This window comes from Changchengzhania lutea (assembly GCF_006974145.1).
GTDB lineage: Bacteria > Bacteroidota > Bacteroidia > Flavobacteriales > Flavobacteriaceae > Changchengzhania > Changchengzhania lutea.
Map to the genome: position 1 here is coordinate 519,044 of NZ_CP039456.1, position 433,457 is coordinate 952,500.

Here is a 433,457-nt window from a genome sequence, read left to right on the forward strand (position 1 = left end):
TGCTGCGGTATATTTATTAAAATACCATGTGTTTAATGGCGATAATCAGATTGATGAATTAGAAACCGAATTGGCAGAAGCCAGAGTTGCTATTGAAGACTACAAGAAAACTGCCAAAAATTTAGTAGATATTAATACGGTGACCTTATTAACAGAAGCGTCAGATCTTGGAGCTGGAAAGGCTATTTTTGAAGCGAACTGTGTGGCTTGCCATATGGCAGATGGTGGCGGTGGTATTGGTCCAAATTTGACTGACGAACACTGGATTTTAGGTGGTGATATTAAAAGTGTTTTTAGAACCGTATCGGAAGGAGGACGTTCCGGAAAAGGCATGATTGCTTGGAAACAACAATTAAAACCTTTAGAAATGGCTCAAGTATCAAGTTATGTTTTAACATTTCAAGGTACTACGCCAGCAAACCCAAAAGCTGCAGAAGGCGATATTTGGGTAGATTAAAAAAAGCTGAAGAAACCGCTATTCCGACTGAAACTATAGAAGTGAAAACAGATTCGGTAATTATGGATGAATAAGTAATCTTAGTCAGACCTACAAGGTTTTAAAAACCTTGTAGGTCTATAAACAGCTTAAAATTCATAATACCTTTCAGTCTCAATAATTATCGAGATCAAAAATCTGACAGGTTTCAAAATAATAAAAAATAAAAACCTATAAGGTTTTCAAAAACCTCTAGGAAAAGAAAAAAATGGAAACCCCAAACAGCGAAAACTTTAGAGACTCTATTGGCACGATTACTAAAGAAGGTAAACGGGCTTGGGTATTTCCTAAAAAACCCAGTGGAAAGTTTTATAAGTACCGAAAGTGGGTGAGTTACTTTTTGTTGGCCTTTTTATTACTGGCTCCATTTATAAAGGTCAATGGAAACCAGTTTTTAATGTTTAATATTTTAGAGCGTCGCTTTAATATTTTTGGATTTCCGTTTTGGCCTCAGGATTTTCACTTGTTTGTTATTTCAATGATTATTGGGGTGGTATTTGTTGCCCTGTTTACGGTTGCTTTCGGACGGATTTTCTGCGGATGGATTTGTCCGCAAACCATTTTTATGGAAATGGTGTTTCGTAGAATTGAATATTGGATAGAAGGGGATCGAGGCAAGCAAATACGCTTGGCAAAACAAGCTTGGAACGCAGAAAAAATAAGAAAAAAAGGCTTAAAACTTCTTGTTTTCCTATTCATCTCTTTTATAATTGCTAATGTGTTTTTAGCCTATTTAATAGGAAGTGATACCCTTATAGCATATATTACAGAAGGGCCTTTGAGCCATATAAGTACACTCATTTCGTTACTTATTTTTACGGCGGTGTTCTATTTTGTATTCGCGTGGTTTAGAGAACAGGTTTGCATCATTGCATGTCCTTACGGAAGATTACAGGGCGTATTACTAGATACAAAATCGATTGTAGTGGCGTACGACCATAAACGTGGGGAAGCCGAAAAAGGTAGAAAGAAATTTAGAAAAAACGAAGATCGCGCTGCTTTAGGACATGGGGATTGTATTGATTGCTTTCAGTGTGTAAATGTTTGTCCAACTGGTATTGATATTAGAAACGGCACGCAACTAGAGTGCGTAAACTGTACCGCATGCATTGACGAATGTGACCATATTATGGAAAGCATTAATTTGCCTAAAGGTTTGATAAGGTACGCCAGTGAAGAACAAATAGAAAAAAATGTTCCGTTTAGGTTAACTGCAAGAATGAAAGGCTATATAGCCGTTTTAGCCATTTTAGTTGGGTTACTTACAGGGATGCTATTTTTAAGAAACGATGTTGAGGCAAATATTTTAAGGTTACCAGGGCAGTTGTACGAACATAAAGACAACAATATTATTAGTAATGTATTTACATATAAACTGGTAAATAAAACCTCGAAAGATATTGAAAATGTGAGTTTTAAACTCATGTCCCACAAAGGTGAATTGAAACTTGTTGCTACCAGTGATAATTTTGTGGTACCAAATCAAGGGATTGCTAAAGGGACTTTGTTTGTAGAAATAAATAATTCGGCATTAACAGGTGACAGAAATAAAATAAAAATAGGTGTGTATTCTGGGGATAAGTTAATTGAAACAACGACGGCTAACTTTTTAGGCCCAAGAAGCTATAAATAAGTTGGCAGTATTCAGTTGGCCGTTTACAGTGCTTACTCTTATGATAAAGGTTCTCCTGCAAGGTTTTGAAAACCTTGTAGGTATAGAAAAAGTAAGAAAACCTGGAGATTGAAGTTTGCTGTGAAGTTGGCTGATGGGTGCATTAGGGATTGAAGCGGCATCCTTTTTTGCCATTAAAAGCAAAAAAGATATAGTGGAAAGCCCGACCCGAGGTACGAAGGGAAATGCCATAAAAATAAGAATGATAAACATCTGAAATGAATTCGGATTGACAAAATATAGAAATCATGAAATTTAATTGGGGAACTGGAATTATATTGGCGTTTATTGGCTTTATTGGTTTTATTCTGTATTTTATTATTACCATGTGTACGGACAATAGGTTTGAACACGAACTGGTTACTGAAGATTATTATGGTGTGGAGTTAAAGTATCAAGACGCGATTGATAAGTTGAATAATGCTAAAAATCTAGAAGAAAATATTTCCTATATAAAGACGAGCGAAGGTTTAACCATTGTTTTTCCTGAGCGCTTAGATTACAAAAAAATCACTGGTAAAGTGTTCCTATATAGACCATCTAACAAACGGTTAGACTTTGATACTGCTATTTCATTGTCTACTTCAAATTTGCTCATACCTGACAAACGTTTGGTAGATGGTCGTTGGAACATTACTGTGGATTGGCAATATAACGGACATTCTTATTTATTTAAGGAATCTATACATTATTAATATGCTACTATCTGCATTTATATTAGGACTGCTTGGAAGTTTTCACTGTGTGGGAATGTGCGGCCCTATTGCTTTTATGCTACCTGTAGACCGAACGAACACCTTAAAAAAAATATCACAAATTACTGTTTACCACATAGGTAGACTATTGGCTTATAGCATTATAGGTTTGATTTTTGGACTGATTGGAAAAAGTTTGTACCTGTTTGGATTTCAGCAACAGCTTTCTATAGCCATTGGCGTCCTGATGATTTTGGTTATTTTGATTCCCAAAAAAATATTTAATAAGTATAACTTTTCAAAACCTATTTTTAAAGCGATTTCCAAAATAAAATCGGCTTTAGGTAGCGCCTTAAAAAAGAAAACAGCAGACACCTTTTTAACTATTGGTTTTCTAAACGGATTTTTGCCCTGTGGTCTGGTTTATGTGGCCTTATTTGCTGCAATTGCTGGCGGAAATGCGATGAACGGTAGTTTATATATGGCCGTTTTTGGTTTGGGAACCGTCCCCTTAATGACTACAGCGATTTATTTTAGCCATTTTTTAAAAGGCACAGCAAGACAAAAGATACAAAAAGCAATTCCTGTTTTTGTTGTTTTTATTGGCGCTTTGTTTATTCTTCGAGGTTTAGGTTTAGGGATTCCTTACATCTCCCCCGCTCCAGTTTTTGATATGTTGACGAGTGATATAAACTGTCATTAAGATCTGGGTATTCATAATTTACTTTTGCTCCCTTTCTCAGAACAATCTTAGCAAGAAATTGCGTTAACGGTTGCAATGCAATTTTTTAAATGAAACTTTATCGTTTTGATTTCGGTACAGATTTAGCAGATTGCCACGTCACAACTCCTCGCAATGAACAATCCAACTGTCATTGCGAGGTACGAAGCAATCTCATAAAATGATGTATCTAATCAAAATAGAACAACCATCCATCAGATAGGTCTTTCCATTCTGGGTTATTGGAATTTATCAAATCTTCTTTTTGTTTTCTACTGCCTCCTTTTATTTGCTTTTCTCTTGTAATGGCTTGGTTGATATCATTAAACACTTCAAAGTAAACGAGTTTATCACAATTATATTTAAATGTAAAACCTTTATGGGTTTTAGTTTTATGTTGATATACACGCTTTAATAAATTACTTGTCACCCCAACATAAATAACAGTATTATTCTTGTTGGTCATAAAATACATGTGTGATTTTTTCATACACTAAATATAATATTTTTTGTGCTTGCAATCTTGAATCCAACTGTCATTGCAAGGTACGAAGCAATCTTTTGAAATTAAACTTTAGGGCTTAAAGAAGTATTGCATTTGGCTTTTAGGTAACTATAGGCAGATTGCCACGTCGTCCCGATAATTATCGGGACTCCTCGCAATGGCGGAAAGTATTAACATCCAGTAAAAAATGAACAGATTGCTTCGTCCTGCGTCCTCGCCATGACGCTAGGTTTCCTTATTCTAAAATAAAACAACGATTTAATTTGCGTAATTAATAGTATTACTATTATATTTGCAATTAAATAAATTGATTATGAAAAATTTACTTTCGAATTTAAAGATAGCGGTACCTGATAAAATCTATATTAAAGATCCAGGATCATCCGCTCTGGGAAAGCGTATTGTTGAGCATAGCATAATTTTAATTGATGACATCGGGTTTGATGCTTTTACCTTTAAGAAGCTGGGAGCACTAATTGGTTCAAACGAAAGTTCCATATATAGGTATTTTGAAAGTAAACATAAGCTCCTGCTTTATTTATCTTCATGGTATTGGGCATGGTTGGAATATCAATTGGTTATTGAAACCCATAGTGTTTCAGATAAAAAAGAAAAATTGGAAAAAGCAATTGAAATTTTAACACAAACGACCAAAGAAGACTCTAATTTTTCACATATTGATGAAGTGATTTTAAATAGGATTATCATCAATGAAAATTCAAAATCATTTTTAACCAAAGAGGTCGATCAAGAAAATAAAGACGGCTATTTTATTATCTATAAACGGGTTGTACAACGCCTTCGTGATATGATTGAAGATGTCCAGCCGCAATACAAATACGCAGCTTCCTTAGCAAGCACCGTAATAGAAGGAAGCTTGCACCAGCATTTTTTAAAAGATCATTTTAGCTCTATCACCGATTGTAAGGCAGACGTTACTCCCAATCATTTTTTTACAAATCTCGTTACAAATACATTAGGTTCATAAATTATGGAACAACCAAAACTTTCACCGTGGCGACGCTTTATTGGCTTGTTACAATTAGAAAAACGTGATATCCTTCAAATATTCTACTATGCGATTTTTTCGGGGATTGTATCCCTGTCTTTACCGCTTGGTATCCAGGCTATAATCAACTTGATACAAGGCGCGCAGATCTCCACATCGTGGATTGTACTTGTTATTTTAGTCACCTTAGGTGTTGCTTTTGCTGGAGCCTTACAACTTATGCAATTGCGCATTATAGAAACTATCCAACAGCGCATATTTGTACGGTCATCATTTGAATTGAGTTATCGGTTTCCAAAAATAAAAATGATAGAATTACGTAATTATTATCCACCGGAATTAGCAAATCGCTTTTTCGATACGTTAACCATTCAAAAAGGCTTGTCTAAAATATTAATTGATGTGCCCACCGCAGTTTTACAAATTTTGTTTGCATTGCTATTGCTATCGTTTTACCATCCCTTTTTTATAATTTTCGGTATTCTACTATTAGTCCTTATTTTTATTGTATTCAAATTCACGGCTAAACGCGGTCTTGAAACCAGCTTACAAGAGTCCAAAAACAAATACAAAGTGGCCCACTGGATTCAAGAAATTGCCCGTACCGTAATTAGTTTTAAACTTTCCGGGAGCACCAATTTGGCTTTGGAAAAGAATGATGAGTTAGTCAATGAATATTTAAAATCCCGAGAAAGTCATTTTAAGATTTTAGTTATTCAATTCATTCAAATGATAAGCTTTAAGGTTATTGTTACGGCAAGTCTGCTATTAATTGGTGGGGTTCTTGTTTTAAATCAAGAAATGAATATCGGACAATTTGTAGCGGCGGAAATTATCATTCTTATCGTTATTGCTTCGGTAGAAAAACTCATTGTTGGACTAGAAGCTTTTTATGATGTATTAACTTCCATTGAGAAAATTGGCCAAATTGTGGATAAGGATTTAGAAGATCAAGATGGTGAGGAACCAGTCTTTAACAATGACATTCATATCGAACTAAATGAGGTACATTACAAAGTTTCCAACAGAGAAAAACCCATTCTTAGCAATATATCATTAGCATTAAATGCTAAAAGCCGCATATTGGTTACAGGTGAAAGTGGTTCTGGAAAATCATCTTTATTACGGCTTATATCAGGCATTAATCAACCTACTTCTGGGCATATATATGTCAATAATTTATCCATTAGCAGTTTGAATTTAAACCATTATAGAGCACAATTAGGATTATCGCTCACAGAGGAAACGCCTTTTGAGGGATCGATTAAAGAAAATTTGACTTTTGGAAATGCTAACATCACAGATACAGAAATCTATGAGGTTTTCGAAAAAGTAGGTCTGTTGGATTTTATTAAGGAGCAGCCCAAAGGCTTAAAGACCATACTGTATCCTGATGGCAAGCAAATGTCGCATACCGTTTCTAAAAAATTAGTACTCGCAAGAGCCATTCTAAAAAAGCCTAAACTGCTCATTCTAGAGGACGCATTGGATCGTTTTAACCCAAAAGAAACCAATGCCATTATAGATTATCTCACGCATAAAGATAGGCCTTGGGCTTTGATAGTTGTCAGTGGTAATGACACTTGGACGAATAGATGTACAGAGATTATTAGTTTAGATAAGGGTGAAATTAAAAAAAGGACACATGCTTAATATATCTCACAATAGTTTGAATAAAAAAGTAACACTTAAGGGTTACAAGTCTGGTTCTAAAATTTTTGATAAGGACTATTATAAGCTGTTCAATAAATTTTTGTTGCTCGCTGCTATCCTTGGTATAATCGTTCTCTTTTTACCTTGGACCCAGAACATTACCGGTCAAGGTTTAGTGACTACGCTTAAGCTAGACCAGCGGCCTCAGACCATTCAATCTCAAATACCTGGACGGATTGAAGAATGGTTTGTACAAGAAGGCGATTTTGTAAAAGCCGGCGATACTATTTTAAGAATTTCTGAAGTAAAAAGTGATTATTTTGATGATAAACTTGTAGAGCGAACGGGGAATCAAATTGAAGCAAAATCTTCCTCAGTTACAGCCTATCAGGGTAAAGTTAGTGCTTTAAACAGACAGGTTTCTGCTTTAAAAAATGAGCAAAGCTTAAAACTTCAGCAAACCCAAAACAAATTCCTTCAATCTCGATTAAAAGTAAAGAGTGATAGTATTGATTTTGAAGCAGCGAAAACAAATACCATCATTGCTGAGCGACAATTCGACCGTATAAAAATGTTACAAGAAGAAGGTTTAAAGGCCGTTAGGGATGTAGAAGAAAAACGTTTAAAATTACAAGAAACCCAGGCCAAATTAATTTCTCAAGAAAATAAATACCTAGCAAGTCAAAATGAACTCATCAATGCTGAAATTGAATTGTCCCGTATTAAAGCTGAATATGCTGATAAAATCTCAAAATCCCAAAGCGACATGTACACCGCACAATCGGGACAGTTTGATGCTACTGCACAAGTAACCAAATTAGAGAATGATTACACGAATTATAAAAAAAGAAATAGTTTACTTTTTGTTACAGCTCCGCAAAGCGGCTATATCAATAAAGCGATTCGTGGCGGTATAGGGGGCACCTTTAAAGAGGGTGAACGACTGGTTGGCATCATGCCCTCACAATACGATTTAGCTGTAGAAACATTTGTAAAACCTATTGATTTACCGTTACTCCACATTAATGAAAAGGTACGCGTCCAATTTGATGGTTGGCCTGCCATCGTTTTTAGCGGATGGCCCAATGTGTCTTACGGAACCTACGGCGCTAAAGTAGTTGCCATCGAAAATTTTATTAGCGACAATGGCAAATACCGCGTGCTTTTAGCACCAGATGAAACAGACCACTCATGGCCAAAAGCTATAAGGGTAGGTTCTGGCTCTAGAACTATTGCGCTGCTTGAAGATGTGCCCATATGGTTTGAATTATGGCGACAAATCAACAGTTTTCCTCCAAATTATTATCAACCTGAAACAAAAGATTCAGCTTTAAATAAAGATAAAAAATGAGACTCTTTTTAATAGCTATTACCATACTAATTAGCGCCTGTGCAACAGCTCAAGATTCCAAATCTGTAATGACATTATCAGAATACCTAGGTTATGTTAAAAGGTTTCACCCAATTGTAAAACAAGCCAATTTAATCATAAATGAAAGCGAGGCAAATCTTATGAAAGCCCGTGGTGCATTCGACCCGAAACTGGAAGTCGATTACGATAGAAAAAAGTTTAAAAATTCGGAGTATTACGATAAGTTAAATACATCATTTAAAATACCAACTTGGTATGGCGTGGAGCTCAAAGGAAATTTTGAAGAGCATACAGGTGACTTCTTAAATCCCGAAGATACAGTGCCGTTAGATGGGCTGTACAGCGTTGGTGTTTCTGTATCTGTGGCTCGAGGTCTGCTTATCAACAAGCGTATGGCTATGTTAAAGCAGGCAAAATTATTTATAAATCAAGTTGAAGCAGACAGACAACTATTGGTAAATAATATTTTATACGAAGCGACCATTAGTTATTTGAATTGGCTTCAAGCCTATAATGAAAAACGCGTTTTTGAAGATTTTTTGGCTAATGCTGAAATGAGATTTAGAGGTATAAAAAAGAGTTATGAAGTAGGTGAAAGACCTGCTATTGACACCTTAGAAGCCCGTATAACACTGAATAACAGAAAATTTAATCTAGAAAAATCAAGAATTAAATTCATCAAGGCTGCCTTAGAGTCGTCTAATTATCTTTGGCTAGGCGATAATATTCCTATTGAAATTAATGAGGGCTCCGTACCTAATACACATACATTTGAAACTATCGATACCATTTTGAACACATCATCATTAGATGTTGAGAATGTAGATTTGGCAACACATCCTAAATTATTATCGTTAGATTATAAATTTCAAGGGTTAACCATCGAGAAAAGACTGAAACTCAACAACCTGCTCCCAAAAATCGATTTACAATATAATTTTTTATCAGAATCTCCAGATATAGCACGATCATTTAACACAGCATCCTATAAAAGCGGTCTAAATATTAGCTTTCCTCTATTTCTGAGAAAAGAACGTGGCGATTTAAAATTGGCCAGACTAAAAATGCAAGACGTCCAATTTGAAATTCAATCAACACGGGTAACCCTAAGAAACAAAATAAAGGCTATTCGTCAAGAGCTTGAATCCTTCATTCTGCAAAATGATTTTACAAATATTATTGTTGATGATTACAATACCTTATTAGCTGCAGAAGAACGAAAATTTTTTTTAGGTGAAAGCTCATTATTTCTTGTAAACACTAGAGAGTCTAAGCTGATAGATGCCAAATTAAAGGCCATATCCGTACAAAATGAATTTCTGAAAGCCAAGGCAAGCTTATTTAATGTATTAGCAGTTTCAAACGCGGAGATGAATTAATTTAAATTTTAAACGTCATAACCGGTAAATTTGCATGATTTGCAACATCTTCACCCACACTGCCTTCAAAAAAATGTGCTAATCCTTTTTTCCCATGGGTCGGGATCGCGATTAAATCGGCTCCAACCTTCATTGAAAAATTAAGAATTCCATCTTCAACAGTATAATCAGATACATAATGAACAGCTTCCATTCTGTCTAGATTACCATCAGCCTTAGTGAAAAAATTAACCACGCGTCTTTCAATTTCTTGGGAATTTTGAAAACGATCATTTGGTAAATTCACATGAACCAAATAGACTTTAGAGCCCATAGCCTCAAACATTTTAGTAGCGTTTAAATAAGACGTAATACTTTCTTCTGCAAAATCTGAAGCGAATACGACTACATCAAAACTTACATTATTAATGTTATTTTTAACCACCAATACAGGAATGTCTGCATATCTAACAACGCGCTCTGTATTTGAGCCAACAAAAAATTCTTTCACGCCATGTGCGCCATGAGACCCCATAACTATTAAATCGGCATCATTTTTTATAGCCACGTCATTAACCTCACTAAACACCTTGAAATGCTTAATTATTGGTATTATCTTCAGATCTTTTAAATATGGTTTATTTAAAAATCCTTTAAACTTTTCCTCTGCCAATTTGAGAAAAAAATTAGTCTTTTCATTTTGAAGTCCGTCTGATGCATTTAGCAATATATCAGACATTTCAAGCATATGTAACACCAACAGTTCAGCATGGTATCGTTTTGCTAGTGCCGCTGCTGTTTTTAAAGCGTATTCTGAATGTTCAGAGAAATCAATGGGTACAATTATCCTTTTCATCTTCTTAGGTTTTAGATTCTCATATTTACTGAAACAAGTTCAGCTCAATCACGAGAATGACAATTATAAATGACACATCGGCGACCTTCACCAAAGTGTATTAATTTGACTAAACAGTCATTGAAAATAGCTGTGTTTTAGGCTTATTTCGTTGCAATAACATATCAAAAGCCATACATATATTTCTAACAAAAGGACGTCCTTTTTTGGTGACTTCGATAGTATTAGTCTTTATATTTAGTAATCCATCTTTCTCCATTTCTTGCAAGCTAGCTAGTACCTGAGGTAAGTTTTCAAAATATAAATCATTTGTTGTCCAAGAGGTTTTAAATTGACACATTAAATTAAGAATGTGGGTTCTGATAATTTGGTCTTCTTCATTTAAAATATGACCCTTAGAAATGGGTAGAATCTTGTCCTTTAATAAATTGTAATAGCTTTCTAAGCCCTTAACATTTTGAGAAAAACCGTACCAACTATCACTAATTGAAGACACCCCCAAACCAATCATGACTTGTGTCTTAAGTGGTGTGTATCCCATAAAATTTCGGTGCAAACTGCCAGACACCATAGATTGATATAAAGCATCTGTTGGTAAGGCAAAGTGGTCCATTCCTATTTCTGTATAGCCAATATTGGTTAACCATTGTTTACCTAACTCATACTGTTCTTTTTTAAGGGATACTGATGGCAAATCGGAGTCTGTAAACCCGCGCTGTCCGTTACCTTTAATCCAAGGTACATGGGCATAATTATAAAATGCCAATCTATCGGGCAGCAATTCTTGGGTTCTCGAAATGGTTTCTTTAACGTGCTCTAAAGTTTGGAAGGGCAGTCCGAAAATAATATCATGTCCTACAGAAGTATATCCAATCTCCCGTGCGGTTTGCGTAGCCCTTTTTACATTTTCAAATGGCTGTATCCTATTAATGGCTTTTTGTACCGTAAGATTATAATCCTGGACACCATAGCAGACCCGTCTAAATCCAACATCATACAAGGCTTGCAAATGTTCTTTCGTTGTATTATTTGGATGACCTTCAAAACTAAATTGATAATCTTTAGCGAGAATAGATGACCTTAAAATACCGTTGATTAACAACTGTAAATGTTCTGGACTAAAAAATGTAGGCGTCCCTCCACCCAAATGAATTTCCTTAATCACTGGTTTTTCATCAAATAAATCTAAATACAATGCCCATTCTTTTAAAACCGCATTAATATATGGATGCTCTACATCATGACGTTTGGTAATTCGCTTGTTGCAACCACAAAACGTGCACATACTTTCACAAAATGGAAGGTGAATATAAATACTAAGACCTTCTTTAGAATTACTTTCAGAAAACGATTGGCTTACCACCTGCTGCCATTTTTTTGAAGAAAACGATTCTTGATTCCAATAAGGAACGGTAGGATAACTCGTGTATCGAGGTCCTGCAACATTATATTTATTCACCAATAATTTTGACATAATTCTTTATTTAGTTCAAAATTAAAGGAATCATAGGTTTAAAAATATGACATATGTCATATGGAATATTTGTAATTGGTCTATGAAAACATTAACTTTCCAGTTAAATAAAAACCCAAACCAAATGAAAAAAAGTAGTATTCTCCTAGTGATATTTGCAATGAGTATCCTAGCTTGTAAAAGTGATAAAAAAGAACAAAAAGCAGTTGAAACTGAAGGTGAAAAAGTAGAAGTTGCCATGCAAACGCCTAAAAAAGTAAAAATGGCATTGACGGCAAAAAGCGGCAGTTCTGTAAGTGGAAATGTGGTTTTTACGGAAGAAGATGGCACCGTAAGCATGACCGCTATTATGAGTGGATTGGAGGTAGGAGAACATGCCATCCATATTCATGAATCATCAGATTGTTCTTCGGAAGATGGAAGTTCTGCTGGTGGTCATTGGAACCCTACAGCGAAACCACATGGCAAATGGGGCGCGTCAGAAGGCTATCATAAAGGAGATATAGGTAATTTTACTGCCGATGCCAACGGTAATGGTACCATATCTATGTCTACAGACGAATGGTGTATTGGTTGTGCTGATGATACTAAGAACATCTTAGGAAAAGGCATCATAGTACACGCTGGGGCTGATGATTTCACCTCGCAACCCTCTGGTGCTGCTGGTGCACGGGTAAGTTGTGCCGGTATTATTGAATAAGGTTTTCCAATAAAAAATAAAATCAATAAAACAGCTGCTTATTAAAGTGGCTGTTTTTTTAAAAACATAAATGTTAAGTTCCCAAAAATGGAATTAGAAGCCCTAGTTGAAAAATTTAAACATAAAGACGAGAAGGCTTTTGAAACGCTTTATGGTATGTACCATAAAAGTATGCATGGTGTTATTTACAATATTGTAAGAGATTATGATATTGCAGAAGAGGTGATGCAGGATGTCTTTATTAAAGCATGGCATAATGCCAATAGTTACTCCAGTGAAAAAGGTCGTTTTTTTACTTGGATTTTAAATATTGCGCGCAATGCTGCCATAGATAAAACACGCTCTAAAAATTTCAAGAACTCCAAACAAAACCTCAATGTTGATTTTTTCGTAGATATCCTAGAAACCAATGACAGTTTAGATGACGCCACAGATGCTATTGGTATTGAAAAATTTGTGAAAAAACTTGCCAAAAAATGTATTGAAGTTATTGAGCTTTTATATTTCAAGGGATACACGCAAAGTGAAGCATCTGAAACGCTCAAGATGCCCATTGGTACTATTAAAACAAGAAACAGAAACTGCATTAAGGATTTAAGAACCATGGTATTGAATTAAATGGATATTAAAGCATACATAGAATCTGGAATTTTAGAACTTTACGTGGCTGGCGCACTTTCTGATGAGGAAAACGAACAGGTCTATCAGCTTATGCAACAGCATCCTGAAATATTACAAGAAGTGCTTGAAATTGAAGCAGCAGTGGTTAAACTTACAGCCTCAACATCAAGACGAAATATCGAAACTTTACTTCAAAAAGTCAAAATAACATTAGGTTTTAATACCGATGAAGCCAAAGTAATTTCTATTGTAAAACCAAAATACAATTGGATCACGTATACAGGTTGGGCAGCCTCAGTTATTTTAGCGGCAGGTTTATTATGGACGGTAAGTGAAAACAACACGTTAAAATCTGATATTCAAACCGCGGAAACCCAAGAAAACTTATTAGAAACGCAAATTGAAAATTCAAAACATAGTTTAGCTGAAGCCAACACCCTGATTTCTGTTTTGCGAGATGATTCTATTATCGAAATTCCATTAGGTGGCCAAGGCGAATTCTCTAGCGCTTATGCAAAAGTATACTGGGACAAGGCGTCCAATCGTATTTTTCTAGATGCGCAAGGGCTTCCAGAACCACCACGCGGAAAAGTTTATCAAGTGTGGTCTTTGACACTTAATCCACTTACTCCTACAAGTTTGGGAACTATTGACGATTTTATTACCGATGACAATAAAATATTTGAAATAAAAAACCCGAACAGTAGTGAAGCCTTTGGTATTACTTTAGAACCAGCAGGTGGAAGCGACGCACCAACCATGGAGCAACTTTATACTTTGGGTGCTGTGAATGCCAGTTGATTATTAAACTGAAGATTAGTATCCTCACATTTTCTTAGGAAACTGGTGGCATTAGTCTGCATGAAACGAGCTACACAAGACATTGAAAAACTATTTCATTGGATTCTTTTAGAAAGTATTGCCAGTTTAAATATGGTCTAAAAGTTTTACTCATCAATCATGGAATAGTTAAATAAATAAGAAAAAGATGTATAACCCACTATTATAAAGAAATTACTCCATCTAGTATAGCACCAAATTAGAAAAATTCAAGCCATCTTTCGATTACTTCTAAATAAGGAATAGCCCAGTTATATTGCTATGACCAGGCTGATTTCCTAACAAAATAACCAAAAAAACTAAATCATATTTGCTATGATTTATGCAAATGCAACCTTCCTTTTTCATGAGTAAGCAATTAATTTCCTCAAATTAATAATGCCAATGTTTTTTGGTTAAAAGTTTTGAAGAATTCAAAAAAAGTCACTTTATCGATTAAATATTTTTAATGTTTTTAGCCATAAGAGGACCTAACTCAAAACTACTCTCCAATAATTCTTTTTTTAGATTTTTCGCTTTTTTGTTTTTACCATTTGCTTTATATATTTCAGCAATATGATATAATGCTTCGGGTTCAAATGTCTGATTGGCAACGTGAGATTCTACAATATCCAATGCCATATCTACATGACCGTTTTTATAATATGCCCATGCCATTAAATCATAAGATCGTGGTGTGGGTCTATTTTCTATTTCTGTTGCTGCTAATGTGATAGCCTTCTTAGAATTCAAATTATCTTCGGCAAGGAGCATCACATTATAGGCATTATACATATCGCCATAAGACATATCTTCCATTTCTTTAAGGTATAAATTTAAATGTTCTGACTTCTTATGTTGGTCTTCCTTATACTCGGCAATCTCCGCTTTTAATAAATAATAATCTGGGGCAAAAAAAGTTTCTGTAACTGTGTTTAAAATACGTAGAGCTTCATCTGGATTTTTTTCATGTGAATAAACAATCCAAGCAATTCCTTTTTTCGCATAGGCATCATTTGGATCTAATTCCAATGCTTTTAGGAAATAAGCGTAGGAGGTCTCAATATGTCCAGCGTGTCCATAAAAATCGGCCAAATTTGTATACGCCCATAATTTTAATCCGGGCAAATTAGAAGATTCAGCAATAGTAGTTGCTTGCTCCATAAATTTTATAGCGGTCTCTAAATCGCCTCTATGATCTGACCATTTTGAGAGACGTATGAGGTAATCAAAATCGTTTGTGTCTTGAAAACGGTTTAAATAGTCTTTAGCCAATTCGTAATTCCCTAATTCTAGGTAGACGTCAAAAAGCATTTTTTGAGTATCCTCAAGTTTATCACCGTTAGATTCAGCTTTTTTCAAAAGGCTTAATGCTTCTTTAAATTTATGTTGTGAAATATAGTTTGTAGCAAGTGCTTTTAAATATGAAGAATTTTCATAATTGGTTATGCCATTGACTTTTAGGTAAGCGTTTTCAGCTTGCTTTAAATGTTCTATTTTTCCTGTAATGGCAAATAGCGTAGCGTAAGCACTGCCTAATTTAGCCAAATAAGGAAATTGGTTGGGGTTGTCCTTAAGTTTCTGATGCCAGAAATCCACTTCTTCTTGCGCCATGTTTAGGTGCATATTATCAGTAGGTTCCAGGTAAGCCATATAGTCCTTACTACTGGTGATTTGCTTTGGAGATGTTGTGCAACTAAACGCTAGGGCAAGCACACCAATCATCATAATATATTTCAAGTTCATCGTTTAGTATTTTTAAGATGTATGTATGTTTAATAAACTCTAATCCAGAGTTATTTTAGTCTACCAAGGCGAAGCCAAGTAAGGGAATGTGCTTAAAAAATCCTTGTCGTTGGCATCTACGTTATCATTGGATAATGTTGGATTTTCCATAAAATCCTCACCCCCAAATATTAATAATAGTTCTACCGTTATAACATCGTCAGCTAAAGCTCTTCCTGTTAATACATTTTCGCCATCAAAGAATGTTGTTTTTCCATCTAAGGACACATTTAATACATCTGTAGCCAATAAGCCCGTGAATTCGGCTGAATTTAGCATTAATGCATTTCTTCCACCATCAGCATATGCAGGACTCAAACCCTCTAGGTTGGTTTGAAACATACTTTGAAAAGCTGCTGCTTGCATAGAAGGTATAGTCACGTTAAACATATCCTTAGACCCTTTCGATGTGAATACGGTATTTACAGCAGGCCTTCCCATTTGATCTTCTTGTTTATACGTTCCAGAGAAATCAATTTCTTCAGACATCATTATCTTATCATCATCGTTTGAGCAATTGAACGTTACAAGAACTATACATAATGCTAGAGCTAATATTTTTATATTTTTCATGTTTCTTATTTTAATGTGTTGTTATTATTTTCTTTTAGATTCTACCCATGTGTTAATAGTTCCTGATCCACCAATCATTGATTTTGGCACCTCAACTACTACAGATAAAACATTAGTTCCTGCAAATGTGTCTGTACCTGGGCTATTAAAACCAGTAGCAGTTTCTCCAATTATCGCTGAATACTGTGCAAAATCGAAAAAGAAAGGATCATCTCTTGGTCCTGCGAAAAAAGTCATTCCTGCGCTAGTTTCAATATTTGCAGACGCTCCATAAGCTGTAATATCAACCATACCATTTGCAGAAGCGGTTGTCATTACCATACTATTCAATCCTGTTTGCGATGGTGCCACTGGCCCAAAGAAATACATTTTACCATCTCTAGGAATAGCTTGTATAACCAAATCTTCAACATTATCACCTGTGTTGTCAATATTGAATTCAATTAAGACGTTCTCATCAAACATCGCACTTGCTGTTGTCGATGGACTCAAGAGGCCTTGTAAATTAGCAACAAATACTAAATTGTTTTCGTCTTGACCTTGAAACGCATAGAAATCGGTAATATCACTATTACCACCTTGAACAGCTGGAGCATCAATATGATCTGCCGCTATTACGAAGAGTGCAGCCGCAGCGACTACCCCAATTGCCAATACTTTTTGAAATTTGTTCATGTTTTTTGAAATTTTGTTTATGGATTATTTTACTTTCAAGGATACCTACGATAAATAGAACATAATGGTTTTGTTAAATTTATGTTAAAGAATTATACAGCAAGTAATTGATGAAAACCTTACTTTTACCTTTTATAATTAATATGTATGAATCCTTCGGCTAGAGGTTGGATAAAAAAATTGATCAAGCGTTTTGAGGAAGATGAATTCCTTTTAAATCTAAGCGAAGATACTTTCTACGAAGCACTGCGTGCTTGTGGTTTTATATACGGTTTTAATATGGTTTCTGTGGGAAACATAATCCCAAAACAAGACCTTACAGACGATGAATTATGCAAACTAAATTTATTTATTGCCCTGATGCACGCGCATACAAGTGCTGGTTGCCAAAGTCCTGTAATAGGTAGTATTACTCATTTTTATTCTGAAATCAATGAGGTTAAAACCTCGTTCCTTCATAATTTATTTGGAGGGCATAATAAGCACAGTTTGGAGTACATTATTAACAGGCGTATTCAAATTGATAACAATATGTTATCTAAAAACTTTAACTATTACAGTATCAATGCCCTGTTATATGTTGATGTTTTGGCCTACAAGCAATACTTAAAAAACGAATCGTTATCGCGTGTCTATATTAAAAATTTAGAAGCTGCCATTGAAGTGATTATTCTCAATGCGCTAAATTCTAAAGCCAACAAAAAGGAATACGATACCGGTTTTATAAAACTATTTGAATCTTCAATGCGCTATCATAATCACGATGATGTTGATTATGATGAGGGTTTAAAAGTGGTTTCCAATACTGATGAGAAGAGCTACCTTTTAGACTTGGCATCAATGGCCACATGGAGCGATAATCTAATAGATTATTCTGAGCAAAAATTTCTTTTAAAACTCGGCAAGGATTTGAATTTAGATGAAATCACAACAAAAGCGTCTCTAAAAAATGTAGCCGATTTTTATGAGATACATAAAAACAATATGGCCTTGTTGAGCTCTCAAAACATCGTGCAGAATTTCTATAATAATTCCAGTAAAATTGTCATAAAACTTATAACACGAAATAGCAAACGTATTTATCGTGAATTGAAAGGTAGCAAAGAACTCATGAGACTTCTTACCCAGAGTACTGTGCGCCCTCTAACCACTGCTGAACAGAAAAAAGTTAACGAGCAGCTTTTGGATATTTTCAAAACGATACCCAGTCTCGCCATATTTCTGCTTCCAGGTGGCGCCTTACTCTTACCTTTAGTTATTAAGTTTATTCCCAAATTATTACCCTCAGCTTTTGACGATAACAGAATTGAATAATAATTACGGGTTTCTGTGTTTTTTCCTGTAGTTTTACATCATTGCACTAAACTTAAACTTAACTACACGAAATGAAATCATATACTGTTGAAGAGATTAGCACGCTAGTTAATGGCGTATTACTAGGGAATACTACAAATAAAATAACAGGGCCGGAACAATTACAACAGGCCAAAGACAACCAAATCACCTTTATAGGAAGCACTAAATACATTAAGCTTTGGAAAGACTCTAAGGCCTGTGCAGCATTAGTAAATGATAATTTAACAGTAGAACCGGAAGATAATCGTGCTATTATTAAAGTGAAAAATGCCGATTTAGCTATGGCCAAAATACTTGAACTATTTAATCCGCCCGCACCACAGTTCGATGTAGACATTCATCCAACGGCTGTTGTGGATGCTTCGGCAACTATAGGTGAGGGCTGTAAAATTGGAGCCAACTGTTATGTGGGTAAAAATGTGGTTCTTGGCAATGGTGTAACTATGTATCCTAATGTTTGTGTTTTTGATGAAACTTCTATCGGTGACCACACGACTATATGGTCTGGAACCGTGATTAGAGAGCGTTGCATTATTGGTAGCCATTGTATTTTCCACACAAATGTAAGTATTGGAGCAGATGGTTTTGGCTATCGCCCGAGTGACGATGGTAGGGGCTTGGTAAAAGTACCTCAAATAGGAAATGTCATAATAGGGCATTATGTAGAAATCGGAGCCAACTCCTGCGTAGACCGAGCAAAATTCAGTTCTACTATTATAGGCGATGGTTGTAAAATAGATAACCTGGTGCAAATAGCACATAACAGTATTATGGGGCGGTCTTGCATTATGGCAGGCCATAGTGGTTTAGCAGGTTCGGTAACTTTAGGAGACGGTGTTATTATTGGAGGTAGTGCTTCTATTAAAGACCATACCACCATACACTCTGGCGCAACCGTTGGTGCGGGCTCTGGTGTGATGAATGATGTTAAAGCTGGTGAAACGGTTTTAGGATATCCAGCACAGGATGCTAGAGATATGTTAAAGCAATGGGTAGCGATGCGTAGGTTAGCAAAAAAATAAGCTTAGTTGACTTTATCTAAAACTGCAGTAAACTTCTTGTAAGTTTGGGGATAAACCTATGAGTATAATAGAATGACGATTACAAGAAAACATGTTTTTATTGCATGGGGCATTAGGCTAATTGTCATTTTAATTTTCAGTTATGGTTATTAAAAACCTTGTAGGTTTATGTTGCTTAATTCCAATACCTACAAGGTCAAAATAAGGTCTTGCAGGATATGAAAAAGAATTATTTGTTAATAAAAAATTTCTTGAAACCGACTATCCCCGGCAGAGCCATCGAGGTATTTCGCCGGTTTCATTTTGGCCTTGGGGCCAAAAACCGAAATTTTGTATTTTACCTCACCCAGAACTGCTGAAAATGGCAGTTCTGACCTCTCCCAAGGAGAGGTAAACAGGAAACCCCGACCCAAGGGTCGGAGAGTCTTTAGATTGAAATTAAAGCTGTTAAATTTTGAATGAACTCATCTGTCGTTATACAAAGTGGACAATAAAAGTTTATAAAGTTGATCCTTGGATAATGCTTTGCTCATAGCCTTTATAATGTATTATTAAAGCCTGTTGCTCGCTTAGCTAGCTTTTCAGATTTTAAATAAAAATAAACAAGAAACCCAGATAACAAAGCAAAAATAATTCCGGTAATCAGAAAATAATTAATGAGATGAAGCCTATTGGGTGAAAATGATGATTTAGAAGGGTACATTCTTATACTCCAATATTTACCATGAAGTTTATCAATTAAAATCTTTTCTTCATAAACCAAATCATCCGTTTTTTTATCAATATCCCGTGTATTGGATTTATAGAAAACAGCCCCATCATTATCCCTCACTTCTATGGGATATCCATCTAGACTTTCTGTAATCTTGATCAGGTTTTCCATAAAATCCATACCTGCGGTGATTGTGCCTCGAAATCTATTTTGAAAATACACGGGGACATCAATTAAAAAAGCTTGACCACCTTGTATCATATTTGCCCAAGGCGTTATATTAGTAGAGTCATCAAAGCTATGTTCCACCCATTCCTTTTTGCGATATACTATTTTAGAAATATCCAAACCAAGAACACTTTTATTACCAATCAAAGGGACTATACTTTTTATAACCATATTAGAATTAATCCATTCAACAAAATGAATAGATGGATGTTGTTCCAAAAGTAATTGTGCATCATCTTTCCAATATTTAAAGTTTTTTCCATCAGTATATTCTAATCTCGTTTTAAGGTTTTCTATACTTTCTATACTCTGTTTAAGAACTAAATTAAATTCCTGTGACGCTAATTTTCCCGTTTGAGCCAGATTTTCCCTTACCCAATCCTTATGAGACTTCACTAACTTATTCCATATGGCCCCAGTAAGTATTAGAATTAAAATAACAGACAATACAGGTAACACTATCTCCTTTTTGTAAATTCTATAAATCATATTTAGATTGTATATAATAATAGCTTAGAGGAGAGAATTATGATCAAATTAGCTACTAACACTTGTAATATAATGACTATTAGTAATATAGCCTAATTTATTAAAATAAACCATCTGTAATAAACTCTGTTCATAGAACATTCATTTTTCATGTTTCAATCTTTGTGAAAAATTTCTATTAAAAATGTGTAAACAAAATTAAGGGTAAAGCATGAGGGTAGCATGCAGAGGCAATATTGGTAAATTCCATTTAAAAACCACCAATTCTACTCTAGCCATCCTTTAAAATCCTTAACCCGCTCGCGAGCGACAATAATGTCTTGTTCGTTATAGGATTTTAACTTGATTTGCAGTCGGGAATTGGTATAACTCACCATATCTTTTATAGCGTTTATATTCACAAAAAACTTTCTGTTTATTCTAAAAAAAGTCTGGGGTTCCAATTCGTTTTCCAGGAGTTCCAAGGTGGTATCCAACAAATAGTTCCGCCCTTCTCCAGTATATAAATAGGTGCCTTTATTTTCGCTGTAAAAACATTCAATATCATCAATATTTATAAGCTTCAAATGCTGACCAATCTTTACCGAAAAACGCTTTTTATATGCGCGATCAATAGGATTTACAAGTAATTTCTTAATATCATTAAAATCTAAGGTTACGGCCTGCTTTTGTGGCGCACGTTCTTGATATTTTTTTACAGCAACAGCAAGATCGCCATCGTCTATGGGCTTTAATAAATAATCGATGCTATTCAACTTAAAGGCCTTTAAAGCATATTCATCATAAGCCGTGGTGAATATGATAGCCGATTTAATATCGATACTTTCAAAAATCTCAAAAGATAAACCATCACTTAACTGAATATCTAAAAATATAAGATCGGGATGTGTGTTATTTTCAAACCAAACTATAGATTCTTCTACAGAGTGAAGCATAATACTCACTTCAATATCTAATTTTTGAAGCATCCGCTGCAAACGACGTGCAGATGGTTTTTCGTCTTCTATAATGATTACGTGCATGGGTTACTTTTTATCATATGTTGTTTTTCTAATAAAAATGCTAAGATAATAAGAGCGGTTAAAAACTGTGCCCGTCACTGAAAAATGAATTTATTTCCACTGCTTCTTTTCTTTATCCATGTGTTCTTGAATTTTCCTGTCTTCCCATCTTTTGCTAAAAATTAAATTTTTACCAAAGACACTCAAAGCATGAAAGCCCAAGCCTATGCCCCAAAAGAATGGTGTTGTGTATGTTCCAAAATGCCAAATATTGTCACCATTTGAATTCACAAGTATAACAATAATTAAAAAAATGTTTACGGCTAAATACCAGAATAAATGCCAGTAAAAACCTTTTAGTTCCTTTAATCTTTTTTCTGCACGCAAATAAGCATTCTCCTTTCCGAAGGATTCTTTACTAGTTTTAATTTGATGCCGTTTCATAATCTGTAATTTATTAAGATAATTTTTAGTCCCACTGCTTTTCTTCTTCACGCATATATTCCTCAATTTTGCGTTTTTCCCAACCTCTGCCAAAAGCACCATCATTCACAAACACTCTAAAGGCCTGAATAGACAAACCGATGCCCCAACCAAATAGTGGAAACCAAAACCATTGAAAGCCCCATGAGGTCCTGTAATTTATAAATATTAAAAAAGGAATGACTAAAATATAGGATATTAGGCTGTAATAAAAGCCTTTAAGCTCGTCTACATGGTTACGTGCACGCACATAACTCTCATTTAATTCTGGTTCTGTTGGTGTTCTCATAATTGATATTTGCTTAGTTAGCATAGGTATGGCAACTGCAAACCTTGCTGTTTCTTTATTAATTTGTACTTTTTTGTTTGTTAACAAATCGTAGCGCTGTTTAATATTGCTTAAACCCACCCCACTACTCTTTTTCACAATTTGTTTGGGTTGTAAATTATTTTCGACCACTAAGCTATCTGCATCTTCATAAATAGTAATGTGCAGCGGTTTACTTGAGGTCACCATATTATGCTTTACGGCATTTTCTAAAAGAAGTTGTAACGACAATGGCACCACTTTACTTTCTGGGTTTGATGCCTGTTCTGGCATGGTAAACACAATACTATCTTCAAACCGCATTTTAAGCAAAGACATATAGGTTTTTGCAAATTGAAGTTCCTCATCTACCGTAACCAGCTCCTTGTTTTTTTGCTCCAAAACATAGCGATACACTTTAGAAAGTGAGGTCGTAAATTTTTGTGCGTTATCCGGATTTTCCTCTATCAAACTAGTTAACACATTTAAGCTATTGAATAGAAAATGAGGATCAAGCTGATTTTTTAAGGCATCAAACTTAGCACTTGCTGTGCCCGCAATAACCTTTTGTTCCTTAATCTTATTTTGCTGATACTTATTATAGAAATAAATAAAATGGAAAATGATGACGATGGTTAAGGTTATCCATAATCCAAATTGGTAGTATTCAAATTTTTCGTTATAAATAAATTCTTGAAAGGTTTTGCCATTCATTAATAAATCCGTGAGCATTCTTAGAAGAAACAAACCAATTAAAGTGATGATTGTACTACCAAAAATTCCAACTATAATACGCTTTATAGTGTCACGCTTTTTCCATTGGCGTCGTTCCATATAGTCGAAAAAGAACATATTGGAATAACCAAGAACAAAGGAATACAACTGATAAAAAGCAAAATCAATTAAAAAATGGGTGACACTGTCGAATTCAAATCCATCTGAAAAAAAATTTCCAATCAAAAAGATAGCACATCCAATAATGAAACTGGCGTAAATATTTTTTTTTGATTTTGTCATAATATTCTAAGTTGTGTTCTATCCTTTACAAGATGCAAGCACTTGTTCTGTACGTTCTTTACCCCAATTAGGATGAAATGGTGTTTCTGGTTTAAAGTTAGCAAAAAGTTCTAAGGCGTGTTCCAAATCTTTACAAAATGGTGCAGTATCTTGACCAAAATATTTAGCTCCCCCTATGTTCCATTCTGCCTTACAGTATACAACCCTGGGGTTGTCTGGCTCCAATTGTTCTGCTTTATTATACAGTTCTACTACTTTTCCAGATAAAGTCATGCCATAAGTAGCTCCATCAAAAGCCACCCATGCGGTGTGCAATAAAGCTTGCAATACCAAAATCTCTGGGTTATTTTTAGAAATAGCAGTGGCATCATTTATCAAATTTTGTGCTTTTTTTAATTTTGCGGCGAGTAGATCTTCATCAGTTTCACCAAAACTGGTTACAATGTTAATTTGCGCTGCATAGTATGCTGGCAACCAATTATCGGGTTCCGCATTAGCGATACGCTCAAATACATTGGCGGCTTCCGTTGAGTTATTATTTCCCCAAAGTTCAAAGGCCTTTTGCATACCTTTTTCATAATTAGTTTGTGAATGCATAAACCCAGCCACTAATAAAGTTGTAATCATAATAAAGTGTTTCATAATGTTTTGTTGATTTTATTTATAGTACAAATATGAGACACAACTTTAACTTAATAAAAACAGACACACTGAACTGTTATTTTTTTAAGCTGAAATGTTAAACTCTTTCTCTCATTTTATAAAAATGGTATATTTATTCTCATTCAATCAAAATTTAATTAAAATCATCATCGTCATCATGAAAAAAACATTATCAATTCCAATCATCTTATTTATTTCTTATTTCAACGCTATCAGTCATGCACAACAGGTAAATCAAGGCAACATAATTATGGGAACTGTCGATAGCATTCAGTCCAAAACACTCAATGAGCTCCGCAAAATCTGGGTACATGTTCCAAATGCAGGTAACAATACCACTGAAAAATATCCTGTAGTGTATTTACTGGATGGCTATGCTCATTTTGCTTCTGTAACGGGCATGATTCAACAATTGAGCTCCATAAACGGTAATACGATAGTGCCAAAAATGATTGTGGTAGGGATTCCAAACACCAATAGAATGCGCGATTTAACACCCGTTGCCGAAATCAATGCAGGCGATAAGACAGACGAAAGCCATTCTGGTGGCGGTGAACAGTTCATGGATTTTTTAGAAACCGAATTGATACCATATATTGAGGAAAAATACCCAACCGCTCCCTACAAAATGTACATAGGCCATTCCTTAGGAGGTTTAACGGTTATTAATACTTTATTAAAACGTCCAGAATTATTTAGCAGTTATTTGGCCATTGACCCCAGTTTGTGGTGGGCAGATTCATTTACTTTAAACGAATCGAAAATCATTTTGAATGAAAAAGATTTTTTAGAAAAAAGTTTATTTGTTGGGATAGCAAATACGATGGATCCAAAAATGGATTTGAACAGCGTAAAGAAAGACACCACCCAAACGACACAACATATTCGTGATATTTTAGAATTCTCAAAAAACGTTGTTCCCAATTCCCCACATCAGAATCCGATTAATTCCTTTGGCTAACGACGCGCAAAAACACGAATTTCATATCTTTATATTGGTTCATTAATAGGTCGATTTTTTAACTGATGTTACCTTTTGGTAAACTCGGTCGTAATTCTGATCGAAGTACTATCATTCTTGTCTTTAGATTAAGTTTGATGTGATAATTCCAGTGGTACTGCATTTTATGTGAGTCCGATCGAGATATTTTAGAATTTATACAGTGCTTCTTTTGAACCATTTTTTATAATTTAAAATAGATATTATGAACAAAAAAATGGAACTGGACATCATCAATTTTCACTGTGCTGGAATCGATGTAGGCAGCAGAAGTCATTTTGTAGCTAATTGGACAAGACCTCAGTGAAGTGAAAGAATTCGGAGTATACGCTGAAGATTTAGAAGCCATTTGCCTTTGGCTCAAAGAAAATGGAATTACTTCTGTCGCTATGGAATCCACTGGAAGTTACTGGCAAAATCTATATGCGGAATTGGCTAAAAATGGTTTTGACCTAGTGCTTGCCAATGGTAAGTTTACCAAAAATGCCAGAGGCAAGAAAACAGATGTAAAAGATGCTAGGTGGATACAAAAACTACACGCTCTTGGTTTACTAAGCAGTAGTTTCTTACCTGATGAAACTACCGAAATATTGCGCACCTATTGCAGACAAAGAACCAATTGGTTACAATCGGCTGCAGAGGCTTCCAGTAAAATGCAGAAATATTTAAAACTACTTAATATGAGGTTAGACGTAGTGGTCAAAGATGTTTGTGGTCTTACTGGACTAAAAATAATAGAGGATATTTGCAGAGGGAACCTTGATCCAAGTTCATTGGCAAAGCACAGACATTTCAATTGTAGAAAATCAGAAGAAGAAATAGCCAAGGCTTTAAAAGGGAATGAAAGACAAGACTTTCTATTTGGCCTTAAACAAGAATTTGAATCTTATAAATTTTATCAAAAGAAAATTAAAGACTGTGACAGCCAAATTGATAAATTCTTAAAAAAACATATCAATCTTGATCCTGTAAAAAAAAACTCAAAACCAAAGCTAAACCATACAAAAGAGTCAATAAAAATGCACCTAAAATAAAACTCAATCAAATGGCATTTCAATACTTTGGTGGAATTGATTTAATGGAAATCGAAGGAGTAAGCCATTCTACAGTACTGACAATCATCAGTGAAATTGGTCCAGATGGATTTAGTAAATTCCCAACAGCAAAGCATTTTACTTCTTGGATGAGACTTGCTCCAAACAATAAAATATCTGGAGGAAAAATACTTAGTCACAGAACTCCAAAAGGCAGTAATCGAATCAAAACAGCATTAAGACAAGCTGCAAATGCAATAGGAAATCTTAAAGATACTCATTTATCAAATTTCTTTAGAAAAATTGCTTTTAAAAAAGGAAGACAAGTTGCCGTAAGTGCTACAGCTAGAAAACTTGCTGTGATCATTTGGAATATGGTCACTAAAAAACAAGCGTATAAACCACCTTCAGAATATCTGTTCCTCGATCAAAAAAGAAAAATGGGACTTGTTAAAAGAATTAAAAAACAAATCAATAAATTTGATATTAAACCTGAAGATCTCGATTTTTTAACTTCTTGATTTTCAATATAATAATTTGACGTTAGTCGAGATTCAAAAAGTCAATTACATTTCGATTATAAATACTATTACAATGACACACATGGTTCGGTGCCCTTAATAGCAACCTATGACGCATTTCGTTTTATTTTTTCGTGGTACGATATTGATAATGCTATTGTTTCAAAAATTATGAACCCAATGATTTCTGCTAAAGAAGTGATAGAGGAAATAACGGCACATTTCAATCAAGTTTCTGCTAAACTTGGCTATACGATACATCCTCCTGAAGATTTAGTAAATCAGATGGGTTATGGATTATTACGGCAAGATATGCATGAAAAATCATTGGCATTTTTTAAAATGAATGTAGAAAACTATCCCAATCATTCAAACGTGTATGACTCTTTGGGTGATTATTATGCTGCTGTTGACGAAAAAGAAAAGGCTATAAAAGCCTATGAAAAAGCACTGATTACAGGTGGCGGAAATAGCTATTCAAAAGAAAAACTAGATAATTTGAAAACTGATTAATGATGAAAAAATTATTGCTATTGATATGTTCAGTATCGTTCTACTTTGGTATGAGCCAGGAATCTAATCCTATATCGATGATAGATTATGTACAAGTTTTGAATGATAATAATGCTGAAGCCCTTTTTTATTATCAGAATAATTGGCAAGCATTGCGCATTCAAGCTGTGGAAAAAGGATATATATCCGGCTATCAATTGCTTGAAACCATACCCAATGAAACGTCTCCCTTTAGCTTTATACTCATTACAACTTATAAAAATCAAGACCAGTATAACGCTAGCGAAGACAACTTCCAACAACTTATTGAATCGAGTGATGGATTAAAGTTATTAAATAGTAAAAAACCGACAGACTTTAGGAAAGTGGTTATGCATAATGACATGGTTAAACATCGTACCTTTAATAAAAAATCTTGTAAAAAAGCCAAGACTTATTAGAGTCTTGGCTTTTTACTAAATTGATATATCAATCGGCTTGAAATTTAAAGAAAATAGGCACGGCGTAACTCACTTTCACGGGTCTACCACGTTGCTTACCCGGTTGCATTCTGGGTAACTTCCCTATGATACGTTCGGCTTCTTTTTCTAAAATCTTGTCTGGTCCTCTTGATCTTATTCCAGTAATATAGCCTTTATTATCAATTGAAAATATTACCGACACACGCCCTTGGATACCCATCTCTAAAGCGGTCTGTGGATAATTAAAATTATTTTTGACATGTTCTTTCATTTTATTCTGAAAGCACTCCTTACTCTTGCTTTTAGATAAGCCCTCACATCCAGGAAAAATGGGCACATCCTCAATAACGGCAAAAGCAACTTCAACATCCTCCTCGACCTCTTCTACTTCAACATCACTAACATCTACAATGCGTTCTTCTATGGCATCATCTTGACCAATTTCGGTACTTTCAATAACAGTTTCTTCAACCTCTTCAACATCTTCTACAATTTGAATGACCTCTACAACCGCTGGCGGTGGCGGCGGTGGTGGTGGCGTATTAAGTGTTATCAAGGGAATATCCTCTTCAATCACCTCTTCTGTTTGTACAATATCCAATAACATACTGTCTCGTTCATAAGTTTTATATTCTAAACTCCGCCAAGTAATAAACAACATAAGACAAAGCCCCATTGCAAAATACAAGCTACTGTTGCGCCCTATTTCTATTTCCGGATTCTTTTTTGGTTCCATGACATTCATATTTATACCTTAAAATTATAGAAAACAACATGTAATTACTATGACAAATATCATGTAACGGATTCAAATATCTTTAAAAGAATATTTCGTGGTTTTATCATAACTTAGTGCAAACTAAAGACAACCTAGTATCCATCGTTTAAGCCATTAAAAATGAAAAAACTATTTGCATGTATTATTTTAATACTAAGCTTTTCCATAGCACATTCACAAAAACCCAGAGCTAGAGATTTAGGGATTCCATTTACAGGAACAACAGGTGATTTTAATGCCATAACAGATGTTCTAGGTGTTGAAGTGGGTTACAGTACCATCATTTCTGGAAACGGTAAAAATGTTATTGGTGAAGGCCCTGTTAGAACAGGGGTTACCGCAATTTTTCCCAGAGGAAAAGCTAAAAAATTTAGTCCTGTTTATGCGAATTGGTACAGTTTGAATGGTAACGGGGAAATGACAGGAACCACTTGGGTGACAGAATCTGGTTTTTTGGAGACGCCCATTATGATTACAAATACCAATAGTGTTGGTGTCGTGCGGGATGCCGTGTTAAAATGGTATGTGGATACGGATTGGTACAAGGGTGAAAACTGGTGGTACACTTACCCCGTAGTAGCTGAAACCTACGATGGCTTTTTAAACGATATCTATGGCTTCCATGTAAAAGAAAAGCATGTTTTGGAAGCTATTGGCAATTCTAAAAGTGGCATGATTGAAGAAGGAAATGTTGGCGGTGGTACCGGGATGATGTGCTTAGGTTATAAAGGTGGCACTGGAACCTCATCACGGGTCCTGAAAATGGGCAAATTAACATACACCGTTGGTGCTTTAGTACAATCTAATTTTGGCGCCAAAAGAAATTTATCTATAGCTGGCGTACCAATAGGACAGGAATTAAAAGATACTTTAAATTATGTATTTAATGCACCACCAACGTCTAGAAGGCAGGAAGGGGACGGCTCTATTATAGTAGTCATAGCAACAGATGCACCCTTACTACCGCATCAATTAAAACGAATTGCACAACGCGTTCCGCTAGGTATTGGCATTGTTGGTGGGCGTGGTAGTAATGGGTCTGGCGATATTTTTATCGCTTTTTCCACAGCGAATGAAAAGGCTTTTAATAGAGATGATTTAGCAACCGTTGAAACCTTTCCAAATGATCAGTTAATGCCACTGTTTGAAGCAACGGTTCAGTCGGTTGAAGAGGCCGTAATCAATGCCATGGTAGCAGCAGAAACCATGGAAGGTATTAACGGCAATAAAGCTTATGCCTTGCCACATGATTTAACCATTGACATTTTAAAAAAATATAATCGTATGTGATTTATAATTGGTGTTATTTAATCAAAAAACCTTAAAAATGAATTTTTAATAACAGATTAGGATTTGGACAATTTTCTAAATAAAAAGCCCGATCATTCGTATTGCAAACGCCTGGGTAATCGCCGCTATAATTTTGAAGATCTTTAATAATCTGAAAGTGTAAATGTGGCGGGTAATCACCATTGATTTTCGAATCGCCTAAACTTGCCATTTTATCACCTTTTTTAAAGCGTTGCCCAATACAAATGTTTTCCAGAGACCCTAAACTCAAATGGCCATAAAGCGTATAAAAAGTAATATTATGAAGCGTGTGTTTCAAGATAATAGCAGGGCCATAGTCCCCAAAATTATCATTGTTTTTAAAACTATGCACTTCCCCTTCAATAGGTGTATAAATCGCTGCATTGGCTTCTAGCCACAAATCCATACCTAAATGAATATTACGAGCATCCTGTGTAGCCTTATTTTTAAAATGCGTACTTCTATTATAGATGGATCTAACTTCATTATAGCCGCCATAAGCCACCCTAGCATGGTTATTTTTGATATGACTATTGATATAATTCCCTAACTTTAAAGATGAGGAAACATCAATACGATTAAGTTCAGCATTGTTTTTCGATAGATCTAAAGACGTATATTTTGAAAGCGGAATGGAAGCATCTAAAACGTGAAGTGGGTTTTGACCGATGCTATTAAGAAAAGTGACAAAAGAACTTGAGGACATAATTTTGAAATGATTTCCTCAAAAATAGAAAACTTACTGCATAACGACGTTACTATATTTTGCATTTACAACAATAGTTTTATTACTGCTTGAATTGTTATTGGAAAATGAGGATAAATTCTGATTGTCGTTTTTATTAGGATGTTTCAATTTTGAACGGTCTCCCTTATACTGCAAATTATAAGCAACTTTAGGCAACGAAATGATAGCTTCAGTATTTTGAAGAATAATATTTAAGTTGGAAAACGTATCGGCAATATGTAAAATTTTTAAATCGCCAATACTGCCGTCTATTATAGCACTTCCCATTAAATTACTTATTTCAACATCAGAAGAATTTGCATTGAGCACCAATTGTTTTACATTATTAAGGTGAACATGATCTACATATTTCAAATTCAACTCCCCTAAATTCCAATCGGTCACATAAACGGGCGAATAAGAAGCATTAATGGAAGTGGTACTTCCATTAATGCTAAGTGCTGTTAATTTAGAATGGGATAAATCGGCTTTTACATGGTCTACACTAGCCGCAAACTCCAGCTCCCCATGCCTAACATTCACCTTTAATTTGGCGCCTTTTGGCATTTTAATAACTATGGTTTTTTTAACTTTTGAATGTAATTCCCTGTTAACCAAATGTTCAATCTTAGCGTGACGCTCTTGCATTAACTTAGACCGTTCTTTTGAATGTTCACGATGCGCTTTAGCTACTTCTTCATGGCGTTTCATACGTTCTTTCTGTATCTCCATTCTTTTAGCCATAGCCTCTGCACGTCCTTCCTGTCCTTCCATTTGTTTTGCAAAACGTTCTCCCCAAGCTTCCATCTTTTTTCCAAAATCTTCACCCCATTGTTCTCCGAATTTCTCGCCCCATTCTTCCATTTGTTTAGCATATTTCTCACTCCATTCCTTTCCGAACTTCTCACCCCAAGCTTCCATTTTCATAGCATAATCCTTACCAAAATTCTTTTCAAAATTCTTTGACCATTTTTCTAAATACACTTCTTTATCCTTCTTATATGCTTCATAATCAAAATTGATTTTATTAATTCCTTCTGGAAGTTCTGGAAGTTCTGGTAGCTCTGGTAGCTCAGGCATCTCTGGCATGTCTGGCATCTCCGGCATTTCAAAATTAAAATGCATTTCTGGTAGATCTGCCAATTCGTATTTCAATTCCTCTATAACGGCATGCACATCATCATTCTCACCATTTATACGAACTATATCCCATGCATTTCTAGGCCCACCCTTGGCACGAATAGATACCAGTTCTTGCGAGCCATCAACATCCACATCCCAATTTTTTAAGGCTGCTTCTAAGTCATCTTTACTTAAGCCATCACCTTCTATATAAGCTGTGACTTCTACCGTACTTTTATTCCAAGTATCAAATACTATATTGGTGTAACTGGTATTTAAATCGATAGTCACATCTTTATTTACTTTTATTGATTGTGATACTTTATTTAATTTCTGTTGAGCATATACACTTCCCGCTATTAAAAAGCTTAAGGTGAATAGTCTCAATGTTATGATTGTTTTGTTCATTTTTTGATTTTTTTAGATTGTTTGTGTGACTTCTTCCGCAGGTGTTGAAGTTTTTAGATCCTTTAATTGTGTTCTTAATCGATGCAACAGGTTTAAACGAAATTTTAAATTATCAATTAGCGCATTTACCGTCAACTCACTAGGTCCAGACTCGGTTAACTCTTCAGACAAACGTTTATACTCGTTATCCAATTCATTAAGTTGAGTAAGATACCCATCAATAATGTCTTTAGTTTCCGAGGTGTATTCCATTTTAGATAATTCTAAATTGATACTTGCCAAATAATAATCCTCAACTTTTTTAAGTCCCGGAGATACATCACCTAAGGTTTTAGTATCTACAGTTTTAGTTTCCGCAATTTGAGTGGGTGCCGCCGCGTCCTTATCAAAGAGCGTGTAAGCTCCAAAACTTAAACCTAAAAGCACCACAATACTTGCCGCAATACCAAACCATGAAAATGTTGATTTCTTTGTTTCTGGCAAAGCCTTATCTAATTTCTGAAGAAATCGGGCTTGATGATTTTCTGGCATCGCTTCGTGGGTTACTTTGTCATTTTTAAATAACTCTCTAATGTCCTGTGCCATGATGTTTATGTTTTAATAATTCTTGTAATTTCACTTTACCTCTTGATAATTGCGTTCTCGATGCGACTTCTGAAATATTCAAAACTTCTGAAATTTCTTGATGATCATAGCCTTCTATCAAATACATCATTACAACGTATTGATATTTATCGGGTAACTTGTCTATAGCCCGTTTTACATCGTTTAATGTAATGGCATCGTCTACTAACCATTTGTCCTCATTTGTAGTATCAATTACTTTGAGGTGCACCTCATCCAATTCCACAAGTCTTTGCTTTTTAGATTTTAAGAAATCAATACTTTTATTAACAACAATACGTTTTAACCAGGCACCAAAAGTCACTTCAGCCTTATATTGATGGAGTTTTTCAAAAGCTTTTATAAAAGCTTCTTGCACCACATCTTCGGCGTCATCAGCATCTTTCAAAAACCGTTTGGCCACAATATACATCCCGTTGCAGTACTGGTTGTATAACTGCACTTGTGCCTTACGATTGTTTTGCTTACATTTTTCAATGATATCAACTTGAAACATGCTTACTATACTTTTGGTTATTCTATCAAAGCATTATTTATAATACTATTGATAAAGGTTAGTTCGTTTAAAAGACGACTGAAAAAACGAAGTGTTGCAAAAAACTATATTTTTTTGTCATGTACATAACAAAGCTAAAGAAATCTACGTTTCTATTTAATTAATTATTAGTTTTTAAAGTATCTTTATACCCTAATAACATCCTATTTATGAACACCTTTTTGAAACGCGTTTTAATCCTTTTATCCGTAGTTGCCTTAGGCCTTTTTTTATATTCTTTTTTTGTTGAAAATATATTTTCGCAGCGTTTAAGTCCAAAAGATACTGTTAAGTTTGAGCTGAATGATTTAGAATTGAAGGTTTTTTATAACAGACCCTATAAAAAAGATCGTGAAATTTTTGGAGCGCTTGTACCATTTAATCAAGTTTGGCGTACGGGTGCCAATGAAGCCACAACTTTTGAAACGAATGAGAGTTTAATGGTAAAAGGCATGCCGTTGCCAAGGGGCAAGTATACACTTTGGACCGTACCTCGCGATAGCGCATGGACCGTTATTTTTAACTCGAAGCAATATGCATGGGGTGTAAACAATGAAATGAAACCCATGTGGGATCCTAATTACGATGTGATAAATATTGAAGTCCCTGTTAAAAAGCTTAATACCAGCGTGGAACAATTTACTGTTGGTTTCGACAATTCAACAGATAATTTATTTTTAACCATGGCTTGGGATGATGTAAAGATTGAGGTGCCTTTAAAAGAGGATATAATTCCTAAAGATCGTGACAACTCATTAAAATAAACAATTTCCAGATTGGCTAAAAAAAAGCAAAGTGCATTGGAGGAAAAAAAAGGTGTTTCCATATCAGAAATTACTAGTCAATCTTCTATAGACCTTATCAAATCAAAACGAAAGTTTTCGCCGTCTGAAAAACAGTTAATTGACGCTATATTAAGCCGAGATATTACAGCTTTAAGTCGTGCCATCACGCTTATTGAAAGCAGAAACCCAAAACATTTAGAAAAAGCAAACAGCATTGTCAAAGCCTGTTTACCATATGCGAATCAATCCGTAAGAATAGGCGTTACAGGAGTTCCTGGCGTTGGAAAAAGTACTTTCATTGAGGCCTTTGGAAAACACTTAACCAATCTAGGAAAACGGGTCGCTGTCTTAGCCATAGACCCAAGTAGTACTATAACTAAAGGCAGTATTTTAGGAGATAAAACCCGAATGGAAGATCTTGTAAAGGATGAGAATGCCTTTATTAGGCCATCTGCATCAGGGGATTCTTTAGGTGGTGTGGCACGTAAAACACGCGAAACCATTACACTCTGTGAAGCTGCTGGTTTTGATGTTATTATTATCGAAACTGTGGGTGTAGGACAAAGCGAAACCACGGTGCATAGTATGGTCGATTTCTTTTTGCTATTGAAATTGGCTGGTGCTGGCGATGAACTTCAAGGTATTAAACGTGGTATTATGGAAATGGCAGATATGATTGCCATTAATAAAGCGGACGGTGATAACTTAAAACCTGCTCAACTAGCCAAAGTAGAATTTAATAGTGCTTTGCATTTGTACCCTGAAAAACCTTCTCAGTGGCACCCTAAAGTAGTTACTTGTAGTGCCATCAATAATGAAGGCATTGATACGATCTGGAATACCATTCTAGAGTTTGTTGACTTAACAAAGGCTAACAACCACTTTGAAGATAAACGATACGAACAAAATAAGTATTGGCTTATCCAAACGATTGAAAATCAGTTGAAGTCAAATTTTTTCAATCACTCAAAAATTAAAGACGCTTTAACTGAGCAACTTCGTCTTATTGAATCAAACATGACAACGCCCTTTGCAGCAGCAGATTATCTTCTAAATCTTTTAAAATAGTTTTTTGAATTAAATAGAATACTAATTAAGCCTATTTCAGTTTAAATCTACTTTGAATATACTTATCCAATTTATAAAAACCGTAACCAGATATGCCTCCAAATAAGGCACCACAGAATATATCCAAAGGGTAGTGTGCACCCACATAAACGCGGCTATACCCCATTAACAAAGCCCAAGTTACCATCAAGTATATTAAATACTTAAATTTATCTTTAAGAATGAGTCCAATAAAAACCGCGAGTGCCATGGAGTTGCTGGCGTGCCCAGAGAAAAAACCATGGCGCCCACCACACGATGAACGTACCAAACGCATCACCTCTGCCACACCTTCTTCGTAACAAGGTCTTAAGCGCTGAAAACCACCCTTAAAAAGATTGGTTATTTGGTCTGTAAACGAAATCATCAAGGCAATGATAACTAGTGTGAGTAAAAACATTTTTATGTTTTGTTGCTTGAAAATCAAATATCCAAGTACGGCATAAAATGGAATCCAATGCAATTTTGCTGTATAGGCTAACCAAAATGCATCCCAATACACATTTCCCAATCCATTTAAGAAAATAAATAACTGTTGATCTAGTTCGATTAGTTGGTCAATCATATGGAACTCATTTAATCATCATATCTAGAAACTTCACGATCGTAAAACGCTGTAGCGAGCTTGATCATATTTTCGGTTTCTGTTTCTAATTCCTTCTGATCTTCATTATCAAAATCTTCGAACCATTCTACATTATCGTCTTCAAGATTGATGATAAATCGAGGAAATTCAGTATGAATCACAAATATTCCGTTAGGATAATCGGTATTATCACCAAGTATAAATTTAGGAAGTGCCATTTAAATCGTTTCTTTTTTTAAAATTAGTTTTTTAGTCAAATAATTAAATCGAATATACAATAAAATTGCCGCCGTAGTTAAACCTGCAAGTAAGCCTAACCAGATTCCGAAACTGCCCAAACTGTCTTCTTTACCAAAAAACCAACTCACTGGAAAACCAATAAGCCAATACGATATAAAGGTAATTATAGTTGGAATTTTAACATCTTGCAAGCCTCTTAGTGCGCCTAAAACAACCACTTGGATACTGTCGCTTATTTGAAAAATGGCCGCAGCAATAAGTAATTTTGAAGCAATACTAACCACTTCGGTATTGTCAACTAAATTTTTGGCATCGTCGTAATCTACATATATTTTTGGTAACTGTTCGTGAAAAACAAAAAAGAACACAGCGAAGATAAAAGCAAATAGCGTCCCCATTAAAAATAAAGAATAGGCAATGCGGCGAAGCTCCAAATAGTTTTTTAAACCCTTTTGATTACCTACCCGAATCATGGATGCCACACTCAAACCCATAGCCACCATAAACGTCATGGATGATAGGTTTAGCGCAATTTGGTTGGCCGCTTGTGGATTTTTACCCAAAAGACCGCTCAACCAAATGGCAGCTGTAAAAATGGCAACTTCAAAAAACATTTGCATGGCACTGGGCATGCCTAAATTCATGATCTTTTTTAACATCAATTTATCCAAAACAAAGAACTTAATATGGGTTACAAAAGCTTTTGATTTTTCTTTTCCTTTTAAAAGAAACCAAATATACCATACCATCACAAATCTTGATATCAAAGTACCATAGGCAGCCCCAACAATGCCCAATTCTGGGAAGCCAAATTTACCAAATATGAGCACATAGTTTAAAATAACATTTAAAACATTGGCTACAATTGTGGCATACATGGGATATCTTGTCATTGATAAACCATCGCTAAATTGCTTAAATGCTTGAAATATAATAAGTGGAATTAATGAAAAAGCGACCAAATCCAAATACGGAATAGCGAGTTCCACAACCTCTACCGGTTGCTTCATCAAATACATTAAAGGCTTAGCAAAAAAGACCAATAAAAATAAGAGAATACCTAGAACCGTACACAAAAACAGGCCATGTTTAAAAGCTGACTTTCCATTTTTAAAGTTTTCTTCGGAATCGGCTTCGGCAACCAAAGGAGTTATGGCAGTAGAAAACCCAATACCCAAGGACATAGCAATAAACATAAAACTGTTCCCTAATGAAACCGCGGCAAGCTCTGCAGTTCCTAATTGTCCTACCATGATATTATCTACAAAACTAACAAATGTGTGCCCTAACATGCCTAGCATAACTGGTGCAGCCAGTTGCCAATTGTATTTAAATTCTCTGGTATAGTCTTTTAATTGCATCACACAAAAGTAAACTTTAAGCAAAGGATATGGAACTTTCTATTTAAATTTAATTTTGCGCACCCATTATAAGTTTTAGGTGTTAATAAATCCGTATAATTTATTCTTTTTCAGATATTTAAATTGTCTTGTGTTACAAAACCTTAGAAAAGAAAAAAATATCAACATCATTATAGAAACATTTAGATTTCATTTTAAAGGGAATAAAAAATTTCTTGAAACCGACTAAAGGAGGCAAGCCGTAGGGGTATTTCGCCGGTTTCATTTTGGTCTTGGGGCCAAAAACCGAAATTTTGTATTTTACCTCACCCAGAACTGCTGAAAATGGCAGTTCTGACCTCTCCCAAGGAGAGGTAAACAGGAAACCCCGACCAAGGGTCGGAGAATCTTTAGATTGAAAATGGCATGCTTTAATATTAACATTCAATTGGGAATTAAAATTTTTGGATTTTACTAAATTGGAGTAATTATTTAATTATGAAAACAAAGTTATTCCTATTAGTTCATCTCACCATATTTAGTGTTAGTGCACAACATGAAATTACGCCTGTATTTCCAAAAATCATGAAGCAATTTCCCAATGTACGTGATTTGGCTATAGCTCCCAATGGTGACGAAATTATGTTTTCTGCACAAAGTGTTATGGGTAATCTATCTTCCATAATATCTGTTAAGAAAAAGCATGATACTTGGCAATCACCACAAGTTGCTTCGTTTTCAGGAAAACATTTCGATTTAGAGCCCTTCTTTTCACATGATGGTTTAAAACTTTATTTTGTCTCTACCAGGCCTTTAGTAGATACCACATTAGTAGCCAAGGATTTTGATATTTGGTATGTAGAGCGCTCAGATTTAAACCAAGGTTGGTCAAAACCAAAAAATATGGGTCCGCCTATTAATACAGAACATGGCGAATTTTATCCATCCATCGCAAATAACGGAAACTTATATTTTACAAGGGATAATCCCACTTTAAAACGTCGGGATGATATATACATGAGTCCTTATGTTAATGGCGAATATGAAAAAGCCATCGCATTAAATGACAGTATAAACTCTGATGGTTATGAATACAACGCCTTTATAGCTCCAGACGAAAGTTATTTAATATTTGGCTGTTATAATAGGGAAGATGGATTAGGAAGCGGTGACCTTTACATTAGCTATCGTTCTAAATCTGGTTGGAGTACATCTCAAAATATGACAAAGCCGATAAATTCTGAAAAGATGGACTATTGTCCTTTTATTGATTCTAAAACACAGACCTTGTATTTCACCAGTAAAAGAGATAACACAACAACATCATTTAAAAAACCTATAGATATAGACGCATTAAAAAATGAATTTGAACGCTACGATAATGGTGCTAGTAGAATTTATAAAACTCATTTTAACTTAGATACTCTAAAGCATTAAAAATCCAGCTGTAATTCTTTCTTAGCGTCTTCAAATTCTGTAATCATATTTTCGACAATTTGAGCTACGGGCTTTATATCATGAATTAAGCCTGATATTTGTCCAATTTCCAATTCACCTTCTTCTAAATCCCCCTCAAACATGCCACGTTTGGCACGCGCACGCCCCAAGAGCGCTTTAAGATTCTCAATTGTTGGTGATGTTTTGTACAACTCTTGAATATCATTATAGAATTTATTCTTGATCAAACGTACAGGTGCCAGTTCTTTTAATGTTAGTTGCGTATCTCCTTCCTTAGCATCTACAACTAGTTGTTTGAATGCTCTGTCGGCTGAAGATTCTTCGCTAGCTACAAAACGGCTACCTACCTGCACGCCATCTGCTCCTACAATCATGGTCGCCAACATAGCCCTGCCTGTTGCAATGCCCCCAGCTGCAATAAGCGGTATCCTGATGTATTCTTTCACCATGGGAATTAAAGTCAAGGTAGTAGTTTCGTCTCTACCGTTATGCCCCCCAGCTTCAAAACCTTCTGCGACAATGGCATCAACACCAGCCTCCTGTGCTTTTAATGCAAACTTGACACTGCTAACTACGTGTACCACGGTAACCCCTCGTTCTTTTAACCAAGACGTCCAGGTTTTTGGATTTCCCGCCGAAGTAAAAACAATTTTAACTTCCTCTTCAATAATAATATCCATAATCTCCTGAATATTGGGATACAACATGGGTACATTAACACCAAAGGGTTGCGTTGTAGCTCGTTTACATTTTTGGATATGTTCTCGTAATACTTCTGGGTACATGGACCCTGCACCAATAAGCCCCAAAATACCTGAGTTGCTGGCAGCAGAAGCTAATCGCCAGCCGCTGTTCCAAATCATTCCTGCCTGTATAATGGGATATTTTATTCTAAACAACTCTGTAATTCTGTTTGACATGTGCTATATAAAAATTAAGAAATTACTCCAGAACCAATGAGTTCATCTTCTAAGTACCATGCCACAAACTGACCTTCTGTAATAGCAGATTGAAAGTCTTCAAACTCTACATATAAACCACTATCTACACGATGTATCGTTGCCTCTTGTAGCGACTGGCGGTATCTAATTCTAGCTTTTACAGCCATAGACTCGTCGATTTTCAATGCCAGATCTTCACGTATCCAATGCAACTCTTCATTGGTTACAAAAAGTGCCTTTTTTAATAATCCTGGGTGTTCTTTTCCTTGACCCGTATAAATTACATTTTCTATGACATCGGTATCAATAACAAATAGAGGTTCTACAGTACCGCCTACGGCTAAACCTTTTCTTTGACCTTTTGTAAAATAATGAGCCCCTTGATGTGTCCCTACTACCTTGCCGTCTTCAACCGTGTATTTAGGTTTTCTGGATAGGTATTGAAGCTTTTCTCTTTCGGAATTAAAATGCTGTATATCTTCTTTATAAATAGGTCTGTCTCTACCGACTTCCACAATAATACCTTCTTTCGGTTTTAATTGTTGTTGAAGAAAATCTGGCAGTTTTACTTTTCCGATAAAACATAAACCTTGTGAATCTTTTTTATCCGCAGTTATTAAATCCAATTGTGCTGCAATCTCACGAACTTCAGGTTTAGTTAATTCTCCAATAGGGAATAAAGATCTTGAAAGTTGCTCTTGAGAAAGCTGACATAAAAAGTAAGACTGATCTTTATTAACGTCTGCTCCAGCAAGTAATTGATAAATATTTTCCCCATTCTTTTCAATAACACCTTTTCTGCAATAGTGTCCTGTAGCCACGTAATCGGCACCTAATTCAAGGGCTATCTTCATAAACACATCAAACTTAATCTCTCTATTGCACAATACATCAGGGTTAGGTGTTCTACCCTTCTCGTATTCATGAAACATATAATCCACGATACGTTCTTTATAAGCTTCACTTAAATCTACTGTTTGAAAAGGAATATCTAATTTTTCGGCAACCAGCATCGCATCATTGCTATCATCTAACCACGGACATTCATCGGATATCGTTACCGAATCATCATGCCAATTCTTCATAAATAGACCAATTACCTCGTACCCTTGCTCCTTCAGCAAATACGCAGCAACACTAGAATCAACACCACCTGATAGGCCTATTATAACACGTTTCATTTTACTCATCTTTAAAGCGCAAAGATAGTCATAATTACAGAAATATTATGGTAACAAACCTGTATCAAAAAAGTGCTTATATTACTTTTTGTTTAAGTTTTATAAAATATATTGAAACAAAAATTTGGATTTATGTTTAACTTTTTTATATATTTGTTAAACACAATAAACAGTAAAAAATAGCTATCATGAAAAAATTAAAAAATTACACCAAAATTGCTCTAGTCCTTTTCGGATTAACAGCTACTGTTTCTTGCAGTAGTGATGATGATGGTCCAGAACCATTCATACCAACAAATAATATTGTAGAGATTGCTCAGACAACACCACAATTATCTAACTTAGTAACTGCTTTAACTAAGTATCCAGACTTAGTAAATCTTTTAAGTACCGATGGCAGTTTTACTGTTTTCGCCCCTAACAATGATGCCTTTACCGCATTATTGGTAGCTCTTGGTCAAGATTCTATTGACGATATTCCAGAAAGCGTTCTAAAAAACGTTTTACAATATCATGTATACGCAACAGCAGCACTACAAGCAAGTGCAGTAACATCTGGCACACTAACTATGGCCAATGGTGAAAATGCAGAGGTAGTCGCTAATAGCAGTGGTGTAACTATAGCAAACGCTACAGTAATTGCTGTAGATGGCGTAGCTACTAACGGTGTAGTACATATTATAGATAGTGTTATGATACCGCCATCCATTTTACCTATAGTAGGAACTATTGTGGCACCTGCATATTTCAATATAGATTTTACAACGTTAATTGCTGCTGTTGAAGCTGCAGATCCTAGTATATTGGAATTACTTTTGAGTAATGGACCAAGTGGAAATGGTTTAACGCTTTTTGCACCAACCAATGCCGCATTCGAAGCTGCAGGAATTACAGATGTTAATGGTGCAGATGCTATATTAGCTTATCATGTTATTGATGGAACAATTACAGCGTCTATGTTACCGACTACAAATGGTGCAGCTGCTGAAGTAGAAGCTATTGGCGGAAACTTATATGTAACTAATGCTGGTGGTGCCGTAATGTTAAATGGAAAAACAACAGTTATAGCTACAGATATTGCTGGATCTAACGGTGTGGTACATGTCATTGATAGAACATTGGTTCCTCCAACAAGTACTATAAATGAAATCGTAGCAAGTTTTGCAACAAGTAGTACGCCAGAATTTACGTTGTTAGCAGCTGCTTTAGCAAAAGCTGGTTTAGGCGATTTCTTTTCACAAGATGGTCCATATACAGTATTCGCCCCAACAGATGCTGCATTTATAGCGGCAGGTTTTCCAGATGCTGCAGCAATTAACGCTGCATCGGAAGTAGCTGTGGCCGGTATCCTTACACACCACGTGGTAAAAGCTAATGCCTATGTATTTTCGTCTGATTTAAGTGATGGCGCAGTGACTATGTTAAATGACCAAGACGTTACAATTAATTTAGGAAGCTTAACCATTCAAGATGCCAGTGGATCTAATCCCGCTGCAGGTTTAATACCCAGCTTATTGAATGTCCATGCCACAAATGGTGTTGTACACGTAATTGATAAAGTATTATTACCACAATAAATATATGATTAAAAAAAATTAGTTTGGTTTGTTGATTGTAGATAATGGCTTAGTTAATAGCTAAAAAATTGTCTATGAAAAAGAGGTCCTTCGAGCAATCGAGGGACTTTTTTTAGTCTTTTACTTTTGGGTTGGAACTGTATGTAAAATCCTTTTCTTCTTCCAATTTGCCATCTTTGTAGTATTTCCAAATGCCATGTTTTTTATCGTTCTTATAGAAACCTTCAATAATTAAATCCCCTTCAAGATTGTAAAATTTTGACATACCATGTAACTCACCATTTACATAAAAAAATGTTTTAGATATTTTACCGGTATCTGAGTAATAGGTAGAAGGCCCATCCAATTGTTCATTGTTATAATTCTGAGCTTCGGCTACTTTTCCATTAGGATAATACACAAAACGTTCCCCTTTCAATTGCCCCTTATCATTATAATGTTCCAAGATCAATAAGGTATCAGAATTTTTTTGATAGTATTTCCAAGTACCAATATAAGTTTTGCTTTTCATCACACCTTCACTTATTAATTTGCCTTTAGATGAAAAAAACTTCACTTCTGCTAAATCATCTTCATCATGAAATTGTCTTGTAGCTGCCAAAACAGGTTTCTTATTTACATTCTTATAAAATTTAAATAGCCCTATCTCTTTACCGTGAAAAAATTCACCTTCATAACGTAAAACATCGGTGTCATCATAATTCTTTTTCCATACTCCATGGCGCTTGCCGCTTTCATCAAATTGATTAATTTCTTGTGCTGAAAGGCATGCTGTTATAAATAAGAATAAACTGAACTGAAAGAATTTCATAAATAGAGTTTTGTTTAATTTCACTTCCCGAAGACTAAAAGAATTAGAACGAATAAATATATTTCAAATTGTATCTAACAAAAAAGCTGCCAATTTTCATAGACAGCTCTTTTTAGTTTATAAAATATTGAAATGTACTTACTTTTTTCTGCTTTGAGCTTGCTTTTGCTTTTCTGCCTGCTCCATCATTTCAGCCATTTTTTTCTGAAAGCGATTTTCTTTTTTCGGCTTCTTTTTTTTCTCTTGAATTTGTGCGTGAATTTTATCTTCATCAAGTATAAAATTCTTGATAACCAATATAATACCGATACTAATTAAGTTTGAAATAAAATAATACAAACTCAACCCGGATGCATAGTTATTAAAGAAGAACAACATCATGATGGGTGAAAAGTACATCATATACTTCATCATTTTGCTCATGTCGGGCATCCCTTCTTGCGTAGGTTGTGATGCCATTTGTTGACCGGTTGTTAATCGCATGTAAAAGAAGATAGCAATCGATGCCAATATTGGGAACAGACTTACGTGATCTCCATAGAATGGTATATGGAATGGCAATTCTGCAATCGTATCATAAGATGATAAATCCTTTACCCAAAGGAAACTTTTTTGACGTAAATCGAAAGCTGATGGGAAAAACTGAAAGAGCGCATAAAATACCGGCAACTGCACCAAAGCGGGCATACACCCAGCCAATGGACTAGCACCTGCCTTATTTTGAAGCGCCATGGTCTCCTGTTGCGCTTTCATTTTATTGTCTTTGTGTTTCTCACGAATAGCATCCAGTTCTGGCTTAAGAATCTTTAACTTAGCTTGGGACAGAAACTGCTTATACTGCACAAAAGACATGATAAGTTTTATAAGAATGGTCATGACTATAATGGCAATACCATAAGGTAAAAAGCCACCTAGAAATGCAAATAATGGGATGAATAAATAACGGTTAATCCAACCAAATATCCCCCATCCCAATGGGACTATTTCATCAAGATTACGCTTATAGGCGTTCAGAATTTTATAATCACTAGGGCCAAAATACCAGTCCATGGATTTATTTAATTCGCCGCCAGTAAGTTCCATAGGCAGTTTCACTGCAAAGGCTTTAGTGAAAACCGTATCGATCTCCTCATCTTGCACTAAATTCCTAGATTCCAGTGAGGCTGTTTTAAATGGTGAATCTGCTAATAAAATAGAGGTAAAAAAATGTTGTTTAAAGGCGACATAGGTTACTTCCTCTTCAGTATCGTCTGTAGACTCTTGCTGACCTAGATAATCGTCTTTTCCGTCTTCATATTCATAAACCACTTCCGTATATCTATTTTCATAAGAAATACTTTTGGCGTGCCTATACGCTTTTAAATTCCAGTCTAAATTAACGTCCTGTGAACTGTTGATCACGTCATTCAAGCCTTGAGAGCGAATGGTGAAATCCATCATATAATCCCCTTCCTTCAGCTCATAACGGTACTCCAAAAATTTACTTTCAGATACTTTCAGTTTCATTGAAACGATTGTATTCTGTCCGTTCTTGGTTATGGTAGGTTCAAAAAGCAAGTCTTTAGTATTCAGAATTCTGCTATCTGTTGTACCAAAATTAAGATTGAACGATGCGTTATTATCTTTAATTAAATAGATTGGATTATCATTAAAGTCAACAAATTTCTTCAATTTAACTTCTGATAAATATCCGCCTCTATTACTGAATTTTAATGCCAACAAATCGCTTTCAACTAAAGTTTCAGAATCAGATACCTGAGTTGCTGAATAGGCAAAAGCCCCTAATTGATTCTTTAAAGCGATTTGTTGAATGGAATCATTTACAGAACCCGGGGTATAATCTGCCGCAGTGGTCACCTTCGTGTCTTCTGAAACCTGTGCCTTTTCCTCTGCTGCTAATTGTTCTTGTTTTGCTTTTTCTTCTGCTTCCAATTCCTCTGGCGTGGGCTGATTTTGCCAAAGCATGTACATTAATATTCCGAAAATCAGTACAAAACCAATAATCGAATTAATATCTAATTTCTTTTCTTCCATTTAAAATTCTTGTGAGTTGGTAAATTTTCTCTCGGTTATCATTAAAATTCGCAACGTGTTGAGAATGATTAACCCAGTGTCAAAAAGCTATCCAGTTTTAATTTTGTGACATACTGACACTAGTACGCTTTTTTTTATGGTTCAACGCTGCTTTTACAAAGGCGACAAATAAGGGGTGCGGATTTGCTACCGTACTTTTATATTCTGGGTGGTATTGCACGCCAACAAACCACGGATGGCTTGGAATTTCTATAATCTCAACCAATCCGGTGTCTGGATTCAAACCTGTTGCCAACATACCTGCTGTTTCCATTTGATCCTTGTAATTACTATTAAATTCATAACGGTGTCGATGCCGCTCCATAATGGTTTCTTCCTTATAAATGTCACGAACTTTACTTCCCATTTTTAAATCGCAGGCCCAAGCGCCTAAACGCATCGTACCGCCTTTATCTGTAATAGATTTTTGGGCTTCCATTAAATCAATCACAGGATTTGATGTATTTGGACTCATCTCGGTTGAATCCGCATCATCGATGTTTAGAACATTTCTGGCAAATTCTATCACTGCCATTTGCATCCCTAAACAAATCCCTAAAAAAGGAACATTATTTTCACGTACATATCTTACCGCATCAATTTTCCCTTCAATACCGCGTTCTCCAAAACCGGGTGCGACCAAAATACCATCCAAGTGTGATAATTTCACTTTAACGTTATCACCTTTTAAATATTCTGAGTGAACCGATTCTACATTAACTTTTACCTCATTCTCTGCACCTGCATGAATAAAGGATTCTAAAATAGATTTGTATGAATCTTGTAATTCTACATATTTACCAATCAATCCAATGGTAATTTCTGTTTTCGGATTTTTATGTCGTTTTAAAAATTTATTCCACTGGGCAATATCTGGAACCGAACTTTTTAAGTTTAATTTTTCTAATACGACCTTATCCAAGCCCTGCTCTAACATTAAATTAGGCACATCGTAAATGGTTGATGCATCAATAGATTGAATTACCGCCTCTTCTCTTACATTACAAAAGAGCGCTAACTTGCGTCTTAACTCGTGGGGTAAATCATGCTCGGTTCGGCACACCAAAACATCGGCTTGTACCCCACTTTCCATAAGCGTTTTGACACTGTGTTGTGTGGGTTTTGTTTTTAACTCGCCAGCTGCAGATAAATAAGGCACTAAGGTTAAATGAATAACGATACCGTTATGTTCCCCTAAGTCCCAGCGCAACTGTCTTACTGCTTCAATATACGGGAGCGACTCTATATCACCCACAGTACCACCAATTTCGGTAATTACAATATCATAATCGCCAGAATTACCTAAAATTTGAACGCGGTGTTTAATTTCGTCTGTAATATGAGGCACGACTTGCACGGTCTTTCCTAAAAACTCACCGCGACGTTCCTTTTCAATCACACTTTGATAGATGCGTCCTGTAGTCACATTATTGGCTTGACTGGTAGGGACGTTTAAAAAACGTTCGTAATGCCCTAAATCCAGATCGGTTTCTGCGCCATCCTGAGTGACATAACACTCCCCATGTTCGTAAGGGTTTAGGGTTCCTGGATCCACATTTATGTAAGGGTCTAATTTCTGAATGGTCACTCGGTATCCTTGAGCTTGCAAAAGTTTTGCCAGAGATGCGGCAATAATACCTTTACCTAGTGAGGATGTAACCCCGCCAGTTACAAATATATATTTTGTTGTTGTAGTTGTCATGAAGCGCTTATAAACGCAGGCAAATTTACAAAATTTAAATAGTTAATAGCGTATTGTTTTTTACTTAATTGATAGTAGTTATAAACAGGAGTTTGTAGGATATTTATTTGAGTTTGTCAGAAAAAAAAACAATCAAAACCTACCTAGGATAACGTTTTTTAATATTCCAAATCAATTCCTCCAATCCGTTTAATTTCAACTCATAGACCGAGTTTAGCATATCGCCCAATTTTCCTTTGGGAAAGCCTTTATTATGGTACCACACCACGTAATGTTCAGGTAAATCAATAAGATAACGGCCTTTATATTTTCCGAAAGGCATTTTGGTGTGTGCCAGTTTGATGAGAAAGTCTTTATCGGGCGTCATACGTTAATCAACGGATTTGAAAGTTACCAATTTATCAAGTTCTTGTGATATAAAGCCTTGCCATGCTGTTTGTTGTTCCACATTTCTGGAGTAATTGGTTTCAGTATCATAGGTATCTTGCATGTGAGCAAGGTCATCATTAATTTTTAAATGTAGGCTTCTTAAGTCGTTTTTAATGGCATTGGATACTTCCAATTTGGAAATTCGCTGTCTCAATCTTCTGGCAAATAATTCAGTAATATCATAATGCAATTGTTCATGACCCAAAACATGTGCATTGGCCAACTGAGATTTATACCAAGATTTATCTGGATAAAAATGTGCCTTTACTGTAGCAGTATAACTTATAACCTCTGTGTCTGTTTGACGTATGGATGACCCTAAGGTAATACCGGACGCAGTAGTTGCTACAGCACTGGTTTTGTTATCTGGCGCCGCTCGAAAATCTGACCATGATAATTTATACGATTCGCTCCACGTAATCACAGGTTCGTCTTTTTGAAAAAATAGAAAAAACCCAATGTATACCGCTAATCGAAACATCCTTTTATTAGTTTTATTCTACTGATACAATACGTAAGTCTTGATGCTTTACCAAGTATACGGAGTTATTATAATACCCACCGAAAAGTTTTTTCTTGTATGCAAACTTATTCTCTACATATTCTGTGAGTGGTGCATCATTTACAGATTGATAAATATCTTCAGAGGTTACTAAGCGCAATACGACATCCATAGTAAGGTCGAAACCTCTAATGGCCCGTTTATTAGGGGTTGTAAAATAGGTTTTTTCGTATTTTTTGATAAACGAATTATTATCTTCTTCATTAAACCATTTTGATGCCGCTGCAAAATGAAATTGCAATTTTGATAAGTGCATATTAGAGACATCGTCGCTTTCAAACGCGCTATTAATATTGGTGGTGGCCAATACAATTTGTGACCCTTCAGATGCGCTGCTTATAGCTTCTGGGCTTAGCGCTAATGAGGCTAATATACTGGTGACATTTGACACAAAACCTGCATTTTGGGTTTCTAGAAAAACAACATTTTTACCTGATTTTAAGGCATCACGAATATCATCTACAATGACATAATTTTCATCCTTTCCATTTTTTTTATCTTTTCTGGAATAGACTAAAGAAGCATGAGGAAATAGACCTTTTAGATTATTGGCAATATTGGTGTTTTTTGAATCTGAAATAATGACCACGTGATTGACCAGACTGTCCGATTTTATATAATCTATAATTCTGTTTCTCAATAACTCATCGGTTGTTCGCGTTTGAAACACGTTTTCAAGTAAATTTAAATCTGAACTAATAGGTGACACAATGGGCACATTCAATCGACTTAATTTAGAGGCTGCTCTTGCAAATGTATTGGGTGTTAAAGGACCTATAACCGCATCAACATTTTCAAAATTATTTCTGTCAATAATATCTGAGACTTCACCCTCCTGATATTTCGTATCGTATACATCTACTTTAAGTGACACCCCTATAGTTTTAAGCGAATCTATAGCCATGAGTACCCCTGAATAAAAATCTAATGATGCATCTAAATATGGATCTTTATTTATTTGGGATTTCATTCCAGAAACCGAATCGACAGCCACTCTATGTAATCGAAAAGGGAGCATGACTGCAATATGTTTAACGTCTTTACTTTTTCTTCTATTAAGCAAATTTGTTGCATTATAATCGATGCCCTCAAAAGAATTGATAGCCTCAGAATATGGCGTTTTCAATATCATTCCTTCTTTTAAACCTGTTTCTTTTAATTCTGGATTTAAGGCTTCCAAGGCTTCTTGCTCTAAGCCTAGTTTTAGTTTTAATCTGTAAAATCCTTCCTTTGGCAATACTTTATAATAGCCATATTTTTCATCTATCTCTTTCTCTTCAGTTTCGGTAATATTAGGTACGTAAATTTGCTGTCCTTCCTGTAACACCTCACCCATTTTTGGGTTGAGCGCTTCCAACTCACTTAAAGTAATTCCGAATTTATAGGCAATACGCCACTTCCCTTCCTTAGGCTGAACAATATAGGTTTTAGAGGTTTCTGGAACTTCTGTAGTGGTGCTTGTAATATAGACAGGGATTTGAAGCTTATCGCCTTTTCGCAAAGGGTTAGCATATAAAAATTTATTATACTTTTTTATATCGTCCTGTGATACATTATACCTTTTAGATATGCTGTACAAAGTTTCTTTACGCCTTGTTTTATGCTTTTTAAACCCATTTAATTTCTGCGTTACTACTGTTATGGGCTTATTAGCTTTTGAAAGAGGAATGATTAAAATCGTATTGGGTTTTAACTCCTTTTTAGCATCTGGATTAAGACTAAAAATATCGTTAGTAGTAATATAATAGCGCTGTGCTATTTCTTCGACAGTTTCCCCCTTTTTAACTTGATGGGTGCTAAAATTCTGTGCCTTTACGGTATTCGAACCAAAGGCTAAAATCAAAATTAATACTAAAAAAATTTTATTCATAGGGTTCTTATATGCTGAATGTAAATATAATAAATCGGTGTTTATTATATTTATATACGTTTGTTATGGTCATCAAAGACACAATCTGTCATATTGATTAGAAACAAATACTTCTTATACTTGAGTATAAGCATTTAGTGTGCCAAAAAATGATGATTAATAGAATCTATATCCAATCTTACATTATTAAGACTACAGCACTCGCAGTATTTTATTCCCACTCAATGGTTGCTGGTGGTTTTGAACTAATGTCATAAACTACTCTATTAACGCCTTTTACTTTATTTATTATATCATTTGATGTTTTTTGAAGAAAAGCGTATGGTAAATTCACCCAATCGGCCGTCATACCGTCGGTGCTTTCTACCGCTCTAAGTGCTACACATTTTTCGTAGGTGCGCTCATCACCCATAACGCCTACGCTATTTACCGGTAAAAGCATTGCGCCAGCTTGCCACACCTTATCATAAAGATTCCATTCACGTAAACCATTAATAAATATAGCATCTACTTCCTGTAAAATACGAACTTTCTCTTCCGTAATATCGCCTAATATACGAATGGCTAAACCTGGACCTGGAAAGGGATGGCGTCCTAAAAGTTCGGGATCAATTCCCAATGTCGCACCAACACGTCTTACTTCGTCCTTAAACAATGCTTTAAGCGGTTCTACTATTTTAAGCTTCATAAAATCTGGTAAACCACCAACATTATGGTGACTTTTAATGGTTGCTGAAGGCCCTCCAGTTGCCGAAACACTTTCAATAACATCTGGATAAATGGTGCCTTGTGCCAGCCATTTTACACCTTCTATATGGTGGGCTTCATCATCAAAAACCTCAATAAAAGCATTCCCAATGGCCTTACGCTTTTTTTCTGGATCATCAATGCCCCTTAATGCATCTAAAAACCGTTTGGAAGCATCAACGCCTTTAACATTAAGCCCCATGCCTTCATACTGATTTAATACACTCTGAAATTCATTTTTCCGAAGCAAACCATTGTTGACAAAAATACAATACAGGTTTTTTCCAATGGCTTTATGTAATAGCACAGCAGCTACTGAAGAATCTACACCTCCAGAAAGCCCTAAGACCACCTTATCATTTCCAACTTTATTTTGAATAGCCTCCACCGTTTCCTCAACAAACGAATCTGGTGTCCAATCCTGTTTTAGGCCAGCAATGCGAACCAAAAAATTTTCCAATAGTTGTTTCCCATCGGTTGTATGATATACCTCGGGGTGGAATTGAATAGCATATGTTTGCTCATCTTCAATTTTATAGGCCGCATATTTAACATCATTGGTACTTGCAAGTAATATAGCCTTAGTTGGAAGGTGCTTAATGGTATCGCTATGGCTCATCCAAACTTGACTGCCTTTATTAATGGCTGTAAAAAATTCGGCGTCGCTTTTTACAAAAGACAGATTCGCACGGCCATACTCTCTAGTATTAGATGGAGCCACTTCTCCACCAGAAAAATGTGCCAAATACTGGGCGCCATAACATACGGCTAGCAAGGGCTTTTTACCTCGAATTTGTGATAAGTCTGGATGTGGTGCATCTTCTCCTCTTACTGAAAATGGGCTACCTGAAAGAATCACAGCATTATAATCTGTAACCGCAGAGGGCATTTTGTTATAGGGGTGAATTTCGCAATAAATGTTGAGTTCTCTAACTCTTCGGGCTATAAGTTGTGTGTATTGTGAGCCGAAATCTAAAATAAGGACCTTGTCGTGTTGCATGCGCAAAAATAGGAATTGATTTTATATTGACATATCCTGAATGCCATTTTTATTGATGAACTGGTTTAAACTTTTTGTCTTTAACCGAAAATGAGTTGAAATTTATTCAGATGAGGCACTTTATGCAAGGCATAGCAGAGCTACGCATAAGAAAAGTAACGACATATGGGCAAATTTCAGCCATTTTTTAGGAAACAGAAAAAGTTTAAACCAGTTCATCAATATTTAAATCATGGTATCCAATATCATTTTAATATCCTTTTCGGTCGTATCTGGATTGATAAAACAAAACCGTGATACGGTCTCAAAAGTATCGCCTTGTTTCCATTTGGTAGGTGTCACTAAAGCAAAACCTTTATTATGATTTTCGTAAGTCCAATGTGTGTAATTTTCAGGTTTCCAGCCTACTCTTCTATATAATACACACGATAAACTTGGTGCTCTCACAAGTTCAACATGTGGCATATCTTCAATCATCTCTCCTGCTATTTGAGCTAATTCGATACCCCGTTCTACGGCTTCCTTATATTTATCGGTGCCGTGGGTAGCCAATGAAAACCATAATGGCAAACCTCGAACACGACGGGTTAATTGTATTTGATAATCGGTGGGATTAAAGCCGTGCGCCCCTTCATCTTTAAAAATATCAAGATAAGACCCCTCTTGTGAATGTGCGTTTTTTGCCAATTCTGGATGTCTATAAATAACCGCTCCACAATCATAAGGTGAAAACATCCATTTATGTGGATCTATGGTAATACTATCAGCGTGCTCTATGCCATTAAACAAATGCTTGACAGAATCTGCAACTAAAGCGCCACCACCATAGGCCGCATCGACATGAAACCATAAGTTTTCTTTTTTGCAAATTTGAGCAACACCATTTAAATCGTCAATAATTCCCGCATTTGTAGTACCTCCTGTCGCAACTACTGCAAATAATCGTTTTCTCTGATGCGGTGTTAAACCGTCAATGGCATGTTGTAACGCAGGACCCTCCAATCGGTCTTCAGTTTCTACTAGGAGCAAATCCACATCAATGACCTTCGCCATGGCTTTTATGGAAGAATGCGCCCCAATGGATGTTATAATGAGCCCTTTTTCTCCTTTAAATTCTTCCTGTTCTCTCCAATGTTCGCGTGCGGTTACCATAGCCGATAGATTTGCGGCTGTTCCGCCACTCGTGAACACACCCAATGCTCCTGCTGGTAAACCGGTTAAAGACACAATCCATTTCATGGCCTCGTTTTCACAAAAAATCCCTCCAGCACCTTCCATCCAATAGGCTCCGTGAATACTTGACGCCGAGGTTACCAAATCGAACATGATAGCTGCTCGAGTTGGAGAAGCTGGCACAAATGCGAGATGCCTTGGGTGATCGATAGCCACATTGGCTTTGGCTAAATATTTTCGCCAGAGCTTAAAGGCATACTCGCCCCCAATACCGTCCTTAGTTATGGTCTCGCCAACAAGCGCTTTAAGCTCTTCTTCCTTTTTTGGTTTACCGATTTTATCTTCTACAGCAGATATTCTTCCAATAGCATATTTCATGACATCCAATGTCATTTCTACTAAATCTATATCAATTTTATGCATTGTTTATTTATAAAGTTAATAGTGTAAACTCCAATTTTAAAGGTTCTAAATGATCTATCAATTGCGGAATCAATTGCTCTCCATATTCTAAATAAAATTCTGAAAAATTAGTGTTACGCTCTTGTAAATTTCCATTAGGGAATAATTCATTTTGTAACTCTGTAATTCTTAAAACATGATCCGATAATTTTATTTTTTGAGCCTTTAATAAACGATTTTCCAAGTTTTCCAAACCTTTTAATTGTTTGACTTCTTGAGCTCTTACAGCGCCTATAAAGGATTTATCTGTTTGTTCTGCCAATTTGTACAAATTTTTGAATTGATTTATTAGGTGGTTTTTTTGATCTGAAAAATCAATATCAATATTTGATATGGCTCTCACTTTTTTATTGATAAACGCATGTCGTTTTAGAAAAATATCGACTTTTGAAATGTCTAATTTAACCAATTTTTCCTTTTGATTATGTGTTTGAATGACCATCGAATTTCTAAGTAGCAAGATAGGAAACGTCACTTTGCTTGTATCAAAGTAAGATTTCAACTGAAACCAATAAGCCAACTCACCACCTCCACCAATATAACACAGATTGGGCAGAATAACTTCTTGATAAAGCGGACGCATAATGACATTAGGCGAAAAGCGCTCAGGAAAATTCGCAACTTCTTTTAATATCTCAGGCTTAGTCCAAACGATATCTGTATTTAAAATTTTATAAGCTTGATCTTCAAAAACAATACGTTCCCGTAAGTCATCTTTCAGATAAAACAGATTAATTTCTCTGGGATTTACCTGTATTTTATAATTTCTCGGTAATGCATTTATACACTTATTAGTTTCAGAAACTTTGTTATGGGATGTCTGATTGACTAACTCGTCTTCAAGAAATGGAACAAACTGTTTTTTTAATTCCGCATCATTGGCATCAATAATTACCAATCCGTAATCCTTGAACAATTCATTGGCTAAAAAACGTGTTGCTTCGGCTAAGTTATCATGCTTCAAATAGGCCTCTTTAAACAAGGCTCTTAATTCATTGGCGTTATCTCCTGCGCCTAGTTCCTTCGAAAATAAATCAAAAACGCCATCAAGACCATTGGTGGAGAGCTCGCCAACAGCGCCGCTGGCATTTTTGGTCCACATCAATTTTTTTCCTTTAAAGTTGAAGTAATTAATTTCTTCAAAATCATGATCCTCGGTCGCCATCCAATATATGGGTACAAAGTTATATTCTGAATACTTACTTTTTAATTGCTTGGCTAAATTTATGGTCGATACTATTTTGTATAAAAAATACAAAGGCCCTGTGAACAAATTCAACTGATGCCCAGTTGTTATGGTAAATGTGTTGTCGGATTTTAAGCTTACAATATGTTGTTCTGTTGATTCTGATACGGCTATATTCTGATACTGCTTTTTTAAAACATCTGTTAAAATAGTTCTCGATTGTGCCGGAAAGGATACTTGTTTCTCTTCTATTTGAAGTTTGAAGTTTTCAAGATTTGGAAATCTATTGTAAAATGATTTCAAATCCTGTTTTTCATCTAGATAATCACAAATAAGTGCTGAAAAATATCCTGTGTCTTTAAATGAAATACTGTCTGATGGCATACGTTACTAAATTTTAAACACAAATATACTGCTATTCAATTTTGGAAATCCAAAAATATAGTTAAGAGTTATCCCAATTACAACATAAATCACACTTAAAAATATCGCTTGTATTTAGTAAGGAGCGACTAAAACTGGGTGCTATGGTTTATAGGGTTGATGATGTCATGTTTATAAATTTTTGGGAAAATGGAAAATTATTTTTAGTCAATGCCATTTTTTTCACAAACAACAACGCCGAAGAATTATAGTTTTTCCTAGCAAAAAATTGATTCAAAATCAAGCTATAACATTTGTTTTTTTCGTATCTTATGCTATACAAAAAATTAAAATACAGAATGTTATGAAAAACAAGATAATCTTATCATGCGTGGTCTTAGGTTTTTTTTTCATATGTAATTTACAAAACCTAAATGCCCAAAACAATGACTCCTTTGAAGCGTTTAAAGGAAGCGTTTTAGATAGTGCTACCAAAGTGCCTTTAATTTTTAGTGATATTGTCGTTAATGGTTCAAATATCAGCACTATAACAAACAATGAGGGTGAGTTTGTATTAAAAATTCCGAATAATCTTTTAACCGAAACTTTAATAATCTCTCATTTAGGATATCAAACGACACAGATAAAGATTTCCGATTTAGAAAACCAGCAAACCATTCTATTGGCACCAGCGGTCACAACTCTGGCTGAAGTAAACATTTTCAATTCTAAATATGAGAACGATGCTAAAGGCTTATTTCTAGCCATGCTGAAAAAGAAAAGCGATCTTTACAGTAATGGTAACACACTAATGACCGGGTTTTACAGGGAAACCATTAAAAAAAGACGTCGAAACGCCTCATTATCTGAAGCCGTGGTTCAAATACACAAACAGCCCTATACAAATCTTAAAAGAGACGCCATAGAGTTAGTAAAGGCGAGAAAGAACACCAATTACTCGCGCCTAGATACGATTGCCATAAAACTACAAGGTGGTCCGTTTAGTAATTTGTATACCGACATTATCAAATACCCTGAATTTATATTCACAAAAGAAGATATTCTGCTTTATGACTTTAGCTTTGATACGCCAATTCAATCCAATCAAAATATGGTTTATGTAGTTAACTTTAAACAAAAACCAAATATCTATACACCATTGTATTACGGCAAATTATATATAGATTCTAAAAGCTTAGCGCTTACAAATGCTGTGTACAGCCTGAATGTTGAAAACAGGGAGTTATCTAGCCAAATGTATGTGCGCAAGAAACCTAGGAAAGTCGATGTGTATCCAACTGAGGCTTCCTATCGTGTGAATTACAGAACTAAAAACGGTAAATGGCATTATGCTTACAGCAACATATCCCTAACCTTTAAAGTGAACTGGAAGGGTAAACTTTTTAATAGTGTTTATACCCTCAATAGTGAAATGGCTATTACAGATTGGAAACCTATAGACACGCGAATAGCAAAAACAAGAGGGAATATGCTAAGACCTACAACAATTCTGACCGATAAAGTTTCTGGTTTCTCAGATCCTGAATTTTGGGGAGAATATAATATTATAGAACCAGAGAAATCTATTGAGTCTGCCATAAAAAAAATACAAAAGCAATTGAAAAGGACTTAAATTAAAAGATTAATTTTAACTTTAAGCATCTATTTTAAACCAATCCTTATGAACATCAGAAAAACAATTCTCATCATTTTTATAGCACCGTTTCTTCTTTTTAATTGCAGTAGCGATAGTAGTGATGATTCACCTACAGCAAGGACTTATAATAATGTTTGGTAATAAACCAATTATAATTTTGCCTATAATGATGCAGTAACTTCCGCATACAAATCGAAATCTTCGGCTTCAGTAATTTTAACCCTTGTAAACTCGCCTGTTTTTAGATACGTGTCTGTCGCGCTAATTAAAACCTCGTTATCAACATCTGGGGAATCAAATTCTGTTCTTCCAACAAAATATTGACCTTCTTTTCTATCAATAACCACCTTTAATACTTGTCCGATTTTGGCCTGATTCAATTCCCATGAAATCTGTGATTGTATTTCCATAATTTCATTGGCGCGCGCCATTTTGATATCCTCTGGCACATCGTCCACCAAATTATAGGCATGGGTATTCTCTTCATGGCTATACGTAAAACAGCCTAAACGTTCAAAACGCATATCTATAACCCATTGCTTTAGGGTTTGATAATCTTCTTCAGTTTCTCCAGGATATCCAACTATTAGAGTCGTTCTAATGGTCATGTTGGGTACTGCCGCTCTAAAATCTTGGAGTAGTTTCGTGGTTTTTTCCTTAGTAGTCCCACGGCGCATACTTTTTAGAATTGAATCTGAAATATGCTGTAACGGAATATCTATATAATTGCAAACTTTAGGTTCCCTATTCATGACGTCTAAGACATCCATTGGGAATCCTGTTGGAAAGGCATAATGTAAACGAATCCACTCCACACCTTCAACTTTTACCAAAGCCCCTAGTAATTCTGCTAAGTTTCTTTTTTTATATAAATCTAAACCATAGTAGGTTAAATCTTGTGCAATTAAAATGAGTTCTTTAACGCCATTTGCTGCTAATTTTTCAGCTTCGATAACGATATCCTCAATAGGCGTGCTTCTATGTTTACCTCGCATAATGGGAATGGCGCAGAAACTACATGGTCTGTCACAGCCTTCAGCTATTTTTAAATAGGCATAATTTTTAGGAGTCGTGGTTAACCGTTCTCCAATCAGTTCATGTTTATAATCGGCTCCAAGCGCCTTTAATAATCCGGGAAGTTCTGTAGTACCAAAGTATTCATCAACATTCGGGATTTCCTTTAGTAAATCTGGTTTATACCGCTCGCTTAAACAACCGGTTACAAATACCTTATCCACATCACCATCATCTTTTTTCTGAACATACTCCAAGATGGTATTCACACTTTCCTCTTTAGCATTTTTTATAAAACCACAGGTATTAATGACTACTATATTGCCTTCTTCTTCATGCACTACGTCCTTACCACTAGCTTTTAATTGCCCCATTAAAACCTCACTATCGTAAACGTTCTTGCTGCAACCTAAGGTCACTACGTTTATTCTATTCTTCTTTAAAGACTTTGTTCTCATACGATCTGTAATTCAGGGCGCAAAGATACGTAATGATTGTGGATTTATGAGCTAATGCGTAATTTATGAAGACCTAGTTTCGGTCTTGAAAAGGAACAATTTTTCCTTTTTCAACATAATTTTTAAGTCCGTTTAAAAGCATTGCCCAACAAAAAGAGGAATGTTTGAAATTGTCATTTGGCATTTTCCAGTTTTCATGACTAAACTTGAGCCATGTGGCATTATCTTTTGGCTCTAAATCAAAACCAAAGGTAGTGCCTTCCCAATCCTTATCAGATTTGGTCATTTTGAAATAAATTGAAGTATTCTTTTGTACGTCGGAAACCTTGCAGTACCAATTAAAATCATCAGTAAAATTCAGATTGTACTCCGCTCCTAATTCTGGCCTTCCTGAACTTTTAAGCGACCACCAATTATTAAGGTGCTCAGGTTTTGTAACGGCATCAAAAACCTGCTTTGGTGATGCTTTAATTAGAAGATTATGATAGATATTAACGGCCATGAAGCTATTATTTATTTAAAATAAATATACTAAAAAAAATAAGTCTATTTAAAAAACGAATCTACAAACTCAAATTTATTAAACACTTGCAAATCTTCAATACCTTCTCCTACGCCGATATATTTAACAGGAATTTTAAATTGGTCTGAAATTCCAATCACCACGCCTCCTTTTGCAGTCCCATCTAATTTGGTCACTGCTAAAGATGTAACCTCTGTGGCCGCTGTAAACTGTTTAGCCTGTTCAAATGCATTTTGCCCAGTGGAGCCATCTAAAACCAATAGTACATCATTTGGAGTATCCTCGACTACTTTTTGCATCACACGTTTTACCTTGGTAAGCTCATTCATTAAGTTTACCTTATTGTGCAAACGACCTGCCGTGTCTATGATGACAACATCTGCATTTTGGGTAACCGCACTTTGCAAGGTATCGAAAGCGACTGATGCAGGGTCACTTCCCATAGATTGCTTCACCAAAGGCACATCAACCCGGTCTGCCCAAACCTGGAGTTGGTCTATAGCGGCCGCTCTAAACGTATCGGCTGCTCCCAAAACAACATTTAATCCTTGCTTTTTAAATTGATAGGCTAATTTACCTATTGTTGTAGTTTTACCAACGCCATTAACACCAACTACCATAATGACATAGGGTCGTTTATCTTTAGGAATTGTAAAATCTGTTTCTTCACCTACATTGGTCTCAGATAACAGTCCTGCTATTTCTTCTCTTAGGATTTGATTTAGTTCATCCGTTCCTAGATATTTATCTTGAGACACACGGGCCTCTATTCTATCAATAATTTTTAAAGTCGTATTTACACCCACATCACTAGACACTAAAACTTCCTCTAAATTATCTAAAACCTCATCGTCTACCTTAGATTTTCCAGCAACTGCTTTACTTAGTTTACCAAAAAAAGTTGATTTTGATTTTTCTAAACCTTTATCTAGGGTTTCCTTTTTTTCTGATGAAAATATGTTTTTAAAAAAACTCATGTGTTATTCGTTGTTTAATGTCGAGTAATTAAGCATCACTCATGCTGCAATGTTGCGTTAAGAATTGAGGCATTTGCTGAAGCTCCTGCCAATTAATATCGGAAGAGAGCGACTGCCAAAGCCTGACCATGTTTTTGCATGGTAACGCCCTAAAGGTACTAACAAAAATGCTGCCTTTAGTGCAAGTATGAAAATTTGTCAGACACGCATTTTCAAAACATAAAAAAGCTGCTTTCAAAAAGATTGAAAGCAGCTAGAATATTATAAGGTGTCTGTTAATTACTTTTTACTTAAAAAGTCGTTAACACGTTCTGGTGCCATAATGGATTCTACAAACATATAAGCTCCTGTTTTGGGAGACTTCACCATTTTTACAGCTTTTGCTAGTCTTTTAGATCCTGTCTGTAACGATGCTACTGATTTCTTTGCCATGATTCAATGTCTTTAAACATATCACCTTAGTGATGCGCTATAATTATTTAATTTCTTTGTGAACAGTCATACGTTTTAGGATAGGATTAAATTTCTTAATCTCCATTCTATCTGGCGTATTCTTTTTATTCTTAGTAGTAATGTATCTTGAAGTTCCTGGTTTTCCAGTTTCTTTGTGCTCAGTACACTCTAATATTACTTGTATTCTATTACCTCTCTTTGCCATGTCTTTTCCTTATTAAATGCAGCTATTATTTTAAAAATCCTTTAGATTTTGCTTCTTTAATTGCTGCAGAAATACCAATTTTATTAATAGTCTTTAAAGCAGATGTTGAAACTTTTAGAGTTACCCAACTGTCATTTTCTGGAATGTAAAAACGTTTCTTTAATAAATTCGCATTAAATTTGCGCTTGGTTCTGTTTAATGCATGAGACACGTTGTTTCCAACCATTGCCTTCTTTCCTGTAAGTTCACAAACTCTAGACATTATATATAACTTTAAATTTTTTGTTGTTTAAAAACGAGGTGCAAATATACAAAATCTTTAATTTATGACAACTTAATTATTATCAATTTTTTAAAATTTCTTTTAGCAGCATTTCGAAGGCTTTATTAACCCCTTTATTTATGACTCTCACTCTATGGTTACCCAACATAAATTGCTCTGAATAAACCTCATTTTTGGTAGCGATAGCAATAAATGCTGTACCTATTTCTTCGTCTGAATCGCCTTTTGTTGGTCCTGCGCTACCCGTAGTGGCAATGGCATAATCTGAATCAAATAATTGCAAGGCATTTTTAGCCATAGCTTCTGCTACTTGTGAGCTCACTACAGAATGGTCTTCTATGAGTTGTTTTGAAACTCCTAAAACTTTCACTTTAGCATCTGATGCATAAGTAACAGCGCTGCCTTTAAAATAATTGGAAGCTCCTGGTATTGCTGTAATACTTTCGGCAATTTTTCCTCCTGTAAAACTCTCAGCAGTTGCCAAGGTTTTGCCCATTTTTATAAGCTGTCTACCAATTATAGCTTCTATAGTCGCATCATGATCTTCAAAACCAAAAAATTCATCTTTAACTAATGGAAGCACTTTATCTATCTCTTTCTGAACCTCTTTTTTAATCTTTTCACTATCAAAACCTTTTGCAGAAAGACGTAATCGCATTCTACCTAAACCTGGTAAATACGCCAGTTTTATATGTTTTGGCAAGTTATCTTCCCAAGCTTCAATTCTAGCCGCTAAAGTGCTTTCGCCCAAGCCATAAATTAAAAGTGTGCGGTGTAATATAAATGGAAATTGGAAGGTCTTTTTTAATTTCGGAATGACTTCGTCTTTTATTAACGCTTTCATTTCGAAAGGCACACCTGGTAAGGATATAAATACTTTATTATCTTTTTCTAACCACATGCCTGGAGCTGTCCCAAACTTGTTCATAAGCACTTGGGCTTTTGAAGGTATGAATGCTTGATCTATATTTACTTGTAATAGGGTTTGCCTGATGTATAATTTCCAAATACGTTGAATATTTTCTAAAACAAGCGCATTCTTAACGAGGGTATCATTAAAATATTCAGCAATCGTTTTTTTTGTAATATCGTCTTTAGTTGGGCCCAAACCACCTGTTAATATAATGATATCCACACTTTTTTCAGCATCCTTAAGCGCCTTTAAAATATGCGTTTTATCATCTTGTACCGACGTGATCTGATAGACAGAAACGCCTATCTTATTAAGTTCTTTTGCAATAAAAGCGGAATTAGTATCTACAACCTGACCAATGAGAAGTTCATCGCCGATGGTTATTATTTCGGCTAACATTATAACTTGAAGTCTGATCTTATCTCAGAAACAGCGTTTTCTACAGCGTTGATAATGGTTTCTAGCTGAGCAGTAACATCTAAATCCTTCTTTTCAAATTTACCCCAATCTTGAACTTCAATTAAAATATCGAGTACTCCAAGTTCAAATAAATCGATGGTTGGTTTCATTTTATGAGCTGCTTGGTAGGCATTATAATAATCTTTTTCTGCTACCGCTTTTTTTAATCGTTCAGCATCTTCTGGCACTTCTTCTAAAAATGCTTCGGCTAAAGCACCTATGAATGCTTCATCGTTATCTGCCAGTTCACGTACCCTATATAATTTATAATGTTGCTCCATTTATTTAACTGTTATTGAAAACATTTCTTTGTCTTCTATAAATCCTTTTAATTTATCATTAGCAATAACCCTGCCTACTCCAGACGGAGTTCCTGTAAATATAATATCTCCAATCTTTAAAGTAAAATATTTTGATACATATTCGATTATTTCATCAATTTCCCAAAGCATATGGCTTGTATTTCCACTTTGAACAATTTTTTCATTCTTTTTTAACGAAAAGTCAATGGCGTTTACATCCTCTATATCTTTTACCGAAATCCATTTACCAATTACTGCTGCGCCATCAAAAGATTTTGCCTTTTCCCATGGCAATCCTTTTTTCTTTAAGCTCTTTTGTAAATCGCGAGCCGTAAAATCTATCCCTAAACCAATCTCACTATAATATTTATGTGCAAATTGCTTATTAATATATTTACCAACGCGATTAATTTTCACCAAAACCTCGACTTCATGATGTACATCATCTGAGAAATCTGGAATAAAAAACGGTTGCTTTTTAAGAAGAATTGCCGTGTCCGGCTTTAGAAATACCACTGGGTCTGTTGGCTTTTCATTTTCTAATTCAACGATATGGTCTGTATAATTCCGACCGATGCAGATAAGTTTCATCCTATCCTAACTTATTGTTGAAACTTCTCAATTTAATAGCTGTTAACACCTTTTTGGTATACAGCGGAAAATCCGCATTAAGCAACCAACCAAAGTACCCTGGTTCTGTTTCCAAAACATCTGTAATGAGTTTTCCTTTATGCTTTCCGAAAGAAAAACATTCCTCCCCATTTTTATTATAACTGATAAATCCAGCAAAATCTGCAAACTTTCTTCTAGAACTAAATTCAGCCAAAAACTTGGTATCGTTCTCTAAATCGTCATACTTTTCAATTTGGGCCTTTAACACTTCAAATGTGGCATTTGTATCTGCCTCGGCACTGTGCGCGTCTTCTAAGTTTTGATTGCAATAAAACTTATACGCTGCACTTAGAGTGCGTTGTTCCTTTTTATGAAAAATGGTTTGTACATCTACAGCTAAACGATTTTTCATATCAAAATCAATCTCAGCACGTAACATTTCTTCTGCCAACAAAGGGATATCGAATCGGTTAGAATTAAATCCCCCTAAGTCAGAGTCTTTAATCATATTATAAACACATTTCGCTAATTCCTTAAAAGTGAGCTCATTGGCAACTTTTTCATTAGTAATACCATGTATGGCAATGACTTCCTCTGGAATTTCCATTTCTGGATTTACCAACCACGTTTTGCGTTCTTCGGTGCCGTTGGGAAAAACTTTAAGAATCGAAATTTCTACTATTCTATCTTTTGATATATTGACACCCGTTGTTTCTAAATCAAAAAAACAGATGGGTTTTGTGAGGTTGAGTTGCATTTTTTTAAATGTATTTAATGACAAATATACTGAAATGATTCGCGTTTAAAACAGTAAATCCAACGTCTTATGTGTTGGATTTACTATTTGATAAATATGAGAATTATATTTCTCGATTAGAATCCCAAGCTTCTAAATAATTTTTAACGGCTTGAACAAATTGACCGCCTAATGCACCATTTACTACGCGGTGATCGTAGGAGTGTGACAAATACATTCTATAACGAATCCCAATAAAATCACCTTCTGGTGTTTCAATAACCGCAGGCACTTTTCTTATAGCGCCTAAAGCCAATATCCCTACTTGTGGTTGATTAATAATTGGTGTCCCCATGATACTACCAAAGGTACCAACATTGGTTACAGTATACGTACCACCTTGGGTATCATCTGGTTTTAATTTACCAATTCTAGCACGCTTAGCCAAATCGTTGACCTGTTTTGTTATTCCAACGAGATTGAGCTGATCTGCATTTTTAATTACAGGAACAATTAAATTACCATCTGGAAGCGCCGCGGCCATACCCAGATTGATATTTTTCTTTTTTACAATGGTATCCCCTTGCAAAGAAATATTCATCATAGGAAAATCGCGAAGTGCCTTTGCAATCGCTTCCATAAAAATAGGCGTAAACGTAAGGTTTTCCCCTTCACGCTTCATAAAGCCATCTTTAACCTTCTTTCTCCAATTCCATATATTCGTTACATCTGCCTCTATAAAACTTTGCACATGCGCAGAAGTTTGTACAGATGCGACCATATGATGTGCAATCATTTTGCCCATTCTGGAAAGCTCGATTATTTCATCGTCTCCACTCGCAACAATTGGAGCTGCGTTTTGTTTTGGTTGGTCTTGCAATTTGGACGGCGCAGCAGGTTTAGTTTCTGTACGCGTTTCAGCTTTCGACGTTCCTCTTGACTCAATGTATTCAAGAATATCGTTTTTTGTAACTCTCCCATCTTTACCTGTACCAGAAATAGCATCTAACTCATTTTGAGAGACGCCTTCCTGTTTTGCTATATTTTTAACCAAAGGTGAATAAAAACGCTCATCACTGGACTTAACTGCTGCCACAGTTGCTTGGGCATTGACTAAAGTTTCTCGAACAGTTTCCACAGCTTTGGTTTCAACTATATCTTCATCTTCTTCCTTTTTATCTGGTGTTGCCTCTCTGTCTTCACCATCGGTTTCAATTACAGCAATTACTTGCCCTACCTGCACCACATCATCAACGTTAAATAATTTCTCAAGCAAAATCCCATCCACTTCACTGGGCACTTCACTATCCACCTTATCTGTAGCGATTTCTAAAACAGCTTCATCAAGTTCTATAGTATCTCCAACTTCTTTTAACCAAGAGGTTATGGTTGCTTCTGCAACACTCTCTCCCATTTTCGGTAATTTGAGTTCAAACTTTGCCATATCAATAATGTAATACCTGTTTTTTATATTTCGTTTGCAAAATTAATAAAAAAGCATTGATTTCTTTAAATTTTTTGTAATAAAGACTATTTTATACTTATAACCTCACCTTTACTTATTGTGTCATTGCTTCCTATAATAAAATCGGACTTACAGGGTAAGATTTTAAAGGTTATGCTTTGATTCTGGTTTTTACAACCTATATTACTAATTATCTCTTTATAACTTATATAATTGGCATCAAATATAATTTCAGAATTAGGCTCGATATCCTTTACAACCATTTTAAAAATGACATCTTTGCGCAATTTTTTACTCACTTTTTTACTCAAAGTATCCGAAACGAAATAATATCTTTCTATATGATTCTCTTGCTTAACTGGTTTTTTTCTAAAAACATAAACGAACCGAATTCCGAACCATACAAACATATCAAATAATATGTTTTTCTTAAAATGCTTTTTATAAAAAATTTGCATGGCACTATAGAAGCGTTTTGCGTAAAACTTATCCCTTAATGTGCTTTCGCCCTTAAAATGGATAATGCTCGTTTTGCCAAAATAATAATTGTCGAATCCCGCTTTTAATGACTTGTAAGACATATCAATATCTTCACCATACATAAAATAATCTTCATCAAATCCATTAATTTCGTTGAAAACGCTTCTTTTTAGTAACATAAAAGCACCCACTAAAACGTCGGTTTTTCCAATGTCATTATCCTTTAAATGATTGGCATAATAATCTTCAGGATTCCCAATCAACTTTTTAAACGCCGCTTTTACATAAGGGGTATTGCGTTTGCTTTCTAGCAGAAAATCTCCTGCACCGTTAATCAACCTACATCCAACAATTCCAAGATTTTCAGTACTATCTGCGAAGGCTAAAAGTTTTAAAAAGGTATCTTCGGCCACTACAGTGTCTGGATTAAGAATACATATATATAATCCCTTTGCCTCGGCGACACCAATATTATTACCTTTTGAAAAGCCATAGTTTTCTTTATTCTCAATTAGCTTAACATTTGGGAAAGTCGTTTTCACCATTTCGCAACTACCGTCTTCAGAATTATTATCGACTACAATAATTTCTGCATTTATATTGATAAGTGATGCTTCTACACTTTTTAGACAAAGTTCTAAAAAGTAACGGACATTATAATTTAAAATGACGATGGAGAGTTTCAAGTGCCTAAAATAGAGATTTTATTATACTGAGCATTATCCAGTCAGCAGAAATTATAATTTTAAAGACGATTCGAAGGGAATTCTGTTTAAAATACTTCGACCTAAAGTAATTTCATCTGCATACTCTAATTCATCCCCCACAGATATCCCTCGGGCAATCGTAGATGTAAACACATTATAATCTTGAATTTGCTTATAGATGTAAAAGTTAGTCGTATCGCCTTCCATTGTAGAACTCAGTGCAAAAATAAGCTCACTCACTTTATTCGATTTCACTTTAGTTACCAAGGTTTCAATATTTAAATCATGTGGGCCAACCCCATCCATGGGAGAAATTTTACCACCAAGCACATGATACAAACCCTTAAAGGAACTGGTGTTTTCAATAGCCAACACATCACGTATATCCTCAACCACACAAATCAATGATTCATTTCTATTGGGATTGGAGCAAATCTCACAAACATCATAATCGCTAATATTGTGACAAGATTTGCAAAATTTAACATCGTTACGCATGGTTTGTAAAGCTTCTGATAATGCCAAGGTTTGTTCCTTGGGCTGCCTTAACATATGCAGCACCAAACGTAATGCCGTTCGTTTACCAATACCTGGCAGCTGTGACATCTCATTTACAGCACGTTCTAGAAGTTTTGATGAAAATTCCATAGCTGCGAAATTACTATTTAGACACCAATTTCGCTAATTTTCAAGAACTCTTTTAAATTACATCCATAGCATTTGGAAATTGGAATTTAATATTTGTAATTTGAAACTTGAAAATCACGTTTTATGACGCCCACACAAATTCTCCTACTCATACTTGCTTATTTTGTTGTTTTAATAGTGATAAGCTACCTTACGGGAAAAGAAGATTCTAACGATGCTTTTTTTAAAGCAAACAAATCTGCCCCATGGTATTTAGTCGCTTTCGGGATGATTGGAGCATCACTTTCGGGCGTAACCTTTATTTCAGTTCCTGGCGCCGTTGAAACCAAACAATTTGGATATCTGCAGGTTGTTTTTGGCTATTTTTTTGGCTATTTAGTTATAGCATATGTCTTACTGCCAATTTACTACAGGCTTAATCTAACTTCAATTTACACCTATTTAAAAGATCGGTTTGGAAACACGAGTTATAAAACAGGCTCTGTGGCTTTTTTAATTTCAAGAACTGTTGGTGCTGCATTCAGATTGTTTTTGGTAGCCAAGGTGCTTCAGCTTTTAATTTTTGACCAGTATCATATTCCTTTTACCGTTACCGTGATTATTACCATAGCGCTTATCTGGCTTTACACCTTTAAAGGCGGTATTAAAACCATCATATTTACCGATACTTTGCAGACCTTGTTTATGCTCATTTCTGTTGTGATAACCATTGTTTTTTTGGCATCAGCTCTAGATTTGAATAGCGTATCTGAAGTCTATACCAATGTAAAGGAAAGTGCTTTGAGCAAAGTGTTTTTTACTGATGATGTGAACGATGCTCAATTTTTTATTAAAAGCTTTCTGGCAGGCATGTTTATCACGATAACTATGACAGGATTAGATCAAGATATGATGCAGAAAAACCTAGCGTGTAAAAATCTAAAGGAAGCACAAAAGAATATGATTTCCTTTAGCGTGGTACTTGTTTTTGTGAATATATTGTTCCTGGTTTTGGGGCTTCTACTCACACAATATGCCAATCAACATGGCATTACAGCAAAAAAAGATGACTTATTTCCAACTATTGCCATGTTACCGGAGATTGGTGTTATAACCTCAGCCTTTTTTTTACTAGGCCTTATTGCTGCGGCCTATTCTAGTGCCGATTCGGCACTGACCTCGTTAACCACATCTTTTTGCATCGATATTATTGAATTAGATAAAAAACCACAGGCCTCACAAAAACGTATAAGAAAGCAGACTCATGTTTTTATTAGCATCGTATTGGTTATTGTTATTGTTTTATTTGATGCTATTTTCAAGGATGTTTCAGTAATCTGGGAGTTATTTAAAGCCGCGGGGTATACTTATGGCCCGCTATTGGGTCTATTCGCTTTTGGGATTTTCACCAAAACCGAGCTTAAAGATAAATACGTTTGGATTATTGCCATTATCGCCCCTATGGTGTCTTATCTCATAAATGCATATTCAGTAGATTTATTAAATGGTTATCAAATAGGGTTTGAAATATTAATAATTAATGGCCTACTCACCTTTTTAGGGTTAATATTGATTCGTAGAAAGTAACACGAGTGTGCAGGCTGTTTCAAACTCAATATGATGTTCTCGTAATATTTTATACAGTTCCGGGTTTTCTGTCCCGGGATTAAAAATAACCCGTTCAGGTTTTAAGGATACGATATAATCGTAATACGGCACTTGGTTTTTTGGATTCAAATATATGGTCACGGTATCTATGTCTTCAAAACCTTTCAATGTAGTATCAACCGTAACTCCAGAAACTTCTCCAGACCGCAAACCAATCGCAAGTGTTTCAAACTTATGACTTACAAGTCGTTGTATAGCATAATGCGAATATCTATTCGGTTTTAATGAGGCTCCAAGCACTAATGTTTTCTTTTTCATATGTTAAAAAAATGTTAATAAAGGCTAAATATAGTAACAGAAATTGAATTACAGCGTCTACAAGTTAAAGTAAATCATCAATCAAAAATCAATCAAATCTAATGAAAAGACTACTCTTTTTGTGTGCTTTATTATTAACAATTTCTATAAATGCGCACACAGACCCCAAAACAAAATCTGATAAAACTGGCTCTATAACTGGAAAGGTTTTAGACGCAACGCTTAACGAACCCTTACCCTATGTCAATATTATCCTTAAAAATACAGATGGCACAACCATAACTGGAACCATTACTCTAGAAGATGGCACTTTTGAACTGGATAAAATTGCTGAAGGCAGCTTTATTATTAGTATTCAATATATTGGTTATAAGACCGAATCTAAAAATGTAACTATAGGAAAAGGCAGTTACAAAATTGATTTGGGTATTATTCTTTTAAAAGAATCTGCAGAAGGTTTAGATGAAGTAACAGTTATAGCCGAAACCTCAACAATACAACAAAAAGTAGACAGAAAGGTAATAACTATTGGTAAAGACTTAGCCGCTATAGGAAGTGCTTCAGAACTCATGGTAGGTATTCCATCTGTAAGTGTTGATGCCCAAACCGGGGAGATTAGTTTACGGGGCAATCAGAACGTACGCGTAATGGTTGACGGTAAATTATCTAATATTCCGACTGCTCAATTATTAAAGCAAATTCCATCAACAGCTATTAAATCCATCGAATTAATAACCAATCCTTCAGCAAAATATAATCCTGAAGGTATGAGCGGTATTATTAATATTGTATTGCACAAAAACACCATGATAGGCTTTAATGGTAATTTTAATGTGGGATTAACTCATGAAATAGAAGCGAAGTTCAACAGTTCTTTAGATATGAACTATCGTAACGGAAAATTCAATTTATACGGAAGCTATAGTAACAACATCTCTAAAAACAGAAATAGAGGAAATATCTTTAGACCAGAAAATAACTCGGAACAATTTTTTAAGTTTTTAGATAAAAGACAATCCCATTTATTTAAAGTAGGTGTGGATTTTTATTTAGATGATAAAAATACTATTTCATTTTTTACAACTCAAAACACCTCTGATAGTAGTACCGAAGGGCAAACTGAAGCATTATTTTATGATAATCCTACGTTTAATCAAAGTCAAATTTTTCTTGCTGAAAGTGATAACGAATCATCACAATACAATTTTGATTATAAGCATGATTTCTCAGAAGATGGCCATAATATAGAATTAGAAATCGACTATAATGTTTTTGAAGATGTTACGCCAGCAGATTTCAGGTTTTTACTCGACTCAAATGAAGATTACAAAGATTTCAATAATACAGACAGAAGTAGCACTACCATAAACTTAGATTATGTGAACCCGTTATCTGAAACCACAAAATTAGAATTAGGTTTACAGGCCCGTTTATTCAATTCGGATATTGCTTATGCTTCAACGGGGAAGACCTTAAATGAAGAAGGGATTTTAAGACCCACGCCCAGTAATGATTTTGATTATACTAGGGACATTTACTCTGCTTATGGAACATTCAGCAAAAAATTTGAAAAATGGACCTATCAAATAGGATTGCGCGCCGAAAGTGTGAAAGAAGATGCTTTGGCACTGTCCTCTGAAGCTGCAAGTACTCAAACATTTGTGAATGACTATTTTGAATTGTACCCATCCGCTTTTTTCACTTATACCCCTTCCGAAAAAAATTCCTATCAATTAAGTTATAGCCGCCGTGTTGATAGACCTGGGATCGGACAGGTAAACCCGATTAAAGAATGGAGCACACCTTTGATTTCTTCTTTTGGAAATATAGATTTAAGACCTCAATTTACCAATTCATTTGAAGCAAATTATACAAGAACATTAAAAGACAAAAAAGGAAGTATTACCGGTGGTGTTTTCTATAGAATAATTTCAGATGAGATTAATAGAGCACTATTTATTGATAGAACAGATGTGAACTCGGGGCGTATTATCTTAACCCATGATAATTTTGATGACACGTCTGCATACGGTATTGAGTTATCATCCAATTACAAACCAACAAAATGGTGGAGTATAAATTCTAGTTTTGACTTGTATTCGCAAACCCAAAAAGGTATTGCAGAAAATTTAACAGCGCCCATCGAAACGGCCACGATTGATGATATTGAAACTAATATTGATGAAGTTGATAATGTAGCATGGAATTTTAGAATGTTCAACAATTTTAAAGTAACTAAAACTTTAAGTTTTACTGCATTTGGTTTTTATAGAGGAAAAAACAAAAACTTGCAGTTTAACATGGAACCCATGTATTTTGTTAATGTGGGAGCTCGCGTAGGTTTTGCTGAAGGAAAAGGAACTGTTAGCCTAAACTATAATGATATTTTTGACACTATGGAATTTGCTTTCAAAGGCAAAAAGCCTTTTGTTCAAAATGGGGCGTTCAATTGGGAAAGCAATACATGGAACGTGAGTTTGTCTTATCGTTTTGGCGGCGGAAAATACCGTGCCAAATCAAGAAAACGTCGTGATAACAATGAAAAATCTGGTGGAGGATTTTTATAAGATTATTTAATAGTTTACATCTTAGTTGATGGTTACTATTAGTGTCAAACTATTAAATATCAACCCCTAGGCATTTGCGTTTAGGGGTTTCTTTTTTTGTTTTTTTCAAATTTAAACAATAAAAAGACAGATGTTAGCGTTAAACGTATTATACGGTCAACCAAAACGAATATTGTAATTATTTTAGAGTTAGTCACCTTCACATAATAAATTCGTAATATGAAGATTTGTATAAGAAAGTAAAAGCTCGAAATATAATATTTCGAGCTTTTGATTTTAATATTGTTAAAAAAAGTTAAAGTTTAAATGCGTATGCAATAATTATTGCTTTTTTACGTCTAAGTATATAATATTCTTCACATCAGTAATAGTGTTAGTTGAAGTTAATTAATAGCTAGAAAAACCCGAAATTTACATTTCGGGTTTTTCGTTTTTTATAATTCAATTAACTTGAACAATGGATAAAGAAGTTAGTGTCAGTTTGAGTTCTAAATCCATGATCTACTGTCTCATGTCTCAAAACAAATAAATCCCTAAAACTGACTATCAATTGGTTATTGAAATCCTGCAAGGTTTTGAAAACCTTGTAGGTTTATTTTGTAATTCTAATACCTACAAGATCAAAATAAGACCTTGCAGGATATGAATCGAACTCGAAAAAAGCTAAATAGTGCATCAAGGCAGAAGAACAAAGAAATAGCAAAACTAACACTTGAGAACTATTTAAACTTTACATATAAAGAGATTCCTGCTTTCGCAGGAATTAATTACCATTTAATGATAGCGCTTCCCCAAGTAAAGCCACTACCAAAAGCTGCTAAAACCACATTATCGCCTTCTTTAATCTTACCCTCTTCCCAAGCTTCGGTTAGGGCAATAATTATAGAAGCCGCTGTGGTATTACCGTACTTCATAATATTATTAAAAACCTGGTCATCGCGCAGTCCAAATTTTTTCTGAATGAACTGTGCTATACGTAAATTAGCCTGATGCGGAATTAACATATCAATATCATCCTTATGCAATCCGTTTTGCTTTAAGCCTTCCATGATCACTTCACTAAAACGTACCACAGCATTTTTAAATACAAATGTGCCATCCATATATGGAAAATAAGATACATCTTCTTCTCCTGCCTCTATAATTTCGGGAACCCAATGTGCAATACTTGGAGATGCAACAATCAATTTATCGGCATATTTTCCTTCACTATGTAAATGCGTAGACAAAATTCCTTTGCTATTATCTTCCTCCCTTGAAAGCACACAGGCGCCAGCCCCATCGCCAAAAATAACCGTAACGCCTCGACCACGTGTCGTTTTATCTAAACCATTACTATGGTATTCAGCACCAATAACTAAAATGTTTTTGTACATCCCCGTTTTAATAAACTGGTCTGCAACAGAAATCGCATATATAAACCCTGAACATTGGTTCCTAACATCAAGTGCACCGACCGTTGGCATATCCAGCATATCCTGAATTTGCACGCCACAACCTGGAAAATAATAATCTGGACTTAAGGTTGCAAACACTATAAAATCGATATCGTCTTTGGTTAACCCAGCACGTTCTATGGCAATTCGTGCAGCCTTGGCTCCCATGACCGCAGAAGTGTCTTCAGATCCTTCTTTTATCCAACGGCGTTCTTTAATACCTGTACGTTCTTGAATCCATTCATCACTTGTGTCCATCATTTTAGCCAAGTCATCATTAGTTACAATATTATCTGGGACATACTTACCTAAACCGGTTATTTTTGAATTGTACATAGTTTGCTTTTTGTCAATATTAATAATTTCAAGCCAATAAATTTAAGAAATTATGAAAATACAATAATAAATTACGTTCATAATTATCATTTTATAAATTTTTTATCTTTTAGATATAATAAAAAATTTCTTGAAACCGACTAAAGGAGGCAAGCCGTAGGGGTATTTCGCCGGTTTCATTTTGGCCTTGGGGCCAAAAACCGAAATTTTGTATTTTACCTCACCCAGAACTGCTGAAAATGGCAGTTCTGACCTCTCCCAAGGAGAGGTAAACAGGAAACCCCGACCCAAGGGTCGGAGAATCTTTAGATTGAAAATATAAGTTAAATCGTCTTAAAATAAATGTACTTCAATGCCAGTTTGTCACCTTTAACACATTGGCATTTTTGTTGTCCTATCCTATACCATAACGAAAACAACAATAAATTATAAATATTATGACAAAAGGAAACATTAATGTGTCGGTAGAAAATATCTTTCCGCTTATTAAAAAATTCTTATATAGTGATCACGAAATATTTTTACGTGAGCTTATCAGTAATGCAACGGATGCCACTTTAAAATTGAAACACCTTACTAATGTAGGTGATGCTAAGGTTGAGTATGGTAATCCAAATATTGAAGTTAAGATAGACAAAGAGGGCAAAAAACTTCACATTATTGACCAAGGTTTAGGTATGACAGCCGAGGAAGTAGAAAAGTACATTAACCAAGTGGCTTTTTCTGGTGCAGAAGAGTTTTTGGATAAATATAAAGATTCTGCTAAAGATTCAGGAATTATAGGGCATTTTGGTTTAGGGTTCTATTCCGCTTTTATGGTTGCCGAAAAAGTAGAAATTATCACCAAATCTTATACAGATGAACCCGCAGCACATTGGACCTGTGATGGCTCTCCTGAATTTACTATAGAGCAGTCTGATAAAACAGAACGTGGTACTGAGATCATACTTCATATTGCGGACGATTCTACAGAGTTTTTAGAAGAAAGTAGAATCCGTGAATTGTTATTAAAATACAACAAATTCATGCCTATTCCAATTAAATTTGGAACCAAGGAAGTTAACGATCCTGACTTTACGCCTAAAACGACTACAGATAAAGATGGCAAAGAAACTACGGAGCCACATAAACAAATTACAGTAGATAATATTATTAATAACCCTAATCCAGCATGGACCAAACAGCCAGCAGAATTAGAAGATCAAGATTATAAAGACTTTTACAGAGAATTGTATCCTATGCAATTTGAAGAGCCTTTATTCAACATTCACTTGAATGTAGATTATCCGTTCAATTTAACTGGTATCTTGTATTTCCCAAAAATGGGTCAGGATTTAAATGTTCAAAAAGATCGCATTCAACTGTATCAAAACCAAGTGTATGTTACAGATAATGTGGAAGGCATTGTACCGGAATTTTTGACCATGCTTCGTGGTGTCATTGATTCACCAGACATTCCTTTAAATGTATCTCGTTCTTATTTACAGGCAGATGGTGCGGTTAAAAAAATAGCATCTTACATTACCCGTAAAGTAGCTGATAAATTGAAATCGCTATTCAACAATAATCGTGAAGAATTTGAAGCAAAATGGAATGATATTAAAATCGTGATAGAATACGGGATGCTTTCTGAAGATAAATTCTTTGAAAAGGCAGATGCCTTTGCATTGTACCCTTCGGTTGATGGTAAATACTATACTTACGAAGAATTATTCAATAAAATAAAAGCGAGTCAAACCGATAAAGATGATAAGTTAGTGATTCTTTACGCTTCAGATAAAGATGCGCAACACAGTTATATTGAAGCTGCAAAAGCGAAAGGTTATGAAGTCTTGTTATTGGATTCTCCAATCGTATCGCACTTAATCCAGAAGTTAGAAACAACAAAAGAGAACATTTCTTTTGCACGTGTAGACGGCGATCATATTGATAATTTAATTAAGAAAGACGAAAACACTATTTCTAAATTAGGTGATGACCAAAAGAAAGCTCTTGATGAAATTTTAAAAGAAGTGATTCCTTCTGAAAAATTCATGGTGCAATTGGAAGCTATGGATAGTGATGCCTCACCTTTTATAATTACGCAACCTGAATTTATGCGTAGAATGAAAGAAATGCAAGCTACTGGTGGTGGCGGTGGTATGTTCGGCATGGGTAATATGCCAGAAATGTACAATCTTATAGTGAACACTAATTCTGAATTGGTTGGAGACATTTTAGCCACTAAAACCAAAAAGAAACAAGAACGCTTAATAAACCAGAGTTTAGATTTAGCACGCTTGTCTCAAGGCTTGCTTAAAGGAGAGGAATTAACAAACTTTGTTAAACGCAGTTACGAAATGATAAAGTAATAGTGTCATTGGTAGAATACAGGACGTGGCAATCCCTTTATTTAGAATAAGATTTGTTTTTTCAAAGAAACATAGCTTTAACTCATAGTAAAGAGAGACGAGACCCTTTTAAATAATATTAAAACCACCTTGTAAAATCAAGGTGGTTTTTTTATGGTCAAAAGCCTCGGAAAGTCTCGGAAAGCCCAGTATTATGTAACATTTGTTACATAACCTCATGATAATTATCATGTTTATTTTTGATGTCTTGTTATAATTTTACAGTATGATAAAAGCATGACAATCATGTGGTATTTGATACCGTTTATTCAAATATTGCAACAAACTATATAATCATGAAATCAATTATTTCAAATGTATTCATTCTACTTTTTTCAACAGCAGCAATTGCACAATCTGGTCATATAATGCAAGGGGTTGGTGCTGTAAACATGTCAATGGGTAGTGCTGCGACGGCACAACCACTGGATATTTCAGGAGCACTCCACTGGAATCCCGCAGCAATCTCAACCTTTGATGATAAAATTTTAAAACTTGATGTTGGATTATTCTTTTCTTCGCCAGAATTATCTTCTTCTTTACCTGCTGGAATGTTAGGACCAGGAGCTCCTGGTGTAAGTGGTACTACTAAGGATGATAGAGGCACTTCTATCATGCCTAACTTAGGATACTTATGGGGCAAAGAAGGCAGCAAACACACGTTTGGTGCTTCCGCCTTTGGTATTAGTGGCTTTGGTGTTACGTTTCCAGAAGAAGACAACAATCCCTTGAATCCTAATTTTAATCCATTAGATAATTCAAATCCTCTTAATTATCCTCAAGCTGCAAATGGATTCGGACATATAGAATCTGACTATATGCTATTACAAGTAAGTTTATCCTATGCCTATGAAATAACCGATAAATTATCTGTTGGTGTACAACCAAATATTAATTACGCAGCGTTAGAGTTGATGCCCAATCCAACAGCTAACCCAACAACGGCAGGATACCCATCGTCCGACAAAGCCTCTTCCATTGGTTTTGGTGCTCAGTTTGGATTATTCTTCGATTCAGGTTTTGGATTAAAACTTGGTGCATCATATAAAACAACTCAAAAATTCAGTGAATTTGAATTTGATAACACCTATTTAGATGACACTAGTGCTACTAATAAATTCCAAATGGATTATCCAGCAATCTTTTCTCTTGGATTAGGATACTCAATAGGAAATATAGATTTAGCACTGGATTTTAGAAGAGTTGATTATGAAAACACCGACGGATTTTCTGAAACTGGTTGGACTCCAACCGCATCTGTTGCTGGTTTTGGTTGGAAAAATATTTCAATTCTGGCAGCAGGCCTACAATACAAAGGCATTAATAAATTACCATTACGTTTTGGATATACCTATAACTCTAATCCAATTCCAGAGGAAGTTACATTTTTTAATATCCCGGCAACTGCTATTATTAAGCATTCATATCAGTTCGGTTTAAGCTATCAAGTAAACGATGCTTGGAGTATTGACGGCGTTTACCATTATGCTGCTAGCGATGGGGCAACTTCGGGACAAATACTGAGCCCATTAGCAGCCTCAACGTCAAATCCATTAGGAGCGATTCCTGGATCATCAGTTTCCTATGACATGACAACATCCATGGTAATGGTAGGCATTAGTTATAAATTTCAAAAAAAAGATTCAGAGACTAACATCTAATTAAAAAAAATAAAATGAAACAGTTACTCATACTTGGCGCAGGTACATCGGGAACCATGATGGCAAATCATTTAAATAAAGTCTTGCCTAAAGATTCTTGGAACATCTCAATAGTTGACCAAGAGGAAACACATTATTACCAACCTGGTTTTTTGTTTTTACCTTTTGATTTATATAAAACCAAAGATGTAAAAAAGAAAATAGACAAGTTCATACCAAAACGGGTTAAACTAATAAATGAAAAGATAGAACGTATTGACAAGGACAAGAATGAAGTTGTTCTAAAAAACAATACCATTCTAAGTTATGATATTCTAATTGTTGCGACAGGAACCAACATTGCACCCCAAGAAATTGAAGGCATGCTTGGAGCGCATTGGCATAAATCGGTTTTCGACTTTTATACTTATGAGGGTGCCAAAAATTTACGTGATAAACTAAGAACTTGGAAAGGGGGAAAACTCGTTGTCCATATCTCTGAAATGCCAATTAAATGTCCTGTAGCACCCTTGGAATTTGCATTTTTAGCCGATTCTTTTTTCACCAATAAAGGCATACGAGATCAAGTAGAAATTAGTTTTGTAACACCCATGTCTGGTGCTTTTACAAAACCGAAAGCTACAGAGGCACTTAACTACCTCTTGGAACAAAAGCATATAAAGGTTATTCCAGATTTTAATATTGAATCTGTAGATGGCCCAAACCATAAAATCATGGATTATGCAGGTGAAGAAGTTGCCTATGATCTATTGGTAACCATACCCACAAATATGGGAGACCCTATGATTAAACGCTCTGGAATTGGTGACGAACTCAATTATATCCCTACAGATAAAGCCACCTTGCAAACCAAAATAAAAGATAATATATTTGCTATTGGTGATGCTACAAATTTACCAGCATCCAAGGCGGGTTCTGTGGCACATTTTGAGGCAGAAATTTTAACGGAGAACATACAACGTTATATCGCCGGAAAAGAACTTAAAAAAGAATTCGACGGACATGCCAACTGTTTTATTGAAACTGGTCACGGCAAAGCATTGCTCATCGATTTTAATTATACACAAGAACCTGTTAAGGGAACATTTCCGTTTCCTGGAGTTGGTCCACTAAGCCTATTAAAGGAAACACATATGAATCATATGGGCAAATTAGCCTTTAAATGGATTTACTGGAATATGCTAATCAAAGGAAAACACATTCCCTTTGTATCGGCAACCATGCAGACATCAGGCAAACAAATAGAAGAAACAACACATTAAAATAATATAAAATGAATACCATGGAAAAAACATATGCAGGACAAGCAATCAGTACAAATGAACAAGGCTATTTAACCGATTTAAATCAATGGAATCGTGACATCGGGACCGAAATAGCAAAAGAGGAAGATATTGAAATGACCGACAGGCATTGGGAAGTGATTGAATACCTTCAAGACCAATACCGAAAAGAGGTACCACTAAGTGTCAGAAAGGTAGGCAAAAGTAATGTGGTAAGCATTAAGGAGTTCTATCAATTATTTCCTAAAGGACCTTTAAAAATTTCAAGCAGAATTGCAGGGATTCCAAAACCTGTAAGTTGTATTTAATAACATAATAACTATAAAAAAATTATAATGGAAAATATAGTCGAAAGTCCCATAAAACAAAAAGAAGACACCTCTAAAAAGCCCATAAAAAAAATGATGCTTATTCTGTCTAAAGCTACCATAGACAATGTGTATGCATGTTTTATTTTAGCTAATGGTGCACGAATGGAAGGCATAGAATCAGAAATATTCTTTACGTTTTTCGGTTTGGAAGCCATCACTAAAAAGAAACTAGAACATTTAAGAGTAGCAACCGTTGGCAACCCCGGCATGCACATTCCAACGATGGTTGGCGGATTACCAGGGATGGAAGCCTTTGCCACTAAAATGATGAAAAGCGAGATGGAAAAACTAGATATTCCGCCTGTAGGGGAATTTTTAGAAATCTTAGCAGCATCAGGAACAAAACTCTGGGCCTGCAAATTAGCTATGGACATGTTCCATTTAAATGAAGATAAATTAATAGATGATTTAGACGGCGTTTTAACGGTTGGCGATTTTTATAATCGCGCACAAGGTGACAATACACAACTTATGTTTATCTAAAATTATCATAAACTCAAAAAAAGAGCCATCTTGTACAACCAAGGTGGTTTTTTGTTTGCAGTCTAAATTTTAACTTTAGAAGTAAATTAGTATTCTAACACTTACCTATATTTGTCTCTAAAAAATTCACATGATGAAAAACACACTTTTTATTTTAGCAGTAATACTTATGGCTTCTTGCTCTAGCGATGATAAAATCGATTTTAAGGCTAAAAACGAACAAGAGATAACCACCTATATAGCCGATAATAATTTAAATGCTGTTAGAAGTGACACAGGACTTTACTATGTTATAGAAACTGAGGGCAGCGGCGAACAACCTATCACAACCAGTAACGTTACCGTAGCTTATAAGGGCTATTATACGAATGGCAATGTGTTTGATGAAAGCACTTCCGCTGGAATTTCGTTTAATTTACAACAAGTTATAAAAGGCTGGACGGAAGGTATTACGTACTTCAAAAAAGGGGGTAGCGGTAAATTATTAGTCCCAGCGCACTTAGGGTATGGCAACAGTGATACTAGAGGCATCCCGGGAGGCTCTGTACTCATATTTGATATTAACTTAATCTCAGTAAATTAAAACCGACAAATAGTCAGTGCATTAAAAATATTAAGACCCGCTTTGTATAAACAATGCGGGTTTTTTGTAACTAGATTTGCCAATGGTCGTCATATAAATAATTCGTATCTTAAATCAATCAAAAAAATTAAAACAACAACTATGACACCCATCAAATCATTAAAAACACTTTTCCTATTACTAGTTACCCTCGGCATATCCTATCTTTCAGAAGCCCAAAACTTAGAACAACAAATTGATGCCTTTATGGCTTCAGAATATAAAGCTAATGAACCTGGAGCTTCGGTTTTAATTGCTAGGGATGGAAAAACCATCTACAAAAAAGCCTTCGGACAAGCCAATTTAGAGCTTAATGTGCCTATGACTACACAAAATGTAGTTGAAATTGGTTCCATCACCAAACAATTTACCGCAGTAGCCATTTTAATGTTGGAAGAGCAAGGGAAACTTAATATTAATGATATCATTACTAAATTTATTCCAGACTATCCTACCATGGGCAAAACCGTTACCGTGCATCATTTGCTCAACCATACGTCGGGGATAAAAAGTTATACAGGAATGAAGGATTTTAGAAAGATGGCCGCTACAGATATGACCCCACTTGAACTGATTGATGTCTTTAAAAACGAACCTATGGATTTTGATCCCGGTGAAGATTTCCGATATAATAACTCGGGATATATTTTATTGGGATATATTATAGAAGTAGCCTCTGGACAGACTTATGAGGATTTTATTGAAAAAGAAATCTTCCAAAAGTTAGGCATGTATAATTCATATTATGGTAGTAAAAAAGAAATTATAGAGCATCGCGCTACGGGGTATAGTATGGCTGATAATGGTTACGTAAATGCCGATTATTTGAGTTTAACACTGCCTTATGCGGCAGGTTCTATCATGTCTACTGTAGATGATTTATTAATCTGGCAAAATGCCATTGTTAATAATAAACTCATTAAAAAATCAAGTTTAGAAAAAGCGATCCGTGGGTCAGAACTAAATTCTGGCAAACATATTTCTTACGGCTATGGCTGGTTTGAGGATGATGTAAATGGGTCGAACGCCTACCAACATGGTGGCGGCATTTTTGGCTATACCACAATGGGTATTTATTTACCAGAAGAAAAGCTTTATGTAGCTGGATTAACCAATTGCAATTGCAAAGACATTTCTGGAGTGATTACAAAAATAGCAGCTATGGCAATTAATAAGCCGTTTCCAAAAAAAGAAGATGCCGTATCACTTTCTGAAGAGCAACAACAAAAATGGTTAGGAGCCTATCAATTTGATAATGTCGTGCGTTACGTTACCTTAACAGATGGGCAGTTGTATAGCCAAAGAGAAGGCAGTACCAATTTAGAGATTTATCCCATGAGCCCAAATACTTTTATTTTTGAAAATGGTACGACATCGTACACGTTTTCTATGAAAGACGGTAAAAAACAGGCTTTGTTTAAAGGCTCAGGACAAGAGGTGATAGGTGTAGAAATAGACAAAGCCGCACCCGAGCCAAAAAAAGAAATCACCCTATCCCCTGACGCCTTAGTGCAGTATATAGGCAAATTCGAGTTGCAACCGGGGTTTATAATAACAGTAACGACAAATGATGGCAGATTATTTGCACAGGCCACGGGGCAGCCACAATTTGAATTATTTGCAGAAGATGAAGATACATTTTTTTTAAAGGTAGTCCCTGCTAGCGTAGACTTTAATAAAGATAATGAAGGCAATATTGAAAGTTTAACCCTTCATCAAAACGGTCAACACATGGAAGGTAAAAAGATTGAGTAATCCATTTCAAACTTAGATTTTAAAACCACCTACAAAGTAAGGTGGTTTTTTATTGTTCTGGTCAGAATAATTTTATAGCTTCGTCTAAGCGCATCTCTAATTTCCTATATTTATTATCAATCAAACTATGAAAATTATTTCCACAAACATAGCAGAACCCACTAAAATAAGGTTTAATGGGAAAGAGGTGCTCACAGGAATTTATAAAACCCCCACCACAAACCCCATTTTTTTAGGGCATGAATTAGTAAAAGGTGATGAAGTTTCCGATAGAAAACACCACGGTGGTATCTTTAAAGCCTGTTATTTGTTTTCAGCAGATTACTATGCGTATTGGAAAAATCTTTATCCCAATTTAGATTGGAATTGGGGTATGTTAGGTGAAAATATTACTGTTTCCGGTTTAGATGAAACCCAATTGCGCATTGGCGATATTTACAAAGTAGGTCATGCACTCGTTCAAATCACCCAACCGCGAGAACCTTGTTTTAAGTTTGGGGTGAAGTTTGGTAACCAAGGTGTACTTCAACAATTTATAGAGCACGGGCATCCAGGAACGTATGTTCGCGTTTTAGAAGAAGGCCTTGTAGCTGTTGGTGACACTTTTGAATTAGTAGAGCAAGCCAAAAATTCCTTAACCACAGCTGCATTTTTCGAAATGTTATATGCCAAGGATAAAAATCAAGACCATTTATCATTAGCCCTTAAAAACGACGCCTTGCCCTTAAAAAAGCGCGAAAAATTAGCCACTTTTAAAAAGAATGATTGATTTAGGATACATTATCTTTGTGCCAAATTATACTGCATGTCGTTTAAAGATTTAAAACTAAATAGACCCCTATTAAGAGCTATTGCCGAAACAGGTTATGATTCCCCAACGCTTGTTCAGCAAAAAACCATTCCTTTAGTTTTAGATAATAAAGACGTGATTGTTTCTGCACAAACCGGTACAGGAAAAACAGCAGCGTTTGCACTGCCTATTTTACAGGCGTTGTTTGACAAACAAGAAGGTTCTAAACAAGGCAAAAAAATACGGGCCTTAGTGATTAGTCCGACCCGAGAATTGGCCGTTCAAATTTCAGAAAATTTTAAAAATTATAGTAGCTATACTAATTTAAGAACCACTGTCGTTTTTGGTGGAACTTCTATTGAACCCCAAAAAGACATCTTAAAAAAAGGCGTTGATATTTTAATTGCCACGCCAGGGCGTTTGTTGGACTTACACAAACAAGATTTAGTAAATCTAGATTATATTGAAACGCTCGTTTTAGATGAAGCCGATTTGATGTTAGACATGGGTTTTATTGATGATGTGAAGAAAATTGAGCGGCTATGTCCTACTCAAAAACAAACCTTGCTATTTTCGGCAACCATACCTTACAAAGTCGAGCAATTAGCCAATACCATTTTAAAATCCCCTGAACGTATTGAAGTGGCGCCCAATGCATCCACTTCAAAAAACGTCAATCAGCTTTTATATTTCGTACCTAAAAAGAGTAAAATTGAATTGTGCTTGCACCTCCTCAGGAATACGATTAAAGGCAATATTATCATATTTAGACGCACCAAATTTGGTGTTGCTAAATTAGAAAACACCTTAATAAACAACGGGTATAAAGTGGATAGTATCCATGGCGATAAAAGCCAAAATTTAAGACAAGAGGCTTTAAATAATTTTAAAAAGGGAATTAGCAATATTTTAATTGCCACCGATGTTGCTGCACGTGGCATCGATATTAATGATTTAGATGCGGTTGTAAATTTTGATTTACCAAACGTACCGGAAACATATGTACACCGTATTGGGAGAACCGCCAGAGCAGGAAATACCGGTGTAGCCTATTCGCTGTGTTCTGCTGACGAGAAAATATATCTGCAAAGTATTCAGCAATTAATCCAATTACAATTGGATGTTATTGATGAGCACCCTTATCCTTTAGATCCAAAGGCAAAAAAGGAAATACATAAGACCCCAGGAAAAAGCAAACATAAAAAGGGACGTAAGAGTGTAGCTTCTAAAAAGAAGAAAAAACGTTGGTATTAATTGAGGTTATTAGAACATTATATCACTGAAGCATTGACTTTTAAAAACGATATTTTTATAGTTCAAACCGTTTATTAAAGCGATTTTTAAGTAAAATAACCTGTAAACCAATCATTAGTCCAAAAAACACAATTGCATAAGTAAATGTTTTAGAAATTGATATGCTTGGTAAGGCATCAACTATATTTAGATTAGAAAGCCTGCTCAAATCCAAAGACTGAATCCAGCTAGGTGTTTCTGTATTACTTCCGAACAATAACGCATATAGCACTAAAACTATAGTAGCAAAACCAATTAAAAGCCAAGCAGTTTTTGAAATAAGTGGTTTGTAAACCGTTGCATTATCTTCGTTTAATGCCTCAACCTTAGACATTACGGCATCAGTAAAATTAAAAGATGGACGATCCATAGAAGTCTCTTTCATAATTTTTCTCGCAAAGTCATCTAAATATTTATCGCCTTTCTCTTTCATAATTCGCTATTATTTCTGGTTCTAATCGTGTTCTTAAAATACTGGCCAACTTTTTTCTGCTTCTAAATAATTTCACCTTAACATTATTCGCTGTAAGACGCATCACTTTCGAAATCTCTTCTAAAGATTGGTCTTCAAAATAATATAAAGTTAAAAGTATCCCATCTTCACTGGATAACAAATTTAAGCAACTTTTAATGGCTTCATTATATTCATCCTGTTCCATTTTATCTAAGGCGTTGTCTATAGTTTTCACTTCATGTTCAGTAAACTCATTAATGGCAACATCATTAAAGTGCTTTTTATTCTTTTTTAAATTATCTAAACAGGTGTTATAGGCTACTCGATAAATCCAAGTTGAAAACTTTGAATCGCCTTTGAATTTACTCAGCGACTTATATACTTTTACGAACGTGTCCTGAGAAACCTCCTCGGCCTCTTCCCTGTTTTTCAACATCCTAATGGATAACATAAATACCAAGTCCTTATATCTATCAACCAAAACCGCATAGGCATTGGTATCTCCATTTAGAACTAAATCTATATAATGTTGGTCGTTGATGGTCATTTTATGGTTGGACGATAGAGTGTTCCAATTGGTTACAGAAAAATAAAAAATTATAAAATATGTAACCTAAACAAAAAGTTTATCGTCATAGATACAAACAATTAAAAATAATCAATTTAAAACGAACACTTATGGGATCAGAATTAATCATTATACCAATTATATTTGGTGCAATCTTCGGAGTATTTTATCTATACTTCTCAACCAGAAACAAAGAACGTTTAGCACTTATTGAAAAAGGGACTGATGCCAGTATTTTCATGAAAGGCAAAGGGCATACCGCACCCATTTGGAAGGTCTTTATTTTAAATTTGGCATTAGTCCTTATGGGTATTGGTGTGGGTGTTTTTATTGCCACGATTTTAGAAACGTATACCACCATAGGGGAAGCAGCGTATCCAGCTACCATATTTTTAATGGCGGGTATTGGCTTATTTATTGGTTTTAATATGACTAAAAACCTAGATAAAGAATAAATAAATTCATCAATCAAAAAACATAGAAAAGCTTTATTCAAAGTAAGAATACAGCTTTTCTTATTCAACCAAAAAGTCAAAATACGTATCGGGAAACGGCTCCCACCTTAAAGTAAAATGCCACCATTCTTTCGGGTAATTTCTAAAGCCATGTTTTAACATGACCTTTTGCAAAAGCGCTCTATTGGTTTGTTGTTGTTTTGTAATACTTCTATCATTGACCCAGGACACTTCTCCAAAAAAATCATAGGGGCTTCCCATATCAATAGGAGCTCCGGTATTACCGTCAATAAGTGTTAAATCTACCGTACTCCCACGACTATGTCCGGATTTGGTAGCAATATAGCCAGCTTTAAACAAATGTCGTTTATCTATATTAGGATAAAATTCTTGCTTATTAACCGTATCATTCAAATCTCTTGCCCAAAGCATAAAATGGTTTACGGCCCGCTGTGGTCTATAGCCATCGTAAACTTTTAGACATAGGTTATTATCTTGCAATTCCAACTGCACCAATTTTAAGGCCTCAGCAGTTGCCTTTGTTAATATGAGCCGGTTGGCATGGTAGCCTGTTACTTTAGTTCCCAAAAAATTATGAGACGTATTATACCGCAGCTCAACATCTAGATCCGGAATTACCTCTTTTACATACACAAAACCATCTGGTAACTGCCCAAAAACACTTAAATAAAATAACCCAATAAAAAAGGTGATTTTGAATTTCATATCCGCTTCTATTTATGCTAATTTAGAAAAATTAAATTTCAGATTATGACATATCCTTGGCATTTGTACCTCATGGCTATTATTTATATAGTTGCAGGTATATTTCATTTTATAAAACCACAAATTTATTTACGCATCATGCCACGCTATATACCAAATCATAAACTGCTTGTTTATGCCAGTGGTATTTTTGAAATTTTATTGGGTATTACCATTTGTATTCCGGAACTAAAAAACATAGCGTTATATGCAATCATATTAATGCTTGCTGTTTTTCTGTTAGTTCATTTTTATATGTTGTCTAGTGAAAAAGCATCTGCTGGCATTCCAAAATGGTTGCTATGGTTGCGCATCCCCACTCAATTTGTGCTCATGTATTGGGCGTATTCGTATTTGAAATTATAGAATTAACATGCATACGAAACCCGTTAAATTAAATATGAAAGATGCTGATGTGGTATACTATCCTGCATTTTTTAACAATTTAAAAGCGATAGACTATTTCAAGACCTTATATAACACTATTAATTGGAAACAAGACCATATTACACTTTTTGGAAAAACACATCTACAACCTAGGCTTACCGCTTTTTTTGCTGAAAATTTGAATAGCTATTCGTATTCAAATATTGTCATGAAACCAAACCTTTTTACACCAGAATTACTGGAGATTAAAACCACTGTTGAGTCACATTTAAAATTAGAATTCACCAGTTGTTTGGCTAATTTATATCGAGATGGCTCTGATAGCAACGGATGGCATGCTGATAATGAAAAGGAATTAGGATCACAACCCATAATCGCTTCAGTTTCTTTTGGGGCGGAACGGGTATTTCATTTTAAACATAGACATATTAAAGAAGAAAAAAGAAAATTTGTTTTAGGGGATGGCAGTTTATTGTTAATGCGTGGAGATACTCAAAAATACTGGTTGCATCAAGTCTCAAAAACCAGAAAAAATATAGGAAAGCGCATTAATTTAACCTTTAGAATTATTGCATAAAAAAAACCGAGTTCCCTCAAACTCGGTTTCTTTTCAATTTGCTTTATTATTATGATGTAGATTTAGGGTTCCTATAAAAACAACATAACGCAAATATTAATTAATTAATCCATTGAACTAAAAAGTATGTTATTTAGTACCCTCCAAATATATAAATATTCAAGCTCACTTAACGATTAAATACATTATAATTCGATGAAATACACTTAATTTTAACACTTATAGATGAAAATAATCAAATCATCGACGAAATGCGCTTTTGCTTTTTTGAATAATTTTTCATTTTAAATCACAGCTCTTTAAAATTAACAGGGGATTAATAAAAAAATTCTTGAAACCAACTATCCTCGAGGCAGAGCCGTCGGGGGAATTATTTAGATTAAAAGCAATAAAAAAGCATCCCAATGGGATGCTTTTTTCTAACTAACCAACCAAAAATATGAATTACAATTCTAAAGTTTAAAGTAACCACTCAATAAACTTATAATGTTGAATGTAATTATTATCTATAATGCAATCTCCGTGCCAAACTCATTTAATATACAAAATGTTATTTGCTAAAGCATTAAAAAATAATCACGCACAGATATAAATTAAACAAGTCACTCTAGCATTTAAAATATAATTATAGCATATTTGCAACAGGAAACATTAAATACATTTATGAAAAGATTCTTATTAATAGCTAGCCTAATTTCTATAGTAGCATGCAATGATAAACCAAAGGACTTAATTGTTAAAGCTAAGATTTATGGCTTAAAAAAAGGCGTCCTTTATTTAAAAAAGATGGCAGATTCTACGCTTATTACAGTAGATTCTTTAGTGATAAACGGCCAATCTGAGTTTGAGCTAAGTAGCGCTTTAGAATCACCTGAAGTATTTTATCTTTATTTAGACAAAAACAGTCTTGAAAAAAATAGTATTCCGTTTTTTGCAGATCAAGGCATTACAGAAATTAATACGACTTTAAAAACCTTCACTTTTGATGCTCAAATTAAAGGCTCGGAACAGCAAAAAATTTGGGAAGAATATCAATTGATGCAATCTCGGTTTAATGATAGTAACTTAGAATTAATAAAAGCCAACTTTGAGGCACAAAAGGAGGGCGATCCCACATCCGCTTCAACTTATGAAAAGCAATTCAACAGTTTATTAAAGCGAAAATATTTGTATACAGTTAATTTCGCACTAAACCATAAGGATAGCGAGGTCGCTCCTTTTTTAGCTTTAACCGAGATTTATAATGCCCGATTAGATTTATTAGATACCATAAATAACTCCATATCTGAAAAAGTGAAACGTTCTAAATATGGTAAAGCATTACAAACCTTTGTGGATGATATTAGAAAAAATGAAGTAGCAAACTAATCACTTTTATAATTTTATTCATTATTGTCCGATTAAAGAATCAAGACCGCTTTGCTGTTAGAACCAAGAACAAAGACTTGATTGTAACTAAACAAAGACTTGATTGTAACTAATTGATAAACAGTAATCTTTAAATTCTTACCTTTCTAAAAAATAAAATTTTTCAGTAATCGCAAAAAGCAAGCCCCTCTTTTTTTATAAGCCTTGAAAACCCTGTGTTCGCAAAGGTTTTCTTTAAGCTAACTATTTTTAATCGGACAACAATGAATTTTATTAAACAAAAAACCTTTCGTAACGAAAGGTTTTTTGTTTTTTATTGTCTAAAAATTAGAGAGCCGATGGAGGGACTCGAACCCACGACCTGCTGATTACAAATCAGCTGCTCTAGCCAGCTGAGCTACATCGGCGTATTTTAACGGAGGCAAATATAATATTTACTTTAGAAATCCGCTAAAAAAAATTTAATCTAATTTATTGATTTTATCAATTAGCACACGACCTTTAGTCTCCAGCTCATTGTTGATAGATTTAAAATGTGCCTTAGGGTTCTCAACATTCTTAGCATTAACTTTCACTATTAATTCATCAAAAGTTTCAATAGCCTCATCTATAATAGCTTCACTTTTTTTAGTGTCTTTATCTGTGTTGGCATATTCCCACACATATACTGCTTCAATAATATCACCTAAAACATAATTTATGTCTTTTTTAAGGTCTCTAACATTTGCCATAATTTCAATTTTAATTTAACTGCAAAAATAAGCAATTAAATCAAATAATAAGGAGTCACATTAATTAAGAATATGAAGTGGTTTAAACTTTTTTGATTGAAGCGAAAAATAGCTATTTTTTATTCATTTTAAAGACTTTTTTGCACTTCATAGCAGGGCTACGAAGTAATAAAAAGGCGAAAAAGGGATGAAAAGGAGCCTTTTGCAGCCAATTGAAAAGAGTTTAAACCACTTCTATATTTTTATTTTTAGAACCGTAACGCTCTGGTTTTAAAACTATTCTACACATAAACCTCTAGTAGTGTAGCGTTCTCAGTACCAATTTCAAATTGCGAAATTGAAGCTGGGAGTAATACGGTCTCGCCTTTCGATAGAGATACTGAAACTGTATTAGCTGTAATGGTTGCACTGCCTTCTACGCAGATATAAATAAGAAAAGTATCTCGGCTATTTATTTTTTTTGCGGTTTCATTAAGTTTTAAATAACTGGTTGTAAAATAAGGACAGCTCACCATTTGGTTACTTTTGTTTTGCTCTTTCTCATAGCTTACACGAAAATCATCTTTCATATCAAAATCTATCGCATCAATCGCTAAATCATTATGTAGTTCCCGTTCATTGCCATCATCATCAACGCGATCCCAATCATAAACGCGATACGTAACATCACTGGTTTGTTGAATTTCTGCCAACATCACACCAGCACCAATGGCATGTACCCTACCCACTTCAATAAAATAAGTATCACCAGTTTTTACTTTATCAAAGTTTAAAATTTTGGTAAGTGACTTATTATTTAAATGTTCCAAATAACTTTCTGGAGTCACTTTTTGATTAAACCCTACAATTAAATTAGCATCTTTGTCTGCCTGCATCACATACCACATTTCAGTTTTACCAAACGAATTATGGCGTTCTGCCGCTAATTGGTCGTTAGGATGGAGCTGAATAGACAAATCTTCCTTTGCATCGATAAACTTTATTAATAACGGAAATTTATTTTTGAAAATGCGGTAGTTCTGATTACCAAGTAGATCCTCTTTGTAGGTGTTTAATAAATCTTTCAAGGACTGCCCTTTTAATGAGCCATTACTTACAATGGATGTATCACCCTCTACATCACTAATCTCCCAGCTCTCACCAATATTAGGTAGATTACTTGTTTTGTTTAAAAGTGTTTTTAGTTTTTGTCCTCCCCAAATCTTATCTTTTAAAATGGGTTCAAACTTTATGGGATATAATAGATCGCTCATAGTTATTTACCTGAATAAGTTACAAAATTACGCGGTGTTTCATACAAGGTCACTTCCAAATCCAAATTGGAAGCCAAACGTTTTTTAAGTTTGTTGAAAATAACCACCACAATATTCTCAGCTGTAGGATTTAAATCTTTAAACTCGGGCACTTCTATATTTAAATTTTTATGATCAAAGGCATCTTCGACTTCCACCTTGATCATATCCTTTAAATCTTTAATGTCTATAACATAACCCGTTTCAGTATCAATATCACCAGTAACACTGACAATAAGTTCGTAGTTGTGCCCGTGAAAATTTGGGTTATTGCATTTTCCAAAAATCAAATCGTTCTTCTCATCAGTCCAATCTTTTCGATATAACCGATGCGCCGCGTTAAAATGTGCTTTTCTACTAACCGTTACTTTCATTCTGAGCTATATTTATATGTTTGTAGAATTTATTGAAAATGACTTTAAACCAAGCGGTATAAGCTTCTGGATGTAAAGACATATCCACTTTTACAGCTTCTAAAGGCATCCATTTCCAATTGGCAACTTCCAACGGATTTACTGTTGGCTCGTCGTTATAAGTTCCTAATAAAACATGATCGTATTCATGCTCGGTTAGCCCATTATCAAACGGTGCTTTATAAATAAAGGATATAGATTCTTGCAGTTCTGCCACAAATCCCATTTCTTCTTGCAAGCGTCGTTTTCCGGCTTCAATATTGCTTTCACCATCACGCTGATGGCTGCAACAGGTATTTGTCCAAAGACTCGGAGAATGGTATTTACTATGCGCACGCTGCTGAAGCATCAACTCGTTGTTATCATTAAAAATAAAAACTGAAAAGGCACGGTGCAATACCGCTTTTTCATGAGCTTCCAATTTGGGCATGAGTCCTATTTGCTCATCATTTTCATTGACAAGGATTACTTTTTCTTCTTTCATATTAAAACAAAAATACCAAGTAAAATTTAAAAAACGGGTCTGTATCCAAAAAATTAAAAACGCCTATATCTGTATAACATAATTGGTGTTATAAATATTATCTTTGCAACCCATTTGCACAAATATTTATGAGTTTTTTAAAGGAAATACAACGTAGAAGAACATTCGGAATTATATCACATCCAGATGCAGGTAAAACCACTTTAACGGAGAAATTATTGTTATTTGGTGGCGCTATTCAAGAAGCAGGTGCCGTAAAAAGTAACAAAATTAAAAAAGGTGCTACCAGTGACTTTATGGAAATTGAGCGCCAACGTGGTATTTCGGTAGCAACGTCTGTTTTAGCTTTTGAATATAATGGTATAAAAATTAATATTTTAGATACTCCTGGGCATAAGGATTTTGCTGAAGACACCTTTAGAACCCTTACCGCTGTAGATAGTGTGATTGTGGTTATAGATGTCGCAAAAGGTGTTGAAGAGCAAACTGAAAAACTTGTGGAAGTTTGTCGCATGCGTAACATCCCTATGATTGTATTCATTAACAAAATGGATAGAGAAGGAAAAGACGCCTTCGATTTGTTAGATGAAATTGAACAAAAATTGGGGTTAAAAGTAGTGCCATTAAGTTTTCCTATTGGGATGGGTTACGACTTTAAGGGTATTTATAATTTATGGGAGAAGAATGTAAATCTCTTTAGTGGTGATAGCCGAAAGGATATAGAAGAAACGATTGAGGTTTCCGATTTGTCTTCTCCAAAGTTGGACGAACTAGTTGGTGAAAAAGCAGCTGATACTTTGCGAGAAGAAATTGAACTCGTTACTGGTATCTATCCGAAATTTGATAAGGAAGCGTATTTAAGTGGCTCACAACAACCGGTATTTTTCGGTTCGGCCTTGAATAATTTTGGGGTTAGGGAATTGTTGGATTGTTTTGTAGACATAGCACCTAAACCTCGACCTAAGCAAAGTGAAGAACGTTTAGTGAAGCCCGATGAAAATAAATTTAGTGGTTTTGTGTTTAAAATTCATGCCAATATGGATCCGAATCATCGGGATCGATTGGCCTTTATTAAAATTGTATCTGGGATCTTTGAAAGAAACAAGCCCTATCTCCACGTGAGACATAATAAAAAACTAAAGTTTTCGAGTCCTAATGCTTTTTTTGCAGAAAAAAAAGAAATTGTCGACACCTCTTACCCAGGTGATATTGTAGGCCTACATGATACCGGAAATTTCAAAATTGGAGATACACTTACTGAAGGTGAAATTATTAATTACAAGGGAGTTCCTAGTTTTTCACCAGAACATTTTAGATATATAAACAATGCCGATCCTTTAAAATCAAAGCAATTGTTTAAAGGTATTGATCAATTAATGGACGAAGGCGTCGCTCAATTATTCACCTTAGAATTAAATGGAAGAAAAGTAATAGGTACGGTGGGAGCTTTACAGTACGAGGTCATCCAATACCGATTGGAACATGAATATGGTGCTAAGTGTACCTATGAAAATTTGAATGTTTTTAAAGCCTGTTGGGTAGATCCGAAGGGGTCAAAGACCGATGAGTATAAAGAATTTGTAAGAGTAAAACAACGATTTTTAGCTAAGGATAAACAAAACCAATTAGTATTTTTAGCTGATTCTCCTTTTTCATTACAAATGACCCAACAGAAATATCCAAATATTAAATTCCATTTTACTTCAGAATTCGATTAATTAGATGCTGTTCGTCGATGTTTATTGTACGCGTCATCCAATTATCGTTTTTATTTAAACTTTAAACAAATAAATTATAACTACAACGTTGTAGTTAGTTACATTTATTGCATAATCATAATCCCAAATAATGATTAACCTATGGAAACAAAAGCCAACGTTTACAGTAACGAGGAGATTACGGTCACATTTGAACCTCGTATATGCATACATGCAGAAAAATGTGCTAGTGAATTATCAGAGGTCTTTAGACTGTCTATAATTCCTTGGATTGATTTGGATGCCACCGAAACCAACAAGATTGTTAAACAAATTAATCGTTGTCCTTCTGGTGCTTTAAAGTATAAGCGTCATGAGAAAAAACAAGCTTCATAATTCATATTCAATTAAGTGTTGATTAGAAAAAAAGCCCTATGAATTTAAATTCATAGGGCTTTTTTAATGTTATGCTTGACCAGTTGGCCCAAAGTTTAGAGGTATTGGTGGCTGCTCATAATCTTTAATTTCACCATGCGCATTTTCAAATCTATTTATATTCTCACCCAGCGCTTTTAACAAACGTTTAGCGTGCTGAGGCGTTAATATAATTCTTGATTTTACCTTGCTTTTTGGAATCCCTGGCATAATACTCACAAAATCCACTACAAACTCAGAGACTGAATGATTGATTATTGCTAGGTTAGAATAAATACCTTCTGCTACAGCTTCATCCAATTCAATATTAATTTGTCCTTGTTTGGGTTGCTCTTTTTCGTTTGCCATAATTTTAATTTTAAATATAAAAAGCCTTCAAGTTACTAACATGAAGGCTTTTATTTTTATGAGATGCTTCGACTACGCTCAGCATAAATTCGACTTACAAGTTTCACTTCCCCTTCGGCTCATGAAACTTGGATCTCATTTAATTATAATTTAATTCTTGTTTTACCTGCATCATTTCGTCAAACTCTTCTTTAGACCCAACGATGATATCTGTATAACTACGCATACCTGTTCCTGCTGGAATTCTATGTCCAACAATGACATTCTCTTTCAAGCCTTCTAAAGTATCTACTTTACCTGCAACCGCAGCTTCATTAAGTACTTTAGTTGTTTCTTGGAAGGATGCTGCAGAAATAAATGATTTCGTTTGAAGTGACGCTCTAGTAATACCTTGAAGAATTGGTGTCGCTGTTGCAGACTTCGCATCTCTTGCTACCACTAGCTGCTTATCTTCTCGTCTTAAAATAGAATTCTCATCTCTTAAATCGCGAGGTGAGATTATTTGTCCTTGTTTAAGATTTGCAGAATCTCCAGCATCTTCAATCACTTTCATTCCAAAAATGGCATCATTTTCTAAAATAAAATCAGCTTTATGTGCCAATTGATCTTCTAAGAAAATAGTATCACCAGAATCAATAATACGCACTTTACGCATCATTTGTCTTACAACAACCTCAAAGTGCTTATCATTAATTTTCACACCTTGTAAACGATATACTTCTTGTACTTCATTTACTAAATATTGCTGCACCGCTGAAGGGCCTTTAATATTTAAGATATCGTTTGGTGTAATAGACCCATCAGATAAAGGCATACCTGCTTTTACATAATCATTTTCTTGTACAAGAATTTGATTAGATAATTTTACTAAGTATTTCTTAATATCACCTAGTTTAGATTCTACAATAATCTCACGATTACCACGCTTGATTTTTCCGAAAGAAACCACACCATCAATAGCACTAACAACTGCTGGATTAGAAGGGTTACGTGCTTCAAACAACTCTGTTACACGTGGTAAACCACCTGTAATATCACCTGCTTTTGCAGATTTACGTGGAATTTTAACTAATATCTTACCAACATTAATTTTCTCCCCATCGTCAATCATTAAATGCGCCCCTACTGGTAGGTTATACGAACGAATCGTTCCACCTTTTCCATCTTCAATATGAAGTGTTGGAATCAGCTTTTTGTTTCTTGATTCAGAAATTACTTTCTCTTGGAAACCTGTTTGCTCATCAATTTCTACTTGATAGGTAATCCCTTGTTCGATGTTTTCATATTTAACTTGACCAGCAAATTCTGAAATAATAACACCATTGTATGGATCCCATGAACAAACCACATCACCTTTACTTAACTTATCCCCACTATTAATAAATATAGAGGAACCGTAAGGAATATTATTAGTACTTAATAAAATACCTGTTTTCTTATCTGTTAATTTAAGTTCAGAAGTTCTAGAAATAACAATATCAATGTCATTTCCTTCATTATCTTTTCCTTTAACTGTTTTTAGATCTTCAATTTCAGCGATACCGTCAAACTTAACAGCCAATTTATTTTCTTCTGAAATGTTACCTGCAATACCTCCCACGTGGAATGTACGTAACGTTAACTGCGTTCCAGGTTCTCCAATAGATTGAGCAGCAACTACACCTACCGCTTCTCCACGTTGTACCATTTTACCTGTGGCCAAGTTACGTCCGTAACATTTTGCACAAATACCTTGTAAGGCTTCACAACTTAAAGCTGAACGTACTTCGACGGCATCAACTGGAGATGCTTCAATAGCTTTTGCTATAGGATCTTCAATTAACTCACCAGCAGCTACTAACAACTCATCTGTTAAAGGATTATAAACATCATTTAAAGATACACGACCAACGATTCTTTCTTCCAAAGTTTCAACAACTTCATCATTTTTCTTCAATGGTTCGACTTCCACACCTCTTAGAGTGCCACAATCTTCTGTGTTAATTATCACATCTTGAGAAACATCTACTAAACGTCTTGTTAAGTAACCTGCATCTGCCGTTTTAAGAGCCGTATCTGCAAGTCCTTTACGTGCACCGTGTGTAGAGATAAAGTATTCTAAAATTGAAAGCCCTTCCTTAAAGTTAGAAAGAATTGGATTTTCAATAATTTCACCACCTCCAGCATTTGATTTTTTCGGTTTTGCCATTAATCCACGCATACCTGTTAGCTGACGAATCTGTTCTTTAGATCCACGTGCTCCAGAATCAAGCATCATAAACACCGAGTTAAATCCTTGTTGATCTTCGCGAATACGCTTCATAGACAATTCTGTCAATTCAGCATTTGTAGACGTCCAGATATCAATAACTTGGTTGTAACGTTCGTTATTGGTAATAAGTCCCATATTATAGTTACCCATAATACCATCAACTAAGCCATTGGCTTTATCAATCATACCTTGCTTTTCTGGCGGAATGATAATATCACCTAAACTGAATGACAAGCCACCTTGGAAAGCGAACTTAAACCCTAAAGTCCTAATTTCATCTAAGAAATCAGCCGTTTCTGGCACTGATGTAAACTTAAGAATGCTACCAATAATATCCCTTAATGACTTTTTAGTCAATACTTCATTAATATATCCTGCTGCTTCTGGAACTTTTTGATTAAATAATACACGACCTACAGTCGTTTCAATAATCATTGGTTCTAGTTTACCATCAGCATTAATATCAAGTGTTCTTACTTTAATACCCGCATTCAAATCTACTTTCTTCTCATTGAAAGCAATCTCAACTTCTTCTGGTGCATAAAACGTAAGGCCTTCTCCCAATACTTTAACTTCTGGTGTAGACTTACGCAGTTTGGTCATATAATACAGACCAAGTACCATATCTTGAGAAGGTACCGTTACTGGCGAACCATTAGCTGGATTCAAAATATTATGTGATGCCAACATTAATAATTGACACTCAAGAATAGCTTCTGGACCTAGTGGTAAATGTACCGCCATTTGGTCACCATCAAAATCGGCGTTAAAAGCCGTACACACTAATGGGTGTAATTGAATCGCTTTCCCCTCAATTAATTTTGGTTGGAATGCTTGGATACCCAAACGGTGTAATGTAGGCGCACGGTTTAGTAATACAGGATGTCCTTTAAGAACATTCTCTAAAATATCCCAAACTACAGGCTCTCTTTTATCTATAATTTTCTTTGCAGATTTTACAGTTTTTACAATCCCTCTTTCAATTAGTTTTCTAATTACGAAAGGCTTGTACAGTTCCGCTGCCATGTTTTTAGGCAATCCACATTCGAATAATCTTAATTCTGGTCCAACAACAATTACAGAACGTGCAGAATAATCAACACGCTTACCCAATAAGTTTTGACGGAAACGGCCTTGCTTACCTTTAAGTGAATCTGAAAGTGATTTTAATGGTCTGTTAGAATCGGTTTTTACAGCAGATGATTTACGTGTGTTATCAAATAATGAATCTACTGACTCTTGTAACATACGTTTTTCATTACGTAAAATAACTTCTGGCGCTTTAATCTCAACCAATCGTTTTAAACGGTTGTTACGGATAATAACCCTTCTGTATAAATCATTCAAATCTGACGTTGCAAAACGCCCACCATCTAACGGCACTAACGGACGCAATTCTGGTGGAATGATTGGAATAACCTTCATAATCATCCATTCTGGACGATTTTCTCTGTTCTTATTAGAATCACGTAAGGCACCAACAACTTGCAAACGTTTTAAAGCTTCTGTTTTACGTTGTTTAGACGTTTCAGTATTGGCTTTATGACGCAACTCATATGATAGTGCTTCTAAATCTATTCTAGATAATAATTCGATTAAACACTCTGCTCCCATTTTCGCAAGGAACTTGTTTGGATCTGTATCATCTAAGTATTGATTATCTTGAGGAAGCGCTTCTAAAATATTTAAATATTCTTCTTCAGTAAGGAAGTCCATTTTTTGCAATGGCTCACCTTCTTCATTTTTAGCATTACCTGGTTGAATAACTACGTAGCGTTCGTAGTAAATAATCATATCTAATTTCTTAGATGGTAAGCCCAATAAGTAACCTATTTTGTTCGGTAAAGAACGGAAATACCAAATGTGTGCCACAGGAACCACCAAATTGATGTGCCCTACTCTATCACGACGTACTTTCTTCTCTGTAACTTCTACACCACAACGGTCACATACAATACCCTTATAACGAATACGTTTGTATTTACCACAGGCACATTCGTAATCCTTTACAGGACCAAAAATACGCTCACAGAACAAACCATCACGCTCCGGTTTGTGCGTTCGATAATTGATAGTTTCTGGTTTTAAAACCTCACCTCTAGACTCTGCTAAAATAGATTCTGGTGATGCTAAACCAATAGAGATTTTATTAAACCGCTTTACTGTATTCTTGTCTTGTTTTCTTGCCATTTTCTTAAGTTTTCAGTCTCAGTCTCAGTATTCAGTATCTGGCATAAACTGCCAACTGGATACTGTAACTGCTAACTATATTTTACTCCTCTAATCTGATATCCAAACCTAAACCTTTCAATTCGTGCATAAGTACGTTGAACGATTCTGGTAACCCTGGATCTGGCATGGGTTCGCCTTTTACGATTGCTTCGTAAGTTTTGGCTCTACCTATAACATCATCAGATTTTACAGTTAAAATTTCTCGTAAGGTACTTGATGCGCCGTACGCTTCAAGTGCCCAAACTTCCATCTCACCAAAACGCTGACCACCAAATTGTGCTTTACCACCAAGAGGTTGTTGAGTAATTAATGAGTAAGGTCCAATAGAACGCGCGTGCATTTTATCGTCTACCATATGTCCTAGTTTCAACATATAGATCACACCAACAGTTGCTGGCTGATCGAAACGCTGACCTGTTCCTCCATCGTATAAATACGTATGCCCGTATCTTGGAATTCCAGCTTCATCTGTAAATTCGTTAATTTGATCTATTGTTGCACCATCAAAGATTGGTGTGGCGTATTTGCGATCTAATTTTTGACCAGCCCATCCAAGAACCGTTTCATAAATCTGACCAATATTCATACGTGATGGTACACCAAGTGGATTCAATACAATATCAACAGGTGTTCCATCTTCTAAGAATGGCATATCTTCTTGACGAACGATACGAGCCACAATACCTTTGTTACCGTGGCGTCCTGCCATTTTATCTCCAACTTTAAGTTTACGCTTTTTAGCAATATAAACTTTAGCTAATTTGATGATACCTGCCGGTAACTCATCACCTACAGAAATAGTGAACTTCTCACGACGTAAAGACCCTTGAAGATCGTTTTCCTTAATTTTGTAGTTGTGAATCAAATCGGCTACTAATTTGTTCGTATGATCATCTGTTGTCCATTTTCCAGACACTAAATGCGCATAATCATCAACAGCATTTAACATTTTAAGTGTGAATTTTTTACCTTTTGGTAATACTTCCTCACCTAAATCATTAAAAATACCTTGAGCCGTTTTACCATTTACAATAGCGAAAAGTTTTTCGATTAAAACATCCTGTAAATCATCAAACTTTCTATCGTATTGTGCTTCAAGCGCTAAAATATCATCTTTATCCTGAGCTCTTTTACGTTTGTCTTTTACCGCTCTAGCGAATAATTTCTTCTCAATTACAACACCATTTAATGAAGGTGATGCTTTTAAGGATGCATCTTTTACATCACCAGCTTTATCACCAAAAATCGCACGTAATAACTTTTCTTCAGGTGTTGGATCGGATTCTCCTTTAGGTGTGATTTTACCAATTAGGATATCGCCAGGTTTAACCTCGGCACCAACGCGAATCATTCCGTTTTCATCTAAATCTTTAGTCGCTTCTTCAGAAACGTTAGGAATGTCATTAGTCAACTCTTCGTTTCCTAACTTTGTATCTCTAACTTCTAAAGAATACTCATCAATATGAATCGATGTGAAAATATCTTCACGAACCACTTTTTCAGAAATCACAATCGCATCCTCAAAGTTATACCCTTTCCAAGGCATAAAGGCCACTTTCATATTTCTACCTAAAGCAAGCTCGCCTTTTTGAGTCGCATACCCCTCACATAAAACTTGACCTTTAGTTACCTTATTACCTTTAACCACGATTGGTTTAAGGTTAATAGAAGTGCCTTGGTTTGTTTTTCTGAATTTCACTAATTGATAGGTTTTAATATCGCTATCAAAACTTACTTTAGCTTCATCCTCAGTACGAGCATATTTTATTTTAATCTCATTGGCATCAACATACAGCACTTCTCCATCACCTTCAGCATTTATCAACACACGCGAATCTGAAGCTACTTGACGTTCAAGACCTGTTCCTACAATTGGTGCATCAACTCTTAATAACGGCACTGCTTGACGCATCATGTTAGATCCCATCAAGGCTCTATTTGCATCATCATGTTCTAAGAACGGAATTAAAGATGCAGATATAGATGAAATTTGATTTGGTGCAACATCTGTATAATGTAATCCAACAGGATCAATTACAGGGAAATCGCCTTCCATTCTTGCAATAACCTTGTCATGCAGAATCTTACCGTTTTCATCAACCTTAACTGTAGCTTGCGCAATCAGTTTATCTTGCTCTTCTTCAGCACTTAAATAAATAGGTTCGGTTTTAATATCAACCACCCCATCAGTTACTGGTCTATATGGCGTTTCGATGAAGCCCATAGAGTTCACTTTCGCAAATACTGAAAGTGACGATATTAAACCAATATTTGGTCCCTCTGGCGTTTCAATAGGACATAAACGTCCGTAGTGCGTATAATGTACATCACGAACCTCGAATCCTGCACGCTCTCTAGATAAACCTCCAGGTCCAAGAGCAGACAAACGACGCTTATGCGTAATTTCGGCTAATGGATTGGTTTGATCCATAAACTGTGATAACTGATTGGTACCAAAGAATGAATTAATAACAGAAGATAAGGTCTTTGCATTAATTAAATCTATTGGTGTAAACACCTCGTTATCACGAACGTTCATACGCTCACGAATAGTACGTGCCATCCGCGCTAGACCAACTCCAAACTGTTGAGATAATTGCTCACCAACAGTACGTACACGACGGTTAGATAAGTGATCAATATCATCAATCTCTGCTTTTGAGTTGATAAGCTCGATTAAGTATTTTATAATGGTGATGATATCTTCTTTGGTAAGCACTTGCTTATCCATACCGATATCCAAACCTAATTTCTTGTTCATTCTATAACGACCTACTTCTCCTAAAGAGTAACGTTGGTCACTAAAGAACAACTTATCTATAATACCACGTGCTGTTTCCTCATCTGGCGGCTCAGCATTACGTAATTGTCTATAGATATGTTCAACGGCTTCTTTTTCAGAATTCGTTGGATCTTTTTGAAGGGTATTATGAATAATGGCATAATCCCCTTGCTCAGCACTTTCTTTATGTAATAAGATGGTTTTAACACCAGCTTCAAGAATCTCTTCAACATTTTCTTTATCAAGAACAGTATCACGGTCAAGCACAATTTCATTACGCTCGATAGATACTACCTCGCCTGTATCTTCATCAACAAAATCCTCATGCCATGTGTTTAAAACACGTGCTGCTAATTTTCTTCCTAAGTATTTTTTTAATCCAGATTTTGATACTTTGACCTCTTCGGCTAAATCAAAAATCTCTAAAATATCCTTATCACGCTCAAATCCAATAGCACGGAAAAGTGTCGTAACAGGTAATTTTTTCTTTCTATCAATGTAAGCATACATCACTTGATTGATATCTGTAGCAAACTCTATCCAAGATCCTTTGAATGGTATAACTCTTGCTGAATATAATTTTGTTCCATTGGCATGGAATGATTGACCAAAAAACACACCTGGTGAACGGTGCAATTGAGATACTACAACACGTTCTGCACCATTGATACAAAATGTACCACTTGGCGTCATGTAAGGTATTGTTCCTAAATACACATCTTGAACAATGGTCTCGAAATCCTCATGTTCAGGGTCCGTACAATATAACTTTAACCTTGCTTTTAGCGGAACGCTGTAAGTAAGTCCTCTTTCAATACACTCATCAATAGCATATCTTGGTGGGTCTACAAAGTAATCTAGAAATTCTAAAACGAATTGATTACGTGAATCTGTAATTGGGAAGTTTTCCATGAAGGTATTATACAGACCTTCATCACCTCTTTCTTCAGATTTTGTTTCTAATTGGAAAAAATCCTGGAAGGATTTAATCTGAATATCCAAGAAATCCGGATATTCCGTTCTATTTACAATAGAGGAGAAATTTAATCTTTCAGCTTGTGTTGATAACATCAATGGACGGAATTTTGATTAAAAAAAATAGTGATAGCGTACTTAAATATTATATACGCAAAATGGTTTAGGTCTTGAAGATAACCTCCAGACCTAAACCTTTATGTTGTTTGGTTGTTAAGCTTACTTAAGCTCAACCTCTGCTCCAGCTTCTTCTAATTGCGCTTTTAATGCTTCAGCTTCATCTTTAGAAACTGCTTCTTTAATTGGGCTTGGTGCATCGTCAACTAAACCTTTAGCTTCTTTTAAGCCAAGACCTGTTAATTCTTTTACTAATTTAACAACTGCTAATTTAGAACCACCAGCGGCTTTAAGGATAACATCAAACTCAGTTTGAGCTTCTTCAGCGTCTCCACCAGCAGCAGGGCCAGCAGCAACTGCTACAGCAGCAGCAGCAGGCTCGATACCATACTCATCTTTTAATATAGTAGCTAACTCATTTACTTCTTTTACCGTAAGGTTAACCAATTGTTCTGCGAAATCTTTTAAATCTGCCATTTTTCTATCGTTTTAATAAATTTTTAATAATAATATAATTGTAATAAAGTGCGTACTATTTAAGTATTATCCCTCTTTTTGAGATAATGTTTTTAAGATACCTGAAAGTTTACCACCACTTGATTGAAGTGCTGATATAACGTTTTTAGCAGGAGATTGTAATAAACCAACAATCTCTCCTATCAATTCTTCTTTAGATTTGATATCTACTAACATATCTAATTGCTCATCGCCAATGTAAACCGCTTCTTCAATAAACGCGCCTTTTAATAAAGGTTTGTCTGATTTTTTTCTAAAAGCTTTAATTACCTTAGCTGGAGCATTTCCAGTTTCTGAATACATTACTGAGGTGTTTCCTTTTAAAACTGTTGGAAGGTCTCCGAAATCTCTATCAGAAGCTTCCATAGCTTTTTCAAGCAATGTGTTTTTAACAACCGCTAACTGTACGTTGGCCTTAAAACAAGCGCGACGTAAGTTTGAAGTAGTACCTGCATTTAATCCTGAAATATCTGCTAAATAAATGTTAGCATTATCAGCTAATTGTACAGTTAACTCTTCGATTACTTGTGATTTTTCTTCTCTTGTCATAATAAAAGTCTTTAACTAATTAACCGATTTTAGGATCAACAGCTACACTAGGACTCATTGTAGAAGACATAAATATGCTTTTTACGTAAATACCTTTTGATGCAGTTGGTTTCAGTTTCATTATTGTTGTTAATAATTCATTTGCATTACCTGCAATTTTATCAGCACTAAATGATGCTTTTCCTATAGCAGCGTGAACAATACCCGTTTTATCAACTTTAAAGTCAATTTTACCAGCTTTCACCTCTGTTACGGCTTTTGCAACATCCATAGTCACCGTACCTGTTTTTGGGTTAGGCATTAAACCACGTGGGCCTAATACACGTCCTAAAGGACCTAACTTACCCATTACACTTGGCATGGTAATAATGACATCTACGTCTGTCCAACCACCCTTGATTTTATCAAGGTACTCGTCTAAACCAACGTAATCTGCTCCAGCTTCTTTAGCTTCTGCTTCTTTATCTGGAGTTACTAATGCTAATACTTTCATATCTTTACCAGTACCATGAGGAAGCGATACAACCCCTCTCACCATTTGATTTGCTTTACGTGGATCTACTCCTAAACGTATTGCTAAATCTATTGATGAATCAAATTTAGTATTGGTAACTTCTTTAATCAATGCTGATGCTTCATCAACAGAATAAAGTTTTCCTTTTTCTATTTTTGCTAAAGCCTCTTTTTGCTTTTTTGTTAATCTTGCCATTTTTTAATGTCTTTAATAGATTAATTAGGAAATTTTCCTGTTACGGTTATTCCCATAGATCTCGCTGTACCAGCAACCATTTTCATAGCAGACGCAGTAGTAAATGCATTTAAATCTACCATTTTGTCTTCTGCAATAGTTTTAATCTGATCCCAAGATACTTTAGCTACTTTTTTTCGGTTTGGCTCTCCAGAACCTTTTTTCACCTTGGCTGCTTCTAATAATTGGACTGCTGCCGGAGGCGTTTTGATTACAAAGTCAAATGATTTGTCTTTGTAAACAGATATCACCACTGGTAATACTTTACCTGGCTTATCTTGTGTTCTAGCATTGAATTGCTTACAGAACTCCATGATGTTAACACCTGCAGCTCCTAAAGCGGGTCCAACCGGTGGCGACGGATTCGCAGCACCTCCCCGAACTTGTAACTTAACTACTTTACCTAATTCCTTTGCCATTTTTAATAATTTAATTTGATATGTACTTTATAGGTGGAAGCCCAAGAACACATCATTTATATAGTGTAACACTTATTATACTTTTTCAACTTGCATATAACTTAGCTCTAATGGTGTTTTTCTTCCGAAAATCTTAACCATGACTTCTAGTTTACGCTTCTCTTCGTTTATCTTTTCAATAGTACCATCAAATCCATTAAATGGACCGTCAATAACTTTAACGGTTTCACCTTTGGTAAATGGAATGGCAACATTTGCACTTTCTTCAACAGACAACTCATCAACCTTACCTAACATTCTGTTTACTTCAGACTGCCTTAACGGCACAGGATCTCCTCCTTTTGTTTCACCTAAAAATCCAATAACGTTGGTTACCGATCTAATAATGTGCGGTACTTCACCAGTTAAATTGGCTTGAACCATAATATATCCTGGGAAAAAAACTTTTTCTTTATGTACTTTTTTTCCGTTACGTATTTGGATGACTCTCTCGGTAGGTACTAAAACCTGATCAACATAATCTTGAAGACCTAAACGAGCGATTTCATTCTCAATATATGTCTTAATCTTATTTTCTTGACCACTTACGGCCCGAATAACATACCATTTTTTTTCACTTCCTTCAGACATAAAATCTTCTTTTAACCGTTAATCCATTCAAAGTAAAATGCTATGACCTTGCTGAACACTGTATCTACACCCCAAATTGCTAAAGAGAATATAATGGAAAACACCGCTACCAAAACTGTTAAACTTTGTGCTTCTGCCCATGTAGGCCAACTCACATTATTCTTAAGCTCACCGAAGGATTCTTTTATATAATTTACAATTCCAGCCATTTATAATTATTGTTTTAAAAGGATTAATTTTCCGTTAAGGGTATATTAAATGAGAAATTTAGCCTTTCAGTTTATTGTTTTATGAGAAATTCACTCTACTATGAAGCAAGTTTCTTTTTAAGCACGGGTTGAGAGACTCGAACTCCCGACACCTGGTTTTGGAGACCAGTGCTCTACCAACTGAGCTAAACCCGTAAATATAAGTCAAGGTATTCCGAAATCCCGATGACTATCGGGAGGAATACCTTAGCTTAGTATTTATTTAAACTGTATTAGTCTAATATCTCAGTTACCTGACCAGCACCAACTGTTCTACCACCTTCACGGATAGCGAAACGTAAACCTACGTTCATAGCAATTGGTTGAATCAGCTCAACAGTAATTGTTAAGTTATCTCCAGGCATAACCATTTCAACACCATCAGGAAGCGCAATGTTTCCTGTTACGTCAGTTGTACGAACGTAAAACTGTGGACGGTAGTTATTATGGAATGGGGTATGACGGCCACCTTCTTCTTTTTTAAGGATATAAACCTCAGCTTTAAATTTAGCATGTGGTGTTACAGATCCTGGCTTAGTAATTACCATACCACGAGAAATCTGTGATTTTTCAATACCTCTTAATAAGATACCTGCATTATCTCCGGCTTCACCTCTATCAAGGATTTGACGGAACATTTCAATACCTGTTATAGTAGAAGTTAATTTCTGTGCACCCATACCAATAATCTCTACAGGATCTCCAGTGTTAGCAATACCCGTTTCAATACGACCAGTTGCAACAGTACCACGACCAGTAATAGAGAATACATCTTCGATAGGCATTAAAAAAGGCTTATCAACTTCTCTTAAAGGCTCTTCAATCCAAGTATCAACAGCTTCCATTAATTCCAATACAGTATCCACCCATTTTTGTTCACCGTTAAGTGCACCTAAAGCAGAGCCTGCAATTACAGGACCGTTATCGCCATCATATTCATAGAAAGACAATAAGTCTCTTACTTCCATGTCTACTAATTCGATTAATTCTTCATCATCAACCATATCCACTTTATTCATGAATACAACAATTCTAGGAATACCTACTTGACGACCTAATAAGATATGCTCACGGGTTTGTGGCATTGGACCATCTGTTGCCGCAACAACAAGAATGGCACCATCCATTTGTGCAGCACCTGTAACCATGTTCTTTACGTAATCGGCGTGACCTGGACAGTCAACGTGCGCGTAATGACGATTAGCTGTTGCATATTCTACGTGAGAAGTATTAATTGTTATACCTCTTTCTTTTTCTTCTGGAGCGTTATCAATTTGGTCGAATGATCTTGCTTCTGAGAAACCTGCATCAGCTAATACTTTAGTAATAGCAGCAGTTAAAGTTGTTTTACCGTGATCTACGTGTCCAATTGTACCAATATTTAAATGTGGTTTTGAACGATCGAAAGTTGCCTTTGCCATGTTTTTTTAATAATTTAATCTTAGTTATATAATAATATTAGTGTATTCTACTTTTTAATCTTTAACTATAGAGCCAATGACGAGATTTGAACTCGTGACCTCTTCCTTACCAAGGAAACGCTCTACCCCTGAGCTACACCGGCAATTTATTTACGATTGCCGATTCAAGATTTACGATTCGTAAATCGCATATCGTAACTCGTAAATTTATAGAGCGAGAGACCGGGTTCGAACCGGCGACATTCAGCTTGGAAGGCTGACGCTCTACCAACTGAGCTACTCTCGCATTTATAATTAAGTTTCCTTAACTAATGGTTTTCAATATTTCAAAAATCTATTCATGTTTTTTTTGGATTACCTTCCCTTCGGTCGGTGATCCTGGATTGGTGACCCAATCCAACCAATTTTTAAATGCAGTTTTACAAAAGCCAGCTTTTGACAACTCCTTATTAAAAATTGTTTGTGGGGAGAGCAGGATTCGAACCTGCGAAGACGTAGTCAGCAGATTTACAGTCTGCCCTCGTTGGCCGCTTGAGTATCTCCCCAATTGAATTTATTTCATTATTTTTAAGAACTTGCTCAAACCAAATAATGTTTTGAGATTCCTGCCTTCGCAGGAAGTTTTGAGCCGATGGAGGGACTCGAACCCACGACCTGCTGATTACAAATCAGCTGCTCTAGCCAGCTGAGCTACATCGGCGTTTTTTTTAGCAGTTTTCCGCATAAAAAAAGTCCGCTATTTCTAACGGACTGCAAATGTATATAATAATTTTTTTATTCAAAACATTTTTTAAGAAATTTTACTATAAATGTGCTCTTAATTTTTCTTTTCGTTTTTTTAACTGTCTTTCTAGTGATGAAGCTGCCATATCTAGACCTTCTTCAAAGCTTTTACATTGCTTTTTTACTACAAAACTATCTCCTGGAACACTTAATTTCGCTTCAAATATCTTATTTTCTTTATTGTTAGTGTTATCTAATTTTAAATAAACATCTGATTTAATGACTTTATCATAAAATAAATCTAATTTATCCATGCGCTTTTGAATAAAATCAATTAGCTTTTGGTCTGCATTAAAATTAACGGATTGCGTGTTTACTTTCATACTACTTTGTTTTGGTTAGACAATAAATTATATGCTTCTATTTTTTACTTCTTGGATGTGTATTAACATGCACTTTTTTCAACTCACTAATACTATTATGTGTATAAATTTGAGTTGCCGCTAAACTTGAGTGCCCCAGAAGTTCTTTAACCGCATTTAAATCTGCGCCTTGATTTAGTAAATGCGTAGCGAAAGAATGTCTCAATATATGTGGACTCTTTTTTACTTTTGAAGACGCCAAACTAAAATAATCATTTATTATTCTGTAAACAAGGGTTTCATATATTTTAACGCCTTTTTTCGTTAAAAACAATATTTCTTCATCTGAAATACTTGGCAAATCCTCACGCTTTTTTAAATAGGCTTCCAATGTGGTACTCACTGCATGTAATAACGGTACAATGCGTTCTTTATTTCTCTTACCTAACACCTTTAACGTCTTGTTATGTATATTAAAACTAGTCAGCTTTAATTCCACCAACTCGATGCGCCTGATACCCGTTGAATAGAATAGTTCTATAATTAACTTATCACGCACACCTTCGAAACTGTCCTTAAACTTAGCATCATCTAACACTGACGCTATTTCTTTTTCTGAAAAAGGCACTTGAATTTTTTTACTGGTCTTTAAAGCTTTGTGTTTTGCAAGCGGATTTATATTAATATCGCCTACTTTTAAAAGAAACTTATAATAGGTATTTAATGCCGATACTTTTCTGTTGATGCTTCTGTTGGCTATTCCTGATTCTACTAAAAGCACAATCCAAGATCTTATTTGCAAATAATTAACCTGACTCACATCATCTGTATCGTATTCAGATTTTACAAATTCTGAAAAACGCACTAAATCATTTAAATAAGCTTTGACTGTTAAAGCAGAATAGTTTTTTTCTAACAATAAATAATCTGTAAACGGTTTGAAAGGCATATTCAGTGTTCAGTGTTCAGTGTTCAGTGTTCAGTGTTCAGTGTTCAGTGTTCAGTGTTCAGTGTTCAGTGTTCAGTGTTCAAGATACAACGTTTTATTTTACAATATTCTTTGTTTTTAAGTTTAAGGCAAAAAAAATCCCACTTAAAAAGCGGGATTTAATGTTATTAGAGTTGCATACTAAACATTTTCTGCATCTCTGAATTTTTGGATGTATTTTGCTTTTTGAACTTGCGCTCTAAGTAAAACAGAAGGTTTGTTAAACTGCTTACGTACTTGTAATTGACGTTTAGTTCCAGTTCTGTCAAACTTTCGCTTATAACGCTTTAACGCTCTATCTATATTTTCTCCTTCTTTAATTGGTACTATTAACATAGTGTCTTAACCTCCTCTCTTTTAGAATTTTCAGGATGCAAATATAAAACTATTTTATTTCCTATTCTCAAATTTATTATTTTTTTAATTTGGAGCCCAAACAGAATAACTTTTTGGTGGTACTTGGATTTTCACCCATTTACCTCCTTGGGTTACAGGCTGCCAACTTGAGTGTCCAGTATAATCTTTAATAAGTGTATTGGACCAATTGGTTTCAACCCATCTTTCTTGCCAATTATTTGAATTATTAATATAAACAACTAATCCCGAGCCATTATTTCCATTTCGTCTTGCCACGTATTCATCATCATCTACGTGCAAAATTGTTGTAGTACCACTAGCCAAATTATTATGTATCCAAACAAGGTTGTTCAACCTTTCCTTATTCAACCATTCTTCATAATCTTTATAAAAAATTGCTGGATAGCCTTCATGCGTTAGAATATAAGAATATGCCAATATTTTATTAGTTATTATTTCATCTGTATCATGGTTTGTTACAAATGTTACAGCTTTAGATGCATTTTGCTTCCACAGCATATTATCATTTAAAGCATTCAGGTTATTTCCCACAAATGCATCTTTCATTTTATAATAACAGGCAAAATCAAAAGCGCTTGCTTCTGCAACTCCAGTCCACCAATCTAATGTAGACACATTACTATCCCAATATTCACCTACTGAAAAACCTCCTACTTCATTTTTCCATTCTTTTACAACCCATGGTTCAAATCCTTTTACATAATCAAAACGCCAACCATCAAAACCAATAATATCTCTATAATATTTAGCTACGCTATTTGCATTTTTCCACAGCCAATCTTGCACATACGTTTGATGATGGCACAAATCTGGAAAACCACCAAATGCACCACTATCATTTGAGTGGACATTATTCTCATGAAAGTCTGTAGCGGACCGATAGAAATTGCCTGATAATGGATTAAAGTCTGTCCACGTATTACCTCCTGTATAAGGATTTGCTTCACTATCTCCTCCACTATTATGATTAATAACAATATCAGCTATTACATTAAGTCCGTATTGGTGCGCATTATCGATCATTGTGGTAAGCTCTGTTCTTGATCCAAACCGTGTTTCTATGCTTCCCATTTGATTATATTCACCAAAATCAAAATAATCAAAAGGGTCATAACCCATAGAAAAAGGTCCATTTTGTGCTTTAGACACTGGAGGTAGCCAAATAGCATCAATTCCTGCATCACTCCAATCCTGAACTTTTGTATTAATCGTATTCCACCAGGTACCTCCTGCCGGAACATCCCAATAAAATGCTTGCATCATGACACCAGATCCAATAGGTTTCAAACCTGTAGTTAGACTTGATTGATGTGAAGCTGAATATAAATTTGGTTGTTCGGTGGAATTTACTTCTTCTATGGATAATTGTTCTTGATTACAGCTAAAAATAAATAACAATAAAATCCACAGATAACTTGTTTTAAAATTTTTCATAATTAATAGTTTTTGCTTATTTAGTTAATGCAACCTACTAAAATCATAATTCTAACCAAAAGCAAAATATTCACGAAAACGTTTTCGTGTTAATAAATTAATAGTTTTTTTACATGTTTTTTATATAATATGCAAAATATCAATCTAAGAATTGTCTTTTTGATACTTCAACCAAATCTAGTTTATACGAATCGAGAATTTATTTGCAAAAAAAGCCTTAAAGGTTAAAACCTTTAAGGCGATGTTATAACTTAACAAAAAAGTAACTTTTATTATGTTGCTGGTTTGTATTCTTTTTTATCAATAATAATTTTAGCCAAAATCTCACGTAATATCTCCGAAGTTCCTCCTCCAATTGGTCCTAAACGACTGTCGCGCAACAGGCGTGCCAAGGGATAATCTTCCATATAGCCATAACCGCCTAAAAACTGCAGACATTCATAGATAACCTCGTCGGCTACTTGTGTTGATTTCAGTTTAGACATGGAGGCCTCTTTAACAACATACTCGCCTTTATTCAATCTGTATGCTACTGAGTAATTAAATTCCTTACAAATTTCTGTCTCTGTATATAAATCTGCTACCTTATGTCTAAGTGCTTGAAATTTGTTTATAGTTCTGCCAAATGCTTCGCGCTCCGACATGTATTGTAAGGTATATTCTAAAGCAAATTCTGAACGGGCATGAGCATTAATCCCCATGATTAACCGTTCTAAAGAGAAATGCTGCATAATATATGGGAAGCCTTGATTTTCTTCACCCATTAAATTGCCCGCAGGTACTTTAACATTATCAAAAGCAATTTCGCCAGTATCTGAAGCTCTCCAACCCAACTTGTCCAATTTGGTTGCTGAGACACCTTCGGTTTCGCGATCTATCACGAATATACTTATCCCTTTATTACCAAGTTCTGGTGTTGTTTTAGCTGCCACAATTAAGTAATCGCTAAAAACCCCATTGGTAATAAATGTTTTTGAGCCATTCAAGATATAGTGATCGCCTTGCTTCACTGCCGTTGCCCTCATGCCTGCCACATCACTTCCGCCAAAAGGCTCTGTAATACACAAACAGCCTATTTTGTCACCCAATATACTTGGCGCTAGGTATTTTTCTTTTATGGCTTCACTACCTTCGGCATTAAGATGCGTCATGGCTAAATAGGCATGTGCCCACATCGCCGCTGCAAATCCGCCTGAATTTATTTTCTGAAGTTCTTCAAGAAATATGACCGTATAAAACAAGTCTAAGTTTAAGCCACCGTATGCCTCTGGATAATTAATACCAAAGAATCCCATATCTCCAAATTTTTTCCAAATAAATCTGTCAATCACCCCCGTTTTTTCCCAGTTTTCAATATTAGGAACCACTTCTTTTTTTAGAAAATCCTGTAGACTCTCTCTAAAAAGATTATGTTCTTCTGTGAAGTACATGCTATTCATTTGATAAATTTTAGTGTTTTTGGGCTTGCTAATTTAGCAGCATTTTTTTAATCGAGAGACAAATATAATTTAATTATATCGAACTTATTAAAAGGGAAGCCTTTAACTTTTTTTAATTCGTCTAATGACTTATAACCGTCTCTAAGTTGCCTTTGTTCAATAATATCATGTGCCAAATCATAATCAATGTGCTGAACAGTCACCAACTCATCCATAGTAGCAGCATTTAATTTTATCCTCTGAATTGGCCTGGGTGTTTTTACTGTAAATTCGTTTGTAATGCTTTCAATTACTTCATTCGATAAGCCGTATACATCTTGAAGTTGAACATCTGCAATAAAACCGCCTTCAAACTTATTTCTAAATTTTATAATACGTTCTGATAGCACTTCACCAATACCATTCACTCTTTGTAATTGCTCTATGGTCGCTGTATTTAAATCGCTTTTTTGAGCAAAGCTTTTGGATTTGTTGTTATAGCTAAAAGCTGATGTTGTTTTTGATGTTGAATTGGTTGCCCATTCAGGAAATTTAAAATACGGTGCTATTGCTTTTAAGAGCGAATCGGAAATATGGGTGACCTTTTGAAAATCTTCAGCAGAATTAACCCATTTATTTTGTGCCCTAAAATTTAGTAGCCTATCAATTTCTTCATTGGACATGCCTAAGGTTGATCCTTTATAATCGGTTATATAATTTGGATTGAAAGGAAATATTTTAGGTTCATTCTCCGCTAACTCAACATGCCTTAATGAATCTACCTCTTTGGTAAAACGTTCGATTTTTTCTCGGTTATCTGATATATCTTCTGAAGAATTACCTAAAATGATTGGCATTCCGAACAGGTAAACACACTGAAGTATGATGATAATTAGAATTAAAAAGAAAATCCCACGCCGCTGTTCTTTAGAAAACGTGACATGGGATTTTAATTTCATTTTAATAGACCATTTTACAGCTGATCAAATTCAGCCTATAGAATTTAGTATTAAGATTGTTCCTTATCTGCTTTTATAGCGCCTACATATTTCGCCATTTCATCTCTTACTTTAGGGAATAAGAACAATAACCCAATCATATTAGGAAATACTAATGCCAAAATCATAGCATCAGAGAATTTGATAACCGCATCTAAGGTTGCTGCTGCTCCGATTACTATAAATATTAGGAATAAAATTTTATACGCAGTATCAGCTGCTTTTCCTTTTCCAAATAAAAATTTCCACGATTGCAACCCGTAATATGACCAAGAAATCATGGTTGAAAATGCGAATAATACAATAGCAATCGTTAAGATATATGAGAAGCCAGGGATTACAGAATCGAACGCCATAGAGGTTAAATCTACACCTCCAATAGAGCTACCATCTGCATTTAATAATACACTACTAGAAGATTCACCAGCTGCACCATATTGAAATACACTTTGCATATTACCCCCATCGATGTTGAAGAAAATAATTACCAAAGCCGTCATAGTACAAATAACAACCGTATCAATAAACGGTTCCAATAAGGCAACCACACCTTCTGAAGCTGGGTAATTGGTTTTTACTGCAGAGTGTGCAATAGCGGCAGAACCTGCCCCTGCTTCATTTGAAAATGCTGCTCTTTGAAAACCAACAATTAACACGCCAACAAGACCGCCAAGTCCAGCCATTGGTGTAAAGGCACCATCGAAAATAAGTCCGAATGCGATACCAATATCACTGATATTAGCGAATATAATGACTAGCGCAGCAATAACATAAATACCAGCCATGAACGGTACTATTTTTTCAGTAATGCTCGCAATTCTTTTAATACCTCCAATAATTACTATACCTACAAGAATGGCTAAAATTATACCGATTACGAATCCCATAGAACCACCTTGCAATCCTAACATGGATGATATTTGAACCGTAGCTTGGTTTGATTGAAATGCGTTACCACCACCAAAAGAAGCGCCTACACATAAAATTGCAAAAATAACCGCAAGCACTTTTCCTATACCGGCAAAACCACGTTCTTTTAAACCTTTACTTAAATAATACATCGGCCCTCCATATACTGTTCCATCTGGTCCGACGTCTCTATATTTAACACCTAGCGTACATTCCACAAATTTTGTAGACATCCCTATAAGTCCACAGATAATCATCCAAAAAGTTGCTCCTGGACCACCCAATGCAATCGCCACGGCCACACCTGCTATATTTCCTAAACCAACGGTTCCAGATACTGCTGTTGCCAAGGCTTGGAAGTGACTTACTTCACCTTCTTTACTTTCGTCTCTTATGGTATCAGGAAGATCGCCATCTACTATATTAACGGCTACTTTTTCATGAGCGTGATGATGCCCTTCAATTTCGTCGTACTTCCCTCTAACGGTATTAATGGCCAACCCGAATTTTGTAAAACTTGGAAATTTAAAGTAGATTGTAAAAAATGTAGCTCCTCCCACCAATAAAAGCACCACGAATGGCACATTGTAGTCTCCTATGGGTACCGTTGTTAAAACAAAACCTTCCCACCATGTTGCTACGGGCATAAAGGCATCATTTACTTTTTCGTCCAAGCCTTTTTCTACGTCTTGAGCAAATGATAAAATTGGTAAAATAATGGTAAATATTGAAAGAAGATATTTCTTCATAATTATCTTTTATTGGTTAGTTTTTTTTAGATAAAATATTATTAAAGCCAGCAAGATGCTAAAAATAATTGATTTGTTAAAGCATTGCTTGTTAAAATAGGCAGGAAGCTAGTGGATGTTATACACAGAATTTAGATCTTCTATCTGTTCGGGTCTCCCTAGAACAATAATTTTTGAATGTGGCGCTAATTCCAATTCCGCTTCAGGATTTACAATATATTCTCCTAATTCATTCTTATACCCTATCACCGTGCAACCTGTTTTTCTACGAAGATCTAAATCCTTAATTGTTCGTGCATCTCTAGTCATATATAACTTCTCTACGGCCACTTCTTCTATATTGATATTAGACTTACCAACAATGGAAAGATTATCTATAAACTCCATTAATCCTGGAATCACAACCAAAGATGCCATATGGTCGCCCCCTATTTTATCTGGTAATATCACATTGTTGGCCCCAGCAAATTTTAATTTATTATATGAGGATTCTTGGGAGGCTCTACTAATAATATTAATGGAAGGATTAATTTGCCTAGTGGATAATACCACAAATAAGTTATCGGCATCGCTAGGTAATGCTGATATAAAACAAGATGCACGGTCAACACCTGCTTGCATCAATACCTCATCTTCATTGGCGTTACCAATTACGTAAGGAATATCGTCTGATTGAAGCCGTTCTGCTACCTCTTTATTTCTTTCAACTACCACAAAGTCTTTTTCATAGGCAGCCAATTTTATGGCAGCTTGTCTACCATTTCTTCCATAACCACAAATAATAACGTGCTTATCAAAACTATCAATTGTCTTTTGCATCCTTTTATACTTTAGTTCTTCAATATGGTCTTTGCTTAAAATATATTCTGTGACTATAGAAAGGGCGTAACCCACAATAACAACACTAGTTAATATTAAAAATACGGTAAATATTTTCGATTGATCATCCAATGGCTGTACCTCTCCAAAACCCACGGTGGTCATGGTAATAATGGTCATATAAAGGGCATCAACCCAAGAATAACCTGATATAAGCTTATAACCAAAAATGCCTATCAATAGAATAATTACAGGCAATAATATGGCAGTATAAACTTGGGTTCTAAAAAAACGTATCACTGCATTCATAAACTTATAAATCAAAAACTGATGAGCGCTTGGTATATAAAAGGTCTTTAATACGCATCCAGAACGCTAAAAACAAATACAGCGCAAAACCAAAACCTAAGGTCACAAAAGTGAGATACATAAATGTGGTTCTTACTACTTTAGCTCGAATTCCAAAACGTTCAGCAATACGTTGACACACATAGTATCCATGCTTTTGGAAATAGAGCAAAGGTTTATAGATATCGTTCATGATGCAATTTAACAATTTTATTTATGGATTAACGCATTACCAACTGCGCATTGCAAACATTTATTTTTGTCACAATATTCAGATTTTAATTGAATGAGCGCTTGAGATATTAAAGCGGAATTAGAAATCTTTTGTAATCTATTAAACGCATCGACAATGGTGTTTTTTTCTGAAGCAATGGCATGGGCCATGTTTAAAAGTTCGTCATGGACCCGCGCTCCCTTTTGATGTGCATAACAAAATTTAATGGGCAATATGGTATTCATAATGAGCAAATCAACAAAAGCCTTGGTGATTATTTTTTCTGTGGCTTTTGATTCCTTTTCAAAGGTATAGTGTGTTTTCCAGAAAGGCGCTGTGGACACATGAAATAATTTATAAAAATCTTCTACTGAATTTATAGCTATAATTTTCGAAAACAGGTTCTGGTGTTCATGATACAAACTGGCCAATTGCGACAGCCTAATCGTTGGGAAATTCGATGGTCTCAGTCTGAAAAACTGTAGTGGGACTACGTAGCTATTATCTAACTGAAACTTTTGTTTTAAAAAGCCATAGGCTTTATCCAACTCTTGATGATAACCGATGTCTATATCTCGTTCTAATAATCCCGCTTGCCCCATAAAAAGGGCTTCTAATGAGATTCTATCGTTTTGTGTTTTCCTAATTACTGAAAAATCAACAGATTCTGCCAAACTTAAAAAGGCTTCGCCATTCACTTTTAACCCAAAGTTTTTTGTCAACATCTTAAATAAAACGGTCTCCCAATTATTTTTAGACGCTTTTAATAGTTCGCTAATAGCGTTTGCTTTACGCTCAAGCCGTTCAAAGTACAAACGTTCCAACCAATGATTCAAAGTGAAATCATCAATTGTATTAAAATCATTTTCACAGTTAATCCATTTATCTTTTTTAGAAAAGAGTTTTAGATAATTCTGAAATAGAGATTCATCTATATAATCCTTTAAAACTACCGTAGGAATGGTGGTATTGTTGCTTCTAAATACGTCTGTATCGTGTTCCCATACCACATGAAGAATAACATTGTCATAGGTAGGGTCTTGCTCGTGATTATGCAAAAACCAATCGGATGACTTGATATGTATTTCAACATTTCCTGCCCATAGCTGATCATCGATTTTAACTTGGGCATTAAAAAAATCAGGACCAGAATTTAAGTTGTGCTGACCAGAGTGTACTACAGCAACCTCACCATTGTCTGTGGTTTTCAAATCATGCATTTTGAATTTCTTGTGCTTCCATATATAGTGTATAAAATCTTCTTGCATATGACTAAGATAGAAAAAGCATCCGTAAATTATTAATCTGTTAATTTATTAAAAAACAAATAAGGCAATAGTATAAAGTTACATAACTTTGAATAAATTCGTATCCATGAATCAACTCACATTAACTACACCGGCGTTATTATTTTCAGCCATTTCATTAATTATGTTGGCATATACCAATAGATTTTTAGCCTATGCCGCTGTAATTAGAAATTTACACGACAAGTATTTGCAACATAAAGACGACACTTTGGTAGCCCAAATTAAAAACTTAAAGCAACGGTTATATTTAACGCGTTCCATGCAAATATTTGGTATCACTAGTTTATTACTTTGTGTACTCACCATGTTCCTTATTTACGTCCAACAGCACACCATAGCGGTTTGGGTATTTGGAGCTGCATTAATTTTGCTCATCTTGTCCTTAGCCTTTTTAATTAAGGAAATTCAAATATCTGTAAAAGCACTGGAGCATCATATTAGTGATATGGAAAACCACCAAATTCATGAAAACTAGTGTTATTTAATGGCTTACTTAACATTAGTTTAGAATGAATTCGACTAAAAACACATTATATTTAATAAAAAAAGCACCTCATGACAGCAACTCAAAATTATCCAAAATCATTTTCACATATAGGCATCACAGTTCCTAATATTAAAGAGGCCGTTACATTCTATTCTGAAGTGATGGGTTGGTACATTATAATGCCCCCATCTACGGTAAAAAAAGAAAAAGAAACAGCGATCGGGCAAATGTGTATCGACGTGTTTGGTGACGATTGGGAGACGTTCGAAATCGCACATATGTCTACCTCTGATGGCATTGGGATCGAATTATTCTCTTTTCCCCATGGTGTTAAAGAAGCTCCAGAATTTAATCCGTTTAACACGGGTCTTTTTCATTTTTGTGTTCAAGATCCAAATATAGAAGCACTCATTGATAAAATTGTATCCTATGGTGGGAAACAGCGCATGCCTATTAGAGCGTACTATCCTGATGAAAAACCCTTTAAAATGTGTTATGTTGAGGATCCATTTGGGATTGTCTTTGAAATATATACACATAGTTACGAACTCACATATTCATCTGGAGCTTATTCTGAATAAAGATTAAAACAAATCTAAAATTCATCATTGTTATTTAAAGAAATTGATTTAAAATTATTGAAGGATAAACCCAATTTACGTTCACAAACGAATTACATTACTATACTTATTCGTTTAAACAACTTATCATCAAGTGTTAACAAGTTCCGTTTTTTATCCTCGTAAATAATTGTATTTTTACGCCTCATAAAACCAAATCATTAATGGGTAAAATCATTGCTATTGCTAACCAAAAAGGCGGCGTTGGAAAAACCACGACGTCCATTAATTTGGCAGCTTCACTGGGCGTTCTAGAAAAAAAAGTATTATTAATTGATGCCGACCCTCAAGCAAATGCAACCTCTGGAATTGGTATAGATGTAGAAGCTGTAGACATTGGGACGTATCAATTATTGGAGCATTCCAATTCTGCACGGGAAGCTATTATCCCAACAGGTACGCCAAACCTAGATATCATTCCGGCACATATTGATTTAGTCGCTATTGAAATAGAACTGGTTGATAAGGAAGCACGTGAATACATGCTTAAAAAGGCTTTGCAGGAGATTAAAGACGATTATGATTTTATTTTAATTGATTGTGCGCCGTCATTAGGCTTACTAACATTAAATGCATTAACTGCAGCCGACGCGGTAATTATTCCTATTCAATGTGAGTACTTTGCTTTGGAAGGTTTAGGCAAATTGTTGAATACCATAAAAAGTGTTCAAAAGATCCACAACCCAGATTTAGATATTGAAGGCTTGTTATTAACCATGTACGATTCCCGTTTAAGGTTATCCAATCAAGTGGTTGAAGAAGTGCAGCGTCATTTTAACAATATGGTATTTCAAACCATCATTCAACGTAATGTCCGGTTAAGCGAAGCGCCAAGTTATGGCGAAAGCATAATTAATTATGACGCCAGTAGTAAAGGTGCGTCGAATTACTTAAGTTTGGCAAAAGAAATTATCAATAAAAACTCCTAAAATTATGGCTAAGGCAACTAAAAAACAGGCTTTAGGTAGAGGTTTATCAGCACTTTTAAATGACCCGAGTAACGACATCCAATCGGTACAAGATAAAAATGCCGATAAAGTAATTGGGAGTATTGTGGAATTGGATATTGACTTTATTGAAGTAAATCCATTCCAGCCGCGTACTAATTTTAGTGAAGATTCGCTTCGTGAATTAGCTTCTTCCATTAAAGAGTTAGGTATTATTCAACCGATAACCGTTAGAAAATTAGGCTTTAACAGATATCAATTAGTATCGGGGGAGCGTCGTTTTAGGGCTTCAAAATCCATAGGTTTAGAAACTATTCCCGCATATATTCGTATTGCAAACGATCAAGAATCCTTAGAAATGGCCTTGGTTGAAAATATTCAACGTCAAGATTTAGATCCTATTGAAATTGCATTATCCTACCAACGCCTTATAGATGAAATCAATTTAACACAAGAACAAATGAGCGAGCGTGTTGGCAAAAAACGCTCTACTATCGCCAATTATTTACGCCTGTTAAAACTAGACCCGATTATACAAACGGGGATGCGTGACGGTTTTATATCTATGGGACACGGACGTGCTTTAATTGCAATTGAAGATCAAACCATTCAATTGGATATCTACGAGAAGATTCTTTCCAATGCCTTGTCGGTTCGTGAAACGGAAGCACTTGTTAGAAACTACAACACTAACCCAGACTCTAAAGCTGAAGAAAAAGCAGTATCAGAAGCCACACCCAAATTCATAAAAAAAGGGATTGCGGCATTTTCAGAATACTTTGGTCACAAAATTGACGTTAAAGTCTCTAAAAATGGAACAGGAAAAATCACGATTCCATTTCATTCAGAAGAAGATTTTAATCGTATTAAAAAATTAGTTGAAGGTGACAAATAAACTTCTAATAACTGTTCTGCTTTCTATACTTTTTGCATTCACCATGCAAGCACAGGATAAGGATAATGAAAAAGAACGCGTGCCACAGATTATAGAAACGGACACTATTATTGAAATAAAAAAACCTATCGATCCGTTGAGGCCAGCAAAAGCGGCTTTCTATTCGGCGATTCTCCCCGGCTTGGGTCAAGCTTACAACAAAAAATATTGGAAAATCCCTATTGTTTTTGGTGCCTTAGGTACTGGTATCTACTTTTATATTGATAACAATAATGAATATAACAGATACCGCGATGCCTATAAAAGTAGATTAGCCGGTTTTGAAACCGATGAGTTCTATTTTAGCGCTGATGGCACTAAGTTGGAAAGCCCGCGTGTAACTGATGACGGATTGAGACGCGCCCAAAAACTATTTCGGCGGAACAAGGAAGTGTCGCTTTTAGTCACGGCAGCTATTTATGCGCTAAATATTATTGATGCCAATGTGGATGCACATTTAACGCAATACAATGTCGATGAAAACTTATCTTTATCACCACATTTCAAAATAAGGGATGTTATAGCACCAAGCCATGTTGGATTAACCTTGAATTTTAAATTTTAATATGAAGATTGCTTTACTAGGCTACGGAAGAATGGGTAAAACCATAGAACAAATTGCCATAAAACGCGGCCATACTATTGTTTTAACCGTTGATAAAGAAGATACGCAATACGATATTACGAAGACCGATGTAGCCATTGATTTTAGTATTCCTGCCGTCGCATTTAAAAATATCTCCAATTGCATAAACCATAACGTGCCGGTTATTTCTGGAACTACTGGGTGGCTGGATGATTATGATAAAGCCGTGGATTTATGTACACAGAAAAACGGTGCCTTTATTTACGCCTCTAATTTCAGTCTAGGTGTTAATATTTTTTTTGAACTCAATAAAAATTTGGCAAAAATGTTGAGCGCTCTAAAACAATACGATGTGAGTATGGAAGAAGTGCATCACACTCAAAAATTGGATGCCCCTAGTGGAACGGCCATTTCTTTGGCTAATGATATCATTGAGGTACATCCTGAATATAACAAATGGGCATTGGAAACTGAGGCTGATGCAACCATCTCAATTATTTCAAAGCGTATTGAAGATGTGCCAGGAACGCATGTTGTAAATTACAAAAGTGAGGTCGATACCATTAGCATAGAACATACGGCGCATAACCGCCAAGATTTTGCACTGGGTGCAGTGATTGCGGCAGAATGGCTTATTGGCAAAACCGGCGTTTTTACCATGAACGATGTGTTAGACCTTTAATGAAAAATGTTAATTGATTAATGACTAATGATTTAAAAGGAAGAACAAAAACGTTTGCCCATGATTGTGTTAAGCTAGCCGTTTCTCTACCTAATACATTTCTTGGAAATCATATAAAAGGGCAATTAATAAGATCTTCAACTTCAGTAGCTGCAAATTATAGAGCAACTTGTATTGCTCAATCTAAAAAAAGTTTTATTTCTAAAATAAGCATTGTTGTTGAAGAAGTTGATGAAAGCCACTTTTGTATTCAATTTATCATTGATGAAGGATTAATCCCAAGAGAAACTTGTAATTCTTTGTTAAATGAAGCAAATCAATTAACTAGAATTTTTATTTCATCAAGAAAAACTGCAAATTTGAACAATAAAAATTAATCAATTGTCAATAGACAATTATCATTAAAATAAGATTATGACATTAACACAGTGGTTTATTTTTATACTAATCATCCAAGTTATCCACGGTTTAGGAACTTGGAAATTATATATTAAAGCAGGACGGCAAGCTTGGGAAGCCTTTGTTCCTATTTATAATGGCGTGGTTTTAATGAAAATCATTAACCGCCCATGGTGGTGGGTTATTTTACTGTTTCTACCTATAGTCAACCTCATTATGTTTTCTGTGGTTTGGGTGGAAACCGCTAGAAGCTTTGGTAAAAACAAAACCATAGATACCATTCTTGCTGTAGTCACTTTAGGTTTTTATAATTATTATTTAAACTATGTGGCCGATGTGCATTATATTGAGAACCGTAGCTTACAACCCAAAACCTCTGCAGGCGATTGGATCAGTTCCATTTTATTTGCTATAGTAGCCGCAACTATTGTGCACACCTACATCATACAACCATTTACCATTCCATCATCATCCTTGGAAAAATCATTGTTGGTTGGTGATTTTCTTTTTGTGAGTAAATTTCATTATGGGGCTCGTATCCCAATGACCACCGTTGCTGCACCTATGGTACATGATACCATTCCTATTTTAAACAAAAAATCGTACTTATTTGATGACGATTACCCTGAAAGGAATACGTCTTGGGAGAACAAGCTCCAATTGCCCTATTTAAGAATCCCGGGTTTTGAAAAAATTGAGCGGAATGATATTGTCGTTTTTAATCAACCCGCAGATACGCTACTGGATATGAATGATTTTAGTCCAGATAGAAATTACTATAAGCCCATAGATAAAAAAACCAATTTGGTAAAACGCTGTGTTGCTATTGCTGGAGATACCTTAGAAGTTCGTGATGGTTTTGTATATATAAATGGGAAGAAAAATGAATTGCCAGATAGAGCTAAACTACAGTTTAGCTACAAAATTGATTTAAAAGAAGGTCAAGGGTTTAATAACAATATCATAAGTTATCTTAAAAGCAGATATGACATTACAGATGGTATTTATCAAAATCAAGCAGGTGAAATAATTGTTCCTGCAGCAACTAATTTTGCTATAGATCAATTTAAAAATCACCCTAGTGTTGCAAATATTAATCCTGAGTTAGATGAAAGAGGTGTTAGAGATTCAAGTATTTTTCCGCATGACCCTAATTATAATTGGAATATAGATTTCTTTGGTCCTCTATATATTCCCGAAGAAGGAAAAACTATTGATATTGACTTAGAGGTTTTACCATTATACAAACGTGTTATTACTGAATATGAAGGCAATACATTACAAGTAAAAGGAAATCAGATTTTGATTAATGGGGAAGTGGCTACCGATTATACATTTAAACAAGATTACTATTGGATGATGGGTGATAACAGGCATAATTCCATTGACGCCCGCTCATGGGGTTTTGTGCCCTTTAGTCACGTTTTAGGGAAGCCTGTATTTATTTGGATGAGTTGGGATGGCATAAAAAACCCAAGATGGGAACGCTTTTTTACTACGGTTAGTGGCGAAGGGAAGGCGACCTCTTTCTTGATTCCTTTTTTAGTTTTATTGTTGGCGTGGTTCGGGTTTAAGAAGTTTCAAGCGCGGAAAAAAAACAGCTAATCTTCAACAAGTGAATTTAAATTATCTTTTCATCCTTTTTATAATACTTGTTTCGTGCAAACAAAACAATACCCTGCGAAAAGGAGCTATTTTTGAATTAAAAACCAATGAAGATAACATTGTATCATCTAAAGAACTTATAAATATTGACACAACCCACATGTTGTCGATTGATAAAGATTTTGTTTTAGGAAAGTTCGACTATACGAAACATGTGCTTTTTGTAAAAGTTGAATCTATACATGCGTCAAAACCCATTTACTTAAATAAAGACGTTTACCAAGCGTTTTTAAATATGTTTAAGCATGCTAAAACAGACAGTGTCGACTTAAAAATCATTTCAGGTACTCGAAATTTTAATGAGCAGAAAGCCATTTGGGAACGTAAATGGAAAAAACATAAACAACTTGAACCCTTAGAACGTTCACAAAAAATTTTAAACTATAGCTCCATGCCATCCACTTCAAGACACCATTGGGGAACAGATATAGATTTAAATAATCTTAATAATACCTTTTTCGAAAATGGAGAAGGTAAGAAAATTTATGATTGGCTAAAGGAGCATGCCAATGCATACGGTTTTCATCAAGTCTATACTAGTAAAGAAAATGGTAGAACCGGTTATAATTTAGAGCGCTGGCACTGGTCTTATATACCTTTAGCTAGTCAATGTCTAAAATTCTACAACGAAAATATAACGTATAAAAACGTTGCTGGATTTGAAGGATCGGAACTTGCAGAAAACTTAAAAATAATTCCCGATTACGTGAATGGAATTAGCGAAGCTGCAAAACCCAAAACTTCTGCCAACTAATGAGACTGCTTATTCATCCTACCTATTTTCCGAACATCGCACATTTCACTGCCATGTCTCAAGCGGAGCATATCGTGATTGAAGGTGAAGATAATTTTTTGAAACAGACCTATCGAAATCGCACGTATATATATGGTGCCAATGGTAAATTGGCTTTAAGCATCCCGGTAATACATAGCCAAAATAATAGACAAAAATATCGTGATGTAAAAATATCATTTGATGAACCTTGGCAAATGCACCATTGGAAATCTTTACTATCCGCCTATAGAACCTCACCTTTTTTTGAATATTACGAAGATGATCTTCAAGCATTATTCTTAAAAAAAGAAACCTTTTTATTCGACTTTAATTTAAAGTGTTTAGATACAGTCTGTGAATGTCTAGCATTGGAATTAAAAAGTACCAAAACCCAAACCTATGAGCATCAAGTTGAGGGTATTGTCGATGGTCGTCATTTAGTATATGCGAAACAGGAAACCCCTAAAACCTTTGAAAAATACACTCAAGTTTTTGATGATAAGCATGGTTTCCTCAGTAACTTAAGCATATTGGACTTGCTTTTTAACGAAGGCCCAAATGCTTTAAATTACCTAGAGTCTCAACCCATCAATCTCCAAAAATGATACAAACTCTAGCACATTATAGTTCCCATGCGCTGCTCCCGCTAATAGTTGCTTTAGTCTTTTACAAATCATCTTGGAAACTGGCGTTTATAATTATGCTATCTGGTTGGCTTATAGATATAGATCATGTTTTAGCTGATCCCATGTTTGATCCAAACCGATGTAGCATCAACTTTCATCCTTTACACAAGTATTATGCTATTGCTGTTTATGTGCTATTGTTACTTCCGAAGAAAACCCGTTTAGTAGGATTAGGGCTTATAATACATATTTTTGCAGATACTGTAGATTGCTCGTTTATGTAGTTTGTTTAGAAATAGATTACTACAATTGTCCCTTTCCCGAAATATTGTCTATTCCAAACGTAAAGTAGCCATGATAGGATAATGGTCAGAGTAATGCACGTCAAAAGTTTTAAACCCATTAACGTCAAAGGCGTCATCAACCAAAATAAAGTCGATTCTAACAGGTAAGAACCGAAAATCGTAGGTCCGTCCAAAACCATTCCCGGCATCTTTAAAGGTGTCAATCAAATCACCCTTAATTTTCCGATACACATATGAAAAATCAGTATTGTTAAAATCGCCTGAAATAATTATTTTATAAGGGGAGCTCTCTTTATGCATCACAAACAACTCGCTTTGCAATTGCTGCATTTTAAAGGCGCCACCTACCCGTTTGAAAAGGCGTTCTGATTTCTCTTGTTTTAGGCTCTCCACATTGGTATCAATTTTCATTGACTCTAAATGCACATTGTAAAGTCTAACGGTATCCTTACCTTTCACAATATCTGCAAAAATGGCATTATTATCCGTATCGGGAAAATCTATAGAACCAGAATTTATGATGGGATACTGTGAAAATATCGCTTGTCCGTATTTCATTTTATACCCTGAAAGCATCTCAAATTTATATTTAAAGAAGGAAAAATCGACGTTTTTATGTGGATGATACTCTTGAATGCATAACATATCCGGAGCACTTTTTTTTATAAAATCTACAATTTTAGTCTCCGTATTTGGATCGGGCAACCACTCGTATAAATCAAAAAGCCGAACATTATAGTTCATGACTTTAATGTTATCTGGATGGTCCACATGTTTAGAAGCCGAAAACTTATAAACCGAGCCAAAAGACAGATAACCAATGATTAAAATGATTAGTGATAGCAGTAATTGCTTTTTCAATTTTGCCAACCAGTAAAGCAGAAACAAGGCATTCACCAAAACTAAAAAAGAGATGCCTAGATTAAGCACCGAGAGCACTGAAAATGTTTTTGGAGGCAATAGCGGCAATATGCAGGCAAATAACAATAGCATAGCCACGATGATATTGATAACATACATAAACTTATCGAAAATGTGTAACCCCTTCATAAATTTTACTTACCGGCTTTGAATAGAAATTCTTTTTCTTCGGAAGTCAAACTGTCATAACCACTTTTACTGATTTTATCTAAAATGACATCAATTTTCTTCTGATTATTAAACTGATTAAAATCTGCTTTATTATAGCCACCTACTTTCGTTTTCTTTTTATGAACCGTTTTTAATGGTGCTTTTTTTGAAGCCTTAAACATATTAGCAAACGCATTTAATATAGATTCGAAACCTTTACCAATATCATGACCTTTTAAAAGTTGTCTGCCATAAAAATACCCTAATATGGCTCCGCCTAAATGGGCTAAATTACCACCTGCATTTAAACCGAATAGCCCCAGCACGTCCATAACAACAATAGCAACACCAATATACCACAACTTTAAATTAAAAGTAAAAAAGCGAATATCCTGATTGGGCATATATGCACATAAAAATATAAGCAAGGCTCTAACAGCCGCCGATGCTCCTACTAATTTAGAATTAGATCCAAAAAAACCTGGGAACAAGCTATAACAAACCATAAACAAAAGCCCGCCAGATATGGCACCCAATAAATAAATATTTAATGCCATTTTCGGACTGAACAAGTTCAGAAACATTCGCCCAATAACGTATAACCAAAGCATATTGAAAAGCATATGAAAAAAATCATAATGCACAAAGGCATAGCTCACTATAGCCCAGGGTTGCAAGATAAACCCTGAGAAATCACTTGGTAATTCAAACCATCTCAGCATGGACTTTAAAACTAATCCTAAAAGAAAAACCACCACATTAATAGCAATGAGTTTCTCTAAGACGTTTAGTCTTGATAGTTTCTCTTTTATATCATAATTTAAATTCATAAATCCCAACGGTTCTTATTAAACTGTGTTCGTTTCCAGTACCACATAATTAAAAATCCAGTTACTGCACCACCTACATGCGCCATATAAGCCGTGTTACTCGGGCTAAAAAAAGATTGCCCCGTGATGCCTGATATTAAATCCAATATAATAATTCCGGGAATAAAATATTTCGCTTTTATAGGAATCGGTAAAAATATCATCATCAGTTTTGCTTCTGGGTTCATCATTCCGAATGCCGCCAAAATACCCATAATACACCCCGAAGCACCTACCATGGTTGCATAATAAATCTGATTAAATTCAGGGCCAATAGCCGTAAACACTTTACTTTCTTTAAAAACTTCAATAATTTCCTGTGGTGAAGCGCCCAGACTTAATGCTTGCTCCTCCATGGGTAAATACTGAAAATAATAATAGCCAACCTGTAAGGCCACAGCACCCAATCCTGCCGATATATAAATAAACAGAAAGCGTTTAGACCCCAGAACTTGCTCTACAGGCGACCCGAACATCCACAGCGCAAACATGTTAAATCCAATATGCATCAGTCCACCGTGCATAAACATATGCGTAATTATTTGCCAAGGTTGAAACGCTTCATTTTTCGGAAAATGCATGGCAAACCAGTCATAAAACAACGTGCCATTCCCTATCGCTAAGGTACCGATAAACATAATCACATTTATAATGATTAAATGTTTTACGGTTTCTGAAATTCTCATCATATATTATATAAATTTTTTGTCTAACTCATCAACACTCATGGTAACAAACGTGGTTCTGTTAGTAGGTGATGTGTTAGGCTCTTTACATGCAAATAGCTTGTTAACCAAATGCTCTTGTTCTTCTTTTTGTAATACCTGTCCTGTTTTAATGGCTAAACTTTTTGCCATCGATTTTGCCAATAAATCCGTAGCACTGAAATTACTGTCTGGCACTTCATTTTCGACATCACTGATCAGTTGTTCTAAAATAATGGACACTTCGCTTTCTGGAACACTAACTGGAACCCCTGTAACTTCTAAAGTATCTTCGGCATGTGACGAAAACACAAAACCTGTATGCTGTAAATCGTCTTGTAATTGACAAATGACCTCTATCTCATTTGCAGAAAAAGGCAATTTCAAAGGAAATAATAATTGCTGACTTATTCCCTCTTTCACAGTCATATTCTTAAGAAAATCTTCATAGAGAATACGCTGATGCGCCCGATGCTGGTCTATAACCAACATGCCAGATTTAATCGTACTGACAATATATTTATTATGGAGTTGATAGGTGGTTCTTGCAGACTCGATATCTTGAACATTCTTGAACATGGATGACGTTTCCGGTTCACTTTCAAACCGAACTTCGCTAAAATCGGATGGCGTACTTGTGCCCTTAGATTCTAATCCTACATACAGGCTCTCCCATGTTGTAACAGGTTCCTTTTTATAAGCCACGGCACGCGCTCTAGAATTGGTTTCCTCTTGAAACGGATTAAAACTTCTATCCACTTCAATATTTGGAGAACCAGCCCTTTTAGCATCATACTTATAAGGCATATCTAAGTTAGCATCGTGGTCAAAATCGAGCACAGGCGCTATATTAAATTGACCCAAACTATGTTTTACCGCAGACCGAAGTAAGGCGTAAAGCGTATGCTCATCATCAAATTTTACCTCTGTTTTGGTGGGATGAATATTGATATCGATAGATTGCGGATCGACCGTTAAATTTAAAAAATAACTGGGATGTGTTCCCGTTTTCAGTAAACCATCAAAGGCCGAAACTACCGCATGATTCAAGTAGGCGCTTTTTATAAATCTGTTATTCACAAAGAAAAATTGCTCACCCCTCGTTTTTTTAGCGAATTCCGGTTTACAAACAAAGCCTGAAATTTCCAAGACTTCAGTAACTTCTTCAACGGGTACCAATTTTTCATTTGTTTTATTTCCGAATATATTCACAATCCGTTGCCTGTAATTAGTAATCGGCAAATTAAAAGTCTCGCTGCCATTATTATATAGTGCAAAACCAATATCTGGATGCGCCAAAGCCACGCGATGAAATTCATCAATAATATGGCGTAATTCAACGGTGTCCGATTTTAAGAAATTACGACGTGCCGGGATATTAAAAAAAAGATTCTTTACTGAAATTGATGTGCCTTTTGGGGTGACCACGATATCCTGAGAGGCCACTTGGCTACCTTCTATCACAATGGTATTTCCCAAATTATCTTCCTCCAGCTTCGTTTTTAACTCGACATGTGCAATAGCCGCAATACTTGCCAAAGCTTCACCTCTAAAGCCTTTGGTGTTGAGTTTAAATAAATCATCTGCTGTTTTTATTTTTGATGTGGCATGACGCTCAAAGCTTAAACGGGCATCTGTGGTACTCATGCCTTTGCCGTTATCGATAACCTGAACTAAGGTTTTACCCGCGTCCTTTATGATGAGTTTAATTTGGCTGGCACCCGCATCGATAGCGTTTTCCAATAACTCTTTAACTACAGAGGCTGGACGTTGCACGACCTCTCCTGCAGCGATTTGATTGGCTACATGATCTGGTAATAGCTGTATAATATCGGCCATGTAATTATTTAGAAAAGAATATAGATAAATCGAAATCGATGATGAATAGAAAGATTAAAAGAAGTACGCCGATTATTATTAAAACACGACGATTGGCCTGTCTATCTGGATTGGTTTTATAGTCATTTAAAGCATTATTGACTTTTGTTTTAAGGCCCCTATTACTGCCGACGGTTTGTCTATAATCGTCAAATTTATGCTTAATTTCAAAGGGATTCCCTTCCCCATTATTATCAAAATAACGTGGTGTATAACCATACTTTTTATTTTTTCGCAGTTTCATAAGTCCCATGTCCTTATCAGTTTTAAGTTACCTAAATTTTGAATCTAATATATACATACAAATCAATAATAGTACCAAAACCAAAAGTAAGGTACGTATAGACACTATGCCTTTTGATGGTCGTTTTTTATTTGTGCTTTCGCGCTTCCATTTTGAAACAAAATCTCTTTCTATGTCCTTTTCTTCTGAGACAGCACGGCCATCTTTAGAAAATCGAGGGTTGTAATTAAAAGATTTATTTTTACGTTGCCTTAACAAAATACAGTAGTGATTGTCTTTCAAAAATACTTAAAAATAGCCAAAAATAAGGAATAGAGATGCTAAATATTGTTAACAAAAATTATCTCGCTAAGTCGCAAAGTCGCAAAGTCGCAAAGAAAAATGAGGCCAACATTTATCACAAACTAATTAATGTGACTGTGACTGTGACTGAAAACTAACTATTCTTACGTAACTCAGCCATTTTTATAGCCGCAATAGCTGCTTCCGTGCCTTTATTACCATGTTTCCCACCTGAACGATCGATGGCTTGTTGCATGTTGTTATCTGTAAGCACACAGAAAACAACAGGTGTTTCACGATTCACATTTAAATCTTTAATCCCTTGTGAAACGGCATCGCATACAAAATCAAAATGTTTTGTTTCACCCTGAATAACACTCCCTATAGCAATAACCGCATTTACCATTTGCTCCTGCATTTTTTTACTACCGTAAATCAATTCGAAACTTCCAGGCACATCCCACCGAATAATATTATGAGGCAATACACCATGCTCTATCAGGGTTTTATAAGCACCATTACACAAGGCCTCAGTGATGTTACCGTTCCATTCTGAAACAACCATTCCAAACCGAAATTTATTCGCGTCTGGGATGGTTGTTTTGTCGTAATCTGATAAATTCTTATTTACCGTTGCCATATTATTTATTTGCCAATACTTGTGCTTTTCCAATAAAAACATCAACAGTTGAGGCTTCTACAGCATTAGGATATTCTTCTTTAATACGTTTAAAATACGTCAAGGCTTTATCTGCTTTCCCTAGATCCATCGCAATCGCACCTGCTTTGTATAAATACATAGGAGACGTATATTCGTTATCTCTCATTTCGGCTGCGTCCTCATAGTATTCCAAGGCATCTTCTGGTTGGTTTAATTGCACAAAGGCATCTCCAATATTTCCTTTTGCCAAAGGCGCCAAAATCTCATCGTCACTTTTAAAATTCCCCAAATACTCGATAGCATTTTTATAATCCTTTAAACGTAAATACGCCGTACCAGCGTAGTAGTTTGCTAAATTTGCAGAAGGCGTGCCGCTGTACTCTTCAATAATATCTAACATGCCGAACTTCCCTTCCCCTCCATTTAAGGCTAAATTGTATAACGAATCTTTTTCGGTTCCTGTTACAGCCTCATTGAAATATTTTTGAGCTTGGAACATATCGTTCATAGCTGCCGTTTGTTTTGGCTGTGCTACAAACTCATTATATCCTAAATACCCCAATACCACTGCGGCTACTATGCCTATTATTACAAATATATACTTTTGGTTTTTCGCAACAAAGTCCTCAGTTTTAGATGCCGTTTCGTCCAGTGTATTGAATACTTCAGCAGTTGTAGAACCTTCCTCAATATTCTGTTCTTTCTCTGCTTTTGTTTTTGGTTTGTACCCTCTTTTATTATAAGTTGCCATCTATTTTTTCTATATTAATGCGCCGCAAAAATATAATTTTTCTTAAGAACTAAAAGGGTATTTATTTGATATTTTTCAATAATTTGCACATCCTTATATTAAGTACCGCAACTTATATAGATCCTTTAAGGTAATTTTATATGATTTTAAAATCACTTTCGCTTCTTAATTATAAAAATTTTGACAGTAAATCCTTTACTTTCAATGAGAAGATTAATTGCATTGTGGGGAATAACGGGATAGGGAAAACGAACGTACTCGATGCTATTTACCACCTATCGTTTGGTAAAAGCTATTTTAACCCAGTGGCTACACAGAACATTAAACACAATGAAGAATTTTTTGTTGTTAATGGTGAGTATGAGCATAAAGAGCAGACTGAAAAGATTGTAGTGAGCTTAAAACGCGGTCAGAAAAAAATGATTAAACGCAATGGGAAAGCGTACGAGAAATTTAGTGATCATATTGGATTTTTACCTTTGGTTATTATATCTCCCGCCGACAGGGATTTAATTACCGAAGGCAGTGACACCCGAAGAAAATTTATAGACAGTGTGATTTCGCAGAGCGATAAAAACTACTTAACCCATGTCATTAAATACAACAAGGTGTTGGCACAACGCAACGCCTTGCTTAAATACTTTGCACTAAATCACACCTTTAATGCAGACACCTTAGATATTTACAACAATCAACTAAACGACTATGGAACAGAAATTTTTAAAAAACGCGCGCTCTTTTTAGAGGCTTTTATTCCTGTTTTTAAGGAGCGCTACCTAGCCATAAGCAATGGTAATGAAACTGTTGATTTGGTGTATTCAAGCGATTTATTTGATGCCGATCTGAATACCCTTTTAAATAAGGCCATTAATAAGGACAAAGCCTTGCAATACACCAGTGTTGGCGTGCATAAAGATGACTTGAACTTTAATATTGCCGGACATCCTATTAAAAAATTTGGCAGTCAGGGGCAACAAAAATCCTTTTTAATTGCGTTGAAATTGGCACAGTTTGATTTTATAAAAGCACAAAGCGGCATAAACCCTATTTTGTTATTGGATGATATTTTTGATAAATTAGACGAACAGCGCGTCGCACAAATTATTAAATTAGTAAATGATGAAAATTTCGGACAACTGTTTATTAGCGATACGCATGCAGAACGTACCGAAGCTGCGGTAAGACAAGTACATCAATCTTACGAAATTTTTAAATTATAATGAGTCATGGCAAAACGAAACAACGACCACCTAAGTATAGCTGACGCTTTAAAAGAATTCGTTCAAACCAATAAATTAGAAAAGGGTTTGGATAAAGTAAATGTGGCAGACGCTTGGGCAAAACTTATGGGTAACGGCGTGAATAATTACACGAATGCTGTTAATCTAGAACGCAACACTTTATATGTGCAGTTAAGTTCCAGTGTTCTGAGAGAGGAATTAAGCTACGGAAAACAAAAAATTATTGCCATGCTTAATGAAGAATTAGGTAAAGAAATCATCAAGAAATTGGTACTTCGTTAGTTACAGCGACTAATAATTTATTTTCTTTTTTAAATTAAAATTACCAGAATTATATTATTTATAGTATATTTGTGGCTTAATTTTTTTAATTTAAATACAATGAGTAAAGGTACCGTAAAATTCTTCAACGATTCAAAAGGTTTTGGATTTATCACTGAAGATGACAACAACAAAGAACATTTCGTACACATTTCTGGATTAATCGATGAAATTCGTGAAGGTGATGCCGTAGAATTCGATCTACAAGAAGGTAGAAAAGGATTAAACGCCGTAAACGTAAAAGTAATCTAATACATATACTTTTCAATTACAATTAAAAGTCTATCAATCAATTTGATAGACTTTTTTTGTTTATGATGATTTATACAATAATTGGCAGTATCTTTACCAAAATATATTAATTTAATAGTTTAAATAATGAGTAAAGGAACAGTAAAATTTTTCAATGATTCTAAAGGATTTGGATTCATAACTGAAGATGACAACAACAAAGAACATTTTGTACACATTTCTGGATTAATCGATGAAATTCGTGAAGGTGATGCCGTAGAATTCGATCTACAAGAAGGTAAAAAAGGATTAAACGCCGTAAACGTAAAAGTAATCTAAACATATACTTTAACAGTTACCAATTAGAACCTATCATGTATTTGATAGGTTTTTTTTATCCTCATATTATTCAGTTGTGATCAGTGGCAGTCGATTATAATCTTTGGCATTAACTTTGCATACTATTAAGTATTAACAATTTAATATTTAAAATTATGAGTAAAGGAACAGTAAAATTCTTCAACGATTCAAAAGGATTTGGATTTATCACCGAAGAAGGTTCAAACAACGAACATTTTGTTCACATTTCTGGATTAATAGACGAGGTTCGCGAAGGTGACGAAGTTGAATTTGATTTACAGGAAGGTAGAAAAGGCTTAAACGCCGTAAACGTAAAAGTGATTTAAGTAAATTATATAGCTTTTAAAAACAAAAACCCCGCAACGATGTTGCGGGGTTTTTGTTTATGAATTTATTAAAATGTCTAGAACATCTCTCTTCCTGAAAAGTGAAAAGCGCCTTCTATAGCTGCATTTTCATCACTATCACTACCATGTACTGCATTTTCACCAATAGAAGCAGCATACAATTTACGAATCGTACCTTCAGCTGCGTCAGCTGGATTTGTAGCACCTATTAAGGTTCTAAAATCTTCAACGGCATTGTCTTTTTCTAAAACTGCAGCCACAATAGGACCACGCGTCATGTATTCTACCAACTCTCCAAAGAATGGACGCTCGTTGTGTATCGCATAAAACGCTTCCGCATCTGCTTTTGTCATTTGTGTTAGTTTCATTGCCACGATTCTAAATCCTGCAGATGAAATCTTTTCCAGTATTGCACCAATGTGTCCTTTTTCAACAGCATCTGGCTTTAGCATAGTAAATGTTCTATTTGTTGCCATTATATAATGTTTATGTTATTCATGTTACAAAAAGATATATTTAGTTCAATTCAAAGAAATTCCGAAGAAAACTAAGCATAAATACCTCTCAATAATTTTCGTGCAAAAGTAATCTAATTAATCAGATATACAAGCCTATGCAATTTTAAAAAAATTGTATATTCGTCGTCTATGACAAAACAGGATATTACAGGCATCAAACAATTATTATCAACTCCTAAAAAAATTGTTATTGTGCCACACAAAAACCCTGATGGCGATGCTATTGGCTCTACATTAGGCTTATATAATTTTCTAATAAAAGGCAATCACAAAGTTAAGGTCATAACCCCAAACGACTATCCTCATTTTTTAAAATGGTTGCCAAGTGAAGACTGTATTTTAAAATACGACGCCAATAAAACTGTTTGTGAAGATCTTATTACAGATGCGGATATCATTTTTACTTTAGATTTTAATGCCTTTCACCGTACTGGGAATATGGAATCCATTTTATCTGAAAGTGATGCGATTAAAATCATGATAGATCATCATCAAGCGCCGGATGATTATGCTACTTATACATTCTCTGATGTAAGTATGAGTTCTACCTGCGAGATGGTATATCATTTTATTGACATGCTAGGTGATGCTGATAGTATCGATAAAACGATTGCCACCTGCTTGTACGTTGGTATTATGACAGATACCGGTTCCTTTCGTTTTTCGTCAACCTCAAGTCAAACGCATCATGTCGTAGCACAACTCCTTGAAAAAGGGGCGAATAATTCTGAAATTCATAATAAAATCTATGATACAAATTCTTACGAGCGATTACAACTCTTAGGTTGTGCACTAAGTAATTTGAAGGTTTTACCGGAATCTAGAACTGCCTATATTACCTTATCACAGCAGGAATTAAACCGCTTTAATTATAAAAAAGGAGATACCGAGGGCGTTGTCAATTATGGTTTATCTGTAAATAATATCGTGTTCGGTGCTATATTCATTGAAGACAGGCAGGAAGGCATTATAAAAATTTCGTTACGTTCTAAAGGTGATTTTTCAGTTAACGAATTTTCACGAGCACACTTTAACGGTGGTGGTCATACCAACGCCGCTGGAGGGAAAAGCCATTTATCGCTGGAAGATACTGTTGCGAAATTTATTAGTATATTGCCTAGTTATAATAAAGCCCTGAACAATGAATAGAATACTCACCCTGATAGCCCTAGCTATTTTAGCTTTTAGCTGTAAAACACCCGAAGCACGCCGACCCATTTCAGTAAAAAGCGGCTCTTTTATTGATGCCTCGGTAGAACGAAACAAGAAATTAAATGCAAAAGAGCAAGTCGCTATTGAAGCTCTTATGGAAAAGACTGAAAATGAATATATCCCATCAAATAGTGGCTTTTACTACTACTACAATACCAAATCTGATATTGACAGTTTAGCAACACCTCTTTTTGGTGATCTTATCAATTATAATTACGATGTAAAAACCCTGGACGGTACCGTTATTTACTCTAAAGACGATCTTAAAACCCAAAGGTATGCCATGGACAAGCAAGAACTTTTCACAGGTTTAAGGGAAGGTTTGAAATTGATGAAATCTGGGGAAACCGTAACGTTTATATTTCCTTCACAAAAGGCTTATGGCTACTACGGTGACGAAAATAAAATAGGCACTAATATCCCTATAATTTGTGAAGTTACCGTAAATTCCATCACTCAAAACGACCCTAATTAATATGCGCAGTTTTAAACATTACAACATATTTGTATTATTTACTTTCGTAATATTACTAAGTTCCTGCAAAGCCCAATATCCCGATTTAAAAGATGGCTTATATGCCGAATTTGTTACCAATAATGGTACGATGGTAGCTGAATTGGCCTATAAAAAAGCGCCTGTTACGGTAGCTAATTTTGTGTCATTGGCAGAAGGTACTAACACGCTTGTTGATGATAAATACAAAAAGAAACCGTTTTATAATGGACTTATTTTTCATCGGGTTATGGATGGCTTTATGATACAAGGTGGTGACCCTACTGGCACAGGTTCGGGAGATCCTGGTTACAAATTTATGGATGAATTTCACCCAGATTTAAAACATGACAAACCAGGTATCTTATCTATGGCAAATTCAGGTCGTAACACCAACGGTAGTCAGTTTTTTATTACTGAAATACCAAAACCTCATTTAGACAACGTTCATAGCGTTTTTGGAGAATTAGTAATAGGATTAAACATTCAAGACTCTATCTCAAATGTAAAAACGGATAAAAATAAAAGACCTCTTAAAGACGTAGTAATTGAAGAGTTGAACATTATACGAAAAGGAAAAGGCGCAAAAGCCTTTAATGCACCTGAAATCTTCAATAACCATTTTGCTATAGAAGACCGTAAAGTAAAGGAAAAAGAGGCACGAGAAGCTGCTATTTTAAAGAAGACTAAAGATAAATTTGATAAACTAAAAGAAGGTGCTATCACCCTACCTTCAGGTTTACAATATGTGATAACCGAAGTGGGCACCGGAGAAAAATTACCAGAAATAGCAAAAGTAAAAACGCACTATGCCGTTTATTTTGAAAGCGGTAAATTACTAGAAACCAGCAATCTAAAAACTGCAGAAGCCCTTGATGCTGTAAACCAAAGAAAAAAGGAAGCCGGAAAATATCAGCCCCTAACCGCAGACATCGGTCCAGATGCCCAAATGATTGCTGGGTTTAAAGAAGGACTGCAACAATTGCGTGTTGGAGATAAAGCGACCTTATTCATTCCATATCATTTAGCCTATGGAGAATCTGGTACTCGCGGAATTCCTAAAAAATCTAACCTTATATTTGAAGTTGAAATTTTAGAACTTTTTAAATAATTAAATAAAATCAAGATTTAGATGACACTAAATTTTGATCAGAAATTATACTGCTATGCATCCATTAAAATTTGACTGGAATCCTATAACTGGAATAGACATTATAGGTAATTTTAAAATTCATTTCTATAGCCTGATGTGGGTGGCCGCCTTCGTTGTAGGATGGTACATTATGAAGCGTATTTTTACTAAGGAAAAAGTGTCTTTAGATTATCTAGATCCATTGTTTATTTACACCGTGCTGGCCACTATGATTGGCGCACGTTTGGGTCACGTTATATTTTATCAAACAGAATTAATTTTCGAGGATTTTTTCAGTATTTTCCTTCCTTTTAAATTTAAAGGTGGTTTTGAGTTTACCGGTTTTCAAGGATTGGCCAGTCATGGTGCTGCCATTGGGATTATCATTGGCATGTATTTGTATCGCAGAAAATATAAATACAAATCCGTTCTATGGATTTTAGATCGTATCGTTATCGCAGTAGCTTCTGGTGCTGTGTTTATTAGAATTGGAAATTTTATCAATTCTGAAATAATTGGAAAAATAACTGACTCCAATTTTGGTGTGCGTTTCATTCAAGATTATTATTATAAAGGGGAAATCACCCGTTTAACTGGTATAAAAGATGTGCAAAAGGCTTATAATGCCGTTACCGAAAACCCACAATTTCAAAATTTATTAGACGCTGTTCCTTATAGACACCCAGCACAATTGTATGAATCATTTAGTTATATTTTTGTGTTTTTAATTTTATTGTTTGTGTATTTAAAAACATCAAAAAGAGATCAAACAGGGTTTTTATTTGGATTGTTTTTAGTGCTTCTATGGACCATTCGTTTCTTTGTGGAATTTGTTAAAGAAGCCCAGGTAGAAGGGCGTGATGATTGGGTTTTTGGCATGAACACTGGGCAATTACTAAGCATTCCGTTTGTACTTATTGGTCTGTATTTTATGTTTGTATTTAAACCTAAAACAACCGTTAAATAGAATGAGTCGGGCAGTTACATACATGCGTAGTATACTGATAATCTTCCTTTTATCAGGAAGCGTGCATTCATGTAAAGAAGATAAAAAGGCAGTTAAGCAAACTGAGGTTACTTTTAAAAAGGAAGGCGAATTAACGCTTTACAAAATTACCACAGACTCTACAAAAGTTACTCTAGATATTGAAATTGCCGACACTGAGTATGATGTTCAAACCGGGTTAATGTACCGTAATTCTATGCAGAATACACAAGGTATGCTATTTGTTTTTCCAGATGTAAGAGAACGCTTTTTCTACATGAAAAACACCAGAATTCCTCTCGACTTAATTTATATAAACGACAATAAAAAGGTAGTCAGTTTCCAAAAAAATGCTCAACCCCTTAATGAAGATTCATTACCATCGAATGTACCTGCGCAATTCGTATTAGAAGTGAATGCTGGTTTGGTAGATACCTGGGGCATATCTGTAGGTGACACTATCGATTACACGACTCCTCAATAAAACTATTTAACTTTTAGTCTTATCCAATAATATCTAATTCATTTTAAAGAGTGCTACATAACCTCTATCTGTTCAGTTATTGAGAATAGTCATAAAAAGTGTTTTATAACCATATTTATGTATTGGATACTGGGAATTTTTTTGTTAAGTTTGGATCACTAGCATCCGAAAGTTTTTAGAGAAAAGCAGAAATCATAGGTCTATCCCAATGTTTTCGTTTAAAATATTAGATTATCCAGAAAATAAGTCTGCGTCAAACACCCATTCCTTTTGTGTAGTAAACGTGACCTTACGCACGCCTTCTCTTACGTGATTGCATACATAATCCAGTGATAGATAATGATACAGGCAGAATCTTATTTTTTCTGATAAATTGGAAAAAGCAACTGCTTTTTTGGAGATAGTTCGTTTTATGAGCTCTAAGAGCAGATAATTTATCAGGGCTACATATATTTGGGACTTTACTGCATTTTCACTGGTTCCCCAAAAGGTCTTTACCTGTAGGTTTTGTTTTAAGGCTTTAAAAAACAGTTCTATGTCCCAACGTTTCTTGTACAGTTCCGCAATGGTACCGTGCTCCCAGTCAAGTTGGTTTGTAACAATGGCTATCACTTTGTTTTCATCTTCTTTATAGACGTGTGCCAATCTTAGTTTTTGTCCTGAAATCCCTGTTTCCATTGCCTTGTTTGAAGTCAGTTGGATTATTTCATCTTTCAGTATATTTTGGTCAACGTTATCCGGTAATTCTAGTTCTTCTATCGTTTGGTACAACGTATTGGACTTGATCCTGGTAACAAATACATTTTCTGCCTTTATCCTGTTGAGCATCAGTTCAAAATCAAAATAAGCCCTATCTTCAACTATAATGGTGTCTTTAGGATAAATCAATTGCTTTAACCCATATCTGTCGTGCACCTTTGCTTCTGTAATATTTACCACATCCGGTATCATTAAATTGTAATCCCAACTTGTATGTAATTTAATGCCCCCTTTTGCTGTCCGAAACTCTGCCCAATCAAACATGGCCAAGCATAAGGATATCGTTGAGCTATCTATTAGTTTAACAACCTTGCCCTTGATCTCTTTTATGATGTGGGTATTGTGATGTTCTTTCAGCACTGATTTATAATGGCTCAATAAACGATAATACAAACTCTCAAACACGCGCCAGTCCCTGATTTTATTGCCATCACTCATTGTGGAACGCGCAGGGCTTTGGCGCAGGCCCAAGTCGTTTATGAAAATTTCGCTTACTCCGATCCCTGCCGATATATCATTCAAGCTCTGGCACTTATTGAGCTGTCCGAAAGTTAGTGCTACAAACTGATCGTATGTTCTGTATTTATGAACACCTTTGTCCGTTTTGTAAGTATTTGTGCAACTTTTAATTAACCAAGGTGGTACTAAATCTAATAGTTGCCGAATTATTGGTTTATTGGTATTTTTGTTTCGCCTGAAGAGTCCCATATTTGAAAAGTTTTTCGTAGAACTCTAAAATAAGGGATTCTGAGGGCTTTTTAAAATAGCGACTTTCGGATGCTACTGAGTTTGGATATACTATGGGTTAGAAACTATTATATTAATACACTTTCATTCTACCTTTCAAAAAAGCGACACAAAAAACGACACACCTCAATAATAAAAAAATGCAACAAACCTAATATCAGTTTATTGTATTTAAAATTCGTGACTGCGAAGGGATTCGAACCCCCCACGAAACCAGTAATCTTTATGGGTGTTTGAAGGTATATTTAATTTGAGGTAGTTAAATAACTACCATATCAATTAAATTGGTTTGTTGACCAATGACTCTCAATCTGTTATTAAAGATATAAAATTGAGTTAATAAAACAAATCTAAATAGTTCTTTTCGTTTTCTTCTGCTAAAGTGACAAACTATTGCATAGTATTTCTGGATTATATATTGCTTTATTGTTCATGCAACCACAGTTAATTATGTTATCAAATGGTGTTCCTATTGAAACTGTATCAAAACTATAATGGCATACTAAACTATGCAAATTTATTCTAGAGTCGTAGAATTCAAGATAAGCGAGGAAATTCAAAATCTACTTATTAGATTTAAAACCAAAAAGGAACAACCGAAAGCACAAACGCAAACAACAATTTTTAATGCTTAAAAAAAGAATTTCCTTTCAATACGATCCTCACAAATTATAGGGAGTGTATTGAAAAGAAATTTTCAGATATAAATAATTATTGCAATTCCTTCAAATAAAGATTATTTTTTAAGTAATTTTTCTAAATACTCAATCTTATCTTGTTCTGCCTGTAAAAGGCGTTCATAAAGTTTCTTATTTTCTTCGTGAGATTCTAAAAGTTTATCAATAGGATTAAAGGTAGGGTGGTAGTTGAATAATGCACTATTATCATGATTGGTAACCGTATTTCCAATTATGTTAAAAACAGCTTCCTCAGAAAAATTCTCAATACCCTCTTTAGTTACACCAAGGATTTTAGCAATCTCCTCCAGTTTATCATCTTCAATTTCTGGAGTTTGCTCAATTTTAGAAACTGCTTGTTGGCTAATGTTCAAAGCTTCGGCAAGGGTTTCCTGCTTCATGCCTCGAAGTTCACGGATACGACTTATTTTGCGTCCGATATGATTTGGTTTTGTAGCTGTTGTCATATATCAAATATAATAATTATTCTCTTAAGAAGATAAGTAAAAAACAAACAACATGAAGTAAAAAACAACATATCGTGGTTCGGTACTTTGTAAAAAAGCAATTAGTTTACAAAAAGCAAAAATTATGAAAGCAACTTTGACCACAAAATCCCCTTTACAGAAGGAACTTCTAGAGCTATTGAAAAAGTTGCTCCCATTGCATTCCGTATATGTATTAAGTGTCTTTAAAGAAAGGAAAAAACAAAATATTTATCTCTCACCGCAAGGTAAAACTTTTAAAAAGGAGATAACATATACAATTCTTATTATTACACATAAGCCCATTTCTAAAGGATTGGGAGACTTCATGGACGATATGTACAATAAGATGCAAAAGCGCTGTAAGGTCTTTGCCATTATATATACATTATCAAATGTGAAAAAGCGGTTAAATCATGGAGATGATTTTTTGTCTAAAATCATTTTTGATACCCATTGTATCTATAAAGCAGATGGCTCATTATCAAAATTCAAAGATTATGGTTTACACTATCATCCACACGTTTATAAAGGTATTCAAGAAGTATGGAAGGGTCGTATGAAACGTGCAGAATACCTACTTTCCATTTTAAACAGCATTGAACCCGATGAAGATTCCACTTCTAGGTTGGCGATTATGCACTATGCTTTAGAACAGGTATGTATGGCACTCTTATATGTGTTTTGGGAGTTTAAACCGCAACACTATTCATTGTCCTATCTATTGCATTTATGTAGCCACTTTACTCAATTACCACAGATCATATTCCCTAAAGAAACCTATGGTTTACACCGTATCTATTATATGCTGTGTAATGCTCATCATATTATGCGGTTCAAAGTTAAAAATGAATTTTCAAATATAGATACAGATAAAGCTTATAGCCGCTGTGAATGGTTTTTTGATGAAGCCAAGAAACTAGGTGAAGCACAATTGGAGCACCTTAAAGAACTGCATTGCAAACAATCTAATCAACAATAATTTTAAAATAATGAAAAAGAAAGCAAAAAAAATAAAAGCCATAAAAAAATTAGTAACGAACTTTTCTGGAATAAAAAGCGAAGCCTTTGGAAGGAGGACACGGAAAACCATCCAATTGGAAATATCAAGTCAAGAAGATATTACCGATTATATTTCAACACTTTTGGAAGTTTGTTATTTCGCTTTAGATGGAAATGGTATATTCATATCACCAGCAAACAGACATTGTTTGCCAAGTTCTAGTGTTACAAAAGTCATAGAACTCATAATGGAGCTTTTGCCACATGATCAAATGCACTGCTTGGATAAGATAGCGGAAGTGCTACATCAGGAAGCGCAGAACGGCAACTGAAAAGAAAAACACACCAAGTTCGACCAAGAGCGTGTGGAGGTTTCTATGTCATGTTATATTAAATCTAAACTAACAAATCACAATTAATCAAGATTCAAGCTGAAATAATTGTTTGACCTCATAATGGATTCGTTCAAAATTCGCCTGTATTTCGGCATCATTATAACGATGGGTTGGTGGTGGTAATTCCCTTTTAATCTGAGGCATTCCAAATTTGATTTTTCGCTCTTTTCCATCTGCAAAAGCAATAAATTCGCCAGGGTTTAAACGAAAAAATACATCCGAGCGTATCTTACTAACTTCTTTTTCGCCCGTACTGATCCTGGAATCAAAATTTAAGCCATCGCTTTTACTAACAGTTCTGGTCGGTTTTTTAACAATCTCAAAAAACCGTTCATAGTATTTGGCGGTATCTGGGTCATTGGCCTTGCCAAAAAACTGATAGGACAGATTGCTCAAAATAGCTCTACTTGCCTTATCGCCATACATCATATCATTTTGAATCTTGTCCTGCATCACATAGATGGTAGCTATGTCATAACTTCGGAGTGTAGCAGGGATACGATGCATGTTGAGCAATCTAATCGTAGGTGCTTCCTCGATAAGGATAAAGGACGATGCTTGGTTGCGGAGACTCATTTGTTTAGTGATGGTATGGATAATAGTGGCAATCACAGGAGAATAAGTGGTTTCAAATTTAGGGTTATTGACAACGGACACGACACAAGGATTTTTGGGATTATTGATGTCCAATGGCACATCATCTGCGGAAAGGGTCATAAACAGACGTTGGGTAGTGATCTTCTTTAGGGCATTGGCAAGCGTGCTCAACACTGCTGCAGTTTGGCGTTCAGAATCCCTACCAGAAATAAAGGCACTCGCCATGGCTTTTGATGTATAATCGGATGCCAGAAAATCAATAAGGCTATCGGTATCCAAATATTGAAAGGTAGCAATCAGATGGGGCAGGGTACAATACTTTGGATAAGTGGTCTTAAGCTTCCAGATCAGCCCTCCCAATATGCCTTCCACTGCATCGTTAAAGAATTTGGAAGGTCCCATGGCTATGGATTCGCGTTGCTCCAATAGATTTTCTAATAGTACCCGTGACACTTCATTGACACTTTCCTCATCTCCCATATATCGAGGGGCTATGGGATTGACCTTGGCATGGATCTCATCAAAGGAGATGATATGAAAGGGGATGTTTTCATTTTGAAATAAGGGATACGCCATTTCCGTAATCTCAAAGTATTTGTAGTCATGGATAATACCACAAAATTGGTGCTTTTGAAAATGTTTCAGAAAATTATAGACCACGGATTGCGTTTTTCCGCTACCTGCCGACCCAATTACGGATGCTCCTCTACGGATGTTCTTTAGTTTTAAAATACCGTTTTTATGTCTGAGCCTAACGATATACTTCCGCTCTGTTTTCTGCTGGTCTTTTACCGAATCGATCTTAACAAATAGTACCATATTGATAAATACCATTGGCAATAGGAAGTACATTAGGATTTGTAAAAAAAGCCCTTGTTCATGGATCAGGTAGAGCAGGAAGCCTGTGAGTAATATGATTAGGAAGTGGATGCCAAAAGCAAAACGGATATAACGCATGCTTATGCTCATCCCTAAGATCAAAACGAGGTACATCCCGCATATTAAAAGTATGGTGTTCATGGCTTCTTTGTTTTTATAATTTGTTTTTATATATTCTAATTTGTTTTTAGATACCTATAGATCCTGCGTCTCTGGCTTTGTCCAAGGCTTTTCTGAACTGCTTGATGGTTTTGATAGCCAACTGTACCTGATTGGTAGGGATATTTAACATGGGGAGTTTGACACCTGCTTTCCCTAAAAGTTTGAAAGCAGCACTTCTTTCATTGGTGGGCAGTTTCATAAGGTGTGAAAAATACAGACGGGTGTTTTTGTGGTATAGTTTTCTAGCGGTATAGCTTTCCACAAAGTTTCGGTCATATTTAAAAAGTCTGTCAAAGGTCTTTTCGGCATTTTCAAAAAAAGCATCCCTATCGAATCCCCGTTTTACAGGTTTACCATTCAGCAGTGCTTCAGAGGCTTTGTGCGAACTCCCTGGGGATAAACTCAGGGTGTTTGAGCTATCTTTTCGACTGACAATAATATGGATGTGGGTCTGTAAGCCTTGTTTTTTCATGCCCTGCTCAATCATTTTGCCGTCTATTTGGTGTGGTGCCTTGTTATTAAGGGTTTCTATCTCACGCTCTATAATTTTGGTATTACCTTTAAGTTCTCCATTCCTAATCTTAACTAGGTCATGTTCCAGTTTGACGATTTTTGCTCTAAAGGGTTGATTTTCCTTGATGGCTTTATCATAGCCTTTATAATGGCGTTCGTATTCTATTTTGGCATAGTATTTTATGCTGTCCACTGATACAGGACTATCCCTATAAAAGGCATCCGCATAATTTTTCATGGTTTCCCGAACATAATGGCGCAACTTTTCGGGGTCATTCCCAATATGATTGAGTTCGCTTTGGCTTGGGTTAATGGTCAGGGAATAGAATTTTGGGTCTCGTTGTTTAAGCTTGGCGGTATTGCCGTCAATGTCCTTGATTACCTGCTCTGGGGGAACGCGATCATTATGTTGATCAAAGAAGTGTTCCTGAAGCTCAAGGGCTTTGTCCTCATTTTCTTTTTCCAGATAGCTTACAAAATCACCTGAGCTTTGTGAAAAGGTAGTGTCCAAATGTTGTTTGGTAATGGAGATGTACATGGTCTATGCTTTATTGTTTTTAGTATTTTACATTTCATTAATTGTCCCTTAGGGACTTTTTTTGATATTTTCTTTAAGGGCTTCGAGTTCTTCAATGGACATGTTGAGTTGAAGCTTGGGCTTCCCAAAACTGGGTTTTATGACCTGAATCTTGGAAAAAAGTATATCCTCGAATTGCTGCTTTGTTTCTTCTAGATCTCGCTTGAGCGAGTTTTTTTGCTTTTTGAGTTCGATGGCTTCCAGTGAGGTAGCAAAGGAGTCTTCTTTAAAAAGTTTGTCCTTGGGGTTGACGGCCACTAAACGGGGCTTTTTATCTTTTACCGTGTCCTGTTCAAAAAGCAGTTGCAACATCGCTGTGGTGGGCTGGGTCTGGTGCTTTTCGATGTCCTTGATAATAGCGATAAGTGCATTGATGCGTTTTTTGATATTGGTTTCCAAAGTGCGTGCATTCGGTCCCAAGGTTTCCTTTGGAGATATTTCATTGTAGAAGAAAAAATCCAGCATGGTTTCCAGAGCTTCCGTATGGGTCTTAAAGAACCGTCTGGAAAACTCTTGAAAACGTTGTACCGTTTTCTTTTTGAACCGTATGTTACTGAATGTTTTCAACTATTTTATTGTTACTTTTCTTTGATTTGCCGCAAATTTCTGCCTGTTTTCGGGGCTTTTAAGGGCATTTGCCGCAAAAATCGATTTTCAAAACTGGAGCAATCAAAACAAAACCACTTTAAACAACTGTTTTTCAGTTGTTTATGACAAAAACTAATAAAGCAACGTCGCGCAAGCGCGTTGCCCTCTTGCTATATCATTTTTCGTTCCGTAGGGACCAAAATTTTCCATACACATCATGTTCACGATGTGCTTTAATGGAATTAAAAAATCCCATCGATCTCTTTTTTTTGAATGACCAGTTATGAGCGAAAGTCAAATATAAAAAGCATAACTAGGTATCATTGAACTGCCGATAGACAGCCTTATAAATATAAAGATTTCAAATGCCAATTGAAAAGAAAAAAAGCCCTCAAAAGGCATCAATTTATATCAAATAATATTTTTTTTGGGAAAATGAGAATTTTGGACGTCAGATTATGAAACTGTAGGCCCAAATATTTTAGAGATTGAAACCTGCAAGAAAACAAAAAAAGCCTCTGAAATTCCAAAGACTCTTTTGTTGGTGCTTCATTTTAATGTTACTGTTAAATATTGAACACGTATTGGTAGCTATACAAGTTTTTTATGGCTTCTTCTTCCAATATCGTATTATAATCCAAATGGTGTTTTTCAGCATAGGATTTAAGGTCGTCTCCAAATTTTTGCTCCACATCACTTTTGGAATCTTGGAGCAAACGATTTTGGGTGTTTGCATCGAGGTTGTTATAATTTAAATAGACCATGATAATATCGTTATAAATTATAATATTCCGTTATCCGCAAAACTGTAATACTCGCCATTTGGAACAATAATCAAATGGTCTAACACTTTTACATCAAAAAAAGCGGCTGCGTTTTTGATTTTGTCTGTGAGTTGTTTGTCAGCTTCACTGGGTTGTAGTTTTCCACTGGGGTGGCAATGTGATAAAATCACGGCTACAGAAACAGACTTTAATATCACGGCGAATAAAATCCTTATATCGACCAATGTGCCTGTAATACCTCCTTTTGATAGTTCGTAAACACCTTTCACCTTATTGGAATTGTTTAATAACAATACTTTAAAAGACTCCTGTATTGCAATCGTGTTTTTATCCCATGTTTCAAATAGTAGTTTTCCTGCATCGGCTGAACTTTTAATAGCAGGGGATTTTGATATGGATATTTTCTCTTTGTAACTTATTCGTATTTCGTTAACTTTGTTTTTCATTGTTCTTTTCTTTAGAGATTAATAATGAAAAGAAGAGGGTATAAACTAATTGAAAACTGGTGTTAATGCCCTCTTTACTTTTTACTTACTGCCTAACAACAGTATTTCATTCACTACCACTTCGGTGACAAAACGTTTTACATGGTCTTTGTCCTCGAAAGAACGATTGGTTAGTTTCCCTTCAATGGCGATTTCCTTGCCTTTGGTAACATACTTTTCAAAGAAGTTAGCGGTCTTGCCCCATGCCACAAGATTATGCCAATTGGTATCGGTTTGATTTTCACCTTTACCATTTTTGTAATGTTCATTGGTTGCTAATGACAAACGCACTAATTTTTTACCGCTTTCAAGATTTACAATGGTTGGCTCCCCACCAACATTCCCAATTAATTGTACTTTGTTTCTTAATGTACTCATGATTAAATGTTTTTAGAACCTGCCTTTTGACAGATTTGATTAATAATATCCCTTTACTCATTTAAACTGAATTAAATTTTAAGGGGTGTTTTGTTCGATTTCTTTCGTGCTCCGCACCATAGATGACGTGGGTTTTGTCAAGACTTTTAGGAAACAAATCAGGAGTGTCTGCAACGTCGTTTTTACCAACGGGTTAAAAACAAGGCAGTAGAAACCTTATTTTTTTCTAAAACTTGCATGGTCTTGACAAGTTCCACAATGGTATTAGCAATTCTCTTAAACACATTTATGGAATGAGCGTACAGGAAGTTAAGCGAGTTCAATACATGTGTTTAAGTTAGAAGTGTTTATGCCATGCCTGTTTTTCGATGCCCCGAAAAACAACAAAAGGCGTCATCTATTATAAACCCCTTAAAATGACTGGGACAAACCCTGAATTTTTAAGAATTATCGAGCAAAAGCCCTAAGAAGGCTTTGCCGATAATTTGATTAAGAAAATTCAGGGTTTGGCTTTCCGATTTTTGATATTTGCTCTGTTTAAGCGGACTTAATCCACACTTTTACTTGTAAATGAAGTGTTTCTTTCGAGAGAAGCGGAAAAGGTTAACGAAAATGGAAAGTCAAAAGTGTGGATTAGGTCCAAGACCTTTTTTATTGAAGCTCTTTTTCTGGAATGTAGTTTTTACGCAATGGAAGAAAATGTGCTGAGTGGATTATGTAAACGGAGTACCCATTTAAAACAGGTTTTAAAAAGGCCTAAATTTCTATTTTGAATGTTGATCGTCCCCTTGTTCTACTGAGCCAAAGCCCAGCTGAAAGGTATATTTTGAGTTATTATAAATTAGTGTTTTTGAAATAATAAGATTTATTATGTTTACTGAGATTTTATGACTTTTATATAATTTTTCGGCAGATACTAAAAAAAACACCAAAAAGCATTGCAGAAAATTAAACACTTTTATTCAAAAAAATATGCTCAACAACTAAATGTGCTTGGTTTTCCTAACGATTAAGATGTCATCATTTGAAAATTCCATCCAAGCAAAATCATATACATAATGATAGATTTTCCCTTTACTGTTGGTATGTAGATGGGTATGGTATTTGAATACAAAATGATTTTTTTCAAGAACCATCCTTTCTACGGTACATTGTACTTTTCTTTTCCCCATAATTTCTAAAAGGATACTCCTGTTTCTATGTAAAATATTGTCCAACTCTTTTACCACAATATCAGTTGCCTTTCTTAGATTAACGTGGTAATAATTTTTACATTTTACAGAGCAAAATAACTTATCCTTTCTGCCTATAAGCGTTTTACTGCATATCTTACATGTCACCTTTACAGGTTTTCTATTACCTATCATTTTACGAATTTAAATAACTGTTTATAAGGTTTTTACAATTAGTCGTTTCTAACGGTTAAAATACTGATATTTTCATTAAGCCTACTTTCTTTGCTCTTTTTTTAAGTACTTTTAATACACTAATATGTAGTATTAATAATAAAAAACCATGCAACCAACTATATATCAACCTCTTAAAGAGGCAAAACGGATCAAGGTGTTTATTCCTTACAAATTAATTGAAATTAGGAATGCTATAAAGAAAATGGATGGTAGTTTTTGGCATCCGCACCAAAAATTATGGTCGGTTATAAATACAGATAAAAATTTTAAGTCTTTAAAAGAAATATGTGGTGGGAATTATACGATTGAAAAAGATATCCGTTTTACACCGATACCGACAGTAGCGTTGACCCAAGATGCTTTAGAAGCCCTTTTTGAATTAGAAAAAGCACTAGTTTTAAAGCAATACAGCGTGTCAAGCATAAAGGTATATAAAAAAATGTTCACCGTTTTTCTAGGGAAATTTATGCAAAGGAACCTTAAAGAGGTCAACAAAGAAGATATTGAAGGATTTGTATATGAACTCATCAAAAAAAGCCATATCAGCGAAAGCTATCAAAACCAACTCATCAATGCCATAAAGGCATATTATGAGCATGCACTAAAAATGCCCAGAGAGTATTACGATATCCAAAGACCCAAGAAAGCCAGGAGCATACCCAATGTATTAAGCAAAAGTGAGGTTTTAAATATCATCCAAGCACCAAAAAACATAAAGCACAGAGCTATTTTGTGTACTATATATAGCTCTGGTTTGCGGATTTCCGAACTCATAAACTTACGCATTACAGACGTGCACTCAAATGACGGCTATCTTTTTATAAAAGATAGCAAAGGTAAAAAAGACCGAAAAACTATATTATCCAAACAACTGGTACTCTTATTAAGAGCCTATTACAAACAATACAAACCCTCCTATTGGTTGTTCGAAGGACAAACAGGAGGTCAATACAGTACAACCAGTATTCGTTCCATATTTAGAAAATCCGTTGCGCAAACCAATTCAAACCCTTGGGCAACAGTTCATACATTGCGCCATTCTTTTGCTACGCATTGTATTGAAAACAATGTAAACATACGTCATTTGCAAAATATGCTAGGCCATAACTCCCCAAAAACTACTGAAATATATACTAGAACCATTGAAATTAACAATAAAACCATTACAAGCCCATTTGATTCTTTATTGAAAAATAGTACATTGCAGACATAAAAGATATAACTGCAATACTAAGACTAAAAAGTGGTGGTTATACAATTGTTGGGAGTAATTAAATCAACGAAATTAGCTCTTAAAACCAATTTTTGGAAAAACCAAATATCAATGCAAAGTATAGCAGTCTTTCCTTTTAACAATATCTCTAAAAATAAAGAGGATGACTATTTGTGTGATGCAATTGCCATAGAGATTACTCACCTCCTTTCTAACCACAAAAATGCAAGAGTTGTATCAACCATAACTTCATTTTCAAATAGTGTAAAACTGGACACTTCAAATCTAAATGTTGATGTGTTTATTAAAGGAGCACTACATAAAATAGGTGAGCGTATTCGCATTACAGTACAATTTATTAACACGCAAGACAACACCTGTTTTCTCTCTGAAAAATTTGATGAAAGTAGTAGTAACCTTTTCGAAATAATAGACAAAGTATCTGGTAAAATATTGGAATATCTTCAACTCGAAAAAATTAATCAAAAACCAGCTATTGATTCTACAGCATACAATTATTATCTTAAAGGGTTATACCATTGGAACCTGTGGAATGAGAACAACATTAAGCAAGCCATTAGCTTCTTTAATAAATCTATAAAAATTGAACCTGAATTTGCATTGGGATATGCACGATTATCTGATTGTTGGTCATTATTGGCAGGGATACAAAAAGGAGATACCGAAGTTAATTATAAGAATGCAAGAACTACTGCACTAAAGTCGATAGAATTAGATGAAAACATGATAGAAGCCCATCTTTCTCTTGCTCTTGTTAAACTGTTAAGTGATGTTGACATATTAGGAGCATTCTATTCACTAAAAAAAGCTTTCTCTTTAAACAACAAATCTTCAGAAGTGCATTATTACTATGCTTTTTACCTATTGACAATCGGTCAATACAAAAAAGCGATTCAAAATATCGAGTATGTTCTCGAAACGGAGCCTTTTAATGTACAGATAAATAGTACTTATGGCTATGCTCTATCGTTATTAGGAGAGTATGAAAAAGCCGAACAGCAATTAAAAAAGACACTCACCCTTTCACCTGATTCTGATGCAACCTATGATGCATTGGTTTGGACATATATTATGTCTAATAAATACAATGAAGCCAAAGAATTAGTAGAACAAAATGAAAGTCGAATCATTCATTCTCCAGCCACTCAAATTGTGCTTTATCAACAAATGAAATTAAAAAATAGAGTTGATAATTGGTTGGAAGTATTGATCTCTAAATTAAACCAAAACAAAGGTAGAGCTTATTACAGAGAGGCTTCTATTACATACCTTTCTCTTGGAAATAATGACAAGGGAAATGATTATTTTGAGCTTTTCTATAAAGAAAAAATTGGTTTCATAATGGCTCTCTCACATCCAGCTTGGAAGTCTTTCAGAAATAGTGGAAAATTTTACAAATACAAAAAAAGATTAAACTTATTGAATCCTCCTCTATTGCCAAACGAGTTTTCGAATACTGATGAAGATATTATTGTATTTCATTCATCCACATTAGAAAAGTTAGCGATAAACATGGAGGAATTAATCTACATTGAGGCACAGAGTATTTATTCTAAAATTATTTGGAATGAGAATGGTATTACAAAAGAAAAATTATTGAGGGTTTCTTTGACAAAGATTTTAAGCCAAACGATAAACCCAAACTTATTCAGGTGCCATAACTCATATATTGTAAATACACTAAATACATACTCTTTAGCAGGAAATAGAAAATCTATGAAACTTATTCCAAAAGGATATTCTTTTCAAATACCTGTTTCAAGAACAAAGTCATCAAGCATACATCAACATATAAATATTGTTGATTCATCTTCAAAATAATCCATTTCACATCTTTTTATTCCCGAGTACATCAGATATTTCTGATAGCATTTAACCATTCCTACATTTGATGAAAATTAATTAAAAAAGAAAATTTATGAAGAAATTAAGGATGACAAAATTGATTCTATTTACAATGATTGTAAGTGTTTCAAATGGGTGTAGTGCAAATCAATCAAAAAAAGAGAACAACAACAATACAATAGAATCAACAGCAAAAACGATGAAAATGGAGAAATTAAAAGAAAACAAAGGTGTAAATTATTCAATAGTGCTTTTGACAATCCAAGACAATGAAAAATACAATCGTTATAGAAAGGCGACTGAAAAAGTAATGAAAAAGGCGGGAGGTCATATTGAAAGAGATTTTGATGTTATGGGGCAAAAGGGAAATATTGAGAACTTTGAAGCTCCTAATAGAGTGGTTGTAATCTATTGGGATACACCAAATGGACATGAACAATTAATGAATAACGAAAAGTATAAAAAAGAAAGCGAATTACTTAAATCGTCTACAAGCAACATCCGTGTTATAAAAGGAACATCTGAAATGTTTCAAAGCTCTGACAGTGATGAAAATGGAAGAATGTATTTGATGAAAATATCCTATTATAAAGAAAATACAGCAGGTAGAATAGAAATGCTTCAAAAGATAGGTCCAAAATTAGCTCCTTATGGATTCTATACTGAACGTATGATTATGGCGAATGAAGCTAAAGGAATTGATATTCCAAACGAAGTAACGATTCATTTTCACGACTTTTCGTATCAAAATGAAGAGCTTCAAAAAGATGAATCTGTTAAAAGTGCTATTGGAGAATACAACAACAAATATTTAACTCATTTTGTGTACTTACCCTTGAAGTTAAGGTAAAACAAAAAAAACTACTCCCAATTGAGTAGACGGGTGACGACTTAAAAGTCGTCACTGCGCCTCTCACACCACCGTACGTACGGGTCTCGTATACGGCGGTTCACCAAATTGAAGTTTGCGTATTATTAATGTAATCTAACAAAGGTTTATACCCTTTTCGTTTAAGTCTAGAGACTGTAATAGTAGTCTTTAGAATAGGACTTTGAGCAACTGCCCAGCCTCCCATTCTTGTTCTACTCCAAGCATAGGCTTGTCCGATTTCTATACCTAATTGAATTAGGTTTTTACGTTTCCGTTCTAGTTTCTTCCAATCGTGCCAAATACAATAGCGCAACCGATTTCTTAGCCACTCATCTAGCTTTTTACTTTTTGCATAGATGTTGGTTAAGCGGTAATTGTTCATCCAGCCTCGGCAGACTTGATTAAGTCGTTCGAGTCGTTCTAACAACGACATGGGTTTGGTTTTCTTGGTTATACTTTTTAGGTTACGTTTAAACTTTGCCCAACTTTTATTGGCTACCACTAGTACATATTGTCCTTTTACACCCTTTTTATAGATGGGTACAAAACCATGCCCGAGTAACTCAAAGTTTACAGGTCTGCGGATGCCACTTTTGGCTTTGTTTATAGGTAATTTAAGTTTATCTTTTAAGAAGACAAACAGTCTATTTCCTATTTGTTTAGCCTCGCTTTTGCTTTTGGCGTAAACGCTAAAATCATCAGCGTAGCGAACATAACGCAAGCCCATGCTTTTCATTTCTTTGTCCAAAACATCTAACATAATATTAGATAATAAGGGACTAATTGGACTGCCTTGCGGGATGCCTTTTCTGCGCTTTTGGAGTTTTCCATCTATTAATATGGGAACTCTAAGCCATTTTCGGATTAATCGCAAAGTGGTCGGACATTTTACCTTGTGGTAAATAAGTTGCAGTAAGATACAGTGGTCTACTTGGTCAAAGAATCCTTCTAAATCAATATCTACAATATCTTGATAACCAGAATTGATATACGTTTGAGCTTGTAATACTGCTTTTTGGATGTTCTTTTGTGGACGGAAACCGTAACTAACGGGTTCAAAATCATATTCAAAATGAACCATTAATTGTTGACTTACCGCTTTTTGAAGCCACCTATCGACTACAGTTGGTATTCCTAATAGTCGGGTTTTACCCTGTCCTTTTGGAATGGTTACTCCTAATATTGAATTTGGATTATAGCTGTTTGTGCGAATAGTCGATAGTATAGTCGAACGGTTTTCTAATATATAAGCGGAAAGCTCCGTTGTTTTCATACCATCTACACCGCTCGCGCCTTTATTGCGCTCCACTTGTCGTGTTGCTTTAAAAAGGTTTGTTGCTGATAATACGTTTTCAATCATAGGTTTAATAATTCGTGTACTCCTGTTGGTTTAAAACTAGGCTAGCTAGGCATCCTAATCGAATTCCAACGTAATTTAATGTTCTGTCCTTCCCTACTTGTGAGACCATCTGAGGTATTGCCTCAACTCGTTTCCCGTAGGTACTATGACCTCTGCTGACTTCTCCAAATAACCAACTCGTAGTTTTGGAGACCTCCCCAGGTAATGACATCTTCTTTCTCTCAATCACTGCCGTATCTACATATTTACCCTTTTGGTGTTCGTTGGGCGTTACAATGATGTGCTTGCTTACCCAAGTAAATATGCCTCTGTATACGATTTCTGTTCGTCAGTACCGAGTTTTGTAGTTCCGCTTCCTTCAGATAGAACCTCACGGTTTTCACCCTTGCGACTTACTAATGCTTCAAGACGTTACTCCTGTACATAAGGGACTTGCACCCTCTAGATTAATTATTTACCTTTCCGTAAATAAAAGATGCCCATGCTGGGCACACACACTGTATATAAAAAATAGCAGAAAAAGTGCAAGCCACAAAGGTTTGTGCTTTTTTGTATTTTTGTAGTAATCTGAAAAGTTCGTGATATTAAACCTGCTACTTTTCATATACTAATCGTTGCCACACATATAAAAAACCAATCCTAATGCAATTATCAATAACCGAACAACTTGCTTATTCTACAGTAAGATTAGAATGTTTGACTAAAACAGGAAATGTACAAACAGGAACAGGTTTCTTCTTCAAATTTTTGGAAAAAGGAGACCAACACGTACCTGTTATTATAACAAATAAGCACGTTGTTAAAAATGCTGTAAAAGGTAAATTCATTTTGACAAAAAGCGATAAAGATGGAAATCCAATTAATACAGAACATTTTACCGCAGAATTTGTAAATTTTGAACAACAATGGAAAATGCATCCAGATGCTAATGTTGATTTATGTGCGATGGCATTAGCACCAGTCGTAAATTATGCTCAACAGCAAAGAGTAAATTTGTTTTACAGAGTATTTGACAAGAACCTCTTACCTCAAAAAGAACAACAAGATGAATTTACTGCACTTGAAGATGTTTTGATGATTGGTTACCCTAATGGAATTTGGGATTCTGTTAATAATCAACCAATTTTCAGAAAAGGCACGACCGCAACACATCCGAATATAGATTATAATGGAAAAAAAGAGTTTATGATTGATGTTGCCTGTTTTCCTGGTTCGAGCGGTTCACCTGTTCTAATTTACAATGCAAGTAGTTATACAACCAAGTCAGGAGGAACTATAATGGGCGGAACAAGAATAATATTAATTGGTGTACTATATGCAGGACCACAACATACAGCAACGGGAGAAATAAAGATTGTAAATGTTCCTCAATTTAATCAACCATTATCGATTTCAAGAATTCCAAACAATCTTGGAATATGTTTAAAAGCTGAAAGAATTTTAGAATTGGAAAAATTGTTTGAATAAAATACGTGTGGCAATTGAGTAGACGGGTGACGACTTAAAAGTCGTCACTGCGCCTCTCACACCACCGTACGTACGGGTCTCGTATACGGCGGTTCACCAAATTGAAGTTTGCGTATTATTAATGTAATCTAACAAAGGTTTATACCCTTTTCGTTTAAGTCTAGAGACTGTAATAGTAGTCTTTAGAATAGGACTTTGAGCAACTGCCCAGCCTCCCATTCTTGTTCTACTCCAAGCATAGGCTTGTCCGATTTCTATACCTAATTGAATTAGGTTTTTACGTTTCCGTTCTAGTTTCTTCCAATCGTGCCAAATACAATAGCGCAACCGATTTCTTAGCCACTCATCTAGCTTTTTACTTTTTGCATAGATGTTGGTTAAGCGGTAATTGTTCATCCAGCCTCGGCAGACTTGATTAAGTCGTTCGAGTCGTTCTAACAACGACATGGGTTTGGTTTTCTTGGTTATACTTTTTAGGTTACGTTTAAACTTTGCCCAACTTTTATTGGCTACCACTAGTACATATTGTCCTTTTACACCCTTTTTATAGATGGGTACAAAACCATGCCCGAGTAACTCAAAGTTTACAGGTCTGCGGATGCCACTTTTGGCTTTGTTTATAGGTAATTTAAGTTTATCTTTTAAGAAGACAAACAGTCTATTTCCTATTTGTTTAGCCTCGCTTTTGCTTTTGGCGTAAACGCTAAAATCATCAGCGTAGCGAACATAACGCAAGCCCATGCTTTTCATTTCTTTGTCCAAAACATCTAACATAATATTAGATAATAAGGGACTAATTGGACTGCCTTGCGGGATGCCTTTTCTGCGCTTTTGGAGTTTTCCATCTATTAATATGGGAACTCTAAGCCATTTTCGGATTAATCGCAAAGTGGTCGGACATTTTACCTTGTGGTAAATAAGTTGCAGTAAGATACAGTGGTCTACTTGGTCAAAGAATCCTTCTAAATCAATATCTACAATATCTTGATAACCAGAATTGATATACGTTTGAGCTTGTAATACTGCTTTTTGGATGTTCTTTTGTGGACGGAAACCGTAACTAACGGGTTCAAAATCATATTCAAAATGAACCATTAATTGTTGACTTACCGCTTTTTGAAGCCACCTATCGACTACAGTTGGTATTCCTAATAGTCGGGTTTTACCCTGTCCTTTTGGAATGGTTACTCCTAATATTGAATTTGGATTATAGCTGTTTGTGCGAATAGTCGATAGTATAGTCGAACGGTTTTCTAATATATAAGCGGAAAGCTCCGTTGTTTTCATACCATCTACACCGCTCGCGCCTTTATTGCGCTCCACTTGTCGTGTTGCTTTAAAAAGGTTTGTTGCTGATAATACGTTTTCAATCATAGGTTTAATAATTCGTGTACTCCTGTTGGTTTAAAACTAGGCTAGCTAGGCATCCTAATCGAATTCCAACGTAATTTAATGTTCTGTCCTTCCCTACTTGTGAGACCATCTGAGGTATTGCCTCAACTCGTTTCCCGTAGGTACTATGACCTCTGCTGACTTCTCCAAATAACCAACTCGTAGTTTTGGAGACCTCCCCAGGTAATGACATCTTCTTTCTCTCAATCACTGCCGTATCTACATATTTACCCTTTTGGTGTTCGTTGGGCGTTACAATGATGTGCTTGCTTACCCAAGTAAATATGCCTCTGTATACGATTTCTGTTCGTCAGTACCGAGTTTTGTAGTTCCGCTTCCTTCAGATAGAACCTCACGGTTTTCACCCTTGCGACTTACTAATGCTTCAAGACGTTACTCCTGTACATAAGGGACTTGCACCCTCTAGATTAATTATTTACCTTTCCGTAAATAAAAGATGCCCATGCTGGGCACACACAACGTATAAAAATAATAGGGCAATGAGTGCTTAACCCAAAGGACAAGACATTTTTGCGAGGTCGCCAAATTTTTAAATTTGGCTTATTGAACAAAAAAGATAATAAGAAAAATTTAAAAATTCGGCTTGTGTTCAACCGAATGGTAGTCGCCTTTTTTCCGCCCTACTATTCTTATACAAATCCGTTGGCAATAATTATGAAAAACACGTTTCTAAAGAAAATATTACTTCTGACAATGATGTTGATTTCCTTCAACTCATTTGCTTGTGACTGTGAATGCGATGGAGATTGTTCTTTCAGTCAAATTTCAAGCGGAATGGAATTTGTTGCACTTGTGAAAGTGATTGAGTATTCCGATTTTCTTGACCAAGAAATAATTGGTTACGACAAAAAAATGCCTTTTTCAATGACAGTCGAAATTATCAAAAAGTATAAAGGAACTGAATCACGAAAAAGAATTAAAATTTGGGGAGATGATGGAGCACAATGCAGACCTTATATTGCGGAATTTGAAGTTGGAGAATGTTATTTAATTGCACCAACTCTGATTAAGGAAAACTCGGAACTCGGAAAAAAAGACGATTACGATTTTTTCTCTTGTTGGACTGACTATCTGACTGTCGATTATGAAAACGGAATTGTTTACGGAGAATACTCAAAACGGAAAAATAAAATATCGCTGAAGGAATTTGAAAGCGGAATAGAAAAATAACTATTGCCAATAACTAAGCATATGGCGTGCCGATAGGCCAACGCTATATGCTATGTTGACTGATCCGGGATTTGAGGATAAGGGGGAATACGAGAAGTTTACAAGATCTTTAGCAAACAAGAAGGTTGTGCTTATACCTCTTATGGTTTCTTTTTTCTAAGCGTATTAACATAAGAAAAATTTATTTAGATTAATTCTCATTTTTTTATGAGAATTTGCCTTGCTTTTGTTGCTTTATTTCGTTCTAGGCACTAGTATGTTAGGGTTCCTTTTAGAACCATTTTTAAGTGTTGTAGTTTAGTAGTTTACGTTTTATAATTTGTATATAATTCTTGGGCGGGCCACGGCTACCAAAGGTTAAAAGCGTTATTAACCGTCCCTTTTTACAACTCGGGCAACAGCGATGTAGTGCTTCCTTTTGATTGATAGGGTGTTCTATTTGTGTTAAATCCTTGTCTGCTAATTGTAATTGCAACATGGGCAACCTGTCTTTCTTCCAACTGCTACTCAAAAATCCATAATGCCGTATTCTAGTAAACCCTTTAGGTAATATATGAAGTTGAAAACGCCGTATAAATTCTTTGCTCTGTAGTGTTAAGGTTGTTTTCTCACCTCCTTTTTTATAATCTTTCAAACCAAAGGTAACGATCTTATCTACCGTATCAATATTCAAGATGCGGTGGTTGCCAATGGCTATTTTATGGGTGTACCTTCCTAAATATTCAATCACGTGCTCTGGTCTGCCAAAAGGGGGTTTCGCATAAACGACCCATTCTTTTTTAAACAGGGTATCGTATAAACTTTGTGGTAATTCTGGAAGTGCCCTTCGTAATTTTGCTACAAAAACACCTCGGTATTTTCTGCTCATGGCTTTTACTGAAAATAGAAAATCATCCTTTGCGTTACCTTTTTTCCAAAACCCTGATTTAGATACGCCACCTTTAGGGACGATACAATGCAGATGTGGATGTAGACTTAAGTTCTGACCCCAAGTGTGCAATACGGCAATCATGCCCAGTTTTGCCCCTAGATGTTTGGGGTTGTTCCCAAAAGCACTAAGTGTTTCCCAAACACTCGCGAATAACAGCTTATAAAGCACTCGCGGATGTTGTAATGCCAAAGGATTTAGAGTATCGGGAAGTGTGAAAACAACATGAAAATAAGGCACAGGAAGCAGTTCTTGTGTTCTAGCGGCAATCCACTGCTGCTGTTTATGGCCTTGGCAGGTAGGACAATGCCGATTACGACAAGAGTTAAATTGTAAATGTAGTTTATCACAATGCATGCACCAATCTAAATGCCCACCTAGGTCCTTAGTACGGCATTTTCTAATGGCATGCAAAGCCCTTGAATTCCAACTGGTATGCGCGATGTCCTGCAGATGGTCTACTTCTAAATTTAACACATCTGCCACTTTATGTATCCCTTGCATTACCTTGCAAACAAGGTGTCCAACGGACTAAATTTAACCGAGCTCCCGGAATTAGATACCTGCAAATACACGATGGTCGTTTCAATACGAGCATGACCTAGCAGTTCCTTTAAACACATAATGTTCATCCCGTCTTCAAGCAAATGCGTGGCGTAAGAATGGCGAAGCGTATGGGTGGTAAACTTCTTTTGGGTGTTTACCTTGGAACGACTCTCTTTTATAACCCACTGGATACCAACGGTGGTAAGTGGTTGCACAACCCCGTCTTTGGTAACCTGACTATTAAAGACATACTTTACAGGGTTCTCGGTTGCAAAATATCTTTTTAGCCCTCGAACAAGGTGTGTGCTTAAAGGCACATAACGGTCTGCTTTTCCCTTTTGCTTTTTTACAAATACCGTTTTTCGTTCAAAATCTACATCAGACTGTAACAGGTTACAAAGTTCATAACTGCGCAATCCGCAGCCATAAAGCATACCCAGAATTAACCGGTGTTTTAGATATTTAGGAGCGTTTAATAATTCGCGAACCTCTTGTTTGTTCAAAACAATAGGAAGGTCATTTTGCCTTTTTATTTGTGGAAGTTGAATGCGCTTTTTATCCATCCCCAGAACCTTGTAAGTGGTTCGGAGCCCATAAATGGTATGTTTAAAAAAACTCTCGGAAGGTGTTTTGTGCAGATTTTGACAATGATAGAGATAATCGTGTATCTGAGATTCTTCAAGGTGCTCTGGACTACATTTATAATGAATAGTGATGTGCGCTAAACAGCGCAAGTAATTGTTTAAGGTACTGGTTGCTTTACCATTTATGGCAAAATTTCTCTCTAAGGTATCTGCAAGTTTTTTAAATTCAGGTACTTCTGCTAAGGCCGTTTCTAAAATCGTCTTCGCTTTTTTTTAAATACATATCTTCAGGTTTTTGTGAAGTCATCAAGTTACTGTATTTTTATAACGAACTTAAAAGCTTCCGAGGTACGAGGATTAGTTCAACAACGTATATAATTTATTGCTAGTTCAAGCTTACTTACGAAAATCCTCGCAGTTTTTCTATTCAGTTTATATTTGCTAAATTAGTTGCTTAATGCGTGGTCTATTTTTTTCAACCTGATCTATCAGTTCTTGCCTTACCTTAATTTTTGATCCATATTCCGGGAAATTATCCACTACTCGCTTTATTTTATCAAAAATGGCTTTTCGTTTTTTAACATTAAATTTTTTTCCAACTACCATTAGGTCTTCATAGCTTATGTTAGTGCGTTTATTATTTATACGCATATTATGGCCATTCACCCACTCATTTTGATTATCATATGAATAACACAAATCGAATGCCGGACTTAAGGACCATTCGCCATTTTGATTCATCATGAATGAAAAGTTTTTGGTATGGTCATCACAATTATGAACCAGTACATTAAATACCATTCTGCTGTATATTTCTTCTATGGCGTCATGGCCTAAATTTAATCTTCTGGCTGCCATAAAATAATGCTCATACGAATATTGTCCAACTTTATTGTAATCTAGCCCCAGTAGACCACATAATGAATGTACATGTATTTTTTCACCACTATCATCTCTATCAAACCTCTTGGTTAAAAAATGCAACTCTTTATACAGCGTACATTCTGTCATTTGTATATCACAATCTTTAGCCATTTGAGAATAGGCGTATTCTAACTTACCATAACCACTTGGCTCTTCTAATTTCGTTTTGTTTGCTCCATCAATTTTAATTAAATAATATCCATAATCCTGACCTAAGGGCAATTGTCCTGATTTAATAGTTCCGTTCTCTTTATTTATGGCTATTAATGCTTTTGCTCTGGCGCCACCAGCAGAGGTACCTATATGTAATATCTGTAATAGTGCGTTTTTATCTTTAACATTGGTTTTAAGCGCTTCTTTACCTTGGGTACTTAGCATGGAAATTTTCTCTATATCTTCTAAGGAAATAATGTCTTCTGTTTGTTTGATTTCGGTTGCCGGACGAAACTCTAAGGCTCCCATACCTCTAGTGCCTATGTATTGAAGTTTAGCAAATACATCAATATCGTTTTCTGTAAGGCCTTTATCCATAAAGTAAGCACGAAGTAAATCGTTACCAAATTTGTCTGGTAATGAATCATAAACGAGTCCAGGAATGCCTTCTGTTTCCTTCCAATCGGCTTCATTAATGTAAATCCTTTTACCTTCTAGAGGTAAGTTTATTGGAGATAAACCAAGACCGGTTTTTACAAATTCAGGATCGTATTCGAATGCAATTCCTTCAGGCGTTTTAACAAGTGCACCTACTCTAATATTCCAAATAAAAATTTCTATTCCCATTATTTACTTGCTCTTTTGCGTTTTTTCTTTTCTAATTCTATTAATTCTAGTGGGCTTATTACTGGTATTTTCGGAAATAAGCTCTCTAGGTTGTTTAATAGCCTTAATGCACGAAGTATCTCTATTAAATTTAAAAGTGATATGTTTTTTTCGCCACGTTCAAATCCTGTTATCGTTCTGAGGCTAACACCACTTTTATTTGCTAAATCCTTAGCTGTTAGGTTTTGATTTAAACGGTGTTGTTTTAAGCCTTTACCAAGGTCTTCCAGTATGTCTTGATTTAATAATATATTATAATTCATAAGCAATATATTGCTAGTTAAGTTCAAATATACAAAATAAAAAGCAATATATTGCTAGTTACATGTGAGGATGCTTATATTTATGCTCAGTCTCATTCCATATATTTAATTAACTATATCTGCCATATTTCTGCCAAAACCATGATTTATCTGCCACAACTTCTAAATAAGAAACCCACTCTTACGAGCAGGCTTCCTGTTTTCAAGTTCTGAAAAATATCAGAGTTCAAATTGAACAATCTCCTTTTCAATCTCTGACTTACGGGTTTCTAAAGTGGTCTGTAAATGGGTCGTTACCAATTTAATCAGGTTCGTATTGGTCGTCTTGAATTCCAGATTGTGTGAATCCCTGATGTGGAACGAAGCGGAATCGCCTTGGTTGTAATTGAACTTGGTCAGTTCGCTCAAGGTTTCGGTCAATCGCTCACGCTGTGTTGCCAGACCTTTCAGCTTTTCAAAATTCTGGATGCGGTCATCCAAATTAACAGGTGCTTTTTGAGGCGTCTCTGCTTTTTTGGATACAGCCGATTTTCCAATAGCTTCTTCAGTTAACTTTTGTTGTACTTCCTTTTTAACGGTTGCATTTTGTCTTTTTGCTGTTCCGTTTTGTTTTACTTTTGTTTCCATAATAAAATAATTTTAGATTAAACAATATTTGTACAATCCAAAGTGCTAGTAAAATTTTAGCTCAAAAGGAAGTGGAATAAAAAGAGCGAGGCACGAGCCTGGTTATGCCGAACTCTTTTGATGGAAACATTTTACGGACTTACCTTGTGCCCATATTGGATTAATAAGATTGTCTCCTTAAAAGGACCTCAATTTGTGGAAACCTGCTGAGGCCTCTGGTCAAGTGTTTTATTGTTGAGCTTCGTTCTTAAATTGCTAATATCGGTACTGACCTTTTGCTCAATGACCCTAGCATACACTTGTGTTGTTGATAGTTTGGAATGCCCCAATAGTTTTGATACCGTTTCTATAGGTACACCATTTGATAGGGTTACCGTTGTTGCAAAGGTATGTCTGGCTGAATGAAAGCTGATATTCTTATATATTTCTAACAGGGCGGTTATTTCCTTTAAATACTTATTCGTTTTTTGATTGCTAAAGACTGGTAGTAATTTTTCATTGATTTCCGTATCGTTATCATACTTTTTGATGATATCCAGTGCTTTATCCAATAGTGGTATTTTTACAGGCTGTGCAGTCTTTTCCCTTTGGGTAAAGATCCAATAATCGCCATCAATGCCCCTAACAATGTTATGGTCAGTAAGTGACCTCACATCAGTGTAGGATAGTCCTGTGTAACAAGAAAACACAAACACATCCCTAACCTTTTTATGGTGTTCTGTTTCCAATATCCCCTGTTCAAATATTTGAAGCTCGGCTTCTGATAGATAGTCCCTTTGGTGTTTCGTAAACTTTAGTTTGAAACGTACAAAAGGGTCTTTTTCTATCCATTCCAATTGAAGTGCCAAGTTCATCAGTTTCTTTAGGCGTTCCAAGTGTTTCATAATGCCATTGTTATTCAAGGGCTGTTTCCTGTTGATAGATGGACATTTTCGTAAGTACTGTTCAAAATCAATGATGAAACTATAGGACAATTGTTTTAAGTAGATATCGCTGGATTTTATCTTCGCCTTTAGGAATCGATTGATGTAACGCTCCGTGGTAAAATAGTTTTTCAACGTCCCAAACTTTAGGACGGTTTTCATCGTCGTGTTATGGTAGCCCACCAAGTCCAATAAGCTCTTTTGGTGTTCGTCCTCCCCTAAATACCTGGCTTTGATGGCTTGGGCGGTTATCAGCTTAAATTCAGACAATAATTGTTTATGACAAGCCAACAAGTCAGCATATACCTGGTCTAGGTAGGCATTCAAGGCTGGAGCATTTGGAGTTCTTGGTTTTGCTCTTTTGGTTTTGGGGTCCCAAGAGGTAACCGATTGGTAACGTTTTAAACTGATTTCTGCGCGTTTTCCGTTAACCGTAATACGGGCATAAACGGGCGCAATACCATTCTTTTTTTTGGCTGTGTTCAACCAAAAATGGATACTAAAAGTCTTTGAAGTTTGCATGTACTCTCGCTTTAAGTGAATATTCGATTTGTTTACGAAAGTCAAATCGTGCGAAAGTCAATTGTTACTGGATTACCAATGTAGTGAAAAATCTGGTAACTTTTTAGGTAACCGAATAGGTAACCTACCAATTGATATTAAAGCTAATCTTTTGATGTCAAAAAATATGAAAATCGTTGATTATCATAAGATTAGCTATTTTTTGGTATCGTTTGATACCCTAAAAGTCGGGGTGGCAGGATTCGAACCTGCGACCTCCGCGTCCCAAACGCGGCGCGATAACCGGGCTACGCTACACCCCGAATTGGTTATCTGTAACGGGTTGCAAATATACTTTTTTTATTCAGTATGCAAATTAATTATTCATAAAATATTTATCTTCACGAACTAGCAATACATCTTTAAAATAATAGTTTTGTATTTCCAATCATTTAAAAGCGATTCGTGCAAATTTTTAAAATAAATTACCTCACTTCAATCACGCTACTCCTAACGCTTTTTAGTTACGGTCAAACGAATATTACCGGAAAAGTAATTGATAGTGAAAACACCTCTAATCTATCTTTGGTCAAAATAATTAGTACAGACACAAACGATACTGTAGTTTCAAATAGAAATGGTTATTTTGAGGTGTCTAAAAAAGGCATTTATTTAATTAATAAGAAAGGGTATTTAAATCGAGTTATTCAACTAGGAAATACATCCTATGCCATCATTGAATTGGATATGAATCCTTCAGAGTTAAATGAGGTCATTATAAGTACAAATCATAATCCTGAAAAGTTAAAACAGGCAACAGCATCCATTAGCATTATTTCTTCAAAAGACATTAAATTAGGGAATAATGTTGACATGGCTCCTATTTTAAACAGAGCATCTGGTATTTTTATGCATAGCGGTGCGCTTAACACAAACCGAATTACCATAAGAGGTATCGGATCTAGAAACCAATTCGGAACTTCAAAAATCAGGGCTTATTTTAAAGATATTCCATTAACTAACGGCAGTGGCGAAACCAATATCGAAGATTTTGAATTGGCCTCCATAGCTCGTTTCGAGATTTTAAAAGGGGCTACATCTAGTATTTATGGTGCTGGTCTAGGGGGTGTAATCAATATAATACCTCAAAATGCATATCTAAATAAATCAAGTCTTAATAATGAACTCTCAATAGGGTCGTTCGGATTGATGAAAGGTCTGATTAATATAAATCATGGCACAACCAATAAAAGTTTCAGAACGACATACAGTCATACGCAAAGCGATGGCTATCGTGAAAATAATAAATACAATAGAAAAACTTTTACGTTACATGCTAATCATTTTTTAAGCCAGAAAGACGAATTATCATTCCTAGCAAGTTATGTAGATCTGAAAGCATTTATACCCAGTTCAATTGATAAGATTACATATTTAAATACTCCCAAATCTGCAGCCTTTACATGGAAAGCTTCACAAGGATATGAAGATTCTAAGCACGGTATTTTTGGTTTGTCTTGGAATCATGAATTCAACTCTCAAATAAAACAGGTCACAAGTCTTTTTACGTCGTTTAGAAAAAACTATGAACCCAGACCATTTAATATTTTAAAAGAAAACACTTGGGCTATTGGCATACGGAGTAGAATATTGGGACATTCAAAATTATTTGGTAAGACTATGAATTGGACACTTGGTGCTGAATTATTTAGAGACACATATACATCTAAAACATTTGAAAATTTATATGAAGACGCCCCAGCAGGAACTGGAAGCATAAGAGGTAACCCGCTATCGAGTTTCAAAGAGAAGCGAAATTACTTTAATACGTTTTCTGAGGTGAATTACGAGCTTTTTCAAAAAACAACTGTTTCTATTGGTTTGAATTTTAATATCACTGCTTATGAATTGGATGACAGATTCACGATTTCAGAATCTAACCCTGATCAGTCTGGCGGCTTCAAATTCAATGGCATTACGTCGCCTAAATTAGGCGTGTCTCATTTACTGTCAGAAAACATAAGCCTTTATTCAAGCATTAGTCATGGCTTCTCACCCATTTCCCTTAATGAAATCTTATTACCAGATGGGCAGGTAAACAATAACCTCAAACCAGAAACAGGTTGGAATTATGAAATAGGTGCTAGAAGTACAACACGCGACAACAGATTACAATTCAATGTCGCCATCTACCGATTAGACATAAAAAACCTTTTGGTTTCAAAACGAACGGCCGAAGATGAATTTATCGGTATTAATGCAGGAAGAACACAACATGATGGTTTAGAGTTAGGGTTAAGGTATAAATGGATTCAGAACAAAGCATTATCTATAAACTCATTTTTAAATTATACACGAAATGATTATATTTTTAAAGTCTTTATCGATGGTTCAGATGATTTTTCAGGCAATGATTTAACAGGAGTGCCTTCCTACGTATTCAATGCGGGTATTGATTTAAATTCAAAAATGGGCATATACGGAAATATAAATTTTCAATCTGTGGGCAGTATGCCAATTACAGATAGTAATACCTTGTATTCTGATAGTTACCAGCTCACAAATATAAAATTCGGATATAGAGCAACTCTGAATAAAAATATATCTTTCAATATTTTTGTAGGTCTAAATAACCTCTTTAATACAACTTATGCTTCACAAATTTTGATAAACGCATCAGGTTTTGGTGGGCGTGTGCCACGGTATTATTACCCTGGAAACCCTACAAATTATTACACTGGAATTAATCTGAATTATATTTTTTAATGTATTTTTAAATAAAAAAACAAATCTAATGAAAGCAATTCATTCCCTATTATCTATAATATGTATTACCTGCGCTGCTTGTGCCCAACAGATTGAATCTGAAATAAAGGCCGAAGAACCTAAAACTGTAGATTATAAAACCGAAAGTGTAGTTGCAGATATAAGTATTCCATGGGGCATGGTTTTTTTACCAGACGGCAGCATGCTTATTAGCGAAAAAACGGGAGAACTCATTCACTTTAAAAACGGTTTAAAAGTCAATATTGAGAATTTGCCCGAAATTTATGTCCGTGGACAAGGCGGTTTAATGGATTTGGAATTACACCCAGATTATAAAAATAACGGTTGGATATATATAACATATGCCTCACCCAAAGGTGAAAATGAAGGTGGTCATACGGCGCTTATGCGAGCTAAATTAGATGGAAATAAATTAGTTGATAAAGAACTGCTATACAAAGCGGCTCCAAATACTAAAAAAGGTCAACATTTTGGATCTCGTATTGAATTTGACAATCAAGGCTATCTATATTTCTCAATAGGTGAAAGAGGCGAACGGGATGTTAACCCCCAAGATATTACTCGTGATGGTGGGAAAATTTACAGATTAAATGACGATGGTAGCATTCCAGAAGATAATCCTTTTGTGAACCTTGAAAATGCCAAAACCGCAATTTACAGTTACGGCCACCGCAATCCGCAAGGCATGGCAAAAAACCCTTTTACAGGGGCTATTTGGATTCACGAACACGGACCTCAAGGTGGTGATGAAATTAACATCGTACAAAAAGGAAAAAACTTTGGTTGGCCAGTCATATCCTATGGTATAAATTATAGTGGCACGTCTTTTACAGAGTTAACGGAGAAAGAAGGCATGGAGCAACCCCTATTCTATTGGGTGCCTTCTATAGCACCAAGCGGTATGGCTTTTGTAACTTCAGATATTTATCCGGATTGGAAAGGTAATGTATTGGTAGGTTCTTTAAAATTCAGTTATTTGGAACGCTTGGTGATGGAGAACGGAAAAGTCATCAAACGTGAAAAACTGCTTGAAGGTATTGGGCGTGTTAGAAATGTACGGCAAGGGCCTGACGGCTATATCTATGTAAGTATTGAGGGAAAGGGTATTTTAAAAATAATCCCCGGAAATTAAAATAAATGAAATGTATCATCATTTACTTTTTAGGGCTTTCATCATTATGTATTTTAAATCTAAATGCCTATAAATATGCCCCACGAACTGATCTCTTAAAAGAAAGCATCGCGCGCGGTCAGGAAATTTACAGTGATTTTTGCATATCATGTCATTTACCATCTGGAGAAGGTGTAGAAAATGTATATCCACCCCTTGCAAAATCTGATTTTCTAATGGAAAAACGGGAGGAAAGTATTAGCGGCATAAAGTACGGACAACAAGGTGAAATTGTGGTAAATGGAAAAACGTATAATGGCTATATGGCTCCCTTGGGTTTAAGTGATGACGAGGTTGCCGATGTTATGAATTATATAAATAACAGCTGGGGCAACACCTGCGACAAAATAGTTACCGAAGAAGAAGTTTCTAAAATTAAAAAATAAGTTTTACTCCATATAATTTCCTTTACGTTTAACTAACTTTGTAAAGCAAATTAAACTAAAAAACATGCTTATAATTGGAATTGCAGGAGGAACTGGCTGCGGTAAAACTACGGTTGTAAACCAAATTTTAAATGAACTGCCCGAAGGTGAAGTTGGTATCATTTCTCAAGATTCTTATTATAAAGACACCACGCATTTAAATTATGACGAGCGAATTAAAATTAATTTTGATCACCCGCGTTCTATCGATTTTGATTTATTGGTGAATCACTTAGAGCAACTTAAAAAAGATATCCCAATTCATCAACCGGTTTATTCCTTTGTGAAGCATAACAGAACCGGTGATACTGTTTTAACGCATCCGCGCAAGGTGATGATTGTTGAAGGCATATTAATTTTGACAAACCCAGAATTACGCAACATGTTCGATGTTAAGATATTTGTGCATGCCGACACAGATGAGCGTTTAATTAGACGTTTAAAAAGGGATATTACAGAACGGGGACGAGATATTGACGAGGTTTTAACCCGCTACCAAACCACCTTAAAACCTATGCACAATCAGTTTATAGAACCTATGAAGGAGTTTGCAGATATCATTATTCCGAATAACAAACATAATACAGTGGCTATTGATATCGTTAGAACCATTATAATCGAGAAGCTATAAATGGCAGCATTAAAAAATAAAGGTAAATATCTCAAACCATTCAAAAACTGGTTTGTCATTATATTGATATTTTTTGCTGTTTGGATGATTTTTTTTGATGCTAACTCGTGGTTTATCCATAACGAACTCAATCAGGATGTAGAAGCACTTGAAGCCGAAAAGGAATACTACAAACGTGAGATTGAAAAAGATAATAGAGCCATAAAAAAATTAAGTACAGAGGAAGGTTTAGAAAAATTTGCGCGTGAAGAATACTTCATGAAGCGTGAGAATGAAGAAATATTCATTATTGAATATGAAGATAGTTTAAAAACAAAGCCAAATGAATAATAAACTGTTTGATGAATTTGATCCCGTATCGGCAAAACAATGGAAACAAAAAATACAGTATGATTTAAAAGGTGCTGATTATAACTTAACATTGATTTGGAAAACACCAGAAGACATTTCTGTTAAGCCCTTTTATCACTTTGATGATTTTAATGAATTCCCTAGCGTATCAAATACCAAGGCCACGGCATGGAAAATTTGTCAAACTATTTTTGTGGCAAACGTAGAAAAGTCCAACTTAAAAGCCCTTGATGTTATTGAAAGAGGGGCAGAAAGCATTCTATTCATTATTCCTTCAGATAGTATTTCGGTAAAAGATTTAATAGACCAAATTGATTTAAAAGCCACTCAAATTCATTTTGAATTGCAGTTCGTTTCAGAATCTTTTAATAAGACTATTAAACTTATTTCTGGCGCTGAGAATATTCAAATTCACATAGATATCATCGGTAATCTTGCCAAAACAGGAAACTGGTTTCATAATTTAAATGACGATTTTGAAAAATTTGTCATCCACGTAAAGCAAGCAAAATCGATTACTATTGATTTGTCATTATATCAAAATGCGGGTGCCAATATGGTACAACAACTTGCTTATGCCTTGGCACATGTTAATGACTATTTAAATCATTTAGATAATGGCATATCAAACGAAATAAAACAGCTAATCGACGTCACATTTAAGGTGTCTGTGGGTACTAATTATTTCTTCGAAATTGCCAAACTACGGGCACTTCGCATATTGTGGCGCACTCTAGCAGATGAGTATGGCATCAACAATATTTGTCAAATCATAACAACACCTACAAAACGCAATAAAACGCTGTATGATTACAACACCAATATGTTGCGAACCACAACCGAATGTATGAGTGCCATTTTAGGTGGTTCTAATACGGTTTGCAATCTCGCCTACGATGCTATTTATCATAAGGATAATGAATTTGGTGAACGCATTGCCAGAAATCAGCTATTAATATTAAAACATGAGAGTTATTTTAACGCCGTAAACAACCCGAGCGATGGTGCCTATTACATTGAAAGTCTCACCGAGCAATTGGCAGAAAAGGGTTTAGAATTATTTAAGGATATAGAAGCAAATGGCGGATTTTTAAAACAACTTAAAAAGGGTATTGTCCAAAGAAAAATAAAGGAAAGCGCCCTAAAGGAACAAACCGCATTTAATAATGGAGAAGACGTTTTGTTAGGAACAAATAAACATCTAAACCCTACTGATACAATGAGTCATGAATTAGAATTATATCCATTTGTAAAAACAAATCCAAGGAAAACACTCATCGAGCCTATTATTGAAAAACGTCTAGCAGAATCATTAGAACAAAACCGATTAAAAACAGAATAAATCATGAACACAAATTTTAAACTTATTGCCCTAGTCTTGGCAATTACTTTTCTAAGTTGCAATCAGAAAAACACATTGAAAGAATATAAATATGCTGACAAAGGCACAAAAATATCTTGTGGCGGCGAGAGCCAACAATTATATAATGAAGCCCTTTTTGCTTTTGAGGATGATATCACCAATTTTTATAAAAGAAACGGAAAGGTCGATTTACCACGTGCCTATTCACAATTTATCGGTTCAGTGTTAAGTGGTCGTGCAAAATTTTCGGAAATAATCACACCGCATACTGTAGAAGTATTTAAAATATTAAAGGAAGAAAATGATTTATGGGATGGCGAAAACCCTAAAAGCCGTTTAAATTATAAATCAGATTTTTTTAAATGCATTGCTAATCATATTGAATATGACAAATTCAAGACCACAATGAATTCGCTGCTAATAACCAACAGCATGAGCCCGAAACTCTTTAGCATGCCCCTAACCTCGAATTATAGACGACTAACCACGGATAAATATTTAGCCGCATACGTCGCTTTCGATTTGTTTTATGCCAAGCTTTTTGATGTCGATTTATCAAAGGTTAATGAAAATGATATATTAGAAGGCAACACAAGTACCAAAGAGAATAACGGAAAAATGACGCCAATACTAGATGAACATGCTGGTCATAATCATTCATGATTTTGAGGAAAAATCTACAACATATAACCATAACTAAGAAGACGCATACCGAAAAGGTATGTAAGGAAAATCCGTTTTTAACGGCTGAAGGGATAGACCTTAAGCGGACCTATTCAAAAGATGATGTTAAGGATTTAGATCACCTTAACTTTGTAGCGGGCATAGCTCCGCATTTACGTGGCCCATATAGCACCATGTATGTACGCAGACCTTGGACCATCAGGCAATATGCAGGATTTTCTACAGCGGAAGACAGCAATGCCTTTTACAGACGAAATTTAGCTGGAGGTCAAAAAGGACTATCGGTAGCTTTCGATTTAGCAACGCATCGCGGTTATGATTCAGATCATGAACGTGTCGTGGGAGATGTTGGAAAAGCAGGTGTTGCGATTGATTCGGTAGAAGACATGAAAATACTGTTTGACCAAATTCCATTGGATAAAATGAGTGTCTCCATGACCATGAATGGCGCGGTACTGCCAATTATGGCATTTTACATCGTGGCTGCTGAAGAACAAGGGTTTACTCCAAAGGAATTAGCAGGTACTATCCAAAACGACATTTTAAAAGAATTTATGGTACGGAATACCTATATCTATCCGCCCGCACCTTCGATGAAAATTATCTCCGATATTTTTGAATACACGAGCAAGAATATGCCAAAATTCAACAGCATCAGTATTTCGGGTTATCATATGCAAGAAGCCGGCGCCACCTGTGATATTGAATTAGCATACACTTTGGCCGATGGTTTAGAATATATTAGAAAAGGACTCGATGCCGGTATGGACATAGACACTTTTGCCCCTCGCCTATCCTTTTTTTGGGCCATAGGCATGAATCACTTTATGGAGATTGCAAAAATGCGGGCAGCTAGGATGCTTTGGGCAAAATTGGTTAAACAATTCAATCCTAAAAACGAAAAATCTCTAGCGCTAAGAACCCATTGTCAAACTTCTGGCTGGAGTTTAACAGAACAAGATCCCTTTAATAATGTAGCCAGAACGACTATTGAAGCTGCTGCTGCTGCCTTTGGTGGCACGCAAAGTTTACATACCAATGCGTTAGATGAAGCGATTGCATTACCAACTGATTTTTCAGCAAGAATTGCTAGAAACACACAAATCTATTTACAGGAAGAAACTAAAATAACAAAAACGGTTGATCCGTGGGCAGGAAGTTATTATGTTGAAAAACTAACACATGATATTGTTGAAAAAGCATGGCAACTCATTGAGGAAGTTGAATCATTAGGCGGGATGACCAAAGCTATTGAAGCGGGCATTCCAAAGATTAGAATTGAGGAAGCAGCAGCACGAAAGCAGGCTCGGATTGACTCTAACCAGGATATTATTGTTGGTGTCAACAAATATCGCCTGGATGAAGAAGCTCCTATCTCAACATTGGAAGTGGATAACCAAACGGTCAGGGATTCCCAAATTGAACGGTTAAACACTATTAAAGCGCGGAGAGATACCAAAAAAGTGAACCGCTCATTGTTAAATTTAACTGAGGGTGCACGAACAGGCAAAGAAAATTTACTAGCTTTAGCAGTTGAAGCTGCTAGAGCGCGTGCCACCTTGGGCGAAATAAGCGATGCCCTAGAAGCGGAATTTGGTCGGTATAAAGCACAGATAAAATCATTTTCAGGCGTGTATAGTAAAGAAATAAAGGGCGATAAGAGTTTTCAAAAAGCCAAGGATTTGGCCGATCGGTTTGCGGAACAGGATGGTCGAAGACCCCGAATAATGATTGCCAAAATGGGACAGGACGGACACGATCGCGGCGCCAAAGTGGTAGCTACTGGCTATGCAGATGTGGGTTTTGATGTAGACATTGGCCCCTTATTCCAAACCCCACAAGAGGCCGCAAAACAAGCGGTAGAAAATGATGTCCATATTTTAGGCGTTTCATCATTGGCCGCAGGTCACAAAACCTTGGTCCCTCAAGTTATTGACTACTTAAAAGGGTATGGGCGTGACGATATTATGGTTGTTGTTGGTGGTGTGATTCCAAAACAGGATTACCAATATTTATTTGATGCTGGCGCCATTGCGGTGTTTGGTCCTGGCACAAAAATTAGTGATGCTGCTATTAAAATTTTAGAGATATTGATTGATTAATGTCTCATATAGTGAGAATAAACATACTGGTGTGTTTATTACTTAGTTGTAGACCATTTGGTAAAACTAAATGGAAAATTAACACTCAAAATCACTAAAGAAAATTAAAACATTGTTATAATGAAAAACGAAAATTTATTTTACACAATTGGCTCTACTATTATACTTGGAGCAGCAATAATGAAAATTTTAGATGTACGATATGCCAACTCAATTCTGATTTTCTCATTTGTGGGTTTGCAAGTATTTCAATCTTGGCATGTATCCCAACTGAAAAAGAGAATTAATGAATTGGAGAAAAAACTAAACCAATAATCTCCTAAAAGCCTACAACAAAGAAGTGAATTAAAAAAAATAATTTAAGTACTCCGATAGTTATCGGAATTGAATCAAAGTTTTCATAATAAGGTAGTCTTGGTTTTACAATAGCAAAGGCTTGTTTTAACAGTTTATTTATCACTGCTATTAATCCTGTTTTTTCGGTTTTTATTTGATAAATTAGGTGCTTAAACATGCAATAAACCATATAAACACGTTGTATGTTGAGAAATGAATATGAAAAGTAATGAAATAGCAATTGACTTTTTAGATCACGTAGCTATTCGAGTGCAGGACTTGAATATATCTGCTGAATGGTATCAGAAAGTTCTTGGTCTAAAAAAATATCAGCTACCTGAGTGGGGAGATTTTCCAATTTTCTTACTTTCTGGAAAATCAGGAATAGCTTTGTTTCCAGCTAAACTTACTGATGCTCAACTTGAATTGAACTCAAAAAACGTAAAAATAGACCACTTTGCATTCAATGTGACAAATGAGAATTTTGAGAAAGCAAAAAAGAGATATACTGAATTGAATTTGGGATTTAATATTCAAGACCATTTTTATTTTCATTCAATTTATACAAAAGACCCTGATGGGCATATTGTTGAATTGACTACAATTGTTGTGGATGAAAATAAATTTTATCAATAAAAAGTAAAAACTACACAACAAAGAACTGAGTTAAAAAACAAACTATTTAAGCTATTCCGATAGCTATCGGAATTGAAACAAAATTTTCATCATAAGGGCGTCCTGATTTTGCAATAGCAAAGGTTTGTTTTAAGCATATTTTATGATGTAATTGGTATACGTCTTGCAACAACATGAAACAAAAAAAATCCAATTCATAGTATTTATGAACTGGATTTTTATACTTAAAAATAAAGCAGTTAATCTACTTTCTCATCTTCATTGTTAATTTCCATTTCTTCAAAATCTCCAGCGTTGACCACCGTCCATTTATCAAATGTTTTGAAATATTTCTTGATGGCTTTATTAACATCTTCAACAGTTAAATTAGTAACACGTTCTTCAATATCTTTTTGAAACATCATATCCCTATCAAAATATAAATTATTACTGATGGTTCTTGAAAGTTCATTATCCTTGGCACGCGACACATTTTCACCTTGAACCCAACTCGTCAAGGCTACTTTTAGCTCTTCTTCTGTAATGCCCTCTTTGATGAATCTTTCGATTTCCTCTTTAAAACCTAGCTGCACTTTGGATGCGTTTTCTGGCGCATAAATGGCATAGACCATTACCGAAGAGTTTTTGTCCTTTTTATCTGGATCTACACTCACTCTGCCTCCTGCGCCATAACTCACACCATCCTTTTGGCGCAACCTTCCGGCAATTCTAGAATTTAAAAACCCACCACCAAATATGGAACTTGCTATTTCCAGAGCGGCAAAATCCTTATCTTCTTGACTAGCTTCAAAAGACATCATGCCAATACTAATGGCGTTCTTTTTGTCTGGTGTTTTTATCTTATCATTGGCCGTGTTGTTGGGCTTGAAACTGTTTGATATTTCAGTATATGGTTTATCGGTTTTAAAATCTGCATATGCCTTTTCAAAATAATCTTTGATGGCCTCCTCATCAATATTACCAATGGCTATCAAGGATGCATTGTCTGAAATACCATAAAACGTATTATAATAGTCCTGTAATTTTTCAATAGTGACTGCATTAACCTCTTCAACATCTTCTTCTATAGTTGTTACATAAGAGGGATGGCCTTTTTTATACCTTTGATTTAAAAGGCGCAAGGTTTTACCTGCTAAAAATTGAGGTTCCGTTTTATTTTTTTCAATGCTGGCCAATTCCTGTGTTTTAAGTTTATCTAATTCGGCTTGATCAAACTTTGGGTTTTTAAGCATGTCTGTCATTAACGCTAAGGCATCCATGAGATACTCTTTTGTTGTGTTAATATTAGCGTTTATGCGCCCATTAGATCCGGAAAAACGAATAGACGATTTCATTGCACTTAACTTATCTTCAATCTCTTGTCTTGAAAAATTCTGAGTGCCTTTATCTAGCATTTTAGCCGTATAGCTTGCCAAACGGCCTTTATTCATAAAATCATCAACATTACCATTTCTAATAATGAATGAAAGTGTTATAGTTTCACCACGGTTATCTTTTTTAATAAAACCATATTCAATAGGCGTTTGCTCCAGTGTTCCAGAATTGAGCGTGCTTTGAATATTATCATATGAGATATCGAACGCCTGGCCTTCACCAAGACTTTCCTTCCCTTTATAATCTGCTACCAACTCATCAAGATTTTCAGTATGCTCAATCTCAACACGGATCGGTTCTTTGGTTGGTATAAAATTCCCAACAGTTCTGTTGGTATAAATCAAGTATCTATTGATAGCTGCATTTACTTTTTCAGCAGTCATCGCTTCAATTCGGTCTCTTTGAATAAATAATAATCGCCAGTCTCCAGCTCCGATAAATTCACTCGTGAAGGTGCCTAGATAGGCAGAATTTCTACTAAGCTGATCCACTTGCTTTAAGATATTGGCCTTGGCACGTTTAAGTTCTTCATCGGTTATCGGATGATTCTTCAAGTCATCTAGTAATGACAGCATTACATTTTCAGCTTCTTCTAAAGACTTATCTGAAGGCACATCTACATTGATGTACATAAATGAAGGTTCTTTAGTAAACGGAATATAAGAATATAAGCTTGAGGCTTTTTTACCATCTACTAACGCTTTGTATAATCTACCAGAAGGATTGTCTGTTAATATTTGCTCAGCAACAGACATCGCAGCATAATCTTCATGCGAGCCTGCAGGCATATGATACAATGCCGATACGATTTGAAGATCGCCTACACGACTTAGAGTAACTCTCTTTTCGCCATCTTGTGCTGGCTCAACGGTAGGAACATCGTTTAAAGCTATGTTTGGGTTTTTAAGCGATCCAAATTTTTTCTCAACAAGCGCCAATGTTTTGTCCTTATCAAACTTGCCCGTAATCATTAACACTGCGTTATCTGGACGGTAGTATTTTTTGTAAAACGCTTTTAGGTTTTCAATGGGAACACGTTCTATATCAGAGCGATTCCCTATGGTAGATTGTCCGTAATTATGCCATAAATAAGCAGAACTCACTACCTTTTGCATCAATACTCTGGATGGTGAATTCTCACTGCGCTCAAATTCATTTCTAACTACAGAAAACTCAGATTCCAAATCTTTTTTTGCAATGTATGAATTCAGCATTCTATCGGCTTCAAGGTCCAGTGCCCAATCCAGGTTTTCATCTGTGGCATTAAAAGTCTCAAAATAATTAGTACGGTCAAAATACGTAGTACCATTAGGTCTTGCCCCATGCGCCGTTAATTCTTTTGGGATATCCGGATGATTAGGCGTTCCTTTAAACACCATGTGTTCTAAGAGGTGTGCCATACCTTTTTCTCCGTAACCTTCATGTCTAGAACCCACTAAATAGGTGATGTTTACCGTAATAGTTTGCGAGGAATTGTCTGGGAATAACAATACTTTTAAGCCATTATCTAAAACATATTGTGTGATACCTTCCACACTAGCCGTTTCTTTAATTTGACCTTGAATATTAATGGATAATAATACTAAAAGGACTGTAAAGCACAGCCTTTTAAAAATTGAATTGTTTTTTTTCATGATATTTTAAATTAGTCTTTTGTAAAGATATTAAATCATCATCAAATTTTTATTGAATTTACTTACGTAAAATGTTAAATTTTGAGTTATCCACTCAACCACTTTAAACGATACAGAACTGCATCCGATTAATGGAATGTTTACTAACTTAGTACATATTACAGTCTCTGTAAATCTAAATAAAAAATTTCTTGAAACCGACTATCCTCGAGGCAAAGCCATAGAGGTATTTCGCCGGTTTCATTTTGCCCTTTGGGTCAAAAACCGAAATTTTATATTTTACCTCACCCGGAACTGCCAAAAAGCAGTTCCGACCTCTCCGAAGGAGAGGTGAATCGGAAACCCCGAGGCAGAGCCATCGGAGAATTATTTAGATTAATCGAATATATAATACCAGTGACTATAAAATTCAATTTACTATTAGGCACTATCCTATTAATAACTATCTCATGATACTTTTTAAATTTAATAATGACAGTAATATCTCCGATTGGCGTATAGTTGATGATGTCGTTATGGGCGGTAAGTCTAGCGGCTCATTTAATTTAAGCAACTCGGGGACAGGGGTATTTGAAGGCTATGTATCATTGGAAAATAACGGTGGATTTTCCATAGTACAATTTAATTTTGAAACTAAGAATGTTAATGCACTCACGACTGTGGTAATTAAACTAAAAGGGGATGGTAAAAACTATCAGTTCAGGGTCAAGTCCAATACTGACGACGACTTTTCATACGTGGTACCATTTGAGACTACTGGAGATTGGCAAACCATCACAATACCTTTCGATAGTATGTATCCTACATTTAGGGGTAGAAAATTGGACGCTGTTAATTTTCCAGGTAAAAGCATAGAAATGATTGCTTTTCTGATTGCTAACAAAAAAGAAGAATCGTTTAAACTAGAAATTGATAGTATAATTTTAATGTGAAAATTTAAACGTTTTGCAACGCCTTTATTTGAGTGCCCAATCCGTTATTCCAAATACCCCATTTTTCGCATCCAATCGTTATTGAACATTTTTCCAACATAACGACTCCCGTGATCATGAAAGAGCACGACAACCACATCATCTTTAGTAAAATGTTCCTGTAGTTGTAAAACACCCTTAATTGCTGAACCCGCAGAATTGCCTAAAAACATACCTTCTTCCTTGGCCAGTTTCTGTGTATACACAGCCGCATCCTTATCAGTTACTTTGGTAAAACCATCAATTAAGCTAAAATTCACATTCTCTGGTAGTATATCTTCACCAATGCCTTCTGTCACGTAAGGATAAATCTCGTTTTCATCAAAAACACCCGTTTCATGGTATTTCTTAAAAACACTTCCGTAGGTATCAACACCCCAAATTTTAATATTTGGATTTTGCTCTTTTAAATATTTACCAACCCCTGAAATGGTTCCCCCTGTACCAACACCCACTACAAAATGCGTAATCTTACCGTCGGTCTGTTTCCAGATTTCTGGTCCGGTACTTTCATAATGTGCTTGGGCATTACTGGGGTTATCGTATTGGTTTACATACCACGAATTTGGTGTTTCTTCACCCAAACGCTTAGACACCGAATAGTATGAACGGGGATCTGATGGTTCTACATCTGTAGGGCAAACGACAACCTCAGCACCTACAGCACGTAAAATATCCATTTTCTCTTTGGATTGTTTATCACTTATAACAAAAATACATTTATACCCTTTAACAATGGCCACCAATGCTAAGCCCATTCCAGTATTACCTGAAGTCCCTTCGATAATAGTCCCCTCAGGTTTTAATCTACCGTCTGCTTCAGCATCCTCAATCATTTTGAGTGCCATTCGGTCTTTTGTTGAATTACCAGGGTTGAAGGTTTCATATTTTGCCAAAACCAAGCATGGCAAATCAGCGGTAAGTTTATTTAATTTTACTAGCGGGGTATTCCCTATCGTTTCAAGTATATTTTTAGCGTAATCCATAAAAAAATTTTCAATGCAAATTTAAGGTAATTGTTAATAGTGGAAAGCCAAAAGATGAATTTATTGCGTTAGTGGTTTAGCAATTTTTTAAGCTCATTAAAAAATACCAAGTGCTAAAAACTACTCAAATCTTATAGCCCGTACTGGTGAAATCTTAGTAATAATATACGACGGTACCAAAAGCATGAGCATACACAAGACTAGTGTCCCGATGTTTAGCAAGGCTATATATCCGAAACTAATATAAACAGGAGCCTCGGTAACGTAATATACACTGGGGTCTAAAGGAAAAAGTTTAAAGTACTTTTGTGAAAACAGCAGCCCTAAACCCAAAAAATTGCCCCATAACAAACCTAAAAAAATAAGGTAAGAAGCATTATATAGGAACAACTTTCTAATACTCCAATTCGTGCTTCCTAAGGCTTTTAAAATACCAATCATTTGAGTACGTTCCAGAATTAACACGAGTAATGCTGTAATCATATTAATACCCGCTACCAATATCATAATCCCGATAATACCGTAGGTGTTTTTATCAAAAATTTTTATCCACTCAAAAATCATACTATACTTATCTGTAATAGTGATTGTATTTAAGGTTGAAGGTGTATTTTGGTAAATCTCAATACCTTTTTTATCCAAATTATCATAGTCGGTAACAAATACCTCAAAATTACCAATTTGGTCATCTTCCCATTTGTTTATACGTTGGATATGCCGAATATTGCCGATTAAAAACTGCTTGTCTAAATCTTGAAACCCTGAATTATAAACACCTACAATATTAAAAGTGATAATGTTTGGAAGTTTTTCTGGATCTTCTTTAGCAAACACCATTTGAAACCGCTCGCCCACCTCGAAGCCCAATCGGTTTGCTAGATATTGAGAGATTAACACTTCTTCACTCCATTTCTTATCGAAATTTGGCAAGCGACCTGTAACTAAAAACTCTTCAAAATAATTCCAATTATAGTCACCGTCTACACCTTTTAAAATTGCTCCCTCAAAATCTGTTTCGGTTCGTATGACTCCAAATTTAGTCGCCACCGCTTGAATATGGGATATACCTTCTACAGTTTTAAATTCTGGATAAAAGTCTTGGTTTTTAGAAATTGGCGCTATACTTTCCTGAGAATTATTACTATCGTAGTTAGCAATGTTCACGTGCCCGTTAAATGCCACGACTTTATCTCGAATTTTATTTTGCAATCCCATCCCTGTCGCCATGGCAATCATCATGACAATAATACCTATAGCAATCGCTGCTATACCAATTTTTATTATTGGTGCCGATATGCTACTTTTATACGCTTTACTACCAATAATACGTTTAGCTATAAAATACTCGTAATTCAAAATTATCTATGGGCTTTAAATTTTTCAAAAATACAGTTTTATTATTTCTTTTAGTAATGATTTCTTGCGGAAGTAAATCGAAATCAAAAGATACTTTAAGTGCTAAACATGATGATATTCTAAAACAAGTTCAGAATGACAGTACAATTATTGTTGGTGCAAATCAAACCGAAACTTATTTATACTTACTAAAAGGCAAACGTGTTGGGATTGTGGCGAATCAGACTAGTGTGATTTTTAAAGATGAAGAATTAAATAATGAACAGATTGCCACAACTTCTGCGAAGTTTCGCAATGACGATTACACTCATTTAGTAGACTCATTAATGTCTTTAAATATTGATATTAAAAAAGTATTTGCTCCGGAACATGGGTTTCGTGGTACCGCTGATGCTGGTGAGGATGTTAAAGATGGTATAGACACCAAAACCAATTTACCCATTATTTCACTTCACGGAAAAAACAGAAAACCAACAAAAGAACAACTTAAGAGTTTAGATATTATTATTTTTGATATTCAGGACGTTGGGGTTCGCTTTTATACTTATATTTCTACATTGCATTACGTTATGGAAGCTTGTGCCGAAGCTGAAATACCACTCTTAATATTTGATAGACCAAACCCAAACGGACAATATATTGATGGTCCTACTTTAGAAATTGAGAATAAAAGCTTTTTAGGAATGCATCCTATTCCTTTAGTACACGGTATGACAATTGGTGAATATGCACAAATGGTAAATGGCGAGAAATGGTTAACAAACGAATTAAAATGTGATATTGCTATTATACCTATTAAACATTATACTCATGACGCGGTTTATAGTTTACCTATAAGGCCTTCGCCAAATTTGCCCAACGATCAATCTATTAAACTATATCCAAGTTTAGGGCTTTTCGAAGGTACAAACATAAATGCTGGTCGTGGAACAGAGTTTCAGTTTCAACGCTATGGCGCACCTTTTTTAGACAAAGAAAATCTTAAATTCAATTATACACCTGTTGCAAATTTTGGAGCAAAAAATCCTAAACACAAAAACAACCTTTGCTATGGCGAAGATTTAAAAGATGAAGAAATTAACGGCGTGATGACTCTAAAATGGATTATAAAGGCTTATACAAATTCCACCGATAAATCTTTATTTTTTCTTGACAGTGGTTTTACTAAACATGCTGGAACAGATAAACTTCAGAAACAAATTGAAGCTGGCTTAAATGAAGAAGTTATTAAAGAGGGCTGGCAAGAAGATTTAAAAGCCTTTAAAAAAATTAGAGAGAAATATTTGATTTATGACTAATGCTTTATAGTTGGCTTTCTATATTTTTGAAACGGTTGTTTTAACAAACTCCAAATACGTCCATTTTCAACCTCATCAGGGAATACGTCAACCCCATATACAATTTTATCAGGATCGAGTTTCATATACGTCCCAAATAACCTGTCCCATACAGAAAAAATATTCCCATAGTTAGAATCAGTATAAGGTAAAGTATAATGGTGATGTACCTTATGCATATCGGGTGATACAATGACATAACTTAAAGCGTCATCAATTTTTTTTGGAAGCCTGATGTTGGCATGGTTAAATTGGGTTGCAACAACCGACAAGGACTGATAGAGCAACACAAGACCGATAGGTGTCCCGATAATAAAAATCCCCATAAGCGTAAACACATAACGGATAATGCTTTCTAAGGGATGGTGTCTGTTAGCAGTGGTTGTATCCACATGATGATCTGAATGATGTACCAAATGAACCATCCAAAGAGGTTTCACTTTATGCTCAATTAAATGTGGTAAGTACGCGCCTATAAAGTCAATTAAAAAAACACCTAAAATACCGTAAAGCCATATAGGCATCTCTGGCAACCAGTTTAGAATTCCAAAGTCATTGGCCACAACCCAATCGGAGGATTTAAGAAATAAAAAGGCCAATGGTAAATTAACAGCAATGGTTGTAATGGTGAAAAAGATATTTGGAACGGCATGTTTCCATTTCTTATAATCTAGAGTAAACAGAGGGATCGCCCCTTCTAAAATCCAAAAGAATGAAAGACCACCAATTATTATAATAGCGCGATGAAGCGATGGGATGGTTTCGAAATATTCTAAAATAAGCTCCAAAATGCTAAGTTTTTTTCTAAATATACTTATTTTATTTTTTGCTTCATAGCCTCAACAATATTAAAAGCGGCAGGACAGATTGCTACATTTTTCAATGTTAGATTGGAAATTTGTTGAAACTTTTTCCTGTCTGTATGTGGAAATTCACTGCAAGCTTTTGGTCTAACCTCGTAAATTGAGCAATAGTTATCTGAACCTAAAAACACACAGGGCACACTTTGCAGCACATAATCCTTATCCTCATCAATGCGTAAATATTGACTAATAAATTGTTGAGGTTTCATTCTGAAGTGTTTCGCAATCCGTTCAACATCTTTATCGGTAAACAAAGGTCCTGTAGTTTTACAGCAATTGGCACATTCTAAACAATCGGTTTGTTTAAACTCATCATCATGCAATTCTTGCATCACATAATCTAAATTTTTAGGTGGTTTCTTTTTGAGCTTATCAAAGAATTTTTTGTTCTCGTTATGCTTATCTTTGGCGAACTTTGGAAGATTATTAATCATGTCTTGCATGGTGTAAAAATAGTGCATTTCGTCATTAAGATGTAAGAATGACTAAAGTAATCTTTAAAATTGAAATCTTAAATCAACAGATTACCACGATTTAAATGTCTCGCAAAAATAACAAAATGAAAGACCTTTTCGGAAACGCTTTAATCGATTATCAAAACGGAAACTACTCCGAAGATATTATAACCTCAACAAGTATTTCGGGTGATGATGTTTTGCCAGTACCCTATTTGTTTCGAGGCTTTAAAGACATGCCAAAGCTGGAACAGAACGCTTTAAAACTTTGTAAAGGTTTTGTTTTAGATGTAGGATGTGGTGCAGGAAGCCATAGTTTGTATCTTCAAGAAAAAGGTTTTACAGTAAAAGCTATTGACATTTCAAAAGGGGCTGTAAAAGTGGCAAAAAAACGTGGTGTTTTACATGCTGAAGTCGTTGATGTTTTAGACGAAAACCAATCGTTTGATACCATCCTATTACTTATGAATGGTACAGGAATTTTTAAAGAATTATCACAAGTTTCAAAATACTTAACCCATTTAAAAAGTTTATTAAACCCAAACGGACACATTTTAATTGATTCATCCGATATTAAATATATGTACGAAGATGAAGATGGCGGATTTTGGATAGATACGAACGCCAATTATTACGGCGAACTCGATTATTTCTTATCCTATAAAGGGGAACAAGAAACTCCCTTGAAATGGTTATATCTAGATTTTGAAACCTTAAAATTAGCTTGTGAGACGGTTGGCTTACAGTGTGAGTTGATTAGCGAAGGGGAGCATTTTGATTATTTGGCACGCCTCTTTTAATCGAATTGCGCTTTTCCGTCAATAAAGGTTTGAATAACTTTTACATGAGGTATTTCGTTAACCTCAACCGTCATAATATCTTTATCTAAAATGATAAAATCTGCAAATTTGCCAACTTCAATGCTACCCTTTTCGTCTTCTTCAAAATTAGAATAGGCCGCCCAAATAGTCATTCCTTTTAAAGCTTCCTGTCTACTTAAAGCATTCTCTATTTGGTAACCAGCTTCTGGATAACCTTCTAAGTCTTGCCTAGTAACAGCAGCATAAAACGTTAAAAACGGGCTTACCTGCTCTACTGGAAAATCTGTACCCAAGGCTACTTTTCCATAGACTTTTAACAAATCTTTAAAGGCATATGCGCCTTTTACACGTTCTGCTCCTACCCTATCTTCTGCCCAATACATATCGCTCGTAGCATGCGTTGGTTGAACAGATGGAATAATATTATCAAACAACTCAAAATCTTCTGGTGATATAACTTGGGCATGTTCAACACGCCAGCGCCTATCCTTTTTGTCTTGCAAAACGTCTTTATAAATATTTAATACCGCATGGTTTGCCGAATCACCAATAGCATGGGTATTCATTTGAAATTCTGAATTAGAAATGCGCTGAGCTGTTTCATTAAGCTCATCAATGCTATTCACTAATAACCCTAAATGCCCTGGTTTATCTGTATATGGTTCACGTAACATGGCGCCTCTTGACCCCAAAGCTCCGTCTGCATAAAACTTAAATGACCGTACGTTTAACCTATCTGTTTTAATAATGCTCCGTTTCAAGTAATAGTCTAGGTTTTTTTGGTTGGCAGAAACCATAGCATACACTCTTATACTTAAATCTCCTGCGTTATGTAAACTATCAATAACCTCAATAACATCTCTGTCCAATCCAGCATCGTCAACCGTTGTCAAACCTTGCGCAATACATAATTTTTGTGCTTCTAATAAAGCAGTAACAACTTCCTTTTTTGTTGGTTTTGACCAATGCTGAAGCACTAAACGCTGCGCTTTATCAATTAAAACACCAGTTAATTTGCCGTTTTCAATTACGAGTTCGCCACCATCTATATCAGTTTCAACAGTTATGTTTCCTAAATCTAAAGCCGCTTGATTAACTAATAAAGCATGTCCATCAATACGTTTTAGAGCCACAGGCGTATCAGGAAATAAACTATTTAACACCATATTATCTGGGAACGCTTTCTCTTTCCAATCGTTTTGGTCCCAACCTCTTCCATAAATGAAATGGTGTTGACGCTTGTTTTGAAAATCGCTTACTCTTTTAACTATCTCATCAAAACTAGTTGTACCAACCAAATTGACATGTAATTGATTTAAACCCAAGCCTAAAAAATGACAATGGGCATCTATTAGACCTGGTAAAACGGTTTGTCCCTTAGCATCTAAAGTTTCGGTAGTTTCGTATTTAGAATTAATATTTTCTGAAGTTCCAATTTCTAAAAACTTACCGTCTTTTACCGCGAAAGCTTCTGCGGTTGTAAAGTCCTGATTAACCGTATATATTTTTGCATTTGTAACAATCAAATCGATTTGTTCTTTTGTTGAACAACTCATTAGAATTACAAATATTAAAAGGCCTATTAATTTACGCATGTTGAAGTTTTTCTTAAAAATAAAAAAAGCATTCGTATTAGGAATGCTTTTAATCATACTATTATACCAATTATAATTTAAAATGGGCTTGAAACAATTTGAGTTATACTGCGCCCAGATGAGATAGAAAATCAAAGCATAGCCTTAGCTACGGTTTTATTTTATATTGATATATAGGTGCAATAGAAACTAATTTTTAAGTGTATTTTATGTTGTAATTGGTATTGCTTAAATCACTTTAAAAATCGAACTTAAATGTCGCTCCGGCTAGAACTTGCAGGCTTTGTACTGGGTAATTCTGCCAACGTTGATAGCCTTCATTTGCAATATTATTCGCTTTTATAAAGGTTGAAATTTTATCATTAATGTGATAGCCCACATGTGCATTAGCATCAAAATAGCTCTCCAAATCTACAACCATAGATTGGAATCCTGCTAAATTATCCTCCACACTTAATAAATCTTTACGCTCACCAATATAAAATAAATTAGCGCCCGCGAACCAATGCTCATCAATTTGATAATCTAAAAACAGGGAGCCTTTTACATCTGGTAAATTCCATGCTTCCGCTTGATTATCGGTTGTATATGAGAAGTATTCAGCTTTTAAACCCAATTTAAAATTTCTATTCACATCGACATTAATTTCTCCTGCCACACCAAAGGTTTCCACATCATCGTATACCATACCAAAGGAATTTCCGTATTCATAATCTTCAGCGTTAAGCACATCAAACGATGTTGTATTATTCCTGAACAAGGCTTTATTTCTATCCGCTAAATACCGTCCGTTAACATTGTAACTCATATTACTCGACAACTTTCCTTTTAAGCCCACATAAGCATTGTATAATTGATCGGTAGGTGCAATAAATAGCGTTGGGGATACAAATGAGTTTTCGGTAGCGAAATCATAATAAGAATTCTGAATTAAATCGCCCGTAATACCACCGTAGGCAATAAGAACATCATTGACCAAACGATAGGATGCTGTTACATTTGGGTAGATATAAAACTTACTATCGCTATTTTCCCTATCTTTTAAATAGACTGCAGAAAACCCTAAATTTACCGTTAAGTCATCTTCTTTTATTTCGTAGCTAGGTGTTACAACTAATATAAAATTACCGTAATTTATGGCAGTATCTGAAAAATAGCTTCTATCGAACGAACCACCTATATAATCAAATTTAAAGTCGGTTGAAATTTCAACATCATTAATAGGAACATCTACTTTTGCATTAACCACAAACCTATTCTCCCCTGAATCGAAATTATCCCCAAAACGTCTAAAAAAGAAGCTCCCTGAGTTGATATAAGTATCTTCAAAACTAATATCACCTCCAAAATGTGCATTATAGAACGAATGGCTAACATCTAAGGTGTTAGCAAAGGGCTCATTATTTGCATAATTTTCGGGTAAACCGTACCAGTTGTAAGTTTGATGCTGAAAACCAGCCTCAACATTCCATGCCAAATCTCTCAGACGCGAAGCATAATTGACATTGATTTTAGAATTAGAAAAATTGTCATCCAATAAAACATCTTCAATACCGCCGCCAGATGAATGGTGACTTAAATAACCGCCAACACTCTCGGTCCGGCTAATGGCATGATTTAAATACACTTCTCCTAAAAAGGTTGTATACGTTCCCACACCAACAGTCGCATAATTATCGAATAGTTTAACTGGTCTTGCTTTTTCCACCACCGCTGCTTTACCTTTTGCAGGTGTGAATGTAGAAGCTACCGGAAAAGAAAAAATATTATATTTAATGTCCTTTTTTGTCGCTGTTTCTTCATCATCTAAAGTCGGGATTTCCTTTACTTTAAAAGCATCAGATATTGAAGGAGTATATGGCTTAACCACATCTATAACTCCTGTATTTATGGTATCGCTTTCTCTGTTCTGTGAAAATGACATAGTAACACTTAACGTCATTGTTACTACTAATATATGTTTTATGTGCTTTCGCATATTCTATATTTTTTGTTAACGATTTATTATTGATTGATGAGATGCTTCGACTGTGCTTAGCATGACGCTCTAACTATTAGCAAATTAATCCTCGGTTTCAATGGATGAATTGGTCTTGGCTTCCTCTGTCTTTATTTTTCGTAATTCTGATTTCGCTTCGGTAACCACATCGTCATACTCAGCAAAATTTTGAATAACACTTTCTAGAATATAAGTGGCTTGAAAGGCATCCTTTAAGGCATAATAGTTTTTCGCCATAAGCACTAAACCTTTTGCACTATAGTATTTATAACCTGAAAAATCCTTAGCTAATTTTTGGACCGTTTGATTGGATGCCTCATGCTTGCCTTCCTTGTTCTTAAAATATGCATTAAAATACAAGGCTTCTGCAGCGGTTTCACCAGTAGCAACTCTCTCAACTTTTGTATAGGCTGTTTTTGCTCTAGTTTCATCACCGGTTTTCATAGCAGAACGCGCAATAATAATATGTGCATCACTTTTTATTTTATTATCAATTTTAGAACTGGTAAGCACTTTTTCAGCGTACGCTACCGCATCATCATAATTGTTTAATTGATAATTGGCTTTCATTAAATTAGACTGCGCAAATACGATATTTTGTGGAAAGTTGGCTTCTTCTTCCAAACGCAACAATAAAGGAATTGCTTTATTCCAACTTTTACTTTCTAAATAAAACTGCGAAAGTCTGGATAAGGCTTCTTCTGTATATTCATTACGTGACGCTTCTACTACGTACTTATAATGTGGCGCCGCATTGGCCGTTAAATCTTTTTTATAATATAACTGCGCTACATAAAAATGAGCTTGTAGTGCATGCAGACCATCCGGAAATTGATTTAAGTACCCATTAAATTGTTTGATGGCCTTGTCTGTATTGCCATCTATATATTGTTTTTCAGCCGCTTCGTAAGTTGCATTTTCCAATTCTGAATCGGTTACTTCTACATAATCTAAAGTACGTACCCATTTGGCATAATCGTCCACGCGCCCTAAATCAATATAAATCAATTTAGCCGTAGAAACTGCTTGAACTGCTTCTGGCGTACCCGGAAAATCTGCTGCAACTTTTTTAAACTTGGTTAATGCGCGTTCATTTTCACTGGCATTGTAATAGACGAGTCCTTGACGTAATAATGCCTTTGGAACAAAGGAACTCATGCGGTATTCTGAACCTAAACGGTTGTAAACGTCCATGGCCTTTTCAGTTTCATTGGTCTTAACATAGGAATTCCCTAACTCGTACATGGCATCGTCACGGAGTTTCGATTTAGGATATTCTGAAATAAACTGTTCCAATTCTGAAATCTTTTTTGAAGATTTCCCTACATATCCCGCACTAATTGCCTTTTGAAAAAAGGCATAATCAGAATCGATTTCACTTAATTTTATGGCTTTTTCGTAAGCATTAATTGCGTTTTTATAATCGCTAGACACAAAATATCCGTCGCCCAATCTTAAATAGGCATCATTCAATCTTACTTTATCCTCCTTATTCTTTACTATAAATGCATTGAAGTGTTTTGTAGCTTGTGAGTAATTTTTTAACTTGAAATAAGTATATGCCAAGTTGTAGTCTATATTTTCAATCTCTGAAGTTGTTTCAGATTGTGCTTGCTGCTGAAACTGTTTAAAACCTACTAAAGCGTCATCATAATCTGTTAGATTATAATCAGTTTCTGCTTTCCAAAAGGTTGCTCGTGCTACATACAGAGGATCGCGAGGTTCTTTTAAAGATCCGTCAAATAAAGTTTCTGCTTCCAAATATTGATTTTCGTTATAAAGTTCAATGCCTCTATAAAAAGCTACCTTTTGATACGCCACTTTATTTTCAAAATTCTTTTTGCCTTCTAGTAACTTTAACGCTTCTTTATAGTTTTTTGAAGTAATATAAGAATCAATTAATAATGTTTCAATCTCTTCTTTATAACTGGTTTCGGGATACTTATCTAAATAACCCGCTAAAACTTGCGGAGCAGATTGGTAAGGGTTTCCAATATCATAACTAATTTTTGCGTAGTTCAACCAAGCATCTTCTTGAATTTTTAGATCGAAATCCATTTGGGAAGCATTTCTAAAGGCATTTAAAGCCTCTTGCTTTTTATCTAATTTAATATAACTTTCCCCTAAATGGTAGTAGGCGTTTTGAGCGATAGCGTTTGTTCCGCCAATTATTTTATTGAATTCTGAAATGGCATTTTCATAATCCCCTTGTTTATAATGTGCATATCCCAATTGATAGAAATCGGTATTGTTCCATTTACCAGTTTTATCTCTCTTTCCTTTTTTGCCTTTATATTCCGACAGATAAGGGATGGCTTCTTTATACTGTTCTAGATTGAAATAACTTTCGCCAATTATTTTTGAAAGCTCCGACACCTCGGCATCATCACTACTATGTAATCGCTCTTTTGCCAGGGCAATGGCTTTTTCAAATTTCCCCAATTTAAAATGTAAATCGGCTTGATAATAAGAAAGCTTTTCTTTGTAGCGTTCTTGGTCGCTCACTTGATCAAAATATTCATTGGCCTTGTCATAATCATCCCCTTCATAAGCCATAAAACCGATGTAATATTTTGCCTGTGAACCAAATTCTTGTGAGTTTTCTACTTTAGTAAGATAGGTTTTAGCCTCTTTATATTGTTTTGAAGAAAAGGCCGAATATCCATTTCTAAAGTAAAACCGCTCTCTTTCTTTTTTAGCCAAGGCATTTTCATTCACTTTATCATACCATTTTCTGGCATAGGCATATTTGGAATTTTCAAAATAGTAATCGCCAACATCTACAAACGCCGTGTTTCGTTTTGTACTTGTAGGATATTCATCTACGAAATCCTGAATGAGCTGATCTGCGTTTTGCTGATTTAACCGTACCGCACAATTGGCAATATAATAGGCGCAATCGGACTTTAAAACCTCCTGTTCGGCAGTTTTTTTTACTGTTGAAAATAAACTTTGAGCCGCAAGATATTGTTGATTATTATATAGCGATAATGCCTTTTGATAGTCTACTAAATCATTTGTATATGTAGCAGATTGTTGTGCGAAGCCGTGGCAAGTAAATATTATAGCCACCCATAGGGAAACAATTTTAATCATTAATGAATTAATTTTAATTAAAAGCTAAAGATAATTTAAACTAAATCCTATAACGCAACAATCATGCTATAATTATAAACCGAGTTATTAAATGTGAATTTTGCCTTTAAAATTGAATAAAAAATTCTTGAAACCGACTATCCTCGAGGCAAAGTCATAGAGATATTTCGCCAGTTTCATTTTGCCCTTTGGGTCAAAAACCGAAATTTTATATTTTACCTCACCCGGAACTGCCAAAAAGCAGTTCCGACCTCTCCGAAGGAGAGGTAATGCGGAAACCCCGAGGCAGAGCCGTCGGAGAATTATTTAGATTAAAAATTTGCGGTAACTTTAAATTTAAAGTTATTAGTAATACATTTACAATACTATATAGTTGCTCCCATTCCTTCATAGATTGATAGATTTGAATATGTATAGAAAATTATACGCTTTTATTTTAAAAAGACCACTCCAAAATCTTTTATTAATTGGAATCACTTTAAGGGTTTTAATTTTAATTTTTTATGATGGTGTAACAATTTTTCCAGATTCTAAAACCTATGTAGAACTTAGCTCTCATATCACCAATTTAGATTTTAATAATTATTCAGGGAGACGAACTCCAGGATTTCCTTTATTAATATCCCTAGCTGGAGGAAGCTTATATCTTACTATAATTTTTCAGCAAGTGATTGGCCTGTTGAATATTATTTTGATTTACGATTTTAGCTTAAATAAGATCTTAAATAAAGCTACCGCATTTTGGATTACCCTAATCACTAGCACATTCATGCATTTTATATTCTATGAATTCGCAATTTTAACCGAAACTTTAAGTTTGTTTTTAACCATCCTTACTTTCTGGTTAATCCAAAAATACAACTTGCTAAATAGTGAAGGTCATATTAAATATTATATCATCACATCAATAGTTATGGGATTTCTTTATTTAACCAGACCCATGTTTATTTATTTCCCTGTAATATTTATATGTTTTTTCTTAATTAAAAATTATAAATCTGGACTGAAAAAACTAATAACACCGATATTCATCATTGCTCTATTTCCTGCAATTAGCTTTTATACTTGGTGTTCGCTAAATAAAAAAAATATTGGCTACTTTACCAGCTCTTATTTTATTGGCTATAATCTTGCACAAACTGCTACCTCATTTTTTGAAAAAGTCCCTGATGAAGACAAAGAAATAAGAGACATTTTTTTAAAGCACAGATCTTATATTGAAGAAAACAAAACTGAGGATTATCCCATGACCGTTTGGTATGCTTATCCTGATTTAAGAGAAGCCACAAAATTGAGTCCTCATGATTTATCTCATAAACTAGGTGAAATTTCCAAGGCTTTGTTCAAAAAATATCCGCATTTATATTTGAGACAAGTACTTGTTTCATGGTTAGATTTTTGGGGTACAGGATCTACATTTCTTGTAAATAAAGAAAAGTTCAAAAATGTTGTCCCCAAATATCTGGTATATGGCATTTGGAAAATTATTCAACAATATTTACTCATATTAATTAATATTTTGTTTGTTATTTTCTCAGCAAGAAGAATATTTCAATTTGTAAAATCAAAATTCAACTATTTTGATCTAGATTTATTTTTGGTCCTGATTGTTATTGGAGGCTCTGTTGCTCAAGCTCTTGTTGCTTATGGTAATAATTCCAGATTTGTATTCCCTTTTTTACCATTAATTGTTTACTTTGTCATTGTTAATCTAATCGAATTAAAACAGAAAACCCAAATATAAAAACATGCCAGATACCATTCTACAATTAAAGGACGCAGCTATTTATCAAGGTGATAGTTTGGTGCTTTCTAATGTAAACGTTGAAATTAATAAAGGTGAGTTTGTTTACCTCATTGGAAAAACAGGCACAGGCAAAAGTAGTTTTATGAAAACGCTTTATGGCGATTTGCCTTTAACGGAAGGGACCGGGCATATTGTAGATTACGATTTAAAAGATTTAAAAGAAAAAGATATTCCATTCTTAAGACGAAAATTGGGCGTTGTTTTTCAGGATTTCAAATTATTGACGGATAGGACCATAAACGAAAATTTGCGCTTTGTTTTAAAAGCAACAGGCTGGAAAGACCAAGACGAGATGAACACGCGTGTTGAATCTGTTTTGGCAAAAGTAGATATGAAGACCAAGGGCTTTAAATATCCCCATGAGCTCTCTGGTGGCGAGCAACAACGCATTGCCATTGCTAGGGCTTTGTTAAACAATCCGGAGCTAATTTTGGCCGATGAACCTACTGGGAATCTAGACCCACAAACAAGCGTTGAAGTGATGGAAGTGCTTCAAGACATTAACAAAAATGGCAATACTATTTTAATGGCAACACATGATTATGCCCTACTGCTTAAATATCCAAGTAAAACCTTGAAATGTGATGAGAATCAGGTTTATGAAGTGGTACAAAGGAAGAATTAAGTATGCTCTCTATTTTAATACCTATTTATAAATACAATGCATTTCCATTAGTTTTGGAATTGGTAAAGCAGGCTTTAAGTGAAAAAATAGAATTTGAGATTATCTGTGTTGACGATGCCTCAGGATCTTCATTAAATCAGTATAATGAAAAAATTAATTCCTTAAATAATTCTACTTTTTTTTCAAATGCAAAAAATTTAGGATACAGTAGTAATCGAAACTTTTTGGTCTCAATTGCTAAGTTTAATAACTTATTATTTATTGATGGTGATTCACTTATAATTAATGATTTTTTTATCAATGCATATTTAAACATGCTTTCCAAAGAATTTGATATTGTTTACGGCGGAAGAATTCATCCAAATTCCATATCAAATCCTTATAAAAGTCTGCGTTGGAAATATGGTAAATTCAGAGAGGATAAACCTGCTAATAGGCGAATTAAACAAAAATATAAAACCTTAATGTTTAATAATACACTTGTTAATAAGAGTGTATTTAATTTAATTAAATTTGATGTTATTACCAATAAATATGGTCATGATGATACTTTATTTGCATATCAGGCAAATTTAGCCAAACTAAATATATCACATATAGATAATAGCGTAATGCATGCAGGTATAGATGAAAATGACGCCTTTTTAAAAAAAACGGAAACTGCTTTAAACAACCTAAAATATATTAGCAAACATAACTTGATAAGCTCAGGTTTTGTAAAAATGCTAAGTATTCATGAAAAATTAAAGCGCTTTAAAATAGATTTAATTTTAACAATGTTTTATAAACAATTTAAAAACAAGATGAAACTCAATTTAATATCTAAACATCCTTCATTAAAAATCTTTAATTTATACCGATTAAGTTACTTTTGCTACATTTATAATAAAAAAACATGACTCCTTTTTTTTCAGTAATTATACCTCTATATAATAAAGAAAATTTTATTGAAAAAACATTACAAAGTGTCTACGAACAAAAATTTACAGATTTTGAAATTATTATAGTGGATGATGGTTCTACAGATAATAGTTTAAGCGTAGCTAAAAAAAAAATTGAGAATTTTAAAAATACAACTTTAATTCATCAAGAAAACAAAGGTTTATCTGCAACTAGAAATACAGGAATTAGAGCTTCAAAAGGAAAATTAGTAGCTTTATTAGATGCTGATGACTTATGGGACAATCAATTTTTATCAACCATAAAGGCATTATATAATGAATACTCAAATGCTTCAGTTTTTGGAGTTGATTATTTAGAAAGACACTCCAAAAACATTGAATTAACAACTAGAAAAAACATCCCTAATAATCTAAAAAATACCTCTTTCATAGTTAATGCGTTTTTAGAAGCCAATATGCAACAACCTCTATTCTGCCAAAGCAGCGTAGCTTACAAAAAAGAAGTTTTTAATCATATCCAATTTAACACTGCTATAACATATGCGGAAGATATTGATTTTAATATTCTAATACATTTACAAAAACACCAAGTAGCCTACCGTTATAAACCATTAGCAATTATTAGATTAAATATTGATAATCAATTATCAACTCAATCTATTAGTGACAAAACCCTTCCTAATTTAGACGCCTATGAATCTTTTGCTTTAAAGGATTTAGAACTCAAAAAATATCTTGACTTTTGTAGATACTTTTTTGCTATGAGTTATAAGATGGAATCCAATCATCAGAAATACAATCAGATATTAAAAAATTTAGACAAAAGAAATATTAATTTCACTCAAAAGCTTTATTTAAAGCTACCCGTTTTTTTAATAAAAAGCATAAAAGAACTCAAAAAATGGTTCCTGAAATATAATATTAGGTTGACAAGTTTTGATTCTTAATGCGACTGTTCAAATAAGGCTTCATACAATTTAATAACCGCTTCTCCAGTAAAGGGTTTTACCGAATGTTTAGCATTCGCCTTAAGTGTATCATATAACTTTTGATCTGTTTGCAGTAAATCTATGCCCTGCATTAAGGCCTCAAAATTTTGATTTTCAATTAATAAGCCATTGTATTTGTTTTTTATCAATTCTGACGGTCCAGATTTACAGTCAAAAGAAACGACCGGTGTCCCTAAAGCCAAGGTTTCAAGCATGACTAATGGCATCCCTTCAAATTTACTTGATAAGACTAAAAACTTGCACGCTTTTATATAATCGTACGGGTTATTTACAAAGCCTTTGAGGATGACGTTTTTTTGCAGATTATATTTAGCGATTATAGATTCTAATTTTTCTTTATCTGGTCCATCGCCCAAAATTACTAGCGGTACATCTTTTTTAAAGGCCATCGAATTTTTATAACTTAATATGAGTTTATCAAATTGCTTAACCGAATTCAATAACCTCCCGATAGCCAATATAAATTCCTCTGGAACTATATCATTAAATGTATTGGTAACCAACAAATCTTCATTGACGAAATTTGGAATATAAACCACATTTTCAAACTCGTATTGGTCTTTTAGGATACCTTCAATATCTCTGGAAACCGCTATAATCGCTTTTACTTTCTTGTATATCTTTTTAAAGAGAACGCCATTCGGAATGTGATATGCCACATTAAAATGTTGGACGCTCATAATCATTTTCTTTTCTTTAAAAACAAAAAGATGTAATAGCAATTCCATAATAAATCGATTTCTCATTCTAAAATCTATGTAGAAATCGGCGTCAATCCGTTTATAATATTTTCTAAATAATGCTATCTTTTTTATTTGCTTAATCCATTGTATGGACGGTTCGTTTTCCCCTAAATTATATAGTTCGCCTTTGTGCGGATAAGTAATATCGTCTCTAAGAGAGATAATAGATACCTTATATTCATTTTTAGATAATACAAATGATAATGATGCGGCTACTTTTTCAGCACCGCCACCGCTCAAACAATCCACAATTAGGCATATGTGTTTTTTATAACTCATTTAAACATGGTATCGAAATCCTTATCTTCAAGAATAATGCGTTTCCGTTCTCGAAATTGCGAGCTAAAAACACTTCTATTCAGATCAATATAGTCACTTTTTAAACCAGAAATATGTGCTATACTATGCCATAAATCATCTGTCATATATTTTCTATCAGCATCAAAAACAAAATCTTGTGGCAAATTAAAATCTCTATTATACCAAAGCAAAAAAGGAATTTTGTAGGTGTCTGTGGTTGGCCTGTCTTCTAAATGCCCATAAAAATTTTCATCCTTGAAAACCTCTTCACCGTGATCTGAAAAATATAATAAATAACTGTTCGTATTTTTATTTTTTAGTTTATTTAAAACTTCACTTACAATAAAATCATTGTATAGAATGGCATTATCATATTGATTTATTTTGGTGTAGGCCAAATTGTCCTGAAAATCTGTTTTGGGTTTATCTTTAAATACGTCAAAATTAGTGGGGTATCTGTTATCGTATGAAAAATGAGTACCAATTAAATGTAAAAATATAATCTTATGCTTTGCAGAATCATTCAACGCGTTTGCCACTTTACTTAACAAATCGCCATCGTGTTTTACATTATTCATAACCGCCTCTTTGGCATTATGAAACTTAAATTCGGCTTTGTTGGAAACCCTTGCTAAGTCGCTATCTGGGTTAAATGCAGGACTATGATTGGAAATCCAAAAGGTCTTAAATCCTGCTTTATTAAATAGACCTGTAATTGGAAAGGCAAGCACTTTTTCCGGTTCCTCATAATTGCCTAGCGTTAAGGCTTTGCTTAAAGAATGAAATGTTGATGTGTTCGGACTTATCACATTTTTAAATATGAGCAAGCTATCTTTTAAAGCTTGCAAACGTGGTGTTGTTGGTCTATAATACCCGTACAATTGCATATGACTTGAGGTGGTAGACTCCCCAATGACTACTAAAAAAGTATTATTAATGTCGTCATTACTATTAATAACGATATTTTTTTTGGTATTTAATTCCGCATTAAATTGGTCAATATATTTTGATTCCTTGTAATTTAATACTATGGATCTTGCAGTGAGGTAGGCTAAATTATGGTCAATTAATGATGTGGATCTCAATCCGAAAAGAACCACAATGGAAATCAAACCTACTTTTAACCATTTGTAATTTTTCAATTCAAATTCGTTAGTCTGCAAACGAAAGCTATTGGTAATTCTTTTAAGCTGAAATAAAGGGATTATGAAAAGTAATGTAATTCCTAATAGATAAATATCCACATATTCCCTTAAAAAACCAGATAATTCATCTGGGTTCGTATTTAAAAAAACATAGTATGACGATGGTCCAAATGAAATTTTAAATAAATAATACATGATGGTTTCAAACCAAATCATAATTCCAATTAAAATGGTGGCAACCAAAAACGCATACCGTCTTAATTTTTCATTTCCTAATTGACTAATCAATAAGATCACAAATGCTATGGATATCGCATTTTCAACAATATTCAAAAAACGATACACAGAAAAAAAATGGGTCAAGCCATCTATGAGAAACTCAAGCGTTAACCAGTAAGTAATAATTATAATGTAAAATTTATTCTTCAACTTTAAGGCTTGTAAAGGTTAACAACGATTTTCTAAATATAATCAACATTAAAACAAAGTAAAACATGTAACTGAATGCATGCCCCATAACTGCTCCGGTAACATTAAATTTATCTATAAGATAGGTGCTTGAAAAATAAACCACCATGGCGTATAGGAACTCGCCTATTAAATACCAAAACAGCATTTTTTTTGCCTGCATTTGATAGGCAATAACAAAGGATATGACTTTAAAAAAATCTCCGATCAATTGCCAAAAAAACAAATCTTGAACTGGTAAAAAATCCTTTGTAAGCGTGATTCTTATAATCCAGTATCTGGACACATAAATGATAAAAAAACCAATAATGACATAAGGTAAAATGGTTTTGTAAAATTCTAAAACAATTTCTTTAAACCCTTTATTTGTATCATTATATGCCAATTTAGGTAATAAATAAAAGGTATACAGGCTCATTATAAAAACCAAATAATACTGGGAAATCTTAATAATGGCTTCCCAATAACCTGCTTCTTTAAGACCTATAGTGTCTATGATATGGTTTTTGACCAAGATATGGACAATGGGGATGGTAAGCGCTGAAAAAACCGCCATGATAATAAAGGACATCAATCCATTAAAATAAGTTATTGAAAACCTAGATAGATTGATTTTTGTTAGAATGAAACGAACATCTTTTACCCAAAAAAATGTAATCAATAGAAGAAATGAAGGCATTGAAACCATGGCGATAATGGCGCCATCAAGATTATATTTCCAAAGTAGAAAAACCACAATAATCACATTCACAATATACCCGATGGCATTTATGCTGATAATCCGCTTATATCTACCCAAACCATTTATAATAGAAAGCAAAAAGGTATTAAACGTATAAAGTGGCAATACAAGGCCTAAAATTTTAATGGCGTAGCTGTAGTTTTTGTTAGCAAAAATTAAATTGTTGAACTCATTAGAAAAAACAATTAATACGGTTGAAACAATAAATGTTAATCCAAGTGTGAGAAAAAATGATGTGGAAATAATTTCGGTTAGGTTTTTATCATCATCCTTATGTTCTGCAGTGTATTTAATTACCCCACTTTGCAAACCACCTGTAGACAAGCCATGTGAACTCGTTAAAAAACTGCCCAAGTTGCCCGTTATGGCCATACCTTGAGGCATTAAGAAATAAGCAATAGCTTTTGATAAAATAAAACCAGTAATTAACCTGACAAAAACACCAATAGAATTGAATGAAGCTATTTTTAGCAACATATTATTCTTAAAGTCAATGTTAAAATATTTTCGCATTATATTTTACAAAACATCGTTTGTATAATTTCTAAAAAAGTCAAAGTCAATTTATTTGTCCTCGGTTGATTCCTTATGCGTTTGCAACCCAAACAAAGAACTCCCGAAAATTAATAAGATAATGGCATAATACATTAAATAACTTACAAAGTGCGCAATTACGGCACCCTCGACACTATCAAATAAGTCGATAAAATAAATGCTTGTTGCGTATAGAATAATAACCAAAAACGCTTCGGTTAGAATATAATGCCAAAACATACGCTTTGCTAAAAATTGATAAGCAATTACCAAGGACAGTACCTTAACAAAATCTCCTAATAATTGAAACAAGAACAAATCTTCAACGGGTTTAAATTCATTCGAAAAAACAATAGCAACAATAAATGGTTTTAATAAATAAATAGCAAATAAACCTAATGCTAAAAAGGGTATCACCGTTTTATAGAAGCTAAAAACCTCCTTTCTAAACTCCTTTACATCTTCAATTTCAGAAAATCTTGGTAAAATATACAGCGCCATAAGTGAACTCACAAGCATCAAATAATATTTAGATATCCTTGTCATGGCTTCCCAGAAACCAGCATCCTTATACCCTATCGTTTCAATAATATGAGACCTAATCGCGATGGCCACCAAAGGTAAAGTCATAGCTGTAAATAAAGCCATGAGCGAGTACCTACTCATTTTTTTAAACACATCAAAACTCACATTATTAACCTTAATCATATCTACTAAGCTCCTCCTGTTCGTAATAGCTACTAAAGTGATTAAAAATATTAAGGATTCAGCAATAACAGCAGATATAAGTGCGCCGTCAATTTTATTTTGATAAATTAATATAAGGGCTATGGCTACACTAAGTATTTGCCCGATAATATTGATAACGATTAATATTTTATACTTGGAAAACCCATTCATTATTGAAAATGAAAACATATTTAAGGCATAAAACGGAAGTACAATCGCAAATACCCGAATGACATAAGCATAATTATTATAGGTTGGAAAAATAATATCATTGATTAAATCGGCATTAAAATAGCAGAGGAATGACACCAAAATAGATGAGAAGAAACCGGTATAAAATACTGTTGATAAAATGCCACTTAACACGGCAACATCATGCTTAAATTTTGAAATATATTTTACAGCACCATTGTAAAAACCTAGAATAGAAATGGCCTGGAATGAACTAACAAAATTACGTAAATTTCCTATCAGTGCGAGCCCTTCTGCACCAATAAAAACAGCAATAGCCTTTGAGGTTAATATGCCGGCAATAATTCGAGTTAGTACTGAGGCTGTTTGTAAAGAAGTGACTTTTACTAGAACGTTGGTGTTTATGTAATCAATTAATTTTTTCAATTAATTTGAATTTGGTTGTATTTCTATTATCAATTCTGAAAAATAAGAAATAATCAATCTAAAACACATGAATACACGCTTTATTCTATGAACGGATTCAGAAAACCATCAATTCTACTTAAACAAACACTTTTTGAAAACTGATTACACCTTACTTCTTTGTTAAGTAGTAAATGTTTATTCCCAAGATAGCTGTATTGGTAATAATAATGGGCCAAGAAGTGGCCAGTAAAATGCCATAGGCGACAAATAAAATGGCGCCTATGGAATTAATGATTCTTAATTTAGTCATGGACTTCATACTAAATGATATCAGTAAAACTACTGATGCCATATAGCCAACCCACTCTGCGAGTGGAATGCTCAAAAACTCCATTTATATTGATTTATTACGTTTTCTTTCAACTTCGGTTAAAAAGACTTTACGAATACGCAAAAAGTTAGGTGTTACCTCAACATACTCATCCTTTTGGATATATTCTAAGGCTTCTTCCAAAGAGAATTTGATTGCTGGAACAATTTTAGCTTTATCATCAGCACCAGAACTACGTACGTTACTCATCTTTTTAGTTTTGGTCACATTAACAGTCATATCATCGCCACGAGAATTCTCTCCAATAACCTGCCCTTCATAAATATCTTCTCCTGGATCAACAAAAAACTTACCTCTATCTTGTAATTTATCAATAGAATATGGAATAGCTTGCCCTTTTTCCATAGACACTAAAGACCCGTTTTGACGTTCTGGAATACCCCCTTTAAGCGGCTGGTATTCTTTAAAACGGTGTGCCATAATAGCTTCACCAGCAGTCGCCGTTAATAGTTGATTACGTAAACCTATAATTCCTCTTGAAGGCACTAAAAACTCACAAACCATTCTATCGCCTTTAGCTTCCATGCTTAACATTTCGCCTTTACGCATCGTAACCATTTCAATAGCCTTACCAGATACCGTTTCGGGCAAATCAATGGTCATTTCCTCAACAGGCTCACATTTAACGCCATCAATAACCTTAATAATCACTTGAGGCTGACCGATTTGCAATTCATACCCTTCACGGCGCATGGTTTCAATTAAAACAGATAAATGCAATACGCCACGACCAAACACCATAAATTTATCTGCACTATCTGTAGCCTCAACTTTAAGTGCCAAGTTTTTTTCCAATTCTTTATCCAAACGATCTTTAATATGACGCGATGTCACATATTTTCCGTCTTTTCCAAAGAATGGTGAATCGTTAATGGTAAACAACATACTCATGGTTGGTTCATCAATGGCAATCGTTTTCATGCCTTCTGGATTTTCCCAATCGGCAACCGTATCGCCAATTTCGAAACCTTCAAGTCCAACAATCGCACAAATATCCCCAGTTTGCACCTCTTCTACTTTCTTACGGCCTAAACCTTCGAAAATATGTAGTTCCTTAATTTTAGATTTTTGGATACTTCCATCACGCTTTACCAAGGAAATATTTTGATTCACTTTCAATTCACCACGAGTTAAACGACCAATGGCAATTCGTCCTGTAAAAGAAGAAAAATCTAAAGATGTAATTAACATTTGTGTGGTTCCTGATTCAATTTTTGGCGCTGGAATATGCTCGATAACCATATCTAATAATGGCTCAATATTTTCGGTTTCATCTTGCCAGTCATCACTCATCCAGTTGTTCTTTGCAGAACCATATACCGTTGGAAAATCCAGCTGCCATTCTTCTGCTCCTAATTCAAACATCAAATCGAACACCTTTTCATGAACTTCGTCAGGTGTACAATTTTCTTTATCAACTTTATTGATTACTACACAAGGTTTTAATCCTAAATCAATCGCTTTCTGTAATACAAAACGCGTTTGTGGCATGGGTCCTTCAAAAGCATCAACCAATAATAAAACACCATCTGCCATGTTAAGCACACGTTCTACTTCACCTCCAAAATCGGCGTGACCAGGAGTATCAATAATATTGATCTTTGTGTTTTTATATATTACTGAAACGTTTTTAGAGGTAATGGTAATACCACGCTCACGCTCCAAATCATTATTATCAAGAATTAAATCTCCAGTATTTTCATTTTCACGAAATAACTGACAGTGGTACATGATTTTATCTACCAAAGTTGTCTTACCGTGATCTACGTGCGCAATAATTGCGATATTTTTAATATTAGCCATAACAGTGCCTTATTTTAAGCGTGCAAAGTTACTTATAAATAATGAATATCTTATGTATTAATATTTATTTGGCATTCCTGCTTTTTCAAAAATGGAAAAATACAAACTAAGAACTATATCTTTTTGATTCACAAAGATTTAAATGCTAAAAAAAGAGGATTCATCTTCCTATTAAAGATGTGAAAATTAATTCAGCATAAATAGTATCTTTGCTCCGAATTTGCTGAAACAAAATTTTATGAACCTTCAAGATATTCCAAAAATAAAGCACCATAATGCTAACAATTTTTTTCTTTTATGTGGCCCTTGCGCTATTGAAAGCGAAGACATGGCACTTCTTATTGCTGAAAAGGTAGTTTCTATTACTAATAAACTAGAAATACCCTATGTTTTTAAAGGCAGTTTTAAAAAAGCAAACCGAAGTAGAATTGATAGCTTTACAGGAATAGGTGATGAAAAAGCACTTAAAATTTTGCAGAAAGTGTCCAACACTTTTGACATCCCGACGGTAACTGATATCCATGAGATTTCTGACGCAGCACTAGCGGCTCAATATGTAGATGTGCTCCAAATTCCTGCATTTTTGGTTAGACAAACCGATTTGGTAGTGGCTGCAGCAGAAACCGGAAAAGTGGTTAACTTGAAAAAAGGCCAATTTATGAGTCCTGAATCTATGAAACATGCGGTTCAAAAAGTTAAGGACACGGGTAGTGACAAAGCTTGGATAACCGATAGAGGAACCATGTTTGGTTATCAAGATATGATTGTAGATTTTAGAGGTATACCAACCATGAGACAATATGCCCCTACGGTTTTAGATGTTACTCACTCATTACAGCAACCCAATCAAAGTGCTGGTGTAACCGGCGGAAGACCCGATATGATAGAAACCATTGCTAGGGCCGGTATTGTAAACCATGTTGATGGCTTATTCATTGAAACGCATTTTGATCCAGCAAATGCAAAAAGTGATGGCGCTAATATGCTCCACTTGGATAATTTAGAATCATTACTCACTAACCTTGTGGCTATTAGAAAAGTGGTTGAATCGCTTAAAAATTCATAAAAATTCAGTTACGTTTTTTTACAGGAATGCATATTATTTACGTCTAACGTATTCCTGTAAAGAAAAAAGCATTTAAATGACTGTCAATACGTTTTATTAACCTCCCATCCTTTTGCTTAACAAGATGCCGGTTTTAAATTAAATACAGAGGAGAAATCCTTAAAGTTTTAAATTTTCAAAAAAAAACCGTTTGGCTAAGAATCTCAACTTAGTATCTCAAAATGTTTCCGTAAGTATTTAACAGTGAATTTTTTTTAGGGACAATCATATGTGTGATTGGGCTAATTTATTCTAATCCAATCCTTTAATATTGCTACTTCAAACCAAACATTAAAAAATCATGGAAAATCAATTGGAAATTATTGCAAACCAAGTCACACAGTACTTACCTAATATTTTGGGTGCTTTAGCTGTATTGTTAATTGGATGGCTCATTGCTAAAGGTATTAAACGTCTTATTACAAAACTACTTAAAAAAACCAGTTGGGACGAACGGGTTTTAGGGAAAACCAATATTGAAAATACCAATTCATTTATTGGAAATATTGTGTACTACATTCTCATGATAATCACTATGCTTATAGTCCTAGAAATATTGGGAGTAGACCAAGTGTTAGATCCTTTAAAGAATATGGTTAACAAATTCTTATTGTTTATTCCAGATTTAATTGGCGCTATTTTAATTGGTTTTATAGGTTATTTACTAGCCAAGTTTGTATCTAAACTTGTGACGCTAGGAGGTGGCATTTTAGATAATATTGTTGATAAGACCAGTTTTAAGGATACCGATAAACTTGTTAATATTGCACAAAAAGTCGTCTTTATAATCATTTTTGTGCCTTTTCTTATTCAAGCCTTTAATGCGCTAAAGCTTGATGCTATTTCAGAACCCGCCAATGCTATTTTATACAACTTTACAGATATGTTAGGGCAGATTTTTGTTGCTGCTGCTATTATCATCGTATTTGTTTGGGGTGGAAAATATTTAGCAAGTTTTCTTAAAGATTTATTTGCGAGCATGCAATTAGACCGTGTAGCGGAAAAAATCAATATTCAAAATATGATTGGTGCGAATCAATCCTTATCCAAATTATTAGCAAATTTGATTTATTTCTTTTTAGTATTCTTTGGTATTATTACGGCAGTAGAGATTTTAGGTTTAGATAGACTCACAGTAACACTAAACGAAATCCTGGATTTAACAGGGCAGATTTTATTCGGGTTGGTGATATTAGCCATTGGTAACTACATTTCTACCATTATTTATGACACCATGTCTAAATCGCAAAACAACAAGTTTATTGCTTCGATTGTTCGTGTAGCATCTATGGCTTTATTTATAGCTATTGCATTGAGAACTATGGGTATAGCGAATGAAATTGTTGAATTGGCCTTTGGGCTCATATTAGGTGCTATCGCTGTAGCCGTTGCCTTAAGTTATGGCCTTGGCGGACGCGAAGCAGCTGGAGAACACTTCAAACAAATTATTGGTAAACTCCGAAATAACAATGATCCAACATCTAGTAGCGATACTAAAACTCTAAACAATCCAAACGATAGGATTTAGTATTGAACTCATTATCTAATGTAAAAAAACAAGGCCTCGATTAAAATCGAGGCCTTGTTTTTTTATCCTTTAGTGTTTCTAATAGTGTAGGTCTCCTTAATAACAGCAAGAAGCACTTCTTCATTAATATCCTCAATAGTCCTGTAGCGTAAAGATTTTACCACTTTCCTGCCATCAGAAATAAGGTACTCTTGAAAGCGTTTTAAATCCGTTACATTCCAAAAGCCGAGATCTACGTAATCTTTAGTCTGATTTAAATAGCAAAATGGACGTTTATCTATGTAAAAAAAGGGCACATTCCATTTAAATAGTAAATTGGCATTTGGTACTGCCTTCTCAATAAGAAATTGCACATGTATTAAAATAGATTTAAACGGTTCTGGTTTGTTTAAAATATAAAGTTCTGCAGGTTTCAATTTTTATTTATTCTTTACCATCCACATAATCTTGTAAATAAGAAAATCGCTCAGTTAATGTCCCGTTTTCAGTTATTTTGGCGCGTTCTAATATGCCGTGTTTATCACTGTTGAAAAACGCTGGAATAACATGCTGCAAAAATTGGTCTCCAAAACCTTCGCTGGCATCTTGCGGAAGCTCACACGGTAAATTATCGACTGCCATAACTACAATAGCATTCTCGGTCTTATAGTCAATTTCGGTTTCAGTTTGTGGGTCATACCCATAAATAGGGTTTTCAATGGTTGATGCTCGCAGTGTTGTAGCAACTGGTCCGTCGACATCGCAACTTACATCGGCAACAACTGTAATATTAAAATCATTCGATCTCACATCATCCCTAGTATATAAATAAGGGGATCCATCGCCATAAAAATGACCGGCAATATAATAATCGGTCACTTTTGAAAAACGCATAAAATTGGATACGTAATCTTGTGGGTTATTGAAGAAGTCTGTGTTATCAATAACTTTTTCATCCTTTCGTCTGTTGTAATCAAGCACGTCTATTTTGCAATATACAGGTTCGTTAAATGTTTTACCTAAATAATCTTCAACCGAAACACATTTTATATTCATGGCATCCAACATTTCTTGTGCGCCATTGGACACTTTTCCGTTTCCGGTTAATAAAATTTTTATATTCGGTAATTGTAGATTATTTAACTCGGCTATCAGCGCTTGCTGGTTTGGTAGCGGTCCTGCTTTTGGCAGATTCCACGTGTTATATTTTAATCCCCAAGCACGGAATCCGTTATACGCACCAACAATACCTGCATAACGACCAAAACCTATTAAACGATATCCTTTTTCGCTAACAATAGTTTCATGGTCATAGAGTTCTATCTTTTTCTTTAAAACAGCTTGTAACAGTTTTCTGTTATAAGGCTGTTTTTTTATGGTATGCGAGAAAAAAAAGTACTTCTTATTTGGAATTAAAGCGTTAATTGGCACTTCTTTTACACCAATCATGACATCGCAATCGGAAATATCATTAGTGACTTCAAAACCTGCATTTTTGTATGCTTCATCTGGAAATACACGAATATCTGACGATTCTACTATAAATGTTGCTTCTGGAAATTGTTTTTTTGCTTCAGCTAACTTGGTTGGTGAAAATACAACGCGTCTATCCGGTGGATTTTTGCGTTCTTTTATAAGGCAAAACTTCATATTAATTTTTATGCTTTTTTTGTTTCTAGCTGGCCAACTGACAGTTAGACATTTTGGTATAAATTTTGCACTAAAATACACGGATTTGCATGGTTATACAAACTTTTTGATACCTTTGCTATCCGCGTTAAGGATTGAGGCATTGTTGGAGCTCTTTTTTGTTTTTCTCAAAAAAAGCGACTGCCGAAAGCCTGACCCGCTTTTGCCATTAAAAGCAAAAGGGAGTAACGCCCAATTAAAAATTACTTTTTTATTAATAATGGGGTCGACTGGTTTTGACAGCGAGATTAATTAAATTGTAAGCACGTCGTGTAATGGCATTGATACACGTAAAAGGCTAGACCAACTTTTAAACGGCGAGAATAACTACGCTTTAGCTGCATAATCTGAATTTATAGTAAGATTAGCCTAGGTACACAAGGTGTACAAGCTTTATGTCTCCGGAAAGCCTTGATTGACGGCGTTCCATTTTGAGGCATCGTAAATGTCAATATAGATTGAGTAGCGCTTTGATGCTCTTTTGAAACTAAAGAAGATAAGTTATAAGTGGGTTGTCTTTAACCAGCTTATAATCGAAAACCCAAGAAAAGAATAAACGTGTAGAAAGCTCTTTTGTTACTTGTTTGGACGAGAGTTCGATTCTCTCCGACTCCACTTATTGGGTATCAAAACCCATCAAAAACCCTGTAAATTTATGATTTACAGGGTTTTATGTTTTATTTGATATCAAATGATATCATTTAAAACCATCTCAATCGAGACCAATTCGGTGACCCCTTTTCGATTTTTAAAATAGGTCTCGCTAGGCACAATATTTTACTCATTTCCAGCTATTTACAAAAAAACGCATTAGGTTTTTAAGTTCTAATTTACTACCTTTTTAGGACTTTAGCGAGACCTAAAATTTGTATAATTATGAAAACAGACTTTTCTATCCATTTTCATCTTGTCAATTCAAAGATAAATAGTAGAGGATTAGCACCCATTTATTTACGATTAACAGTTGACAATAAACGCATTGAATATAGTATTAGCAGAAGGATTGATCCAAAATTTTGGAGTACTAAATCCCAAAAAGTTATGGGTACAAATCGTGAGGCTGTCGAAATTAATAACCACATTGATAATCTAAAACATAAGCTATATAAAATTCATCAAAGATGCATGGACGAGAATAATTTGATATCTGCTAGGTCTATGATGAATCTTTTAAAAGGTGGTGGAAAGAAAATTAGATTTATTCTTGAAGTATTCAAAGAACATAATGAAAGAACCGATTTATTAGCAGGAAAAGATATATCTGTTAGCACCGCAAAACGTTATTGGACTTGTTACGACCATGTGAAACAATTTATAGAAGAAGAATATCGATTAGAAGATTACAAATTAAAAGATATTGACTATCGCTTTATCACCAAATTTGAGTTCTTTTTAAAAACGACTAGAAAGTGCAATCATAATTCTGCATTGAAATATATTAATAATTTCAAAAAGATAATTCGCATTGCTTTAGCCAATCAATGGATGGACAGAGATCCGTTTTATAATTACAAAGTCCAATTTGAAGCTGTAGAACGTGAATATCTGACTGCTGAAGAAATAGAAACACTTTACACTAAAGAATTACATTTTGATAGGCTGAAAGTGGTTAGAGACATGTTTGTATTTTCTTGCTACACGGGTCTTGCCTATTCTGATGTTGAGAAACTTTCAAAATCAGATATAACTATTGGTATTGATGGCAAGCAGTGGATAAATATTAAACGTACCAAAACAAATACTCGAAGTAGTATCCCTCTGTTACCCATAGCGAAAGAGATTTTAAATCGTTATGCTTATGATCCACAAGTGCTAAAAAGTGAGCGTTTAATACCTGTGTTTAGTAACCAGAAATCTAATGCCTATTTAAAAGAAATAGCGATGCTATGTGGCATTACAAAACCGCTAACAACACATTTGGCACGTCATACTTTTGCAACTACTGTTACTTTAACTAATGGAGTTCCTATAGAAACAGTTAGTAAAATGCTTGGTCATAAATCGTTGAGAACCACTCAGCATTATGCAAAAATAGTCGATCGTAAAGTTAGTGATGATATGAATATACTTGAAGAGAAACTGAAAACCCAGAGAAAAGACCGAAAAGAAAACCAATAATACATTCAATTTTAAAGCTGAAATTTATAGTGCTTTTAACCCTAATTAGTTTTGCTATCAAATGATTCATTTTGCGATATGATTGGAACATGATCAAAATTGGTACAAGTACTGAACAAGTAGTGGACAAGCTCTGGACAAGCAATGAACAAGCATTGGTATGTATATATAAACATTAACAAACAAAAGAAAACATTTATAAACTAAGCTAACAAAAATTTAAAATTATTTTTTTTATTTCAAAAAACTCTAAATTATTTATCTAGTTTATAATTACAACTCAGAATCAAAAATAAGGTAATTTACAAATGATTTAACCAATTATCTCATCATTCTGGGTAACTACATTGTCGAGGCTTTAAAAAATGATTTTAAAGCCCTTAAAATTAACAAATTTATAGTGTTTCTAGGCGTTCATAGCATTTGATGCTAATTGATTTAATTTGATATCTGCTTTCAATTATTTAAATCCTCGCTATCATTTTTAAAATCAGATTCACTTTTTTCTTTAAATCGCACATTAACTTCTTTATTCAATCTTTCTTTCTCTAACTCCTCAAAACTTTTCGCAAGAATTAATTTTTGCTTTGGCTCAGATCCTTCAAAAAGAGATTGCAACATTGCCAATGTCGGTTTGGTTTGATTCTTTTCTATATCTTTTATAATGGCAATGAGCGCATTGATTCTCTTCTTAATCCGATTTTCAGTTTGCATTAAATTTGGTTTCAAATCATCTTCTGGATAAAGTTCATTACGTTCAAAAAACTCCACCATCAAAAGTAAAGTCATTGAGTTTGATTTTGAAATTGATTTAGAATATTTTCTAAATTTTTTTATCACAGTACTCTTGATGCTCAGGCTTTCAAACCGTTCTTTTTCATAACCTTTATCCATTTTTACGTTAAATTTTTACTGATTTCACTGGGCTGCGAGCATTTTTACGCTAAAAATGATTTCTAAACTAGTTTTTAATTACGCATAAAACACTAATAATCAATAAGTTGAAAAATAGTAACATCGCGTAGCGTGTTACCCTCTTGCTATACATTTTTTTTCGATAAATCTTCAAAAAATCTATACTTCCACTTAAGATAATTTACTAGTCAAATGAAACACTAGAATTATCAGAATTTAAGAAGCTATAATTGTAACTCTTGAATTGTTTTGACTTAATTCAACTTTTGATTGCATTATCAATATCATCATTTACTTATTATATCTTGAGCGTTTTCCTTTTTCTTGTTAGAAGAGTCTTTAAAAAAAATAACAGCTAAGAAATAGCATATAGTTTTTCCTATTTCATTTACTTCCCATAGCGCCATCGCTGTTACCTTTTTTTGTTGCTTGGCGCTGTTCAATATTCAGGTTTGTGTAGACATATAAAAAGTGCGAGGCACGAGCCTGGTTATGCTGTCGTTCAAAGCTGAATGTTGTTATTTTGCTGTCGAAAAAAGTAACGACATGGGCTGGTAAAGTGAATTAATGTCTAATTGAAATTTAAAATATTGGGAAGTGGAACCAAATGAAAACTTGGAACCTTTAAGCAATATTAAAGTCAAGCACAGTAATTAGGAGGCTATCGATATCTAACCAGTGCACAGTGATACGATTTAAAAGCATTGATGATTTGTAAAAGAAACTAGAATTTCATCATCCGATGGAACACTTAAATCTTTAAAATAATAATTACCTTTGAGATTAAATACAGATTAGATAAAATATAAATATGCCATTACCAATAAATATTAATGAACTTATTCATGGGCGAACAGTAGAATGGGAACGGATAGAACTTAAAGAAGGCTGGAATCCTAAAAAGGTCATTCATTCCGTATGTGCTTATGCTAATGATTTTAACGATTGGGGTGGCGGTTATATCGTAATTGGATTTGAAGAGGAAAAAGGGATGCCTAAATTTCCTCCAAAAGGTGTATCGGCAGCCCAAGTTGATAATATTCAAAAAGAACTTTTGAATCTATGTAGAACTAAAATAACACCTTCATTTGTACCACTTTTAGAACCTTATGATATTGATGGTAGAATGATTCTTGTAATTTGGGTTCCAGCAGGATATGAAAAGCCCTATAAAGCAGCTACTCATTTAGGAGATGGTGCTCCGCAGAGAGTTTATATCAAAAAATTATCAAATACAGTCCTTGCAAACGATATTGAAGAGCGTCAATTATCCGAAAACGCTGCAAGAATTCCATTTATTGAAAGAAGAAATAATCAAGCTTCATTAAAAGATTTCGATAGAGGATTAATAACAGAGTATCTTGAGACAATCAATAGTAGTCTCGCTGAAGATTCTAAAGTTATGCCAATTGAAGAGTTAGCCAGGAAGTTAAGAATTGCATCAGGTCCAGATGAGGCGATGCTTCCACAGAATTTAGGATTACTCTTTTTTAATAAAGAGCCTGAGCAATTTTTCTATAAAGCAAGAATTGAAATTGTCATCTTTTCTGACAATGACGGTGCAGGAGATTTTATTGAAAAAATATTTTCAGGACCATTACATAAGCAAATTAGTAATGCATTAGAATTTTTAAATACTAATGTAATTAAAGAGAAAGTAGAAAAAATATCTACTCAAGCGGAAGCCTTAAGGTTTTATAATTTTCCATATGATGCAATAGAAGAAGCTTTGGTAAATGCAGTATATCATAAATCTTATCAAGACCAAGAACCGGTAGAAGTTAGAGTTTACCCTGATAGACTTCATATTCTAAATTACCCCGGACCATTGCCTCCTATTAATAAGGATTCGATGTCTAAAGGAAGATTTAATGCTAGAAGATATAGGAATTCCAGAATGGGAGACTTCTTGAAAGAATTAAGATTAGCTGAAACTAGAGGAACTGGAGTGCCAAAAATATTAAAATCGATAAGAGATAATCAATCTCCTAAACCAATATTCGATACGGATGAAGAACGAACGTATTTTGAAATTACTTTTCCAATTCATAAGTCATTTATTAGAAAGGAAAAATTAAATCTTTCAACTAAAGATATTAGTATACTTAAATTCTGTGTAGAACCAAAATCAAGAAGAGAGATTCTAGAGGACTTATTAAAAGTGTCTAATAGAACTGAGAATTACAAAACGAATGTAAAACATTTAGTTGATGATGGTCTTATTGAATTGACAAATACAGAATCTTTAACAGACCCTAATCAGTCCTATTTTACTTCTGAAGAAGGAAAGATACAGTTAATTATTATGTAAAAAATGTATGAGCTCTGTATGAGTAGTGTATGAGCTCTAAATTTCACTAGAATGTAGAACCCCTATATATTGAGGGTTTCCGTAATGTTAACTAAAATATCAATGATAAATACTGTATGAGTTAGTGTATGAGCTCTACTTTGAATTATGGATATCCTTATAAAATTAAGTTTGCTATACCTCCTTTTGAATAATGTAAATTGAAGCACTTCTTATTAATTGAAGTTCTACTCCAGCGAACTTTAGTCTGAAATTTGTGCTGATAATGACGTGTTCCATTCCAGTGTGAACGGAATGGGTTAACAAATGAAAGGTTCACATTTTAGACTAATGTTCAAGACCTTTGTAATGAAGTGCTTTTCCCGAAATGAAGTATATACGGAATGTAGTGGGAATGGGCTACAATGGGGTTTATTGCTTTCCCAGTTATAATTCTTTTGACAATTGTAAATTTCTATTGTATCATAATTATCCCATTGAGCTTCTATTAATATATTATCTATTAACCACCGAATGGATTACTTAAATATACAGAATTATGAGATTGAAAGAAAAAAATATCAATTACTTATTTTCGCAGAAAACAGAGGTAACATAGCCTAGTATCCCGTGATGAATAATTATTCCGTAAAAATATGTCCATTAAAAAATTAACTTTTTTTATCAACATATTTTATAACATAACTATCATCAATTTTATTTCCATACTTCCTTTCAACCAACTTAAAAAATTCTGATAGCCTGACTCCCCTATTGAAACAAATAATATTTAAAGTATGCAAAGGAATATTGTACCCATCTTCTTCCACTATTTTCTCTACGGTATGATAATGAATTCCATAAAGTCTTCCATACTCTCTTAACTTATCCTTTTTTGCATCAATAAACCATTCCTCCTTCATGTATCTACATACATACTTATCCACAAGAAATACTTTCTTGGGTCTTTGATCGGTTTTATATGACGATTTTTCAGCTGACATTATAGACAAAGGAAATTATTAAATTAATTATTCTTGAGCACGATACTGCTCAATATGAATAATTTTTATATATTTGTTTTAATAACATATATTTGCGACTCTTCAAATTAAAATATTGAAGTATTCGCTTTGAATTTCGTCTTAGAAAACTGGTAATTTAATAGGAACGAAACGATAAGTAAGATGCTCACGTCTATCGGCGTGGGCTCACTTATTGTTCCTCGGTATACCAGTACCTCTAAGGCAATAAGCTGAGTTCCACGCCTTTTTTTGTAGAAAAGGGGCATCCTTCTCAACCTTTTTCAAAGCTATCTTCTCTTTATAAACTGTAAGATCTCGCATCAGCTATTTAATATCAATCAAATTTAATTATGGTGGAAGCTATCACCAATTTAAACGAGGTCTGCTATGCCACACAGTAATTTTAAATTATTAAAAAATGACGATCCCTCTGCTTTAGAACAGATTCATTCTGAATACAGCAGAAGTATCTTTTGGGTCGGTAAGCAAATGATTAATGATCATTTTGTTATAGAATCCTTAGTACAAGATACTTTTTTAAAATTATGGGTTCATAGGGACAGGATAGAATCGCCTAAGCATATTTTCTATTTCTTAAGGTTTGTGATGAAAAGAGAATGTATTTCATACTATAGTAAACCTAAAAATAAGTTCTTTAGGAACGTTCATTCGTTAGAAGATTACGACAATTACCAAGATTATATGGTGGGGTATGATCCCGTAAATGCGTCTGAAAATCTGAAAGACCAGGAATCGGAACAAAAAAACTTCAACCGAATCAAAAGTGTATTACCTCTATTGAACGCTGAAAGAAGGCATTTAATTGATCTCTGTTTAAAATATGGTTTTCAATATAAGGCTATTGCCAAGGTTATGGGAACAAGTATTAATGAAACCAGTAATGAAGTGAAACGAGCCATTGAGGATATTAAAACAATTATTAATCAAGGAAGCGCGCTTGAAACTGAACAAAAGTCCGCTGTTGAAATTAAGGTTCAAGGTGTTATAACCAAGGAACAAGCAAGAGTATTAAAGCTCCGATGTGAAAAGAAATATTCCTTTACGTCCATTGCTACAGAACTTAATTTATCAAAAAAGAAAGTTCACAATGAATTTATAATAGCGTATAAACTCATGCAGCAATTAGAATCCGCTTGATATGGAAAAGCCTACACTCAAACTAACCCGAAAGGTTCAGATATTGGTCGACCTTCCTAGCCAAGAAGAACGCAAGGAAGCCTTGGACAAACTTTATCAGTGGCAAAACCGATGTTATAGAGCTGCTAACCTTATTGTTTCCCATTTGTATGTACAGGAAAATATCAAGGATTTTTTTTATTTGTCAGAGGGAATAAAGTATAAATTGGCTGATGAAAAAAAAGATGAGTACGGCATCTTGCAACGCTCCCGAATCAATACTACTTATCGCGTTGTATCGAATCGCTTTAAGGGTGAAATCCCTACAAATATATTGTCCAGTTTGAATAATACCTTAATCACTTCTTTTAAGAAAAACAGCTCAGAATACTGGAAAGGGGAACGTTCCCTTAAAAACTTTAGGAGGGATATGGCTTTTCCATTTAGTTTGGAGGGCATAAGCGGGTTATCTTATAATGACGAGAAAAGGGCTTTTTGCTTTCGTTTATTTCAAATTCCTTTTAAGACCTACTTAGGAAAGGACTATACCGACAAAAGAATACTATTGGAGCGCGTAATAAAGGGAGAAACCAAGCTTTGTACTTCCCATATTAAATTGAAAGATGGTAAAATATTCTGGCTACCAGTTTTTGAAATTGAAAAAGAAAAACAATCCTTAAAACCAGAAGTGATAGCTGAGGCATCTCTGTCTATTGAATACCCCATTATAGTGAAAACCATTAATGCCAGACTTACCATTGGCACTAGGGAAGAGTTTCTATATAGAAGGTTGGCTATACAAGCAGCTCTTAAAAGGGCACAGATAGGGGCTTCCTATTCTAAATCAGGAAAAGGGCGTAAACGAAAACTAAAAGCAGTGGACAAGCATCGCAAAGCCGAAAGTAATTATGTTTCACATCGTGTTCATGTATACAGCAGAAGGTTAATCGATTTTTGCATTAAACATCGGGCTGGAACACTAATTCTATTAAATCAGGAAGACAAGATTAGGATAGCTAAAGAAGAGGAGTTTGTATTAAGAAACTGGAGCTATTATGAGTTAATAACCAAAATAAAATACAAGGCTGAGAAAGCAGGTATTGAAATTATTATAGATTAGCCAATTTGGCTACGAGGGTGCTTGTACACCCGCAAGGTGAGGCCTGTAATCGCACTCACTGAATGTGAACAGCATATACAACGCGTGGGCTCTCTTATTTTGATCTCTCTTAATTATTCCTATTCCTAATGGATTACTTTATTATATCAAATATTAATAACACCTTTCAATACGCTCCCGTAAACTTATGAAGAGCGCACTGAAAGGAAATCTTTTTTAAGCCTTAAAAAATTGTTTTTGGTTTGTTATCCTGTTAGACATAAGTTAAATTATAGTACATTTTTGATTATGGATTATCCTGAGGATGATTCATAATTAAAATAGAGATTAGCAGTATTTTGATATTTGTTGAATGATAGCTATAATGTAGTATTATGTAAAATATCCCAGAAAGTATTGTTTTCATAAGAAACCTTAGTACTTGGGTCATTAATCTTTATCGAATAGCTTATCGTATAATTTTAATATTCTGTACAATTGTTCAAGTTTTTTTAAATAAGCGATTCACGAGAAACATCACGTTTACAAATTTGTACTATAATTTGCCGTTATGTAAAATTGCCGGTGCCAATCGCTCGATTGCTTTTTAAAAATTTAAATGTTTAAATAACATTTATTTTTAAACACAATTTACCGCCGCTTGCCAACGCCAAAAAAAAGCTAGTTTTTAGACGTTATTGAAATTTTAGCGTAATTGAATAATTGTGCTCCATATTTTTTTCTACGCGATTCTCGTAAAGTTGCCACAAGAGTATAAAATTTTCCCTTGCTCTAATCTTTACTTTAAAATTTCTATACACTTGTTCTATTCAGAATTTCAATTTAACTTTTTTGAAATCCTATTTTACATAATATTATATAACTAAACTTTTAGCTTAGCAAGCATATTGTTTAGCGCAAACTTTTCTAATTCTACTATGGTTGTACTTGATATTTTAATTTCCCAATTAGATAAACTAGGCATTAAGCTCACGTCATTATTTATAAAGTAGCCATTATTGGAATCTTGTAATTGTTTAGATGGAATTACATAAACAACTCTTGGTTGTTTTTCTATGATTAAAACCAAAGCGATAAACAAGTTATCGTTTAGTTCTCCTAACTCTTGCTTTAAAATTTTAATACTTTGTAGTATGGATGATAACTGTGTATTAAAGATACAAGTAGATTATAGCAATTGGAATGATGCAGATAACATTAAGAGGTTATGGATTATGTATCATGAATTGACTCATGATCTTTTCAATGTAGAGCACGGACATGGTGGCCCAATGATGGATCCTAGCTTACCTTCTGAACTAACCAAAGAGAACTTTCTTAAGTCTAAACAAACTTTGATTAATTATCTAAAATTAATTAAGTTCAAAGAAACTTGTAGTAAAAAGGGAGAAGATAAATTAAGGGAATTACTTAAAAAAAATTAGCACTAAATAATTATTATGTGGTTTCCTCTAGTCAACTTTTTAAGTAGAAAACGCATTTCACCAATCAAAGCTAAAGTACATTTTTAGTTAAATACGATTTGAAACAAACATTTAGTAAAGTGTTGTATACAAATACAATCATCCACAGGATAATTGCATTTGTATAGACATAAAATATGTACGCTACACTCACCTATTGTTTTACCAAAATTCTATGAGGTCTAAAGGTCAACTATGGAAGCCACCTTTATTTTGCTTTTTTTGTAATGATTTTTGAAGTTTATCTTTATCAATTTTATTGTCCATTTTCAATTGAGCAACTTTAATTCTCTCTCGTAAAAATTCAGCAACTTTCTTACTTCGTTGTCCGTTAAAAGAAAAATAATACGTTAGTTTAAAAACTACAGAATATTTTATAACTCCCATTTTTGCATACGAAATAATTTCATCTGCATATTCAATAATATTCTTTTCATCTATATCCATTAAAACAAAATAAAGAATAAATATCTTATACTGATTTGCTTTATCGCTTGTTTTTAATTCAGCAATTTTATTTAATATTATCCCTTCTACATTATAGTGAGCAATACCATCTGAAAAAGTAGATTGAGTAATTATGGGTATTACTTTTGATAATAAATCCAAAATGTTAATCTCCGAATTCGAATCTTGGTCTGTGAAATCTTTAAAAAGTTTTTCATTTTCAATTTCTTTAATAAGATAAAAACCAAAATTCACATAAGTATCTAAAAGGAAATCAAAGATTTTATTCAGCAATTCTGAATCATTAATATTATCCATCGTTTTATAAACTCTTGCCAAGATTGACAAGTACCTTTCAAAGATCTCAGAATTCAATTTCTGAATGTTATATACTTTTTTCGTTTTAAGAATTTGATTTGTGGCAATTGGATCAAATTGATCCATTAATTCGTCCTTAACATCATCTGTTAAAGGGTTTTCAGCTATCATTTTCTTAGCTATTTCTTCAAGTTTTTGAGTATAATTTTCACTTACATAACTTAAAAGGAGATTATCTGCACCGCCTTGTTGGCTAAATTCTTCATTGACATTTTTAAAATAACTTTTAGTTTTAGAAAATATTTTTTCTAAAAATTCACTATCACCATTATTTAAGCCACTATAAATTTCGAATTCATTTTTAAAAGAAAGATATATATCATCTTGTTCTAAAATTGTATCGACTAATTCTGAATTTTTTGACATATGATATGCAATAAAGTATTCAAAAACACCAGGTAATCTAAATTCAATATTATCATCCTCTTTTATTCTTAAGAGTCCAGATGAAAGCAAAAAGTCCAAAACTTCTTTACTGTTAGCGTTAAGTCGAATATTTGCATCGATTTTTTCTTCTAGAAAATTTAATATTTCTCTATAACTTGTTGAATAAACAGTCTTTTTGTGATTTTGAAGTAGATAAAAAGATAATTCTCCACAAAGAACTTTTAATTGATTAAAGTTGATTCTACTTTTAGAAAGACTCAGGAATTTTTTGTTTAAAATTTCATCAACACACAAATCCAAAACTTCAAAAACATTTTTTGATAAATCAAATTTCGATTTTTTATGTATTAATAATAAAATAGAGATAGTCCAATAATTCAGCGGCATCTCCATTTGTTTACAAAAAGAAATAAGTTTGTCAAGTACCTCATCTTTATTGTCTATTGCAATATTGAACCATTTATCAGCATATGTTCTCACTTCTTTCCTAGAAATATCATGAAAGTATAGTTTCTTATATTCTCTAATTCCAAAATCATAATCATCAACAATTCTAGAAGTTATCTGATCAGAACATATTACGAAATTAACGTTTGGATAATCAACTAAAAAATCATTTATTTTTTTAAATAACAAGCTATTAGGCTCGAAATTATCAATCAACAATCTAAATCTATGCTCCTTAATTAGGTCTTTCGTTTTATTTAGGCTCAGTTCAAAATATCTAGCCATATGCTTTAAAACATTCCAATTTTCATCAATCACACCAATGAGTTCTCTCATATCAATATAAAATGGAACATTTCCATTGGTCGCATATTTCTTTAAATGGTTTATTTGGAAGTATTTTAATAGTGAGGTTTTGCCACATTTATCGTGACCAAACACAAAATAATTCCCGTCATTATCCAATAATTTTTCAAAATAATTTATTGAGGCTTTCTTTTCTAAAGAGGTATTTGTAACTGTTTTAGATTTAATTATAGGTACATTAAACATTTTTAGGAAAACATTACTATCTTCTTCATTATTGGTGTAATTCAGTAATAAATCAGCTGCTCTTGAAAGTTCTGTTTCAGCCTTATTGAGCATTTTGGAACGTATCACATTTTGATTGGTTTTTTCATCTCCTGCTGGAATATTAACCGTGATTTCTTCATCAAAAACAAATTTGTTGAATTCTGGAATATATTTAGATTCCTTTATCAACGCTTGACTTTTATTCATTGGTTCATACTGTATTATTGAAAAACCAACATAATTTCTGTCATATGTCATTGAGGCTGCAGCTACATGTTCGAATATTCCATTACTATACTTATAATGCGAAGAAACTTTAGACTCATGTACGTGTCCAGAAAAAATAATGTCAAAATTTTTGTGTATTAATTCTTGTAATTCAAAATAATTAAACTCCTTAAACCAAAATAAAGGATGATGGATTAATAAAAATTTACATTGAGTTTCTTTTATTTCATTTAAAGCAGATTCTAATTGATAAATTGGGAATAATAATTTACCATATGAGCTATCATCTAAAGCTCTCCAACTAGAATTTAATGTGACAAACCCAGTACTAATTCCATTAATCTCACGGATATGAGTTGTGTATAATTTGTTTAATTTAGTATTTGAAATATGTGAATAGTAGCTGTCTCTAAATGAGTTATAATTTTTTATACCTTCAATACTATTTAAATAATCAGGAGTTTCTTTGCTAACAAAATCAAATAATTGGTCTGAATTAGTGATTTTCTGGTCGAATAAGAACTCTAAAGAATCTAATTTTTTACTTCTATCTACATCATGATTTCCTGCACAAAAAATCACATTTTCTTTTTTAATATTTGATGCATTAACTATTCTTTCAAGAAAAACATTATTAGCCTCTTCGAAATCTTTATAATTAACTCCACTATGCACTAAATCTCCTGTAAATACGATTATATCAACTTCTTTTTTACTAGACTCTAATTCAATGCATAATTTGTCAATTATTTGATCCTGTGAAAATCGATCATAGGTTTTAGATTTAAAATGAAAATCTGTTATATGAAGTATTTTTATCATTATATTTTGGATTATTTTCCTTCAAATATAATCATATTCAATCTCAAAAAGAATCAATAATTTATTTAGTACTTAACAAGTAATTAACAACAAATCCATTCCACACACATTCCACTACGCTCCTATCGTCGCTTCGTAAAAAGAGTGTTCCATTAACATTGTATAGAAAATTTTTAGAAGAAAAAAATAAGAAAAAGCAGTAGTTTAAACTTCGCTTTTGCCAAAGCAAAGTTACATAACGCGGAACATTATAGAACATTTTATAAATAGGTTTATCCTGTGGATGAAGCTATTTATAACACAGATGGCGCGCTGGAGAAATTATGATGTTTAGTACTATACATTCTATTTATAAAAAAAATGATAGCTATAATGTAGTATTATGTAAAATATCCCAGAAGCATTCGTTTTCATTAGAATAATTGGAACTTGGGTCATTAATTGCAAAAAACGGTCATAGTGGTTCTTCCTCATATTTGGGGAAACATCAACCAGTTTGAGATAATATCACCTTCTTACGCAATAGATCAAAGCTAGCCCTGCCATACATTTGTCTTTTTATACTCTTTATCCGGTTTACATGGCCTTCCACAGCACCATTGCTCCAGGGCATGTTAATTCCGTTTTTAACGGCTTTAATATCCCTCAATAAACCATTGGCAAAAGAGGTTAAACCCGGCATTTTGTATTTTGAGCGTTTTATAAATTCAATCCATCGGTTTATATTGCCACATCCTCTTTTTAACATCGTTTTGAAAATCTGCACCAATTTTCGAATGACCTGTAGTTCTGATATATTATCTAATAGTGTTTGTGGATACTTTCGCTCATCAGGATCTTTAATAACAGTTAAGCAAGAACCAATATATTTAGCCAGTGTCCTTGAACTTAAGGGTTTTATATAGGGGATTTTTGAATTTGTGCAAAATCCGGCGTGGATATTTCAAATTTTTCCTTTATGATATTTATATTGTGGTAAGCCTGCGTTCTACTTCCTTTGTATCCCAATTCATAAATCTCGTCTATTATATCTTTCATCATATATCCTTGGTCATTTAATCGAGCAACAATGTGCTGGGCAAATAACTCAATATTGGTTGACTTAGAGCTTATTCTGGGAGGTAATGATTCTAGTGGGAGATATGAATGAACAGTATTACGGCTTATGCGCAAATCCCTTGCAATCTTTCGTTTAGATATGCCCTTAGCCTGTAATTCCTTAACCTTATTGAAGGTATCCTGCCTCTGGTCTACTTTTATTTCAACTATTTTTTGGACTTTTGATAATGGTTGCGACTTTTTTCCCTTATCACAGCCTGCATTCTGACCATCGGACATATTTAAAAGCCCATTGCTTTTATCTTTAATAAGCTTTTTAATTTTTGGATTCACACTTTTGAAATACTTGTCCAAAGCATCGGATAGGTTCATTAATAAATGAAATCGGTCCGCGACCTGTTCAGCATTTGGACAAACTTCATTGATAGCAGAAGCATACGAACTGGCCCTGTCTCTGGTAACAATTTTCACATCAGGATATTTTGACAGCCACTTTTTTAACGCTTTGCCCTGTCTCGAAGGTAAAATATCAATAGGCTTTGAAGTCTCCATATCAATGAGGATGGTTCCGTAACTTATCCCTTTTCGGTATGCAAAATCATCAACGCCAAGCACCTTTGGCTGTATTATTGGTGGTAGTTGTTGTCTGTGGACTATTCGTGTAATGGTTGGGCTGCTAACCGAAATTAGTAGTTGTTTAGACAGTATACTGCCCAGTTTTCCTGTTAATTCAATTGACAAGGCATCCAGTATCTTTGATACCCTTTTTGTCCTTCTTGAATACCTCAGAATATATGGTGTTTGTTCTGAGAATACTTTTCGGTTACATTGTGGGTTTTGGCATTTAAATTTGCGCGTCTTTAGGATAATAGTGGTTTTGTTTTGAAATACTGGAAGATCTGATAGTGTTCGGGTATAATGATCGTGAACTTTATTGCTATATTTTTCACATTTCGGACATTTTCATCGCTTAGCTTTTACTGATGCGTATATTTTAACAATGGAGCAAGAGTAATCAATATTATTTACAATTAGCACAGGCATGCCAATCAGTTGTTTTATGGTCATAAGTAGTTGTCTGATAACTACTTAAAGATAATAAATATGGTCTTACAAAACAAAAGAATATGCTTTTATTTATCTGATTATCAACAATATAAGACGCCAACCAATGTTTGTGGTTTTCCCCAAATATGAGGAAGAACCACTTTTACTGGATTATCCAAATTAGTCTGCTATGTATTTTTTAGAGAGACAACTTTTAGAAATTGCAAAACCCAGTGTAAATATAATACTTTTTTGTTTTACGAATTTCTGTAATAGAAGGAGCTCTATTTTTATCTATTTTAGAGCCTAAAATCAAACCGATGCTTAAAAAACTACTCGTAATACCTTTTTTATTTTTTTCTTTAAATATATTTTCCCAGTTAGAAAGTATTACCTTGATATCATGGAACATACAAGATTTTGGAAAAACTAAAAGTAATGAGGAATTAGATGAGATTGCAGAAATTGTTAGGTATGTTGATATCATAGCGATACAAGAAGTTGTTGCTGGATATGGTGGGGCTCAAGCTGTTGCTAAACTTACTGATATTTTAAATCGAAAAGGGAACACATGGGATTATGCAATAAGTAACCCGACAAACAGCTCGAAATATGTTACAGAGCGCTATGCCTTTATTTGGAAAAATAAGCATATTAAAATAAAAAACAGAGGCCGACTAATTACCGAATTGGATGCTGTAATAGATAGAGAACCGTTCCTTTTAGATTTTTATATAAATAAAAAGAAATTCTCCATTGTTAATTTTCATTCTAGACCTTTTAATAAAAATCCAGAAAGCGAAATTAAAGCTTTAGCTACTTTTATAAGTGATTTTATTGGAAGACCATTAATTATAGCTGGAGATTTCAATGTAAATGAAACGAAACCCGTATTTGATGATTTTAAGAGTATAGGATTTACCCCTGCTGTTAATAATCAAAAAACAACCTTGAAAAAAGTTTGTAAACAAAATAAATATTTAAATCATTCTATTGATAATATTTTTTCATCCAAAGAAGTTGATAAAATAGAAAGTAAGATTATCGATTTTGTGAAGTTTTGCGAAAACTTAGAAAAAGCGAGAAAATTATCGGATCATTTACCTGTTTTTTTAAAATTTTCTATTTGATAACTTTTTTACTTTTCCATAAGAGTTTCTCATTCACACTTACATCCTGTTCCAACAATCCATTTACAACAAGGATCTGCCTCACATGGAGATTTGTTTTTTCCCGAGCAACCGCAGTTGGATGTCGTAGCACAGTTTTTTACACTATTTCCAGGTTCTTCACAGGCAATACCATCGTTATCCTTATCTAAATCGTTTCGGCATTCTGGATCTGCTTCATCAGCTGCTTGTGCAGAAGCTTGAGAGGTATAATTTGCACAATTGGTATCTCTACAAGGACTAGCGTTGTTAACATTTTCACTGGAAGAACAAGAAAATATTAGGAAAATAAATATCCAAGGAATCAAAGCTAATATACATCCTGCGTTTTTAGCTTTAGAGAAGTTTTTACGATAAGATAAGCCAGGGATTCCTGTACGAACGGAATAACCTTTTGTGCTTATACTTCCTCGTTTTGTTCTGTAACTTGAAGTAATACTAGATTTACTAATGTTTACGCCAAGGTTTTTACCTAGTTTTACTCTTTTATTGAATCTAAATGACATAGTTATTTGTTTAGAATAAAATTGAAAATTATCTTTTCTATATTTGAAGGTAAGTCTGAGTTTTTAATTTTTGGTTTTTTTACTCCCATAGATTGAAGCCAATTGTACCAATAGGCTTCAATAATATCTTGAGCATAGGGATGTTTTGAATTTTGATTTTCAATGCCAATAACCAGTACTTCTAAATCATTTAGATTTTTGTTAGCTGGTATAAAACCTAGGTTACGTTTTTCCATGATTTCTTTCCAATTGGGAGTGTTTAATGCTAATTTTGATAAGTATTGAGGCGTTAAATAAGAGGTTTGGTTTTTGTTATTCCGTATAGATTTTTCGTGATACATATAGCCATCCGTAAGGATAACCAATATGTTTCTGCGACACCTTTCTATGCAATAATCTTTTACATGATCTTTAAAAAAACGCCAGGTATCTGAACCAGGATAGCCTCCTTTTTTAAAAGATAATCTTGCTTGGTTATAAATTAAAGAAGGGGTATTTTCATAAAGGCTAACAGTTTTTGGCATCCATTCTTTTTTTGAAACCCCTTTGATATATGAAATTTTTAACTGATTTGATATTTGATTTATTTTGGGGTCTTTAGGAACCGGTTCAAAAAACACCTCCATTTTATCATAAAGTAACCCAAGTTTTTTGCTTTTAATATGAGTGTTGAATGCTTTTGCTAAAGATAGAATATAAGCAGAATCTTTAGCTTGTTGGTTTGGCAAGTCAATTCTATCAGAAAGGTCTAAAAGAATACTAATATTTAGATTTTCTTGTTTTCGTGTCAACAAATAATCGGGGCAATCATTTTTAGCATGTATTTTTTGATTTTTATCAGATGTAAGGTCTTTAGACTTTTCTTTTTTATCATTGCTACATGAAACAAAGAAAATCAATATACAACTAGTAAGGATTACTTTTTTCATTTTATAGGGTTTTTGTGAATACGGTGTTTTGATAATCAGGTCGAACACCAACAGCATTAAGATGAAGTTTATACACATTAATGCATTCTGTAATTAGTTTATCCTCTTCAGGCTTTGCAATTCGTAATTGCTCACCTATAAAAGTTAACCAACCCTGCAAATATTCAGAGGCATATAACTTGTATTCTGCCGTTGGAATAATCGTACCGTCTATAATGCTTTGTAGTTCATTAATTCGGCCATTGGCGGCTGAAACTTTTTCTTTTATAGTTCTGATTAAAGACTTTAATTCATCTATTTTGGCTGTGTTGTCGTGTATTTGTTCTCGATGAATTTCAATTTGTTCATGACGTTTTCGAATCGCATTTTTGACTTTATCTTTTTCTTTATTTTCTTCCATTACAAAATCGAAAATAAAGCCCCAAATTAGGTAAGCTATAAACCCTAAAAAGATAATTAACCAGAACTCCTGGCTTTGCATAGCTTCGGAGAAGCCAAATGTGGCATTTTCATCTACCACGTTTAGTTCCCATAGTTTTTTCTCCACAAAAAAGGCAAGTAAAACATCAAAAGCTAAGGTTGCTAAAACGACTCCAGCAAGTTTAAAATAGGATATTAGTTTTTTCTTTTGATAAAACATATGGATAAGGTATCCTAATCCTATAAAAATAAATGGAGCAAATATGACGGTTGCTAATGCTTGAAACCCATCTTCTGCGGCCAATAAAATGGCATTTGGTACATACCACCGCAGATCGTCATAAGTAAATTGTTTTTCCATGGCAGAATAAACAACAGAAGCATAAAACATAAATAGATATACTGTTATGGGGATTAAGACAGTGAGGCCAATCCAAAATTTTGCAGAGGCACCTTTTTTTGCAGGAACGCCATATATTTCAGGGTTTAAGGGCAAGTCTGTAATCTCAAACTTTAACTCTTTTATATTATCTTTTATGTCTTGATTCTTATCTTCCTTTTGTTTAATGTTTTCATTTGCATTATCAATGGCTACTTGAAACCCTTTAATTTCTGATTCTTTAGCACGCTGTTCTTGAAAATACGGTCGTTTTAACTCTTCTTGCTTATGGTTTAATTCTTTTTCCTCATTCTCGAACTTAGCATATACAGCATCTAAACAAATGGCGAGAGTTTGGGAATTACCCATATTTCTCGAACTATGACGAAACCCTGTTTCGTGATATGTTCGCTTTCTTACTTCTTGTGGAACCTCCTCATCGTTTATTTTTGATAAGAATTCTTTAGGCTTTAATTGTATTAAGTTTTTGAATCCCATAATTAGTTTTTTAGTTCAATTAAAATATCTTGTTTACTTCTATTGGCCTTAACAGCTTCAATGAGATGGTTTGCTAATGGTTTTATGTTTTCATCCATAAACCCAAAGAGTTTTATATATTTTTCTAAAGCCATTTGTTCGTCTTCAGTTACAACGCCATCTGCCCATATCATAATAGCAAAATCGCATAGGAATATGAGTTTCTCATTAATATCTTCAGGAATAAGATTATTGGTGTCTAGCGGATGTAATAAGATCTCATCCAAATACTCTTTAGAAACCCCACGTTCTTCTGCAAACTCGTATAACATTTTAATTTCTAAAGCACTAAATTCACCATCAGAAAGTGCGATTTGATATAATCTTAAAAAATGACTTTTTAGAACAGCTGATATTTTTATTTTTTCCATAATAAGTTGATTTAAAGGATTCGATCACGTCGGTATTTTTTCTCTTCTTTTTTTTGAATTATGACCTTTTCTGTTTTGGGTTTATTGGTAATAATTTCTATAAGAAATAGTAGGCCAGTTATTATGTCCAGAGGCATCCATAAAACCTTTTTATAAAGGTAAATGGGAAAAATAGGATTGAATAAGATGGCAACAATCAGAAATAGCAATACCCAATAGGTAGTTGCTATATTTTTAAAAATGACTAAAACAGCTCCGATAGAAACGACTGTGCGTAGTAGCCAGTAATATTCTCTTGGCGCCTTTAATACTGCCATAAAAAGTAGTATTGCACAAATAACAGATATAATTCGTACTGTACTATGGAAGATTTTAGTGCTCATTTGAAATCTTTAAGCAGTAGTTAAATCATAAGTTTCTGCGATAGAGGCATTTGTCTTTACTGATGTAATTCCATTATCTCTAGCTTGTGTTGAATTATACATTTCGCTTTTACCTATTGTTTCTCCATTTGTGGCTTTTAGAACAAAAAAGTACTTGCCATTCGTAGCAACCTTTTTTTTATAATTACTATCTTCTGGTGCATGTGCTTTTACCGAAGTAATACCTGATTTACAACTTTGCTTTGAGGCATACATTTGACTCGTTAAAACAACTTCTCCATTTCCTGCTTTAAGGTTAAAATAGAATTTGTCGTTAGTACTGTTTTCAATTTCGAATTTTGGTTGTCCCATTATTATGTGTTTAAATTATTAATACTTCAAATCTAAACCCATTAGAAGACAAGTCCTTACAGATATCTGTAAAGAAAAAGAGGCTGTCTTTTCGGACAGCCTCTTTAATTTTTAAGCATAAGAAATTAGCTTCCAAATAACAGCTTTACCGTTGTAAGGAGGAAATGTTTCTCCTTTAGATAAAGGAATAGTTGTGGAAGGTGAGCTTTGAGATTCCCAAACTCCTGACTCAGGACATTTCTCTCCTGTTTTTTTAGTTGTTCCTAATGGTGTTTTTGCCATGATATATATTTTAAATTAATAATACCCCAAAGCTAAGTTCATAAAACAACAACCCCTTACAGATATCTGTAAGGGGTTGAAATTATTAAAATGAGAATATGCTTATATATCTAAATCAGCCCATCTCTTGCGAGTATGGCAATAAGTTGCGTGGTGTTTTTAGCACCAAAATTATCAAATAATTTACTTACTCTTTTGTCGATGGTACTTTCGCTATTTGGTGTAATATTATTTTGTTTAAATTTTTCTGCAATTTCTTTTTTACTTAAACCATTTGCTAATTCTGTTAAAATTGAGACGTCGAACTCATCCAATTCAATCACATTTTGGTTTGAAGTCATATTTATTTGTGGAGATAGGTAGATGTTATTCTGATAAACCTCAAGTATAGCAGTTGTTAATTCATTTAAACTATGCCGCCCTTTACAAACATAGCCATCAATGTTTTGTTCTTTAAAAAGCGATTTCACTTTTGAAGGGCTCTCTTCCATAGAATTTACAATAACTTTTATGGAAGGCTGTATGGTTTTTACAGCTTTTATAAGGTCTACACCCGAGGTGAGTTTGCGGTCTACATGATTTTCTTTAAATAAAAGATCTGTAATTAACAATTCAAAAGGCGTTCCATTAGCATGTGCTACTTTAATCCTATTAAAGGCTTTGTCACAGTAGAGTTCTTCTTGTAATTCGTGGATATTCAGCTTATTTGATAATGCACTAACAATGCCAGCATTTGTATCTTGAAAATCTTCAGCAATCAAAACTTTTTTAAACATTATAGAAGCTTTTTAATAGGGGGTTTTAATTTCGGCTTTAAATCCTTTTTCTTTATCAGTTTCAAATATAATAGTTCCTCCAATGGCTTGAATACGCTTTTCTGTATTTCGTAGTCCGTTTTTAGTACGCATGGCTATTTTTGAAGCACCTACACCATTGTCTGAATAATTAATTTGTAAGCCATCGGATAATGACTTAAACGCAATTTTAACTGCTGTGGCATTACTGTGTTTTAACATGTTTATCATTAATTCTCTTAAAACTTTATACAAAACGGTTTTACTTAAATCATTTATGGTAGACCAGTCTATAGATTTACTTCCAGTAGAATATAATTTAACCTGTGTTGAAGTATATAGACTAAGCATGTCAAAGAGTTCATTTTTATAGTTTTTCCCAGTATCAATTTCGTTTATTTCTCTAGAAAAATCACGACTTTGATTGTAAAGTTCATCTAGAGTATCTAGCAATATAGATTTATCTGAATCGTTTTGAACCAGAAGCATGGAGTGGTTTATTTTAGCACCAAAATCGTCATGTAGTTTTCTAGATAATTCAGCTTCTGTACTATATATAGTTTCTAGTTTTTCTAATTCATTTTGTTGCTTTAAAACCTCTGCGCGTCTTTTAAAAAAATAAATAGCAAAAGCTATGGTTATACAGGCAAGTATAAAAGCAGACAAATAAATTATTTTGGTATGACGCTCTTTGGTATATGCCAAATCTTTCTCTGCTTTTTCTTTTTGTAAACGTAGTATAGATTCTTGTTTTTGCTTATCATCATATTTATACTTAGCAAACTGCGTTTTTACTTTTAGTTCTTGAGCATAAAGACTGTCTTGTAAAAAGACATAACGATCACGCAATTCTACATTTTTTGGGTAGAGTTTCATCAAGAATTTAACAGCATCCTTTTCGGCTCTTGGTATCTTTAAATCTTTTGATAAACGAATAACAGAATCGAAATATGCTGAAGCTCTCATTCTATTGTTCTTAGAATAAAACTCTCCTAAATGTGTGTAACTGGCTATTTGACCACGTTTGTCATTGTTTTTGACTCTTACGTTTAGTGCTTCTAGGAAAGGTTTTCCTGTTTTATTTTTACCAGAAAGCCATTTTACATAAGCTAAATTGTCTATTATTCTTGCGTGTTTTTTTTCATTATTTAGTATTAGCGAATCTTTAATGATACTTTCTAGAATTGAAATAGCGTTTTTATTTAGTTTATTATCTATGTACGTTACTGCTAAGTTGTTTTGGTAGGCCAGTTTGTCTTTTCTAGATAATGTGATTTTTATAGCTTTGTTATAGAAGTTTATGGCATCACTATAATTAAGTAGTTTTCTGTGGTTAGTAGCTAAAGCATTATATGATGAAGCGATGTATTTGATGTCTTTTTTTGGATGTAAAAATTGTAAAGCTTCAGTTATGGTTTCCTTGCTTCCAAAAAAATCGCTTTGGTTTTGTTGTATAAGGCCCATACTTATTAGCCGTTTTCCAACTTGGCTGCTATCATGAATATTTAAAAAGTGAGTTTTAGATATGTTATAATGATAAAAAGAACTATCTGAAAGATTAGTTATTTCGTCGTAATAATATCCTAATAAATAATTTGATTTTCCTAAATAAAATTGATTATTAATTTTTTTTGAATGTTTTTTTAAGATTCTACTATATTGAAAAAGGCTGTCATATTCTTTTGAAGATAAGTGTATAACTCCTTTTAAATATAATATTCTCAGGAATAAGGTATCTCTTGCTCCCTTTTTAACTAGACTAAAAGATTTATTAATAGCTCTATACCTTTCAAGTAGGGGGATGTTTTTGTTTTTGGCAATTTTATAATAATCATTAATATCTGTATTACCATTATCAATGGTTTTTGAATTTATTTTAGTATTATCACAACATAAAAATAAAAAGACAATAGAAAATATTAAAATTTTACTCATCGTAATAAATTTTCTATAAATCTAATAAAAAAAGACTGTCTTTTTGAGACAGTCTTTTTCATAATTAAAAATTGTTAATCATCTTCAGGAGATGGTTTTACTTGCTCATCATCACCTTCTGTAGCGTGAGTATCATAAAGATCATCTGTTTCAGAAATTGATTCACCTGTGCAAGAAAAGAAAGACATACTTAAAACTAGTGCCATTAAGGCTATGGTTATTTTTTTCATAATTTAAAAATTTTGGAATTAAACAAAGGAGTGGCTGTCCAGGGTTTTCCCAGATTTGTTTTTTATTAATCAGCCACCCGTGAGTGTTTGGAGTACTCCGTTGTTTTTTGAGAAGTAAAATTGTAATGCAGCAGTACTTAACTACTTCTCAATGCGTTAATTACCGCTGCATTACAGGTTTTCGTAACAACTAGTTTTGTACATTTGTTATGTTAGCAATGCATAACAAGAACCAGCCGATAGGACAAAATTAATTGAGTTTAAAAGCAGTAGCTATAGATGATTCCAGATATTCCAATAGTTCTTGAGAATTCCATGAAAATTCCAATAATTCTAACCAAATCATTGAAATGAAGACATCTGAAACTTATAAAAAGGAGATATTAGAAAAGTATAATACCGATAAAGGAGGAGAAATGAGTGGCTATTTAGCAGAACCTACTCGAAAAAAAATTAGAGAAGCATGCTTATGGTTGTTAAATAGAAGAAAAGAAAAAAACGATGAATATATTTTAAATCAGTTTTTTCAATTTAAAGAAGGAGAAGATAAAGAATCACATATAAAAAAGTTGAAAGGGTACAAAGCAGATAAATTTGTTCCTGTTATACAATATCTAAAAGGAATTACTCGTGATACTAGTTCTGAAAACCTAGAATTGATAAGTTGGCTGATTGATTTTCAGCCTAGACCATTGCAGGTATATCGAAAACCTGAAAATTTAATCTCTGTAGAAAAGTCTAATACTAGTAACGAGGAAATAAGTGTTGGTGTACCAAGTGAAGAAGAGGTAAATAAAGGAAAAGAAGGGGTAAGATCTAGGAAAGAAGAACAAAGTACAAAAGAAAAGAAACGTAGATGGATTATAACTTTTTCAATTAGTATTGCTTTTGCAGCAATTCTTGTAATTGCGAAAAGTGGAATGTTTGTTGAGCCAATAGTACCAACAGAAAATAAATGCATGGCATGGGCAAAAAACCATTACGAAGAAGTCTCATGTAACTTAACTTTTCATAAAGAATACGGAACAAAAATTGAACCTTATGATTCTAATAAAATTGCAAATTTTAAGAAGGTAAAAGTAACTATGAAAACAGATTTCTTTGCAGAAGGTACTAATAAACCTCTAATATGGTATACTAAAAATAAAGATGGCAAAATAGAATATTTCACTAGCCCTGGTCTTCATCCTGTTACTGGTAAAACACTTGATGAAATAACACCGTATATAATCCAAAAATATGTGCCTTTGCATTCAGGTGGTATAAACTCTTTTGCTGATTGATATTAAAAAATAACCCAGCTCTGCGAAGTCTGTGACTTCGCAGAGCTGGGTTTCTATTACATTAATTAAAACATCCATTAGCATTAATATCTTTGATTTCACAATATTTTCTAAAGTCTTTAGAATTATATTTAAAGAATTGAAAGATTTAAGATGTAGTTTGTGCTTCTTCCACCTTCACCGGAATCCAATAAGACTCCTTTTTCGATCAAATCTTGAATATCTCTACGGGCGGTATCTCTGTGCACTTTTGTCATCTTTGCCCATTTGGACGAATGCAACTTACCAATGAAATCACCTTGAAGTTTATTGATCATTTCGACTTGCCTTTCATTGAATTGGGTGGTTTTATGTAATTCCCAGAACTTTGCCTTTATCAATATTTTCGATAATGTTTCATCGGTCGCTTCAAGTGCTTCAGTTAAGCGTTCAAAGAACCATACAATCCACTGGCTTACATCCAAACTTCCCTTTTGCGTGGACTCCAACACATCATAGTACTCCTTTTTGGATTTCATTATTTGAGCCGACATACTATAGAATCTTTGGTTGGTTCTGTCTGCTCTGGCCAATTGAGTATCTGCAATAGCTCTGGCAATTCTTCCATTCCCGTCATCGAACGGATGAATACTTACAAACCATAAATGGGCTATAGCTGATTTAACTACAGGCTCTATACTTTTATCTGTATTGAACCACTTTATAAACCGATTCATTTCCTCCTCTAATCGTGAAGCTTCAGGAGCAGTGTAATGTACTTTTTCTCTCCCCATTGGACCTGATACCACGTGCATTGGACCATGTTCATCCCCTCTCCATTCACCTACTGTGATCTTATACATCCCACTTCTTCCTGTTGGAAATAAAGCTGCATGCCATCCGCACATTCGATCTTTAGTCACAGGGTCTTTATATTTCTGAGTTGCATCCAACATCATCTCTACAACCCCTTCTACTTCCCGACTTGCGTTTGATAAACCTGATATCTCCATCCCTAACCTTCGAGCCACTGAAGACCTTACTTCTTCCGGGTTTAATAACTCTCCTTCAATTTCACTTGACTTAACAATGTCTTCTGTTAATGTCTCAAGTACCGCTTCTTCCCTTAGTTCAAACCCCATACCTTCCATTCTACCTATTAACCTACCTTGCAGGTCACGCACCTTGCTTACGTATGGGAGTAGTATATCGTTATCCCATTTAAAGTTTGGCCAGTCCTTGCTATGATGTAAATACATTACTGTTATTTTAAATGACGTATTATATACTGCAAATATAAGCTGTATTTGCAGTATTACAAAATATATGACGCAATATTTACGTCGAAAAAACGTTTAATTGCCGTATTGGTCTTAAAAAATTCGTAAATAGCGTCTTTTGTGAAATGGAATAAATGCATGAACGAGATTCTTATTAAGCGATTAAACCCTAAGGGTTATTTACAAACCTTAAGGTTCCTACTTTTACAGACATAACGACAAGATGTCCTAAAACTTTAAGCTTGTGTTCAAAGGTTTTACTGAAGTTCTTTTTTCTAAATAGATAGTTAAGTAAAAATATTGATATATACTAATAAAGCTTTTTACCAAAAGTGGATTAATATTCCAAAAATAGATCAACCAAAAGCTATAATAAAAATAATTTGAGTAAATTTAAATCCATTAATTGTCCGCATTTTCATAAGAAATTATTTTGTATAACAAACACCTTATTTACGTTCTTCTTTTCAGCTTCGGAATACATGCACAAACCGCTGTCTCAGGTCAACTTGACCTAAAGGATCAAATTACCAAGGAGTACAAAGTATATCTATACAAATTAAATCTTGAAGGGCTTAAGGATTCCAAAATGGCTGAAGAAGTTGCATGGTCACCTCTTGGGACAGACGGATCATTTTCTTTCAAGAGTAAACTTCTTTCAAATCAGGATGCTTTTTATCAGCTATATTTAAATCGCTTAGGAACAATACATAATGATACCATTGCCAAAAGTAAACCCTTTATTCTTTCAAGTCGCGATAGTATTAATTTTAAACAGGGGGGTCACCTTTTTGCAAAATATAGCACCACTAATCTAGCAGATAAAGAATGGAAACGTTTACGAGATTTTGAGCAAAGGATTCAAAAAGAAGATAATGAGTTTAAGCATAATACCAAAGAAAGAAAATCCTATTTCAAAGACTCCCTGCGTATTTTAATTGTAAAATTGATAGCCATTCAACACTTAGAAGATAAAAACTTATTGAATCAGGACATTTCTAAAAACTCTGAATACTATTTGACCTTATTGGAAGAGCTTCAAGAAAGCAAACTACCATCTACAGAATACCAGTTTTTCGAAAAAAAACTAGCCTTTTTGACCAAGGAGGTCGTGGAGCACAAATATGCTTGGAGTAAGACCATAAACATTATTCTAGCTGTATTTGTTATCGGATTGATTTGTTTTACATTCTTTAATAGAAAGTATGTAGAGACTGTACCTGAACTTAGCAAGCAAGAACGAACTATCAAAAAATTGATTCTTGAAGGAAAATCTAATAAAGAAATTGCGAACGAACTTTTTATTAGCCTGAGTACAGTAAAAACACACATTACCAACATTTATGGTAAATTAAATGTGTCCAACCGGCAGGAACTTCTACAAAAAACATAAAATTAGTACCAGTACTAGTACTTAAATCCTACTCCTTTTCTCCTTTTTTCATATCGATAGATCCGTATTTGCATCTTAAAAGAAATGATGCAAAACCATACTCGATTAAAACAATTGTTTTCTAGTCCTTCACAGGAATTTGAATTTTGGGATAAATGGTTGGGCTGGGTGGCTTTCTTTATTGCACTTTTTATCTTTTCAGCTACCGTTGAACCCACTGTTAGTTTTTGGGATTCAGGAGAATATATTGCTACCTCTGCCAAATTAGAAGTCGCTCATCCCCCAGGAGCTCCATTGTTTCAGATGATAGGGGCTTTTTCTGCTCTATTTGCCATCGAATCCAATAATATAGCCTACATGGTAAACTATGTTTCTTGTGTGTCTAGCGCCTTTACCATTCTCTTCATGTTCTGGACAATAACTAATTTGACTAGAAAGCTTGGTTCCAAGGAAAGAAAGTTAACAAATGGTATGGCCATTGCCATTTTGGGAAGTGGACTCATCGGATCCTTAACCTATACATTTTCAGATAGTTTTTGGTTCAACGCTGTAGAAACAGAGGTATATTCTATGGCCAGCTTAGTAATGGCATTATTGTTATGGTTAGGATTAAAATGGACGGATAATTTGAATGAACCACGAAATGATAGATGGCTAATTCTTATTGCTTTTGTAGTTGGTTTGACATTTGGTATCCAGTTCATGGGTTTTTTGGCTATTCCTTCAATTGTACTACTCTATTATTTTAAAAGGCACAAGGTTATTACGATAAGAAAATTTATTCTGGCCAATATAGTCGCAGTGACTATACTGATGTTAGTTTTTAAGTTTCCTTTGACCTATATGCTTAAGTTTTTTGGATGGGGTGAAGTATTTTTTGTAAATAGCTTTGGACTCCCATTTAACTCAGGAACTATTATAGTCGGGCTAGTTTTAATTTTCATCTTCTATTTTGCCTTGAGATATACTCATAGACATCAACATCGAATGGCAAATACACTGATTCTTTCCATAATATTTTTATGCTTAGGCTTTTCTTCCTGGCTTGTTTTGCCACTAAGGGCTAACGCTCATGTTACTATTAATGAAAATGACCCTTCGGATGCCAGAGCACTTCTTGCTTATTATAACCGTGAACAATACCCAAGCACGGATAGCCCTTTATACGGCGCTTATTACTCTGATAGATTTGCTCCACCTGGAGCCGATAGAGATGATCATCCAAAGTATGAACGTAACAAGAAATTGAGTAACTACGAAATCGTAAATCTTTATAAAGACGCTTTACAAGGTCAAAATAAAAAGCATATTGGAATTTTACCTCGTATGTGGAGTCAAATGAATGCTGAAAATTATATGAAATATTTTGGGGCTTTAGAATTCGAAGTTAAATCTGGATTTAAATCAAACAAAGAACTTATAAATACCATAAATGAATTCAGAAAGAGGTACGGAAATGGTGAGGTTGATGAAGCACAATACATAAAGTTCTTAAATGAGTTCAGCGACTTTATTGAAGTCAAGCCGCCCACAGTTTGGAATAACTTGGAATACATGTTTAAATTCCAATTTGGGCACATGTATTGGCGTTATTTTATGTGGAATTTTGTTGGAAGACAAGATGATATTCAAGGGCGTTATAGCGGTCATGGAAATTGGATAAGCGGCATTAGCTTTATAGATCGTTTACATCATGGTAGTCAGAATAATTTACCAGATGAAGTAAAGCATAATAAGGGTAGAAACACCTATTACTTTTTACCGCTTCTATTAGGTATTATTGGTCTAATATTTCAGATTTCGCGAAACATCAAACAATTTTGGGTGCTTTTTATATTCTTCATATTTACAGGTATCGCCATCCAGTTTTATACCAACCCAGCAATATTTCAACCTCGTGAGCGAGACTATTCTTTGGTAGGCTCTTTTTATATTTTTGCAGTTTGGATAGGTCTGGGAGTTTATGGATTGTTTGATGCATTTAAAAAATTGATTCGACCAAAACTATTAGTACCAGCTGCTTTGGTCATCTGCTTTTTGGCTGTTCCTTGTGTAATGGCATATCAAAATTGGGATGACCATGACAGGTCTAATCGATATACCGCTCGCTCTTCTGCTAAATCCTATCTAGATTCTATACAAGAAAACTCAGGAGCTATTATATTTACCATTGGAGACAACGATAATTTCCCGCTTTGGTATATCCAAGAAATTGAGGGTTACCGCACCGATGTTAGAACTCTTGTTACCAGCTATTTCGCAACAGATTGGTATATTGATCAGGCAAAACGAAAATCATATGAAAGCGATCCTATACCATCTCAGCTCACGCATGATAAGTACAAATACGGCACAAGAGATGCCATTTATTATCAGGGTCTTTCAGGAATAGCTGAAAAACGATGGGATATTAAGGATTTTATGAATTGGGTAGGAAGTGATAACCCTCAAACAAAATTCAAATATTTCTTAAAAAAACAAGGAGCAGACTTAAGTCAATATTCCGAAAGTACCCTGAATCTGGTTTACTACCCTACCAACAAAATTCGCATAAATGTTAATAAACATAACGTACTTAGTAATGGTTTAGTAAAAGAAAAAGACGCTGCGCTCATCGTTGATTATATTAACATCGATCTACCAAAAACGGCATTAACCAAAAATAGAATTATGATGCTAGACGTCATTGCTAATAATGATTGGGAACGTCCCATCTACTTTTCCGGAGGTAGTTACGAAGACGAAGAATATATATGGATGAAAGACTACTTGCAACTAGATGGCATTGCTTATAAATTAGTGCCGATAAAAACTGAGTATGAAGGCGGATTATACATGGGAAGAGTGGATGAAGATCTAGGATATAGTATAGTTAAGAATTTAGATTGGGGAAATTCGGGAAGTCCTCACATATATCATGACCCACAGACACGGAAACAGGGAGGCGTTACATTACGCATGGCTTTGGCCAAATTGATAGAAAAATTGATAAAGGAAGATAAAATAGATAAGGCAAAGGAGGTAATTGATATAGCTATGACAAACATTCCTGTAGACTATTTTGGTTATTATACATTTTTGGAGCCCTATGTTGATAGTTACTACCAAGTGGGAGAAACCACTAAGGCAAGAGGCTTATTTCAAAAATTGAAAAAAGTATATCAAGAAAGACTTAACTATTATGCCGATATGCTGGTAGATGAACAATATAATGAGATAGGAACGATTATGTTGAGTATGGAAGCCTATCGGAGGAACTTAGAAACTCTCGTTAAATACGATAATGAGGATTTTGCCGAAAAGGAAACTTTATTATTTAATGACGAAATAATAAAGTTTCGACATTTCTATCGAGATAAGACATTGGAAGAAAACAAATGAAGAAGACAAATAATAAATTTACAAATGAGCCAATTAACAAAATTAAACGGCTCATGGCTATAATTGACAGTCATGGATAGAAGTTTACATGATAAAACAAACCTCTTTGAAATTACATAAAATTTGATTCAATTTAGCCTAAATTGAATCAAATTCTGGCTTAAATGTTAAAATTTTCATAAAAAGAGGCTAATTCGGTGTCAGTGAAATTTTCGCCCTCTCAAGAACCCTTTAAAACCACATAAATTCAAATTTCAACTAGTTCCACCTTGAGTGTTAGATACACCTGATGCTTTTAAATATTATGATGCTGAGTTAATCGAGATATTGGAAAATAAAATGTCTTTTTCTTAATACCATTATGATGGTTGTTTTTGTTAATTTTTCTAAAATGTCAAATAAAACGGTAAATTTAATTTAATATTGATAAGCCTAGAAATTAATTTAACGAAAACCTTAAAATCTATCGTTGTCATATTTTTAGTCCTCTTCTTCTTTCAAAACTTTTAAACTTACTTGTGTTTTACTGTGTATATGCCTTATAACGCTTTGCCAAAATTCTTTTTTTAAATGCTTAAAATTTCTTAACTTTATACATCTTCCTTAGATAGTACTAATTATTAGACGTTTCAAGTCATCCTATTGCTACCATATTAATAGCATATTTCATAAATGGTTAAAATAGTGAATAGGCATTTTAATAATTAAAATCGATGTGACTTTCAAAATAACATATATTAAGCTTAAACCTAATTTAGAGGTAATTGAATGCATTGCAAACAAAATTGTAGGACCAAAACTCATGTAATGGAACAGAAAAACAAACTAAAAAAAATAACAAAGAAGGATCTCTATTCCATAAAGGATTTAATGAAAAGTGAATCGCAAAGGGATTTAGGACTGCAAATTCCATTTGATGTGTATTTGCAAGATCCTTATGTGGCTAATGAAGATCCTTTATTTGGTTTTGTAGATAATTTTTATATTCCTTGGGAACCTAACATAAGTGACGGACCAACAAGTGCTAGATTTGCTGTGGTTGACTATAGTAGTGAAACTGGAATTTTAACAGATAAAGCCTTATGGGATGAGGCTCAATTAAAATTTAGGAATAGTGATGGTGTTGTTTTAGATCGCAATACCAAAGATCTTTTTCAGTTTCATCAAGTGAATGTCTGGGCTATATTGCAAAGAGCTTTACGCTATTTTGAGCATGGCGATGGTCTTGGCAGACCTATTCCGTTTGCCTTTGAAGGAAATAAACTCATTGTTGTGCCACATGCTGGTTACGGGAAAAATGCCTTCTATGATAGACAAAGTAAGTCACTACAATTTTACTATTTTGTAGAAAATAATAAGACCGTTTACACCTGTCTCTCTACTGATATTATTAATCATGAATTTGGTCATGCGATTTTAGATGGTATTCGTCCACACTTTATAAATAGTGTGCTTCCTCAGACTGGCGCATTTCATGAGTTTGTAGGTGATATTACAGCGCTACTCATTATTTTTTCTAATAACAATTTTAGAAATAGACTAGGTTATTTAACTGATGGTAATTTGGATGATCCTTTGGGTAGTGCATTTCAGTCTATAGCAGATGAATTTGGTAAAGCCACACACCACCGACCTTACCTAAGATCTGCAAATAATAAAAAAACCATGCACGATGTTAAGGATAGCCTAAGTCCACACTCCATCTCTGAAGTGTTAACAGGAGCCGTCTTTGATATTTTAAAAAAATTAATTGATCAATATAAAGAAAGAGGTCATACAACCGCAAAAGCAATGGCTTATGCCTCTCGTATGATTCGTAGAATTTGCATACAACCTTTAGACCTTCTACCTCCTGTTGATGGTACGTTTAAGGATTATGCTTTGGCTTGCTTAAAAGCATTTCAGATTTCAAACCCAATTGATCCAAACCATTATTACGACATTATAAAATCCGTTTTTAAAGATCGAAAAATACTAACTGCTAAAGATATTAGGGAACATGAACGCAATCCTTATACGCATGAAGAATTGACATTAGAAATTCATCATGATATTGGTCGTATTGCGAGATCTCGTGCTGCTGCCTACGATTTTTTAAATGACAACCGTAAGGCTTTGTTTATACCGAGACATCAAAACCTTATCGTATCTGATCTATATGATAGTAATAAATTTTCGAGGAGTGGACTTAAACTGCCACGACAAATCATTTTAGAATATATCTGGAAAGAAGAACATATATTAAATCACTGGCGTTATGAAGAATTTAATAATGAAAAAATTGAAATTCTATGCGGTGGCACTTTAGTTTTTGATCAAAACGGTACTGTAATATCTTGGTTCAGAAAACCTGGCACTACTTTAGAACATGAAATAGAAAAGCCTAAAAAAAATCAAATCGAAGAGTTTGAAGATGGGAAGCTTAGAAAAAAAGAATTGCTTTCAGCGCTTTCTAAACGGATTCAAAGGGGTGCTATTGGCATGTCACTTGGAGGAGAAATTGGTTTGTTAGAATCTCATATCTCGTCATTACAGGTGACAAGAGCTAATGGCACACTAAAATTTGGAATCGCTCCGCATATAAATCTAGATTGTAAGGATGGAACTAAAAATTATAACACATGGGAAATAAGCTCTTAATTAGAAGTTATAACGTCGGTTGTGGCGACTGTTTTTATGTAAGAATACCAGATGATGATACTGATTTTCATATCCTCATTGATTGTGGTACTAAAGAAAGTGCAAACAGTGGTGTATTAAAAAGTGCAATTGAAGATCTTGAAAAAAACCAATTGCCAGACGATGCAGCAACTGGTAAAAAAAGATTAGACCTCGTCGTTGTTACCCATAGACACGAAGATCATATCAAAGGCTTTGACCCTAAGTATTTTAAGAATATCGCTATAAAAAATATATGGATGACCGTTGCTATGGATGAGACGCATCCGCAAGCACAAAAATCGCTTCAACTTCATAATTTGGCCTATAATTATGTGACTGCAATTAAAAAAGCTAACATAAAATTAAGTCCAGAACTCGAACCTATATTAGATCTGTATAGTATTGGTAATAAAGGAGCCACCAAGGCATTGACCGAAACATTTCCAAATCAAAACGGTATTGATGTAGATTATGTATATGCTGGTTTAACCTCTGACGATTTAAACCTTTCTATTAAGAATACTAAAATTACAGTGCTCGCACCAGAAAAAGATATAGATCACTTTTATTTAGGTAAAGAATTAGATGATAACTTAAGAGGTCTTTCATCTGAAGTTCAAAATTTTGGAACTCATCTTTCAGAAGCTAAAGAAACGCTTCCTACAAATATATCTGCTTCAGAATTTAAGATTCTAAAGTCTAGAATGCTTTCTAACGGTTTAGCATTTACCTTAAACGATACTTCTATACAAAACAATGTAAGTACAGTTTTACTTATAGAATGGAATGGTAAACGCTTACTATTTGTTGGTGATGCAGAATGGGATGATGGTTATAAAAAAGACCGTAAAAATTGTAGCTGGAATGTGATGTGGAAGAAGCGAAAAGAATTTCTTAATAAACCTTTAGACTTTTTAAAAGTAGGACATCACGGAAGCCACAATGCGACGCCTTGGAATAGGCATGAAGACGATACGCATGAGGTCAATAAAATATTCAATAGTATTTTGCCACTGCCTTTGAATGGAGAAACACCAAAAGCGAAATGTTTAGTTTCAACAAAGAGAAATCAATATGACACCATACCTGATGCAAAATTATTATCGGAATTAGGAAAACGTGTGTCTAACACTAAGAACTATGATGATTTCTTTTCTAATAAAATTCCTAACTATGATCCAGAGCGCGACATCTTTAATTATTCTATTGAAAAAGAATATACTTCAGAGCCAACTCCGAGAGAAGTAGGCGAAAAAGATTGGATAGGCCACAAACAACCGTTGCGAACAGATTTTGAATCTAAAGGACGAGGACAAAAAAAGATGTGGCAAGACGTGGAATTTATAGATATTGAATTTGATGCTTGATTGACATTTTCAATAGAAATAAATTACTTGAGTTGCTAGCTCTATTTACCTAAAGATTTAAATAGTCTCTTGGGTTATAGCGTGCAATTAAATCGAACTCTGCTTCCGAAAGTCCAGCGCGCATATCTGCTAGAATGGCCTTATCACTTTTATGATTACGCACCACATAAAAATCTGAGCCGTAAAGCACTTTTTCTTTTAAACCTTCATTACTTAAAGTTTGTTTTAGTAGTGGTAGAATTACTTCATCGTGCAAGATGTAACTGATATCTACATAGACTTTATCGTATTGTAACATAATACTACAAATGATAGTGTACCAATCTACATACTTCCACACCATAGCCATTTTACCTTTGCTTGGTTTGCCTTTCACATTAAAGAAAAAGTCAATGCCTTTTTCGGGCTTTAGAATGAGCTGCGTCGTATAATTATCGCGATCACTTTCTAAAAAACGTTTCCATTCGTCGTCACCACCAAAATGTGCAAAACAAATCTTTAGGTCTTTGAGTCCTGTTCTAAATTGTCCATTAGCATCATAGAAAATGGTTTTTAGTCTTGGATCTTTCTTAATTTCATCTACTAATACTTGCTGCAAAAGGCCATCATCTAACAAACACAAGTAATTTAAGGGATGCGTAAAGTTATTACAGAAATCAATATTCTTTACCTCGTTTAAATGTAGCCTATTCTCATCGTCGTGATCTATATAATCTGCGTTAATATCAAAATCGACGCGCTTGTCTACTTCTACTGTTTTACGCTTGTCTTCATTGACTTTACCTTCGGTAAAAATTGGGTGCTGATCCCATTCGGTTTTCTTTTTGCCTCTATAAAAAATCGTACCTTTTATACAATGGGTCATTATAGGTAAATTGCGTTGTACACAGTATTTCCATAAAGGTAATAACACCGCGTCAAAAGGATAATAACCCAAGGCAGGATATATTTTTATGCCTGCAAATTGATGCTTCTCGAGATAGACTTGCATCATACAGCCTTTTACCAGTGCTACGTCTCCTGTTTTTGGATCTACTGTATAATCGAAATAGCGCTTGTCTTTCATGCGCTCAGGATGTGCAAATACAAAGGGATGGAAACTGTCTTTATCTGTTTTTCGTTTTTTTATTTTTAGGAGGCCTTCCATTTGGCACTTCATAGCAAATTGCATATCACGCTTGCCTGTCTTTTCATCATTAGGAATCTCAATGAATTTCTTTTGCTTTAGATCATAGACCTGTTTTAATTCGCCAGCCTTCATGTACTCCATGTCCATAGGTAAACCTACAAAATGCGTATCTGGTGGATATTGCTTCTTGAGTTTATCGTAAATACCACTTTGCTTTTTGTACTTAGAGAATAAGCCAATTTGCACATAGCGATGAAACAGATCCGAGAAGTGCTTACCTGGCAGCACTTTTAATTGTCGCAATAAAGCAACTGTAACATTGCGAATAGATTTAAAAAAAATAAGGACAATTGCAATAAAAAGCAGCTTGTAATAAATACCAGGAATCGATATTATCCAACCCGAATCTTTTAACCAAACTAAAGATTTAACAATGTAAACTCTGAAATCTGTATATGTGGCATTCACATTAAGAAAGCAAGAACAGATGTAAAAAAGTAGAGTCGTCCCGATATACACTTCAAATAAAAACTTAACAATACCTAGTACTAAAGTGCGCTCAAAAAACAGTTCGCATTTTGCCCAAAACCGTTTCCAACTTTTGTAGGTATCTTTATAAAACCAAGGTTTTACCTTCGTATAATACCATCGGAGCACTTTAATAATACAACTTAAGGATAACGCTCTATAAAAAGGCTCTGGTAAATAGGTTTTTGCTAAAAATGGCGGCACGTAGTCTCCTGTGAATACGTGTGCGTGGGTGTTTATTATTGGTGGTTTTGGCATTGGTGCTATTACTAAAGTATAATTAATTTAAAAGATAAGAAAAGCCCTTGGATTGGCAAGAGCTTCTTAATAGATTTTACAACTAAGATGAAGGGTCAAAACTTTTAATATTTACCTTAAAAACGATTCCGAATGAAATTTGTTTGGCAAAATTAATCGCTTTACTTCTATTTACATTAAAAACGTCATCAGTTTGTATAAACAAACCACCAGCAATAGAACCACTTGTTTTGTTAAATGAATATATGCCTACACCAAGAGACGTGTGAGGTTTTAGAGTTTCTGATCTATCATAAAAATAATGCCTAACATATGGGTTAAGACTCAATAGTGTCTTACTTTTTTTAATTTCTTCTTCTGAGGCATTACTATCATGAAATGGAAACAATCGCACATAATCAAAACTAAGACCGAATCTTAAAAATCTATCAAAAGGACCAGAAAGTGCTTTTAATTCACTTTCGGTTATAATATTTGGTGTTACCGACGTATCTTCCTGTTGAAACTTATAAGTCGTAGGTGTTAAACGATTTATATTAGAGGTCCTGCTCATAGCTACATTGAATCCTAAAAAGTTATACCGTTTTAGTTGACTTGTGTAACCAAGTTCTATTTGATACCCTTGAAAGTTTTGAGTAATAAATCGATCTGAAATAGAGCTACTATCTTTCGCTGTATCGTATTTAAATGAAGAACCTAAAAAACCTCCTTTAAAATAAATTAACCTTCTTTGTAAAGAATACGTTTCACCTTTTGCAACATTAACTTTTTCTAGACTTAACTTATCTTTCTTTAAATAATTTAAATAGTTCTGATAGGCTTTTATTATATCTGTATTAGAAACAGGAGCAACTACACGCATTTTATGCTTATACAAATTAAAACCTACTGTTTCAATAGCTTCATCTAGGATGCCGTTAACAGTACTCCATTTCGAAGCGTTTTTATATTCCTTATAATCTAGCTTAAGACCTAAAGGTTTAATTAATTTACTTTTTAGATTAGTCTCAAAAGTTGCAATTCTATTTTTTAATACATCAAGTGCTTGATAGATAGCATTAGATGTTCCAGATGTGACTTTCGCCTGGTAATTAACAATATCTAATTTTATAGCAACTATTTGAGTTTGCATAAGCGCAAGCGTATTTAAACGATTCGTAAGATTTTGTTCAACCTTTACTGGGTCTACAAAGCCTTTTGACTTAGTAACACCCTCTATCCTATCTTCAATACTTTCAATTTTACTTTTTATTTCTTTTGTTCCTATAAAGAACAAGAGTTCCTGCATTTTGCCTTTTGTTATTGCTTCTTGTGATAAGAGCTTTTTAGCTTCACTTTCTATGGCTTTAATGAAATTCTTCTCTTCAACACTTTCTGTTCTATAATTATATGTGAGTTTAGCATAATCTTCAATATTATGATGATTATAATTTCGCTTTTGCCATCGAAATCCAATTAACCCAGAAATAGCAGAACTGGTAGTTAATTGCTCATCATTGATTAGCAAAGAAATACCATCAGAAGATGTTCCTTTTAAGTCAATGCCATAAACAAGTCCTGTCTTTTTAAAAATTTGTTCTTGTTGTTTCCACGAATTGGCTAGCAATGATAAATATTGCGCCTCTGTCTTGCTTTCAATTAAACACTCTTCTTCAGTTCTATATTCTCTATCGCTTGAATAGTCACTAAGCATACTTTCTCTATAGTAATTTAGTGTAGCAATATTATCTTTTAAGTTTAAATTAAACGTAGATGACGGTTGAATAATTGAACTAAAGCCTTCTTTGTCTTGACCAAATATTTGTCCCTTTACCGTGTTACAGCTTAGAACAAGTAATATAATTAGTGTTAACTTTCTCATCATTACAAGTTTTCTAATTGAACATAAGCACTATCATAATTGCTATCTGTTTTACCATTTAGCTGCTTTCGTTCATTACCATTAGAATCCCATATCCTAGTAACCTTAATTGTCCAGTCTTTTTTATCATCCTTTCTATCTACATGAACAGTAAACCTATCGTCAAAAATTGGAATTCCGCTGTAAGTCCCTTTTGCCGAGTTTTTAGTATTTTTATTAATGGTTACGTCATTTAAATTGTCTGCAGAACTTATTTCGTAATCAAAACTTATTGTTAAATAATCACTTGGAGATGGATATAAGTTATTTGCAAGATTCACTAAATAATCATCAGTATCTTTTAAATTGGCACTACCTGTAAGACCCTTTATATTTAGTCGACTATTTCCATGAGTTGTATTAGAATTTCGAGATTTTACAGCAGCGCTTAATGCAATACCTTTTTCGCGTTCTTTTTGAGCTTTGTCTTTAGCTTCTTCAGCATCTTTCTTCGCTTTTGCTTCATCCTTTTTGGCGTCTTCAGCATTTTTTTCAGCATTTTCTGCTCTTTTTCTGTGAACATCTCGTCCAAAGACATAACCTAAAGCTGCAAAAACTATAGCTTCTATTCCAGTAAATAAGAATAGCATCCTTGTCCAAATAAGATCATCTTTTGTATCAGTTCTCCATAATAAGTAACCAATGAAAATGAGATATACTATGAAAATAAATATAGCAAATTTAAATTTTTGAGAACCTAAAGGGTCCGTAATTATAGTCTTGGGTTGGTTTTCTTCTTGATTGGTTTTCATAATCCTGTTGGTTTTTAATTAATAGTTAAAATTAATAGCAATCAATATGCTAAACCATACCCAAAAATGGGTATATTTTCCATATTGTTCAATCAAAAACGAATTATGCAAATTCGTACTGATTAGTATTCAGTACTTAGGGAATTGAGAATAAGATAGTATTTTTCTAAATACATTATTTGAAAATTAGATAAAATGTCAAAATTTTCTTTAAAGTGTGTTATTAATTTAAATTCAAGACATTGATTGGAGATTTTGTTATGATGGTAAGTAGTTGTTCTAAATCAGTTGTAATCTTAGCCAATTTCTTAATCAACAACGTTTATTTTACTCGTTTTTAGCTTGTTTATTTTCTATTCTTTTTTCTTAAAAACTTAAAAATTATCAATCTCAATTATTACTTATTTTAATTCTACTTTCATCAAAACTTTTAAACTTACTGGAGCGAGCTTATGTCCAAACATTTTTAAAACCTGATTTACTTTATCTAAGTTTAAATTAGTTTTGTTTTGCTCTATCTTTCTGATTACAGTTAAAGCTATACCTGATCTCTCTGCGAATTCTTCTTGTGTTAAATCAACTTCTTTTCTGCGCTGCTTAACAAACTCCGATAATTCTTTCATTATATATGATTAAGTCCAACTATTTAAATATACTAAATTATACGCAAATACATATAATATTAATCAAAACCTCTATTTTATATGTAATTAGATATAATCAAAGTGTAAGAAGTCGATTTTGACAAAACATAGTACTGATAAATAAATTAGAATATCTTATCATTCAATAAAGTTATGATAAGAAAATTGAATTTTCTTATCATATTAAATTATCTTTGTAAAGAAAATTAATATTTCTATACATAATGGATTCAGAAAATTTAAAAAAACTTCCGCTTAAACATGATGTGGAAAGCAGAAAAGTACTGAAAAAATTAGCTTCAACACACCGAGCATTAGCAGAGTTAAAAGGCATTGTCTCTAGCATCCCAGATGAAAACATTTTAATTAACACATTAGGGCTTCAAGAGGCGAAAGACAGTTCTGCAATCGAAAACATAATAACAACTCATGATGATATTTTTAAAGCAGAATTAAACCTTGAAGGTTTTAAATCATTAAATGCTAAGGAAGTCCAAAACTATATCTCGGCATTAAAAAAAGGGTTTAGTTTTATTAAAAAAAATAAAATATTAACAAACAATGATATTATAGCAATTCAATCTGAATTAGAAAAAAACAATGCTGGTTTTAGAAAAGTTCCTGGTACTGCTTTGAAAAATGCAACAACAGGAGAAATTGTATATACACCTCCGCAGGACTATAGCACAATTCTAGATTTAATGACAAATCTTGAAAAATACATAAATGATCCTGCAATCTCTGATTTTGATAGTTTAACTAAAATGGCAATCATTCACTATCAATTTGAAAGCATTCATCCTTTTTATGATGGTAATGGAAGAACAGGACGTATCATAAATGTCTTGTATTTAGTAATGAATGATTTACTTAATTTACCAGTACTTTATTTGAGCCGATATATTATTGAAAACAAAGTAGATTACTATAAACTTTTGCAAGAGGTTAGAGAAACTGATAATTGGGAAAATTGGATTCTGTATATGTTAGATAGTGTAGAACAAATTTCAAAAGAAACAATTGTGTTAATAGGTGAAATTCGAGATTTAATTTATGAATATAAAAACTTATTGAGAAGTAATTACAAATTTTACAGTCAAGATTTACTAAATAATTTATTTAAGCATCCGTACACAAAGATTGAGTTTGTGGAAAATGATTTAGGGGTCTCTAGAATAACCGCCTCTAAATATTTGAATTTATTAGCTAAAGACAAAATACTTAGAAAAGAAAAATTAGGGACAGGAAATTATTACGTCAATGAGAAATTGATTAAAATTTTAACTCTAAAATAAAGATACTTTTGCTCATTATTTTTGAATGTTGAGTGACACTGAACAAATAAAATTACTGGAGCAGTCTTTGATTTTTATAAAAACCAATTCGCAATTCGTGAATTGCGAATCAAAAAAATAAATTTGTTTCATTTTAATATAATTTGACATACAAACTAAAACCCAAACGTTAAAGTTTGTTAAATCGAGACCAATTCGGTGACCTCTAAAAACAACCCCTTTTGAAAGTCTTATAAACACTAGAAACTTGAAATTATGGTCGTTGTCTCCGACTCCACTTAAAAAATTGCAACGTTTCTGCTGTATTTAAAATAAAAAGCTCAATCATGTAAAACGTGATTGAGCTTTTTTATTTCTAAATGATTAGTCTAAACTCTTAAAAGCGGAACCCAGCTGTAAATATAATACGACTGTCCTCAACGCTTTGATAGTAACCTATATTAGCGGTAAATGCCTGAAAACCGTTTATAAAGATCGATCCGCCATAGCTATTATGCCATTTCTTAGAATTTTCATTCTCATTCCACACGCGACCTACATCAAATCCCCCTGTAACTCCAAGTCTAAGTGGGATAAACCCCGTACGTACCTGTAAAAAACATACTCTAAGATCTGTAGTCTGAAAAAATGATGTTTTACCTAAAAAACGATCATTTCTAAACCCTCGCAAACTCGTGTTTCCTCCAACTGTAGCAGCATGATAAAATTCATATGAACCACCAAGAATGAAATTTGCCTGAGCTTTTGTAGCGAGTGTCGCCAATCCACTTTTATGGATAGGGTAAATAAACGATGCTGTTGGTTTAAGATAAGTGAATTTGTTATCAAAGTCAGAATCAATGGTTTGTTTGTAACCAGCAACCAAACCCAAATCCATGCCTCTTCGCGGATAAGCTAACAAACCTTCTTTATTACTGAAATTAAGCCCAACCTCTGCACCTGCATAAATTTGATTCTCAAAAACATCGTTATTTGAGTCAAAAAACACATCAGCAAAGTCATCTTCAGAATCTTCAACTTTATGCGATTCTATGCGTGCTGCAATATGAGCACTTACATTACCACTTGTTTTATAAATTAAAGAGGGCTCAAAATGCCATTGACTGATTTTTGTACGATTAAAGTCCTTATCAACTTCATCTGCATCATACATAGTCTCATTTCCTATTCCGAAGAAATTAATGGCATAATTTGCACTGGTAATACGAGCTTCTAAACCTAAATTCCAATTATGGAATACATGGGCAAACTCGCCATTATAAGAAAATTCAAAACCTTGAGTGGCGGAATAATAAGAAGCGTTAATTGTGTGTTGTGTCGTAAATGGATTTCGCAATAAAGCGTAAGTTGTAAACGTATTTGTTAATCCTATATTTAAGCCTGCGTCTGGATCAAATCCTATGGTTGGCAACAACACATTATTAGAGTATTTACGTTTCTGAGGATCGTAATTATTAATATCATAAGAATCTGAGAGCATTTTACTTACGGATGTATTGAATGTATTCTTCTTTGATTTGTAATCATAGACTTTAACATCTCTATTATTTTTTATGTTATAAATATCATTTTCTTCACCACCAAAAATTTTGATTTTGATGTAATTGCTCCCTTCTCCAGAGACTGTAATTGTATCATCTCCATCTAACCCATATATCCATATTTCTTTAGTCTCCTCTTTTGAATACGTATTTTTAAAAATGGTTTTGTCCTTTTGGGAAATAGTAATATTTGTTTTTCCGTTTGGTTGCCTTAAAATTTCAACATTATTATCCTTGTTTGTAGCCACAATTATTTCGTGCTCCTTAAAATAATCGTAATAGTCTCGTGCGATCGAAACCATATTTTCACGTCTTTGCTTTAAGATTGACTTTATATTATCCATACTTTCACCCTTGGTGTCTTCTAAAAGATTTGCAAAAGCATTGTCTATGACATCATCAGTAAGTTCATTTTTAATAGTTTCAGCTTGTTTTTTCCAGTCCTCCCAGCCTGCTCTATTGATAAGGTTTTTATCTAAATAGTAAACAGCATTGTTGAATGTTTTTACGTTGTGCATATCTGGTGCATAGGTCTGCATGTTTCGAGCAAGTGGTGAAACCGTTTTGAGTATTGCAGGAAAAACACCATCGTACTTTGGAAATGCCTGATCACGATCTCGCGGAATTGGCTTGTAAAGTTTTGTTCCATCATTCTGTTCATGCAAAGCCCAACGCCATTGATCTTCATGTCTGTCCCAATCGCCAATAAGCATATCGAATAATCGGGCACGCAGATAACTTTCCTCATCAATTTTGGCATCTTTATCATTTTGCAGTTCATGCAATACATCTTTAGTACCAATAATATCATCTGCATTACCAAATATGTTGAAATCCTTATTTTCACTTCCAACGTGCTCTTCAAACATGTAAAGCTTATCTCCATAATTCTCGTTAAATCTACCTAACCGTTCCTGCTTTGGTACATAAACGATTTTCGGATTGGCGTGAGATATATCTAGAGCATCCAAAAGTTCATTTATAGCAAATTGTGCATAAGGTTGTGCTGTGGTATAGTAATCCTGAACAATATCTTCAGCTATAGTATTATCCATATAATCTATGACATAATGATCCTTTATTTTAGATTGAATAAATCGTACACCACTTTTACGGAGTTCTCTTATGGTAAACTCATTCTCATTATCATCAATTAAGCGTAAACTTCTGGATTGGTTTCCACCACCTTCTGTAATTGCCCTAACATTATGCGGCAAGTTTTCCAAGAAAAGAACTGGAGCTTGTATTTTTTTTCCATAAACCGCTCTGTAATGCTCGCCCCAAAACCATTTATAAAATCCTGATTTATTAACCTCTTCCTCTGTGTAAATGGCATCCTTATGCGTTTCTCCAAACTCTTGATTTGTATGATATTCGAAATCTTCTAATGTTCCCTTTTTTAATCTAATATTTGATGAGAATACTTTGGTTGCTTGATTTCCTTCTACTGTGTAAATTTCAACTTCTGAGCTTCCGTCATTGAAAACATTGAGTTTTGCGTAACCTTGTTGGTCTGTACCAAAATAGCCTTTCTTTTTGTTAGGTTTCGTTTTTGTAGTGTTTCCAACTGCTCCACTTATAATTTGTGGAATGCCATTATCCATTAAAAACTGTAAGTTCTTATCTCCACCAGAAACAAATATGACATCGTTAAACTGGTTTGCTAAAGTTTCCAGTCTACCCACTAAATATTGCATATCTTTATGGTAATAGGCTTGTTTGGAAAGTCCTCCCATACGGCCAATTAATCCTTGTCGTGTAGCCGTTAATACAGGATGGTGCAAAGCCACGATCACAGTCTTGTTTTGTTCGTCTTTAAGTTCATCTTTAAACGCAAGGAAAAACTGTTCTCTCGTTTTTATTTCACAGTCATTGTTAAGATAGGGGTGCTTGTCCCAATCTTCAAGATACCATTGCGTATCTACCATGACCAATTCAACTTCATCACTCAAGGTTTCGCGTTCTATTGGGCAGCCATCGTTTGGCCAAAATTTTGCTTGACTATGGTCTTGTAGAAAAGATTCCAGGTCGTCCAAATTTTTATGACCACCTTTATTCCATTCATTCTTTCCTGGAATAAAAATAACTTGCCCATTAAAATCCGTAAGCGGTTCTAATAATTGAGACCTAAGAAACGCTTCCTCCCTCTTTCTGTTTTCTGAATCTTTTGGGTAACCATTAAGCCTAGTACTATTGCCTAATGCAATAAATACTGCGTTAGTATCTTCTTTAGAAGCATTAACTATTGCCTTCAGTATATTATTAGAATTTGTATTCCGTTCCAACCCTATATTAGATGTCATGTATATACTTTTTGAAATCTCTTTAGAAGTCTCTTGAGCATATACCTGTGAAGGGACATCTAAACATAGAAGTATCACTAGCCCTAATTGGAAAATCAATGCGTGTTTTAAAAATATACTAGTTTTCATATAAAAAGTCTTGTTTCGCCAAAAATCTTAAATTAATAGTTAGAAACATTGCTTTAATAGAAATAATATTGATTCATACCATGGTAATTACAGTTTTAAAGTCTTAGTGCTTCGCAAACAACGGTGTTAAATTGTGTCTGAGCGTTATAATTGAAAATAATATTCAAATATGAGGTCGACTGGATTTTAAACGCGAAATTAATTTGATGGCAAGCACGTCCGTATAATGGCACTGAAACACTTAAAAGGCTAGACAAACTTTTAAACGGCGAGAATAACTATGCTTTAGCTGCATAATCTGAATTTATAGTAAGATTAGCCTAAGTACACAAGGTGTACAAGCTTTATGTCTCCGGAAAGCCTTGGTTAACGGCATTCTCCCGATAGCTATCGGGATTAGAGGTATCGTAAAAGTTGGCTAAGATTAGGTAGTGCTTTGTTGCATTTTCGAGATTAAGAAGCTAAGTTGTAAGTGATTGTCTTTAACCAGCTTTTAGTCGAAAAAACAAGAAAAAAAATAAACGTGTAGAAAGCTCTTTGATTAGTTGTATGGAAGAGAGTTCTATTCCCTCCGATTCCACTTTATAAACCCGTATTTCATTAATTAAAAATGATTTACGGGTTTACTATTTTATTTCACATCAAATAATGGCTTAAAATTTGACTTCTACATATTGGCTATTAGTTTAGTGGTCTATTTTGAAAAAACTACTCATTCACCTATTAAAACATATTACCTCTGTAATATTCCAAAACCTTAACTCGCAACAGATACTCATACTTTGCAGTGGCTAAGTTTGTTTTAGCGTTATCTAAATTATTTTTGCTAGTTATATATGCTAAGAAATTTGAAATCCCACTGTTGAATTTAAGACTGTTAATGCGAAAGGATTCTCCAAAAGCCTCAACTTGATTTAATAAACTTTGATGTCTTAAATAAGCGGCTTCCATATCGAAATGAACTTGTCTAATGGCATTTTTTATATCTTGTTGTGTACGCTCTAGCTCTAGAATTGATTCCTCTACCTTTATTTTTTCCAAGGCGACATTATTTTTTGCTCTAAACCCATTGAACAACGGCACATTTACCGCCAAACCAACAACCGTATTTAAATTATTATCAAATTGATCGCGATAGCCTATCTTCTGTGCTATAAAGTCTGTTTGATTTCTAAAAACGGGTGAATTTTGACTATTTATCGTTACAAAATCTCCTGTCTCTATAATGCTGGAACCATTTTCTGTAAAGGTTTCCGCAATGCTAGAATAGTTTGTATTTAACTGTCCAAAAAACGAAACTTCTGGAGTAAATTGTGCTTTAGCCACATTAATTGCTTTTTTTGCCGCTTTCACTCTTAATTCCTTGGCTTTAAACGTGGCTAAATGTTGCAAGGCATCATTAAACACTCCTTCTGCTGAGAAAGGATATTGCTCATAGTCGAGAAGTAGATCTGTTGTATTAATTAACAGATTATCTTTTAGATTGAGCAAGGTCATTAAGGTTAACTTGGCATTATTTAATGCGCTTTCAGAAATTAGAATATTAGTTTTATCAATTGCATTCTGTCCTTTAATATCAGCATAATTAGAAGGATCAGCAGCTCCTTCTTCACGTAGGTCTTCTTGTCTTTCTAGTTGGGTGTTTGTAGTTTCTAAGCGCTGTTTGGTTAATTGCAAAACGTCCCTTCTATTTAGTACATCGAGATATGCAAGCGTAACATTCAATATTAAATTTTGTTTGGCCTCTTCAACTTCCATTTCTGAAGCCAACTTGTTAAACTTCTCTTGTTTTACTGCATTAATTAACCTGAAGCCATTAAAAATTGGAGTATCCAAATTTAATCTGGCGTTTGAAAAAGTCAATTCTTGATTTATAAAATCATTGGTAAACGGATCAATACTACGCCCATCGTTAACGCCAATATTATAGTTCCCATTCAATTTTGGTAATATATTTCCTTTAGCTTGTTTTAAATTAACCTCAGCTGAGTTCGCTAATAGTTGGGTAGATTTTAAGTTTAAATTATTATCTAAGGCTATAGCAATACATTCGTTTAAGGTGTAGTTTCTTTCTTGTTCCGATTGTGAAAATCCGGCACAATGAATGGCTAGTGTAATTATGAATAAGATTAATTTTAAGGTCATCTTTAATTTAATTTTATTCAGAGACAATTCTGCCATCTAAAAGATTAATAATTCGTGAACCATAAGCAGCATTGCTTTCAGAATGTGTGGCTTGAATAATGGTTACTCCTTCTTTATTTAATTGAGAAAAGAGCTCCATGATTTCCGTGCCTTGCTTCGAGTTTAAATTTCCAGTAGGTTCGTCGGCCAATATGAGTTTTGGTTTCGAAATTAAAGCTCTAGCGATGCCCACTAACTGTTGTTGTCCACCACTTAATTGAGCAGGAAATAAATCTTTTTTACCAACAATATTAAAACGATCTAGCATGTCTGCAACCATAGCCTTACGCTCTGAAGATTTCACATTTTTATAGAGTAAAGGTGTTTCAATGTTTTCTTGTACTGTTAGTTCATCAATAAGATGATAGGCTTGAAAGACAAACCCAATGTATTCCTTATAGAGTTTAGATTTATCTTTTTCTCTCATGCTATGGACGGGCTCCTCTAAAAACACGTAGCCTCCATCAGTAAAATTATCTAACATACCTATACAATTTAGTAAAGTAGATTTACCAGATCCTGACGGCCCCATTAAGGATATAAACTCCCCCTCTTCTACCTTGAGGTCGATACTATCTAATAGTTTCACCCTTTTACCTCCTGATTTTATTTCACGTGACGCTTGACTGAGTCTTAAAAGCATAATTTTATTTTTTATTCGGTTTTTAAACTATCTACTGGATTTGCAATGGCAGCTCTAATGGCTTGAAAGCTCAAGGTTAATAGTGCAATTATTAATGCAACAAATCCCGTTACAGCAAAAATCCACCAATTAAGCTCTATTCTATAGGCAAAATCCTGTAACCACTTGTTCATAAACCACCAGGCAATAGGTGTGGCTATCACGAAAGCGAGCATGACCAGTTTCACAAAATCGGTAGAGAGCATTCTAACTATATTGGTAACTGAAGCGCCTAAAACTTTTCTTATGCCAATTTCTTTGGTACGTTGCTCGGCGATGTATGTAGCCAATCCAAATAATCCAAGACATGCAATGACAATAGCTAACAAGGCAAAGGCAAGCGCTACGGTGCCTACACGTCTTTCTTGACGATACATATCATCAAAAGCTTCATCTAAAAATTCGTATTTAAACGGCATACCAGGAGCAGCAGCTTTGTATTTGTTTTTAATGGTCGCTAGTAAACCACTAATATCGTTCGTTTGAAATCTATAGGCTGTCTCCCAACTGTTATTACCTAATTTAAAACTTAAGGCACCAACATTTTTACGAAGCGATGCATAATTGAAATTTTTAACGACCCCAATAATGGTATGCACGATGGGATTGTTATTCTGATCTGTCGAGTATATTTTTTTTCCAATTGGTTCTTTTAAGCCAGAAAGTTTTACGGCAGTTTCATTTAAAATTATAGCTGTAGAATCTGAGCCGAATTCACGAGAGAAATTTCTACCTTCTTTCATTTCCATGCCTATGGTTTCAAGGTAATTGTAATCTATTCTCCAATATTGCATGTTAAACCCATTTGCTTCTGTCATGACGGTTTCTGTAGAAAATGTTGTGTCATTTCTAGATGAACTTGCTACAGGTAAATATCCAGCAAATGAAGCTGATTTTACTTCGGTTAATTGATCAATGTCGTTTTTTAAAGTTTGTCTGGTTTCACCTGGTATACCAGAATTGCTAACCACTAAAACCTGTTCTTTGTTAAAGCCTAAATTAGAATTTTGAATATGATTGAGCTGCTTGTAAATAACAATGGTACCAACAATTAATATGATGGATGTGGCAAATTGAAACACCACCAAAACATTTCTTAAGGTGTTCTTCTTGTGTCCAGTTGACATCTTCCCTTTAAGCACCGTAATTGGTCGAAATGAAGACAAAAAGAATGCTGGGTAGATGCCCGCTAAGGTTCCAACAACAAAAGGTAATAGCACGATGAAGATAAGAAACCTCGGATTTAATAAAGAGCTAATAAGCATCTCTTTCCCAGAAATAGTATTAAACCACCCTAGAGATAACCAAACAAATAATAAACTTATAAACAAAGCCAGTATGGCAATTAATATGGACTCTGTCAGAAATTGCCATATGAGCGACTTTTTTTCTGTACCTAATACCTTACGAATACCAACTTCTTTTGCTCTTCCCGATGATCTGGCTGTGGTAAGATTCATGAAATTGATACAGGCGATTAATAAAATAAATAATGCGGCTGCCGAAAAAATAATAACATATTGAATGTTACCATTAGCTCCCAATTCCATGCCCCTTGAAGAATGTAAATGAATATCTGTAAATGGGAATAAACTATACTCTAATTTATTGCCACTCTCCTCAAATTCTTCCATGCTCTTAATTTGCATGAATTGTGCTGCTTGAGGAAGCAAATATTTATCAATAACTTTCACAAAATTCTTATTGAAGGCCTTGTAATCTGCACCTTCTTTTAAGAGGACATAGGTATGAAAATTGTGGCTTAAGAAATTTCCAAACGTATAATCTACGTTAGCCATAGAAAAGAAGAAATCAAAATTAAATTGTGAATTTTGGGGCATATCTTCAATAACGGCTGTGACCTTATAAAGTGTTTTGTCGTTATCATCAGTCTCTAGCATTTCACCCATAGCGAGCTCTGCACTTCCAAAATAACGTTTAGCAGCAGTTTCCGAAATAACTACTGTGTTTGGTTCGTTGAGTGCTGTACTGGTATCACCAATAATGGCAGGAAGCGTAAAGACATTAAATAAGGTCGAATCGGCATGGGCTACAGCTGATTCATTTATGTATTCGTTTCCTTTTTTTATTAATTTGGAGCCTTGTGAAGCGTAAAAACGAACATATTCTTCAACTTCTGGATAGTCATTTTTAAGCGTTTCTCCCATCGGGTCTGAACTCACAGCCATACTCATTTCGGTACCTCCAAAAATGATATCAGAATCAATTCGGTAGATGCGATCGGCATTTTCATGGTAACGATCGTAACTTAACTCATCGATTACAAACATGGAAATCATGATAAAGCACCCAATACCTAGTGATAAACCGATAATATTAATGGCAGTAAAGCCTTTGTTCTTTAAAAGGTTTCGCCATGCTATTTTAAAATAATTCCGGATCATAATATTCGTTTTTTGATTGTTCGTTTTTGATTGATTTATTCGGTTCGTAAACTATCGGTAGGATTAGATAACGCCGAACGAATGGCTTGATAACCTATGGTCAATACAGCAATAGATAGTGCTATCATCCCAGCACTTATAATGAGCCACCAATTTATGTTTATTCTATATGTAAAATTTTCCAACCAGTTAGTCATCATCCAATATGCTATAGGTATAGCAATGACAATAGCAATGAACACCAACTTTAAAAACCCTGAAGTCAGTAATTTTACAATGCTCGTAACAGAAGCGCCCAAAATTTTTCGGATGCCAATTTCTTTAATCCTTTGAGACGTTGTAAATGCAACTATCCCGAATAAGCCCAAACAAGCAATTATAATAGATAGGATGGAAAAGTAATTGAACAGTGTATTTATACGTGCTTCTTTTTTATATAATTTCTTGAAGGCTTCGTCTAGAAAGAAATAATCAAAAGGTCTGGCTGGTGAGATTTCTTGCATACTCACCTTAATACTATTTAAAGTACTTTCTATATCATTTCCAGAAAACTTTATAATCATGTTATCTGTATAATACGTTTCGGGTGACAGGGTTAGTATGAGCGGTTCTACTTTTTTATGTAAGGATTGCAGGTGAAAGTCTTTTACAACACCTACTAATTTGCCTTTTTTAGAGGCCCCCTTACTTATATTTTCCATCTCTAAACCTACGCCAATATGATCTTGAATGCCAAACTTTTGTGCAGCGGATTCGTTCATTATAAATGCTGTAGAAGAATCTGTACTGTGTTGTCTGGAAAACCCTCGTCCCTTGACCATGGTCATGCCCATAGCCGTTATAAAATTCTCATCAACCAGAATTGTAGAAGTATTGGCCTTGGTTTGGACACCTTTATAATTAACAATAGTTTCAAAATCGTAATAGCCTTTTTGCCAAGGGAAATTTGAAATTGCAGACACATCCGAAACAGAATTAATTTGCATCAATTTATTCTTTACAACATCAAAATTGTTCTGTATGTTTTCATCACGCACTGGCAATATAAGGACTTGGTCTTTGCTGAATCCTAAATTTTTCGTTTTAATAAAAGCCATTTGCGATTGCATAACAAGTGTAGCAATAATCAATACTACTGCTATAAAAAATTGGAACACTATTAATACAGATTGCAAAGAAACGCTTGCTCGATTTTTAAACACTTTACTACTGAAACCTTTTAAAGTGGAAATCACATTAAAACGAAAAAGAAACATGGTAGGAACAAGAGCTATCAAAAATCCTAAGGCTGCCAATAAAAGCCCCATAACCATCCAAACTTTAGTTGTTGTTGATAAAAATAAGTTTAATTGGGTATCCATCAACGTGTTGAATGATGGTAAAAACAGGAAACACCATAATAAAGCCAGTAGTAACGCAATAAACAGGTAAAACAAACTTTCTATCAGTGTTTGCTTCCAAATATGGCCTCGTGTAGCGCCCAAAACTTTTTTTATCCCGACTTCTTTAAAGCGCAATACAATTCTTGCCAAGAATAAGTTTATAAAATTAAATGCAGCAATAAGCAGTATGACTATTCCAGCAGCAATGAAAATATATAAAATTTTCTTGTCGATAGTGGTATGCATTTCATTCTCGAGATTTGAAAAATGTACTTCCTCCATCTTCTGCAAATCGTGAGAACGACTTTTAGTAATATAAGACGGAAGGTGCTTTGCATCAAACTCATGCAACCGCTTTTGAATAGCATTAGGTTGAATAGATTCATTCCACTTAACAAAGCTATAAATCGGGGGGTAATGCCAAGTACTTCTTGGATCTGCTATCCAAGAACCCATGATTTCTTTAGCGGCACTCATAGGCACAATCATATCAAATTGTATAGTAGACTGAGATGGCTGTTCCTTGAAAATTCCAGCAACAATAAATAGCACATTTTGTTCAACCAGTAATTCCTTACCCATAGCGTTGGTCGTGCCAAAATACTTTTTCGCTGTAGCTTCAGTAAGAAGTATATTATGAGGTTCATTTAGAACTGTAGACGTATCTCCCTGAAGCAGTTTAAAAGAGAACACATCAAATAACGTGGAGTCTGCATAAAAGAATTTTTCTTCCTGCAGTACGATATTTTTTTCTTTATTGGCAACGGTGACACTTTGCGGAAATAAGCGCACGACCTCATCTACCTCAGATAGCTGCGATTTCAATAAAGGAGCGTAAGGCAAAAAGGAATTTGCAAAATTCCTAATGGAACCTTCTGAAGTTTCATTTACAGTTATACGGTAAATCTGGTCAGTATCTGCATGAAATTTATCATACCTCATTTCATTATCCACAAATAGAAAAATAATCACGCAGCATGCAATACCTACGGAAAGTCCAAATAGATTAATTGAAGAATTCAATCTGTACCTTAAAGCCTGACGATATACCTGTTTAAAATAATTGCGGATCATAATAGTTTATTTTCGATTGTTCGTTTTTGATACTGAAACACGTTCAGCGCAGGTTGATTTATTTATTCTGTGCGCAATGATTTCACAGGATTAGATGTTGCAGCACTAATAGTCTTTCCAGCTATTGTCATCATGGCTATTAAGACCGCAATTCCACCAGCAGCCAAGAATATCCAAATATTTAGATCAATGCGGTAAGCATAGTTTTGTAACCATTTACTCATTGCCCACCACGCAATTGGTGTTGCAATGAGAAAAGCGATAGCAACCAATTTTAAAAAGTCCTTAGTCAAAAGTACCGTAATAGCTGAAACACTTGCCCCCACAATTTTGCGAACCCCTATTTCCTTACGACGTTGAGCTACAATAAGCAGTGACATTGCAAATAAACCAATACAACTTAAAAAAATAGCAAGGATAGAACCACTACCTATCATCGTAGTCATGGTACGCTCATTACGAAGTGTCCGGTCTATATTTTCATTTAAAAAGGATCCTTGAAACTCCGCATTAGGCTCTATGGATGCCCACGCAGCTTTGACATTAGTGTAGGATTGCTCTAGATTTTGAGGTGCAACTTTCACATATGCATTTCTTAAATTCCAATTAGGTAATGCAAAAAGCGTCATCGGCGCAATATTTCGATCGAGTTCCTGAAAATTAAAGTCTTTTATGACACCTACTACAGAGAAGGCAACAGAATCATCCAAGATGATTCTGGAGTTCAAAATTTCCTTTTCATTTAGCTGTTTCGCCATCGATTCATTGATGATAACAGATAAGCTATCACTAGCTAAGTTTTTTCGAAAGGAACGACCTTTTATAAGATTCAAATCTAAGGTTTCAACATAATCTGCATCGACGACTAACATGTGGGTATCCACACCACGCCCTTGGTACTCAAAACCCAAAACACTGGTAGAACGATTTCCGTCTTTACCATAACCCAAAATATTATTGGATGCTGTAATACTCACAATATTTGTTTTATTTTCAAGGGCATCCCGAAGTAGTTGCAGCGCTTGTTGGTCGTTACGTTTTCCGTTAAGAGGAAAAGCGATAACTTGGTCTTTGTTAAAGCCTAAATCTTTAGTTCGCATAAATTCCACCTGATTCTGAAGCACAAGCGTTCCGCTAATGAGTAATATGGCAATCCCAAACTGCAATACTATTAAACTGTTGCGTAAATGATTTTTTCTGCTGTTCTCCAGTTTTCCTTTTAGACTTTGTAAAGTACCTAGACGGCTCATTAATAAGGCAGGATAGCCTCCTGCAATTAGCGTGATGACCACAACACTTAGAATTAGCCCGAGCAGTATAGAGGGGCTCAATAGCGTTACAAACGAAGCTCTTGTTCTAAATAATGCCTGAAAAGGCTGCAACAACAGGGAAGCAGTTAAAATCCCCAAACCCGTAGATGTTAAAAAAACTAAAATACTTTCACCCCAAAATTGAAAGAACAACTGCCCCTCACCTGCTCCTAGCGTTTTACGCATCCCAATCTCTCGCAGTCTTTGCACACTTTTTGCGATGCTCATATTTATAAAATTGACGCAGGCGATAAATACAATGAGAATGGCTATACCCAATACCAAATAAGGCATCGTACGATTTACGGTGACTGCACCTTGATTGAAATTAGCAAACCTGATATCTGCCAAGGGTAGCAGTTTAATTTGCTTATAAATACCGTTAGAATTTGGTTGAACACCATCACGCTTGGCATCATCAATTTCGTTTTTATAGTGTAGTTGTGTGAAATCTGTAGTACTTTTTTCAAATTGTAAAGGTGTCATACCTTTGGAAAGTTGCATATAGACTTCATGATTCTCTATATCCCAACGTCCTATGGTTCTAGCATAAGCGTGATTCGGCTGACTTTTAAAATTAAGTACCACATCAAAGCCCATTGAACTTGTATCGGGAAAATCCTTCACAATTGCCGTAACAATAAAGGGCACTTGCTCCTCATCCCTTAAAATAGCAACTGTTTGACCAATTGGGTTTTCATCTCCAAATATTCTTTTTGCAGCCTTTTCAGTAATCACAACAGCAGATTCTGAAGTTATTGGATTCTGCACATCTCCTTTTACTATAGGAAAGCTGAACATATCAAAAAAATCAGGGTCTACATAAGCAACATGCATACCTAGCTGTTTGTCTTTATGGCTTAATAAAATGCCCGAACCATTATAGCGTGTTATCCTTTCAACTCCTGTTATTTCATCACGAAGTGCAACAGCAAAGGGTTCAGGTTTAGAAATATTGGCCTCAAATCCATTTGGAGTACTGTCTTCCGAATACACTTGATAAAGGTATTCTCCTTGTTCATGGAAACTGTCAAAAGAAAGTTGAAACACTGCAAACATGGCTAACAATAGGGCCACTCCAAAAGCGGTGGTAAGACCGACGATGTTAAGCGCCGTAAACGTCCTGTTCTTCCACAAGCTTCTGATTGCTGTTTTAAAATAATTGCGGATCATGATTGTTCGTTTTTTGATTAATTGATTTATTCGGTACGTAATGAATCTACTGGGTTTGATGTTGCTGCTTTAACTGATTGAAAACTCACTGTGACAAGCGTTATAATCAGTGCGCCAGAACAAGCAATAAAAAATACGGTCCATGATATATCTGTACGATAACTGAATTTTTGTAACCATTGACTCATGATATAATAAGCAATAGGAGAAGCGATTACGAGTGAGATAACGACTAGTGTAATAAAATCCTTTGAAAGAATCATCCATAACTGACTTACGGAAGCTCCTAAAATTTTCCGAACGCCAATTTCTTTTGTGCGTTGTTCTGCAACAAATGCTGCCAATCCGAAAAGCCCTAAACAACTAATAAAAATGGCTAATCCTGTAAAGACTTTGGAGAGACTTGCAATACGTTCTTCCGACCTGAATTTCTGACCATACTCTTCGTCTACAAACTGGTAATCGAATGGGAGGTTGGGGAAATTTGTCTTAAACGTATTTTCAATCAATTCTAAATTTTTACTAACACTATTTTGTGGATTTAAACGAAGATTATAATAGGCGATATTTCCATATTTTTCAAAAACATACATGGCCTGCTTTACTGGACTATATGGTGATTGCACAACCATATCTTCAATAACACCCACAATTTGCAATGGAGTAAAAGGGTCTTCGGTATCAGAATCTCTAATATATTTGCCAATTGGGTCTGTAATACCCATATATTTTACGGCAGTTTCATTTAAAATTACGGCATTGGAATCTGTTGCAAACTCGCGAGAAAAACCACGTCCAGCTTTCAATTTTAAATCTAATGTCCCAACAAACTCATAGGTGACAGAGGTGTATGCCAGATCCTCTTGAAACCCTTCTGGTTTTTCATCCCAAGTATAACCACTTCTATTGGACCAAACGTTGGTTGTAGGACTACTCATTCCTGCCATTTCTAACGCTCCTCCAGAAGCTATAAATTGATTGCGCATAATATCGTTCTTGCCAACAAATTCTGTACTCATCACTGGGATTTGAATTAATCCTTCTTTAGTATATCCGACAGGTCTATCTTTACTAAACTGAATTTGATTCATAACCACCAATGTGCCTATAATAAGTGCTATGGAAACCGTAAACTGCGTAACCACTAATATTTTTCTTGGAAGTGCCGCAAAACGGCCAGCTTTAAAGGTGCCTTTTAGAACAGTAACCGGATTAAAAGATGACAGATATAATGCGGGATAACTTCCTGCCAAAAAGGATGTGATAAGTATAAAAATTAAAGACACTCCCCAAAAGGAAAGATTAGCCCAAGGGAATATAATGTCTTTATTAGCTAGATTATTGAATCCGTTTAAGAATAGAAGTACTAAAGCAAGTGCAAAGACATAAGATAAGACAACAATTAAAAACGACTCGCTTAGAAATTGAAAGATTAATTGACCACGATGTGAACCAATAGATTTTCTGATGCCTACTTCTGTGGCGCGTTTTTCAGAACGTGCCGTACTTAAATTCACGAAATTAATACATGCTAAAAGCAATACGAAAAGCCCAATAATTCCGAATAACCAGACATTTTCGATACGACCTCCAGTTTGAATACCATTTTCAAAATTTGAACGTAAATACCAGTCTTTCATTGGTAATAGAAATATTTGTGGATTGAATTGCGCTTCATCTGTTGCTAAATTTTTCTTGACATCTTTGATTTTAGCTGTCACGACATCCATGGTGGTATTTTCATTGATTTGCACAAACATTTGAAACGAGTTGTTTCCCCAGCTATCAACAGCATTTGTAATCCATTCTTGTGCTGTTATATATTGTTTCCAGGGCATTAAATAGTGGGTGTCTTTAAAGGAACTGTTTTCCGGAATATCTTCATATACTGCCGTAACAACCATATCAAACTCATTGTTGACTTTAATAGTTTTACCTAATGGATTTTCAGAATTAAATAAGGCTTGACCGGTGGATTGCGACAGCATAATCGAATTCTTTTCTTTTAAGCCGTTTTTTTTACCTTCCAAAATATTTAAGCTTAACATGTCTGTCGCACCTTCTTGCATGAAATTCCCTTCTCTATTTAGGTTTATTTCGCCATATCCTAAATATCTGGGCTGTGTCCAGGAGGACATTATTATATGCTTAAAATTATCGTTATAACTTTCGCGCAACGCGAATTCTAATGGTCTTGGAATAGCTGGGCCGGTTCCTGTCTCATCATTAATAGTCTGATGTTGAAGAATTTGAGCGACATGTGCCTTGTTTTCGAAGTGATTGTTATAACTTAATTCGTCATGTATCCAAAGACCAATCATAATCGTTGCTGCCATTCCAATAGCAAGACCTGAAATATTAATTAAGGAATACACCTTATTCTTTATAAGATTCCGAAAGGCTACTTTTAGATAGTTTTTAAACATGATTGGTGATTTTTGATTGTTCGTTTTTTGATTGATGAAATGATTGATGTCTACATTAAAATATTTTCGGTTACTTTTTGACCATCAAGCATTCTAATAATGCGATGGCTATATTTGGCATCGTGTTCACTATGTGTTACCATAATTATGGTGGTTCCTGCTTCGTTTAAATCAATGAGCAAGTCCATAACTTCATTACCGTTCGTACTGTCTAGATTTCCAGTTGGCTCATCAGCTAAAATTAATTTTGGGTTATTAACCACAGCTCTTGCTACGGCAACACGTTGTTGTTGACCACCAGATAATTGTTGTGGAAAATGATTGCGTCTGTGCATGATTTGCATTTTCTCTAAAACCGCTTCCACTTGAACTTTTCGTTCAGCAGGTTTAACGCCGGTGTATATTAATGGCAATTCAACATTCTCAAAAACCGTAAGCTCGTCTATAAGATTAAAACTTTGGAAAACGAAACCTACATTATGCTTACGTAGTTCAGAACGTTTACGTTCCTTATACCCAGAAACTTCTTCGCCATTAAATTTGAAGCTGCCACCATCAGAATCATCCAATAGGCCAAGAATATTTAGTAAAGTCGATTTTCCACAGCCTGATGGTCCCATAATGGCAACGAATTCCCCTTGTTTCACTTCAAAGGATAATTTGTTTAAGGCAATGGTTTGAACTTCTTCGGTTCGGTAAAATTTTTCTAAATCGGTAATTTGTATCATGATGTTCGTTTTTTGATTGACTTTTTTATTTTAATATTAATTCTTGGGTATCTCCATAGCTGTCATAGCTAGATGTAATGACTTTATCACCAGGATTTAATCCGTCAAGAACTTCATAGTATTCTGTATTCTGACTTCCTAATCTGATGTTTACTTTATAGGCTGAACTGCCGTCTTCACTAACTTTAAAAATCCAATTGCCACCTGTTTTTTGAAAAAACCCGCCTTTAGAAACTAATAAGGCCTCCTTTTCGGCGCTCAATGCCACACGAATTTGAAGATTTTGACCACGACGAATACCTTCTGGCACGTCGCCTTCAAATTGCATATCTACTTGGAAACGGCCATTGGTTACTTGTGTAAACACTTTTTTAATGGTCAACGTGAATTGCTTATTATTAAATGTAAAAGTTCCCGTTTGTCCATTATAAATTCTGGAAATATAATGCTCGTCAATATCCACACGAACTTTAAAACCACTCAAAACGTCTATCTGTCCTAAGCGTTCGCCCTTATTTTTAGATTGTCCAATTTCAGCATCTAAAGAGGTTAACTGTCCATCAACCGGTGCTCTTACAACGAGATCCCCTACCTTTTTTTGCATCAATTTTAATGCGCTTTGGGTTCTTATATAAGAACTCTGGGCTTGGTTAAACTCTTGTTTGGTTGAAACAGAATCTTGACTCAACACTTTTTTAGACAATTCCATACGTTCCTTTTGGTAGTTGTAATTGTTTTCAGAAGACTCAAAATCTTGACGACCTATAGCATCTTTTTCATAAAGACGTTTATTTAAATTATAAATACGTTTCGCTTCAATTAGGCTGTTTTCAACGTCTGTAAATTGATTACGTCTATTAATGGTATTTTGTCTAGCTGCATTTTGAGAAATTTGCATTTGCGTCAACAGGTTGTAAACCGATGTTTCTTGATTGATTAGACTTAACTCCAAATCGGTGTTTGATAATCGTAAAATAGGCTCTCCTTTTTTCATGATGGCGCCATCTTCCACAAATTTTTCTTCCACACGACCCCCTTCTAAAGCATCTAGATAAATAGTTGTAATGGGTAATACAATACCGTTTACAGGAATGTTTTCTTGAAATATGGCATTGGTAATGGTGTTGATTGAAATACGCTCTTTTTCAACATTCAGTTTTGAACCACCACTTGTAGATAATATCACAAATATTATTAACGCTATGATGGCCAACCCACCTCCAAATAGCAGGATTTTTTGTTTTGAAAATTGTTTCTTTTGAATTGGAACGTCCATATTTGGTTTTTTGATTACTAATTATATAGTGAAGATGATGCCAAAGGCTTAATACACTATAAATCAATTCATAAGACAATTATGCAACATGATCAAGTGTCCGATTTTGATACACTCATGTCCGAATCTGATACAGTTTTTTACAACCTATATATTTTAGAATGCTTGCTTTTATAAGCTGAATATAAAGTTGTAATATTGTATTAATGGTTTTAAAAGATGCTTCCATATTAGTTATAGATGACGACTTCGATGTGTTGACCGCACTACGACTTTTATTAAAACCTCTAGTTAAGGAAGTCGTTATTGAAAAGAATCCGAGCAATATTAATTTTCAAATAGAGAATAATAAATTTGATATTATTATTCTGGACATGAACTTTAATGGTTTGGTTAATACTGGCAACGAAGGCATCTTTTGGCTGAATAAAATAAAAGACAAACAACCTGAAATAGCAGTTATTTTAATTACGGCTTATGCGGATATTGATTTAGCCATTAGAGGCTTAAAAGAAGGTGCTTCAGATTTTTTAGTCAAACCTTGGAAAAATGAAAAAATAGTTGGCAGCATTAAGTCTTTAATGGAGGCAAAGAAATCTGATACAAAGCGGAAGAAACCTATATTGTTAGAGCATTCTGAAATCATTGGGCAAAGTGATGCCATGAATGACGTTTTTCTAAAACTTAAAAAAATTGCGCCTACAGATGCCAATGTGTTAATTCTAGGTGAAAACGGAACAGGTAAGGATTTAATAGCAAAAGCCCTTCACGAAAACTCAAACCGAAGTGATAAACCGTTTGTAAAAGTGGATGTTGGTTCTTTAACGGCGTCGCTTTTTGAGAGTGAATTATTTGGCTATAAAAAAGGTGCTTTTACCGATGCGCGAGAAGACCGAAAAGGGCGTTTTGAAGCTGCTCATGGCGGTACGCTTTTTTTAGATGAAATAGGCAATATTAGTTTGGGTCAGCAAGTGCGATTATTAACCGTTTTACAAAATAGACAGGTAACACCATTGGGCTCAAATGAATCCATTCCAATAGATATTCGCCTGATTTGTGCGACTAATATTGAACCCAAAGTATTAGCAGACGAAAAGAAATTTAGAAAAGATTTAATCTATAGAATTAATACGGTCGATATCATCATTCCTCCGTTAAGGGATCGCGACAACGATGTCACTTTATTATCAAAACATTTTATTTCAGTTTATGCCGATAAGTATAACAAAAGTCCTTTTTCACTACATACTGGCTTTATTTCTAAACTTAAAAACCATCCGTTTCCGGGCAATGTTAGAGAACTTCAATATGTTTTGGAACGCGCTGTGATTATGACAGATGGACATATGCTAAAACCAGAAGATCTGGTGTTTTCGTCTATCGAGCGATCAACGCGTGTTAATAAAGCAACAACTACTAATTTAGACGACCTTGAGAAACAAGCTATTATCCATGTTTTAGAAAAGAACAAAGGCAATGTTTCCAAATCAGCCAAAGATTTGGGAATAACAAGAGCCGCTTTATATAGAAGATTAGAAAAATATGGACTATAAAAGTTACATTTTCCGATTATTCTTTCGGATTATCCTTCTCACAGCTGCTTTAATAGGCTTGACTTACCTCATATATTTAAAGAAAACGGCATACGCTACCGTTCTCATTTTCTTCATACTTTATCTGATTTTTAACACCTATAGCTTTGTAAAAAGACGTTTTGTAGCCATGGACGATTTTTTTGAGGCTGTGAAGTATCGTGATTTTTCCCGATGGTTTCCTGAGGACCGCGGTCCAAAAGACATTCGGTTTCTGTATACAGGGTTCAATGAAATAAACAGAACCATAAAAGAAATCAATTCCCAAAATGAAGCACAATACGTCTATCTTCAGAAGATTTTAGAAATGGTAGATATTGGTATTATTTCGTATAATCTGGAAACAGGAGATGTCTTATGGTCAAACGATTCATTCTGTGAAACATTAGATGTGCCATCGTTTAAAAATGTGCGCTTTATAGAAAGTAGAAAACCAGAATTATATAACACCATTTTTGAAACCTACCATAGAGAACCAAACTCTATTACTATTGCCTTGCAAAATGATAAGATTAAAGTGTTGATTTCAGATACGGTATTTCAAGTGGATGACGATGCGTTTAAACTTATTGTTGTTCAAAATATTGATGATACTCTAAACAAAAATGAATCGGAAGCCTGGAAAAAACTATTAAGTGTCATGACACATGAAATCATGAATTCTATTGCCCCCATTTCATCCTTAGCAGAAACGCTTCAACGAAATGTAGAACTCGCATTGAATCATCCATCAGAAAATGAACTAGAATTGGAAGATCTTAATTATGGTATAAAAACGATTAAAAACAGAAGCGAAGGCTTGTTAAAGTTTGCTAAGACCTATCGTAGTTTGAGTAAAGTCACACATTTAAATTTAAATAGAGTAAAGGTATCAGACTTGTTCAAGAATATTCAGTTATTGATGGAACCATCTATTAAAGCTAAAAATATTGCCGTTGACTTTAGCTTGAGTTCTAAAAAAATGGCATTGGATATTGATGCGCACCTTGTAGAACAAGTTTTAATAAATTTGATTTTGAACGCTGTAGATGCTTGCATAAATCAACCGAATCCCCATATAAAAGTGATGGCCGAAAAAATGCCAAATCGAGATATTGTCATCAAAGTTTATGATAATGGGTCTGGTATTCCTCAAGATATCATGGAAAATATTTTTGTGCCTTTTTTTACTAGTAAAGCTACCGGTAGTGGTATTGGCTTAAGTCTATGCAAACAAATCATGCTACTTCATAAAGGTAAGATTTTGGTAAATAGTATAGAAGGCGAAGGCTCTGTGTTTAGTCTGGTTTTCTAAATTTTTTCAATAGTCTTTCATTGTAAACCTCTATTAATTCTTCTTTTTAAATCTATATCTATTCATTATCTTTAGTCAAAAATTTAAATAAATGACTAACTTCAAAAAACTCTACACTACTCTTTTTCTTTTTTTTCTTATCATTTCCATTAACGCTCAAAAAGAAGCTGACACGAAAGTGGATTCTACGCTTTCTGGTTTAAAATTTAGAAGTATTGGTCCTGCATTTATGTCGGGCAGGATTGCGGACATCGCGATTGATCCAAACAATGAAAACACCTGGTATGTTGCCGTAGGTTCTGGAGGCGTTTGGAAAACAATTAATGCCGGAACTACATGGACACCTTTAACAGATAGTCAACCCTTTTATTCTACAGGATGCTTAACCTTGGACCCAAAGCATTCTAGCACCATTTGGTTAGGTACCGGCGAAAATGTTGGCGGCAGACATGTTGGTATAGGCCATGGCATTTACCTAAGTCAAGATGGCGGTAAAACATGGAAAAATAAGGGCTTAAAACAATCAGAACATATTTCAAAAATTATAGTAAATCCAAAAAATTCCAATGAAATATGGGTGGCCGTCCAAGGGCCTCTATGGAGTTCTGGTGGCGAACGTGGTTTGTACAAAACGGTAGATGGTGGTGACACTTGGAATCTGGTTTTAAAGAGTAACGAGTGGACCGGTGTTACCGATATTATTATGGATCCCAGAAATGAAAATATTCTATACGCAGCAACATGGCAACGGCACAGAACTGTAGCCGCCTATGTTGGAGGTGGCGAAGGCACTGCTATCCATAAAAGTACAGATGGTGGTGAGACATGGAATCCACTTAAAAACGGGTTGCCCACTTCTGAAATGGGGAAAATCGGGCTTGCCATTTCGCCCATAAACCCAGATGTTTTATATGCTGCTATTGAACTCGATAGAAAAAAAGGTGCCGTCTATCGCTCCGAAAATCAAGGTGGAAGTTGGACGAAAATGTCTGATGCTGTTTCAGGCGGAACGGGACCTCATTACTATCAAGAACTGGTGGCATCACCACATGAATTTGATAAAATTTATCTTATGAATGTCAGGGTTTTGGTTTCTGAAGATGGCGGTAAAAACTTCTATACGATGAAGGAATCAAATAAACACTCCGATAATCACTCCATGACCTTTAAACCAAACGATCCAAATTATTTATTAGTTGGTACCGATGGTGGAATTTATGAATCGTTCGATAATACGGAGACATGGAAATTTGTAAATAATCTACCAATCACCCAGTTTTATAAATTAGCAGTGGACGATGCGAAGCCTTTTTATAATGTTTATGGAGGCACCCAAGATAATAATTCTCAAGGTGGCCCTTCGCGTACACTTAAAACCAATGGCATTTCCAATTCCGATTGGTTTGTACTCTTGGGCGGTGACGGGCACCAACCTGCCACCGAACCTGGAAACCCTAATATTGTATATGCACAATCGCAACAAGGTAATCTACATCGCGTGGACCGAACAACCGGTGAAGCTGTTTATATCAAACCACAGTCTGGTATCGACGAGCCTTATGAGCGCTTTAATTGGGACTCCCCTATTATTGTTAGTCATCATGACCCAAAACGAATTTATTTTGGATCGCAGCGGGTATGGAAATCAGATAATCGTGGCGATAGCTGGACACCAATTTCAAAAGATTTAACCAAAAACCAAGAGCGCTTAACACTGCCCGTTATGGGTAAACAAAAAAGTTGGGATGCTGCTTGGGATGTTTATGCCATGTCTACTTACAACACCATCACCTCCCTTTCTGAGTCACCCAAAAATAGTGATATTATATATGCTGGCACTGATGACGGTGTTATTCAATACACCAAAAATGGTGGAACTTCATGGACATCTTTGAATGTTAACAATCTACCTGGTGTGCCTTCAACGGCATTTGTAAATGATATAAAAGCTGATTTTCACGATGCTAACAATGTTTATGTCGCCTTAGATAACCATAAGTTTGGAGATTATAAACCTTATCTTTTAAAGAGTGAAAATGGTGGAAAATCATGGATATCCATTACAAACGGAATTCCAGATAACACCTTGATTTGGCGTCTGGTGCAAGATCATATCAATCCTAATTTATTATTTCTGGGCACCGAATATGGCATTTATGTTTCACTCAATCAAGGTGAAAAATGGATAAAATTTTCTGATGGGTTACCTACAATTCCTTTTAGGGATTTAGCCATTCAAAAACGTGAAACCGATTTGGTGGGTGCATCATTTGGGCGCGGATTTTATATTTTAGATGATTATAGTCCTTTAAGAGCCATGAGTAGTGACGGATTCTCAAAAGCGAATTTATTTAAGCCTAGAAAAGCATTACAATATGTACCCATTAGAGGCGGAACATCTAGTCAAGGCGCAAGTTATTTCCTTGCTAAAAACCCAGAATACGGTGCTTTGTTCACCTATTATCTTCCAGAAAATTTTGAAACCCAAAAAGCAAAACGACAAAATAAAGAGAAGCTTTTAAAGAAGGATAATAAAAATATTCCTTTTCCAGGCTGGAATGCTTTGGATGAAGAAAAAAACGAAAGTGATGCTTCCATAATTTTAGTGATAAGAGACCGTAATGATAAATTTGTGACACGAATAACTGGTGATTATAAAAAAGGATTTAACCGCGTGTCCTGGAATTTAAGAAAACCGTTTGTTGCCTCATTAAACATGGATAAAATCGACGAACCTAATACCAATTACTACAATTTGTTTGTAGATGATGGTACTTATAATGTGTCTATGTATTCAAAAATTGATGGTGAAATAAAACCATTGGGAGAAAAGCAAACCTTTGTAGTGGAGCGTATTAGTCAAAGTAGTCTTGATAACCCAATGAACAGTAATCTCGAAGCCTATACTTCAGACTTGAAAGTTTTCAAACAAAGCATGGCGATCTCTGTAAATATGTTTAATAAGGCATCAGAAAAGTTAAAGGCATTAGAGAAGGCCTTACCATATGCCGAAGAAAATCCGGGAGCCTTGGGTGGAGAAATTGCTTCCTTAATTAAAACCATGAACTCCATTAATCAATCCCTCCATGGAAATGCTTCTAAAAAAGAAGTAGGAGAAAAAGACTTGCCTTCTATAATGCAGCGTTTATATGTAGCGCAAAGTAGTTTAAGAGGTAGTTATGGTCCCACTGAAATGCATATGGAAAGTCTAAAAATGGTGAAGGCGATGTTCTACAGAATCAAACCAAAAATAGATACCTTTGCGAACGATGATATTCCAAACATGGAAGCAAAACTTTATAAAGCTGGCGTCCCTCCCATTTTGGATTAAAAATAAAATATTAAAAAAGCCCTGTGAAAATTTCCACAGGGCTTTAATTTTTTTGTTGCTTGAGATATGGCCTATTCCATGTCACCTTCTGCATGCATTGGCTCTGAACTCATAAGGTGTTGCATTAATCCACCAAAATCTGCATACATTTGACTGTAACGAATTTTTCCTTCTTCATCAAAATCAAAGGACTGGTAGGTTTTAATAACACCTGATTTAGCTTCAGTAGAATCTGTTGCTGGAAGCGTAACTTCCCAATCGCTATAATGTCTTACCGAGCCATCAGCCATCTTAGTGTCTGCATTCACTCCTGGCAATAATACAGGCTCATTAAGCATTTTAAAGTCGAACATTTGCATGGTCATTTTATCATTTTCAATGACTTCATTTAACGTTAAGCTGTCTTTTTCGGCTCCAAAAGCAGTTTCGACCGCTACAAAATCTGAAGCATAATTTGAATAGTCTGGTGTTTCATTTACCCAGTTTTCCAATTCATTTAAAATAATTTGTGAGTTTTTTTCAAAAGTTTCTTGCGCTGAATTATCTGGCTTTTGTTCACAAGAAAAAACAATTAAAAGAATACATAAAATTGAATACATACTTTTCATAGGTGTGGTTTGAATTTGTTAGTAAGGTCTAAAGTTAACAAATAAAACTTAAATATTTGATTTTCAGACTGTTTATGTGAGTTTCGTGAAAAAGAGTATAAGTATAATATAATGAACCGTTTTAAACGATTAATAAAAAAACCTCATGTAAATAAATAATTTACATGAGGTTTTTAATGTTTATATATTAAGTAATTCTAGCCTACTTTTTGTTTCTTTTTCATTTTCTCTAGCAGCAATAACTCATGCTGTATTTCTTCTTTTCGTTTATTGAATTTTCTAACCTTTTCGTCTCTTTCTTCTTGTTTTCTAATGGACTCTAGGCGTCTCGCTTCTTCTTCTAGCAACTCATTTTTTCTAGCTCTATTTTGTTTAAGCTTTTCAAAAGCCACAGAAGCATAGGCATACCCATACATACTTAGGAATAAAAGCGCAATTAAACCGAGTATCACATAACCGTTTTCCATAGTGCTATTAAAATAAAAAATTAAAGGATTATTAAGTTTTGTTTATTAAAATTATTAATTCTCCATAAATATACAGAAAATCTTAATGATCTAAAAAATAAAAAAGGTGAAGTACTTAAAAAGAAGTTGAACTAGTTAAAAAACCTTCTAAGTAATCCCATTGATTACAAAGAAGGCTTTTAGTGATTGTGTAAATGAACTACCTCGCCACAAGGGTAAGAGGTATCATATAAGGATACCCTTTTTATTTAAACGCAGGTGTCGGGGAATTAAACCTAAAAAATAATTTGGTTGGCTAATCACTGAACTCATCTTGACTTTTTATGTTTAACCGAAAATGAGATGAAATTTGTCCAGATTAGGCACTTTTTGAAAGACATAGCATCGCTACGGATAAAAAAAGTAACGAATTATGGGCAGATTTCGGCCATTTTTTAGGAAATAGAAAAAGTCAAGATGAGTTCACTACAAAGCTATTATGAAGTGCACTATTTTAAATAGAATTAGGGAAAAGAAAATTATTGACTTGTAACTGGAAACCCTTCAGATTTCCAATTTAAAATACCGCCATCAAGGTTGACGATTTTTTTGAAACCGACTTGCTGAAATTGTTCAATGCTATTGGCACTGCGCTTTCCTGAACGGCAATAGATAAGCACAGGTTGATCTTTATCTAATTTGTCAATCTCCTCAATGAATGAAGGTGCTAAAAAATCCATATTTATTGCAGCTTCAATATGTTCTTCCTGAAACTCTTCAAGTGTTCTCACATCTACTAACTGAACGGTCTGCTTCTCTAGAAGTTGTTCAAAAGCCTCAGGTGCAATCGTTTCAACAACACTATTTTGTTTAGCTTGTTGACAATTAAGTAAGGTTAAACTAAAGGTACATGCTATTAAAAATATAAATCTTTTCATTATAACTATTTATTCTATATCAATTAAATCACCTTCCCATTTCAAAATGCCACCTTCTAAATTATAAGCGTTTTCAAAACCAAGTTGTGCCATTATAGAGCATGCTTGTCCACTTCTTTTCCCAGACCTGCAGTATACATAATAGTTTTTACTTTTATCTAAGCTATGCAACTCATTAATAAATTCTTGGCCTTTATAAATATCTAAATGCACAGCGTTAGGTATAATGCCTTCTTGCACTTCATCATCTGTTCTAACATCTAATATCACAGCATTCTCATCATGTTCTAACTGTGTTACCCATTCTTCTTGCGTTAAGTCTTCCATTTTTGATATAATATCATTAGTTCGCACAAAACTAAGACATCTATTTTAAAAAGATCACAAAAAAACGGAAGTATTACATCTCGTATTTATTTTTACTTAATTCTAAAACTAGACTTTAATACTACAACCAATAGCTTTTGTTTCCGTTTCTTTTACTTCTTTTCCAGCTAGCAATGCATCTACGGCATTTTCAACATATCTTGTTTTAACAGCAGCAGCATCTTGGTAGTTATCATCAATAGCACCTATATATTTCACAACATTACCATCCTTTGTTTTTTGTAAAACGAATATATGTGGCGTTTTAGTCGCCCCAAATTTAGGGTACACGTTTTGGCCTTCATCCATTAAATAAGGAAACGTAAAGCCTTTGCTTGTAGCGCGCGCTTTCATAGCATCCATATTATCCCCAGGTTTCACACTGGTATTGTTAGGCATAATGGCTATAACGGGATAGCCTTTTAAAGCATATTTTTTATCCAACTCAATAATTCTATCTTCATACTTCACAGCAAACGGACAAGTATTACAAGTAAAAGTTATAATAAACCCTTTTGCATCTTTATAATCTGATAAGGACACCATGTTACCATCAATATTCTTAAGAGAAAAATCATCAGCTACATCGCCTATTTTATAGCCATCACTTGTTGTATTACTGGTAATAGTAAAAGCGCTTAGGCCAATTACAATAGCAAAGCATGCTATCAGTTTAATGGGTGTTTTCATAATTTCTAATTTATAAATTTATTGATTTCTTCTTCTAATCCACTATATGTAAATGATCGTTCATAAAATTCCTTAACATCATTTCTATATATTAATGTTGCAGGTATTGATCCAGACCAGCCTTTATCCACTTTAGGAATCCACGAATTCATATCTACATCGTCTAAAGCGATCACTTTAGATTTTAGACCATTACGCTTTATAAAGGGTTTCAACTTTGAATCATATAAATGCGGAAAATCGAGGCTGACTAATAATACTTCCACATTTTTTGATGCATAGTGTTCATTTAATTTTTCAAAATATGGCAACTCTTTAACACACGGGGCGCACCAAGTGGCCCAAAAATTAACAACATGAATTTTATCGTCATGATTGTTTAAAAATTCCTCAAGCCCAGCATAATCATAAACTTCTAAAATTATAGCATCCGTAACTTCATGATTCTTTTTTGTTGATGTGCGTGTTTCCATGACAACATTTTCATTTTTCTTATTATCAGCACAACTACAAATTATTAATATGGCAAAAAAAAGAGTTTTTAATTTCATAAGTATAAATTTAATTAATACTTGATTCGTTTTACGCTAGTTTAACAAACATTTATATAAAAAAGACATGAAAGTATTGTGTAGTATTATTTTCATTTCTATATTTGAATCATAAAAATTTACAAATGCATACAATTTTAAATCATACTTGGTGGTGGAGCTTTCGAAACTTACGTTCGTGAAGTAAAACCCTAGTATATTTAAAACTTAAAATATTCAAAAGGCTTGTCATTCACGACAAGCCTTTTTTTATGAACCTATTTAAGCTTTTCTATATAAAAAACATGAAAACATATAGTCTATACACGCATTACAAAAAAATTCTGGCAGACACCATCACCCCTGTTAGTATTTATTTAAAAATACGCGATAAATACCCTAATAGTATTTTGCTAGAAAGTAGCGATTATCACGCTAATGATAACAGTTTCTCATACATCTGTTTTAACCCCATAGCCTCAATAAAAGTTAAAAACGAAAGTATTTCACAAACATTTCCTGATGGTCATACCGAAGAAACCAGTATTAACGAATCAACAAATGTTACAGAGGAGATTCACCAATTTACTAAACGATTTCAGGTGAATTCGGATACGGATTTCAAATTTATCAATAATGGTATTTTTGGTTATATTGCTTATGATGCCGTAAGATACTTTGAAGATATCAAGATCTCCAAAAAGAATGATTCCATTGAAATACCAGATGTGTATTATGCGGTATATCAAAACATCATCGCCATTAATCACCATAAAAATGAAGCCTATATCTTTGCACATTGTTTTGATACAGAAAGTAATATTGATGACATAGATCACTTAATTAAAGTAAAAAATTTTGCGTCTTACAACTTCAAATCAAAAGGCGATATCACGTCGAACTTAACAGATAATGAATATAAGGCACAGGTAGAATTGGCAAAAAAGCATTGTGCGCGTGGTGATGTATTTCAACTGGTACTCTCTAAAAATTTCGCTCAAGAATTCAAGGGTGACGAATTTAATGTGTATCGGGCCTTACGCAACATCAACCCATCGCCTTACCTATTTTATTTTGATTACGGTAATTTCAAAATTTTCGGAAGTTCTCCAGAAGCACAACTTATTGTTAGCGAAGGACAAGCGGAAATTCATCCCATCGCCGGCACTTTTAAGCGAACGGGTAACGACACGCAAGATGCCGAATTAGCCAAACTTCTAGTAAAAGACGATAAAGAAAATGCAGAGCATGTGATGTTGGTGGATTTAGCAAGAAATGATCTCAGCCGTAACGGGAGCGATGTCACGGTAGACACCTATAGAGAGGTTCAATTTTTCTCACATGTCATCCATTTAGTCAGTAAGGTTACAGGAACAAAACATCAAGACACGGCAACCATGCAAGTGGTGGCAGATACCTTTCCTGCTGGCACATTAAGTGGCGCACCAAAACATCGTGCTATGCAACTCATTGAACAATACGAAAAAACAAGTAGAGCCTTTTATGGTGGTGCTATTGGGTTTATGGATTTTGAAGGAAATTTTAACCATGCCATCATGATCCGTACTTTTTTAAGTAAAAACCACAAATTACATTGGCAGGCAGGCGCAGGGTTAGTGTCAAAATCCAACCCAGAAAACGAGTTACAGGAAGTATATAATAAATTAGGAGCATTAACAAAAGCTATAGAGTTAGCAGAAGATATTTAAAATTATGGCGTTACCACAAGGGTCGGGCTTTCCGCTATATCTTTTGCAAAAAAAGCAAAAGGATGCCGCTTCAATCCCTAACGCAAAAAAGTCAACAGTTTCAAGTAAACAGTTGGCAATAAAAAAAACAAATAGTAAAAAAAGTCTAGAAAACATTCGTGAATTCGTAGCAAAATAAAAAATGACAAAAGTATTGGTAATCGATAATTACGACAGTTTCACCTACAATTTGGTGCATTATTTAGAAGATTTAAACTGCGAGGTCACCGTGGTTAGAAATGATAAATTAAATTTAGAGGATGTTGAACCATTTCAAAAAATCGTATTGTCACCTGGTCCAGGAATTCCAGACGAGGCTGGTTTACTTAAACCAATTATTAAAAAATATGCCGCAACCAAAAGCATTTTAGGAGTATGTTTAGGGCAGCAAGCCATTAGCGAAGTCTTTGGAGGATCACTTATTAATTTGGACAATGTGTATCACGGTGTTGCCACGCAAGTCACCATTTGCGTGGATGATGAGATACTTTTCAAGGATTTAGATAAGAATTTAGAAGTTGGTCGTTATCATTCCTGGGTGGTCGATCCTAATTTGCCAGCATGTTTAGAAGCCACTTCTTTTGATAGCAATGGCCAGGTCATGTCGTTAAGACATAAACAATATGACGTAAAAGGCGTTCAATATCATCCCGAATCGGTTTTAACACCAGACGGGAAAAAAATATTGGAAAACTGGTTGAATAGTTAGTGGTATTCAGTAGACAGTGGGCAGTGCTTACTCAGTTGAAAAAAAACGACAATAAGAAATAAATAATAACATTTGAATTGAACTTGGGTTTCCGACACCGTCGGAATCATCAAAATTCAGAAATAATGAACGAAGGAATGGAGATGCGAAGCGCAGCTTCATGCACGTAATTCCGAAAGGAAATGGTGCTTTAGCAATTTCCTGATTTTGATTTGATTTTTTGGTTCGTTTTGTATCAAGACAAAATGAGATAAAACTAAATAGAAAGTAACATTAAAAAAATCCCTGCCTGCGCAGGAATAACAAAAATGAAAAATTTATTAAACAGACTTATAAATCACGAAAGTATTTCCAGCGAAGAAGCAAAACACGTTTTGGTAAACATTTCCAATGGCATGTACAACCAAAACCAAATCGCTTCTTTCCTTACCGTATTCATGATGCGTAGCATCACACTAGAAGAATTAAGAGGATTTAGAGATGCGCTTTTGGAGCTTTGTATCTCCATAGACTTAAAGGAATTTAATGCCATTGATTTGTGCGGCACTGGTGGTGATGGCAAAGACACCTTTAACATCTCAACCTTATCATCTTTTGTTACAGCTGGCGCGGGCGTAAAAGTAGCGAAACATGGCAATTATGGTGTGTCATCAGCTTGCGGGTCTTCCAACGTTATGGAATACTTAGGCATCAAGTTTTCTAATAATGAAGATTTCTTAAAACAAACCATTGACAAAGCAGGAATCTGTGTGCTTCACGCGCCGTTATTCCATCCAGCCATGAAAAATGTAGCACCCATTCGTCGTGAATTGGGTGTAAAAACCTTTTTTAATATGTTGGGCCCTATGGTAAATCCTTCATTTCCTAAAAATCAAATGGTAGGCGTCTTCAACTTAGAATTGCTGCGTTTGTATGGTTACCTCTATCAAAATACCGATAAAAATTATAGCATCGTGCATGCCTTAGATGGTTATGACGAAATATCATTAACAGGAAAAACCAAAGTGATTTCAAATGATTCTGAAACACTTTTTTCACCAGAAGATTTAGGAGTTTCTCAAATTAACCAAGAAGCCATTTTTGGAGGAAATACTGTTGAGGATGCTGCTAATATTTTTATAAATGTAATACGTGGTAAAGGGACGGAAGCTCAAAACAATGTGGTTTGTGCCAACGCAGGTTTAGCTATTTCCACAACGAAACAAATAAGTCATAAAGCAGGTTTTGAAATGGCAAAAGAATCATTACTTTCTGGAAAAGCACAAGGCAGTTTAGATAAATTGATTGAATTGAGTAAATAAAAAGTTTATAGTCACAGTTTCAGCTAACAGCGAATATTCGACAGGAATTTACTCAGATAGATTAGGTTTTTTTGATTTATTTTGTATCAAGACAGAATGAACATAAAGAAGAAAAAATGAATATATTAGACAAAATAACATTAGATAAAAGAAGGGAAGTAGCACTTCGAAAAAACCTCATACCAATTTCACAATTGGAGCAATCTGTCTTATTTGAAAGACAAACCATTTCATTAGCTCACAATTTAAGACATAGTTCTTCAGGAATTATTGCAGAGCATAAGCGTAGATCTCCTTCAAAATCTGTAATTAATAATAGTTTGAATATTCAAGACGTTGCTAAAGGCTATGAAGATGCTGGTGTTTGTGGCATGTCTGTTTTAACTGATGGAAAATATTTTGGCGGTTCTTTAGATGATTTATTAACTGCAAGAGCAAGTTGCCGGTTACCACTGCTTAGAAAAGAATTCATAATAGACGAATACCAACTTTTAGAAGCCAAAGCTTATGGTGCCGATGTTATTTTACTAATCGCTACCATTTTATCCAGAGATGAAATTAAGCAATTTTCAGAATTTGCAAAAAGTTTGCACTTAGATGTCCTTTTAGAAGTTCATAATGAAGAAGAATTGCACAAATCCATCATGCCTAGTTTGGATATGTTGGGTGTAAATAATAGAAGTTTAAAAACATTCGAAGTCAGTTTAGAAACCAGCAAGCAATTAAGTAGCATTATTCCTGAAGATTTCGTGAAAGTTTCAGAAAGTGGTATAAGTCATATTAATGCCATCAAAGCATTAAAGCCTTACGGTTATCAAGGGTTTCTAATTGGTGAAAACTTTATGAAAACCGATAACCCAGGTGCAAGCGCCACTGAATTTATAAAAGGCCTCCTTTAACTCCTCCAAAGGAGGAGAATACTTACTTATATGAATAAGAAAAACAAACATATTACCTCAACAGTTCCCTCTCCTTTGGAGAGTCCCGATAATTATCGGGATAGGGTGAGGCTTAAAGTTTGCGGTATGAAATATCAAGATAACATAATCCAAGTTGCTACATTGCAACCGGATTATCTTGGGTTTATTTTTTACGAAAAATCCGTACGGAACTTTGATGCTTCTAATATTCCTAAATTACCAAATTCAATAAAAAAAACAGGCGTTTTTGTTAATGCCGATATTGATTTTGTTATTGAAAAAATCAACACCCATAATTTACAAGCAGTTCAGTTACATGGTGAAGAATCGCCAGAATATTGCTTGAAATTGAAACGTCATGAAGAGGAAAGAAACGACGTGGTAATCTCTTCAGGTGAAACAGACTGCCGCGACTTTGAAAAAAAGTCTCACAATGACAAGAACATTGAAATCATTAAAGTATTCTCCATCAAAAACGAATTTAACTTTGAGATTTTAAAACCCTATGAAAACGTAGTTGACTATTTCCTGTTTGATACCAAAGGAAAATTACCCGGAGGCAATGGTTATACTTTTGATTGGGCTATTTTAAACAACTATCCATCAACAGTACCGTTTTTTCTTAGCGGCGGTATTGGTTTAAATGAAGTTGAAAACATTAAAAACTTCCAACAAAGCAAAGCTTCAAAATACTGCTACGCTATAGACGTAAACAGTCAATTTGAAATAGAACCGGGATTAAAGAATATTGAAGATTTAAAGGAATTTAAAAGAAACGTCATTACGAGGAGATAAAACGACGAAGTAATCTCATCAAAAGAAACAGATTGCTTCACTACGTTCGCAATGACGAAAAAAAGAAATAATAGTATAGAAATTAACAAAAAGATTCTGCCTTCGCAGGAATAACAAAGATTATGAATTACAACGTAAACGAAAAAGGATATTATGGTGAATTTGGAGGGGCGTTTATTCCAGAAATGCTATATCCAAATGTGGAAGAGTTACGCCAAAATTACTTAAAAATAATGGCAGAACCCGATTTTAAAAAAGAGTTCGATCAGCTTTTAAAAGATTATGTTGGGCGTCCTTCTCCGCTCTATTTTGCGAAACGTCTTTCTAAAAAGTACAACACGAAAATTTACCTAAAACGCGAAGATTTAAATCATACAGGCGCACACAAAATAAACAATACCATTGGTCAAATCCTGATGGCACAACGTCTAGGTAAAACCAGAATCATTGCTGAAACAGGGGCAGGACAGCACGGTGTTGCCACTGCCACGGTTTGTGCATTAATGGGCTTGGAATGTATTGTTTATATGGGTGAAATTGATATTGCCAGACAGGCACCTAATGTCGCCCGAATGAAAATGTTGGGCGCCAAAGTTGTTCCTGCCTTATCCGGAAGCAGAACGCTAAAAGACGCCACAAACGAAGCCATTAGAGATTGGATAAACAACCCCGTAGACACCCATTATATCATAGGGTCTGCCATTGGGCCGCACCCTTATCCAGATATGGTCACACGGTTTCAATCGGTCATATCAGAAGAAATAAAATGGCAATTAAAAGCACAGGTAGGTCGTGAAGATCCGGATTATTTGGTAGCCTGCATTGGCGGTGGTAGTAATGCAGCAGGTACGTATTATCACTATTTACATAATGAAGCCGTTGGCATCATTGCTGTTGAAGCCGCCGGATTGGGTGTTGATTCTGGCGAAAGCGCGGCCACCTCGGTTTTAGGAAAAGAAGGCATTATACATGGTTGTAAAACCCTATTGATGCAAACGCAGGATGGTCAAATTACAGAGCCCTACTCTATTTCGGCAGGTCTAGATTACCCAGGTGTTGGCCCGATGCACGCGCATTTATCAAAAACAGGACGCGCCGAGTTCATATCAATAACCGATAGTGATGCTATGGAGGCCGGTTTGGAACTCTCGAAATTAGAGGGCATTATTCCAGCCATTGAAACCGCGCACGCCCTAGCACTTTTTAAGCACAAAACCTTCAAACCAGACGATGTTGTGGTAGTCAGTCTATCGGGGCGGGGCGATAAGGATTTAGAAAATTATATCGATTATTTTAAAATATAAAATGTGGGCGTTACCACAAGGGTCAGGCTTTCGGCAGTCGCTCTCTCCGAGGAGCTCCAACAATGCCTCAATCCTTAACGCAGTGCAGAACTAGAAATGAAACTATCGATAATAATTAAACTTGAAGGTTCGACTTTGTCAGAACTTCAAAATTCAGAAATATTAAACAAACCCTGAATCAGTTTAGGATAATAAAATTGTTTACAGATGAACAGAATAAATCAAAAATTACAACAAGAGGAAAAAATATTGTCTATATACTTTACAGCAGGTTATCCCAGTATCAACAATACCGTTTCCATTATTCAAGATCTCGAAAAAAGCGGTGTAGACATGATCGAAATTGGACTCCCTTTTAGCGATCCTTTGGCAGACGGCCCAACCATTCAAGCAAGCTCTACACAGGCTTTACAAAACGGCATGACCACTGAGCTACTTTTTAATCAGTTACAGGACATAAGAAAAACGGTCGATATTCCTTTAATCATTATGGGGTATTTTAACCCGATACTTCAATATGGCGTGGAAGCCTTCTGTAAAAAATGCCAGGAGATTGGTATCGATGGACTTATCATACCAGATTTACCTGTAGATGTGTATCATGATGACTATAAATCGACATTTGAAAAATATGGATTAATCAACGTGTTTTTAATCACGCCACAAACGTCCGATCATCGCATTCAATTTATCGATTCCATTTCAAACGGATTTATTTATATGGTCAGTAGCGCCAGCGTTACGGGAAGTCAATCTGGTTTTGGAAAAGACCAAACGCAGTATTTTGAGCGTATATCTAATATGCATCTGAAAAACCCCCAAATTATTGGTTTTGGAATTTCAGATAAAGACACCTTTTCACAGGCTACCAAACATGCCAAGGGTGCCATTATTGGAAGTGCTTTTATAAAACATCTTACAAATAATGACATAGCAAGCATTGGTGATTTCGTGAAATCCATACGTTCTAAAAATTAATAATCTTTAAACCTGTTTTTATGAAAAAGACTCTTAGTGCCACCGTATTCTCACTTGCTATTATTATAGCTGCCATCATTTTTGGCAATGCAGTAATAAATAGAAATAAAAAAGCCGGTACTATAGCCGTGACGGGATTGGGACAGACTAATTTCACTTCAGATTTAATTGTTTGGGAGGCTAAGTTTTCCAGAATTAACACTGATTTAAAAGAAGGCTATTCCAATTTAAAAAAGGATAAAACCCTCATCCAAGCGTATCTTAATTCCAAAGGCCTCCCAGATAGCCTAATCGTTTTCAGTGCGGTTGAAACGCAGAAAAACATGAAGCAAAACTATGGCACTAACGGTAATTATTTGGGCCAGGAATTTACGGGATACACCCTCAATCAAACGGTGCAAATCAATTCGCCTGCGGTCGAACAGGTTGAAAAGATCTCAAGAGAAGTGACCGATTTATTAAATCAAGGCATTCAATTGTACTCCATGCCCCCTCGATATTATTATACCAAACTGGAAGATTTAAAAATTGAAATGATTGCACGAGCTACAGAAAACGCCAATTTGAGAGCGAAACGCATTGCTGAAAACTCTGGCGCAAATTTGGATGACTTAATCACTGCAAATATGGGTATTTTTCAAATTACGGGACAAAACTCCAATGAAGATTATTCCTGGGGCGGCGCATATAATACCACGTCAAAAGAAAAAACAGCATCCATCACCATGAAACTCACTTATCAAGTAGATTAATAAAAATATGCCTTTAAACATTGTATTGATTGAACCCGAAATACCAAATAACACTGGTAATATCGGACGCTTGGCTTTAGCATCCGGTTCCAATTTGCATTTAGTAAAACCTTTTGGTTTCCAAATTGACGATTCGCGTTTAAAACGTGCCGGATTAGATTACTGGCAACATTTAAATGTTTTCTACTATGATAATATAGACGACTTTTTCTTTAAAAATAAAGATCAGGCCATGGCCTTTTTATCCAGTCATGGTTCAAAAAATCATTGGGATATTCCTTTTCAAAATGATCTATTTTTAATCTTCGGTAAGGAATCAGTTGGCTTGCCAAAATCGATTATTAAAAAACACAAGCAACATCTTTATAAAATTCCTTTATTCAGTAAACATGTAAGAAGTTTAAATCTGGCAAATGCGGTAGGTATTGTGGTCTACGAAGGCTTAAAATCTATATCCTAAACCTCCATAGCCATTATTTTTAAGCTACATTTGTTACTACTAATTTTCACACCATGACCTATCATATTATTATAAACAGTGTCCAAACCGTTGATGAGCTTAAAGGTGCTTGGACAGATAAAGCGATTATTGAACTACTTGATAAATTAGATTTCCCTAATGCTTCAGATTCAAATCCAGAAGAATTAAGGGATTTATTGTTTATGGCCATTTCAGATTTTGAACCTGAAGAAGCTGCCGCCATCATACTACAATATAAGCTTTCGGATACATTAAACGAAAACCAGATTGAGCAAATGTCTCACGACATGCTGCTAGACAAGATATCTGAAGAATACGCTGATATTTCATTACATCATGAACTTTTCAATATCAATCAACTGCTTTATAAAGCCTACAATGGGACTTTTCCAAATGCCAAGGCTACCATCATTACATTTGAAATTTCTCCCAATAAAAATATCAGCAAAGAAGTGGTACTTAAAGTGCTTAATAAATCGCTTGCTGGTAATAATGTGATCAAAAGGTTATTTGCTAATCAATTGGCTGGAAAGGAGAATTTTGACGAAGCTGATGATATTATTTGGGATCTAACATCCAATGGCGGTACCGGGTATACCTTAACCACCTCGGAATACTGGATGAGTAAAGATGAATTTAATGATGCTGAATTTGATGCTGAAGTCGTAGAATTTGAAGATGATGATGAAGACAAGTGTTAAGTTAAAGCTAAAATGACGCTTAAGGCAATCGTGGATTTTGTGACAGACCTAGACAAAAAATCATTGCATAGCCGTAGCTACGGAATTATTTTTTAACGACGGGATGTCGCAAAAGATGCATTGGATCATGCGTAGGTTTTGGCTTAACTTAACACTAGATCAGTTCTTTTTCTCTAACATCTTTAAATACATAGCCTCCACTTTCGTTCTTGCCCATGGTGTGCGACGTAAAAATTTTAAACTTGATTTGACTGATGGCTTATCGGTAAAGCATTTTATTTTCACCATGTATCCCATATATTCCCAACCATAATGGGCCACCAAATCGTTAATGATTTGCTCCAGCTTGATACCGTGTAATGGGTTATTTGGTTGCGATTCCACTAACTAAACTTTTAATTTTAACAGCTTTTTCAAAATGATTTAGTTTATGCGTTTTAATCCACCATGTAGCAGCTTCCATCAATAATTCCGGATTATCATTCTTATTTGCAAAAAAAGCATAAAAGGACAAACCCACGTTATCCCCTTTTGATGCCATCTTTTTGTCGCAAACTTCAATAATTTTATCCTTTAGAACCTGTTTCATCGGTTTTAATTGCGCCTATCGGTATTCCGTTTAGGACGTCTTGGTGCGCTATTTCTACTTGAACTTCTGTTTGAACTTCCTGATCTGGAATTTCGTGAGTTTCTGCTCTGGCGTCCTTGACCTTGCTTTATTGGCACTGTTGAGGCATTTGGATCGGGTTCAAAACCTTCCAAAATGTCAACAGGCAATTTCATTTCTATTAACTTTTCTATATCTCTTAAAAACGTCGTTTCATCTGCGCTCACTAAAGATAAGGCTTCACCACTAGCTCCTGCTCTACCTGTTCTTCCAATTCTATGTACATAATCCTCGGGGATATTCGGCAACTCAAAATTAATAACGTGCGGTAATAATGGAATATCCAAGCCACGCGCCGCAATATCGGTGGCAACTAATACACGAACACTTCCTTTTTTAAAACCTGCCAAGGCTTTGGTTCTCGCCCCTTGACTTTTGTTACCATGAATGGCCGCTGCCGTAATGCCTGCCTTAATCATTTTTTCGCAAAGCTTGTTGGCACCATGTTTGGTTCTATTAAATACTAAAACCTGTTTCCAATTACCCTCAGAAATTAACTTAATAATTAAATCCGTTTTTAAACCTTTGGCAACCCGATACACTTTCTGGCTAATCGCATCTACCGTGGTGTTTTCTGGTGTGGCCTCCACTTGCACAGGGTGATTTAAAATACCATGTGCCAATTTTTTAATATCTTTTGAAAAGGTAGCCGAAAACATCAAGTTCTGCCTCTTCTCTGGCATCATTTTTATTACGCGCTGTATATCCCTTAAAAAGCCCATATCGAGCATACGATCCGCTTCATCCAGAACAAATATTTCTACCCGCTTTAATGATAATAAGCCTTGATTTTCTAAGTCTAAAAGACGCCCCGGTGTGGCTACCAAAATATCGATGCCTTGACGTAGTGTAGCTGCCTGTGGTTTTTGGTTTACCCCTCCAAAAATAACGGCACTGCGCAAATTCAAAAACTCGCTATATTCTCTAACATTCGCATATACTTGCGCTGCCAACTCACGCGTTGGTGTTAAAATCAAGGCACGAATGGGTCTGAATTTCTCTTTGGGATTTTCAGAAAGTATGTGTAAAAGTGGTAATGTAAATCCTGCGGTTTTACCCGTTCCGGTTTGTGCCGATGCTAAAACATCCTTGCCTTCTAATACTGGAGGAATGGCTTTTTGCTGAATAGGTGATGGTGTAGTGTATCCTTTTTTGCTAATAGCTTTTAGCAAGGCTTCAGATAAGCCTAAAGATTGAAATGACATATATTGTGTTTATGAAGGTCCATAATGGACGTTTGAGATAACAAAACATGATGTATTCTACCCCCTTCTTATTATTAAAGCGCAAAGGTACATCTAATTTTAGGATTAGATTTTGAATACGCGTCTTTGTTAAAAAAAATAACGAACTTCGTTTGAGGTTGACTAAATATCTAGTTACCCCCCTGAAACAGTGTTTCTAATACAAAATCATTGGACTATCTGATTTTGAATTGAGATATAAAACCTTGTTAATAAATGAATTGAGATATTACCATGAAAAATACGACCATTATAAAGGGATTTATTATAGCTGGATTAATGAACGCGTCGGTTTTAGTTTTTTCGAGATTATTTACTAATTTGACAATTCCTGAAGTAGATCCAAATGTCATGTCTAATTTTGGATTAGTAATTATTCTCATTTGGGGATTAGCCTACATATCTGTCGCTAAGAATTATCATCAGGTGAAGTGGCTTGTCGGAGTTTTTGCCATCGAAAAACTAATTTATGGTTGCACTTGGGCCTATTGGATTCTAAATAATTCTATTTCTGATGTCTATGAAAAAGATGTAATGGCTGGATTATTTTACTCGATTTATGGCGTAAATAACTGGGTGTTTTTTGTCTTTTTTTTATTAGTGTTTTTCCAGCTAGTCAATGCAAAGCATAATGATTAAAAAAACATCAAAAAAATTCACGGTACTGCATCACCCTAAAATCAAAAGTATTAAAGTTGGGATTTTGGGCTTTGAGTTGCTTGTAAAGTGGTATTCTACTTATGGATATATTAGCAGCTCCAGAACCTGAGGTTAAGGAAACGGTTTTGATAATTCGTTCCGGTTTGTCAGCGCTACCAATGTTTCTAGGCATGACAAATTGGTGAATTCTAGGAACGACATTGGAAACCACTTCTAGTTTGACATCAAGTGGTTTGATATGTTTTCGAAAAAAATATTCTGGCCCATTTTTACTATTTCCTCCTGTAAAAAGAAGCGTATCAATCTTCGGGAAATCTTTTAAATACCCTATAAGATCACGAAGCTTGATGTTTTGCATCCCTAAATCGGAAGCATCTATTTTCTCACGTTCGCAACTTTCAACAATATCACAAACGCCAATATGCTTGCTTATTAGGAATTGCTTGCGTTGTTCAATGGCCATTTCAGAATTGTCATAGCGCAAATTTAGGTTATGGATTTCATCAATAAATAACCATAACGAGTTGTAATAACTGCCGTAACAAAAATCGACATCTTTTTCTAAAAGTTCACCCGTAGAAAATCGTGGCGGTGGTAAAGTACCCACAATGAGCTTTGTGGTGTGGGCATTTATAAATGGTTTATACGGATGTGTATGTTTAAACACGTTTTACTTGATTTTGAAGTTAAAATTACGTATTTTAAATCATTCATCAGAATGATTCTCATTACGCTGTGAATCATAAAATTAAATAAAACTATTATGGGAAAAGGCGATAAAAAAACAAAACGAGGTAAAATCAATAGAGGCACATTTGGGGTACGACGTCCTCGTATTAAAAAGAAACCGTCAATAGAAAATAAAATTAGTGTTGGTAACAAAGCCAAAGTGAAATAACTATCTTATAAAAACCAAATCTTTTTCAGAAGACATGGGCTCACTGTAATGATACCCTTCATAATCAAAACCTTTTAAATCGTCTATGGTTTGGGCATCAGTATCAATAATATAGCGCGCCATTAAACCACGTGCTGCTTTTGCGAAAAATGAAATCACTTTATAGTCGCCATTTTTAAAATCTTTAAAGTTGGCTGTTATTACCGGTACTTTTAAAGCTTTGGTGTCAACGGCCTTAAAGTATTCATTACTCGCTAAATTTAAGAAGACCTCATCATCCGCTAGTTCTTCATTTAAGGCTTTTGTAATGTCCTTTTTCCAAAACTCATATAAATTTTTGTTTTTTCCTATACGTAGCTTTGTACCCATTTCAAGTCGGTAAGGCTGTATCAAATCTGTGGGTTTTAAAATTCCGTATAGACCAGAAAGAATACGCACCGTGTTCTCGGCTATTTCAATCTTATCTTTCGGAATGGTATAGGCATCTAAACCTCTATAAACATCGCCATTAAAGGCATACATGGCGGGTCTGGAATTATATGTTGTGAATGGCAAGCTCCATTCTTGATTGCGCTCATAGTTTAACTGCCCCAAGGCATCAGAAATACCCATGAGTTTGGATAAGCCTTTTGCCGATTTCTTTTTAAGCAATTTATTCAGGCGCTCAGACTGTTTTAAAAACTGCGCTTCTGTATGTTTTGATGTGGGTAATTTAGTTTCAAAATCAAGTGATTTTGCCGGTGATAATACAAGTTTCATAAGGCCATTTTAATTTCTAAAAAGTAAAATTGTTTCTGTTAATTTCAAAGTTACAATTACTAATTTACTTATAAAATCTTAGGCTAGAATTATTTGTAATAGGGCTATCAGTGGAGTTTATATATGAGATAAAATAAAAAATAGCGCTCTTTATTTTCCTTTTAATTACGATTATTATAATTTTAAGCATAACAAAGAAATATTCGAAAATTAACTATACCATCAGGATTTTTAACTTACTATCATTCAACCTCCTGATATTGTGAATAGCCCCGCCATTTTTCAATACATTGCTGCATATCTTCTGGAATAGGCGTGTCGAACTGCATAAATTCTCCTATTTTTGGGTGTTTAAAGCCTAAGGTTTTGGCATGTAGGGCTTGTCTAGGTAAAATTTTAAAGCAATTATCTACAAATTGTTTATACTTGGTAAACGTGGTGCCTTTTAGAATTTTCTCGCCGCCGTAACGTGCATCATTAAAAAGCGTGTGCCCGATGTGTTTCATGTGCACACGGATTTGGTGGGTACGTCCTGTCTCTAACTTACAAGACAACAAGGTGACATAACCCAAACGTTCCAAAACCCTGTAATGTGTCACAGCCGGTTTGCCTTTATCTGCCTCATCATCCAAATACACCGTATTCTGCAACCTATTTTTGGGGTGACGCCCAATATTGCCTTCCACAGTACCTTCATCTTCATTCACATTACCCCAAACTAAAGCCACATATTCACGCTCACTGGTTTTCTCTGCAAACTGTAAGGATAAATACGTCATGGCCTGTTCGGTTTTTGCAACCACCAACAACCCACTGGTATCCTTATCTATTCTGTGTACCAAACCTGGACGTTCACTAGAGTTATTTGGCAAATTATCGAATCGATGTATAAGTGCATTGATAAGCGTGCCCGAATAATTACCATGCCCTGGATGCACCACCATGCCTGCTGGTTTGTTAACCACCAAAAGTTCGTCATCTTCATAAACCACATCAATGGGAATATCTTCGCCTACCAATAAATTTACAAAAGGAGGATGTGAAAATAACACCCTAATTTTGTCATCTGGTTTTACTTTATAATTGGATTTTACGGGCACATCGTTAACAAAAATACTTCCGTCTTTTGCAGCCGCCTGAATTTTGTTACGCGTGGCGTTTTCAACAAAATTCATTAAATACTTATCTATTCGAAGTGGTGTTTGCCCTTTATCAACTGTAAAAGCATGATGCTCATACATATTGTCTTCATCTGGTAATTGTGGTGTATAATCTTCCATGTTTATGGTCTGTTGCCATTCCCAAGAACAAGGTCTATAACAGATGTTTTTTCTAAAGTTTCTCCTGATTGAATGGTTTTACCTTTATGCTTTAAACTCAGCACAATGTCTTTTCCTATATTATCTACATAAATCAACTTACCTACTTTAAACCCAATCGCTTCTAATGTGGGTTTGGCTTGCCTAAACGTACGGTCTGTTAAATCTGGAACAAGTACTTTTCGGTAACCTGAGGGATTGAGGGTAAGGTATATTTTTCGGTCTTCCTTAACCTTGCTTCCTGCAATTGGATCTTGTTCTATCACCGAAAACCGAGGATAGTCTGGGTTAAAATTTGCTGAATCTTGAATTTTCATGACCAGATTGTTCTCCTTTAACTCCATTTGCGCCACGTTAATGGACTTCCCTATTATATTTGGAACTAGTTCAAAATCCCCATGATGGGTAGACGTTTTTAACCACTTTAATAAGATAAAGCAAAGGATTAATATAGCCACAATGGCTAATGCTATTTGTTTTAAAAAAGTTTTACTTCCAAGAAATTTAATGACGCTCATAAATTTTAAAATATTTAGCAAAACTAAACAAATTTATTATTCTAGATGTTTAAATCGTTTAACTTTAGTTATGTTATATACGCGGACAAAAGTGTAAAAGCCGTTCCTCCTTAATTATTTTATAAAGTTGATTCGGATTAGACAAAATAAATGATATTTTTACAAAACGTGATTCTCATCAATTTAGTGCGATGCAGCACGTGTACACTTTAAATAACAACAACATAACGCTGATTTATTTATGAAAAAACGGATCGCTATCATTATGGGTGGGTATTCCAGTGAATATCAAATCTCGTTAAAAAGTGGCAACGTGATTTATGAAAACCTGAATCCTGATAAATACACCTGCTATCGGATTCATATTTTTAAAGACAAGTGGGTGTATGTGGATGCTAATGATGCTGAATACCCTATAAACAAACATGACTTTTCAGTTAATGTAGACAATCAAATGATAAGTTTTGACTGTGTTTTTAATGCAATTCATGGGACTCCAGGGGAAGATGGCTCTATGCAAGCTTATTTTGAATTACTGAATATTCCGCATACCAGTTGTGGTATGTATCAAGCAGCTTTAACGTTTAACAAACGGGATTGTTTAAGTGTTTTAAAGCCTTACGGGATTAAAACAGCAGCATCTTATTATATAAATTTGGGCGATACGATTGATGAAGAAGCCATAATTAATAAAGTAGGCCTACCTTGTTTTGTAAAAGCGAATAAAGCCGGAAGTAGTTTTGGAATTACTAAAGTCCATGAGCAGCCGCAACTTCAAAAAGCTATTGATGTGGCTTTTAAAGAAGATGACGAAATTATTATAGAATCTTATTTAGATGGCATGGAAGTATCGGTTGGTGTTATCATTTATCAAGGTGAAACCAAAGTGTTACCCATTACTGAAATTGTAAGTGAAAACGATTTTTTCGATTATGAAGCAAAATACCTCGGAAAATCACAGGAAATTACGCCGGCAAGATTAACAAAAGACCAAGAAACAAAAGTCTGTAAAGTGGCTAAAAAAGTATACGAAGTTTTAAAAATGACTGGCTTTTCTAGAAGTGAATTTATTTTTAAAGATGGAGAGCCGCATCTATTAGAAATGAATACCGTACCCGGTCTTACCAATGAAAGCATCCTACCCCAACAAGCCGCAGCAGCTGGAATTAGCATGCATGATTTGTTTGACAATGCGATAGAAGAAGCTTTGAAAGACCTACCTTAATCCCTCCAAAGGAGGGAAACTATTATGTACAACAAATAGAAGAAGCTTATATTTACAATATGAAGTGGTTTAAACTTTTTTCAATTGGCTGCAAAAGGCTCCTTTTCACCCCTTTTTCGCCTTTTTATTACTTCGTAGCCCTGCTATGAAGTGCAAAAAAGTCTTTAAAATGAATAAAAAATAGCTATTTTTCGCTTCAATCAAAAAAGTTTAAACCACTTCTATATTAATTTATGTATATCCGTTTTTAGTCATATAGTTAAAACGTCACCCTGAATTTGTTTCAGGGTCTCACATTAATATGTTAATTTACAACTTTATGAGATTCTGAAACAAGTTCAGAATGACGTACATTATAAATTTATGAACCATTACGGACAATCATTTTTAATTTAAACAAAAATCCCCTTTCCAAAGGAAAGGGTTAGAGATAGGTATGAAACGAGCCATATTCCCTGGATCTTTTGATCCATTAACATTAGGACATTACGATATTATAAAACGTGGTGTGACTCTTTTTGATGAAATTATTGTGGCTATTGGTGTCAACGCCGATAAAAAATATATGTTTTCACTTAAAGAAAGAAAAGGTTTTATTGAAAAGGCGTTTGAAGATGAACCTAAAGTAAAAGTGATGACCTATAAAGGTTTAACTGTAGATTTTTGTAAAGAAATTGATGCTGAATTTATTTTACGAGGACTTAGAAATCCTGCCGATTTTGAATTTGAAAAAGCCATTGCGCATACCAACAGGCATCTATCCACCATTGAAACGGTTTTTCTATTAACGGCTGCTAGCACTTCTTATATTGCGTCTTCTATTGTGCGCGATGTTATTAGAAATAACGGAGATTACACAAAGCTGGTTCCGGATAGCGTTCGAGTGAAGTGATAACCTGTCATAAATGATTGCTCTCTAAGATAGCTATTATCTGAAACACACTTTTTAAATTTTAGTTAAATTAAAACTTATATTCTGAAAGCCCTTTAGGAAATGCTTCTGGGTTTTCTGCTAGATGGTATCGCGGATCGTCAATATCTTCAACTATAACTTCTCTAAATTTCGGACTGGATTTATAGAGCAATATTTTACAATCTTCACTTAAGTGTTTAAGCTTAATCGATTTGCCTTCCGCTTCATATTTATTCACCAAATTAAAAATAGCTTCTAAAGCAGAATGATCACTGATACGAGATTCCACAAAATCAACTTCCACCTTATCCGGATCATTTTTAACATCAAACTTATCATTAAACGCGATAATAGAGCCAAAAAACAAAGGGCCCCAAATTTCGTAAACCTTCGTGCCATCTTCACGCATACGTTTTCTGGCACGAATACGTTTTGCGTTTTCCCAAGAAAAAACCAAAGCACTGATAATAACACCAGCAATTACGGCGATGGCTAAATCAAATATCACGGTCAATGCAGATACAGTGACCAATACGATCACATCACTTAAAGGAATTTTATTAAGAATTCTAAAACTACTCCAAGCAAACGTACCAATAACCACCATAAACATCACACCCACTAATGCCGCAATAGGCACTTGCTCAATTAGACCCGATGCAAATAATATAAACCCTAATAATGCTAAAGCCGCTACTATACCAGAAAGCCTTCCTCTACCGCCACCTTTTATATTAATTAATGATTGACCAATCATGGCGCAACCACCCATACCACCAAAAAAACCTGTGACAATATTAGCACCACCTTGTGCTAGACATTCCCTGTTGGTGTTTCCTCTGGTTTCAGTTAATTCATCTACTAAATTCAATGTCATTAAAGATTCTATTAAACCAATAGCGGCTAGAATAAGTGCGTATGGTCCTATGAATTTGAGGGTCTCGAAATTAAAAGGGACTTTGCTAAAAATATCTGTTTGGAATTGTGGTAAACCACCTTTTAAACCATCGCCACCACCATCTCTAATAAAACTACCTACCGAGGCTACATCCAAATTCCCAAAGATGACTATAGCAGATACGACTAAAATAGCGACTAAAGCTTCAGGTAACTTTTTAGTGATTTTTGGTAAGCCAAACATGATACCCATGGTGAGTAATACCAAACCAACCATAATATACATTTGCGAACCGTTAAACCAGTCCCCATTTGCATCTTTAAACATGCTTAATTGTGATAGAAAAATAACAATGGCCAAACCATTAACAAAACCCATCATTACTGGGTGCGGTATCAATCGAACAAATTTTCCGAGTTTAAAAATACCTGCAAGCATCTGTATGACACCCATTAATATAACGGTTGCAAATAGATAATAGAGTCCGAGGTTTTCAGCTTCGGTTCCCATAGCATTACCCTCTGCTACCAAACTCACCATAACCACCGCCAGTGCACCTGTGGCTCCACTTATCATACCTGGGCGTCCTCCAAAGACAGAGGTAATCAAACCAACCATAAATGCAGCATAAAGACCAACTAAAGGATCTACACCAGCTACAAAAGCAAAAGCAACTGCTTCTGGTACGAGCGCTAATGCCACGGTTATTCCGCTTAAAATATCATTTTTTGCATTGGCTGCGCGCTTTCTAATAAATTCGGTCATGGTTTATTTTTGAAGGTGCAAATTTACATTTTATATATAGAGTAGCAAGAAGAAGTGCTAAATTTATAAACTTGAGCGGACCCAATCGTTTGAAAAATAACTATCCATTTATTAAATTTAACCATGAAATAGCGTCCTCTCTAGTCCTAAAGTATTTGGTATTCCAATCGATATTTTTATTTAAGCTTAATAGGGATTCAGAAGCAATTAATCCGCCGTTAGTTCCAATAACCACAGCTAAATTTTTAATTTTATCATTATTCACGATTAATTTTTGAGCTTCAAAATTGTAAGTATACGCGTGTTTTCTATTTACGAGTATAGAAAAGGGAGATTTAAGATTGTTAAATACAAAATTAAGATATTCTTTGGCTTGATCAACATTCATATCAACACCTTCGCTAACAATAACTTCAGCCAAATCACTCTTAAGAATTGAAATAGTTCCAAACGACATTTCATAAGTCTTCATACGTATATATTTTTGAGAGACCCTTAAAATAATCACAACTATAAAACGAACTATCACCAGCAATTAGAGCAATAGTATCTAAAGTAATCATTATTTACTAAAATTAGAATACAAAAACCTACAATAGCCAAATAATTGTAGATTTGTTAGAAAACATGCGTTCACTCCTTCTATTCTTTATATGGATTGTTTCTTATAATCTATCAAGTCAAGTTTCAAACTATAATTTTGAAACGTCTTTTGAAAAAAGCAATGGTTTAGAAACTGCCACCTACAAACAGACCATAGAATTCTATACCCATTTAGCTAAAACATTTCCTGAAATAGCCATAGATAGCATTGGCGAAACAGATTCTGGCAAGCCGCTGCATTATATTACACTCAATCCTGATGGTGAATTCGATTTTGCTGTCGTCAGAAAATCAAATAAACGGATTTTGCTCATTAACAATGGCATTCATCCAGGTGAAAGTGATGGTATTGATGCCACGATGCTATTATTTAGGGATTTTGTAAATGGCACAATTGCTTTTCCTGAAAACATCGTTTTGGTTACCATACCTATTTATAATGTTGGTGGGAGTTTAAACAGAAACGCTACCTCACGAACCAATCAAAACGGCCCGAAAAGTTACGGTTTTAGAGGAAATGCTAGGAATTATGACTTAAATAGGGATTTTATAAAGTGTGACACAAAGAATGCCCGAACATTTACGACACTTTTTCATTTGATAAAACCAGACGTCTTTATTGATAATCATGTAAGCAATGGTGCCGATTATCAATATACACTCTCGCATTTATTTACCCAGCACAATAAATTAGGCGGTAATTTGGGCAACTATATCCAAACTGAAATGCTCCCAAAATTAGAACAAAAATTAGTTAATAAATCATGGGATATTACGCCTTACGTTAACGTTTTCAATCAGGTTCCAGAAAAGGGGTTTTCACAATTTTTGGATTCCCCAAGGTATTCAACAGGATATACTACACTTTGGAATACGCTGGGTATGATGGTAGAAACCCATATGTTGAAACCTTACAAGCAACGTGTTGAGGGCACTTACGAACTTATGAAAAGTATGGTTGAAATTATGGAAGAGGATGCAGAAGATATTGTCTTATTAAGGAAGGATGCTTTAAATGCATATTTGCAAAATGAGAAATACCCCTTAGACTGGGACATTGATTCGACTCAACATACGACATTAGATTTTAAGGGTTACGAAGCCGAAAATATAACTAGTAAAATTACGGGCGTATTACGATTAAAATATGATAGAACTCAGCCCTTTAATAAGAAAGTTACCTATCAAAATTATTTTAAACCGAGCATTGAAGTGGACATACCCCAAGCCTATGTTGTTCCACAGGGTTGGTGGAATGTTCTGGAATTGTTAAAATTAAATGCGGTTGAAATGATAAGGATTAAAAATGATACAACGATAAATGTTGAGGCTTACAAAATAAAAAGTTACAACACCAGAAATATGGCTTATGAAGGCCATTATCCGCACTATGACACCCAAGTAAGTTCTCAAATGCAATCCGTCCATTTTGAAAAAGGAGATTATTTAATATCAACCCAACAGCATGCCATGCGCTACTTATTGGAAACCTTAGAGCCACAGGCTCCTGATTCTTTTTTTAACTGGAATTTTTTCGATACTATATTGCAACAAAAAGAAGGGGTTTCACCATACGTCTGGGAAGATAAAGCTTTAAACCTATTAGAAAATAATGCAGTGCTTAAATTAGCATTTGAAACTAAAAAATCAACTGATATTAAGTTTGCTAAAAATTGGTACTCACAACTAGATTGGATTCATAAAAAGAGTGAATACTATGAAAAAGCACATTTACAATATCCTATTTACAGAATTTTAAAATAAGCATAACGCATTACATTCTCTCTGGCACATGGATGCCTAATAAACTAAATGCATTCTTTATAGTTGATGAAACACTAGTTGAAAGTTGCACTCTCAGCGTTTTTTCAACGTCACTATCTGCTCCTAAGATGGATACATTTTGATAGAATGAATTAAACTCTTTTACCAAATCGTACGTGTAATTGGCAATAAGAGCAGGGCTGTGTTGCGATGCGGCATTTTGAATCACCTCAGGAAATAATTGCAGTTGCTTTATAAGCTCCTTCTCTTTATCGTGCAAGGCTATTTCCGAAGGATCAAGAGTTTGATTGTTTGTTTCTGCTTTTCTTAATATCGATTGAATTCTGGCATATGTATATTGTATAAATGGCCCTGTATTGCCTTGAAAATCTATGGATTCTTTGGGATCAAATAAAATACGTTTCCTAGGGTCAACCTTTAATACGTAATACTTTAGGGCACCTAAACCTATGGTTTTGTAAAGTGCTTCTTTTTCATCTTGCGAATAGCCATCTAACTTACCCAATTCTTCAGAGATTTCTCCAGCTGTAGAAGCCATTTCATCAATTAAATCATCTGCATCAACTACAGTGCCTTCACGACTTTTCATTTTACCACTAGGCAAATCGACCATACCATAACTGAGATGGTATAAATTCTTGGCCCATTCGAATCCTAATTTTTTCAAAATTAAAAATAGCACCTTAAAATGATAGTCTTGCTCATTACCCACGGTATACACCATACCTCCAACATCCGGAAAATCTTTTATACGCTGTATGGCGGTGCCGATATCCTGGGTCATGTAAACAGCCGTTCCATCAGCACGCTGAACAATTTTTTTATCAAGTCCATCTTCTGTTAAATCACACCATACAGAACCATCTGCTTCTTTTTCAAAGACACCAGATTTTAAACCTTCTTCAACAAACTCCTTTCCTAATAAATACGTGTTGCTCTCATAATAGAGGACATCAAAATTGACGCCTAAATTTTTATAGGTGATATCAAAACCATCATAAACCCAAGCGTTCATTTTGCTCCAAAGCGCCACGGTGTCTTCATCTCCAGCTTCCCATTTTATTAACATGTTTTGAGCTTCCAATAGAATAGGCGCTTGCTTTTTGGCGTCTTCTTCTGTAAATCCTTTTGTACTTAATTCATGAATTTCCTTTTTATATTCTTGATCGAACATAACGTAATAATTACCTACTAACTTATCGCCTTTTAAACCTGAACTTTCAGGAGTTTCTTGGTTTCCAAATTTCTTCCAAGCCAACATACTTTTACAAATATGTATCCCGCGATCATTAATAATCTGTGTTTTGTAAACTTTTTTTCCTGAAGCTTTTAAAATTTCGGCGACACTATAGCCTAAAAGATTATTCCTAACATGACCCAAATGCAAAGGTTTGTTGGTATTTGGTGAAGAATATTCAACCATTATCGCCTTATCATCCGCTGTTGGTAACTTAAAACCATATTGGCGATCATCTTTTATGGTATTGAAAAAAGATATGTAATATGAATCACTAATTTCCAGATTTAAAAATCCCTTAATCACATTAAAAGCTTTCACTTCCTCTACATGTTCTTGTAAATACTGACCGATGGTTTCACCAATTTGCATGGGATTACCCTTAATATAACGTAACATTGGAAAAATTACAACAGTTATATCGCCTGCAAATTCCTTTCTTGTGGCTTGAAATTCTACAGCATCAATGGTAATATTGTAAGATGCTAAAACAGCTTGTTTTACTTGATTAGTTAAAGTCTCTTGAAGGCTCATTTCATCTAAATTTTAAGAGAGCAAAGATAACTATATTTAGAACTCATTTAATTTTTTTTAATTAGCTAAAAAATTAACCTTTTAAATCCATTTTTCGCCTTTATTTTCCTTCCGTAGCCCTGCCATGCAACTCAAAAAAGCATTCAACTGGGTTCAAAATCGCTAATTTTCGCTACAATCCAAAAAATTTAAACGAGTTCTTATGAAAGATAATCACACAGCAAAGCGAAATCCTATCCATCGTACTTGATACTAATATCCGATGTAATACATGATTATTTGCGCAAAAACAATCACTTTTTAGAACCCAACACACCTAAAGCCAAAGCGCCTAAACCAAGAGCTATTGTGATATAAGAGTCCGTGTTATCCCAATGTCATTAAGTTAAGGTTTTTCAAATGCTATCTTTCTGATTTTTAGTTATTTTTGGTTTGGTTCTAGTTCTATATTTAGCCAAATCTCTTTTAAATGACCGATTAGGTCTTATAGGAACCATGTTTTCCATAAATAGCTGTTTGAGTTCATTCAGCGGTTCTTCTATTGAGCTTTCGGTAAAAAATAATTCTACAACTCTATTTTTTAAAAAACCATAGGAGAGGTTTTTGTTAATTTTGTAATCTAATCTTCTTTGTTTATTCTTTTCTGCTATTTCATCTTCTAACTCACTGACAATTAGTCTTTGTATGTTACTAATAAATAGAGCTGCGTAAAAATCTTGTAGAATACTTTGTTTAGAGTATCCAGAAAAATGTTCTACTTTCAGTTTGTTTTTTAACTCGTCATAAAATGTTTCTACATTCCATCGTTTGTAATAAAGTGATTTAAATATGCTGTTGGGATAACTTTTAATATCGTACAAAGAGGTCATTAATATTTCAACCTGCCCTTTTGGTAGTTCTACTCTGATAAGCCTTACTTTGATAGGTTTTGATTTATCTAAACCTTTATCTGATTGTTTTATGTATATACCAGGACTTATGGTTACTATTTGAGACTTTTTTTTGCTTTTTTCAAAATTGATAATAAGTTTGCTAAAGCCTATCTGCACACGTATTACATAATCCAAATTATTGGTAATGTGATATTTGATAAAATCATATGATGGATATCCTCTATCGTAGAGTATTAAATCACCTTGCTTACAATGGGTTAAATGTGAGAGTGCCATAGCGCGTTCGCCTTGACTTACTGGCGCTAGTTCACCATCTATAACATAATTGTTTTCCAGATCATATAAAACAGAACATCTTGCTTGTACGATACTCGTTGTGGTATGGTTTTTTGTTTCCCCAAAATATGACTTTAGTTCTTTTGTTAGTGGTAAAGTAACCCGAGAACCATCTACTGCCAACAGTCTAAATCCTTTCCAAGTTTTAATAGCGCACTCATTATCTGTATAAAACTCTTCTATTAAAGTATGTGAAAGATGTTTAAATACTATAGGGCTTATTTTCTTTCGCGCTTGTACAAAAGCACTTTTGGTAAACTTTTGGGTTGGACTTATTTTTAAAAAACTTAAAAAATTTTCTAATTCAAGGGATAAACTTTTACGTAGCATATTCAACATAAGTAGTAAGATAGTAGAAAATTCTTGTTTTCGTTTACGTGTAAAGTCCTTTTCTGAAATTCTAAATTCAGTTTTTAATGTGTCATTGAATAATTCTGCTTTTAATTTCTTAAAAATTAAAATAGTAGTTTTTTTTCATCTTTATAATTGGTTGATTACCAATTAAATATACGAATAAATTTACAAAAAAACAAATTTAAACTACTGTGAATCAACTAATTAACACCTTAACTTAATGACATTGCGTGTTATCCTGGGCCTCAACACTTAATCCTCCAAAGCTAACAGAGGCTTCAGGAGCAATCAATGTGTAAATCCCATATCCTAATAGTACGATACCTACCACCAAAAGAATTTGCTTTACCGTTTTGTTCATTTTTATATAATTTATGGTTAATTTTTAGTTATAGTCACAACAATAAAATTGCATTACATTGGCATTACTAAGTGATTGATTTCGCAATAAATATATATTGTAATATACCAAGATAGTTAATAAATTATCATTACTCTTTTTAATGATTATTTTCTATAATTTAATAACTAAAAAAAGGTAACCTTCATAGAGAATAGTGTCGTTTTTCTATGATTCTTACCGTTCATCTATTCGTCGATATTTTACTAAAAAAATGCACATCCTTTCAACTAATATATTGGTAGAAAAACCTAGAAATTAGATTTTAACGGGTCTTTTTCCAATTTTTGCTAGGTAAAGCTATTAAAAAACATTCTAGATTTTCTAGAGCAATAAACAATCACAATTGACTAAAGTTATCTTATTTTCCCTCAAAATGAGCAATCTTTAAAACAAAAGCTTTATTTCAGTTGTACCATTTTTTATGAGGAAGATCATTACTTTGATTCTGTTTTTATCTATTTTCTCTGGTTTAGCACAAACCAAGAAGTTGGATAGCCTCACTATACAATTAGCTTTCGAAGAGCAAGACTCCCTTAAAGTTGAAACCTCCTTAAAACTTATTGAAGAACTCTACAAAATTGAATCCTACGATAGGGCTTTAAAATATATCATTGAAACTGAAAAACTCTCAACTAGTTTAAATTATAAAAAAGGCATTGCCGAAGTCACCTATTTAAAAGCGCTATTATATGCTCAAAAAAATGACTATATCAATGCGGTTGCCGGCTATACAAAAGCGAAATCATTATTTTACGAATTGAATGACACCCTTGGTGTGGCCACTGTAAATAATAGTATTGGCCTTATTGAAATTAAGCGTGGGAACTATGCTAAAGGACTCCAGTATTCATTGGCTGCCATTGAGGAACTTGAAAAACGTCATTTAAAAGATGAACTTCGTTTGGCCTACAGCAATTTGGCGAAAGCCTATTACAATATTAAGGCTTACGATAAATCCATTGAATTCAATTTAAAAGCACTAGACGTTCAAGAACAATTGAATGACGTTGCCGGTATAAACGCTTCCAACAGTTTGCTTGCTGAGCTTTACTCGATAAAAAAAGAGCACCGAAAGGCCATAGAATACTATGAAAAGGTTTTAGCTGAAACTGATAGTGATTCTATTCGCGGAAGGATATTCCCTAAATTAGGTGGCGAATATTTAAAATTTAATGATTATGAAAAATCCGGTCAATACTTAGTTCAAGGATTAAACATAAATAGACGTTCAAAGGATGAAGCTGGATTGTTAACCGCCTTGAATAATTTAGGCGATTTAAATCTACAACAAAATCGACTTATTTTGGCAGAACGTCAATTGTTAGAAGCTGGACAGCTTGCTAAACGTCTTGAAAATTCTGATGAACTATTGAGGCATTATAAATTAATGAAAGCCTTAGACTCTACCAGGCGAAAATTTGATAGGGCATTTGTTTGGCAGCGTGAATATTATAATTTAAAGAACAACTTGAACAATACTAATGTTGACTTTGATACCGATTCTGAAGTATTGCCAAAATTAGAATTAGATCCTGATTTTGATGCGCAAACAGAAATTCAAAGTTCTTCTGCTACACTAGAAGATAACACTGAAAATCAAGAGGGATTAGGTAAATTCCGATTGATTTTTTATGGTTTATTGGCGGCACTCGCTATTGTATCAACCTTCTTAATTCTTATCTATTTAAAACGTAATAACAATATTAAATATACACAGGAACTAGAAGAAAAAAATATAAAAATAGAATTGCAAAACGAGGCATTTCTAGAGCAAACCAAACACTTGGAGAATGTAAACAATGTAAAGGATAAGTTGTTCTCTATTATATCCCACGATCTAAAAGATTCGCTGTCCTCAATTAATGGCTTTATAGATTTGTTACGAGATGGTTCGCTTTCACGGGAAGAATTTGACAATTTAATTCCTGAACTAAGTGAAAATGCAAACAATGCCTCTTTACTGCTTTTTAATTTACTCAATTGGTCCAAATCGCAAATGCAATCTTTAGAACCAAAACCTACATTATTTGATGTACAAGAAGTGTTTGAGGAGAAAGTAAAACTGATAGAAAACCGAATGGAAAATAAAGGCATTACTTTAATTGACCATTCCCTTAGAGATTTTGCCTATGCAGACAGAAGTATGTTTGAAATCGTGGTTCAAAACCTATTGGCCAATGCTTTAAAATTCTGTAAGAACGGTGATACGATTACCATTTCGAATCATATTAGTAATGGTAGTTGTATTATAAGTATAGCTGATACTGGTGTTGGCATATCTAAGCAAAATATTGAAAAATTGTTCAAAAACAGCACGTTTACCACGGTTGGAACGGATAATGAAAAAGGCACTGGTTTAGGACTCTCTATTTGTAAAGAGCTAATCGAACTCAACCATGGTAAAATTTGGGTAGAAAGTACTATAAATGTTGGTAGCACGTTTTATGTGCAACTCCCAAAATCCAGACCAGATTAGTCTGTAATAAAAACAGGAATATAAATTATTATTCCTTTGGCAAGAACACCTCGGCCATCATACAGCGTGCACTTCCACCGCCACAGGCTTCGATAGTATCTAAAGAACTTGATACCATTTTGTTATGCGTCTCTAATTGTTTTATTTGAGATGGCGTTAAACTTTTATATGCTGCTGCGCTCATAATTAAAAAACGCTCATCATTTCGACCTTTAACTTGCAGCATATTGCCCGCGAAATTATTAACCTGTGCTTCGGTAATATCAATTATAGCCTTGCCGTCTGCCTTTAAATGATTGACCACATTTTTACGCTCTTTTTTATCGTCAATACTACTCAAGCAAATCACGGCAAAAGTTTCACCCAAGCACATCATCACATTGGTGTGATAAATGGCTGCTCTGGCGCCGTTAACGGTTTGGTTTGCTGTAAAAATAACGGGTGTAAATTCAAAATCTTCACAGAATTCTATAAATAAATCTTCATCGGCGCGCGGCGACAATGCGCAATACGCTTTGCGGTTCACGCGATCTAACAATAAACTTCCAGTACCTTCTAAAAATACCTGTTCATCTTCAGCACTTGTGTAATCAACAATTTGATTAATAACAAAACCCTGCTCCTCTAGTGCGAGTAACACGTCTTCTCTGCGCTCTAAACGGCGATTTTCGGCAAACATGGGATACAAACCTACATGACCATTTTCATGAAACGATACCCAGTTATTAGGAAAAATAGAATCTGGCGTATCAAACTCTGGAGTGTCATTCACGACAATCACATGGACGCCAATAGCTCTCAGTTTTTCAACATAGGTATCAAACTCCTTTTGGGCTTTCGCATTCACGGTTTCCGGCAAGATGTTATCCAACACTTTTTGATAATAGTTGTTCACGGCCGTTTGTTCGTTCATCCTGAAATTAATAGGACGAATCATTAGAATGGTATTTGTTGCCTGTTGCATAAGCCTAATATGTATTGAGCAAAAGTAGAATTAATTAATATATAAAATGACCAAGTAAATGATATTTTTTCTAGTACTAACCATTGGATTTGTAAGAAATCAAAACATAACCGATTCCTATCCTCGTAGAACTAACACTCCCGAATCAATGGCATGGTCGAGCAACGTAGTAGCCCTTCTTGCTTTGCAATTTCTGCATAAGGCACTTCTTCAACCGTAAACCCCTGCGAGCGTAACCAAGTATTCAGTCGTGTAAAATTCTTTTCAGAAATAATTACAGTTTCAGAAATAGAAAACACGTTACTATTCATTTGGTACATTTCGTCTTTAGTAATTTCAAATACATTCTCCTTTCCGAAATAATCAACCAACCAATCAAAATCACTTTCATTTAAAAATCCGTTTTTATGTAAAATGGCTTTATCGGTACCAATAGGCTGAAAACAACAGTCTAAATGCAAGGCATTTTCCATGGCATTGGTATTCGATTTTCTAAGCTCAAAAGCCTTCACGGTTTTATGAGGGAATAGCTCTTGAATAGCATTTACCGCTTGCTTATTGGTGCGCGCTGTGATTAAATCTGGGTAGTCTTCACCATTATAGGTGCCTATAAAAACATAGTCGTTCCATGGCATGACATCGCCACCTTCAACGTGACAATCTTCTGGTAAAATGATGCGCTTGTCTTCGTCAACTTGATTCCATATATAATTAATGGCTTCCACTTCTTCTTCTCTATTTGGAAGTATATTGGCACGTACCATTTTGTCATCGATTACAAAAGCGATATCCCTGGAAAATATTTGATTGCAGTTTTCTATAATGTCTGGTCTATATACCGTAACATCGTACTTGTTTAAAACACTGGCCACAGCCTCCATTTCAAGAATCATATCTGCCTCCTTCGGGTAGGTGCCTGCCAATACATGTTCTATGCTTTTAGGGTCGTAACAGTCTTCTACACTAGGGGTTGGCCCATTGCTAACGGCAGTACCCAATACAACAGCACGAAGTCGTGATGTTTCATTTTTAACATTCAATTTTAACATAGCGTAAACCTAAAGAATATATTAGTGTTTTTTAAGTTATGTTCATGAAATTTTGATGACACCAAAATATAATCATCCGTTTTCATAGAAACACATAAAAAAAGCTTCACGTTTTTCACATGAAGCTTATGTATGTTTGTATTGTTAGTTATCGTTTCTCTATATCCACAAAAGATCTATGTGTTTCTCCAATGTACATCTGCCTTGGTCTTCCAATAGGCTCTTTACGCAAACGCATTTCGCGCCATTGTGCAATCCAACCTGGTAAACGCCCTAAAGCGAACATGACGGTAAACATATCTGTGGGAATACCCATGCCCCTATATATAATTCCTGAATAGAAATCTACATTGGGGTATAATTTTCTGTCTACAAAATATTTATCTTCTAATGCTTCTTTTTCAAGCCCTTTTGCGATATCCAAAATTGGATCTTCTACACCCAAATCAGCAAGAACTTCATCTGCTGCAACTTTTATTATTTTAGCACGAGGATCAAAGTTTTTATAAACACGATGCCCAAAGCCCATTAAACGAAACGGATCATTTTTATCTTTTGCCTTAGCCATATACTTCTTAGTATCACCACCATCTTCTTTAATAGCCTCTAACATTTCTAATACTGCTTGGTTAGCACCACCGTGAAGTGGTCCCCAAAGTGCAGAAATTCCAGCAGAAAGTGACGCAAACAATCCTGCATGAGACGACCCAACGATTCTAACAGTAGATGTGGAACAGTTTTGCTCATGATCTGCATGAAGAATTAAAAGCTTATCTAATGCGTCTACTACTATTTTATTTTGAATGTAATCTTCATTAGGTCTTTTAAACATCATTTTTAACACGTTCTCTACATATCCCAAACTCTTATCGCCATAATCTAATGGTAACCCTTGCTTTTTACGAAGTGTCCATGCAACTAATACAGGAAACTTGCCCATTATTTTCACAACACTTTTGTACATATCTTCTTCAGAATCTACATTTACAGAAGACGGATTAAATGCTGTTAAAGCACTAGTTAATGAAGATAAAACACCCATTGGATGGGCAGATTTTGGAAAAGCATCTACAATTTTTCTGATATCATCATCAACTAAAGATTGTGCTTTAATATCATTATAAAATTTTTCGTTTTGTTCTTTTGTTGGTAACTCACCAAAAATCAATAAGAATGCTACTTCTAAAAAATCGGCCTTTTCAGCTAACTCTTCAATGGAATAACCTCTATATCGTAAAATGCCTTTTTCACCATCTAAAAAGGTAATAGCGCTTTCGCAAGCGCCCGTATTTTTATATCCAGGATCCAGAGTAATTACTCCACCTGTAGTACTTCTTAATTGAGAAATATCTATAGCTACTTCATTTTCAGTACCCTTTACTATTGGGAATTCATTTTTCTGTCCGTTAATTTCTATGGTAGCCGTATTTGCCATGTATTTAAGTAAATTTATTTAGTTTATGCGTACTGCTAATTTACGAAATATCTCTCCAATTATAAAGGCAAGTCACAAAGTTTTAACGAATAATTGCATTGTAATTATTAATGTCACAAAAAAAGCGTCTATTGAAACAATAGACGCTTTGCAATAATAAATGATTTTATTATTCTATTTTATTTTGAAAGCTTTTTCTTTTGGAAAATAAGCCACTTTTCCTAATTCTTCTTCAATGCGAAGTAATTGATTGTATTTTGCCATACGATCGCTACGAGATGCGGAACCTGTTTTAATTTGACCACAGTTTAAGGCCACCGCTAAATCTGCAATTGTATTATCTTCTGTTTCACCAGAGCGATGAGACATTACAGATGTATACCCAGCATTGTGTGCCATATTTACAGCAGCAATCGTTTCGGTTAATGTTCCAATTTGGTTGACTTTAATCAAGATTGAATTGGCTATCCCGTTTTCAATACCACGAGATAAACGCTCTACATTAGTAACAAATAAATCGTCACCAACTAATTGCACTTTGTCTCCAACTAATTCCGTTAAGTATTTCCATCCATCCCAATCATTTTCATCCATACCATCTTCAATAGAAATGATAGGATATTTATCGACCAATTCAGCTAAATAATCTGCTTGTTCATTACTGGTTCTAACTACACCCGTATCACCTTCAAATTTCTTGTAATCATATTTACCATTCACAAAAAATTCAGCAGCAGCACAATCTAATGCGATCTTTACTTCATCACCAAATTTATATCCTGCATTTTCAACAGCTTTTGCAATGGTTTCTAAAGCATCTTCTGTTCCACCTTCTAGGTTTGGAGCAAATCCGCCTTCATCACCAACAGCAGTGCTTAGGCTTCTATCGTGTAGTACCTTCTTTAAATTATGAAAAATTTCAGTTCCCATTTGCATGGCATGTGTAAAGTTTTTGGCTTTTACAGGCATGATCATAAATTCTTGAAATGCAATAGGCGCATCACTATGGCTACCACCATTAATAATGTTCATCATGGGTAATGGTAATGTGTTTCCAGAAACACCACCTACATAGCGATATAGTGGTAATCCTAATTCGTTGGCTGCTGCTTTAGCAACTGCTAAAGACACTCCTAAAATAGCATTAGCACCAAGCTTCGATTTATTTTTTGTACCATCTAAATCAATCATCATTTGATCGATTAGATTCTGTTGAAAAACAGAAACTCCCATTAATTCTTGAGCTATAATGGAGTTCACATTGTCAACTGCTTTTGAAACGCCTTTCCCCATGTAGGCTTTTCCACCATCACGTAATTCTACTGCCTCGTGTTCTCCCGTAGATGCACCAGATGGTACTGCTGCTCTACCTAATACGTTATTTTCGGTTACAACATCTACTTCAATCGTTGGATTTCCTCTGGAATCAAAAATTTGTCTTGCATGTATATTAATTATTATACTCATAATTGGTTAATTTTAAATCTGTTATTACTTCAAATTTACGGCTAAATCTTATTTTTTTTTATATGTTTTTAACAAAATTCAGTAAATCGTCCCTATAACGTTTTAGTAATTAAAAGCCTCAAATCTGAATTATATATTTAAGGAATTTAATAAGTGTTATTTCTTAATGTTTTCAATGAATTGATCAAACAAATAAGAAGAATCATGTGGTCCAGGACTAGCTTCTGGATGATATTGAACAGAAAAACAATTCTTGTTTTTCATGGCTATACCAGCAACTGTTTCGTCGTTTAAGTGCAGATGTGTGATTTCCAAATCTGGATGATTTTCAGCTTCTTCTCTATTCACTGCAAAACCATGATTTTGACTAGTGATCTCACCTTTACCGGTCTTTAAATTTTTTACCGGGTGATTAATCCCTCTATGGCCATGATGCATTTTATAGGTCGATACGCCATTAGCCAAGGCAATTATTTGATGCCCCAAACAAATACCGAACAAAGGTAAATTACGTTTAATAACTTCTTTAGCTAAATTTTGCGCCTCTAATAATGGTTCTGGGTCACCTGGTCCGTTGGATAAAAAGTACCCATCTGGTTTAAAGGCTTCCAAATCTTCAAACTTTGAGTTATATGGAAATACTTTTATATAGGTGTCTCGCTTAGATAAATTTCTAAGTATATTCTTTTTAATTCCAATATCTAGTGCAGCCACTTTATAAGTCGCATTTTCATCACCTACAAAATATGATGATTGTGTAGACACTTTAGAAGCTAGTTCAAGACCATCCATGTCTGGTACTTTGGCAAGTTGTTTCTTTAGACCTTCAAGATTATCGACATCTGTAGATATAACGGCATTCATAGCCCCGTGATCTCTTATGTAACTCACCAAAGCACGTGTATCCACATCTGAAATGGCTAATACGTTGTTATTTTCAAAAAATTCTTCCAAAGATCCTTCAGCATTATCTCGTGAATAATCATAACTGAAATTTTTACAAATAAGGCCCGCTATTTTAATGGAATCTGATTCTACTTCATCTGCATTTGTTCCGTAATTACCAATATGCGCATTGGTGGTCACCATTAATTGTCCGAAATAAGATGGATCTGTAAAAATTTCTTGATAACCCGTCATACCCGTGTTAAAACAAACTTCACCAAATGCTGAACCTTGTTTGTTACCTACAGATTTGCCGTAGAAAATGGTGCCATCTGCAAGAAGAATAATGGCCTTAAGTTTTTTTTGATATTTCATTTTTTTTGAAAGTTTTACAAAATTGCACAAAAAAAAGGATAAACTAAAATAGTTTATCCTTTATATATTAAACGCTTATTAACATTTATTATTCTTCTTCGTCGATTGCCTTCGTTTCAACAACTGGAGCCGCTTCCGGTTTGCTTCCTCCCCTTCTACTTCGTCTTGTTGTTTTCTTCTTAGCTTTATCAGCATTGTAGATTTCGTTATAATCAACAAGCTCAATCATTGCCATATCAGCATTATCCCCTAAACGATTACCAAGTTTAATAATTCTGGTATAACCTCCAGGTCTATCACCAATTTTAGGAGCTACATCTCTAAATAATTCTGCAACAGCATCTTTTTGTCTTAAACGTGCCATAACAATACGTCTGTTATGTGTTGTATCTTCTTTAGATTTTGTAATCATTGGCTCAACAAATTGTTTTAAAGCTTTTGCTTTTGCAACTGTTGTATTAATACGCTTATGCTCGATTAAAGAACAAGCCATATTAGCTAACATTGATTTTCTGTGAGCAGTTTGCCTACCTAAGTGATTTATTTTTTTTCCGTGTCTCATGACATTTGTTTTATCATCTTGCTACCAAACTCGACTAGCGAGGAGCAAAATATGATTAATTAATCTTTATCTAATTTATATTTACTTAAGTCCATTCCGAAGTTTAAACCTTTAACATTTACAAGCTCTTCAAGCTCTGTTAAAGACTTCTTACCGAAGTTTCTGAATTTCATTAAATCATTTTTATTGAATGATACTAAATCTCCTAAGGTATCAACCTCTGCAGCTTTCAAACAGTTTAATGCGCGTACAGATAAATCCATATCGATTAATTTTGTTTTAAGCAACTGACGCATGTGAAGTGATTCTTCATCATACGTTTCAGTCTGTGCAATTTCATCAGCTTCCAAAGTAATACGCTCATCAGAGAATAACATGAAATGGTGAATTAGCGTTTTTGCAGCTTCTGTTAAAGCATCTTGTGGAGTTATTGATCCATCGGTAATGATTTCAAAAACCAATTTTTCATAATCCGTTTTTTGCTCAACACGATAGTTTTCAATACTATACTTAACGTTTTTTATTGGTGTGTAAATTGAATCTGTAAAAATAGTCCCAATTGGTGCAGAAGCTTTCTTATTTTCTTCAGCAGGCACATAACCTCTACCTTTTTCAATAGTAATTTCCATATTAAAATTAACCTTAGGATCTAAATTACAGATCACTAATTCTGAATTTAATACTTGAAATCCTGAGATAAATTTTTGAAAATCACCAGCTGTAATTTGTTCTTGACCAGAAATTGAAATTGAAATAGATTCATTATCAATATCTTCTATTTGTCTTTTAAAACGTGCTTGCTTTAAATTTAAAATGATTTCAGTGACATCTTCAACCACTCCAGCAATTGCTGAAAATTCATGATCTACACCTTCTATTCTAACTGATGTAATCGCAAATCCTTCTAAAGAAGAAAGTAAAACTCTCCTCAATGCGTTACCTACCGTTAATCCGTAACCAGGTTCTAAAGGGCGAAATTCGAATTTGCCTTCAAAATCGGTTGAATCGATCATGATTACTTTGTCGGGCTTCTGAAAATTAAATACTGCCATATTTTCCTTCGTTTTGATTGTTATTTAGTTGCGCGATCTAAAAGTTTGAAGAAGACTAATAAATCCTTTGGCTAAATACCAATATGATTATTTTATTATTTAGAATATAATTCGACGATGAATTGTTCGTTGATGTTTTCTGGAATTTGAAGTCTAGCAGGAACAGAAACATAGGTTCCTTGCTTTGTATCGTCGTTCCAAGTAATCCATTCGTATACATGACTTGAGTTTGATAAAGATCTATCAATAGCTTCAAGTGATTTTGATTTTTCCCTTACAGCTACAACATCACCAGCTTTTAATTGGTAAGATGGAATGTTTACCAACTCGCCATTTACAGTAATGTGTCTGTGTGATACTAATTGTCTAGCGCCACTTCTTGAAGGAGATATCCCCATTCTGTATACCACATTATCTAAACGAGATTCACAGAGTTGAAGTAAAACTTCACCAGTAATACCTTGAGCTGCTCTAGCTTTTTTAAATAAACCTCTAAATTGTCTTTCTAAAATACCATAAGTATATTTAGCTTTTTGTTTCTCCATTAACTGGATTGCATATTCAGATTTTTTTCCACGACGTCTAGCGTTTCCGTGTTGACCTGGAGGATAATTTCTTTTTTCAAAAGATTTATCTTCTCCAAAAATAGCTTCACCGAACTTTCGGGCTATTTTAGTTTTAGGACCAGTATATCTTGCCATTTTTAATTTGTTTTAAGAGTGATTATGAATTAAGGTCTTAATCTTATCCTTCGATAATCGTTGATCTCTTGATTGATACTTGTTAAATTATTTTTTTCAGTCTGCAAATTTACATATAAAAAATTAATATCAACTGTAAAAAAAAAAACAGTTGATATTAATTCCAATACATATATACTTTAAACTCTTCTACGTTTTGGAGGACGACATCCATTATGTGGTAATGGTGTAACATCGATAATCTCTGTTACTTCGATACCTGCATTGTGGATAGAACGGATAGCAGATTCTCTACCATTTCCTGGACCTTTAACGTAAACTTTTACTTTCTTTAAACCTGCTTCTTGAGCAACTTTACACGCATCTTCTGCAGCTAATTGCGCAGCATATGGTGTGTTTTTCTTAGAACCTCTAAATCCCATTTTTCCAGCTGAAGACCATGATATAACATCGCCTTTTTTGTTGGTTAATGAAATAATAATGTTATTAAAAGAAGCTGTAACGTGTGCTTCTCCTACAGAGTCCACTATAACTTTACGTTTTTTAGTGCTCTTAGTATTTGTTTTTGCCATTGTTTATAGTTTTCAGTGAGTAGTTGATAGTCGCTAGAATCCTAAACCATTATAATTTCAAACAGATTCTTTCCAACGTCTAAATACTAAATACTAATTATTATTTAGTTGCCTTTTTCTTGTTAGCAACCGTTTTTCTTCTACCTTTTCTAGTTCTAGAGTTGTTTTTAGTACGCTGCCCTCTTAATGGAAGACCAGATCTATGACGAATACCTCTGTAGCATCCAATATCCATTAATCGCTTAATGTTCAATTGTGTTTCAGAACGTAATTCACCTTCGATTTTAAAAGTACCAACGGCCTCACGAATGTTTCCAATTTCGTCATCAGTCCAATCTTGTACTTTTGTACTTTCATCAACTTTAGCTTCTGCTAAAATTTCTTTTGCTCTACTTCTACCTATCCCATAGATATAAGTTAAAGAGATCACTCCTCTTTTGTTTTTTGGTATGTCTACACCTGCAATTCTTGCCATATTTTTTTAGTTTTTAGTTGCTAGTCTTTAGTTGTTAGAATTACAAAATTGAAGTTTTTCTAACGTCTAAATTCCAATGACTAATGTCTGACTTAACCTTGTCTTTGTTTAAATCTAGGATTCTTTTTGTTGATTACATAAAGTCTTCCTTTTCTACGTACGATCTTGCAATCTACGCTTCTCTTTTTTACTGATGCTCTAACTTTCATCTTTATCTAGTTTAAAAGTTTAAAAGTTTAAAAGTTTAAAGTTGATTGAATTAACTTTTTCAACTTTCTACTTTACAACTTTATAACTTACTTAGTATCTATAAGTTATGCGAGCCTTTGATAAATCATAAGGACTCATTTCTAATTTAACTTTGTCTCCTGGTAATAGTTTAATGTAATGCATACGCATTTTACCGGAAATGTGTGCTGTCACAATGTGACCATTTTCTAATTCAACACGAAACATGGCATTTGATAATGCTTCTATTATTGTTCCGTCTTGCTCTATTGCTGCTTGTTTTGCCATGTTTTAGTATTTAGTTCTTAGTCGTTAGCTAATTAGAACTTTTCATTTTTTACTATATTATCCATTTCTCTAATATCTAATGACTATTTACTATCGTCTAATTTTAAGCTACTGCTTTTCTGTTCTTACCAGTTTTCATCAAGCCATCATAGTGTCTATTTAACAAATAAGAATTTATTTGTTGCATAGTGTCTATTGCCACACCCACCATAATTAATAATGATGTGCCTCCAAAAAATAAAGCCCAACCTTGTTGTACGCCCATAAGTTTAACAATAAACGCTGGAAATACAGCAATAAGCGCTAAAAATATAGAACCTGGTAAGGTAATTTGAGACATTATTTTATCTAGATATTCAGAAGTTTCAGTACCTGGACGAATACCAGGAATAAAACCACCACTTCGTTTTAAGTCATCAGCCATTTTGTTCGTTGGAACTGTAATTGCCGTATAGAAGTACGTGAATACTATAATTAATAAAGCAAAAGTTACATTGTACCAAAATCCAAACATATCTGAATAATTCGTTTGCATCCATGCACCAGCTGCTGTTTCCTTTAAGAACGATGATCCTCCAATTAAACTTGGCACAAACATAATAGCTTGAGCAAATATAATAGGCATAACTCCAGAAGCATTAAGTTTTAAAGGAATGTATTGTCTTGATCCTGCCATGGCGCTTTTTTCGTAACCACCTGTAGCAGTTCTTCTAGCGTATTGAACAGCTATCTTTCGGACACCCATAACAAGCATGATAGATGCCATAATAATTACAAACCATATCACTAATTCAAAAAGAATTAACATCACGTTGTTACCTTCTAATCTAGTTGCCGCATTTTGAATGAACGCCTGAGGTAATGTTGCAATAATACCCACCATAATTAATAATGAGATACCATTACCAATACCTTTGTCTGTAATTTTTTCACCCAACCACATCGCAAAGATACAGCCTGTAACCAATATAGTTACTGATGAAAAGTAAAACAATGGTCCTGTACCTAATAAGAACGCACTTTGAGGAATTCCTAAAGCTGGTAAGCTAGCCAAATAACCAGGTGCTTGTAATAAACAAATAGCGATGGTTAACCAACGTGTGATCTGAGTGATTTTCTTTTGACCACTCGCACCTTCTTTTTGAAGCTTTTGCAAATATGGAATGGCTATCCCCATTAACTGAACCACAATAGAAGCAGAAATGTAAGGCATAATACCCAATGCAAATACCGAAGCATTAGCGAACGCTCCTCCAGTAAAGGCATTAAGTAAACCTAATAAACCCGAATCTGTACTGTCGCTTAAACCACCTAATTGGGCAGCATCAATACCTGGTAAAACTACTTGTGCACCAAAACGATAAACTAATAACAGACCTAGAGTTACTATGATTCTGTCTCTTAGTTCTTCAATTTTCCAAACGTTCTTTAACGATTCTATAAATTTCATACTTAAATAAAGTCTTATAAAGTTACAGCTTCTCCTCCTGCAGCTTCGATAGCAGCTTTTGCTGAAGCAGTAAACTTATGAGCAGACACTTTTAATTTTGCTTTCAATTCTCCACGTCCCATGATTTTAACTAAATCATTTTTACCAACTAAACCAGTTGTGAATAATGTTTCAAAATTTACTGTATCCTTTACTTTCTTGTCATCAACCAATTGTTGCAACGTATCTAAATTGATACCTTGATGCTCAATACGGTTAATATTTGTAAAACCAAATTTAGGAACACGTCTTTGAAGTGGCATTTGCCCTCCTTCAAATCCTAATTTCTTAGAATAACCAGAACGTGATTTGGCACCTTTGTGACCACGAGTAGCGGTTCCACCTTTACCAGAACCTTGTCCACGACCTATTCTTTTTCCTTGATTTTTTACTGAACCTTCTGCAGGTTTTAAATTACTTAAATCCATTTTCAGTTTTATATTATTTTGTTTCTTCAACAGAAACTAAATGTGAAACTTTAGCAACCATACCAAGAATATTTGGTGTAGCCTCGTGCTCCTTTACTTGACCAATCTTTTTAAGACCAAGAGCTTCTAAAGTTCTTTTTTGTCTTTGCGTACGATTGATTGCGCTTTTAACTTTTGTTACTTTAATTTTTGCCATCTTTTTTCAGTTTTTAGTTGTTAGTTTTTAGTCGTTAGAACACTAAAATAAAATTTCTGTTTTAAATATTCTATCGTCTAAATACTAAAGACCAATGTCTTGATTTTAAGCGTTAAAAACTTGTTCAAGTGTAATACCTCTATCTCTAGCGATTGCATTAGCATCTCTTAATTGTAACAAAGCATCAAATGTTGCTTTTACTACATTATGAGGGTTAGATGATCCTTGAGATTTAGAAAGTACATCATGTACTCCAACGGCCTCAAGAACTGTTCTTACAGCTCCACCAGCAATTACTCCTGTACCAGGGGCAGCAGGAATGATATTTACTCTTGCTCCACCGTATTTACCTTTTTGTTCATGTGGTAAGGTTCCTTTTATAATAGGAATTCTAACTAGGTTTTTCTTAGCATCTTCAACGGCTTTTGCAATAGCACTAGCCACGTCTTTAGATTTTCCTAAACCTTGTCCTACAACACCTGCTTCATCTCCAACCACTACGATTGCAGAAAAACCAAATGCTCTACCACCTTTAGTTACTTTTGTAACTCTCTGTACGCCAACTAAACGATCTTTGAGATCTAATCCACCTGGTTTTACTAATTCTGCACTTTTATATTTTTTAAACATAATTTCTTAGAATTTAAGTCCTGCTTCTCTAGCTCCTTCGGCTAATGATTTTACTCTACCGTGATATAAATATCCGCCTCTATCAAAAGCGATAGTTTCTATCCCTGCTTTTAAAGCTTTTTCTGCAACAGCTTTACCTACTAATGTAGCTAACTCTGACTTATTAACTTTAGCAGAACTAATATCTTTATCTCTAGAAGACGCTGCACTGATAGTTTTACCAGATACATCATCAACTATTTGAGCATAAATTTCTTTATTACTTCTAAAAACAGTTAATCTTGGTCTAGCTTCTGTTCCAGAAACTATCTTACGAATTCTGTTTTTTATTCTTGTTCTTCTTTGGTTCTTTGTTAATGCCATAACTAATTTTTTAAGCTGATTTACCTGCTTTTCTTCTTACTATCTCACCAACAAATCTGATTCCTTTTCCTTTATAAGGCTCTGGTCTTCTATAACCACGAATCTTTGCTGCTACTTGTCCAACAAGTTGCTTATCATGAGAGGTTAGTTTAACAATTGGGTTTTTACCTTTCTCACTAACTGTTTCTACTTTAACTTCTTCAGCTAATTGCATAACAATACTATGGGAAAATCCTAAAGCTAGTTCCAATTTTTGACCTTGGTTACTTGCTCTATACCCTACACCTACTAATTCTAATTCTTTGGTCCATCCTTTTGATACACCTTCAACCATATTATGCATTAACGATCTGTATAGACCATGTTTTGCTTTTTGATCTTTGGAGTCAGATGAGCGTGTTACTAAAATAGTTTCATCTTCAACTTTAATATCTACAGAGTCGAAATTTTGAGTTAATTCTCCTAATTTCCCTTTTACTGTAACGATACCGTCCTTTATATCAACTGTAACGCCTTCTGGAATTACTATTGGGTTATTACCTATTCTTGACATCTTCTTATCTTTTTAGTAAACGTAACATAATACTTCACCACCTACATTATCTCTTCTAGCTTGTTTGCTAGTCATAACGCCATGTGACGTAGATACGATAGCAATACCAAGACCATTAAGGATTCTAGGTAAATCATTAGATCCAGCATACTTACGTAAACCTGGTGTACTAATTCTTTGAAGTTTCTTGATGACAGATTCTTTGGTTTCTTTGTTGTACTTAAGTGCTATTTTAATAGTCCCTTGTACTGAAGAATCATCGAATTTGTAACTTAAAATATATCCTTGCTCGAATAATATTTTTGTGATGTCTTTTTTCAAATTAGAAGCAGGAATCTCTACCACTCTATGGTTAGCACGCACTGCGTTTCTAATTCTTGTAAGATAATCCGCAATTGGATCTGAATACATATTTATCAATTTGCGGTTTTGGTTTTCAAAAAAACTATTTCTTCTGAACCTAAAACCAGTTTAAAATTCTTTTTTTACCAGCTTGCTTTTCTAACACCTGGAATAAGACCTTGATTGGCCATTTCTCTGAACATGACACGTGAAATACCAAATGTTCTCATATACCCTTTAGGTCTTCCTGTCAATTTACAACGATTATGTTGACGTACAGGTGAAGCGTTTTTAGGTAACTTTTGTAATGCTTCGTAATCTCCAGCTTCTTTTAAAGCTTTACGTTTTTCAGCATATTTAGCTACTGTTTTAGCTCTTTTTACCTCACGGGCTTTCATTGATTCTTTAGCCATAACTTAGTTCTTTTTAAAAGGTACCCCTAGTTCAGTTAATAATGATTTTGCTTCTTTATCGGTTTCTGCAGTGGTTACAAATGTAATATCCATTCCAGAAATTTTATTCACTTTATCAATATTAATTTCTGGGAAAATAATTTGCTCGGTAATTCCTAAATTATAATTACCGCGTCCATCAAATCCTGTCGCTTTAATACCGTTAAAGTCTCTTACACGTGGTAGGGCAGAAGTTACTAAACGATCTAAAAACTCATACATTTTTTCGCCACGTAAAGTTACTTTAACACCAATTGGCATGCCTTTACGTAATTTAAAAGATGCAACATCCTTTTTAGATAATGTAGATATCGCTTTTTGTCCAGATATAGTCGTTACTTCTTCTACTGCGTAGTCAATTAACTTTTTGTCTGCAACTGCTGCTCCAACACCCTTAGATATTACTATCTTAGTTAGTTTAGGAACTTGCATAACGTTCTTGTATCCAAATTCGTCGGTAAGAGCTGCAATTACTCTGCTTTTATACTCTTCTTTAAGTCTTGGTGAATATGCCATAACTATATTACTTCATTAGATTTTGTTGAAAATCTCACTTTTTTATCATCTTCCATTCTATAGCTAACTCGTGTTGTTTCCCCTTTTGAGGTTAACAATGATAAGTTAGAGATATGAATAGCAGCTTCTTTCTCTACGATTCCTCCTTGAGGGTTTTGTGCACTTGGTTTAGTATGTTTCTTAACCATGTTAATGCCCTCAACAATCGCTTTGTTCTTTTCTATAAATACTTTCTGTACTTGTCCTTCAGATCCTTTGTGATCTCCAGCAATTACTTTTACAGTATCTCCAGTTTTAATTTTAAGCTTTGTCATCTTACATTTTATGTATTAAAGCACCTCTGGTGCTAATGATACAATTTTCATGAATTGTTTATCACGAAGTTCTCTAGCAACAGGACCAAATACACGTGTTCCTCTCATTTCACCCGTTGGGTTTAACAAAACACAAGCATTATCATCAAATCTTATATAAGATCCGTCTGGTCTTCTTACTTCTTTTTTAGTACGAACAACAACTGCAGTAGAAACGGCTCCTTTTTTAATGTTTCCATTAGGAGTCGCATCTTTTACAGAGACAACAATTTTGTCTCCTACAGAAGCATATCTTCTTTTAGTGCCACCTAGAACTCGGATAGTTAAAACTTCCTTTGCTCCAGTGTTATCTGCTACCTTTAATCTTGATTCTTGTTGTAACATAATTATTTAGCTCTTTCTAGTATTTCAACTAATCTCCAACATTTAGATTTACTCATAGGTCGTGTTTCCATGATCTTTACAGTATCTCCAATGTTACAATCGTTTGTTTCGTCGTGTGCAACGTATTTCTTTGTTTTTAACACGAACTTTCCATACATAGGGTGTTTCACTTTTTTAACTTCTGCAACAACTATTGATTTTTGCATTTTGTTACTAGTAACAACTCCTACACGTTCTTTTCTTAAATTTCTTGTTTCCATCTTTCAGCAGAATTATTGTAATTCTCTTTTAGTTAATTCTGTCGCAATTCTCGCTACCGAACGTCTTACGTTACGTAACTGAATTGGATTTTCTAAAGGAGATATTGCATGAGCCAATTTTAGGTCTGAATAACTCTTTTTTGTTTCACCAAGTTTCTCTTCTAACTCAGCAACAGATAATTCCTTAATTTCGGATTGTTTCATCATCTTAAATTATTATGCTTCGTAATCGCGAGCAATTATAAACTTAGTTTTTACTGGTAGTTTTTGTGCTGCTAGACGTAAAGCTTCTTTAGCTATATCTAATGACACTCCTCCTACTTCAAAAAGCATTCTTCCTGGCTTAACAACAGCTACCCAATATTCAACGGCACCTTTACCTTTACCCATACGTACTTCAAGAGGCTTTTTTGTGATTGGCTTATCTGGAAATATTTTAATCCAAAGTTGCCCTTCTCTTTTCATGTAACGTGTAGCGGCAATACGTGCTGCTTCTATTTGACGTGATGTTAAAAAATTCGAATCTAGTGCTTTTATACCAAAGGTACCACTTGAAAGTTGATGACCTCTACCAGAGATCCCTTTCATACGTCCTTTTTGTTGCTTACGAAATTTTGTTCTTTTAGGCTGTAACATTTTTCTTTACTTTATAAAAAATTACTTTCTACGACGCGGTTTGTTGTCTCTGTTTCCGCCACGTCCTCCGGCTCCACCTTTTCCTTGCTTTTTGGACAATCCAACAAGCGGAGAAAGTTCTCTTTTACCATATACTTCACCTTTCATGATCCATACTTTTACACCCAATCTACCATAAGTAGTGTGTGCCTCAACTAAAGCATAATCAATATCGGCTCTAAAGGTTGATAAAGGAATACGTCCTTCTTTGTAGTGTTCACTACGTGCCATTTCAGCTCCGTTTAAACGTCCACTAATTTGAACTTTAATTCCTTCAGCATTCATTCGCATGGTAGCAGCAATGGCCATTTTGATTGCTCGTCTGTAAGAAATTCTATTCTCAATTTGACGTGCAATACTAGACGCTACTAAAAATGCATCAAGTTCAGGTCTCTTAATTTCAAAGATGTTAATCTGAACTTCTTTTCCAGTAAGTTTCTTAAGTTCTTCTTTTAACTTGTCTACCTCTTGGCCACCTTTCCCAATAATAATACCAGGTCTTGCAGTAGTGATAGTAACGGTTACAAGTTTAAGAGTTCTCTCGATAATTACTCGACTTACACTAGCTTTAGCTAAACGTACGTGTACGTATTTTCTAATCTTATCGTCTTCGGCAAGCTTATCTCCATAATCATTACCTCCGTACCAGTTAGATTCCCATCCTCTGATAATACCTAAGCGATTTCCGATTGGATTTGTTTTTTGTCCCATACTTCTATCTTAGCTTTGTGTGTTATTGTTAGCTCCAACTACGATGGTTACGTGGTTTGAACGTTTTCTAATTCGGTGTGCACGACCTTGAGGTGCTGGACGCAATCTTTTTAACATAGATCCGCCATCAACTCTTATCTCTTGTACAATCAATTCAGCCTCTTCAATATTAGCCTCTTCGTTTTTAGATTGCCAGTTTGCAATGGCAGACAATAACAATTTTTCTAAACGACCAGATGCTTCTTTTGAATTGAACTTCAATATATTAAGTGCATGTTCTACTTTTTCGCCTCTTACTAAATCGGCTACTAAACGCATTTTTCTTGGTGATGTAGGACAATTATTAAGTTTAGCAAAAGCAACGTGTTTTTTTGCTTCCTTAATAGCGTCTGCCATTTGTTTTTTACGACTTCCCATAGCTTACTACTTTTTACCTTTATTTTTAGCACCTGCATGTCCACGGAATGAACGTGTTGGTGAAAATTCTCCTAATTTATGACCCACCATGTTTTCAGTAACATATACTGGTACAAATTGACGGCCATTGTGAACTGCGATGGTTTGTCCAACAAAATCTGGAGTAATCATACTAGCTCTAGACCAGGTTTTGATTACCGTTTTTTTGTTAGCTTCAACGTTAGCAGCAACTTTCTTTTCTAATTTATAGTGAACGTAAGGTCCCTTTTTTAATGATCTTGCCATGTCTTATTTCTTTCTACGTTCTACAATATATTTATTACTTGCATTTGTTTTAGAACGTGTTCTATAACCTTTTGCTGGTATACCGTTTCTAGAACGTGGGTGTCCACCTGAAGATTTCCCTTCACCACCACCCATTGGGTGATCTACTGGATTCATTACCACTGGTCTAGTACGTGGTCTTCTACCTAACCATCTTGATCTACCTGCTTTACCAGATACTAACAATTGATGGTCTGAGTTAGATACAACGCCTATTGTCGCCATACAGTTAGCAAGAATCAATCTTGTTTCTCCTGAAGGCAATTTAATAGTAGCAAACTTACCATCTCTTGCCATTAATTGAGCAAATGCACCTGCACTACGCGCCATAATAGCACCTTGTCCCGGACGTAACTCTAAACAAGAAATAATAGTTCCTAATGGAATTTCACTTAAAGGCATTGCGTTTCCAATTTCTGGAGCAACCCCTTCTTTACCAGATACTACATTTTGACCAACTTGTAAACCATTTTGAGCAATAATATATCTTTTTTCGCCATCTTGATAATTCAATAATGCGATAAAAGCGGTTCTGTTTGGATCGTATTGAATAGAAGCTACTTCAGCAGGAACACCCACCTTTTCTCTTTTAAAATCGATAATACGATACTTTCTTTTATGACCTCCACCTATATAGCGCATGGTCATTTTTCCTTGACTGTTTCTACCACCAGACCTTTTGTTCGGAACGAGTAAACTCTTTTCCGGCTTATCAGTAGTGATGGCGTCAAATCCATTTACTACTCTAAATCGCTGTCCTGGTGTGATTGGTTTTAATTTTCTTACTGACATTAGTCTTTAATTACATGTTACTGTATAAATCAATCATTTCACCTTCCGCCAGTTGTACAATTGCTTTTTTAACAGCATTTGTTTTACCATTTTGAATACCAGTTTTTGTATGCTTGGTACTACGATCTGGACGGACATTTATAGTACGAACTTTTTCAACAGAAACACCATAAGCAGCTTCAACCGCTTTTTTGATTTCTACCTTGTTCGCCTTAGTATTCACTGAGAATGTGTAGCAATTTTTCAACTCGCTAAGAGCTGTCGCTTTTTCTGTGATTATAGGTTTAATTAAGATACTCATTGTTTCTATTTACTTAAATTTGTTTCAATTCCTTCTAAAGCGCCTTCTAAAAGTATGATGCGATTTGCATTTAAAATCTTGTAAGTGCTTAATTCTGAACTCATTATAACTTCAGGGCCTTTTAAATTGCGTGACGACAAATATACATTATTATTTGACGCTCCCAACACAAAAAGAGACTTTTTGTTTTCTAGGTCTAAAGCCTTTAAAACTGCGGTAAAGTTCTTTGTTTTAACATCGTCAAAATTAAAGTCTTCCAACACCACAATTGATTGCTCTCCGGCTTTGATACTTAGGGCCGATTTACGTGCCAAACGCTTCACATTTTTATTAAGTTTGAAGCTGTAATTTCTTGGTCTTGGACCGAACATACGACCACCACCTTTAAATATACCAGACTTAATACTACCTGCTCTTGCAGTACCAGTTCCTTTTTGCTTCTTAATCTTACGTGTACTTCCAGAAATCTCAGCACGTTCTTTCGACTTGTGAGTTCCTTGTCTTTGGTTTGCTAAATATTGTTTAACATCCAAATATACAGCGTGATTATTAGGGGCAATAGCAAACACATCTTTAGAAAGGTCTGCCTTTCTACCTGTGTCTTTTCCGTTTATATCTAAAACTGCTACTTTCATTATTTTCTAATAATTACATAAGCGTTTTTATGTCCAGGTACACACCCTTTCACCACTAGTAGGTTTTTATCCGCTACTACTTTTAAAACTCTTAAATTTTGAACTTTAACTGTGTCTCCACCCATTCTTCCTGCCATTTTCATTCCTTTGAAAACTCTTGCAGGATACGATGCAGCTCCAATAGATCCTGGCGCTCTTAAACGGTTATGTTGACCGTGAGTAGCTTGACCTACACCACCGAAACCATGGCGTTTTACAACCCCTTGAAATCCTTTTCCTTTAGATGTTCCTGCTACATCAACAAATTCACCTTCGGTGAAATGATCTACAGTGATTGCATCTCCTAATTTGTACTCCTCCTCAAAACCTTGAAATTCTACGATTTTGCGTTTTACAGAAGTTCCTGCTTTTTTAGCATGACCTAAGTCAGCTTTAGTAGCGCTTTTTTCTGTCGCGTCATCGAAACCTAATTGCACAGCTGTATAGCCGTCAACTTCTTCAGTTCTGACTTGGGTAACGATACATGGTCCAGCTTCGATAACTGTACAAGGAATATTCTTCCCGTTTTCATCGAAGATGCTGGTCATACCGATTTTTTTTCCAATTAACCCAGACATATTTAATTATTTATTAATTATTACTATTTCGTTGAAATCTAATTCAACATTTATATTCAAAAAAATTCAGGGTCGAAATACGTTCAACCCTGAATGCATTTTTACCGTTTTTCCCTCGCTCGCAGCTTAGGACATGTAAGTTTACAACTAAACTTTAATCTCTACTTCAACACCACTTGGTAATTCAAGTTTCATTAACGCATCAATTGTTTTTGATGACGACGAGTAGATATCCAATAATCTCTTATAAGATGATAATTGAAATTGTTCTCTTGATTTCTTGTTTACGTGTGGAGAACGTAATACAGTGAAAATTTTCTTGTGCGTTGGTAATGGAATTGGTCCCGTTACAACTGCACCAGTACTTTTTACTGTTTTTACAATCTTATCAGCAGACTTGTCTACTAAGTTGTGATCGTAAGATTTTAATTTTATTCTGATTTTTTGACTCATTTTATTAAGATTTACGATTCAACGCCTTTAGCTGCTTTGATGACTTCTTCAGAAATATTTGAAGGCGTTTCTGCATAGTGTGAAAATTCCATTGTTGATGTTGCGCGACCAGATGATAATGTTCTTAATGTGGTAACATATCCAAACATTTCTGATAATGGCACTGTAGCTTTTACAGTTTTTGCACCAGCTCTATCACCCATATCACTTACTTGTCCACGTCTTCTATTTAAATCTCCAACGATATCACCCATATTTTCTTCAGGAGTAATTACCTCAAGTTTCATGATAGGTTCCATAATTACTGCCTTTGCAGCTTTTGCTGAATTTTTAAATCCAAGTTTCGCAGCCAATTCGAATGATAATTGATCAGAATCCACATCGTGGTAAGATCCATCTTTCAAGGTCACTTTCATAGAATCTACTTCGTAACCTGCTAATGGTCCGTTAACCATCGCCATTTTAAATCCTTTTTCAATAGATGGGATAAATTCCTTAGGAACGTTACCACCTTTAATTACAGATTCAAACTGAAGTCCAGTAACACCTTCATCAGCTGGTTCAATAGTAAATACAATATCAGCAAATTTACCACGACCACCAGATTGTTTCTTATAAACTTCTCTATGATCAGCCGGACGCGTAATAGCTTCCTTGTACTCTACTTGTGGTTGCCCTTGATTTACTTCAACTTTAAACTCACGACGTAAACGATCTACAATAACATCAAGGTGAAGTTCACCCATTCCTGATATAATAGTTTGTCCTGAAGCTTCATCTGAACGTACTGTAAATGTTGGATCTTCTTCAGCTAATTTTGCTAAACCAATACCTAATTTATCTACATCTGCCTTAGTTTTTGGCTCCACAGCAATACCAATTACGGGATCTGGGAAGTCCATTGATTCTAAAACGATAGGATGTTTTTCATCTGAAAGTGTATCTCCTGTTTTGATAGATTTAAATCCAACAGCAGCTCCAATATCTCCAGCTTCTATATAATCAATGGCGTTTTGCTTGTTAGCATGCATTTGGTAAATACGTGAAATACGCTCCTTTTTACCAGAACGGTTGTTTAATACATAAGAACCTGCATCTAAACGACCTGAATAAGCGCGGAAAAATGCTAAACGACCAACAAAAGGATCGGTAGCAATTTTAAATGCTAATGCAGCAAATGGCTCATTAACACTTGGCTTACGAAGCTCTTCCTTCTCAGTATCTGGATTTACACCCACAATACCTTCTTTATCCATAGGAGAAGGCAAATAACGACATACAGCATCTAATAAGAACTGAACCCCTTTATTTTTAAATGCAGAACCACAAATCATAGGAATAATAGCCATATCCATTACAGCAGCACGAAGTGCAGCATGCACTTCATCTTCTGTGATAGAATCTTCATCTTCCATGAACTTTTCTAATAAGTTCTCATCATAAGTAGCTACCTCCTCAATAAGTAAGGCTCTATATTTTTTAGCTTCAGCTTTAAGCTCTTCTGGAATTTCAATAACATCAAAAGTCGCCCCTTGAGTTTCATCATGCCAAACAATTGCTCTATTCTTTACTAAATCTACAATACCTTTAAAGTTTTCTTCATCGCCAATATTTAAAACGATAGGCACAGCATTTGAACCTAACATTTCTTTAACTTGACTACAAACCATCATAAAATCAGATCCTTGACGATCCATTTTATTAACGAAACCAATTCTTGGCACCTTATAGTTGTCTGCTAATCTCCAGTTAGTTTCAGATTGTGGCTCAACACCATCAACCGCACTAAATAAAAACACCAAACCATCTAATACACGTAACGAACGGTTCACTTCAACCGTAAAATCTACGTGGCCAGGTGTGTCAATAATATTAAAATGATAATCCTTAGCATCTGCTGTTGGTTCACCATTTTCTCTTGGAAATGTCCACTCACATGTTGTAGCAGCCGATGTGATTGTAATACCACGCTCTTGCTCCTGCTCCATCCAGTCCATTGTTGCAGCACCATCGTGCACTTCGCCAATTTTATGTGACACTCCCGTATAATAAAGAACACGCTCTGTTGTAGTGGTCTTGCCCGCATCAATATGCGCAGCAATACCTATATTTCTTGTTAATTTTAAATCTCTAGCCATGTCGTAATTAAAATCTAAAGTGAGAGAATGCTTTGTTTGCTTCTGCCATTTTATGAGTATCCACTCTTTTCTTAACAGCAGCCCCTTCTTCTTTAGCCGCGGCTAAAACTTCTGAGGCTAAACGCAATGCCATAGATTTTTCGTTTCTTTTACGTGAATAGCTAATTAACCATTTCATCGCTGTTGAAACTTTACGATCTGGACGAATTTGCATTGGAATTTGGAATGTAGCACCACCAACACGACGACTACGTACTTCTACGTGAGGCATCACATTAGATAAGGCATCTTTCCAGATTTCTAAAGCTGTTTTTTCTTCGTCAGTTTTTTTTGAGTCTACAATGTCAATAGCATCGTAAAATACTTTAAAAGCTACCGATTTCTTTCCATCCCACATCATCATATTAACGAAACGAGTTACTAACTGGTCGTTAAAACGTGGATCTGGTAAAAGCGGTCTCTTTTTTGCTGCTCTTTTTCTCATGTCTTCTTTTAAGTTTTTAGTTGTTAGTTTTTAGTTGTTAGTTATTAGTATTTAGACACTCATAACTTTTAACTCATAACTCTTAACTTGTTTTACTTCTTAGGGCGTTTTGCACCATACTTAGATCTACGTTGCGTTCTACCTGAAACACCTGCTGTGTCTAAAGCACCACGTACAATGTGATATCTAACTCCTGGCAAATCCTTTACCCTTCCACCTCTAACCAATACTATCGAGTGCTCTTGTAAATTGTGACCTTCTCCACCAATGTATGCATTAACCTCGTTACCGTTTGTTAAACGAACCCTGGCTACCTTACGCATTGCTGAGTTAGGTTTTTTAGGAGTCGTTGTATAAACACGAGTACACACACCACGTCTTTGAGGACACGAATCTAAAGCAGCCGATTTACTCTTCTTGGTTATTTTGGCTCTTCCTTTTCGTACTAATTGTGAAATTGTTGGCATATATATTCTATATAAATTTTAAAATCCTCTTCTAAGAGGGCTGCAAAGGTAGAAATAAAAATGTATTATTCAAACCCTAAAACATTAATTTTCATATAATAATCATTTTTTTTTAAAGGCATCCATAATGCTATGATAAGCAGCATGCCGAAATACTAGATGCGGCTTACTATTTAAAGTAGATTTTAGCCTATTTCTAAAAATATAAAATCATATTAACACCAAATTCTGTTGTGATTTCAAGAGAAATTAAAAATTATTTTATAACACATAATTATATGCTGTTAAATTCCGTTAGATTTACACTCATATCGAGTAGACAGTGTTCAGTTGCAGTAATCGGTCAGGTAAAAATAAACATTTGGAATATAATTCATAAACAGTGCTTTTAAACGTGCAAAAAACTTCTTTTTTATTCCTTATTATATATGGTCTGTTTTCATTAAGTGGTGGGTGCCAGAATTTAATACTTCAAATAGAACCAAAAATAGAAACGGACAGCATTGTTATTACTGCTTTAAACTATAAAACCAAGCATAGCAATTACGACTCCATGCTCTCGGAGATAGATTCGATTCAGAACACATTATATAAGCAAGGCTTTATAGAAAATGAATTTGAGGCACTCAAAAGAATTAACGATTCCACCTTTTTTACGGTATTGGATGTAAAACAAAAATATGAGACTATTCATATTTATTATGACAACTCAATCATAGATGCTTCCATTCTAAATCAAGTTTCAACTGAGGTAAACATCAATTATTTTGAACTGCCTTTTAAGGCCGTCGAAAAAGCCTTGCAATTCATTAATTCAAAAATTTCAGGGACTGGATTCCCTTTTTCAAAACTCCGTCTAGGAAATATTGAAATAATTGAAGACATGAAATTGAGAGCCAACCTTATTATTATATTTGATAGCAATAAAAGGCAGATTGACAACATTGTAATTAAAGGATACAAAAAATTCCCTCAGGCTTACCTAAAACACTTTTTAAAAATTAAGCGGTCTCAAGTTTTTGATTTAAAAAAAATAAAAGAAAAAACCGAAAGACTGAGCAATTTAAAATTTGCCAACCAAATTAAAAGTCCGGAAGTGCTTTTTACCAAGGACTCTACCACACTCTACATGTATCTTGAAAAGGCAAAAAGCAACTCGTTTGACGGATTTTTAGGATTTGGCACCAATGAAGACTCCAATAAAATTGAGTTTGATGGCTATTTGAATTTAAATTTAACCAATAATTTAAATTTTGGTGAAACCTTTAGGCTCTTATACAAAAGTGATGAGAATGACCAAACTACTTTTGAAGGCACCTTAAGTTTACCTTATTTATTCAACTCACCAATTGGTGCAGATTTACAATTACGCATTTTTAGAAAAGACTCTTCATTTTCAACCGTAAATCAATCTGCAAAACTCCATTACCAATTAAATTCTAAAAACAAAATATACGGGGGCATCACATCTACTGAATCCAGTAATCTTTTAAATGAAAATACATCCATAAACATTCTAGATTACAAATCTAATTATGCCACGCTTGCCTATCAATTTTTGAATTTTGACCCCTACAATCTATTATTTCCTTTAAAATCGTCTATATATATAGAAAGCAACTTCGGAAATCGAAAACAGTCAAGTTTATCTGAAAAACAAACTCTGCTTGAACTTGATGCTTTTAAAATTTTTAATTTGAATGAACAAAACAGCATATACCTAAGAATTAATGGAGCGATGTTAAATTCTACGAATTATTTAGAGAATGAGTTAATTCGGTTTGGAGGCATAAATTCTATAAGAGGTTTTGAAGAAAATAGTTTATATGCATCGCAGTATGGGCTAGTAAACTCGGAATATCGATACCAATTAAATTCGTCCATCTATATTCACTCTATAATTGATTTTGCTTATTTTGAAAATGCCATCGCTAATATTAAAGAAAAACTTTTCGGCTATGGTTTTGGTTTCGGAATCCTTACAAAATCCGGATTGTTAAAGTTCAACTATGCCAACGGCAAAATTGAAAACCAGAAGTTTAAACTTTCCAATTCTAAAATACATCTTAGTTTAATAGCTGATTTTTAGCATTTACCCATTGAATTCCTTAATAAAATGAAAACTTTAACCATTATTTATTGTTTTATTAACTTTTTATTATGATTTTTGAATTGACTAATTCAAATAATTATAAAATGAAAACAAAGTTTAGTGGAATTCTAACGCTACTACTAGCGTTTGTTGTGCAACTAACGTTTGCACAAGAAAAACAAATTTCGGGTACAGTCTCAGACGGTGCAGGTTTACCGCTTCCGGGAGCTACCGTCTTGATTAAAGGCACTAGTTCTGGAACCTCAACAGATTTCGATGGTAAATATTCTATTACAGCTAATCAAGGGGCGACTCTTGTTTTTAGTTTTGTAGGATATACTACAAAAGAAATTGCGGTAGGTGCCTCAAACACAATTAATGTTACTATGCAAGAGGATGCTCAGGCTTTAGAGGAAGTTGTAGTAACTGCTTTGGGTATTAAAAGGCAAAAGAAAACCCTTACCTATCAAGCAGAAAAAGTAAGCAGTCAAGAACTCGTTCAGGTAAGCCCTACTAGAGCGGCCAGTGCACTGGCAGGTAAAGTTGCAGGTCTGCAAATTAACGTTCAAAGTAACGGTGTAAACCCAACTACTCAAGTGCTCTTAAGAGGGATGCGCTCAATCACTTCAAATAATAGTGCCTTAATTGTTATTGATGGTTCTATTGCTTCTCAAGGGGCGTTTGACGATTTAAACCCAAATGATATTGAAAGCATGAATGTCCTAAAAGGCGCTACAGCTGCTGCTCTTTACGGTTCTTCAGCCGGTAATGGTGCAATTATAATTAATACTAAACAAGGAAAAGCTGGTGACGGTTTTAGAGTTGGTGTATCTACAGCAGCAACTTTTGAAAATGTTGCCTGGATGCCTGAATTTCAATCTGAATACGGAAGTGGATTGAATGGTATTTATGACCCTATTGAAAACTTAAACTGGGGGCCACGTTTTGATGGTCAATTACGTCAAATTGGTCCTACTATGGGTCCAAATGATCCATTACCTACACAAATTGTTCCTTATGCTCCTATAAAAGACAACTTATTAAAGTTTTATAATACGGGTACAACTTTCCAAAACACGGTGTATTTTAGTGGTGGTGGCGACGATTCTTCTTTCTATGTATCTGTTGGAGATCAAAAAACTAAAGGTATTATTCCAGATGACTCTTATAAAAGAAACACATTTAAAGTCAATGCTTCTAAAAAACTTGGTAAATTAACTTTAAGTTTAGCTTCCAATTATTTAAGAGATGAAACAAATGTTGTTGGTAATCGTGGTGGTGACCAAGACAGACCTTTATATTGGTTTATATTAAACCAAACTAATAATACGCCAGTAGCGGAATATTCGGACTGGGATAACCCAAATAGTTATGGGTATGCTGATAACTATTCTAATGCTTATTACCAAAACCCGTATTGGGTTGTGGGAACTACCAGAGATATTGATCAGACAAGTAGGCTAACAGCTAATATTACGGCATCTTACGAAATTTTCGATTGGATGAACTTTACAACGCGTATAGGTATTAATACTGGCAACGGATTTGGGAAAGAATGGAGAGCAAGACAAGAGTATAGTAACCGTCTGCAACCTGCAGCAGGTACCGTACCTTCTTTTGTAACAGATACTGAAAATAGTTTTACTTCGTATACTACAGATGCCTTATTATCATCTGATTTCGAATTTGGTGAAGATTTCCAATTGAAATCTATTTTAGGTGCTACGAATACAACAAACTACACAAAAAATAGTATTATAGCTGTAAATAACTTGAGTATCCCTGATTTTTATGATATTTCTAATGGTACTGGACAACCTGTTGTAACTGCTAACGAAACTTCTAAAAGAACCTATGGTTTCTTTGCCGATTTAAACTTTGGTTGGAGAGATTTCCTGTTTTTAAATCTTTCTGGTAGATATGATTTCACATCTACATTACCAGCTGCAGATAATAGTTACTTTTATCCTGCCGCAGGTCTTTCGTTTGTAGTAAGTGATGCTTTCCCAGATTTAAAAGATGGGGCTTTATCATTTTTAAAACTTACGGCAAGTAACTCTACCGTTTACAACGATTTAGGTGCTTATCAAACCAATGAAACATTTTTCCAAGGAACTGGTTTTCCATTTGGTTCTGTTAATGGGTTTGAAGTGGCTCGTACTGCAGTTGATTCTGGACTTACAAAAGAAAAAATTAATACCACAGAGTTTGGTTTAAACTTGGCATTCTTTAACAATCGTTTAACCTTTGATGGCGCCTATTTTGAGACAACATCTACCGACTTAATTACAAGCACGACGCCGTCTGTAGCTTCGAATGCTAATTTGTTATTAACGAATATTGGTGAACTAAAAAGTTCTGGATATGAGTTAACATTAGGAGGTACCATTTTACAAACTGATGACTTTTCTTGGGATATGAATATTAATTATACCCATAATGAGCAAAAAGTAACAAAAATTAAGGAAGGTGTTGATGAAATTAAATTATACTCAACAAACGTTCTTGACGAGGTTGGCATATTCGCGGTAGTTGGAGAACCATTCCCAACATTAAAAGCGTCGTCATACGTTAGAGATCCCCAAGGAAGAATAGTTATTAATCCAGTAGATGGTAACCCAATACAAGGTGATGTAAAAAGTCATGGGCAGGTAACTCCTGACTATATTATTGGTCTAAACTCTTCTATTAATTATAAAGGGTTTCGCTTATCAACAACTATGGATTACAGAACGGGCCATGTTTATTATGAACAAGGAACTGACGCTATGGAATTTACAGGTAGGGGAACTCACACTGTACAAGCAAACAGACAAGATTTTGTAATACCGAATACAGTATATGAAACGGCTGCAGGTTCTGGTGTTTTTGTAGAAAACACATCTATTCCTATTACAGGTGGTGATATGACTTACTGGCAAAATGTATATAACAACATAAAGGAAAATTATATTAAAGATGCCACGGCATTTAAAATTAGAGAAGTATCTTTAACTTACGAGCTTCCTAGTAAATATTTAGAGAACTCTCTTGTTCATTCTTTAAGATTTGGATTTATAGGTAGAAACTTATTTACGTGGTTACCATCAGAAAGCAAGTTCGCTGATCCTGAGTTTCAAAATTTGGTATCACGGGCTACAACCGCCTCAGGAACTCGAAATGCGGTTCCTGCAAATGCCATTGGAATTGGTGGTTTTATTCAAGGCCCTCCAACAAAATCGGTTGGATTTAGTGTTAATATAGAATTTTAAAAAAAATGAAAATGAAAAATATATTAAAAACAATCAATATTCTAGTTGTTGTATTACTGCTAGCATCTTGTAGTGACAGTTTTTTGGATGTCAATGAAGACCCAAATAATCCTATAGCGGTTACCCCTGACCTTATCTTACCGACTGGATTAAACTTTAGTAACATCATAGAAGAGCGATCTCGAGGTATGAACCATTTAGGTAACCTGTTTATGTACAGCTGGAGTCAATCTAATGGTTTTTCTTGGTATCCTGATGAATTTCAATATCTAGTTAATTCAACATTTTACACACGTATTTTTGATTATACGTATAGGAGTCCACTTAAGCAATACGCAGCATTAATTAATTTAGAGGGTGCAGAAAATGGTTATTATCAAGCTATTGGTAAAATAATGGCAGCGCTTCATTTTCAACAGTTAGTTGATTGCTATGGAGATGTCCCTTATACGGAAGCTTTACAAAGAGGTGGCAATGCCACTCCTGCGTATGACGATGCTCAAGCTGTTTATGAAGGGATCATGAATGATTTATCTGATGCCATTACTTTAATTAATGCTACATCAAATTCTGTAGTTGGAGCTATTGTACCTGGCATTGATGATGGTGTTTTTGGTGGCGATATGGACAAGTGGAAAACATTTGCAAATACTGTTAAATTAAGAATACTAGTGCGTCAGTCAGACATGGCTGGAAGAGATGCCTATATTCAAGATGAGTTTGCTAAAATCGCCGCTTCGGGTGCTGGTTATATGAATTCTGATGTTACTATAAATATTGGATATGCTCAAAACGCAAATCAGCAAAATAGAAAATGGGAAGACATGAGTCAAGATGTTTCTGGTACTGAAACGCTTACTTATAAGGCTACTTGCGCAACACCTTATGCTTTAGATAGGCTAATAAGTACAAATGATGGTAGACTAGACTTTATTTTCGAAAGACCAGCTACTGGCCATTTAGGCGTACCACAAGGCCTTGTAGATTATGGAGGTACGCAATTTCTTACTCCGGAATTGGTGTCAAACGTTGGCCCTGGGATTTATAAAGGTCCTACTCAAGATGGGGTTCTTTATACTGCTGCAGAGTCTTATTTTAATAGAGCCGAAGCTGCTGTTAAAGGATTTATTTCTAGCGACCCTAAAGCCATGTATGAAGCTGGAATTCAAGCCTCTTTTGACTATCTAGGTGCAGGTGATGCCAGTGGGTATTACGGCCAGGATATTACAACAGTTGGTTGGGATAATTCTTCAAACAAAATTGAAGCCATTATGATTCAGAAATGGGTAGCTCTTATGGGTATTAACGCACTTCAATCTTGGTTTGATTATACTAGAACAGGGTATCCATCAGATCTTCCTGTATCTTTACAAGCAACAACTCCAGATAGACCAGTTAGACTGTTTTATCCATCGAGTGAAGTAACGTCTAATGCAGATAATTTACCAACACAGCCAGATGCTTTTACAGCAAAACCATTTTGGGCTAATTAAAAAAAAACGATATGAAAAATTATATTAAATATTTATCAATTTTATGTGTCTCATTACTGTTTACTTCATGTTTGGTAGACGATGGTGACACAGTAGACATCGAATACGGTCTTGGACCCAATTTAGTTGGTTTCCTAAATCCAAGCGTTAACGCATCTGTTGCTGCAGATGGGAATACGAATGACATTTTAATGACTGTGACCTTCGCAGGTCCAACAGCTTCTGAGTTTACTGGAGATTTCGACGTAACGATTAGTGTAGACCCTTCTTCTACGGCAGTAGCGGGTACACATTATGAGCTTAGTTCGAGTACTTTAACGTTGTCAAAAGACACTAATTATATTGCAAATTTACCTTTAACAATTCTTACTGAAGGCATCGATCCTCCATTAGATGCAAATCCAGTGCTAACTTTAGTTATTACTGAAATATCTGATGGATCAATTGTTCCTAATGGTAAAACTTCTTCTATTGATATTACAATAGAATATTTATGTTTCTCTAATATTACAGGTAAATATCGTGCTTTAGAAGGCAAATATTTTAGAATTGGCGTTGAAAGTAGCTTGTCTACACCAGATGCATGGCCAGATGAAACAGAGATTATATTTCTTTGTGGAAATACCTATAGAGTTCTTGAATATTTTGGACCTGAAGCTTTTAATGGTAATGAATGGTATTTTAACATAGATGAATCAGGTACTATTACGTATCCAGCAACAACTCCTACCGGAGACCCTCAAATGGGTAATGGACAACCCTTTATTTCGTGTGCAACAGACCCAGGTAATATGACAAATGTTCCGTGTGGTGCAAGTAGTACAAATTATGTAGAGATTGATGGAGATGAGATAAGATTATATATGACTTATGGCTATTTAACTCCTGGTTCTGGTCCTAGAGAATTTTTTCATGTTCTGGAGAAAATTGTAGACTAATTTTAAATTTAAAAAATAGAAAAAATGAAAAAAATGAAATATATTTTAAGCTCTACAATCTTAACGCTTTTTCTTTTTGGATGTGATGTTCAAGAGGCAAAGCAAGATAGTTCGCCAATTGGAAGTACCGAGGGTTATTCAATTCCATCATTCACCTTGACTTCTGAGGGTTCAACCAATGAGGGAGACGAAACAGTTTATACATATACGGTTACTCTAGATAAACCAATTACGAAGAATGTAAACTTGGCTTTTGAAATACTTGATGGTACTACGGCTACAGAACATGAGGATTTCGATTTTGTTAGTGGTACGCTTAGGGCCTATGAAACTACAACCACTTTGCAAATTATAATTTATAATGATGATGAAGTAGAAGATACTGAAATTTTGAATGTTACAGTAGTACCTGGGCCAGATTTAGAAACTGCTTATATTCTAAACCCTATATCGGTGTACCCAGAGTTAAGCATTACTATAGATAATTTTACTTCTGGTGATCTTAATATTGGAATGGAATGGGATGCAGATAATGGTTCTGGAGCTTCTCCAACAGAATTAGCAGATTTAATATTATTAATTACAGATGCCGTTAGCCCTTATACTACTGTAATTGGTAGTGCAGATGGAGGTTCTTTTGAAACTTACACTATGACTTCTGATACGCCTGATGGCGATTACTTTGTTATAGCTGACGTATATGCACTTGATGACTCCGATTTTGATATGGATATAACGGTAACTTTTGATCAAGGAGGAGTTGTTCAAGGAGCCGCGATTGAATTTCCTGCAGCGATGAACTCAAGAATCCTTTGTGATGAATATGTTGTTCTAGCCAAAGTTACAAAATCTGGAGAAACTTATTCTTGGACTTCTGAAAATGCAACTCTGACTAATGAACCAGCCAATGATAGTGCTGCTCCATATATAGGAACTTCAACTGTCTTACTTGATGCTTGGGCAGATTATGCTAATGGAGCCTCTGTTGAAATTGAAGCAGGAACAAGTGCCAATGAATTTTGGATAAGAAATTATACCAACCCTGCGATTACAAACACTGACACTGCATACCTGATTGTAACGATTGACGATGTTTGTGGTAATGTAACAGTAATGTCGAATGAAGACTATGATTATGGTTGTCCTACAGGAGTCGTTACAGGTTCAGGTACAGTTGATCTAAATAGTAAAACAATTGATATAACCAATACATTTGCTCTTGGTGCCGCTTGTGGAGGAGATTATCCTGGTCAACGATTTGTACTTCGATTACCGTAATTTAATTTCTATATAAAAAGAAAATTTGCGTGATGTAAAACTAAAACCACTCTATTAAAAGAGTGGTTTTTTTATACCTTTATCCCAATGGAAAACCAAACACAAATATTCGGCATTAGAGCAATTATTGAAGCTATTAATGTTGGAGAAACTACAGATAAGTTATTTCTACAAAAAGGAGAAAGAGGTGAGTTATTTAGTGAATTATAATCTTTATTAAATAGAAAATCAATCAACAAGTCTTACGTTCCTGTTGAAAAGTTGAATAGACTCACTTCAAAAAATCACAAAGGCGCCGTTGCCCAAATTTCGCCAATAGAGTTTTATAATAAAGAGCATCTTCTACTAAACGTTCTCCAATCTAGTAAAGTATACTGTATTCCATTTGATTTGTCATACACATCACATAACTTTGTGGCAATTCTTTGCGCCGTTGACCACACAAGCATCAATGGTATTGTTATCTTTCCTGTTTTGTGACTTGAGGCACCCAAGATCAAAATTTCATAATTTCAAGAATCTTAGTTTTGCTTTCAGATAGTTGTAGCAGTTTAGATTTGACTTCCTTTGACCGTGGAAGTGCATAGGTTAATTGTTGTATATCGTTGATTTCTAAAATTGCTTTTTCGATAGAGATGCCTGTTTTATTTAGACATAGTCTTCTTTCAAGTTCCTTGTATAGTGTGTAAGCCATGAAGCATATGCATATGTGGGCCTTTATACGACCATTTTTTCTGTGATATATTGGTCTTGCCCGTAGGTCTGATTTCGATATTCTAAATGCTTTTTCCACAGTCCATAAATTAGCATAAGCCTTTATTACTTCTTTAGGGTCTAAGTCCGTGTTGGTGTTGTATCCTTTCAGCCCATCCCATTTACTATCCGCTTTATATCTATCATAATCAATTTCAACCTTTGTGTCCCCTTCTAGTTTGAGATACTTATTGTAGCCCCGGTTATTGATACTTTCCTTTGTTAGCTTTCCCGTGGCTACCTTCTTCTTCAGTTTTGTTAGACCTCGTTTCCTATTAAACTCATCTTTTCGCTGCCGTTTGGTGCTGAATGAGACTACTAAGCGTCCTTTACTTGTTATAAAATCGTGAGGCTTGGTTTCTGGGATGTTCGCTTCTAATATCAAGTTTCTGATATCTTCTTTTTCACTTTTTACCCGACCGCCTAAAATATATCGAAAACCTTCTTCTTCAAGTTTCTCAATGTTCTTTTTTGAAAGTAAGGCAGCATCTGCAACGACTATGGGTTTTGCTATCGCGTAGCGTTTACATATCTGTTCAATGGCAGGTACCAGTGTTTTAGTCTCAGCTGTATTACCTTCAAAAACTTGATAAGCAATCGGGTAACCGTTCGTACTCACCAAAAGACCAATCATGATTTGAGGGTGCTGGTGTTTACCGTCTTTGGAATACCCTATCTTTCTTAACTGATCTTCTTTGTCTGTTTCAAAGTACAATGTGGTCATGTCGTAGAATACTAGACCGATCTGATTGTTCAATATTTTCTTGGTGTAGTTAAATGTGATGCCCTGTATTATATTGATGACAGGTTCAGTAAGCTTGTCCATGTACCTATAAATTGCATGCACTCCCACATCAACCTTTGCATGTCGATGCAGGTACTCTACAGTACGCAACTTGCTACCGGGCATGACAAGGCGGCTGATGACAAGTGCTTTTAGATACTCTGTATCCTTAAGAGAACTTTCATAGCCCACAGTGTTGAACAACGAACCGAAAACCAAATCCGGTCCTATCAACTGGATATTTTCATTGTATAAAGAGGAAACAAATGCATCAATTGTAAGATCTTCCGATTCAATGAATAATGAAGGTTGTTGGCTTAGCTTGTCTATCTCAAAATTAGCAATCCGTTTAAGCAAATCTACCTCTTGGGATGTCCGTCCGACTCCAACAGTTTGCAATATCTTATTTCTTCTCCCCTCTTTTTTAAGAATCTGAATACTAAACGAGCCACTTTTATTCTTTTTCTGACGTACAAACATGTCATAAATATACACATTTGAACGGGCGAGGCACCCATAACAATCATTTGAAAATTGTAACATAACTCATTGTTAGATAGTTACAACTTATTAATTTGGATGGTCACAAAACAGGTGGAGAAACTACAGATAAGTTATTTCTACAAAAAGGAGAAAGAGGTGAGTTATTTAGTGAATTATAATCTTTATTAAATAGAAAATCAATCAACAAGTCTTACGTTCCTGTTGAAAAGTTGAATAGACTCACTTCAAAAAATCACAAAGGCGCCGTTGCCCAAATTTCGCCAATAGAGTTTTATAATAAAGAGCATCTTCTACTAAACGTTCTCCAATCTAGTAAAGTATACTGTATTCCATTTGATTTGTCATACACATCACATAACTTTGTGGCAATTCTTTGCGCCGTTGACCACACAAGCATCAATGGTATTGTTATCTTTCAATTTGAAATTTGTTAGAATAATAATTATTTATAGTCATATAATGTGTGTATATATTATTCTAAAAGAGCAAACATTCCATTAATTCATTAAAATATTCATCTTTTTCTTGAATTTTAACCATTTATTATTGCTTAATTAACTTTTTATTATGATTTTTGGCATTGACTAATTCAAATAATTATAAAATGAAAACAAAGTTTAGTGGAATTCTAACGCTATTACTAGCGTTTGTTGTGCAACTCACGTTTGCACAAGAAAAGACAATTTCTGGTACGGTAATAGACAATTATGGTCTACCCCTTCCTGGAGCGACTGTCTTAATTAAAGGTACTTCCTCTGGTACATCTTCAGATTTCGATGGTAAATATTCAATCAAAGCTAGTCAAGGGGCAACCCTAGTATTCAGTTTTGTAGGGTACGCGAATAAACAAGTAGCTGTGGGAAATTCAAATACAATAGATGTAGTTATGGTCGAAGATACCTCTGCTCTTGAAGAAGTTGTTGTTGTAGCTTATGGTACACAAACCAAACAGTCTATTGTAGGTTCTGTGGGTATAGTAACAAGTGAAGTTATTGAGAACCAACAGGTAACTTCTCCATTAAGAGCTCTTCAAGGTGCTGTCCCTGGGGTCAATTTACTTACTGCTGGTGGCCAACCTGGAAACAACCCCACAATAAGAATTAGAGGTTTTTCAAGTTTAAATGCTGATGCATCTCCACTAATTGTTTTAGATGGTGCTCCATTTAATGGAAACTTGAACACTATAAGTCAAGACCAAATTGAATCCTTGTCTGTATTAAAAGATGCTTCATCTACATCGCTTTATGGTTCTCGTGGTGCTAATGGTGTTATTCTTATTACAACAAAAAAGGGTAAAAGAAATTCTGCTCCAAGAGTTACTGTTAGATCTCAAGTAGGTTTTTCTAACCCAACGGTTGGAGTGCATGACTTATTAAGTACAGATGATCAATTTAAATTGACATGGGAAGCACAGAGAAATGAAAACCAATATAATCTAGGACAGTCTCCTACTGAGGCTGCTGAGAATGCTTCTGCAGGACTTGTTGATTATTTTGGTTACAACCCTTATAATGTTGCTAGACCTGTTGATGTTAATGGTAATTTAACAACTGCCAACAAGTTATGGGACACGAATTGGGAAGATGAAATCTTAAAAAGAGACTATTTGAGAACTAATCATAACATAAGTCTTTCAGGTGGTGATGAAAAAACCACTTACTTTATGGGCATGGACTATTTAAACGAAGAAGGACCAGTAATTCGTTCTAATTTTGAAAGAGTTGCTGCAAGACTTAATATAGAGTCTCAAGTTAACGACTGGCTTAAAGTTGGTTTCAATACGAGTTTTTCAAGATCTAATTCAGGAAATCCAGATCAGACCAGTGGAAGTACAACACAAGCAATCTCATGGATATATGGTGTTTCTAGTGCATATCCTATTTTTGCAAGAGATGCAAACGGTAGACTTTCATTGGATGTAGCTGGGCAACCTCAATATGATTTAGGAAATGGAGCAAATGCTGGACAATCAGTAAATAGTGTTAGACCGTCTAGAGGTGGTCAAAATGTTTTGGCTGAACTTTATTTAGGTAGAGAAAATAGAAGACGTACAAGTTATTTGGGTAATCTTTTTGCCGAAATTCAATTATTAGAGGGACTGAAGTTTAGAACAAATTTCAGTTATGAAAATTATCTTTTTGATTCCTTTAGTTTTGATGATGATTTATTGAGTTTTGCTTCGAACGTAGGTGGTCGTGTAGATCAAGATAGAGATATTACTACTACTGTTAACGCTATTCAATCTTTAAACTACCAAAAAGGTTTTGGCAGTCATAATATTTCTGTTGATTTGATTACAGAAGCCTACACTTTTGAGTTTGATAATTTAGGTGCTCAGGGTACTGGCTTCCTTCCAAATGTTAGTGTTTTAGATGGTGCAACTGCTCCAGAATCAGTTACTGGTAATGTGGTTTCAGAAAGAATTAATAGTTACTTGGGTAGGTTAGCCTATAATTTTAATCAAAAATATTTTATTGAAGGTTCTTACAGACGTGATGGTTCTACCAGATTTAGTGAAGACACACGTTGGGGTGATTTCTTCTCAGTTGGTGCCAGTTGGGTGGTTACAAATGAATCCTTCTTATCTGATAGTAACACCTTAAACTATTTAAAGTTTAGAGGGTCTTATGGAGAACTGGGGAATAACCGCATTTTTTTATCTGGCTCAAACCCTCTTGTTCAAGATTATTTCCCATACCAATCTATTTTTAACTTAGGCTGGAACAACGAAGGTAACACAGGTATTTTACTTGCAGGTGTTGCTGACCCTAATATTAGTTGGGAAAGAACTGAATCTTTAAATATTGGTGTTGATTTTGAGTTGTTTAATGGTGTTATATCTGGTACTGTAGATTACTACTCTAAAGAATCTGTTGACTTAATATATGACAAACCGATTCCTTCATCAACTGGTGTTAGTGAAATCACAACAAATATTGGTGCTATTAAAAACTACGGATGGGAAGTTGCTTTAAATTCAAAAAATGTTAGTACAGACGATTTTACTTGGACTACTGGGATTAATTTCTCTTTAGATAATAATGAAATTACAGAGTTAACTCAAGATGAATTTGTTAATGGGTCTAAATTATGGAAAGTAGGTAATTCTATTTTCGATTGGTACATCCGCGAATGGGCTGGTGTTGACCCTGCTGATGGTTTTGGTATGTGGTATCAAGATGTTTTAGATGTAGATGGTGAAGTTACAGGTAGAGTTACTACTAAAGATTACGACACAGCTACCCGTTACGAAACAGGTTCTTCTTCATTGCCAGATATTATTGGTGGTTTTACAAACTTTATCAAATATAAACAATTTGATTTAAGTATCCTTATGAACTTTAGTTTTGGTGGTACTTTATTGGACACGGATTATTCTGGTCTTATCAATCAATTCTCAAATCCTGGTGTTGCTCATCATGCTGATACTCAAAACAGATGGCAACAACCTGGAGATATAACTGATTATCCATTATTACTTACTGGTAATAATAACCATGCATCACGTTCAACTCGATTCTTATTCGATAATGATTATGTGCGTTTGAAGAGTTTAACTTTTGGATATAACTTACCAAGTTCTGTGACAGATAGAATTGGATTATCCAGTTTCCGTTTATTCATACAAGCTGATAATATTTTCACTTGGCAATCACATAAGGGTATTGACCCAGAACAAGCGTTTAATGGTTTAACTAATAACAGATCACCACTTTCTAAGACCATTACGACCGGTGCTATCGTACAATTTTAAAAAAAATGAAAATGAAAAATAACTTAATTAAAAACAAGATTTTACTTCTATTTGCAGCACTTATGCTTTTAAATAGTTGTTCAGAAGAGTTCCTTCAGGAACCTAAAAACACAAATGGTGTAACTGCAGATGTTGTATTTTCGGATAGATCAATTGTAGAATCCTATATAACAGGTATTCTTAGAAACTTTAGAAGCCAGTATTCTACTGTGGATACAGGTGGTTTATATGCCTTATATTTTGCAAGAAGTATAAAAGGAAATGATCTTATTCAAGCACCAAGTTGGTATCGTTTTGATTATGGGCATGAAAATAGAGAGCCTAACTTTAGACGTACCATTTTTAACTGGGACTACAATTATGACCAAGTAAATCAGGCAAATGTACTTATTCAAGGTGTAGCACAAAGTGGATTAGATGATGCATCAAAAAAAGAATTTATTGCTATTGGTAAAGTATTGAGAGCGTTTCATTATTTTCAGTTAGCTTTAGAGTTTGCACCTAATTTAAACACAAATCCGTCAATTGCTCGATTACCAATTTATACTGAACCAGCTACTGGTGCTTCGGAAGGTAATCCACCAAGTCCTACTAGCGAAGTTTATGCATTAATTTTAAAAGATTTAAAAGAAGCTATTCCAAACATATCAAATAATCGTTTAGGTAAAAGCTATATTAATAAGGCTGTAGCTAATGGTATTCTAGCGAGAGTCTTATCTGTTACCCAAGATGATTGGAGTGGTTTAGCCGCTGCTGCAAAAGCTGCTTATGGTGGTGATGCTGCCTCTGCCGTTGTTTCAAGTAATTGGGGATCTGGTTTTGATGATTTGTCTGATCAAGACTGGCTCTGGGGAATGTATCAAGATTCTAACGAAACAAATTTTTTCTACGCAGCACCGCATGTTATGATTGATCATTTAGTATTGTCGTATCAAGCGACATATGTAAATAGAAACTTCGTGAATTTGTTCTCTGATACAGATGTAAGAAATCTGTTTTTTGATATCTATGGTGTTTCCGAAACTACTCCTTACAGAGAGTTTGTCACTACCAAATTTGACTTTACATTTGAAGCTGATTTACCAATAATGAGAAAATCTGAAATGGTACTTCTTGATGCCGAAGCACAATACCACTCTGGAGCTATGGGATCTGCAATAGATCTTTTATTTACGCTTCAAAGTAATAGAGATCCGAGTGCAATAAGAACAACTAGTTCTGGTCAACCACTTCTTGATGAAATATTACTAGAAAGACGTAAAGAACTTTATGCTGAAATTGGAGTTGAATGGTTTGATGCTAAAAGATACAGTTTACCTATTAATAGAGATCCTGAGCATAGAGTTGTTATAAATGTTCCTGCGGATAGTGAACTATTTTTCTTAAAGATTCCAGAAAAAGAGATTGATGCAAATCCAAATTTCGATGCAAGCATTAATAATTAATAACAATGTTTTTCACTAAAACTAAGCATAGTATGCAACGCCTTAGTAATAAGGCGTTGCATACTTATGTGATTTTTTAACCCATAATTTATATGAAGAAGAAAAACATTATATTAACTCTTACCATACTCTTTAGTCTTTACATGTCCGCGCAAACAAAAGCGGAACGTGAAAAGATTATGGCATCTTACGATATGGATAAAATTGAAAATCTCAAGTTTATTCTAAACGAAAAATTTTTAGCAAAGGAAAAGCGAGTTTCGGCTTACTTGAATGCAAATAATACCACAAAGCGTAAGATAAAAATTGGAGATAAGAGTTACGTCATTTATGACATTAGAAATGGAAAACCTGTATACAGGACCACTTACAATATTAATAGTGCGAAAGGTACAAGAACTGATAAACTACATAACGGAGGAAGTTTAGGTCTAAACCTAGAAGGCCAAAACATGTCTATAGGTGTTTGGGATGAAGAAAGTGCGTTAGGCACTCATGATGAGCTTAAGGATGACCAAGCAGTACCTCAATCTCGGGTAATTTATCCAGAGTTTAATGGAGGTCCTTTTGTTGGTACAACTAGTGATCATGCTACGCACGTTGCTGGTACTCTAATAGCAAAAGGTTTTGATTCTGACGCTAAAGGCATGGCTCCGAAAGCCATTTTAAGATCTTTTGATTGGAATAGTGATGATACTGAGGCACTTACCGAAGCTGGAAATGGATTATTATTATCTAACCATTCTTATGGTATCCCTTTACCTGAATCAGATGCTTCTGTAGTTGCTGCTAATATTGGTGCATATCTAACAGATGCAAGAGCTTGGGATCAAGTGGCATATGCAGCACCGTTCTATTTGCCAGTGAAATCAGCTGGTAATAGTGGGGAAAGTAAATTTGACTATCCAGAACAACTAGCTCCTGGATATGATAAATTAACCGGCAATAAAACTGCAAAAAATGCACTAATTGTTGCCAATGCTAATCCTTTTCTATTAACAAATGGATCTTTTATTTTAAATATTAATCCTAGTAGCAGTCAGGGTCCAACTGATGATTTCAGAGTAAAACCTGATATAGCCGGAGATGGTAGTGATTTACTTTCTTGTGTTTCGAATGTCCCAACAAGAACTGATCCTGCACCTCCAAGACCAGGTGAAAAATATGATATTTATTCTGGTACATCCATGGCATCTCCAAATGTTTCTGGTTCCTTATTATTGCTTCAACAGTATTATAACCAGTTAAATTCTAATTACATGAGAGCTGCAACCTTAAAGGGTTTAGTTTGCCATACGGCTGTTGACGATTCAAGAACAGGTCCAGATCCTATATACGGGTGGGGATTTTTAGATGCTGAAAAATCTGCAAACGTAATAACTAATGCAAATACTAACGCTGCGGTTATTTCTGAATTATCTATCGCAGACGGAGGGACTTATACTTTTCAATTCTCTGTTGCTGCGGGAAGTAAATTACAAGCCACTATATGTTGGACAGATCCTGCTGGTACAGCATCTTCCAGTCCAGGAAATGTATTATCACCTAGATTGGTAAACGACTTAGATTTAAGACTTGAAGACTCAAATAGTACTATCTTTACACCTTGGAAATTGGATAATTCAAATGTTACATCACCAGCAATTAAAGGAGATAACAATGTTGATAACATTGAAAGAATTGACATTAGCAGTCCAGTTGCGGGTAACTATACCATAACTGTTTCACATAAAGGAGTTTTAACTAATGGTTCACAAGCTTTTTCTTTAATTGTTACTGGAGGAAGTTTAACTCTTAGTAATGAAAAGAACCTTTTTGCTGAATCTAAAATATGGCCAATTCCAGCTACCGATAAACTTAATATTGATTTTAAAGTTTTACCTGAAAATTCTAGAGTTTCACTTTATAACATAAATGGAAGTTTGGTTTTTGGAGATTTTACGAAGACTCAAAAATCGGGTTACAGTATTAATACATCAAAATTCGCAAAAGGTATTTATTTTTTAAATATCTCAAGTGGAAATTCAAAATTCACAAAAAAAATTATATTAAAATAAATTAAACAACTTAAAATTATGAAAAAAATACTTTCCATATTCGCAATTATGATTAGTATCGTTATGTTCACCAACTGTTCAGAAAATGACGATACTCCAGCAATTACCAGTATCGACTTTGTTGGTTTTGAATCTGACTTTCAAATAGGTGTTGATCCAACAGGAACGGCTTCTAGTGAAGTTAGAGTTGCCGTGTCACAGGTATCTGGTAGCGACCGTTCCTTCAATATAGAAGTAGTAGAAGATATGACAACTGCAGATGCTTCAGCGTATACAGTTCCAGCTTCAGTTACAATTCCAGCAAATAGTAATGTCGGAACTTTTATTGTAGACGTTGTTGGTTCTAATGTAAGCTCTTCTGGAGATGATATGCTTACAGTAGAAATCACCTCTCAAGATGAAAATTTGTTTAAAAGTGATCCTATCAGTTTAAATTTGAAACAAGTTTGTCCTTATCCTGAAACCTTCCTAGCAATTACTTTTGATTCTTATTCTGAAGAAACCTCTTGGGAAATATATGAGGCTTCAGACACTGACAATCCAATTTACGCAGGGGAATATGCAGCAGGTGAAACTGATGCTTCTGAAAAATTTTGTTTGGCGAATGGAACATATATTTTTGTTATTTATGATGTTTATTCAGACGGCATTTGCTGTAATTATGGTGATGGATCGTATACATTAACCAATAATGGAAATATTATTAAGGCCGGTGGTAGTTTTGGAGCAAATGAGGTTACTGAATTTACTTTAAATAATTAAAGTTTAAAAATTACTATACTTTAAATTATCATAAAAAGTTCAACAAAAGTAAATTGTTGAACTTTTTATATTTAAAAATAAGTCTAATAATTTTAAGTTTTTTTATTTTATTTGAACAACATAAAATTTAGCTATGAAAAGGTATTATGTTTTGTCCGTTCTCATTTTTGTTTTTACAGGTTTATTTGGTCAAAACACAGTAGGTGTTATTAGCAATTCAACCGATGCTTATAATGGTTATACATTGTTTACAAGCCATGAATCTACATATTTAATAAATAATTGTGGTGAAATAATAAATGAATGGACTAGCAATTATATTGATGGTAAATCGGTCTATCTATTGGAAGATGGCAGTATATTAAGAGCTGGATTTATTAATAACTTAGATCTCACGATTGCTGGTATTGGTGGAATCGTTGAGAAAATTAATTGGGATGGAGACGTGGTTTGGGATTATACGTATTCATCCAGCACGTATGCACAGCATCATGATATTTATCCATTACCAAATGGTAACATATTAATATTGGCCGTAACAAAGAAAACCGTTGCAGAAGCTACTCAAGCAGGACGTGATCCATTACTATTAGAGGATGATGCTCTATATAATGAACAAATAATTGAGGTTCAACCTGATTTAATAAACGGTGGAGGAAGCATTGTATGGGAATGGAATGTTTGGGATCACTTAATTCAAGATTTTGATACTACTAAAGATAATTTTGGAGTGGTAGCAAACAATCCACAGTTAATAGATATTAATTATTTGGGGTCTTCTGGAAAAAAGGCAAATTGGTTGCACTTTAATTCCATTCAATATAATCATGCGCTCAATCAAATTATAATTAGTGCGAGACAGTTGAATGAAATATATATAATAGATCATTCTACAACTACTTTGCAAGCTTCAATGCATACAGGAGGAAATAGAAATAAAGGCGGAGATATTTTATACCGATGGGGAAATCCTATAGTTTACAAAAAAGGCTTAGAGGAGGACCAAAAACTATTTGGACCGCATACACCACATTGGATTCCTGACTCTTATAATGATGGCGGAAAAATTTTAATTTTCAATAACGGTTTTGGTAAAGAACCTGAATTTTCCACAGTTGATATAATAAATCCCGAAATCGATCTTAATGGAAACTATATTTATACAGGTGACCCTTACGGACCGATTGCTTTAGATTGGACATATCAAAATGAAAATCCTACAGATTTTTTTTCACGTATTATGTCCAGTGCACAACGACTTCCTAATGGAAGTGCCTTAATTTGTGATGCGGATTCTGGTTATTTTTTTGAATTAGATACTTCTAAAAATAAGGTTTGGGAATATATAAATCCACTTAAAAATAATGGAGAAATTTTAAATCAAGGAGACGCTCCAGTGGCCAATAGAACTTTTAGAGCATTTAAATACTCCAACGAATATGTTGCCTTTATTGGAAAAGATTTAACACCTGGTAATCCAATTGAATTAAACTCTAATTTAAATGAGCCGTGCAGTACGCTTAGTAATGATAAAATTGAACAAAATAAAATATCAATTAACCCTAACCCGGTTAATTCTTATCTAACAATTAATACCCCTTATAATCTAGATAGAATCGATATATACAATGCTCATGGGCTAAAGTGTACCAGTAAATTTAACACAAAATCTCTTGATTTCTCTAACTATGCCTCAGGTATTTATTTTGTTAAAATGATTCATAACAATAGTGTCATTACAAAAAAAATTATAAAAAATTGAAAAAAATCTATTTATCTTACTATCATATATTAACATGATGTATACCTTTACCCCAATGGAAAAGCAAACACAAATATTCGGCATAAGAGCTATAATAGAAGCCATTAATGCTAATGAAACTATTGATAAAGTTTTTTTACAAAAAGGGTTGAAGGGTGAACTTTTTAGTGAGTTAGAAACTACTTTAAGAAAGCATTCTATTAACTCATCATATGTACCCGTTGAAAAACTTAACCGTTTAACTAAAGGAAATCATCAAGGGGCAGTGGCGCAAATATCTCCTATTGAATTTCATAATATTGAAGATTTGGTGATGAGTGTTGTTGAATCTGGAAAAATACCACTCTTTTTATTATTAGATCAATTAAGTGATGTCCGTAACTTTGGTGCCATAATTAGAACTGCTGAATGTACAGGTGTTGATGGCATTATTATACAGAAAAAAGGAGGTGCTCCTGTAAATGGAGACACTATTAAAACGAGTGCCGGCGCAGTTTTTAAAATTCCAATTTCTAAGGTGGATCATATCAAGGATGCCGTGTTTTATATGCAGGCGTCTGGAATTAAAGTGATTGCCGCTACTGAGAAAACCAATGACATGCTCTATGATGTTTCATTTACTGAGCCTTGCGCCATTATTATGGGTTCAGAAGGCAGAGGCATAAATCCATCTACATTGAAAGTGGTTGATGCGAAAGCTAAACTGCCTATATTGGGCGATATTGAGTCCTTGAATGTTTCTGTGGCTTGCGGGGCTTTTTTATATGAAGTGGTAAGACAACGCCAGTAAATAGATTCTAGACCGCTGCGCTTTTAGAACATAGACTATAGAAGTTTAGAGTTTAGAGTTTAGAGTTTAGAGTTTAGAGTTTAGAGTTTAGAGTTTAGAGTTTAGAGTTTAGAGTTTAGAGTTTAGAGTTTAGAGTTTAGAGTTTAGACTAAAATATAAATAATTTTTACTTAATCCCACAAGGATTTCTATAAATTAAATATCCATTTTAAAACTAATGGAGACCTCGCCTGTTTCCTTATTCACTTTTACTTTTGGTTTTTCACCAGTGGCACTTAACTCATTTCCTGTGCTCATATTAAAAATCCCAGTTAAAAACTCCATACCTTTAGTCATAACAGCTTCCATTTGATCATAATCTGGTTCTAGTTTTTTAATATCTTGCGTTACTATAGGTTCTTTTTTTATTTCTGATTCTTCTAATATTTTAGCCATAGTTATTTCTGTTTCAATCTCTGAAACTAGGTCTTGCAATTCTTCATGTTCTTGATCTTCTATATTAATATCGTCATCAATTAGATTCTCAAAATCATCATCACTCACAATCTCTTCAAGTTGTTTTATAAATTGTGATTTTCCTTTTTCAGAAAAATCAACTTCATCAGTTAAGCTATCAGAATTTAAGACGCCTTCAAAAAGATTTTGCTTTAACAGCAATCCTGCTGCGATTTTCATTTCAATAGAATTATAACTCAATAGGTTAAATACATAAAGTTTTTGTTTTTGTTGTCCAATTCTATCAATTCTTCCAATACGTTGGTTTTTTTTGGCGGGATTCCAAGGTAATTCAAAATTAATAACGGTATCTGCTATTTGTAAATTTAACCCGGTTCCTCCAGATTCACTGGACAGGAAAATACGACAGTCTGGATTATCTTCAAATTCCTTTATTAATGCACCACGCTTTTTTACAGGCACTTTTCCCGTAAGCGTTGTAAACGTTATGCCTTCCTTTTTAAGCATATCGCTTATAAGCCCTAGCATAGTAACCCATTCTGAAAAAATTATGATTTTTCTATCGGTATTTTTAATATCTAATTTCTCTATTAAAATATCCTTTAATTCAATTAATTTCGGCGAGTAATGGGTTTCTTTATCAATTAAATAACTAGAGTCACAAACCATACGCATATTAGTTAATAAATGCATAAGTTTTTGCCAGTCGTAAGTGGTCTTAAATTTTTTAGATAAAATGGAAGCAATCCCTCTAGCAAAACTAGCATGCATTCCAGCCTGTTCATCAGAAAGGCTTACAAATATGTCTTTTTGAATAACATCGGGTAATTGTTCAAAAACTTCCTGTTTGCCCCTTCTAATGAGTATGGCATCTAAACGTTTTTTTAAATTTTGAAGATTGTAATAGCCCCTTATTTTGTTTTTATGCTTAGAATCAAAAATACAATGCTGATATGAAAACTCCCATTGGGGTGCTAAAAATTTCTGATCTAAAAACTGAACTATCGAATACAAATCCAACAACTTATTTTCCAATGGTGTCCCTGTAATGACTAAAGCATGTTTTCGATCTATCGCTTTTACACTGTTTGCTGTTTTAGTTTCATAATTTTTAATTTTTTGGGCCTCGTCTAAAATAACAAAATCATATCCCGACTTATTAATAGATGATAAATCCCGTAATATCGTTTCGTAATTTACAATATGAAAAAAGCTCGTGTCGTTAAGATATATTTTGTTCCTGTCATCTGGATATCCTTCTACTACTATGGCGCTTTCATTGCTAAATTTTAAAATCTCATTTTTCCATTGGTGTTTTACCGATGCAGGACACACTACTAATGTTTTTTTAAAATTAAAGATTTCTTTTTTAAGAATGGCTGTTGTAATGGCTTGCAATGTTTTACCAAGCCCCATTTCATCAGCAACAATGACTCCTTTTTTAAATACGCTAAATGCTACACCTTCTTTTTGATAGGGATACAGCGTTGCTTTTATAGATGAAAAATCTAATTTGTATGATTGCTTAATATGATCTAATTCTTTATTTTCAAAGTACATTTCTACTTTTTCAAATACCTCTTCACGAATTTTTATTCGCGCTAAGTCTCTTGATTTGTATAAGAAAGAAGAAAAAGTAGCTATTTCTGTATCTTCAATTGAATGTTTATTTCCAAAATAGTTTTTTAAAAGAATAGCTTCTTCCGCTTCCAATGTTTCAGGAAAAAACCAAGAAATTTTATAATCATTTAATGGGTCTGTATAAATTTCTATAAATGGATAGGTCTTTTTTAATCGATTAATTTTTAAAGGGTTTTCTTCAAAATATCTAAATAAATATATAATATGTTTGGTTGTTCCTAATTTATTGGTTTTCCAATCTATGTTATTAATATAACCCGTCTTCTTGTTAAAATCACGAAGCGTTACCTTATATGTTTTTCCTTTTTCATTTATTAAGGTATGCTCTCCATACAAGTTATTGGCAAGATTTATTTTATAGTTTGCTTTTTTGGCTCTATCCACTCGCTCTTCCAAGACTCTTTTTTGCATGCCTTTTCGGGAATACTTAATACCTTCTGTAAGCGTATCATCATGTATTTCGCTTTCAACAACATATAATGCTACAAGACTAGGAATATCCCAATCTGAGTAAATTCCATTTATTTTGGCAGATAAAAACTCATTCTCTGAGAAAAGAACAACTTCAAAAAGGTCTGTATTGCTATCAACTAGAATTGTTATTTTTTCTTTTCCCTGAGATAAAATAACATGACTATTTTGCTCAAAAATATGTTTCGCCTTTTCTATCTCAGAAAATGACAATTCCTTATTTTCTTTTATTAGCTTTATGGTTTGTTTTACTAATTCAATCATGACCGTTTTTCTTATATAATTTAGAACTACGAATTTAACAAAAACACTTTTTTTACTCTAAAAATAAATATCTAAAAGAATCATTGTTTATCAACATTTTTATTTTCTCTATAAGTGTATGTTATTTTTGGTTGCTCCTGCTCCATTTCTGGTTCAACTGATTCAATAAAGTTTCCGTTTTTATCAAAATGTTTTAAAAAAGGATCATCGTCTTCATTATAATTTTCTCGTTCCCAAACATATTTTTTAGGTCTTGCAATTTCTTTTCTAAAAAATAATGAAAATAACAAACCTGTAATTAAACCTGCCAAGTGCCCTTCCCAAGATATTCCTTTCTCAACAGGTAAGGTATACCATATCATACTACCATATAAAAAAACTACTAATAATGACAGCGCTATAAGTCTATAATGCTTAGCAAACACCCCTTTAAAAAAAGTAAAACTTACCAATACATAAATAAGCCCGCTAACTCCTATATGATATGATGGCCTGCCAATACTCCAAGTAAGAAAACCAGATAGTATGATGCCAAAAAAAAGCACTTTCCAAGCAATATGCCTATAGAAATAGAACAATGCTGTTGATAGTACAAATAAAGGTATGGTGTTATGATATATATGTTCAATATCGCCATGAATAAATGGGCTTAATAAAACGCCTCTTAGACCTTTAAGGGTTTGAGGATAAATCCCGTATTTACTAAAATTATAACCAAAACGTACCTCAAACCAAAACACCAACCATATAACCAGTATAAAAAACACAGGATAGGCAATAACGCCTGTGGAAAATTTAAAGTGTTCGGGTTCTTTCACGAGTTTAATTTAAACTATTCTTTGCAAAAAGTTAACCGCTTTCGAGATTTGTGCTAAATTGGCAGTGTTCAGTTTTCAGTCGCAGTCACAGTTGCAGTCGCAGTTTTATCAGCATTGAACATTTGTGAAAATTCGTGAAATTCATGTCTTTTCTATTTCAAGTTAGCAGTCTCCAGCAAAACTCCGTGTATCTCTGCGAAATAACTAAACAATCTAAATACCGTAACACGTCAGTGAAAATTCGTGAAATTCGTGTCCCTTTTTTAAGTATGAAATTCGTGTCAATATAATTGGAATGTATTTTAGCAATCATTTATCTTTATAAACTTCAAAACACGAAAGATGAATGCGAATGAGCCTTTAGCAGAACGACTACGTCCAAAAATTTTGGAAGACTTTATAAGCCAAACACATTTAGTTGGAAAAAATGGCGTGTTGACACAGCATTTAAAGCATGGCTTAATACCATCAATGATTTTTTGGGGCCCTCCAGGAACTGGAAAAACCACGTTGGCTAACATTATAGCCTCAGATTCTGGTCGTCCTTTTTACACGCTCAGTGCCATTAATTCTGGCGTAAAAGACATTAGAGAGGTTATTGAAAAGGCCAAACAAAGTGGTGGCTTATTTACCACAAAGAACCCTATTTTATTTATTGATGAAATTCACAGATTCAGTAAATCACAACAGGATTCGTTATTGCAGGCCGTCGAGAAAGGTTGGATTACATTAATTGGTGCCACAACCGAAAATCCCAGTTTCGAAGTCATTCCTGCCCTCCTATCCCGTTGTCAGGTATATATTTTAAAGGCTTTTGATAAAAATGATTTAGAGCTGCTTTTAAAACGTGCTATAGAAAAAGACGACCATATCTCCAAAAAAAATATAAACCTAAAAGAAACCGCGGTATTGTTAAGGCTTTCTGGTGGGGATGCCAGAAAATTACTAAATATTTTTGAACTGATTGTAAATGCTGATGACGGCAATACTGTAACGATTACAGACGCTTCTGTTTTAGAAAAAATCCAAAATAACACGGTTAGGTATGACAAGACCGGTGAGCAACATTATGATATTATTTCAGCGTTTATAAAATCTATTCGTGGCAGCGACCCCAATGCGGCAGTGTATTGGTTAGCACGTATGATTGAGGGGGGTGAGGATGTCAAATTTATAGCGCGTCGTTTACTTATTTTAGCGAGTGAAGATATTGGAAATGCCAACCCAACAGCTTTGGTAATTGCCAATAATACCTTCCAAGCTGTGGACACTATTGGCTATCCAGAATCGAGTATCATCCTGAGTCAATGCGCTACTTATTTGGCTTGTTCTGCTAAAAGTAATGCAGCGTATAAAGCAATTGGAGCGGCACAGGAACTGGTTAAAGAAACTGGTGATTTATCGGTCCCGTTAGAAATTAGAAATGCACCTACCAAGTTAATGAAAGAGCTTGGGTATGGTGACAACTATAAATACGCGCATAATTATGACACCAATTTTGCCGAACAAGAATTTTTGCCTGAGGATATCAAAAACACAAAGCTGTATGATCCTGGTAACAATGCCAGAGAACAAGCGCATCGAGAATTTTTAAAAAAACGCTGGAAAGATAAATATGGGTATTAGTTGTTGGTTGTTGGTTGTTGGTTGTTGGTTGTTGGTTGTTGGTTGTTGGTTGTTGGTTGTTGGTTGTTGGTTGTTGGTTGTTGGTTGTTGGTAGAAAATTAAAATTTAATATTGAGTTCCTCTCGCTGTAAATTACCATTTGAATAAAATTCAAAAATCCAACCGTCTCCTTTTCTATAGATAATAGCATTTTTATTTTCTACCAGGAACACATTATCTAAACTTGTTTCTTGGATTAGATACACCACTTTGGGTGAACTATCTACCAACTGAAAACCGTGTTCTATAACTTGAGCATATAAGACATTAGATAAAACCTCTTTTATCTCTTTGGATTTTGGAGTATTCGTTACAGTTTTTACTTGAGTCTTTTTGCTTTCCACACTAGGGACTTTAGTAATTCGAGGCTCAGGTTTTTTATCTTCTTTAAGTGCTTTAATTTCTTTCTTTAACATCTGAATCTCTTGAGCGACCTCTGTATTTACCACTTTATCTGAAGTCTCTTCGGTCACCATCTTTTCTGAAGAGGGTTCGTATACATAATTTAATACAGAAAATGATTTAAAAGCTTCTCTTAATGCTTCATTATAAGCTTTGTCATATTGTTTTTCTCTGCTCTCGCCCATTTGAGATGTAAACACTTGCTGATCATTACAATCTTTTAATGTTACTTTGAGCTTCGTTTTAAACATACCAGAATCTTTATCCACGTCAGACTTCAATGCCAAACATCTATTTCTCACTAAATCTTCAGGGTATGCTTCGCCTTCCATTAAAGCATTAAAACCATACTTATTGAATAAAAATTCAGTTAATGCATTGAGTTGATATTGGTTCTCTTGCTTTAAAAAGTCAAATTTATTCGGTACAATAATATACTTGTATTCATTTAAATTTGTTTGGGAAAAAACATTGGTAGTTATTAAAAAAGCAATAAGAATTGTAAAAAAATTAGTTTTCATTTTTATTGAATATATAATTAAACCCTAACTGTAAAGATACACTTTGTGCATCATATACATTTTTATATTGTAAAAAATTATCGGCCATGGCATAAAAATTAAAGCCTCCCAAGTGTGCAGAAATCCCTAAACCAATATTATTAAAGGAATAGGAATCTACCGTGTAGGTTGCTTTTATTCTCAAAGCTTTAAAAAGGCGTCTGTAATAGTATGCTGTTAGCGCCGCTTGAGGTCGTTTTGGCCTACTCATGGCAAAAAGTTGTAATCCAACGCCATTTAAGTATCCAACATCTTCCTTAATATAAGAACAGTCCTTACATTTTTTTTCTCCGAAGGCATAGTTTATAGAGGCGTTTAATTTTATAGGGCGCCACGTGGTATATTTACTGCTTGTTGTATCTACATCAAATAAATCTTCAAATTCCTCTTCTATGTCACTCCAATATTCATCAGCAGTTTGACCATCTCGTGTTTCAGGAAAAATTGGGTTAATACCTTCAAAAACATAGTTTTTTTCAATCTTATAATTCTCAATATCTTTAGCATGGGAAATAAACCCAATATCCAAAAGACTGCCATCTAAGGTCCATTGATCTGTTAATTTTTTAGTAAACCCCAGATCAAAACCAAGGCCTAAATTACCACCAAATAACAGACGCTTTCTTAAATCCTTAATTGTTGACTTGGAATCTGCACCGTCTTCCCTTAAACTTGCAAGACCTGACGTTCTGAGCTCCAAATCGAGATTAAAAATATGATTATAAATATTATCCTGACCTTCTACAGTCACAAAGTGCCCCTTATTGTTAGTAGAGTTTATATTAACTAAGTTTGAATATATTTTACCACGTAAACCATAAGTAAAAGTACTATTGACCTTTTTATTATAACCGACATGAAATACAGAAATAACTTCTGTAGATGCGCTTATATCTCCTGCATTAAAATACCTGTTAATATTATTTTGATTTCCCTCTAATGCCAGTACCGCATAATCTTTTGGGAAATAGGATATCACATCTACTTCTTCGTAAAGTCCAAAACTTAAATACTCATTCTTTTCATAACCCCTTCCAAAAGCAAAACCTCCAGAAAAAATCTCTAACTGTTGATTAAAGGTAAAAAAATCGTTGGCATTCATACTGTATATAGCATTTTGAAGCTTAGTATTAAAGTCTATCCCATTATCTGAAAAAACATCATACACGGTACTTCCAGAAGACCCTGTGTTGACATGAAGGTGAGATAATAAGGGAACTCCGAAATAGCCTTTATTATCAATTTTTCCACCAGGATTTAGTAATAAGGATTGTGGTATTTCAGAAAAACCGTAAAGAATTTGTTTATTTTGAGAAAATGACAACATTGTCATAATCATAAATAAAAATTTAAAAAACTTCATATGGGATCTTTTATATTAAAGTAGAAAACCCCTTTTGACCTTAGACTTATTTTACCCAGTGAATTCTCATTAATTGATTGACCAGGTTGCATAGTGAGAGTGAAAATAAGTTTTGTAGTTTGTTTGAAAGTTATAAGCTTATCACCGTCAAAAACTTCAATATGTTGATACTTGAGTACCTCATTGCTTGGTGATGCATCTGCAGTGAGAACGAAACTATGTTGTATTTGGTCAGCGCTATCTAAAAAATCTACTTGTAAACTAAATTCTCTATGGATTGAGTTTTCGTATTCAAATACAAAGTCTGCTTTAATTAAGTTATCATTTATAAAACCTTCATTAAATACATCAATAATAACAAAATCTTGGATGGTATTTACCTCAATGCCATTATCGACAAACTGACTGGCAGGTTCATCAAAAAAAACCAAACTGGATTCCAGAATGGGGTTTAACTCTAGATCATTAACTTGATTGAAATCAACTTCTTTAGTACAAGAGCTGTAGAACAAACTCATTAATAATATAAGTAGAAAGTATTTAAAATTTAGGCGATTCATAGGCTAATAAAAACGTTTTAAGGGCGGTTATATTATATCAAAGATACATTTTTAATGAGAGAAGATTATTAATTTGACTTATGTTAGATGACAGATTTGTGTTATGCATATCGTAAAAAATCACATCCATCCCTACATTTTTGGCCCCTAATATATCAGCTTCATAATTATCACCGATCATCAAACTTTTTTCTGGAACAGTATTGGCTAGTTCTAGAGCGTGATTAAATATTTTAGAATTGGGCTTTTTAACACCTACCATTTCTGAATTGGTCACTGTTTTAAAGTAATGATGAATGTTTGATTTGGTTAACTTGCCCTGTTGAATCTCATGAAAACCGTTTGTTATAATGTGAAGATGATACAGCGGTTTTAAGTATTCAAGAATCTGAATGGTATCATGAAATAAATGGTTAAACTGCGTAAGATGTACTAAATAGTCATCGGCCAACTTATCTATAACAGCGGTATCAACCTCTTTTCCCATCGCATTAAAAGCATCGTTCAATCTTCCAAAACGAAGGGCCTCTCTTTCTATTTTCTCCTCCCTGTACAGCTTCCAATAATTCAAGTTTATGGTTTCATAATGACTTAAAAAAATTAATATATCAACATCGATATTATTGATTTTAAATATTCTTTCAAAGGTCAATGCAGAATTCCTGTCAAAATCCCACAAGGTGTGATCTAGATCAAAAAAAATATCGGTTATATGATTAAGTTTCATCTGTAGATTCTATAATAATATTAAACAATTCTTTAAATCCATCCCATCGTGAGTCATCACTAAAAGTATAATTATGAAAAATTGGCGTGAATTCACCATCCACTTTTTTTATCTCTTGAATGAGTTCGTTCAAAACCTTTTTCTTATCAAGTAAGGATTGTGTTTTCAGCAAAGCGTAATCCATAAGATGATATGGACAAACCTTTAGCGGTGTTTGAACTTCATAATCTAAATCATAAAACAAAAAAGGCGTGCAGGTACCTGCGCGAAAACCTAACTTGTTCACAAATCCCATCGTGTAGTCCTCCTTAATTTCCAACTCAATTAAAGACCTATAAGATTCAGGTAAATTAAGTTTTGAAAATGAGTTTCTTGACGCTGTTAACGAGGTATTTATAATACTTTCCATTTTAAGTTTTTCTTTTTTCATCACTTTGACATCATCTATAGCAAAAAAAGAATTTTTTAAACCCACATGGCAGTAATCCGCAATATGTTTTATAAGGGCTACAAACTTTCTTTTATTGGCATTGATGCCTTTATCGTAGGTGGAGAAATCGCCCAGTGAAAAGAAAAACAAGAACTTAAACTGACTCTGTTTTTGTTTATTTAAAATATATTTGAAGGTATCGAATGGGTCATGTTTTAATCCGAAAATCACAATAAAGCGCCTATACACACTTTTCAGTTTAAATCTAAACAGGTCTCTTAAAGTACCTCCAATGGTTCGCATAATTCCTTTTAATTTGTAATTATAAGGGCTAGGGATATCTATTATTGGTTGTATGCGATAATTACGTTGTGGAAATTCAAACTCTGGAAATTGTTTTTGCAAGGCATGCTTAAACTTATAGGCCCATATATCGACTACGGGTTGACTTAAAAACCCTTCTTTATAAGCTAAGCTTTCGAAAGCTAAAAAACGACCGAATTCATCTTTTACATGCGGTAAATATTCCTCATAACGTGAGAGCATATAAAATGACGACGCAAAAATGTCAAATGGCATCGCGCTTTTATCGCCATTGCTAAAAAATCCTTTGGTCTCCTCCCAATCTTGTACTTGGAATTCAAGATCAGATAGGCCTTGTTCAAATAAAATATCATGACTCTTAATAAAAAACTCACTTCCCAAAGGCTGTTTGGTATAGGACATTTTTAAACTGTTATGCGAGATAAATGTCTCGATTTTAGTTGTAAACTGAACTTCTAGACCTAAAATCCTAGTCGCTAATTGTTTAAATATATATTTTAAACGTGGGGTGATGGTGTGGGTATAGACTAACAGCATTTACAATATGTTTTCATCAGTAAAACTAAAGTATGCTTTTTCTGTTATTATTAGGTGGTCTAAGACTTTTATATCTAAACTTTCTGAAGCCATTTTTAATTTTGAAGTTATTTGTTTATCGGCCTCACTAGGTTTTAATGTCCCCGATGGATGATTGTGAACCAAAATCAAGCCAGTGGCACCGCATTCTAATGCGGTTTTTAACACCAATCTCACATCGACTAAAGTCCCGGTAATACCCCCTTTACTTAGCTGGTTTTTTTTGAGTACTTTGTTGGAGTTGTTTACATAAATAATCCAAAATTCTTCATGTTCAAGCTCTCCAATTATAGGTTGCATCAACTCAAATACGGATATACTTGAACTTATTTTTTTACTAACAAGGGCTTCCTCGCCTCGTCTGCGGCGCCCCAACTCCATGGCCGCTGCAATGGTAATGGCTTTTGCCTCTCCAATACCCTTAAATGCCATTAGCTGCTTTATTGAAAGTTTTCCCAATGCACTCAAGTTGTTATCGGCACTTGCCAAAATGCGTTTACACAAGGCTACGGCACTTTCTTCTCGGTTTCCGGAACCTATTAATATAGCAACAAGTTCTGCATCGCTTAAGGTCGCTTTTCCTTTATAAAGCAATTTTTCACGTGGTTGATCATCTTGTGACCAATTTTTTATTGAAAATGAAGGCGATTTGTCAGACATTTGATAAATATAATTATTGTAAATTTCAGAAGCAATAAAATCTTTAATAATGAGCAAATACCCACCAGCACATCATCAAGGTGATGATAGGAATCACATGATTGAAGTGATTAAAACCTACCCCTTAGCTACTGTTATTTCTGTTAAAGATAATCAGCCTTTCATCACACATCTACCGCTGATTTATAGAGAGGTTGATGGAAAACTTATCGGCCATACCGATATTTACAATCCTCAAACGGCATTGATGAAAGGCAATAATGAGGTCACAGTTATTTTCTCAGGTCCCCAATGTTATATTTCACCAAGCGTTTACGCTACCACACAATTACCTACATGGAATTATATAAAAGTGCATTTAAAAGGAAATGTAAAGGCTATTGAAAGTAAAGAGGTATTAAAAGAATCGTTAATTATTATGACTGAGTTTCTTGAAGCTCCAAATCACAACTATGTATTAGAGTCTGATAATAAACGGATGGAAGGTGCTTTGGATTATATAGCTATGTTTGAAATTACACCCACCCATTGGGAAAGGAAGTTTAAACTGTCTCAAGACAAAAAACCGCAAGATATTGAAAACGCAAGAGCGGAATTAATTCGAGCTAATACTAAAAGCATGGAACAATTTTTAAAGAAAGTATTTTAAAAGGATTTAAAATAACGCCATTTTATCATTCTAAATTACCTACTAATGAGCTATAGATGGTTTATATAAATCATGCTATCAAGCGCTTTACCTCATCAAAATCCAAACCGCCATAGTTTCCAGAACTCATTAATAACAAGGCTTTATTATCAAAATTTTGTGAGAATAGAAAGTCTTTAAAGTCATCGACATTGGTATAGATGATTATATCATCGCGCTGAAAAGCCGAGGCAATTTGCCCGTGGGTCACTTCTTCTAAATTTTTTATTTCTACAGCGTGTGGAGAATAAAAAACCACAGCCACATCTGCGGCGTCGAGCGTGCCTTTGTATTCCTTCAAAAATTCGACATTTAAACTACTGTATGTGTGCAACTCTAAACAAGCCAACAGAACTTTATCTTCATGCTGCTCCTTAACAGCTTTGGTTGTCGCTTCTACTTTACTTGGTGAGTGTGCAAAATCTTTATAGGCAACGCCGGTAACACTTTCGGCTATTTTCTCCAAACGTTTGCTTGCACCTTTAAATGTGGCTATAGCCTCATAAAAATCATCCTCATCAATACCCATATGTTGACAGATCCACTTGGCGCCTGAAAGGTTATTTAAATTATGCTTTCCAAAAACCTCAATAGGTAATGGGCCTTCAGAAGTTTTTAAAAAAGTTTGTCCGTTATCAACGGTATATTCAGGGGTTTGATATGGCAATTTTCGAATCGTGTTCGCACTAGATTCAACCACACGTTTAACTTCAGAATCTTCCTCATTATAGTTTATGCTCCCACCACTGACTATCGAATCAACAAAAATACTGAACTGCTCTACATAATTATCATAGGTTGGAAAAACATTAATATGATCCCAAGCAATACCACTTAATAAGGCAATATTCGGTTTATAAAGATGAAATTTTGGACGCCTGTCAATTGGGGAACTTAAATATTCATCACCTTCTAAAACAATAAAATCATTATCATGGGTGAGTTTAACCATCACGTCGAAACCTTCTAATTGGGCGCCAACCATATAATCAACTTCTCTATCGTGATAATGCATCACATGTAAAATCATTGAGGTTATAGTCGTTTTTCCGTGGCTACCACCAATAATAACTCGTGTTTTGTTTTTAGATTGCTCGTATAAAAATTCAGGGTAGCTATAAATTTTCAAACCTAGTGCTTGTGCTTTTAAGAGCTCTGGATTATCAGATTTGGCATGCATACCCAAGACAATGGCATCTAAATTTTGATTTATTTTCTCTGGATACCAACCAAAATTTTCTGGTAATAAATCTTTTGCTGCCAATCGGGATTTTGAAGGTTCAAAAATAATATCGTCACTGCCTGTAACGTGATACCCTTTGTTGTGTAATGCTAAAGCTAAGTTGTGCATTGCCGAACCACCAATAGCTATAAAGTGTACATTCATGTGCTTTTATTATAGATATCAAATATACTTTTTTGTAGTGAATTCAAGAAAGAAACCCAGTTTGAATTGCAATAACAATTGATTGACTGAAATAAAGAAATAAATACAAAATTAAAGCACAAGAATTTTCTTTTTTTGTGTTTTAAAAGATTTCACTTGTGGTAAAGCAGTAATGGCCAAATCGATATGTTTTAGAGCTGCCATTTTATTTTCTTGGTGTGTGTAAATTTGAGCTAACCTGTAATGCGCCCAGGCTTTTGGAACATCATCATCTGAAGAATGGTATTGAAGATACGTTTTTAAACATTGCTCGCCTTTGTCCAGTTCTATATTATGTTTTGCCGCCACTTCACCAATTTTATAATACAGGGCATTTCTACGATGATTAACTTGTGCCACCCCAATGTTCGCTATAGCTTTTTCAGGTTGATTGCCATTTTCATAAAGGTTGGTAAGCTTGTTAAAACCGGTTAAAGAACCCCCTTCTTTTATGGCCTTTTTATAATACGTTTCCGCAAGTTCAGGCTCATCATCATCTTCATATATATATCCCTTGGCCAAGTATCCATCAACTGTTGAAAGTTGCTGGAGTTCATTGGAATATTTGAGTGCTTTACTTGTACTTCCACCCAAAATACCAGGAAGTTGGATATATAATTGCACCAATGCCCAACGGACTTCAATATGATTTTTATCTAATTTAGCCGCCTTTAGGAATGCATCTTTAATATCATCAATTAAACTCAGGGCACGTAATTTACTAATGGACAAGGCCTTCATTCCCATGGCGCCCCCATATTTATATTGGTTATTAGCGACTTTAGGATGTGCTTTTACGAGCTTTTTGTAATTATCAATGGCAGCATCCCATTTTTCCTGATAAGCATAAACATCTCCCAGCATTTCTAATGCATTAACATCATTAGGGTGCTCACTTAAATAATTTGAAAGTATAGATTCTGCCTTGTTGTATTGCCCTTTTTTAAATAGCTTGTTAGCCACATCGAGTTGTGATTGACTAAAAACAATTACAGGGAAAAATAGTAGGAATAGAAATTTGTTCATCATAATTGGGTGCAAAAATGTAAAGTTACAATTTCTGGATTACTTCAAAAAAAATGCCATTAAATTGAAATCGTTTATTGAACTCATCATACTCTAATTCTATAAAAAAAGACATCCATTTTTTTAAAAAAAGAGTAAATTAACTAATCCAACGAAAGTATTTAGAAATTTATTGTTATTTGGAACAGCTTTTGAATAGATTTATAAAAGCAACACAAAGTATTCAATAGCACCTAATATGCCCTTTTCAGAACAGATGCTGTTAGTAATTTAAAATAAATCAGATGAAAAACCTATTAACATTCTTAGTAATTATTCTAACCACTCACTTTTCTCTAGCCCAATCTACCGATTATAATTCCTATTGGGATGCCATTGAAAAACATGAAGGACAAGGTTTGCCAAAATCTGCTTTAGAAATTGTTACTAAAATTGATTCGCTTGCAAAACAAGAAAACAATAAGGAACAATTTATAAAAGCCCTTATCTACAAAAGTAAATTTGCTTTGATTTTAGAGGAGGATGCACAATTAAGCATTATTAATGATTTTAAAACTGAAATTGAGCAAAGCAATTTTCCTACTAAAAATCTACTTGAAAATCTGCTCGCCAATTTGTACTGGCAATATTTTAATCAAAACCGGTATCGTTTTTATAACAGAACTCAGACTGTCACTAAAGTGGATATTCAAGATTTTAGAACCTGGGACTTACAGACACTTTTTGATACAATTCATGTGCATTTTCAAAATTCCCTAAAAAGCGGATTAATGTTACAACAAGAGTCATTGGAAAATTACAGTTTATTACTGAATGAACAAAAAGGATCGAAAATTTACAGGCCTACTTTATTCGATTTCCTCAGCCATAATGCGCTTACATTCTACAAAACAAATGAAACAAGCATTACAAAACCAGAATATAAGTTCCTAATAGACAACGCCACTTTTTTAGGTGATGCTCAAAAATTTTCAACGTTAAAAATCACTTCTAAAGATTCAACATCGCTGCAGCTTAATGCCTTAAAAATTTACCAAGATTTAATCGCTTTTCATGTAAAGGACAGCACTCCTTATGCCTTGGCCGATGTGAATATTGAACGCTTAAAATTTGTAAATAAACATGCGACTTTCAACAACAAACAAGACTTATTTTTGGAAGCTTTTACAACCGAAAGTAAAAAATTAAAAGATCATGAAGTGAGTGGTTTATACTTATTTGAAATAGCCAATATATTCTATTCTCAAAGTACAGAGTACCAGCCAAAAACCAAGCCCAATCATCAATGGAAAGCTAAAGAAGCATTAGCTATTTGTGAGGATGTCATAAGCAATTATCCAAAAAGTAAAGGTGCAGATAAGTGTTTGGTTTTAAAACAGCGCATCACTCAAAATGATTTGCAACTAATTACAGAAGATTTTTTACCAATCGATAAAGATGCACGATTATTAGTACGCTATAAAAACTTAAATAAACTAGATTTTAAAATTTATAAACTGAGTAGGAGCCAGTTAGAACGTTTAAATAAAATCTACAGAAAAAACGAGCAGCTCGCTTATATAAAAACGCTAAAAGAATCAAATCAATGGGGGACGACATTACCGAATGAGGACGATTATCAAACGCACAGTACCGAGATTTTAGTTCCTAAACTAAAGAATGGCCATTATGTGGTTTTTGCCTCATTAGAAAATGATGCTGATACCTTTGCCTTTAGTACGATACAAGTCACCAACTTAGCTTTGGTTGAAAAAGAAAGTACTGACCATAAGATTTTTCAAGTCATTAATAGAAATCATGGAACACCAATTACAAATGCGCAAGTAGAATTAAACTATTATGTAAATGGGAGTCGAAATAAGCGCATTGGTGTTTTTTCAACCAATAGCTTAGGTGAATTTAAGATTGAAAAGAGCAAATCTTACCATCGAAATATGGTCGCCAAAGTCGAACATAATAGCGATTTGGCCTACTTTGGAGATTATTATTTAAATAGGCACTACAAGGAGAAAATAGACAAATTTAGATATAAATCTTTTGTGTTTACAGATAGAAGTATCTATCGTCCAGGGCAGACAGTTCATTTCAAAGGTATTGCCATGAAAACCGATGACGGTAAATCTGAAGTTTTAGCAAATCAAGAGGTCTATGCCATTTTATATAACGTTAATGGCGAGGAAGTAAAGGAATTACTTTTAAAAACCAATGATTTCGGATCGGTTTCTGGGACATTTATACTTCCAAATAATGGTCTAAATGGTCAATATCATATTGAATTTGATTCTGAATCTGGGAATATAGATATGGAAAGTTTTGCCTATTTCTCTGTTGAAGACTATAAGCGACCAAAGTTTGAAACCCAGTTTAAACCTGTTACTAAAACATTTAAGATTAACGATTCTATAACTGTTCAAGGCGAGGCACTGGCTTATGCAGGAAGCAGTATTACAGATGCTAAAGTTACCTACCGTGTGCGCAGAAATGTGAGATACCCAGTATGGTATTATTGGTATCGCCCATACTTTAATAGCGAAGCTCAAGAGATCACTTACGGTGAAACGACAACAGATGCTTCGGGAAATTTTGACATTATATTTAAGGCCATTCCAGATTTAAGTGTCGATAAAAGCAGCCTGCCAATTTTTAATTATGAAATTACTGCGGATGTCACCGATTTAAATGGTGAAACACGCAGTGCGACCACCATTGTGAATGTTGGCTACCATGCATTAATTGCTACCATGAGTTTGGATGCCAATCTGGATAAAAACAACAAAGATCACAGCATTAAAATAGAAACAAAAAACTTAAACGGTGAGTTCGTGCCTGCAAAAGGACTTATAAAAGTGTATAAATTAGAAGCACCGCAATCGGTATTAAGACCACGCCCTTGGGCAGCGCCAGATTACACAATGATTTCTAAAAAGGATTTTAAAAATTTATTTCCACATGAAGCGTATCGCGATGAACACCTACCTGAGAATTGGAAAAAAGGTGAAAAAGTTTTTGAGAAATCATTCAATACAAGCGAATCAAAAGATCTTGCATTAGGCAAAATTAAAAACTGGGAATCTGGCAAATACCTAATTACATTAGAAAGTAAAGATAAATTCGGTCAATTGGTAAAAGATGAAATCAAGACCACTTTGTACAGCCATGAGAATAAGACCGTTGCCGATAATCAGCTATTTCAAATTACACCGAATAAAGAGAGTTACGCTGTTGGTGAGAATGCCATCATCACATTGGGCTCGGCTGCTAAAAATTTAAATGTAACGGTGACGGTTGAGAAAAATAGAAAAATCATTAAAACAGAGATCGTTCAACTTAACAATAATAAAAAGACTCTTAGTATTCCTATAACCAAAGAGGATCTAGGAGGCTTTTCGGTGACCTATAGCTATGCGGTATTTAATAGTTTTCAATCTGGTGTTTTAAATATCACGGTGCCCTACCCTAAAACAGATTTGGAGATTGAAACCAAAACATTTAGGGACAAACTACAACCAGGAACCGATGAAACTTGGAGTTTTAAAATTAAAGGCCCACAAGGTGAAAAAGTAAGCGCCGAATTGTTAGCTTGTATGTACGATGCATCTCTAGACCAATTTAAAGCGCACACTTGGAATTTTAACCCAATACAAAACCGTATCTATGATCCTTTTACATATAGCAACGGCAATAGAAGTTTCGGCACCAGCTATTTTAAAGTATACAACACCAGACGCAGTTTAAATTATCCTGCGCAGTCTTATGACCAATTTAATTGGTTTGGATTTTCTTTTGGAAGAACCCGATTGCAGTTTAGAAATGAATCAATGATGGTAAAAAGTATGAGCAGCAGAGCTTCTGGAATTGACATTGTAGATGATCAAGTCGAAATTGAAGAATCTTCAATGATGGCGCCAAGTGATGCCTCTTTAAATGAGGTTATTGTTACTGGTTATGGTGATAAAGAATCTGACGGTGCTAATAATGTATTAGTCGATGGCGCCGCAACTACAGCTATGGATTTCAGCAACATTAAAATCCGAAAAAACCTTCAGGAAACGGCCTTCTTTTTTCCTCATTTAAAGACAGACGATGCTGGAAATATTAGCTTCAGTTTCACAACTCCTGAGGCCTTAACCCAATGGAAACTTCAGTTATTGGCACATACCAAAACCTTAGAGAGTAGTACCAAAACATTAACCGCTGTCACTCAAAAAGAACTGATGGTAATTCCCAATACACCTCGTTTTTTACGTGAAGGTGATGTCATTACAATCAGTACAAAAATTTCAAATCTAACAGAAAGTGCCTTATCTGGTCAAACTGTGTTACAACTTTTTGATGCCACTACTGGTCAATCCATAGATGTGCAACTTAGCAATTCGAATAACAATAAAGCATTCAAGGTGAATGCGAAAGGCAATACGCAAATCTCTTGGGATTTATCCATTCCAAAGGGTGTGCAAGCCGTTCAATATAAAATTATAGCCAAATCTGGTGATTTTAGCGATGGCGAACAGAACGCAATGCCCGTACTTACCAATAGAATGTTGGTAACCGAAACTTTGCCCATGTGGATAAGAAGTAATCAAACAAAAACATTCACATTAGATAAGCTTAAAAATGTGAATTCAAACAGCTTATCACACCATAAATTAACCTTGGAAATGACTTCCAATCCAGCGTGGTATGCGGTGCAAGCCCTCCCTTATTTAATGGAGTATCCGTATGCGTGCAATGAGCAGACGTTTAGCCGCTATTACGCCAATGCATTGGCAAGTCATATAGCGAATTCAAACCCCAGAATTCAAGAGGTCTTTAAACAATGGGCATCCCAAGATGCGCTGCTTAGTAATCTTGAAAAGAATCCCGAATTAAAATCCATCCTCATTCAGGAAACACCTTGGTTACGAGATGCACAAAGTGAAACCGAGCAGAAAAAACGAATTGGCTTGTTATTCGATTTAAATACAATGAACAACGAATTACAGTCGACCATTCGAAAATTGAAAGCCAATCAAATGAATTCGGGCGCATGGGCCTGGTTTAATGGTGGACGTGAAAACCGATACATCACACAGCATATCATCACCGGTTTTGGGCATTTAAAACACCTTAATGTGCCTATGAATTCAGATTCTGAGATGATAGAAAGTGCCATAAAATACTTGGATGCAGAATTTGTTAAAACCTATAAAGACATTAGAAAATATAATGATACGGTTGATTTGGACAAAGATCATTTAAGCTATATCCAATTGCATTATTTATATATGCGAAGTTTTTTTAGTGACATTAAAAAATCAAAAGAAGTAGAAAATATTATTGAGTATTACCAAACTCAAATTCAGAAATATTGGTTAAAACGCTCGTTATACTCTAAAGGCTTAATGGCATTGGTATCCCATAGAAACGATGATGAAACCACAGCATCAAAGATTTTAAAATCTTTAAAAGAAACGAGTATTACTTCCGAAGAACTGGGCATGTATTGGAAATCAAACACCAATTCATGGCACTGGTACCAAGCGCCCATTGAAACCCAATCCTTATTGATTGAAGCGTTTGCTGAAATAGAAAATGACACAAAGACAATAGACGAATTAAAAATTTGGCTCCTTAAGAACAAACAAACAAACCGTTGGAAAACCACCAAAGCCACAACCGAAGCTGTGTATGCCTTATTGTTACAAGGCAGTGATTGGTTGAGCGTAACTGATATGGTGGATGTGGTTATAGGCGGACTACAAATAGAGCCATCTAAACTTGAAGCTGTTAAAGTTGAAGCGGGAACGGGCTATTATAAAACGTCTTGGTCTTCATCAGATATTAAACCAGAAATGGCAGAGGTTACCCTGGCCAAAAAAGGAAACGGGATTGCTTGGGGAGCCTTGTACTGGCAATATTTTGAAGATTTAGATAAAATTACATCGGCAGAAACACCATTGGCACTGAAGAAAAAACTGTTCTTAAAAACCAATACAGATACCGGTGAGCAAATTTCAGAAATTACAAAGGATACGGCGTTAAAGGTTGGCGATTTAATTAGAGTCCGTATTGAATTACGAAGTGATCGTGCTATGGAATTTATTCATATGAAAGACATGCGGGCTGCAGGTTTAGAGCCTATAAATGTATTATCTAAATATAAATGGCAAGACGGTTTGGGTTACTATGAAAGCACCAAAGATGCTGCAACAAACTTCTTTTTTGATTATTTACCAAAGGGTGTCTATGTTTTTGAATACGATTTACGAGTAAATAATGCCGGTAATATGAGCAATGGCATTACAACCATTCAAAGCATGTATGCGCCAGAATTTAGCAGTCATAGTGAGGGAATTCGTTTGTTAGTTAATTAATTAATAATATTACGACTAGGAATTGAATAAAATTTTATTTCTTATATTTCAATACTAACTAATTACATTTTATTATGAATTCTAAAGTTTTTATGGTTTTAAGGATACTTCTAGGAGTATTTGTTTTGGTGTTTGGTTTTAACAAATTCTTTAATTTTATGCCAATGCCAGAAATGTCTGGAGAAGCTGGCGCTTATTTTGGAGCGCTGTCTTCCGCAAAAGTTATCACACTGGTCGCAATTGTAGAGATTACGGCAGGTTTTGCTTTAATTTTTAACAAGTTTGGCGCCTTATTGGCCTTGATTTTAATGAGCGTGTCTGTGAACGCTGTTTTATTCCATGCGACATTAGATCCCGGAGGTATTGGTGCCGCCGCTTTACTACTTATATTAAATATAGCCGTTTTATTTGGCTATAAGGATAAGTATAAAGACTTGCTTAGAGGTTAACACATAAAAAAAGAGGTTGTCTAAAAATTAATTAACTCTTGTCAAACTGAGCGCAGTCGAAGTTTCAATGTTTTGAAAACCAAAGCATTTCGACTGCGCTCAATGTGACATTTAAGCTAAAAATCGACTTTTTAGACAGTCTCTTTTATTATCATTTTTCACTATTTATATAATTCATAACTTTACAAAGCCTTATTTTAAATCTAGATGTTACTTTCAAGACAGAAAATAATATGCTACCAACGCATTGTATTCCTTCTAAAAACAATGTCCATACTTTGTTTTCTATCAATCATGTCTTGCGCTGCAAAAAAGAGCACGTATAGTACTTTAGAGGACTCAACTAAACTTATTTTTCTAAATTACAATGCGATTAAATTAGATGATGAAAAAATACAAGTTGATTTAATCAATAATATAGAGAAAGAAGGGAAATTAAAGGAAAATAACAAAAGCATTCCTGAAGGCGTTTCAGGGGATTTATATTACCATCAACTAGATAAGAAATCACATGTGTTGCACAGTACGCTCATAAAAAATCCGTTTTTAAAAAGCTTTGAATATCTTGATGACGACAATGCATTCAACAGAAAATCAATTATTTTAGATAGTGTGCAATTTTCTTTAAGATTGCAACGTCATCCACAAGCTAAATATATCACTATTTCTGCTTTTGATGATTTAGAAAAAGTATTAAGCACGGTAAAACTTGACCATTAATGAGAAGATTATTACTCCTTATCATATTGCTTTACATCAACTTTTTAAGTGCTCAGGTTTTTGATAAAGAAACTATCAAATTTTCTGGTAATACTGATAATAGGATAAATCTTGTCATTCTTAGTGAAGGTTATCAAACCAGTGAATTAGATAAATTTATAGATGACGCTATAAATTTTAAAAATGCCATGTTCAGTCAATCTCCTTTTATTGAATATGCTAAATATTTTAACGTGTATGCCATAAAAGTACCATCTAACGAAAGTGGCGCTGACCACCCTGGAACCGCTTTCGATACTTTTGAACCTGCTGAACCAATCGTAACTGCAGACACCTACTTTAATGCAACCTTTGATGCCTTTGGATACCATAGATATCTATACTATGGCATTGACTATGCGAATGCTGCTAGTGCAGAATCCAAAATAATATCCGTTTTAGCTGATAATTTTCCCAGCTATGACCAAGCCTTAATTTTAGTAAATTCAACCATATATGGTGGTACTGGTGGTCCTTTTCCTGTGGCGTCTAGAGGATCTTATAATGGTGTTAGTGCCAATGAACTTGCGATTCATGAATTGGGTCACTCTCTTTTTGATTTAAAAGATGAGTATGAACTTCCCGCAGGGTATTACGCCGAAGCCATTAACATGACACAAGAAATTAACCCAAGCACTATAAAGTGGAAAAATTGGTTAAATATCAATGCCGTCGGAATCTATCCTTACGGCAGTTCCGGTGAGCCTTCTACTTGGAATAGACCTCATAAAAATTGTAAAATGAGGTATTTAGGCGTTCCTTTTTGTTCGGTCTGTAAAGAAGGTATCATTGAGAAAATCCATGCTTTGGTGTCTCCTATTGATAATTATACGCCTGTTTCTAATACCATTGACGACCCGTCGTTTCCTATAGGATTTCAATTAGCTTTAATAGAAGAACCAAACCCTAATAGGCTTACAACGCGTTGGACGTTAAATACCATGACTATCGCAAATAATGTTAATAACGTTTCTCTAACGGAGACCGATTTAAACACGGGCACGAATGACTTGCTTGCTGTAGTTCATGATGCCACGGATTTATTACGCGTTACAAACCACGACACGTTTCATGTGTACACCGTAGCTTGGACAATTAACTATTCTACTTTCGGAATTGAAGATATTACCAGCAAAGTGGCTCAGTATAGCATAGACATGCACCCAAACCCAGCAAGCAGTATTTTAAATCTGAAATTTAAAAGTGACCACACAGATGCGCTAATAGTCAAAATAATAAGTATAGATGGAAAAATTCTAAAAACCGCCTCCATTACTAATACCGTTTTAAATACAATAGATATTAGTCATTTTAGTCAAGGTATATATATGGCAAATTTTTATGCTAATAACACCCTTATTGCCAGTAAGCGAATCGTTAAAAATTAACCTATTTAATCTTTAGGAATCCGTTTCTTTAAAAGTAGAATTTGTCCGAGGTGGCTGGATTGATGCTCCATCACATGAAACCAAGCCCAATGCATATTCATTCTATAACCTTGTGGAACTTCATTAAGCCATGCATCATCTTGTTCCTTAAAATACGCTAAAGTTTTAGCACGAACGTCTTTGTAAATCTTTAAATAGTATGAAATAGGTTTCCCTTTAAATTTTGCTCTTGCCTTGTCGCCCATAGACATAGGTGTACCCCATTCTTCTTGTTCTTCCTCGTTAAATTCTCTTTTTTCAAAGGTATATACTTGATAGAATTTTTCAATAGCCGCCAAATGCATCACCAAAGTACCAATGGTGTTAGCGTTCTCATCCAGCAAAAAATCTGTCTCATTAATATCTAAGTCTTTCACGGTACGTTCTACACGATTGCTCATATCATTTAACATAGAGACCATGATGCCTATTTGAGGGGTAAAACCTTCTTCCGAATTAATAAGCATTTGCGCATTTGATGTAAATGCACTTAAAACACAAACGAGTATTATGGATACTAATTTCATAAGTTATTTTTTAGGTGGATACTTTGACAACACTTTTTCTATAATAGCATTAAATCGTACTTCTCTATTTTCGGGTGAGGCGTTCGGACTGATACTGGTTTCAATTATGGACTGCCAAAAGAGGCCTTTATTATTTTCGTCCACAAAATCAATTATAATCTGTCGATCAATGTTGGCCTGTCCAACAGGTATGCCAACCGAAATACCACCACCTACATTTCTACCGCCTCCACCTACGCCAACACCTACGGTATTTCGCTGTACTTGTTGGAATTCACTACTCTTAATATCAATAAAAAAGTCTGGCGTATTAGACAGTTGGAAACCGCGTATTGTCATTTTCGAATCTATGGCATTCAGTAAGCGCTTAGTATCTAAAGGACTTAAACCAGGAGTCATATCACTATAGTAATTATAGGTTTTATAACTGCTAAAATCGGTGGTTTTATCATAATCATAATTCACGCGTATGGGTGCACAAGCAACGATAAGTAGTACTAAAATGAGGGCATTAAAAAATTTCATAGCATTATTTTTCCTAAAGTTAATTAAAAATTATGATATGTGTAAATGATAATAATCATCAAATAATTTTCAAATTCAAATTAATATTTAGATATTTGCCTAAATACCTAATAGATGAACTATGTATTCAAAGCATTAAATGATGACACACGCCGACAAATATTAGAGCTACTTAAAGCCAAGGATATGAACGCAGGTGAAATAGCTGATGCCTTTAATATTTCGAAACCCAGTATTTCGCATCATTTAGATATTTTAAAACGCGCCGATTTAGTGTCTAGCGAAAAACAAGGTCAGTTTATCACCTATTCACTAAACACCACCATTTTGGAAGATGTTTTGCAATGGATTATCACTTTAAAGAAATAAATAAGATCTCACTAAAAAAAGAAATTCCTATTTTAATAATTGTCCTTATTCCCTTCATTTATTTGTTTATGATTTGGGATAGTCTCCCCGAAACCGTTCCTACGCATTGGAACTATAAAGGTGAAATTGACGACTGGGGTCACAAAAGCACAACCATATTCATTACATTTTTACTATCAGGACTTACTTATTTACTCTTTACCATAATTCCCATGATTGATCCGAAGAAAAAAATCAAACTTATGGGAAATAAGTATGATAACTTAAAGTTTTTAATGACGCTTTTTATGTCTGCTCTAGCCATCTTTTTGTTGTATAGTATTAAAGAACAATCCTTAACAAATCCAGCATTTCTAATCGCTGCCATCGGGTTGCTATATATCCTTTTAGGAAATTATATAAAAACCATTAAAGCCAATTATTTTATTGGCATTAGAACCCCGTGGACTTTAGAACATGAATCCGTTTGGAAAAGCACCCACCTTTTAGCAGGTAAACTTTGGTTTATTGGCGGACTTGCCATCGTAATAACAGCCCTATTGACAGACCGGGATTTCTACACGATATTCTTTATTGTGATTACCATTATCATCAGCCTTATTCCTGTTATATATTCGTTTATAGCATACAGAAAACTTAAAATTGAAGACTAATTAGAAATACAATCACTATGAAATCTTACTTACTTATCATATTTACAGCACTACTTTCATTACATACGATAGCGCAAAGCGAAAGACCTCAAACCCCTCAAGAACCTTTCGATTATACCATTGAAGATGTGACTTTTATTAATGCCGTGGCTGATAATATAAAATTAGCAGGAACACTCACTATTCCAAATACCAATAAAAAGGCTCCGGTTGCCATCTTAATCAGTGGTTCTGGACCACAGAATAGAAATGAAGACATAGCAAACCATCAACCCTTTTGGGTGATTGCAGATTATCTCACCAATCATGGTATTGCCGTTTTAAGATATGATGATCGCGGTACTGAACAATCTGAAGGTGATTTCAACACGGCAACCTCTTTTGACTTTGCGACCGATGTAGAAGCTGCTATAGCCTATTTAAAAACAAGAGACGATATAAACAGCAATCAAATTGGTTTAATTGGTCACAGTGAAGGTGGTTTTATTGCACCTGTTGTAGCCTCTAAAAATAAAGACGTTGCATTTATTGTATCATTAGCCGGGACCGGCGTTACTGGAGAGAACGTTATTCTTTCTCAAAGTAGAGCTATAGGAAAAGTTAGTGGTGCCGCAGAAGAAACGCTTAAGTTTAATGACACCTTATCTAAAATTGTATATCATGTTATTAAAACTAAAAAAGATGTAAATACCGCACAATCGAGAATCAAAGAACAATTACAGCTTTACAAAACTGGATTAGGCACAAGTCCGTACACACCATTTATAACTGACACCCTAATTAATCAGTTAGCCAATACGGCAGCAGACAAATGGTTGACAACATTTATCATTTCAGATCCTGCAGTGTATTGGTCAAAAACCACCTGTCCCGTTTTAGCCCTTAATGGCAGTAAAGATTTACAAGTGCTTCCAAAACTTAATTTGGGTGGTATTGAAAGTGCTTTAAAGAAAGTTGAGAATAAAGATATTACTATTAAAGAAATAGAAGGACTCAATCACCTGTTTCAAACTTCAGCAACAGGAAACCCTAATGAGTATGGCACGCTAACAGAAACGTTTTCAGAAGAGGCTCTAGAAATTATAAAAGATTGGATTTTAGCCCGCTTCTAATTAATCGTTTTTCTTATCCTCTTTCTTATCGACAGATTTTGTTAATGCTGAAGATATAATGCCTGTTGGAATGGCAACAATGCCCAAACCAATCATCAGAATACAAAATGTAAATATTTTTCCACCAACAGTTATTGGGTAAACATCACCGTATCCTACAGTTGTTAAAGTTATAATAGACCACCATAAACTATCAAAAATGGATGAAAAATGTTCAGGTTGTGCCTCGTTTTCAAAGTAGTAAATACCAATGGCCGAAAAGTAGATAAGAATCAAGGTGATAAATATGAAAATAAAGATTTGCTCTTTTGCTGAAGAAATAGCCCTAGTAAACTGATTTAAGGCACGATTGTAACGAACCAGTTTTAAAATTCTGAACATTCTTAGAAAACGCAAAGCTCTTAAAGAGCGTAAGTCTACCCCAAACGACAAATAGAATGGTAATATGGCAACTAAATCGATTAACCCGAAAAAACTAAATATAAACCTGGGTTTACTATCAGCTACATAAATTCTTGCGACATATTCTAAAGTAAAGATGATAACACAAAACAGTTCTATAGATTCTAAAATAACTTCTGTTTGTGGTTTTAAATTCGGGAGGGTTTCAATGGAAAATGTAATGATTGAAAGAAAAATTAAGCACTGAATGAATAATGAGAAATACTTGCTTAACTTATTGTCATTAATCTCAACTATCTTTTTTAAGGCTTGTTTCATACTGATATTAAAATCATTATGTAAAAAAACGAAAAAAATATCACTTTACATTTTAAAATATCAAATGAGAGCTATTAATCATTCAGCATTTTCCACAACTTATCTTTAAGCTCAGTAATTCCTTGTTGTGCGACCGATGAAATAAATAAGTATGGTATAGGCAACTCATTGTCCAATTCCTCCTTCATTTCAGCTTGTAATTCGTCATCGAGCATATCGCTTTTTGAGATAGCAATAATGCGCTCTTTATCAAGCATTTCAGGATTGTAACGGCGAAGTTCATCTAAAAGAATGTCGTATTGTTTTTTGATATCTTCGGCATCCGCAGGAATCATAAATAACAAAATGGAATTACGCTCAATATGGCGCAAAAAGTAATGTCCAAGTCCTTTACCTTCGGCGGCGCCCTCTATAATCCCAGGAATATCAGCCATTACAAAGGTTTGAAAATCGCGATACTTAACAATCCCTAAATTAGGTTTGAGTGTCGTAAATTCATAATCTGCAATTTTCGGTTTAGCCGAAGTAACTACAGATAATAAGGTTGATTTTCCTGCATTAGGAAATCCTACCAAACCAACATCTGCCAATACTTTTAATTCTAAAGTGATATGACGCTCTTCAAGCGGAAGCCCGGGTTGCGCATAACGCGGTGTTTGATTTGTTGATGTTTTAAAATGCCAATTCCCTAAACCGCCTTTACCGCCTTCTGCAATAATTCTTTCTTCACCCTCATCAGTAATTTCAAAAAGAATCTCATTGGTTTCGGTATCTCTCACTACGGTACCCAAAGGCACATCTACGTATATGTCTTCACCATCGGCTCCAGAACTTCTACTTTTACTGCCGTGAGAGCCATGACCTGCTTTAATATGTTTCTTAAATTTTAAATGAAGTAAAGTCCATAAATTAGAGTTCCCTTTCAAGATAACATGACCACCTCGACCACCATCGCCTCCATCGGGGCCTCCTTTAGTGATGTATTTTTCTCTATGTAAATGCACAGATCCTTTACCTCCGTTTCCGGAAGCAACAAACATTTTTACATAATCAACAAAATTTCCTTCAGTCATAAATAAAGTTAACAGTTAAAAGTTATGAGTTAAAAGTTTTACCCTTTTGCTTTTAATCTTATTGTTTTCCGCGAAAGCAAAAGTGTACTATTTTTTTAATCGTTTTGTACCTGCCCATTATAAAATATAAAATTGGACCTATACATGGGAAAAATAAAACCCAGATTATTTTATCATTACTTTTAAAATCATTTTTCAGAATACTTATTAGTCTCAAAACTGGCAAAAGCAAAAATATTAAGATAAGTTGCCATACTCCAATGATCAAATTAATTAATAATCTTTACATAAATTTGTCTATAGATTATCAATTACAGCACTCAATCTTACAGTAATATCTTCAATACTACCTACGCCATCAACACCAAAATATTTGTTTTGAGCTGAGTAGTAGTCTTTTAAAATAGCCGTTTTATTGTAATATTCTAAAATTCTATTTCTTATAATGGTTTCGTCAGCATCGTCTGGTCTGCCGCTTGTTTTACCTCTCGCTAATAAGCGTTGCACCAAAACATCGTCATCTACTTCTAAAGCAATCATCGCATTGATTTCAGAATCCTTACTTTCCATTAACTTATCTAAAGCTTCAGCTTGAGCATTGGTACGAGGAAAACCATCGAAAATAAATCCCTTAGCATCAGCATTTTTTTCAACCTCAGCATTCAACATATCAATAGTGACTTGATCTGGAACTAACGCGCCCTTATCCATATAAGATTTGGCCAACATTCCTAAAGCAGTTTCATTTTTTATATTAAATCTAAAAACATCACCCGTAGAGATGTGAATGAGATTATATTTTTCTTTTAAAAAATTAGCTTGCGTTCCTTTACCTGCTCCTGGAGGACCAAATAGCACTAAATTAGTCATATGTTGTGTTTCTTTTATTTGATATATTTCTGGAATATCCCTTCCCAATCCGTCATAGTCAAGTCCATAACCTACTATAAATTTATTTGGTATTTCAATGCCAATGTAATGGAGTTTAAAATCTTTTTTATATGCTTCTGGTTTATAAAATAAGGTGGCGATTTTTAAAGCTTTGACGTTCTCATTTTTAAAAATCCGGTGTACTTCTGCTAAGGTATTTCCTGTATCAATAATATCTTCTAAAATCACTACAGTCTTACCAGATAAATCTTGAGTTAATCCTATAAGGCGTTGAATATCTTCTGTAGATTTAACACCCTCATAAGAGGCTAATTTTATAAACGTTACTTCGCAGGGGTTTGGATATTTTTTTACAAAATCGCTCACCACCATAAACGACCCATTTAAAATCCCGACAAATACAGGAATTTCATCACCAATATCATGAGCAATTTCGCTAACCATGCGTGTTAAAGCACTGTCAATTTCTTTAGCTGAAATAAATGGTTTGAAATATTTGTCGTGTAGCTTTATCAAGGTCATTGAATTTTGAAGATGCAAAGATAATCAATAGATTAAGTAATAACGATTTTTTGATTTACGATTTGGGTACTAATTGATTTTTAAATGTATTTTTGCGTATCATGTATGCTATATTCAGATAAAACACAATGAATTACTTTTCTTCAAACTTTAAACTTGGTATTTTAGGTGGCGGCCAGTTAGGAAAAATGCTTTTAAATGACACCAGAAAATTTGATATTTACACCTGTGTTTTAGACCCTAGTGAAGAGGCACCATGCAGAATTGCCAGTAATGAGTTTTACATTGGTGATTTAATGGATTTTGAAACCGTTTATAATTTTGGTAAACAAGTTGATGTGCTTACTATTGAAATTGAAAACGTGAATGTTGATGCCTTAGAACGTTTAGAGAAAGACGGCGTTACGGTTTATCCTTCCTCAAAAACCTTACGTATCATTCAGAACAAAGCCACGCAAAAATTATTCTATATAGATCACGATTTACCAACTGCCTATTTTTCAAGATTTGCATATACATCTGAAATAAAAGAAGCTGTTAATCACGGTGGTATCCAACTTCCATTTGTTTGGAAAAGTGCGCAGTTTGGCTATGATGGAAATGGTGTTAAAATTGTGAGATCACTTGCCGATTTAAATGGCTTACCAAATGTAGAATGCATCGCCGAACAACTCATTCCGTTTAAAAATGAATTAGCGGTTATCGTTGCAAGAAATGCCAATGGCGAGACAAAAACCTTTCCTGTAGTAGAAATGGAGTTTCACCCCGAAGCCAATCAGGTAGAATATGTTATCTGTCCGGCAAGAATTTCTGATGCTGTGGTAAAAAAAGCAGAAGCTGTCGCTTTAAAAACCTCTGAAGCCTTTGGGCATGTGGGGCTTTTAGCCGTGGAGATGTTTCAAACAAAAAATGACGATATTTTAATTAATGAAGTGGCGCCACGTCCGCATAACTCTGGACACCAAACCATAGAATCCAATTATACCTCGCAATTTGAACAGCATTTAAGAGCCATTCTAAATTTACCCTTGGGTAGAACCGATAGTAAAGTGGGTGGGATTATGGTAAATTTGGTTGGAGCAGAAGGATTTACGGGTGATGTTATTTATGAGCATATTGAAGACATTATGAAAATGGAAGGTGTAACTCCCCATATTTATGGCAAAAAACAAACTAGACCTTTCCGAAAAATGGGCCATGTGACCATAGTAAATGAAGATTTAAACAAGGCACGAAAAATTGCTGAAGATGTCAAGAACACCATAAAAGTAATTAGTAAATAATCCCACGAGCGCAGTCGTGGGATTTTTAAAATAAATATTTTAATTGAGGTCTTATCTGCGATAGACCGCACATAATATATAATTCATGAATAAAGTAGGAGTCATTATGGGAAGTAAAAGTGATCTTCCAGTTATGCAAGACGCTATAGATATTCTTAAAGAGTTTGAGATAAAAGTTGAAGTCGATATTGTTTCGGCTCACAGAACCCCAGAAAAATTATTTGACTACGGTAAGCATGCACATACCAAAGGATTTGCCGTCATTATTGCTGGTGCTGGTGGTGCTGCGCATTTACCAGGAATGATTGCTTCACTATCCCCACTCCCGGTTATTGGTGTGCCCGTAAAAAGTAGCAATTCTATTGATGGTTGGGATTCTATATTATCGATATTACAAATGCCAGGCGGTGTTCCCGTGGCAACCGTAGCCTTAAATGGCGCTAAAAATGCTGGTATCTTAGCAGCACAAATTATTGGAACAAGTGATCCTCGTATTTTAGACAAAATTCTTCAATATAAAGAAGGATTAAAACAAAAAGTACATGACTCTGCTATAGGCCTATAAACAGAAAACCCCGAATAAATTCGAGGTTTTCCTAGCTATTAACAATAATTCTTAAGAGTTAGATAACTCCCTTTGAAAAATCTGACGCAAATTTATAATAATTTTATTGTGCACGCATAATGAATTTGACATTTAACATATCCCTAAGAAAACATGTCCAATAATATTCTATTACAATCCTTTACAACACCATACAACACCGTTCCTTTTTCATCTATTAAAGATGCGCATTTTTTGCCTGCTTTTGAAGAAGCCATAAAAAAAGCTAAGGGAGAAATTGAGGCTATCACAAAAAATACAGAAACGCCTACCTTTGAAAATACTATTGAAGCCTTAGAGTTTTCGGGAATGACCTTAGATAGAATTTCAAACATTTTTTTTAATTTGAACTCTGCCGAAACAAATGATACTATTCAAAAGATAGCACAACAAGTATCACCACTTCTTTCAGAATTTAGTAACGACATTACTTTAAATGCTGATTTATTCAACCGTGTTAAGCAGGTTTACGAAAATAAAAATCAACTCAATTTAACTACAGAACAAGATACCCTTCTTGATAAAAAATATAAAAGTTTTTCTCGCAACGGCGCAAATCTTTCTGAAGATAAAAAGCAACAGTTACGGGATATTGATAAGAAATTAAGCTCACTTAAACTCAAGTTTGGTGAAAATGTTCTAGCCGAAACCAATAAGTTTGAAATGCATATCACTGATGAAGCTGATTTATCCGGACTCCCCAATGGAGCCAAAGAAGCCGCTAAACAATTGGCTGAATCGAAAGATAAAACTGGCTGGTTATTCACTTTAGACTACCCGAGCTATATTCCGTTTGTCACCTACGCTGACAACAGAGACCTCAGAAAGAAAATGACTTTAGCTGCGGGTAGTAAAGGCTTTAAAAATGATGCCCTAGACAATCAGAAATACGTATTAAGCATAGCGAAGTTAAGATACGACCGTGCCAATCTATTAGGTTATAAAACCCATGCCCATTTTGTACTTGAAGAACGTATGGCAGGAACACCTGAAAATGTTTTAAAGTTCTCAAACGAATTATTGGAAAAAGCAAAACCAGCTGCAGAACGTGAGTTTCAAAAGCTAGAAGACTTTGCTAAAGAATCAGATCATATCGATCAACTTCAAAAATGGGATGGTTCATATTACTCTGAAAAATTGAAGCAAAAGTTATTCAGTTTGGATGATGAACAGCTAAAACCTTATTTCAAATTAGAGCATGTTATAGATGGTGCTTTTACAGTCGCTAATAAGTTGTTCGATTTAAATTTTGAAGAAATTCATAACATCGATACATACCACGACGATGTTCTCACCTACAAAGTTACAGACTCCAAAGGAGATTTAATTTCTATATTTTATGCCGATTTCTTTCCACGAGCAGGAAAACGTAATGGTGCGTGGATGACTTCTTACAAACCACAATACGTAAAAGATGGTGTTATGGAACGCCCTCATATTTCTATTGTATGCAACTTTACAAAACCCACTAAGAGCAAGCCATCGCTACTTACCTTTAATGAAGTGACGACGTTGTTTCATGAATTTGGTCACGCACTTCATGGTATGCTTGCCAATACCACTTATCCAAGCTTATCTGGCACCAGTGTCTATTGGGATTTTGTAGAATTACCAAGTCAGATTTTAGAGAATTGGTGTTATGAAAAAGAAGCCTTAAAATTATTTGCAACGCATTATAAAACCGGAGAAGTCATCCCTATGGATTTAGTCGAAAAGATAAAGGCTTCCGCGACATTTCATGAAGGTATGCAAACCCTAAGACAATTAAGCTTTGGACTGTTAGACATGAGTTGGCACGCTGGTGAATCGCCAGAAACAATAAAATCTGTAAAAGCTCATGAATCTCAAGTTTTTGAAAACACATCACTATATCCTGAAACTAAAGAAACCTGTATGAGTACGGCGTTTTCCCATATATTTCAAGGTGGCTATTCATCGGGTTACTACAGCTATAAATGGGCCGAAGTTTTAGATGCTGATGCCTTTGATTTTTTTAAGGAAAAGGGGATTTTCAATAAAGTGGTTGCTACTAAATTTAAAGATAATGTCCTGAGTAAAGGTGGCACGGAAAAACCCATGATATTGTATAAACGTTTTAGAGGGCAGGCGCCAAAACCGGAAGCCTTATTAAAACGTGCTGGCTTATTAGAGAAATAAATTATTCATTTTTTTAGCTTATTTTTATCACAAACTATTAAGTACGCATGCCAGAACATAAAATTAACGCAGATAAGTGGGTTGACGCTTATGCCGATTACTTGTTTAATTACACTATTACCCGTGTGAGTGATCGTGAAATTGCACAAGATTTGGTACAGGACACGTTTCTGGCAGGTTTAAAATCAATGAAAAATTTTAAAGGAGAAGCCAGCGAACGTACCTGGCTTATTTCAATTTTAAAACGAAAAATCATTGACCACTATCGCAAAAAGAATTCTAACAAAGGAAAGGCGGAAGTAAGAATTGCTTATAATGGTGATTCGGAATCTGAGGGCGATTGGCTGGAAGAACGTGTAGCAGATCCATTTGACAAAACAGCCGAAGACACCATGCAGAACGAGGAACTTAGTGACGCTATTTATAATTGTTTAGAAAAATTACCAAAAAAGCAGGCACAGGTTTTTAAAATGAAAACTATTCAAGGTTTTGAAACTGAAGTTATCTGTAATGAACTTAATATTACAGCGTCTAACCTTTGGGTAATTATTCATAGAGCACGAACAGCTATGGCAGGTTGCCTTAAAGAAAATTGGTTTTAATTATGAGTAGCAGATTCAAAATTGTCATTCCGTGTGATGAAGCAAACCATGTTTGTGATAAAACACAGTATAAGGAATCCTCTTTTCGAGAAAAAATTATACTCAACTTACACTTAATTTATTGTAGAGCTTGTAGAAAGTACAGTAAAAATAATGCAAAACTAACTGAGGTTTTAAACAAATCAGAGGTCTGCTGCATGGATAAGGATAGCAAAGCCTCCATAAAGCAAAATCTACATGAAGCCTTAGAAAATCATTCTGAATCAAATTAACTTCAATAATAACCAAAATATAGGGATCGCCTCAACCCATAAGGCACTATAATAATGTCCTTGATTCACTTTAGAAAACATTACAAATAATCCTATTATTATGGAGACGGTAAGTGTTAGCAAAACATCCTGAGCGCTAAGGCTATCTTTTAGAAAAATTATTCCGAAGAACATCATAATCAAAATGAGTCCCATTAATTTAGTCCCCTTCACCCCTATTTCCTGAGGGATGGTTGACAGCTTTAAACTGTCAAATTTCAAATCTCTAATTTCAAATGGCAGCATTAATATAATGACAAAAATATAGCGTTGAAAACAATCTATTATAATATCTGTGTTTAAATGATATCCGTTATTTATTAGAGGAAGCAATACCGTTACCAATGCCCAAACCAAAGCAATGAGATATACTTTTAAACCGCTTATACTCCTCAAGTTCTGTTTATCATCTAAAAAAATAGATTTAGGCAAAAAAGGTATGGCATACAAAAATGTGATTATAGCCAAACCAGCAACACAAATTAGAGTAATCATTTCTAATTTAAAGGCATAATAGCACATGGCTAAAAAACAGCCCAAAGAAAAAATTTGGATACCTTTTAGGTATGGTGTCAGGCTTCGGTGATGAAACTTTGCCATCCCAAAGTACTTAACAAAATTATATCCTGTAATGGAGGCGAAAAAGATAAAATAAAGCACATGCTCATCGTAGTCAATATTATAATTAAGTAGCGTTAACCAACTTAATGCATAGACAGACAGAGCCACATGAATACTGCTATTGATATAAAAATTTAGTAACTGCTTTACAAGTGGCATAATGCAAAAATAAACAAAGTGTTGATAACGTTTTATTATGGTTAAAAACTTTCCATATTAAGCATTTATACACATAATATATTGCGTATTTTTGCGAATTATATAAAATCTTGATTTTTTAATGAATACAAACGCTTTTGCCTTGCGTCATATTGGTCCGAGAGAAGACGACCAAAACCTCATGTTAAAAACTATCGGTGTTGACTCTTTAGATCAATTAATTTATGAAACTGTCCCTGATGATATTCGTCTCAAAAACGGTTTAAAATTAGAGGGACCCTTGACAGAACACGAATATTTATTGCACATTCATGAGCTTTCAAAAAAAAATAAAGTCTTCAAAACATATATCGGACTCGGCTATCATCCTACTATTTTACCGGCCGTCATTCAAAGAAATATACTTGAAAACCCAGGATGGTACACTGCATACACACCCTATCAAGCTGAAATTGCGCAAGGGCGCTTAGAAGCGCTTCTTAATTTCCAAACGATGGTTATTGACTTAACAGGAATGGAAATTGCCAATGCCTCCTTGCTTGACGAAAGTACAGCCGCTGCAGAAGCCATGAGCCTTTTATTTGCAGTTAGAGCGCGAGACCAAAAAAAAGCGAACATAAATAAATTCTTTGTTTCAGAAAACATACTGCCTCAAACCCTATCATTGCTACAAACCAGAGCCAATCCAATTGGCATCGAATTGGTAGTTGGTTCTGAGGATAATTTTGATTTTTCTTCAGAATTTTTTGGAGCTATTTTACAGTACCCTGGAAAAGATGGTCAAATTTCAGATATTGAAACCTTCATTACAAAATCAAATGAGGCTCAAATTAAAGTCGCTGTAGCTGCAGATATATTAAGTTTAGTCAAATTGGAAGCACCAGGGAAATTCGGAGCAGATGTCGTCGTTGGCACGACACAACGTTTCGGAATCCCAATGGGTTACGGTGGTCCGCATGCGGCATTTTTTGCAACAAAAGAAGCCTATAAAAGAGATCTACCTGGACGCATAATTGGAGTTACGAAAGACATGGATGGGGAAAGAGCATTACGAATGGCGCTCCAAACCAGAGAACAACATATTAAACGCGATAAAGCCACATCTAATATCTGTACGGCCCAAGTGCTTTTAGCCGTTATGGCAGGCATGTATGCCGTGTATCATGGTCCACGAGGTTTAAAATTTATTGCCAACAAGGTGCACCATGCCGCTTCAACATTATCGAAAGCCTTAGAGGATTTAGGATATAAGCAAACCAATGATTCGTTTTTTGATACTTTAAAAATTGAAACAGATTCTAAAAAAATTAAATCTATAGCCAAAAAGAAAAAAGTTAATTTCTTTTATCCAGATTCAAACAAGGTTACAATTTCATTAAATGAAACCACTAGCCTGCGAGATATCAATTATATTATTTCGGTATTTGCAGAAGCTGCTAGCAAAGAAAACTCACCAATATCTTCAATTTCAGAATCCAATCATATTGCTGAAAAGTCCCAAAGAACATCAGACTTTTTAACGCTCGATGTGTTTAACACCTATCATTCTGAAACAGAACTGATGCGCTATATAAAGTCTTTGGAGCGTAAGGATTTATCATTAAACCATTCCATGATTTCTCTAGGGTCATGCACCATGAAACTGAATGCTGCAGCAGAAATGCTTCCATTAAGCTGGTTTAAATGGGGAAATATTCACCCATTCGCACCTTTAAAACAGGCAAAAGGCTACTTAACGGTTTTAAAGGCACTAGAAGACCAACTCACCGAAATTACAGGATTTGCAGCGACATCATTGCAACCCAATTCTGGCGCCCAAGGGGAATTTGCCGGCCTCATGGTTATTAAAGCATACCACGAATCTCGTGGTGATCATCATAGAAATATTTGTATTATACCATCGTCTGCCCATGGTACCAATCCTGCTAGTGCGGTTATGGCAGGGATGAAAGTGATCGTTACAAAATCAACTTCAGAAGGCAATATTGATGTGGACGATTTACGCGAAAAAGCTGAATTGCATAAAAATAATTTATCTGCATTAATGGTTACCTATCCGTCAACACATGGTGTTTACGAATCGGCCATTAAGGAAGTGACGCAAATCATCCATGACCATGGGGGACAAGTATATATGGATGGTGCCAACATGAACGCACAAGTAGGATTGACAAATCCAGGAAACATAGGTGCAGATGTGTGTCATTTAAATTTACACAAAACGTTCGCTATACCCCATGGTGGCGGTGGTCCAGGAGTAGGTCCCATTTGCGTAGCAAAACAACTCGTACCGTTTTTACCTGGAAATCCACTTATAAAAACTGGAGGAGATCAAGCCATTACAGCTATTTCAGCAGCACCATTTGGTTCTGCCTTAGCCTGCTTAATTTCCTATGGTTATATCAAAATGTTGGGTGCAGAAGGATTGACACAATCTACTAAAATCGCTATATTAAACGCGAATTATATCAAGCAACGGCTACAAGGTAGTTTTGAAACCCTGTATTCAGGAGAGCGTGGTCGTGCGGCTCATGAAATGATTATTGACTGTCGTCCGTTTAAAACAAATGGCATTGAGGTCACTGATATTGCTAAACGACTGATGGATTATGGTTTTCATGCCCCAACGGTATCTTTTCCAGTGGCAGGCACAATGATGATTGAACCAACTGAAAGTGAAAGCAAAGCAGAAATTGACCGTTTTTGCGATGCCATGATTTCCATTAAAAAAGAAATTGATACTGTTTCTAAAGGTGATGAGCATAATATTTTAAAGAATGCGCCACACACATTAGACATGATTACGGCGAATGATTGGCACTATTCATATGACAGGGAAACAGCAGCATTTCCTTTAGAATATGTGAGAGATAATAAATTTTGGCCAACGGTGAGACGTGTTGATGATGCTTATGGTGATCGAAATTTAATTTGCTCTTGTGCCCCTATAGAAGCTTATGCAGAAGTATAAAATAGCTGTTGAACATCGTAAATCGTCATGCAATGCTATTGGCTTTTGGTTAAAAGCTATTATATTAGTGATACTAAATAAACTAAATAAAGGTAAAGTCTTTTATGAATATTAAGATTACTGGCTCTGGAAGTTATATCCCTGCCATTGTAGAAAAAAATGAAAACTTTCATGGGCATGAATTTTTAAATGCAGACGGCTCGGTCATTAATGCGCCAAACACCGTTATTGTTGAGAAATTTAAGGCTATAACGGGTATTGCAGAAAGACGTTATGCAAAAAAAGAATACAACACATCAAACTTGGCTGCCTTTGCCGCTAAAAAAGCGCTATTAGACGCAAAAATAGACAGGGAAACTTTGGATTATATCATCGTTGCCCATAACTACGGTGATGTCAATTATAATAGCGAACAAAGCGATACAGTGCCCAGTATAGCAACCCGGGTAAAACAGATCCTTGGAATTAAAAACCCTAAGTGTGTAGGTTACGATCTTATGTTTGGTTGCCCAGGTTGGATAGAAGGTGTTATTCAAGCCAATGCGTTTATCAAATCAGGCATTGCCAATACATGCTTGGTTATTGGTGCCGAAACCTTGTCTAGAGTTATTGATAAGCATGATCGGGATTCTATGATTTATAGTGACGGTGCTGGCGCCGTTGTATTAGAGTCTACAAATAATGAAGGCGGTATAATTGCTCATGAGTCGGCTACTCATGCCTACGACGAAGCGCATTTTATTTATTTTGGTGAAACCAATAAGCATGAAGCAAATGATAAAAGACGTTATATTAAAATGTATGGCCGAAAAATTTACGAGTTTGCCATTGTTAATGTTCCTCAAGCTATGAAATCTTGTTTAGATAAAAGTGGTGTGGATATAAAAGATGTCAAAAAAATTCTCATCCATCAGGCCAATGAAAAGATGGACGAGGCCATTGTTAAGCGCTTCTATAAGCTTTATGATATGGAAATGCCAGAAGGGGTTATGCCCATGACCATTGGCAAACTGGGCAACTCCAGTGTTGCGACAGTTCCAACTTTATACGATATGATTTTAAAAGGCGATTTAGAAAATCAAGCCATTAACAATGGCGATATTATTATTTTTGCAAGTGTAGGTGCTGGCATGAATATTAATGCCATTGTTTATCAATATTAATAATGTACGAGACAAATTATCCGAATAAACGTTTTAAACATACGATACAGTTTTTAGAGAAGCACATTTCCCATTCCGAAAAAATTCTCGATTTAGGCGTTGTAAATCCTTTTACTAAAATCATGCAAAAACATGGTTATGACGTTATCAATACCAAGGGAGAAGATTTGGATATCAACACCTCAACAATTGAAAATTCTAATGTTGATGTCACAACCGCATTCGAAATTTTCGAACATTTATTATCCCCTTTTACAGTATTACAATCCATTAAAACATCGAAATTGGTAGCAAGCGTGCCTCTAAACTTATGGTTTTCCTCAGCTTATAGAAGTAAAACCGATATGTTGGACAGGCATTATCACGAGTTTGAAGATTGGCAATTTGACTGGCTCCTTGAAAAGGCCGGATGGAAAATATTAGACCGTGAAAAGTGGACGAACCCTACTAAAAAGATTGGGATTCGACCTATGCTTAGGTGGTTTACACCAAGGTATTATATTGTTTACGCAGAAAGGATTTAATTTTGAGGTTCTACATCATCATTCCCGCTCATAACGAAGAAAGTTCTATAGGACTTACCTTAGATGCTTTAGTAAATCAAACCGTGTTGCCAAAACAATTGGTTATTGTCAATGATAATTCTACCGACAAAACCCAAGATATTGTTGAAGCCTATATAGAAAAATATGAATTTATAAAATTAGTAAATTCAAAATCTTCAAATCAACATCTACCAGGCTCCAAGATTATTAATGCGTTTTACAAAGGCTATAACACCTTAGATGATGACTATGATGTAATTTGTAAGTTTGATGCGGATCTAATTTTTCCTAAAAACTACTTAGAAAAACTCGCTTTGTACTTTAATAGTAATAAACGACTCGGCATGGCGTCAGGCTTCTGCTATATTAAAAAAAACAATGACTGGCTGTTAGAAAATCTAACTCGAAAAGACCATATTCGTGGCGCTCTAAAAGCCTATAGAAAAGATTGTTTTTTAGAAATTGGACAGTTAAAACCCTCCATGGGCTGGGATACCGTAGATGAGTTGTTAGCCAAATTCTATGACTGGGAGATCCTTACAGACGAGACCCTACATGTAAAACACTTAAAACCAACTGGAATAAGCTATAATAAAGCCTCAAAATATTTGCAAGGAGAAGCGATGTATAAAATGCGCTATGGATTTGTCATCACACTTATTTCTGCATTAAAATTGGCTTACAAAAAAGCAAGTTTTTCGCTTTTCAAAGATTATTTAGTGGGATACTTTAAAGCAAAAAAAAAAAATACAGTCTTCTTAGTATCTGAAGAAGAAGGTGACTTTATTAGAAATTTACGTTGGAAAGGGATGTTTGAGAAGTTAAAATAAGATGTCATTCAGAAATCTGAGAAGACGCTTTTAACGAGATGCTTCGACTTCTCTCAGCTTGACACAACTAACAACTAACAAAGTTATTTGAAATTCCAATTTTTATAACTGCTTGAGGCTTCCAATTTGTTTTCTAAAGTATCCTCTAATTCTGGAAAGAAATCAATTCCTGTTAATTTCTCAATGTCATCCACTGAAACGACAAACTCATACAATGGCTTATTAGAATTTTTATGTGGCATTAAAAAAGCAATCATCTTCGTTTTGCCAGAATTATGATCCATTAAAATTTTATAGAATTGATTGGGCACAGAAACTTCTTCGTCGCCTATGGTTCTTAAATTATTTTTTAGAATGCCTCCTGTTACCACAAAGACACCATCATATTTAGAGGCCCAATAGCGCACTTTTTGCTCTAAACTATTCCAAATACCCGCATTGAATTGATGCTCTTGCGGACTAATATTACTCGTTAAAAAGGTTTCGCCATGTGCTGCTTGATTATAACGCCTATCGCCTGCCGGACACAAGTGCCCCCGATCATAACCTGAATTTTTATAATTTCTCCAATGGGCAGCACCCGTTTTTATGCTAGGGTCAATTTCGAAATAAGGACGCTTAAAATTGGAATTGGACAAATGTGCTTTTTTTAGTTCATAAGCCACCCATTCCGCTTGCTCGTGGGTTTCACTATACGACAACGAATAACCTTCATGATGAACAACTTGCCCCGTAGTACTTGTTGGCATAAAGTTCGTGTTGGTATTGGACTTTACGGTTTCCGCTTCTGAAATAACTGCCGCTTTTTCTTCTTCATTTAAAATGTACTCGAATCCGTAAACAGCCAATACTATTATAATGGCAATGATAGAGAGGAAAGTGCGTTTATTCATTTTCTAAATCCAAAATAAACCCTAAAGGCTGCCCAATGGAAGCATTAGGAAAACTGATGCCTAACAGTGCCGACATTGTAGGTGCAATATCAGTAATTTCAGTTTTATGAAAGGTTTGACCATGCTTTATCCCTTTTCCAAAGAATAACAAGGGGACATGAGTATCATAATTCATGGCGCTACCGTGTGTTGATCCAGTTGGCATATAAGAAATAAAACCTGGGTCGTTAACCAAAATAATATCTCCGGACCGCTTTTGGTTAAACCCCTTTAACAGTAATGCTTCAATCCCTGAACTGAAATTCACAGAACTCATAGTAGTTGCCGTATAGGCTTTAGATATATTTTTATAATTAATCTGTTCGTTCAAAATACGTTGTTGAACAGCTTCTAAGTCCAAACCTAATGCTGTGACCTTCTCCCTGTTTAAGAAGATTTGGTTATTACTTATATTCTCGACTATTTCAGTGGTGCCATAGGTTTTGTTAAGAAAAGCTTCAAAGGTTTCTTGTCGTTCTAAGGTATTTATATATCCCGAAGGAATCTTAACGCTTTGCAAATAGGCTGGCACATTTATGGCGCCATGATCGGCGGTTAGAAAAACGGTATAATTCCTTTTACCAACCTTAGTATCTAAATAATTAAACAATCTTTCTAAATCTTTATCGAGTCGTATATATGCATCTTCAATTTCTTTTGAATTCACACCAAAGTTATGTCCGATATAATCTGTTGCAGAGTAACTAAGGGTTAAAACATCCGTTATTTCATCCTGCCCCAATTGCTCACCATTAATAGCTGCTATAGCAAAATCTGTAGTTAAGCTGTTTCCATAAGGCGTCGCTTTCAAAATATCAAAACCCCAATTGGTCTCTTTCAACATTCCTAAATCATATGGAAATGTTGCCGTTTCTTTTCCATTAAACCCTCCTTCAAATGTATTCAAATCACTTCCACTCTCTGTATACGTTTCTATATTGTACAAGGTATTCCAGACTTTTAAATATGATTCTGCTTGGTCTGATATATTAAAATCCTGCACCCATTGCGGTAAATCTGTCATATAAAAAGTGCTTGAAATCCAATGTCCTTGGTCTTTGCCATGAAACCAATACGCTGCATTAGCTGTGTGACCAGCTGGTAAAATAGCACCTCTATCTTTTAATGACACGCCTATGGTTTTACCTCGCATTTGCGTAAACAGTCGGTTTTCATCTGGAAAGGTGGTGGTAAGCATTCTATGTGGTGACATTTGCCCTACTACCGATTCTGTACCCACCGCGGCCACTGAATCGTCCCCCGCACAATACACTTGTTTTTTCTCTTCTTTATCATACCAAAAGTTACTAATGACACCGTGGTCTTTAGGTGTAGTACCGGTATAAATGGATGCATGACCGGGTCCCGTATAAGTTGGCACATAATTATAATGGTTATTTTTGCAATTAAAGCCTTCGCTTACCATGCGTTTAAAGCCACCATCACCATACTTTTTGTAAAATCGAGTTAAATAATCGTAACGCATTTGGTCTACAACAATGCCTACTACTAATTTTGGGTTATCCGCGTAGGAATCAATAATAGTATCCGTAACTGCCACATCCTGAGATTTACAGGAGAGGGAAATGGTAAGAACACAAAGAGCTAAAGAAAGTTTTTTAAACATAGTTTCTGTTTTAATATTTCAAAAATACATATTTTAAAACGTCATAATTTAAAATTAAGGTTAAATACCTATAACTTTTTTTTACTTTAGCACTATTAAATTTTTCTATGACCTACCTTCATAATATTGGCACCTATTTTTTAATGATTGTTGAAATGTTTCGCAAGCCCACAAAGTGGAGCGTGATGCGAAAATTGATCTTAAAGGACATTGACGATTTAATTATTGGTTCTCTTGGTATCGTGGCGTTTATCGCATTTTTTGTTGGTGGCGTTGTCACCATTCAAACGGCATTAAACATGACTAATCCTTTGATACCTAAATCCCTTGTTGGTTTTGCCACAAGACAATCCATAGTCCTTGAATTTGCCCCGACATTTATTTCGATTATTATGGCGGGAAAAGTAGGGTCCTTTATTACCTCAAGTATTGGTACTATGCGCGTTACGGAACAAATAGATGCCTTAGAGGTCATGGGTATAAACTCCCTAAATTATCTAGTATTTCCGAAATTTATTTCGATGATGTTATACCCGTTCGTCATATCTATCGCCATGTTCTTAGGGATTTTAGGCGGTATGGCTGCTTGTGTATTTGGAGGCTTTAGCTCCTTAGAAGATTATATTATAGGTGTGCAAACAGATTTTATTCCGTTTCACATCATCTATGCTTTTATAAAAACTTTTATTTTCGCCTTTTGTCTGGCTACCATTCCATCCTATCATGGGTACTATATGAAAGGTGGTGCCTTAGAAGTTGGACAAGCCAGTACAACATCCTTTGTTTGGACTAGTGTGGCCATCATTCTTTTAAATTATATACTCACCCAAATGTTATTAAGCTAATGATAGAAGTAAAAAATTTACATAAGTCGTTTGGAAAGATTGAGGTTTTAAAAGGGATAAGCACAACTTTTGAAAAAGGAAAAACCAACCTCATCATTGGACAAAGTGGCTCTGGAAAAACTGTTTTTCTAAAGTGCTTATTAGGCTTGTTTAATTATGAAAAAGGCTCCATTTCTTATGATGGAAAAATATTTTCAAAATTATCTGAAGATGAAAAACGAAATATTCGTGCAGAAATTGGCATGGTGTTTCAAGGTAGTGCCTTGTTTGACTCGATGACTATTGAGGAAAATGTTATGTTTCCATTGCGGATGTTTACCAAACAAAGCAAGAGTGAAATGAAAGATCGCGTTAATTTTGTTTTAAAACGCGTCAATTTAGATGATGCTCATAAAAAAATGCCCAGTGAAGCTTCAGGCGGGATGCAGAAGCGTGTCGCGATTGCGCGCGCCATTGTTAATAAACCAAAGTATTTGTTTTGCGATGAACCTAATTCTGGTTTAGATCCTAAAACAGCTATCGTTATTGATAATCTGATAAAAGAGATTACTGAGGAATATCAAATTACCACAGTAATCAATTCACATGACATGAATTCTGTTATGGAAATCGGTGAGAAGATTGTCTTTCTTAGAAATGGCTTAAAAGCATGGGAAGGCAGTAAGGACACTATTTTCAAAACAGACAATGAAGTAGTTACCGATTTTGTGTATTCTTCTAACTTATTTAAAAAAGTAAGACAAATGTATATTGAAGAGCGCCAATAGCTAATTTAGTCTATCAACAACAAGCGTATCTAATTTCAGTTTAATTTTAAGCCATTTTTCAAGTTTAGCTTGGTCTTTTTTTCTTAAATCCTCTTTTGTAACATCTTTCCATTTAACTGAAAAAACCGGTAGAGTATCCATTTTAGAAAAGTTTGAATTAATAACATTCGCATAAGAAAACTGCTCAATCGTTTCGTAATTCACGGCAACTTCCTTAGTCAATTCGTCAAATGCAATATAATTCCGTTCCAATTTAGAAAGTTGTCTTATTTTATTTTCTAAGAATGCAATTTGTTGTGTTTGGGTTAACAAGTCTAAAGAATCACGCGTTCTCAATTCTTCCATGTATCTAAAATTATCTAAATTTTTAGATCTATTTTGATTGACCACTAATGTACTATTTGCCAATGCTCTGTAACCCTTCATTCTCCCATTCAACACTGCAATAGTCGATTCTGGTATTTCATCCAATCCGAAGGTATTTATTTCAATTAATGAATTTTCATCTCCTGAATACTTGTATGATGCATTATTTCTTAAATAATCTGCATGCGGTAAAGCTGCCAATTCATTTTCAACGAATGATCTCGCATCCCGATTAAAATTACTCTCTTTTAAAACGTTAAGGAAGGTCCAAACGGCAGGAACCATAACCACTATAGCCAACAAGGTCGCTAACCTTGAAATCATTAACCGTTTTTTAGAATTCGCATATTTTAGCATGGGAAATCTCAAGAGCTTTAAAACCAAAAAGGTAGCGAGCGCTATAAAAATCGTATTGATAGTAAATAGGTACATGGCTCCACCGAAATACATCCAATTCCCTTTTGCCAAACCATAACCCGCAGTGCATAATGGTGGCATTAACGCAGTAGCAATAGCTACACCAAAAATGACTGAAGCAATTGTTCCGCGTTTTGTGCGTGCAATTATTAATGCTAATCCACCAAAAAATGCAATTAATACATCCCTTATATCTGGGCGTACACGACCTAAAAGCTCTGATGTATCCTCACTTAAAGGAAATAAATAGAAGAAAAGGAATGCGGTTAACAAACTCAACACAATCATAATTGCTAGGTTTATCAAAGACTTTTTCAGGGTATCAATATCATTAATAGCAATGGAAAGACCAACACCTAAAATGGGACCCATCAAGGGAGAAATTAGCATGGCACCAATTACTACAGCTGTAGAATTTGCGTTTAAACCAATGGATGCTACAAAAATGGAACAGATTAAAATCCATGCGGTAGCGCCCTTAAATGGAATATCCTTTTTAATGGCTTCTACAGTTTCATCTCTATCTGTATCTTCTCTAAAATCCAAAAGCTCACTTAGAAACCTGCTTATACTTTTAAAAAGACCACGTGCATCTTTTTTAACCGCTTCCTTGCTTTGTTCTACAATTTCGTCTTTCTCGAGTGCTTCCTTTTTGATGTCATCTTCAGAAAAGTTGAATTTATTTTCTTCCATAATTAACCGTATTGAACACCAAATTCATCTTTCACCTTTTGGAGTACTTGTTTAATATCTTGTTCTTTTGACTTGGGATAAATGAGTAAAACCTCTTCCTTATCCACAATAATATAATCGTTTAGGCCATCAACCACAACAATCTTATCACTTTTAGTACGAATCATATTTCCCTGAGATTCAATACTCAAGGTTCTTGCATTAACCACAGCATTGCCAGTATCGTCCTTATCTAGCTTATCGTATAAACTACCCCAGGTGCCTAAGTCATTCCAATCAAATTCTGCAGCAATCACATATACATTATCAGATTTTTCCATTATGGCATAATCAACCGAGATATTTTCAGCCTTCTTATAATTATCACGAATAAAATCATCTTCAAATTCTGTATTATAAGCCGGTATTCCTGTTTCAAACAAGTCATACAATTCCCGTTGATTATTCTTAAAAGCTTCAATAACCGTTTTGACACTCCACATAAAAATACCTGCATTCCAAAGAAAATTGCCTTGTGCTATAAATTCCTTAGCCGTTTCATAATTGGGCTTTTCTCTAAATTGATGTACCGGTTTTATAGTTTCGGAGGAATCGTTATCAAATTCAATATAACCATAGCCTGTATTTGGAAAGGTAGGTTGAATACCCAAAGTCATAAGCGCCTTGTTTTTTGAACAGAAATGAAACGCTTGCTCAACATTTTTTGTAAAGGTCGCTTCATCTTCAATCCAATGGTCACTTGGTGCAACCACCATCACCGCATCTGGGTTTTCTTTTTGGATTTTTAAAGACGCATATAGTATACAAGGTGCCGTATTTCTCATCGCGGGTTCTAATACCACTTGTCTTTTTGTAACTTCTGGTAATTGTTCGAACACCAAATCATTGTAACGTTCGTTGGTTAAAATAAAGATATTTTCTTTAGGGATAAGCTGTGACAACCTGTGAAATGTTTTCTGAATTAAGGTGTCTCCAGTGCCTAACATATCATGAAACTGCTTTGGAAATTCTTCTGTACTTACAGGCCAAAATCTAGACCCAACGCCGCCGGCCATTAAAATGGCGTAATAATTTTTATTCATTATTCTACTTTATTATTTCAACTTCTGCATTTGGATTGAAAAGATACAACTTTCCTGTTTTAATCTCGATGCACTCATATCGTTTTACGCGTTTATTTACTTTTTTGAAAATTTTACCATTATATAATTTAAAAGTACTCCCTAAGGGCACTTCAAAAACATAGGTCTTATTCTGTACATCATCAAATTGCCTTAAAGCGTATGCCAAAGGCACATCGGTATCGCTAGAAGCCTTTGGGTTTTTAAAATGATTTGCTAAAAGGGGCAGTAACTCATTTGGAAAAACTTCCGGATTTAAAAACGGTAATATTAAGCGCTGAAAAGTCTGTTTCCATTCTTTCCCATGTGGCTTTATTGAATGACCGTAGCTTTTATAAGCTTCAAAATGTGCTATTTCGTGAATTAAAGTGAGTAGAAATCGGTATACATTTAAGTTAGCATTAACTGTTATTTGGTGTTTTCCGTTAGGAAGGCTTCTATAATCCCCATGACGCGTTTTTCTCTCACTTTTAATTTTAACATCTAAATGATCATGTTTTAAAAGTAGCATCACCTGATTAATGGCTGCTTCTGGAATATGATCGTTAAGGTGTTTTGACATAATGGCAAATGTATATTATTTCTTTAATCTTGTTAAATAAAATACTTATAAAAAAGTTAACTTCGCTCATCTATAAACTACAGTAAATATTCTAGTCGTTAAAAAATAAAGCAACTTCTATTTACTCAGAAATTTGACCCATTTTTAAAGTATCAACACATAGTATTCAGAATAAAGCGGTTTTCATTTACGGCTTACTTGCATTACTTGGAAGCCTAATCCTCAACATTGGAATATTTAAAAATTATGCCTATACCGATGTTTATGAGTTTATTTGGCTCATTGATAAAGACCCAAGTTACAGCAACATCTTTATTCAAGGGGGACGTTTTCTCTATGGTTTTTTATGTCAACTTGTTTACGGAGAACTAACAAATACTATATCTGGTTTAAAGTGGGTGCGATTATTTTCCCTGATTGGATGTGTCATATTTTCGATCCAGATATTTACATTTCTGTTAAAATTAAACCTCAAAAAAATTGAAGCTGGCATATTCTCATTTCTGATACTGGCGCTGCCATCATTCTCGGTATTTGTGTTTTGGAGCGCTACGTTTGAAGTACCCATTGCTTTAATCCTTAGCTTTTTTTCTGGGTATTTGCTGCTTAAATCCTTTGAGTTAAATCACATAAACAAAGCCCATTATGCTATTGCCCTCATATTAGTAATCATATCTCTTTTTCTGTATCAATCTGCAACTACTGTCTTTTTACTTCCTTTTGTGTTTTCATTTGCAATCAAGGAAAATCATTCTTTATTAAAATTTAAGAGAATTATTTTTTTTATAGCCTTTGCATTTGGACTGTATTTTATCTTATTTAAATTATCCCTTTTGTGGTTTCAATTAGAGCCCTTGAATAGAGCCCATATTGATATTCTAAAATTACCTGTTAAAACCATACTTTTCTATGCTCGAGAAATGCGCATGTTACTTTATGGCAGTGGTATTTTATTAGCTCCGGTACTTGCTTTTATTATTGGTGCCATCAGTTTTTTAGGCTTCTTATTTTTTAAATATAAACGACGAGATGAAATAAACAAACCCATACTTTTAATATTCTTTTTACTGGCTGTTTTACCCTTGAGCTATTCACCAAATTTAATATCTGTTGATAATTTTATATGTAGCCGAACTATTGCCCCAGCTGCTATCATCATTCTTTTTTATCAATTTTATTTTTTTCGTGAGTTAAGTATTAAGCTGAAAGCGTTAAAAATCATCTCCATTTTAATCGCATTTCTGTTTGTAGCGCTTGGTTTTATAAACATAAATACCTATCAAGTAGAAACCCAAAATACAGAATATAAAGCACTGAAAACTGTTTTTGAACGTATTGACTTAACTGTTACCAAAAAAATCATTTTCATTATTCCAGAACATGATTATTTACAAAAACTAGAAACCTATAAATTAGGTTATGCTGATGAATTTGGAGAAATATCGTCTTCTAGACCTTGGGCACCCGAGCCCATGCTAAAACAAATACTGATAGAAAAAGCCAACTTAGACCATTCAGACAAAAACTTAATCTTAAATTTAGAGGTAGAAGTTTACAAAGAAAATGATATGTTTACAAGAACCAGTGATTCTGAAGTCATTAATATTATTGATATCATTACAGCCGAATATGCCAAGTAACTTATGGATTTAGTCGAAATTAATTCTAAGCATATAAACAGGCACCCGTGGGAACTTGCAAGACAATCTATAGTAAATTCTTTAATTAAGAAACATAGTTCTAATAAGAATCTTCAAATAGAAGTTTTAGATGTTGGTAGCGGCGATGCGTTTTTGGCAAATGATTTTACCAAAATTCCTCAGATTACACGTTGCCATGCTGTAGATATTGAATACACCGATGAACTAAAAAAGCAATTTAACTATTACTATCAAAACAAAGCTTTAAAACTATATTCGTCCTTAAACGAAGTCGAAACCGAAACGGTTAACATCGTCACCTTATTAGATGTTATTGAACATGTTCCCGATGATGTGGCATTCATTAATAGCATTACTAAGCGAGACTATGTTAATGTTGACACTGTTTTTATTATAACAGTACCGGCATATCAGTCACTGTTTAGTCAACACGATGTGCTGCTAAAACATTATAGAAGGTATGATTTAAAACTGTTGAGGCACAATGTTAATAAAAGTGATTTGGAAGTTTTAGATAGTGGTTACTTTTTCTTTTCGCTGCTTATTCCTCGAATTGTAAATCTATTAATTGAGCGATTTAAAACAAGACATTTAAACGACTTAGGAAATTTAGGAAATTGGAAAGGAGGAAAGATGTCAACAAGTATTATAAAAAGCATATTATTGATTGATTACCAGATAGGAAGATTTTTCAAACGGTTACACATTCATATTCCAGGATTATCTTGCTATATGATTTGCAAAAAAAAGATTTCAAAAAGTTAATTTTGAATTTATAAAAATGGTTAATTCAGAACATTTAAAAGTGCTTATTATTATCCCATGTTTTAATGAAGCACAACGCATTAATAGGAATTCTTTTTTAGAGTTTTCAAAGCATAATTCAAATATAAATTTTCTTTTTGTAGATGATGGCAGTACAGATAATACATCAATTGTATTAAAAGAATTAAGCAATAAATCGCATTTGCTCGATTATAAAACCTTAACAGAAAATTGTGGAAAAGGTGAAGCCATTAGACGTGGTATTCTCTCAAATAATGGAAACTTAAACACATATGATTTTGTCGGGTATATGGATGCCGACTTGTCTGTGCCGCTTGAAGAAATAAATTATTTGTTGAATGCATTAAGAGCACGAAAAAACATCGAATTCATATTAAGTATTAGAGTAGGCCGATTGGGGGCTGAAATCAATAGAAATTTTTACCGCCATTATTTGGGTAGAATTTTTGCCACTTTCGTGAGCCTACTTTTAAAAGAGCCTATTTATGATTCGCAATGTGGTGCCAAATTAATTCACACATCGCATGTAAAGTCTCTATTTGATAAACCATTTATTAGCACATGGCTGTTTGATGTAGAATTAATTGCGCGATGGAAAATATCTGTCAAAAACTATGATCAAAAAATCTTAGAATACCCTTTAAACAACTGGCAGGAAATTAAAGGCTCAAAATTAAAACTCAGTCACTTTTTATTAGCCCCGATAGAATTAATTAAGATATGGAGCATATACCGCAAAGCTATTCAAAACGTCGATACTGCTAAACAACATCCATAAACTTAAGGTGTAGAGTTAGATACTTGCAACAATTTTCCATTATAATAGGTATTCCCAGTAAGGGCAAAATCAAAAATATAGGCTGCCAATCCTGGGAATTTCATACGCCCTTGCACATCACCCATAGAACTAATAGTTACAATATGACTTCCTTTTTTCATGAATGGCAAAACAATACGCGTTGATTCTGCTACACCAAAGACATTGGTTTTATAAAACGTTCATAGTTTTTATAAACCTCAAAATGTCCAATTTCATGTATAAAAGCTAACTTAGGTTATACAAAAGACCTTTTCAAAAAAAAATCAAGACTTACCCTCAGGAAGATTAACCCCTTGTCGTAAAAGCGAAATGCCCATCGCTACTAACCAAAGTACCTTGACATGAAATATTGGTTTGTAGATTTCGAAATTATCTGGTATTGACAAAATGATTCCCATCGCTACAAAACCTAATAAGATGGTAAACCATCCCAACCATAAATTCACTAGTTTCCATTTTATAAAGCCATAACCTAATAGCACTAAACCAACACCCGAGAAAATACGTCCAAACCTAACAAAACAAGTTACATATTGATTTGTAAACAGAATGCTATCCATAAATTCCTGAATTTCAGCAGCAGACTTACCAGCTGTTTGCCCAACGCCCCAAGCACCATAATTATAATAATATGCAGCTGCAATAGCAATAGTAAATGTGCCTACTATAACCATACCTGCACCAGGTAATATTAAAACACGATAAGGTTTCCTTGCTGTTATGGATACCAATGCAAACATAGCAATTGCCATGGTTACCCAACCAAAAATATGAAATCTATACATCCAAATCCAATACCATACGTTCTCACCAATTGAGGTAAAATCTGAAGCTACAAAATATTCACCTACATGATGCGGTGACAATGCCCAACCTCCCCATAATAATAACGCAGCAACTATAAATGCCCAACCTGTAAATTTTATTTCAAAGTCCTTTTTCATAATATTTTGTTTTTCAATAATTGAACAAATTACTAATACTTAAGAAATTTTTTGTAACATTAGTTACATAAAACAAATTGGCACTAATAATTACATCAACAACAAAATATTATTTTTATAAATATATTAAACTGATATTCAACATTTTATATACTATTTTAATAAGCTGATTAATATCATAGTTAGTAATAAATAAAATAATTAATATTATTTTTAAATCAGCTTCTATAACATCGCGTTCAATTACTGTAACATAAGTTACAAAAGAAGAAATTTAGAAATTGTAACTTGAACACATTTTGTTTTAAGAACCTATACTGTAATCATTTTGAAAAGAAGAGTTTTTGCTAAAAAGGCAACATTAAGTACGTTTGCAACACTTATTGGAACTGAAATTGTTTTTGGATCAAATTTGTTAGAAGGTTATAGCCCTTTAGCCTTACAAGATCCAGACCCTTTTAAAATGTTTAAGAAACACAAAGACATGATTGTGTTAAACGATAAGCCATGGAATATAGAAGCACAGGCACATTTGTTAGATGATAAAATTACACCAAACTCTTGTATGTTTATTAGAAATAACGGCTTAGCACCTGAAGGTATTGATGCTAAAAAGTGGTCTCTTACAATAGATGGTGAATCGGTAATAAACAAAAAAACATATACGTTAGCTGAATTAAAATCGAAATTTGAACAACATACTTATCAATTAACTTTAGAATGCGGTGGCAATGGAAGAAGTGAATTTAATCCGCCTGCAAAAGGCAATCAATGGACAATTGGGGCTGTACATTGTGCCAGTTGGACTGGTGTACGTTTACGAGATGTTTTAAAAGATGCAGGTATTAAAAATAATGCTATTTATATTGGCTATCACGCTATAGATGTACATTTAAGCCAAGACCCAAATAAAGAACCTATTTCAAGAGGCTGCCCTATGTCAAAAGCGCTCCAGGATGAAACATTATTAGCATTCAAAATGAATGGTGAAGATATCCCTTTAATTCATGGTTACCCTTTGCGTTTGGTGGCAGGAGGTTGGCCTGCATCAGTTTCAGGAAAGTGGATAAATAGAATTAGCATTAGAGACAAAGTACATGATGGTACCAAAATGACTGGCGATGCTTACAGAGTACCTTGCAAACCTGTTGCCCCAGGAGAAAAAGTGAAAGATGAAGATATGTGTATTATTGAATCTATGCCCGTAAAATCCTTAATAACGTACCCTAAATCTGGAGCAACCATTAAAGAAGGTAAGTCCCTGAATATTCGAGGACATGCTTGGGCAGGTGAATTGGAAGTTACCAAAATGGAGTATTCTATCGATTTTGGAGCTACATGGAAATCATGTGTTATTGAAAAACCTTCCAATCGATTAGCATGGCAACATTTTAATGCAACAATACATTTTCCAAAAAAAGGGTACTATGAGATTTGGGCAAAAGCAACCGATGCTAAAGGTATTGCGCAACCCATGTTGTTACCAGGTTGGAACCCTAAAGGATATTTAAACAATGCATGCCATAGGATAGCGGTGAAAGTAAGTTAAATGTCTAAAGAAGAAAAATTCAGGAAGCAGATAAAAAAAGTATACCACTTATTGTTGTTGCTTTTTAGCCTGTTTTTAATTGCGGGTGTGATGCTTGTTTATTATACTATTAATCCTGATTTTTTTACTTTTAAAACGAAAACTGAAACCATTGTTAGCATACCTATTGAAGGTGATGAAGATAGCATTGAAAATGGTATTCATATAAGAACAGGATTAATTGAAGCTGAAGGATTAATGACTGTTGTTAATAACTGTACTAATTGTCATTCGTCTAAGATCATTCTTCAGAATAGAATGAATACCGAACGTTGGAATACCACTATAAAATGGATGCAGGAGACACAAAATCTTTGGGGTTTAGGAAAAAACCAAGAAATTATAGTTAATTATTTAGTCACTAACTATCCAGTGAAAGACAAGGGAAGGCGTGACAATTTATCAAATATCGATTGGTATGAACTGGAGAATTAATATCCTGTTGTTCTTGTATGTTTTTTCAGCATGCAAGCAAGAAAAAGCCATAGAGACTAAAAAGCAAATTGCGAGTGAAACACCAGTAAAAATTAACTATTTAATTGAAGTTGATGAATTTAAGACCATAGCCAATCAGCCACATATTAAAGTAATAGATTTTAGAAAAAAAGAGGCTTATGACAAAGAACATATAAAAGGCGCATTACATATTTGGAGAACAGATATTGAAGATGCATCTTTTCCTTATAATGGCATAATGGCAAGTCGTACACAAATAGAAACCTTATTTAGTACACTGGGCATTGTTACTAATGATACGCTTATTATCTATGATGATAACGGATTGTGTGATGCTGCAAGGTTATGGTGGTTATTGCAAAATTATGATTTTACAAATGTGAAATTATTCCATGGCGGATTAAACATTTGGAAGGCAGCTAATGGTTTGGTTACAGATGAAAACACAATAGTTGAAAAAGCAGTATTTAAACTTAGTGAAACACCTTCAATGAAATATTACGTTTCTAAAGAAGAGATGCGAGACGCTTTAAATACTAACACTATTATTTTAGACACCAGAACCCTTGATGAGTTCTCAGGAAAAAGACAGAAAAAAGGTGCCGCAAAAGCAGGGCGAATTCCTAATAGCATCCTTATAGATTGGGCAGAAGCCATAAACTATAATGGAGATAAAAAAATAAAACCTGTGGAAGATTTAGAATCTATTTACAGTCAATTGGATAGCACAAAAGATGCTCCAATAATTGTGTACTGCCATAGTGGTGTACGTTCAGCACATACTACTTTTGTTTTGACACAATTATTGGATTATAAAAATGTAAAAAATTATGATGGCTCGTGGACAGAATGGAGCTATTTTAATGATTTACCGTTTAAAAAAGACAGTTTAACACTAGTAAATAATTAATTATGGAAAAATATTTAGATGCATTTATCAATGCTTTTAATGGTACGGTAGATTGGACATGGAAATCGATAATCTTTGAGGTGCCTTGGTACACCAATTACTTTTGGGGACTTGTAGCGATTTCACTTTTTGTTTGGGCTTTAGAAATCGTATTTCCCTGGCGAAAAGAGCAATCTATTATTAGAAAAGATTTCTGGTTAGATGGATTTTACATGTTTTTTAATTTCTTTATTTTCTCTATTGTGATTAGTGGAGTTTATGAGATTTTAGGACTCTTTTTTGCAGACATCAATATCACTGCCAAGAGTTTAGCGCTTTTTGACATTTCAAAATGGGCAATGTGGGCGCAATTGTTAGTTTTCTTTATTATTTTAGATTTTGTACAGTGGTTTACACATGTTTTATTACATAAGTATCCTTTTTTATGGAAGTTCCATAAAGTACATCATAGCGTAAAAGAAATGGGATTTGCTGCGCATTTAAGATACCATTGGATGGAGAATATTTTTTACAAACCTCTAAAAACTTTTGGTGTCATGTTAATAGGTGGTTTTGAACCAGACCAAGCTTATATTATACATTTTATAACCATAGCTATTGGTCATTTTAACCATTCTAATATAAAAATAACCTGGGGACCACTAAAATATATTTTTAACAATCCAGTGATGCATTTATACCATCATGCTTATGTATTACCAAAAGGGAAGTATGGCGTAAATTATGGAATTAGTTTAAGTCTATGGGATTATATATTTAAAACAAATTATATTCCTGAAGATAGTGGTAAGGTTCTAATTGGATTTAAAGGTGATGATAAGTTTCCTAAAGATTTTATTCATCAAAACATTTATGGATTTAAAAAGGGGCAAAAATAAACACATCAAAATTTAGCTCTTTATTGATTATGTCCCTTGATTTTTTTTATGAAAAAATTGAGCACTTGATGATATTCAAAATCTGAAAGTTTAAAAGAGTTCAAGGCGTAGAGTTAGACACTTGCAACAATTTTCCGTTATAATAGGTATTCCCAGTAAGGGCAAAATCAAAAATATAGGCTGCCATTTCCTGAGCGGTTGTAGGTGCTTCATAGCCCGGAAAAGCCTCTTCCAGCATTTCGGTTTGAACAGCTCCCAGTGCAAATACATTAAACGATATTCCCGTGCCTTTGTATTCTTCAGCCCATAATTCGGTTAATGTTATAACCGCGGCTTTACTTGAACTATAAGCTGCCAAACCAGGAAACTTCATACTCCCTTGCACACCTCCCATAGAACTAATAGTTACAATATGACTTTCCTTTTTCATAAATGGCAAAACAATACGCGTTAATTCTGCCACACCAAAAACATTGGTCTCATACACCCTCTTAAAGTCTTGCATACTCGTTTCAGGAAATGGCTTATTCAGTAATAAACCTGCATTATTAATTAAAATATCCACCTGTTGCCACTCGGCATTTATAAAAGCTTCAACCTTTCGGTAAGCAGCTTCATCGCTTAAATCAAACGAAAATGCAGTGACAGTGTTCAGTTTTAATGTTTGAATAGGGATGTCGTTCCGCGAAAGCGCCAATACATTATGACCAGCCTTAGCAAAATATTTTACCAATTCAAATCCTATGCCTCGGCTTGTACCCGTTATTATAATATTTTTACTCATTGTTCAATTTTATTTCTTTGTTTGGCGTATTGCATATTTTTTCAATAGCAGGAATCATCTTATTGATTAAGCTTGCCATATGGTTATAATCCAGTTTATCTGCTTCATCATCCACATGATGGTAATAGTCATAATTAGATAAGTCACAACTTGAAATGGTCTGACATGGTAAATTAAATTCCTGATAGAAGGCGTAATTATCGGATTGTTTGAACAAATTATAGTCTTTGGAGACTTCTGAAAAACCAGTGAGATTAGAACTTGTGTATTCATTCATTTTATCCGACATATTAGATAAGTCATACCCTGTTACAAAGGCTATATAATCTCTATTTTTAAAGGGGACTCCAATCATTTCAAAATTTAGCATGATGTAAACATCCATCTGTTCATCCTTTAAGCGTTTCGCTAAATGTCTCGAACCGAGCAAGCCCATTTCTTCAGCAGAGAACAGCGTTAATAAAATGCTGCGCTTTGTATTTTGTTTTGCAGCAAAATATTGAGACAAAGCTAAAACAGCACTAGTGCCTGCTGCATTATCATTTGCGCCATTTGCAATGCTATCACCATTTACTTCGTTAGCATAGCCTATATGATCATAATGCGCCCCAATAATTACAAATTCATCCTTTAATACGGGATCACTACCTTCAATATAGCCCACCAAGTTATAACCATAAAATTCTTTTAAATCAAAACTATCTCTATAGGTTTCAAAATAAGGTTTGATGTTATGCTTCTTGAATATAGTTTCTATATAAACAGCTGCTTTTTCAATCCCCACACTACCTGTAGTTCGCCCTTCAAGTTCATCAGAAGCTAAAAACCCAACGCTAGCTTTCACTTGCTCTTTAGTTATTTTAATTTGTTCAGCATTGTTTTCAATGGTCGATTTACACCCCAGAAAAGTTAATAAAATAAGGAAATAAAAGCATTTATTCATATAAAATATTATTTGAGTTTAAAGATAAAAAACTCTTAGCAACGATTCTACTTTTAATTCCTGTTTAAATAACAACAATTTATGGTCGTAACCCGTGACTTGCATAACACACTAAAAATCACTAATTTGTATAAAAATAAACATCATGCCTTTATATTTAGATCTTCATGAAATGCCTAACGGGGTTACCTCAGAACATGTTGCGGAAATGCATCAAGCAGATTTAAAAATTGAACATGAATTTAATTGTCGCGGATTAACATATTGGTGTGACGAAAAAAGACAAACGGCGTTCTGTTTGGTAGAAGCCCCAAACGAACAAGCCATTAAAGATTTACATGCTAAGGCCCATGGCGATGTGCCATTACGAATAATTGAAGTAGAAGGCAACATAGTAGAATCATTTTTAGGCAGAATAGAAGATCCTGAAAAATCAAAAAACATTGAACTGAATATTATAAATGACCCTGCTTTCAGAGTTTTAATGGTCATAGAAACCAGTAATTATTTAAATCGGCTTGAAGCAAATCAATTTACCATATTTGCTCAAAAATTCCATAATAATGTATCTAAAACCTTTAAAAAGTTTAACGGTCGGGTTGTTAAAAAAGACAACAACACGTATTTAGTATCCTTTAAATCTGTAACCGATGCTGTTTTATGCGCCTTAAAAATTAAATTTCAATTCAAATATGTTACACCTAAGCTTGATGCCTCCCCACGTAGGTTAAATATTGCATTAAGCTCTGGTATTCCCATAACTAACAAAGAAAGTATTTTTGAAGACACCATTACATTAGCTACACGAATGTGTGATATTGTTAAAGAGCAGCTTGTAGTTACCACCGAGGTGAAATTATTATATGAGAGTGAAAATAGGAATGCCTCTATTGATGACAAAATGATTAAAGTACTAAAACCTGATGAAGAAAAATTTCTATCACAGTTAATTGATTATGTCGAACAGGTATGGAATAAGCCTAACTTCCATGTGAATGATTTTAGCAAGGCACTAGGATTAAGTAAATCGCAACTTTATAGGAAACTAACCCAATTAACAGGGCAATCACCAAATAATTTCATGAAAGAATTCCGCCTACATAGAGCGCTTAACTTATTACATAAGCAACAAGGCAACATTTCTGAAATTGCTTTTGAGACAGGTTTTAATAGTGCCGCATATTTTTCAAAGTGTTTTCTAGATAAATATGGTATTCTACCTTCAAAATATATTCAACAGCATATCACTTAAGACACCTCTATTCTACGCTTCATTTTTCCTATGGTTCAAAATTCTACTTTTTTGGATTAAATGTATCGGTCTGTTTACTGCTCTCTTTATAGTTTTGATTTATAATAACAAAACTATAATTATGAAAACAAGAATAGCATTTACATTTATTATGATATTTGGTTTTTTATCTACAACCTGTATCGCGCAACGTAACCTCATCAATGCTCAATTTCCAAAAGCTGAGAAGGAGGTTTTAGAAACATTTGGTGCTATTGCACAAAGCATAAAAGATGGAGACATAGATAAACTCATCTCTTTTCATGCCTATGGCCCAAAGTTTACCGAATTTAAAAACGGATAACCAAGAAATGGAGGTGAAGCAAACGAGATTCACGAACGTAATGTTTTTGGTTCTGTCACCGAAGTCATAAAGTTTGACGCAAAAGATTTGAAAATTGCTGTATATGGCCAAGTAGCCAATCTAACATTTCACTCAGATTTTCATTTAAAATTTGGTAAAGACCTTGTTGTTGTAAACGACCAAATTACTTTACTTTTTGTAGAAACAAATGATGGTTGGAAAATGGTTCACGAACATCATTCACCATTAAAAAATTAGTGCAAAACTATTAAGTTTCTTTAATTAACCAACTAAAATCAATATAATATGAAAAATTTAGTAAAAAATTTAGAACCTGAATTAATAGAAGCATTTGCCTCTCAATTAAGAGGTGAGATTATTAAACCAACAGACACCAATTATGATGATACACGAAAGATATATAATGGTATGATTAACAAACACCCTGGTTTATTTGTAATGTGTGTTGATGTGGCCGATGTTATTGCCGCAGTAAATTTTGGAAGAGACAACAATCTGTTAGTCGCTGTGCGAGGCGGTGGCCATAATGGCGGAGGCTTAGGCTTATGTAATGATGGACTGGTCATTGATTTATCAGGATTAAAATTTGTTCGTGTAGATACTTCAAATAACACCGTAAGAGTTGGAGGCGGCAACCTTTGGGGCGAAGTTGATCATGCGACCCATCCTTTTGGACTCGCAGTACCCGCTGGTATTATCTCATCAACAGGTGTTGGCGGACTCACCCTTGGTGGTGGGGTTGGGCATTTATCTCGAAAATATGGATTAACCATTGATAATTTATTAGAAGCGGATATGATTTTGGCAGATGGATCTGTGGTTACTGTCAATGCTAATCAAAATACCGATTTATTTTGGGCCATTAGAGGTGGTGGTGGAAACTTTGGAATTGTAACATCATTTAAATTTCAAGCGCATCCCGTTAAAACCGTTATTGGAGGACCAACCTTATGGCCTATTGAACAAACGGAAGAAATTATGGCATGGTATCATGAGTTTATAAATAATGCTCCAGACGAGTTAAATGGTTTTATAGCGACCATGGTTATTCCAGGAGCTCCCTTTCCAGATTTTTTACACGGAAATCCCTACTGCGGCATTGTTTGGTGTTTTACTGGTAGTCAAAAGGAATTTGATGAATTAATACAACCGGCTATGGGTTTGAACCCCGTTTTCGCTCATGTTGGTGAAATGCCATATCCAGCAATCCAAACCTTATTTGACGGCTTATTACCACCTGGACTGCAGTGGTACTGGCGAGCCGATTTCTTTAAGGAATTAGGTTCAAAAGTAAGGGCAGCACATTTAAAATTTGGAGCTCAAATACCAACTCCGCTTTCACAAATGCATTTGTACCCAATTAGCGGTGCAGCAAGCAGAGTTGGTTCTACCGATACGCCCTGGGCATATCGCGATGCAAAATACGCTGGGGTAATCGTTGGTGTAGATCCAGATCCTGATAATGCCGGTAAAATCACCAATTGGTGTAAAGATTATTGGGAAGCACTACACCCCTATTCTTCTGGCGGTGCTTATTCCAATTTTATGATGGACGAAGGGCAGGAACGTGTTCAAGCTAGTTATAAAAGCAATTACCAAAGACTAGCCAAAATTAAGGCAAAGTACGATCCTAATAATTTATTCAAGGTAAACCAAAATATTAAACCAAACCATTAATAAAAAAGAAAGCTGAATTATAAGTTAAAAACAGATAATTCAGCTTCTTTAAATGTATCAAAAATTTTAAATTAAGGTTATACCAACATCGTTACAGGGTTTTCTATAAACCCTTTTAGTGTTTGCAGAAATAGTGCTCCTGTCGCACCATCTACTGTTCTATGGTCACAGGCTAAAGATAGCTTCATCGTGTTTCCAACAACAATTTGCCCATTTTTAACCACTGGTTTTTCAACAATATTTCCAACAGAAAGAATCGCTGAATTTGGCTGATTTATAATAGATGTAAACGTATCTATACCAAACATACCGAGGTTAGATACCGTAAAGGTACTGCCTTCCATTTCTTGTTGTGTTAATTTTTTATTTCTAGCTTTTCCGGCCAGGTCTTTTACTGCTGCCCCAATTTGCGGTAAGCTTTGCTCGTTGGCAAATTTCACTACAGGAACAACCAAACCATCTGGTACAGCCACGGCCACGCCTATATGCACATGATTATTTAAGCGCATCTTGTCTGCAAACCACTGAGAATTCACCTGAGGGTGTTGTTTTAAAGCCAAAGCACAGGCTTTAACAATCATATCATTATATGATATTTTAGTATCTGGAATAGAATTGAATTGTGCCCGAAACGCCATAGCATTTTCCATATCAAACTCCACATTTAAATAATAATGTGGCGCAGTAAACTTAGAATTCGTTAAGGCTTTTGCAATGGCTTTACGCATTTGCGAGTTAGGAACCTCTTCAAAATCTTCCTGACCTGTTGCTACAAATTTACCCGCAGAAGCTGCAGATTGAGCTGTAGGCGTATAGTTTTCTATATCGCGTTTAACAATACGTCCTTGTTCTCCCGAACCTTGAACTTGCGTTAAATTAATGCCTTTTTCTTCTGCCAGTTTCTTAGCTAACGGTGATACAAATATGCGTCCGTTTGCTGTTACTGGCGTTGGTGAAGGTTTTTGTGACTTCTCGACTGCGCTCGAAGTGACAGGAGAAGATGCCTTAGATGTGCCCTGTTTTTTCTCACTTTTTGGAGACTCATCTTGTTTAGGTGAATCTGCAGATTCAGGCCCTTTAAAATTAGCAGCTATTCCAGAAACATCTATTCCTGCTGGTCCTATAATGGCTAACAAGGCATCCACTTTTGCGGATTCTCCTTCTTGCAATCCAATCTCTAATAAGGTTCCAGATTGAAATGATTCGAACTCCATCGTTGCTTTGTCAGTTTCAATTTCAGCTAAAATATCGCCTTCTTCAACGGTGTCCCCAACTTTTTTCAACCATGTTGCCACGGTTCCTTCTTCCATAGTATCACTAAGACGAGGCATCGTAACCACAATAACACCTTCTGGAAGCCTCTCCTCAGTCCTCTCCTTCGGAGAGGAAGCAGATTCTGCTTCGATTGGGGTTTGTTGTTCTGATTCTTTCTCAGTAGTTTCTTCCTTTTTTGTTTCAGGTTTTTCTTCTTTTTCCTTTGTTGAAGCTTTATCGTTTAACAATTCAGAAATATCTTCACCCTCATCTCCAATAATGGCTAAAAGCTCATCTACCTTAGTGGTTTCGCCTTCTTGGACACCTATATGAAGCAGTGTCCCTTCATTGAAGGACTCAAACTCCATAGTCGCTTTATCTGTTTCAATTTCGGCTAAAATATCACCTTCTTCAATAGTGTCACCTACTTTTTTTAACCAAGCCGCAACGGTTCCTTCTTCCATGGTATCGCTCAAACGCGGCATATTCACTACTATAGCCATAGCTTATAATTTATGTTGTATAAATGGATAATCTTCTTGCTCGTAAACCATATCGTAAAGTTGCTGGGTTTCTGGATATGGCGATTCGTCTGCAAATTTTTCACATTCTGAAACCAAATCCTTCACACGCTTGTCAATCACTTTAAGATCTTCTTCAGTGGCATATTTCTTTTCAAGAATAACATCTTTCATCTGTGTAATTGGATCAATTTTCTTGTATTCCTTAACTTCATCCTTGGTTCTATAATGCTGTGCATCACTCATGGAATGTCCTCTATAACGGTACGTCTTTAGTTCTAAAAATGTTGGTCCGCCACCACGACGAGCCCTTTGAATGGCTTCATCAAAGGCTTCAGCTACTTTTACGGGGTTCATGCCATCAACTGGCCCACAGGGCATTTCGTAACCTTTTCCTAATTTCCAAATATCTGTATGATTCGCTGTTCGTGCAACCGAAGTTCCCATGGCATACCCGTTATTTTCACAAACGAAAACGACAGGTAAATTCCAAAGCATTGCCAAGTTAAAGGTTTCATGCAACGACCCTTGTCTTGCTGCTCCATCACCAAAACAACATAAGGTAACTGCATCACTATCGTGATATTTATCACCAAAGGCAATTCCGGCACCTAATGGAATTTGGCCACCAACAATACCGTGACCTCCATAAAACCGATGTTCCTTAGAAAAAATATGCATGGAGCCACCCATGCCTTTAGAAGTCCCTGTGACTTTTCCATAAAGCTCAGCCATCACACGCTTAGGATCGACACCCATACCAATAGGTTGTACGTGATTTCTATAGGCCGTAATCATCTTGTCCTTGGTTAAATCCATAGCGTGCAGTGCGCCCGCTAAAACGGCCTCTTGTCCGTTATATAAATGAAGAAACCCTCTTACTTTTTGTTGTATATATACTGCGGCCAGTTTATCTTCAAACTTTCTCCAGAAATACATATCCTCATACCATTTTAGATATGTTTCTTTTGTGATTTTTTGCATCGACTACTATTAGGTTGTTAAATTAGTATCACTCTGACTTCAAACTTAATATGTTAAGATAGCATTTTCTTATACACTAAACTGAATTTGCGATTACTTTAAGCGAAATACAAAAGTAATACATCTCAAGGTATTGCGAAAACGTAAATTCATTAAACTAATAAAATTTAGTGAAAAATTAGCTGGTCGCTAGTCACCCTATAAATTTTATATTTTTGTTTATCAAAAATTGATGTATTGCAAATCTGTTGTATTTCAAAAACGTTCAGGTTTTGATTTAACGGTAAGTTATAGCACCGATTTATCAAACATTAATGGCAGTAAATTTGATAGCGAATTGGATTTCACCACCTTTCCCTCTTCACCCATAAAATACATTTCAATAGGTGCATCTTGTTTAATTTCATATTCTGCTATGGCTTGTCTGCAAGCCCCACAAGGTGGAATAGGCTTGGTGGTAATGTTTTTATTTGATCCTGCAATAATGGCCATTCGAATTATTTTGGCATCAGGGTATTCTGCCCCTGCATAATAAATAGCAGTTCGCTCGGCGCATAAACCAGAAGGAAAGGATGCGTTTTCTTGATTATTACCTAATATAACCTCGCCATTATCCAATAATACGGCGACGCCAACATAAAAATTAGAATAAGGCGCATAGGCCTTTAACCTAGCCTTTGTGGCTTGATCCATTAATTTTAATATATCTTTAGGAAGTTCTTCCTTGTTTTCAAATACAAATAAGGTGGATTCTATTTTTACTTCCTTCATAAATTATCTTTGGTTAAGTTAGCGAACTAATTTAGACAAAAAAACTATTGCTTTCGCAATAGTTTTTAATATCTATTTTTTGAAACATCTTAATATTCTACATATTCTCCTGCTCCAATGTTAAAGGTTAGAGAAAAACGTAACGTATTTTCTAATGGACTCTGTACTTTGGATGCTGAAAATAAGTACGATAAATCTATATTCACCACATTGGCTTTAAAACCAGCACCAAGTGCTAAAAACTTTCTCGCCCCTTTTTCTTCGCTTTCATTAAAATAACCTGCTCTAAATGCAAATGAATCTTGATATAGGTATTCAGCTCCTAAAGACCAAGTAAACTCTTTTAATTCCTCACTAAAACCATCTGGTGCATCGCCAAAAGATTGAAACATCCCACTTAAAAAACTAACATCGGGGTCTTTTCCTTCCACTATAATAGTGGGCTCATCATTGCCTTGATTTTCATCACCGTCCGTATCAACATAACCATATACAGGTGGTGTTGGCACCAATAACTTGCCTATTTCAGCAGTGACCCCTATTTTGTTATAATCATCAAAGATAAAATCGAAACCTGCCCCTAAACGTAAATTGGTTGGTTGAAAGTTTTCGACACCACCTTCATCATACTTAAATTTTGGCCCAATATTTTGAATGGCAAATCCCATTCTCCAACGGCCATTAAAATCTGAATAGGCTTCTTCTTCACTCTGATAATACCCAGAAACATCAACTCCAAACGTACTTGCAGGTGTGGCATCACCATCAACCCCATCTAACTTTAAATCTGAACGCAAATAACGCATAGCGACAGACATGGCAAATTGATCTGAAAGCTTTAAGGCATAAGATACATCTAAAGTGAACTCATTTGGTCGTTGAATTAATGCTGTAGAAAACTCATCCGTTACAAATTCGATATCACCTAGCGAGAAATATTTTAAACTTATCGCAAATGCACTTTTTTCATCTAATCGATTAAAATACGTAACATTTCCTAAGAAAATATCATTTACTAGTTTGCTCAAATACGGAGTATAACTAACGCCTATACCCGATTTAGTTTCTGAAAATGCATATTTGGATGAATTCCACTGTTGGGAAAAGGCATCCACAGATGTGGCAACCCCCATATCTCCCATGGCAGCAGCTCTAGCATCTGGTGCTATAAGTAAGAATGGAACGCCCGTTGTTATAACACGTCTATCTTGATTAGGAAAAATAATAGTTTCTTGAGCATTTATTTTAACAATAAACGTGAGGGCAATAGCTAGCAATATATGATTCTTCATGTAATGGATTTATTTAACAAATATAATTTTTTATTATAGTATGACAAGTTTCTCAATTTTTTCAACTTTCTTGTTTAACAGATTAGAACGAACCGAAAGTTTATACACATAGGTTCCCTTTCCTATCTTATCACCAAAATCGTCACGCCCATCCCAAACCAAATCTCTTGAAAGCGAACTGGTGGTTTTTATCCCTCCCGTGGTTTGCCCGTTTATGGTTCTTACCAGTTTTCCTGAAACGGTGAATATCTGTATAGAAACGTCTAAAGGTTCCGAACTATTGTGATTAAACCAAAATTCTGTATAATTCACAAACGGATTAGGGTAGTTAAGTACATTGTTGATGACTAAATCCTGATCTTTATCGAACACCAAAAATTGAATTTCGGAAACTGAAGAGTTATTGTACACATCCCAAGCTTTGATTTTTAAAGTGTGCAATCCGGGTTCTATATCGCGCAAAGGAAAACTAACCACACCTTTTTTATAATCATCAACTTCCGTTTGGTAATAATCATTCAATACAATCGGGTTGGTTTCGTCATCATCTAAAATAGCCACGATATCATGACCTATACCACTTGCTGTGTTAATCCCATTATCGTCTTCTAACTTTACAAGCAAAGTTGGGGATTCATTGGTTATACCACCCGAAACGAAGTTTTCATCATTCATGTACAAAGCAATAACGGGTCCAATATTATCTGCTACGGCATTCTCATTAATACCGCCAATTTTAACAGTGTTGATGCTTGCCCCTGTTTGATCCTCCAGTTTTGTAGAATTCTTGGCATAGAAGCTAACTTTGCCAAAACCAACAGGAATACCAATATCCTTAGGTACCACAAAATCAAATTCAAACTGCCCATTCGTTACAGAAGCCTGACCTCTAAAGATAATCTCGCCAGACGTCCTAAAATCTAAAGTAATGAGTTCTCCGTTTAAGGTAGTCCCATCGTTAGCAAGCGTCTGTCTACTAATATCTTTGTCATAGATAGTTGTTGAAAGCGTTCCTGAATAATCATTAAGAATATTACCTGAAAGACCTGTAACTTCTCCAGCCAACTTTACATAGCTCAATGCTTTGAGCGTATCTGTTGCTTGCTCTAAAGGCACATCGTTTATGGTTGTAAGTTTGATATTTGGCTTAGGGACTTGAAGTTTCATGGCTGGATCGCCAATAAAAAATACCAATCGTCTCTGACTAGAACCAGCAATTTCTGGGTCGGTTTTTGCCAATCGCAAGGCCTCTGCCATGGAGGGATATTCAAAATCTGAGAACGTATCATTATCACTAAAAGAATATAAATATTGTCCTAATGCCTCATTAAAGTTTATACCGAAGGTTACAAAAACTTGACGGGTGGTTGTAATTAAAGCAATGGATCCAGCTTCTTTATTCCAGTACGTTAATTCCCCAGCTGTTTCCCTAAGCGGGTTGTCAAATTTGGTAAATTCACAGGTTACGGTAACAAAACAATTTAGCTTACAAAAATTTCTCAGACCGTTGGCATCAGGTTTCATAAAAATACGTTCGGAAGCCAAACCATCTTCTCCGCCATGCCCAAAATAATTAACCACCAAAGCACCCTTATCGATACTATTGGCGATCTCATCCTCTACTTTAGGATATCTGTTTCCTCCGGCAGAAGTTTCTTGTCTAAAAGCATCAGAATGTATTTTGATAGAGTTCACAAATTGTTTTTCTGTGGTAACCTCTTCTGCAATTTTATCTGTAGTTCCCTGAATTATACCTTCCCAATCTTGATCCACATCATCTGAAATGAGCACAAAATTATTTCTCCAGCTACCAAAAGATTCTTTTGAATAATAGGTTTCTACTTTATCGACCAAAATTTTAGCACGTTGTGGCGTATCGGCTAGAATCCTTCCTATAGCAATATCGAGTCTCTCATTCGTATTCATAGCACCTTCATTGCTATCCATCATGCCAAAAAAATCATCCGAAACGAATGAATTGGTCAGATTGAAGCTATTATAAGAATACCAAGATGGTACAATGTTCGTATTGTTTGGAATTCTATCTTTATAATCAAAAGAACCATCTCCAAAGAGACATACATATTTTATTCGCTTGGCCGGTGAACTGGCATTATCATAGACATATTTTATCAAATTCCTTATAGCTCCAATATCTTGGTTGCCCGTACTAAATTCGTTATAGATATGACTTAACGCCATTGTTTTTACATTGAGATTATATTGGTTTCGATTAATCTGAGCAAGACGTTCGGCTTCATTAATCATATTATCTGGGGCAACTATTATATAATCCACATCTTGAAATTCACCTTGATTATTTAAAAAGATAGTCCCTTTTATATTTTGATTTGCTACAGTAGTAGTGCCATCAAATTTAGGTTCAAAATAATCACTTTCAGTAACGGCTACAAAAGTTTTTAAAACCCCTAAAGATGATGTAAAGTTTAAGGTTGAAGCGGCATCAGTATTTTCGAAATTCGTGACATTATATAAATCTGTCACATTCCAAATTTCAGATATTTCTGCTGCATTTATAATTTCATATTGCCCTATTCCTGATGCCAGTGCCGTAGCATACTTCTTAAATTGAAATTGTTTGCCTTCAAATTTTAAAGCTCTGGTCGCTTCAATGCTTATATAGTCTAAATATCCTAGCGCACTTGGGTTACCCTGATTATCAAAATCCAAACCCACTGTAATTGGAGACCCACTAACACTAATGGTACTATTATATGATGCATCGTCCGCAAGTGCCGCATTTGATATGGCGCCCATGGATAATGTAGAAATAACTACTCCATTCATACTTAATGCCATGGAACTAGCCGAAGACGATGCTGCTGCCACATAAACCTTAAGGCGTATAGGCTCTGTAGTAACTAAATTAGGAAAATCAAATTCAAATGTTTTATTGGAATCAATATCAAAACGATCTCCAAACCACCGTCTACCTAAAAACGCAATATTATAGTCATCAACTTCGTGAAATTGATAATCATCAAATGTATTTATCACCATATCAACCGAACCTGTAGGTTGCGTAAATGGTTGTATGCGTTTCCCTAAACTAGAACCCACATTCACATAATAATACGTCTTATCTGTATAACAATTGATATTTGTATTACTTTCTGCTTGTAGCTCTTTAGGTCCCTGTGCATAAAAAATAATATGGTCTTGATTATCAAAAACGCCATCTTCCTCCCCAACAAATTTTATGGCATTTTCCTGAACATCTAACGGATAAGGTGTTGCATTAGAATAAGGAATCATTCTACCGCCGTTTCCATAAATTTTTATAGTTCTAGGGTCAACAGAATTAACATTCACCCCCAAGCGTTGCAAAAAACTTTTTGATAGTTTAAAAACACCTGTCGTGTCCACATAAAAACGATACCATTCTCCCAACCTTAATACGGAGTTTGTAACCACTTTAGAATTACTTCTAAATTTATTTGCAGTAGAGGATTGCTTAGCACTCAAAGATTGCTTGTAATTAATTTTAAATGAGATCGCTTTTTTATAGTTCCCATTGGCTGTTTTAATTATAGGCGATAACTTTAAAAATGCAAAACGTGAATCCCTACCTACTGAATTATTTAAGGAATATTTTAATGAACTCGGTATTTTATCGAGTTCCAAATCCCCTAAATCTGCTTTTGAAATAGAAGCGTATACAATATTGGTTACCGTTATTGAAGATTCGTTAATTGGACTAGAAATTTCCCATTGGGCTATAAACTGAAGTCCGCTTTCAAAATCGTAACTAAAATTTTCTTTGTTAAAAGATGGGATTTGCTTAGAAAAACTTGCCGCAGACATGGTTTGGGTACCTTCCCATGTGAGGTTAAATGTCTTTTGTTGACCAAAAACACCAATAGACACTAATAAAAATAGTAGTAAAAATTTCTCTCTCATTGATTGAATAACGCTTTTTGCATCATGTTATTATTAAAAAACAACAAAATAATCAGCTCTGGCAAAAATACAATAATAAATGAGTAAAACCTGCGTTAATATAACTCAGTTGAGAGTCGGAAAACGGCCAAATCATCGTTGTATGGTCTAAAAAATAGGATGAAATACACTTTTTTTTAGTCAAAATGCATAAATATGCTTGCTTTGTAAGGTTTAATTCATATATTGCAGCACCAAAATTATATTAGCTTACTTAAAGATATGGATATGAAAAAAGTGGTAGCATTCAAGGTTTTACTAATTATGGCTGTGTCTCTAGCCGCATTTAGTTGTAAAAAATCGTCTGGCTCTAAGAATAGTTCTAGAGCTACCGGATGGCAGATAAACGACCGAGAAGGTGGTTTTCAATACAATACAGACTTTAAGGGTCAAGAAGCATCCCCTGGTTTAGTTTTTGTAGAGGGTGGTACATTTACCAAAGGTCGTGTTCAAGATGATGTGATGCATGATTGGAACAATACACCAACACAGCAACACGTACAATCATTTTACATGGATGAAACTGAGGTTACAAACATGATGTATTTAGAGTATTTAGATTGGATCAAACGCGTTTATCCGCCATCTGATGAAAATTTCAGAGCTATCTATGAAGGTGCTTTACCAGATACATTAGTATGGAGAAATAGACTTGGTTTCAACGAAATTATGACCGAAAACTACTTACGTCATCCAGGTTATGGAGAGTATCCAGTTGTAGGGGTAAGTTGGATTCAAGCCGTTGAATTTGCAAATTGGAGAACAGACCGTGTTAACGAAGCTAATTTAGAACAAGCTGGCTATATTAAGCGTGATGCTAAAACTATGGAAGTTAATGCAGATGCGACATTTAATACAGAAACTTATATTAATGCACCAACCCAAACTTATGGTGGTAATGAAGAAATTATAAATGCTGATGGACGCAACAAAAGAAATGTTCGTGTAGATGCAGATGGTAATGAATCTAACTTGTACGCCACGCGTGAAAGCGGACTTATTACTCCAAAATACAGACTCCCAACAGAGACTGAATGGGAATATGCAGCTTTAGGCTTAAGTGAAATCAGAAGCTATAACTTATATAGAGGTCGTAAAAAATACCCATGGGACGGACAATATACCCGTTCTGGAAAACGTAAAGTACGTGGCGATCAAATGGCTAATTTTAAGCAAGGAAAAGGTGATTATGGTGGCATTGCAGGATGGTCTGATGATGGTGCCGATATCACTAACGCTGTAAGATCTTACGAGCCTAATGATTATGGTTTATATGATATGGCTGGTAATGTAGCCGAATGGGTTGCCGATGTTTATCGCCCTATTGTAGATGATGAGTTTAACGACTTTAATTACTACCGTGGTAATGTTTACACAAAAAACGCGATCAATGAAGACGGTACGGTAAAAATCGTTACTACTGATGATATTATTTATGACACCTTGTCTAATGGTAAAGTCATCGCAAGAAATTTACCTGGTGAAATTGTTCAAGTTCCTATTGACGAAAATGAAACGTACTTAAGAACGAATTTCGATAAGAGTAATGAAATAAACTTTAGAGATGGTGATAGAAGATCGTCACGTAACTTTGAAAGTTTTAATGATGACGAATCGGAAGAAGGTAATACTTCAACTACTAGAAAAATGTACAATTCTCCAAAACATGCTATTTCTAGAGATGAAGATGGTAACATTATAAGAGAATATGATAAAGGAAACAACAGGACATCTTTAATTAATGACGAAGTACGTGTCTATAAAGGAGGTTCTTGGAAAGACAGAGAGTATTGGTTAGATCCAGCTCAAAGACGTTATTTCCCACAGGACATGGCTACCGATTACATCGGGTTTAGATGTGCGATGTCTCGTGTTGGTTCTAAATCGAACAAGAAAAACAAAACGAAGAACTAATCCTTCTTTTATAAAATAATTCAAAAGTCCTAACCCATAGTTAGGACTTTTTTAATACTTTTAATTCAACAATTTTATACCTTAATTTTGACTATAGAGCAGCTTCACAAAATTTATTTGCAATGTACTTCAGTTAGTACAGACACACGAAACAACAAAGAAGGCGTTATGTTTTTCGCTCTTAAAGGTGACAATTTTAACGGTAACAAATATGCTAAAGAAGCGCTGAATTCTGGAGCCAAATATGCTATTATAGATGAAGAAGCTTTTAATACACATCCGAACTGTATTCTTGTAAACCATGTGTTGAGCACCTTCCAACAATTAGCATCTTACCATAGAGCTTACTTAAAAACACCGATAATCGCACTCACGGGTAGTAATGGTAAAACCACGACGAAGGAGCTTATTAGAGCCGTGTTGTCTGAGAAATATAAAACCACGGCCACTATTGGCAATTTAAACAACCACATTGGTGTCCCATTAACCTTGCTGGCCATGGATCAGGATACTGAAATTGGTATTGTTGAAATGGGTGCAAACCACCAAAAAGAAATTGCGTTTTTATGTGATATTGCCAAACCAGATTATGGCTATATCACCAATTTTGGAAAAGCCCATTTGGAAGGGTTTGGTGGTGTTGAAGAGGTTATTAAGGGCAAGAGCGAGATGTATGATTATTTAATGGCAAATAATAAAACCATTTTTGTCAATGCCAATGATCCTATTCAAGTTGAAAAAACTAAAGATGCCAAGCGATTCTCTTTTGGATATCATATTGAAGGAACAGATGTTTCGATAGATTTTGTTGAAGCACAACCTTTTGTAAAATGCAGTTATAATACATTAGAAATACATAGTCAACTTATTGGGGATTACAACTTCAACAATATTGCTGCTGCTATTGCCATAGGTAATTATTTTAAAGTTAAAGATTCCGCGATTAAATCTGCTATAGAATGTTATGTGCCTTCCAACAACCGTTCTCAAATCATTAATAAAGGTACTAATAAAATCATCTTAGATGCTTATAATGCGAATCCAACAAGTATGCGGGCTGCTTTATTAAATCTTGAAAAACAATCTGGACATAAAATAGCCATTCTTGGTGACATGTTTGAACTTGGTAAAGAATCGAAACAAGAACATAATGATATTGCTGATTTAGCACTTAGACTGCAAATTGACCAACTTATTTTTATTGGTGAAAATTTTTATGGAACCGAAGTTGATTCTGATAAGGTTAAAAAAACTAAAACCTTTACGGATTTTAAAAACAATTTTGATACTTCTGTAATCGGAAACGCCACAGTTCTTATAAAAGGTTCTAGGGGCATGGCTTTAGAGCGCATTTTAGAACTCCTCTAAATATATTAAACAGGCTATTATCTGTTTTGTGGGTCATACTGGATTCGAACCAGTGACTTCTACCCTGTCAAGGTAACACTCTAAACCAACTGAGTTAATGACCCTTTAAATGAAACATTATTTTAGATTATTAAAGATACTAAAAAATAAAAATCCTAAGATAAAAACCTTAGGATTTTCTGTGGGCGCAGAGGGATTCGAACCCCCGACCCCTTGGGTGTAAACCAAGTGCTCTGAACCAACTGAGCTATGCGCCCTCAATAGTCCCGATAACTATCGGGATGCAAATATAATCTAGTTTTTAACATTGCAAAAACTTTTTCAATAAAAAATCAAATTATTTCTGCAACTACAAATGAACTACCACCTACAAAAATAACATCCTTTGCATTAGCGTTTTTCAAGGCAACCTTATAAGCTTCATTTACAGAATTATAACTTTCACCTATTAAACTATATTTAGAAAAAAATACTCTCAATTTTTTCGCTTCTAAGCCTCTTGGAATATTTGGTTTGCAGAAATAATAGGTCGCTTTTTGAGGTAATAAATCTATAATTGAATTCAAATCTTTATCATTTACAACACCAAAAACGACGTGCAAGGCTTCGTAGGGTTCATTTATCAATTGATTCATCACCTGAGTGAGTCCTTCACGGTTATGTCCCGTATCACAAATTACTTTTGGAATGGTTCTTAAAACTTGCCATCTACCCAATAATTTGGTATTCTTAACAACATGTAGTAAGCCTTGTTTAATGTGCTCATTTGTTATCTCAAAACCTCTAGATTTTAATTCAATAATGGTGCTTAATGTAGTTTTTATATTTTTAGACTGATAACTACCCTTAAGGTCACTCTCATAATGAATTATATCAAGTTCATCATCAGCAAAAATAATTTTTGAATGATTCTTCTTTGCTAAATCTACAAAGACAGATTTGGTTTCTTCTTGGGTTTCGCCAATAACTACTGGAACGTGGGGTTTAATAATCCCTCCTTTTTCAAAAGCAATAGCCTCTAAAGTACCTCCTAAAAACTGGGTATGATCCAAACCAATGTTGGTAATAACTGAAACTTCTGGTGTGATGATATTTGTAGAATCCAATCGACCACCAAGCCCAACTTCAATAATCGCAATATCAACCTGTTGTTGTGAAAAATATTCGAATGCCATGCCAACTGTCATTTCAAAAAACGATAATTGATGAGATTCAAAAAACGTCTTATTTCGTTTTATAAAATCAATAACAAACTGCTTGCTTATTTCCTCACCATTAATCTTTATACGCTCTCTAAAACCTTTTAAGTGTGGTGACGTATACAAACCTACCTTATAGCCTGCTTCTTGTAAAACAGAAGCTAGCATATGACTTGTTGAACCCTTCCCGTTAGTACCAGCAACATGAACTGACCTAAAGTTTTTCTCGGGAAAATTTAAATATTTTGAAAGATTTAAGGTATTTGACAGGTCTGTTTTATAAGCACTTTTACCCTGCTGTTGATACATTGGCAGTTGCGAAAACATCCAATTTAGAGTATCTTGGTAAGTCATTATACCAAATAAATTTTAAGGTTGTGCATAAGAAAATTGAATTATTCTTTGATTAGTCCAGGCAAAAAATTTAAGCATAGCATTAGTTACGGTTACATTTTTTAACGACGGATAAACACAAAAGAAACGATTTACGTGAACCATTTTTAAAGTTTAATTGGTAAGATTATTGTCCCAATTTGAAGTTTACCTTCACAAAACCAATTTGTTTTGCAGGCGCTTTAGAATCCGCTGGCCATTTATGGGACAAGGCTATTTTTTTTGCTGGTGTCAATAAACATTGTGAGGTGTTTGTTGTGCCTTTTACACCTGGAACGGCTTCAACCACATTCCCATTTTGATTCACGATAATTTTTACGATAACCATACCAGATTCATTACAATCCTGTTTTAAGGTTTGGTACGAGGCTCTGCCCCTTCCATTTAAACCATAACCCACACCACCGGTGCCTGTACCAGCGCCACCAAAATAACTTGGAGCATACGGGTCGCCATCTAATTGGCCTTTATCACCTGTTTGGTTATCATTCCCTTCACTTCCTGATTCTGTACCATCAGATTTACTAACACCACCAATTAGGGCATCTAATTTTTTCTTTTTGGCTTCTTGCTCACTTTTTTCCTTGGCAATTCTATCGGCTTCTGCTTTGGCCTTAGCATCTGCAATAGCCTTTGCCTTAGCCTCAGCATCTTTTTGCTTTTTTATGGCAATGGCTTCTGCATTATCAGCGGTTAAGACCTCTTCCTTAGTTTCCGAAGATGTTGTAGGTTCCGCTTTCGATGCCTCCGGTTGTGGCAGCTCATTAATTTCTTTAGGCTTCGATTTTATTGTCTTTTTGGGTTGTACATTACCTTTACCAAAATCGGTAGTCCCAAAGTTTACTGCAACACCAAATTCCTCTGGCGGATCCATATAAGTTGTACCAACCACAAACAATAATAGCAAAATGATAACGCTGATTAAAGCTGTTAGTTTTGCTGAATTCCTTTCATGTTTGGTTTCTAAATACTTCATCTTTTAAAACTCATCAGCATCAGTTTAATATTTCAATTGAAATTACTCGACTTAATGATCAAATCAATTTGGCTTAACAGCCAATATAACTTTAAACTTATTCCTATTTGCTATATCCATGACTTTGACTACATTTTCAACAGGTACAGATTTTTCAGCTCTTAAAATAATAGTTGGTTTGTCTTGAGACGAAAGCGCCGCAAGCAATTGATTCTCTAGAACGCTTTCTCCAACTCGTTTTTGATCGATATAGTAGGTCAAATCTTTTTTGATACTGACGGCAACCGATTTTTTATTCTCTGTTTTACCACTGGCTTTTGGCAATAAAATGTCTATGGCATTAGTAGTTACAAGAGTAGAAGCAATCATAAAAAATATAAGCAACAGAAATACAATATCTGTCATGGATGACATATTGAATTCTGGTGTAACCTTATTTCTTCCTCTAAAGTTCATACTACGTAGGTTCGTTTAAGTGATCTAAAAACTCTAATGAATTTGCTTCCATTTGATAAACAACCTTATCTGTTCTCACCACAAGGTGATTGTAGGCTATATAAGCGACAATACCAACAATTAAACCTGCAACAGTAGTTGTCATAGCGGTGTATAAACCACCTGCTAAAACATCCATTTGTATTGTGCCTCCAGCATTTGCCAATTCAAATATGGCTAATATCATTCCAATTACCGTACCAAGAAACCCTATCATGGGTGCTGCTCCAGAAATGGTGGCTAGCACACTCACATTCTTTTCTAAGCCATAAATTTCTAAACGTCCAGCATTTTCGATAGCCGTGTTTATATCTGCCAGTGGTTTTCCTATTCTTGAAATGCCTTTGCCAATTAAACGAGAAACAGGTGAATTGACTTGGGCACAAAGCATTTGAGCAGAGTCAATTTTACCATGACTTACATGGTCTTTAATTTGATTCATGAAATTAGCATCAACTTTAGAAGCTGCTTTTATCGCAAAAATGCGTTCGAAATAAATGTAAATAGCAAAAACCAAAAGTAAAAATAGCACTGCTATAATTAGCTGTCCAGCAACACCCCCGCTACCGATTAATTCTATTATGGAAAGTGTTTTTTCTACAGATTCTTCATCTGTAATGATTTCTGCGCCACTTTGCGTAGTTTGTAAAATTGTGTTCAGCATATAATATTAAATTTATTGCAACTGTATAACGTAAGTTTTCTTTATAAAGTATCGCAGTGTTTATTTTAGAGATACGATACTTTATATAAAATAGACGTAATTATTAAAATTTATAATATAAAGTTCTACTTTTTTGTTGTTAAAAGAGTGTTCTGGTTACCATAAAGGCCGCTGCACCCGCTAGAAACCCTAGAAGGGCCAACCAAGATATCTTTTTTAAATACCAAAAGAAGTCTATTTTTTCCATACCCATGGCAACAACTCCAGCGGCAGACCCTATGATGAGCATACTACCTCCTGTACCTGCTGAATAGGCAATAAAGTGCCAAAGTTCATTATCAATAGGCTCATGGAACATGCCAAGACTCGCAGCTACTAAAGGTACATTATCAATAACAGCCGAACCTACGCCTAGTAATAATACCACTAAATCTGAAACCCCTTTATGACTACCCTGGTGCATTTCTGTCCCAAGCATCGGCATACTGTCTTGCAGGGATTCAGCAAAATTGAACAATATTCCTAAGGACTCCAAAGCAGCTACAGCCATTAAAATACCCAAGAAAAATAAAATACTAGGAAGCTCTATTTTTGATAAGGATTGATGAACAGGACTATGATGTGCATGTGCATCGCTTTCTTCTGAATCAAATTCAGTCAAACTAAATTTAGAACTGCTATAGATTTCAGCAAAAATAGCTACTACCCCCAAAGATAACATCATACCTACGTAAGGTGGTAAATGTGTAATCATTTTAAAAATAGGCACAAAAACAATAGCGCCCAAGCCTAAATATAACATCGTACTACTAAATTTAGATTTCTTCTTAGTTTCCAACTCTTCCTCAACCTCTAAATCCCCCTTAAACACGGGTAAAAATGATGCAATAAATGATGGTACAATCATACATATTAAAGAAGGCACGAACAGATAGCCAATTAAATGACCCGTAGTTACCTTTTTGCCAATCCAAAGCATCGTTGTAGTAACATCTCCAATTGGTGACCAAGCACCACCGGCATTAGCTGCAATGATGATTAAGCCTGCAAACCAGATTCGAATACTTCTATCTTTTACTATTTTTTGAAGAATAGAAATCAATACTATGGTAGCAGTTAAGTTATCAATAATAGCAGATAAAATAAATGCCAGTATGGAAAAAATCCAAAGAATTTTCGTTTTCTTTTTTGTTTTTATAAAGTCTTTAATGGTAGAAAATCCGTCAAAGTAATCAATGATTTCTACAATGGTCATCGCCCCTAAAAGGAATACCAATATCTCTGAAGTCTTGCCCAAATGGTGCAAGAGCGTTTCTTCCATAAGATGCATTTTATCATCAGAAGTAAAACTCCCGAAGCCCTCTAGAAGAACATGCTCAGAAGAATCAAACCATTGTGAAAAGCCCTCCAATCCCAAAGCAATAAGCGCCCAGCAAATGGCCATCATGACTAAGGCAGGAATGAGTTTATCAATTTTTATACTATGCTCTAAAGTAATGGCTAAATAGCCCATCACAAATACTAAAATGATTACTGATTCCATAAATTCGGTTTTATATTAGTTGACTTAATGCTATTTCGAATGCTGTGGCACTGATTCCTGTTTTAGATGGATTTTTTTCGTAAACTTTTTCAATAGCCTCTTTTATTATTTCGGATGTATCGTTAAAAATAGCTTCATCTGTCATTTGAACTTTACGCTCCATAAAGTAGGCAAAAACGCGCGCCATTCCACAATTTGAAATAAAATCGGGAATTAGACTCACCCGATAATCCGTGTGCTCCATAATGGGTCCAAAGAATATTTCCGTATCGGCAAAGGGCACATTGGCTCCACAGGAGATCACTTCCAATCCGCTATCAATCAATTCATCAATTTGATGAAGTGTAATTAACCTCGATGCAGCACAAGGTGCAAATATTTCTGTCTTTATGGACCATATTTTTTTATTTATTTCCTCAAAAGGAATTAAATTGTCACTTACCAAAGTATTTCCTGTTTTCGCTAAGAATAAATTCGTTATTTCTTCGTGGGTAAACCCTTCCTCATTAATTAAACCACCTGTAATATCAATGATACCAACAATTTTAGCACCCATTTGTGATAAATAAAAGGCAGCAGCAGCACCAACATTTCCAAATCCTTGCACTACAGCACGCTTTCCTTTTACATCTCCACCGTATACGCTATAATATTGTTTCACAGCAACTGCAACCCCAAAGCCTGTAATCATATCGGCTACGGTATATTTTTTTGATACACTTGGCGAATAATCAGCGTTCTCAATCACCTTGATAACCCCTTGCCGTAATTGACCAATTCTGTTTATTTTGTCGGCCTCTGTTGGCTTAAAATGACCGTTAAAAACACCTTCTTGCGGATGCCAAACACCACTAGCTTCTGTAATGGGAATCACCTCATGGATCTCGTCCACATTTAAATCGCCACCTGTACCGTAATAACTTTTAAGCAATGGCGAAACCACTTTATACCAGCGCTCTAATACCCCTTTTTTTCGAGGATCTTTAGGATCAAAATTTATTCCAGATTTTGCACCGCCAATAGCTGGCCCAGACACCGTAAATTTAATTTCCATAGTTTTAGCTAAGGAAAGCACTTCATTCATATCTAAACCTTTGCGCATCCGAGTTCCGCCACCAGAAGCACCACCGCGTAATGAATTTATAACAGTCCATCCTTCGGCCTCTGTTTCGGAATCTTTCCAATTAAAAACAATTTCGGGTTCTTTATTTTCGTACTTCTTTAATAATTCTTTCATTTCTAGATTTAAGTCGATTCAATTTTAGCTTATGCTCGTCTTCGAAGTTACTGGTTAGCGTAGCTAAAGTTGATTCATTCTGAAATTTTTTTTAATTATTAATCTGACAAATATAAAAAACTAAAAAAGCAATAAGATTAATTTTTCATTATTTTTAAGGATGATAAATTTTACCTGAACTATGATTCATAGATGCGCCTGTTACACTGCTTAAACAATTGACTTCATTCCTTAATTTCAGCACCCCAAGTAATCCAAAAATTAAAGCTTCTTTAAATTCTATAACTTGTTTTGAAGGTATTACAATATCATTTACAGAAAGTGATCTGATTCTATCTATTAGAAAGCTATTAAAAACCCCGCCTCCTGCTACTAAAACAGTAACATCTGATTTTTTATTAATCTCACTTGAAATTTGAACAGCGATGTGTTCAATACAGGTTTTTAAAACATCGGGAGTCTCTAAATTATAAGAATCTATCAAAGGAAATATCTCTGTTTTCACCCATTCGAGACCTAAAGACTTAGGATGTGGCTTTTGATAAAATTCTAGTTCATTCAACTTCTGTAATAATTCAGAGTTTAAATTACCTGTCGAAGCTATCTTTCCCTCATCATCATAAGCTAATCCGTGTTGGTTGACATAATGGTTGAGTATAATATTTACAGGACAGATATCAAACGCGATTCGTTTTGAATCTATCTCCGTTGAGACATTCGCGAAACCACCCAAGTTCAAACAGTAATCAAATTCAGAAAACAGCAAATCATCACCAATGGGTACCAAGGGAGCGCCTTGTCCACCTAAATCAACGTCCTGAACTCTAAAATCACAAACTATTGTTTTATTCAGTAAATCTGCCAATTTAGGCATATTACCAATCTGATATGTTAATTTATGCTCCGGTTGATGCAACGCGGTATGACCATGTGAACAAATGGCATCAAGAACCTTTATTTTATTAGATTTGATAAAACTACTTATCACTTCGGCAAGATAATCTGTATAAGAGGAATCGATACCATGTAGTTCTTCCAAAGATTTATCTATTAGATTTCCCAATGTTTTCCGCCACGAATTAGAATACGATATGGTAATAGCATTGATAATCTCAAAACTACAATTCCCGTTAAAATCGAATCTAATATAAGCTAAATCAACACCGTCTAGAGAGGTTCCTGACATAACTCCGATAACGTGATATTCAGCCTTTGTCATATTAAGTAAAAATAGCAATACTTATTGAAAATATGACACTAATAAGCTATATTTGTACTCGTTTTTTATCAAATTAACAGTATAAATACACTATGGATTTTAATCTTTCAGAAGAACACATCATGATAAGCGATGCCGCTCGCGATTTTGCACAAACAGAATTACTTCCCGGCGTTATTGAACGCGATAACAAACAAGAATTTCCTAACGAATTGGTTCGTAAAATGGGCGATTTAGGTTTTATGGGTATTATGGTCGATCCTAAATACGGCGGAAGCGGTATGGATGCCATATCTTATGTGCTCATTATGGAAGAACTCTCTAAAGTTGATGCTTCGGCTTCAGTGATTGTGTCTGTAAATAATTCTTTAGTGTGCTATGGCTTAGAAACCTATGGTTCTGAAGAACAAAAACAAAAATACTTGACCAAATTAGCGACCGGTGAATTTGTTGGCGCATTTTGTTTAAGTGAACCAGAGGCAGGAAGTGATGCCACATCCCAAAAAACTACAGCATTAGATAAAGGTGACCATTATCTTTTGAACGGCACAAAAAACTGGATAACAAACGGGGGACGCTCTGATGTATATATAGTCATTGCGCAAACCGATAGAGATAAAGGATCTCATGGCATCAATGCTTTTATTATTGAAAAAGGCATGGAAGGTTTTCATATTGGTCCCAAAGAAGATAAACTAGGAATTCGCGGAAGCGACACCCATACATTACAATTTAATGACGTGAAAGTGCCGAAAGAAAATAGAATAGGCTCCAATG

Annotated in this window: 396 protein-coding genes, 9 tRNA genes, 2 other RNA genes and 4 pseudogenes (2 of these 411 running past the window's edge); 167 read left to right on the plus strand and 244 right to left on the minus strand. The window is 34.7% G+C overall.

Annotation, left to right across the window (positions count from 1 at the left end; translation table 11 throughout):
* From FAF07_RS02430 to FAF07_RS02445, 4 genes are all read left to right on the plus strand, one after another.
* Positions 1-457 carry the 3' portion of a cbb3-type cytochrome c oxidase N-terminal domain-containing protein gene (locus tag FAF07_RS02430; RefSeq protein WP_142783609.1) on the plus strand. The gene continues 416 nt to the left of window position 1, outside the view, so 457 of the gene's 873 nt are visible here — the last part of the coding sequence; its start codon lies beyond the left edge, outside the window; it ends in the stop codon at positions 455-457.
* A gap of 247 nt (positions 458-704) precedes the next feature.
* Entirely contained in the window at positions 705-2,129 is a 1,425-nt protein-coding gene (gene ccoG / locus FAF07_RS02435; RefSeq protein WP_142783610.1) for a cytochrome c oxidase accessory protein CcoG, read from the plus strand.
* A gap of 287 nt (positions 2,130-2,416) precedes the next feature.
* A complete protein-coding gene (locus FAF07_RS02440; protein ID WP_142783611.1) occupies positions 2,417-2,863 on the plus strand; it encodes a FixH family protein in 447 nt (148 codons plus the stop codon).
* A gap of 1 nt (position 2,864) precedes the next feature.
* Positions 2,865-3,566 (plus strand): sulfite exporter TauE/SafE family protein, encoded by a 702-nt coding sequence (locus FAF07_RS02445; protein WP_142783612.1) that lies wholly within the window; start codon positions 2,865-2,867, stop codon positions 3,564-3,566.
* A 208-nt stretch (positions 3,567-3,774) separates the two neighbouring features.
* On the opposite strand, the gene FAF07_RS02450 is transcribed toward FAF07_RS02445, so the two are convergent.
* Positions 3,775-4,074, minus strand: coding sequence for a GIY-YIG nuclease family protein (locus tag FAF07_RS02450; protein WP_142783613.1), 300 nt, complete (start codon positions 4,072-4,074; stop codon positions 3,775-3,777).
* A gap of 328 nt (positions 4,075-4,402) precedes the next feature.
* On the opposite strand from FAF07_RS02450, the gene FAF07_RS02455 reads away from it, so the two are divergent.
* From FAF07_RS02455 to FAF07_RS02470, 4 genes are read left to right on the plus strand one after another with little or no spacing between them, the layout of a single operon-like run.
* Complete coding sequence (locus FAF07_RS02455) at positions 4,403-5,077, plus strand: TetR/AcrR family transcriptional regulator (protein ID WP_142783614.1); 675 nt, start codon at positions 4,403-4,405, stop codon at positions 5,075-5,077.
* A 3-nt stretch (positions 5,078-5,080) separates the two neighbouring features.
* Entirely contained in the window at positions 5,081-6,751 is a 1,671-nt protein-coding gene (locus FAF07_RS02460) for a peptidase domain-containing ABC transporter (RefSeq protein ID WP_142783615.1), read from the plus strand.
* Positions 6,744-8,102 (plus strand): HlyD family secretion protein, encoded by a 1,359-nt coding sequence (locus FAF07_RS02465; RefSeq protein WP_142783616.1) that lies wholly within the window; start codon positions 6,744-6,746, stop codon positions 8,100-8,102. The genes FAF07_RS02460 and FAF07_RS02465 overlap by 8 nt, the downstream gene beginning before the upstream one ends.
* Positions 8,099-9,502 carry a TolC family protein gene (locus tag FAF07_RS02470; protein WP_142783617.1) on the plus strand — a complete coding sequence of 468 codons (1,404 nt, stop codon included), beginning with the start codon at positions 8,099-8,101 and terminating at the stop codon, positions 9,500-9,502. Before FAF07_RS02465 ends, FAF07_RS02470 begins: the two co-directional genes overlap by 4 nt.
* A gap of 1 nt (position 9,503) precedes the next feature.
* On the opposite strand, the gene FAF07_RS02475 is transcribed toward FAF07_RS02470, so the two are convergent.
* Together FAF07_RS02475 and hemN are read right to left on the minus strand one after the other, a co-directional pair.
* A complete protein-coding gene (locus tag FAF07_RS02475; protein WP_142783618.1) occupies positions 9,504-10,337 on the minus strand; it encodes a universal stress protein in 834 nt (277 codons plus the stop codon).
* Between the two features lie 109 nt (positions 10,338-10,446).
* On the minus strand, positions 10,447-11,811 hold the full coding sequence (gene hemN / locus FAF07_RS02480) for an oxygen-independent coproporphyrinogen III oxidase (RefSeq protein ID WP_142783619.1): 1,365 nt from the start codon (positions 11,809-11,811) through the stop codon (positions 10,447-10,449).
* 124 nt (positions 11,812-11,935) lie between these two features.
* On the opposite strand from hemN, the gene FAF07_RS02485 reads away from it, so the two are divergent.
* The 3 genes from FAF07_RS02485 (at position 11,936) to FAF07_RS02495 (ending at position 13,933) form a co-directional block, all read left to right on the plus strand.
* The gene (locus tag FAF07_RS02485; RefSeq protein WP_142783620.1) at positions 11,936-12,511 is read left to right on the plus strand and encodes a superoxide dismutase family protein; all 576 of its coding nucleotides are present in this window, start codon (positions 11,936-11,938) and stop codon (positions 12,509-12,511) included.
* Positions 12,512-12,598: 87 nt separating this feature from the next.
* On the plus strand, positions 12,599-13,129 hold the full coding sequence (locus FAF07_RS02490) for an RNA polymerase sigma factor (protein WP_142783621.1): 531 nt from the start codon (positions 12,599-12,601) through the stop codon (positions 13,127-13,129).
* Positions 13,130-13,933, plus strand: a complete 804-nt coding sequence (locus tag FAF07_RS02495) for an anti-sigma factor (RefSeq protein WP_142783622.1) — start codon at positions 13,130-13,132, stop codon at positions 13,931-13,933.
* A 474-nt stretch (positions 13,934-14,407) separates the two neighbouring features.
* Here the strand turns inward: FAF07_RS02495 and FAF07_RS02500 are convergent, their stop codons facing one another.
* From FAF07_RS02500 to FAF07_RS19035, 3 genes and pseudogenes are all read right to left on the minus strand, one after another.
* Positions 14,408-15,697, minus strand: a complete 1,290-nt coding sequence (locus tag FAF07_RS02500) for a tetratricopeptide repeat protein (protein ID WP_246067754.1) — start codon at positions 15,695-15,697, stop codon at positions 14,408-14,410.
* Between the two features lie 60 nt (positions 15,698-15,757).
* A pseudogene (locus FAF07_RS18755) lies at positions 15,758-16,774 on the minus strand (DUF4331 family protein).
* A pseudogene (locus FAF07_RS19035) lies at positions 16,760-16,984 on the minus strand (DUF4331 family protein); the annotation flags it as partial. The pseudogenes FAF07_RS18755 and FAF07_RS19035, both read right to left, overlap by 15 nt.
* Before the next feature lie 147 nt (positions 16,985-17,131).
* On the opposite strand from FAF07_RS19035, the gene FAF07_RS02515 reads away from it, so the two are divergent.
* Together FAF07_RS02515 and lpxD are read left to right on the plus strand one after the other, a co-directional pair.
* Positions 17,132-18,298, plus strand: coding sequence for an LETM1-related biofilm-associated protein (locus FAF07_RS02515; RefSeq protein ID WP_142783625.1), 1,167 nt, complete (start codon positions 17,132-17,134; stop codon positions 18,296-18,298).
* Positions 18,299-18,369: 71 nt separating this feature from the next.
* Positions 18,370-19,362, plus strand: coding sequence for a UDP-3-O-(3-hydroxymyristoyl)glucosamine N-acyltransferase (gene lpxD / locus FAF07_RS02520; protein ID WP_142783626.1), 993 nt, complete (start codon positions 18,370-18,372; stop codon positions 19,360-19,362).
* Positions 19,363-19,900: 538 nt separating this feature from the next.
* Here the strand turns inward: lpxD and FAF07_RS02525 are convergent.
* The 5 genes from FAF07_RS02525 to FAF07_RS02545 all read right to left on the minus strand — a co-directional run bounded on the left by FAF07_RS02525 (position 19,901) and on the right by FAF07_RS02545 (position 24,241).
* Positions 19,901-20,791 (minus strand): hypothetical protein, encoded by an 891-nt coding sequence (locus tag FAF07_RS02525; protein ID WP_142783627.1) that lies wholly within the window; start codon positions 20,789-20,791, stop codon positions 19,901-19,903.
* 266 nt (positions 20,792-21,057) lie between these two features.
* Positions 21,058-21,813 carry a LytR/AlgR family response regulator transcription factor gene (locus tag FAF07_RS02530; protein ID WP_142783628.1) on the minus strand — a complete coding sequence of 252 codons (756 nt, stop codon included), beginning with the start codon at positions 21,811-21,813 and terminating at the stop codon, positions 21,058-21,060.
* Between the two features lie 90 nt (positions 21,814-21,903).
* The gene (locus tag FAF07_RS02535) at positions 21,904-22,236 is read right to left on the minus strand and encodes a 2TM domain-containing protein (protein ID WP_142783629.1); all 333 of its coding nucleotides are present in this window, start codon (positions 22,234-22,236) and stop codon (positions 21,904-21,906) included.
* Between the two features lie 25 nt (positions 22,237-22,261).
* Positions 22,262-23,599, minus strand: a complete 1,338-nt coding sequence (locus tag FAF07_RS02540) for a 2TM domain-containing protein (protein WP_142783630.1) — start codon at positions 23,597-23,599, stop codon at positions 22,262-22,264.
* A gap of 18 nt (positions 23,600-23,617) precedes the next feature.
* Positions 23,618-24,241, minus strand: coding sequence for a tetratricopeptide repeat protein (locus tag FAF07_RS02545; RefSeq protein ID WP_142783631.1), 624 nt, complete (start codon positions 24,239-24,241; stop codon positions 23,618-23,620).
* 178 nt (positions 24,242-24,419) lie between these two features.
* Between FAF07_RS02545 and FAF07_RS02550 the strand changes: the two genes are divergently transcribed.
* From FAF07_RS02550 to FAF07_RS02565, 5 genes are all read left to right on the plus strand, one after another.
* Positions 24,420-25,223: an alpha/beta hydrolase gene (locus FAF07_RS02550; protein WP_185956502.1), complete on the plus strand. Its 804-nt coding sequence runs from the start codon at positions 24,420-24,422 to the stop codon at positions 25,221-25,223.
* Between the two features lie 347 nt (positions 25,224-25,570).
* Positions 25,571-26,296, plus strand: a complete 726-nt coding sequence (locus FAF07_RS18760; RefSeq protein WP_246067755.1) for an IS110 family transposase — start codon at positions 25,571-25,573, stop codon at positions 26,294-26,296.
* 11 nt (positions 26,297-26,307) lie between these two features.
* On the plus strand, positions 26,308-26,817 hold the full coding sequence (locus FAF07_RS18765) for a transposase (RefSeq protein ID WP_246067756.1): 510 nt from the start codon (positions 26,308-26,310) through the stop codon (positions 26,815-26,817).
* A gap of 90 nt (positions 26,818-26,907) precedes the next feature.
* The gene (locus FAF07_RS02560; RefSeq protein ID WP_142783633.1) at positions 26,908-27,330 is read left to right on the plus strand and encodes a tetratricopeptide repeat protein; all 423 of its coding nucleotides are present in this window, start codon (positions 26,908-26,910) and stop codon (positions 27,328-27,330) included.
* A gap of 77 nt (positions 27,331-27,407) precedes the next feature.
* Complete coding sequence (locus FAF07_RS02565; protein WP_142783634.1) at positions 27,408-27,770, plus strand: hypothetical protein; 363 nt, start codon at positions 27,408-27,410, stop codon at positions 27,768-27,770.
* A 28-nt stretch (positions 27,771-27,798) separates the two neighbouring features.
* Here FAF07_RS02565 and FAF07_RS02570 read toward each other — a convergent pair whose 3' ends face one another.
* Positions 27,799-28,527: an energy transducer TonB gene (locus tag FAF07_RS02570; RefSeq protein WP_142783635.1), complete on the minus strand. Its 729-nt coding sequence runs from the start codon at positions 28,525-28,527 to the stop codon at positions 27,799-27,801.
* A gap of 162 nt (positions 28,528-28,689) precedes the next feature.
* On the opposite strand from FAF07_RS02570, the gene FAF07_RS02575 reads away from it, so the two are divergent.
* On the plus strand, positions 28,690-29,859 hold the full coding sequence (locus FAF07_RS02575; protein ID WP_142783636.1) for a DmpA family aminopeptidase: 1,170 nt from the start codon (positions 28,690-28,692) through the stop codon (positions 29,857-29,859).
* A gap of 31 nt (positions 29,860-29,890) precedes the next feature.
* On the opposite strand, the gene FAF07_RS02580 is transcribed toward FAF07_RS02575, so the two are convergent.
* Genes FAF07_RS02580 through FAF07_RS02600 form a run of 4 tightly spaced genes read right to left on the minus strand, consistent with a single transcriptional unit; the run spans position 29,891 to position 33,257 of the window.
* Entirely contained in the window at positions 29,891-30,586 is a 696-nt protein-coding gene (locus FAF07_RS02580) for a peptidoglycan DD-metalloendopeptidase family protein (protein WP_142783637.1), read from the minus strand.
* A 33-nt stretch (positions 30,587-30,619) separates the two neighbouring features.
* Positions 30,620-32,137, minus strand: a complete 1,518-nt coding sequence (locus FAF07_RS02585; protein ID WP_185956503.1) for a hypothetical protein — start codon at positions 32,135-32,137, stop codon at positions 30,620-30,622.
* Between the two features lie 12 nt (positions 32,138-32,149).
* The gene (locus tag FAF07_RS02595) at positions 32,150-32,722 is read right to left on the minus strand and encodes a hypothetical protein (RefSeq protein ID WP_142783640.1); all 573 of its coding nucleotides are present in this window, start codon (positions 32,720-32,722) and stop codon (positions 32,150-32,152) included.
* Positions 32,706-33,257 carry an RNA polymerase sigma factor gene (locus FAF07_RS02600; RefSeq protein ID WP_142783641.1) on the minus strand — a complete coding sequence of 184 codons (552 nt, stop codon included), beginning with the start codon at positions 33,255-33,257 and terminating at the stop codon, positions 32,706-32,708. Before FAF07_RS02600 ends, FAF07_RS02595 begins: the two co-directional genes overlap by 17 nt.
* 209 nt (positions 33,258-33,466) lie before the next feature.
* Between FAF07_RS02600 and FAF07_RS02605 the strand changes: the two genes are divergently transcribed.
* Complete coding sequence (locus FAF07_RS02605; RefSeq protein ID WP_142783642.1) at positions 33,467-34,060, plus strand: DUF2911 domain-containing protein; 594 nt, start codon at positions 33,467-33,469, stop codon at positions 34,058-34,060.
* Between the two features lie 12 nt (positions 34,061-34,072).
* Complete coding sequence (gene meaB / locus FAF07_RS02610; protein WP_142783643.1) at positions 34,073-35,149, plus strand: methylmalonyl Co-A mutase-associated GTPase MeaB; 1,077 nt, start codon at positions 34,073-34,075, stop codon at positions 35,147-35,149.
* Positions 35,150-35,180: 31 nt separating this feature from the next.
* Here meaB and FAF07_RS02615 read toward each other — a convergent pair whose 3' ends face one another.
* From FAF07_RS02615 to FAF07_RS02625, 3 genes are read right to left on the minus strand one after another with little or no spacing between them, the layout of a single operon-like run.
* Positions 35,181-35,753: a phosphatase PAP2 family protein gene (locus FAF07_RS02615; RefSeq protein ID WP_142783644.1), complete on the minus strand. Its 573-nt coding sequence runs from the start codon at positions 35,751-35,753 to the stop codon at positions 35,181-35,183.
* Positions 35,754-35,764: 11 nt separating this feature from the next.
* Positions 35,765-35,992, minus strand: coding sequence for a hypothetical protein (locus FAF07_RS02620; RefSeq protein WP_142783645.1), 228 nt, complete (start codon positions 35,990-35,992; stop codon positions 35,765-35,767).
* The gene (locus FAF07_RS02625; RefSeq protein WP_142783646.1) at positions 35,993-37,375 is read right to left on the minus strand and encodes an MATE family efflux transporter; all 1,383 of its coding nucleotides are present in this window, start codon (positions 37,373-37,375) and stop codon (positions 35,993-35,995) included.
* Positions 37,376-37,852: 477 nt separating this feature from the next.
* Between FAF07_RS02625 and FAF07_RS02630 the strand changes: the two genes are divergently transcribed.
* On the plus strand, positions 37,853-38,791 hold the full coding sequence (locus FAF07_RS02630; protein ID WP_142783647.1) for a TolB-like translocation protein: 939 nt from the start codon (positions 37,853-37,855) through the stop codon (positions 38,789-38,791).
* Here FAF07_RS02630 and FAF07_RS02635 read toward each other — a convergent pair.
* Positions 38,788-39,732, minus strand: a complete 945-nt coding sequence (locus tag FAF07_RS02635; RefSeq protein WP_142783648.1) for an NAD(P)H-dependent flavin oxidoreductase — start codon at positions 39,730-39,732, stop codon at positions 38,788-38,790. The two genes, FAF07_RS02630 and FAF07_RS02635, sit on opposite strands and share 4 nt — an antisense overlap.
* A gap of 14 nt (positions 39,733-39,746) precedes the next feature.
* Complete coding sequence (mnmA, locus tag FAF07_RS02640; RefSeq protein WP_142783649.1) at positions 39,747-40,934, minus strand: tRNA 2-thiouridine(34) synthase MnmA; 1,188 nt, start codon at positions 40,932-40,934, stop codon at positions 39,747-39,749.
* A 188-nt stretch (positions 40,935-41,122) separates the two neighbouring features.
* Between mnmA and FAF07_RS02645 the strand changes: the two genes are divergently transcribed.
* Complete coding sequence (locus FAF07_RS02645; RefSeq protein WP_142783650.1) at positions 41,123-42,511, plus strand: fasciclin domain-containing protein; 1,389 nt, start codon at positions 41,123-41,125, stop codon at positions 42,509-42,511.
* Positions 42,512-42,623: 112 nt separating this feature from the next.
* Here FAF07_RS02645 and FAF07_RS02650 read toward each other — a convergent pair whose 3' ends face one another.
* The 9 genes from FAF07_RS02650 to bshC all read right to left on the minus strand — a co-directional run bounded on the left by FAF07_RS02650 (position 42,624) and on the right by bshC (position 54,910).
* A complete protein-coding gene (locus FAF07_RS02650) occupies positions 42,624-43,322 on the minus strand; it encodes a toxin-antitoxin system YwqK family antitoxin (protein ID WP_142783651.1) in 699 nt (232 codons plus the stop codon).
* 138 nt (positions 43,323-43,460) lie between these two features.
* Positions 43,461-45,356: a membrane protein insertase YidC gene (gene yidC / locus FAF07_RS02655; RefSeq protein ID WP_142783652.1), complete on the minus strand. Its 1,896-nt coding sequence runs from the start codon at positions 45,354-45,356 to the stop codon at positions 43,461-43,463.
* A gap of 97 nt (positions 45,357-45,453) precedes the next feature.
* A complete protein-coding gene (locus tag FAF07_RS02660; protein WP_142783653.1) occupies positions 45,454-47,097 on the minus strand; it encodes a CTP synthase in 1,644 nt (547 codons plus the stop codon).
* Between the two features lie 139 nt (positions 47,098-47,236).
* The gene (locus FAF07_RS02665; protein WP_142783654.1) at positions 47,237-47,464 is read right to left on the minus strand and encodes a DUF3820 family protein; all 228 of its coding nucleotides are present in this window, start codon (positions 47,462-47,464) and stop codon (positions 47,237-47,239) included.
* Positions 47,465-47,467: 3 nt separating this feature from the next.
* Complete coding sequence (locus tag FAF07_RS02670) at positions 47,468-48,007, minus strand: DUF922 domain-containing protein (RefSeq protein WP_142783655.1); 540 nt, start codon at positions 48,005-48,007, stop codon at positions 47,468-47,470.
* A 13-nt stretch (positions 48,008-48,020) separates the two neighbouring features.
* Complete coding sequence (locus FAF07_RS02675; RefSeq protein WP_142783656.1) at positions 48,021-49,958, minus strand: amino acid ABC transporter substrate-binding protein; 1,938 nt, start codon at positions 49,956-49,958, stop codon at positions 48,021-48,023.
* A 211-nt stretch (positions 49,959-50,169) separates the two neighbouring features.
* Positions 50,170-51,705, minus strand: coding sequence for a glutamine-hydrolyzing GMP synthase (gene guaA, locus FAF07_RS02680; RefSeq protein ID WP_142783657.1), 1,536 nt, complete (start codon positions 51,703-51,705; stop codon positions 50,170-50,172).
* 225 nt (positions 51,706-51,930) lie between these two features.
* Positions 51,931-53,301 (minus strand): pyridoxal phosphate-dependent decarboxylase family protein, encoded by a 1,371-nt coding sequence (locus FAF07_RS02685; RefSeq protein ID WP_142783658.1) that lies wholly within the window; start codon positions 53,299-53,301, stop codon positions 51,931-51,933.
* A gap of 7 nt (positions 53,302-53,308) precedes the next feature.
* Complete coding sequence (gene bshC / locus FAF07_RS02690) at positions 53,309-54,910, minus strand: bacillithiol biosynthesis cysteine-adding enzyme BshC (protein ID WP_142783659.1); 1,602 nt, start codon at positions 54,908-54,910, stop codon at positions 53,309-53,311.
* A 343-nt stretch (positions 54,911-55,253) separates the two neighbouring features.
* Here bshC and FAF07_RS02695 point away from each other — a divergent pair, with 343 nt between their 5' ends.
* Positions 55,254-56,522 carry a carboxypeptidase-like regulatory domain-containing protein gene (locus FAF07_RS02695; protein ID WP_142783660.1) on the plus strand — a complete coding sequence of 423 codons (1,269 nt, stop codon included), beginning with the start codon at positions 55,254-55,256 and terminating at the stop codon, positions 56,520-56,522.
* 185 nt (positions 56,523-56,707) lie between these two features.
* Here FAF07_RS02695 and rimO read toward each other — a convergent pair whose 3' ends face one another.
* The 13 genes from rimO to recR form a co-directional block, all read right to left on the minus strand.
* Complete coding sequence (rimO, locus tag FAF07_RS02700) at positions 56,708-58,018, minus strand: 30S ribosomal protein S12 methylthiotransferase RimO (RefSeq protein WP_142783661.1); 1,311 nt, start codon at positions 58,016-58,018, stop codon at positions 56,708-56,710.
* 73 nt (positions 58,019-58,091) lie between these two features.
* Positions 58,092-58,520: an SRPBCC family protein gene (locus FAF07_RS02705; protein ID WP_142783662.1), complete on the minus strand. Its 429-nt coding sequence runs from the start codon at positions 58,518-58,520 to the stop codon at positions 58,092-58,094.
* A 44-nt stretch (positions 58,521-58,564) separates the two neighbouring features.
* The gene (ftsY, locus tag FAF07_RS02710; RefSeq protein ID WP_142783663.1) at positions 58,565-59,518 is read right to left on the minus strand and encodes a signal recognition particle-docking protein FtsY; all 954 of its coding nucleotides are present in this window, start codon (positions 59,516-59,518) and stop codon (positions 58,565-58,567) included.
* A 279-nt stretch (positions 59,519-59,797) separates the two neighbouring features.
* Positions 59,798-59,950, minus strand: a complete 153-nt coding sequence (locus FAF07_RS02715) for a DUF4295 domain-containing protein (RefSeq protein WP_142783664.1) — start codon at positions 59,948-59,950, stop codon at positions 59,798-59,800.
* A gap of 43 nt (positions 59,951-59,993) precedes the next feature.
* Positions 59,994-60,176: a 50S ribosomal protein L33 gene (rpmG, locus tag FAF07_RS02720; protein ID WP_142783665.1), complete on the minus strand. Its 183-nt coding sequence runs from the start codon at positions 60,174-60,176 to the stop codon at positions 59,994-59,996.
* Between the two features lie 25 nt (positions 60,177-60,201).
* Positions 60,202-60,438, minus strand: coding sequence for a 50S ribosomal protein L28 (gene rpmB, locus FAF07_RS02725; protein ID WP_142783666.1), 237 nt, complete (start codon positions 60,436-60,438; stop codon positions 60,202-60,204).
* A gap of 82 nt (positions 60,439-60,520) precedes the next feature.
* A complete protein-coding gene (locus tag FAF07_RS02730; protein ID WP_142783667.1) occupies positions 60,521-61,771 on the minus strand; it encodes a competence/damage-inducible protein A in 1,251 nt (416 codons plus the stop codon).
* Positions 61,771-62,112, minus strand: a complete 342-nt coding sequence (locus FAF07_RS02735) for an Hpt domain-containing protein (protein WP_142783668.1) — start codon at positions 62,110-62,112, stop codon at positions 61,771-61,773. The genes FAF07_RS02730 and FAF07_RS02735 overlap by 1 nt, the downstream gene beginning before the upstream one ends.
* Complete coding sequence (locus tag FAF07_RS02740) at positions 62,113-62,724, minus strand: fumarylacetoacetate hydrolase family protein (RefSeq protein ID WP_142783669.1); 612 nt, start codon at positions 62,722-62,724, stop codon at positions 62,113-62,115.
* Position 62,725: 1 nt separating this feature from the next.
* Positions 62,726-63,502: a 3'-5' exonuclease gene (locus tag FAF07_RS02745; protein WP_142783670.1), complete on the minus strand. Its 777-nt coding sequence runs from the start codon at positions 63,500-63,502 to the stop codon at positions 62,726-62,728.
* Positions 63,503-63,605: 103 nt separating this feature from the next.
* Positions 63,606-64,925: a dihydrolipoamide acetyltransferase family protein gene (locus tag FAF07_RS02750; RefSeq protein WP_142783671.1), complete on the minus strand. Its 1,320-nt coding sequence runs from the start codon at positions 64,923-64,925 to the stop codon at positions 63,606-63,608.
* Between the two features lie 86 nt (positions 64,926-65,011).
* Positions 65,012-66,112 carry a glycosyltransferase family 2 protein gene (locus FAF07_RS02755; RefSeq protein WP_142783672.1) on the minus strand — a complete coding sequence of 367 codons (1,101 nt, stop codon included), beginning with the start codon at positions 66,110-66,112 and terminating at the stop codon, positions 65,012-65,014.
* Positions 66,113-66,163: 51 nt separating this feature from the next.
* On the minus strand, positions 66,164-66,781 hold the full coding sequence (gene recR / locus FAF07_RS02760; protein ID WP_142783673.1) for a recombination mediator RecR: 618 nt from the start codon (positions 66,779-66,781) through the stop codon (positions 66,164-66,166).
* Between the two features lie 123 nt (positions 66,782-66,904).
* Between recR and FAF07_RS02765 the strand changes: the two genes are divergently transcribed.
* Positions 66,905-68,347, plus strand: coding sequence for a sodium:solute symporter (locus FAF07_RS02765; protein ID WP_142783674.1), 1,443 nt, complete (start codon positions 66,905-66,907; stop codon positions 68,345-68,347).
* Here the strand turns inward: FAF07_RS02765 and FAF07_RS02770 are convergent.
* Positions 68,324-68,686, minus strand: a complete 363-nt coding sequence (locus FAF07_RS02770) for a CoA-binding protein (RefSeq protein WP_142783675.1) — start codon at positions 68,684-68,686, stop codon at positions 68,324-68,326. The two genes, FAF07_RS02765 and FAF07_RS02770, sit on opposite strands and share 24 nt — an antisense overlap.
* A gap of 101 nt (positions 68,687-68,787) precedes the next feature.
* On the opposite strand from FAF07_RS02770, the gene FAF07_RS02775 reads away from it, so the two are divergent.
* Entirely contained in the window at positions 68,788-71,253 is a 2,466-nt protein-coding gene (locus FAF07_RS02775) for an outer membrane beta-barrel family protein (RefSeq protein WP_142783676.1), read from the plus strand.
* A gap of 767 nt (positions 71,254-72,020) precedes the next feature.
* Here the strand turns inward: FAF07_RS02775 and FAF07_RS02780 are convergent.
* Positions 72,021-73,025 carry a 3-oxoacyl-ACP synthase III family protein gene (locus FAF07_RS02780; RefSeq protein WP_142783677.1) on the minus strand — a complete coding sequence of 335 codons (1,005 nt, stop codon included), beginning with the start codon at positions 73,023-73,025 and terminating at the stop codon, positions 72,021-72,023.
* Positions 73,026-73,462: 437 nt separating this feature from the next.
* Between FAF07_RS02780 and htpG the strand changes: the two genes are divergently transcribed.
* The 9 genes from htpG (at position 73,463) to FAF07_RS02825 (ending at position 83,634) form a co-directional block, all read left to right on the plus strand.
* Positions 73,463-75,376: a molecular chaperone HtpG gene (htpG, locus tag FAF07_RS02785; RefSeq protein WP_142783678.1), complete on the plus strand. Its 1,914-nt coding sequence runs from the start codon at positions 73,463-73,465 to the stop codon at positions 75,374-75,376.
* Positions 75,377-75,711: 335 nt separating this feature from the next.
* Entirely contained in the window at positions 75,712-77,076 is a 1,365-nt protein-coding gene (locus FAF07_RS02790) for an OmpP1/FadL family transporter (protein ID WP_142783679.1), read from the plus strand.
* Between the two features lie 14 nt (positions 77,077-77,090).
* Complete coding sequence (gene sqr, locus FAF07_RS02795) at positions 77,091-78,338, plus strand: type III sulfide quinone reductase, selenoprotein subtype (protein ID WP_142783680.1); 1,248 nt, start codon at positions 77,091-77,093, stop codon at positions 78,336-78,338.
* A gap of 20 nt (positions 78,339-78,358) precedes the next feature.
* Complete coding sequence (locus tag FAF07_RS02800) at positions 78,359-78,667, plus strand: TusE/DsrC/DsvC family sulfur relay protein (RefSeq protein ID WP_142783681.1); 309 nt, start codon at positions 78,359-78,361, stop codon at positions 78,665-78,667.
* Positions 78,668-78,694: 27 nt separating this feature from the next.
* The gene (locus FAF07_RS02805; RefSeq protein ID WP_142783682.1) at positions 78,695-79,213 is read left to right on the plus strand and encodes a DsrE/DsrF/DrsH-like family protein; all 519 of its coding nucleotides are present in this window, start codon (positions 78,695-78,697) and stop codon (positions 79,211-79,213) included.
* Positions 79,214-79,346: 133 nt separating this feature from the next.
* Positions 79,347-79,796, plus strand: a complete 450-nt coding sequence (locus FAF07_RS02810; protein WP_142786520.1) for an FKBP-type peptidyl-prolyl cis-trans isomerase — start codon at positions 79,347-79,349, stop codon at positions 79,794-79,796.
* A gap of 141 nt (positions 79,797-79,937) precedes the next feature.
* Positions 79,938-81,590 (plus strand): serine hydrolase, encoded by a 1,653-nt coding sequence (locus FAF07_RS02815; RefSeq protein ID WP_185956504.1) that lies wholly within the window; start codon positions 79,938-79,940, stop codon positions 81,588-81,590.
* Between the two features lie 127 nt (positions 81,591-81,717).
* Positions 81,718-82,359 carry an MOSC domain-containing protein gene (locus FAF07_RS02820; RefSeq protein WP_142783683.1) on the plus strand — a complete coding sequence of 214 codons (642 nt, stop codon included), beginning with the start codon at positions 81,718-81,720 and terminating at the stop codon, positions 82,357-82,359.
* 36 nt (positions 82,360-82,395) lie between these two features.
* Positions 82,396-83,634, plus strand: a complete 1,239-nt coding sequence (locus FAF07_RS02825) for a DEAD/DEAH box helicase (protein ID WP_142783684.1) — start codon at positions 82,396-82,398, stop codon at positions 83,632-83,634.
* A gap of 55 nt (positions 83,635-83,689) precedes the next feature.
* Here FAF07_RS02825 and FAF07_RS02830 read toward each other — a convergent pair whose 3' ends face one another.
* Positions 83,690-84,106 carry a hypothetical protein gene (locus tag FAF07_RS02830; protein ID WP_142783685.1) on the minus strand — a complete coding sequence of 139 codons (417 nt, stop codon included), beginning with the start codon at positions 84,104-84,106 and terminating at the stop codon, positions 83,690-83,692.
* A complete protein-coding gene (locus FAF07_RS02835; RefSeq protein ID WP_142783686.1) occupies positions 84,087-84,674 on the minus strand; it encodes an RNA polymerase sigma factor in 588 nt (195 codons plus the stop codon). The genes FAF07_RS02830 and FAF07_RS02835 overlap by 20 nt, the downstream gene beginning before the upstream one ends.
* A 131-nt stretch (positions 84,675-84,805) precedes the next feature.
* Between FAF07_RS02835 and FAF07_RS02840 the strand changes: the two genes are divergently transcribed.
* On the plus strand, positions 84,806-85,150 hold the full coding sequence (locus FAF07_RS02840; RefSeq protein WP_142783687.1) for a DUF6249 domain-containing protein: 345 nt from the start codon (positions 84,806-84,808) through the stop codon (positions 85,148-85,150).
* A 60-nt stretch (positions 85,151-85,210) separates the two neighbouring features.
* On the opposite strand, the gene FAF07_RS02845 is transcribed toward FAF07_RS02840, so the two are convergent.
* Entirely contained in the window at positions 85,211-85,876 is a 666-nt protein-coding gene (locus FAF07_RS02845) for a M15 family metallopeptidase (RefSeq protein WP_142783688.1), read from the minus strand.
* A gap of 45 nt (positions 85,877-85,921) precedes the next feature.
* Here FAF07_RS02845 and FAF07_RS02850 point away from each other — a divergent pair, with 45 nt between their 5' ends.
* The 3 genes from FAF07_RS02850 (at position 85,922) to FAF07_RS02860 (ending at position 88,247) form a co-directional block, all read left to right on the plus strand.
* Positions 85,922-86,281, plus strand: coding sequence for a DoxX family protein (locus FAF07_RS02850; protein WP_142783689.1), 360 nt, complete (start codon positions 85,922-85,924; stop codon positions 86,279-86,281).
* Between the two features lie 7 nt (positions 86,282-86,288).
* Complete coding sequence (locus FAF07_RS02855) at positions 86,289-86,879, plus strand: alpha-ketoglutarate-dependent dioxygenase AlkB family protein (RefSeq protein ID WP_142783690.1); 591 nt, start codon at positions 86,289-86,291, stop codon at positions 86,877-86,879.
* A 663-nt stretch (positions 86,880-87,542) separates the two neighbouring features.
* Positions 87,543-88,247, plus strand: coding sequence for a DUF4369 domain-containing protein (locus FAF07_RS02860; protein WP_142783691.1), 705 nt, complete (start codon positions 87,543-87,545; stop codon positions 88,245-88,247).
* A gap of 333 nt (positions 88,248-88,580) precedes the next feature.
* Here the strand turns inward: FAF07_RS02860 and FAF07_RS02865 are convergent.
* From FAF07_RS02865 to idi, 5 genes are all read right to left on the minus strand, one after another.
* Positions 88,581-88,654: transfer RNA gene (locus tag FAF07_RS02865), tRNA-Thr, on the minus strand.
* A 54-nt stretch (positions 88,655-88,708) separates the two neighbouring features.
* Positions 88,709-88,978 (minus strand): hypothetical protein, encoded by a 270-nt coding sequence (locus FAF07_RS02870; RefSeq protein ID WP_142783692.1) that lies wholly within the window; start codon positions 88,976-88,978, stop codon positions 88,709-88,711.
* 281 nt (positions 88,979-89,259) lie between these two features.
* Positions 89,260-90,231, minus strand: a complete 972-nt coding sequence (locus FAF07_RS02875) for a type I phosphomannose isomerase catalytic subunit (RefSeq protein ID WP_142783693.1) — start codon at positions 90,229-90,231, stop codon at positions 89,260-89,262.
* Positions 90,232-90,233: 2 nt separating this feature from the next.
* The gene (locus FAF07_RS02880; RefSeq protein WP_142783694.1) at positions 90,234-90,644 is read right to left on the minus strand and encodes a 6-pyruvoyl trahydropterin synthase family protein; all 411 of its coding nucleotides are present in this window, start codon (positions 90,642-90,644) and stop codon (positions 90,234-90,236) included.
* Positions 90,628-91,167, minus strand: a complete 540-nt coding sequence (gene idi, locus FAF07_RS02885; RefSeq protein WP_142783695.1) for an isopentenyl-diphosphate Delta-isomerase — start codon at positions 91,165-91,167, stop codon at positions 90,628-90,630. The genes FAF07_RS02880 and idi overlap by 17 nt, the downstream gene beginning before the upstream one ends.
* A gap of 128 nt (positions 91,168-91,295) precedes the next feature.
* On the opposite strand from idi, the gene FAF07_RS02890 reads away from it, so the two are divergent.
* Positions 91,296-92,885 (plus strand): peptide chain release factor 3, encoded by a 1,590-nt coding sequence (locus FAF07_RS02890; protein ID WP_142783696.1) that lies wholly within the window; start codon positions 91,296-91,298, stop codon positions 92,883-92,885.
* Positions 92,886-93,026: 141 nt separating this feature from the next.
* A complete protein-coding gene (locus FAF07_RS02895; protein WP_142783697.1) occupies positions 93,027-93,260 on the plus strand; it encodes a (4Fe-4S)-binding protein in 234 nt (77 codons plus the stop codon).
* A gap of 69 nt (positions 93,261-93,329) precedes the next feature.
* On the opposite strand, the gene FAF07_RS02900 is transcribed toward FAF07_RS02895, so the two are convergent.
* From FAF07_RS02900 to FAF07_RS03020, 25 genes are all read right to left on the minus strand, one after another.
* Positions 93,330-93,647 carry a DUF3467 domain-containing protein gene (locus FAF07_RS02900; RefSeq protein ID WP_142783698.1) on the minus strand — a complete coding sequence of 106 codons (318 nt, stop codon included), beginning with the start codon at positions 93,645-93,647 and terminating at the stop codon, positions 93,330-93,332.
* A gap of 139 nt (positions 93,648-93,786) precedes the next feature.
* A complete protein-coding gene (rpoC, locus tag FAF07_RS02905; protein WP_142783699.1) occupies positions 93,787-98,088 on the minus strand; it encodes a DNA-directed RNA polymerase subunit beta' in 4,302 nt (1,433 codons plus the stop codon).
* 82 nt (positions 98,089-98,170) lie between these two features.
* Positions 98,171-101,983 carry a DNA-directed RNA polymerase subunit beta gene (rpoB, locus tag FAF07_RS02910; RefSeq protein ID WP_142783700.1) on the minus strand — a complete coding sequence of 1,271 codons (3,813 nt, stop codon included), beginning with the start codon at positions 101,981-101,983 and terminating at the stop codon, positions 98,171-98,173.
* Positions 101,984-102,106: 123 nt separating this feature from the next.
* Positions 102,107-102,481 (minus strand): 50S ribosomal protein L7/L12, encoded by a 375-nt coding sequence (gene rplL, locus FAF07_RS02915; protein WP_142783701.1) that lies wholly within the window; start codon positions 102,479-102,481, stop codon positions 102,107-102,109.
* A gap of 66 nt (positions 102,482-102,547) precedes the next feature.
* Positions 102,548-103,069, minus strand: a complete 522-nt coding sequence (rplJ, locus tag FAF07_RS02920; protein WP_142783702.1) for a 50S ribosomal protein L10 — start codon at positions 103,067-103,069, stop codon at positions 102,548-102,550.
* A 19-nt stretch (positions 103,070-103,088) separates the two neighbouring features.
* Positions 103,089-103,778 carry a 50S ribosomal protein L1 gene (rplA, locus tag FAF07_RS02925; RefSeq protein WP_142783703.1) on the minus strand — a complete coding sequence of 230 codons (690 nt, stop codon included), beginning with the start codon at positions 103,776-103,778 and terminating at the stop codon, positions 103,089-103,091.
* Positions 103,779-103,798: 20 nt separating this feature from the next.
* Complete coding sequence (gene rplK, locus FAF07_RS02930) at positions 103,799-104,236, minus strand: 50S ribosomal protein L11 (protein WP_142783704.1); 438 nt, start codon at positions 104,234-104,236, stop codon at positions 103,799-103,801.
* 75 nt (positions 104,237-104,311) lie between these two features.
* Positions 104,312-104,866 carry a transcription termination/antitermination protein NusG gene (gene nusG / locus FAF07_RS02935; protein ID WP_142783705.1) on the minus strand — a complete coding sequence of 185 codons (555 nt, stop codon included), beginning with the start codon at positions 104,864-104,866 and terminating at the stop codon, positions 104,312-104,314.
* 11 nt (positions 104,867-104,877) lie between these two features.
* Positions 104,878-105,075 (minus strand): preprotein translocase subunit SecE, encoded by a 198-nt coding sequence (gene secE, locus FAF07_RS02940; protein ID WP_142783706.1) that lies wholly within the window; start codon positions 105,073-105,075, stop codon positions 104,878-104,880.
* A gap of 122 nt (positions 105,076-105,197) precedes the next feature.
* Positions 105,198-105,270 (minus strand) — tRNA-Trp (locus FAF07_RS02945).
* A gap of 77 nt (positions 105,271-105,347) precedes the next feature.
* Positions 105,348-106,535 (minus strand): elongation factor Tu, encoded by a 1,188-nt coding sequence (tuf, locus tag FAF07_RS02950; protein ID WP_142783707.1) that lies wholly within the window; start codon positions 106,533-106,535, stop codon positions 105,348-105,350.
* Positions 106,536-106,606: 71 nt separating this feature from the next.
* Positions 106,607-106,678 (minus strand) — tRNA-Thr (locus tag FAF07_RS02955).
* Between the two features lie 70 nt (positions 106,679-106,748).
* Positions 106,749-106,821, minus strand: a tRNA-Gly gene (locus tag FAF07_RS02960).
* Between the two features lie 177 nt (positions 106,822-106,998).
* Positions 106,999-107,080: transfer RNA gene (locus FAF07_RS02965), tRNA-Tyr, on the minus strand.
* Between the two features lie 81 nt (positions 107,081-107,161).
* A tRNA-Thr gene (locus FAF07_RS02970) sits at positions 107,162-107,235 on the minus strand.
* A 103-nt stretch (positions 107,236-107,338) separates the two neighbouring features.
* Positions 107,339-107,641: a ribosome hibernation-promoting factor, HPF/YfiA family gene (gene hpf, locus FAF07_RS02975; protein ID WP_142783708.1), complete on the minus strand. Its 303-nt coding sequence runs from the start codon at positions 107,639-107,641 to the stop codon at positions 107,339-107,341.
* 37 nt (positions 107,642-107,678) lie between these two features.
* Positions 107,679-108,569, minus strand: a complete 891-nt coding sequence (locus tag FAF07_RS02980) for a tyrosine-type recombinase/integrase (protein WP_142783710.1) — start codon at positions 108,567-108,569, stop codon at positions 107,679-107,681.
* Between the two features lie 180 nt (positions 108,570-108,749).
* Positions 108,750-108,944, minus strand: coding sequence for a 30S ribosomal protein S21 (gene rpsU, locus FAF07_RS02985; protein WP_142783711.1), 195 nt, complete (start codon positions 108,942-108,944; stop codon positions 108,750-108,752).
* Between the two features lie 84 nt (positions 108,945-109,028).
* Positions 109,029-110,420, minus strand: coding sequence for an alpha-amylase (locus FAF07_RS02990; RefSeq protein ID WP_142783712.1), 1,392 nt, complete (start codon positions 110,418-110,420; stop codon positions 109,029-109,031).
* A 272-nt stretch (positions 110,421-110,692) separates the two neighbouring features.
* Positions 110,693-111,859, minus strand: coding sequence for an acyl-CoA dehydrogenase family protein (locus tag FAF07_RS02995; protein ID WP_142783713.1), 1,167 nt, complete (start codon positions 111,857-111,859; stop codon positions 110,693-110,695).
* Positions 111,860-111,906: 47 nt separating this feature from the next.
* Positions 111,907-112,797 carry a ComEA family DNA-binding protein gene (locus tag FAF07_RS03000; RefSeq protein WP_142783714.1) on the minus strand — a complete coding sequence of 297 codons (891 nt, stop codon included), beginning with the start codon at positions 112,795-112,797 and terminating at the stop codon, positions 111,907-111,909.
* A 50-nt stretch (positions 112,798-112,847) separates the two neighbouring features.
* The gene (locus FAF07_RS03005) at positions 112,848-114,494 is read right to left on the minus strand and encodes an alanine/glycine:cation symporter family protein (RefSeq protein ID WP_142783715.1); all 1,647 of its coding nucleotides are present in this window, start codon (positions 114,492-114,494) and stop codon (positions 112,848-112,850) included.
* Between the two features lie 108 nt (positions 114,495-114,602).
* Complete coding sequence (locus FAF07_RS03010) at positions 114,603-115,622, minus strand: potassium channel family protein (protein ID WP_185956505.1); 1,020 nt, start codon at positions 115,620-115,622, stop codon at positions 114,603-114,605.
* Between the two features lie 4 nt (positions 115,623-115,626).
* Positions 115,627-115,854 (minus strand): PspC domain-containing protein, encoded by a 228-nt coding sequence (locus FAF07_RS03015; protein ID WP_142783718.1) that lies wholly within the window; start codon positions 115,852-115,854, stop codon positions 115,627-115,629.
* 17 nt (positions 115,855-115,871) lie between these two features.
* The gene (locus FAF07_RS03020) at positions 115,872-117,095 is read right to left on the minus strand and encodes a DUF2851 family protein (RefSeq protein ID WP_317130324.1); all 1,224 of its coding nucleotides are present in this window, start codon (positions 117,093-117,095) and stop codon (positions 115,872-115,874) included.
* A gap of 154 nt (positions 117,096-117,249) precedes the next feature.
* On the opposite strand from FAF07_RS03020, the gene FAF07_RS03025 reads away from it, so the two are divergent.
* The 11 genes from FAF07_RS03025 to FAF07_RS03075 all read left to right on the plus strand — a co-directional run bounded on the left by FAF07_RS03025 (position 117,250) and on the right by FAF07_RS03075 (position 125,190).
* Entirely contained in the window at positions 117,250-117,660 is a 411-nt protein-coding gene (locus FAF07_RS03025) for a DUF2721 domain-containing protein (RefSeq protein ID WP_142783721.1), read from the plus strand.
* Between the two features lie 80 nt (positions 117,661-117,740).
* The gene (locus tag FAF07_RS03030; RefSeq protein WP_142783722.1) at positions 117,741-118,253 is read left to right on the plus strand and encodes a VOC family protein; all 513 of its coding nucleotides are present in this window, start codon (positions 117,741-117,743) and stop codon (positions 118,251-118,253) included.
* A gap of 203 nt (positions 118,254-118,456) precedes the next feature.
* The gene (locus FAF07_RS03035) at positions 118,457-119,221 is read left to right on the plus strand and encodes a ParA family protein (protein ID WP_142783723.1); all 765 of its coding nucleotides are present in this window, start codon (positions 118,457-118,459) and stop codon (positions 119,219-119,221) included.
* Positions 119,222-119,225: 4 nt separating this feature from the next.
* The gene (locus FAF07_RS03040) at positions 119,226-120,134 is read left to right on the plus strand and encodes a ParB/RepB/Spo0J family partition protein (protein ID WP_142783725.1); all 909 of its coding nucleotides are present in this window, start codon (positions 119,226-119,228) and stop codon (positions 120,132-120,134) included.
* Positions 120,124-120,738: a DUF5683 domain-containing protein gene (locus FAF07_RS03045; RefSeq protein WP_246067757.1), complete on the plus strand. Its 615-nt coding sequence runs from the start codon at positions 120,124-120,126 to the stop codon at positions 120,736-120,738. Before FAF07_RS03040 ends, FAF07_RS03045 begins: the two co-directional genes overlap by 11 nt.
* Position 120,739: 1 nt before the next feature.
* A complete protein-coding gene (dapB, locus tag FAF07_RS03050; RefSeq protein WP_142783727.1) occupies positions 120,740-121,441 on the plus strand; it encodes a 4-hydroxy-tetrahydrodipicolinate reductase in 702 nt (233 codons plus the stop codon).
* Positions 121,442-121,461: 20 nt separating this feature from the next.
* Complete coding sequence (locus FAF07_RS03055) at positions 121,462-121,818, plus strand: four helix bundle protein (protein ID WP_142783729.1); 357 nt, start codon at positions 121,462-121,464, stop codon at positions 121,816-121,818.
* A gap of 37 nt (positions 121,819-121,855) precedes the next feature.
* Entirely contained in the window at positions 121,856-123,445 is a 1,590-nt protein-coding gene (gene lepB, locus FAF07_RS03060; protein ID WP_142783731.1) for a signal peptidase I, read from the plus strand.
* Between the two features lie 10 nt (positions 123,446-123,455).
* Positions 123,456-124,259: a M15 family metallopeptidase gene (locus tag FAF07_RS03065; protein ID WP_246067758.1), complete on the plus strand. Its 804-nt coding sequence runs from the start codon at positions 123,456-123,458 to the stop codon at positions 124,257-124,259.
* A complete protein-coding gene (locus tag FAF07_RS03070) occupies positions 124,259-124,885 on the plus strand; it encodes a WbqC family protein (RefSeq protein WP_142783732.1) in 627 nt (208 codons plus the stop codon). Before FAF07_RS03065 ends, FAF07_RS03070 begins: the two co-directional genes overlap by 1 nt.
* Entirely contained in the window at positions 124,882-125,190 is a 309-nt protein-coding gene (locus FAF07_RS03075) for a DUF6122 family protein (protein ID WP_142783733.1), read from the plus strand. The genes FAF07_RS03070 and FAF07_RS03075 overlap by 4 nt, the downstream gene beginning before the upstream one ends.
* 48 nt (positions 125,191-125,238) lie before the next feature.
* On the opposite strand, the gene FAF07_RS03080 is transcribed toward FAF07_RS03075, so the two are convergent.
* From FAF07_RS03080 to FAF07_RS03110, 7 genes are all read right to left on the minus strand, one after another.
* Entirely contained in the window at positions 125,239-126,261 is a 1,023-nt protein-coding gene (locus FAF07_RS03080) for an endonuclease/exonuclease/phosphatase family protein (protein WP_142783734.1), read from the minus strand.
* A gap of 5 nt (positions 126,262-126,266) precedes the next feature.
* Complete coding sequence (locus FAF07_RS03085) at positions 126,267-127,112, minus strand: rhomboid family protein (RefSeq protein WP_142783735.1); 846 nt, start codon at positions 127,110-127,112, stop codon at positions 126,267-126,269.
* Positions 127,109-127,840 (minus strand): rhomboid family intramembrane serine protease, encoded by a 732-nt coding sequence (locus FAF07_RS03090; protein WP_142783736.1) that lies wholly within the window; start codon positions 127,838-127,840, stop codon positions 127,109-127,111. The genes FAF07_RS03085 and FAF07_RS03090 overlap by 4 nt, the downstream gene beginning before the upstream one ends.
* Positions 127,841-127,843: 3 nt before the next feature.
* Entirely contained in the window at positions 127,844-129,694 is a 1,851-nt protein-coding gene (gene mutL, locus FAF07_RS03095) for a DNA mismatch repair endonuclease MutL (protein ID WP_142783737.1), read from the minus strand.
* Positions 129,695-129,698: 4 nt separating this feature from the next.
* Positions 129,699-129,986, minus strand: coding sequence for a riboflavin synthase subunit beta (locus FAF07_RS03100; RefSeq protein ID WP_142783738.1), 288 nt, complete (start codon positions 129,984-129,986; stop codon positions 129,699-129,701).
* Between the two features lie 427 nt (positions 129,987-130,413).
* Positions 130,414-130,899, minus strand: coding sequence for a 6,7-dimethyl-8-ribityllumazine synthase (ribH, locus tag FAF07_RS03105; protein ID WP_142783739.1), 486 nt, complete (start codon positions 130,897-130,899; stop codon positions 130,414-130,416).
* A gap of 1 nt (position 130,900) precedes the next feature.
* Entirely contained in the window at positions 130,901-131,671 is a 771-nt protein-coding gene (locus FAF07_RS03110; protein ID WP_142783740.1) for a YfgM family protein, read from the minus strand.
* Between the two features lie 140 nt (positions 131,672-131,811).
* Between FAF07_RS03110 and recF the strand changes: the two genes are divergently transcribed.
* The 5 genes from recF to FAF07_RS03135 all read left to right on the plus strand — a co-directional run bounded on the left by recF (position 131,812) and on the right by FAF07_RS03135 (position 134,150).
* On the plus strand, positions 131,812-132,891 hold the full coding sequence (gene recF / locus FAF07_RS03115) for a DNA replication/repair protein RecF (protein ID WP_142783741.1): 1,080 nt from the start codon (positions 131,812-131,814) through the stop codon (positions 132,889-132,891).
* 6 nt (positions 132,892-132,897) lie between these two features.
* Complete coding sequence (locus FAF07_RS03120; protein ID WP_142783742.1) at positions 132,898-133,194, plus strand: DUF721 domain-containing protein; 297 nt, start codon at positions 132,898-132,900, stop codon at positions 133,192-133,194.
* A 99-nt stretch (positions 133,195-133,293) separates the two neighbouring features.
* A complete protein-coding gene (locus tag FAF07_RS03125; RefSeq protein ID WP_034044451.1) occupies positions 133,294-133,485 on the plus strand; it encodes a cold-shock protein in 192 nt (63 codons plus the stop codon).
* Between the two features lie 126 nt (positions 133,486-133,611).
* Entirely contained in the window at positions 133,612-133,803 is a 192-nt protein-coding gene (locus FAF07_RS03130; protein ID WP_072402704.1) for a cold-shock protein, read from the plus strand.
* Positions 133,804-133,958: 155 nt separating this feature from the next.
* A complete protein-coding gene (locus tag FAF07_RS03135) occupies positions 133,959-134,150 on the plus strand; it encodes a cold-shock protein (protein ID WP_142783743.1) in 192 nt (63 codons plus the stop codon).
* A gap of 77 nt (positions 134,151-134,227) precedes the next feature.
* Here the strand turns inward: FAF07_RS03135 and FAF07_RS03140 are convergent, their stop codons facing one another.
* Entirely contained in the window at positions 134,228-134,647 is a 420-nt protein-coding gene (locus FAF07_RS03140; RefSeq protein WP_142783744.1) for a nucleoside-diphosphate kinase, read from the minus strand.
* A 171-nt stretch (positions 134,648-134,818) separates the two neighbouring features.
* On the opposite strand from FAF07_RS03140, the gene FAF07_RS03145 reads away from it, so the two are divergent.
* The 5 genes from FAF07_RS03145 to FAF07_RS03165 are packed head-to-tail and all read left to right on the plus strand — an operon-like array spanning position 134,819 to position 138,995.
* The gene (locus tag FAF07_RS03145; protein WP_142783745.1) at positions 134,819-135,838 is read left to right on the plus strand and encodes a DHH family phosphoesterase; all 1,020 of its coding nucleotides are present in this window, start codon (positions 134,819-134,821) and stop codon (positions 135,836-135,838) included.
* Positions 135,831-136,376 carry a gliding motility-associated peptidyl-prolyl isomerase GldI gene (gldI, locus tag FAF07_RS03150; RefSeq protein ID WP_142783746.1) on the plus strand — a complete coding sequence of 182 codons (546 nt, stop codon included), beginning with the start codon at positions 135,831-135,833 and terminating at the stop codon, positions 136,374-136,376. Before FAF07_RS03145 ends, gldI begins: the two co-directional genes overlap by 8 nt.
* A 1-nt stretch (position 136,377) precedes the next feature.
* A complete protein-coding gene (locus FAF07_RS03155) occupies positions 136,378-137,505 on the plus strand; it encodes a peptidylprolyl isomerase (RefSeq protein ID WP_142783747.1) in 1,128 nt (375 codons plus the stop codon).
* 55 nt (positions 137,506-137,560) lie between these two features.
* On the plus strand, positions 137,561-138,493 hold the full coding sequence (gene lgt, locus FAF07_RS03160; protein WP_142783748.1) for a prolipoprotein diacylglyceryl transferase: 933 nt from the start codon (positions 137,561-137,563) through the stop codon (positions 138,491-138,493).
* A gap of 1 nt (position 138,494) precedes the next feature.
* Complete coding sequence (locus FAF07_RS03165) at positions 138,495-138,995, plus strand: DUF192 domain-containing protein (protein WP_246067759.1); 501 nt, start codon at positions 138,495-138,497, stop codon at positions 138,993-138,995.
* 231 nt (positions 138,996-139,226) lie between these two features.
* Here the strand turns inward: FAF07_RS03165 and FAF07_RS03170 are convergent, their stop codons facing one another.
* On the minus strand, positions 139,227-140,462 hold the full coding sequence (locus FAF07_RS03170) for an IS4 family transposase (protein ID WP_142783749.1): 1,236 nt from the start codon (positions 140,460-140,462) through the stop codon (positions 139,227-139,229).
* Between the two features lie 775 nt (positions 140,463-141,237).
* Positions 141,238-141,645, minus strand: coding sequence for a helix-turn-helix domain-containing protein (locus FAF07_RS03180; RefSeq protein WP_142783750.1), 408 nt, complete (start codon positions 141,643-141,645; stop codon positions 141,238-141,240).
* Between the two features lie 124 nt (positions 141,646-141,769).
* On the opposite strand from FAF07_RS03180, the gene FAF07_RS03185 reads away from it, so the two are divergent.
* Positions 141,770-142,645, plus strand: a complete 876-nt coding sequence (locus tag FAF07_RS03185; RefSeq protein WP_142783751.1) for a hypothetical protein — start codon at positions 141,770-141,772, stop codon at positions 142,643-142,645.
* Positions 142,646-142,655: 10 nt separating this feature from the next.
* Positions 142,656-142,997, plus strand: coding sequence for a hypothetical protein (locus FAF07_RS03190; RefSeq protein WP_142783752.1), 342 nt, complete (start codon positions 142,656-142,658; stop codon positions 142,995-142,997).
* Positions 142,998-143,084: 87 nt separating this feature from the next.
* Here the strand turns inward: FAF07_RS03190 and FAF07_RS03195 are convergent, their stop codons facing one another.
* From FAF07_RS03195 to FAF07_RS03225, 7 genes are all read right to left on the minus strand, one after another.
* Positions 143,085-144,677, minus strand: a complete 1,593-nt coding sequence (locus FAF07_RS03195) for a type IV secretory system conjugative DNA transfer family protein (RefSeq protein WP_246067760.1) — start codon at positions 144,675-144,677, stop codon at positions 143,085-143,087.
* Between the two features lie 46 nt (positions 144,678-144,723).
* Positions 144,724-145,749 (minus strand): MobB family relaxase, encoded by a 1,026-nt coding sequence (gene mobB / locus FAF07_RS03200; protein WP_142783753.1) that lies wholly within the window; start codon positions 145,747-145,749, stop codon positions 144,724-144,726.
* A 48-nt stretch (positions 145,750-145,797) separates the two neighbouring features.
* Positions 145,798-146,355, minus strand: a complete 558-nt coding sequence (locus FAF07_RS19040; protein WP_142783754.1) for a BfmA/BtgA family mobilization protein — start codon at positions 146,353-146,355, stop codon at positions 145,798-145,800.
* A 587-nt stretch (positions 146,356-146,942) separates the two neighbouring features.
* Positions 146,943-147,140 (minus strand): hypothetical protein, encoded by a 198-nt coding sequence (locus tag FAF07_RS03210; RefSeq protein WP_142783755.1) that lies wholly within the window; start codon positions 147,138-147,140, stop codon positions 146,943-146,945.
* A gap of 17 nt (positions 147,141-147,157) precedes the next feature.
* Positions 147,158-147,607 (minus strand): JAB domain-containing protein, encoded by a 450-nt coding sequence (locus FAF07_RS03215; RefSeq protein WP_142783756.1) that lies wholly within the window; start codon positions 147,605-147,607, stop codon positions 147,158-147,160.
* Between the two features lie 81 nt (positions 147,608-147,688).
* Positions 147,689-148,024 (minus strand): single-stranded DNA-binding protein, encoded by a 336-nt coding sequence (locus tag FAF07_RS03220; RefSeq protein WP_142783757.1) that lies wholly within the window; start codon positions 148,022-148,024, stop codon positions 147,689-147,691.
* Between the two features lie 983 nt (positions 148,025-149,007).
* On the minus strand, positions 149,008-149,391 hold the full coding sequence (locus FAF07_RS03225) for an LIM domain-containing protein (protein ID WP_142783758.1): 384 nt from the start codon (positions 149,389-149,391) through the stop codon (positions 149,008-149,010).
* Positions 149,392-149,539: 148 nt separating this feature from the next.
* On the opposite strand from FAF07_RS03225, the gene FAF07_RS03230 reads away from it, so the two are divergent.
* The 3 genes from FAF07_RS03230 (at position 149,540) to FAF07_RS03240 (ending at position 153,362) form a co-directional block, all read left to right on the plus strand.
* Entirely contained in the window at positions 149,540-150,646 is a 1,107-nt protein-coding gene (locus tag FAF07_RS03230) for a tyrosine-type recombinase/integrase (RefSeq protein WP_142783759.1), read from the plus strand.
* Positions 150,647-150,757: 111 nt separating this feature from the next.
* Complete coding sequence (locus tag FAF07_RS03235) at positions 150,758-152,488, plus strand: tetratricopeptide repeat protein (RefSeq protein ID WP_142783760.1); 1,731 nt, start codon at positions 150,758-150,760, stop codon at positions 152,486-152,488.
* Between the two features lie 97 nt (positions 152,489-152,585).
* Positions 152,586-153,362, plus strand: a complete 777-nt coding sequence (locus FAF07_RS03240) for a DUF1330 domain-containing protein (protein WP_142783761.1) — start codon at positions 152,586-152,588, stop codon at positions 153,360-153,362.
* Between the two features lie 100 nt (positions 153,363-153,462).
* Here FAF07_RS03240 and ltrA (FAF07_RS03245) read toward each other — a convergent pair whose 3' ends face one another.
* The gene (ltrA, locus tag FAF07_RS03245; RefSeq protein WP_142783376.1) at positions 153,463-154,743 is read right to left on the minus strand and encodes a group II intron reverse transcriptase/maturase; all 1,281 of its coding nucleotides are present in this window, start codon (positions 154,741-154,743) and stop codon (positions 153,463-153,465) included.
* Positions 154,744-155,385: 642 nt separating this feature from the next.
* Here ltrA (FAF07_RS03245) and FAF07_RS03250 point away from each other — a divergent pair.
* Positions 155,386-156,210 carry a S1 family peptidase gene (locus tag FAF07_RS03250; protein WP_185956506.1) on the plus strand — a complete coding sequence of 275 codons (825 nt, stop codon included), beginning with the start codon at positions 155,386-155,388 and terminating at the stop codon, positions 156,208-156,210.
* Positions 156,211-156,303: 93 nt separating this feature from the next.
* Here the strand turns inward: FAF07_RS03250 and ltrA (FAF07_RS03255) are convergent, their stop codons facing one another.
* Complete coding sequence (gene ltrA, locus FAF07_RS03255; protein ID WP_142783376.1) at positions 156,304-157,584, minus strand: group II intron reverse transcriptase/maturase; 1,281 nt, start codon at positions 157,582-157,584, stop codon at positions 156,304-156,306.
* A gap of 582 nt (positions 157,585-158,166) precedes the next feature.
* Between ltrA (FAF07_RS03255) and FAF07_RS03260 the strand changes: the two genes are divergently transcribed.
* Entirely contained in the window at positions 158,167-158,793 is a 627-nt protein-coding gene (locus tag FAF07_RS03260; RefSeq protein WP_246067761.1) for a hypothetical protein, read from the plus strand.
* 283 nt (positions 158,794-159,076) lie between these two features.
* On the opposite strand, the gene FAF07_RS03265 is transcribed toward FAF07_RS03260, so the two are convergent.
* The 7 genes from FAF07_RS03265 to FAF07_RS03295 all read right to left on the minus strand — a co-directional run bounded on the left by FAF07_RS03265 (position 159,077) and on the right by FAF07_RS03295 (position 165,231).
* Positions 159,077-160,225 carry an IS91 family transposase gene (locus FAF07_RS03265; protein ID WP_142783763.1) on the minus strand — a complete coding sequence of 383 codons (1,149 nt, stop codon included), beginning with the start codon at positions 160,223-160,225 and terminating at the stop codon, positions 159,077-159,079.
* Positions 160,225-160,830: a tyrosine-type recombinase/integrase gene (locus FAF07_RS03270; RefSeq protein ID WP_246067762.1), complete on the minus strand. Its 606-nt coding sequence runs from the start codon at positions 160,828-160,830 to the stop codon at positions 160,225-160,227. Before FAF07_RS03270 ends, FAF07_RS03265 begins: the two co-directional genes overlap by 1 nt.
* A 462-nt stretch (positions 160,831-161,292) precedes the next feature.
* Complete coding sequence (locus FAF07_RS03275; RefSeq protein WP_142783765.1) at positions 161,293-162,555, minus strand: type II toxin-antitoxin system HipA family toxin; 1,263 nt, start codon at positions 162,553-162,555, stop codon at positions 161,293-161,295.
* Positions 162,555-162,857 carry a helix-turn-helix domain-containing protein gene (locus FAF07_RS03280; protein ID WP_142783766.1) on the minus strand — a complete coding sequence of 101 codons (303 nt, stop codon included), beginning with the start codon at positions 162,855-162,857 and terminating at the stop codon, positions 162,555-162,557. Before FAF07_RS03280 ends, FAF07_RS03275 begins: the two co-directional genes overlap by 1 nt.
* 219 nt (positions 162,858-163,076) lie before the next feature.
* Positions 163,077-163,484, minus strand: coding sequence for a hypothetical protein (locus FAF07_RS03285; RefSeq protein WP_142783767.1), 408 nt, complete (start codon positions 163,482-163,484; stop codon positions 163,077-163,079).
* 188 nt (positions 163,485-163,672) lie between these two features.
* Positions 163,673-164,929 carry a site-specific integrase gene (locus tag FAF07_RS03290; protein ID WP_142783768.1) on the minus strand — a complete coding sequence of 419 codons (1,257 nt, stop codon included), beginning with the start codon at positions 164,927-164,929 and terminating at the stop codon, positions 163,673-163,675.
* Positions 164,930-165,156: 227 nt separating this feature from the next.
* Positions 165,157-165,231 (minus strand) — tRNA-Pro (locus FAF07_RS03295).
* A gap of 142 nt (positions 165,232-165,373) precedes the next feature.
* Between FAF07_RS03295 and FAF07_RS03300 the strand changes: the two genes are divergently transcribed.
* The 10 genes from FAF07_RS03300 to FAF07_RS03345 all read left to right on the plus strand — a co-directional run bounded on the left by FAF07_RS03300 (position 165,374) and on the right by FAF07_RS03345 (position 175,394).
* Positions 165,374-167,674 carry a TonB-dependent receptor family protein gene (locus FAF07_RS03300; RefSeq protein ID WP_246067763.1) on the plus strand — a complete coding sequence of 767 codons (2,301 nt, stop codon included), beginning with the start codon at positions 165,374-165,376 and terminating at the stop codon, positions 167,672-167,674.
* 28 nt (positions 167,675-167,702) lie between these two features.
* Entirely contained in the window at positions 167,703-168,827 is a 1,125-nt protein-coding gene (locus FAF07_RS03305; RefSeq protein ID WP_142783769.1) for a PQQ-dependent sugar dehydrogenase, read from the plus strand.
* 5 nt (positions 168,828-168,832) lie between these two features.
* Positions 168,833-169,252 (plus strand): c-type cytochrome, encoded by a 420-nt coding sequence (locus FAF07_RS03310; protein ID WP_185956507.1) that lies wholly within the window; start codon positions 168,833-168,835, stop codon positions 169,250-169,252.
* Between the two features lie 64 nt (positions 169,253-169,316).
* Entirely contained in the window at positions 169,317-169,922 is a 606-nt protein-coding gene (gene udk, locus FAF07_RS03315; RefSeq protein WP_142783770.1) for a uridine kinase, read from the plus strand.
* The gene (locus FAF07_RS03320; protein WP_142783771.1) at positions 169,923-170,252 is read left to right on the plus strand and encodes an FtsB family cell division protein; all 330 of its coding nucleotides are present in this window, start codon (positions 169,923-169,925) and stop codon (positions 170,250-170,252) included.
* Positions 170,245-171,615 (plus strand): methylmalonyl-CoA mutase subunit beta, encoded by a 1,371-nt coding sequence (locus FAF07_RS03325; protein WP_142783772.1) that lies wholly within the window; start codon positions 170,245-170,247, stop codon positions 171,613-171,615. The genes FAF07_RS03320 and FAF07_RS03325 overlap by 8 nt, the downstream gene beginning before the upstream one ends.
* A gap of 3 nt (positions 171,616-171,618) precedes the next feature.
* Entirely contained in the window at positions 171,619-172,299 is a 681-nt protein-coding gene (locus FAF07_RS03330; protein WP_142783773.1) for a hypothetical protein, read from the plus strand.
* On the plus strand, positions 172,299-174,422 hold the full coding sequence (scpA, locus tag FAF07_RS03335) for a methylmalonyl-CoA mutase (protein ID WP_142786528.1): 2,124 nt from the start codon (positions 172,299-172,301) through the stop codon (positions 174,420-174,422). The genes FAF07_RS03330 and scpA overlap by 1 nt, the downstream gene beginning before the upstream one ends.
* A 120-nt stretch (positions 174,423-174,542) precedes the next feature.
* Positions 174,543-174,737: a hypothetical protein gene (locus tag FAF07_RS03340; protein ID WP_142783774.1), complete on the plus strand. Its 195-nt coding sequence runs from the start codon at positions 174,543-174,545 to the stop codon at positions 174,735-174,737.
* Positions 174,738-174,977: 240 nt separating this feature from the next.
* A complete protein-coding gene (locus FAF07_RS03345) occupies positions 174,978-175,394 on the plus strand; it encodes a VOC family protein (protein ID WP_246067764.1) in 417 nt (138 codons plus the stop codon).
* Between the two features lie 239 nt (positions 175,395-175,633).
* Here FAF07_RS03345 and FAF07_RS03350 read toward each other — a convergent pair whose 3' ends face one another.
* Entirely contained in the window at positions 175,634-178,402 is a 2,769-nt protein-coding gene (locus tag FAF07_RS03350; protein WP_142783776.1) for a M16 family metallopeptidase, read from the minus strand.
* 449 nt (positions 178,403-178,851) lie between these two features.
* Between FAF07_RS03350 and FAF07_RS03355 the strand changes: the two genes are divergently transcribed.
* The gene (locus tag FAF07_RS03355; protein ID WP_142783777.1) at positions 178,852-179,334 is read left to right on the plus strand and encodes a CIA30 family protein; all 483 of its coding nucleotides are present in this window, start codon (positions 178,852-178,854) and stop codon (positions 179,332-179,334) included.
* A gap of 44 nt (positions 179,335-179,378) precedes the next feature.
* On the opposite strand, the gene FAF07_RS03360 is transcribed toward FAF07_RS03355, so the two are convergent.
* The gene (locus FAF07_RS03360; protein ID WP_142783778.1) at positions 179,379-180,359 is read right to left on the minus strand and encodes a PLP-dependent cysteine synthase family protein; all 981 of its coding nucleotides are present in this window, start codon (positions 180,357-180,359) and stop codon (positions 179,379-179,381) included.
* Positions 180,360-180,479: 120 nt separating this feature from the next.
* Positions 180,480-181,715, minus strand: coding sequence for an ABC transporter permease (locus FAF07_RS03365; RefSeq protein ID WP_142783779.1), 1,236 nt, complete (start codon positions 181,713-181,715; stop codon positions 180,480-180,482).
* Positions 181,716-181,723: 8 nt separating this feature from the next.
* On the opposite strand from FAF07_RS03365, the gene FAF07_RS03370 reads away from it, so the two are divergent.
* Positions 181,724-183,013 carry an exo-beta-N-acetylmuramidase NamZ family protein gene (locus FAF07_RS03370; RefSeq protein ID WP_142783780.1) on the plus strand — a complete coding sequence of 430 codons (1,290 nt, stop codon included), beginning with the start codon at positions 181,724-181,726 and terminating at the stop codon, positions 183,011-183,013.
* Here the strand turns inward: FAF07_RS03370 and FAF07_RS03375 are convergent.
* Both FAF07_RS03375 and FAF07_RS03380 read right to left on the minus strand, forming a co-directional pair.
* Positions 183,010-183,840, minus strand: coding sequence for a sterol desaturase family protein (locus tag FAF07_RS03375; protein WP_142783781.1), 831 nt, complete (start codon positions 183,838-183,840; stop codon positions 183,010-183,012). The genes FAF07_RS03370 and FAF07_RS03375 overlap by 4 nt on opposite strands.
* Before the next feature lie 26 nt (positions 183,841-183,866).
* Positions 183,867-184,358 carry a YkgJ family cysteine cluster protein gene (locus FAF07_RS03380; RefSeq protein ID WP_142783782.1) on the minus strand — a complete coding sequence of 164 codons (492 nt, stop codon included), beginning with the start codon at positions 184,356-184,358 and terminating at the stop codon, positions 183,867-183,869.
* Between the two features lie 116 nt (positions 184,359-184,474).
* Between FAF07_RS03380 and FAF07_RS03385 the strand changes: the two genes are divergently transcribed.
* Positions 184,475-185,170 carry a class I SAM-dependent methyltransferase gene (locus FAF07_RS03385; RefSeq protein ID WP_142783783.1) on the plus strand — a complete coding sequence of 232 codons (696 nt, stop codon included), beginning with the start codon at positions 184,475-184,477 and terminating at the stop codon, positions 185,168-185,170.
* On the opposite strand, the gene FAF07_RS03390 is transcribed toward FAF07_RS03385, so the two are convergent.
* The 3 genes from FAF07_RS03390 to FAF07_RS03400 form a co-directional block, all read right to left on the minus strand.
* Positions 185,167-186,786: an amidohydrolase gene (locus FAF07_RS03390; RefSeq protein WP_142783784.1), complete on the minus strand. Its 1,620-nt coding sequence runs from the start codon at positions 186,784-186,786 to the stop codon at positions 185,167-185,169. The genes FAF07_RS03385 and FAF07_RS03390 overlap by 4 nt on opposite strands.
* A gap of 238 nt (positions 186,787-187,024) precedes the next feature.
* Positions 187,025-188,764 (minus strand): TonB-dependent receptor, encoded by a 1,740-nt coding sequence (locus tag FAF07_RS03395; protein WP_142783785.1) that lies wholly within the window; start codon positions 188,762-188,764, stop codon positions 187,025-187,027.
* 84 nt (positions 188,765-188,848) lie between these two features.
* Positions 188,849-191,881 carry a tetratricopeptide repeat protein gene (locus FAF07_RS03400; RefSeq protein ID WP_142783786.1) on the minus strand — a complete coding sequence of 1,011 codons (3,033 nt, stop codon included), beginning with the start codon at positions 191,879-191,881 and terminating at the stop codon, positions 188,849-188,851.
* Positions 191,882-192,290: 409 nt separating this feature from the next.
* Between FAF07_RS03400 and FAF07_RS03405 the strand changes: the two genes are divergently transcribed.
* From FAF07_RS03405 to FAF07_RS03420, 4 genes are read left to right on the plus strand one after another with little or no spacing between them, the layout of a single operon-like run.
* Positions 192,291-193,625, plus strand: a complete 1,335-nt coding sequence (locus tag FAF07_RS03405; RefSeq protein ID WP_142783787.1) for a glycosyltransferase family protein — start codon at positions 192,291-192,293, stop codon at positions 193,623-193,625.
* A 4-nt stretch (positions 193,626-193,629) separates the two neighbouring features.
* Positions 193,630-194,313 (plus strand): cell division ATP-binding protein FtsE, encoded by a 684-nt coding sequence (locus FAF07_RS03410; protein WP_142783788.1) that lies wholly within the window; start codon positions 193,630-193,632, stop codon positions 194,311-194,313.
* A 2-nt stretch (positions 194,314-194,315) separates the two neighbouring features.
* On the plus strand, positions 194,316-195,212 hold the full coding sequence (locus tag FAF07_RS03415; RefSeq protein ID WP_142783789.1) for a glycosyltransferase family 2 protein: 897 nt from the start codon (positions 194,316-194,318) through the stop codon (positions 195,210-195,212).
* Positions 195,209-196,162, plus strand: a complete 954-nt coding sequence (locus tag FAF07_RS03420) for a glycosyltransferase family 2 protein (protein WP_142783790.1) — start codon at positions 195,209-195,211, stop codon at positions 196,160-196,162. The genes FAF07_RS03415 and FAF07_RS03420 overlap by 4 nt, the downstream gene beginning before the upstream one ends.
* On the opposite strand, the gene FAF07_RS03425 is transcribed toward FAF07_RS03420, so the two are convergent.
* The 6 genes from FAF07_RS03425 to typA all read right to left on the minus strand — a co-directional run bounded on the left by FAF07_RS03425 (position 196,159) and on the right by typA (position 203,680).
* Positions 196,159-197,247, minus strand: a complete 1,089-nt coding sequence (locus FAF07_RS03425) for a glycosyltransferase (protein WP_142783791.1) — start codon at positions 197,245-197,247, stop codon at positions 196,159-196,161. The two genes, FAF07_RS03420 and FAF07_RS03425, sit on opposite strands and share 4 nt — an antisense overlap.
* Positions 197,244-198,842 carry a sulfatase-like hydrolase/transferase gene (locus tag FAF07_RS03430; protein WP_142783792.1) on the minus strand — a complete coding sequence of 533 codons (1,599 nt, stop codon included), beginning with the start codon at positions 198,840-198,842 and terminating at the stop codon, positions 197,244-197,246. The genes FAF07_RS03425 and FAF07_RS03430 overlap by 4 nt, the downstream gene beginning before the upstream one ends.
* Complete coding sequence (locus FAF07_RS03435) at positions 198,832-200,136, minus strand: O-antigen translocase (protein WP_142783793.1); 1,305 nt, start codon at positions 200,134-200,136, stop codon at positions 198,832-198,834. Before FAF07_RS03435 ends, FAF07_RS03430 begins: the two co-directional genes overlap by 11 nt.
* A gap of 51 nt (positions 200,137-200,187) precedes the next feature.
* Positions 200,188-201,504 carry an O-antigen translocase gene (locus FAF07_RS03440; protein WP_142783794.1) on the minus strand — a complete coding sequence of 439 codons (1,317 nt, stop codon included), beginning with the start codon at positions 201,502-201,504 and terminating at the stop codon, positions 200,188-200,190.
* 151 nt (positions 201,505-201,655) lie between these two features.
* A complete protein-coding gene (locus tag FAF07_RS03445) occupies positions 201,656-201,880 on the minus strand; it encodes a uroporphyrinogen decarboxylase (protein ID WP_142783795.1) in 225 nt (74 codons plus the stop codon).
* The gene (gene typA, locus FAF07_RS03450) at positions 201,881-203,680 is read right to left on the minus strand and encodes a translational GTPase TypA (RefSeq protein ID WP_142783796.1); all 1,800 of its coding nucleotides are present in this window, start codon (positions 203,678-203,680) and stop codon (positions 201,881-201,883) included. It abuts the gene before it with no gap.
* A 238-nt stretch (positions 203,681-203,918) separates the two neighbouring features.
* Here typA and kdsA point away from each other — a divergent pair, with 238 nt between their 5' ends.
* Together kdsA and FAF07_RS03460 are read left to right on the plus strand one after the other, a co-directional pair.
* Positions 203,919-204,746, plus strand: coding sequence for a 3-deoxy-8-phosphooctulonate synthase (gene kdsA / locus FAF07_RS03455; protein ID WP_142783797.1), 828 nt, complete (start codon positions 203,919-203,921; stop codon positions 204,744-204,746).
* Between the two features lie 340 nt (positions 204,747-205,086).
* Positions 205,087-206,313 (plus strand): mechanosensitive ion channel, encoded by a 1,227-nt coding sequence (locus FAF07_RS03460; RefSeq protein ID WP_142783798.1) that lies wholly within the window; start codon positions 205,087-205,089, stop codon positions 206,311-206,313.
* A 62-nt stretch (positions 206,314-206,375) separates the two neighbouring features.
* On the opposite strand, the gene FAF07_RS03465 is transcribed toward FAF07_RS03460, so the two are convergent.
* Complete coding sequence (locus tag FAF07_RS03465) at positions 206,376-206,729, minus strand: DUF1801 domain-containing protein (RefSeq protein WP_142783799.1); 354 nt, start codon at positions 206,727-206,729, stop codon at positions 206,376-206,378.
* Positions 206,730-206,736: 7 nt separating this feature from the next.
* Positions 206,737-207,942 carry an NAD(P)-dependent oxidoreductase gene (locus FAF07_RS03470; RefSeq protein WP_142783800.1) on the minus strand — a complete coding sequence of 402 codons (1,206 nt, stop codon included), beginning with the start codon at positions 207,940-207,942 and terminating at the stop codon, positions 206,737-206,739.
* A 261-nt stretch (positions 207,943-208,203) separates the two neighbouring features.
* On the opposite strand from FAF07_RS03470, the gene ssrA (FAF07_RS03475) reads away from it, so the two are divergent.
* Positions 208,204-208,599, plus strand: a transfer-messenger RNA (tmRNA) gene (gene ssrA / locus FAF07_RS03475).
* Positions 208,600-208,857: 258 nt separating this feature from the next.
* Positions 208,858-210,099: a site-specific integrase gene (locus FAF07_RS03480; protein ID WP_142783801.1), complete on the plus strand. Its 1,242-nt coding sequence runs from the start codon at positions 208,858-208,860 to the stop codon at positions 210,097-210,099.
* A gap of 456 nt (positions 210,100-210,555) precedes the next feature.
* Here FAF07_RS03480 and FAF07_RS03485 read toward each other — a convergent pair whose 3' ends face one another.
* The gene (locus FAF07_RS03485) at positions 210,556-210,993 is read right to left on the minus strand and encodes a BfmA/BtgA family mobilization protein (protein WP_142783802.1); all 438 of its coding nucleotides are present in this window, start codon (positions 210,991-210,993) and stop codon (positions 210,556-210,558) included.
* A gap of 832 nt (positions 210,994-211,825) precedes the next feature.
* On the opposite strand from FAF07_RS03485, the gene FAF07_RS03490 reads away from it, so the two are divergent.
* Positions 211,826-213,325, plus strand: a complete 1,500-nt coding sequence (locus tag FAF07_RS03490; RefSeq protein ID WP_142783803.1) for an ATP-binding protein — start codon at positions 211,826-211,828, stop codon at positions 213,323-213,325.
* 650 nt (positions 213,326-213,975) lie between these two features.
* Here the strand turns inward: FAF07_RS03490 and FAF07_RS03495 are convergent.
* The gene (locus tag FAF07_RS03495) at positions 213,976-214,308 is read right to left on the minus strand and encodes a hypothetical protein (protein WP_142783804.1); all 333 of its coding nucleotides are present in this window, start codon (positions 214,306-214,308) and stop codon (positions 213,976-213,978) included.
* 408 nt (positions 214,309-214,716) lie between these two features.
* On the opposite strand from FAF07_RS03495, the gene FAF07_RS03500 reads away from it, so the two are divergent.
* The 3 genes from FAF07_RS03500 (at position 214,717) to FAF07_RS03510 (ending at position 218,010) form a co-directional block, all read left to right on the plus strand.
* On the plus strand, positions 214,717-215,487 hold the full coding sequence (locus tag FAF07_RS03500) for an RNA polymerase sigma factor (RefSeq protein WP_142783805.1): 771 nt from the start codon (positions 214,717-214,719) through the stop codon (positions 215,485-215,487).
* Between the two features lies 1 nt (position 215,488).
* Positions 215,489-216,586 (plus strand): hypothetical protein, encoded by a 1,098-nt coding sequence (locus tag FAF07_RS03505; protein ID WP_142783806.1) that lies wholly within the window; start codon positions 215,489-215,491, stop codon positions 216,584-216,586.
* A gap of 1,133 nt (positions 216,587-217,719) precedes the next feature.
* A complete protein-coding gene (locus FAF07_RS03510; RefSeq protein WP_142783807.1) occupies positions 217,720-218,010 on the plus strand; it encodes a hypothetical protein in 291 nt (96 codons plus the stop codon).
* Positions 218,011-218,238: 228 nt separating this feature from the next.
* Here the strand turns inward: FAF07_RS03510 and FAF07_RS03515 are convergent, their stop codons facing one another.
* From FAF07_RS03515 to FAF07_RS03525, 3 genes and pseudogenes are all read right to left on the minus strand, one after another.
* Positions 218,239-221,331 (minus strand): metallophosphoesterase, encoded by a 3,093-nt coding sequence (locus FAF07_RS03515; RefSeq protein ID WP_142783808.1) that lies wholly within the window; start codon positions 221,329-221,331, stop codon positions 218,239-218,241.
* Positions 221,332-221,818: 487 nt separating this feature from the next.
* Positions 221,819-222,079: a transposase gene (locus tag FAF07_RS18650; protein ID WP_221930751.1), complete on the minus strand. Its 261-nt coding sequence runs from the start codon at positions 222,077-222,079 to the stop codon at positions 221,819-221,821.
* Between the two features lie 149 nt (positions 222,080-222,228).
* Positions 222,229-223,293 (minus strand): annotated as a pseudogene (locus FAF07_RS03525) (ISL3 family transposase); the annotation flags it as partial.
* Between the two features lie 464 nt (positions 223,294-223,757).
* Here FAF07_RS03525 and FAF07_RS03530 point away from each other — a divergent pair.
* Complete coding sequence (locus FAF07_RS03530) at positions 223,758-224,567, plus strand: endonuclease/exonuclease/phosphatase family protein (RefSeq protein ID WP_142783810.1); 810 nt, start codon at positions 223,758-223,760, stop codon at positions 224,565-224,567.
* 29 nt (positions 224,568-224,596) lie between these two features.
* Here the strand turns inward: FAF07_RS03530 and FAF07_RS03535 are convergent, their stop codons facing one another.
* The 10 genes from FAF07_RS03535 to FAF07_RS18455 all read right to left on the minus strand — a co-directional run bounded on the left by FAF07_RS03535 (position 224,597) and on the right by FAF07_RS18455 (position 231,723).
* Positions 224,597-225,112, minus strand: a complete 516-nt coding sequence (locus tag FAF07_RS03535) for a DUF4236 domain-containing protein (RefSeq protein ID WP_142783811.1) — start codon at positions 225,110-225,112, stop codon at positions 224,597-224,599.
* Between the two features lie 2 nt (positions 225,113-225,114).
* Positions 225,115-226,041: a hypothetical protein gene (locus tag FAF07_RS03540; protein ID WP_142783812.1), complete on the minus strand. Its 927-nt coding sequence runs from the start codon at positions 226,039-226,041 to the stop codon at positions 225,115-225,117.
* 1 nt (position 226,042) lies between these two features.
* The gene (locus FAF07_RS03545; protein WP_142783813.1) at positions 226,043-227,338 is read right to left on the minus strand and encodes a beta-carotene 15,15'-monooxygenase; all 1,296 of its coding nucleotides are present in this window, start codon (positions 227,336-227,338) and stop codon (positions 226,043-226,045) included.
* A gap of 2 nt (positions 227,339-227,340) precedes the next feature.
* A complete protein-coding gene (locus tag FAF07_RS03550; protein ID WP_142783814.1) occupies positions 227,341-227,748 on the minus strand; it encodes a hypothetical protein in 408 nt (135 codons plus the stop codon).
* Positions 227,749-227,759: 11 nt separating this feature from the next.
* A complete protein-coding gene (locus FAF07_RS03555) occupies positions 227,760-228,065 on the minus strand; it encodes a DUF6804 family protein (RefSeq protein WP_142783815.1) in 306 nt (101 codons plus the stop codon).
* A gap of 75 nt (positions 228,066-228,140) precedes the next feature.
* Positions 228,141-228,482 carry a YegP family protein gene (locus FAF07_RS03560; protein ID WP_142783816.1) on the minus strand — a complete coding sequence of 114 codons (342 nt, stop codon included), beginning with the start codon at positions 228,480-228,482 and terminating at the stop codon, positions 228,141-228,143.
* A gap of 111 nt (positions 228,483-228,593) precedes the next feature.
* Positions 228,594-228,764 carry a hypothetical protein gene (locus tag FAF07_RS18450; RefSeq protein ID WP_185956508.1) on the minus strand — a complete coding sequence of 57 codons (171 nt, stop codon included), beginning with the start codon at positions 228,762-228,764 and terminating at the stop codon, positions 228,594-228,596.
* Positions 228,765-228,874: 110 nt separating this feature from the next.
* Positions 228,875-229,540, minus strand: a complete 666-nt coding sequence (locus FAF07_RS03565) for a response regulator transcription factor (protein ID WP_142783817.1) — start codon at positions 229,538-229,540, stop codon at positions 228,875-228,877.
* A gap of 12 nt (positions 229,541-229,552) precedes the next feature.
* Positions 229,553-231,493, minus strand: a complete 1,941-nt coding sequence (locus FAF07_RS03570) for a tetratricopeptide repeat-containing sensor histidine kinase (RefSeq protein ID WP_142783818.1) — start codon at positions 231,491-231,493, stop codon at positions 229,553-229,555.
* A gap of 74 nt (positions 231,494-231,567) precedes the next feature.
* Positions 231,568-231,723 carry a hypothetical protein gene (locus tag FAF07_RS18455; protein ID WP_185956509.1) on the minus strand — a complete coding sequence of 52 codons (156 nt, stop codon included), beginning with the start codon at positions 231,721-231,723 and terminating at the stop codon, positions 231,568-231,570.
* A gap of 350 nt (positions 231,724-232,073) precedes the next feature.
* Between FAF07_RS18455 and FAF07_RS03575 the strand changes: the two genes are divergently transcribed.
* A complete protein-coding gene (locus FAF07_RS03575) occupies positions 232,074-233,006 on the plus strand; it encodes a hypothetical protein (RefSeq protein ID WP_142783819.1) in 933 nt (310 codons plus the stop codon).
* Between the two features lie 131 nt (positions 233,007-233,137).
* On the opposite strand, the gene FAF07_RS03580 is transcribed toward FAF07_RS03575, so the two are convergent.
* Positions 233,138-234,244, minus strand: coding sequence for a Fic family protein (locus FAF07_RS03580; RefSeq protein WP_142783820.1), 1,107 nt, complete (start codon positions 234,242-234,244; stop codon positions 233,138-233,140).
* Between the two features lie 454 nt (positions 234,245-234,698).
* Between FAF07_RS03580 and FAF07_RS18955 the strand changes: the two genes are divergently transcribed.
* From FAF07_RS18955 to FAF07_RS03600, 4 genes are all read left to right on the plus strand, one after another.
* The gene (locus FAF07_RS18955; protein WP_317130327.1) at positions 234,699-235,658 is read left to right on the plus strand and encodes a response regulator transcription factor; all 960 of its coding nucleotides are present in this window, start codon (positions 234,699-234,701) and stop codon (positions 235,656-235,658) included.
* An 84-nt stretch (positions 235,659-235,742) separates the two neighbouring features.
* Positions 235,743-239,039 (plus strand): protein O-mannosyl-transferase family, encoded by a 3,297-nt coding sequence (locus tag FAF07_RS03590; protein WP_246067765.1) that lies wholly within the window; start codon positions 235,743-235,745, stop codon positions 239,037-239,039.
* An 807-nt stretch (positions 239,040-239,846) separates the two neighbouring features.
* Positions 239,847-241,679, plus strand: coding sequence for a gluzincin family metallopeptidase (locus FAF07_RS03595; protein WP_142783821.1), 1,833 nt, complete (start codon positions 239,847-239,849; stop codon positions 241,677-241,679).
* Positions 241,661-243,067 (plus strand): MBL fold metallo-hydrolase, encoded by a 1,407-nt coding sequence (locus FAF07_RS03600; protein WP_142783822.1) that lies wholly within the window; start codon positions 241,661-241,663, stop codon positions 243,065-243,067. Before FAF07_RS03595 ends, FAF07_RS03600 begins: the two co-directional genes overlap by 19 nt.
* Before the next feature lie 49 nt (positions 243,068-243,116).
* On the opposite strand, the gene FAF07_RS03605 is transcribed toward FAF07_RS03600, so the two are convergent.
* The 4 genes from FAF07_RS03605 to FAF07_RS03620 form a co-directional block, all read right to left on the minus strand.
* Positions 243,117-244,982 carry an amidohydrolase family protein gene (locus FAF07_RS03605; protein WP_142783823.1) on the minus strand — a complete coding sequence of 622 codons (1,866 nt, stop codon included), beginning with the start codon at positions 244,980-244,982 and terminating at the stop codon, positions 243,117-243,119.
* Positions 244,983-245,064: 82 nt separating this feature from the next.
* Entirely contained in the window at positions 245,065-246,846 is a 1,782-nt protein-coding gene (locus tag FAF07_RS03610; RefSeq protein WP_142783824.1) for a hypothetical protein, read from the minus strand.
* A complete protein-coding gene (locus FAF07_RS03615; RefSeq protein ID WP_142783825.1) occupies positions 246,846-247,634 on the minus strand; it encodes a hypothetical protein in 789 nt (262 codons plus the stop codon). The genes FAF07_RS03610 and FAF07_RS03615 overlap by 1 nt, the downstream gene beginning before the upstream one ends.
* Positions 247,635-248,035: 401 nt before the next feature.
* Entirely contained in the window at positions 248,036-248,257 is a 222-nt protein-coding gene (locus FAF07_RS03620) for a helix-turn-helix domain-containing protein (protein ID WP_142783826.1), read from the minus strand.
* A 245-nt stretch (positions 248,258-248,502) separates the two neighbouring features.
* Between FAF07_RS03620 and FAF07_RS03625 the strand changes: the two genes are divergently transcribed.
* Complete coding sequence (locus FAF07_RS03625; RefSeq protein ID WP_142783827.1) at positions 248,503-249,573, plus strand: Fic family protein; 1,071 nt, start codon at positions 248,503-248,505, stop codon at positions 249,571-249,573.
* A 376-nt stretch (positions 249,574-249,949) separates the two neighbouring features.
* On the opposite strand, the gene FAF07_RS03630 is transcribed toward FAF07_RS03625, so the two are convergent.
* Positions 249,950-253,546: a metallophosphatase gene (locus FAF07_RS03630; RefSeq protein WP_142783828.1), complete on the minus strand. Its 3,597-nt coding sequence runs from the start codon at positions 253,544-253,546 to the stop codon at positions 249,950-249,952.
* Positions 253,547-253,717: 171 nt separating this feature from the next.
* On the opposite strand from FAF07_RS03630, the gene ssrA (FAF07_RS03635) reads away from it, so the two are divergent.
* Positions 253,718-254,129, plus strand: a transfer-messenger RNA (tmRNA) gene (ssrA, locus tag FAF07_RS03635).
* A 140-nt stretch (positions 254,130-254,269) separates the two neighbouring features.
* On the opposite strand, the gene FAF07_RS03640 is transcribed toward ssrA (FAF07_RS03635), so the two are convergent.
* From FAF07_RS03640 to FAF07_RS03675, 8 genes are all read right to left on the minus strand, one after another.
* Positions 254,270-255,691 (minus strand): TolC family protein, encoded by a 1,422-nt coding sequence (locus FAF07_RS03640; RefSeq protein ID WP_142783829.1) that lies wholly within the window; start codon positions 255,689-255,691, stop codon positions 254,270-254,272.
* Between the two features lie 13 nt (positions 255,692-255,704).
* Positions 255,705-256,373: an ABC transporter ATP-binding protein gene (locus FAF07_RS03645; RefSeq protein WP_142783830.1), complete on the minus strand. Its 669-nt coding sequence runs from the start codon at positions 256,371-256,373 to the stop codon at positions 255,705-255,707.
* 11 nt (positions 256,374-256,384) lie between these two features.
* On the minus strand, positions 256,385-258,817 hold the full coding sequence (locus FAF07_RS03650) for an ABC transporter permease (protein WP_142783831.1): 2,433 nt from the start codon (positions 258,815-258,817) through the stop codon (positions 256,385-256,387).
* 35 nt (positions 258,818-258,852) lie between these two features.
* Positions 258,853-261,273 carry an ABC transporter permease gene (locus FAF07_RS03655; RefSeq protein WP_142783832.1) on the minus strand — a complete coding sequence of 807 codons (2,421 nt, stop codon included), beginning with the start codon at positions 261,271-261,273 and terminating at the stop codon, positions 258,853-258,855.
* Between the two features lie 62 nt (positions 261,274-261,335).
* On the minus strand, positions 261,336-263,756 hold the full coding sequence (locus FAF07_RS03660) for an ABC transporter permease (protein WP_142783833.1): 2,421 nt from the start codon (positions 263,754-263,756) through the stop codon (positions 261,336-261,338).
* A 26-nt stretch (positions 263,757-263,782) separates the two neighbouring features.
* Positions 263,783-266,182, minus strand: coding sequence for an ABC transporter permease (locus tag FAF07_RS03665; RefSeq protein WP_142783834.1), 2,400 nt, complete (start codon positions 266,180-266,182; stop codon positions 263,783-263,785).
* Positions 266,183-266,232: 50 nt separating this feature from the next.
* A complete protein-coding gene (locus tag FAF07_RS03670) occupies positions 266,233-266,910 on the minus strand; it encodes an ABC transporter ATP-binding protein (protein ID WP_142783835.1) in 678 nt (225 codons plus the stop codon).
* A 25-nt stretch (positions 266,911-266,935) separates the two neighbouring features.
* Complete coding sequence (locus FAF07_RS03675; protein ID WP_142783836.1) at positions 266,936-268,186, minus strand: efflux RND transporter periplasmic adaptor subunit; 1,251 nt, start codon at positions 268,184-268,186, stop codon at positions 266,936-266,938.
* A gap of 206 nt (positions 268,187-268,392) precedes the next feature.
* On the opposite strand from FAF07_RS03675, the gene FAF07_RS03680 reads away from it, so the two are divergent.
* The 3 genes from FAF07_RS03680 (at position 268,393) to FAF07_RS03690 (ending at position 274,403) form a co-directional block, all read left to right on the plus strand.
* On the plus strand, positions 268,393-269,739 hold the full coding sequence (locus tag FAF07_RS03680) for a sigma-54-dependent transcriptional regulator (protein ID WP_142783837.1): 1,347 nt from the start codon (positions 268,393-268,395) through the stop codon (positions 269,737-269,739).
* A complete protein-coding gene (locus FAF07_RS03685) occupies positions 269,729-271,072 on the plus strand; it encodes a sensor histidine kinase (protein ID WP_142783838.1) in 1,344 nt (447 codons plus the stop codon). The genes FAF07_RS03680 and FAF07_RS03685 overlap by 11 nt, the downstream gene beginning before the upstream one ends.
* A gap of 91 nt (positions 271,073-271,163) precedes the next feature.
* The gene (locus FAF07_RS03690; protein WP_142783839.1) at positions 271,164-274,403 is read left to right on the plus strand and encodes a WD40/YVTN/BNR-like repeat-containing protein; all 3,240 of its coding nucleotides are present in this window, start codon (positions 271,164-271,166) and stop codon (positions 274,401-274,403) included.
* A gap of 71 nt (positions 274,404-274,474) precedes the next feature.
* Here FAF07_RS03690 and FAF07_RS03695 read toward each other — a convergent pair whose 3' ends face one another.
* The 6 genes from FAF07_RS03695 to FAF07_RS03720 form a co-directional block, all read right to left on the minus strand.
* Positions 274,475-275,002 carry a hypothetical protein gene (locus tag FAF07_RS03695; RefSeq protein WP_142783840.1) on the minus strand — a complete coding sequence of 176 codons (528 nt, stop codon included), beginning with the start codon at positions 275,000-275,002 and terminating at the stop codon, positions 274,475-274,477.
* Between the two features lie 206 nt (positions 275,003-275,208).
* Positions 275,209-275,478: a hypothetical protein gene (locus tag FAF07_RS03700; protein ID WP_142783841.1), complete on the minus strand. Its 270-nt coding sequence runs from the start codon at positions 275,476-275,478 to the stop codon at positions 275,209-275,211.
* A 518-nt stretch (positions 275,479-275,996) separates the two neighbouring features.
* Positions 275,997-276,395 carry a rhodanese-like domain-containing protein gene (locus tag FAF07_RS03705; protein ID WP_142783842.1) on the minus strand — a complete coding sequence of 133 codons (399 nt, stop codon included), beginning with the start codon at positions 276,393-276,395 and terminating at the stop codon, positions 275,997-275,999.
* A gap of 9 nt (positions 276,396-276,404) precedes the next feature.
* On the minus strand, positions 276,405-276,722 hold the full coding sequence (locus tag FAF07_RS03710; protein WP_142783843.1) for a rhodanese-like domain-containing protein: 318 nt from the start codon (positions 276,720-276,722) through the stop codon (positions 276,405-276,407).
* Positions 276,723-276,830: 108 nt separating this feature from the next.
* A complete protein-coding gene (locus FAF07_RS03715) occupies positions 276,831-277,451 on the minus strand; it encodes a thioredoxin family protein (protein WP_142783844.1) in 621 nt (206 codons plus the stop codon).
* Positions 277,452-277,456: 5 nt separating this feature from the next.
* Positions 277,457-278,002, minus strand: coding sequence for a TlpA disulfide reductase family protein (locus FAF07_RS03720; RefSeq protein WP_142783845.1), 546 nt, complete (start codon positions 278,000-278,002; stop codon positions 277,457-277,459).
* A gap of 284 nt (positions 278,003-278,286) precedes the next feature.
* On the opposite strand from FAF07_RS03720, the gene FAF07_RS03725 reads away from it, so the two are divergent.
* The 10 genes from FAF07_RS03725 to FAF07_RS03770 all read left to right on the plus strand — a co-directional run bounded on the left by FAF07_RS03725 (position 278,287) and on the right by FAF07_RS03770 (position 287,670).
* Positions 278,287-279,690 (plus strand): anthranilate synthase component I family protein, encoded by a 1,404-nt coding sequence (locus FAF07_RS03725; RefSeq protein WP_142783846.1) that lies wholly within the window; start codon positions 278,287-278,289, stop codon positions 279,688-279,690.
* 181 nt (positions 279,691-279,871) lie between these two features.
* Positions 279,872-280,438: an anthranilate synthase component II gene (locus FAF07_RS03730; protein ID WP_142783847.1), complete on the plus strand. Its 567-nt coding sequence runs from the start codon at positions 279,872-279,874 to the stop codon at positions 280,436-280,438.
* A gap of 308 nt (positions 280,439-280,746) precedes the next feature.
* A complete protein-coding gene (gene trpD / locus FAF07_RS03735; RefSeq protein WP_142783848.1) occupies positions 280,747-281,739 on the plus strand; it encodes an anthranilate phosphoribosyltransferase in 993 nt (330 codons plus the stop codon).
* A gap of 116 nt (positions 281,740-281,855) precedes the next feature.
* On the plus strand, positions 281,856-282,638 hold the full coding sequence (gene trpC / locus FAF07_RS03740; protein WP_142783849.1) for an indole-3-glycerol phosphate synthase TrpC: 783 nt from the start codon (positions 281,856-281,858) through the stop codon (positions 282,636-282,638).
* A gap of 126 nt (positions 282,639-282,764) precedes the next feature.
* Entirely contained in the window at positions 282,765-283,454 is a 690-nt protein-coding gene (locus tag FAF07_RS03745) for a phosphoribosylanthranilate isomerase (protein WP_142783850.1), read from the plus strand.
* A 122-nt stretch (positions 283,455-283,576) separates the two neighbouring features.
* Positions 283,577-284,758, plus strand: coding sequence for a tryptophan synthase subunit beta (gene trpB / locus FAF07_RS03750; protein WP_142783851.1), 1,182 nt, complete (start codon positions 283,577-283,579; stop codon positions 284,756-284,758).
* A 207-nt stretch (positions 284,759-284,965) separates the two neighbouring features.
* A complete protein-coding gene (gene trpA, locus FAF07_RS03755; protein WP_142783852.1) occupies positions 284,966-285,736 on the plus strand; it encodes a tryptophan synthase subunit alpha in 771 nt (256 codons plus the stop codon).
* A gap of 20 nt (positions 285,737-285,756) precedes the next feature.
* Positions 285,757-286,488 (plus strand): SIMPL domain-containing protein, encoded by a 732-nt coding sequence (locus tag FAF07_RS03760; RefSeq protein WP_142783853.1) that lies wholly within the window; start codon positions 285,757-285,759, stop codon positions 286,486-286,488.
* Positions 286,489-286,495: 7 nt separating this feature from the next.
* The gene (locus FAF07_RS03765) at positions 286,496-286,948 is read left to right on the plus strand and encodes a tRNA (cytidine(34)-2'-O)-methyltransferase (RefSeq protein ID WP_142783854.1); all 453 of its coding nucleotides are present in this window, start codon (positions 286,496-286,498) and stop codon (positions 286,946-286,948) included.
* A 53-nt stretch (positions 286,949-287,001) separates the two neighbouring features.
* On the plus strand, positions 287,002-287,670 hold the full coding sequence (locus tag FAF07_RS03770) for a hypothetical protein (protein ID WP_142783855.1): 669 nt from the start codon (positions 287,002-287,004) through the stop codon (positions 287,668-287,670).
* A 159-nt stretch (positions 287,671-287,829) separates the two neighbouring features.
* On the opposite strand, the gene FAF07_RS03775 is transcribed toward FAF07_RS03770, so the two are convergent.
* From FAF07_RS03775 to FAF07_RS03785, 3 genes are read right to left on the minus strand one after another with little or no spacing between them, the layout of a single operon-like run.
* Positions 287,830-288,054 (minus strand): VF530 family protein, encoded by a 225-nt coding sequence (locus FAF07_RS03775; protein ID WP_142783856.1) that lies wholly within the window; start codon positions 288,052-288,054, stop codon positions 287,830-287,832.
* Entirely contained in the window at positions 288,035-288,259 is a 225-nt protein-coding gene (locus tag FAF07_RS03780; protein WP_142783857.1) for a DUF6500 family protein, read from the minus strand. The genes FAF07_RS03775 and FAF07_RS03780 overlap by 20 nt, the downstream gene beginning before the upstream one ends.
* Positions 288,260-288,264: 5 nt before the next feature.
* Positions 288,265-289,542, minus strand: coding sequence for a DEAD/DEAH box helicase (locus FAF07_RS03785; protein ID WP_142783858.1), 1,278 nt, complete (start codon positions 289,540-289,542; stop codon positions 288,265-288,267).
* A 273-nt stretch (positions 289,543-289,815) separates the two neighbouring features.
* Here FAF07_RS03785 and FAF07_RS03790 point away from each other — a divergent pair, with 273 nt between their 5' ends.
* Positions 289,816-290,220, plus strand: a complete 405-nt coding sequence (locus FAF07_RS03790; RefSeq protein WP_185956510.1) for a hypothetical protein — start codon at positions 289,816-289,818, stop codon at positions 290,218-290,220.
* A gap of 7 nt (positions 290,221-290,227) precedes the next feature.
* Here the strand turns inward: FAF07_RS03790 and FAF07_RS03795 are convergent, their stop codons facing one another.
* Complete coding sequence (locus tag FAF07_RS03795) at positions 290,228-290,908, minus strand: uracil-DNA glycosylase family protein (RefSeq protein ID WP_142783860.1); 681 nt, start codon at positions 290,906-290,908, stop codon at positions 290,228-290,230.
* Positions 290,909-291,004: 96 nt separating this feature from the next.
* Here FAF07_RS03795 and FAF07_RS03800 point away from each other — a divergent pair, with 96 nt between their 5' ends.
* Entirely contained in the window at positions 291,005-291,139 is a 135-nt protein-coding gene (locus FAF07_RS03800; RefSeq protein ID WP_142783861.1) for a 30S ribosomal protein THX, read from the plus strand.
* Here the strand turns inward: FAF07_RS03800 and yaaA are convergent, their stop codons facing one another.
* The 3 genes from yaaA to FAF07_RS03815 all read right to left on the minus strand — a co-directional run bounded on the left by yaaA (position 291,140) and on the right by FAF07_RS03815 (position 293,735).
* Positions 291,140-291,898, minus strand: a complete 759-nt coding sequence (yaaA, locus tag FAF07_RS03805; RefSeq protein ID WP_142783862.1) for a peroxide stress protein YaaA — start codon at positions 291,896-291,898, stop codon at positions 291,140-291,142.
* 242 nt (positions 291,899-292,140) lie between these two features.
* Positions 292,141-293,178, minus strand: coding sequence for an RluA family pseudouridine synthase (locus FAF07_RS03810; RefSeq protein WP_142783863.1), 1,038 nt, complete (start codon positions 293,176-293,178; stop codon positions 292,141-292,143).
* A gap of 2 nt (positions 293,179-293,180) precedes the next feature.
* On the minus strand, positions 293,181-293,735 hold the full coding sequence (locus FAF07_RS03815) for a PASTA domain-containing protein (RefSeq protein ID WP_142783864.1): 555 nt from the start codon (positions 293,733-293,735) through the stop codon (positions 293,181-293,183).
* Positions 293,736-293,976: 241 nt separating this feature from the next.
* Between FAF07_RS03815 and FAF07_RS03820 the strand changes: the two genes are divergently transcribed.
* Together FAF07_RS03820 and coaD are read left to right on the plus strand one after the other, a co-directional pair.
* The gene (locus FAF07_RS03820) at positions 293,977-294,960 is read left to right on the plus strand and encodes a D-alanine--D-alanine ligase (protein WP_142783865.1); all 984 of its coding nucleotides are present in this window, start codon (positions 293,977-293,979) and stop codon (positions 294,958-294,960) included.
* Between the two features lie 436 nt (positions 294,961-295,396).
* Complete coding sequence (gene coaD / locus FAF07_RS03825; protein WP_142783866.1) at positions 295,397-295,852, plus strand: pantetheine-phosphate adenylyltransferase; 456 nt, start codon at positions 295,397-295,399, stop codon at positions 295,850-295,852.
* Positions 295,853-295,922: 70 nt separating this feature from the next.
* Here the strand turns inward: coaD and FAF07_RS03830 are convergent, their stop codons facing one another.
* Complete coding sequence (locus FAF07_RS03830) at positions 295,923-297,536, minus strand: SulP family inorganic anion transporter (RefSeq protein ID WP_142783867.1); 1,614 nt, start codon at positions 297,534-297,536, stop codon at positions 295,923-295,925.
* A 100-nt stretch (positions 297,537-297,636) separates the two neighbouring features.
* Entirely contained in the window at positions 297,637-298,008 is a 372-nt protein-coding gene (locus tag FAF07_RS03835) for a hypothetical protein (protein WP_142783868.1), read from the minus strand.
* A 155-nt stretch (positions 298,009-298,163) separates the two neighbouring features.
* Here FAF07_RS03835 and FAF07_RS03840 point away from each other — a divergent pair, with 155 nt between their 5' ends.
* Positions 298,164-299,903, plus strand: a complete 1,740-nt coding sequence (locus FAF07_RS03840; protein WP_142783869.1) for a M14 family metallopeptidase — start codon at positions 298,164-298,166, stop codon at positions 299,901-299,903.
* 10 nt (positions 299,904-299,913) lie between these two features.
* Here the strand turns inward: FAF07_RS03840 and argS are convergent, their stop codons facing one another.
* The 3 genes from argS to FAF07_RS18460 all read right to left on the minus strand — a co-directional run bounded on the left by argS (position 299,914) and on the right by FAF07_RS18460 (position 303,639).
* Positions 299,914-301,695, minus strand: a complete 1,782-nt coding sequence (gene argS / locus FAF07_RS03845; protein WP_142783870.1) for an arginine--tRNA ligase — start codon at positions 301,693-301,695, stop codon at positions 299,914-299,916.
* A gap of 395 nt (positions 301,696-302,090) precedes the next feature.
* On the minus strand, positions 302,091-303,386 hold the full coding sequence (locus FAF07_RS03850; RefSeq protein ID WP_142783871.1) for an IS4 family transposase: 1,296 nt from the start codon (positions 303,384-303,386) through the stop codon (positions 302,091-302,093).
* Between the two features lie 109 nt (positions 303,387-303,495).
* On the minus strand, positions 303,496-303,639 hold the full coding sequence (locus FAF07_RS18460; protein ID WP_185956511.1) for a hypothetical protein: 144 nt from the start codon (positions 303,637-303,639) through the stop codon (positions 303,496-303,498).
* Between the two features lie 463 nt (positions 303,640-304,102).
* Between FAF07_RS18460 and FAF07_RS03855 the strand changes: the two genes are divergently transcribed.
* The gene (locus tag FAF07_RS03855; protein WP_142783872.1) at positions 304,103-306,157 is read left to right on the plus strand and encodes a tetratricopeptide repeat-containing sensor histidine kinase; all 2,055 of its coding nucleotides are present in this window, start codon (positions 304,103-304,105) and stop codon (positions 306,155-306,157) included.
* Positions 306,158-306,185: 28 nt separating this feature from the next.
* Here FAF07_RS03855 and ctlX read toward each other — a convergent pair whose 3' ends face one another.
* The 37 genes from ctlX to rpsL form a co-directional block, all read right to left on the minus strand.
* A complete protein-coding gene (ctlX, locus tag FAF07_RS03860) occupies positions 306,186-307,121 on the minus strand; it encodes a citrulline utilization hydrolase CtlX (protein ID WP_142783873.1) in 936 nt (311 codons plus the stop codon).
* A 131-nt stretch (positions 307,122-307,252) separates the two neighbouring features.
* Positions 307,253-308,170 carry a dimethylarginine dimethylaminohydrolase family protein gene (locus FAF07_RS03865; protein WP_142783874.1) on the minus strand — a complete coding sequence of 306 codons (918 nt, stop codon included), beginning with the start codon at positions 308,168-308,170 and terminating at the stop codon, positions 307,253-307,255.
* Positions 308,171-308,318: 148 nt separating this feature from the next.
* A complete protein-coding gene (locus FAF07_RS03870) occupies positions 308,319-309,605 on the minus strand; it encodes a citrate synthase (protein ID WP_142783875.1) in 1,287 nt (428 codons plus the stop codon).
* A gap of 174 nt (positions 309,606-309,779) precedes the next feature.
* Positions 309,780-311,072, minus strand: a complete 1,293-nt coding sequence (gene eno, locus FAF07_RS03875; RefSeq protein ID WP_142783876.1) for a phosphopyruvate hydratase — start codon at positions 311,070-311,072, stop codon at positions 309,780-309,782.
* Between the two features lie 156 nt (positions 311,073-311,228).
* The gene (carA, locus tag FAF07_RS03880) at positions 311,229-312,332 is read right to left on the minus strand and encodes a glutamine-hydrolyzing carbamoyl-phosphate synthase small subunit (RefSeq protein WP_142783877.1); all 1,104 of its coding nucleotides are present in this window, start codon (positions 312,330-312,332) and stop codon (positions 311,229-311,231) included.
* A gap of 88 nt (positions 312,333-312,420) precedes the next feature.
* On the minus strand, positions 312,421-312,894 hold the full coding sequence (rplQ, locus tag FAF07_RS03885) for a 50S ribosomal protein L17 (RefSeq protein WP_142783878.1): 474 nt from the start codon (positions 312,892-312,894) through the stop codon (positions 312,421-312,423).
* A gap of 59 nt (positions 312,895-312,953) precedes the next feature.
* Complete coding sequence (locus FAF07_RS03890; protein ID WP_142783879.1) at positions 312,954-313,946, minus strand: DNA-directed RNA polymerase subunit alpha; 993 nt, start codon at positions 313,944-313,946, stop codon at positions 312,954-312,956.
* 95 nt (positions 313,947-314,041) lie between these two features.
* Positions 314,042-314,647, minus strand: coding sequence for a 30S ribosomal protein S4 (gene rpsD / locus FAF07_RS03895; RefSeq protein ID WP_142783880.1), 606 nt, complete (start codon positions 314,645-314,647; stop codon positions 314,042-314,044).
* 179 nt (positions 314,648-314,826) lie between these two features.
* Positions 314,827-315,219 carry a 30S ribosomal protein S11 gene (rpsK, locus tag FAF07_RS03900; RefSeq protein WP_142783881.1) on the minus strand — a complete coding sequence of 131 codons (393 nt, stop codon included), beginning with the start codon at positions 315,217-315,219 and terminating at the stop codon, positions 314,827-314,829.
* Between the two features lie 100 nt (positions 315,220-315,319).
* Complete coding sequence (rpsM, locus tag FAF07_RS03905) at positions 315,320-315,694, minus strand: 30S ribosomal protein S13 (protein ID WP_142783882.1); 375 nt, start codon at positions 315,692-315,694, stop codon at positions 315,320-315,322.
* A gap of 92 nt (positions 315,695-315,786) precedes the next feature.
* Positions 315,787-315,903, minus strand: coding sequence for a type B 50S ribosomal protein L36 (gene ykgO / locus FAF07_RS03910; protein WP_076732133.1), 117 nt, complete (start codon positions 315,901-315,903; stop codon positions 315,787-315,789).
* Between the two features lie 91 nt (positions 315,904-315,994).
* A complete protein-coding gene (gene infA / locus FAF07_RS03915; protein WP_028289261.1) occupies positions 315,995-316,210 on the minus strand; it encodes a translation initiation factor IF-1 in 216 nt (71 codons plus the stop codon).
* A 103-nt stretch (positions 316,211-316,313) separates the two neighbouring features.
* Entirely contained in the window at positions 316,314-317,660 is a 1,347-nt protein-coding gene (gene secY, locus FAF07_RS03920) for a preprotein translocase subunit SecY (protein WP_142783883.1), read from the minus strand.
* A 14-nt stretch (positions 317,661-317,674) separates the two neighbouring features.
* Positions 317,675-318,127 carry a 50S ribosomal protein L15 gene (gene rplO, locus FAF07_RS03925; protein WP_142783884.1) on the minus strand — a complete coding sequence of 151 codons (453 nt, stop codon included), beginning with the start codon at positions 318,125-318,127 and terminating at the stop codon, positions 317,675-317,677.
* A 13-nt stretch (positions 318,128-318,140) separates the two neighbouring features.
* Complete coding sequence (rpmD, locus tag FAF07_RS03930; RefSeq protein WP_054729595.1) at positions 318,141-318,323, minus strand: 50S ribosomal protein L30; 183 nt, start codon at positions 318,321-318,323, stop codon at positions 318,141-318,143.
* 105 nt (positions 318,324-318,428) lie between these two features.
* Positions 318,429-318,953 carry a 30S ribosomal protein S5 gene (gene rpsE, locus FAF07_RS03935; protein ID WP_092847729.1) on the minus strand — a complete coding sequence of 175 codons (525 nt, stop codon included), beginning with the start codon at positions 318,951-318,953 and terminating at the stop codon, positions 318,429-318,431.
* A 6-nt stretch (positions 318,954-318,959) separates the two neighbouring features.
* The gene (gene rplR, locus FAF07_RS03940) at positions 318,960-319,316 is read right to left on the minus strand and encodes a 50S ribosomal protein L18 (protein ID WP_142783885.1); all 357 of its coding nucleotides are present in this window, start codon (positions 319,314-319,316) and stop codon (positions 318,960-318,962) included.
* A 10-nt stretch (positions 319,317-319,326) separates the two neighbouring features.
* Positions 319,327-319,869, minus strand: a complete 543-nt coding sequence (gene rplF, locus FAF07_RS03945; RefSeq protein WP_142783886.1) for a 50S ribosomal protein L6 — start codon at positions 319,867-319,869, stop codon at positions 319,327-319,329.
* Positions 319,870-319,881: 12 nt separating this feature from the next.
* Positions 319,882-320,280, minus strand: coding sequence for a 30S ribosomal protein S8 (gene rpsH, locus FAF07_RS03950; RefSeq protein ID WP_142783887.1), 399 nt, complete (start codon positions 320,278-320,280; stop codon positions 319,882-319,884).
* Positions 320,281-320,354: 74 nt separating this feature from the next.
* Positions 320,355-320,624 carry a 30S ribosomal protein S14 gene (gene rpsN, locus FAF07_RS03955; RefSeq protein ID WP_092209864.1) on the minus strand — a complete coding sequence of 90 codons (270 nt, stop codon included), beginning with the start codon at positions 320,622-320,624 and terminating at the stop codon, positions 320,355-320,357.
* Positions 320,625-320,627: 3 nt separating this feature from the next.
* Positions 320,628-321,179, minus strand: a complete 552-nt coding sequence (gene rplE / locus FAF07_RS03960) for a 50S ribosomal protein L5 (RefSeq protein WP_142783888.1) — start codon at positions 321,177-321,179, stop codon at positions 320,628-320,630.
* Positions 321,180-321,181: 2 nt separating this feature from the next.
* Positions 321,182-321,493, minus strand: coding sequence for a 50S ribosomal protein L24 (gene rplX / locus FAF07_RS03965; protein ID WP_142783889.1), 312 nt, complete (start codon positions 321,491-321,493; stop codon positions 321,182-321,184).
* A 15-nt stretch (positions 321,494-321,508) separates the two neighbouring features.
* Positions 321,509-321,877 carry a 50S ribosomal protein L14 gene (gene rplN / locus FAF07_RS03970; protein ID WP_142783890.1) on the minus strand — a complete coding sequence of 123 codons (369 nt, stop codon included), beginning with the start codon at positions 321,875-321,877 and terminating at the stop codon, positions 321,509-321,511.
* 2 nt (positions 321,878-321,879) lie between these two features.
* Positions 321,880-322,137, minus strand: a complete 258-nt coding sequence (gene rpsQ / locus FAF07_RS03975) for a 30S ribosomal protein S17 (protein ID WP_142783891.1) — start codon at positions 322,135-322,137, stop codon at positions 321,880-321,882.
* A 12-nt stretch (positions 322,138-322,149) separates the two neighbouring features.
* Positions 322,150-322,341 carry a 50S ribosomal protein L29 gene (gene rpmC / locus FAF07_RS03980; protein WP_142786531.1) on the minus strand — a complete coding sequence of 64 codons (192 nt, stop codon included), beginning with the start codon at positions 322,339-322,341 and terminating at the stop codon, positions 322,150-322,152.
* Positions 322,342-322,353: 12 nt separating this feature from the next.
* Positions 322,354-322,773, minus strand: a complete 420-nt coding sequence (rplP, locus tag FAF07_RS03985; protein WP_142783892.1) for a 50S ribosomal protein L16 — start codon at positions 322,771-322,773, stop codon at positions 322,354-322,356.
* 21 nt (positions 322,774-322,794) lie between these two features.
* Positions 322,795-323,523 (minus strand): 30S ribosomal protein S3, encoded by a 729-nt coding sequence (gene rpsC, locus FAF07_RS03990; RefSeq protein WP_142783893.1) that lies wholly within the window; start codon positions 323,521-323,523, stop codon positions 322,795-322,797.
* A gap of 9 nt (positions 323,524-323,532) precedes the next feature.
* Positions 323,533-323,940 carry a 50S ribosomal protein L22 gene (gene rplV / locus FAF07_RS03995; RefSeq protein WP_142783894.1) on the minus strand — a complete coding sequence of 136 codons (408 nt, stop codon included), beginning with the start codon at positions 323,938-323,940 and terminating at the stop codon, positions 323,533-323,535.
* Positions 323,941-323,946: 6 nt separating this feature from the next.
* Complete coding sequence (gene rpsS / locus FAF07_RS04000; protein WP_027880209.1) at positions 323,947-324,225, minus strand: 30S ribosomal protein S19; 279 nt, start codon at positions 324,223-324,225, stop codon at positions 323,947-323,949.
* A 3-nt stretch (positions 324,226-324,228) separates the two neighbouring features.
* The gene (gene rplB / locus FAF07_RS04005) at positions 324,229-325,056 is read right to left on the minus strand and encodes a 50S ribosomal protein L2 (protein WP_142783895.1); all 828 of its coding nucleotides are present in this window, start codon (positions 325,054-325,056) and stop codon (positions 324,229-324,231) included.
* 10 nt (positions 325,057-325,066) lie between these two features.
* Complete coding sequence (gene rplW, locus FAF07_RS04010; protein WP_142783896.1) at positions 325,067-325,357, minus strand: 50S ribosomal protein L23; 291 nt, start codon at positions 325,355-325,357, stop codon at positions 325,067-325,069.
* Between the two features lie 5 nt (positions 325,358-325,362).
* Complete coding sequence (gene rplD / locus FAF07_RS04015) at positions 325,363-325,992, minus strand: 50S ribosomal protein L4 (RefSeq protein WP_142783897.1); 630 nt, start codon at positions 325,990-325,992, stop codon at positions 325,363-325,365.
* A complete protein-coding gene (gene rplC, locus FAF07_RS04020; RefSeq protein WP_142783898.1) occupies positions 325,992-326,609 on the minus strand; it encodes a 50S ribosomal protein L3 in 618 nt (205 codons plus the stop codon). Before rplC ends, rplD begins: the two co-directional genes overlap by 1 nt.
* Before the next feature lie 147 nt (positions 326,610-326,756).
* A complete protein-coding gene (gene rpsJ / locus FAF07_RS04025) occupies positions 326,757-327,062 on the minus strand; it encodes a 30S ribosomal protein S10 (RefSeq protein WP_007650482.1) in 306 nt (101 codons plus the stop codon).
* A gap of 11 nt (positions 327,063-327,073) precedes the next feature.
* Positions 327,074-329,200 (minus strand): elongation factor G, encoded by a 2,127-nt coding sequence (gene fusA, locus FAF07_RS04030; RefSeq protein ID WP_142783899.1) that lies wholly within the window; start codon positions 329,198-329,200, stop codon positions 327,074-327,076.
* A gap of 7 nt (positions 329,201-329,207) precedes the next feature.
* Positions 329,208-329,684, minus strand: a complete 477-nt coding sequence (rpsG, locus tag FAF07_RS04035) for a 30S ribosomal protein S7 (protein ID WP_034043281.1) — start codon at positions 329,682-329,684, stop codon at positions 329,208-329,210.
* Positions 329,685-329,776: 92 nt separating this feature from the next.
* Complete coding sequence (rpsL, locus tag FAF07_RS04040; RefSeq protein ID WP_019386263.1) at positions 329,777-330,151, minus strand: 30S ribosomal protein S12; 375 nt, start codon at positions 330,149-330,151, stop codon at positions 329,777-329,779.
* Between the two features lie 394 nt (positions 330,152-330,545).
* Between rpsL and FAF07_RS04045 the strand changes: the two genes are divergently transcribed.
* From FAF07_RS04045 to FAF07_RS18960, 6 genes are all read left to right on the plus strand, one after another.
* A complete protein-coding gene (locus FAF07_RS04045; protein WP_142783900.1) occupies positions 330,546-332,240 on the plus strand; it encodes a POTRA domain-containing protein in 1,695 nt (564 codons plus the stop codon).
* 107 nt (positions 332,241-332,347) lie between these two features.
* The gene (locus tag FAF07_RS04050) at positions 332,348-335,494 is read left to right on the plus strand and encodes a SusC/RagA family TonB-linked outer membrane protein (RefSeq protein WP_185956512.1); all 3,147 of its coding nucleotides are present in this window, start codon (positions 332,348-332,350) and stop codon (positions 335,492-335,494) included.
* Positions 335,495-335,505: 11 nt separating this feature from the next.
* Entirely contained in the window at positions 335,506-336,987 is a 1,482-nt protein-coding gene (locus FAF07_RS04055; protein ID WP_185956513.1) for a SusD/RagB family nutrient-binding outer membrane lipoprotein, read from the plus strand.
* Between the two features lie 71 nt (positions 336,988-337,058).
* On the plus strand, positions 337,059-337,925 hold the full coding sequence (locus tag FAF07_RS04060) for a hypothetical protein (RefSeq protein ID WP_142783903.1): 867 nt from the start codon (positions 337,059-337,061) through the stop codon (positions 337,923-337,925).
* Between the two features lie 24 nt (positions 337,926-337,949).
* The gene (locus FAF07_RS04065) at positions 337,950-339,203 is read left to right on the plus strand and encodes a hypothetical protein (RefSeq protein WP_142783904.1); all 1,254 of its coding nucleotides are present in this window, start codon (positions 337,950-337,952) and stop codon (positions 339,201-339,203) included.
* 87 nt (positions 339,204-339,290) lie between these two features.
* Complete coding sequence (locus tag FAF07_RS18960) at positions 339,291-339,413, plus strand: hypothetical protein (RefSeq protein WP_262710941.1); 123 nt, start codon at positions 339,291-339,293, stop codon at positions 339,411-339,413.
* 286 nt (positions 339,414-339,699) lie between these two features.
* Here FAF07_RS18960 and FAF07_RS04070 read toward each other — a convergent pair whose 3' ends face one another.
* Positions 339,700-341,283, minus strand: coding sequence for an IS1634 family transposase (locus FAF07_RS04070; RefSeq protein WP_142783905.1), 1,584 nt, complete (start codon positions 341,281-341,283; stop codon positions 339,700-339,702).
* A gap of 565 nt (positions 341,284-341,848) precedes the next feature.
* On the opposite strand from FAF07_RS04070, the gene FAF07_RS04075 reads away from it, so the two are divergent.
* The 6 genes from FAF07_RS04075 to rlmB all read left to right on the plus strand — a co-directional run bounded on the left by FAF07_RS04075 (position 341,849) and on the right by rlmB (position 351,814).
* The gene (locus FAF07_RS04075; RefSeq protein WP_142783906.1) at positions 341,849-344,998 is read left to right on the plus strand and encodes a SusC/RagA family TonB-linked outer membrane protein; all 3,150 of its coding nucleotides are present in this window, start codon (positions 341,849-341,851) and stop codon (positions 344,996-344,998) included.
* 11 nt (positions 344,999-345,009) lie between these two features.
* Complete coding sequence (locus FAF07_RS04080; protein WP_185956514.1) at positions 345,010-346,443, plus strand: RagB/SusD family nutrient uptake outer membrane protein; 1,434 nt, start codon at positions 345,010-345,012, stop codon at positions 346,441-346,443.
* 92 nt (positions 346,444-346,535) lie between these two features.
* Complete coding sequence (locus tag FAF07_RS04085; protein WP_142783908.1) at positions 346,536-348,500, plus strand: S8 family serine peptidase; 1,965 nt, start codon at positions 346,536-346,538, stop codon at positions 348,498-348,500.
* 18 nt (positions 348,501-348,518) lie between these two features.
* Positions 348,519-349,262 (plus strand): hypothetical protein, encoded by a 744-nt coding sequence (locus tag FAF07_RS04090; protein WP_142783909.1) that lies wholly within the window; start codon positions 348,519-348,521, stop codon positions 349,260-349,262.
* A gap of 133 nt (positions 349,263-349,395) precedes the next feature.
* Entirely contained in the window at positions 349,396-351,024 is a 1,629-nt protein-coding gene (locus FAF07_RS04095; RefSeq protein WP_142783910.1) for an aryl-sulfate sulfotransferase, read from the plus strand.
* A 55-nt stretch (positions 351,025-351,079) separates the two neighbouring features.
* Positions 351,080-351,814 carry a 23S rRNA (guanosine(2251)-2'-O)-methyltransferase RlmB gene (gene rlmB / locus FAF07_RS04100; RefSeq protein WP_142783911.1) on the plus strand — a complete coding sequence of 245 codons (735 nt, stop codon included), beginning with the start codon at positions 351,080-351,082 and terminating at the stop codon, positions 351,812-351,814.
* 195 nt (positions 351,815-352,009) lie between these two features.
* Here rlmB and FAF07_RS04105 read toward each other — a convergent pair whose 3' ends face one another.
* Together FAF07_RS04105 and FAF07_RS04110 are read right to left on the minus strand one after the other, a co-directional pair.
* Positions 352,010-354,646, minus strand: coding sequence for a DEAD/DEAH box helicase (locus FAF07_RS04105; RefSeq protein WP_142783912.1), 2,637 nt, complete (start codon positions 354,644-354,646; stop codon positions 352,010-352,012).
* 80 nt (positions 354,647-354,726) lie between these two features.
* The gene (locus FAF07_RS04110) at positions 354,727-355,464 is read right to left on the minus strand and encodes a rhomboid family intramembrane serine protease (protein WP_142783913.1); all 738 of its coding nucleotides are present in this window, start codon (positions 355,462-355,464) and stop codon (positions 354,727-354,729) included.
* 342 nt (positions 355,465-355,806) lie between these two features.
* Here FAF07_RS04110 and FAF07_RS04115 point away from each other — a divergent pair, with 342 nt between their 5' ends.
* Entirely contained in the window at positions 355,807-357,090 is a 1,284-nt protein-coding gene (locus tag FAF07_RS04115) for a replication-associated recombination protein A (RefSeq protein ID WP_142783914.1), read from the plus strand.
* Positions 357,091-357,188: 98 nt separating this feature from the next.
* On the opposite strand, the gene FAF07_RS04120 is transcribed toward FAF07_RS04115, so the two are convergent.
* The 6 genes from FAF07_RS04120 to radC are packed head-to-tail and all read right to left on the minus strand — an operon-like array spanning position 357,189 to position 362,731.
* Entirely contained in the window at positions 357,189-358,052 is an 864-nt protein-coding gene (locus tag FAF07_RS04120) for a hypothetical protein (RefSeq protein WP_142783915.1), read from the minus strand.
* The gene (locus FAF07_RS04125) at positions 358,042-359,430 is read right to left on the minus strand and encodes a DUF5723 family protein (protein ID WP_246067766.1); all 1,389 of its coding nucleotides are present in this window, start codon (positions 359,428-359,430) and stop codon (positions 358,042-358,044) included. The genes FAF07_RS04120 and FAF07_RS04125 overlap by 11 nt, the downstream gene beginning before the upstream one ends.
* Before the next feature lie 20 nt (positions 359,431-359,450).
* Positions 359,451-360,014: a hypothetical protein gene (locus FAF07_RS04130; protein WP_142783917.1), complete on the minus strand. Its 564-nt coding sequence runs from the start codon at positions 360,012-360,014 to the stop codon at positions 359,451-359,453.
* Positions 360,015-360,051: 37 nt separating this feature from the next.
* On the minus strand, positions 360,052-360,741 hold the full coding sequence (locus FAF07_RS04135) for a YjjG family noncanonical pyrimidine nucleotidase (protein ID WP_142783918.1): 690 nt from the start codon (positions 360,739-360,741) through the stop codon (positions 360,052-360,054).
* The gene (locus tag FAF07_RS04140; RefSeq protein WP_142783919.1) at positions 360,731-362,032 is read right to left on the minus strand and encodes a polysaccharide deacetylase family protein; all 1,302 of its coding nucleotides are present in this window, start codon (positions 362,030-362,032) and stop codon (positions 360,731-360,733) included. The genes FAF07_RS04135 and FAF07_RS04140 overlap by 11 nt, the downstream gene beginning before the upstream one ends.
* Entirely contained in the window at positions 362,033-362,731 is a 699-nt protein-coding gene (radC, locus tag FAF07_RS04145; RefSeq protein ID WP_142783920.1) for a RadC family protein, read from the minus strand. It abuts the gene before it with no gap.
* A gap of 49 nt (positions 362,732-362,780) precedes the next feature.
* Here radC and FAF07_RS04150 point away from each other — a divergent pair, with 49 nt between their 5' ends.
* A complete protein-coding gene (locus tag FAF07_RS04150) occupies positions 362,781-363,380 on the plus strand; it encodes an FMN-binding negative transcriptional regulator (RefSeq protein ID WP_142783921.1) in 600 nt (199 codons plus the stop codon).
* 70 nt (positions 363,381-363,450) lie between these two features.
* On the opposite strand, the gene FAF07_RS04155 is transcribed toward FAF07_RS04150, so the two are convergent.
* Both FAF07_RS04155 and FAF07_RS04160 read right to left on the minus strand, forming a co-directional pair.
* A complete protein-coding gene (locus FAF07_RS04155; protein WP_142783922.1) occupies positions 363,451-364,806 on the minus strand; it encodes a UDP-N-acetylmuramate--L-alanine ligase in 1,356 nt (451 codons plus the stop codon).
* 111 nt (positions 364,807-364,917) lie between these two features.
* Positions 364,918-365,874 (minus strand): tetratricopeptide repeat protein, encoded by a 957-nt coding sequence (locus FAF07_RS04160; RefSeq protein ID WP_317130330.1) that lies wholly within the window; start codon positions 365,872-365,874, stop codon positions 364,918-364,920.
* Positions 365,875-366,155: 281 nt separating this feature from the next.
* On the opposite strand from FAF07_RS04160, the gene FAF07_RS04165 reads away from it, so the two are divergent.
* The 4 genes from FAF07_RS04165 (at position 366,156) to FAF07_RS04180 (ending at position 374,820) form a co-directional block, all read left to right on the plus strand.
* Positions 366,156-372,224, plus strand: coding sequence for an alpha-2-macroglobulin family protein (locus FAF07_RS04165; RefSeq protein ID WP_142783923.1), 6,069 nt, complete (start codon positions 366,156-366,158; stop codon positions 372,222-372,224).
* A 74-nt stretch (positions 372,225-372,298) separates the two neighbouring features.
* Positions 372,299-372,673: a DoxX family membrane protein gene (locus FAF07_RS04170; protein WP_142783924.1), complete on the plus strand. Its 375-nt coding sequence runs from the start codon at positions 372,299-372,301 to the stop codon at positions 372,671-372,673.
* A 267-nt stretch (positions 372,674-372,940) separates the two neighbouring features.
* On the plus strand, positions 372,941-373,393 hold the full coding sequence (locus tag FAF07_RS04175) for a hypothetical protein (protein ID WP_142783925.1): 453 nt from the start codon (positions 372,941-372,943) through the stop codon (positions 373,391-373,393).
* Positions 373,393-374,820, plus strand: coding sequence for a T9SS type A sorting domain-containing protein (locus FAF07_RS04180; RefSeq protein WP_142783926.1), 1,428 nt, complete (start codon positions 373,393-373,395; stop codon positions 374,818-374,820). The genes FAF07_RS04175 and FAF07_RS04180 overlap by 1 nt, the downstream gene beginning before the upstream one ends.
* Before the next feature lie 5 nt (positions 374,821-374,825).
* Here FAF07_RS04180 and FAF07_RS04185 read toward each other — a convergent pair whose 3' ends face one another.
* A complete protein-coding gene (locus tag FAF07_RS04185; protein ID WP_142783927.1) occupies positions 374,826-375,386 on the minus strand; it encodes a DinB family protein in 561 nt (186 codons plus the stop codon).
* A 3-nt stretch (positions 375,387-375,389) separates the two neighbouring features.
* Positions 375,390-375,911 (minus strand): DUF4136 domain-containing protein, encoded by a 522-nt coding sequence (locus FAF07_RS04190; RefSeq protein ID WP_142783928.1) that lies wholly within the window; start codon positions 375,909-375,911, stop codon positions 375,390-375,392.
* 114 nt (positions 375,912-376,025) lie between these two features.
* Here FAF07_RS04190 and FAF07_RS04195 point away from each other — a divergent pair, with 114 nt between their 5' ends.
* From FAF07_RS04195 to FAF07_RS04205, 3 genes are all read left to right on the plus strand, one after another.
* Complete coding sequence (locus tag FAF07_RS04195) at positions 376,026-376,280, plus strand: autorepressor SdpR family transcription factor (RefSeq protein WP_142783929.1); 255 nt, start codon at positions 376,026-376,028, stop codon at positions 376,278-376,280.
* Between the two features lie 68 nt (positions 376,281-376,348).
* Positions 376,349-376,933 carry an SdpI family protein gene (locus FAF07_RS04200; protein ID WP_246067767.1) on the plus strand — a complete coding sequence of 195 codons (585 nt, stop codon included), beginning with the start codon at positions 376,349-376,351 and terminating at the stop codon, positions 376,931-376,933.
* Positions 376,934-376,950: 17 nt separating this feature from the next.
* Complete coding sequence (locus FAF07_RS04205; protein WP_142783931.1) at positions 376,951-378,045, plus strand: alpha/beta fold hydrolase; 1,095 nt, start codon at positions 376,951-376,953, stop codon at positions 378,043-378,045.
* Here the strand turns inward: FAF07_RS04205 and FAF07_RS04210 are convergent, their stop codons facing one another.
* The 3 genes from FAF07_RS04210 to FAF07_RS04225 form a co-directional block, all read right to left on the minus strand.
* Positions 378,046-378,765, minus strand: coding sequence for an ion transporter (locus FAF07_RS04210; protein WP_142783932.1), 720 nt, complete (start codon positions 378,763-378,765; stop codon positions 378,046-378,048).
* 74 nt (positions 378,766-378,839) lie between these two features.
* A complete protein-coding gene (gene obgE / locus FAF07_RS04215) occupies positions 378,840-379,838 on the minus strand; it encodes a GTPase ObgE (protein ID WP_142783933.1) in 999 nt (332 codons plus the stop codon).
* A 297-nt stretch (positions 379,839-380,135) separates the two neighbouring features.
* Positions 380,136-381,245 (minus strand): adenylate kinase, encoded by a 1,110-nt coding sequence (locus FAF07_RS04225; RefSeq protein WP_142783934.1) that lies wholly within the window; start codon positions 381,243-381,245, stop codon positions 380,136-380,138.
* 134 nt (positions 381,246-381,379) lie between these two features.
* On the opposite strand from FAF07_RS04225, the gene FAF07_RS04230 reads away from it, so the two are divergent.
* From FAF07_RS04230 to FAF07_RS04250, 5 genes are all read left to right on the plus strand, one after another.
* Positions 381,380-382,534, plus strand: coding sequence for a 5-(carboxyamino)imidazole ribonucleotide synthase (locus tag FAF07_RS04230; protein ID WP_142783935.1), 1,155 nt, complete (start codon positions 381,380-381,382; stop codon positions 382,532-382,534).
* An 85-nt stretch (positions 382,535-382,619) separates the two neighbouring features.
* On the plus strand, positions 382,620-383,099 hold the full coding sequence (purE, locus tag FAF07_RS04235) for a 5-(carboxyamino)imidazole ribonucleotide mutase (RefSeq protein WP_142783936.1): 480 nt from the start codon (positions 382,620-382,622) through the stop codon (positions 383,097-383,099).
* Between the two features lie 153 nt (positions 383,100-383,252).
* Entirely contained in the window at positions 383,253-385,295 is a 2,043-nt protein-coding gene (locus FAF07_RS04240) for a M3 family metallopeptidase (RefSeq protein ID WP_142783937.1), read from the plus strand.
* Positions 385,296-385,342: 47 nt separating this feature from the next.
* On the plus strand, positions 385,343-385,897 hold the full coding sequence (locus FAF07_RS04245; RefSeq protein WP_142783938.1) for a sigma-70 family RNA polymerase sigma factor: 555 nt from the start codon (positions 385,343-385,345) through the stop codon (positions 385,895-385,897).
* A 2-nt stretch (positions 385,898-385,899) separates the two neighbouring features.
* Positions 385,900-386,169: a hypothetical protein gene (locus tag FAF07_RS04250; RefSeq protein ID WP_142783939.1), complete on the plus strand. Its 270-nt coding sequence runs from the start codon at positions 385,900-385,902 to the stop codon at positions 386,167-386,169.
* On the opposite strand, the gene FAF07_RS04255 is transcribed toward FAF07_RS04250, so the two are convergent.
* A complete protein-coding gene (locus FAF07_RS04255) occupies positions 386,161-386,988 on the minus strand; it encodes a UbiA prenyltransferase family protein (protein WP_142783940.1) in 828 nt (275 codons plus the stop codon). The genes FAF07_RS04250 and FAF07_RS04255 overlap by 9 nt on opposite strands.
* 121 nt (positions 386,989-387,109) lie before the next feature.
* On the opposite strand from FAF07_RS04255, the gene gcvP reads away from it, so the two are divergent.
* The 4 genes from gcvP (at position 387,110) to FAF07_RS04275 (ending at position 392,497) form a co-directional block, all read left to right on the plus strand.
* Entirely contained in the window at positions 387,110-389,959 is a 2,850-nt protein-coding gene (gene gcvP / locus FAF07_RS04260; protein WP_142783941.1) for an aminomethyl-transferring glycine dehydrogenase, read from the plus strand.
* A 104-nt stretch (positions 389,960-390,063) separates the two neighbouring features.
* The gene (locus FAF07_RS04265) at positions 390,064-391,122 is read left to right on the plus strand and encodes a 3-oxoacyl-ACP synthase III family protein (protein ID WP_142783942.1); all 1,059 of its coding nucleotides are present in this window, start codon (positions 390,064-390,066) and stop codon (positions 391,120-391,122) included.
* Positions 391,123-391,124: 2 nt separating this feature from the next.
* Positions 391,125-391,646, plus strand: a complete 522-nt coding sequence (locus tag FAF07_RS04270) for a methyltransferase domain-containing protein (RefSeq protein ID WP_142783943.1) — start codon at positions 391,125-391,127, stop codon at positions 391,644-391,646.
* A 2-nt stretch (positions 391,647-391,648) separates the two neighbouring features.
* Entirely contained in the window at positions 391,649-392,497 is an 849-nt protein-coding gene (locus FAF07_RS04275) for a glycosyltransferase family 2 protein (protein ID WP_142783944.1), read from the plus strand.
* A gap of 83 nt (positions 392,498-392,580) precedes the next feature.
* Here the strand turns inward: FAF07_RS04275 and FAF07_RS04280 are convergent, their stop codons facing one another.
* A complete protein-coding gene (locus tag FAF07_RS04280) occupies positions 392,581-393,390 on the minus strand; it encodes a DNA/RNA non-specific endonuclease (protein ID WP_142783945.1) in 810 nt (269 codons plus the stop codon).
* Positions 393,383-395,056 (minus strand): alkaline phosphatase PafA, encoded by a 1,674-nt coding sequence (gene pafA / locus FAF07_RS04285; protein WP_142783946.1) that lies wholly within the window; start codon positions 395,054-395,056, stop codon positions 393,383-393,385. The genes FAF07_RS04280 and pafA overlap by 8 nt, the downstream gene beginning before the upstream one ends.
* A gap of 107 nt (positions 395,057-395,163) precedes the next feature.
* On the opposite strand from pafA, the gene FAF07_RS04290 reads away from it, so the two are divergent.
* Together FAF07_RS04290 and FAF07_RS04295 are read left to right on the plus strand one after the other, a co-directional pair.
* Positions 395,164-395,901 carry an MlaE family ABC transporter permease gene (locus FAF07_RS04290; protein ID WP_142783947.1) on the plus strand — a complete coding sequence of 246 codons (738 nt, stop codon included), beginning with the start codon at positions 395,164-395,166 and terminating at the stop codon, positions 395,899-395,901.
* Positions 395,901-396,668, plus strand: coding sequence for an ABC transporter ATP-binding protein (locus FAF07_RS04295; protein WP_142783948.1), 768 nt, complete (start codon positions 395,901-395,903; stop codon positions 396,666-396,668). The genes FAF07_RS04290 and FAF07_RS04295 overlap by 1 nt, the downstream gene beginning before the upstream one ends.
* On the opposite strand, the gene FAF07_RS04300 is transcribed toward FAF07_RS04295, so the two are convergent.
* Genes FAF07_RS04300 through FAF07_RS04310 form a run of 3 tightly spaced genes read right to left on the minus strand, consistent with a single transcriptional unit; the run spans position 396,669 to position 399,827 of the window.
* A complete protein-coding gene (locus FAF07_RS04300; RefSeq protein ID WP_185956515.1) occupies positions 396,669-398,144 on the minus strand; it encodes a DUF389 domain-containing protein in 1,476 nt (491 codons plus the stop codon).
* 2 nt (positions 398,145-398,146) lie between these two features.
* On the minus strand, positions 398,147-399,226 hold the full coding sequence (locus FAF07_RS04305) for a mannose-1-phosphate guanylyltransferase (RefSeq protein ID WP_142783950.1): 1,080 nt from the start codon (positions 399,224-399,226) through the stop codon (positions 398,147-398,149).
* 4 nt (positions 399,227-399,230) lie between these two features.
* Complete coding sequence (locus FAF07_RS04310; protein ID WP_142783951.1) at positions 399,231-399,827, minus strand: SprT-like domain-containing protein; 597 nt, start codon at positions 399,825-399,827, stop codon at positions 399,231-399,233.
* Between the two features lie 314 nt (positions 399,828-400,141).
* Between FAF07_RS04310 and FAF07_RS04315 the strand changes: the two genes are divergently transcribed.
* Genes FAF07_RS04315 through FAF07_RS04325 form a run of 3 tightly spaced genes read left to right on the plus strand, consistent with a single transcriptional unit; the run spans position 400,142 to position 403,052 of the window.
* The gene (locus FAF07_RS04315; protein ID WP_246067817.1) at positions 400,142-401,467 is read left to right on the plus strand and encodes a glucosyltransferase domain-containing protein; all 1,326 of its coding nucleotides are present in this window, start codon (positions 400,142-400,144) and stop codon (positions 401,465-401,467) included.
* A gap of 3 nt (positions 401,468-401,470) precedes the next feature.
* Complete coding sequence (locus FAF07_RS04320) at positions 401,471-402,253, plus strand: methyltransferase domain-containing protein (RefSeq protein WP_142783953.1); 783 nt, start codon at positions 401,471-401,473, stop codon at positions 402,251-402,253.
* 16 nt (positions 402,254-402,269) lie between these two features.
* On the plus strand, positions 402,270-403,052 hold the full coding sequence (locus FAF07_RS04325; protein ID WP_142783954.1) for a glycosyltransferase: 783 nt from the start codon (positions 402,270-402,272) through the stop codon (positions 403,050-403,052).
* A 2-nt stretch (positions 403,053-403,054) separates the two neighbouring features.
* Here the strand turns inward: FAF07_RS04325 and FAF07_RS04330 are convergent.
* Positions 403,055-403,267, minus strand: a pseudogene (locus FAF07_RS04330) (short-chain dehydrogenase); the annotation flags it as partial.
* Positions 403,268-403,357: 90 nt separating this feature from the next.
* On the minus strand, positions 403,358-404,038 hold the full coding sequence (locus FAF07_RS04335; RefSeq protein ID WP_142783955.1) for a hypothetical protein: 681 nt from the start codon (positions 404,036-404,038) through the stop codon (positions 403,358-403,360).
* A gap of 328 nt (positions 404,039-404,366) precedes the next feature.
* On the opposite strand from FAF07_RS04335, the gene FAF07_RS04340 reads away from it, so the two are divergent.
* From FAF07_RS04340 to FAF07_RS04355, 4 genes are read left to right on the plus strand one after another with little or no spacing between them, the layout of a single operon-like run.
* A complete protein-coding gene (locus FAF07_RS04340; RefSeq protein WP_142783956.1) occupies positions 404,367-405,587 on the plus strand; it encodes a sulfite oxidase in 1,221 nt (406 codons plus the stop codon).
* A complete protein-coding gene (locus FAF07_RS04345; protein ID WP_142783957.1) occupies positions 405,588-406,061 on the plus strand; it encodes a monoheme cytochrome C in 474 nt (157 codons plus the stop codon). It abuts the gene before it with no gap.
* Positions 406,045-406,992: a sulfurtransferase gene (locus tag FAF07_RS04350; protein WP_142783958.1), complete on the plus strand. Its 948-nt coding sequence runs from the start codon at positions 406,045-406,047 to the stop codon at positions 406,990-406,992. Before FAF07_RS04345 ends, FAF07_RS04350 begins: the two co-directional genes overlap by 17 nt.
* Positions 406,993-406,994: 2 nt before the next feature.
* On the plus strand, positions 406,995-407,870 hold the full coding sequence (locus tag FAF07_RS04355; RefSeq protein ID WP_142783959.1) for a sterol desaturase family protein: 876 nt from the start codon (positions 406,995-406,997) through the stop codon (positions 407,868-407,870).
* Positions 407,871-407,970: 100 nt separating this feature from the next.
* Here FAF07_RS04355 and FAF07_RS04360 read toward each other — a convergent pair whose 3' ends face one another.
* A complete protein-coding gene (locus FAF07_RS04360) occupies positions 407,971-408,654 on the minus strand; it encodes an SDR family NAD(P)-dependent oxidoreductase (RefSeq protein WP_142783960.1) in 684 nt (227 codons plus the stop codon).
* Positions 408,647-409,597 carry a M28 family metallopeptidase gene (locus FAF07_RS04365; RefSeq protein ID WP_142783961.1) on the minus strand — a complete coding sequence of 317 codons (951 nt, stop codon included), beginning with the start codon at positions 409,595-409,597 and terminating at the stop codon, positions 408,647-408,649. Before FAF07_RS04365 ends, FAF07_RS04360 begins: the two co-directional genes overlap by 8 nt.
* Positions 409,598-409,742: 145 nt before the next feature.
* On the opposite strand from FAF07_RS04365, the gene FAF07_RS04370 reads away from it, so the two are divergent.
* From FAF07_RS04370 to FAF07_RS04380, 4 genes are all read left to right on the plus strand, one after another.
* Positions 409,743-410,849, plus strand: coding sequence for a nickel-binding protein (locus FAF07_RS04370; protein WP_142783962.1), 1,107 nt, complete (start codon positions 409,743-409,745; stop codon positions 410,847-410,849).
* A gap of 121 nt (positions 410,850-410,970) precedes the next feature.
* Positions 410,971-411,192, plus strand: a complete 222-nt coding sequence (locus tag FAF07_RS18780; protein WP_246067768.1) for a hypothetical protein — start codon at positions 410,971-410,973, stop codon at positions 411,190-411,192.
* Positions 411,193-411,279: 87 nt separating this feature from the next.
* Complete coding sequence (locus FAF07_RS18785; protein WP_246067769.1) at positions 411,280-411,450, plus strand: nuclear transport factor 2 family protein; 171 nt, start codon at positions 411,280-411,282, stop codon at positions 411,448-411,450.
* Between the two features lie 48 nt (positions 411,451-411,498).
* Positions 411,499-412,890, plus strand: a complete 1,392-nt coding sequence (locus tag FAF07_RS04380; protein WP_142783963.1) for an FAD-binding oxidoreductase — start codon at positions 411,499-411,501, stop codon at positions 412,888-412,890.
* 77 nt (positions 412,891-412,967) lie between these two features.
* On the opposite strand, the gene FAF07_RS04385 is transcribed toward FAF07_RS04380, so the two are convergent.
* From FAF07_RS04385 to porU, 5 genes are all read right to left on the minus strand, one after another.
* Positions 412,968-414,647 (minus strand): pyruvate dehydrogenase complex dihydrolipoamide acetyltransferase, encoded by a 1,680-nt coding sequence (locus FAF07_RS04385; protein WP_142783964.1) that lies wholly within the window; start codon positions 414,645-414,647, stop codon positions 412,968-412,970.
* A gap of 3 nt (positions 414,648-414,650) precedes the next feature.
* Complete coding sequence (gene pdhA, locus FAF07_RS04390; protein WP_142783965.1) at positions 414,651-415,649, minus strand: pyruvate dehydrogenase (acetyl-transferring) E1 component subunit alpha; 999 nt, start codon at positions 415,647-415,649, stop codon at positions 414,651-414,653.
* 288 nt (positions 415,650-415,937) lie between these two features.
* Entirely contained in the window at positions 415,938-416,420 is a 483-nt protein-coding gene (locus tag FAF07_RS04395) for a cytidine deaminase (protein WP_142783966.1), read from the minus strand.
* Positions 416,421-416,509: 89 nt separating this feature from the next.
* Entirely contained in the window at positions 416,510-417,712 is a 1,203-nt protein-coding gene (gene porV, locus FAF07_RS04400; RefSeq protein WP_142783967.1) for a type IX secretion system outer membrane channel protein PorV, read from the minus strand.
* Between the two features lie 33 nt (positions 417,713-417,745).
* Entirely contained in the window at positions 417,746-421,633 is a 3,888-nt protein-coding gene (gene porU / locus FAF07_RS04405) for a type IX secretion system sortase PorU (RefSeq protein ID WP_142783968.1), read from the minus strand.
* Between the two features lie 261 nt (positions 421,634-421,894).
* Between porU and gldJ the strand changes: the two genes are divergently transcribed.
* Positions 421,895-423,586 carry a gliding motility lipoprotein GldJ gene (gldJ, locus tag FAF07_RS04410; RefSeq protein ID WP_185956516.1) on the plus strand — a complete coding sequence of 564 codons (1,692 nt, stop codon included), beginning with the start codon at positions 421,895-421,897 and terminating at the stop codon, positions 423,584-423,586.
* An 87-nt stretch (positions 423,587-423,673) separates the two neighbouring features.
* Positions 423,674-424,954, plus strand: coding sequence for a UDP-N-acetylmuramoyl-tripeptide--D-alanyl-D-alanine ligase (locus tag FAF07_RS04415; RefSeq protein WP_142783970.1), 1,281 nt, complete (start codon positions 423,674-423,676; stop codon positions 424,952-424,954).
* A gap of 29 nt (positions 424,955-424,983) precedes the next feature.
* Here the strand turns inward: FAF07_RS04415 and FAF07_RS04420 are convergent.
* The 9 genes from FAF07_RS04420 to FAF07_RS04460 all read right to left on the minus strand — a co-directional run bounded on the left by FAF07_RS04420 (position 424,984) and on the right by FAF07_RS04460 (position 432,680).
* A tRNA-Val gene (locus FAF07_RS04420) sits at positions 424,984-425,058 on the minus strand.
* Between the two features lie 78 nt (positions 425,059-425,136).
* Positions 425,137-425,211, minus strand: a tRNA-Val gene (locus tag FAF07_RS04425).
* A 75-nt stretch (positions 425,212-425,286) separates the two neighbouring features.
* Positions 425,287-426,507, minus strand: coding sequence for a bifunctional folylpolyglutamate synthase/dihydrofolate synthase (locus tag FAF07_RS04430; RefSeq protein ID WP_142783971.1), 1,221 nt, complete (start codon positions 426,505-426,507; stop codon positions 425,287-425,289).
* Between the two features lie 166 nt (positions 426,508-426,673).
* On the minus strand, positions 426,674-427,522 hold the full coding sequence (locus tag FAF07_RS04435) for an energy transducer TonB (protein ID WP_142783972.1): 849 nt from the start codon (positions 427,520-427,522) through the stop codon (positions 426,674-426,676).
* Between the two features lie 63 nt (positions 427,523-427,585).
* On the minus strand, positions 427,586-427,978 hold the full coding sequence (locus FAF07_RS04440) for an ExbD/TolR family protein (protein ID WP_142783973.1): 393 nt from the start codon (positions 427,976-427,978) through the stop codon (positions 427,586-427,588).
* A 1-nt stretch (position 427,979) separates the two neighbouring features.
* The gene (locus FAF07_RS04445; protein WP_142783974.1) at positions 427,980-428,681 is read right to left on the minus strand and encodes a MotA/TolQ/ExbB proton channel family protein; all 702 of its coding nucleotides are present in this window, start codon (positions 428,679-428,681) and stop codon (positions 427,980-427,982) included.
* A gap of 139 nt (positions 428,682-428,820) precedes the next feature.
* Positions 428,821-430,224, minus strand: a complete 1,404-nt coding sequence (gene nhaD / locus FAF07_RS04450; RefSeq protein ID WP_142783975.1) for a sodium:proton antiporter NhaD — start codon at positions 430,222-430,224, stop codon at positions 428,821-428,823.
* A gap of 10 nt (positions 430,225-430,234) precedes the next feature.
* The gene (locus tag FAF07_RS04455; protein ID WP_142783976.1) at positions 430,235-431,461 is read right to left on the minus strand and encodes a Glu/Leu/Phe/Val dehydrogenase dimerization domain-containing protein; all 1,227 of its coding nucleotides are present in this window, start codon (positions 431,459-431,461) and stop codon (positions 430,235-430,237) included.
* 154 nt (positions 431,462-431,615) lie between these two features.
* Entirely contained in the window at positions 431,616-432,680 is a 1,065-nt protein-coding gene (locus FAF07_RS04460) for an anhydro-N-acetylmuramic acid kinase (protein ID WP_142783977.1), read from the minus strand.
* Between the two features lie 92 nt (positions 432,681-432,772).
* Between FAF07_RS04460 and FAF07_RS04465 the strand changes: the two genes are divergently transcribed.
* On the plus strand, positions 432,773-433,457 hold the 5' portion of the coding sequence (locus tag FAF07_RS04465) for an acyl-CoA dehydrogenase (protein WP_142783978.1). It continues 458 nt past the right edge of the window; only the first 685 of its 1,143 coding nucleotides appear in the window; it begins with the start codon at positions 432,773-432,775; its stop codon lies beyond the right edge, outside the window.

What these genes read in the sequence shown, in the direction of transcription:
- FAF07_RS02440 (WP_142783611.1), top strand. Translation starts at nt 2,417, where the DNA reads ATGAAATTTAATTGGGGAACTGGAATTATATTGGCGTTTATTGGCTTT.
- rpsS (WP_027880209.1), bottom strand. Translation starts at nt 324,225, where the DNA reads ATGGCAAGATCATTAAAAAAGGGACCTTACGTTCACTATAAATTAGAA.
- FAF07_RS03810 (WP_142783863.1), bottom strand. Translation starts at nt 293,178, where the DNA reads ATGGAAGATTATACACCACAATTACCAGATGAAGACAATATGTATGAG.
- FAF07_RS03570 (WP_142783818.1), bottom strand. Translation starts at nt 231,493, where the DNA reads ATGAGTAAAATTTTAATATTTTCTATTGTCTTTTTATTTTTATGTTGT.
- FAF07_RS04080 (WP_185956514.1), top strand. Translation starts at nt 345,010, where the DNA reads ATGAAAAATAACTTAATTAAAAACAAGATTTTACTTCTATTTGCAGCA.
- rplD (WP_142783897.1), bottom strand. Translation starts at nt 325,992, where the DNA reads ATGAAAGTAGCAGTTTTAGATATAAACGGAAAAGACACAGGTAGAAAG.
- FAF07_RS04295 (WP_142783948.1), top strand. Translation starts at nt 395,901, where the DNA reads ATGATAGAAGTAAAAAATTTACATAAGTCGTTTGGAAAGATTGAGGTT.
- FAF07_RS03890 (WP_142783879.1), bottom strand. Translation starts at nt 313,946, where the DNA reads ATGGCAGTATTTAATTTTCAGAAGCCCGACAAAGTAATCATGATCGAT.
- rimO (WP_142783661.1), bottom strand. Translation starts at nt 58,018, where the DNA reads ATGAGAACAAAGTCTTTAAAGAAGAATAGAATAAACGTAGTGACCTTA.
- rplC (WP_142783898.1), bottom strand. Translation starts at nt 326,609, where the DNA reads ATGTCTGGGTTAATTGGAAAAAAAATCGGTATGACCAGCATCTTCGAT.
- FAF07_RS04445 (WP_142783974.1), bottom strand. Translation starts at nt 428,681, where the DNA reads ATGCTGAACACAATTTTACAAACTACGCAAAGTGGCGCAGAAATCATT.
- FAF07_RS03625 (WP_142783827.1), top strand. Translation starts at nt 248,503, where the DNA reads ATGGATTCAGAAAATTTAAAAAAACTTCCGCTTAAACATGATGTGGAA.
- FAF07_RS02570 (WP_142783635.1), bottom strand. Translation starts at nt 28,527, where the DNA reads ATGGAACCAAAAAAGAATCCGGAAATAGAAATAGGGCGCAACAGTAGC.
- ltrA (WP_142783376.1), bottom strand. Translation starts at nt 157,584, where the DNA reads ATGATTGAAAACGTATTATCAGCAACAAACCTTTTTAAAGCAACACGA.
- lpxD (WP_142783626.1), top strand. Translation starts at nt 18,370, where the DNA reads ATGAAATCATATACTGTTGAAGAGATTAGCACGCTAGTTAATGGCGTA.
- FAF07_RS03360 (WP_142783778.1), bottom strand. Translation starts at nt 180,359, where the DNA reads ATGGATTACGCTAAAAATATACTTGAAACGATAGGGAATACCCCGCTA.
- FAF07_RS02615 (WP_142783644.1), bottom strand. Translation starts at nt 35,753, where the DNA reads ATGATTGACCAACTAATCGAACTAGATCAACAGTTATTTATTTTCTTA.
- FAF07_RS04115 (WP_142783914.1), top strand. Translation starts at nt 355,807, where the DNA reads ATGAATGCGAATGAGCCTTTAGCAGAACGACTACGTCCAAAAATTTTG.
- FAF07_RS02635 (WP_142783648.1), bottom strand. Translation starts at nt 39,732, where the DNA reads ATGTCAAACAGAATTACAGAGTTGTTTAGAATAAAATATCCCATTATA.
- FAF07_RS02830 (WP_142783685.1), bottom strand. Translation starts at nt 84,106, where the DNA reads ATGAAAGAGAAAGGCGATAAATATTTAGATGACTTTGCGAGAAAAATT.
- FAF07_RS03565 (WP_142783817.1), bottom strand. Translation starts at nt 229,540, where the DNA reads ATGTTTAAAAAAGTTTTGATTGCTGAAGATTTTCAAGATACAAATGCT.
- porU (WP_142783968.1), bottom strand. Translation starts at nt 421,633, where the DNA reads ATGAGAGAGAAATTTTTACTACTATTTTTATTAGTGTCTATTGGTGTT.
- FAF07_RS03495 (WP_142783804.1), bottom strand. Translation starts at nt 214,308, where the DNA reads ATGTCAGCTGAAAAATCGTCATATAAAACCGATCAAAGACCCAAGAAA.
- trpB (WP_142783851.1), top strand. Translation starts at nt 283,577, where the DNA reads ATGAATTACAACGTAAACGAAAAAGGATATTATGGTGAATTTGGAGGG.
- argS (WP_142783870.1), bottom strand. Translation starts at nt 301,695, where the DNA reads ATGAGCCTTCAAGAGACTTTAACTAATCAAGTAAAACAAGCTGTTTTA.
- FAF07_RS04055 (WP_185956513.1), top strand. Translation starts at nt 335,506, where the DNA reads ATGAAAAATATATTAAAAACAATCAATATTCTAGTTGTTGTATTACTG.
- FAF07_RS03070 (WP_142783732.1), top strand. Translation starts at nt 124,259, where the DNA reads ATGAGACTGCTTATTCATCCTACCTATTTTCCGAACATCGCACATTTC.
- FAF07_RS04230 (WP_142783935.1), top strand. Translation starts at nt 381,380, where the DNA reads ATGAATTACTTTTCTTCAAACTTTAAACTTGGTATTTTAGGTGGCGGC.
- FAF07_RS02995 (WP_142783713.1), bottom strand. Translation starts at nt 111,859, where the DNA reads ATGAATAGCATGTACTTCACAGAAGAACATAATCTTTTTAGAGAGAGT.
- FAF07_RS02445 (WP_142783612.1), top strand. Translation starts at nt 2,865, where the DNA reads ATGCTACTATCTGCATTTATATTAGGACTGCTTGGAAGTTTTCACTGT.
- FAF07_RS04175 (WP_142783925.1), top strand. Translation starts at nt 372,941, where the DNA reads ATGTCCATACTTTGTTTTCTATCAATCATGTCTTGCGCTGCAAAAAAG.
- mobB (WP_142783753.1), bottom strand. Translation starts at nt 145,749, where the DNA reads ATGTACATCTCCATTACCAAACAACATTTGGACACTACCTTTTCACAA.
- FAF07_RS03700 (WP_142783841.1), bottom strand. Translation starts at nt 275,478, where the DNA reads ATGGAAAACGGTTATGTGATACTCGGTTTAATTGCGCTTTTATTCCTA.
- obgE (WP_142783933.1), bottom strand. Translation starts at nt 379,838, where the DNA reads ATGACTGAAGGAAATTTTGTTGATTATGTAAAAATGTTTGTTGCTTCC.
- FAF07_RS02525 (WP_142783627.1), bottom strand. Translation starts at nt 20,791, where the DNA reads ATGATTTATAGAATTTACAAAAAGGAGATAGTGTTACCTGTATTGTCT.
- FAF07_RS04200 (WP_246067767.1), top strand. Translation starts at nt 376,349, where the DNA reads ATGATTTGGGATAGTCTCCCCGAAACCGTTCCTACGCATTGGAACTAT.
- FAF07_RS03490 (WP_142783803.1), top strand. Translation starts at nt 211,826, where the DNA reads ATGCCATTACCAATAAATATTAATGAACTTATTCATGGGCGAACAGTA.
- FAF07_RS04155 (WP_142783922.1), bottom strand. Translation starts at nt 364,806, where the DNA reads ATGAATGTACACTTTATAGCTATTGGTGGTTCGGCAATGCACAACTTA.
- lgt (WP_142783748.1), top strand. Translation starts at nt 137,561, where the DNA reads ATGCATCCATTAAAATTTGACTGGAATCCTATAACTGGAATAGACATT.
- FAF07_RS02450 (WP_142783613.1), bottom strand. Translation starts at nt 4,074, where the DNA reads ATGAAAAAATCACACATGTATTTTATGACCAACAAGAATAATACTGTT.
- FAF07_RS04190 (WP_142783928.1), bottom strand. Translation starts at nt 375,911, where the DNA reads ATGAAATTTTTTAATGCCCTCATTTTAGTACTACTTATCGTTGCTTGT.
- FAF07_RS02790 (WP_142783679.1), top strand. Translation starts at nt 75,712, where the DNA reads ATGAAATCAATTATTTCAAATGTATTCATTCTACTTTTTTCAACAGCA.
- FAF07_RS03610 (WP_142783824.1), bottom strand. Translation starts at nt 246,846, where the DNA reads ATGATGAGAAAGTTAACACTAATTATATTACTTGTTCTAAGCTGTAAC.
- FAF07_RS03325 (WP_142783772.1), top strand. Translation starts at nt 170,245, where the DNA reads ATGAATAATAAACTGTTTGATGAATTTGATCCCGTATCGGCAAAACAA.
- FAF07_RS03540 (WP_142783812.1), bottom strand. Translation starts at nt 226,041, where the DNA reads ATGAAAAAAGTAATCCTTACTAGTTGTATATTGATTTTCTTTGTTTCA.
- FAF07_RS02780 (WP_142783677.1), bottom strand. Translation starts at nt 73,025, where the DNA reads ATGTACAATTCAAAAATAACCGGTTTAGGTAAGTATGTCCCAGATAAT.
- FAF07_RS03385 (WP_142783783.1), top strand. Translation starts at nt 184,475, where the DNA reads ATGAAAGACCTTTTCGGAAACGCTTTAATCGATTATCAAAACGGAAAC.
- FAF07_RS03435 (WP_142783793.1), bottom strand. Translation starts at nt 200,136, where the DNA reads ATGCGAAAATATTTTAACATTGACTTTAAGAATAATATGTTGCTAAAA.
- FAF07_RS04265 (WP_142783942.1), top strand. Translation starts at nt 390,064, where the DNA reads ATGAATATTAAGATTACTGGCTCTGGAAGTTATATCCCTGCCATTGTA.
- FAF07_RS03865 (WP_142783874.1), bottom strand. Translation starts at nt 308,170, where the DNA reads ATGTTAAAATTGAATGTTAAAAATGAAACATCACGACTTCGTGCTGTT.
- idi (WP_142783695.1), bottom strand. Translation starts at nt 91,167, where the DNA reads ATGAAAGAAGAAAAAGTAATCCTTGTCAATGAAAATGATGAGCAAATA.
- rpsG (WP_034043281.1), bottom strand. Translation starts at nt 329,684, where the DNA reads ATGAGAAAAAGAGCAGCAAAAAAGAGACCGCTTTTACCAGATCCACGT.
- tuf (WP_142783707.1), bottom strand. Translation starts at nt 106,535, where the DNA reads ATGGCAAAGGCAACTTTCGATCGTTCAAAACCACATTTAAATATTGGT.
- FAF07_RS04440 (WP_142783973.1), bottom strand. Translation starts at nt 427,978, where the DNA reads ATGAACTTTAGAGGAAGAAATAAGGTTACACCAGAATTCAATATGTCA.
- FAF07_RS02810 (WP_142786520.1), top strand. Translation starts at nt 79,347, where the DNA reads ATGAAAAACACACTTTTTATTTTAGCAGTAATACTTATGGCTTCTTGC.
- FAF07_RS03530 (WP_142783810.1), top strand. Translation starts at nt 223,758, where the DNA reads ATGCTTAAAAAACTACTCGTAATACCTTTTTTATTTTTTTCTTTAAAT.
- coaD (WP_142783866.1), top strand. Translation starts at nt 295,397, where the DNA reads ATGAAACGAGCCATATTCCCTGGATCTTTTGATCCATTAACATTAGGA.
- FAF07_RS04090 (WP_142783909.1), top strand. Translation starts at nt 348,519, where the DNA reads ATGAAAAAAATACTTTCCATATTCGCAATTATGATTAGTATCGTTATG.
- FAF07_RS04280 (WP_142783945.1), bottom strand. Translation starts at nt 393,390, where the DNA reads ATGAATAAACGCACTTTCCTCTCTATCATTGCCATTATAATAGTATTG.
- FAF07_RS03345 (WP_246067764.1), top strand. Translation starts at nt 174,978, where the DNA reads ATGAAAAGTAATGAAATAGCAATTGACTTTTTAGATCACGTAGCTATT.
- lepB (WP_142783731.1), top strand. Translation starts at nt 121,856, where the DNA reads ATGACATTAACACAGTGGTTTATTTTTATACTAATCATCCAAGTTATC.
- FAF07_RS03170 (WP_142783749.1), bottom strand. Translation starts at nt 140,462, where the DNA reads ATGGGACTCTTCAGGCGAAACAAAAATACCAATAAACCAATAATTCGG.
- secE (WP_142783706.1), bottom strand. Translation starts at nt 105,075, where the DNA reads ATGGCTGGAATTGTAAATTATATAAAAGAATCCTTCGGTGAGCTTAAG.
- FAF07_RS04075 (WP_142783906.1), top strand. Translation starts at nt 341,849, where the DNA reads ATGAAAACAAAGTTTAGTGGAATTCTAACGCTATTACTAGCGTTTGTT.
- FAF07_RS04345 (WP_142783957.1), top strand. Translation starts at nt 405,588, where the DNA reads ATGTCTAAAGAAGAAAAATTCAGGAAGCAGATAAAAAAAGTATACCAC.
- rplX (WP_142783889.1), bottom strand. Translation starts at nt 321,493, where the DNA reads ATGACAAAGCTTAAAATTAAAACTGGAGATACTGTAAAAGTAATTGCT.
- FAF07_RS02645 (WP_142783650.1), top strand. Translation starts at nt 41,123, where the DNA reads ATGAAAAAATTAAAAAATTACACCAAAATTGCTCTAGTCCTTTTCGGA.
- htpG (WP_142783678.1), top strand. Translation starts at nt 73,463, where the DNA reads ATGACAAAAGGAAACATTAATGTGTCGGTAGAAAATATCTTTCCGCTT.
- FAF07_RS04360 (WP_142783960.1), bottom strand. Translation starts at nt 408,654, where the DNA reads ATGAGTAAAAATATTATAATAACGGGTACAAGCCGAGGCATAGGATTT.
- rpsC (WP_142783893.1), bottom strand. Translation starts at nt 323,523, where the DNA reads ATGGGACAAAAAACAAATCCAATCGGAAATCGCTTAGGTATTATCAGA.
- FAF07_RS02475 (WP_142783618.1), bottom strand. Translation starts at nt 10,337, where the DNA reads ATGAAAAGGATAATTGTACCCATTGATTTCTCTGAACATTCAGAATAC.
- FAF07_RS03515 (WP_142783808.1), bottom strand. Translation starts at nt 221,331, where the DNA reads ATGATAAAAATACTTCATATAACAGATTTTCATTTTAAATCTAAAACC.
- FAF07_RS04370 (WP_142783962.1), top strand. Translation starts at nt 409,743, where the DNA reads ATGCCTTTATATTTAGATCTTCATGAAATGCCTAACGGGGTTACCTCA.
- FAF07_RS02750 (WP_142783671.1), bottom strand. Translation starts at nt 64,925, where the DNA reads ATGGCAAAGTTTGAACTCAAATTACCGAAAATGGGAGAGAGTGTTGCA.
- FAF07_RS03575 (WP_142783819.1), top strand. Translation starts at nt 232,074, where the DNA reads ATGAAGACATCTGAAACTTATAAAAAGGAGATATTAGAAAAGTATAAT.
- FAF07_RS03670 (WP_142783835.1), bottom strand. Translation starts at nt 266,910, where the DNA reads ATGATACAAATTACCGATTTAGAAAAATTTTACCGAACCGAAGAAGTT.
- gldJ (WP_185956516.1), top strand. Translation starts at nt 421,895, where the DNA reads ATGGATATGAAAAAAGTGGTAGCATTCAAGGTTTTACTAATTATGGCT.
- rplO (WP_142783884.1), bottom strand. Translation starts at nt 318,127, where the DNA reads ATGGATTTAAGTAATTTAAAACCTGCAGAAGGTTCAGTAAAAAATCAA.
- FAF07_RS03290 (WP_142783768.1), bottom strand. Translation starts at nt 164,929, where the DNA reads ATGCAAACTTCAAAGACTTTTAGTATCCATTTTTGGTTGAACACAGCC.
- eno (WP_142783876.1), bottom strand. Translation starts at nt 311,072, where the DNA reads ATGAGTATAATAATTAATATACATGCAAGACAAATTTTTGATTCCAGA.
- FAF07_RS03505 (WP_142783806.1), top strand. Translation starts at nt 215,489, where the DNA reads ATGGAAAAGCCTACACTCAAACTAACCCGAAAGGTTCAGATATTGGTC.
- FAF07_RS03765 (WP_142783854.1), top strand. Translation starts at nt 286,496, where the DNA reads ATGCCTTTAAACATTGTATTGATTGAACCCGAAATACCAAATAACACT.
- FAF07_RS03140 (WP_142783744.1), bottom strand. Translation starts at nt 134,647, where the DNA reads ATGGCAACAAATAGAACATTTACTATGCTAAAGCCAGATGCTGTTGAA.
- FAF07_RS18765 (WP_246067756.1), top strand. Translation starts at nt 26,308, where the DNA reads ATGGCATTTCAATACTTTGGTGGAATTGATTTAATGGAAATCGAAGGA.
- FAF07_RS02740 (WP_142783669.1), bottom strand. Translation starts at nt 62,724, where the DNA reads ATGAAACTTATCTGCATCGGTCGGAATTATACAGACCATATCGTTGAA.
- rplW (WP_142783896.1), bottom strand. Translation starts at nt 325,357, where the DNA reads ATGAGTATCTTAATTAAACCTATAATCACAGAAAAAGCGACAGCTCTT.
- rplJ (WP_142783702.1), bottom strand. Translation starts at nt 103,069, where the DNA reads ATGACAAGAGAAGAAAAATCACAAGTAATCGAAGAGTTAACTGTACAA.
- FAF07_RS03035 (WP_142783723.1), top strand. Translation starts at nt 118,457, where the DNA reads ATGGGTAAAATCATTGCTATTGCTAACCAAAAAGGCGGCGTTGGAAAA.
- FAF07_RS02675 (WP_142783656.1), bottom strand. Translation starts at nt 49,958, where the DNA reads ATGAATAAAATTTTTTTAGTATTAATTTTGATTTTAGCCTTTGGTTCG.
- FAF07_RS03855 (WP_142783872.1), top strand. Translation starts at nt 304,103, where the DNA reads ATGAGGAAGATCATTACTTTGATTCTGTTTTTATCTATTTTCTCTGGT.
- FAF07_RS18455 (WP_185956509.1), bottom strand. Translation starts at nt 231,723, where the DNA reads ATGAAAAAAATAACCATAGCCTTAATGGCACTAGTTTTAAGTATGTCT.
- pdhA (WP_142783965.1), bottom strand. Translation starts at nt 415,649, where the DNA reads ATGCAAAAAATCACAAAAGAAACATATCTAAAATGGTATGAGGATATG.
- recR (WP_142783673.1), bottom strand. Translation starts at nt 66,781, where the DNA reads ATGGAATTTTCATCAAAACTTCTAGAACGTGCTGTAAATGAGATGTCA.
- rpsQ (WP_142783891.1), bottom strand. Translation starts at nt 322,137, where the DNA reads ATGGAAACAAGAAATTTAAGAAAAGAACGTGTAGGAGTTGTTACTAGT.
- FAF07_RS02980 (WP_142783710.1), bottom strand. Translation starts at nt 108,569, where the DNA reads ATGCCTTTCAAACCGTTTACAGATTATTTATTGTTAGAAAAAAACTAT.
- FAF07_RS03580 (WP_142783820.1), bottom strand. Translation starts at nt 234,244, where the DNA reads ATGTATTTACATCATAGCAAGGACTGGCCAAACTTTAAATGGGATAAC.
- FAF07_RS03390 (WP_142783784.1), bottom strand. Translation starts at nt 186,786, where the DNA reads ATGCGTAAATTAATAGGCCTTTTAATATTTGTAATTCTAATGAGTTGT.
- FAF07_RS04380 (WP_142783963.1), top strand. Translation starts at nt 411,499, where the DNA reads ATGAAAAATTTAGTAAAAAATTTAGAACCTGAATTAATAGAAGCATTT.
- rpsJ (WP_007650482.1), bottom strand. Translation starts at nt 327,062, where the DNA reads ATGAGTCAAAAAATCAGAATAAAATTAAAATCTTACGATCACAACTTA.
- FAF07_RS02800 (WP_142783681.1), top strand. Translation starts at nt 78,359, where the DNA reads ATGGAAAAAACATATGCAGGACAAGCAATCAGTACAAATGAACAAGGC.
- ctlX (WP_142783873.1), bottom strand. Translation starts at nt 307,121, where the DNA reads ATGCAACAGGCAACAAATACCATTCTAATGATTCGTCCTATTAATTTC.
- rplL (WP_142783701.1), bottom strand. Translation starts at nt 102,481, where the DNA reads ATGGCAGATTTAAAAGATTTCGCAGAACAATTGGTTAACCTTACGGTA.
- FAF07_RS03535 (WP_142783811.1), bottom strand. Translation starts at nt 225,112, where the DNA reads ATGTCATTTAGATTCAATAAAAGAGTAAAACTAGGTAAAAACCTTGGC.
- FAF07_RS18650 (WP_221930751.1), bottom strand. Translation starts at nt 222,079, where the DNA reads ATGTTAAAAAGAGGATGTGGCAATATAAACCGATGGATTGAATTTATA.
- FAF07_RS03620 (WP_142783826.1), bottom strand. Translation starts at nt 248,257, where the DNA reads ATGAAAGAATTATCGGAGTTTGTTAAGCAGCGCAGAAAAGAAGTTGAT.
- FAF07_RS03600 (WP_142783822.1), top strand. Translation starts at nt 241,661, where the DNA reads ATGGGAAATAAGCTCTTAATTAGAAGTTATAACGTCGGTTGTGGCGAC.
- FAF07_RS03120 (WP_142783742.1), top strand. Translation starts at nt 132,898, where the DNA reads ATGGCAAAACGAAACAACGACCACCTAAGTATAGCTGACGCTTTAAAA.
- udk (WP_142783770.1), top strand. Translation starts at nt 169,317, where the DNA reads ATGCTTATAATTGGAATTGCAGGAGGAACTGGCTGCGGTAAAACTACG.
- FAF07_RS02530 (WP_142783628.1), bottom strand. Translation starts at nt 21,813, where the DNA reads ATGCACGTAATCATTATAGAAGACGAAAAACCATCTGCACGTCGTTTG.
- dapB (WP_142783727.1), top strand. Translation starts at nt 120,740, where the DNA reads ATGAAGATTGCTTTACTAGGCTACGGAAGAATGGGTAAAACCATAGAA.
- rpsK (WP_142783881.1), bottom strand. Translation starts at nt 315,219, where the DNA reads ATGGCAAAAACAAATACTAAGAGCACTAAAAAACGTAAAGTTATAGTG.
- FAF07_RS03650 (WP_142783831.1), bottom strand. Translation starts at nt 258,817, where the DNA reads ATGATCCGGAATTATTTTAAAATAGCATGGCGAAACCTTTTAAAGAAC.
- rplN (WP_142783890.1), bottom strand. Translation starts at nt 321,877, where the DNA reads ATGTTACAACAAGAATCAAGATTAAAGGTAGCAGATAACACTGGAGCA.
- FAF07_RS03445 (WP_142783795.1), bottom strand. Translation starts at nt 201,880, where the DNA reads ATGGAGTTTTTGAGCATTCCACTCGCAGAGTGGGTTGGCTATATGGCA.
- rpmC (WP_142786531.1), bottom strand. Translation starts at nt 322,341, where the DNA reads ATGAAACAATCCGAAATTAAGGAATTATCTGTTGCTGAGTTAGAAGAG.
- ltrA (WP_142783376.1), bottom strand. Translation starts at nt 154,743, where the DNA reads ATGATTGAAAACGTATTATCAGCAACAAACCTTTTTAAAGCAACACGA.
- FAF07_RS03835 (WP_142783868.1), bottom strand. Translation starts at nt 298,008, where the DNA reads ATGAAGACTTATGAAATGTCGTTTGGAACTATTTCAATTCTTAAGAGT.
- sqr (WP_142783680.1), top strand. Translation starts at nt 77,091, where the DNA reads ATGAAACAGTTACTCATACTTGGCGCAGGTACATCGGGAACCATGATG.
- FAF07_RS04210 (WP_142783932.1), bottom strand. Translation starts at nt 378,765, where the DNA reads ATGAAACAAGCCTTAAAAAAGATAGTTGAGATTAATGACAATAAGTTA.
- FAF07_RS02705 (WP_142783662.1), bottom strand. Translation starts at nt 58,520, where the DNA reads ATGGCCGTTAATATCTATCATAATCTTCTAATTAAAGCATCACCAAAG.
- FAF07_RS04455 (WP_142783976.1), bottom strand. Translation starts at nt 431,461, where the DNA reads ATGAAAGAATTATTAAAGAAGTACGAAAATAAAGAACCCGAAATTGTT.
- FAF07_RS04430 (WP_142783971.1), bottom strand. Translation starts at nt 426,507, where the DNA reads ATGACTTACCAAGATACTCTAAATTGGATGTTTTCGCAACTGCCAATG.
- FAF07_RS03350 (WP_142783776.1), bottom strand. Translation starts at nt 178,402, where the DNA reads ATGAAAAAAAACAATTCAATTTTTAAAAGGCTGTGCTTTACAGTCCTT.
- FAF07_RS02895 (WP_142783697.1), top strand. Translation starts at nt 93,027, where the DNA reads ATGGAAACAAAAGCCAACGTTTACAGTAACGAGGAGATTACGGTCACA.
- FAF07_RS03130 (WP_072402704.1), top strand. Translation starts at nt 133,612, where the DNA reads ATGAGTAAAGGAACAGTAAAATTTTTCAATGATTCTAAAGGATTTGGA.
- FAF07_RS04310 (WP_142783951.1), bottom strand. Translation starts at nt 399,827, where the DNA reads ATGTCAAAACACCTTAACGATCATATTCCAGAAGCAGCCATTAATCAG.
- FAF07_RS02745 (WP_142783670.1), bottom strand. Translation starts at nt 63,502, where the DNA reads ATGCAACTCAACCTCACAAAACCCATCTGTTTTTTTGATTTAGAAACA.
- FAF07_RS04350 (WP_142783958.1), top strand. Translation starts at nt 406,045, where the DNA reads ATGAACTGGAGAATTAATATCCTGTTGTTCTTGTATGTTTTTTCAGCA.
- FAF07_RS03425 (WP_142783791.1), bottom strand. Translation starts at nt 197,247, where the DNA reads ATGAGTTATAAAAAACACATATGCCTAATTGTGGATTGTTTGAGCGGT.
- FAF07_RS03210 (WP_142783755.1), bottom strand. Translation starts at nt 147,140, where the DNA reads ATGGTCTATTTAAATTATAACAACCTCGATGCAAACACCCAAAATCGT.
- FAF07_RS03090 (WP_142783736.1), bottom strand. Translation starts at nt 127,840, where the DNA reads ATGATGAGAATTTCAGAAACCGTAAAACATTTAATCATTATAAATGTG.
- bshC (WP_142783659.1), bottom strand. Translation starts at nt 54,910, where the DNA reads ATGCCATCAGACAGTATTTCATTTAAAGACACAGGATATTTTTCAGCA.
- rpsN (WP_092209864.1), bottom strand. Translation starts at nt 320,624, where the DNA reads ATGGCTAAAGAATCAATGAAAGCCCGTGAGGTAAAAAGAGCTAAAACA.
- FAF07_RS03870 (WP_142783875.1), bottom strand. Translation starts at nt 309,605, where the DNA reads ATGGCAAATACGGCTACCATAGAAATTAACGGACAGAAAAATGAATTC.
- FAF07_RS03020 (WP_317130324.1), bottom strand. Translation starts at nt 117,095, where the DNA reads ATGCATGATTTGAAAACCACAGACAATGGTGAGGTTGCTGTAGTACAC.
- rpsL (WP_019386263.1), bottom strand. Translation starts at nt 330,151, where the DNA reads ATGCCAACAATTTCACAATTAGTACGAAAAGGAAGAGCCAAAATAACC.
- ribH (WP_142783739.1), bottom strand. Translation starts at nt 130,899, where the DNA reads ATGGCAACGGTAAATAAGAATTTATCAGATTACGACAAAACAACCATC.
- FAF07_RS02715 (WP_142783664.1), bottom strand. Translation starts at nt 59,950, where the DNA reads ATGGCAAAGAAATCAGTAGCATCGTTACAGACAGGATCTAAAAGACTA.
- FAF07_RS04095 (WP_142783910.1), top strand. Translation starts at nt 349,396, where the DNA reads ATGAAAAGGTATTATGTTTTGTCCGTTCTCATTTTTGTTTTTACAGGT.
- FAF07_RS03370 (WP_142783780.1), top strand. Translation starts at nt 181,724, where the DNA reads ATGGGCTTTAAATTTTTCAAAAATACAGTTTTATTATTTCTTTTAGTA.
- FAF07_RS02465 (WP_142783616.1), top strand. Translation starts at nt 6,744, where the DNA reads ATGCTTAATATATCTCACAATAGTTTGAATAAAAAAGTAACACTTAAG.
- FAF07_RS03550 (WP_142783814.1), bottom strand. Translation starts at nt 227,748, where the DNA reads ATGGAAAAAATAAAAATATCAGCTGTTCTAAAAAGTCATTTTTTAAGA.
- FAF07_RS03270 (WP_246067762.1), bottom strand. Translation starts at nt 160,830, where the DNA reads ATGGATAAAAAGCGCATTCAACTTCCACAAATAAAAAGGCAAAATGAC.
- FAF07_RS02770 (WP_142783675.1), bottom strand. Translation starts at nt 68,686, where the DNA reads ATGAAAAAGAAAACATTAGTGCTTGGAGCCTCATTAAAACCGAATAGA.
- rplV (WP_142783894.1), bottom strand. Translation starts at nt 323,940, where the DNA reads ATGGGAAGTCGTAAAAAACAAATGGCAGACGCTATTAAGGAAGCAAAA.
- FAF07_RS03230 (WP_142783759.1), top strand. Translation starts at nt 149,540, where the DNA reads ATGCAACCAACTATATATCAACCTCTTAAAGAGGCAAAACGGATCAAG.
- carA (WP_142783877.1), bottom strand. Translation starts at nt 312,332, where the DNA reads ATGAAATATCAAAAAAAACTTAAGGCCATTATTCTTCTTGCAGATGGC.
- FAF07_RS03340 (WP_142783774.1), top strand. Translation starts at nt 174,543, where the DNA reads ATGAAAAACGAAAATTTATTTTACACAATTGGCTCTACTATTATACTT.
- FAF07_RS03055 (WP_142783729.1), top strand. Translation starts at nt 121,462, where the DNA reads ATGACTAATGATTTAAAAGGAAGAACAAAAACGTTTGCCCATGATTGT.
- FAF07_RS02500 (WP_246067754.1), bottom strand. Translation starts at nt 15,697, where the DNA reads ATGAACTTGAAATATATTATGATGATTGGTGTGCTTGCCCTAGCGTTT.
- FAF07_RS03725 (WP_142783846.1), top strand. Translation starts at nt 278,287, where the DNA reads ATGAAAACATATAGTCTATACACGCATTACAAAAAAATTCTGGCAGAC.
- FAF07_RS04335 (WP_142783955.1), bottom strand. Translation starts at nt 404,038, where the DNA reads ATGAAAAAGGACTTTGAAATAAAATTTACAGGTTGGGCATTTATAGTT.
- FAF07_RS03820 (WP_142783865.1), top strand. Translation starts at nt 293,977, where the DNA reads ATGAAAAAACGGATCGCTATCATTATGGGTGGGTATTCCAGTGAATAT.
- FAF07_RS03715 (WP_142783844.1), bottom strand. Translation starts at nt 277,451, where the DNA reads ATGAAAACACCCATTAAACTGATAGCATGCTTTGCTATTGTAATTGGC.
- mnmA (WP_142783649.1), bottom strand. Translation starts at nt 40,934, where the DNA reads ATGAAACGTGTTATAATAGGCCTATCAGGTGGTGTTGATTCTAGTGTT.
- FAF07_RS02460 (WP_142783615.1), top strand. Translation starts at nt 5,081, where the DNA reads ATGGAACAACCAAAACTTTCACCGTGGCGACGCTTTATTGGCTTGTTA.
- rpoC (WP_142783699.1), bottom strand. Translation starts at nt 98,088, where the DNA reads ATGGCAAGAAAACAAGACAAGAATACAGTAAAGCGGTTTAATAAAATC.
- recF (WP_142783741.1), top strand. Translation starts at nt 131,812, where the DNA reads ATGATTTTAAAATCACTTTCGCTTCTTAATTATAAAAATTTTGACAGT.
- FAF07_RS04290 (WP_142783947.1), top strand. Translation starts at nt 395,164, where the DNA reads ATGACCTACCTTCATAATATTGGCACCTATTTTTTAATGATTGTTGAA.
- FAF07_RS03595 (WP_142783821.1), top strand. Translation starts at nt 239,847, where the DNA reads ATGGAACAGAAAAACAAACTAAAAAAAATAACAAAGAAGGATCTCTAT.
- FAF07_RS03125 (WP_034044451.1), top strand. Translation starts at nt 133,294, where the DNA reads ATGAGTAAAGGTACCGTAAAATTCTTCAACGATTCAAAAGGTTTTGGA.
- ykgO (WP_076732133.1), bottom strand. Translation starts at nt 315,903, where the DNA reads ATGAAAGTTAGAGCATCAGTAAAAAAGAGAAGCGTAGATTGCAAGATC.
- FAF07_RS03545 (WP_142783813.1), bottom strand. Translation starts at nt 227,338, where the DNA reads ATGGGATTCAAAAACTTAATACAATTAAAGCCTAAAGAATTCTTATCA.
- FAF07_RS02630 (WP_142783647.1), top strand. Translation starts at nt 37,853, where the DNA reads ATGAAAACAAAGTTATTCCTATTAGTTCATCTCACCATATTTAGTGTT.
- FAF07_RS03240 (WP_142783761.1), top strand. Translation starts at nt 152,586, where the DNA reads ATGAAGAAATTAAGGATGACAAAATTGATTCTATTTACAATGATTGTA.
- FAF07_RS03400 (WP_142783786.1), bottom strand. Translation starts at nt 191,881, where the DNA reads ATGATTAAAATTGTTTCCCTATGGGTGGCTATAATATTTACTTGCCAC.
- FAF07_RS03745 (WP_142783850.1), top strand. Translation starts at nt 282,765, where the DNA reads ATGAAATATCAAGATAACATAATCCAAGTTGCTACATTGCAACCGGAT.
- FAF07_RS03665 (WP_142783834.1), bottom strand. Translation starts at nt 266,182, where the DNA reads ATGTTTAAAAACTATCTAAAAGTAGCCTTTCGGAATCTTATAAAGAAT.
- mutL (WP_142783737.1), bottom strand. Translation starts at nt 129,694, where the DNA reads ATGGCCGATATTATACAGCTATTACCAGATCATGTAGCCAATCAAATC.
- FAF07_RS04135 (WP_142783918.1), bottom strand. Translation starts at nt 360,741, where the DNA reads ATGAAACTTAATCATATAACCGATATTTTTTTTGATCTAGATCACACC.
- rpmB (WP_142783666.1), bottom strand. Translation starts at nt 60,438, where the DNA reads ATGTCTAGAGTTTGTGAACTTACAGGAAAGAAGGCAATGGTTGGAAAC.
- FAF07_RS03685 (WP_142783838.1), top strand. Translation starts at nt 269,729, where the DNA reads ATGGACTATAAAAGTTACATTTTCCGATTATTCTTTCGGATTATCCTT.
- rplB (WP_142783895.1), bottom strand. Translation starts at nt 325,056, where the DNA reads ATGTCAGTAAGAAAATTAAAACCAATCACACCAGGACAGCGATTTAGA.
- FAF07_RS03720 (WP_142783845.1), bottom strand. Translation starts at nt 278,002, where the DNA reads ATGAAATTAAAAACTCTTTTTTTTGCCATATTAATAATTTGTAGTTGT.
- trpC (WP_142783849.1), top strand. Translation starts at nt 281,856, where the DNA reads ATGAATATATTAGACAAAATAACATTAGATAAAAGAAGGGAAGTAGCA.
- FAF07_RS03675 (WP_142783836.1), bottom strand. Translation starts at nt 268,186, where the DNA reads ATGGACGTTCCAATTCAAAAGAAACAATTTTCAAAACAAAAAATCCTG.
- FAF07_RS03085 (WP_142783735.1), bottom strand. Translation starts at nt 127,112, where the DNA reads ATGAATTTAAATTATGATATAAAAGAGAAACTATCAAGACTAAACGTC.
- rlmB (WP_142783911.1), top strand. Translation starts at nt 351,080, where the DNA reads ATGGAAAAGCAAACACAAATATTCGGCATAAGAGCTATAATAGAAGCC.
- FAF07_RS03250 (WP_185956506.1), top strand. Translation starts at nt 155,386, where the DNA reads ATGCAATTATCAATAACCGAACAACTTGCTTATTCTACAGTAAGATTA.
- FAF07_RS02815 (WP_185956504.1), top strand. Translation starts at nt 79,938, where the DNA reads ATGACACCCATCAAATCATTAAAAACACTTTTCCTATTACTAGTTACC.
- FAF07_RS03380 (WP_142783782.1), bottom strand. Translation starts at nt 184,358, where the DNA reads ATGCAAGACATGATTAATAATCTTCCAAAGTTCGCCAAAGATAAGCAT.
- FAF07_RS02545 (WP_142783631.1), bottom strand. Translation starts at nt 24,241, where the DNA reads ATGAAACACTTTATTATGATTACAACTTTATTAGTGGCTGGGTTTATG.
- FAF07_RS02850 (WP_142783689.1), top strand. Translation starts at nt 85,922, where the DNA reads ATGACATATCCTTGGCATTTGTACCTCATGGCTATTATTTATATAGTT.
- FAF07_RS03100 (WP_142783738.1), bottom strand. Translation starts at nt 129,986, where the DNA reads ATGGGACTTATGAAACTGCGAAAAAATAAAAAGTATGGTTATACACCA.
- FAF07_RS18780 (WP_246067768.1), top strand. Translation starts at nt 410,971, where the DNA reads ATGAAAACAAGAATAGCATTTACATTTATTATGATATTTGGTTTTTTA.
- FAF07_RS03710 (WP_142783843.1), bottom strand. Translation starts at nt 276,722, where the DNA reads ATGGAAGACTTAACGCAAGAAGAATGGGTAACACAGTTAGAACATGAT.
- FAF07_RS03605 (WP_142783823.1), bottom strand. Translation starts at nt 244,982, where the DNA reads ATGCCAAAACCACCAATAATAAACACCCACGCACACGTATTCACAGGA.
- FAF07_RS03770 (WP_142783855.1), top strand. Translation starts at nt 287,002, where the DNA reads ATGACCTATCATATTATTATAAACAGTGTCCAAACCGTTGATGAGCTT.
- FAF07_RS03025 (WP_142783721.1), top strand. Translation starts at nt 117,250, where the DNA reads ATGAATCAACTCACATTAACTACACCGGCGTTATTATTTTCAGCCATT.
- FAF07_RS03040 (WP_142783725.1), top strand. Translation starts at nt 119,226, where the DNA reads ATGGCTAAGGCAACTAAAAAACAGGCTTTAGGTAGAGGTTTATCAGCA.
- FAF07_RS03310 (WP_185956507.1), top strand. Translation starts at nt 168,833, where the DNA reads ATGAAATGTATCATCATTTACTTTTTAGGGCTTTCATCATTATGTATT.
- FAF07_RS03645 (WP_142783830.1), bottom strand. Translation starts at nt 256,373, where the DNA reads ATGCTTTTAAGACTCAGTCAAGCGTCACGTGAAATAAAATCAGGAGGT.
- FAF07_RS03640 (WP_142783829.1), bottom strand. Translation starts at nt 255,691, where the DNA reads ATGACCTTAAAATTAATCTTATTCATAATTACACTAGCCATTCATTGT.
- FAF07_RS02820 (WP_142783683.1), top strand. Translation starts at nt 81,718, where the DNA reads ATGAAAATTATTTCCACAAACATAGCAGAACCCACTAAAATAAGGTTT.
- FAF07_RS04150 (WP_142783921.1), top strand. Translation starts at nt 362,781, where the DNA reads ATGAGCAAATACCCACCAGCACATCATCAAGGTGATGATAGGAATCAC.
- rpmG (WP_142783665.1), bottom strand. Translation starts at nt 60,176, where the DNA reads ATGGCAAAGAGAGGTAATAGAATACAAGTAATATTAGAGTGTACTGAG.
- rpsU (WP_142783711.1), bottom strand. Translation starts at nt 108,944, where the DNA reads ATGTTAATAGTACCAATTAAAGAAGGAGAAAATATAGATAGAGCGTTA.
- FAF07_RS02490 (WP_142783621.1), top strand. Translation starts at nt 12,599, where the DNA reads ATGGAATTAGAAGCCCTAGTTGAAAAATTTAAACATAAAGACGAGAAG.
- FAF07_RS03590 (WP_246067765.1), top strand. Translation starts at nt 235,743, where the DNA reads ATGATGCAAAACCATACTCGATTAAAACAATTGTTTTCTAGTCCTTCA.
- FAF07_RS04205 (WP_142783931.1), top strand. Translation starts at nt 376,951, where the DNA reads ATGAAATCTTACTTACTTATCATATTTACAGCACTACTTTCATTACAT.
- FAF07_RS04125 (WP_246067766.1), bottom strand. Translation starts at nt 359,430, where the DNA reads ATGATTATGACAATGTTGTCATTTTCTCAAAATAAACAAATTCTTTAC.
- FAF07_RS03195 (WP_246067760.1), bottom strand. Translation starts at nt 144,677, where the DNA reads ATGAACACCATACTTTTAATATGCGGGATGTACCTCGTTTTGATCTTA.
- FAF07_RS03220 (WP_142783757.1), bottom strand. Translation starts at nt 148,024, where the DNA reads ATGAGTACATTAAGAAACAAAGTACAATTAATTGGGAATGTTGGTGGG.
- FAF07_RS03165 (WP_246067759.1), top strand. Translation starts at nt 138,495, where the DNA reads ATGAGTCGGGCAGTTACATACATGCGTAGTATACTGATAATCTTCCTT.
- FAF07_RS18960 (WP_262710941.1), top strand. Translation starts at nt 339,291, where the DNA reads ATGGAAAACCAAACACAAATATTCGGCATTAGAGCAATTATTGAAGCT.
- nusG (WP_142783705.1), bottom strand. Translation starts at nt 104,866, where the DNA reads ATGTCTGAAGGAAGTGAAAAAAAATGGTATGTTATTCGGGCCGTAAGT.
- FAF07_RS04460 (WP_142783977.1), bottom strand. Translation starts at nt 432,680, where the DNA reads ATGACAAAGGCTGAATATCACGTTATCGGAGTTATGTCAGGAACCTCT.
- FAF07_RS03015 (WP_142783718.1), bottom strand. Translation starts at nt 115,854, where the DNA reads ATGAACGATATCTATAAACCTTTGCTCTATTTCCAAAAGCATGGATAC.
- ftsY (WP_142783663.1), bottom strand. Translation starts at nt 59,518, where the DNA reads ATGAGTTTTTTTAAAAACATATTTTCATCAGAAAAAAAGGAAACCCTA.
- FAF07_RS03225 (WP_142783758.1), bottom strand. Translation starts at nt 149,391, where the DNA reads ATGATAGGTAATAGAAAACCTGTAAAGGTGACATGTAAGATATGCAGT.
- FAF07_RS04325 (WP_142783954.1), top strand. Translation starts at nt 402,270, where the DNA reads ATGGTTAATTCAGAACATTTAAAAGTGCTTATTATTATCCCATGTTTT.
- infA (WP_028289261.1), bottom strand. Translation starts at nt 316,210, where the DNA reads ATGGCAAAACAAGCAGCAATAGAGCAAGACGGAACAATAATAGAAGCA.
- FAF07_RS18460 (WP_185956511.1), bottom strand. Translation starts at nt 303,639, where the DNA reads ATGAACAAAACGGTAAAGCAAATTCTTTTGGTGGTAGGTATCGTACTA.
- FAF07_RS02735 (WP_142783668.1), bottom strand. Translation starts at nt 62,112, where the DNA reads ATGGAGCAACATTATAAATTATATAGGGTACGTGAACTGGCAGATAAC.
- FAF07_RS04140 (WP_142783919.1), bottom strand. Translation starts at nt 362,032, where the DNA reads ATGCTGTTAGTCTATACCCACACCATCACCCCACGTTTAAAATATATA.
- FAF07_RS03815 (WP_142783864.1), bottom strand. Translation starts at nt 293,735, where the DNA reads ATGAGCGTCATTAAATTTCTTGGAAGTAAAACTTTTTTAAAACAAATA.
- FAF07_RS02890 (WP_142783696.1), top strand. Translation starts at nt 91,296, where the DNA reads ATGAGTTTTTTAAAGGAAATACAACGTAGAAGAACATTCGGAATTATA.
- FAF07_RS03780 (WP_142783857.1), bottom strand. Translation starts at nt 288,259, where the DNA reads ATGAAACAGGTTCTAAAGGATAAAATTATTGAAGTTTGCGACAAAAAG.
- FAF07_RS02495 (WP_142783622.1), top strand. Translation starts at nt 13,130, where the DNA reads ATGGATATTAAAGCATACATAGAATCTGGAATTTTAGAACTTTACGTG.
- FAF07_RS03480 (WP_142783801.1), top strand. Translation starts at nt 208,858, where the DNA reads ATGAAAACAGACTTTTCTATCCATTTTCATCTTGTCAATTCAAAGATA.
- FAF07_RS04270 (WP_142783943.1), top strand. Translation starts at nt 391,125, where the DNA reads ATGTACGAGACAAATTATCCGAATAAACGTTTTAAACATACGATACAG.
- FAF07_RS03180 (WP_142783750.1), bottom strand. Translation starts at nt 141,645, where the DNA reads ATGACAACAGCTACAAAACCAAATCATATCGGACGCAAAATAAGTCGT.
- FAF07_RS02620 (WP_142783645.1), bottom strand. Translation starts at nt 35,992, where the DNA reads ATGGCACTTCCTAAATTTATACTTGGTGATAATACCGATTATCCTAAC.
- FAF07_RS02580 (WP_142783637.1), bottom strand. Translation starts at nt 30,586, where the DNA reads ATGTCCTCAAGTTCTTTTGTCACTTTTCTTAATAGCATCGGTCAAAAC.
- rpsD (WP_142783880.1), bottom strand. Translation starts at nt 314,647, where the DNA reads ATGGCAAGATATACTGGTCCTAAAACTAAAATAGCCCGAAAGTTCGGT.
- FAF07_RS02605 (WP_142783642.1), top strand. Translation starts at nt 33,467, where the DNA reads ATGAACACCTTTTTGAAACGCGTTTTAATCCTTTTATCCGTAGTTGCC.
- FAF07_RS02805 (WP_142783682.1), top strand. Translation starts at nt 78,695, where the DNA reads ATGGAAAATATAGTCGAAAGTCCCATAAAACAAAAAGAAGACACCTCT.
- FAF07_RS02900 (WP_142783698.1), bottom strand. Translation starts at nt 93,647, where the DNA reads ATGGCAAACGAAAAAGAGCAACCCAAACAAGGACAAATTAATATTGAA.
- FAF07_RS02575 (WP_142783636.1), top strand. Translation starts at nt 28,690, where the DNA reads ATGAAAAAACTATTTGCATGTATTATTTTAATACTAAGCTTTTCCATA.
- FAF07_RS02650 (WP_142783651.1), bottom strand. Translation starts at nt 43,322, where the DNA reads ATGAAATTCTTTCAGTTCAGTTTATTCTTATTTATAACAGCATGCCTT.
- FAF07_RS02565 (WP_142783634.1), top strand. Translation starts at nt 27,408, where the DNA reads ATGATAGATTATGTACAAGTTTTGAATGATAATAATGCTGAAGCCCTT.
- FAF07_RS03420 (WP_142783790.1), top strand. Translation starts at nt 195,209, where the DNA reads ATGACTCCTTTTTTTTCAGTAATTATACCTCTATATAATAAAGAAAAT.
- FAF07_RS02990 (WP_142783712.1), bottom strand. Translation starts at nt 110,420, where the DNA reads ATGAAAAATTTTAAAACAAGTTATCTGTGGATTTTATTGTTATTTATT.
- FAF07_RS03000 (WP_142783714.1), bottom strand. Translation starts at nt 112,797, where the DNA reads ATGAAATTAAAATCCCATGTCACGTTTTCTAAAGAACAGCGGCGTGGG.
- rplQ (WP_142783878.1), bottom strand. Translation starts at nt 312,894, where the DNA reads ATGAGACACGGAAAAAAAATAAATCACTTAGGTAGGCAAACTGCTCAC.
- FAF07_RS03660 (WP_142783833.1), bottom strand. Translation starts at nt 263,756, where the DNA reads ATGATCCGCAATTATTTTAAAACAGCAATCAGAAGCTTGTGGAAGAAC.
- gldI (WP_142783746.1), top strand. Translation starts at nt 135,831, where the DNA reads ATGAATAGAATACTCACCCTGATAGCCCTAGCTATTTTAGCTTTTAGC.
- FAF07_RS03615 (WP_142783825.1), bottom strand. Translation starts at nt 247,634, where the DNA reads ATGAAAACCAATCAAGAAGAAAACCAACCCAAGACTATAATTACGGAC.
- FAF07_RS02625 (WP_142783646.1), bottom strand. Translation starts at nt 37,375, where the DNA reads ATGCAATTAAAAGACTATACCAGAGAATTTAAATACAATTGGCAACTG.
- nhaD (WP_142783975.1), bottom strand. Translation starts at nt 430,224, where the DNA reads ATGGAATCAGTAATCATTTTAGTATTTGTGATGGGCTATTTAGCCATT.
- FAF07_RS03500 (WP_142783805.1), top strand. Translation starts at nt 214,717, where the DNA reads ATGCCACACAGTAATTTTAAATTATTAAAAAATGACGATCCCTCTGCT.
- secY (WP_142783883.1), bottom strand. Translation starts at nt 317,660, where the DNA reads ATGAAATTTATAGAATCGTTAAAGAACGTTTGGAAAATTGAAGAACTA.
- FAF07_RS03265 (WP_142783763.1), bottom strand. Translation starts at nt 160,225, where the DNA reads ATGCAAGGGATACATAAAGTGGCAGATGTGTTAAATTTAGAAGTAGAC.
- FAF07_RS03080 (WP_142783734.1), bottom strand. Translation starts at nt 126,261, where the DNA reads ATGAAGGGGTTACACATTTTCGATAAGTTTATGTATGTTATCAATATC.
- hemN (WP_142783619.1), bottom strand. Translation starts at nt 11,811, where the DNA reads ATGTCAAAATTATTGGTGAATAAATATAATGTTGCAGGACCTCGATAC.
- FAF07_RS04385 (WP_142783964.1), bottom strand. Translation starts at nt 414,647, where the DNA reads ATGGCTATAGTAGTGAATATGCCGCGTTTGAGCGATACCATGGAAGAA.
- FAF07_RS04320 (WP_142783953.1), top strand. Translation starts at nt 401,471, where the DNA reads ATGGATTTAGTCGAAATTAATTCTAAGCATATAAACAGGCACCCGTGG.
- FAF07_RS03320 (WP_142783771.1), top strand. Translation starts at nt 169,923, where the DNA reads ATGGCAGCATTAAAAAATAAAGGTAAATATCTCAAACCATTCAAAAAC.
- FAF07_RS04185 (WP_142783927.1), bottom strand. Translation starts at nt 375,386, where the DNA reads ATGAAATTAGTATCCATAATACTCGTTTGTGTTTTAAGTGCATTTACA.
- FAF07_RS02595 (WP_142783640.1), bottom strand. Translation starts at nt 32,722, where the DNA reads ATGGCACAGGACATTAGAGAGTTATTTAAAAATGACAAAGTAACCCAC.
- FAF07_RS03135 (WP_142783743.1), top strand. Translation starts at nt 133,959, where the DNA reads ATGAGTAAAGGAACAGTAAAATTCTTCAACGATTCAAAAGGATTTGGA.
- kdsA (WP_142783797.1), top strand. Translation starts at nt 203,919, where the DNA reads ATGAACCTTCAAGATATTCCAAAAATAAAGCACCATAATGCTAACAAT.
- FAF07_RS04180 (WP_142783926.1), top strand. Translation starts at nt 373,393, where the DNA reads ATGAGAAGATTATTACTCCTTATCATATTGCTTTACATCAACTTTTTA.
- FAF07_RS04300 (WP_185956515.1), bottom strand. Translation starts at nt 398,144, where the DNA reads ATGGAAGAAAATAAATTCAACTTTTCTGAAGATGACATCAAAAAGGAA.
- rplK (WP_142783704.1), bottom strand. Translation starts at nt 104,236, where the DNA reads ATGGCAAAGGAATTAGGTAAAGTAGTTAAGTTACAAGTTCGGGGAGGT.
- FAF07_RS04395 (WP_142783966.1), bottom strand. Translation starts at nt 416,420, where the DNA reads ATGAAGGAAGTAAAAATAGAATCCACCTTATTTGTATTTGAAAACAAG.
- FAF07_RS03840 (WP_142783869.1), top strand. Translation starts at nt 298,164, where the DNA reads ATGCGTTCACTCCTTCTATTCTTTATATGGATTGTTTCTTATAATCTA.
- FAF07_RS04255 (WP_142783940.1), bottom strand. Translation starts at nt 386,988, where the DNA reads ATGCCACTTGTAAAGCAGTTACTAAATTTTTATATCAATAGCAGTATT.
- FAF07_RS02840 (WP_142783687.1), top strand. Translation starts at nt 84,806, where the DNA reads ATGGGATCAGAATTAATCATTATACCAATTATATTTGGTGCAATCTTC.
- FAF07_RS02670 (WP_142783655.1), bottom strand. Translation starts at nt 48,007, where the DNA reads ATGTTTCGATTAGCGGTATACATTGGGTTTTTTCTATTTTTTCAAAAA.
- porV (WP_142783967.1), bottom strand. Translation starts at nt 417,712, where the DNA reads ATGAAGAATCATATATTGCTAGCTATTGCCCTCACGTTTATTGTTAAA.
- trpA (WP_142783852.1), top strand. Translation starts at nt 284,966, where the DNA reads ATGAACAGAATAAATCAAAAATTACAACAAGAGGAAAAAATATTGTCT.
- FAF07_RS03655 (WP_142783832.1), bottom strand. Translation starts at nt 261,273, where the DNA reads ATGATCCGCAATTATTTTAAACAGGTATATCGTCAGGCTTTAAGGTAC.
- typA (WP_142783796.1), bottom strand. Translation starts at nt 203,680, where the DNA reads ATGGCTAATATTAAAAATATCGCAATTATTGCGCACGTAGATCACGGT.
- FAF07_RS04305 (WP_142783950.1), bottom strand. Translation starts at nt 399,226, where the DNA reads ATGAATAAAAATTATTACGCCATTTTAATGGCCGGCGGCGTTGGGTCT.
- FAF07_RS04355 (WP_142783959.1), top strand. Translation starts at nt 406,995, where the DNA reads ATGGAAAAATATTTAGATGCATTTATCAATGCTTTTAATGGTACGGTA.
- FAF07_RS03190 (WP_142783752.1), top strand. Translation starts at nt 142,656, where the DNA reads ATGAAAAAGAAAGCAAAAAAAATAAAAGCCATAAAAAAATTAGTAACG.
- radC (WP_142783920.1), bottom strand. Translation starts at nt 362,731, where the DNA reads ATGTCTGACAAATCGCCTTCATTTTCAATAAAAAATTGGTCACAAGAT.
- FAF07_RS03010 (WP_185956505.1), bottom strand. Translation starts at nt 115,622, where the DNA reads ATGAATGCAGTGATACGTTTTTTTAGAACCCAAGTTTATACTGCCATA.
- FAF07_RS03695 (WP_142783840.1), bottom strand. Translation starts at nt 275,002, where the DNA reads ATGTATTCAATTTTATGTATTCTTTTAATTGTTTTTTCTTGTGAACAA.
- FAF07_RS03630 (WP_142783828.1), bottom strand. Translation starts at nt 253,546, where the DNA reads ATGAAAACTAGTATATTTTTAAAACACGCATTGATTTTCCAATTAGGG.
- FAF07_RS03405 (WP_142783787.1), top strand. Translation starts at nt 192,291, where the DNA reads ATGTATAGAAAATTATACGCTTTTATTTTAAAAAGACCACTCCAAAAT.
- rpsE (WP_092847729.1), bottom strand. Translation starts at nt 318,953, where the DNA reads ATGTTTAAAAAATATAAAAGTGCAGAATTAGTAAAACCAGGTGGATTA.
- rplP (WP_142783892.1), bottom strand. Translation starts at nt 322,773, where the DNA reads ATGTTACAGCCTAAAAGAACAAAATTTCGTAAGCAACAAAAAGGACGT.
- guaA (WP_142783657.1), bottom strand. Translation starts at nt 51,705, where the DNA reads ATGCAACACGACAAGGTCCTTATTTTAGATTTCGGCTCACAATACACA.
- FAF07_RS02550 (WP_185956502.1), top strand. Translation starts at nt 24,420, where the DNA reads ATGAAAAAAACATTATCAATTCCAATCATCTTATTTATTTCTTATTTC.
- FAF07_RS02870 (WP_142783692.1), bottom strand. Translation starts at nt 88,978, where the DNA reads ATGGCAAATGTTAGAGACCTTAAAAAAGACATAAATTATGTTTTAGGT.
- FAF07_RS03560 (WP_142783816.1), bottom strand. Translation starts at nt 228,482, where the DNA reads ATGGGACAACCAAAATTCGAAATTGAAAACAGTACTAACGACAAATTC.
- FAF07_RS03485 (WP_142783802.1), bottom strand. Translation starts at nt 210,993, where the DNA reads ATGGATAAAGGTTATGAAAAAGAACGGTTTGAAAGCCTGAGCATCAAG.
- FAF07_RS03005 (WP_142783715.1), bottom strand. Translation starts at nt 114,494, where the DNA reads ATGAAGAAATATCTTCTTTCAATATTTACCATTATTTTACCAATTTTA.
- FAF07_RS03275 (WP_142783765.1), bottom strand. Translation starts at nt 162,555, where the DNA reads ATGGGAATAGAAATTTTTATTTGGAATATTAGAGTAGGTGCACTTGTT.
- FAF07_RS03510 (WP_142783807.1), top strand. Translation starts at nt 217,720, where the DNA reads ATGGATGATAACTGTGTATTAAAGATACAAGTAGATTATAGCAATTGG.
- FAF07_RS04070 (WP_142783905.1), bottom strand. Translation starts at nt 341,283, where the DNA reads ATGTTACAATTTTCAAATGATTGTTATGGGTGCCTCGCCCGTTCAAAT.
- ccoG (WP_142783610.1), top strand. Translation starts at nt 705, where the DNA reads ATGGAAACCCCAAACAGCGAAAACTTTAGAGACTCTATTGGCACGATT.
- hpf (WP_142783708.1), bottom strand. Translation starts at nt 107,641, where the DNA reads ATGAAAGTAAACACGCAATCCGTTAATTTTAATGCAGACCAAAAGCTA.
- FAF07_RS02660 (WP_142783653.1), bottom strand. Translation starts at nt 47,097, where the DNA reads ATGACAACTACAACAACAAAATATATATTTGTAACTGGCGGGGTTACA.
- FAF07_RS02585 (WP_185956503.1), bottom strand. Translation starts at nt 32,137, where the DNA reads ATGAACAAAACAATCATAACATTGAGACTATTCACCTTAAGCTTTTTA.
- FAF07_RS18450 (WP_185956508.1), bottom strand. Translation starts at nt 228,764, where the DNA reads ATGGCAAAAACACCATTAGGAACAACTAAAAAAACAGGAGAGAAATGT.
- FAF07_RS02845 (WP_142783688.1), bottom strand. Translation starts at nt 85,876, where the DNA reads ATGAAATTCAAAATCACCTTTTTTATTGGGTTATTTTATTTAAGTGTT.
- FAF07_RS03110 (WP_142783740.1), bottom strand. Translation starts at nt 131,671, where the DNA reads ATGGCAACTTATAATAAAAGAGGGTACAAACCAAAAACAAAAGCAGAG.
- FAF07_RS02835 (WP_142783686.1), bottom strand. Translation starts at nt 84,674, where the DNA reads ATGACCATCAACGACCAACATTATATAGATTTAGTTCTAAATGGAGAT.
- FAF07_RS02875 (WP_142783693.1), bottom strand. Translation starts at nt 90,231, where the DNA reads ATGAGCGATCTATTATATCCCATAAAGTTTGAACCCATTTTAAAAGAT.
- FAF07_RS04250 (WP_142783939.1), top strand. Translation starts at nt 385,900, where the DNA reads ATGAGTAGCAGATTCAAAATTGTCATTCCGTGTGATGAAGCAAACCAT.
- FAF07_RS02685 (WP_142783658.1), bottom strand. Translation starts at nt 53,301, where the DNA reads ATGCATAAAATTGATATAGATTTAGTAGAAATGACATTGGATGTCATG.
- FAF07_RS03730 (WP_142783847.1), top strand. Translation starts at nt 279,872, where the DNA reads ATGACAAAAGTATTGGTAATCGATAATTACGACAGTTTCACCTACAAT.
- FAF07_RS04085 (WP_142783908.1), top strand. Translation starts at nt 346,536, where the DNA reads ATGAAGAAGAAAAACATTATATTAACTCTTACCATACTCTTTAGTCTT.
- FAF07_RS04065 (WP_142783904.1), top strand. Translation starts at nt 337,950, where the DNA reads ATGAAAAAAATGAAATATATTTTAAGCTCTACAATCTTAACGCTTTTT.
- FAF07_RS03470 (WP_142783800.1), bottom strand. Translation starts at nt 207,942, where the DNA reads ATGAAGTTTTGCCTTATAAAAGAACGCAAAAATCCACCGGATAGACGC.
- FAF07_RS03705 (WP_142783842.1), bottom strand. Translation starts at nt 276,395, where the DNA reads ATGAAAAGATTTATATTTTTAATAGCATGTACCTTTAGTTTAACCTTA.
- FAF07_RS02775 (WP_142783676.1), top strand. Translation starts at nt 68,788, where the DNA reads ATGAAAAGACTACTCTTTTTGTGTGCTTTATTATTAACAATTTCTATA.
- rplF (WP_142783886.1), bottom strand. Translation starts at nt 319,869, where the DNA reads ATGTCAAGAATAGGTAATAACCCAATAGTAATTCCAGAAGGCGTTACA.
- FAF07_RS02855 (WP_142783690.1), top strand. Translation starts at nt 86,289, where the DNA reads ATGCATACGAAACCCGTTAAATTAAATATGAAAGATGCTGATGTGGTA.
- rpsM (WP_142783882.1), bottom strand. Translation starts at nt 315,694, where the DNA reads ATGGCAAGAATTGCAGGTGTAGACATACCAAAAAACAAAAGAGGAGTG.
- FAF07_RS02665 (WP_142783654.1), bottom strand. Translation starts at nt 47,464, where the DNA reads ATGACGCCCGATAAAGACTTTCTCATCAAACTGGCACACACCAAAATG.
- rplA (WP_142783703.1), bottom strand. Translation starts at nt 103,778, where the DNA reads ATGGCAAGATTAACAAAAAAGCAAAAAGAGGCTTTAGCAAAAATAGAA.
- FAF07_RS02485 (WP_142783620.1), top strand. Translation starts at nt 11,936, where the DNA reads ATGAAAAAAAGTAGTATTCTCCTAGTGATATTTGCAATGAGTATCCTA.
- FAF07_RS03280 (WP_142783766.1), bottom strand. Translation starts at nt 162,857, where the DNA reads ATGAATTATAATATATTATTAAATCAAGACATACTGGAAGACCTTGGT.
- FAF07_RS03145 (WP_142783745.1), top strand. Translation starts at nt 134,819, where the DNA reads ATGACAAAACAGGATATTACAGGCATCAAACAATTATTATCAACTCCT.
- FAF07_RS04120 (WP_142783915.1), bottom strand. Translation starts at nt 358,052, where the DNA reads ATGAAAACTAATTTTTTTACAATTCTTATTGCTTTTTTAATAACTACC.
- yaaA (WP_142783862.1), bottom strand. Translation starts at nt 291,898, where the DNA reads ATGAAACTTGTATTATCACCGGCAAAATCACTTGATTTTGAAACTAAA.
- FAF07_RS04130 (WP_142783917.1), bottom strand. Translation starts at nt 360,014, where the DNA reads ATGAATCGCCTAAATTTTAAATACTTTCTACTTATATTATTAATGAGT.
- FAF07_RS04165 (WP_142783923.1), top strand. Translation starts at nt 366,156, where the DNA reads ATGAAAAACCTATTAACATTCTTAGTAATTATTCTAACCACTCACTTT.
- FAF07_RS02540 (WP_142783630.1), bottom strand. Translation starts at nt 23,599, where the DNA reads ATGACAAAATCAAAAAAAAATATTTACGCCAGTTTCATTATTGGATGT.
- FAF07_RS03355 (WP_142783777.1), top strand. Translation starts at nt 178,852, where the DNA reads ATGATACTTTTTAAATTTAATAATGACAGTAATATCTCCGATTGGCGT.
- FAF07_RS02765 (WP_142783674.1), top strand. Translation starts at nt 66,905, where the DNA reads ATGACGCCCACACAAATTCTCCTACTCATACTTGCTTATTTTGTTGTT.
- FAF07_RS02515 (WP_142783625.1), top strand. Translation starts at nt 17,132, where the DNA reads ATGAATCCTTCGGCTAGAGGTTGGATAAAAAAATTGATCAAGCGTTTT.
- pafA (WP_142783946.1), bottom strand. Translation starts at nt 395,056, where the DNA reads ATGTTTAAAAAACTTTCTTTAGCTCTTTGTGTTCTTACCATTTCCCTC.
- FAF07_RS03460 (WP_142783798.1), top strand. Translation starts at nt 205,087, where the DNA reads ATGGAAAATCAATTGGAAATTATTGCAAACCAAGTCACACAGTACTTA.
- FAF07_RS03410 (WP_142783788.1), top strand. Translation starts at nt 193,630, where the DNA reads ATGCCAGATACCATTCTACAATTAAAGGACGCAGCTATTTATCAAGGT.
- FAF07_RS02695 (WP_142783660.1), top strand. Translation starts at nt 55,254, where the DNA reads ATGAAAAACAAGATAATCTTATCATGCGTGGTCTTAGGTTTTTTTTTC.
- rpmD (WP_054729595.1), bottom strand. Translation starts at nt 318,323, where the DNA reads ATGGCAAAAATTAAAGTAACAAAAGTTAAAAGCGCAATCAATCGTACG.
- FAF07_RS03785 (WP_142783858.1), bottom strand. Translation starts at nt 289,542, where the DNA reads ATGTCATTTCAATCTTTAGGCTTATCTGAAGCCTTGCTAAAAGCTATT.
- FAF07_RS02470 (WP_142783617.1), top strand. Translation starts at nt 8,099, where the DNA reads ATGAGACTCTTTTTAATAGCTATTACCATACTAATTAGCGCCTGTGCA.
- gcvP (WP_142783941.1), top strand. Translation starts at nt 387,110, where the DNA reads ATGAATACAAACGCTTTTGCCTTGCGTCATATTGGTCCGAGAGAAGAC.
- FAF07_RS04245 (WP_142783938.1), top strand. Translation starts at nt 385,343, where the DNA reads ATGCCAGAACATAAAATTAACGCAGATAAGTGGGTTGACGCTTATGCC.
- FAF07_RS04170 (WP_142783924.1), top strand. Translation starts at nt 372,299, where the DNA reads ATGAATTCTAAAGTTTTTATGGTTTTAAGGATACTTCTAGGAGTATTT.
- trpD (WP_142783848.1), top strand. Translation starts at nt 280,747, where the DNA reads ATGAAAAATTTATTAAACAGACTTATAAATCACGAAAGTATTTCCAGC.
- FAF07_RS02535 (WP_142783629.1), bottom strand. Translation starts at nt 22,236, where the DNA reads ATGAAACGGCATCAAATTAAAACTAGTAAAGAATCCTTCGGAAAGGAG.
- FAF07_RS03760 (WP_142783853.1), top strand. Translation starts at nt 285,757, where the DNA reads ATGAAAAAGACTCTTAGTGCCACCGTATTCTCACTTGCTATTATTATA.
- FAF07_RS03415 (WP_142783789.1), top strand. Translation starts at nt 194,316, where the DNA reads ATGCTCTCTATTTTAATACCTATTTATAAATACAATGCATTTCCATTA.
- FAF07_RS03330 (WP_142783773.1), top strand. Translation starts at nt 171,619, where the DNA reads ATGAACACAAATTTTAAACTTATTGCCCTAGTCTTGGCAATTACTTTT.
- FAF07_RS03690 (WP_142783839.1), top strand. Translation starts at nt 271,164, where the DNA reads ATGACTAACTTCAAAAAACTCTACACTACTCTTTTTCTTTTTTTTCTT.
- FAF07_RS03305 (WP_142783769.1), top strand. Translation starts at nt 167,703, where the DNA reads ATGAAAGCAATTCATTCCCTATTATCTATAATATGTATTACCTGCGCT.
- FAF07_RS03030 (WP_142783722.1), top strand. Translation starts at nt 117,741, where the DNA reads ATGACAGCAACTCAAAATTATCCAAAATCATTTTCACATATAGGCATC.
- FAF07_RS03790 (WP_185956510.1), top strand. Translation starts at nt 289,816, where the DNA reads ATGAAAAATACGACCATTATAAAGGGATTTATTATAGCTGGATTAATG.
- FAF07_RS03285 (WP_142783767.1), bottom strand. Translation starts at nt 163,484, where the DNA reads ATGGAAACAAAAGTAAAACAAAACGGAACAGCAAAAAGACAAAATGCA.
- FAF07_RS02730 (WP_142783667.1), bottom strand. Translation starts at nt 61,771, where the DNA reads ATGTTAGCCGAAATAATAACCATCGGCGATGAACTTCTCATTGGTCAG.
- FAF07_RS03830 (WP_142783867.1), bottom strand. Translation starts at nt 297,536, where the DNA reads ATGACCGAATTTATTAGAAAGCGCGCAGCCAATGCAAAAAATGATATT.
- FAF07_RS04240 (WP_142783937.1), top strand. Translation starts at nt 383,253, where the DNA reads ATGTCCAATAATATTCTATTACAATCCTTTACAACACCATACAACACC.
- yidC (WP_142783652.1), bottom strand. Translation starts at nt 45,356, where the DNA reads ATGGAAGAAAAGAAATTAGATATTAATTCGATTATTGGTTTTGTACTG.
- rplR (WP_142783885.1), bottom strand. Translation starts at nt 319,316, where the DNA reads ATGGCATTAACAAAGAACCAAAGAAGAACAAGAATAAAAAACAGAATT.
- FAF07_RS02880 (WP_142783694.1), bottom strand. Translation starts at nt 90,644, where the DNA reads ATGAAAGTAACGGTTAGTAGAAAAGCACATTTTAACGCGGCGCATCGG.
- FAF07_RS02860 (WP_142783691.1), top strand. Translation starts at nt 87,543, where the DNA reads ATGAAAAGATTCTTATTAATAGCTAGCCTAATTTCTATAGTAGCATGC.
- FAF07_RS03555 (WP_142783815.1), bottom strand. Translation starts at nt 228,065, where the DNA reads ATGGCAGTATTAAAGGCGCCAAGAGAATATTACTGGCTACTACGCACA.
- FAF07_RS03215 (WP_142783756.1), bottom strand. Translation starts at nt 147,607, where the DNA reads ATGAAAAACAAAGTTAACGAAATACGAATAAGTTACAAAGAGAAAATA.
- rpsH (WP_142783887.1), bottom strand. Translation starts at nt 320,280, where the DNA reads ATGTATTCAGATCCAATTGCGGATTATCTTACAAGAATTAGAAACGCA.
- FAF07_RS02825 (WP_142783684.1), top strand. Translation starts at nt 82,396, where the DNA reads ATGTCGTTTAAAGATTTAAAACTAAATAGACCCCTATTAAGAGCTATT.
- FAF07_RS03075 (WP_142783733.1), top strand. Translation starts at nt 124,882, where the DNA reads ATGATACAAACTCTAGCACATTATAGTTCCCATGCGCTGCTCCCGCTA.
- purE (WP_142783936.1), top strand. Translation starts at nt 382,620, where the DNA reads ATGAATAAAGTAGGAGTCATTATGGGAAGTAAAAGTGATCTTCCAGTT.
- FAF07_RS04435 (WP_142783972.1), bottom strand. Translation starts at nt 427,522, where the DNA reads ATGAAGTATTTAGAAACCAAACATGAAAGGAATTCAGCAAAACTAACA.
- FAF07_RS03680 (WP_142783837.1), top strand. Translation starts at nt 268,393, where the DNA reads ATGGTTTTAAAAGATGCTTCCATATTAGTTATAGATGACGACTTCGAT.
- FAF07_RS03155 (WP_142783747.1), top strand. Translation starts at nt 136,378, where the DNA reads ATGCGCAGTTTTAAACATTACAACATATTTGTATTATTTACTTTCGTA.
- FAF07_RS03235 (WP_142783760.1), top strand. Translation starts at nt 150,758, where the DNA reads ATGCAAAGTATAGCAGTCTTTCCTTTTAACAATATCTCTAAAAATAAA.
- fusA (WP_142783899.1), bottom strand. Translation starts at nt 329,200, where the DNA reads ATGGCTAGAGATTTAAAATTAACAAGAAATATAGGTATTGCTGCGCAT.
- FAF07_RS02600 (WP_142783641.1), bottom strand. Translation starts at nt 33,257, where the DNA reads ATGTTTCAAGTTGATATCATTGAAAAATGTAAGCAAAACAATCGTAAG.
- FAF07_RS03185 (WP_142783751.1), top strand. Translation starts at nt 141,770, where the DNA reads ATGAAAGCAACTTTGACCACAAAATCCCCTTTACAGAAGGAACTTCTA.
- FAF07_RS04050 (WP_185956512.1), top strand. Translation starts at nt 332,348, where the DNA reads ATGAAAACAAAGTTTAGTGGAATTCTAACGCTACTACTAGCGTTTGTT.
- FAF07_RS02455 (WP_142783614.1), top strand. Translation starts at nt 4,403, where the DNA reads ATGAAAAATTTACTTTCGAATTTAAAGATAGCGGTACCTGATAAAATC.
- rplE (WP_142783888.1), bottom strand. Translation starts at nt 321,179, where the DNA reads ATGGCATATTCACCAAGACTTAAAGAAGAGTATAAAAGCAGAGTAATT.
- FAF07_RS04105 (WP_142783912.1), bottom strand. Translation starts at nt 354,646, where the DNA reads ATGATTGAATTAGTAAAACAAACCATAAAGCTAATAAAAGAAAATAAG.
- FAF07_RS03800 (WP_142783861.1), top strand. Translation starts at nt 291,005, where the DNA reads ATGGGAAAAGGCGATAAAAAAACAAAACGAGGTAAAATCAATAGAGGC.
- FAF07_RS04160 (WP_317130330.1), bottom strand. Translation starts at nt 365,874, where the DNA reads ATGATGAACAAATTTCTATTCCTACTATTTTTCCCTGTAATTGTTTTT.
- FAF07_RS04195 (WP_142783929.1), top strand. Translation starts at nt 376,026, where the DNA reads ATGAACTATGTATTCAAAGCATTAAATGATGACACACGCCGACAAATA.
- FAF07_RS03395 (WP_142783785.1), bottom strand. Translation starts at nt 188,764, where the DNA reads ATGCGAAAGCACATAAAACATATATTAGTAGTAACAATGACGTTAAGT.
- FAF07_RS04365 (WP_142783961.1), bottom strand. Translation starts at nt 409,597, where the DNA reads ATGAATAAATGCTTTTATTTCCTTATTTTATTAACTTTTCTGGGGTGT.
- rpoB (WP_142783700.1), bottom strand. Translation starts at nt 101,983, where the DNA reads ATGTTATCAACACAAGCTGAAAGATTAAATTTCTCCTCTATTGTAAAT.